The organism is Microbulbifer mixtoriginis (SeqCode), assembly GCF_052466695.1.
On the sequence record NZ_CP174285.1, the window covers coordinates 3431707 to 3893079 of the forward strand.

The window sequence follows — 461373 nt, forward strand, 5'->3', positions numbered from 1 at the left end:
GCCATGGTAAAGGCTACACGCTGAAGCAGGCAGATGGGGCAGGGCAGTTGGTGCTCGTAAAGCTCGATGATAAAAGCCGCCCAGAGAACCACAGAGAGGCCGAGAAGAGCCAGGGCATCGAGCCTTCGGACCATATACACCATAGCGGCACCCCGGCTAGAAGGAGAGGTCCAGCGTTGTGTTCGAGTGATAAATCAACCAGATGATGTAAATCACCATAGTCAACAACCACCACAGGGTGGCCGCGCGCTGGCGGCGCTTCCATATATACCAGGCTGCAATCAGAACGGTGAGAAAAGGCAGTACCAATACCACGGGCCATCTCCACAGACAGCAATACTCTGATATTAGTAGTAAATTCCCGCCAATGCCCTACCGCAAAGTAAGCTCAACGCTGGCAACGAGTGCAAAAGAAGGTACTGCGCTGGCCCAGAACCATATCCCGCACCGGGCTCCCACAACTGGGGCAAGGTGCTCCCGCGCGGCCGTAGACATTGAGTTCCTGGGCGAAATATCCCGGCTTGCCATCACCACCGATAAAGTCCCGCAGGGTAGTGCCACCTTGGGCAATGGCACGACTCAATACCTTTTTGATCGCCTCTGCAAGGCGCAGATAGCGGGCTTTTGAAATAGAGCCCGCTTCACGATCCGGGCGGATACCTGCCAGGAAGAGGGATTCACTGGCATAAATATTCCCCACCCCCACCACGATACGCCCATCCATTATGAACGTTTTCACCGACTGTTTACGCTTGCGGGAAGCGGCGAACAGGTAGTCACCACTAAAACTCTCCGACAGCGGCTCTGGCCCTAAATGACTGAGGAGATCGTGGGCCAGGGGGTCTGCTGCGGTCCACAGAAGAGCGCCAAACCGGCGTGGATCCCTGTAGCGCAGGGTCAGGCCACTATCGAGTCGCCAGTCGATATGGTCATGCTTCTCAGGAGACTCTTCCTGCTCGACCAGGCGCAGACTTCCAGACATCCCCAAATGCCAGATGGCACACCCCTTATCTGTATGCACCAGTAAGTATTTGGCGCGACGCTCCAGCTTCAGAATACGGGCATTTTTAATGTGCTTGGCGAAGTCCAGGTCCACAGGCCAGCGCAGTCGCGCCTGTCGCACCACAACCGATCGCACCCACTGCCCCTCTAGATGGGGGGCGAGGCCACGGCAGGTGGTTTCTACTTCTGGGAGTTCAGGCATTTCTCATCTCACGATGGCTGTAGCCGAGGAGCGGACACAAAAAAGCCCGGCAAGAACCGGGCTCTTCTGCGAGTACGCGGAAGGCAATTACTTGATTTTGCCTTCTTTGTACATAACGTGCTTGCGAACAACGGGATCGTACTTTTTGATCTCCATTTTCTCAGGCATGTTGCGCTTGTTCTTGGTAGTGGTGTAGAAGTGGCCAGTACCGGCGCTGGAATTCAGACGAATCTTCTCACGCATTGCTCAATCTCCAATCAGTTAGCTGAATACAGCTAATTATACTTTTTCGCCGCGGGCGCGCAGCTCAGTCAGGACAGCGTCGATACCTTTCTTATCGATAACGCGCATGCCTTTTGCGGAAACACGCAGTTTCACAAAACGCTTCTCGGACTCAACCCAGAAACGGTGGCTGTGCAGGTTCGGCACGAAGCGACGCTTGGTGCGGTTCTTAGCGTGGGATACATTGTTTCCGGTTACCGGACGCTTACCGGTTACCTGACATACCTTGGACATCTGTTGGCCTCTTCAAAACGCTTGTGCCCGCATGGCGCCAATCCTGAAGAGGAAAAGGGTGTGCGGGAACATAAAAATCGGGATTCTAATCCGGTTCCTGGATGGCGGCGGAACCTGTGCAGAATCTGGCCCGGCCGCAAAGAGCGGCGTTTTATACCAAAAGAGCCCGTAGGGAGCAAGTTTTGTACAGTACTTCTCCGCCAATCGCAGCTTCTCAATTGCAGTGCCTACAGCAGCCCCTGCTCTGCAAAGGATAGGGCCTGGCCCTCGCCCACTATCAGATGATCCAGCACCTTGATATCCACAAGCTCCAGGGCCTGTACCAAACGCTCGGTAATCCAGATGTCCGCCTGGCTAGGCTCGCAAATGCCCGATGGGTGATTATGCGCCAGAATCACTGCCGCCGCACCCCGCTGTAAAGCAGCCTGCACCACCTCACGAGGATAAACACTGGCGGCATTCAGAGTGCCCTCGAACAATTCCTCAAAACTGATAACACGGTGCTGGGTATCCAGGAAAAGGCAGCAAAAGACCTCGCGGCGGCGATGGCGCAACTGCATAGCCAGGTAGTCTCGCACTGCCGCCGGACTGCACAAAGCACTGCCCTTCCGCACCGTTTCTGCCAGGTGTCGTCGCGCTATCTCCAGCGCCGCTTGCAGCTGTACAAACTTGGCATCCCCCAATCCACGAGCGCGACAAAACTGCTGCCTACCGGCCTCCAACAGGGCACGCAAGCCGCCAAACTCACTGAGTAGACCCCGCGCCAAATCCACTGCGGAAACGCCCGGCAGCCCCACCCGCAAAAATATCGCCAACAACTCTGCATCCGACAGCGCCGCGGCACCCTGCGCCAATAGCTTCTCCCTGGGCCTCTCAGCCGCCGGCCAATCCTTGATCTTCATAATCGTTTCTCGCCTTCCCTGACTGTCTTTTTTTGTGAACTCTCTCCCCAACTCACCACAAGCACGATTTTCGCGTCTATTCTGCGCCTTATAAGTCCAGACGCAGAAATGCTAATCTAACCCGCTCGCATATATTCGGAAACTGTATCTATGTCCTCACTGGCCGATAAACGCATACTTTTGGGAATCAGTGGCGGTATTGCCGCTTACAAGAGCGCCGACCTGGTACGCCGCCTAAAAGAACGCGGTGCCCAGGTGAGAGTGGTAATGAGCGCCGGCGCGCGCGAGTTTGTGCAGCCGCTGACTTTCCAAGCCCTATCCGGCAACCCTGTACACACCGATCTGCTGGACCCAGCCGCTGAAGCCGCCATGGGGCATATCGAGCTGGCCAAGTGGGCCGACCTGATCCTGATTGCCCCCGCCAGTGCCCAGATGATGGCAAAACTGGCCTGTGGCATGGCCGACGACCTGCTCACCACCTTGTGTCTCGCTAGCGAGGCACCAGTGGCTCTGGCCCCCGCCATGAATCAGGCCATGTGGCGCCACCCAGCCACCGCTGCCAATGCCAAAACCCTGCATGACCGCGGGGTACAGCTGTGGGGACCGGCGGCTGGCAGCCAGGCCTGCGGTGACGTGGGACCCGGCCGCATGCTGGAGCCCGCTGACTTGGCCCTGCAGGCCGAGTCACAGTTCGGCTCTAGCGACTGTCTGCGCGGCAAGCGCGTGGCGATTACCGCCGGCCCAACCCGCGAGGCCCTGGACCCGGTACGCTACCTGAGCAACCACAGCTCCGGCAAGATGGGGTTCGCCCTGGCCGAGGCCGCCCGGAAGGCCGGCGCCGAGGTCACACTGATCGCCGGGCCGGTAAATTTGGCCACTCCCGCACATGTGAAGCGCGTCGATGTCATCGATGCGCGGGATATGCGCGATGCCGCCGAGCGTGCGGCCGACCTCTGCGATATTTTTATCAGCGCTGCCGCTGTTGCCGATTTTCGCCCCGCCTCGGTGGCGGAACAAAAAATCAAGAAACGCGAGGGCTGCGACGAGAGCGCTATTACCCTGGTTAAAAACCCGGATATCGTCGCCGGCATCGCCGCGCGCAGCGAGCGACGCCCCTTTACCGTGGGCTTTGCCGCTGAGACACAGCAAGTCGAACAGTATGCGCAAAGCAAACTGCAACGGAAAAACCTCGATATGATTATCGCCAACGACGTCAGTGGCAGTGAAACCGGCTTCAATAGTGACCGCAATGCCGTCACGGTGATAGATCGCCACGGCAATACACAACTGCCCGAGGCTCTAAAGGCCGACCTAGCGCGACAGTTAATAGAAATTATTGCCGTCAAAGCGCAGAAATAAAGATCAACAGGCAGGAAAATCAGTGGTTTTCAACAAGAAAAATCAGAGCCAAGGACTATTGCACAAGGGGTTGCTGCTGCCTTCGTTGCTGGCGGCCGTCGCCTGGCTCTGCGGGGCCTATCTAATCGTTGAGCATATAGTCATCCCCCACAATCAAGCGCAAGTACAACAGGCAGCCCGGGCGCAGGGAAAAATCTTCGCGCAAGATATAGAGTCTCTGTTAGCCGAACGCACGCGGCAGCTGCAACAAATTGAACGCAATGGACAACCCCTTGAAGAACAGCTAAAAACAGCACAACTACCGAAACAATCGCGAATTCAGGTCTTTTCAGAGGCACAAATCCGCGTGGGCGCAGGTGAAAAGCCAACCCTGAACTTCGCGCTAGTAGATCTGCTCAAGCGTACCCGACAAGACAGTCAACAGCCCCTAGAGATACTGCGTACCGGCCCCGACAACAGCTGGCAGCTTCACAATGCTGTTAACCTGGCTGGGCAACAACTTCTGGTCAGCCAGCCCTTCGCTGTTTTGCAAACATCCCTGGAAACGCTCGATAAAAACCAGGGACAGATTCAGCTGCTTCAAAAATTTCCCGATTCGATTGCACAGCCCCTTTGGCGCGGCGGGCAGGGCAGTGGCTTCAGCCATTCTGAAGCAATTCCGGATAGTTACTTGCAGGTGCAGTTCAGCCCCTCCCCTGCATTTATCCAGCAACACAGCTTGCCACTTGTGTGGATCTATCTCACAGCCGGCGCCGGCCTGCTGTTCTCCTTGCTGGTACTTCTACGCTTCCTGCCCCGAGACAACCGTGCCCCCTGGGAGCGCAGCCAGAAAGGTGGAAGAAGCGAAAGTGAAAAATTCCCTGCGCCCGAGTCGCAGCAGGATGCTCTGCTGGCGGATGAAGCTTTACCCCAAGGGCTCGCATCGGCACCCAGCATCGCTCCCGAAGCTTTACAACAGAATATGACAAATCGCGCTGAGGCAAGATCTGCGACCAAATCAGGTAAGCCCCAACATCCGCTAACTACCGAGTTTCCCCCTCATGTGTTTCGCGCATACGATATCCGCGGCATCGCCGGTGAGGAAATTGATGAGCCCTTTGCCTACCAGCTGGGAAAGGCCCTCGGTACCCTGGCACAGCACGCCGGAGAGCAGATCCTGCTAGTGGGGCGCGATGGCCGCAACAGTAGTGCACTGCTCAGCAACTGCCTGATGGAGGGGATTCTCGATAGCGGCTGCAACAGTATCGATCTGGGCCTGATCCCATCACCACTGCTTTACTACGCCTGCGCCAAGGGCAAGAACACCAGCAGCGGTGTTATGGTGACCGCGAGCCACAATCCGGCGGAATACAATGGCTTCAAGATTGTGCTCAAGGGCCGCCCCCTCTCTGAAGAAAAGCTACAGGGCCTGCACCAGCTTATGCAGCAGGGGCCCTTCAAAAGCGGGGAAGGCAGTAACCGCGAGCAGGATATTAAAGACAAATATATTGACGAGATCTTTAACAACGTCGCCCTCGCCGGACAACCGCACCTGATAGTGGATGCGGGCAATGGAGCCACTTCCGTTTTGGCACCCCGGTTGTTTGAGCAGCTGGGCTGCGCAGTCACTCCGCTGTTTTGTGAAGTGGATGGGGACTTCCCCAACCATCCACCCGATCCCTCGCGCCCGGAAAACCTGCAAGCATTGATCGACAAAGTGGCGGAAACCGGCGCAGACCTGGGCATAGCTCTGGATGGCGATGGTGATCGTGTCACTCTGATTTCCAGCAGCGGGCGCATCGCCTGGGCCGATCAGCTAGTTATGCTACTGGCGAGAGACATCCTGGCACGCAACCCAGGGGAGACGATCGTCTTCGATGTGAAAAGCAGCCGTAGCCTTGCTCAATTGATAAACCAGTATGGCGGCCGCCCGGTGATGTGGAAGACCGGCCACGCGCCGATGAAAAACAAAATGCTAGAAACCAAGGCAATTCTTGGCGGTGAGTTATCCGGCCATATTTTTATTCGGGATCGCTGGTTTGGTTTCGACGATGGTATCTACGCAGCGGCGCGGCTCCTGGAGATTATGGCCCTGCGGGAACAGAGCCTGGATGAACTCCTCGACTCACTGCCGCAAATGGAGAGCACCCCGGAAATATTGTTGCCCGTAGAGGAGCAGGAGAAATTCTCCCTGATTGAGCAGTTGCGCGAACAAGGCAATTTTGACAATGCCGATATCAATACTACCGACGGTCTGCGCATAGAATTTTCTGATGGCTGGGGGCTGGTGCGCGCCTCCAATACCACCAGCGCGTTGACCCTGCGCTTCGAGGCCGAAAATAAAGAGGCTCTGGAGCGTATTCGCAAAGTAGTCATGGCGCAGATCAAGAAAATTGCTCCCACAGTTGTCGTTCCCAATTGGGAACTGCTCAACTAGCGCACCAATTTTAAACCTGTGCGGCACAGGCAGGTGCCGCAACCGACTAGCGCTCCGTGCTTTAATCAAAAAAATCTCGACCGCGCAGTATCTACAGCAGCGGCTGGACAGCGGGAAAGCTATCCAGCCGCATCCCACCATAAAGGAATTGCCATGTCCCTCGATAAGAAGTCCGCTCTGCGTATTGCTCAGGTTTTGAATGAAGCCTTGCCCTATATCCAGCAATTCACCAATAAAACAGTGGTGGTAAAGTTTGGCGGTAATGCCATGGTGGATCACGAACTGCAAAGCGACTTTGCCCGCGACATTATCCTGATGAAGCTGGTGGGCATGAACCCGGTAGTGGTACACGGCGGCGGCCCGCAAATAGGCCTGCTGTTGAACAAACTCAATATCGAATCTCACTTTGTCGACGGTATGCGCGTAACCGATAGCGAGACCATGGATGTGGTGGAAATGGTATTAGGAGGCACGGTCAACAAGCAAATTGTCAATCTGATCAATCAGAACGGTGGTCGCGCAGTCGGCGTTACCGGCAAGGATGGCTTGTTAATCGAAGCGCGCAAACTGAGTCGCAAAAATGAGAGCGCCGGCCTGCACGCCTCAGAAATTATTGATATCGGCCAGGTAGGCGAGGTGGAAAAGGTCAATACCGATGTCATCAATATGCTGATCCAGGGCGGCTTTATTCCGGTAATCGCCCCCATCGGCGTCGATAAAGAGGGGGTTTCTTACAATATCAATGCCGATCTGGTGGCCGGTAAGGTCGCCGAGTGCTTGCAGGCAGAAAAGCTGATGCTGCTCACCAATGTTGCAGGCCTGCAAGATAAGCAGGGCGAGGTACTCACCGGCCTGACGACGCCCCAGGTGGAAGGGTTGATTGAAGATGGCACCATTCATGGCGGTATGCTGCCGAAAATCAGTTGTGCGCTCGACGCGGTAAAAGACGGGGTCACTTCTGCCCATATTATCGACGGCCGGGTACCTCACGCGGTCCTGCTGGAAATATTTACCGACACCGGCGTCGGCACCTTGATTACCAATAGTGAGACATAAAGCCATCGCACAGTAGCGCTTGGCAATTGAAGACAGACGTCCGAATCGGTAGGATTCCGCCGCCGAAATATTATGGCGACAAGAGCAAAAATCACCGTCCACCCCCCAGTGGACTAAAGGCAATCAATGAGCAGCGAAAAAATCAATCGGCGCCAGCAAATTCTGGAATCTCTGGCACATATGCTGGAAGCCAGTCCTGGCGCACGTATTACAACTGCAGCCCTGGCCAAGGAAGTTGGCTTTTCTGAAGCGGCGCTATACCGCCACTTCCCCAGTAAGTCAAAAATGTTCGAAGGCCTGATCGAGTTTATCGAGGAGACTATTTTCAGTCGCATAGCGCTGATTCTTCAGGAAGAACCCTCTGCTTTGGAGCGATGCCAGAGAATCCTGCACCTTCTGCTGGCTTTTTGTGAGCGCAATCCGGGTATTACCCGACTTCTCACTGGCGATGCGTTGACCGGCGAAACCGAGCGTTTGCACGGGCGTATCCTGCAGCTGTTCGATCGCCTGGAAACCCAAATCCGTCAGATTTTGCGTGAAGCGGAACTGCGTGAACACCTGCGTCCAACCCTGCCCCTGGGCGGTGCCGCCAACCTGTTATTGGCCAGTGCCGAGGGCCGTATCGTGCAATATGTACGCAGCGGCTTTAAGCGCAAGCCCACCGAGTACTGGGCCGAGCAATGGCCGGTTTTGACCTCCGGCTTTTTCCGCGAGACCGTCGCCGCAGCCAGGTAACTGGCTGTGCGGTATGGAAAGTGAAAGATAACTGGAAGGACGCACGTGTAACGAAGCCAGAAAGGCGCTAATGGTCCTGCACTATCAGGATCTGTTAGTAATTTCTGCGTAGCGCGCGGCGGCTTTATCAAATTCCTCACCGATAGAACTGGCCTCGTCAGCGCGCCGTTTAAGGCGCTCGCGCAGTACTGCCACTTCTTTTTGCAGATCGGCAATACGCTGCAGGAGCTCCGGAGCCACCTCGCGCCCACCGCGCTGGGTGCGCGCCGCCTGTGTTTCTTCCTGGGTAATTTGACGAGTGAGACTGGTGATATTCGAGTGCATGATCGCCATATCCTGCTCGACAATTGCCAGCTTGCGTTTGCGCGCACTTTCGATATCGGCGAGGCTGTTATAGCGTTTGAGCAGCTTGCGGTCCGCTTCTTCGCGTGCTTCCTGTCGGCGCTGCGCTTTGAACTCCTCGGGACTCAACTGCGGTGGAACCACTTCTATAACACGGCCAGAAAGGTTGAGAATTTCGTAGCCCTTAGCCACGTACTCCGGCGGCACCATTTCATTGAGTACCATGATGCCCTGCTCATCGGTATAGCGATAGAGTAACTGCTCACCGCTGGCGGCACTCGACAACAGAATGGCAGGAACCAGGAAACATTTTATGGGGGCGATTGCCATCGCTCTTCTCACTAAATTGATGCGGCCCGCTATAACGAGCGGGCCTCTCACTTAACCCGTTACGCCGTAACGCTGCCGGTAATCGACAATTTTTTGCAGGGTTTCACTATCCTGAGACTCCTGCTCGAGGAAACTGACTATATCATCCAGCTGTACAATGCTAATGACTGGGATATTAAACTGCTGTTCGACCTGCTGAATAGCGGAGAATTCACAATCTTCGCTGGCCTTTTCCTGACGATTTAAACCGATGACCACACCGGCCGCTTCGGCACCGTGAGATTCGATGATTTGCATCACCTCACGCACCGCAGTACCGGCCGTAATCACATCATCAATGATCAAAACCTTGCCATTAAGCGGCGCACCCACTAAGGTTCCGCCTTCGCCGTGATCCTTGGCCTCTTTGCGGTTGTAGCAGAAAGGCTTATCGATACCTTTCTGAGCCAGTGCCACGGCAGTCACCGCACCCAGCGGGATACCCTTGTAAGCCGGTCCGAAAATGACATCAAACTCCACTCCCGAAGCGATAATCGCCTCGGCGTAAGCCTGTCCCAGTGCGGCTAATGCCGCACCGGTGTGGAAGCGGCCAGCATTGAAAAAATAGGGGCTTTGACGGCCTGACTTCAGAGTGAAGTCACCAAAACACAACACCTGATGATCCAGGGCCAATTGGATAAAATTGCGCTGATATTGCTGCATGGAAAATTGTTAACTATTAGCTAAGGTGAAGGGAGACCTCCCCGTAGCATTTCTTCCGGGGATAGGCATGCAAATAATGTTTCTAATGATACACAGTCCGCTGGTAAGGGGCTAATAATGCGAATAGTAAGCTTGTCTGTAGACGGCGTTCATCAGGCCGCACAGCGCGGTCTCTACGATTGGTTAGCTGAGCAGGATGCAGACATTATCTGCCTTCAAGACCTGCGCTCTCTGGAGCCGGAGCTAGACCACCCCATATTCCACCCCGATGGCTATTACAGCTACTTCTTCGATTCGGGAACGCCCCATGAAAACGGCGTGGCGATCTATACACGCAACCAGCCCAAAGCCATTATTTTCGGTATGGGTTTCGCCAACGGCGAGGATATGTATGGGCGCTATTTACAGGCAGATTTTGAACGCCTGAGTGTGGGTTCTCTGTTAGCGCCAATAGCCACTGACGAGGCTTCACTGGAGAAAAAGGTCCAGTTTTTCGACGACATGCAAGCGCACCTGCACAAAATCAGCCGCAAGCGCCGCGATTTTATTTTCTGCGGTAACTGGGGCATGGCACACCGCCGTGCCGATGTGCAGAACTGGCAGGACCACCAGGATAACCCTGGTTTCATGCGTCACGAACAGCGCTGGTTGGACCAGCTGTTCAATGAAATTGGCTATGTCGATGCCTTTCGCCGCGTGGTCAAAGACACCGATGAATTTACCTGGTGGCCGAGTGGCACCGTAGGCGAAGGTGATGGCTGGCGTACCGACATGCAGATCGTTTCACACGGGTTGAAAAATCGTATTGAGTACGGTGCGATTAACAAGAATGTGAATTTCTCCAGCCACCTACCACTAATGATGGATTACGACCTGGAAGTATAAACCGTTGAGGACTCGGCCCATTTCGGCTGAGAGTAGGGGAGCCGAGTCCTGTCGCGAACCGACCCGCTTTACAGCGGGAGCGGTCCTAACTCAGCAAAATACAAAGCCTCACTCATCCAAGGCTTTTTGCTGTATCTCGATCAGTTCATCGATTCCCGCTTTACCCAAGCCCAGCATCTGCGCGAACTCTTTCTCGGAAAAAGGCTTACCTTCAGCGGTACCCTGTACTTCGATCATACCTCCGTCTGCCGCCATCACCAGATTCATATCCGTATCAGCCGCGCTGTCCTCTGGATAGTCCAGATCCAAAACCGGCTCGCCGTCATAAATTCCGACAGAGACCGCCGCGACAAGGTTGAGCAACGGATCCTCAGCGAGAATTTTTTCCCGCTGCATATGGCGCAGCGCATCCACCAAGGCTACACAAGCGCCGGTAATAGCCGCCGTGCGTGTGCCGCCATCGGCCTGGATAACATCGCAATCCAGGGTGATCTGATTCTCTCCAAGCTTTTCCAGATCCACCGCTGCGCGCAGGGAGCGGCCAATCAGACGCTGGATCTCTACAGTGCGGCCGCTCTGTTTACCCTTGGCTGCCTCACGCGGCATGCGGGAACCTGTAGAGCGCGGCAGCATGCCATACTCCGCGGTGATCCAACCGCTGCCCTGACCGCGCAGGAAGCGCGGTACTTCACTCGACACTGAGGCATTACACAGAACTTTTGTGTCGCCAAACTCTACCAACACAGAGCCCTCGGCGTGGCGGGTGTAGTTTCGGGTAATTTTTATCTGGCGCATCTGCGCCGCCGCGCGGCCACTGGGACGCTGCATAGCTCACCTCGGTCAATGAATGAAAGCCCTGCATTATATACCCCCACATGGATATCCGAACGCTGTGCTATGATGCCGAGCCGATAAATACGCCTGCAGGGGATGAGCAATGGCCAATAACCGGGAACAGAACAAAGTGCGAAGCATGACAGCCTTCGGTCGCGCCGAAGCCGCTTATGCCACAGGAAACGCCATTTGGGAGCTGCGCTCGGTCAACCATCGCTATCTGGAGCCGCACTTCCGTCTGCCCGAGGTCGCCCGCCCTCTGGAAGCGCAGTTACGAGATATTTTGCGGAAAAGTTTATCCCGTGGAAAAGTGGAACTCACGCTTACAGTAAAACCCAACAGTGTGGAAACGAGTGGGCTTGAAATTAATCAGCCGCTGGCACAAGCATTGATTAACGCCGCCAAACAAGTGACCGGCGGTGAAGGCGCCCAACCACTCAACCCCCTGCAGATTCTCCAATGGCCCGGTGTTATTAGCGAACCGGAAGCCGATACTGAGCAGCAATCCGCCACTATTTTGCAGGCGTTTCGCGAAGCGCTAGAACAACTGCGCGCGAATCGTGAGCGTGAGGGTGCGGAGTTAGCCAAATTTATTGAAGCTCGCTTAAAAGGCATTGAAGAACAAGTCGCCCTAGTGCGGGAACTGCTACCACAGATTCTAGAGGCACAGCGGGAAAAACTGCGCAACCGCCTGGAAGAGCTCTCTATAGAATTGGATAAGGAGCGCTTGGAACAGGAAATTGTACTGCTCGCTCAAAAAGCCGACGTCGATGAAGAACTCGATCGCCTAAATGCCCACACTGTAGAAACCCGCCGGGTACTCGCTGGAGGCGGCGCTATAGGTCGGCGCTTGGATTTTCTTATGCAGGAATTTAACCGCGAGGCCAACACTCTATCCTCCAAGTCCGTGGTAACCGACACCACCCAGGCTGCAGTAGAGCTGAAGGTCTTGATCGAACAAATGCGTGAGCAAGTACAAAATATTGAGTAAGCATATTGTGGGGCTTTTTTAAAACCAAAATAAGAGCCCCGTATTCACGTTCTGCTAAAAAACTATCTGCTGCTTTACCCAGCTAACATTAAAATACATTTTATATGCGAAATAATATTAAATGGGTTGGGGCTATATTCTTAGCTGTAACCATTATTGAAATTATTAATATATTATCCGGCCGCTCATTGAATTACTTCGGCCTAGTTCCTAGATCCATCGACCATCTGCCCCATATTTTTACCGCTCCATTGCTACACGGAAGCATCTGGCATTTTCTATCCAATATAGTAACCCTGTGCGTTTTCAGTTTTTTGCTGTTGCAATATGGAGTGAAAACCTACCTAAAAGTCACTCTGACGATTATTGTCACCACTGGCCTTGCCGTTTGGCTATTTGCTAGAGGCGGGAATCATCTGGGCGCAAGTTCAGTAATTTATGGCTATTTTGGATTCTTATTGCTGGCCGGCTTTATCAGCAAGCAGTTTGTTCGACTAATGATATCCATTTTTGTCGGATTGGTTTATGGCGGGCTTATTTTTGGTGTGCTGCCACAAGGAATGTATATTTCCTGGGAATCGCATCTATTCGGTTTTCTCTTTGGCATAATGGCTGCAAAAATATGGGCCCACACACCCAACCCTATTACGGACCGACAAGCTGTATCTAAAAATTCATAGTTTTTCTCTAGCAAATTCACAGCAGGCACACAGGGAGCCGGATGACCGCTCTCTGTGTGCACTCAAAAAAATAAAAACAAGTTTCCGGCCATAGTTCGTACAGACGGCTGAATGCTGTTTTGAAGTAATTGTGATGTCAGAAAAGTTACCAGTCAGTATTCAGCGCGAACTCTGAAAGAAGCTACCACTGGGGATTAATGCATGCGCTGTGACAAAAATACTTAAAATTACCTCGCACCAGAAAGGCATAAAATCATTTGCTGCCAAACAGTGATTTACTGTTTTTTTCTGCAAAACCGATAACCACCCCTCGCCAACTGAGCTCGTGAACTAAGACACACCTTCTCACTGACCAAGTTCTCATTACCTGACTTTTTTCTAAAAAATTATAAATTTGTCGTCATAAGCCACACAATTTCAGGTTCCTCAGCTGAGGACAATAATCTCAAAGTCGTTATATATCTGTGCCAATGTGAAACTTTGGTACTAATTTTGGTCTTTTTAACCGCCAAATGCCTATTCTGGCGGCTATTCGGGACTTTCTATTGGCAGATATATTTCTGTCAGTGAAAGATCTTTTCAGGAGTGACCGATAGACCAGCTGATTGGCTGGCTGTCGGATAACAATAATTTCGAAGAGCAAATAATAATGACTTCACCACTCAAGAACCTTCGGCAGAAGACGGCTCTAGCGAGCGTTTTTACACTGCTATGCACTGCGCCCTTCACTGCCCAGGCACAACAAGCGGACAACGCTCTGCTGACGGACCGCATCATCGTTAAATACAAGGAAAGTGCCAAGGTTGGCCGGGCTGCCAGCATGGCCAGGGAAACGGTGGAAAAGGCCTCCCGTCGCGCCGGCCACAAAATGCGTCACCTGCGCCGTATGGCCACTGGTGCTCAGGTAATGCGCCTGGAAGGTCGCAAAAACAGAACGGAAATGAACGCGATTATCAACCGTCTGAAACAGGATCCGGATGTGGAGTACGCTGAGCCGGATCTGATGATGCGCGCAATGGCTGTGCCCAATGACTCTAGCTATCTCAACCAGTGGCACTACTTTGAGTCCACCGGCGGTCTGAACCTGCCATCGGCCTGGGATGTCACCCAGGGTGAGGGAGCGGTTGTCGCGGTGCTCGACACCGGTTACCGGCCACACCCTGATCTGGTGGGCAATATTCTGCCGGGCTACGACATGATTTCTGACACTTTCGTGTCTGTAGACGGCGATGGCCGTGATAGCGATGCCACAGACCCAGGCGACTGGTATACGGACAAAGCCTGTGGCGATGATCCTCGCATCCCCTCGGAAAGCGACAGTAGCTGGCACGGCACCCATGTCGCCGGCACCATCGCAGGCGTCACCAATAACAATATGGGTATCGCCGGTGTCGCCTACAAAGCCAAGATCGTACCGATACGCGTGCTCGGCCGCTGTGGTGGCTATACCTCAGATATCGCCGATGGCATCATCTGGGGCGCCGGCGGCTCTGTCAGCGGCCTGCCATCCAACCCCAACCCCGCACAAGTACTCAACCTGAGTCTTGGTGGTGGTGGCAGCTGTGCCACGACAACTCAGAATGCTATCAACACCGCACGCAGCCTCGGCGCCACTATCGTAGTCGCTGCCGGTAATGAATCCGATAACGCCAGCCAATACACTCCCGCCAGCTGCGATGGCGTAATAACTACTGCCTCAACGAACCGCGACGGCGGCCGCTCTTACTTCTCCAACTACGGCAGCGTAGTGGATGTTGCAGCACCGGGGGGAGCGCAGAGTTTTGCTAACGACCCGAACGGCATTCTCTCCACCCACAATAGTGGCAGTACCGTCGCGGGCAGCGATAGCTACGTCTATATGCAAGGCACCAGTATGGCTGCCCCACATGTTGCCGGTGCTGCCGCACTACTGTATTCGGTAAACCCTGACCTGGGCCCGGACGACATCGAATCGATACTCACCACCACCGCACGCAGTTTCCCATCTTCATGCAGCGGCTGTGGTGCCGGTATTGTCGATGCTACAGCAGCAGTGGCCATGGCGAGCGGCGGTAGCGATGGAGACAACGGTGGCGATAACGGAAATGGCGGCGGTGTCAACTGGACCGAATCCAACCTTTCCGGCAACTCCGGCAGTTGGAACGACTTCACCATCGAAGTCGCTGCGGGTACCACAAGCTTGAATATAGAGATGTCTGGCGGCAGTGGCGAGGTCGACCTCTATGTCCGCCATGCCAACTACCCCACTCTGCGTCGGTACGATTGCCGCCCTTACCTCTGGGGCAATGAAGAGAGCTGTACTATTAGCAACCCTGACTCGGGTACCTGGTATGTCAGTGTTTACGGTTACGACTCCTACAGCGGCGTCACCCTTAAGGCTGAAACCACTCCCTAATTGACGACATAGGCCGGCGCCAAAAGCTCCGGCCACGGAAGAAGTATTTTGGTGCGGATTAGCAATAAAGAACCAAAGTACCTCACCCAATTGGTGCAGGGGAAAGGGAAATAACGAGCTGTGCGTTACGTGGCTAAGTAAGAGGCCTTGCCTCTGCCCCCTGCACCAACCCCGAACTTTGCCAGCTGTATCGACAAAATTCCTTAATGCACTTTTTTCGGGCACATATTTTGCCTGTGTTCTAACGGTGCCACGCTTTTTTGCAATTCAACCGAAAGCCAAGCACCCGGATTTCCCCTCTTGTCAGCTAAATACTGACCAGGGTGATAACCATCCATCACGGAGAGATAACAATAATGAAAACATCACTGAAAAATCTATTGCATAAGTCCGCACTGGCCGGCGTATTTTCACTGCTGTGTGCAAGCCCCTTCGCCGCCCAGGTCGAAGATGCCAGCAACGCTCAAATCACCGACCGCATTATCGTCAAATACAAGCAGGGCGCTAAAATAGGGCTGGCGGCCAGACTGGCTCCAGAAACCGTAGATAAAGCCTCCCGCCGCGCCGGCCATAAAATGCGTCACCTGCGCCGTATGGCCACAGGTGCTCAGGTGATGCGCCTGGAGGGACGCAAAAACAAAGCAGAGCTTGAGGCTATTATCAGCCGCCTTAAACAGGACCCCGATGTCGAGTATGCAGAGCCCGACCTGATGATGAAGGCCATGGCCGTACCCAATGACCCCAGCTATTACGATCAGTGGCACTATTTTGAGTCCACCGGTGGCCTTAATCTGCCGGCAGCCTGGGATACCACTCAGGGCGAGGGTGTGGTCGTCGCAGTTATCGATACCGGCTTCCTGCCCCACGCAGATCTGGCCGCTAACCTGCTGCCCGGTTACGACATGATTTCCGATACCGATGTCTCTGTGGATGGCGACGGCCGCGACAGCGACGCCACCGACCCCGGCGACTGGTATACCAATACCTACTGTGGTGACCCCCGATACCCGGAAGCGGACAGCAGCTGGCACGGTACACATGTCGCCGGCACCATAGCGGCAGTGACCAACAATAATATGGGCGTAGCCGGTGTGGCCCCCAAAGCGAAGATCGTACCCGTGCGAGTACTCGGCCGCTGTGGCGGTTACACTTCAGATATTGCCGACGGCATCATCTGGAGCGCCGGCGGTTCTGTCAGCGGTGTCCCAACCAACGCCAACCCCGCCCAGGTACTGAACTTGAGCCTGGGTGGTAGCGGCAGCTGCGCTACCACAACGCAGAATGCCATCAATACCGCACGCAGCCTCGGTGCCACCGTCGTGGTTGCCGCCGGCAACTCCGCTCGCAACGCTCGCCGTTACACGCCAGCAAGCTGCTCGGGGGTTATTACTGTTGCCGCCACAGATCGCTCCGGTGGTCGCGCCTACTACTCTAATTACGGTAATGTGGTCGACGTAGCCGCACCGGGTGGTGAGACCAATGTGGTGAGCAGTGATGGTGTGCTATCCACTCTCAACAGCGGCAACACTGTAGCCGGTACGGATTCCTATGCTTACTATCCCGGTACCAGCATGGCCACCCCCCATGTAGCCGGTGCCGCAGCTCTGATCTATTCGGTGAACCCCAATGTGACACCCGATCAGGTAGAGTCTATTCTCACCAGCACCGCGCGCAGTTTCCCATCCTCTTGCTCGCGCTGTGGCTCTGGCATTGTCGACGCTGCTGCGGCAGTGGCAGCGGCCAGTAACTGATATCCCCACCGCTTGTGGATCTTATAGAAAGGCCGGCAAATGCCGGCCTTTTAGCTTTCCCGTGCCGGCCCACGCAATCTAGCGAACAAACGCGGCAAATTGGGGGTCAACCGGCGTATCTGCAAGATGATTGATGTAATTGCTCATCACTTTCTGCGCAACCCCAACAATAATCTCCAGCAGGTTTTGGCGGTTATAGCCCACTGCGTAAAACCGCTCTGATATCTCATCTGAAATCACACCGCGTTCACGCACAATTGCCAGGGTGGTATCCCGCAGTACTTCAAGTTTTTCAGTAGGTAGGGGCGTCTTATTGCGAAGGGCCTCATTCACTTCGTCCGCTACTTTCATCGCCTTGGCAATAGCGCTGTGTGCCGGTACACAGTAGTGACAGTTATGCTCCACATTGATGCTCTGCCAGACCACAGTCATTTCTTCGGCATTGAATGAGGTGTCCAGGAAGTACTGATGTAAATCCTGGTAAGCCGCCAGGGCTTGGGGCGATTCTGCCATAACCCCGTGCAAGTTGGGGATAGAGCCAAAGGCCTTGATAGATTTCTGGAGTAGGGGTTTGCTGTCTTGCGGTGCACTTTCAAGATCGTAAATCTGGAACTCTTTCATCGCTGAACTCACCTTTGATGTTTGGGTTAAATACTTGAGCGGTCGATCAAGTATTGTGAGACTAACCAATATTGAGCGATCGTTCAACAGCAAAGAGTAATTGGCGGATATCTCTTGAAAGGGTAAAATTTGAGCAATTGCTCAATTGGAGGCAACATGGCGAATACCGCGAAATTTGACCGCCAGGAAGTATTGCAGCGGGCAACCTGGCTTTTCTGGCAAAAAGGGTTTCACGCCACATCGACTCGTGACCTGCAACAGGCCACCAATCTTCGTCCTGGTAGTATTTATGCCGCTTTTGGTAGTAAATCTGGACTTTTCAAAGAGGTTCTTAGCTATTACGCGCAAAATCGTGACCAATTACTCCTTCAATGCATAAATGACGAAGGCAGCAACCTTGGAGGCTTGCGTGCCTATTTCCATTACATATTGCTAGGTGACGATGTTGATGCCCCAAACGAGCTCTGCCTATTAGCTAAAGCCATCTCAGAGCTGGATGAAGGGGAAGAAGCACTATTGGCCGAGGCCCGCGCTTTACTGGCTGCACATGGGGCAAAGTTCCGTCAGTATCTGGAGAGTGCGGTGAATGCTGGAGAGCTTTCCAAACAGACAGACTCGGCGCTGCTCGCTCGCCAATTGCAGGTTCAAATGATTGGACTGCGAACTTATCTCCGCGCCACCTCGGACCGCGCTGCGGTTGAGCAAATGATCGAACAGTTGTTTGACCCAGCCTGCGTGCAGACTACAAGTTGAGAAAAAGGCGATTATAAGCGGCCTCTTATACAAACGCTGACGGATTTCGGAATCCAGCCCCTGCGGTTATTTGACCAGCGCAGCCCCTATGGCACATTCAGGAGAAACGGTATCGAGTAATAACAATAAGAGGTCACCGTGGATCTGATTACCTTCGCCATCCCTTTTTTCCTGATCGCCGTACTCACAGAACTCGCACTGGACCGCTGGAAAGGTTGGGGGCTTTACCGCCTCAACGATGCCCTGGGAAATTTGAGTACGGGTATCCTAAGCCGCATACTTGGGCTTACTTATAAAAGCCTATTTCTAGTCATTTATATCCCGCTATACCAGCTGCTGCAGCCTTACTACCAAGCAGTCGGCTTCGACTGGTCCATGAGTAATGGCTGGCACCTGGCACTAGCTGTACTCGCCTACGATTTTTGTTACTACTGGAAGCACCGCATCTGCCATGAGGTCAACGTGTTCTGGGCGGAACACCTGGTGCATCACCAGAGTGAGGACTACAACCTCACCACTGCCTTGCGCCAGTCTAGCGGTGGGTTGCAGTTGGATTGGGTATTCTATTTACCCCTGCTGCTAATTGGCTTGCCAGCGGAAATGGTGATCGTGGCCGGAGCCATAGATCTGATTTACCAATTCTGGGTACACACGCAAAAAATTCCCAAAATCCGCTGGATGGAATGGCTGCTGATTACCCCCTCTAACCACCGAGTACACCATGCGCAGAACAAGGTGTACGTAGATAAAAACTACGGCGGAATCCTGATCTTATGGGACCGCCTGTTTGGTACCTATCAAGAGGAGCTGGAGGGGGAGCCCTGTATTTACGGTGTGCGCAAACCCCTTAATACCTTCGATCCTCTGGCGGCAAACCTGCAACATCTGAAACGCATGGCGCAAGACGCCTGGTATACAAAAAACTGGTGGGACAAATTTACCCTTTGGTTCCGCCCCACCGGCTATCGTCCCGCAGATGCTGAAGCGGCAATGCCAGTCCCCTCCACCAACCTGAAATCTTTCCAGCGTTACAACCCACAGATTCATCGGGCCCGGCGCAACTACGCGCTGGGCCAGCACCTGTGCTATTCCGCCGCCACCCTGGCACTCCTGTGGTACTACCAGAGCCTGGAGATTCCCTTACTGCTGGGGGCAGTAGCACTGTTGGTTTTTGGCCTGGTAGTCAATGGGCGAATTCTCGATAACCATCCACTGACCAAATATCTGGAACCCTTGCGCCTGGCCCTCTACTGCGGGGTGCTGCCGATGTTAAACACACAATTTGTCCCAATTTTTAGCGCTTATATTGCGATCAGCGCTCTGGTCTGGGGGTGGTTGGCAATCACTTGCAAAGAGGATACAGTCGCTGTCGTTTGCGATTAGCAACAAGGAGTGAACCTCGATTGCAGGATGTTGGTGGTGATCGAGTGATCTCCCGCTGGGCGATCCCGGCCGGGCTCAGAAGGCGGTTTATAGCGCCTCCTGAAACTCCCAACACTTACCCCCCAATTCCGGCCGGGGTTTAGCCTTTTCCTCCTCCTTTCTCCTGGAATTGCGCAACTGCCAGTCACCGCTCAGGTAACGGCTTCGGTTATAATGCGCGCTTTGCCCCCGAACAGGATCAGTTGTGCAAACAGGAACCCTCTATACCGTATCCGCCCCCTCCGGCGCAGGGAAAACCAGTCTCGTCAAAGCACTGGTGGATAGCGACAGTCAGGTCACCGTTTCTATCTCCCATACCACCCGTTCCATGCGTCCGGGCGAGGTCAACGGTGTCGATTACCACTTCGTGTCGCGCGAGGAGTTTCTGGCAATGCTTGAGCAAGATGCCTTCTTCGAGCACGCTCAGGTATACGGTGATAATTACTACGGTACTTCCAAAGGCAGTATCGAGGAAATTCTCGCTGGTGGCCGCGATGTAGTCCTGGAAATTGACTGGCAGGGTGCCGCTCAAGTGCGCCGTCTGCACCCAGAGACCGTCGGTATTTTTATTTTGCCGCCCTCTCAGGAGGCCCTGCGCGAACGCCTCACAGGTCGAGGCCAGGACGACGAAAGTGTGATCGAGCGTCGTATGGATCAGGCCATTGATGAAATGACCCACTACGTGGAAGCCGACTATCTGGTGATTAACGACGATTTCGAGCAGGCCCTAATAGAGCTTGGCTCCATCTTCACCGCCCAGCGCCAACGCCTGGAAAAGCAACAGAAACGCCACGGTGAACTGTTGCAGGCACTGTTGCGCCATTGAGCCGGTTGATCGAATTGCGTACACTCCCCGGTCCGGTAAAATAACCGGTCCCCCGAACAGAATTCGCCCACCCGGGCACAGTGAATGGAACCGAAAGTTTATGGCACGTATCACCGTTGAAGATTGCCTGGAGCACGTCGACAACCGCTTCGAACTCGTTATCGTGGGTAGTAAGCGCGCCCGCCAGATTGCCACCGGCGGACAGGATCCGATGGTTCCAGAAGAGAACGACAAACCCACGGTTATCGCCCTGCGTGAAATCGAAGAGGGCCTGGTTGATGCGAGCATTCTCGACCAGCCAGATCGTGAAGAGGCCCCGGCACCCATGGCGGCCCCGGCCTATCTGTCCGACCAGGAAATCTGATTTCGATCTGTTCTGACCTAGAGTTTATGAGTTTTACGAGAGGCGCGCGCGGCATTGCACACCATCGATAGTCTGGCCCACCGCCTCTCCTCATACCTGCCTCCCGAGCAAATCCAAATAGTCCGTCGCGCCTATTTCTACGCGGAACAAGCCCACGACGGTCAGCAGCGACGTTCCGGTGAACCCTATGTGACCCACCCTTTGGCGGTGGCCACAATTCTCGCTGGCATGCATATGGATCACGAGAGCCTGGCTGCAGCCATGCTCCACGATGTGATTGAAGACACCGGAATCCCCAAAGCCGCACTGGAGGAGCAGTTTGGTGGCGAGGTTGCCGATATTGTCGACGGTGTATCCAAACTGACCCAGTTTGAGACAGACAGCGCCGCGGAAAAACAGGCGGAAAACTTCCAGAAAATGGCTCTGGCCATGGCGCGCGATATCCGCGTGATTTTGGTCAAGCTGGCCGACCGCTTGCACAACATGCGCACCCTCGGCGCACTCAAGCCACAAAAACGCCAGCGCATCGCTCGCGAAACCCTGGAAATCTACGCACCCATTGCCCACCGCCTGGGTATGAACGATGTGCGTATCGAGTTTGAGGACCGATCCTTCTTTGCGATCCACCCACTGCGCGCCAGCCGACTGCGTGCCGCTTTGGTAGCCGCGCGCGGCAATCGCAAGGAACTGCTGGAGCAGATCCAGAATGCCATTGAGCTGCGCCTGCAGCGTGAAGGAATCAGCTCACTGGTGATTGGTCGCGAGAAACACCTATTCAGCATCTACCAAAAGATGCGCGCCAAGAAGAAATCCTTTAAAGAGATCATGGATGTCTACGCTTTCCGCATCATCGTGGACAGCGTGGACACCTGCTACCGGGTGTTGGGCGTAATGCACAGCCTCTATAAACCCGTTATCTCCGAATTCAAGGATTATGTTGCCATCCCCAAATCCAATGGATATCAGTCACTACACACAGTGCTGCTGGGAATGCACGGGGTGCCTATCGAGGTGCAGATTCGCACCAAGGAAATGGACGAAATGGCCAATAGCGGTATCGCCGCCCATTGGCTGTACAAGGCTTCCGGCGATGAGGTGATCAACACTGGTGGTACTAGCCAGGTACGTGCACGCCGCTGGGTGCAGGGCCTGCTGGAGATGCAACAGCGTGCCGGCGACTCCCTGGAGTTTATTGAGAACGTTAAGATCGACCTCTTCCCCGACGAGGTCTATGTATTCACCCCCAAAGGGCAGATTGTCGACCTGCCCGCCGGTGCCACCGCTGTGGATTTCGCCTACTCAGTGCATACTGATATCGGCAACTCCTGTGTGGCCGTGCGGATCAACCAGCGCTTGGCGCCCCTGTCGCAGCCGCTGGCCAGCGGGCAAAAGGTGGAAATTCTCACCCGTAAAAATGCTCAGCCAAATCCAAACTGGCTCAACTTTGTTGTAACCGCCAAAGCCCGCAGCGCCATTCGACACTTCCTCAAACACCAGCGCCACCACGACTCCATTACTCTGGGGCGGCGCCTGCTCGAAAAGGCCCTGGGTAAATTTAATACCCGCCTGGAAGAACTGACACCGGAGCAACTGGAAAAAGGTCTGCAGGAAGCCAAGTGTGCCACTCTGGAGAAATTGCTGGAGGAGATAGGCCTCGGCAACAAAGTCGCCTTCTCGGCGGCCAAGCTGTTGGCTCCCGCGCACAGTGAAGAGGCGGAAGCGAGCAATATCTCCTCACCACTGACCATTGATGCCCAGGAGGGCATGATGATCAGTTTCGCCCGGTGCTGCCGCCCCATTCCGGGGGATACCATCATCGGCCATATCAGCTCCGGCAAAGGCGTTGTGGTACATCGGGATACCTGCCGCAATACCAACGAATTCCGCGAACACCCGGAAAACCTGATGCTGGTGAACTGGTCCCCAGACGTACGCGGAGAGTTCCTTGGGGATGTGCGGGTGGAAGTGGAGTCCGAACGCGGCATTATCGCGCGCCTGGCCACCCGTATTACCGAAGAGGGGGCCAGTATCGAGCAGATTAATGTGGATGAAAAAGACGCCCATAACAGCGTAATTTCCCTCACATTAGAGGTCAGTGGCCGTATTCATCTGGCAAGAGTCATGAAAAGGCTGCGTAACCTGCCGTCGGTGATCCGTATCTCGCGCCCGTAAGATACTTGGATATCGTTCTGGCGAGCTAATTATCGACTCACTGAGAGCGAGCTTTTACTCCGCTTTTTGGCCTATGGCTTCGCTGCCATTCACTACAAAAGCGCGCTATATTTACTGGCTTTCCGCAACAAATAGCAATAAGTAATGGAGTGCCCAATGCCCAACCGCGCAATTATCAAAACAGACAAGGCTCCGGCAGCAGCCGGTACCTACTCCCAGGCGGTAAAGGTCAACGATACGGTATACCTGTCCGGGCAAATAGGACTGGATCCCGAGACTCAGCAGATGGTTTCCGGTGGTTTTGTCGATGAGGCCCACCAGGTTTTCCGCAACCTTGCAGCCGTTTGTGAGGCCTCGGATGGATCGCTCCAGCATATTGTGAAGCTCAATCTCTACATCACCGACAGCAACAACTTTGCCGCAGTGAATGAGGTTATGGCGGAGTTTTTTCAGGAGCCCTACCCAGCGCGTGCCACGGTGGTCGTTAAGGAGCTGCCGCTTGGTGCCCAGTTTGAAGCCGAGGGGGTGATGGTGCCTTAACCCAGCAGAGCACCAGCCTGCAGTGCCGGACTTCCGCCCGGCACTGCATTTCTAGATTTCTCTCTCGTAGATTTGCCGCTGTCAGCCTTCCGCTTCCAATAGCGCACTGTAGCCCACTTTGTAATCGGGATACTTGAGCTGGTAACCACTAGCGAGCAAGCGCTGATTACTGAGTTTTTTCGAGCGGCGTTCGCTGGTCTGCACAATCTCACGCAAATGAGCGCTGGTATAGCCCATAGCCTTCACCAGCCACTGCTGTAGTTCATACATGGGGACCGGCTTACTATCGGCGCCGATATACAGTGGCTCTGGTATCCAACCCTGCTTGTGCCTTTCAACCAGGTGCAACAAAAAGCCAATGCAATCGTCCACATGAATACGATTACTGAACTGGGGGGGCTGGGGCGGAGCACAGCGACCGGCGCGTACCTGAGAGAGCAAGCGGTCACGCCCCGGACCGTAAATTCCGGCAAATCGTACAATACAGACCCCGGGAATCGCCGAGCGTATGATCTCCTCCGCCGCGAGCAGCGCCTCTCCCTGAAAACCACTAGGTGCAGGAGGCGTCTGCTCATCAAGAAAATCATCACCGCTCTGGCCATACACGCGGGTTGAAGATGCCCATATCACTAAGCGCGGCGGTTTTGGCAGGCGTGAAATGGCCTCACCCAAAGCCCGCGCGGTTTCCACGTAAGCGCGCTGATAACCGCCAGGGGTATGTTCATCCGGAGTAAATGTGGCGAGGACGATATCGGCACCATCCATCAGCAGGCGCTCGATATCCCCCACCTTGGTGGCATCCCCCCGACGCCAATTAACCGCATCCGCTCTGCGCTTACTCGCCAGAGCCACCAGAGGGTTGCGTCGCATGCCGTAAACACTGTACTGCTTGCGATCTATATTTAGAGCGAGGCGCGCCCCCAGATCACCACACCCAAGGATCCAAAGCTTCTCTTTTTGTGTCATATAGTTCCCGACAATCTTGCGCCTGGGACAGCGTCGACTGCCATATTCCCTTGATATTGTGCTGTTGCGTCCCGCAGAACTCCTCAGGTGAGAAGTCCCTAGTCTTATTCATTAACTATTAAACGGTGCGCCAAAAAAAATCCGCAAACGATTGCGGTTTTACCATCCATGAATAACGATGCGAGGCACTTTCACGCCTCACCATTCCATCTGCCGCTCTGGTATTGAACTAATTACCGCGCCCTTTGAGTAGGCGGTAGACAGCGAGAAAGATAATCGCACCAATGGTGGCTGTTATTATGTCGCCAAATCCGAAACCGGTCACGGGGCCACCGAATCCAATCAGGGCACCAAGCCAACCACCGATGAAGGCACCGATAATGCCAATCACCATTGTGACTATCCAACCACCTGGGTCTTTACCTGGCATGATCCATTTGGCTAAGGCGCCGGCAATCAGTCCGAGAATAATCCAGGATAAAACTCCCATGGCGTTTCTCCATTCTGTTGGCCCTCATAAGATATAGCAAAATTTTGCGCCTCAATTCCATAAAGGCGTCCACAATTGGTAATTTTTCCCAACTTTGTGCCTGAGGTGACAGCTTAGCGCTAGGGTGTGGTCAGCAGCTATTATTTATGAATAATAGCTATCAAATACTATCGCTTAATTGTCTTTACCATGACTCTCAATGAACTGCGCTACATCGTCACTCTCGCTCAGGAACAGCATTTCGGCCGCGCCGCCGAGCGCTGCTTCGTCAGCCAACCGACCCTGTCTATCGCAGTAAAAAAGCTGGAGAAAGAGCTGGGCGTCGCCCTTTTCGAGCGTTCCAAAACCCGGGTACAGGCCACGCCATTGGGGGAGCGTATCGTCGCCCAGGCCCAACTGGTACTGGAACAGTCTGCCGCCATTAAGGATATCGCCAGCGCCGGCAAGGACCAACTGGCGAGCCCCCTCTCGGTCGGGGCGATTTTTACTATCGGCCCCTATTTGTTTCCGCACTTTATTCCGCAGCTACAGCACCTGGCCCCAGACATGCCTCTCTACGTAGAAGAAGGCTACACTGCCACTCTGCGCCAACGCCTGCGCAAGGGCGAGCTGGATGCGATCATTATCGCGTTGCCATTCACCGAGCCTGATGTGGTCACCCAACCACTTTATGACGAACCTTTCGTGGTATTGATGCCGGCTGGGCACCCCCTTGCCCAGCAGGAATTCATAGATCCCGAGCAGCTCACCAAAGATAATGTGCTGTTGCTTGGGGAGGGCCACTGCTTCCGCGACCAAGTGCTGGAGGCCTGCCCACACTTGCAGGTCACTATGGAGAAGGAGAGCGGTGGTGGAGGCATTCGCACAGCCGCCGATGGCAGTTCGCTGGAAACCCTGAGACACATGGTGGCCTCGGGTCTCGGTATCACCGTATTGCCATTCTCCGCTGCCACTGCTTCGCAATATGCCAGCGGGCTGCTGGAAACACGCCCCTTCAAGGCACCGGGGCCCCGGCGCACCGTCGCATTGGCTTGGCGTGCCAGCTTTCCACGCCACCGAGCTATCGATATATTGCGTGAGGCCATCAGCCAGTGTCATCTGATCGAGCCATAAACAACCTTGCAGATCAGCCGGTTACCAACCTCAAAGGGGTAGGAGACAAGTTTGCCCAGGTCCTGGCCAAACTGCATATCCACTCCCTGCAAGACCTGCTGTTCCACTTGCCGTTGCGCTATCAGGACCGCACCCGGGTGGTGCCGGTGGCTGGGCTCACTGCCGGGATGGATGCGGTTATTGAGGGCGAGGTAACTGCCGCCGATGTAGTTTTCGGCCGCCGACGCAGTCTGGTAGTCAAGCTTCAGGATATGAGCGGCAGTATCACTCTGCGTTTTTTCCACTTTTCTGCTGCGCAGAAAAACCGCTTTGCCCGCGGCGTACGCCTGCGTTGCTTCGGCGAGGCGCGGCGTGGCGCCGCCGGCCTGGAACTCTACCATCCCGAAACTGAATTTGTCGGCAGCGAAAACGCCACTACCGAGGAAACCCTGACACCGGTTTACCCCCTGACCGAGGGCGTCAGCCAGGGGCGTATGCGCGGTCTGATGCAGCAAGCCGTGGAGCTCCTGCGCAGTGGAGCCGTGACCGAACTGCTCCCTGCAGATTTACTTCCAAAGCCATTGCGTTACCCACTGAGTGACGCCCTGGTTTATTTGCACTCTCCACCTGCCGGCACCCAGTTGGAAAAACTCGCCGCCGGCACACACCCCGCACAACAGCGCCTGGCCCTGGAAGAGCTGCTCGCGCACCATTTGAGCCTACTGGAATTGCGGCGCAACAGCGCAAGGGTTGCGGCACCGCCACTGCCCGCCAACAAATCTTTGGAGAGAGATTTCCTCTCGCGCCTGCCATTTTCGCTCACCGGTGCACAGAAGCGGGTCTGTGAGGAAATCGCCGAAGACCTCGCCCAAGACCTCCCCATGATGCGCCTGCTACAGGGGGATGTCGGCGCCGGTAAAACCCTGGTAGCAGCCATGGCTGCCCTCAAAGGCATCGGCGCTGGTGCTCAGGTGGTGGTGATGGCGCCGACAGAGATTCTCGCCGAGCAGCATAGAATCAATTTCTGTAACTGGCTTGAGCCTCTCGGCGTACAGGTAGCGCAACTTACCGGCAGCTTAAAAGCCGCCGAGCGCCGCGAGCAGTTGGGCAAAATTGCCAGTGGCGAGGCGCAGCTTGTGGTTGGCACCCACGCACTCTTCCAGGAGGGTGTGGTGTTCCACAATCTGGTGTTGGTGATTATCGACGAGCAACACCGTTTCGGGGTGCGCCAGCGTTTGGAGCTGCGTGAGAAGGGCGCCGCCAGCGGTGCCACCGGCAGGTTGCAACCGCACCAGTTGATTATGACCGCCACCCCGATCCCCCGTACCCTGGCTATGTCCGCATTTGCCGATCTGGACTGCTCCATCATTGATGAGCTGCCTCCCGGTCGCCAGCCTATCAACACCGTGGCGATCTCTAACGACCGCCGCGACCAGGTGATGGAAAGAGTGCACAGTGCTATCGCCGAGGGGCGCCAGGCCTATTGGGTCTGCACCCTGATTGAGGAATCCGAGAGCCTGCAGGCTCAGGCCGCAGAATCCACCGCCGAGGAATTAGTGGAGGTGCTCGACGGTGCGCGTGTGGCCCTGGTACACGGACGCCTTAAGCCGGAGCAGAAAGAGCAGGTAATGAGCGCCTTCAAAGCTGGTGAGGTAGACCTGCTGGTGGCAACCACGGTGATCGAGGTGGGGGTAGATGTGCCCAACGCCAGTCTGATGATTATCGAAAACCCAGAGCGCCTGGGCCTCGCCCAGCTGCACCAGCTGCGCGGCCGGGTTGGGCGCGGCTCCATCGCCAGTCACTGTGTGCTGCTCTACGGTACACCGCTGTCACAAAATGGACGGGCGCGCCTACAGGCGCTGCGTCAGCATAGCGACGGCTTCGCCATCGCTGAGGAAGACCTGCGTCTGCGCGGACCAGGGGAAATTCTCGGCACCCGCCAGACTGGAGAGATCCAACACCGTATTGCGGATCTGCAGCGGGATGCGGAACTGCTGCCACAAGTGCAAAAAATAGCCATATCCCCACATTTGACGGAAGGGATGCGACAGCAGCTAATTAAGCGCTGGTTACAAAACAAGCCCCGTTTCGCCGAGGCTTGAGGAGAACGCCCTAGTGGGCGCCTACTGTACTGTTGTCGTTGATGCTGACACTCTTGTAATTGGCGTCGTAGTAAGTCTCCTCGTCCAAGGCGCCTTCACTCTTCGCCACCACACTGCTCACTACCGCATCTCCGGTGATATTCACTGCAGTGCGCACCATATCCAGCAGGCGGTCAACGCCGATCACAATGGCAATCCCCTCCAGTGGCAGTCCCACCTGCTGCAGCACCATGCCGAGCATAATCAGGCCCACTCCGGGCACCCCGGCAGTACCAATAGAAGCCAGGGTTGCTGTCAGGATCACTGTCAGGAAGCCGGTCAAGCCGATCTCAATACCGAAGAACTGAGCGATAAAGACCGTAGCCACACCCTGCATAATCGCGGTGCCATCCATATTGATGGTTGCACCCAAGGGGACGGTGAAAGCAGCTACCTTGTTGTCCACACCTAAGCGCTTCTCAACTGTCGCCAGGGTTACCGGTATGGTTGCTGCCGAGGAAGCTGTACTAAAAGCAAAAATCATCGTCGGACGCATCTTTTTCAGCAGCTCAAGGGGCTTTAGGCCACTCAACAGCTTCAGTAGAATCGAATAGACGCCCAGTGCATGAATAATCAAGGCTGCCAGTACCACCAGGAAGTATTTACCCAGTTGCAGTAAGCCTTCTAAGCCCAAACCTGCAAAAGTTTTCGCCAACAGGGCAAAAACTCCGTAGGGAGCAAACACCATCAACACCCCCACCATGCGCAGTACAACGCTATTGAGATCGTTGAAGAAAGCTGCAATGCGCTTCCCTGGCTCGCCGCAGCGGGAGATCGCATAGCCCATTAATAGAGCAAACACGATAATTTGCAGCATATTGCCCTCGGCCATGGCTGCGACCGGGTTGGTGGGAAAAATATTTACCAGCACTTCAGAAAGTGGGGGAGATTCTTTTGGTTGGAAAGAAGACGTTGCCGCAGCAGCAGCCTCGCTCACACCTACCCCAGGCTGGAAGATCAGTGCCATGCACAGGGCCAGGGTAATAGCGATAGCCGTTGTCAGCATATAGAGCAGCACAGTTTTACCCGCCAACGGACCGATCCGGCTTCCTTCAGACAGGGCACAGGCACCACTGATCAGAGAAACCAACACCAACGGCACCACCATCAGCTTCAGAGAGGCGATAAAAATTCGCCCAATAATGTCAAACAGGCCACCTGTCAGGTAGAGGTTGATTGCGTTGGTAACACCCTCACCGAGCAATTGGCTCATGTTCAGGATATTGATCAGGATTCCCAACCCAATACCCGCGATCATCCCCAGCAGAATTTTGGTCGTAAGCCCCATAACAAGCTTCTCTTTATAAATTCATTGTTTTCATTAAAGGGAGCACTATATCCATTGCCGCCCCGGTGAGCAAAAATCCAACGGGGTGGCGCCAGCCGCCAGTGGGCAGGGTACAATGCCCTTTTTACCGACTGCGGAGTTATCGTTGCACCAGTCTCCATTTGTACCTGCGGGCGATTGGCGGGGGCGGCCGTTTGAATCGGCACAGTCCCAACCACCTGAAAACCTGATGCCGTGGCTGGCATACACCGGTTCGCTCACCGCTGCACTGAAGCAACTGAGTGGAGGGGATTTCAGTGTGCGGGTACTCGGTCAGAGCTGGCAGCTACCCCGAGCGGAGGAATGCCGTGCGCTCAATTTAAATCGGCACAGCCGCGCCCTGGTGCGGGAGGTACTACTGATAGGGTGTGGCCAACCCTGGGTTTACGCACGCAGTGTCCTGCCCCTGCGCAGCCTGCAGGGCAAGTCCCGCAACTTACGCAGTCTCGACGACCGCCCTCTGGGGGAGCTGCTGTTCAGCGAACCAGGGATTCGCCGAGGCGAAATAGAATTCAACCAATTGCGGCGCAACCCCGACTTGCAGGCTCAAGGACTCTGCGACGGCGGCGACAGTGCCTGGGGGCGCCGCTCAATTTTTTGGCTGCGGGGCAAGCCCCTCTTGGTCGCAGAGGCTTTTTTATCGCAGTTCTGCCCCGATGGCCCACCTGCAGTCCCCGCAAACCAATAATCAAATACAGGGAGATTAGCCACCGTGATTAGCCAACAAATCGCCGCGCGCTGGCCCGCCGCAATGCCCTATTGGCAATTGGCGCGTATGGATAGACCCATTGGCTCCCTATTACTTTTGTGGCCCACTTGGGCCGCACTATGGCTTGCGGCGGGGGGCTGGCCAGGGCTGCACCTATTTGCAGTGTTCACTTTGGGCGTCATCCTGATGCGTGCGGCCGGCTGCGCGGTAAATGACTTCGCCGACCGAGAGATTGACGGCCATGTTAAGCGCACCGCCACGCGCCCCCTGGCCACCGGCAGCGTTACCCCCAAGGCGGCTCTGGGCCTCTTTGCCGGGCTCAGCTTCGCAGCTTTTCTGCTGGTGCTCACCACCAATCAGCTAACGATTTTATTGTCATTGCCAGCGCTGGCATTGGCCTTCTGCTACCCCTTTGCCAAGCGGCACACTCACCTGCCTCAAATCGTATTGGGTGCGGCCTTCAGTATGGGGATCCCCATGGCCTTCGCCGCAGTGACAGGCGAAGTCCCCCCCCAGGCCTGGCTTCTCTATGTCGCCAACCTCTTGTGGACCCTGTGTTATGACACTTTTTACGCCATGGTAGATCGGGATGACGACCTAAAAATTGGAGTTAAATCCACAGCAATTCTGTTCGGGGAAATGGACAGAGCCATGACTGCCACCCTGCAGCTTTTGGTTCTAATGGCACTGGTGTTGATCGGCCAGCGCTTCGGCCTCGGCGCCATTTACTACTTGGCAGTTACGGCTATAGCGGCGCTCTTCGCCTACCAGCAATGGCTGATCCGCAACCGCGATAGAGAGGCCTGCTTTAAGGCATTTATCCACAACAACTGGGTAGGGTTGGTGTTTTTTGCCGGAATATTCCTGCATTACCTCTTCAATTGATCCAGGTCTGGGAGTTCAGGCATAACCGTCATATATTTGTCATATAAATCCCGTTTAATCCTCGGCCATAACCGGGAACTTCTGACAACAGAGCGGGTATGGCAGCCAAATGCACAGTAAAACGATCCTGATTGTCGACGACGAAGCCCCTGTACGCGATATGCTGCGGGTGGCTTTAGAAATGGCAGACTACCGTTGCCTGGAGGCGGAAAACGCCCAAGAGGCCCACGCCTTAGTCATCGATGAAAAGCCAGACCTTATTCTTCTCGATTGGATGCTACCCGATGTATCCGGAGTAGAGCTGGCCCGCCGACTTAAGCGCGATGAGCTGACCACCGCGGTGCCCATCATCATGCTCACCGCCAAAGGCGAAGAAGACAATAAAATCAAAGGGTTAGAGACGGGCGCCGACGACTATATCACCAAGCCCTTCTCCCCCCGCGAGCTGGTGGCGCGCCTCAAGGCAGTACTGCGTCGCGCCGGCCCGGCCATCCCTGAAGACCCCCTCAGCGCCGGCGATCTGGTGCTGGACCCGCTGAGCCACAGGGTCACCATCAAAGGGCAACCGGTGGATATGGGGCCTACCGAATTTCGCCTGCTGACTTTCTTCCTCTCTCACCAGGAGCGCGCCTACACACGCACCCAGCTGCTGGATCACGTTTGGGGCGGTAATGTCTATGTGGAGGAGCGCACCGTCGACGTGCATATCCGTCGCCTTCGCAAAGCCCTGGCACTTGACGGTCACGACCGTTATATCCAGACAGTGCGTGGCACCGGCTATCGATTTTCTGTGCAAACTGCCGAAAAAGTGTGACAATCTGCAAAGATCGGCACTGACTCCCGCAGTAACCATTGGTCACTCCCACAGAGGACCGGGTTTCTAAGATGTATTAAGTGCGGGGGTGGACATCAGCCCTCCCGACAACTGCCAGGTAACACGGCAAGGCTATGTTGGATCGCAGTATTGGCGAATTTTCGCGCTTCTTAATTATTGCTCTGGGCTGCTTGACCCTCGGCTTCACCACGTCCGAGTGGTCGCTCACCCTGATTTTAGGGCTGGCAGCCTACCTTCTCTCAGTGCTGTGGCAGCAGCACCGCTTCAATCGTTGGCTGGCCAATGGCCGCCGCGGCCCCGCTCCCACTGCTTTTGGTATCTGGGGGGAAATCTATGACGACTTCTACCGTATGCAGCGCCGTCACCGCCGTGAGAAGCAAAAGCTGCATGTCATGTTACGCCGTGTTCAGGACAGCACCAGCGCCCTGCGCGAAGGCATTGTAGCTCTGGAAAATGGCGACCACCTGGCCTGGTGGAACCCCGCCGCCGGCGAGCTGCTCGGCCTGCAGTCCAGTGATCAGGGGCAGTCCCTGGTGAATTTTGTGCGCGACCCTGGCTTTGTCAGCTATATGCACAGCGAGGACAACAGCCCCCGCGAACCGCTGACCCTGCCAGCGCCGGGTAATGAAGCCCTGCACCTGCAACTGGAAGTGACCCGCTACGGCAAGGATGAAGCCCTAGTTATCGTTCGCGATATCACCCGCCTGCACAATCTCGAGCAGATGCGCCGCGATTTTGTCGCCAACGTTTCCCACGAGTTGCGCACTCCTCTCACCGTAATCGCCGGCTACCTGGAAACCCTACAGGGTAGCGATATGGCCCCCCCTGCCTGGCGGCGCCCGCTGGTCCAGATGGAGGAGCAGGCCGCACGTATGACCACCTTGGTCAACGACCTGCTTCTTCTGGCACGCCTGGAAACGTCAGAGCGAAAAACGGGTGACATCTCTGTAGATGTGCACGAGTTGATGGAGCGGGTTGCCCGTGAGGCGCGCAGCTTTAGCGGCGACCGTCACCAGGTCAGCGTAGCGTGCGAAGGGGATTGCAGTATCCGCGGCGATGCCAGCGAGCTACACAGCGCTTTCGCCAACTTGGCGCTCAATGCGGTGAAATACAGCCCGGGGAACGGGGAGATACAACTGCGCTGGTGGCAGGATAACGATGGCGGCCACTTTAGTGTGCGGGACCAGGGTATCGGTATAGACCCGCTTCACATCCCGCGCCTTACCGAACGTTTTTACCGGGTAGACCCCGGCCGCTCCCGCGACAGCGGCGGCACGGGATTGGGCCTGGCTATCGTCAAGCATGTACTGTTGCGCCACGGTGCGGAAATGAGCGTACACAGTGTCCCAGCCCAGGGCAGTACTTTCACCCTGCACTTCCCCTCTACCAAGCTGGAAGAGAGCCCCTCTCGGGAACTAATGGAGACCGAGGGCGCGGATTCCTGATCCACCCCCTCAATGATAAAACTATTCAAATTCCGGCAGCTTTACCGGCTCACCATTTTTGATATAGGTGGCCTCTTCTTCATCGTGCACCGGGGTGCTCTCCCGGCGCAGGATCAGGTGGTGCAACTTTAAATCCCCATCTCGTAACAACAGGTGCTCATTGCCATTGTCATCCACAGGCAGAGGCTTGTTTCCCACCAAGGCATCGCGCAGAGCGCGCAGCCGCGGCACATCTTTATAGCGATTCAGGTCATTGGAGAGACGCGTTTTCATGCGCTCGCTTTCATGCAGGGCTGCAGCGGTTTCACGATATTTGGCGAAAAAAAATACAGCAGCAATGGCAAACGCTACAACAACAGACACTTCAAACCAAACGGGCATAATCACTCCTTGTTATCGTATTTACGCCAAATGACCAGCTGGTTGTTCGCTGGCAGGTAATTTAGTTCTTCCCGACGCATGCCGACATTACTGGCCAATTGATCCAACCACTCCAGATCACGGATACCGCTATCGGGGTTGCGCTCTTTGAGGTAGGTATCGAAATCCGCATTGCTGGGCCCGATAAAACTGCCATCAATCTTGAAGGGTCCATATACAACCAGCAAGCCATTGGGTTCTAACAGAGTGTGCAGTTTGTGAAAGAATCGCTGTACTGACTCCCTCGACATAATATGCAGGGTATTCGCGGTAAACACCGCATCGAAATTCAGCGCTGGCCAGGGCGCATCGACATCCAGAGTCAGAGGTTCGCGCAAGTTCTGTGCGGGCGCACTCGCCAACCAGGCTCGCACACCGGGCAGCATTTCCGCCCGCTCCGAGGTCTGCCAAATTAAGTGGGGCAGGCGCGGTGCAAAAAAGACCGCGTGCTGACCTGTGCCGCTCCCCACCTCCAATACCTTATGGCTACCATCCAGCAGGCGACGCAGATGAGTAAGAATTGGATCGCGATTACGCGCACAAGCCGGTGCATCCGGCAGGCTGGTATCGCTCATTGCTGCTCATCCCGAGTGAAAACCCAGTCGCGCTCATTGGACATGCCCGAGTTATAGGCATAGCCAGCCACATCAAAGCCCTTAAGCTCCTCCGCTTTCTTCACCCGCTGCTCAATCGCCCAGCGGCTCATCATGCCCCGCGCTTTCTTGGCAAAGAAGCTGATCATCTTATACTGACCATTTTTTAGATCTTTAAAGTGGGGGGTAATGACCTCTGCATCGAGCGCCTTGGGCTTTACCGCCTTGAAGTACTCATTAGAGGCAAGGTTGACCAATTCCCCGCTCTTCAGCACATGTAACTGGGCATTGAGCGTCTCAGTAATTTGCTCTCCCCAAAATTCATACAGATTTTTACCGCGACTGTTTTCAAACCTGGTGCCCATTTCCAGACGGTAGGGTTGCATCAGGTCCAGCGGGCGCAACAGGCCATAGAGACCGGAGAGCATTCGCAAATGCTTTTGCGCATAACTGAAATCGCGCTTGCCCATAGTTTCAGCGGCCAGGCCGGTATAAACATCTCCCTTAAAGGCGAGCAGGGCCGGGCGCGCATTTTTATCTGTGAAAGGGCGTTTCCAGTCTTGAAAGCGGTCGTAATTCAACACACCGAGCTTGTCGGAAATCTTCATCAAGCTGGAGATCTGCTGTGGGCTCAGATCACGCAGTTCGCCAATTAATGCCGCTGACTCCTTGAGAAAGTCTGGCTGTGTAGTTTCCAGTGTGGGTATTTCGCTCTCGTAATCCAGCGTCTTGGCTGGAGAAATCACTATTAACATCGGGTGCCTTACTTATGCTGCTTCGCTTTCTATTTGAGCCCAACCGCTAGGACCGGGGCACTGCTCTATTCGGGCTTCAATATATCCTGCCACCAGTTGAGGGGTGTTTGGCCATCCTTCGGATCGTAGACATTGCCGTAGTACCAGGCACTGTTGGCACCATCACAGATACTATTGAGAATTTCCTCAATCTTATCGAAACCACAGCTGACATGGATGCTGTAAACCAGCATACGTGGAACTTCCAGATCCAGCTCTCCTCCAAGTTTCTCCAGCTGCGGGCTCAAGCGGTCGGAGAGTTCGGCGCTATCGCCGCGACAAAAAACACGGATCGCCAAATTGCCGGAGCGCTTAACCAGCTCAAATTGCTGGGTGTCTTTATCCACTTTGATGCAATCGCCACTGGCGATACCTTTAATAAATGCGGGAGAACGCACCAGCTGGCAACTGTCGTCCTCATTGACACGTACCTGTAAGCGCTCTACCACCGGCTCGCCATCGGGGTTGGTGCCCGCAAATAACTCTATTACCTGAAGTGCCGTCATAACCTCTATTCCCCGACTGTGTACAATGGGTGATCGTTGAATAATCGGCATTATACAGGGAGGCAAGCAATGATCTCGCGTAACCAGGCTTTCTTCGCCGCAGTGGCGTTGACGGCAACCTCTATAATCAGTGGCTGCGTCACCAATCCAGTGACCGGAGAGCAACAGTTTTCTCTGGTATCGGCCCAGCAGGAATTGAACTTAGGGCAGCAGCAATACCCAATCAACCAGCAACAACAGGGCGGTCAGTACACCATAGATCCCAATTTGCAGGAATATGTGAACCGGGTCGGGCAAAAGCTGGCAAGATTCTCAGACCAGCCGCAGCTGCCCTACGAATTTGTGGTATTGAATAACTCCGTTCCCAACGCCTGGGCACTTCCCGGTGGCAAAATCGCCATTAACCGGGGCCTGCTGGTCCTGCTTGAGGATGAGGCAGAATTGGCCGCTGTACTCGGCCACGAGATTGTCCATGCCGCCGCCCGCCACTCCGCCACCGCCATGTCACAGCAACAGGTACTCGGGGCCGGACTGGCAGTTCTCGGTGCGGCCACCAAGGAATCCGCCTATGCGGACCTTATCTCCACCGGCAGCCAGCTGGGAGGTTCCGCCTATATCGCTCGCTATGGCCGTGGCAATGAACTGGAATCCGACGAATACGGCATGAAATATATGGCTGCCGCCGGCTATGATCCCCAAGGCGCCGTGCGTCTGCAACGCAAGTTCGTTGAACTCTCGAAGGGGCGCCAAAGTAATGGCCTGGAAGCCCTTTTCGCCAGCCACCCCCCATCACAGTCCCGCGTCAGCGCCAATATTGAGCACAGCAATTCACTGCCCAAGAACGGGGTCACCAACCGCGATGCCTATCAAAAGGCCATAGCGCAACTAAAACGCGATGCCGATGCCTATGAAAATTATGATGATGCGCTAAAAGCAGCCAATAAAAAGCAGTTTGATACGGCACTGAATTTGGTGCGAAAGGCACAGAAGCAACAACCAAAAGAAGCCTCTTTCTTCGCACTAGAAGGAGATCTGCTCGCCCAGAAAAAACAATTTGATAAAGCCCATCAGGCCTACGACCGTGCCGTACAGAAAAACCCTGCACTGTTTTCCCACTGGTTAAAACGCGGCATGATGAGTGCACAACTTAAAAATTACACCGCTGCGGAGAGAGACTTAAACCGCTCTCTACGTTATTTGGAAACAGCTTACGCGCACTTCTATCTGGGCGAGGTGTATGAAAAGCGGGGAAATAAGCAAAGTGCTTTCAAGCACTACGAGACTGCAGCCGGGGCAGGGGGAGAGATTGGCTCTAAGGCGCAGGCTCGGATACAGGCATTGACTGGGAAGGGCTGAATTTATAGTTTAGAAATTTTGATTTAAAAATTTAAAAAGGGCTATAAAATAGCCCTTTTCTTTTTAGAAAATTATAACTGAACTCTCAAGCCCAGCCGGTATTCGTCATACCGATAAGCATCGCAATCATCACACCCATAATCTTCGTAATATCCATTGTACTTATTTGTTGCTGCAGCTAAGTAAGCTACGTCAACGGCAATATTCCGATTAAAAAAGTGGGAGAGCCCTAATTTGTAACGATGATTTTCATCATAGGCTATATTGACGGAAGTCTCTTCATTAAAATAGAACTCTGCATTCAACCCGGAGGCCTTCAATTCGGAAACATTATCCCATGTTCTTCCGTTCCCATGATAATAATTCGCTTCAACACTTAGATACTTATCATTTCCGAAATCTACGAAGTATTTGGAGGACAAACTGTGATCGTCTGTTTCATCGCCGACGTTCATCGTAAAACCAAGATAACCAGCATCACTTAATTGGTGGCTATACTGAGCGGTTAATGAAAACTCTTCTTCTTCATCAAAATACTTAAAATCAGTATTACTGTAGTTTAATTTCACTAAAACATTCGGAGTGAAAAAATAACCAATCGATTGATCATAAATATTGGCATATTTTTGATCTTCTATACCAACACTCAGTACCACACCATTTTCTACAAAATACTCACCTTTTGTAGAAAGTGAATTTTGATGGTGATCATCCCGCCAATAATCATTCTGTATTTCGTATCGGGAGAACTGTGCTGATATATTGCTAACCTTATTGATATACTCAAACTCTTTTAGAGGCCCTAGAGTTTCTTTTCCTCCAAAAAAGTAAGTAGTACCAACGGAAGAGGTTTTATACTTAGTTTCTTCAACACTATAACCGGACGTTGGGCTATATGGCCATCCCATAGGGCTGTAGTAATGATCGTGATAAGAGTACTCTAAATCTGAATAACTCAAAGTAGTTATCGACTTATACTCCTCCGCCGCAACGCCAGTAGCAAGCACCATCAGGGGAACAACTGATACTTTAAAACCCTTCATAAAATCCTTTTCCAACTATAGATTTGATCTGTAAGATTTTAATGGGATTTATTTTTTATTTCTAGAGACAATAACAATGCGACAAGAAATAAGCGTTTAGGTAACACCTAATAATTAACCAAGAAAAGAAAAGGACTATCTAAGATAGCCCTTTTCTTACTTACAGCTGTACGGTCATACCAATTTGGTAGATATCGTAATCGATATCACTATCAGTATTGGAAACATAAGCAGCTTCAACAGCGAAGTTGCGGTTGAAGAAATGGTTCATACCCAGCTTAAACTCTTCTTTTTCATCGAAAGTAAAGCCGACGGAGGTGCGCTGAGTAAAGAAGTACTCTGTGCCCAACTTCCAATAGTCATCGTCCTCATCGTAGCTGATATAATCCAGATCAATCGTTAAGTACTGTTCACCACCCAGGTGAGTAAAGTACTTGGAAGACAGGCTGCGAGTATCAAACTCTTCATCAACTGAAAAGTCGAAACCGATATAATCGGTTCCATTCAGCTGGTGGTTATAACGAGCATTAACAGACAGCTCATTATCACTGTCGTTATCTTCATGTTCCAGGCTAACCAGGAAGTTAGGAGTGAAGAGATAACCTACTGATAAAGTATCAATATTTTCTTCACCCCAATCGGCTAACTGAGCACCTAAAACCAGACCATTGGATGCAAAATACTCTCCACCGATGGTCAGAATATCGGAATCTTCACTGCCTTCGTTTAAATGAGAGAAGCCACCGTAAACATTGCTAACTTTGTTTATATATTCAAATTCTTTCAGTGGGCCAAGAGTTTCTTTTCCGCTGAAGAAGTAGCGACTATCAAGAGTAAAACTATCATCACCTTTTTCTAAATTACTGTAGTTAGCTTTAGTAAAAGAGTTGTACTCCTCGGCAGTTGCAGTAGCCGCAAGAAGCATCAGGGGGAGAGCTGCGAGCTTGAATCTCATTTCAAAATCCTTCGTTAACGTAGGGATCCAAATTGGGCTGCGGATTGTAACAAAAGAATTTTTGTCTGCAACAACAGTTAATTACACAAAGTCAGTTTGAGAAGACTTTGCGACGAAGGGAATGAGAACAGGGGGCAGACAGAATTAAAGCTACTGGCATAGATGTAATTATCCGTAATCAAGTATTTTAAATACTCATTCAGAGACCGATTAAAATTTACAGTTTTTTAATTTTTGAAAAATTTAACTTATTCAGCTTCTATTCAGTTTTGACGAGGCAACCTTAAGAAAGTTCATCATCATCAGCAGAAGAAGCTACTACCTCTCTAAATTCTTTAAACTCTCCTAAAGGTCGTATACCCACAAAAGGAGCCACGCTTTGAATAATTTTATCAATCGCAAACGTATGTTCAGCCTGCATAGCATCGCGTTCTGTTTTGCTGTGCCAAGTGGCTATCGCTATGAGGCTATTTTCATCACCGATCTTTTGTAACAGTTCTGTGCCCATAGCCCCAGGTGCTTGCTGAATTAGTTGAGACGCACGTACCCAGGCATCGGCGTATTCTTCCGCTGTGAAACCTTCCTTGATTTGAACTTCAAAAATATATTTCATCGCCAAGCCTCTAAATATTTCAAGTTCTTAAAATCTGCCTGCAATAAAAAAGGCCGCTATGAGCGACCTTTCTTTGGCTGAGGAAACTCAGGATTTCCTTAAATTCAAATTCCTCTCGTGGCCGTGGCGAATATCCGCCCCCTCCACCAAGTAGACTACCTGCTCACAAATATTCTTGGCGTGGTCACCGATACGCTCCAGTGAGCGCAGTGTCCACAGCACATTAATGACGCGGGAAATACTGCGCGGATCTTCCATCATATAAGTCACCAGCTCACGGACGGCGGTGCGGTAATCCATGTCCACCTGTTCATCCTCGGCGAGGGTGCGCAATGCGGACTCCACATCGAAACGAGTGTAGGCATCCAGGGCGTCGTTGAGCATTTTGCGTACAGCATTTGCCAGATGGCGTATCTCGGTATAGCCGCGCGGTGAGGTGCCTTCATCGGTCAGGGCAATCGCCATTTTCGCGATTTTGCTGGCCTCATCACCGATACGTTCCAGGTCGCGGGCGATACGAGTTACCGACATCACCATACGCAGATCCGAAGCGGCGGGCTGGCGCTTGGCGATGATTAAAGTCGCGTGCTCGTCCAGGGCCATCTCGCACTTGTCGATTTCCTCTTCGACGCGCAGGACTTCCTCGGCGAGCTGGCTATCGGCATTCGACAGAGCATCGACGGCATCGGCTACTTGGCGGGCGACCATGCCGCCCATTTCCAACATCTCGGTCTTGATTCCCTCCAGGTCCTCATTGAACTGGCGGGAGATATGCTGATCGAAGTGCATTTCCATAGTTATCCCTCGGAGCAAGATTGGCTTAGCCGAAGCGGCCGGTAATGTAGGCTTCGGTTAGTTCGTGCTCCGGATTGGTGAACACGGTCTCTGTATCGTTGACTTCAACCAGGTGCCCCAGGTGGAAGTAAGCCGTGCGCTGACTAACGCGGGCCGCCTGTTGCATGGAATGGGTCACGATGGCAATAGTGTAGTTCTCGCGCAGCTCATCGATCAGTTCCTCAATACGCGCAGTGGCAATAGGGTCCAGGGCGGAGCAGGGCTCATCCATCAGGATAACCTCAGGGCTCACGGCAATGGCTCGGGCGATACACAGACGCTGCTGCTGACCGCCAGACAGGCCGGTGCCCGGCTTGTCCAAACGGTCCTTAACTTCATCCCAGAGGCCGGCGCGGCGCAGGCTGTTTTCCACAATTTCATCCAGGTCGGCGCGGCGGCTGGCAATCCCGTGGATTTTGGGGCCGTAGGCCACATTTTCATAGATAGACTTGGGGAAGGGATTGGGCTTCTGGAACACCATCCCCACCCGAGCGCGTAAAGGCACAACATCCACCTTGGGACCATAAATGGGGTCGCCATCCAGGCTCAGTTCGCCTTCCACCCGACAGCCTTCGATGGTGTCATTCATGCGGTTGAGGCAGCGCAGGAAAGTGGACTTACCACAACCGGATGGGCCGATCATCGCCACAACTTCATTGCGGCCGATATCCAGGCCCACATTGTGAATAGCCTGGGTTTCACCGTAGAACACATTCACATTGCGCATGCGTAACTTGGCGGTATCAGTAAAGGGCTGGCCCACTGTTTTCCGCACCTCGGCTTGGCTCACTGCCATTTTTTCACCGGTCAGTTCGGGTTGCGCCGCTTCAGAATGTCCGGCGGCATCCAGGGTCATGGTACTCATAAATAATCCTGTTTTCCGATTATCCGCGCTGTTACCAGCGGCGCTCAAGTTTCTTGCGCAGCATTACTGCACTGGTATTCATAAGAATCAATACACTCAGCAGCACCATAATGGCTGCAGAGGTACGCTCCACAAAGGCGCGCTCTGGGCTGTCGGCCCAGAGGAAAATCTGTACCGGCAATACCGTGGCCGGATCGGTAACTCCGCCGGGTACATCCACAATAAAGGCAACCATACCGATCATCAGTAGGGGAGCAGTCTCACCCAGGGCCTGGGCCATACCAATAATCGCACCGGTGAGCATACCGGGCATGGCCAGCGGCAACACATGATGGAAAACCACCTGCATACGCGAGGCACCCATACCCATCGCCGCTTCGCGAATCGAAGGCGGCACCGCCTTCAACGCCGCACGGCTGGAAATAATAATTGTCGGTAACGTCATCAGGGTAAGTACCAGACCGCCAACCAGAGGCGCAGAGCGCGGCAACTCAAAAAAGTTGATAAAGATCGCCAGCCCCAGCAAGCCGAATACGATGGACGGCACCGCCGCGAGGTTATTGATATTCACCTCAATCAGATCGGTCCAACGATTCTTCGGCGCGTATTCTTCCAGGTAGATAGCGGCAGCCACCCCGATTGGGAAAGACAGCGCCAAAGTCACCAGCAATGTAAATAGCGAGCCCATCAAAGCGGCGCGGATACCTGCCTGTTCCGGCTCGCGCGAATCGCCGTTGGTAAAGAAAGTGGTATTAAAACGCTTCTTTAGTTCGCCACTTTGTAGCAACTGTTCGATCCAGCCGGCTTTCTGTTCGGATGTACGGCCGCGGAAGCCCTCTTTGGAATCCTTCAAACTTTTAACAAAAGTATCCACATCGTCGTCAGCGGCAAACCATACCTTCTCGCTCTTACCCAGTAGCTCTGGGTTTGCAGCCAGGCGATCACGCAGGTTAAAGGGTGCCCCCGAGGAGACCAGGCTATAGAGCTCACGCTTGTCACTGCGGCCAGTCACCGAGGGAAAACGCTCGCGCAACGCCGCGCGGATCACCCCGGTGAAATTGGCCCAGGCAAGGCTCTCGTCATCGACCTTCTCAATACCGAGTACCTGCGCATCGTAGTGCACTTCCAGCTCAATGGCTGTCTGCACAAAGGCGCCGCTACCCTTGCTGATAATATCGCTGAATAGAATAACAACCGCGAGTATGCCGAAAGCGATACTGGCAATGCCCAGCCCACGAAACAATTTTTCCTTGCGATGGCGGCTGGCGAGGCGCTTCTCGATGCGCTCACGAACCTGCGTCTGGGTGAGGTTAGTCATACTGCTCCCGGTATTTTTTCACTACGTGCAAGGCGATAAAGTTCAGCACCAGAGTGGAGATAAATAGCATCAGGCCAAGCGCAAATGCGGCCAGGGTCTTGGGACTGTCAAACTCCTGGTCGCCGACCAGTAGCGTCACGATTTGCACGGTAACAGTGGTGACCGAATCCAGAGGGTTCGCAGTCAGGTTGGCGGCGAGGCCCGCGGCCATCACTACGATCATCGTTTCACCAATTGCGCGAGATACCGCCAAGAGTACACCGCCGACAATTCCCGGCAAGGCGGCGGGAATCACCACCTTGCGCACGGTCTCCGATTGGGTTGAACCCAATCCCAGAGCGCCATCGCGCAGGGACTGCGGAACTGCATTAATCACATCGTCAGATAATGAAGAGACAAATGGGATAATCATAATCCCCATCACCAGGCCAGCGGCCAGGGCGCTCTCACTGGAGGCCTGTAAACCCATTGAGGTGGCCAGGTCGCGAATAAATGGGGCAACAGTCAGTGCCGCAAAAAAGCCGTATACCACGGTGGGTACACCGGCGAGAATTTCCAAAATAGGCTTGGCTACGTTGCGCACGCGCTTGCTGGCGTACTCGGCCAGATAAATAGCGGCCATCAGGCCCACAGGCACCGCCACCAACATGGCGATTGCGGAAACCATCAGGGTGCCGGTAAACAGGGGCACCGCACCAAAGGCTCCGCTGGAACCAACCTGATCGGCGCGCAGGGCCATCTGCGGGCTCCAGTGCAGGCCGAACAAGAATTCAGTCACTGGCACCGACTGGAAAAAGCGCAGCGACTCAAACAGTACCGAGAACAAAATACCCACAGTGGTAAAAATCGCGGCGCAGGCACAGGTAATCAGAATAGCCTTCAGGACTTTTTCCACTTTCTCACGGGCACGTAGCTCCGGAGAAAAACGCAACAGTGCAAATGCCCCCAGGCCCACCGCCAATACCAGGCTTAAAAAGGCCTGTAGAGTATTGGAATTATTACGCAACTGACTGAGGTGCTCGGCAGCCGACTGTAACTGTGGAGATGACTCTCCCACCAAATGGCCAGCGGCAAGGTTTTGAATTTGTGCATAGAGCAGGTTCTGCCCGGCAATGGTATCGGGCTTATCGGCGATGCTGTGCATCACCATAGAGCGAATAATGGCATCGTCAAAAATCAGCCAGGCACCCAGTAGTAAAAGTGCCGGTAAACCACACCAAAGCGCGGTAAATAATCCGTGATAGCTGGGCAGTGAGGCCAGATTACGCAGGCCTCCTCGGCTGCGCGCTGCACTCAGTGCACGACTAAAGCCGGTACCGTAGGCCACTAAAATCAACAGCAGCAAAAGGGCGAACAGTGTGGGGGTTTGCATTGAATTACCGTGCTAAAAATGTCGATGTCGGCATTATCCCGACTTTTCCCTGTGTTTCCACTTGGCTTTCATAAAAACGGCCAAGCCCTCTCGAGCTTGGCCGTCAATTCCCTTTGACTGTACTACTCCAAGATAAATTTACTTCGCAGCAAGATTGCTCAGGGCATTCAGCTTGCGAACGTCAGTAGCAATTTTCTGGCGTTTCTCTTGGGGCAACGGGATCATACCTTTGTCAGTCAGGTAACCTTCATCACCCCAAGCGCGCTCATTGGTGAACTCCGCCAGGAACTGCTTGATACCTGGCACTACGTCGGCATGTGCCTTCTTCACGTAAATAAACAGCGGGCGGGAAACTGGATATCTCTGATCGGCGATAGAATCGAAAGTCGGAGCCTGTCCTTCGATCAAAGAGCCTTGTACTTTATCGGCATTCTGGTCGAGGAAGCTGAAACCAAAGATGCCTAGGGCATTTGGATTGGCAACCAACTTGTTGACGATCAGGTTATCGTTCTCACCGGCTTCAACATAAGCGCCGTCTTCGCGTACGTTGTGACAGATCGCCTTATAAGCGCTCTTGTCTTTTTTCTTCATGGCCTTGATCCAGCCAAATTTCTTACAACCACCTTCCATTGCCAGCTCCGCGAAGGCATCGCGGGTACCGGAAGTGGGGGGCGGCCCCAAAACTTCAATTTTGGTATTGGGCAGCGCAGGATTTACGTCTTTCCAGGTCTTGTAAGGGTTGGCTACCAGCGTTTCGGAACCGTCCGGGTTCGGTACTTCTTTTGCCAGGGCCAGGAAAATATCTTTGCGGGAAAGCTTGAAAGGCGTTGCTTTCTTAGCATTGGCCAGCACGATACCGTCGTAGCCAATCTGTACTTCCACAACATCAACGCCGTTGCCGTTACACATCTCCAGCTCGGACTGCTTAATGCGGCGGGAAGCACCAGTGATGTCTGCAGTGCTTTCACCAACGCCCTGACAGAACAGCTTCATGCCGCCGCCAGTACCTGTGGATTCAACTACCGGAGTCTTGAACTGGGTAGCACGGCTGAAACGCTCCGCCACAGTGGTGGTAAAAGGGTAAACAGTGGAAGAACCCACAACACTGATGTAGTCGCGAGCCGCCAGGGCTACCTGAGAGGTGGCAAGGGTCAATGCCGCCAGGGAAGTAGCCAAAATTTGCTTGTTCATGTGTAACTCCGATGAGTGTTTTTTATTTCACGCGGCGATGCTAGGAACAACGGATGACGATTCTATGAATAAAACATGACAAAAAAGTTACAGCCGGAAATTTACCCCGCTGGTGCCCGGGCAGGCAAAGCGTTAACCTGCATACAAACGAGATAACAATAAGATGTAAAGAGAGAAGCCCCCATGCTATTTCTGATGCGTGGAGCGCGTGCACTGGAGAGTCTATCCAGTCGCACCGGCCACCTGCTCGCCTGGTTTACCTGGGCCATGGTCTTAATACAGTCCTGCGTTGTGGCTCTGCGCCACCTGTTCGACAGTGGCTCCATAGCACTACAGGAGTCCGTAATCTATCTGCACGGTGCCGCCTTTATGTTGGGCCTGGCCTATGCCCTGCAAAGCGACGCCCACGTACGTGTCGATGTCTTCTATCGGCGAATGGGTCCCAGGGGCAAGGCTTGGGTTAATGCTGTAGGTTTTCTGCTATTTCTTTTGCCAGTCTGCACTTTTATGTTGCTGAGCAGCTGGCAGTTTGCTCTGAATAGTTGGTCAGTGCTTGAGGAGAGCGCCAATGCCGGCGGCCTTCCCGGTGTTTTCCTGCTGAAAAGTCTGATTCCCCTCGCGGCAGTAACCCTCGGCCTCGCCGGCACCGCCCAGTTTATTCGTGCTCTGCTACAGCTTATGGAGGTTTCAAGCCCGGTAAGCGAATCTGTAGCGAAACCACGATTACTCAAGCAGGTGGAGGAGGCAGAGGCATGATCGAGCTGATACCTCTATTGATGTTTGCCGCTGTTTGCGGATTGCTGATGTTCGGCTACCCGGTAGCTTTCACGCTCGCCGGTACGGCCCTAATCACCGCCGGGTTGGGTATCGTGTATGGCGCTTTCGATGCCGAGCTACTGCGTGCCTTCCCCGACCGCCTCTACGGCATTATGCAAAACGGCACCTTGGTTGCCGTGCCGCTCTTTGTCTTAATGGGAGTCATTCTCGAGAGAGCAAAAATCGCCGAAGACTTGTTGGTCAATCTGACCAAAGTATTTATGGGTGCGCCGGCGGGTATGGCCATTTCTGTAGTAGTTGTCGGCGCACTTCTGGCCGCTAGTACCGGTATTGTGGGCGCCACCGTGGTGACTATGGGTTTAATGTCCCTGCCCTCCATGTTGAAACAAGGCTACTCCCCAAAGCTAGCCACTGGCACCATCTGCGCCACCGGCACCCTCGGACAAATTATTCCCCCCTCTATTGCTCTGGTGCTTCTTGGGGATACTCTCTCCAACGCCTATCAGCAGGCACAACTATCTGCAGGTATTTTTAATCCCAAGCCGGTCAGCGTTGGCGACCTTTTTATCGGTGCCATTATTCCCGGCCTATTGCTGGTAGCAGCCTACATTGTTTACCTGTTGTTCGTGGCGCGCCGTTCTCCGAGTAAGGCCAAGGCTGCGCAGCAGCAACCTCTGGATGTTTGGCCGCTACTGAGCAGCCTTTTTCCTCCTATCGCTTTGATGCTATTAGTGCTGGGTTCAATTATTACCGGTGCCGCAACGCCTACAGAAGCCGCCGCCGTAGGTGCTCTAGGCGCAGGATTACTGGCTTACAGTCGCGGTGCTCTGCATTGGGCGCAAGCGGGGGAGGTGGGTCGCAGCACTCTACAGGTAAGCGCGATGGTGTTTGCCATTCTTATTGGTGCTTCATTGTTCTCACTGGTCTTCCGTGGATATGGCGGTGAAGAACTTGTCACCAGTATTTTCCACAGTCTGCCTGGGGGTGTTATTGGTGCGACCTTGCTGGTCATGCTGGTGATCTTCTTGCTCGGTTTCATTCTCGACTTTATTGAGATCACCTTTGTGGTGGTGCCCATTGTTGGGCCGGTGTTGTTGGCGATGGGTGTGGACCCAATTTGGCTGGGCATCATGATTGCAATCAACTTGCAGACTTCCTTCCTTACTCCACCCTTTGGATTTGCATTGTTTTATCTTCGCGGCGTTGCGCCAAGTTCAGTGGCCACTTCCGCTATCTATCGCGGCGTTATGCCATTTATCGCTATTCAGCTGTTGATTTTGTGCCTCCTAGCACTCTGGCCTGCTCTGGTGACTTGGTTGCCGGGGGTGGTTCAGAATTAACCCAAAAGACAACGATCGGTAGTGATAAGACCTTGTATCGCTACCGATTGGATCCAGCCCAAAACGATCGTACTAACATTGAAACTTAATAAACCCTTCGCCCTTTAAATTCATCAGCACATCTTGATTCCCTACGGCAAGTCACCAGCACCTGCTAAATTGGCATTAAATTTTTTAATTTGCTCGCCAGGCCTTCAATAAACCTCTGTGGATATCTCTCCTTAAAAATAGATCCATCAAAAGGAATTAAACACTGCTATCGATATCCAAGCACGAATAAAAAATTAAAAAGGATTTAAAAAATGCTAAATATTACCAGCCTTTCCAAGACCTACGATAACGGCGTGCATGCGCTTAAAAACGTCAACTTGGATATTCCCAAGGGTATGTTCGGATTGCTCGGCCCCAATGGTGCCGGCAAGTCTTCTTTAATGCGTACTATCGCCACGCTGCAATTTGCAGACAGCGGCTCCATCACTTTTGATGGTATCGATGTGGCCAGTAACCCTCAGAAAATTCGCAGCACCTTGGGTTATCTACCACAGGATTTCGGGGTTTATCCGAGAATCAGTGCCGAAGATATGCTCGATCATATGGCAGTTCTAAAAGGTATTAGTAATCGCAAAGAGCGTCGCGAAATGGTGGCTGAATTACTGCACCAGACCAATTTATTTAAGGATCGCAAAAAAAACCTAAGCGGTTACTCTGGGGGTATGCGCCAGCGCTTTGGTATTGCCCAAGCCCTGATCGGCGACCCACGCCTGATTATTGTCGACGAGCCTACCGCTGGTCTCGACCCTCAGGAGCGCAATCGCTTTCACAACCTGCTTAGCGAAATTGGCGAAAACGTAGTGGTAATTCTTTCCACCCATATTGTCGAAGATGTTGCCGATCTGTGCCCCAATATGGCGATCCTGGCCGCAGGTCAAATTGTGGCCCAAGGTAAACCCGAAGAACTTATCTCTAAATTGCAAGGGCGTGTATGGCGGCGCACCGTCGATAAATCTGAGCTGGAAGAATGCCACAATAATTTTGATGTGATTTCCACTCGTTTATTAGCCGGGCGCCATATTGTGCATGCGCTGGCAGATACCCAACCGGCAGTAGGCTTTGAGCAGCTGCAACCGGACCTTGAAGATGTCTACTTCTCCACCCTGTTTAGCAATAAAAAAGCTCAAGTGGCTAGCGTCGCTTGAGGTGGGGGAGGATTTCTAAATGTTTTTATCGGTTGCTAAGTTTGAATTTCACTACCAGTTGCGCCAGCCACTGTTTTATGTGACCAGCCTGGTATTTTTTCTACTGACTTTTGGTGCTATGACCGTCGACAATATACAGATCGGCGGCGGTGGAGGTAGCACCCTGATCAACTCTCCCTACGCGATTATGCTAACCCTGTTAGTAATGTGCGTTTTCAGTATTTTTATCACTGCCGCCTTCGCAGCCAATCCGGTGCTGCGTGATCGCGATATGAAAATGGAAGGTATTGTCTTCAGTACCCCTATTAATAAGCGTGATTATTTATTGGGGCGCTTCACAGGATCATTCGCCGTGGCCTTTCTGGCTTTCTCATCTACGGCGCTGGGTATGCTGTTCGGTTCATGGATGCCTTGGTTAGACCCAGAGCGCTTGGGCCCCACTCAAATATCCCACTACCTGCAAACCTTATTCATACTTATCTTTCCCACCATGCTGTTTTGCAGCGCCATGTTTTTTAGCCTGGCAGTCATAACTCGCAGCATGATGGCCACTTACCTGGGGTTGATCGCCTTCCTGATACTCTATTTCACCAGCCAGGGAATCATGGATGAACCCGCCTATCGAAGTGCTGCCGCACTGGCTGACCCCTTTGGTATCGCCGCCTTCCAGGAGACAACTCGCTACTGGACCGCTTTCGATCGCAATACCTCTATGATCGCACTAGAGGGAAACTTTCTAATCAACCGCTTACTATGGCTGGGCGCCAGCTTATTATTTATCGGCTTAGGCTATAAATGCTTTTCATTTGCCGAACGTAAACCTCTCTGGTCGCGCCGCCGCACCACAGAAGCTGCAGATAGTGAGATACCTCGGTACATCAAGCCCCTACCGCGAATTACTCCAAACTTTGGGGCAGCCACGGTTTGGCAACAATTCCGTATACGCTGCGGTTTTGAAGTAAAAGCAGTAGTAAAAAGCCTAGCTTTTTGGGTAATCCTGGCACTGGGTGTTCTGAATGTCTTGGGCGCATCCCTGAGCCTAGAGGCAGTATTTGGCACCTCGGTATACCCGGTGACTCGTTCTATGGTCAGTCTGATAGAAGGTGCTTTTAGCCTCATCATGTTGATTATTCTGATCTACTATGGGGCTGAATTGGTGTGGCGAGAACGCCAGGCCGGTTGCCATGAAATTATGGATGCCGTGCCCACACCCAGCTGGATTTTCGTAGCGAGCAAGTTTATTGCAATGCTGGTGGTTCTGGCCGGTATCCTGATAGCCTGCATGCTTACCACTGTGGCTGTACAGCTGGGCAAGGGATATACAACTCTTGAACCTGGACTGTATTTTTACGGACTCTGGTATCAATTTGCGCTGCCGTTCTACTTGATGGCAGTCCTATCTATCTTTGCCCAGGTGATAACCCGCAATAAATTCCTCGGCATGCTACTGATGGTGGGCTACTTAATTAGCTCCAGTGTCCTTGATGGTCTTGGGTTCGAACACAACCTCTATCAATTTGCAGACTGGAACGCCGCACCTTACTCAGATATGAATGGTTATGGTCACTTTGATCAGGGTCGGGCTTGGTTTGCATTATATTGGATCAGCTTCAGCCTGATACTGGCCATCTTGAGTTACGGGCTCTGGCAGCGCGGTACCCTGGCTCCTCTAACTAGCCGGGTCAAAGCCCTGCGCTTCCAACTGGGGCTTTCCAGTCGATTAACTGCCTCCACAACCCTGCTACTGTTTATCGGCACTGGCGCCTTTATTTTCTACAACACCAATATTCTCAATCACTACGAAACCAGCAAGGATCGTGAGCGACTGGCTGCAGACTATGAAAAGAAATACAAGGCCCTGGAGGATAAACTCACACCACATATCACCGATGTCAAAGTGGATGTGGATATCTTCCCCAATGAACGCCGCTATGAAGTGCGCGGCCGCTACTTCCTGGTTAACAAGCGTGAGGAGTCGATTGATGAGGTAGTTATAGGGCTGGATCGCGGCCTTACAGTTAACCAGTTATCCCTAAATCAGGCCAAGTTACGCGAAAAGGACGAGCAGTTCGGACACTATTTCTTCGAGCTGGATCGCCCACTTGAACCCGGCCAGTCCCTCACGCTGGAGTTTGATCTGAGCAGGATCAATCGCGGCTTTATGAACTCCGGCTCCTCCACCACCTTGGTGCAGAACGGTACCTTCTTTAATAACTACGAAGCGCTGCCCTTTATCGGTTACAACAGCAATTTTGAGTTGACTGATCGTCACCTGCGTAAAAAGCACGATCTACCGCCGCCGCAGCGCATGCCCAAACTGGAGGACAAAGAGCACTACCGAAAATCCTATCTTCGCAGCGACTCCGACTGGATCAACTTTGAAACCACCGTCAGTACTTCCTTGGGACAGATAGCACTGGCCCCCGGCTACCTACAAAAAGACTGGCAGGAGGGAGAGCGCCATTATTTTCATTACAAGATGGACGCGCCCATTCACAACTTTTTTTCCTACCTTTCAGCGGACTACACAGTGGTCAAAGATAAGTGGCAGGACGTTGCCATTGAGGTCTACCACCACAAGCCCCACGACTACAACATAGATCGTATGGTTGAGGGGGTGAAAAAGTCCCTGGAGTATTTCAGTGAGGCATTCAGCCCTTATCAGTATCGCCAACTGCGTATCGTCGAGTTCCCGGGCTATGAATCCTTTGCCCAGGCATTCCCCAACACCGTACCTTTCTCTGAATCTATCGGTTTTGTCGCCGATCTGCGAGACCCGGATGAGATTGATTACGTCTTCTATGTAACCGCCCACGAGGTGGCGCACCAGTGGTGGGCGCATCAATTGATTGGCGCCAATGTACAAGGAGCGACTCTACTGTCTGAAACCCTGGCGCAGTACTCAGCACTAATGGTGATGGAGCGGGAGTACGGCCCTGAAAAAATGCGTCGTTTCCTCAAATATGAGCTGGATGGCTACCTGAGCGCTCGGGGTACCGAGTTACTTGAGGAGTTACCTTTATCTCGCAACGAGAACCAGACCTATATCCATTACGACAAGGGCTCGCTAGCGATGTACGCCCTTAAGGATGCGATGGGTGAAGATGCCGTCAATGCGGCTTTGGCTTCCCTGTTAAAAGAAAAAGGCTTCTCCAGTGATCCCTATCCCACCAGCATGGATTTAGTGGCAAGACTCCGAGCCCACGCCGAACCACCCCAGCAAGAGCTGATCACCGATATGCTGGAGCGAGTAGTCCTCTTTGATCTCAAAGTCGCAAATGCCACCTATGAGCTGTTGGAGAACGGCAATTATCGCGTATTACTGGAGCTGGAAGCGCACAAATATGAAGCCGAAGGGGATGGACAGGAACAAGAAATTCCCATCAATAACTGGATAGATGTTGCCATCTTTGCAGAAGATCCCGACAAGAACACCAGTTCAGACAATGTGCTTTACTTGGCCAAACAGAAGATCAGTGAAGAGACCACCCTGCTGGAGTTTGAGGTGAAGGGCAAACCGAGCATTGCTGGCTTTGATCCCTATATCAAGATGATCGACAAAAACCCGGACGACAATCTGTTGGCAATAGAGACACTTTAGGGCTCTTGTCACTAATTTCCCGGCCACCTAGGGGGGTGGCTGGGAAAACTTCACTCGTTTTCGTTGGAAAAAACTCAGACAAGCACTGGTCAAATACTACTCAATTTGTGCTAGAATGCGCCACCTTCCCTCAGGTGGAAACCAATAACTCTAACAATCTGTGAGTAGTCGATGTCCGCACTTTCAGCCCTTGATGAAAACCCGCAACCAACAGGCACGCTTACCCTGCAAACCCTGGCTATGCCCCGTGATACCAACCCCCAGGGGGATGTATTCGCTGGTTGGTTAATGTCGCAAATGGACCTGGCTGGAGCAATCTTGGCCCAAAGCATTGCGCGCGGCAGGGTAACTACCGTAGCGGTCGGCAGTATGGTGTTCTTACGCCCGGTTCCGGTTGGCTCTACGGTCAGCTGCTATGCCGAGGCTATTGAGGTAGGGCGTTCTTCTATTAGGACAATGGTTGAGGTATGGCTGACACGGGTGGACTCTGGTGAGCAGGTAAAGGTCACCGAGGGTGAGTTTGTTTTTGTCGCTATCGACGATAGAGGGCATACCAGACCGCTGCCCTGAAACGACTTGCAAAACTATTTCGGGAAACTGCCTTAAACCAGTTTCCCTTCTATGATATTAATTTTGCCTTTTATTCCTGTTTCTTGCTTTCCCCATCAAGTTCGCGCGCCTGGTAATAAGCCTCCTCACTTATCTGGTGATAGGGTCGCACATCCCGCTCAAAATCCTTAAAGGCTTTATAGATACGCGCAAATTCTGGGTCCTTATTTGCGGTCTCTTGCATCAGTTGAGTATTAATCTGCTTTAAATGGGCAAGTACATCGTCTGGTAAACGCTTAACTTTGACTCCGTGTGTTTCCACCAACTCACGCAGGGCGCGATTATTACGTGCGGTGTACTCATCCAACATATCCTGGTTTGCTTCGCGGGCAGCCACGCGCACAATGGCCTGTAGGTCTTTGGGCAATTTCTCAAAGGCTTTTTTATTGACGATAAATTCCATCATTGAGCCGGGTTCATGCCAGCCGGGATAGTAGTAGTACTCGGCAACCTGATGGAAACCGAAAGCGAGATCGTTGTAAGGTCCAACCCACTCGGTCGCATCAATAACACCAGTCTGCAGCGCGGTATAGAGTTCACCACCGGGAATAGTCACAGCAGTACCGCCGGCCCGGTTTAATACTTCACCGCCCAGACCGGGAATTCGCATTTTTAAGCCCTGCAAATCCTTAACAGAGTTAATTGGTTTGTTAAACCAGCCGGCCATCTGTACCCCAGTAGAGCCACCCGCTAGGGGGATCAGGTTGAACGGTTCATAAATCTCTTTCCAGAGTTCCAAACCACCACCGTGGTGCAGCCAGCCATTCATTTCCTGGGCGTTTAAACCAAAAGGTACCGCGGTAAAAAACTGGGCCGCTGGAATCTTGCCTTTCCAATAATAGGCCGCACCATGTCCCATCTGTGCAGCGCCCTCAGATACCGCACCAAAAATACCTAGAGCGGGTACCAGCTCACCCGCACCATAAACTTTAATTTTGAGGCGGCCGGAGGACATCAACTCAACGTTTTTTGCAAAGCGCTCTGGGGCCTGGCCAAGGCCGGGGAAATTTTTTGGCCAAGTGGTGACAAGCTTCCACTCGAACAATTCTTTGTTGTCATTATCGGAAAAGTGTTGTGCAGGGCCCTGTGCTACGCGGGAAGTGACCAGTGCAGCAAAGGTAATAACGAGCAGGGCGATAAGGCCCAAAATAATAGGGGGATACCAGTTAACTTTTTTCATCGCTTTTAATTATCTTTTTTCTTGTAAGGCGCTGATCATCGATAAATGATCTTTTTTAAATGGTCGGGATTTTGGGAAAAACCAAAATCAGTGCAGAAAAAATTTCTAATCTGACTTGGTTTTTACCAAAGCAAACAATCTATAAAGGCTGCAGCTTAGCCATAGCCACTACCAGCCATTTACTGCCAACATCATCGAAATTGACCTGTACACGTGTACGGGGGCCATTACCTTCGAACTGCACTACGGTGCCCTCGCCGAACCTGACATGCTCAACCCGGCCACCCAGTGCCAATGGTGGTAAATCATCGAAATCTGGCGCCGGGTCGGAAAACTGGCCCACCTTGCCATAATCCGCCTGGTAGAGGGGACGGGAAATTTCGGTCTTCAAGCGCACTTCGTGCACCAAATTTGGCGGAATCTCACCGATAAAGCGAGATGGACTGTTGTAGGTCTCGCTGCCAAATAGGCGCCGGTTTTCCGCGTAGGTAATATACAGCTTACGCATGGCGCGGGTGATACCCACGTAGCAGAGACGTCTCTCTTCCTCCATGCGGCCGGGCTCCTGTGCAGACATCTTGTGGGGGAATAGGTTTTCCTCCACGCCCGCCATAAACACCAAAGGAAATTCCAGGCCCTTGGCGGAGTGTAGGGTCATCAGCTGGACGGCATCTTCAAACTCATCCGCCTGACCTTCACCGGCATCGAGGGCGGCGCTGTCGAGGAACTGGTTAAGAAGAGGGATTTCCTCCTCATCTTCCTCGCCCTCGGGCAGGTCCACACCGGCAAAAGAGCGACAAGCAGTGACCAATTCCTGCAAGTTCTCCACTCGTGTCTGGCCCTTCTCACCTTTTTCTTTGCCGTGGAATTCCAGCAGGCCGCTAGTCTCGATCACATCCTCAGCAATGGCATCCAGCTCTTTCTCTTCCGCATTTGCAGCCAGCTGGTTGATCAGATCCAGAAAGCTCTGCAGGGCGTTGCCGGCGCGCGCAGCCAGAACCCGCTGTTGCAACATCAGCTTGGCCGCCTGCCACAGGGAGCAGCCCTGCTCGCGGGCATAGGAGCGCACCATCTCCACCGTGCGCGCACCAATACCACGAGTGGGGGTATTCACTACCCGTTCAAAGGCGGTGTCATCATTGCGATTGCTGATCAGGCGCAGGTAGGACAGAGCATTTTTAATTTCCAGGCGATCGTAGAAGCGCTGGCCACCGTAGATACGGTAGGGCACCTGATCGCGCAGTAGCCCCTCTTCAAGCACCCGGGATTGGGCGTTGGAGCGGTAGAGGATGGCAATGCTGTCGCGACGATTGCCATCGCGCACCCAGTCATTGATACGCTCGACGATGAAGCGCGACTCATCCTGCTCGTTGTAGGCGGCGTAGACGGCAATAGGCTCGCCTTCTTCACCCTTGGTCCACAACTCCTTGCCTAGGCGACCGCTGTTATTAGCGATCACCGCATTGGCGGCGTTCAGAATAGTGGAAGTGGAGCGATAATTCTGTTCCAGGCGCACCGTCTGCACTTCACGCAGATCTGTAGAAAAGTGCTGGATATTCTCGATCTTGGCGCCGCGCCAACCGTAAATGGACTGGTCATCGTCACCCACAGCGGTGATATGGCACTGCTCCCCAGCGAGCAGGCGCAACCAGGCGTATTGAATCGTGTTGGTATCCTGGAACTCATCCACCAGGATATGGGGGAAACGCCGGCGGTAGTGGGCCAGAATACTGTCGTTATTCAGCCAAAGTTCGTGGGCGCGCAGCAGCAACTCGCCAAAATCTACCAGCCCACCGCGCTGACAGGCCTCTTCATAGGCGAAGTAGATGCGCACCATGGTCTGCAACCAGGGATCGGCGCCGGCATTGATATATTGCGGGCGCAGGCCTTCATCTTTCTGCGCGCCAATCCACCACTGGGTTTCCCGCGGCGGCCACTTTTTATCGTCCAGCCCCAGATCTGCCTGTACCCGCTTGATCAGGCGCAGCTGGTCGTCGGAATCCAGAATCTGGAAGTTCTGCGGCAACTTGGCTTCTTGCCAGTGGGCTTTGAGCAAGCGATGAGCCAGGCCGTGGAAAGTGCCCACCCACATGCCAAAGGTATTCACCCCCAGCAACTCTTCGATACGGGCGCGCATCTCGCGGGCCGCCTTGTTGGTAAAGGTCACCGCCATAATGGAGTAGGGCGAGGCGCCCTCCACCTGCATCAGCCAGGCGATGCGGTGCACCAGCACCCGGGTCTTGCCCGAGCCGGCACCGGCCAGAACCAATTGATTGCCGGGCGCGGCAGCTACCGCTTCGCGCTGGGCGTCGTTGAGGGGGTCTAAAATCTGAGATACGTCCATGGGCGAAGATTGTACCAGAGCTGCTGCATAAGACCTGTGTAAATAAACAGGATTTTACCCCGGCTGACAATGCAAAGCCCCTCGCCAGCCGGGGGCGCAGCGGCTAAACTGCGCCAACTGGCATAGAGAAGGAAGTCCTGTGAAACCGGCGGAAGTAACGCAACGAATCAGTGAGCAACTGTCATCCATGCGCAAATCTGAGCGCAAGGTGGCGGAGTATATTCTCGCCAATCCCGATGAAATTATTCATATGCGCATCGTCGACCTGGCCACCGAGGCCCAGGTGAGCGAGCCGACCGTGGTGCGCTTTTGTCGCGCCGTGGGCTGTTCCGGCTTCCAGGAGTTCAAGTTGAACCTGGCGCAACAGCTGGCTTCTAGCCCCAGCTTCGGCCAAATCGCGGTGACCGAGACCGACACCATTGCCGAGTACAAACGCAAGGTGTTCGACTCAACAGTAGATACTCTGCTAAAAGTGCGCGATAGAATTGACGACCGCGCCCTTGAGGCCGCTGTCACTGCGATGGCCGCTTCCAAGCGGGTGGAATTCTTTGGCTTTGGCGCCTCTGGTGCTGTTGCCGCCGATGCCCAGCACAAGTTCTTCCGCCTGCAATTGGCCACCGCCGCCCACTCGGACCACCACATCCAGAATATGTCAGCCATGTCTATGCAGCCGGGCGATGTAGTCGTGGCTATCTCCCAGAGTGGCCGCACCAAGGCACTACTGCGCTCGATGAGCATGGCAAAGGAGCAGGGCGCTCTGGTGGTTGGCCTGGCACCCAGCGGTTCGCCGGTGGCACAGCAGGCCAGTATCCCGCTAGAAGTGGATGTGGAAGAAGATATTGAGATCTATACACCACTGTCCTCACGCATCGCCCACCTGGTGGTGATCGATGTGCTCGCCATCGGCGTTGCCCAGCGCAAAGGCCCCCAGTTGCAAGAGCACCTACTAAAGCTGAAGCAGGGCCTGTACACATTGCGGGAAGACAAACACTGAGGGAAATTTGCAAGAATGCGGCACTGGATAATGTGTCGCAGCCCCTCTACCATGCCTGCTGTATCCGGCAATCTACTGCCACTGCCAACAAGTGCCCCTAGCCGTTCCAGAGCAATTCCATGACATCCACCGCATTATCCGCTGAGCAAAAAGCACCGCGCTGGTTGGTGGTATGGCTAGCGGCGCTGGTCTCCCTGACGCCATTTTCCATCGACAGTTACTTGCCGGCTATCCCGGCCATGGCCGGTGCGCTCGATACCGAAGTGGAGCGGGTGCAGTATTCGGTCTCCAGCTTTTTACTGGGTTTTGCCCTAGGCCAGCTCTTCGGCGGCCCCCTCTCCGATCGTTGGGGCAGGCGACTGGTCGGCACTATCGGCCTGTGCATTTATATCGTCAGTTCACTGCTGATCCTGTTTGCCGACCATGTCGATCAACTGATTATCCTGCGCTTTTTCCAGGCCGTGGGGGGCGGTTTTGCTACAGTGATTTGCGCCGCCATAGTGCGCGATCTGCACAGTGGGCGTGAAGCCGCCAAAATTATTTCTATGATCAGTACCATCATGCTGATCGCCCCCCTGATCGCTCCAGTAATCGGCTCTCTACTGCTAGCAGTGGGTGGCTGGCAGAGTATTTTTGTATTCCTGCTACTGTACGCCGCTGCCATGCTGCTATTAGTGCGCTTACTGTTACCAGAAACTGTATCGCGTTTTACCCGCGCGCGGCGCCAGTTGATGCCATTAGCTTCACTGATTTCCACTTATGGACAAGTGCTACGCAACCGCCGCGCCCTCGGTTTTCTCGGCGCCCAGGCCTGTGTCAGTGGTTCGATGTTTATCTATATCACCACCGCACCCTTTGTCTTTATGGACTACTTCAGTGTCAGTCCGAGCCGCTTCCCGCTGTTCTTTGGCGCCTGTATTCTGGGGCTGATCTGTATGGTGCAGGTCAATATCCGCCTGCTCAACCTGTTCCAGCCGCGCAATATTTTATTGGCTGGCGTCACTCTGCAGATGCTCGGCTGTGGTTTGCTATTACTCGGCACTTTGACCGGTATTAAAGAACTGACTCTGTGGATGGTACCGCTGGTATTGGTAATGAGCTGTATCGGTATTACCGGGCCCAATGCCGCCGCCTGTTATCTGGAGTTTTTTCCCAAAATCAGCGGCAGCGCTAACGCCCTGTATGGCGCCACAATTTTTATCACCGGCGGCGTGCTGGGCGGATTGGTAAGCAGCCTGCACACAGGCACCCTGGTTCCTATTGCCGCGTCCATGTTTGGGTGTGCAGTAGTGGCCCTGTTCTCCAGTCTGGTAATCGCCCAGGCACGCAAACCCATCGACTCGGATATACCAATCACCAGGCGCTTTACCCCGCGTTGAAGAGTCAGTTTTGTGTTCATCTATTGAAAAGAGGGTATTTCGGCCCGGCCATATTGGCTAAGTACTCAGGGACCATATTTGCCACTTCTGTTCCGGAGCTCCACCTAGTTGTTGATAAAAAGCTTGTGCATCTACATTAGTAGAAAGAACTTCCCACTTTATTTTGGCACTACCCCGCTCATAGGCCTCTTTTATTAAATATCCCATCAATGCCCTTCCTACCCCTTTACGGCGATATTCTTTGTTGCCAACTACGTAAAGTTCTTTAATCCACAGCCAGGGAGTTAAATCGTAGGTAAAGGGAAGGGCATAAAAAACCAGGTAGCCAATAGCTACACCACTGTCTTCGGCCACTAAACATTGGAAGTCTGCCCGCTTAAATAGTCGATTATTTAATTCTTCCTCAGTAACCTTGAACCTATCTAAGTAGCCTTCGAATTTAGCTAGCCCACGCATCATCTCCAATAATTGACGAATATCACTAGGCTTTGCGTTACGTATAAGCATTTATTTGTTGCCAAATTTGATGGATTGGTAGAGGGTGCAACCTTCACCCTCTTTATTTCCGGTCTTGAGAGATAAAATCTCACTTTGACCTTAGGCGCTGATAGTTTCCTTTTCTCCCACCAGTTTGAATCCTTCATCTATCCATCCGGTTATACCACCAATCATTTTTTTCACTGGAAGCCCCAATTTTGCCAACCGGACAGCAGCCTTCTCTGTTGCATTGCAATGGGGCCCGGCGCAGTAGACGACGAACAAGGTGGAATCTAGATAGCGAGATACAAGCTCTTTATTGATGTACTGATAGGGTAGGGACTCAGCGCCCAAAATGTGCCCCTGACGAAAGGCTTCTTCACCGCGAACATCCAACAGCACAAAGTCCTGGCGCCCATTGGTTAGGGCATGATGAACATCCCAGCAGTCCGTCTCAAAGGCCATCAGTTCTTGGAAATGTTGCAGGGCTTTTTGACTGCTAGCTGGGGCAATACGACTTACAGCAGAACTCATAATTATCTCCTTGGTTAACACTCACTCTTTGTCATGTATGTATTCTGTTCTTTGGCTATTTATTTAACGATTGGCTTAAAAGCCATATAGCGTTAAATTTGAGCCAACCTAGGTATCGAAGTGAGAAATCAGCATGATGGATAAGGGAAAAGCAAAGCGCGTAGCGATTCTGGTTCATCACCAAGTTGCCTTATTTGAACTTGGCTGCGCGACCGAACTGTTCTGTTTACCCCGCCCCTGTACCAATACGCTCTATGAGGGAGAGGTTGTTTCCTTCACTGCCAAGGCACAGCTAGGGCTTGGGGGGGTATCCCTACAGTGCAGACAAGTGAGCAGCCTGATGGATTACGATTTGTTAGTCGTACCCAGCTGGCCGACTACACCACAAACCAAGGACTGCTCCCTACAATCTGTATACGCTGCTGTGGAAGCCTTTGCGGCGGAACGCCGGCAAATTCTGACTTTTTGTTCTGGCGCATTTTTACCTGCCGAAATTGGTTTGCTGGATGGAAGGCAAGCCACCACTCATTGGCGCTATGCGAATACCTTTAAAAAGCGATTCCCCAAAGTAGAGTATGTAGGGGATGTACTTTATGTCTGGCAGGACAAATTGGCCTGTTCTGCAGGAAGCTCAGCAGCAATAGATTTGGGAATAGAGTATTTACGGCGTAGCCATGGTTATGAATTGGCTAATTCTGTAGCCAAGCGCCTGGTGATGGCTCCTCATCGGCAGGGAGGACAGGCCCAGTTTGTAGAGACCCCAGTTCCCAAGCGGCCCGATCATTTCGCGGGCGCACTGGATTGGGCCCTTGCCAACCTGGATAAACCCATCATGGTGGGCGACTTGGCGAAACAAGCGCATCTCTCTCGTCGCAGTTTCGATAGAAAATTTCGCCAATCCATGGGGCTGGCCCCTAAAGAATGGTTAACGCAACAACGGCTTCGTGTAGCGCAGAAAGCTCTGGAGTCAGGCAGTGAGACCATTGATCATGCAGCACAAGTTTCTGGTTTTGAGAGCAGTGCAACTCTTCGCCATCATTTCCGTAAAGCTTTCGGTATCTCTCCGGGTCAGTACCAACGACAATTTGCCTGTCCAGATAAGGCTGAAGATATGTGTAGGAAGTAAATAAACCTGAACGGGATAAGATGCTTTCAGTGAGTACAGCCACAACTTCGACCAACGCTAGCGGAGCTGATGCACTGTTTATTTGGCGGCAATATACTCTTGGGCTCCCAATCTAACTGAGATTTTCCTCTTGCAAGGCCTGCTGAACTGCCGGGCGCGCTGCCATACGCTCCTGAAAAGCCTGTAACCTGGGCCACCGTGTCATATCAAAATCCTGAACCTTGAGCCAGCGGTTTATCAGGTAGAGATACGCATCCACGACAGATAGAGAATTCCCCAGCAGGTAGTCGTTCTGTAGCTGCTCTTCAATATAGTCTATGCGACGTAGAATCCTTTCCCGAGCTTTTTTCTTTTCTTCCTCAGTGCCTTTCCAAAACAGGGGCAAGAAAGATTTATGAACCTCCGCACTGATAAAATTCAACCACTCCAACAAGCGGTAATGGTCCAAAGTGCCCAACGGTGGCGCCAAACCGGCATCGGGCTTTTGCTCGGCGAGAAACTGCATAATAGCGACGCCCTCTGTGAGTAACTCGCCCCCCTCTAGCTGCAGTACTGGTACATAGCCCTTCGGGTTAACTCTATAAAAGTCGTCGCCGTTTTCCAGGGTATGCGTCTTTAGATCCACCTTGCAGAGTTCGAGATCAATACCCGCCTCCAGGGCGACAATATGTGGGGATAGAGAACAGGCTCCTGGCGCATAAAAGAGTTTCACGGTGACCCTCCTGAGTGGACTGTGCGGCATCGGGCAATATAGGCGCCTACTGGCTTCACAAGGCGCTATTTTTTGCGAATCCAGTGATCAAGGCTGAAGCGCCCAGCACCCGCGCAGGCGAGAATCAGGTAGCCTCCAGCAATGGTGATGTTCTTCATAAAGCTGGTCATCTCTGCGGGATCGCCTGGTGAGTAATGCACCATCCAGGCACTAGCCAGGCAGAAGAGAAAAAGAATCACTGCGGAAAAGCGGGTAAAGAATCCGAGCAATATCGCCAGGCCACCGACCAGTTCTACGATAATCACCAAGGGGAGTAACAGGGCGGGGATTCCCATGGAAACCATAAAGGCTTCCGTCATTTTGTAGCCGCCGATCTTATTCCAGCCGGCAAAGATAAACAGCAGGGACATTAATACCCGCCCGACAAGTTTAGAGGTATCACATAACAGGGGATGATGTGCCACGGCCTTCTCTCTTCTTTAACTGTTACATTGGGTTCTACCTGATGCCTCCAGTGTAGTTGGGAAGCCATATCGAAATGGGGGCGATGCCGACAGCAATGTATTCCACGTAGAGAAACTTGCACCGCAATTGAGAGTCTGACGAAGCGGAAATTAACGAATGACAGTTTCGGCAGACGCGGAAAAGTTGTTGTGGATATAAATAGAAAATGCGGTTGTGCCGCACTGAGGAGCCGTTACAATTGCGCGCCCCCAACCAGGGCGCAGCCGGCGGTATCCATACCTGACACCCCTGTGCCCAGAGCCCTGTCAGGGAAACTCGAGCGGGCCCCTGCGCGACTACACTAACGGCACGCTCAGCAACTGATAATTTCGCCCGTAGAAGCATCGCTTTTAAGGGGTTGGCAAGGCCCCACAATTCTTATCCCTGGAGTCCACGCACGGCATGGAAGTCTATTACACCTTTTGTTTTCTTGCCGCGGTGTCGGTCTTTCTCGGTTTCCTAAATCAGTATGTGCTGCGTGCGCAAACCACAATTGCCATCACCACTGGGGCCCTGGCCTTGTCGCTCATTGTCACCGGCCTGGGCAAATTGGGGATAGTGGAGTTGCGCACCTGGGCCGACCAACTGCTGCCGTTGCTTAACCTGGAAGACATTCTACTCAAGGGAATGCTGGGCTTCCTGCTCTTCGCCGGCAGTTTGCATATCGACCTGTTGGAATTGCGCAATCAAAAACTGGAAATTGGCTTGCTGGCGATTGTTGGTACTTTGATTTCCACCTTTGCGGTGGGCGGCCTGCTGTATTGGTTCCTAATGTTGATCAATATGCCGGTAGCCTTCATTTACTGTCTATTATTTGGTGCCTTGATCTCCCCCACCGACCCCATCGCCGTATTGGCCATTATGAAAAACCTCAAGGCACCGGAGCAGGTATCCATTCAGGTGGAAGGGGAGTCCCTGTTCAACGATGGCTTCGGTATTGTGGTATTTGCAGTAATTTACGCGGTGGCTTTCGAAGGGGGGCAACCAACTGTACCGGCAGTGGCAGAGCTATTCGTTCTGGAAGCGATTGGGGGGATTCTGCTCGGCCTGATTATCGGTGGGCTGTTCCACTGGCTGATCTGCTGCACCGACGACCACAGCCTGGAGCTGTTGCTCACCCTGGTCATTCCAACTGCCGGATTCTCATTGGCCAATATCCTCGGTGTCTCCGGTGCCCTGGCGATGGTAGTGAGCGGAATTATTATCGGCAACTTCACCCGCGAGCGCGGCTTTTCCAGGGTGAGCCAGCACGAACTGGATAACTTCTGGAATATCACCGAGGATTTCCTCAACGGACTGCTGTTTCTGTTGGTGGGCCTGTTCCTGATTACTATCGATCTGCGCCCGGCGGACTACCTGCTTATGGTGGCGGGAATTGTCATCGTACTAATGGCACGAGTCCTGGCAGTGGGGGTGCCCTTCCTGTACCTGAAAAGGCGCCGCAGCTACCACCCTTACACCAACCGGATATTGATCTGGGGTGGTCTCAAAGGCGGCCTGGCCCTGGCCCTGGCTATGTCCATCCCCTCTGGCAGCGCTTTTGTTCAGGGGCAGGACCTGCGCTACCTATGGGTGGTTATGACCTATGGCGTAGTGCTCTTTTCTATTGTGGTGCAGGGCTCTACCATAGCGCCATTAATACGCCGCAGTCGCGAATTTGCCGAACCGGAAAGCGCGCCCGCCAGCGATCAGCAACACACTGCTAACTAGCGATAATCGATCAATGGAACACTCTAACTTCCTTGTTGAAGCCGTCATCTTTATGGGGGCCGCGGTTATCGCTGTGCCTATCGCCACACGCCTGGGCCTGGGTTCCGTACTCGGATACCTACTGGCCGGGGTGGCCATTGGACCCAGCGCACTGGGCCTGGTGGGGGATGCCAGCGATGAAATGCATGTGGCCGAATTCGGCGTAGCGTTGATGCTGTTTTTGATCGGCCTGGAGATGCAACCTAAAAAGTTGTGGCAAATGCGCGGCGCCATCCTCGGCACCGGCAGCGCGCAACTACTCCTGACCGCTGCTGCAGTGGCGGCAATAGCGCTGTGGTTATTCGATATGAGCTGGCGCACCGGCGTAGCGATCGGTTTGATCCTGGCCCTGTCCTCCACCGCTATCGTCCTACAGTCCCTCAATGAAAAAGGGCTTCTCAAAACTCAAGGCGGGCGCAGTGCCTTTGCGGTGCTGTTACTCCAGGATATCGCTGTAATCCCCATTCTCGCCCTGCTGCCATTGCTCGCGGGTACTACCGCCGAATCCCACGCCAGCGGCTTGGAGGGATGGGGATATGCCGCTGCGGTTATTGCCACCATCGCCGCCTTCGCTATCACCGGCCGCTATCTGCTGGGACCACTGTTACGCCTGGTAGCTGGCAGCCAAGTACGCGAAATGTTTACCGTTACCGCCCTGCTGATTGTCTTCGCGGCAGCGGCGGTAATGAGCTGGCTCGACCTCTCACCGGCTTTGGGTACTTTCCTCGCCGGAGTACTGTTAGCGGAGAGTGAGTTTCGCCACGAACTGGAGGCAGATATTGAGCCGTTCAAAGGATTGTTACTGGGACTTTTCTTTATCGCCGTAGGCGCCAGCCTGAACTTTGCGCAGATCGCGCAAAACCCACTGCTGTTGTTTGGTCTGGTAGTAGCCCTGGTAGTGGTGAAATTTGGCGTTCTGTTCCTATTGGCAAGGTTTCTGCGCATGTCCAAGGGCGAAGATTGGTTATTCGCACTATCCCTGGCCCAGGCGGGAGAATTTGGCTTCGTTTTGGTGTCCTTTTCCACTCAAATCCAAGTACTCGACGCCGAAGCCAGCAGCTTGTTGGTAGCACTGATCGCCCTGACTATGGCGCTCACACCGATTCTGTTACTGGTATTTGAAAGGTTTATTCAGCCGCGTTTTCTTATCGGCCCGGAAGCCCCACAGGCAGTCGAACACGAACCACCGATGGATTCCAATTCACCGGTCATCATCATCGGTTACGGCCGTTTCGGCCAGATTGCCGGACGCCTGCTCAATGCCTGTGGTTTTAGCACCACCCTACTGGAGCGCAACGCCGAACAGCTGGATTTGGTTCGTCGCTATGGTATTGAGGCCTATTACGGTGATGCCACGCGGGAAGACCTACTGCGCGCCGCCGGCGCCGCCCAGGCACGCCTGGTGATACTCACCTTGAGTGATCAGGCCGCGTCTTTGGAGATCATCGCGCAGCTGCAAAAACACTTTCCGCACTTAAAGATTCTCGCGCGGGCACGCAGCCGTATGCACCAATATGCGCTGATGGAAGCCGGGGTAAAATATATTTTTCGCGAGACCGTCGATCCCGCCTTGGCAATTGGTGAGAAGGCCCTGGAGCTGCTGGGACTCAGCCCCTTGCAAGCGCGCCGCGCTGCACGCAAATTTAAACAGCACGACCAGCGTATGCTGGAGGCACTGTTTCCCTACTGGCGCGATGAGGCACAGCACATCGCGCAAAGCCGTATCTATCGTGAACAACTCTTGCAGGCTCTACAAGAAGACCGCCGCGATAGGGACCTGCATCTGGACCATTACTGGGAAGAGGCGAAAGTGGAGACCGAAAGATCTTAATTGGCCACTGCCTGTGCCGATAAAAGACTTAGGAACATAGCGCCAAGATAGCTTTTACCCAGATTAAGGTATTGGCTGACGGCGCAAACTTTTGAGCGCAATGTGGTTGAGTGCGACTTAGTGGCCAACTGTGGAGCTGTGATCGAGCACAGCGATCACAGCCCGACCTGGTATCAGAGTTTCACTCACATGTCCCTTTCCACACAAATCCTTGGCTAATAAAATATCGCCAGCCCTAAAAATATGCTGCTCACCAGAGCTGGTCGTTATTTTCACCTCACCTTCCAGATAAAAAATAAACTGCTCTCGTGGCGCGCAGTGCCAATCAAAAATCTGATGCTCATCGAACTCGCGAAAATATATTTGCCGCACCTGATAGGGATCAGAATAATCCCCAAGTGGCTGATGGTTCTTCTGGATTATTTTCCGCTCTTTAAAGATAGATACGCCATCAACACTTAGCAGTTCTATATACTTCATACCTTTCCCAACCTATTACGAATATTGATCCGGGAAAACCTCTATTCCTTAGACAAAATACTGGCCTCTATCAGATCAACTTCGAGCACTAATTTTCTGTGCAACTCATCATCAATCTCTCGGCTCACACGGAGTTCCAAAAGACGCTGTCGCTCTGCGGCCAATGCCGCCAGACGAAAACGGCGTTCCACCCGTGCCCTCAACCATACCGTCTCGCCCGCTTCATCATCACCGATGTTGATGCGCCGACGGTATATCTCCAGCAGGTGATCAATAGCCTCGTAGGCAATCTCTTTATTTTTCCAGTGTACATCTATTTCTTTACGCAAACTGATCAGCCGATGTTCAGCCGCCTTGGCGGCAGAAACCCTTGCTCCCTTTTCATCGCCAATCGCCGCAAGACTGGGCGTATCCGGTAAGCGCCTAAGAAGAAATGGTAGGAAAATACTGGCGACCAATAATGAAATCAGAATTACCCCCATAGCTATCGCTATAGATGCTTCACGGCCAGGTAAAGGTTTGCCATCAGGCATTAACAGGGGCATTGAAAATGCACCAGCAAGAGTGATAGCCCCACGCACACCAGCCACGCTCAAAACACTGACCAGAGCAAATTGAGTAGAGAGAGAGGGAAGGTTGCGGCGAAAGCGCGAGAGGTAAAGCGATACCCAAACCCAGATAAAACGCAGCATCAAAAGAACAAAAGAAATTGCCAGGACATACAATATAATCCAACCTAATCCAATATCCTGAGCCCAACTCGAATCTACATCGATAAGGCGCACCAGCTGTTCTCCCAGCAGCACGAAGATAATACCATCGAGCACAGTTTGTACGGTATTCCAAACTGCTCTACGGTCCATCCGTGTAGCGGATTTTTCTGAACCTAGCAGGCTGGTGTAATGAGTGGCAATTCCCGCACTTGCAGCAGCAAGAATTCCCGACACACCTACACTTTGACCGGCTTGATAGGCGGCAAAAGGGACCAGTAAGCTTACCAAAATCTGGATCGCCGTATCCTCACCGCGAAGGTACACCAACCAGCGCAACAGATAGCCACAGATAAATGCCACCCCCGCACCAATGGCAACCCCTCCTATGGCAACCCAAAAAAAACCGGTTACGGCCTGTGGAAAAGAAAAACTGCCAGTCATCGCCGCAGCCAAAGCAATACGAAAGATATCTAGCCCAGAGGCATCATTAAATAATGATTCTCCAGCGAGAATATGCTCAAGCCTTGGGGGAATATTATTGGTGCCCTGCACAACCGATACGGCCACAGGGTCCGTGGGGGCAAGTATTGCTGCTAGTGCAAATGCCATGGCGATCGGCATAATCGGCAACAACCAAGCGATAAAAAACCCCATGCCAAATACGGTAAATATTACCAGCCCTACAGCCAAGGTAATTATCGAACCTAGATCTCTGAAAAGAGCACCCTTGGGAATGCGCCAGCCAGCTAAAAAAAGCAAAGGTGGAATAAAAAGCAGAAAAAATATTTCTGGGTCTAATGGTATTTTTATGCCGAACACGGCGCCGAGAAGAACACCACCTAAAATTTGAATAAGAGGCAAGGGAACAGGAAAAGGCAAAACTCTAGCGACAATCAGGCTGAGCGCCACTACCAGCAATAACAGCAGAGCAACAACGAGATAGTGCATCGCCCACTCATATTCCTTTGAAAGACTGCGGCACTGCAATTTTCAACCCGACTTATCAGGTCAGCCATTCCGCCAGTATAGGAAAGAGGATTACCGAGGCTTCACAAAGTCATTCAAAGTGTTGGCTTTAGCGCCAAAGCAAAATCACAGACGCTTTAAGAAACAAAGATCCCCACAAGAGGGAAAAGAGTTAACCGAAACGGTGTAAACCTAACAATTAAGTTCGTGCAGGCACCTCTGGCATCGATAGAGAGATACTCTATAGAGAATTTATTAAAAATAGGGAAAGATTATTAATAACCTAAGGCCTTTCTCATAAATTAGAGTTCCTTGTGCATAATTTGGGGTAAGTTAGATTTTTTTAAGATTACTTATCCACATTAACAGCCACCGGCTGCCGTAGGATAAATTTTAAAACTCCAACCTGTTAATAACACTCCCTATCTTACCCACCGGAAAAGAACACAGTTCAGGTAACAGAGTACCTGTGGAAAACCAGCGGATAATAATCAATTCAGCCAGAGAAATATTAACAGGCCTCTATTTAAACCCGACTAACTGGCGAGAAAATCACTCAGCAACCGATTAAACCTCTGTGGCGCTTCAAGAAATAGGAAGTGACTGCCTCCATCTTCAGCCTCGATAATCTCCAACCGAGAACCTTTAATTTGTTGATGAATCCATTGCTGGCACTCTACTGGGTGAGGGCTGGCACGGCCGAAGGCGATCAAAGTGGGTTTTTCAATTCTGGGGATAAAATCGCGCCAATCGCGAGTAACATTGTCAATAAATAGGCGCGCCGCCAGAGCGCGCGGGAACTGCAAATTGACCCCAACCAGCTCTTCCCTTTGATCCTGTGTCATTGCCGGAGTCACCATTGACATCAAAATGTCACGGGTTGCCTGCTCGCCCTGGGAGCTACGCAGTTGACCGGTAAACTGGAAGAGCTGTTCGGCAGTGAGGATTGCACCGGCCTGCAAACGCTCTTGTTCAGACCAATAAGGCTGGGCAAGTAAGGCGGGGGGTTCATCAATAAAAATCAGTTTGGAAACTCGCGTATCGCCAAACATCTCCAGGTAATTCCAGATCACCGAAACACCGGCCGAGTGGCCAAGTAGATAGAGAGGGGCCGGGTCCAGGGCTGTGATCAACTCCTGTAAGTCCTTCGCCAAGCGGGCAATACGGTAGCCATACAAGGGTTTTTCTGACTGACCGTGGCCACGCATATCGAGAGCAATGACTCGGTAGCGATCACATAAACCGGCAAGTTGATGCTTGAACAGGGCCGCCCCTTGAGACCAACCGTGCAGTATCAGTAGAGTCGGACCAGTCCCGGCACACAGATAGCTGAGCTTTACCCCATCCGACGTGGTAAAGCTCAAGCGCTGCGCGGATTTGTTCATAAGCCATCCATGGCCTTGGGGAATTACTCTACCGTCACCGACTTAGCCAGGTTCCTAGGCTGATCTACATCGGTGCCTTTCAGCAACGCCACATGATAGCTGAGCAACTGCAGGGGCACGGTATAGAGGATAGGTGCCAAACTTTCTGGGGAGTCCGGCACTTCCACTACGGTAATCCCTTGCTCGCTGGTGAAGCCGGCCTTCGGGCTGGCAAAGACAAACAGCTGTCCACCGCGCGCACGCACTTCCTGCAAGTTGGACTTAAGCTTTTCCAACAGCTCGTCATTGGGAGCCACAACAATTACTGGCATATCCGCATCTACCAGTGCCAGCGGGCCGTGCTTGAGCTCACCTGCCGGATAGGCTTCTGCGTGGATATAAGAGATTTCCTTAAGCTTTAATGCGCCTTCAAGGGCGATAGGAAACTCGACACCACGGCCGAGGAACAACGCATGATTCTTCTCCGCAAAAGCCTCACTGGTATGTTGAACCAGTGCATCGAGGCCGGTGAACTCTTCCATCAGCTTCGGCAGCTGATGTAGAGCACTAACTAGTTCCGCCTCACGCTCACTGGGGAGGCCGTTGGCCTTGGCCAACGCAATACTGAATAACTGCAGGGCCACCAATTGGGTGGTGAAGGCTTTGGTAGAGGCCACACCAATTTCCGGGCCCGCTTCCGTCATCAGCGAAAGTTCAGACTCACGCACCAGAGAACTGTTGGGCACATTGCAAATCGTCATAAAACCCAGGTAGCCAAGTTTTTTGGCCTGACGCAGAGCTGCCAGGGTATCCGCAGTTTCGCCGGACTGAGAAATAGTCACGAACAAAGTACCCGGACGAACAACAGTCTTGCGGTAGCGAATCTCACTGGCCACCTCCACGGAGCAAGGCACTCCCGCCCAGTCCTCCAGCCAATAGCGCGCCACCATTCCCGCGTGGTAGCTGGTACCGCAGGCGACGATCTGTACCTGCTCTACCTTGGGCAGGATTTCCTGGGCGCGGCTACCCAGCGCCTGGGACAATACCGAATGTTCTCCAATGCGTCCGGCCAAAGTCGCCGCCACAACCTCCGGCTGTTCGAAGATTTCCTTCTGCATATAGTGGCGATAGCGCCCCTTGTCGGCAACGTCGTGGCCCCTATCCAGCTTATGCACCGGATGGCTCACTTCTTCACCTTGCTTATTGCGAATGGAAATCCCACTGCGGCGCACTTCCGCCACATCCCCCTCTTCGAGGAAGATAAAACGATCGGTTACCTGGCGCAGTGCCATCGGGTCTGAGGCGATAAAGTTCTCCTCAATGCCAACGCCCAAGACCAAGGGGCTACCGTAGCGTGCACAAGCCAGGACCTCTGGCTCCTCTCTGCTGATCACGGCGAGGGCGTAGGCACCCTCCAGCATCTTGGTCGCCTTGCTAACCGCATCCACCACGCCCAGGCCCTCTGTGCTCAGGGAGTGAATCAGGTGAACCACCACTTCAGTATCGGTATCGGAGGCGAATTCATAGCCCTTGGCCTGTAGCTCCTCGCGCAGAGCCTGGTGATTCTCAATAATCCCGTTGTGCACCAGGGTGATATGTTCAGACATATGGGGATGGGCGTTTTCATCGGAAGGCACTCCATGGGTAGCCCAGCGTGTGTGGGCAATGCCTTGATGGCCCTCAGTGGGATCGACCTGCAGCTTGGCCTCCAGGTCTACAACCTTACCCAAACTCTTGCGCAACTGTAGCTGGCCTTCATTATCGCGAAGGCAGACGCCCGCAGAATCGTAACCGCGGTACTCCAAGCGGCGCAGGCCCTCGAGAAGAATACCCGTTACATTGCGCTGGGCCAGTGCCCCAACAATCCCACACATACCGATCTCCTCTCAAATCCTAAAATTTTTGTTTGTTCTTTCGTTAGTCGCCTGCAACTGACTTTGGCGATGCGCAAATCACCCGCACCCCCAAATCTTGCAATTGCTCGCGCGCACTCTCTTCCAGACCAGAGTCTGTCACCAGTACATCGACTTTTGACCAGGATAGCTCCAGGTTGGGAATACGCCTGCCAACCTTGCTGGACTCCGCCAATACCACTACTTCCCGAGCAACTTGCGCCATCACCCTGGATAGGCCTATTTGCTCGTTAAAAGTACAAGTGCCTCGCTCCAGATCTATGCCATCCGCACCAATAAACGCTCTGTCAAAGTCGTAATCGCGCAAAACCTGTTCCGCCACCTTGCCTTGAAAAGCCTCGAAGTGGGGGTCCCAGGTGCCGCCTGTCATTAACAGGGTTGGCTCGTTTTCCAGTTCCCGCAGGGCATTGGCCACATGCAGCGAGTTGGTCATAACCACCAGACCGCGCTTTGATTCCAGCTCGGGGATCATCGCCGCAGTCGTGCGGCCGTAATCAATCACGATGCGATGGTGGTCGGGAATCAAGGCCGCCGCAGTGCGGCCAATGGCGCGCTTCACTTCCGATGGCCCTTCCTCTACAACCAATTCCCGCGGTACCGGTATGGCACCACCACGGCGACGCAGCAGCAAGCCGTGGTTTTCCATCGCAGTAAGATCCTTTCGAATCGTAACTTCTGAAGTTTCGAAACGCCTTGCTAAATCTTCGACACTGGCCTCCCCAGTTTCATTCAAAAGACTCATAATCCCATGGCGACGTTGTTGGGTATTGCGTTTCGACATAACTTGCTAACTTTCATTTCGAAACTTAAAGATAGCAAAATGAAAGATAAATTCCCACAGGAATTTCAAAAAGGCAGAGGCCCAACAGGGAAACAGCAGAAATGATGCCGCTACTCAGGTGGAAAGCGCGGCTAGCATCGCCTGGAGAAAGCGCGCCAGTTCACCACCGGTCACCGCTCGATGATCAGCACTAATAGAGAGCGGCAACAGTGGCCGCATAGCCGGCCAACGGTCTATGACGACAACTCCTTGGCAAACCCTGCCCGCACCGACAATGGCCACCGTAGGGGGCAACACAACGGGTGTCGCATAGCGCCCGGCAATAGCACCAAAGTTGGACAAGAGAATCGTTGCGCCCTGCAAATCGCTCTGGGCGATTCCGGTCTCCCTGGCCTGATGCTTGAAGTCGGCCACCTGGGCCATCAGTGAGTCATCTGATCGCGTGGCTACATCTTTGACCACAGGGACATATAGGCCTCGCGGGGAATCTACCGCCAATCCGATATTGACGGGCTGTTGAGGAGACAGCTGATCATCTTGGAAATACGCATTGAGGGTAGGCTCCGCAGCACAGGCAGACTGCACAGCGCGAATCAGTCTCAATAATGCCGGCTCGCTGCCCCACCAGCTGGAGATATCCGCATCATCACATAGAGTAATCTGCGCCACCTGGTCCCTAGCGCGGCTCATGGACAGGCCCATGGCACGCCGCGCCGGGGACATAATTTCCCCAGGCTCTTGAGCTTTTACCAAATCCCTCTCAGGCAAAGGCTTCCTTGTATTTTGCTCAGCTTGACCGGTAGCTATTTCCGCTGCACTAAATTTTGCCCCCGCGGCAGAGCGCACCTGTGCAGCTGTGATCACTCCCCCGTCCGTGGAGAGCTGTTCCAAATTCACCCCCAGGCGCCGGGCTAGGGCACGAACCGAGGGTGTTGCCAGCCGTTTAGGCCCCTCAGTAAGGCCCTGCTCGGCGCCGAGGACATCTTCACTCTGTTCGAGCTTCCCAACCACCGTTCCACTGTCGGCCCGCGACCGACTAGGTGCCGATGCCCCGCACACTTTTTCTTTTTCAGGTTCTTCCTGAATGACAGACTCTTTGGGGGAAGAAGCTTCAGCAGGCACTGCTGATTGCGATGTCTCTTGGCTACTGCCTTCAGCGACAAAGCCCACTAAGGGCTCACCCACATTGACGGTTTGATCCGGCTCTGCAAACAGCTTTTCTATTCTGCCTCCCCAAGGAGCTGGAACTTCTACCAGAGCCTTGGCGGTCTCAACGGTTACCAGGCTTTCGTGGGCGGCAATTTCATCTCCTTCGTGCACATGCCATTCTCGTACTACTGCATCCGGTAGCCCTTCACCGAGGTCGGGCAGGGTAAAAATTTTCATGCCACCCCTCCATTTGCGTATTCGAGCACTTCGCGCACCGCCGTCATAATTCGCGGCACACCGGGTAGGTAGACATCTTCAAGCTGGTAATAGGGCATCACCGTATCGAACCCCGTTACTCTTTGTACCGGTGCATGCAATAGGTCGAAGGCGTATTCATTGATCTGTGAAGCCACCTCCGCACCCAGACCACAAAAACGTGCGGCTTCATGTATCAAGACACAGCGGTGGGTTTTCTCCAAAGAATCAATAATGGTGTGAATATCCAGGGGTTTTAGAGTGGCGAGATCGATCACCTCCGCTTCGATGCCCTCAGTGGAGAGCTGCTCGGCAACCTGCAGAGTCTCCTTCAGCGAAGCTCCCCAGGCGATCAAGGTGATATCACTGCCCTCTCGCAAGACAAAGGCACGGTCCAGCGGCAGAGCCTCACCATTGTCGACGACTTCCTGGCGCACCGCACGATAGATCCTCTTGGGTTCGAGAAAGACAACCGGGTCTGGATCGCGGATCGCCGCCAGTAACAATCCATAGGCCCGCGCCGGAGAGGAGGGCACCACTAAGCGCAATCCGGGAATATGGGCGAACAGGGCCTCAGTACTCTCCGAATGATGCTCTGGTGCATGGATTCCGCCTCCATAGGGGGCCCGGTAGACAATCGGGCAGGAGAGACGGCCGCGAGTGCGATTGCGATAGCGCGCGGCGTGGCTGAGGATCTGATCGAGACCGGGATAGATAAACCCCATAAACTGAAATTCCGCCACCGGTCGCAGGCCCTGCACCGCCATACCAATTGCAATCCCGGCAATCATATTTTCCGCCAGCGGAGTATCCAGTACCCGTTCATGGCCAAAACGCGCCTGCAGGCCATCGGTAGCACGAAAAACGCCGCCGTTCAGTCCCACATCCTCACCGAAAACAACCACCTTGGGGTCTCTCTGCATTTCGAAAGCGAGCGCCTGGGTAATCGCTTCTACCAGGGTAATTTGCGCCATCAGCTGTCCCCCTGCAATTGTTGGTATTGCTCGATAAAGGCCTCGGGCAAGGTTCCATAGAGGTGATCGAAAATAGCCGTAGACTTATCTCGAGGAGTTTGCCGATACACCCGCACTGCCTCCTCCAGTATCTCCTTCAACTCCCGCTGTAATTCCTCTTCCTGCGCATCTCCCCAGATACCCAGGCTTTCCAAATAGATTCTCAGCCGCCTGAGCGGCTCCCTACCCCAAGCTTCTTTGACGCCCTCTTGTGGTTGGTAGCGGCTGGCATCATCCGCAGTGGTGTGATCGCACAGACGATAAGTCACCGCCTCAATCAATGAAGGCCCACCACCTTCATGGGCCAGTTGCAGCGCCTCTAACACGGCCTGATACACAGCGATCACGTCGTTGCCATCAACCTGTAAACTGGGGATACCGGCGGCGATTGCCTTCTGCGCGAGGGTCTTACAAGCAGTCTGCCCAGAACGGGGTAGGGAGATGGCCCACTGGTTGTTATTGATCACCACCACCAGCGGCAACTTCCAATCCCCCGCTAGGTTGATCGCCTCATAGAAATCTCCCTTGGAAGTGGCGCCGTCACCGCCACTGGTAACCGCCGCACGTATAGGCTCCCCCAACTGCTCGTGTTTATATTTGAGCGCAAAGGCAACGCCGGCCCCATGCAACATTTGCGTGGCAATAGGTACGCTTAGCGGTAGATCCTCGCATACGTGGCGATAGTTCTGGCCGCGCTCATCTCCTCCCCAAATAGCGTAGATTTCCTCTATACGCACACCGCGCTCCAAAAGAGCACCGGTTTCCCGGTAATTGGGGCAGTAGACGTCTTCTTTTGCCATGGCGGCACCGACACCCACACCGATCGCTTCCTGCCCAAGACTGGACGGGTAGGTACCGAGTTGACCGGTGCGCTGCATCTTCACCGCACGATCATCGACCATACGCGCCAAGGTCATCTGCCGGTATAGGGCAACCAGAGTATCCGGGGTAGCGAAATCGGGTAGCGCCTGCGTAGTTTGTCCTGACTCATCCAGGTACTGTAGAGAGGCGATATCAAAGCTGGCGAGCAGCTGCATTCTAGGCTTGTGCATCGGGCCATTCCTTTTGTTCCCGAAGCGCAAGTTTAATGGAAAGGAGGTATCCCACCGGGTGGGAGGAGTGAAATCCCGCCGGAATTCGATTTTCCAGCGGGTTTCCCCTTTTAGGAAGGGTAAAAACTAATTTCGTTTAATGGGACGTTCCCAACCGGTGATATTGCGTTGCTTGCCCCGCGCCACGGCCAGCTCTTCACTACCCACCTCCCGGGTAATGGTGGAGCCCGCTCCTATGGTGGCACCACTGCCAACTTTCACCGGAGCAACCAGAGCGGTATTGGAACCAATAAAGGCGCCGTCACCAATTTCAGTGAGGGACTTATTCACACCATCGTAATTACAGGTGATGGTGCCGGCACCGATATTCACAGACTCACCCACAACTGAATCCCCCACATAGGAGAGGTGATTAATCTTGCTACCGACTCCCACCTTGGCCTTTTTAGTCTCTACAAAGTTACCCACCTTGGCTCCGTCAGCCAGCTCGGTGCCAGGGCGCAGGCGAGCAAAAGGACCGATGGTACAAGCTTCACCCACATGGGCACCTTCAATGACAGAATTGGCCTCTACACGGGTACCATCCGCGAGACGGCAATCTTTTAGCAGGCAATTGGGGCCAATCTGTACTCCCTTGCCCAGTGAGACCTCACCTTCGAAGATACAGTTGATATCAATGGATACATCGGTATCACATTCGAGGCTGCCACGGATGTCGATCCGGGCTGGATCGAGCAAAGTGACACCGGCATTCATCAGTGCCACTGCGCGGGTATGCTGTAAGGCCCGCTCCATCTGAGCCTGCTGGGCGCGGCTGTTGACTCCGGCGACTTCCAGCGTGTCACTGGCACGCTCGCCCGTCACCGCGATCTCCTCACTCACAGAACGTGCGATGACATCGGTCAGGTAATACTCGCCCTGGGCATTCTCACAAGACAACTCAGGTAACCAACGAGCCAGCAGATCTGCCGGCGCCGCCAGGATACCTGTGTTCACCTCACTGATAGCCAGTGTATCGGCATCCGCATCTTTCTCTTCTACAATCGCCCGCACCCGACCCGACGTATCGCGCACTATGCGCCCATAACCGGCCGGATTGGCCATTTCTACCGAGAGCAGGGCTGGGCCATGATCCGCAGCCGACAGCAGGGACTGTAGAGTTCCCGCCCTGACCAATGGCACATCACCATAAAGTACCAACACGGTGGCACCCTCGCGGAACTGAGGGATAGCCTGTGCCACAGCGTGGCCGGTGCCCAGCTGCTCCGTCTGCTCAACAAACTTCACACCACTATCGGCAAAGCGCTGACGTACCTGGTCTGCGCCATGTCCGACAACCACGGTAATTTCAACCCCCTGCAACTGTCGCGCCGTCTCAATGACATGCCCCAACATGGGAATTCCGCCAATCGGGTGCAGCACTTTGGGCAGGTCCGATCGCATACGGGAACCTTTGCCCGCAGCCAAAATCACTACGTCGATAGTCATAATGGTTTGAAATCTCACTAATTCCTTAAATTTGGCAACATTGTGGCCACTAGCCCTCACTAACTCAACCCAACCCGGCAGCTTGGCGCTTAGCGCATTGCGATTGCCGCCGGACGGCGATCCCGGTAATTTAGCCTCCTGAAGATCAATACGTTGCCCATTACAACAGTACAGTCAGAGCCAACGCAGACAATGCGGTGGAGGGAAATTGTCCATGAATACAATCGAGCAAAAAAAACCACGGCGCCATTTATTGGCTCTGGCAGCGCTTATGCTGTCCCTGCCTCTGGGAGCCGTAGCAGAAGCTGAAGGCGCTGAAGAACAAGAAGGAGATAAGGCGGAAGCCCAATCCTGGGATATCAACAAGCCGCGCTACGAATTTAAACCGATCCAGTTGGACACCCGCGAGACCACCTGGAGCAACCTGGATATCAGCCCAGATGGCAAAACCATCCTGTTCGATATGCTTGGCGATATCTACACAGTGCCGGTAGCAGGCGGCGAGGCAGTAGCCCTGACCAATGAAATCGCCTGGAATATGCAGCCGCGCTTCAGCCCGGATGGCAAAACCATTGTATTTATCAGCGACCGCGATGGCGCCGACAACATTTGGTTGATGGATCGCAATGGCGACAACCTTCGCCAGCTCACCACAGAGAAGGAAAACCTGCTGCACTCGCCCAACTGGAGCCCCGATGGCCAGTACCTGGTAGCACGTAAAGGTTTTATGTCCGGCCGCAGTATTCCCGCCGGTGAAATCTGGATGTACCACTACGGTGGGGGTGAAGGTCGCCAATTGAAAGAGCGTATCGGTGGCGATATCGCCCAGAAGAATATTGCCGATCCGGCCTTCTCTCCAGATGGACGCTACGTCTATTACTCCATCGATACCACACCCGGTACCGTATGGGAGTACAACAAGAACTCGACCAAAGAAATATTTGCCATCAAGCGCTACGACCTACAGGACGGTGAAGAGGAAACCTTTATCTCTGGTCCCGGTGGCGCGGTGGCGCCAGTGCCCTCTCCGGATGGCAGTAAACTGGCCTTTATTCGCCGCCAGGACAATCAGACCTCCCTGTTCCTGAAAGATTTGGATACTGGGCTGGAAACCCCTGTTTACGCCGGCCTTGAGCGAGACCTACAGGAAATTTTCGGTCCTCATGGTAACTACGTTCAATACGACTGGATGCCCGATGGTGAGTCATTGGTCGTTTGGACTGGCGGTAAATTCCTGCGCATTTCAATAAACGGTGACAGCGTCGCGCCAATTGAAGCCCATGTGAAGGTAGAGAAGCAGGTCGCCGACGCGGTACGCTTCCCTGTGGAAGTAGCCCCGGATACCTTCAATGTGAAAATGATTCGCTGGGCGCAAAAATCCCCTAATGGCAAGCAGGTCGCTTTCCAGGCCTTGGGCAAGATTTATATTCAGGATATCGACAGTGGTGAACGCCGTCGCCTGACCCGCCAGAATGACCACTTTGAGTTCTACCCCAGCTGGTCCCGCGATGGTCGCGAGATCACCTATGTCACCTGGGACGACCAAAAACTCGGTCATGTGCGTGTAGTATCCGCCCGCAGCGGTCGCGGCAAGAACATCACAAAACAGCCCGGTCTCTACGTAGAGCCGAGCTTCTCCCCCAGTGGTGACACCGTGGCCTACCGCCGCTTTACCGGCGGTTACCTGCTCAGCCCCGAGTACTCTTTAGAACCGGGTATCTACCTGGCAGACGTCGACGGCGACTGGCAACGCCGGGTCGTGAAGTCCGGCTATGAGCCGCACTTCGGCGCTAGCGAGGACCGTATCTATTTCTCCGAGTACCAACACGCCGGCGGCGGCAAGCGCGTATTGAAGAGCACCAACCTGGAAGGCAAAGATGAGCGTGAGCACCTGCACGGTGCCGAGATTACCTCCTTCCGCCTGTCCCCAGACGGCAAGTGGGTCGCCTTTACCCAAGACTTCAAAGCTTTCGTCGCGCCCTTTATGCACACCGGCAAGTCCGAGGTGATCGGCCCTAATAGTAAAGCGGTCAAAGTCACCCAGGTATCCAAGCGCGCCGGTGAAAACCTGCATTGGTCTGCCGATAGTGACACCCTAGGCTGGGCACACGGGCCCAAGCTGTTCGAGCGGGAACTGAAAGACGCCTTCGAATTTGTCGCCGGCGCTCCGGAGGATCTACCAGAGCCGGTTTCTGAAGGCATCGACCTGAGCTTTAAGCAGTCCTTCGACAATCGCGCTGGCCTCGTTGCCCTCACCGGTGGCAAAGTCGTCACTATGCGCGATGCGGAGAACACCCGCGAAATTATCGAGGATGGCGTGGTTCTATTCCGAGGCAACCGCATTGTCGCGGTGGGCCCAGCTGCAGAAGTTGAAATTCCCGCCGAGGCGAAGCGTATCGATATCACCGGCAAAACTGTATTGCCAGGGCTGATTGACGCTCATGCCCACGGCGCTCAGGGTCGCGAAGAAATTATCCCGCAGCAAAACTGGAACCTGTTCTCCAGTCTGGCATTTGGCGTGACCACGATTCACGACCCCTCCAATGACAGCAGCGAGATATTCTCCGCCGCAGAAATGCAAAAGGCCGGTCTGATTACCGGACCGCGTATTTTCTCTACTGGCACCATCCTCTATGGGGCCAAAGGTCCAGGCTACAAAGCCAAGATCAATTCCCTGGAGGACGCTCAGTTCCACGTCAACCGTCTCAAGGAAATGGGCGCCATCTCGGTGAAGAGCTACAACCAGCCCCGCCGCGACCAGCGCCAGCAAGTGCTGCAGGCAGCCCGTGAAGCCGGCATTATGGTAGTGCCCGAGGGCGGCGGTAAGTACCAGCACAATATGAACATGATTGTGGACGGGCACACCGGTATCGAGCACTCACTGCCGATCGCCAATGTCTACGGCGATGTGGAGCAACTGTGGAGCCAAACCCAAGTGGGTTATACACCGACCTTCGTTGTGGCCTACGGCGGCCTCTGGGGTGAGGAGTACTGGTATGACCGCACCGAAGTATGGAAGAACGAGCGCCTGACCCGCTTTACCCCCGATTTTATCGTTAACCCCCGCTCTATCCGTCGCCCCACTGCGCCGGATGCCCACTACAACCACTTTAATGTGGCCCGTCAGGCCAAGCAGCTGCGCGACGAAGGTGTCACCGTACATATCGGCGCCCACGGCCAGCGCGAAGGACTTGGAGCGCACTGGGAGATGTGGATGATGGAGCAGGGCGGCTTTACCCCCTGGGAAGCCTTCCGCGCCGGTACCATCGATGGTGCCCGCTACTTGGGTATGGACGGTGATATCGGCAGCATTGAGGCTGGTAAGCTGGCTGACCTGATCGTGGTTGACGGCAACCCCTTGGATAACCTACGCCTGTCAGAGAACATTACCTACACGGTAATTAATGGCCGTGTGTTCGAGGCAGAAACCATGAACGAAGTCGGTGCTGGCGAACGCTTGGCATTCTTCCACGAACGCCTGCCTATCAGCGCTATGCCCGCTCCTACGGCAGAGGCGGTACAAGAGAAAATGGAACGCCACCACTGGGTACATTAATTCCCAGAGTCTTAGTTTTGTATCCGGTGGCTTCCGCCGGATACAACTTCTAGGGCGCGGAGAACTATCAAAGCGCCCAATTACCTATCTCTTATAACCCTACTAAAGAAAGTTTTCGGCTAGGAAAAATTATTGGTGATATAACCATATTTCAAAAGACCCACAAATACGGCCCCACCAAAGGTATTACCCAACGTGGCTAAGATTTGAAAGCGCAGTACTTCCATCAAACCTACCGAACCATCACCACCTATCCAGGCACTAAATATTGCTACGGCCCCTGCTACGCAATGCGGCAGACTGCCCAGACCGATTACAAAGGTCACTATTGCAATAACCATTATTCGACTAATGGTGTCAGTACTGGATGAAACTAGCCAACCGAGTAACCCCATTAGCCACCCAGCCAAAATTGCACCAAGACGTAACGCACTATTATTCGCACTAATCAGCTTTTGACCATAGTAATCAAAACCTGCTGAGACAATGTTTTGACTGACTGAGAAATAACCCACCAGTATCAACGCAAATAAAAAAGTGCCAATCATATTGCCGAGATAAATGAATCCCCACATACGACCCAGATCACGCAAACGTTGCCTTCTATCAGCAACTGGTAAATTGCCAATGTCGTATGTTCGGTAAAAAGATCCGTGCGTCCTATAATAACCAAAATAAAGCCAACCGGGTAACTCATCGACAACACAAGGTGTAACGCCGATTTATCCAGCTCTTCATGAAAACTGCTAAACAGCGCCATTATCAAGAAAAAACTAAAACCAATTTCCAATCCCGCAGCAATAGATGACCATAACAGAGAGCGACTCTCACGTTCATATTCATGCAGGCTGGCATCCATCTGTTCACACAAAACCACCCGCTCACTCTTGGGTCTATCGCTATTGATACTCATAGAAAATCAGAATGGGAGATGAAAAAAATTACATCATGGGAAGATGCGACACAGCATTCAGGATAGCTACTTTGGACTTAAACAAGGCCCTAACTAGCCTCGCCATTAAATTAAAAAGATCATAAAAAATATGGGGTAATTATTCACTCTACATAATTACCGGTGAAGTTCAAATACACCCAATACTTGTCTCCAGACTTTAACACTCATCCATTAAAAAGCCTCGCATAGCGAGGCTTTACATAGTAATCTCAAAGAGTGATAACTAAACTTCATTAACCTCTTCTATTAGAGCTTTATCCAATGCGTGCGCTCTCTGGAAAGCTTCACGTTTCGATAAGCGCTCAACATACTCCTGAAACTCTATTCGCTTCTCTATAGTGCCAAACTGCAGCCCCCATTCTAACTGGGCACCTATATAAACATCCGCTGCAGTAAAACGCTCACCGAGAATATAGGGGCCGGACTTAATCACCTTAGAAAGTGTGTCTAATGCCAACTGATAGGAACCGTAACCGAGCATCAGCTGCTTGTCTGCACCTGCCTCTTCCCCAAAGATATATTTATTCACAATGGCAGATTCCATAGGGCCAGCCGCAAAAAACATCCAGCGATAAAAGCTCGCTCTCTCATCGTCATTCATTGGCGCCAATTCTGACTCAGGGAACACTTCCGCCAAGTAAACACATATAGCTGAAGCTTCTGTAATAATTCTCCCACCATGAACCAGAGTAGGTACCTTACCCATTGGATTGATAGCAAGATATTCGGTGGTCTTCATAGGTTCACCGTACTCAAGTACCTCTGTACGATAAGATAAGCCCAATTCTTCTAGCATCCAGCGTACTATGCATCCGCGGGACTGGGGGTTAGTATATAAAATCAAATGATCTGACATGATTCTCTCCCTGAAAACGGAGAGAATAGTTTATTTTAATACTATTATTTTTCGAGAGATTTTTACGCCAGTAGGGAAGTTCTTGCTGTGGGATTAGAATAAACTTGTAAAAAATTAATCTTGTAAAAAGGTTATAAGGCTTATTTTTTCATCACAGCCATTCAGCCAACTCTATCGTGATGTATTCAGGACCCTCAATGTATACCAGCTTTCTGTTCAAATACTCTATAACCTGACCACGAATATGAACCCCATTTTTCTTCAAGTAATCCACAGACAACTCGATATCATCAACCCTCAAGCAAAGATGGTTATAGCCAGGTCTTGCCAGATTTAATATATTGGAATCAGAAAATATCTTTGGCGAACGGAAGTGTAACAACTGAATTTCAAATCTAGGCTCAGCATTCTTCAAAACCATTGTTAAATGGTCTGCCTGAACATTGGGGACCTCCAGGTATTTAGAGATTTTCTCTCCTGAAATAACATCAGTAATCTCCAATTCAAAATCTAATAATTCAAAGAATTTTTGGCTTTTTTCCAAATTGGTGACAGCGATGGTTACGTGATCAGGATTCTTTATCATCGACTAATCCTCCAAACTCCCTATCGATTCCTGGAAATTGCTCTACCAATTCTCTCGTACTGTTGGAGTAAGTTGGGCATACTCTCGGCTCCAAAATATTCTTTTGAATGCTCGGTAAAGCCTTTCCAGTGAAAAGGAAACATCACTTCCACCTTGGAATTTGAAATAGCAAAGTTATAAGCTTGTCGAGCTCGAGAAATAAGTTGTTCCTCTGATAAAATCCCATAATCTCGATTAGTGGTCTTAAACCCTCTCGGAATTAAATAATATTTAGCATCCATATGCTGAGTTTTATGCATCAATTTTTCAACAATTTCGTCCTGGAATTTCACTCCAACATAGTGATCAACTCCGAATAAATTGTAGTTCTCTGGTACGATTAGCTGAAATCTAGCCTGACTCACAGTATTGTGTGTAAATGTAATAGCAAGTTTTGCCTTAGGAAAATCTCTCCGTATCAATTCTCCAATCTCCTCAAGGTAATTTTTCAAATCTTTATCCGGTAATAGAGATCTTTGGAAGGGTTCATCTAGAGGATCAAAAGCGTAAATAATATCTTTAAAAGGCAGCAACTCTTGCCTGGCTTTTTCCCATCTATCCAGATAATCCTCCTGCTTATTTTTTCCAAAATCCTTAAAAAAAATAGGGGCCAAAGCCACCCAGATCTTTAGCCCATGCTTCCTGGCAACTGCCATTAGGTCTTTATCGAAGTACCAAATATCAACGAAAGTAGAGAATCTTGCGACTTCAGGGATATCATCTTCATCCCAACCGGAGTGATAAAACCCAAATTCTTTTAGGTGGCTTGGCACCCTATTTTTCTTAGGAGTAATTCCTGTGACAAAAATATTACCGGGAATATAAAAAGGCTTGGTGTTACTGAGATATTCGGCGGGAGTGGGGGCGTCATAGAATTGAGAGTGGCTATTTACACCTAAGAACAACAAAAAAAATGTCAGAAAAATCGAAACTTTTCGAAATGAGGCCTGATACAACTTACTGAAAACCATAAATCAGCGCCACTTTAAATTTAAAACATAAACTTAGCTTAAGCAGCCAACAACCAGTATAGAGAATATGATAGCAAGATATTATGATTTTGTACGCAAGGCACTTATTTACACAGGTTTACGAAATGAACTCAAATAAAGACAGAATGTATACTTTAATTATCTACTAACATCAACCACCTTTGGAAAGGTACCACGTATACAATAAATCAATATAGAGAAATGTGAAAGCAAGAAGGGTATGATTAAATGTGCACAGAGGTCGTACTTTCACCTAAAAGCATAGACAGTTGACATAAATTTTTCTAAAACAAAAATAACCTTTAAATAAAATCAAAATCTCATAAAAAATTAATAAAACTATTTATTAACCTGAAACAACTAGATTTTTGGCATACAACATTGGAGCGAAATTTTGTGAGAAAATCGATTAAATCACTAATAAAGACATTAGTATGTCTGTATAAATAGATTCTCTCTCTACGAAAATCTGTCAGCAGCATTTCAATTCAACAATATATACCTGGCCTCCTTGAAAACTAAGCTAGGAGGCTCATAAGCGCCAGAAAAAATATTACTGGCGTCAGAACAATTAAAAACTATTGTGTTACAGTTAAATACTGCTTTGTTTGCATATCAAAAACAGCGATACTTCTATTAGGCATAGCCAGATATACTTTATTCTCTTTAGTATCAATCACAGGTGAAATCAGCATATCCTCATTATTCTTCTCCTGAAGATTCAGCAACAAAGTTCTATCTCCAGTTTCCAGATCTACAGCCAGAAGCTCAATATCAATTGGAAATTCATCTCCTTCAGTATGGTTATAATCCTCAATAATTATTTGATTATTTAACTCATCAAACACCATAAAGCCAAGTTCATTCATACTTGGTCCACTGCCAATATCCTTACCTGATACTGTGGTTATTTCCTGACTATTCAGGTCAATTTTGTTGATAGTTCCATGAACATCCGAAATGTAGACGTGCGAAGAATTCGAGTTCAAGGATATATATTGTGGATGCCACATATCCATATACGTAAAATCTGTTATTACACTTCGATTTCCTGTCTCTATATCAACAGCAATCAATGAAGATCCAGATATAGTTAATATTCGATTTTGTGTCGAATCTACAGCTAGAGCTCTCGACCCCATAAGGTTTTCACCAACTCCTATTTCCACTCCTGAAATTATGGTTCGATTCCCGTTATTAGGGTCTATTTTGACGATACTATTGGATACAGATTCCATTGCGTAAATATTTCCATTTCTATCGTCTACAGCCAGATTATTAAAATAGCCTTTAATGATACCTTCGCCATAGTTTGGTCCTGATAGAATGGATCTGTGCCCAGTTTGTAGATCTACAGAAATAACTTGCTGAATCTTATCGAAATCAGAAAATAAATCAGAGTTACCATAACTATCATTCAGAACGATAATACGATTATTATCTTGGTCAAAGATAGGTGCTTCACTTGCAGAAATTAAGGGCCCATCCCCTCTAATTTTTCTGGATAAGCGACTCCTCTCTCCACTTTCCTTATTGATTGAGAAAGTATGCCCAGTCAGGCAGGAATTAATTAGAATAAAAGGCCCTACATCCAAAAAGCCATTTCTAGCTGAGTCGAAATTGAGATTTTCTTCACCGGCATCCAGTTCAGAAGAAATTACCTCTCGATCACCTGTTGTTAAATCAATTTCAAACAATCTACTATGGTGGTCGCCCACGTAGGCTTTGTTATTCTCTAAATCGACAGATAGACCTTTTATACTGTAAAAAGACTCTCCTGCACCTATATTTTTCCCTGAAATTTCACTTGCCGCCCATGTAAATGGATTTAATTCCAGTAATGCCTTCTCTTCGAGTACAAAAAATCTGCCACCTTTAATTTCAAGTCCCTGGTTTAGGTAGCCTACGGAACTTCCATCTACATACTGAAACTCTGATATTTTTTCTCTCTCACCTGTGGCAGGATCAACTTTTATTAAGGAGCTCGGCCAATAATTTTGAACATAAATATCTCCACTACTATCATCAATTGAAATCTGGGGCCTCTTGCCAAAAGATAGTGATTCATCATCAGTTTCTGAAATGCTATTTACTACATTAAAATCCCTATCAACCAACAACAACCTGTCTTTTTCAATAACTAAAAAATTTCCTGTAATCGCATCGTATTTCGCACCGACGACATCAGTAAGACTTGAGGAGATAAATCTCTCTTGCATCTTTTCCAGACTAATTTCCCTAACAGGGTTAAACGTATAGGCTACATTTCTATCGTCATCATATGCCAAAGGGCTGCAAAACCTATAACTGTCAAAATTGTCATAGGCGTTTACAGTTAAAAAAGCAGCTTCCAGGGTTCTATTTCCATTAACATCAGTGACCTCTACATTGATGCCCGTGGTTTCACCTGCAGTCAACGGTATTTCTACTTGCCAAGTTTTAAAGCCATCATCGGAATCTGCTTCTATCCCGTTTACCAGCACATTTTCCACCCCAACATTGTCTGTCGCACTCCCGCGGACGATCAATGTTTCCCGATCACTCCACAATCCGTTGGCAGATGGAAACAGGATACTGGCGCTTGGGTTTTCATTATCTGTTTTCTGTTCACGATTATCATCGCCTCCGCCGGATGAGCCGCCACCACATCCGGCCAGTAGGTAAATTAAAGTTGATATTGTGAAGAGTTTTTTAAAGGTGGGCTTCAATGTAGATACCTCGTACAACTTAGATCTACCCCTATGGGCACATAGAGTAGGGAGTGACTTTCAAAAACAGGGGGAAGGTAAAGTGAGAACCAAGAATACAAAAAAAGCAGCCGAAGCTGCTTTTTTATCGCCTTGAAGTAGGCGCTTTACACGAATGCAAGCGCTGCTTACTTGCCGGCCGCCTTGCGGATTGCCTGTAGAGTGCGCAGACGCGCCTCGGCTTCGGCCAGTTGGGCTGAGATACGCGCATAATCAACTTCAGAGGGCGCTTTGTGCAGGGCGTGTTCCGCTTCTTCGCGGGCCTTCTGCGCAGCTTCCTCATCAATTTCACGCTCGGCTACATCCGCGAGGATGGTAACCATGTTCGGCTGCACTTCGGCGTAGCCACCGCTGACGAACAGTACTTCCTCTTCACCACCGGGCTTGATGATGCGTACCGGACCGGGCTTCAGGGCGGTAAGCAGTTGCGCATGGCCGTAGGAGAGACCCAGCTCACCTTCGATACCACTCACAATCACCATCTGCACCAGTCCGGAGAAGAGAGACTGCTCGGCGCTGACAATGTCACAATGTACTGTCATGGCCATAGTATATGCCTCTCTGGCTTAGCCTTTGGTCTTGTTGGCTTTTTCCACAGCTTCGTCGATGGTTCCCACCATGTAGAAGGCCTGTTCAGGCATGTGGTCATACTCACCGTTCAGGATGCCCTGGAAGCCACGGATGGTTTCTTTCAGGGAAACATATTTACCTGGTGCACCAGTGAAGATTTCCGCAACGTGGAAAGGCTGAGACAGAAAACGCTCGATCTTACGGGCGCGGGCTACGATCTGCTTGTCTTCTTCAGACAGTTCGTCCATCCCCAAGATCGCGATGATGTCCTTCAGCTCTTTGTAGCGCTGCAGTACGGACTGTACGCCACGAGCCACTTCGTAGTGCTCCTGACCGATTACCTGCGGGTCCAGCTGACGAGAGGTGGAGTCCAACGGGTCAACAGCCGGGTAGATACCTTTAGCGGCGATGTCACGGCTCAGTACTACGGTGGAGTCCAAGTGCGCGAAGGTGGTCGCCGGAGACGGGTCAGTCAAGTCATCCGCCGGTACGTATACCGCCTGGATAGAGGTGATAGAGCCAGTCTTGGTGGAGGTAATACGCTCCTGCAAAACGCCCATCTCTTCCGCCAGGGTCGGCTGGTAACCTACCGCAGAAGGCATACGGCCCAGCAGTGCAGATACTTCGGTACCGGCCAGGGTGTAACGGTAGATGTTGTCGACGAACAACAGTACGTCTTTGCCTTCATCACGGAATTTTTCCGCCATGGTCAGGCCGGTCAGGGCTACACGCAGACGGTTGCCGGGCGGCTCATTCATCTGGCCGTAAACCATCGCCACTTTAGAGTTGGCTTTATTTTCCAGGTCAACAACGCCGGATTCAGCCATCTCGTAATAGAAGTCGTTACCTTCACGGGTACGCTCACCAACACCTGCGAACACGGACAGACCGGAGTGCTCGGTAGCGATATTGTTGATCAGTTCCATCATGTTTACGGTTTTACCTACACCGGCACCACCGAACAGACCAACCTTACCACCCTTGGCGAACGGGCAAACCAGGTCGATTACCTTGATGCCGGTTTCCAGCAGTTCGGTAGAGCTGGACTGCTCTTCGTAGGTTGGTGCAGCGCGGTGGATAGAAGAGCGCTCTTTCTCACCGATAGCGCCACACTCGTCAATCGGGTTGCCGAGCACGTCCATGATGCGACCGAGGGTTTCCAGGCCTACCGGTACAGAAACCGGAGCGCCGGTATTGCGCACGGGCAGACCGCGGCTGATACCTTCGGATGAACCCATGGCAATAGCGCGTACCACGCCGTCACCCAACTGCTGCTGCACTTCCATGGTGAGGTTCTTGTCCTCAACCACCAGTGCGTCGTATACATTCGGAACAGAATCGCGTGGGAATTCCACGTCGATGACCGCTCCGATCACTTGCACAATTTGCCCGTTACTCATTTCCGGATCCTCAGCTTTAAATTCTTTCTAGGCTGACCATTACTGCTAGGGGCAGCGGATTAAACCGCCGCCGCACCGCCGACAATTTCGGACAGTTCCTGGGTAATGGCCGCCTGGCGCGCCTTGTTGTAGACAAGCTGCAACTGATCGATCAGCTCACCGGCGTTATCGGTGGCGCTCTTCATCGCGATCATACGCGCTGCCTGCTCACAGGCTTTGTTTTCAACTACTGCCTGGTATACCTGAGACTCGATATAGCGAGCCAGCAATCCATCCAGCAATTCAACCGGATCCGGCTCGTAGAGGTAGTCCCACTCGTGCATGAGTTTTTCATCTTCGTCTTTCGGCAGCGGCAGCAATTGCTCAACCCGCGGCTTCTGTGACATGGTGTTGATAAACTCGTTGGATACCAGGAACAGGCGATCAATATCGCCTTCTGCGTAACGGTCCAGCATTACCTTAACTGAGCCAATCAGCTTGTTCGCCTGGGGCGCATCGCCCAGGTCGCGAACCGCTGCGACAACCTTGCTGCCGATGGCGTTAAAGAAACTGGCCGCCTTGTTACCTACCGCGCAGACTTCGACGTCAACGCCTTTTTCGGACCACGCCTGCATCTCGCGAATAGCCGCCTTGAACATGTTAATGTTCAGGCCACCACAGAGTCCGCGGTCAGTGGATACCAGGATAAAACCGACCCGCTTGGCCTCGCGCTCCTGCAGGTAAATATGCTGGTACTCGGCCGAAGCGTTGGCGACGTGGCCGATCACTGCGCGTATGCGCTGGGCGTAGGGACGCCCCAGTGCCATGCGATCCTGAGCCCTGCGCATCTTACTGGCTGCAACCATTTCCATTGCGGCAGTAATCTTCTGCGTGCTCTTGATGCTGGCAATTTTTGTGCGTACTTCTTTTCCGCCTGCCATAGTGATTTACCTTGTTCGCTGGAAGTTAGATTCCGAAAGAGCGGCAGTGCCGCTCTTTCGCGCTCTCCAGGGAGTTCTTACCAGCTGCTAGTAGCGACGAACTTCTCGATAGCGGCTTTGAAAGCTGCGTCGATTTCGTCGTTGTAGTTACCAGTCGCGTTCACTTTCTCCATCAGCTCTGCGTGTTCGCTGTTCATATAAGCGAGCAGGGCGGCTTCGAAATCGAGAACCTTGGCAACTTCTACTTCTTTCAGGTAACCCTTGTCGGCGGCGTAAACGGAAACAGCCATGTCCGCGATAGACAGCGGAGAGTACTGTTTCTGCTTCATCAGCTCGGTTACACGCTCACCGTGATCCAGCTGGGCCTTGGTAGCTTCGTCCAGATCAGAAGCAAACTGGGAGAATGCCGCCAATTCGCGGTACTGAGCCAGAGCGGTACGGATACCACCGGACAATTTCTTGATCACCTTGGTCTGCGCTGCACCACCTACACGGGATACGGAGATACCCGGGTTGATCGCAGGGCGGATACCGGAGTTGAACAGATCGGTCTCGAGGAAGATCTGGCCGTCGGTAATGGAAATCACGTTGGTCGGTACGAACGCGGATACGTCACCGGCCTGGGTTTCGATGATCGGCAGGGCGGTCAGAGAGCCGGTCTTGCCTTTCACTTCACCATTGGTGAACTTCTCTACGTAGTCGGCATTTACACGCGCAGCGCGCTCCAGCAGACGGGAGTGCAAGTAGAAAACGTCACCGGGGTAGGCTTCACGTCCAGGCGGACGCTTCAGCAGTAGGGAGATCTGACGGTAAGCCCAAGCCTGCTTGGTCAGGTCATCATATACGATCAGGGCATCTTCACCGCGGTCGCGGAAGTACTCACCCATGGTACAGCCGACGTAAGGAGCCAGGAACTGCATCGCTGCCGGATCGGCGGCGCCAGCGGCCACTACGATGGTGTGGTCCATAGCGCCGTGCTCTTCGAGCTTGCGCACTACGTTGGCAATAGAGGACTGCTTCTGGCCCACGGCAACGTAGATACACTTAACGCCGGTGCCTTTCTGGTTGATGATAGCGTCGATCGCCACAGCAGTCTTACCGATCTGGCGGTCACCGATGATCAGCTCACGCTGGCCACGGCCAATCGGGATCATGGTATCAACCGCTTTCAAGCCGGTTTGTACAGGCTGGTCAACGGACTGACGGGCGATAACGCCAGGCGCTACTTTTTCTACCGCGTCGGTCAGCTTGTTGTTCAGTGGACCCTTGCCGTCGATCGGATTACCCAGCGCGTCGACAACGCGGCCGAGCAGTTCCGGACCAACCGGGGTTTCCAGGATACGGCCGGTACAACGACACTTCTGACCTTCGGCCAGAGATTTGTAGTCGCCCAGGATTACAGCACCAACGGAGTCGCGCTCCAGGTTCAGCGCCATACCGTAAACGCCGCCTTCGAACTCGATCATCTCACCGTACATCACGTCGGCCAGGCCGTGGATGCGGATGATGCCGTCGGATACGGAAACAATAGTGCCCTCATTTTGGGCTTCAGTGCTCACATCGAGATTTTCGATGCGGCTCTTGATGATTTCACTGATCTCAGAGGGATTCAGTTGCTGCATGCTCTGTTCCTCAAGTCCCCCGCCGGCTGACGCCGACGGGGAGAGTAATTTAGGAGTTCATCGCCTCGGCGAGCTTGGCCAGACGGCCGCGTACGGAACCGTCGATGACTGTATCACCGGCGCGGATGATCGCGCCGCCCAGCAGGCTCTCGTCCACCGAGCTGTGCAGATGTATTTCGCGTTCAAACTTCGCCCTGAGCTTTTGGCCCAGTGCTTGCGCCTGTGCATCGCTCAGGGCGTGCGCGGAAACAACTTCCACCTCGAGGGTGGCTTCCGCCTGCGCTTTCAGCTCTTCGAACAGCTCGGAAATTTCCGGCAGCAGCTGCAGGCGGTGGTTTTCCGCCAGCAACCGGATGAAATTTTTTCCGTGCTCGCCGAGCTCGTCTGAACAGATCGACAGGAATTTATCTGCGCGCTCTTCACTGGTGAGCTGTGGGTTATCCAGCAGCTCACGCACTTTTTCGTTCTGGCTGACCGCCGCCGCAGTTTCCAGCGCAGCGCTCCAACCACCTAAGTGGGAGGCTTGCTGCGCATAGGCAAATGCAGCTTTAGCGTAGGGCCGGGCCAGTGTGCTGAGTTCCGCCATGGGGTTCCTCGCTTACAGCTCGGCTGCCAGTTTGTCGATCAGGTCGTCGTGCGCCTTAGCGTCGATATTGACCGCGAGAATCTTCTCCGCACCCAGGACAGACAGGTCTGCCACACGGCTGCGCAGTTGCTCTTTAGCGCGATTCACTTCCTGGTCGATCTCAGCTTTAGCCGCAGCTTTCAGGCGATCGCCCTCGGCATGCGCAGCCTGCTTTGCTTCATCGATAATCTGATTAGCGCGCTTGTTGGCGCCATCGATAATCTCGCTCGCCTGATCTTTGGCTTCTTTCAGCTGCTCGGCAGCTTTGCGCTTGGCCAGTTCCAGATCTTTCTGCGCGTGCTCGGCGTCAGCGAGACCATCTGCGATCTTCTGCTCACGCTCTTTCATCACGCCCAAAAGCGGCGGCCAAACAAACTTCCAGCAAAACCAGACGAAAAACAGGAAAGTAATCGACTGGCCGATTAGAGTCAGGTTGATATTCACACCGACACCTCTTGCTCTTTAAATAGGGTTAAGGGCAATTGGAACGGCGTAATTAAACCAGACCAGGAGCTACGGCGAAGATCAGGTACATAGCGATACCAACACCGATCATCGGAACCGCATCAAGCAGACCAGCCATCAGGAACATTTTGCCCTGCAGAGCCGGAGCCTGTTCAGGCTGACGAGCGGAACCTTCCAGCAGCTTGCCACCCAGAGTACCGAAACCGATAGCGGTGCCCAGGGCGCCCAGACCGATCAGCAGTGCACTTGCGATGTAAACCAGACCTAATGCTTCCATTGTGTTCTCCAAATCAAAGTTAAAGAGTTGTTGTAAAGGTCGAAAAAAGGGTTAAAAACTTATTGATCGTGCTCGTGCTCATCGTCGCGATGGTGTGCCATCGCCATGTACACGGTGCTCAATACCATAAATACGAACGCCTGCAGCACGATTACCAGTACGTGGAAGATCGCCCAGCCCATGTGCAGGAGACCCGCACCAATAAAGCCGAGGACGCCAACACCAAAGACAATTGCGATCAGGATAAAGATCATTTCACCGGCGTAGAGGTTTCCGAACAAACGCAGGCCCAGGGAGATCGGCTTGGCGATCAGGGATACTGCTTCCAGCAGGAAGTTGACCGGGATCAGCAGGATGTCAAAGAACAGCTTGCCGGTATGGAAAGGGTGCAGAGTCAGCTCTTTCAGGAAGCCGATGGCACCTTTTTCGCGAATACTGAAGAAAATCATCAGTGCAAACACCGCCAGGGCCATACCCAGAGTGGCGTTCGGGTCGGTAGTCGGAACCACTTTAAAGAAGAGGTGATCGTTACCGGAAATCTTGGCGGCAGCCATTGGCAACCAGTCCACCGGCACCAGGTCCATCAGGTTCATCAGGAATACCCACACAAAAATGGTCAGCGCCATCGGGGCAACCATGGTGTTGCGGTGGGGGAAGGTTTCCTTAACCAGCTTGTCGATAAACTCGGTGACCAGCTCCACAAAACTCTGGAAACCGGTGGGCTTGTCCACACTGGCCTTTTTGGCAGCGAGGGCAAACAGGAAACAGAAAATCAGACCGAGGCCGATAGACCAACCCAGGGTATCCACATGTAGGGCCCAAAAGCCCATATCCGCGGCTTCCTGAGAGGAATGCGCCATAGTCCAGGTGGACTCACTAAGCACAGAACCATCGGCGCGGGTGTACCCGGCCGGCAGCTTGCCGTAAGTCATATTTTGCAGGTGGTGTTGGATATACCCCGTCGCAGTTAGAGCTTCGCCCGCCATAGTTCCTCAACAATCGTAAAAGTAAGAATTCTTTTTTTCTTATCCACCGGCTAGCGGACCATGCGCGCCACCATAATCCACTGCACGATCACACAGAGGACGTAGCTGATAAAAAGCGCTGCCGCATTCAGCGGCTTGACGGTGGCAAAAACTGCCGCAAAACCCGCCATGGTCAATATAAATTTGCCGGTTTCCGCGCGGTAGAAATTGCCTACCACGCGATGGGCCGCGCGCGCACCGCTATCGCGAAAGGCGCGCCTGCCGAAATATGCTCCGGGCAGTGCACATAGGGCACCGCCGATAAATACGGAAAGCGCCGTCACCGGTTTGCCACTCAAGTGCAGTACCGCACTGGCCACCGATATCAGCAGAAGCTGTACCGCGGCAATTCGTAATACCGGGGGTTTTCTCATAGACGGGATAAGCCGACTTCTGTGCGCTGTCCGCCCAAAATTTGGGCGTGCGAATTATGCTGCAACAGCATCGCCGATTCAACCGGCAAATGTCGCCAACTTATTTGATTTTCGGGAGGTTTTGCGCGGAATTACTCGGCGCAGTGAGTAATTGCCAACAGTTATTGCGCGCGCCACTAGGACGCGCATTTCGCCACGGCTTTAATCCTCGGCGTAACCGAGGTGGGCAAGGATTCCGTCCAGCTCTTCCAAGGTGGTAAATTTCAGCACCAAGCGACCATTGCCCTTTTCGTTGTGATCGATAGAAACGGGCACTCCGACCTTTTCCGCCAGACGCTCGGTAAGGCGGCGGATATTGGGGTCGGGCTTGGGCTTTTCCTGCTTCGGCGTGGCCGGCTGTTGCAGGCGACGCACCAGCGCTTCCGTCTGGCGCACGGTGAGGCTGCGCTCGACAACCTGACGTGCGGCGGAACGCTGGGTGGCACCGGAGAGACCGAGCAGCGCCTTGGCGTGGCCCAGCTCCAGGTCACCGCGCTCAAGGAAAGTGCGCACCTCTTCACTGAGGCTCAATAAGCGCAGTAAGTTGGTCACGGCAGTTCGGGATTTACCCACCGCATCGGCCACTTCCTGCTGAGTCAGCTTGAATTCATCCTGCAGTCGCTTAAGGGCCACAGCCTCTTCGACCGGATTCAGATCTTCACGCTGGATATTCTCGATCAATGCCATGGCGATGGCGGCTTCATCGGAAACGCTGCGCACCAGCGCCGGCACTTTCTCCAATCCCGCCAGTTGGGCGGCACGCCAACGCCGCTCACCGGCAATAATCTCGTAGCTTTGCTCGCCGATACCACGTACGACGATCGGCTGCATAATACCCTGGGCGCGAATCGAGTCCGCCAGTTCCTGCAGGGACTCCTGTGGAAAATCCCGGCGCGGCTGGTAGCGACCCCGCTGCAAAAACTCGATCGGCAATTCTTTCAACTCACCGTCGACTATGGCGGTTTCGGCCTCACCGGTAGCCCCGGCGATCGCGGTGCTAGTGTTATTGCTGATCAGGTGGGATAGGCCCCGGCCCAGTCCTTTGCGTTTGGCGGCCATAGTTATTACCCCTTATACCGCTTCCGCCACAGGGCGGTTTTTCTTTTTGGTAGATTGATTGGCGGGATGGCGGCGATTGATTTCACAAGCCAATGCCAGGTAGGCGATAGCGCCTTTCGAATGGCGGTCGTAATCCAGCGCCGGCTTGCCGAAGCTGGGAGCCTCTGCCAAGCGCACATTGCGCGGGATACAGGTTCGATACAGGCGATCGCCGAAAAACTCTTGCAACTGCGCCGACACTTCGCTGGTGAGGCTGTTGCGCGGATCGTACATGGTACGCAAGATGCCTTCGATTTTCAGGTCCGGATTAGCGGTCTGCTGGATCTGGGTGATCGTATCCACCAAGGCTGACAGTCCCTCCAGGGCATAGTATTCGCACTGCATGGGAATCAGCACGCCGTGAGCCGCACAGAGGGCGTTTACCGTCAGCATATTTAGCGACGGTGGACAGTCGATAATCACGTAATCGTAACGGTTGCTCACTACCGCCAGAGCGCGGCTCAGACGAGATTCGCGCCCCTCCAGATTCAGCAACTCCACCTCTGCCGCAGACAGGTCACCGTTGCCAGGGATCAAATCAAAACCGCTTTCTGTGGATACAATGGCTTGCTCTACGGGTAATTCAGCGGCCAACACATCGTAACCGGATACCTCCAGGTCGCTTTTATCCACACCACTGCCCATGGTGGCATTGCCCTGGGGGTCTAGGTCGATCAGCAATACGCGCCGCTTGTTGGCAACCAAAGATGCGGCCAGGTTGACGCAGGTAGTGGTCTTACCAACCCCGCCTTTCTGGTTGGCCACAGCAAATATCTTGCTCAAGATTCTTGTCCTTTGTTGTTTCCGGGTGCGTTTGCCCCGACGCCGGCTCGGCTTCGGGCGGCGGCTGTTGTGCCCCACGACAGGGGAGTAGGATTGGGCGGGCGACAAACCCGCCAAACTATCATCTTATTCTGTGCGACAGAGCTGAATCATATGTCGCTCACCGTCGCAGCCGGGCACCGACAACCGGTGCACCTGCTCGACCTTAATGCCTTTTGGCAGAGCGCTCAACTCATCCTCAGGCAGCTTGCCCTTCATGGCATAAAAACGACCCTTAGGCGCCAGCATATGCTCACTGCCATTGACCATATCCTCGATGGAGGCAAAGGCGCGGGACACCACACCGGCAAAAGGCTGTTCTGGCACAAAGGCTTCTACCCGCTCATTGACTACCGTGATATTGGGCAGGGGCAGGGTGCTGGCCACTTGGAACAGGAAGCGGGTCTTCTTGCCATTGCTGTCGAGCAGGGTGATGGCGCGCTCCGGATGCACAATTGCCAGGGGAATCCCTGGCAGGCCGCCACCGCTACCCACATCGATTAAAGAGCCTTCGCCACAGAGATTTACCACACTGAGGCTGTCGATAATATGGCGCTCCAGCATCTGCTCCGGGTCGCGTATGGCGGACAGGTTGTAGGCACTGTTCCAGCGGGCGAAAAGCGCCAGGTATTCCAGTAGCTGATCCTGCTGCCGGTCACTGAGTACCACCGACATCTGTGCCGCCGCCTCTAACAGGCGCGGACGAAACTGTTCCATTGAGTGAGAAATGGGTCTATCCCCCAGTAGTCCCGCGAAACTCAAACCCCGCAGGGCCTCGCGGGATACCCTGTGGAAAACCGATTTATACCGCTTTTTTGCGCTTCAGCAGCCCGCGCTTTTTCAACTGGATCAGCAGCAGGGATATGGATGCGGGCGTCACGCCCGGTATTCGCGAGGCCCGCGCCAGGGTATCCGGGCGGGTCTCTCCCAGCTTTTGCTTGACCTCATTGGACAGACCAGAAATATCGCTATAGTCGAAGTCCGCCGGGATCGGGGTATCTTCGTAGGCCTGCAAGCGCTCAATTTCCTCGCGCTGGCGATCGATATAGCCGGCGTACTTGGCCGAAATTTCCACCTGTTCGGCAACCTGCTCGTCGGTTACCGCTGCCCCTTTGAGGCCCGCCACATCCTGATAGCCCAGTTCCGGACGGCGCAGCAGGTCCATCAGGCTGTATTCCCGCGCCAATGGCTGCGGCAGTTTGGTTTCTACGGAGGCGGCCTGGGATGTCTTTGGGTGCACCCAGGTCTCTTGCAGTCGCTGGGTTTCCTGAGCGATCGCCTCGCGCTTTTCACTGAACGCTGCCCAGCGGGTATCGTCGACCAGGCCCAATTCGCGACCTTTTTCGGTCAGGCGCAGGTCAGCATTGTCCTCACGGAGCAGCAAACGATATTCCGCGCGGCTGGTAAACATGCGGTAGGGCTCTTTAGTGCCACTGGTGATCAAATCATCTACAAGCACGCCCAGGTAGGCTTCATCCCGACGCGGGGACCAGGCTTCGCGCTCCTGCGCCTGTAGGGCGGCATTGGTGCCAGCCAAGAGTCCCTGGGCGGCCGCTTCTTCGTAGCCGGTAGTGCCATTGATCTGGCCGGCAAAGTAGAGCCCCCGGATAAATTTGGTCTGCAGGGAGGGCAAAAGATCGCGCGGATCGAAAAAATCGTACTCAATCGCATAGCCCGGGCGGGTGATATGCGCCTTTTCAAAGCCCTTGATGGAGTGCACCAGCTCAATCTGCACATCGAAGGGCAGACTGGTGGAAATACCATTGGGGTATAGCTCGTTGGTAGTCAGCCCCTCGGGCTCGATAAACACCTGGTGGCTGTCTTTATCCGCAAAGCGGTGCACCTTGTCCTCAATGGAGGGGCAATAGCGCGGGCCGATCCCCTCAATCACACCGGAATACATGGGCGAGCGATCGAGCCCCCCTTGGATAATTTCATGAGTGCGGGCATTGGTGTGGGTAATCCAGCAGCAGACCTGGCGCGGGTGCTGATCGCGGTTACCCAAATAAGACATTACCGGTGTGGGGCTATCTCCCCACTGCTCCTCCAACTCGCTGAAATCTACTGAGCGGGCATCAATACGGGGAGGGGTGCCGGTTTTGAGGCGATCGACGCGGAAAGGCAGTTCGCGCAAACGATCCGCAAGGGCGATCGAGGGCGGATCTCCAGCGCGGCCGCCGGCGTGGTTATCCAAGCCGATGTGGATACGCCCACCGAGGAAAGTCCCGGCGGTCAGTACCACTGTCTTGGCACGAAAGTGCACCCCCGCGTTGGTGACAACGCCCACAACGCGTTCACCTTCAACAATCAGGTCATCTGCCGCTTGTTGGAAGATCTCCAGGTTTTCCTGTGCTTCCAGGATCGAACGGATCGCGGCGCGATATAGGGCTCTATCGGCCTGGGCACGAGTTGCCCTTACTGCGGGACCTTTGCGGGCATTGAGGACCCGGAACTGAATTCCGCCCAGGTCTGTTGCCGTTGCCATAGCGCCACCGAGGGCATCGACCTCCTTCACGAGATGACTCTTGCCAATACCGCCAATGGCCGGGTTGCAGGACATTTGCCCGAGGGTCTCGATATTGTGGGTCAGTAGCAGAGTGGAAGCTCCCATACGTGCCGCTGCCAGTGAGGCTTCGGTACCTGCATGGCCTCCGCCGATCACGATCACATCATAGGTCTTAGGGAATTCCATAATGGCTGCTACTGGTTACAACTTGGGGCGCACATTTTATAGTCAGTAAGTGTCCTCAGCAATTGGCTTTATTCAAGCCGTTTAGGAAAGCTCTGCCTTTGTCTTTCTCTCTCCTTCCTGAATATCAACTTCTGATCGGATGAATTTCAAAACTCTGTCTTGCTTTCTTAAATACTCTTACTAATGAATATATGTATATCTTAAAGAGTATTTTTTTATATTTATTGTTTTTATTAGACCTGCGGCAACTCGGTATAAGCACAAAAAAACCTTTAAAAACAATAAGTTATAAAGATGAAAACCCTGCCGACAAACCCTTGGTGGACACAGGGGTAACCGGGGTATGAGGCTGTGAAAACTTGGGACAACTTTGCCCTATCTACTCTTATTAGGAAGTTATCATCATACGATTATTCTATTTTGCAGGTGCTTATCCCCTCTTTTGCCCACAGTCAGTTTTTTTTGACTAGTGTCTGTGGTGCTTTACCCAGACTTTCTGGGGGATACCTGTGAGTAGTCGAAGGCAATGTATAAATCTGTGCATATACCCATTGAATGGGTGTGGGTTAATGGTGAGATAACTGCCAATAAGCTTATCCACGGGAAATCCCCGTGGACATGTATAACTTCTTTCCCCTAAGAGCCATTTAAACAGCTATCTCAAGCTTATTTCTCACCTATTTCGTGGAAAATATGCGGGAAAGCTGGGGATTAAATAGAACTTTTTTAACAACCTAGGATAGATCTGGGCTCTTCCTGTGAGCAAGAGGTGTGGAACTTGTGCCAGAAGGAGAATAAGAAGATGGAGAGTAGGGAGGTACTATAGGGAAGAGAAGAGGACGCTATTTACTAGCGCCCCCAATTGGATAAGTGCGTGGAACTCCTCACCTTCTTATTTTCCGATACAAAAGCTGCCGAAAATTTTCCCGAGCAGCTCGTCCGCACTCATTGCACCGGTGATTTCCCCCAACGCCTGCTGGGCCTGACGCAAGTCTTCCGCGAGTAATTCACCGGCACCATGGCTGTGGAGCTGCTGGGAACCTTGCTCAATAAAGGCGCGGGCGCGCTCAAGAGCCTCTAAATGGCGTCTACGCGCACTAAAAGTGCCTTCGGCAGCACCACTGAAGCCGATAGACTGTTTCAAATGCTCCTTCAGTGCTTCGAGGCCCGCACCGGTCTTGGCGCTGATGGCTATAACCGGCACTCCTTCAGTGTGAGCTTGGAGGCCGGCACTGTAATCGCTGAGATCAATTTTGTTCAGTACCAGTGTGAGCTTGTCTAAGTCCTGAAGCTGGTTGGTAAATTCCGGCCAGGCCTCTGCCGGGTCCAGTGAGTGAAGTTGCTCTGCATCCATTACCAGGAGCACGCGATCCGCCTGGTGAATCTCCTCCCAGGCGCGCTCGATGCCTATTTGCTCTACTTTATCTGGCGCATCCCGCAGGCCGGCGGTATCGGCGAACTGCAGGGGCATGCCGTCAATGTGGATATCTTCCCGCAAGATATCGCGGGTGGTGCCGGCGATATCGGTGACGATGGCGGTATTGCGACCCGCGAGGGCATTGAGCAGACTCGACTTGCCGGCATTGGGGCGCCCGGCAATGGCCACCCGCATACCCTCGCGCATAATGGCGCCCTGGCGCGCCTGAGCTTCCACACCAGCCATTTGTGTCAGTAGGGCCTGGATATCCGCAGCCACCTTGCCATCGGCGAGAAAGTCGATCTCCTCTTCGGGAAAATCGATGGCGGCTTCCACATAGATACGCAGGTGGGTAAGGCTTTCCACAAGGTCCTCGATCTTGTCGGAAAATGCGCCCTGTAGTGAACGCATGGCGTTGCGCGCCGCTTGGGCACTACCGGCATCAATCAGATCGGCGATCGCTTCGGCTTGGGTGAGATCCATTTTGTCGTTGAGGAAGGCGCGTTCAGAAAACTCCCCGGGACGTGCCTGGCGGGCTCCCAGTTCGATCGTTGCCTTCAGCAGTTGATCGAGAATGACCGGGCCACCGTGGCCCTGCAGTTCCACCACGTCTTCTCCGGTAAATGAGTTGGGGCCTGGGAAGAATAAGGCGAGTCCCTGGTCGATCAGTTGCTCACGGTGGAAAAAATTTCGGTAATGGGCATAGCGCGCTTTAAGTGGTTTGTCACCGCAGATTTGCTGGGCAATGGACAGGGCTTTGGGGCCAGAGAGGCGGATTACACCGATACCACCGCGCCCTGGTGCGGTGGCGACGGCGGCGATGGTGTCGCGATTAAGGCTTTGTTGTGTCATCGGCTGAGTGTACTCGACATAACGGAAAAGGGCCGCAGTTGCGGCCCTTGTTGTTTGTGATCTGTGGATACTTGATCAGTATTTTCCGGCATCCACCTGCTTGTTGATATACCAGGTTTGACCGATGGTGATCAGGTTGTTGGCGATCCAGTACAGTACTAGGCCAGCCGGGAACCACAGGAAGAACACCGTCATCATCACCGGCATCAACTGCATGATACGGGCCTGGGTCGGGTCGGTGGGGGCCGGGTTTAGCTTCTGCATAAACCACATGGACAGGCCCATCAGTACTGGCAGGATGAAATAAGGGTCCTTTGCCGACAGGTCGTGAATCCAGAAGATCCAGGGCGCGTGGCGCAGCTCTACGGTTTCGGTGAGCATCCAGTAGAGGGCGATAAACACCGGCATCTGCAGCAGGATCGGCAGGCAGCCCCCCATGGGATTGATCTTCTCGCGGCGGTAGAGCTTCATGGTCTCTTCCGCCAACTTCTGACGATTGTCCTTGTACTGCTCCTGCAGTTTTTTCATCTGTGGAGCAAACTTGCGCATGCGCGCCATAGACTTGGTGCCTGCGGCGGACAGCGGCAGCAGCAGTGTCTTGATAAAGACGGTGAGCAAGATAATCGCCCAGCCCCAGTTGCTGACAATATGCTCCTGGATAAAGTGCAGTACGCGGAACAGCGGCTTGGCAATCCACCACAGCCAGCCGTAATCCACGGTCAGGTCAAGATAGGGCGAGATCTCCTCCAGGCGGTAGACATCCTTGGGGCCGGCATAGAAGGAAGCGCTCAGCTCGCCCTGAGTCGCGGCGGGGATTTGTACCGGCTGGGCGGTGAAGCCCATACGGAATAGTCCGTTGGACAATTCGCGCAGCTCAAAAGTGTTGCGTTCATCCTGTGGGGGAATCCAGGCGCTAAGGAAATAGTGCTGCACCATGGCTACCCAGCCGCCTTCCACTGTGGTGCGGGTGGGTTTCTCGGCGATTTCCTCAAAATCCTGCTTGAAGTAATTTTCTTCGTTGGTGTGAAGAGCGGCACCGAGGAAGGGTGACATACCAAAACCGGTATCGGTAACCGGCTCACTGGCATCGCGCTTGATCTGGCCAAACATGGCGGCGGACCAGGGCTTGGAGCTGGTGTTATCTACCAGGTAGGCCACCTGAACGAGGTAGTCACCACGCTTGAAGGTGTAGCGTTTGGTGATATTTGCACCTTCTTGCTGCAGGGTCAGGTCCACAATCAGCTGATCCTGCCCTTCCACCATGGCGTAGTTGGTCTTTTCAACCTTAAATAGGGGGCGGCCAGCGGCGCTATCGGTACCGTTGTTACCGATCAGACCACTCTGGGCGATATAGGTGTGATAGCGAGTCTGGTTTAACAGGATTAAGGGCTGGTCAGGCGTATCCAGCTTTTCCTGGAACTGTCGCAGGGCCACTTTTACGATATCACCGCCACGAGGATCAATGAGCAGATCAAAGACGTCGGTGGTGACATTGATGAGTGTGCGTTGGCCGCTATCGGTGCCTGTCTCTGCTGGCGCTTGGGACTCCAGTTGGGGTACATCGCCATTGCCGTTTTCGCTGGTCTGCGCCGGGATTTGGCTGCCGCTCTGTATATCGTTGTGAACTATGGTTTCGCGGTCGAGTTCAGGAGTGTGCTGCTCTTGAAATGCATTCCACTGGAAGATAAGTGCGAGGAGAACCGCGAGAATTCCACCTAGCAGCGTATAGCGTTGCCAATCCATCTTAATACCTAGAGCGTGTTCTTGTGTTTGGTGGGGGGAACCGGGTCCAGTCCACCAGGGTGCCAGGGGTGGCATTTTATAAGGCGGCGCGCAGTTAAATAACCCCCCTTTAAGGCTCCGTGAGTTTCAATCGCCTCTTCGGAGTATCGCGAGCAGGTTGGGTAAAAGCGGCACTGGTTACCTACCCATGGGCTGGCCAGATAGCGGTAGACGTGTATCAGCTTGATCAGTAGCCACTTCATGACTTCGATTGTGGCTGTTGCGCGCGCTTGGCCAGCTTGCGCCAGAGCTTGTTTAGTGTCTTCGCCAGTGCGGCCTTATCCAGATCTGCAACCCCCGGGCGAGCCAATACTACAGCATCCAGCGGCGGCAACTGGTGTTGCTGCAAGCGGAAGGTTTCTCGGGTAATTCGCTTGATTCGATTGCGGTCGGAGGCGTTGCGCACATGCTTCTTGGCAATTACCAAGCCGAGGCGCGGATGCTCAGAATCACTGGGGCATGCGAGGATCAGGAGGTGGGGATGCGCGGCGCGCACAACGTTTTCATTGAAAACCTTGCGATACTGCGCCGCATTAAGCAGGCGCAGAGTCTTGGCAAATCCAAAGCTGCTGCGCACCTGCTGCATAGGGAGAATCTCTAAAAAGAAGAGATATTATGCAGACAGTACTTTGCGGCCTTTAGCGCGGCGGCGGGCCAGGATTTTACGGCCGTTTTTGGTTGCCATACGAGCGCGGAAACCGTGAGTGCGTTTGCGCTTCAAGTTGCTGGGTTGAAATGTGCGTTTCATAGTCTTGCTACCTGAGACTTTATGTTCAAGATTTCTCGGGACCATCCCCGGCCGCGGCCTGGGCTCCGGTCCGGCACAGAGCCGGGGCAGACGGAGCTACGCGCTGCGAAGGCCGCGGATTGTATAGAAAGGCAACAGTGAAAGCAACGCACAGACGGGAGATATTCGGCTTGTTTACCACTAAATCACTGATGCCAAATAACGGCTACTCGACAAGCCCTTGAGCTACCTGATGTATTTCGTGATGCCCACCGATTGACCCCAAGATATACACAGACGACTGTGGATAAAGTTCCAAAGGCGTAGGCTTCAATTGTCTAATTGTTACGCAAATACCTGATTGCATGGACATTTTTGCGCAATTTTTTCAACAGCGCCACGCTTTCTTGTGGATAACCCATCGATGGAAAGGTATACTGCGCCGATCTTATTTGACGGCTAGGGCACTCCAGTCCTTTCATGCCGTTGTCTCCGTGGTCTTACCATTTTGGGGTTTTGGGGGGTTTCTTGACTGAATCCGTTTGGAAGCAGTGCGCGAGCTGTTTGCAGGATGAGCTGCCATCTCAGCAGTTCAATACCTGGATCAGACCGCTGCGCGTCAATCCCGCGTGTGCAGAGGGCGAATTGCGACTGGTTGCACCAAATCGCTTTGTTCTGGACTGGGTTGGCGGTAAATTCCTTCATCGTATCCGCGAGCTGGTCCACCAGTTCTCTCCTGGACAGCCACTTCAAGTAGGGCTGGAGATCACTGCTCGTCGCCCCGCGCGTTTTCAGCGTAGTCGCGCTGCAATGGAAGCGGCACCTGTACCGGCTCCCGTGCCCCCTACGGCTCCGGTTGCCAGTGCTATGCCGCCACCGATAGCACCTACAACTTCCCCAGCACCTTCTGTTTCATCGGGTTCGGTGGATTTTTCCACAACACCTGGTGTGGTTTCTCCCTCTGTCTCTCAGGGGTTTATGAGCCATGCGGAGACACAGGCTCCTGTTTCCAATCAGCCGCTGAATGGTGGCGGCTTTGGTGGTGGCCCTGGTGTAAATCCTCATTCAATACTGGAAGAGGAGACCAACTCCAGACAGGTCAGTAAGGGGGAGCAGGCGGTATCCGATATTCGTCCTGCGGTAATGAATGACATGGTGCGTTCTATCCCGGAACAGCCCGCGCGGCAGGTTGAGGTTGAGGGCGCCATTAAGCACGGCAGCTCCCTCAATCGAAACTTCACTTTTAAATCTTTTGTTGAAGGCAAATCCAACCAGTTGGGTTTGGCTGCTGCGCAGCAAATCTCCGACAACCCTGGTGGCGCCTATAACCCGCTCTTTATTTATGGTGGTGTGGGCCTGGGTAAAACGCACCTTATGCATGCGGTGGGCAATGCGTTGTTAGAGCGCAATCCCAATGCCAAAGTGGTCTACTTGCACTCTGAACGTTTTGTCGCGGATATGGTGAAGGCTCTACAGCTCAACGCCATCAGCGATTTTAAGCGCTATTACCGCTCTGTGGATGCGCTGCTGATTGACGATATTCAGTTCTTTGCTGGTAAGGAGCGCTCTCAGGAGGAGTTTTTCCACACCTTTAATGCGCTTCTCGAGGGTGGCCAACAGATTATCCTGACCTGCGACCGCTATCCCAAGGAGATCGACGGCCTTGAAGAACGTCTCAAGTCCCGCTTTGGTTGGGGCCTGACCGTGGCTGTGGAACCGCCTGAACTGGAGACACGGGTAGCCATATTAATGAAGAAAGCGGAGCAGTTCGGTGTAGAGTTACCCCACGATTCCGCTTTCTTTATCGCGCAGCGTATCCGCTCCAATGTGCGCGAGCTAGAAGGCGCCCTGCGCCGTGTGATAGCCAACTCCCAATTTACCGGCCGTGCCATTGACGATGTATTGGTGCGCGAGGCCCTCAAGGATCTACTCGCCTTGCAGGATCGTTTGGTGAGTGTGGACAATATTCAACGCGTGGTGGCCGAATACTACAAGATCAAGGTGGCCGACCTGTTGTCCAAGCGCCGCAGCCGCTCTGTCGCGCGTCCGCGTCAGGTGGCTATGTCTCTGGCTAAAGAGTTGACCAACCACAGTTTGCCAGAGATTGGCGATGCCTTTGGCGGGCGTGACCACACTACGGTCTTGCATGCCTGCCGCAAAATTCGCGAATTGCAGGAGTCTGATGCGGATATTCGCGAGGACGTAAAGTTACTGACACGGTCGTTGACCACTTAATCGAATAACTGACAAACAAGGCGAAACTACCGATGAAATTCAATGTGAGCCGGGACGCCCTGCTGAAGCCCCTACAACTGGTAGCCGGTGTCGTTGAGAAACGCCAGACCCTGCCGGTCCTGGCCAATGTATTGATGCAATTACAAGGTCAGGAGTTGTCCCTGACTGGTACTGATCTCGAAGTGGAAATTGTCGGCCGCTTGCCGGTGGATGGCGTGGAAATGGAAGGTGAAGTAACTGTTCCAGCACGCAAGCTGCTGGATATCTGTCGCTCATTACCGGATGGCGCTGAATTAAAATTTGAGCGCGATGGCGAGCGCCTGGTATTGCGCAGTGGCCGCAGCCGTTTTCAGTTATCCACTTTACCCGCAGCGGACTTCCCCAATCAGGAGGAAGCTAGTGCCCAGACTCGATTCGATATTTCTCAGCGCGAGATTCGCCGTCTGATTGAGGCAACCAGCTTTGCCATGGCCCAGCAGGACGTGCGCTATTACTTGAATGGCCTACTGCTGGAGTGCCGCCCACAGCAGCTGCGCGCTGTCGCCACTGACGGTCACCGCCTGGCTTTGTGCGACCGGGATGCTCCGGGCTTGAATGTATCGGCACCCATTCAGGCGATTGTACCGCGCAAGGGCGTGTTGGAATTGGGCCGCCTGTTGGAAGATAGCGACGTGCAGGCGCAGGTAGTACTGGGCAACAATCATATCCGTGTGATGAGTGGCCAGTTCACCTTTACCTCCAAGCTGGTGGATGGCAAGTTCCCGGATTATGAGCGCGTTCTGCCACGTGGTGCCGGCAACGTGGTCTATGCCGACCGTCAGGGCCTGCGTCAGGCTTTCTCCCGAGCAGCGATTCTTTCCAATGAAAAATATCGTGGGGTACGTTTGCAGGTCTCCGAGGGTTTGCTGCAGATTGTGGCCAATAACCCCGAGCAGGAGGAGGCCGAAGAGCAAATGATGGTGGATTACGTGGGGGAGCCCATGGAAATAGGCTTTAACGTTTCCTATTTGCTTGATGTTACTGGTGCTATTCACAGCGACCAGATTCGCATCAGTCTGGCGGATGCCAACAGTAGTGCTTTACTGCAGCAACCTGAGGATGGAGATGCCCTCTACGTGATTATGCCGATGCGTCTGTAAGCCCTGGTCAGTAAGCATTTGGCTCACAAACGAGAAGGGACCGCACTGTATTATCAACAGGCGGTCCCTTTATTTTTTCTGAATATTGCCGCTGAAATTTTCCCAGCCAGCGGGGCGAGGGGTCTATGGCGCTGACCCGCCTTCTGATTTCTAATTTTCGTAATATCTCTCACGCCGATCTGCTTTTAGACACTGGGGTTAACCTGTTCTGTGGCATTAATGGTAGTGGCAAGACTTCCATCCTTGAAGCTGTCCATATGTTGGCTACAGGCCGCTCTTTTCGGTCTCGCCAGCACAAATCGGTTATCCGGCATGATCATTCAGGGCTCACGGTTTTTACCCAGCTGGATACGGGCTTCAATCTTGGGGTCGAGCGCCTAGCTGATGGCGGAGGCCGTGTGCGTATCAACCAGGCGGCGGCTGAGTCCAGTTCACAGCTTGCTAACTGTCTCCCCTTACAACTGATTAACAGCGATAGTTTCTCTGCTCTAGATGGTGGCCCTGGAGTGCGCAGGCGACTTCTGGATTGGACAGTGTTCCACGTGGAACATCTCTTTGCTCAGCAATGGAAAAACTATCAAATCGCACTGAAGCAGCGAAATGCCTTGTTGCGACGTGGTAAAATCGATCCGGACGCGATCGGGATTTGGGAGCATCAGTTGTCCCAAAGTGGCGAACAGGTGGATATCCTGCGTCGCAGCCAATTCGAGCTATTGCGTGCGGCCGTAACAGCGCTACTGGAAGAGTTACCTCCCAGCCTGCTAAATCGGGTGGATATGAATTATCGACGCGGTTGGCGAAAAGAGGTCGAACTGGCCGAGGCGCTAAGAGAGTCTCGGGATAGTGATCTCAGTCAGGGGCATACCCGCACTGGGCCTCACAGAGCAGATCTCCGTTTTACCGTTGCAGGTGAGCCTGCACACAATGTTTTATCCCGTGGCCAGCAGAAGATGCTGGTATGCGCCGTACGCACGGCTATGGCGCAGTTGGTTTGTCGTCACAGAGAGAAACCGGTATTTCTTGTGGACGACCTTCCAGCAGAGCTGGATGATCACAATCAGCAAGTTTTTGCCCAGTGGGTTGGTCGTTGTGCCAGCCAGGTACTGGTAACCGGAATAGATGAGGGCACTACAAGCCGCCCCTGGCGACAATTGGAAGCCCCTTGGAATTGCCCAAAAGTGTTCCACGTGGAACATGGGAATATCAGCGCCGATGCATCGGCTGCATAATAAGTTGAATGGAGCGAATAAATGTCAGAGCAGCAAAGCTATGACTCGAGCAGTATCAAGGTACTCAAAGGCCTGGATGCGGTGCGCAAGCGCCCCGGAATGTATATCGGTGATACCGACGATGGCACCGGCCTGCACCACATGGTGTTCGAGGTGGTCGACAACTCCATCGATGAAGCACTAGCAGGCCATTGCGATGAGATTCGCGTAACCATCCATCCGGATGAATCGATTTCTGTCTCAGATAACGGCCGTGGTATTCCAACAGAAATCCACCCAGAAGAGGGGGTTTCTGCTGCAGAAGTAATTATGACCGTGCTGCACGCCGGTGGTAAGTTCGATGACAATACCTATAAGGTATCCGGTGGTCTGCATGGCGTGGGTGTGTCAGTAGTAAATGCGCTGTCAAAAGAGTTGAAGCTGACTATTCGCCGTGGGGGTAAGATCCACGAGCAAACCTATCATCACGGTGTGCCCCAGGCTCCACTGGAAGTTGTGGGTGACAGCGATACCACCGGCACCACAGTGCACTTCAAACCCTCAGAGGATACCTTCAGCAATATCGAATTCCATTTCGACGTGCTGGCCAAGCGCTTGCGCGAGCTGTCCTTCCTCAATTCCGGTGTGCGTATTGTCCTGAAGGACGAGCGCAGTGGTAAGGAAGAGGTCTATGAATACGAAGGCGGTTTGAGTGCCTTTGTGGAGTTCCTCAACCAGAACAAAACCCCGATTAACAAGGTTCTGCACTTCCAGAGTCAGCGTGAAGACGGTATTGCAGTAGAGGTGGCATTACAGTGGAACGATAGCTTCCAGGAAAGCATCTTCTGCTACACCAACAATATTCCCCAGCGCGATGGTGGCACCCACCTGGCAGGCTTCCGCGCGGCGCTGACTCGCGGTTTGAACACCTATATTGAGCGCGAGGGCCTGGGCAAAAAAGATAAGGTCAACACCACCGGTGACGATGCCCGAGAAGGGCTCACTGCGATTATCTCTGTGAAGGTACCGGACCCGAAATTCTCCTCGCAGACCAAAGACAAGCTGGTTTCCTCTGAGGTGAAGCCCGCTGTTGAGCAGGAGATGGGACACCACTTCAACGACTACCTGTTGGAGAACCCCCAGGAAGCCAAGTCCGTCGTTACTAAAATGATCGATGCGGCGAAAGCCCGTGAGGCGGCGCGTAAGGCGCGTGAGATGACCCGCCGTAAGGGTGCCTTGGATATCGCTGGTCTGCCCGGAAAACTGGCAGACTGCCAGCAGAAAGACCCAGCCTTGTCGGAAATCTACCTGGTGGAGGGTGACTCTGCCGGTGGTTCTGCTAAGCAGGGCCGCGATCGTCGTACCCAGGCGATCCTGCCGCTGAAGGGCAAAATCCTCAATGTGGAAAAAGCGCGCTTCGACAAGATGCTCTCTAGTGCTGAAGTGGGCACCCTGATTACCGCACTGGGTTGTGGTATCGGCAAGAGTGAGTTCAACCCGGATAAGCTGCGTTACCACAGCATTATCATCATGACCGATGCCGATGTGGATGGAGCCCATATCCGTACCCTGTTGCTCACCTTCTTCTTCCGTCAGATGCCGGAGCTGATCGAGCGGGGCCACATCTACATCGCCCAGCCGCCTCTGTATAAGATCTCCAAGGGTAAACAGGAACAGTACCTGAAGGATGAGGGCGCTCTAACCCAGTTCCTCACCAACGCCGCCCTAGAAGGCGCCACATTATTTGTGAACCCGGATGCCCCTGGACTATCTGGCGCCTCCCTGGAAAGCCTGGTGGGCGAGTATCGCAGTGTGCTGGCTACTATTGATCGTCTGTCCCGCCTGTATCCAGAAGAGGTGCTGCGCAGCATGATCTACCTGCCCAGCTTGTCTCAGGAAGACCTGCAGTCCCAGGACAAAGTCGCGGCTTGGAGTGAGAAGCTCCAGGAGAAACTCGGCGATGAAGAGAGTGGTGGAACCCGTCGTCACGAAGTGACGGTTCAGGAGAACACCGAGCGCGGCCTATTCCTGCCCCATATCCATATCGTGGCCCACGGTGTCGGCAGTGACTACCTGATTAACCACGAGTTCTTCGATTCTGCCGAGTATGCGTCTATCTGCGCTCTGGGTGAGAAGATGGTGGGGCTGTTGGAAGAGGGTGCCTTTATCCAACGCGGCGAGAAGCAGCACCCTGTTGGCAGCTTCCCTGAAGTGATGGACTGGCTGATGGGCGAGAGCCGCAGAGGCTACGGTATCCAGCGCTATAAGGGGCTGGGCGAGATGAACCCGGAGCAGCTTTGGGAAACTACCATGGACCCAGAGAGCCGCCGTATGCTGCAGGTAACTGTTGAAGATGCTATCGCAGCAGATCAGATCTTTACCACCTTGATGGGCGATCAGGTAGAGCCACGCCGTGACTTTATCGAGACCAATGCCCTAGCGGTGGAAAACCTGGATGTTTAAGTCTTCCAGACGCTCTTACGCTTAAAAATAGATGGATTGCCTGGGGCGGTTTTATACCGCTCCAGGTAAGTATTGATCGAAATCACCCCGCCAGCTTGCCTTCCAGCTTATCCTCAAGGCGCCTGAATAGACTCACAATAAACTCTCGAAAGACTTTAAAGCGCAGTACATTGCGGTGTTCCGGTGTAGATACCAGCCACAGATCGTGCAGGCTGGAAGGCTCCGCGCCGGGTAAGCGAATTACTCCATTAATCCCATCGGCGAGAAAGCAGGGAAGCCTGGCTAAGCCCAGTCCACTTCTGACGGCTTCTAGCTGTATCAGGCCATGGCTGATCTGATGTTGATAGGGCAAATCTGGATAAGGGGTGTTTTGAGCCCAGTTCACCTTGCCATCCTCACTACTCCAGCCGAGCCAGCGGCCGTGCTCTGGTAGAGATTCTGCAATATAGGCTGGCGAGCCGTAACAGCAACTAGGTAGGTTGGTAAGCTTACGGGCAATAAACCTTTCGGGTACCTCTGCATCTTTGGGCAGGATTCTCAAAGCCACATCCGCCTCGTGTTTCTCGAGGCTGAGCACCTGGCTGGTAACTAGGAGCTGTACGTTTATCTGTGGGTAGGCGTTGGTGAACTCATTGAGGTGCGGAATCACAAGATGGGAGGCCACGACATCAGGCATGGTAACGCGTATTTCACCAGAGAGCCGATGGCTACCACCCTGCAAGTGCTTCTGTGCCGCGTCGAGGTACTGCTCTGCGGATTTGGCATAACCGAGCATGGCTTCTCCATCTTCGGTTAGTTGATAACCTTTGGAGTTACGGTAAAACAGTCTGGCTTGAAGCCTCTCTTCAAGAGCGTCAATACGGCGGGATACAGTGGAGTGGCTTACTCCAAGGTCTTCAGCAACGCTGCGGGCACTATGACTCCTGGCAACCGCAATAAAGAACTGAATATCAGTCCATTCAATGGATCCTTTATGCAACACAGTGTCCTATTTTGTTATATTCCGTTGCAAATAGTGTCCAGCTAATCTGTCTCCCGTCAATATTTATTGCACCGAACATCCTGGGAGAATCCAATGAAAATCGTTCAAGTTAAGAGAGAAGTTGCCATAGACCGCCCGATTGAGGAGGTCTGGAAAGTGCTTGCTGTGGATTTTGATACCGCTTACCAATGGATGACGCTGATACCGCATTCCTTTGCCAAAGAGGGTACACCGGTTGGCAATGCCAGTGTAAAAGGGCGTGTCTGTGTAATGACAAATAAAGGCCCCAATGGTCTTGTCGCCGATGAAACCATCACAAGATTTGATGATAAAAAGCATGAGCTGGATGTGTCTGTAGAAACCAAGAACACACCGCCAGGATTTCCGGTGAAGAAAAGTTTATCGCAGTTTAAATTAGAGGCTTTATCCGAAAATGGGACAAGGGTGAGCTTCACTGCGAACATGGAGCTGGGTGCCATTGGTGGCGTACTGAGCCCGGTAGTGAAAAAAATGACGGGCACACAGTTTGGTAAAATGTTGGAGGACCTAAAAAATCATTTGGAAAAAGGCCGGCATCTTACCGGTGAGGCCGCTGCTTAGTTGGCTGAATATTAAGAATATAGTTTTATAAGCCCTTCTGTTTCTGCTATCAGCAAGCAGAAGGGAATGGGAAAAAAGCAAAGAAAAAAATATTTTTTGCAGAGAAATCTGACAAAAGCCAAAATTATGAATTACTAGATCTGCATAAATAAGAACTATTTGATCGCGGAAGAAAAACTAAGGGAAAAAGAAAGTTTTTAGAAAAAAGGCGGAGAAAAAATTCCCCCGCCGATCTATGAATTTATTTCTCCAGTAATAACCCGCACTCGCGATGTTCTTCACCCTTGGTCGGATCGAAATACACATCATTGTCCGGCAGTTCGTTTTCGTAAACGTACTCTTCTACATCAATCTCTTTCAAATGAAACATTGGCGCTACGCGAATGGTGCCGTGATTCCCCTGGGTAAAAACATCCAGGTTTTTACGGTGTGCATTCTGATCGTGACGAATGCCGTTTAACCACACATCCGGTTTCAATTCCTGCATGGCGCGGTTAAACGGCTCGAGCTTGACCGTACGCGAAAAGAAGTCGTGCTCGGGAGTATCCAGGGCTGGAATACCACCGTATACAGCGTTGTAGTGGGCCGCGGACATCTTTGGAGAGTAGGTACGCAGATTGAGGCCCAGCTGTTTTACCACATTTTCAATATGGCGATAGGTCTCAGGAGTGTTATAACCGTGATCCACCCAGATCACCGGAATATCCGGCTTGGCTCTGCTCACAAGATGCAGAAAGGCCACAGCAAGGGGGCGGAAGTTAGTAAAGACTACCGGGTTCTGGGCCTTTTCCATGGTGAATTGCATGATTTCGCTGGGTTTAGCCTCAGCAAAAGTCTGATTCAATACTGCCAGGTTGGCATTGTGATGAAAGAAGCGGCCTCTCGAAGACTGCAGGGCATTACTGGAAGCGTTGTGTCCCATAAAAATCAGCGCATTGGAAAACTAGAATGGAAGTCATGCTACCCGGATAGCTTGTCGCGTAGAAACAATAAAAAGGAGTGAATCAATAAGCTTCGGTTATAAGTAATGGGTTGAACCTCGGATTTTAGGTTATGAATTCAGGGGCTAAGACCTCCACAGGACATAAAAATCTGATGCTGGCCATATTCGGCATTGTATCCACGCTGTGTTTCTACAAACCCATGTTTTTGCAGGAAATAACGCGTGCGCAGGTTTTCACGAAATACTTGAGCCTGGAGTTGTTTACATCCCCCGGCGACAGCCTGAAGTAAGGTGGCGCCAATACCACAGCCGGTGAACAGTGGGCTAACACAGAGGTGGGCGATGTTATCCCTGTCCACCAGGGTAATAAAAGCCTCTGCAACGGCGCTGTGGCGTCCGGTAAAGACCAAGCATTGGTTGGATCGGCGGCAGTCTCTACGAAATTCACTACGGCGCTGCAGCCAGAACTGACGGGGCAGCGAAGGGTGTGAATTTGTTACAGCGTGTAGCCAGAGCTGTTCCAGCCTATCCAACTCTTTGAGTTCTGCCATTCGTATCATGGGCATTCCCAAAGTGGATACATGGGCCCAATGCTAGTCAGCTCAAAGAGTAGATCCTAGGAAACATCCAGTTATTAGGATAGAAACTAAAAACAAAGAGGTTTTTTCCTCGTAAAGGCGCCAAAAAACAAAAAAATGTTCTGTCATATCCCACCCTTCTAAGTGGTAAAATACAATCATTCTTATTAACAAAAACAATTACAAATTACTTAGATTCATTGGAGGGTTCATGAAGAGATTTTTCCTGTCGCCAATGGCTATTGCCCTGGCGGTTGCTGCCGCAGCTCCCAGCCTCGCTGAGGAACGTTTAGAGAGCGTATCCGTTATTGGTAACTCCGATTCTGTCTCCAAGCTGCCGGGCTCCGCGCACCTGGTTGATGCGGAAGAGCTGGCAAAATTCGAGTTTGTGGATATCAACCGTATGATGCGCTCGGTTCCGGGGGTCTACATCCTTGAAGAGGATGGCTACGGCCTGCGCCCGAATATTGGAATTCGCGGTGCCCAGGGTGGGCGCTCCGCCAAAATTTCCCTGATGGAAGATGGAGTCCTGGTGGCTCCAGCACCCTACTCGGCACCGGAAGCGTATTATTTCCCGAGTGCCGGCCGCATGGATGCCATTGAAGTAGTGAAGGGCCCCGCTGCGTTGCAATACGGCCCATTCACCGTGGGTGGTGCGGTAAATATGTTGAGTACCCCCATTCCCACTTCCAGCCAGGGGATGGTGCAGCTGGAGGCCGGTGAATACGGTGAGACTCGCCTGCACGCTCACTACGGCAGCAGTACAGAAACTACCGGCTGGCTGCTGGAGACCCAGCAACAATATGCCGACGGTTTTCGCGAAATTGATCGCGCTGGCAGCGCGGATATCGCTAAAGAAGACTACCTGCTGAAAGGTCGCCTTAATTCCGATGCGGATGCGACCTATCGCCAGCAGTTGGATATCAAGCTGCAGTACTCAGAAGAGGAGTCAGGCATGAGTTATCTGGGCCTGACGGATGCTGACTTTAAGAGAGATCCGAACCGCCGCTACGGCATCAGTGCCCTGGATGAAATGCAGAATCGCCACAGCACTATCCAGCTGAACCACAGTATCGAGTTGAGTAACAACTTTACCCTGCATACCCAGGCTTACTACAACAAGTTTAAGCGCGACTGGTTTAAGGTCAGTGAGGGGGACTTGATAGATGCTGTTAATACCGGCGGCAGTGTTGATGGAGTCATAGACCCCCAAGCGGTATTGGATGGCACTGAGGATTACACTTTTGGTGTTAAGCACAACAACCGTGAGTACGAGGCCAAGGGCCTGCAGATTAGTGCTGATTGGCACTTTAACACCGCTTCCGTTAGTCATGAGTTGACCTTTGGAGTACGCCAGCATCAGGACGAAGTGGATAGATTCCAGCCTGTGGAAAACTATGAACAGGTGGATGGCAAATTGGTGTATCTGAGCACAGATATTCCCGATACCGTCAAAGAAAGCAGTAATAACCGAGTCGAAGAAGCGGATGCAACTTCGTTCTTTATCTACGACGATATCCAGCTGAACGACAAACTGACTCTCACCGCTGTTCTTCGCTACGAGGATATAGAGACCGAACAGCAGCGTTATAACGACGCCGAGCGTACCGAGAAGGGCAGTTACCGCTCCAATCAGGTGGATGAATGGCTGCCAGGTTTGGGGCTTGTTTACCAGGCTAGCGAACAGTGGAGCCTGCTGGCAGGTGTACACCGTGGTTTTGCCCCTCCCGGTGCAGGTGCAGCCGATGGCCAGGGGCCGGAGTTATCCACAAACTATGAATGGGGTGCTCGCTTCGATAACGGCAGCCTGAATGCCGAATTGATCGCCTTCTATAGTGACTATGAAAATGCTGTGCAAAACTGCTCGGTGGCGGTGAAATGCCCCAATGGTGCTGAGAGTGGAACCTACCAGTTGGGTGAAGCAGAAATCAAAGGGCTGGAAGCTACGTTTGGAAGTGAGTGGGTGCTCACAAATGGTTGGATACTACCGGTGCGGGCAACCTATACCTTTACTGATGCAGAAATCAGTGAAGATAGTGACGGCAATGACCTGCTTGCCGGCGATAATCTCGAATATCTGCCGGAAAATGTTTTTGCCGTATCCGCCGGCCTCGATAGCGGTGCAGCCTGGCGTTTAAACCTGACCGCGGCTTACCAGGACGAGATGTGTGTGAATACCGGTTGTAACCGGGGGAATACCGATAAATTCGATTACACAGAGTCTCTGTGGGTTGTGGATGCCGCTGCGCACTACGATTTCAGCGCAGATCTGACCGGTTACCTGAAAGTGGATAACGTGTTTGATGAGCAGGTGATTATCAGCCGCAGTCCCGATGGTGCTCGCGCCAACCGGCCGCGCACCGCCACACTGGGTATGAAATACGTTTTCTAATCCCACAGAGTGACAGAGGACTCAATTAGAAACCCCGGCGAAAGCCGGGGTTTCTTTTATAGTGAATAAATGAACGCTACCAGCGGCTGCCGCCCAGGTGGGCAAAGTGGGCCTTGAGGTAGTTGGTCTCAGGAATTGCCGGATGTATTGGATGGTCTGCGCCCTGGCCACCGCTGGCGAGTATTGAAGCTCTACGGCCCAATCGGTGCGCCGCACCGCGTACACAGTCGAGCAGTTCATCCGATTGTAAATGCATAGAGCAGGAAGCACTTACTAACAAGCCATCCTCCGACAATAAACGCATAGCCAGTTCGTTTATGTGGCGGTAAGCGGCAAGGCCGGCCTTGTGATCTTTGCGTCTTTTAATAAATGCGGGGGGATCGAGTACTATGACATCGAACTTCTCTCCCTCGGCCACCATGGCTTTCAGAACCTCTAATGCCTTACCTTGAACGGTGTCCAGCTTGTCGGTAAAGCCGTTATGCTGGGCATTCAATTGACACCAATCCAGTGCCTGCTGCGAGGCATCTACACAAACCGCATGACTGGCGCCGTTGGCCAGAGTCTGAATTCCCCAGCCGCCCGCATAGGAGAAAAGGTCTAACACGCGCTTTCCACGCACCCAGCGGTTTAACAGGCGGCGGTTTTCGCGGTGATCGTAGAACCAACCGGTTTTTTGCCCCTGGTGAACTGGCGCCAAAAGCGGAACGCCATTTTCCTCAAAGGGCACTAGCTCCGGCACTTCTCCGTAAGCAATCTGGTTAACGAGGGGCATATCCTCAACCGCACGGCCCTGGTGGTCATTGCGCAACAGAATTCCCTTGGGTTGAGCAAGCTCGATTAACTTATCCACAACCACCTGTTGGTAGCGATCCATGCCCCAGTTGCTGACTTGTACCACCAGGTGATCGTTAAAACGATCAACGACCAGCCCCGGCAGGGCATCGGAATCTCCGTAAACCAGACGGTAGCTGGGGTGGTCGAAGTAGCGCTCCCGCTGGAGTAATGCGGTTTGCAAGCGCTCACAAATATCGTCTTCGGTAAAATTGTCCTTGCGGTTCAGTAGGCGCGCGCAGATCAATTGGCTGGGGTTAACCCAGGCAGTGCCCAGAAGCTTGCCCTGACTATCGAGAACCTGGCACTGGCTTCCCGCTTCCAAGCCTTTCAGCGGGGAACGCTTGGTATCCACCTCATTGCTGTATATCCACAGGTGGCCGCGCTTTAAGCGGCGCTCTGCGCCGCGATTTAATATTAATTCAGCCAATTGGGGTCTCCGTAAGCTGGGGTGATTAACGGGGGCAATTGTGCTCGGCTCGGTGGATAGGTCAAGGATTTCGAATCTTTGTGGATAAACAGGCTTGGTGCGAAATGACCACAGGAAAAAGAATGAGTAAAAATGTAAGTAACTCGCCAAAAGATTATTCTGTGGATAACCCCCAGAAAGTCAGATATCCCGCTAAGCAGATTAGATCACAAGGAATGTGAGCACTCACAAATAGGATGTAGTTTCGATAATGAATCTAGTCACAACCTCTGCAAGAGGAAGGGTATTTAGCAGAAATGGTTGGTAAAGTGTGAATTAATCGGCAGAATTTACCGCCAAGATAAAATTGTGCCTTGTTGGCGTTGTGGAAAACTCTATCAATGAAATTGACTCAGGACCAGTCTATTCAAATTGCCATGTTTATCTATCCGGGCGCTTCCAGCTTGGATGTGACTGGGCCACTGGAGGTTTTTGCTCTGGCCAATCACCTCCTCCGTGAGGAGGGGCGTTACCCTTCTGACTTTTACAAAATCCAGTTATTGGCTGAAGAATCCGGGCTGGTACAGATGGGCACGGGTGTGAAGCTGTATGCGGATTGTGGATATCGTGAGGTGAAAGATATCCACACCCTGTTGATGAGTGGTGGGCCGCCTGGAAGTTATAAAGCCCTCTATTCCCAAACAGATATTCTCGACTGGCTGTGTGAACAAAAACAGGTGGTTAAACGGATGGGCTCAATTTGTAATGGTGCTTTGATTTTGGCTAAGGCTGGGGTGCTGGCTGGTCATAAAGCAACTACCCATTGGGCAAATGTGGATGAGCTACGGCAGTTTGCCGATATTGAAGTAGACCCTGATGCGATTTATGTATGTGATGATCATATTTATACCTCAGCCGGTATTACCGCGGGTATTGATCTCGCTCTGGCGTTAGTGGAGGAAGATCACGGGCGTAGTTTGGCCCTGGCAATCGCCAAACTCATGGTCCTCTATCTCAAGCGAGATGGCGGCCAGCGGCAATACAGCAGCCACTTGATGAATCAGCAACAGAGTGATCGCTTTGCCAGGCTTGTGGAGTGGATTTACCAAAATTTGAATCAGTCTCTCACAGTAGAAAAATTGGCACAGGAATCTGCTATGAGTCCCCGTAATTTTTCTCGCTGCTTTCTCAAGGAGCTGGGAGTGACCCCAGCGCGCTTTGTCGAAAATATCCGTGTGGAAAAAGCCTGCCAATTATTGTCTGAACAAAACCTGTCTCAGGAAAAAATAGCCTGCCTCTGTGGCTTTCAATCCCAGGAGCAATTGAGACGCACGTTTCGAAGACATAAAGGCATACTTCCCAGTGAGTTTCGTCGGCGTTTTCATTAAATAAAACTACAAGGCAAACTCATAATCCATCGAGAAATAATATTTTTTTGGGTTCGGCTGTGTTCAATTGAGAATTAAATGAATTATTGGCCTTTTGATAATTTTTTAATTCTCCTGAATGACTGCTTTTTCAACTAAAAAGGATGAATAGTTACAGTATGGGAAAAACACTTTCTTAGATTGCTCCCCAATTAAAATGTCAGAATTCGTCGTAAGTGTGTCTCTTGTTCCAATAGCTGCAATGTAATAATTCTAGGTTCAAAATTTTTGGGTACGTGTTAACCGTTAGATCTCACAGATATGGCTTAGGGGCTAAATAGATAGATCAGATGAAAAATAAAAAGTTTGTGTTGGGTATCTTTGCCCTGCTGTCTTGTATTGGCTATTTGCTCTGGCCGGTTTATCAATTTTATGCCTGGTCTCTGGATTCGTTACCACTTAGTCCATTTGGTTGGCAAGCGTTAGCCACCGAGGCACCATCGACACAAAAGCTTTACCAAAAAGAGCTGCAACCGGCAGCAGATCAGTCGCTTAAAGCCATTGAAAAGCATCGCCAGAAGATTGGTTCTCCTGCAATTTCTGCTGCAGTCTCGACTTGTGGCAAGCTTGTTTGGGCTGGCGCATCTGGATGGGCAGATTTGGAAGAGCAAATACCTGTTACCACTGAGACACGTTTTCGTATCGGCAGTACCTCTAAGGCTCTGACTGGAACAGCTCTGGCGCGCTTGGCACAGAAGGGAAGTGTTGACCTTGACAGTTCAATATCAAACTACCTAGAAGCATTGCCCAACCCGGAATGGGCAGAGATAACTCCACGCCAGTTGGCCTCTCATATGTCGGGTTTACCACATTATAAGAAGAATTCTGATTGGCTTGGTTTGTATAAGACACTGGCACTGGACACTCATTACGACAGTATGTACCAGGCCCTGGAAATTTTTGACAATAGTGAATTGTTATTCCAACCAGGCACAAATTTTTATTACAGCACCTTGGGGACTGTTCTTCTGGGAGCAGTTCTAGCTGGTTCAGAGCAAAAAAGCTATTTGAATGTGATGGAAGACGAAGTCTTTATTCCTGCCGGAATGAAAAATACTGAGGTCTCTCCATTAAATGGCAATATGGAAAGAAATATTGCCCGTTTCTATAAAAGTAATGGTTTAAGCGGGGATGAACTTCGCCTGCGTGAATGGCGACCGGTGGATTTAAGTCATCGTCTCCCGGGAGGTGGTTTTATTTCCACACCCACTGACCTGGTAAAGCTTGGTGCACACTATCTCGACGACAACTTTTTAGCTGCTGAAACCCGGGAAGTTTTTTTGTCCCCACAAAAGCTTGCTAATGGAGAGGTCAATAAGCAGCACTATGCGTTGGGTTGGCGGTACCGAGAACAAGAAATTCCATCTGTCGGAATAGTGCGTCATGCTAATCATGGTGGTGTCAGCCGCGGCAGTCAAAGCTGGTTGATGATTATGCCGGATCACAACTTGTCAGTGGCAGTAAATATCAATCGTAAAACAAAAGCTTTTTGGGATTTTGGTCGTATCTCAATGGATATTGCTGAAGCTTTTATTCGGCAACAGGGTAAATTACGTTGTAAATAAAAAAACCGGCCAAGACCAATAGCTCAGCCGGTTTCTAAAAATACCCCCTCTGTCAATCATGGGAGGGAATGGCTTTCTATTGGGTATTCACCATAACTTCGGTTTCGGCAAATACGGTCTCACCGTTACCGTGGCTGAGAATTCCCAAGGCTCGGGTACCAGGGGAGAGATCCAGCCACTCCAGATTGATAGTGCCACTACTATTTATTTGTGCCTGCGGCGGAGCTGTGAGCTGGGTATTGCCGTTGTCTCCACTCAGGTTAAAGTTAAATAGGGTAAATGGCGTAGGGCCCTCCGCAGAGGCGTAGTCCACTACGAATACCGCATACTGACCTGCGGCGGGATTGACCAAATCGACAGATTCAGCGGAAGTCGGTGAGCCACTGGTGCCCACCTCTGGGAAATCGGGGCCGGGGCCGTAGACTTGTAAATCCAAGTCGTCGCTGCCACTACCATCGCCCACATCCGCATCAAATAAGGCTACGCGGGCAAGCTTTGTACCCTCCGGAATATCGAAGAAAATCAGCTGGTTTTCTCCATCCTCAACGCTACCAGGGAAAGGTACGCCTTCCGCCAAGCCGTTGATATCCACTTGATAGTTGCCGTTATAACCAAATTGTACGGGCAGGTTTACTGCACCATCACTGCCATCGGCACTGATCTTCTGAGTTGTGGATAGTGGAACCGGGCGTACAGCGATAGGACTGCGTACTTCCTGGCGTAAACCAACGGATTTCCAGCTTAATTCGCCAAATACCCACTCGTTCATGGCCGCTTCTTCGGTAACCGTAAAGGTAACTTCAAACTCGGCGCTATCTCCTTCTCTAAGGCGTAGAGTCCTAGGGTTAACACTGACCTCGACACCTGCGGGTGCCTCTACAGAAGCCCAATACCATCTCTGGCCGCGGCCGACGCTGGTGACACGGCGCTTGATAGTTTGCGTGCCAACCAATTCGCCGATGCCGATTGATGGCAGGTTGAGATCACTGGAATCCAAGGAATAGCCAGCGGAAACCAGTCCCTCGCAGGTGCTGGCCTCGATAATCTGCGGCTGATTTTCTGCGCCACAGAGAAAGGCTAGATAGTCGTTGAAACCGGCATCGTAGACTAGACCGGGGTCGAAAGCCGCGGCGGGCACTATAGCGCCTGCACCAATATCGAAGGGATCAGCGGCTTCGGGTCCGAAGGACTTTTGCAGGTCGGTGCGCGCTGTACTCATCAGTGCGGATTTGGCCATGGCCGGGCTCCAGTCCGGATGAGCCTGTTTTAACAGGGCCATAATACCGGCGACATGGGGGCTGGCCATGGAGGTGCCATTTTTGGCGGCGAATAGGTTGCCTCCACTCAGCACCGGTGAAGTACCGGCGAGAATGCCTACGCCCGGTGCTGCCACATCCGGCTTGATAATATCCGTCGCACCCACGTTGTGGCCGCGGGAAGAGAAGCTGGCGATGCGGTCTTCGCGGGAAATCTTCAGCTCTGGATCCAGGGTGCCCGTGACCCCCGAATTCTCAACCAGCATGGCGCCATCCGCATGGCGAATCATCACACCGGGGATCGTAGTATCCGGTGCCGACATAACGATCGGATCCATACGGTCTACAGCACTGCCGTCGTTATAGACAATAATGGCCACTGCGCCGGCGTCTGCAGCATTGTTGTATTTAGTACTGAAGGAGCATCCCCCACGCTTCACCAGCGCGATTTTGCCTTCAATGGCCTCGGAGTTGGTGAGTGCGGAGCAGGCCTCCAGAGGGGCACCCACAACAACAGGTGCCGATAGTAGACCTGCATCTTCCATAGTGATCGGGCCGTTGCCTTCACGGGCATCGTAGGTGCCCACAACCGCTTCAGGGGCATCCACCTGCAGGGCCGTGCCAAAGCTCTGGTCGTCTTCGGCAGCCGCCACTGCGGTAATCCAGGGGACACCGGAAGGCGTGCCCATTGTTTGTGGGCCTGGGCCATCATTGCCGGCAGAAGTGGCAACAAAAACGCCCGCATCGGCGGCAAACAGGAAGGCGATCTCATCAGCACCGGTAAAAACGGTACTGGAGCCACCCACTGAGAAGTTGATGACATCCACACCGTCGGCCACGGCTTCGTCAATAGCAGCCATGGAGTCTGCCGAGGAGCAGCCGCTATCGTCCGGGTCTGGGGCATCCCAGCACACCTTATAGGCCGCGATACGGGCACGCGGCGCCATGCCGGTCAGGGTTTTCCCATCTGGGGTCACTACACCGTAGTTCCCTGCAGCAGTGGTGGCGGTGTGGGTGCCGTGTCCGTCCGCATCCCGTGCAGAAAGAAACTCGTAATCCGCCAGAGTCTTGTTGGAGAGGAAGGCGTCTGAAAAAGACTTGGCCTTGATCAGTTTGTTATTGCAGGTAAAGGCGGCGTCACCGGGGTTAAAGTCTGTGTTACCAAACTCACAGCCCTCACCGATAAAGGATTCAGGCACCGGACCATAGGAAATATTGACGCCACGATTGCCCTGCCGTGGCGTTGGAACATCCATCAGGCTCGGGTGTTCTGGATGAATACCCGAGTCGATTACACCCACGACCACATCCTCACCGGTGATTCCCCAGAGCCAGGGACTGGGTGTATTTGTCAGGCCGAGGAAGTCTGCAGTGGAATCGGTATGCATTTTCAGCAGGCGATCTTCCCAGACGCCTTTCACATCTTTATGGCTACGCAGTGCTTCGGCATCCTTTTCACTCATAATCGCGGCAAAGCCGTTAAAGGCCGCCTTGTATTCATGCACTTTGCGTGCGCCGGGCACCGCGGAAAGCACCTGTTGACGACGTGTTTTGAGAAAATCGGAGTAGTGGCGATAGCTACTACTGCGGGGGTCAGCCTTGCGACGTACATTGGACTTAGCGCTGGAGAGGCCCGCGACTGTGCCGCTGTAGGTGGAGAGTGGCTCGCCATCGAGCTGTACGATATAGACCTTTTTATTCTTTTGGATTTCGGGGGTGAGTGTGTCTGCTACTGAGGCTGCGAAACTACTGCCAGAGCACAGCAGGCCCGCAATAAGCGAGGAAATTATTTTTCTTTTCATTGAGTTGTCCCATTTTTTATTTTAACAGGCGGGTAGAGGTGGGAGAGAAAGTGCGCTGTTTATCCAATGTCACTGACACCCAACAAGCCATCCTAGCGCGCTTTCACTGGGATAAAGCCACCCGACCTGTGACTCGCTTTTAAAGTAATGTGTCGCAGGACTCAATAAACTGGCGTCATAGTCATTGTTTTGTACTATTTTTGCTAACTGGCGAGAAAGAAAAAAACGTAAGTCACAAATGCGAGGTGGCGCAGTAGTGGAGAGGGTTTCTGATGACGCTTTTCTGCGAGATTGGAAAAGCTCATTAAATTTAGAGGGCTGTAAAAGAGAGATCAGTGGGCTCAGGGGCCCACTAGAAACAGGCTGAAACTGGCTAAGTCGGCAAACACAGCGGTTTCCGCCAGACGCGGATCGGGGCTCTCTACTAGCTGTTGCAGGGTTTCTGCGCCTGCACCGGTTTTTAGTAGTACCGGCTTACACCCCTTGACCAGGGCCAGCTGTAAATCGGCCAGTTTATCACCGAGCAGATAGCAGCCATGCAAGCTGGTGTCGAATTCCGCTTCGATGGCATCCAGCAGGCCCGCCTGGGGTTTGCGGCAACGGCAGTTGTCTTCAGGCCCATGGGGGCAGTAGAAAATCGCGGCAATTTCACCGCCTGCATCCTCTACCTGGGAACGCATCTTGGCGTGTATCGCCTCCAAGTCATCCAAGTCAAACTGGCCCAGGGCCAGGCCGCTCTGGTTGGTGGCAATCACCAGTTGGTGGCCAGCCTGACTGAGCGCAGCCAGTGCTTCAATACTGCCGGGCAGGGGCTGCCATTCGTCTGCGGATTTTACGAACTGGTTGGGGTTTTGATTAATGACCCCATCGCGGCCAAGAAGAATTATTGCCATGTCGATTCGCCTGTTTCGTTGAGGCGGGGCGCAGAGCCCCGCTTCAAGTCGCTATTACTTGGCTGGAACCAACAGGGAGATGTCGGCAACTTCGAGGAACAGTGCACGCAGCTGGGTCAGTAGGGCCAGGCGGTTGTTGCGCAGTTGCTCGTCGTCACTCATTACCATCACATGGTCGAAGAAGTTGTCCACGGTTTCACGCAGGCCCGCCAGGCCGGCGAGCCCTTCGGCGAAAAGCGCATCGCTATACAGCGGTTCAACTTCTGTGCGGGCAACCTGTACAGCGGCGAACAGGGCTTTCTCCGCTTCCTCCTGCAATAGTGCTTCATCGACACTGCTGGGCACTGTGCCATCCAGCTTGGCAAGGATATTGGAAACGCGTTTGTTCGCGGCGGCCAAAGCACCGGATTCTGGCAGCTGGCTGAAGGCGTTAACCGCGTGCACACGGTTGTCGATATCCAGCGGGCGCGACAGCTTACGCGCGGCAACAGACATAAATACCTCGGCGGCAATGCCCTGATCCTCGTAGCGGGCGCGGAAGCGCTCCAGTACGTATTGCAGGGTCTGCTCTACCACCTTGTCGTATTCACCCAGGGCGGTGCGCGGGTAGTTGTCGCGGGCCAATTCCAGCAATTCTCGCAGGTCCAGATCGAGGCGCTTTTCGACGAGGATGCGGATGATGCCCAGGCTGGCGCGGCGCAGGGCGAAGGGGTCGCGGGAGCCGCTGGGGGGTTGACCTATGCCGAAGATGCCGACCAAAGTATCCAGGCGATCTGCCAGGGCAATTACAGTACCGGTGTCGCTGGCGGGCAGCTCGTCACCGGCAAACTTGGGCATATACTGTTCGTACATGGCCTTGGCCACATCCAATGGCTCGCCGTCGTTTTCGGCGTAGTAGTAGCCGGCGATGCCCTGCATATCGGCAAACTCGAACACCATCTCGGTAACCAGGTCCGATTTACACAGGCGGCCGGCGCGCTCGGCCCAGTTGCCGTTGCTTCCGGTTTTCTCAGCGATGGTGCGGGCCAGGGCAGCTACCCGTTCAGTCTTGTCGTAGACGCTACCCAGGTGCTGCTGGAATACGATTTGGCGCAGTTTCTCACGGCGTGATTCCAGGCTGGTCTTCTTGTCGGTCTCAAAGAAGAAGGCAGCATCCGCCAGGCGCGGCCGGATTACGCGCTCATTGCCGTGGATAACCTGGGCGGCATCCTGGCTCTCGATATTGGATACGGTGATAAAGAACGGCAGCAATTGGCCATCTTCATCAACTACGTGGAAATACTTCTGGTGCTCCTTCATGGAGGAGATCAGGGCTTCAGCGGGCACTTCCAGGAAGCGCTCTTCGAAGCGGCCGGTAAGGGCGACAGGCCACTCCACCAGCGCAGTGACTTCGTCGAGCAGGTCGTCGTCGATGACCGCTTCACCATTGACGTTATTGGCTTCGGCAATAACTTGAGCGCGAATGGCTTCGCGGCGCTCGGCGAAATCTGCCATTACGTAGCCGGGTTCGCGCAGAACCTGTGCATAGTCGTGGGCGGAGTGGATCTCCAGTTCCCGATTGCAGTGGAAGCGATGACCACGGCTGGTTTTTCCGGCTTTCAAGCCGAGTACTTCACCATCTACGACCTTGTTGCCAAACAGCATGACGAGCCAGTGCACCGGGCGCACGAACTCCTCGCGGCGCGCACCCCAGCGCATGCGCTTGGGAATAGGAAGCTGAGCCAGTGCTTTCTCGACAATACCAGCCAACAGGGATTCAGTTTCAGCGCCTTTCTGTTCACTGATAAAGGCCAGGCGCTCGCCTTTGTCGGTCTCTTTGCGTCCCAGCTCTTTAACGGTTACGCCGTTGCTGCGGGCGAAACCCTCTGCGGCCTTGCTGGGCTTGCCTTCTTTATCGAAGGCGGCTTTGACGGCCGGGCCCAGCTTTTCAATTTGTTTGTCTTGCTGCTTATCCGCCAAACCGAATACCGCTACGGCCAGGCGGCGGGGTGCTGCGTAGGCTTTCACTTCGCCAAAAGACAACTCGGCGCCGTTGAGGCCTTGGGTAATACCATCGGCGAAAGCGCTCATCAATTTGTGTAACGCTTTGGGTGGCAGCTCTTCGGTGCCCAGCTCTACCAGAAAATCCTGAGCCATTACTGCTTCTCCTCTTGCTCGATGTCTTCCGCCAAAATATCTGCTCGCAGTGCTTCATCTGCCATGGGGAAGCCTAAGGCGCGGCGTGCATCGTAGTAAGCCTGTGCCACGGCGCGGGCCAGGGTGCGTACACGCAGGATATAGCGCTGGCGCTCAGTCACTGAGATGGCGTGGCGCGCATCCAGCAGATTGAAGGCGTGGGAGGCCTTCATAACTTGCTCGTAAGCGGGCAGCGGCAGGCCCAGCTCAATCAGGCGTGTGCTCTCGCGCTCACAGTGATCGAAGGTGGCGAATAGGAATTCCACATCGGCGTGTTCAAAGTTGTAGTGGGACATTTCCACTTCGTTCTGGTGGAAAACGTCGCCATAGGTGACGGGGCTGCCGTCCGGGTTGCGGGTCCACACTAAATCGTAGATAGACTCGACCCCCTGCAGGTACATGGCGATACGCTCGAGACCGTAGGTGATTTCGCCGGTAACCGGGTAGCACTCGAGGCCGCCCACCTGCTGGAAGTAGGTAAACTGGGTGACTTCCATACCGTTCAGCCAAACTTCCCAGCCGAGGCCCCAGGCGCCCAGGGTTGGGGATTCCCAGTTATCTTCCACAAAGCGGATATCGTGGATAGCCGGGTCTACGCCCATGGCGCGTAGGCTATCGAGGTACAATTCCTGGATATTGTCCGGGGATGGCTTCATCACTACCTGGTATTGGTAGTAGTGCTGAAGGCGGTTGGGATTCTCGCCGTAGCGGCCATCGGTGGGGCGGCGGCAGGGCTGTACATAAGCCGCATTCCAGTTTTCCGGGCCTATGGCGCGCAGGAAAGTGGCCGGATGAAAGGTGCCGGCGCCCACTTCCATATCCAGAGGCTGTAGAATGACGCACCCTTGGCGCGCCCAATAATCCTGTAGGGCAAAAATAAGTCCCTGGAAGGTACTGAGATCGTATTGCTTGGACACCGCTATCTCCGGATCAGTATCTGCTGTGGGCAAAGGGCGCAATTATAGCGGCAGCGACTGCTGCGCTTAAAGCGCTATAGCCGCGTCAAGAGGTTTCAATGGCCATACTTGGGCAACACGACCACTTTAAAGTGGTTTTTGTATAGGAAGTAGTGAGTGGATATTAAGGGGCGCCTTGCTGTAGGAGCACTGAGAATCATCGGCAAATTGCCGTTGCACTGGTCGCGGCGATTGGGTTGGTTTGCTGGCAAAATGGCTGTGTGGACTCGTTCCGAAGGCCTGCGCCTGAGCCGCATTAATCTCAAACTCTGCTATCCGGCAATGGACCCCAAACAGCGTGAAAAGCTGGCGAGGGAGAGTGTGATCAACACGGCCATGGCGGGTTTTGAGATGGCGTCACTGTGGAATACGCCCTGGGCAAAAAATGAAAATGCCATTGTTCGTGTGCGCAATCAGCAGTTACTCAACGCCGGTGAGACCGATGGGCGCGGCACCATTGTCTTAATGCCACATACTGGCAACTGGGAAATATTCGGCCTGTATGTGGGTACCTTGTCCCCCTGTGCTGTACTTTACCAGCCTCCTAAAATAGAAGCCCTGGACCCGGTGATTCGCAGCGGGCGCGAAGTAACTGGCGGCAAGATGGTGCCCACCAATGTGCACGGTGTACGCGCGCTGCTTAAATCATTGAAAGCGGGAGATTTAGCCCTGATTCTTCCCGACCAGGAACCGGATATGGGCGGTGACTTTGCCCCGTTTTTTGGGCGCCCGGCCCTGACGATGACCCTGGTGCATAATCTGATACAGCGCACCAAGTGCCATGTGGTTTTTGGGTTTGGCAAGCGTGTAGAAGGCGGTTTTGAGCTGGTTTTTGTCCCCGCAGAAAAAGCGATTTACAGCGAAGAACAAAAAGTATCCCTGGCGGCGATGAACCGCGGTGTGGAGGCCTGCATCGCCCAGGCGCCGGAGCAGTATCAGTGGGAATACAAGCGCTTTCGCAGACAGCCGGAAGGCAAGAGTAAAATTTACCGCAAACAAACATAGGGGCCTGAGCGGCCCCTATGTCTATCGGCATCTAGGTAAAATTTACGTCGCGTGGCGAAATGCCACAATTACCGGCATACGCGCCGCGCGCCAGGCGGGGAAAAAACCACTGACAAAGCCGATTACCAGCGCCAACACGGCGCCCTGCACGAACAGGTCTGGGGACATCTCAAAACTGAACACCACCTGGGTAAAATTGCCGCCCAGGGTTGAGGTATTTAGGCCGTCGAAGAACAAGTAGGCGGCCAATGACCCCAGTAGTCCACCGGCCACCGCCAGTACCATCGCTTCAGCAATCGTGCCGCAGAAAGCGGAAAAATTACTGAAGCCGAGGGCGCGCAGGGTGGCAATTTCCTTGGCACGGTCCGCCACTGAGGTGTACATGGTATTGAGTGCTCCAGCCAGGGCACCGAGGGCCATCACCGCACTGATAATCCAGCCAAAGGTGGCGATGTACTGCAGTTGTTTACCCTGACTGGCGAAGTATTCTCGCTCGGTCTGCGCTTCGAGATTAAGGCGCGGTTCCCGCGCAATGGTTTCCTTGACCGATGCCAGGCCGTCGTCATTGTCCAGTTGCAAGCGAATGGATTGATAACTGCTGCCGCGGTTGTAATGGCTCTGGATTGTTTTGATATCTGCCCACAGCTCACTTTCAAAAATATTGCCCCCTGTGGAAAAAACTCCGACAACTGTCCACAGGTTTTTACCAAAGCGCACTTCCTTGCCAATCTCGAAACCACTGAATTCCCGCAGGACACCCTCGCCGACAATCATTTCATTGGTTCCGGGAACAAACATACGGCCTTCGGTTAAGTGCATGTTGGTGCGCATGGCCATACCGGTTTGGTTGAGTCCGCGCAGGGGGATATTGGCCTCGGTACCACTGGACTTTTTGATACCATCCACAATGACATAGAGTTCCGGTGAAACCTGTGGGCCGTTGGCGTTCCGGGCGACTCCGGCAGATTCGCTAACCAGGTTGACCTGATCCTGCAGGATCACCGAGTTGAGCTCGGTGGAGGAACCCTCGCGCATCAGGATGGCGATTTGGTTGGAGCCGGCGCCGCGCATAGTTTCTTCGAAGCCTTTGGCCATGGCGAGAAATGCCAGCAGTATTGCCACCACCACCGCCGAGGCCAGTACCATCGCCAGTGACATCCACAGGCGCCTGCGCAGGCTGCCCAGATTCATCAGGGTCACTGAAATAATTTGTGCAATTAGAGAGCCCATTGGCTGTCCTCCGGTCGGGCTTGATCAATCGGGCACCTACAGTTGTTAGGAACTCGATCTGATGTATTTAGGGCTGACGATTAAATGCCGAGACAATATTCAATCGCAGCGCGTTAAAAGCCGGTAACAAGCCGGTAATAATTCCCAGCAGCAGCATAAAAAACAGCGCCTGCAGAGCGATATCGCCATCGAGAATCAAGTTGGGCAGGAAACGGGCGAGAAAGGTTTTTATTCCTTCAACTAACAGCCAGGCCGCAGCGAGTCCAGAGAGACCGCCGATAAATGCGACCAACAGGGATTCCGATAGAACCATGCGAAAAATGCGTGCGCTGGAAAAGCCCAGGGTTTTGAGTACAGCAATCTCGCCGGTACGCTCGCGAATCGCCAAGGCCATGGTATTGCCAACCACAATCAGAATGGTGAAAAACGCGGTGAAAACCACCGAGAAAATAATCAAACCGATATTGCCAATTTGCTCGATAAAAGCTTTATTAAAGGATTTTTCCGTACTGGTATCAGTTTCACTTTGCGAATTGGCAAAACTGTCATCAATGGTTTTGGCTACTTTCTCATTGAGAGAGGGATCGTCAGTAGTGAGTGCCATCCATCCTATCCAGTCATTGCCAAATGTCTGAGTTTCCATGAAGTATTTATAATGGAATAACATTTGGCGAGTATCGTACTGCTCGGTATCCCCTTTAAAAATTCCTGAGACTACAAACTCCCAGGTATAGCCACCATCTTTATGGGTGAATATATTTGAGGAGATAGGGATCCGGTCACCAATTTTCCAGCCATATATTTGCGCGAGTTTCTCACCTATCAGCGCGCCCTGGCGATTATTAAACCAAGCCTGTTTTTGCTCATCCGGAATCACTATTTCTTCGTAAACGCGTAAATAGGATTCGGGGTCCACAGCCAGCGAGACAATTTGCCTACTTTGTTCCTGATAATAACCGCCAAACCAGTTCAGGTGGGTGACATCTTTTACTCCTTCGACCGTAGCGACTTTTTGGAAATAAGAGATGGGTAGCGATTGGGTGAAATTGATCCGGTTAAAAACTACCAGGCGATTATCAGCGGACAACTCCACACTGGAATTGAGTGCAGATTTCAAACTGGTCACTGCACCAAAAATTAAAAAAGCGATAAAAATTGCAAAGCAGGTGAGAAATAACCGCAGAGGTTTCCTCGTCATGTTTTTATAAATTAAATAGAGATCGTTCATGCCACTATTTCCCTCTGCACAAATTGTCCCTTGTCGAGATGCAGGGTGCGTTTGGCGTATTTGGCTGCGGCCGGGTCGTGGGTAACCATAACGATAGTCTTGCCGTGATCGCGGTTGAGTAGTTGCAGCATCTCCAGGATTTCATCGGCGGTGGCGCGGTCGAGATCACCGGTGGGCTCGTCACACAGAATGAGTTTAGGATCTGAAACAATTGCGCGGGCGATGGCCACCCGCTGTTGCTGGCCGCCGGACATTTCACTGGACATATGTTTGGCGCGATCGCTCAAGCCCACCAAAGCGAGGGCGGTTTCGACATTTTTGCGGCGCTGTGCTTTGGAGAGCTTGGTCAACAGTAGCGGCAGTTCTACATTGCGTTGGGCATTGAGCATCGGCATCAGGTTGTAGAACTGGAAAATAAAACCAATATTCTGCGCGCGCCAACGGGTTAGGGCGCTCTCATTGAGGGAGTCTATACGGGTGCCATCAAACCAAATTTCCCCACTGGTAGGTTGATCGACACCGCCGAGCATATTTAACAGAGTGGTTTTTCCGGAGCCGGAAGGCCCCATAATGGCGACAAAATCTCCTCGCTCAATACTCATATTGAGATCGTCAAAAATAGAGATTTTCTCTTTACCTTTGATAAAACTCTTGCCGACATTTTTTAACTGAAACAACACATCTTCAGACATCTGTAATTTCCTTTTTTAATGAATAATTAGAGCCGTAGTCTGTGCCGTTAAAGAGCGACTTCCTCCCCGGCCAGGAAGCCGACCTTCACCCCCATATCCGGTAGGATACGGGCGTCTTTTTGATCGATACCGATACGCACACGCACCGTAGCTTTGGCGCGATCGGCGGTTGGAATAATTGCCACCACCGTGGCGGGAATATCCCACTCCGGGTAGGCGTCAAGATTCGCGTTTACCCTTTGACCAGTGGAGACCCGGCCGATAAATGCCTCATTGACATCCACTTCAATTTCCAGGGAGTTCATATCCACAATGGTACAGATACCGGTGCGGGTGAAACCGCCTCCGGCGGAGCTAGGTGCGACAATTTCTCCGGGCTGAGCATTTTTTTGTGTAACGATTCCCGCAAAGGGCGCGCGTATCGTGTGATCCTCCAAGCGCTCCCGCTGTCGCTCGGCTTCCAGTTTAGCCACCTCAATATTTGCCCGAGCGCTGTTTAAATCGGCTCTCAAGCCTTCAACAGTGGCCTCACTCTGGGTGAGTTGTGCTTTGCTGGAGTAGTTTTTTTCACGCAAGCCAGCGAAACGCCGGTACTGACGCTCTGCTTCTTTTAGCTTGGCGAGAATACTGGCTTCCTGGGCTTGTAGTACCTGAATCTGCGCACGGGCAAATGCCAGGCTGACGCGCGCTTTGACGTCGTCGAGGCGGGCTAGTACTTGACCTTCCTGTACCTGCATACCCTCCTCGACATCCACGCTGCTGATCAGTCCCATCACCTCTGCTGACACCGTAGCCATGCGTCGCGCGGTGATATATCCGGAGGCATTCAACACCGTCTCCAGGTGTGCGCTGGAGGGGGCAGATGGCGTAGTGTGTGTGTTGGCGGGGGTTGGGATTGTATTAGGGCTTGCGGGTGGATCTTCGACCAAGAGGGAGGCGCCAAAAAAACCAACTAGCAGGCCGGCGACTGCACCGGTGGAAGCCGCCAGCAGGGTTTTTCGGGACGATGACGGTAAATCATTGGGAGCCGTATCCCGGTCAATTTTCAACTGACCGAGCAGCTCACTGGTGTTTCTGCTCATACAGCCATGTTCTTATTGATTACTTCCTGTAAAGAACAACTGTGGCAGAAACTAAAAAATATTGCTATTCGATCTGACTTGCGGCGTTGGCGCCAAATTAGTGGCGCCAAAAGGCGGGAGTTAAGAGCACCAGTAGGGTGAAAATTTCCAGGCGTCCCATCAGCATGGCGAGGATCAGAAACCACTTGGCGACCTCATTGACTGAACCGTAGTGAGATGCGGCCTCACCCAGAGCCGGGCCGATATTACTCAGGCAGGAGGCCACCGTTGTCACAGAGGTGACGAAATCTTCGCCGGTGGCAATCACAATAATCGAGAGAATAAAAAACGACAGTACATAGACGGCAAAAAAGCCCCACACAGCATCGGTTACCCGATCGGGTACGATCTTGCGGTTGATCTTAATGGGTATCACCGCATTGGAGTGCACCAGTCGATTCAATTCGCGCATACCGGATTTCATAATCAACATGCCGCGCACCGCCTTGATACCACCGGAGGTAGAGCCGGCACAGGCGCCGAGAATACCCAGAAGAAGCAATGCGTAGGGAAGGAATACCGGCCAGGCGGAAAAGTTTTCAGAGGCAAAGCCGGCAGTGGTACTGATAGAAACCACCTGGAAGAAACCGTGTAGCAGACTGTTGCCTGGTGAGAAGATATTCAGAATCCACAGATAACAGCTGATCAACAGGCCGGCCCCCAAAATCAGCATTACGTAGAAACGAAATTCGGAATCGCGCCAGTAGTGCTTGAGGGTTTTATTGCGGAAGGCATAAAAATGCAGGCCAAAGTTAATTGCTGCGGTGAACATGAAAATAATGCAGATCACCATAATGGCCCGGTTGTGAGCGTAGAAGCCCATACTGGCATCGTGGGTGGAAAAGCCGCCGTTAGCCACGGTGGAGAAGGCGTGTCCCACGGCATCGAACACGGTCATGCCCGCCCACCAGTAACCGATGCCGCACAGAATGGTCAGGATTACATAAATCACGATCAGTGCCCGCGCCGTCTCGGCGATACGCGGTGTCAGCTTGGTATCTTTCACTGGGCCGGGTATTTCCGCTTTGTACAGCTGCATACCACCGATGCCAAGCATGGGCAGGATTGCCAGTGCAATAACAATTACGCCGATACCACCAAACCACTGCAGCTGCTGGCGGTAGTAGAGGATGGCTGGAGGCAGGGAGTCCAGGCCGGTAATTACGGTGGCGCCGGTGGTGGTGAGCCCGGAAATCGACTCAAAAATCGAATCGGTAATACTCAGGTCCGGCTGCGGACTAATAATAAACGGCAGGGAGCCGAAGCTGCCGAGGATTAGCCAGAATAGCGAAGTCACCACAAAGCCGTCGCGGGTACGCAGATCCTGGCGCAGATCGTGCACCGGCAGCCACATAAACAAGCCGGTCACCAGAGTGATCACAAAGGCAATAACGAAGGCGTTGTGGGTATGGTCCTCATACCACAGGGACACGGCGATCGGTGGCAGCAGTGTCAGGCTGAACACAGTGAGGAGAATTCCGAAAACTCGCGCAATTACCGCAATTCGCATTGGCGCCTGTCAGCCTGTTATCTGTTGTTACTTTATATATATGGACGGCGGAGTTTGTAATCGCCGGACTATTCAATAAAAAATATGATTTAGAAAAAGCCGAAGCCAACCTGGAACAACTGCTCCACATGACGTGTCTGGCGGCGATCCACCAGGAATACAATCACGTGATCGTCGCTTTGCACAATTACATCGTCGTGCGCCATCAACACTTCGCTGCCATTTTCTGTTTCGCGCACTATGGCACCGATGGAGGCGCCCTCGGGCAGATCGATATCCTCGATTTTCTTTCCCACCACCTTGGAGGTGCGCTCGTCGCCGTGGGCGACAACTTCGATCGCCTCGGCGGCACCGCGACGCAGGGAGTGCACATTAACCATATCGCCGCGGCGCACATGGGTGAGCAGGCTGCCGATAGTATTTTGCTGGGGCGAAATGGCAATATCGATTTCCCCGCCTTGCACCAGGTCCACGTAGGCGCGGTTGTTGATCAGGGTCATCACCTTGCGCGCGCCCAGGCGTTTGGCCAGTAGCGATGACATGATGTTAGCTTCGTCATCGTTGGTGAGTGCGAGGAAAACATCGGTGTCCTCAATATTTTCTTCCAACAACAGCTCTTGGTCCGAGGCGCTGCCGTGCAAGATAATGGTGTGGGACAGCTCCTCGGATAAAAATACGCAGCGTTCATGGCTGCGCTCAATAATTTTAACCGAGTAGCGGTTTTCCAATTTGGTTGCGAGCCGCAGGCCAATATTGCCACCACCGGCAATTACCACGCGCTTATAACCGTGTTCCAGGCGGCGCAACTCGCTCATTACCGCACGGATATCGGCGCGTGCGGCGATAAAAAATACCTCGTCGCCGGCCTCGAGCACCGTGTCCCCCTGGGGAATGATCGGCCGGTTGCGCCGGTAGATGGCCGCCACACGGGTATCCACCTTGGGCATGTGCTCGCGCAGATAGCGCAGCTGATGGCCTACCAGAGGGCCGCCCTGAACTGCCAATACAGTGACCAGCTGCACGCGACCACCGGCGAAATCCAGCACCTGTAGCGCGCCGGGGTGTTCCATCAGGCGTGCGATATATTCGGAGACCAGCTGCTCGGGGCTGATCAAAACGTCGATGGGTATCGCCTGGTTGTCGAATAACTCGGGGTACTGCAGATAAGAAGAGGCGCGCACACGCGCGATCTTGGTGGGCACACGGAACAATGAATGGGCAATCTGGCAGGCTGCCATATTGGTTTCATCGTTATTGGTGACCGCCACCAGAATATCGGCATCCTCAATGCCGGCATTCATCAGCACATCGGGATGGGAGGCGTGGCCGTTAACCACGCCAATATCAATGCGATCACGCAACTCGCGCAGGGTTTTTTCGTCGCTGTCCACCAGCACAATATCATTGCGCTCGGAGGCCAGAGCCTCCGCCAGTGAGCCGCCCACCTGGCCGGCGCCGAGAATGACAATTTTCATATCGGATGAGACTCGCGGCTAGCGCTGCTGTTATTCGGCCTTGCTGAGCAGAGCGTAGTAGAAACCGTCGCCGCCACCGTTATGGGGTAACAGTTGCATTCCAGCAACTTGTTTTTCACCCCAGGACTTACCGTGCAGCAGTTGCGGAGTATTGTCGCTCGCATCGTCGGTCTCCGCAACGAAGGCGGCGACAACTTCACTATTTTCGGCCGGTAACACTGAACAGGTGGCGTATAGCAGACTGCCACCGGGTTTGAGCAGTGCCCAGGTGGCGCGCAGAATTTCCGCCTGCAGCCTGGCCAACTCGGCGATATCCTCGGCACGGCGCAGCAGTTTGATATCCGGGTTGCGGCGAATCACCCCGGTGGCAGAGCAGGGTGCATCGAGCAGAATACGGTCGTACTGCTGTCCATCCCACCAGGCATCCGGCGCAGCCGCATCGGCGCAAATTAACTGTGCGGAGAGGCCGCAGCGTTCGAGGTTTTCCTGCACCCGATCGAGTCGCTCCTCCTCGATATCCAGGGCACTCAATTCTATAGCGGGCTGCTGCTCCAATAGATGGCAGCTTTTGCCTCCCGGCGCGGCACAGGCATCCAGCACCCGCTCGCCTTCACAGGGTGCCAGCAGTTGCGCTGCCAGCTGGGCGGATTCATCTTGCACACTCACCAAGCCCTCGGCAAAACCGGGCAGAATTCCCACAGGTACTGCTTCGAGCAGGGTGATGCCAACCGGAGAGAGGGTACAGGCCTCGGCGGACAGGCCGGTCTCGTCGAGCTGCTGCAGGTAATCCTCGCGGGAAATGCGCGCGCTGTTGACCCTCAAGGTCATGGGGGGATTGGTATTGTTGGCGCGAAAAATCTCCGACGCTTGCACTGGCCAGGCGGCTTTGATCGCCTGTTGCATCCAGGCGGGGTGCATAGAGCTGAACTGGGGGTTGCCGGACAATTTTCGCTGCAAACGCTCGCGTTCGCGTATAGCGTTGCGCAGTACGCCGTTGATCAGGCCAGTGGCGCGATCCAGCTTGAGACTGCGGGCGGCATTGACCGTGGCAGAGATAGCAGCGTGATCGGGGATGCGGGTGTATTCCAGTTGATACAGGCCCAGCAGGATCAGTGCGCTTACTAGGCTATCGCTGGGGGTTTTGCGCAGTAGCTTGGTAGCGATCAGTTGCAGGCGCGGGGCGGTGCGGGCACTGCCGTAGCACAGCTCGCGGAGCAGGGCGCGGTCGCGCTCCTCAACCTTGTCTTCGGCTTTAGGTAACAGGCGTGCCAGTGAACCTTGCGCCTCCAGTAGTGCGGCCACCACTCGGGCTGCTTCGGCGCGTACATCTCTACTCATAGTGATCCCAATTGTGTTCCGGGAGTGAACAGCGCCCGGTAGCCTTTCAAAATTTCCGCTGCGGGCAGCGCTTTTTTACCGGGTAGCTGAAGTACTTGCAGACGCAGGGCTTCGCGACCACAGGCGACCAGAATACCCTCGTCATCGCTGGCTAGAATGATGCCGGGCGTATCGCTGTGGCAGCCGCGTTCCAGGCTGGCGCTGTAGATACGCAGGCGTTGTTCGCCTTTAGTTTCGCTATAGGTAGTCCAACACACCGGGAACGGATTGAAGGCGCGGATCTGGCGCTGCAGTTCTTGCGCCGGGCGCTGCCAGTCGATGCGCGCCTCCTCTTTGCTGATTTTATTAGCGTAATTGGCTGTAGCATCATCTTGAGTCACCGGCTTGGCGGCGCCTGAGGCCAGCTGCGCTAGGGCTTCAATCAGAGCCGGGCCACCGAGTTCGGCGAGCTTGTCGTGCAGGCTGCCTCCCGTATCTTTCTCAGTAATGTCACAGCGGCGCTCTACCAGTACCGGACCCGTATCAAGCCCGGCTTCCATTTGCATGATTGCCACACCGCTGTGGCTGTCTCCCGCCTCGACGGCGCGCTGAATGGGAGCGGCGCCGCGCCAGCGCGGCAGCAGGGAGGCGTGTACGTTGATACAGCCCAGTCGCGGGGTGTCCAGCACTGCTTGCGGCAGGATCAGTCCATAGGCCACCACCACCATGATATCGGCGCCGAGTGCCGCCAGCTCTTCCTGAGCTATCTGGTCGCGCAGGCTCTGAGGTTGATACACGGGGATATCGTGGGAGAGTGCCAGCTGCTTGACTGGGCTGGCCAGTAGTTTCTTACCGCGCCCCGCCGGCCTGTCCGGTTGGGTGTAAACGGCGGTGACACTATGGTCGCTGTCGAGCAGCGCCTGCAGATGCACGGCGGCAAAGTCCGGCGTGCCGGCAAAAATGATATTCACTGGCGGATTCTCAGATCGAGGGGTGGAGATGGCGCCGGGCCAGCCGGCGGCCAGTTCTTATAGATCAGGCGCGTCGGCGCTGGGACTTTTCCAGCTTGGAGCGAATGCGGTTGCGCTTGAGTGGGGAGATGTAATCCACGAACAGTTTGCCATCCAGGTGGTCAACTTCGTGCTGGATACACACCGCCAGCAACCCCTCTGCCTCTATGGCAAAAGGTTCGCCGTTGCGATCCAGCGCCTTGACTCGCACCCTGCGCGGGCGTTCTACCGTCTCGTAGAAACCGGGTACCGACAGGCAACCCTCGTCGTACTGGTGGATCTCCGGGTCCAGTACTTCGATCTCCGGGTTGATAAATCCGTACGGCTCGCTGCTGTCTTCGGAAATATCCACCACTACGATGCGCTCGTGCACATTGACCTGGGTGGCGGCGAGGCCTATGCCAGGTGCGGCGTACATGGTTTCGAACATGTCGTCCAGCAGTTGACGGTGCGCGTCGGTAACTTCTGCGACGGGTTTGGCGATCTCACGCAGGCGCGGATCGGGAAATTCCAGTATCTCGAGTTTAGCCATAACACCTGTGACAAACTTCTAGTATTCGTTGAACGTGCGCTGATAACATTATGATCGCGCTCAATATTTACCGAGTGGACCCCGATTTTCGCTGGCGCCTTGCGCCCGGGGCCGGCCACATTTCCTGTAGAAGGGTGGTTCGGCGCTGAGAATTATAGCGATAAAGAGCATAGGAATGCTTCCATGAAAAAAATAATCCTGGCCGCCGTCTCGATGTTGGCGGTCGCCCTTGGCACCCAAGCGCAGGATCAGGTGCGCCTGAACCCCAGCCATCCGGATGCCTATGTTGTGCAAAAGGGCGATACCCTCTGGGATATCTCCAGTGAATTTCTGGTACAGCCCTGGTATTGGCCGGAGATCTGGCAAGTAAACCCCCAGGTTGAAAACCCCCACTTGATCTACCCCGGCGACAGCCTGCGCCTGGTGTATGTGGATGGCCAGCCGCAACTGCAGCTGCAGCGCGGCCCACGGGCTTATCAATTGTCCCCCGGTGTTAATGGTAACCGCTTAACGCCGCAGATCCGCCGTGAGGCGGTGGAGGATGCGATTCCGGCGATTCCCCTCGATGCCATCAATGCCTTCCTCTCGCGCACCCGTATCGTCGAGCCCAATGCCTTCGAGGGTACGCCCTATATTGTGTCCGGCTCCGATAACCACATTTTGATGGGGGCCGGCGATACCATCTATGCTCGCGGTGATTTTGAAGTGCCCCTGGCCTCCTACGGTCTCTACCGCCCGGGCCCGGTGTATGTGGACCCTGTTAGCAATGAGACTCTGGGACGCCAGGCTCTTGGGATAGGTGAAGTGGATTTGCTACAGCTGGACCCGGATAACCGCCCTGGATTTTCCGTCGCCACCCTGGGCGTGGCCAGCACCGCCCGCGAGATCCGTCTCGAGGATCATTTGATGCCGGTGGAAGAGCGCTCTATCGATGCACTCTTTCACCCCAGTGCCCCGGCCGTGACAGTGAATGGGTTGATTGTTGGTGTCGATGAGGGTGTGACTCAGATTGGTAAATTCGACGTAGTTATCCTCAATCTGGGTGAGCGCGATGGCTTAGTGCCTGGCAATGTGATGGCAGTTTATAAGCGCGGTTCTGTAGTGCGCGATCGTATCGCCGGAGACAGCGTGAAACTGCCGGATGAGCGCGCTGGTGAGATGATGGTTTTCCGCACTTTTGAAAAGATGAGCCTGGCGCTTATTCTCGAAGCTGATCGCCCCTTGGCGGTGATGGACTCGGTGCGCAACCCCTAAAAAAGTATTGAAATCGAGCGGCGCCTCTTGCTGTTTGGAGCGCCGCAAATCTGAATACAACCCTTCCTGTAAAACAGACGAAATGGTGAGCCCGCATGGATGCGTTGACCGCCAGTATGGCCCTGCTGCGTTTAGAGGGCCTGGGGCCCGCCCGCTACTGGCAGCTGCTAGAGCACTTTGGCAGCCCCGATCGGGCCTTACTGCAATTCCCCCCAACTTTGTTGAGCAAACTACCGCCGCGGGCCCAATCCCAGTGGCGTGATTGTTGTCGTCTTGGCCTGCAGAGCGAATTGTTGGAGTGGGTGGCAGCCGAGCGCGCCCGCTGTGCACAAATCGGCGTGCAGCTGCTGTACCACGGTGATGCAGGTTTCCCGAATTTGCTCGCAGAGATCTCGCGACCACCGCCAATACTCTATGTGCGGGGCGAAGCTGCTGCTCTCACCTTGCCCCAAATCGCTATTGTTGGTGCGCGTCGCGCCACGACTTCTGGCCTGGATAACGCTCGCAGTTTTGCCATGGAGCTCGCCGGATCCGGTTTTGCCATCACCTCGGGGCTAGCACTGGGGGTGGATGCGGCCGCGCACCAGGGTGCTTTGCGGGGACAGGGAGCCACGATTGCGGTGTTGGGCAGCGGTGTCGACTCCGTCTATCCGCGTCAGAACCGCGCCTTGGCGGAAGAAATCCTGAGCGCGGGTGGCGCCATTGTCAGTGAACTGCCACTCGGCAGTAGCGCTGAGGCGAAAAACTTCCCGCGTCGCAACCGGATTATCAGTGGGCTCTCTATGGGAGTGCTGCTAGTGGAGGCTGCGATGCGATCGGGGTCGCTAATCACTGCGCGGCTGGCGTTGGAGCAAAATCGAGAGGTTTTCGCTATCCCCGGCTCCATCCACAACCCGATGGCCAGGGGTTGTCACCACCTGATTCGCGAGGGGGCAACTTTAGTGGAGACCAGCGCAGATATCGCTGGGCAATTGGGGGGGCTGTTAGCGGAGCCCGCGGATAGTGAGCCCCTAAGCAATACCCCGCTGGATAATCAGCAGCTGTCAGTGTTATTAGCCCTGCAGGGAGGGCCTCGCAGTATCGAGCAGTTGGCCGTGGATACTGGGGAGCCGGCGGGTGAACTGATGGCGCTGCTATTGCAAATGGAGTTGCTAGAGCTATTGGAGCAGCTGCCCGGTGGTTATCAATTGACGGCTCAGGGAGCTGCCTGTTGTCTCCAGAAAGAAGGCGTGGCCACCTGAATCCTCCCCTGAAGGACCAGCCGCCGAGCGATTCGCGAAGTCAAAGCGCTGCGTTAATACTCTGTGGACTCGAACACAGGAGGCAAGTCATGGCGAATAATTCCAAGCTCACCACGGATGCTGGCGCACCCATCGCGGATAACCAAAATAGCCTTAGCGCCGGACCACGTGGCCCCCTATTGATGCAGGATTATCAACTGCTGGAGAAGCTCGCTCATCAAAACCGTGAGCGGATTCCCGAACGTACGGTACATGCCAAGGGCTGGGGAGCTTACGGTACTCTGCGGATTAGCGGAGATATTGCCAAGTACACCTGCGCCAAGGTATTGCAGCCCGGTGCTGAAACACCAATGATAGCCCGCTTCTCCACTGTAGCCGGAGAGTTGGGGGCGGCGGATGCCGAGCGCGATGTGCGCGGCTTTGCCCTCAAATTTTATACAGAAGACGGCAACTGGGATCTGGTGGGCAATAACACCCCGGTCTTCTTCGTGCGCGATCCCTATAAGTTTCCCGATTTTATCCACACGCAAAAACGTCATCCCCGCACGCATTTACGCTCCCCTACAGCCATGTGGGATTTTTGGTCGCTATCTCCAGAGAGTCTGCACCAAGTTACGATCCTGTTTTCAGATCGCGGCCTGCCAATTTCACCTATGCATATGAATGGTTACGGCTCCCACACCTACTCTCTGTGGAACAGTGGCGGCGAGCGCTTCTGGGTGAAGTTCCACTTCAAGACCCGCCAGGGGCACAAATTTCATACCGATGCCGAAGCGGAGTCAGTAATTGGCCGCACTCGCGAGAGTTATCAGGAAGCCCTGTTTGGTGCGATTGAGAAGGGTGACTATCCCAAGTGGAGTCTACAGCTACAAGTAATGCCCGAGGCCGATGCTGCCAAGACAAATTACAACCCTTTCGATCTCACCAAAGTGTGGCCACATGGGGATTACCCGCTGATTGAGATTGGCGAAATGGAGTTGAATCGCAACCCCGATGATTATTTTGCCGAACTGGAACAGGCAGCCTTCTCTCCCTCAAACGTAGTACCGGGCATTAGTTTCTCCCCGGATAAAATGCTACAGGCGCGAGTGTTTTCCTATGCCGATGCCCATCGCCACCGTTTGGGTACTCACTATGAGAGTCTTCCTGTAAATGCACCTCAATGCCCAGTGCATAACTACTATCGAGACGGCGAGATGAATACCAGCGGGATTCGCACAGGCAATCCCGATGCCTATTACGAACCCAACAGTTTCAACGGCCCGCAGCAAGACCCCAGTGCCAAGGAGCCGCCACTAAAGCTTTCCGGTGCTGCCGATCGCTACGATCATCGCGAGGGCAACGATGATTACGGCCAAGTGCGGGCGCTTTTCAATCTCTTCGATGACGCCGAAAAACAGAGACTCTTTGGCAATATTGCCAGAGCCATGGCCGGAGTTCCGGATGAGATAGTACAGCGACAGTTGACTGAGTTTCACAAGGTGCATCCGGATTATGCTGCTGGTGTTAAAGCTGCATTGTGAGCTGGGCAAAAGTTTCAATACCGATCATTTAAGGAAGGGTTGTCGATAAACCACAGCTTCTGTGGAGACGTTTGGCAACATCTTGTGCGCGGCTGCGCAATCCGCTAGATTTTGGCGCTTGTCCCTACTTTGACAGTTGAGAGAGTTGAAATGAGCAAGCCTTTTGTAGCGATCCTGATGGGGGCCGGCCCCGATCTGCCAGTTATGAAAGCCGCCTTCGGTGTACTGGAGAAGTTAGACATCCAGCAGTGCGAAGCGAAGTAGCAGCGATACTGTCATGAGGTACTCTCCGCTTGCTGTACAGAAGGCTGCCCGTGCTCTTGCGGCGGGCGGTGTTATCGCGCACCCCACCGAGTCCGTGTGGGGCCTCGCCTGTGATCCAAATAATCTGCAGGCCGTAAGGCGCCTGCTGCGCCTGAAGAACCGCCCACTGGAAAAGGGCCTGATCCTGGTTTCCGGTGAGGAGGAAAGTTTTAGTCAGCTGCTCGACCCACTCAGCGCTGAGCAGCGCGAAAAGATGCGGGAAACCTGGCCCGGACCCGTGACCTGGCTGGTGCCCCATCGTGACCGCATACCCTATTGGGTCTGTGGCGCCCATCCCGCAGTGGCCCTGCGTCACACCGACCACTCTTTTACCGCTGCGTTAACAAGGGCTTTTGGCGGTGCTATCGTATCCACTTCTGCCAATCCGGCGGGGTGTCAACCTGCCCGGCACAAGTACCAGGTACTTCGCTATTTTGGTGATGCCCTCGACTTTGTCGGCGGTGGTTCCACCGGGGGCCGAAATTCCCCTAGTGAGATTCGCGACCTGCTCAGCGGAGAGCAGTTGCGGGCGGGCGGATGAATTCTTTAAAACGAGTTAATGTTTCCCAATGAGTGATATTGATACCAAGGAAGTAAAGGGCTACCTGCTGGATCTACAGGATCGAATCTGCAGCGCGCTGGGTAGCGAGGACGGCCTGGAGTTTCACGAAGACGCCTGGGAGAGGCCCGGCGGCGGGGGCGGTAGAACCCGGGTGTTGGAAGAGGGAAATTTAATCGAGAAAGGTGGGGTCAATTTCTCGCACGTCTATGGTGACGGCCTGCCGCCCTCTGCCACGGCCAGCCGCCCAGAGTTGGCTGGCTGCTCTTTCGAAGCGATGGGGGTTTCTTTGGTGATCCACCCGCGCAACCCCTATGTACCCACAAGTCATGCCAACGTGCGCCTGTTCGTGGCCAAAAAGCCTGGCGCCGAGCCTATCTGGTGGTTTGGTGGGGGCTATGACCTCACTCCTTACTACGGTTTCGAAGAGGATGTGGTGCATTGGCACAATACTGCAAAGAGCGCCTGTGCGCCCTTTGGTGAAGAGATCTATCCGCGCTTCAAGCAGTGGTGTGACAAGTATTTTTACCTGAAGCATCGCGATGAGGCGCGCGGAGTAGGCGGCCTTTTCTTCGATGATTTTAACGAGGGTGGTTTTGAAAACGCCTTTGCCCTAACTCGCGCCGTGGGTGATAGTTATTTGGATGCTTACCTGCCCATTATTCAAAAGCGCAAGGATACGTCTTACGGCGAACGCGAGCGGGATTTCCAGCTTTACCGCCGCGGCCGTTATGTGGAATTTAACCTGGTATTCGATCGCGGCACCTTGTTTGGCCTGCAGAGTGGTGGGCGCACCGAATCTATCCTTATGTCATTGCCCTCGCTGGTGAGTTGGAAATACGACTGGCACCCAGAAGCAGGTTCGGCGGAGGAAAAACTCTACACGGATTTTCTGCCGCATAGGGACTGGGTATAACCCCAGATCAGGCACTACGGAGGTTCGCTGTGCAACAAACGCGATTGGAAGCCATCAACTCGCTATTTTTGGATTACAGGCGTCACTTTGAGACCGGGGATGCGGAACAGATAGCGGACTATTACCGTTTTCCTCTGCATTATTACCGTGAAGATGGCAACAAACTGGCGGTAGATCGTGGCGCCTTCGTGCAGCAGGTTGAGAAGCTGCTCAACGCTTATAAGCGCCTGGAGGTATGCCAGATACTCGGCACTGTCACTGAAATCATAGAATTGAATGATTACAGCAGCTTGGCCAGTGTACGCTGGACCCTGTTACATCACAGAGAAGAGGACGATAAGACCCTCGAACTCTACAGTTCACACACACGTTACCTGCTCACTGATACCGAGCAGGGCCTTAAAGTCGACGCTTTAGTACTGGTCGATGAAAGTGCCAAGATCCGCGAGGCGGCCAGGGCGCGCAAGAGGGCCCAGTCGTGAGTGACCACTATGCAGTGGTAGGCAATCCCGTCGACCACTCCCTGTCTCCACAAATTCACACCGCCTTTGCCGCCCAGACCGGTGAGGACCTGGTATACGAAAAGCTACTTGCCCCTCTCGATCGTTTTACTGAGTCGGCACAAACCTTTTTTGCCGAGGGTGGGCGCGGCCTCAATGTGACAGTGCCATTTAAGCTTGAAGCTTGCGAGCTGGCTGATGCGCTTACCGAGCGCGCGGCCGCTGCCGGTGCGGTGAACACCCTGGTATACGGAGAGAGTGGAAATCTGCTGGGCGACAATACCGATGGCGCCGGCTTGGTTTCAGATATTCGCAACAATCTGGGTTGGACAATTCAGGACAAGCGGGTGTTACTTCTGGGGGCCGGTGGCGCTGCCCGCGGAGCCCTGCTGCCGCTGCTGGCTGAGCACCCCTCACAGCTACATATCGCTAATCGCACCGCCGCTAAAGCCTGTCAGCTGGCAGATGAGTTTTCCCACTATGGGGCTATGACTGCAGGCGGATTGAATCAGCTGTGTGGAGGTTTTGATCTGGTTATCAATGCCAGTTCGGCGAGCCTGAGTAACCAGTTGCTGCCCCTGCCTGATCACCTTTTTACAAGCACTGGTCGGGCCTATGACATGGTCTACGGTGCAAAGCCGACGCCTTTTGTACACTGGGCCCGTGAACTGGGGGTTGAAGCAGCCGATGGTCTCGGCATGTTGGTGGGACAGGCCGCGGAAGCTTTCTATTTATGGCGCGGGGTGAAGCCCCGTGTTGAGCCGGTGTTGGCGGAGTTGCGGCGAACATTAACAGCCTGATTAATTCGGCTGAAGTTATAACAACAAAAATTAAGAGGATGCTGGCTGTGCGCGAGTGGTTGCGTAATCTCTCTATGTGCTTTGCGGTGGGTTGTTTCGGCGGCCTTTGTTATGCCCTGGGTCTGTGGGCTATGGGCAGCTACGGGTTTACCCGCTGGTTGGGGGTAGACTTGGCACCGCACCTCAGTAACGCTTATCTATACCAGCGTATCGTTTGGGGCGGGCTCTGCGGTCTGTTGTTCTTGCTCCCCTTGCGCAATGCTTGGCTATTGCGCGGTGCTTTATTATCACTGCTACCTGCCGCATTCCTGCTGTTCTACCTCCTGCCCCAGCGTGGCTATGACTATGGCGCTTTTGTGCTGGGAACTATGACTCCGCTAGTGATCGTTCTCGCCTGTGCTATTGGCGGTATTGCCGCATCCGCGCTGCTGCGACTACAGGGTAAGTAAAGTAACTGAGGCCAGTTAGGCACCGCCGCAAGTGACTGCGGCGGCTGCTCCAATCAGGCCTCAAACTCAATTTCGATAAGGCTACAGCTCTGGGTGTGGCCCATAGCTCTCTTGATGGTGGGATATACAGAGGCGGTGGCGACGCTGACGCCCAGCTCGATTCGCTGTTTTTTATCCAGCTGCTCAGAGATACGCTGGTCCAACAACGGATCAATATTTTTGTAACTGGCCAGCGCGGTGGCAAAGTCAAAAATATCCTTGAGAGGCTCCGGTAAATTACTGCCGCCTTGAATGCAGGCCTTCACCAATTGCGGAGCGACATTGGCTTCCAACGCCATGCGCACATTCAATTGCAGGCAGGCACCGCAGTCCGCCACCTGCATGGCGGCCAGTTTGCTCACCCAAAAAACCTCCAGCGGTAAGAATTCCCGGTGCATCGACAGGGGCTGGAACTGTACAAATTTTTCAAAGCCCTCTGGAGACGAGCGTAAAAACTCTTTTAGATACTCCATGTCGTAGCGATATTTCTTGGAGAAGGCATCCATTTCTTGCAGCTGCTGCTGTTCTGTCATCTCTATGGCTCCTATTGCCGGTGATAGAAAGTCGGACCTCCTCGGTCCTGCAGCCAAGTTTTATCGGTATTGATGTTAGATAAAAATTAATAACCATCGGACTTATCGATAGGTGGGCTGTAATAATTACCGTACAGACGCCGAGCTTCCCGGGCGAACCAAAGGCCGGCTTTGCCTTGAGCTGTTTTTGCCGACCACAACAGGTCGACATCCAGGCTCCAGGCGCTCAGTGCGCTGGTGAGTTTCAGCTCCACCAGTTTTCCACTTTTGAGGAAAGGGCGAGCCAACTCATAGGGCGCGTTGACCCAGCCTATGCCTTTGCAGGCCAGATCCAGGGCCTGTAGCAGGGAGTCGCAGACCCAGACCTGCGACGAGAGCTGCCAGCGTTGTTGGCCCTCCTCCATGGCTGCGATTATTTGCCGGTGGCGCGCGGCCTCACGCAGAGAGCTAGGCTGCTGATGCGCCAGTGGATGGTCCGGTGTGGCCAGGCAGAGAATTTGTTGGCGTCCGAGTGTGTTGAACTCTAGTGCGCCCGGGTAGCTGCCGCCGCTTGTCACAAACGCAAAATCGGCTTCGCCTTTGGCGATACTTTGCACTGCCTGATGATGACTGGAGCTGCGCAGTTGCAGCTGGGTGTGGGCAAAACGCTGGCTGAAGCTTGCCAGTACATCGTTGAGGCGATCGGGCATCACCAACTCCTCAAACAGGATACGCAGCACGGGTTCCTCGCCGCGCTGGTAGGAGTCCGCGGCCTGCTGAAAACGCTGCAGCTGCCCCAGCGCTTGGCGGGCAAGCGGCAATAGGGCCATGGCCGCAGCTGTGGGGTGTGGGAATTTTCCGCTACGGTCGAAAAGGGCGAGTCCCAGGTCCAGCTCAAGGTTCTGAATACAGGCACTTACCGAGGATTGAGCACGCCCCTGTTCGCGGGCAACAGCGGAGAAAGAGTCCAGCTCGCAGGCGCGTACAAAAGTATGCAATTGATCAGTATTCAGATTGAGCATGAGTGTCGAATCGTCCGGCGATGAGTTATTCAATATCCTGGCGGAGATATTGATCCTTCAGATTCACATAATTTTGCGCAGAGTAGCTAAAAAACGCCTTTTCCTTGTCGGATAACGGGCGGGCTTTGCGGCAGGGGGAACCCACATAGAGATAACCGCTCTCCAAGGTTTTGCCTGGTGGTACCAACGCGCCGGCTGCTAAAACGACCTCGTCTTCTATAACCGCACCGTCGAGTACTATGGCGCCGATACCGATCAAAATCCGGTTGCCGATGCTACAGCCATGCAGGCAGGCCTTGTGGCCAATTGTGACGTCTTCGCCGATTGTCAGTGGCCACCCCTCGGGATTAAACGGCCCCGCATGGGTGATATGTAATACTGCACTGTCTTGGACACTGGTACGGGCACCTATCTGAATTCGATGCATATCCCCGCGCACCACCGCCATGGGCCATACGGAGCAATCATCACCCAGAGTGACATCGCCAATCACAGCTGACTGTGGGTCAACAAAAACACGATGGCCAAGTTGCGGGGATTTCTCGCTCGCAGAATCGTTGTGGCTGCGCAGTGGGGACATAAAGAAGCTCCTGTACAATGAATCCTCTATCATAGCTGTATCCTATTTCGAGCACAGGGTCCCGTATGTCCAATCCATTGTTGAATCTCCCTCTTCTGCCACCGTTCACCCAGCTGCAGCCCGAGCAGGTTGAGCCTGCCATTGCAAAACTCATCGGAGACTGCCAAGGGCAGTTACAAAGAGGCTTAGAGAACCCTGGCTGGGAGAGCACCTTACAGCCGCTTGAACAGGTTCAGGATCAACTCAACCGGGCCTTCTCTCCGATCAGTCATCTCAACAGTGTACTGAGTGGTGAATGGAGAGCGCCCTATGAAGCGGCGCTTGCTCAGGTAACTGCCTATTGGACTGAGCAGGGGCAAAACCGCGAATTGTACGAGGTGTATCAACAGCTGGCGGCATCGCCTGAATTTGTGAGCTGGCCGCAGCCGCAAAAGAAATCTGTAGAGTTGGGTTTACGGGATTTCGAATTGAGTGGGGTCGGCCTGGAGGGTGAAGCTCGGGAGCGCTTTGCAGCCAATAGCAAGCGCCTGGCTGAACTTTCCAGCCAGTTCGCCAACAATGTTTTGGATGCTACCAATGCCTGGACCTGGCATACGGAAGATGAGGCAGATTTAATTGGCTTGCCGGAAACCGCTATAGCGGCGGCGAAAAGTGCGGCAAACACAAAAGGCAAAAGTGGTTGGTTGATCACCCTAGAGGGTCCGAGCTATTTGGCGGTAATGACTCATGCGGAGAACCGAGAGTTGCGCCGGTTGGTGCATACCGCATTTGTGAGCCGTGCCTCGGAGGTTGGGCCCAACGCTGGAGAGTTCGACAATTCAGGAGTGATGGAATCTATCTTGGCACTTCGCGCAGAGCAGGCCCAGCTATTGGGAATGGCTAATTACGCCGAGTTGTCTCTGGCCAGTAAAATGGCGCCAGATTGCGAAGGCGTATTGGAGTTTCTCAATGACCTGGCGAAGAGAGCCAAGCCCGCAGCCGAGCGGGAAATGGCTGAATTACGCTTATTTGCCAGCGAAGAGTATAAGTTAGAAGAGCTTCAACCTTGGGATATTGCTTGGGTTGCGGAAAAACTCAAGCAGCAGCGTTATGCCATTAGCCAGGAAGAGCTACGCCCTTACTTCCCTTATGCCAAGGTTCTGGAAGGTTTATTCGCCGTAGTGGAAAAGCTCTTTGGAGTTGCTGTGCAGGAAGACACTACTGTGGAAACCTGGCATAAAGATGTACAGTTTTTCTGGCTTTATCGCAATGGTGAACGTATCGCGGGCTTTTATCTGGATGCCTTCGCGCGAGAGAAAAAGCGTGGGGGTGCCTGGATGGATACTGTTGCCACACGTCGCCAAGGTGAAGAGGGCTTGCAGCTGCCCATCGCTTATTTGGTGTGTAACTTTAGCCCCGCAGCGGGAGATATGCCCTCTCTGCTAACACATTACGAAGTCACTACCTTGTTTCACGAGTTTGGCCATGGCCTGCATCACATGCTAACGCAAATTGCTATAGCGGCGGTTTCGGGTATCAATGGTGTGGCCTGGGATGCGGTAGAAATGCCTAGCCAGTTCCTGGAAAATTGGTGTTGGCAACCTGAGGCGATCGCCATGATCTCTTCTCATTACCAAACTGGAGAGCCGTTGCCTGCAGAATTACTAGAAAAAATGCTTGCGGCAAAGAATTTCCAGTCCGCTATGTTCACTGTGCGACAACTGGAGTTTGCAATTTTTGATTTTCGACTTCACGCCAGTGAAGAAGTGATGGATACGCAGAAAATTCAGCAGCTGATGTCAGAGGTACGCACCGAGGTGGCTGTAGTTCCCGTGGCTAAGGAAAATCGCTTCCAGCATGGTTTTAGCCATATTTTTGCCGGTGGCTACGCTGCAGGATATTACAGCTATAAGTGGGCAGAGGTACTCTCAGCAGACGCATTTTCACTATTTGAAGAAAAGGGTATTTTTGACAGTGCTACTGGCGAGAGTTTTTTGCATTCTATCCTCGAACAGGGTGGCAGCCGGGATGCTTTAGACCTGTTTGTAGAATTCCGAGGTAGAAAACCCGATGTTGATGCACTATTGCGTCACTCAGGTATTGAGCAGCTTGAATTAAATATCAGCCCGGCCTGAAAAGGCCGTTAAGTCATGCATGTTGAGCAGTAACTATGGTCGATCAGGAAAATTCCGGTGGGCATTCCAAAAAATCCAAAAAACGATTTATTGCTGGCGCTGTTTGCCCACGCTGTAGCGAGATGGATCGTATAGTCAATTACCAGGAGGATGGAAAAAATTTTCGTGAGTGTGTTTCCTGTGGATTTAAAGATGAAATACGCCTGCAGTCCGCGCCTTCTGAGCTATTAACCCGGGTTAGTACCGGGCAGAGAAAAGAGGCGAGTGAAGAACCGGTAAAATTTATTCAACCTACCAAAAAAAATAAGTAGTGAAAAAGGCAATTGTAGTTATAGCCGTGCTTGCCATTGCAATTATTGCTGGCTTGTACGGCCTAAATCATTATCGAAAAATTCAGAAACAGCAACTGGAGCAGACCTCACATCTATTGGCCAGTTGCGTCAACCAAGGACTTCTCAGCCTATTTCGTTTACAGGCAAATGATTGGCACAAGAATCCAGGCTTTGTTCTGCAACAGCAGCGATCACTTAATGAGAGTGTCGAAGGGCTACCGGAAAAGATTTTAGAGGGAAAATCCTTTAAGAAATGGGAGTATGCTGTCGATATCTGTAATAAGTTAACAAGAAATAGCAATTTACAACATATTACTATTTTCAGACCGCTTGCCGACCTCGCTTCATTTGAAATGTCAGATGCTGCTACGTTTAAAAGTAGAAAGTCACTGAGAAAACGTAAGAAAACTATTGGTGCACTGAGAGAGTCAGCACAGGCAGCGGATAGATACCTGAAAGATTTACGCAGTGATATAAGTACTCAGATGAAAGTTTATAGATTTTCTGATGAAGAAAAAGAATTTATTCAAAAACAAATAAACACAGAAGTTCTGGACTATTATCAGAAAGGGAATTTTTCACTTAATAATGCCAATGTATATCTTGAAAGATTATCAACCTTTTATAAATTGATGGCCGAAAACCCGAAAGCTTACACTGTGCGTAGTGGCAGTCTTTATTTTTATGATCGCTCTCTAAGAAGCAAAATTGATATTTTGAATCGAGCAATTTTACAAGGAGAAAGTGAGTTCTTTTCCAACTACACTCAGATTTTGGTCAGTAAGCAGATAAGAGCTTTGGGATTTTAAAAAATCGTGAGCGGGTATTAATACATTATTGTTCCCGCTCAATATTTGTCATCCTGAGATTATTATTTTTATTTCCTGAAACCTTGAGTTTCATAGATCAACAAAATCCCTAAAAAAATTTATTAGACATTGATCTTCTAATGGTTTTCAATCTAATCAATTGTTGTACATCATCTCCGATATAAATTCAGTATCATACTACTCTATTCTGTATTCAGCTGAATAATTCAGCTTATTACAAGCCAGAAACCCTCTAAAACTTAATTTATAAAAGTATTAAATTATTTCTTAATCCATGTGTCGGTTACAGTGTAGTATCGAAAGTAAGCAACAAGCCCTAAAGATCGTGCGCCAATCCACAAAAAAAGACTAAACCATATGCCATGGTTTCCCCAATCTCGAGTTAACCACCAGCTTGGGAAAAAAATTAGAATAGTAGCTATAAACATAGTATTGCGCATTTGTCGGCTTTTTCCGGCGCCAATAAAAACACCATCAAGTTGGTAACTCCATACGGCTAATAGCGGCAGAGCGCAAAGCCACCAATAAACGTTATTTACTTGCTGGATCACACTAGAGAGATCTGTAAACAACTTTATTATTATTGGCTGACAAAATATCAACAATAGAGTAATAAAGAGTGCACTTCCTAAAGCCCAAATGCCTGCGGCATTAACTATTTCCTGAAATAGTTTTTTTGATTTTTTTCCTATTGATTCACCTACTAATGCCTCAGTTGCATGGGCAAAGCCATCCAGCGCGTAAGAAGTCATCATTAATAGTTGTAATAATATTGCATTGGCTGCAAGGGTGGAGTCTCCTTGGGCGGCCCCTTGAGCAGTAAAGAATGTAAATGTTAATAACAGCAAGCAGGTTCGAATAAATAAATCTGTATTGATTTGCAGTAACTCAAGCCAAGGCTTCCACTCTATCCATGGCTGAAATTGAGGGGTTTGAAGACACTTTTTTAATGCTTTCCAAATTTTAGGATTAACACGCTTAAGTAAAAACAATCCCATCAATAAGGCGAAAGTATCAGCACAAACTGTGGCTATCGCAGCGCCTTTTGCCCCTAAACCAAGACCGAGAATAAAAAGAAAATCCAAAAGTATATTGAGTATATTTGCTGCTAGCAAAATATATAGTGGAGCCCGGCTATCCTGTCGGCCTATAAAGAAACCCAGTATGGCAAAGTTAACTAGTGCAAGAGGAGCACTTATCAGACGAATCTGTAAATAAGCCACTGCATGCGGGCTGGCTGCACTACTGGCATTCATCCAACCAACAATATTGTCTAGCAAAGGATAGGTAATAATCTGAAGTAGTATCCCTAATGCCATTGCCAATAGTATTGCTCTTAGCAACCATTCAACACCACCATCTTGACTGCGTGCAACGACACCAGTGGTGCCCATGCGAAGAAAACCGAAGGCCCAAAGCAGCATTGTCATAACACTTGCGCCAATGGCTACTCCAGAGAGGTAAACGGCCGAAGAAAGGTGACCGAGAATTGCGGTATCTACTGCCCCAAGTAAAGGAACTGAAATATTACTAAGAATCATAGGCCAGGCAAGATTCCAAACCCGACTCATGCTTCTTGAATCAATTGTTAGGTACTTCATAGGGGCTACTTATGATTAATAACTGTAAGAAAAAAAACGTATCAGTTTGGAGTTTTGTCTGATGTATTTTAAGAGGGATTAGTATCGTTTTGGCACATAAATCATCTGTTACTAAGCTGTCGATTATACCTTATTGTTCAATTTGATGATTGTTGAAGGCAGGATTGGACAGAAGGGAGCAATAAAGGAGAGCAATTTTATACAAGCAATAAAGTGGTACTGAAGTGGAGTGTCTGTGTGAATGCACAACGCAAATAATCTTTTTAATACAAATTAATCGTCCCGGGACAACAGAACTTGAGCTTATTGCAAAATAGGAGTTATATCATCAAATAATGATTAAATTTATTTGAAATTTCCTATGCAGGAAGCTGGTTTGAGCATAATTTATCGCTATAAGGCCTGATTGACTTTTCATTGACAATATGTTCCTGTTGTACCTGCAGTAGTTGCGACAAATAAAGAAACACAGGTTGTTGGTTGTACCTTCCGGGCGACGACATCTGAAGTAAAAATTTTTTTACTAAAATAACAAGTTGCACTGACGGCAGTAATGCGGGGATGTCACCTCGCCCAGTGTATGTAGTCTTGTGTTACTACAGTATGTCCAAAATTATTGAGTGGATTTAACCCTGTAACAGTACATAGACAGGGCTATTTCAGCTATCCGTGAAGGCCGGCGGCCAAAAATAAAATTCGGGTTTTCGAAGGAAACCCGCAACCACGGAGATCTGTAGGCGATGTTGAGAGGCTTTGATCGGCTGTTCGCCTTGCTGGCCGCTTCGCTATCTGTCCAATCCGTAATGGCGGAAGAGCAGGCTGTTGAGCGCTGGGGGGTCAATATGCCCAAAGGGGTGACAGAAGTTGCCCAAACGACCTATGAATTACACATGCTGATTTTCTGGATTTGTGTAGCCATTGGTGCTCTTGTATTTGGTGTCATGTTTTACAGTATGTGGCGTCATCGTAAGAGTAAGGGGTACAAGGCTGCACAGTTTCATGAAAGTACAGCTGTGGAGCTGGTGTGGACAATAATTCCCACTGTCATTTTGATTCTCATGGCTATTCCTGCGACCAAAACCCTCTATGAGATCTATGATACCGATAAAGCGGATCTTGATATCATGATTACGGGGTATCAGTGGAAGTGGAAATACGACTACATTGGTTCGGATGTTACTTTTTTCTCAAATCTCTCAACCCCACGCAGCCAAATTAATAACGAACAGCCAAAAAGCCCAAACTATCTATTGGAAGTTGATGAACCCTTGGTTGTTCCTATTAAGAAAAAAATTCGATTCTTAATTACTGCCAATGATGTGATTCATGCTTGGTGGGTACCTGACCTAGCTGTAAAAAAAGATGCTATTCCAGGTTTCATTAATGAATCCTGGACACGTATTGAAGAGCCTGGAATTTATCGTGGGCAATGTGCAGAACTCTGTGGCAAAGATCATGGATTTATGCCGATCGTGGTAAAAGCTGTTCCCCAAGAAGAGTACAACGCTTGGCTGGATGGGCGAGTAGCCTCTGCAGTAAAAATGCGCGAGCTTACGGGAAAAACTTTTACTTTTGATGAGCTTTTTGCACAAGGGGAAAAAGTCTACAACAGCATGTGTGCAGCCTGTCATCAGCCAAATGGAAAAGGGGTTCCCGGCGTATTTCCAGCGATTGCCGGATCAAAAATTGCGACAGGTCCCCTGAATACCCATCTCGATATAGTCATTGATGGATCACAGGTAAACCCTGCCATGCAAGCATTTGGAGAACAGTTATCTGAGGTGGATATAGCCGCAGTGATAACCTATCAACGCAATGCCTTTGGTAATGAAATGGGCGATACGGTTCAGCCCGTTGATATCCTTAATTTTAAGAATAAGCAGTAAGCGCTGGGGGATTTTAACATGGCACACGGACCTCAATCTGGCTTGAAACGCTGGCTATACACCACAAACCACAAAGATATTGGTACTTTGTATCTTTGGTTCAGCTTTGCAATGTTTTTCCTGGGTGGCTGTATGGCGCTCATTATACGTGCTGAGCTTTTCGAGCCTGGACTACAAATCGTACAGCCAGAATTTTTTAATCAAATGACGACCATGCATGGATTAATCATGGTCTTTGGGGCGGTAATGCCGGCATTTGTCGGGCTAGCAAACTGGATGGTACCGATGATGATCGGCGCTCCGGATATGGCATTACCACGGATGAATAATTGGAGCTTTTGGATTTTACCTTTCGGTTTTGCAATGTTGGCATCGACCTTATTTATGGAAGGGGGAGCACCTAACTTTGGTTGGACATTCTATGCCCCCTTGTCGACAGAATATGCACCACCGAGCGTCACGTTTTTTATATTTTCCATTCATATTCTGGGTGCATCTTCCATTATGGGAGCCATTAATATCATAGCGACCATTCTGAATATGCGTGCTCCAGGCATGACTTTAATGAAAATGCCGCTTTTCGTCTGGACCTGGTTGATCACTGCTTATCTTCTAATCGCAGTGATGCCAGTACTAGCTGGTGTAGTGACGATGATGCTGATGGATATCCACTTTGGTACCAGTTTCTTCAGTGCTGCAGGTGGTGGTGACCCAGTTCTATTCCAGCATGTTTTCTGGTTCTTTGGGCACCCAGAGGTATACATCATGATCTTGCCTGCCTTCGGTATTATTTCGGCGATCATTCCCACTTTTACGCGTAAACCACTATTTGGATATAGTTCCATGGTTTATGCCACAGCTGCAATTGCATTCCTCAGCATGATTGTGTGGGCTCACCATATGTTTACAGTGGGTATGCCTATAGCCGGCGAGCTGTTCTTTATGTATGCCACTATGCTGATTTCAGTACCCACGGGTGTGAAAATTTTTAATTGGGTTTCTACCATGTTTAGAGGCTCCATGACATTTGAAACTCCCATGTTGTTCGCTATAGCTTTTATTATTCTGTTTGCCATTGGCGGATTCTCAGGATTGATGTTGGCCATTGCTCCAGCGGATTTCCAGTATCATGATACCTACTTTGTAGTTGCCCATTTCCATTACGTACTGGTTCCTGGGGCTATTTTTTCCATTACGGCAGGGGTTTATTACTGGTTGCCCAAGTGGACAGGGAATATGTACAACGAAACTATGGGGAAAGTGCATTTCTGGTTAGCTTTCATCGGATTGAATTTAACCTTTTTCCCGATGCATTTTGTCGGTCTGGCGGGTATGCCCAGAAGAATTCCAGACTACGCACTACAATTCGCTGACTTTAATCAGATGGCCAGTATGGGGGCATTTCTTTTCGGTGCGGCTCAGGTGGTATTCCTCTTTAATGTGGTACGTACAGTCATGGGTGGCAAAAAAGCCACTGATAAAGTATGGGATAACCCGGAGGGGTTGGAATGGACGGTGCCATCACCGGCTCCCTATCACACCTTTAGTACCCCTCCGGTTATTCGTTAATTTCTGGTTCTTGTGCCGATGAAATTTAGCGAAAATACGAAAGTTTCTGCGAAATTGCTGGCGCTTGCCGCCAGCATGCTGGTGTTCGCCATATTCGTGATGCCACCACTTTATGATGCTTTCTGCGAGATTACTGGTTTGAATGGTAAAACTGGCGGGCGTTACGAAGCGGTCCCTGCTGCTATCGATACCAGCAGGTCTATCACCGTCCAGTTTATTGCAAGCAATAACGACAATATGCCTTGGAAGTTTTCTCCCAGTGTAATGTCGGTGGAAGTCCATCCAGGTGAGGTTATGGATACCGTTTTTATCGCTTTCAATCCTACTGGAAGGGATATGATCGGTCAGGCCATTCCCAGCTTGGTTCCTTTTAAAGCCGCGGAATACTTTCACAAAACTGAATGTTTTTGCTTCAATCAGCAAATTTTAAAAGCGGGTGAACAGGCAGAGTTACCATTGCGATTTATCGTTGATCCCGAGATTCCTAACAGTGTAAATACCATAACCCTTTCCTACACGCTGTTCGATGTTACGGAAAGAATTTCTAAAAATATCGAAAAAAATAACGAGCCCGAGCGAGAGGGATAAAATTCATGGCTAGTGAAAGCAGTTATTATGTTCCAGAACAATCCAAGCTGCCGATATTTGCCACTATAGGTTTGTTTTTAATTGCCTTTGGTGCTGCAAATTGGATCAACGGTGGTAGCTCCTATATTTTCTTTACCGGTGCGCTGGCTTTGGCAGCAGTCTTATGGTTCTGGTTTGCAGCGGTAATCAGAGAAAATATGGCTGGTCTGAACAGTGAACAGTTAAAGAGATCTTATGTCTGGGGAATGGGATGGTTTATTTTCTCTGAGGTTATGTTTTTTGCTGCATTTTTTGGGGCCCTATACTACATAAGAAATTTCTCTGTTCCTTGGTTAGCTGGGGAAGGCGATAATGGAATATCCAACATGTTGTGGGAGGGGTTTGAGAATACTTGGCCTCTCTATGTGACTCCGGATGCAGCAGCTCATGGCGATACAGCACAATTTATAGGACCTAAAGATGTTATTGATCCATGGCATTTACCTCTTTGGAATACAATAATTCTTTTATCTTCCAGCGTTACCGTACATTTCGCTCATGTGTTTCTTAAAAAAGGTGAGCGTGGAAAATTTAATCTGTGGCTGGGAGGAACTGTTCTTCTAGGTTTCATATTTTTATATCTTCAGGCGCAAGAATACTATGAAGCCTATCAACATCTTGGACTCACTTTAGAGTCAGGCATTTATGGCACAACTTTTTTCATGTTGACGGGCTTCCATGGAGCTCATGTAACTCTGGGAACGATAATGCTGCTCATAATGTTGCTACGTTCTGTAATCGCACATCATTTCAAACCCAATGATCATTTTGGCTTTGAAGCAGCAAGCTGGTACTGGCATTTTGTAGATGTTGTCTGGGTTGGCTTATTTATTTTTGTATATGTGCTAGGTGCATAATTTATAAGTACATAGGATTCGCCTCAGGTTGAATTAACTTGAGGCGATATAAACTAATATTTATCTGTCCAGGGAGCAGTATTAGCCAAAATGCCGCTTTCGAAGCCATACCAGATGGCTAATAAAAGAAGTGCGGCAAGAGAAATCCGTATACCTAAAGCATAAAGAGTACGTTTAGACTGGGGAGCACCCATATCTCGTAGTAGAAAAAATAAAGCACTGGATAGGCTCACCAGTATCGCGAGAAAAAGAACGACTATAACGATTTTGAGCCACATATAATTATTTTCCATTATTTTATGTAGTAGCACATGACAGTAGAGATACCATCAGTTTCTTCAGATAATACCAGTGTATCATTGATTCGTAACTGGTCGATCACCCTGTTTTCATTTGGGTTTATTCCAGTTTTTGTATTGTTGGGATTTTGGCAGCTCGGTAGAGCTGATGATAAGAGAATCATAGATTTAGAAATCAATTCAAGATTGTCATCCCAACCAGAAAATCTACATTTAGTTACGAATTTAAAAAGATTCCTGCCTGTAAAATTAGATGGAAATTATTCTGATGAATATTTCTTATTGGATAATCGAACTCGCACTGGAAAGGTAGGGTATGAGGTTCTTCAAGTCTTTATATCTGGTGAACAGAGATGGCTAATAAATCGAGGCTGGATTCCATTTTCAGCTAGCCGGGATGTAATGCCTGAAGTTAATTACCCTAAAGATAAGATAAAAATCAATGGGTTTTTATACCCGGTTGAAAACTTAAAATCTATAGAGAATAAAGAAAAAATAATAAATCGTAGAATACAGATTGTTAATAAAGAAATTGTTCAGAATATGACGCTCAGTAATAACAACTGGATCGTTAGGTTAAGTGCTGACTCAGAATCAGCATTCATAACGGATTGGCAATTAGTAAATAGCAGCGTGGATCGACATATCGCTTATGCGATTCAATGGTTTGCTATGGCTACAGCTTTATTTTTTCTTTGGCTTTTTACTGCTACCAATTTTATAAAAGTAAATAAAATAAATAATTAGGGGTATGATAATGGAAGGAAGAGAAGGGTCCTCCACTCTGCAAGAAAATGGAGAAATAAAAACAAATTCTTCTTCAAGAAAAATACAGATATTTTCTATTGCAGCATCGGTTTTTCTACCGATTGTTGCAGCTTATATAGTGTTTTATACGGGAGTGGGAATACCTGATGGAACAACTAATCAAGGTGAGTTACTTCAACCACCGATTAATTTTAATGATTTAAAAATATCTTCACTTGAAGAGGAGACACAGTTAATTGGGGGGGAACACCAAAAGTGGAGATATCTCATTATAAGTCCTTCAGACTGTGGTGAGGACTGTGAAAAACTATTATATACCAGTCGCCAAGTGCATATCCGATTGGGTGAGAAAGCCAGCCGAGTTGAGAGGCTTCTTGCAACTCATCATTCCATGACTGAAGAAAAAAAAGAAAAACTACAGTTAGAACATCCCCGGCTAAAGATTTTCAGATTGAATGACAATAGCGTAAATACGCTACATGAACTGACCGACCATAAAAAAATTGATGATGTTAAAGCAATATTAATAGATCAGGAAGGATTCGCAATGATGATCTATGACAACCAACATAGTGGTAATCAACTATTGAAAGATATCAAACGCCTGTTGAAGTACTCCTATGAAAAATAATGGAGAGTGACATGGAGTCGTCAGGAAAAAAGAAAATAAAGCAACCTATAAAAGAGCAATTTGGTTGCCGTTTGAAGTTAACATTGGCTGGATGTGTCTTAGCCATAATTGTTGTTACTTTAGGAGCATTTACTAGGCTTGTTGATGCTGGGTTGGGCTGCCCCGATTGGCCTGGTTGTTACGGCCATCTTACTTGGCCAGATAAAAATCATGAAATTCAAGCTGCTAACTATGCATTTCCAGATACGCCTGTAGATACTAGCAAAACTTGGCCTGAAATGGTGCATAGATACTTTGCAGGCATCTTGCTTTTATTAGTCGTTTCGCTTGTTTACATATCCTGGCGTAAACCTAAACAACGCACTTTTAAACAGATACATTTTTTGATGGCCCTGATTACTTTGCAAGCGGCTTTCGGTATGTGGACTGTCACCTTGAAGTTATGGCCTCAGGTTGTCACTGCGCACTTACTAGGAGGAATGGCAACATTATCTATGCTGTGGTTACTCGTAGAAAGAATGAGATATGACAAATTATCAGGTCAATTCAAAAATTACCGTAAGCTTCATAATCTATTACCCCTTGCCGTTTTGACTGCTATAGCAGTAGTTGTTCAGATAGCCTTGGGAGGCTGGACGAGTTCAAATTATGCTGCACTTGCCTGTCCAGACTTCCCCACGTGTCATGGAGAGTGGCTTCCTAAAGCTGATTTTAAGGAGGGGTTTAATATCCTCCAACAAATTGGGCCAAATTATTTAGGTGGTGCTTTGGAAAGTGATGCACGTACGGCTATTCACTTTATTCATCGTATCGGCGCTTTAATAGTGACCGGACTAGTCCTTAGCCTTTCATTTTTTTCCTGGAAAGCTGGTGAGTATCGTTGGGCCCTTATATTGATTGCTTTGATAGGGATGCAGGTAAGTTTGGGTGTCGCAAATGTAATTATGTTTTTACCACTATCAATTGCTGTTGCTCATAATGCCGGTGCCGCATTTCTATTATTAGGTGTTTTAACTCTCTGTTATCGTATTTACTCAGCTGGCTCTACTGAATTACGAGAAAATAATTCTAAAAAAAATCGAATTATAAAAGATTCAGAATTGGCTGCCGAGTTGTAATGATCTATGTCTTATCAAGGAAGAATTAGAGAAGAAAAATATTATGGCTATACAAACTGCTAAATTGAGCTTCACTAACTGGCGTGATTATTATGAACTGACTAAACCCAGAGTAGTCATGCTGATGATTCTTACATCTCTGATTGGTATGTTGTTAGCTGTTCCAGGAATGGTTCCGTTAGAAATTTTAATATTGGGTAATTTAGGTATTGCCCTTTGTGCTGGTAGCGCTGCAGCGATTAATCATCTGGTTGATCGTTACATTGATACAAAAATGGCGCGTACTAGCAATCGCCCAGTCGCAAGAGGAAGAGTTGAGCCACGCAAGGCCATACTATTTTCTCTGTTGCTGGGTATTCTTGGTATGGCAGTGTTAATGGTATTTGTGAATGTATTAACCGCTTGGTTAACACTGATATCTCTGATTGGTTACGCTGTTATTTACACTATGTTTTTAAAGCATGCCACACCTCAGAATATTGTCATTGGTGGACTCGCTGGTGCAGCACCGCCACTACTCGGCTGGACAGCGGTAACTAATGAAATTCATCCACATGCCCTGTTACTGGTACTGATCATATTTGCCTGGACACCTCCGCACTTTTGGGCACTAGCGGTGCATAGGAAAGAGGATTACGCCAGAGCAAAAGTTCCTATGCTTCCAGTTACTCACGGTGTGCCATACACAAATCTGCATATTTTACTTTATACATTTATTTTATTTGCAGTTAGCTTACTTCCTTTTGCGACTGCAATGTTAGGTTGGTTATATCTTCTTGGGGCGGTGGTTCTAGGTCTTGGGTTTATATATTGGAGTTTGGTAATGCTACGGGGTCAAGACCCCAATGCGGGAATTGAAACCTTTAAATATTCTATTATTTATCTGATGGCTTTATTTTGCATTATGTTGTTGGACCACTATTTAATATCGGTGTAAAAAATGACTAATATTCATAAGATGGCTGAGCCTAAATTCATGCAACGCCAAAAGCGTGGTGTTCGTATAACGATTACCGTTTTACTGATGTTTATTGTGGCAGTTTTGGTTGGCTTTGTTCATAAATTAAGTCAACCAAGGATATTAAGTGATTCTGAGCTTCGCATAAATGGTGCCGTGAAATTACAGCGAGCAAGAATTTTAGATAATTTTCAGTTAATCGCTGATACAGGCAGTGCATTTGAAACAAAAAATATGAAAGGCCAATGGACTTTCATATTCTTTGGATTTACCCATTGTCCCGATGTTTGCCCTACAACTCTGTCGAGTCTCAATAGTTTCTATAAAATCCTTGATGGAGATATTCGTGCAGATACCGATGTTATTTTAGTTTCGGTTGATCCTGCCAGAGATAAACCACTAATTTTACATGATTATGTTCGATATTTTAATAATGATTTTCGCGGTGTTACTGGTAATTTCATAGAGATAAAGCGTTTTGCTAGTCAACTTAATGTTCCTTTTAATAAAGTTATTCTAGAAAATAATGATTATACGATGGATCATGGTTCTCAAGTTGTATTAATAAATCCCCTTGGACATTACCATGCTTTCTTTAGAGCCCCACTGGATCCGGCAAAAATGAAATTAACCTATCGTTCAATTCGTGCCACTTTTAATGGTTAATTTACTTATTGGAGTATTCTCATAAATTACTCTTTGACATGTGTATGCTTAGATGTAAGGAAGTAAAGTGCAGTTGAAAAGCCTTGACAAGGTTCACTCAAAGGATGTTTCTAAAGTCCCTTGGAGTGCACCACTTATCTTATCCATATGTATTATTCCTTTTGGCTGGGCTGGCTTTCTTGCACCTCTTACTTGGATCGCTTTAACCACACTTGAAATATGCCGAGGATGGAGGCGTGCGGCTTTATATTTTGTTTGTATTGCGCTTATGCTGTTGGCCGGCTTTAATATCATTCCTGGTAGTGAGCGAATTCAAATTTTAACTCCCTACTCAGATAGTGCAGGGAATTTGATATATGCAAGTTTCAATAGTGGTAAAGCATTAGTTGCTATTGGCTTGCTCGCTTTTATGCTTCGTCAAAAACAAACCGTACGACCTATCGATTTATTTTTTTTAATAATTACTATTGCTATTCCAATCGCTATTGGGTTGGTTTTGTATGGTCCTTCGGTAAAAATATCTAATACAATATTAATAGCAGCAGTTATCAATCTTTTAGTCGTATGTATTAGTGAGGAAGGCTTTTTTCGCTGGGTGTTACAAAGAGGGTTAGAAGAATCCCTTGCTGAGTGGCGATGGCTTTCTGTTCCAATAGTCACAGTTATTTTTACCATGCTTCATGTTGGGTGGTCTGCAGATACTTTAGCAATTATTCTACTTAGTTTAGCCTCTTTTTGTTATGCAATTCTCTGGTATTTACGTAGAAATTTTTGGCTTTGTGTGATGGCTCACTGGGCGGTCAATGTATTTCATATGTTATTACTCCCTTATCCTCTTCCTACTTAAAACTGAAAAGTGATAATAATCTAACCAAGATATGCGTTGAAGCGTACTGATAATGTTCAAGTTTTTACCGCAGATCTTATTCACGTTTACTATTTGATTGGGAGATTCTTATGAAAAAATGCTTGGCTTTTATTTTGATATTCTTGTCGGCTTGTGATGAGTGGAATGTTGAAAATCACCATGCACTTGCGAAAAAACTTGTACTGGAAAATATGTTAGTGGATGGTCATATAGATGTTCCATATAGGTTGTCGAAAGAAAATGTTGATGTTGGTTCCAGCGTAGAAGGTGGAGACTTTGATTATCATAGGGCCATCAAAGGTGGTTTAAACGCTCCTTTTATGTCGATCTACATACCTGCCGAAAAGGAAATTGATGGAACTGCTAAGGATTATGCAGACCAGCTGATTACTAATGTCGAGACATTGGTAGAAATGCATCCCGAAAAATTTGCGATTCCTAAATCTTTAAAAGAATTAAAAGCTCAAGTTGAGCAGGGTAAAATTTCACTGCCTCTGGGCATGGAAAATGGTGCAGGTGTTGACGGAAGCTTAGATAATTTAAGGCATTTTTATAACCGCGGAGTTCGCTATATTACCCTAACCCACTCTAAGAGTAATCATATCTCGGATTCTTCCTATGATGAGTCAAGGCCGTGGAAAGGATTGAGTGAGTTTGGTAAGGATCTAGTGAGAGGGATGAATGCACTAGGTATTATGATTGATGTGTCCCATATTTCTGATGAGGCCTTTTGGCAGGTAATGGAAATTTCATCAGTTCCTGTAATCGCCTCACATTCCTCAGCGAGACATTTCACCCCAGGTTTTGAGCGCAATATGAGTGATGCAATGATAACTGCGCTTGCAAAGCAGGGAGGGTTGATTATGGTCAATTTTGGCTCAACATTTATTAGTGCTAAATCTAGAGATTCCTATAACTCAATTAGTCGGCTGACTGAAAAATATATTAAAGAAAATAACTTAGATATACATAGTCCGGAAGTTGAAAAATATACGGAAACGTTACATCAGGATATGTTTGTCTATGCCGATTTAAGTGATGTACTTGATCACTTTGATCATATTCGCGATTTAGTTGGTGTTGACCATATCGGAATAGGCTCAGATTTTGATGGTGTTGGTGACAGTTTACCTGTTGGGCTGAAAGACGTTTCAGAATATCCAAACCTTGTCTTTGGTTTACTTGAACGAGGTTATAGTGAAGAAGACATCAAAAAGATCCTCGGGGGTAATCTACTGAGAGTCTGGCAAAGTAATGAAGAGTATGCGACTTCACAAAGGCACTGATTTAGACATTGGCCTCAAGTTGGTGAGCTATGCTTTTAGCAATTTTATAAGTTTTACTGTCGAACCTGAACACAGGTCTTTTGAAGACATTAGTTTGTATGTTTCATCGGCTGAGGAAAGCGCGGCTTTTTCTTGGTTGGTTTGGTCTTTTAATTGCTATGCCATTTTTTCTTTGGGGATTGGCAGGTGTGCTAAATATTGTTCCATCAATGATTCAATATTTTGGGGTCCAAGGGATAGGTATTCCCGCGATGATTACAATATCAGGATTGTTATTAGCTGCGGTAGGGTTTGGGACTATGATTAAATTTGGCGGTTAAATCAATGTTGAAGGCATCTGATTTCTTTATTTTATTAGCTGTTCTGATCTCATTTTTTTTGTCTGGGTACTTATGGTTTAACGGCTATAAGGAACAGGGTATTTTTACTGCCTTATGGGTGCCCAGTATTTTAAGTTTTGGCATCTACTTTAAAGTATCAGCCCTTCTGGCAAGAAGATAAAAGCTATGTCTGATACATTAATTTTGATAATAGGAATTGGCGTATCTATCTGTCTATTAATAGGGGTAGGGCTGACTATCTATGAATTCCATAAGGCGGGTTATGAGCCAGTTGGAGATCGATCGAAGAAGAATAAATCTATTAAATAATTTCGGAAAATCTATAAGATAAAAAGGGAAGCCGATGGCTTCCCTTTTTAACAAGTAATAAATATTTTAGAAGGTGTATGTCATTTTTCCGTAAATAAAACGACCGCGAGGGTCGTGCTGAGATTGTACATAGCCATAAAGATCGCCATCTTGATTACCAATTGCGAAAGGCGGCTCTTCGTCGAAGACATTGTCGGCGCCGAGACTTAAAACCATATTTTCAAAGCCGGTATATCGAGCCTGTATACCTAAAGTGAGGAATGAATCCACTGTGCGATAAGCATTATCACCATAATCAAGGTTTCCATAGATATTTGGGGTATCCTCAAATTCACCGATATAGCTGAGCAAGGCACTTATACCGAAGGTATCAAAGTTCCAATCAGCTGTGGCATTCCAACGGTGCTGTGGGTACTCGTATTTCCCTGCTAAATCATGGGTCATAAGTGCATCACCGTTTAAGTTGAGCTCCACACGCTCAAACTCAGTTAAATAGGAGTAGTCCAAACGTAGGTTTAACTCTCCACCGGCTAGTTCCAACCCACTGTATACAGCGCTAAGGTCGACACCAGATACGTCTTGTTCGCCAATATTGGTGTAGCTACTAAGCAGGGATTGCAGCTGTCCTAAAGATTGGCCTGCAAGTGGTTCATTGCGTCGGCAGACGGTGCTGTCTTGATCGTTACAATGAAGACTATAGATGCCGGTATATGGAATGTCATCGATCTTTCCTTCCTGGGTGATATTCCAGTAGTCGAGGGAAAGACGCAGATTCTCAATAGGCTCGTAAACGGCACCTATATTGAAGGACTCTGATTCCTCTGCCTCTAAGTCCGGGTTTTGAGAGTAGATAATTGTGTAATCGAGCTTAGTGCAATCCTCACTAGGTATACCATTGGCTTCACAGCCATAATAGTCTGTCAAAAATTTTGATTCTTGTGAGTCACCAAGACCTATCTGCGCAAGAGATGGCGCACGAAAACCGGTACCCCAAGAGGCGCGTAAGGATAATTGCTCAGTGGCAGTCCACAATAGCTTGGCCATGGGATTAGTGGTGCTGCCAAAGTCGCTGTAATCATCGTAGCGGGCCGCCAGTGTGAGGTCGAACCTAGCGGGAAGGGGGATGGCTACTTCGACATAAGCCGAGGAAATATCACGGCTGGCGCTGGCTGATACAGACTCAGTACCAAAAATGAGGCCACGTTGGAATTGATCGTCGGGGATATCGGAGGCCTTTTCCTCACGATATTCCAAGCCAGCAGCCATAGCAATGGTGCCATTGGAGGTATCAAATAAATCGCCATTGATTGAGAAATTGTAGCTTGTCAGATCAGACTTACCTTTACGAACCAGATTGGTGGTGATGGCATCAATCACAGAGTCCGGATTTTGTACGCCGCCAAAGGGGTTGTAATTGCCGGCATTAATCTGTTCTTGCAGTAGGTCGGTGCGTACCCAGCCTTGGGATTTACTCCCGGTTTGTTCTGATTCGCTCCGTGAGCGCTGAATGGATGTCTCCCAATCCCAATCGGCGATAGAACCTCGCAAGCCGAAAACACCACGTAGGTTATCGGTTTCTATATCCCATTGGCGTGCCCCAGCATCTACAGTGCGGTAAAAGGCGATATCGACATCTTCGCCAAAGGGGTTGTTGGGGTGGTCGGCCAGTACATAGAGCCCTGCATCAGCATCTAGGGGTGTTGGGGCACCCTGGGCTACAGAAGTATTATGTTGCACAGCGATCTCGCTGAAAAACTCTATCTCCTCATTTAACTGCTTATGACCAAGCATAATTAACCCGGTGCGTTCCGCTTCGGGAGTAAGTAGGGTCCAGGGGCCGTAATCGTAAGCACATACATTGCCATTACGGGTTTCTTTTATGCGATCTTCTGGACAGTTAGGATCTTCTACTGTTTTAGTGGCGCCTGGAAGGATGAAACTTCCCGGAAAACCGCGAGCTGAACGAAGGTCCAGGCCTCCATTACCGGACTGGTTGGCGGTACCTAAACCGCTACGTTCGGTGCTTGCTAGGCGGCTATTTTTATGATGATCAAAAATAACAGTGAAATTGGAGTTTTCCCCATTGATGCCCCAAACAGCCGAGAAAGACTGCTCGTCATAGCCATCCGCACTGCCGTAATCCATAGAAACTTCAGTGCCTTCGAAATCTTTGCGCAGTACCAGGTTGACCACACCGGCTACCGCATCGGAGCCGTAAATTGCGGAGGCACCATCCTTCAAAACTTCCACACGTTCAACAGCGGCCAACGGAACACTGTTGATATCCACGAAGTTGGTGGTTACCCCCTCGGCAAAGGAACTGATAGCAACACGGCGGCCATTAACCAATACCAGCGTGGCATCGGCCCCCATACCGCGCAAACTCACCGCAGCTGCACCGTTAGCGGTGGAATCCTGGTTGTTGCCGCGGGTGGAGAAGGTGCCGTTACCCGCAGCGGGGTTTTTCTCAAACAGCTGCTGCAGATTGGTATAACCGGATTTCTCGATGCTTTCGCGGTCCATTACCTGGATCGGGGTAGCATTTTCAAATTCAGAGTTGCGGCTGATTCGGGAGCCGACAACGGTGACCTCTTCAATAGCACCTTCCTCGGCGGCGAAGAGAGCCTGTGGAGTTGTTGAAGCGGCCGCGGCCAAAATGGCAGAGGCCAACACATTGCGACGGAGAGTGAATTTTTCCATGTTTATTGCTCAACTTTTTTATTGTCATAGTCCATGACTGGCCCAAATTGGCTGGTCGTCGAGCAACACTAGCAATGGCGGAAAACTGAAACAATTAGCTCAGAGCTGGGTAAAGACCCTGTGGATAAATGGGTGAAGTGGGTCGCTTTTTCCGGATGAAATAAACGCCAAAGCTGCTAAAGGCAGTGTATTAGAAGCTGTGGCAGAGCTTAAAGACTGTCAACAGGAGCGCTAGTAATTTTGAAGTGGACGTAGTTGGCTACAGAGAAAAAACACAGCCGCTGCCAGGACAATAGAGGGCCCGGCTGGAGTGTCCCATAAAATAGAGGCGAGCAAGCCGAGCACTACGGCGAGGCAGCCGATCAGGGATGCCAGCAGCGCCATTTGCTCTGGAGTGCGGGAGAGCCTGCGCGCGGCAGCAGCGGGAATAATTAGCAAGGCGGTGATCAGCAACACGCCAACCACTTTCATGGCAATGGCAATTAGCAGGGCCAACATCAGCATTAGCGCCATGCGTATTCTTTCTACCGGTACACCTTCCACCGAGGCCAGCTCCTCGTGCAGAGTGAAGGCTAATAATTTTTCCCATAGCCAATAAAGCAGAGTGAGGATGCCCACGGCAGTAACAGACATCAGCACCAGATCTTGGCTGCCTACGGCGAGTAAGTCGCCGAGTAACAGGGAGAGTAGGTCCACCTTAATTTCGAACAGGCTGACAGTCACGATTCCGAGAGCGAGCATCGAGTGGGAGAGAATCCCCAATAGAGTATCCACGGCTAACTTCTGCCTGCGCTGCAGGTACACCAGTAGAATTGCCAGCAAACAGCAGGTTGCGCCAACGGCGAGGGTGGGCATGATGTGTAGTACAAAGCCGAGGGTGACACCGAGCAAGGCTGAGTGTGCCAGTGTGTCACCGAAGTAAGCCATGCGCCGCCAGACGGCAAAACAGCCCAGTGGGCCGCTAACTAATGCGACTAACAGACCGGCACCCAGGGCGTACCAGAGAAATTGGCTGTGCAGTAATTCGCCGAATTCGACCACTTATTGTTGCTCTCTATTTTTGCCGTTCGACTTTGTACCAGAGTGGTTGCACTCTCCGGCAATATCGCCACTCAGTTTGTGCTGATGGTTATGCTGGTGGGTATAGGGAGCCACGGTATCGCCAAAGAGCGCCAGGTAGGCGGGATCTTTGCTCACCTGTTCCGGGTGTCCGTGACAGCAGATGTGTTGATTGAGACATAGCACCCTGTCGGTGGCGGCCATCACCAGATGTAAATCGTGCGACACCAGCAACACCCCGCAGCCCAGCTCATCGCGAAGGGTGGCTATCAATTGATATAACTCACTCTGCCCGCCAACATCGACGCCCTGGGTGGGCTCATCCAGCACCAGTAATTGCGGTTTGCGGGAGGCGGCGCGTGCGAGTAGTACTCTCTGCATCTCCCCGCCAGAGAGGTTTGCTAGGCTGGCTTGTAACAGTTGCCCGGCACCCACCCTATCCAGTGCGGCCTGCGCTTGAGTGGTCTTTATTCCCGGTTGGCCTATTTGTAGGAAACGCTGCACGGACATGGGCATAGAGTTGTCTATGTGTAAACGCTGGGGCATATAACCGATTCGCAAGCCCGGTTGGCGCCAGACGGTGCCAGATGTGGGTTTGGTCAGCCCCAGTAGTAGTCGCAGCAGGGTGGTCTTGCCGGCGCCATTGGGGCCGATCAGGGTGACAATCTCCCCCCGAGTCAACTCCACGGAGATGTCCCGGAGTAATTGCCGGCCGGCGAGTTGTAGCGCGACGCGATCGGCGGTAATTAGCGGCGGGGAAGGGTTCAGGACAAAATCTCCGGGGCGGGTGTGAAAAACTGTATGTTTGTGGCTTTCAAGCGAGGACTCAAAAAGAGAGCCTGTTGCCAGTTGGGCTGGCGGCGTGAAGCCGGTTGTGATTATATCGCAGTTTTTCTTCGCCAAATGTCTCCGATGTCTCCCTCTTCGCGTGTTTTCTCCTTTTCTGCCCTGATGTTGTTCTGCCTCAGCCTGCTGGCCTGTGGTAAATCTCAGCCCATTGAGCGCACAGAGCTGGTGGTGAGCGTGCGCCCGCTGGCACTGATCGCACGGGAAATTGCCGGTGATAACCTGCCGGTGAAAATATTAATCCAGGGGGTCGATCCCCACCATTACGCCCCCAGTGTTGCGGAGCGGGCACGTCTGGAGCGCGCCTTATTGATGATTTGGCTGGGGCCGCAGATGGAGGGGCTGCTGGCCGGGCAGGTGAATTCGCTACCCGAGGAAAGGCAATTGCAATTATTGGGCGCAACTGAATATGAGTATCAGGGGGCCAATGCAGCCGATCCCCACCTGTGGCTGCGCCCGCGCAATGCGGCATTGGCTGGGGCCCTGATCGCTGAGCGCCTGGCACAATTGCAGCCGCAACAGGCTGAGCTGTATCGCAGTCGCGCCCGTGACTTTTCCCAATCTATGGCCAGCCTTCAGAAAGTGCTGGACCGGGCCCTATGGGCCTACCGCGATGTACCTATAGTGGTGACCCATGATGCTTATGGACATTTCTTTGGCTCCGCTGGGGTGAATACCCGTGCTCTAAGCAATGGAAGCGGTAGCGGTAGCGGTCGTGGTGCACGCGCTATGTTAAACCTCAGTGGGATGGGGCGAGGTTGCCTGTTTGGAGAAGTCCCAGAAAATACTCGGGACCGGCAAGTGGCAGAGCATTTGGGACTGGAATATGTCGCTCTGGACCCCCTCGGCGAACAGCTGGGGCCCGATGCCAGCTATCGCGACTTGATCGAGTCACTGTTGGTACAGGCACGCAGCTGTCTTAGTGAGATACCCGACAGCGGTGTAGATGAAGCAGAGTAGTAGACTGGGCCCCAGGCAATGTGATGTCGACTTGGGAAAAAAAAGATGGCCCGACAGTAGAGACGCGGGCCATACCTTGTAACCATACCTTATTAGAGCCGCTTAACCGGCATTACCGGATTTATTTTTGAATTGCAGAAGTTTTTCTGCGCGCGCTGAATCTCTCTCGGCCTTGCGCTGCATCTTTTCCAGTTGACGCATCTGGCGTTGAAATAACGCTTCACTCTGTTCCTTGGTGGCTTCTTCCAGCATCAGTTCGTGACTTGGTATCTGTGGATAATCTGCTGTAGCGGAGACCGTTTGCTGGGACTTTTCCGTTTGGCAGGCAGATACCGCGGCTACTGGCGTTGCTAGAAATGAGGCGGCAAATAGCAGTGCGGCGTACATCACTCCTCTCATAATAAGAATCCTTCCTGTACATCTGTGGGTAACTTTTTTGCGGAAATAAAAGGCCCCGTGCCGCCTGTGGGCGGCCATTGGCATTTTTTTCCGGGGAGTTGGCGATTAATGAAAGTCGCTACCGGCAAGACTAGACAAGCCTGAGCATTTGGTGAGATTGCTGCGTCGATTGTTAGTAACCCAGCGTCGAGATGAGTTGGCTTTGCCGCAGGGACGGTGGTGGCGGTAAATGTTCTACCTGGCGCTAGCGAGCGGAAAAACTGTGCAAAGGGGGGTATCCTATCGGCCAATCCAGCGCCGCGAGCGCCCGACAGGACAAATAACAGAATCCCGAGATTTATGAGTAAACAAAGCACCCCTGCCGCCCCGCTGATCCTGGTGGATGGCTCCTCTTATCTGTACCGCGCCTTTCACGCTCTTCCGCCGTTGACCACCAGCCAGGGCAAACCCACCGGCGCCGTGCGTGGTGTGATCAGCATGCTGCGCCGCCACTTGAAGGAGCATCCGCAAAGCCCAGTGGTAGTGGTGTTTGATGCGAAGGGAAAAACCTTCCGCGATGAGATGTTTGCCGAATACAAGTCCCATCGCCCTCCCATGCCGGACGACCTGCGCGAGCAAATTCAGCCGATCCACGACATTATCGATGCCATGGGGCTACCGCGCCTGGTGGTAGATGGGGTCGAGGCAGACGATGTGATCGGCACCCTGGCCCTGGAAGCCCAGCGTAAGGGCCAGGAAGTGATTATCTCCACCGGTGATAAGGACATGGCGCAATTGGTGCGCCCCGGCGTCACTCTGGTCAATACCATGTCCAACACGGAGATGGATAGCGAAGGGGTTGTGAAGAAGTTTGGCGTTGGGCCGGAGTTGATTATCGACTTCCTCGCCTTGATGGGGGATAAATCCGACAATATTCCCGGTGTCCCCGGAGTAGGGGAAAAGACGGCGCTGGCGCTGCTGCAAAATCTCGGCAGCCTCGAAAATATCTACGCAGACCTGGACGCCATTGCACCGTTGGGATTCCGCGGCGCCAAGACTCTCGGCAAGAAAATGGCCGAACACCGCGAGGCGGCAGAACTCTCCTACAAACTGGCCACCATCAAGACCGATGTGGAGATGCCTTATCACCCACAGGATCTGCATAATGCGGATCCCAATACCGATGCCTTGATAGAGCTGTTCACCCAAAATGAATTTCGCGGCTGGCTGGAAGAGCTGACCAGTGAAGAGTCTGAAGAGGCCATGGCTGAGGCGGTTGAGCGGGATTATGTCATCGTTACCGAGATGACTGAATTCGACGCCTGGCTTGAACAGCTCAAGGCATCTGAGATCTTTGCTTTCGATACCGAGACCACCAGCCTTAACTATATGCAGGCAAAACTGGTGGGGGTGTCTTTCGCAGTCGAGCCCTATCGAGCCGCTTATGTGCCTCTGGCCCACGACTATATGGGCGCACCTGAGCAGCTGCCCTTCGATGAGATTCTCGCCAAGCTGAAACCTCTGTTGGAAGACGAAAAGCAGAAAAAGGTGGGGCAAAACCTCAAATACGACAGTCATATCCTGGCCAACTACGGCATTGAGCTGCGTGGTATCGCACGGGATACGATGTTGGAGTCCTATGTACTGGACAGCACCGGCAGCCGCCACGATATGGACAGCCTGGCACTAAAATACCTGGGAGAGCACACGGTTCATTTCGAGGATATTGCCGGTAAAGGCGCCAAACAGCTTACCTTCAACCAAATCGAGCTGGATAAAGCCGGTCCCTATGCTGCTGAAGATGCTGATATCACTTTGCGTCTGCACAATGAGTTGGGCGCACGCCTACAGAGGGAGCCGACTCTGCAAAAGGTACTCGATGAAATCGAGATGCCACTGTTACCGGTGCTCGCACTTATGGAGCGCAACGGCGCCTATATAGATGCGAAAATGCTCGCCGAGCAGAGTGCCGAACTCGAGCAGAAGATGCGCGCGTTGGAGCAAAAGGCTTACGAGGTGGCCGGTGAGGAATTCAACCTGGGTTCCACCAAGCAGCTGGGAGTCATTCTGTTTGAGAAACTGCAGATCCCGGTGATCAAGAAAACGCCCAAGGGGGCGCCATCCACTGCGGAAGCGGTACTGCAGGAACTGGCCCACAATCACGAGCTGCCCGCGCTGATTATGCAGTATCGCGGTCTGGCCAAATTGAAGAATACCTATACCGACAAGCTGCCGAAAATGATCGACCCCAGCAGCGGACGGGTGCATACCTCTTACCACCAGGCGGTGGCGGCTACCGGTCGGCTGTCCTCCAGTGACCCCAACTTACAGAACATTCCCATCCGCACTGAGGAAGGGCGTCGTATCCGCCGTGCCTTTACTGCGGACCCGCGCATTAATGGCGGTAGTGAAATTATTGCAGCGGACTATTCACAAATTGAGCTGCGCATCATGGCGCACCTGTCTGGGGACAAGGGTTTAGTGGATGCCTTCGCCCACGGAGCCGACATTCACCGCGCCACTGCTGCAGAGGTCTTTGAAGTGGCGCTGGATGCTGTCAGTGATGAACAGCGCCGCCGTGCCAAAGCCATCAACTTTGGCCTGATCTACGGTATGTCAGCGTTTGGCTTGGCCAAGCAATTGGATATCCCACGCGCCGATGCGCAGACTTATATCGACCGCTATTTCGAACGCTATCCCGGTGTGTTGCGCTATATGGAGGATACCCGCAAGCAGGCGGCGGAAAAGGGCTACGTAGAGACCCTGTTTGGTCGCCGCTTGTATCTGCCGGAGATCAACTCGCGCAACGGCATGCAACGCCAGGCGGCCGAACGTACCGCGATCAACGCGCCAATGCAGGGCACCGCCGCAGATATTATCAAGCGCGCCATGATAGCCGTGGATGCCTGGCTGAAAGAGCAGCAGCTGTCGACAAAACTGATTATGCAGGTACACGATGAACTGGTACTCGAAGTGCCTAAGGATGAGGTTGAGACGGTGGCCAGTGGTGTACAGGAGATTATGCAGGGCGCTGCCCAATTGCATGTTCCTTTGATTGTGGATCTGGGGCGCGGCAAGAGCTGGGATGAAGCGCATTGAGTTTCTCAATTTAAGCGACTGGTTCATCCATTAAGTAAAAGAGCCAGTTCAATGAGATACGCCGGTACAAGATGGCTTAATAGGCGTCTTTTTGATGAAAAAAGTGCCAATAAGTGTGTTTTAGTCGGCGTTTTTGCATTCTTTGCGCGAAATCGTGGAACTGTTCCGGCGACATCCCCTCTAAAAAGGCAAGATCGTTGGAATGCGTCATCATCCCCCAAGGAAGTCAGATGTTTGCCCCGGAACTCCCCCAAGTCCGGGGCATTTTTTTGCCTTCAAAATAAACCCTTCTACAGCTCTCGCTTTTTCATGGATTAAGCGACACAAGTAATTCCCGCAGGCCCGCTGGCGTTCATCTGGTCTAGTCTGAGCACTACAAAGATTTCATTCGTTTGCCATAACGTCTGGGCGGCTAGGATTATTAACTGCCCCTGTCCCCTGGTTACCGAGAGGGCCATCAATGCAGAACAAAACTATAGCGTTGGCAGCGGAGCACAAAACTCTACAGGCTTCTCTCACGCTGCCCCAGGAAGCGCGTGCGCTGGTGATCTTTGCCCATGGCAGTGGCAGTAACCGCAACAGTCCGCGCAATATCGCCGTGGCTCGACGTCTGAACGATGATGGATTTGCCACACTTTTATTTGATCTGCTCAGCAAAGAGGAAACCCGTGCAGATGAGGCTACCAGCGAATACCGCTTTGATATCGACCTGAGTGCCCGGCGCCTGGTGGAAGTGATCGATTGGGCCGCACATGGGGAAACTACCCGGACTCTGCACATCGGACTATTCGGCGCCAGCACTGGGGCTGCGGCAGCGTTGATTGCCGCCGCCGAGCGTCCGTCCCTGGTGGGTGCGGTGGTTTCACGGGGCGGCAGACCGGACCTGGCCGGTTCCGATCTACCCCTGGTTAAGGCACCCACGCTGTTGTTGGTAGGCGGTGATGACAAGCAGGTGCTGGAATTGAATAAAGAGGCCCTAAATCATATGGTCAATGAGCCCCGCTTGCACTTGATACCCCACGCCGGTCATTTATTTGAGGAACCCGGTGCCATGGATGAAGTAGTGCGCATGACCGAGCGCTGGTTTCGTGCGAGTTTACTATGAGTAGACTGAAACTATTTAGCCTGGATGCCGGCGCCGATTTTGCTGGTCGTGTGGCTGCAGCCCTGGGTGAACCATTAGCTCGCCACGAAGAGCGATGCTTTGCCGATGGTGAGCATAAAGTGCGCCCATTGGATGATGTCGAGGGGGCGGATGTCTTCCTGGTGCAATCCCTATACAGGGACCATTGCAGTAGTGTCGATGAAAAACTGCTGCGTTGTTTGTTCTTCATTGGCGCCCTGCGCGATGCCGGGGCGGCACGTATTACCGCAGTAATGCCCTACCTTTGCTACGGACGCAAAGACCGGCGCACCAAATTACACGATCCACTGCCGACTCGCTATCTGGCCAGTTTGTTTGAGGCCGTGGGGACTCAGGTGGTCGTGACTCTCGATGCCCACAACCTGGCTGCGTTCGAGAATGCTTTTCGCTGCCGCACCTTACATTTGCTGTCGGAATCGCTGTTACTGGAGTTTGCGCTGAGTCAGCTGTTGGCGGAGCCGCGACCACTATCGGTTTTATCGCCGGATGAGGGCGGGATAAAGCGCGCGGAGGCCTTGCGCGAGGCGCTGAGCGAGCGTCTGGGGCGCCCAGTAGGTTGCGCTTTCGTCGAGAAGTATCGCAGTGGAGAAAAAATCAGCGGGGGCACCTTGGTGGGGGAAGTGCAGGGGGCGGTTGTGTTGGTTGTGGATGATCTTATCGCCAGTGGTGCAACACTCTGCCGGGCGGTGGAAGCTGCCCATGGAGGCGGGGCGCAGCGTATCCTGGCACTGGCCAGCCACGGCCAATTTAGTGGCGATGCTTTCTCAAACTTGTCACAACTACCCCTGGAGGCGGTGGCAGTGACCAACTCTTTACCCCAGTTAAATTTGCCACAGAGTTTCCATCTACTCGACTGCGCCCCATTGATGGCGGAAGCGATTAGGCGCCTGCATGATTGTGGTCCGGTGAGTGAGCTTACACTTTAATTTTTTCAGCAAATTAGTCTTATCGACAAAGTAACTCTCTGCTTCACATCTGTCTTACTCAATGTTGGCGCATAAATACTCCTTTGAAATCCGTTCCATCCCTGTCACGCGTTATTTTTTCCGCCCCTGAGCCGCATTTACATTTATTTACTTAAGCAATGGGAACAAACGGGGCAAATGTCCTATCGAATAAAACAGATCATTGTTGCTCCCTAACCCCAAAGCGTTCAGCTTTTTAACCCCGGAATTCCCCAAACCCGGGGTTTTTTTTGTCTGCGCGCAGGAGGATTTGTTTTCCGCCTCTCTGGACCTTTCTTATTAGCCGCTGATTTATTGGTGTCTTTGGAACCTATTTCCGGAAATTAGTGATTAAAGGGCATAGTATTCGCGCACCTCTGATCGTGGTGTTTACTGGCTGGGAAACGAATCTGAGCCAGCCTAACCTTTCGATATGTAAGGTGTTTGCATATGTAGAGGAACCCTCAGACGTACCCGTCCCCCTGGGTGCGTCTGGCAAGTGCCCCACCCCAAGGGCACTGACCCCTAGCCGGCAGCCCCCATCTGCCGGCTTTTTTTATGCTTTGTTCTCAATACCTCCCCAAAAGTCTTTTCATTTGTTTCTTTCAGTCAAATGCACTTGCAAATGATAATGTTTCTCATTATCTTTAATTTAAACCTAACAGGGGGGTTACCGTGAATTTACGTTACCTATGTGCTAACCACCGCCAGTGGCTGATTGAGAATAACGATCGTGCGGAACAGGCGTGGTTGGATTGGATGGAGCGCGGCAGGATGCTGTGCGAAGAGGGAAATCATAGTGAGGCGATTCCCTATCTGGGTTGCGCGTTTGATGTGGCGGGAATGCTGCTCACAAGCGAGTGGCCCAGCTATGCCGTATCTGCAACACGTTTTAGTGAATGTGCCGCTCAATTAATGGCGGCTTACCGGAAGCAGGGAGATGAAAAACACCACCACTACCTCCTTGTTGGAGCCAGTTCTGTTCTCGCCCGCCAACTGGGAGATCGCGATAAACAGCGGCTTGCCGCTGACTGCATCAGCGCACTCTATACGACGGATGGGGACGACGAGCCGGCACCCTTACTTGCCGGGGGAAAGCTCGTATCCCATGGCGGGGCGAACCTGCAGTTGCACTAAAGGGGAGACGGCAGCAGAGGTCGAAAAATCCTCGCATCTGCTCACCGTTGCTATTTGCGAGGATACCCTGGTAGATCTGTTAGCACAGCGTGCCCTCTGCGCAGAGGCGCTGCACTGTGCGACCCCCCAAGCGCGACGTCGTCTGCGCGAGTTGCTACTGCGTTCGCTGTTGCCCGGGGGAGAGAACATTTCGCCGGGCGGGAACTGACAGGGTGATCTCGGAGCCCCCGACCTCCTTGAACATCGCTTTGGCTTGCAGACCGGTGGCTTTGGCCTAGATGTTCACTGAGCAGAAACGCGTGCCAAGGCGTAACTGGATCCCGTCTCCCCCAGAGTTTGCTTTAGCTTTCAGTCTCGGTTGGCACTTCAGCATCGGTCTGGGGCGCCAGCCAGGTGTTTAGCTTGCGCTCCAGCTTGTCGAGGCCGGTTTTTTTCAGTGAAGAAAAGGTCTGTAGGGTTACGCCGCGACTCAACCCCTGCTCCTTGAGGGATTTCTCCACGGCGAACAGGGCGTTGTTGGCCGGGCCATTTTTCATTTTATCGGCCTTGGTAAGCAGGATATGCACGGGCAGTCCGGCCTCTACCGCCCAGGTGAGCATATGCAGATCGAACTCCTTGAGAGGCTGGCGTATGTCCATTAATAACACCAGGCCGCGCAGGCAGGTGCGCTGCTCCAGGTACTCGGCCAGATGGCGCTGCCACTCGTCTTTCATAGCACGGGCTACCTTGGCGTAGCCATAGCCCGGCAAGTCTACTAGGCGCTGGTCTTCTGACAGGCTGAAAAAGTTGATCAGCTGGGTGCGCCCGGGGGTTTTAGAGGTGCGCGCCAGCTTGTTGTTGCTGGTCAGGGCATTGATGGCGCTGGACTTGCCCGCATTGGAGCGGCCGGCAAAGGCCACCTCGGCGCCAATGTCTTCAGGACACTGTGCCAGAGTGGGGGCGCTGGTGAGAAATCGTATGGAACGATAGTTCAGTTTCTGTGGTTGGGCTTCAAATTTGTTAATTGGCATCGTTTAAGTCTGCTGATTCAGTACACTCGCTTGGCGCGCAAGTATATAATGCCGCGGTTTTCGCGTCGCAGGACTATCGGGGGCGACACGAAACGCCATATTTCAGCGCGCAACGGGACGACGTATGAACAGCATTATCAAGAACACTGCTCTGGCACTCGGTTTGGTTTTCGGCTTGGGGGCCGTACCTTTTGCAATGGCTTCTGGCGATGCTGCTGCGGGCAAGGCTAAGGCCGCCCAGTGCGCCGCCTGTCACGGTGCTGATGGCAACAGCCTGTCACCGGCTTTCCCCAAAATCGCTGGCCTCGGTGAAAAATACCTGTACAAGCAGCTCCAAGACATCCAGAGCAAAACTCGCGACATACCGCAGATGATCGGTCAGCTGGATAACTTTAACGACCAAGACCTGCAGGATATCGCCGCCTACTTCGCCTCCCAGCCAATGCAGCTGACTGGCTCCACAGCCTTCCCGGTGATGCTTAATAGCGGTGACAGTGTCGATAGCCTAATCCTTGGCCGCAAGCTGTTCCGCGCAGGCAATAAAGAAACTGGCGTACCGGCTTGCATGGGCTGTCACTCTCCCACCGGTCAGGGCAATGCTCCGGCGGGTTATCCGCGTCTGTCCGGTCAGTATCCGGAGTATATTGAAGCGCAGCTGAAAGCCTTCCGTGCGGGTACTCGTGCCAATGATGGTGAGATCCGCACCATGCGCACCGTTGCCAAGCAGCTCTCCGATGCAGAGATCAAGGCGGTTGCCAACTATATCGCTGGTCTGACCGACTAAAAGGGTTAGCCACAGTAACGAGAGGCCGGTCACACACCGGCCTTTTTTGTGCCCGACGCTCGCTCAAGTGGGCGGGAATTGGGTAAAGTGTTGCCACTTTTGCGACCTTTCCTTGCGCCTGGCGCTGGGAACTTAAATAATCTGCGCTGTCTATTGTGTCCTCAGTGGCCCGACAGTATGCCGCCAAATCAGGCGCTCGAACCACGAATGTACAAGCTGGAGAAGACTTATGAGAGCAGTTCTCGCCCCTATAACGATGGTTTTGGCTGTGTTGTTCAGCCTAGTCGCCTGCGCCCAAGAAGGCGGTGAATTCAAGGCGGGCCAACACTACCAAGTGCTGCCACAGGCGGTAGCGCAAAAAAACGCCAATAAAATCGAAGTGACCGAGATGTTCTGGTATGGCTGCGCCCACTGCTTTCATTTCGAACCGACCCTGGAGCGCTGGAAAGAAAAAATGCCCAGTGATGTCTCCTTGGTGAAGCTGCCGGCTATCTGGCAGCCAGTGATGGATGTTCACGCCCGCTTGTTCTACGTGGCTGATGCCATGGGTGTTCTGGAAAAAATGCACACTCCGCTGTTCAACACCATCTACAACCAGCGCCAAATGCTGGCGATTCGTGAAGGTCGCAACTTTAAGCCCGACCTGGCTGCTATTGAAGCCTTATTTAACAAGCATGGCGCCGATGGTGCCAAAGCGGCCAAGCTGATGAACTCCTTCGCCATCAACAGCAAGGTCAAGCAGGGTGTCGCCAATCAGCGCGCCTATAAAATGACTGGCACACCTGAAGTGGTTGTGGCTGGTAAGTACCGTATCAGCTCCTCTCTGCCAGGTTACAAGGGCAAGAGCAATGGTCAGGAATTGATGCTGCAGGTAGCGGATTACTTGATCGCCAAGGAGCGCGCCGATCGAGGCTAATAGCCCAGCTGAAAACAAACCCCGCCCAGTGCGGGGTTTTTTGTATCTAGGCGTTTGCCACAATTAACGACTACCACCCCTTTCGTTATCTGCCAGTAACAGGAAGTCATTTTTGCGAAATTCATGGACTTTACTACTCTTGCTGGCCCTCTCAGTTCAATCTCTTTGGGCGCAGCAGGTCGCGGAAAATGACAAGCTTGCCGCGCGCGCGAGCAACCTGCTTTCCTATATCGCTGTGGATTACGGGGATGCCATCGATAAAGGCCAAATCATCGATACAGGTCTCTATCAACTCCAGCAAGACCATGCTGCCGAGGCGCTGGATCTGGTGCGGAAGTTGCCAGATAAACCGGGCCGTTCAGCCCTGGAAAACAGCATGGCAGGGTTACAGAAGGCTTTGAGCCGACGGGAGAATGCTGAAAAAGTGCGAAGACGCGCCAATGAGATAGCCGACCGATTGGCGGCTCTCTATCAAATGCAGCGTTCACCAGCCCACTCACTGCCTTCAGCCAGCTTGGCTGCTCCCCTTTTCCAACAGCGCTGCGCCAGCTGCCACGGTAGATGGGGCCAGGGTGATGGAGCCCTGCCTGATCTGCGCGATGCTAGGCGGATGGCGAGTTTCAGTCTTTATGACCTCTACAATACTCTCGACCCTAACGTGGATAGCGTGCATAGCGAGCGGGTTGATGGCGACTTAAATAGTCGCCAGCGCTGGGCTCTCGCGGTAACGGTGGCTGCTTTGGCCGTAAAAAATCAGCTGCCACCCTCCGCCGATCTTGCCGAGCGCTATCCAGCGCTGATCAGTCTGCCGGGTATGGCGGTAACCCGACCGGTTGAATTGCCCACTGATGCCAGGAGTGCCTTATTGTGGTGGCGGGGCCACCCGCACCTGATCCGCTCCCTCGAACACCCCCTTACTCGCGCAGAGGGGTTATTGAGCCTGGCGGAAACCGCTTATCGAGGCGGTGACAATGCCGGTGCTTATCACAAATTGATGCTCGCCTATCGAGAGGGCTATAAGCCGTTACAGCAATCCATTGAAATGAGCGACCGGGTTTTGTACAGCAAGTTACAAGCCCAATGGCAAATATTGCGCCGAGAAGTGCTCTCAAACGCGCCCAATACTGATGTGATCGCTTCAATTCAAAATTTAGGCACCTTGTTGGGAAGAGCCAGAGCACGCCTGGAACCAATGCCGGGGGGGCACATCAGCTATTTATGGGCGGCATTGCTCTTCGCATTGGCACTGGCGCTGGGGGTGTCACTTTGGTGGGGATTGCGCTGGAGAAAGCGGTCTAGACTTTAAAGGGTTTGTGCGCCAAATCAGCTGATCAGCCGTGAGGAAGTCGCCGTGGCAAGATCCTTATTCTCCGCTCTTATTCTCTGTTGTGTGGTGCCGCTTCAGGCGGCCGAACCGCTAGATGCCTTTCCCGTAGAAGTTGAGGGTAAGCGGCGCCATGTTATTGAGTTGCCCAAGGTGGTCGATGAGAGCCGCTTTATGGTTGAGTTAGTGCCAGGCAAGAATGCACTGGCTGATTGCAACCTGCGCAGTTATAGCGCGCCCTTACAGCGCCAGGTTCTTCCGGGTTGGGGTTACCCCTATTATGTGCTGGCAGAACCAAAGCCCTCCAAAGGTACAAGTAAAGTTTGCGGGTCCGACTCCGAATCGCGCCGTTTTATCCGCGTGCGCGGTAACGGTCTGATACTGCCTTATTCAAGTAGCCAGCCCCTGGTGGTGTATCTGCCGGAGGGCGTCCAATTGAAATACCGTGTGTGGCGTGCGGATAAAAACCTGTCTGATGCTCACTCAAAATAATGATTGCTCGTAGCCCGATCTAGCTGCCTTCCTAATTCCACTCCCCCATAGTGGCGCCTCAATAAATATTTTTAATGCTTCTAATGCCACTGTGGGATTTAGCGTCTAGCCTTACTAAGCAAGGGATGTGAAAAATAGCGCCTGTGCGATTTTTCACGCCGGTTTTTTTGGCCTGTGGCCGTAACCGGCCAGGAAAATTGGCGGTGACGCCAGCCGCCGTTTACAGCAACCCCTTTCCGCGGTTCTTACCGTGGAGCACTTACGGTAGAGCAGCGCATGAAGTATTTGCGTAATCCCCCTTCGAATTTTGTGTTTGTCTCCATACGACAGAGTTGTGCCATTGCCTTAATGCTGTTCCTATTATTGCCCTCGATGGCAACGGCGGAATCAGCTCAACAAAGGTGGGCGGGCAACTGGTTGGTAGTGAGTGAAGGTGACGACCAACTGGTTTGGCAACTCAATGCCGATGGCTCCGGTTATGCCTATGGCTTTAACTCCGGTGGCAGATTGACCCATGGCTTTGCCATTAACTGGCAACTGGATGGTGATCGTGTGCGGGTCCGCACCGGTGCTTCCGTTAGCTGTAAGGGCGGTGTGGTCTCGGTGGCGTTTCGTGGTTGGAGCCGCTCCACTCTGTTATTTGCCGTAATAGATGGGCGACACTGGCTGCAGGCTGGCGGTGGGTTACTGAGTTTCCAGCGCCGATTGAGTGACTGGAGCACGCCTAAAGCGGGTAGTAACTGCCCCAACATTGCCAGCTGATTTTTGGATCCGAGTAAGAAAAAAACAGGAATTTTCCACTCAAGGAGGAGAGCGCCGAACATTGGAGTAGAGCTGTGATGCAAAAGTCCTTGGTTTTGACTCTGGTATTTTTGCTCACAGCATTTTCAGCTTTTGCCAAGGAGGAGCAGAAAAAAAAAGAAAAACAGAGTGAACAGACACAGCAGCGCAATGCGGGCTGGCACGCTCAATCCCAGCTGAATGCCAGCCAGTGGGTAGGTGCCTGGCTAATCTCCAGAGATGGGGAGGCCCGCCATGTATGGAGTCTAAAACCCGATGGTACTGGCCGCTCCTACGCTTTTCTCCCACATGAAGGAAAAATGCAATTTGCTTTTGGCTACGATATCCACTGGTATTTTGATCCTTTCACCCAAATGGCCAATATAAAAACCGGTCGTAGAATCATTTGCCGCAGAGGAAAAATATATCCCTATTTTCTCACCTTGAAATCCTATGAGAGCGATTATTCAGTGCGAGGTAAATTTGCCTGGCAGACTACCTGGACGGAAGTGAGTATCGGTCGGGATCGCCTGCATAAATCTCTGATTGTTTTTGTTGCACCATTATCTGCCTGGCATGATCCTGGCAAGGGTGCTCCCTGTCCCGAGTTCCCTCGTGTGCGTCTGGAAAAAGCGATTGATAGAATGTTGCAACGCTGGGAAAAGAAAGATTCCCCCGATTTAGAGGTGAATACTGCACCAGCTCCGGGCGAGCCAGAGCTAGAAGGAGAGGAACTGAAAAAAACCAATAAAAAGAGGGTGAAAGCCCGTCAGCGAAATTAAAATAAAAAACCTCTGAGACAGTGGTTTTGTCATCCATTAATGGAGCGTGATGATCCAGCAAGTCTTATGGCCATGTAGTTTTACCTTTGGGAAATGTTCCCTCTGGATAATTACACTAGGTGGTTTCTGACTGTTAACCATTTGCTGAGTATTTTCACAGCAGGTTTTTTTAACGGCAAACCGGATATGACTGCAGAAGTTTCCCTCGCAAATATCCTGAGAAATATGTGCCCAAAGTTACATGAGGAAACCTACGTGTTTTGCCAGGTGTCGGATGCTCGGCTCGAAGAAGTCTTGACTCAAAGCCTGTGTATCTTCCGCGAAGGCGAGGGGATGAGCGCGATCTTACCCAGATGCTTGGCACAGCAGTATGGGATTGCTTCCAGCGGGCCCTTCAGACAAATTACCCTGCAGGTCTTTTCCGGTCTCAGTGCGGTGGGCCTTACCGCTACAGTCGCCAGGGAGCTGGCTGATGCGGGCATAGTGGCGAATATGGTAAATGCCCTGCGTCACGATCATGTCTTTGTCCCTGAAGAGAGCGCGCAGCGAGCCTTACAGCTTTTACGCGGACTCAGTAATCGGGTGTATTACACCTGAGCGCTTGCCAGTGCGTATTAATTACCCTGAACCCCAGCCCCACGGCGAGATTCGCCAACTACTACCAGACCTGTTCTTCGTCCCTGGGACCGTAAAACTGGCACCGGCGGTTACCATTAACCGCAACATGGCCATTGTGCGTTGGCAGGAAGAGCTGATACTGGTGAACCCGATACGCCTGCGCCCAGCGCAAGAAGAGAAGTTGCAGGATCTCGGCCAAATAGCTCATGCAGTGCGTCTTGGCTACCATCACGGCCAGGATGATCTTTATTACCGTGACCATTTTGATCTGACTTTTTGGCGGCAGACCGGTTCGAACTTTTATCCACCCAGTGCCGATAGATTGGTGAGGGATGGTGGAATTTGTCCAATACCCGGCAGTCGCTTCGTGGAACTGCGTTACAGCCGTTACCCAGAGGCATTCTGGTGGCTGCCCTTCAATGACGGCCTGTTGCTGGGCTGTGATGCTCTGCAGTATTGGGGGAAGTGGAGCGGTTGTAGCTGGTTTGGCCGAAATCTGCTGCGACTGTCCGGTATGCGCTCGGGGATGCAGGTACCGCCTGCCTGGCGAACACGGATGACTCCTGAAGGCCGGGACCAACGCTGTTGGCTGCAGGAGGATTTTGAGCGCCTGCTACAGCTGCCCTTCCTACACTTTCTGGCAGCCCATGGAGAGTTTTGTGCGGATCGGGCCCATGAGGAAGTGACCGCAGCAATAAGCCGAGCCTTTCCTGAGCTCTACAAGGCCGCCTGAATTCTATATATTAACCCTTTCAAGTAAGTGATCACTCACATCTTGGTGCTCTGCACTAAGTCTGAACGTGGTAAGATTGCGCTCCTTTTTGGTGCGGTGTTGGTTCTGTCTGGCAGACCGCAAAGATTTATTCGAGAAGTAGTAATCCGATGAAAAGAAAAGTCCTGCTCAGCGGCCTGCTGTCGTTGCTGCTGGTGGCCTGTATGCCAGTTTCCACCAGCACAGCCCCAAGCGCGAATATCGACAACATCAGTCGGGATGTGAATTACCTGGCTTCTGCAGAACTGGCGGGAAGAGACACAGGCAGCGAAGGCTACCTCAAGGCGGCGCAATATGTGGCCGCGCAGTTCCAATCCATGGGGCTCGCTCCGGCTGGTGAGCAGGGGTATTTTCAGGATGTACCTTTCCGTAGTGCCAGCTGGAATGGCACTGAGCCGACTTTTGTTTTAAAGGGGGGTAAAGGTGAGGTCGGCTTTGCCTTCGGGGAGGACTTTATCACCTCGCCTTCTGCGTCCAGTGAGCAGGCACGCTTGGAGGCCGAGCTGGTGTTTGTTGGCTACGGAATTGAAGCGCCGGACTATGGCCTAGATGATTATGCCGGATTGGATGTGAAGGGTAAGATTGCAGTGATACTGAGTGGTCGCCCGAAGAGTCTGCCCAGTGAAGTGGGGGCTCACTATGCATCAAGTCGCAACAAGGGTGAGACCGCTGCTCGTCATGGTGCGGTGGGTTATATCACCATTTATACCCCCGAGCGCGAGAAGCGCCGCCCCTTCGTGCGCTATGCGGAGCATCGTCACGATGAGACTTTCGACTGGGTAAACCGAAAAGGCGAGCCGGGCAGCGCTATCCCCGGTTTGTATCCTGGTGTATTGCTTGATATCGATGCGGCGAGCAAACTCTTCGACGGTGCCCAACAGAGCCTCGCAGCTATCTTCAGCATTATGGAAAAAGGTCAAAATCCCCGTGGATTTTCGCTGCCATACCGTGCTGCCCTGAGTACAAGCTCTAGGCACGAGGAAGTGCGTAGCCCCAATGTTGTGGCCGTATTACCGGGTAGCGACCCGGTGCTTAAAAATGAATATGTGGTCTTCTCTGCACACCTGGACCATATCGGTAAAAAAGAAGATGGCCAGATTTATTACGGCGCTCAAGATAACGCTGCAGGAATCGCAGTAATGCTGGAAACCGCACGGTTGTTTGCGGAGTCTGGCCAAGCACCGCGACGCTCTCTATTGTTTGTTGCGGTGACCGGAGAAGAGAAGGGATTACTCGGCTCGGACTACTTTGCCGAATACCCTACCGTACCTCTGCAGTCCATCGTGGCCAATATCAATCTGGATATGCCCATGCTGCTCTACCCATTCCGCGATATTATTGCCTTTGGTGCCGAGCATTCGTCCCTTGGCCAGATTGCGGAGCATGCGGCAAAACTCAGCGGTTTAAAATTGAGCCCTGATCCCATGCCTGAAGAAGTGATCTTTGTTCGTAGTGATCACTATAATTTCGTTCGCCGCGGTGTGCCCTCTATTTACCTAATTACTGGGCGCGAAGCTCAGGATCCGAATATTGATGGTACCGCTAAACAAGTGGCATTCCTGAAAGAGAGCTATCACAAACCCGGAGATGCGCCTGATGCTGGGGTGAGCTACGCAGCTGCTAGGCAGTTCACCGAAGTTAATTATCTAATTGCCAGGGAAGTGGCGGATGCTAAGGATAAGCCTTCATGGTATGAGGGAGATTTCTTTGGGGACCTGTTTAGCCAGTAGTTAACGTGCACTAGTGGTTATTGGAGATTCCCTCGATATCTGGCAAATTTGCGTGGGGAATCTCCAGGTCATGAAGCTTTCAGCCGAATTTCTCGAGTTGCAGGGCCTTTAAAACTATTGCGGTAAGTTCCTTTTACCTCTTTAGAAGTAAAATGGGGCCTAGGCCTAACTACAAGTGAAAGGTAGATATCTTCTTCAGGCTGCCCACTCCAACATCGGTATTCAGAATAGGGTTCAGGCCAATTTTCTACTTGGCCGACGAGTGAAGAGACTTTAAGCAGCTTACCCAGTGGATCACCACTGCACTTGGCAAGCGCCTCCTTTATGGTCCAAGATTTTATAAACTCTTGCTTTAAGAGGGCTTTCGGTAAGCTTTGTAACCAGGACACCTCATAGGCGCTAAAGTAATTCTGGGCTATTGCCAGCCAATCTCTTTTGGGATGGTCTCTTTCACAGTCAATACCAACTGGAATTTTTCCAATGGAGACTGCAAGGTAGTCTGCCGTATGGCTGATCGAGAGGTTGACAATAGGGGTTCCTGAGAAATTGGCAACTGTAGGGTTCTTAGGGTCAACTTCCAGATCAGAAGGGTGGCATCCGAACCGTTCAGCAATAAGGGTTTTCGCGAGTAGGCGCCCGGCTAAAAATTGCATCCTCCGATTCGGGTTGCGAATGTTTTTTAAACGTAAATGTTCCGTGTCACTCAATAAGAAAGATGAGTTCGCCTGCCAATCCTCAGGCCAATTTTTGAATGAAGAGCAAGTAAAATAAAGCATAAAGTCTTATCTATCGATTCAGACTTAGATTGTAATCACTAACAAAGCTGAATAGCAGAACGGCTCTCACGGTAAATGGTTGAGGAAAAGATGGGGTACATCTTCAGAAATGCCTCAGAAATAGACCATAAATGCCGGATTGGGCAATTAAGAATCATTCTTAAATTTAGAGTTTTTTACCTTAAATTGTCACCTTAAGGGAATTTTATTCTTGGTGAGGGATTTGTCATTTTTAGTGGCCGACGAAGGCTTAAGCTGACCTTATGTCAGTGAAATTAAGGGCGTTAGTATACGAGAAATGTCCTAAGGAATAGTTCTCGTGTACTTAGGTGTAATAAAGAAACTCACCAGTCCCAATTGAAGGTTCTTTTGCTAGCGGGGATTGATCATTTTGTGTACCATTCCCGCCCTGTTGCCGGTCACGAAAAGCTCAAAAAGCCACCTAAAAACAATGGTAGAGCTGGCTGGATACTAAGGCTTGATATTGAGGGTTGGAGCCAAGCTCCATAAGAGTAGTTTGTCTATTGAATTTATAATTTCCGATTGGCGAGCTTGGTATTCGGGGGTTTCGGAACCTGCGGACTGGCATCGATGGCACAGTGGCGAGTTAGAACTGCAGGAAGATACCTTGGCTGATGTCTCCTTTCTTCCGGCGATGCTCAGGCGCCGCCTGAGCCCATTGTCTAAAGCCGTATTTAATAGTGCTTACCCACTTCTGCAGCAGAGAGATATCCCCCTGCTGTGTTGCTCTGTGCACGGAGAGGCGATGAGAACTTACTCTCTTCTACAGGGGGTTGCTGCGGAAGAAGATTTATCCCCTACGGCGTTTGGTTTATCAGTACACAATGCGATCGCCGGCCAATTGTCTATAGCGAATAAAGTACGATCTCCAGCTCTCGCTTTAGCGGGTGGTGACTATCCATTACTGGCAGGTTTAATGGAAGCTAACGGTATTTTGCGGGAAGGTGCAAAAGAAATACTGCTGATATTTTGTGAGGAACCCCTGCCAGAAATGTATCACCCTAGCACCCAAAGTCCCTCAGGTGTTTGTGCTACAGCTTTACTCTTAACCTTACCAGTTGAGGGAAGTAAGGGTAGTGGAGTGACTTTGGTAAATTCTTCGAGTGTCAGACTAAAAACGGCATTTGAAGAGGCAGATTATCAGTTACCTCTGTTAAGCGCACTTATTAAAAATTCAGGAAAAGTACCTGTTGCCAAAGGGTGGGAGTTACTAATCAATGCAAACTAATTTGGAGTCTGGCAAGAGGTATGATCGGTATTGGTTTAGGCTGATAGTCACTGCCGTTGCGTTTAGTCTATTTGGTTTTGGTGGTCTGATCCTTCGATTTATTTTATTTCCTCCTCTCAGAATTTTATACCCTAATGCAAATGTACGTATGCGTAAGGCGAGGTTAATCATACATCATGCCTTCCGTTTGTTTATTGGGTTTATGCACAAAACAGGGATATTTACTTATGATTTCAAGGGTGAGATTAAACTGCAAGAGCCCGGTCAATTAATACTGGCTAATCATCCCACTCTTATTGATGTCGTTTTTCTTATATCTCGAATACCTAATGCAAACTGTATTGTAAAGGCGAGTCTATTTCGAAATCCCTTTATGCGTGGAGCTGTAATGACTGCGGGTTATATTCCCAATGATGACCCGGAAAAAATAATTGAGATTGCCTCAAAATCTTTGAAAAAAGGGGAGTCAGTGGTTTTATTTCCGGAAGGAACCCGCTCTGTGCCAGGGAAACCATTCAAGTTCCAGCGGGGGGCTGCCTATATGGCACTTCGTTCTGGTATTAGTCCGACTCTGGTTACCATTCGCTGCAACCCGCCAATGCTGATGAAAAATATCCCATGGTACAGCATTCCGTTATCACGGCCACATTTTGAATTTGATGTCTCTGAATCTTGGGAGATTCTCAAGATGAAAGAAAAAAGCGAAAGCCCATTGGTAGCCAGGCAAGTTACCCAAGAATTAAAAGCATTTTATACTGAGGAGTGTGCTGCGTGAATGATTTGGTTGAAGAGCTAAAGACACTGATTATTGAGGTTCTAAACCTAGAGGATATTACACCAGAGGAAATCATCGCAGATGAGCCTTTATTTGGTGAAGGTCTAGGTTTGGATTCCATTGATGCGCTTGAGCTAGGTCTGGCATTGCAGAAGAAATATAACATATCTATCGATGCGGAAAATGAAGATACCAAATCACATTTTGCTAGTGTGAACAGCCTGGCAAAATTTGTTAATGGTAGCCGCGCGTAAGAGAGATATGTATGTTGAAAGATAGAGAAGACATTTTCCCAAAATTGACCGAAATCCTTGTTGAGATGTTTGAGGTTGATGAAGAGGATATAACAGAAGAAGCCCACCTTGCTGATGATCTGGATATAGATAGCATTGATGCGGTTGACCTGATAGTTCGTTTAAAAGAGCTTACTGGAAAGAAAATTGCACCTGAAGAATTCAAAAGTGTAAGAACTGTTGGAGATGTAGTTGGTGCAATTGAAAAGGTAATGGCGGAGAAGTGAGTCGATTCGCGCAGCTAATATTGGTCATTATTCTGACACTGTACCCTGTGGCAATTTATTTTGGCATAGAATACTTGTCTTTAAGTAGTATTCTGTTACTGCTGTTGATTGTTGCGGTTTCAAGGGTATTGTTTGGCGGCGCGAATAAGGCGATTGGCACCAAGCTAATGGCCGTGGCCTTGGCTTTTGTTGTTGGCGTCTCCTGGTTAAGGGGCGATTCAAGTGGACTTCTTTGGTATCCAGTACTTTGTAACCTGATTCTATTTTCACTGTTTTTATACAGTTTGAGTCAACCACAAACATTAGTAGAACGGCTTGCTCGCCTTACGACTCCAGATTTACCACCTGAAGGTATTCTATATACACGAAAGGTTACCAAGGCATGGTGCCTATTCTTTTTAATTAATGGAAGCCTCGCACTGGCAACTGTTTTAAACGGCGATATGAAAGTCTGGACTCTTTACAATGGCCTTGTTTCATATGTGCTAATCGGAACTATGGTGGGCGGTGAATGGCTACTGCGTCGTCGTGTCCAAAATTAGGCGTGAGTTAAGGCCGTGGACAAAATACAGTTTGAACAAGTGTTTGGTTACTCGAATGACCAAGCAATAGTTAGCTATTCAAGTCGTGGGGAAATTTCTTTCGCCCAATTTAAACGTGAATTGGCATTTATTGAGCGAAAGCTAAAAAAATCCCTAAACGAAACTGGGTTCAAAAGAGCTGCCATTTTCTGTGAAGATAGTTACGAGTTTAGCCTGCTCTTTTTTGCTGCTATGTCTTGTTGTGACGTCGTTGTTATACCGGCAAATAATAAGCGATTTACCCAGCAAAAACTGGGTGAGCAAACCCTATTACTGGGCAGCTGGGAAGATAGCTCGGCATTTAGTATAAATATTCCGGATCAATGTAGAGAGGAGCTTTCTGTTCCCAGTTGTTTTGATGCTGGTATTCAATTATTCACATCAGGAACCAGTGGTGAACCACAAACCGTTGATAAAACTTTATATCAATTGCTCAATGAGGTTAAGGCCCATAATCTTAAGTGGTCACCCCGGGTAGCTAATACAACTACTTTGGCAACTGTAAGCCATCAGCATATATATGGCTTACTGTTTAAATTACTGTGGCCACTAGCCAGCGGGCGTCGATTTGTTAGTAAGACTTATGTGGATATTGTGGGATTACTCCAAGACGCCCACAAGTGGGGGCCTGCCGTGTGGGTTGCAAGCCCTGCACAGTTAAGCCGCCGTATTTCTTCCTGGCCATGGGCGTTGGGAAAATCCTTGGTAGATATCTTTTCTTCTGGGGGGCCTTTACTGGAAGTAGACGCAAAGGCGATTGATCAGTTGTGTGGAATACAGCCCATAGAGGTCTATGGAAGCACTGAAACCGGGGGGATTGCCTGGCGTAATCAATTACGTCAGAAAAGTTGGAGTCCACTAAAAGGAGTGAACATTGCAAAAACCAGCGATGGATTACTCAAAGTCTCTTCTCCGTGGTTACCCAAGGAGTTTATTTGTCAGGACAAAGTACAAATAAGTACAGACGGTATGTTTGAACTTAAGGGGCGGGCTGATCGCATTGTTAAGATTGAAGAGAAAAGAATTTCTCTTACACAAGTTGAGTCCCTATTAGTTGGTAGCTCATATATTGTAAAAGCCAATGCACTTGTTCTGGAGCGTAAAAGAAAAATAGTTGCCGCTGTTGCCACACTAACGGAATCCGGGAAAGAACTATTACAAAAGAAAGGAAAGGCTTCTCTTGTTCGTAAACTTAGAGAAACCCTGGCCAAGGATCTTGATGGCGTGGCTGTGCCACGTTCTTGGCGTTTTGTTGATGAAATCCCCGTTAACTTACAGGGAAAAATAACGAGAGACCTGCTAATGCAACTTTTTGATGAAATTCCGGCAGCAATGGTGCCACAGATTATTAGCAGCGAAATATTAGATAATACTCGTCAAGTTAATTTTACGGTTAATGACGATTTGCCTTGCTTGGATGGTCATTTTGAAGGCTCCCCGGTAGTGCCGGGGGTGGTACAGCTGGATTGGGCTATGCATTTTGGCCGCCCACTTGTAAAAGCCGGCAGTACGTTTACCCAAATGGAAGTGATTAAATTTAAGCAGTTAATGATGCCCGGTGATGCTGTCACTTTGTCTTTGGAGTTCAGCCTGGAAAAGAACAAATTAAATTATTCTTTTCGGAACACTCAAGATGGCAACATAGAATATAGCAGTGGTAGGTTGTGCTTCAGCCATGTCTAACTTTTGTTTTGTAATACCCGTTTATAATCATGAGGGGGCGATCGCAGAGACGCTGGCATCTCTGGATAACTTTAACCTGCCTTACATTCTGGTAGATGATGGCTGTGATGAACCCTGTAGAATTGAACTACAACGCTTAGAGCAGAGCTACGGTCCCCGGGTTCACTTGGTTGTTCGCCAGGCGAATGGTGGAAAAGGTGCCGCGGTAAAAAGTGGTCTGCGAGCTGCGAAAGCGCTTGGATATAGTCATGGAATTCAAGTCGATGCCGATGGTCAACACAGCCCCGCTGATATACCTCAATTCCTTGAGAAAAGCAGAAAGTGCCCTGACTCACTGATTTGTGGCTATCCGCAATACGATAAATCAGTTCCTAAAGTTCGTTTGTGGGGACGCTATCTAACTCATGTATGGATCTGGATTAATACTCTTTCTCTGGAGATTAAGGATTCCATGTGTGGGCTGCGTTGTTATCCCTTATCTCGGACTGTAGATTTGTTAGATCACGAGTATACTGGTGATCGAATGGATTTTGATCCAGAGATCTTGGTACGGTGGTATTGGAGCAAAGGCGGTCTCTGCCAGGTACCTGTTAATGTGAGCTACCCAATAGATGGCGTTTCCCATTTCCGGGGATTTGAGGATAACTTCCTTATATCGGCAATGCACACCCGTCTATTTTTTGGCATGCTGGCCAGAACTCTGCGTATTTCGACAGTAGGGCGAAAAGCGTGAGTAATTTACACTGGTCAAAATACCGGGAACAAGGCTTTTTTCTGGGTATCAAGTTCTTATTCTGGTTACATCACTGGTTGGGTCCGATTGCCTTTAAAGTTGCGGTATACCCGGTAGTTTTATGCTACTACCTAAAAAATCAGGGTGGCCGCAATTCGATTCAGGAGTACTTGAAATTATTCACTAAACGCTACCCATCTAGCGGTATAGAACCGAATTGGAAAACCGGATTTAAAATTTTCCTTAATTTTGCTAACAGTGCCAGAGAAAAACTTGAAGCCTGGTTTGTGGGTATCCCGGATAGTCAGGTAAATTTCCCAGAAAGAGCAGGTCTTCACCAGTTGGCCGCTAGTGGCCAGGGTGGATTAATTATTGGCTCTCACCTCGGGAACCTGGAGGTTTGTAGGGCACTTGGCAGCCTGACAAAGGTACGGGTAAATGTGTTGGTGCATACAAAGCATGCGGTGAAATTTAATCGCATGATGAAGATGCTCAACCCCCTGAGTCAAGTGCGGCTTATCCAGGTGACAGAAGTAACTCCCGCTTTAGCGATGCGACTCTCCGAGGCTGTTGAAGCCGGGGAGCTGGTTGTTATTGTCGGCGATAGAACACCTATTAACTCTATGGGGCGCACCTGCGAGGCAGAATTCCTAGGGCGAAAAGCGCCTTTCCCCCAGGGGCCCTATATTCTTGCTGCGCTGCTCAAATGCCCGGTGTACACACTTTTCTGTCTACGCAGTACTTCCGGATACGATATCTATATGGAAAAACTCTGCGATCGCGTTGTGATGAAACGCGGTGATAGAGAGGGACATATTCGCTCTCTTGTCGAGGAGTTTGCACGACGGTTGGAGCGCTATTGTCATATAGCACCTTTGCAATGGTATAACTTTTACCCGTTCTGGGATCAACAAAAATGAATTCAGCAGTACTACAACGAACCCAAATAGTCTTTGATGGCACAGATCTATCTATTGATCAGGTAAATACCATTGCAGCTGGCCGTGGAGATATCTCTCTATCTGATGAAGAGAGCTTTGTCGCAAGGATAAATCGCGGTGCCGAGTTCCTGGATAGCCTTTGGCAGAAGGAAGGTGTGATCTACGGAGTAACCACTGGATATGGTGATTCTTGTACCGAAAGTATTCCTGCAGATCTGGTGGAAGAGTTACCTCATCGATTATTTACCTTCCATGGTTGTGGAATGGGGGAAGTCTTTACTCTTGAGCAGAGTAGAGCGATTGTTGCTGCCCGGATTGCCAGCCTTGCAAAGGGCAGTTCAGGGATCCGATATCGGCTGTTGCAGCAATTGGTTTTGTTACTTCAAAAAGACATTATTCCGGTAATTCCCCAAGAGGGTTCTGTGGGAGCCAGTGGCGACTTGACCCCACTGTCTTATGTTGCTGCGGTTTTGTGCGGGGAGCGCCAAGTTTGGTACCGAGGCCACCAGAGAGATACTGCTGAGGTATTCGATGAATTACAGATTGAGCCATTGAAGCTATACCCAAAAGAGGGTTTGGCGATAATGAATGGCACCGCCGCAATGACTGGCTTGGCGTGCTTAGCCTACAAACGGGCAGAGTATCTAGCACAGCTGAGTGCTCGTATTACCTCCATGATGAGCGTTGCGTTGGATGGCAATGCCTATCATTTCGATAGTGCACTTTTTGCAGTGAAGCCTCACCCCGGTCAAAACCAGATTGCAAAGTGGATTCATGACGATCTCAATGTTGGTGCTGCTCCAAGACAAAATAGCCGATTGCAGGATCGCTATTCACTTCGGTGCGCTCCCCATGTAGTGGGTGTGTTACAGGACTCTCTGCCCTGGCTCCAGCAGTTTATTCATAACGAACTAAACAGTGCCAATGATAACCCGATCATCGATGGTGAAAACGAGAGGGTGCTTCATGGTGGGCACTTCTATGGTGGGCATATAGCCTTCGCCATGGATAGCCTGAAGAATGCGGTAGCAAACCTCTCTGATTTACTGGATCGACAAATAGCCCAACTGGTAGACGTTAAGTTCAATAATGGGCTCCCGGCAAACCTATCAGGTGTAACCGGGCCTCGAAGATCGATTAACCATGGCTTTAAGGCTGTCCAAATTGGTGCGAGTGCTTGGACTGCTGAAGCACTAAAGCAGACCATGCCCGCAAGTGTTTTTTCCAGATCAACGGAGTGTCATAACCAGGATAAGGTCAGTATGGGCACCATTGCTGCCAGGGACTGTATCAGGGTATTACAGTTAACGGAGCAAACAACCGCAGCGGCACTGATGGTTGCTTGGCAGGGCATTCAGCTTCGAGCTCGTAGTGGGGGAGTGGATTTGGAAAAGTTATCTACCGCTCTTAATACCACAATCAGGCAGATAGGAGATGAATTTTCTTTTCTGGAGGAAGATAGAGAGCTTGAACAGCCGTTGAGAAAATTCGTCTCGTTAATTCAGCAAAGACATTGGCGCTTATATGAAAACTAATAAATCGATGCGCCCTGAAAAATGGGCGGCGCAAGTTGAATTACAAATTCCTTTCCACGATGTGGATATGATGGAGATAGCTTGGCATGGGCATTATGCAAAGTACTTTGAAATAGCCCGATGTGCATTGTTTGATCAGTTGGAATATAACTACCAGCAGATGAAGGAATCAGGTTTTGCCTGGCCGGTCATAGATTTGCGCGTACGATATGCAAAGCCTTTGCGATTTCAGCAATGGATTATTATTCAAGCTGAGATTTCTGAATATGAAAATCGGTTTAAGATCAATTATAAGATAACAGATAGAGATACCGGTGTACGCTTAACAAAAGGCCACACCGTACAGGTAGCTGTCGAAATAAGTAGTGCCGAAATGCTGTTCGCATCGCCTCCAATTTTGCTGGAAAAATTGGGGGTAAATTAGTGATGACTGTTACGCGTTTGGTTGTATTTGTTATTTGTTTTCTATTTTCCACAGTAGCTTCTGCTTTAACTTCGGAGCAGCAGGTGGTTTTGCGGGAGATAGAGAAAAATATTGTGTCATCTCCACAGATGCTTGGCACTTTTTCCCAGACAAAGAGGCTGCCCCAGTTGCCCAGGCCTCTGGTTTCTTCAGGTGTCCTGGCTATTTCTGAAGAGTTAGGATTAAGCTGGCGAATAGAGAATCCAATAGAATCCCATCGAATATTTAAACTAGATGATGCTGATTCCGGAAATCGGATCAATAGCAATATTGTAGGAAATCATTTAGCTGATCCTCTATTAAAGATTATCAATGGTGATTTTAGTAAGCTGGATCAGACTTTTACAGTGGGACCTCAGATCGCAGAAGAGCAATGGCGAATTAACTTAATTCCCAAACAAGAGGCTTTTAGAAAGGTTATTGAATCGATAGAAGTCGTGGGAGACAAAAAGATTCGGAAAATAGTACTAGCTGAAGCCAACATGGCAATTACTGAAATAGATATTATGAATTTACATTCAGTTGAAGCTAATAACAGTCAACTACTGAGTGAATTCTCAGAAGATAACCAGAAATAATCTCATGTCACGTCGAGTTGTTATTTGGCTTTCCTTTGTTAGTGTAATTCTTGGGATAACTGTATTACGCTATCAATCCAGCTGGCTGCAAACAGATATTTTGTTATTAGCTGATAATAACTCCGACTCGGTAAGTAGTGCTGGCATCCAGAAAAAAGTCAGTCAGCAATTACAGGGAAGTTTAATTTGGGTTTTAGTTTCTGAAGGAAAAGAATCACAACGTCTGGCCAGGCATACCCAAAAGTTGGCGCAGAAACTAAAGGCCGCTAAATCTTTAGAGTCTGTTGAATATCGTTGGGCTGATTCTGAAAGCTATAAAGAGGAGTGGGAGCTGCTCTTTCCTCTGCGCCAACAGCTACTCAGCCCTGAAGATAGGGCGTTATTAGACGCTACGCCAGAGGAACTTATACAGCGTCAATTGAGTAAATTATACGGGCCTGACGGCGCTGGAATCGATTTGGAGAAAGATACTTTCTCAACTTTTCGCAATTACTTTACCGCTGACATTGGAGTTACTCCACAAGTCTTTGATGGAATTCCGGTACATACAGAAGGACATAAAGTTTTTACCCTGCTTTATACGCTGGCCGCACCAGTTGATTTGACTGGAGAGAGCGATATATCACTTCTTTCTTTACAGTCAGAATTAAAGCAATGGGCTCAAAAAAATGGTTATTCGCTGCTGGTAGCTGGAGCCCCCCTGCATACAGAGTATGCTGCTGTTATGGCACAGGATGAAATACGCCTGATTGGCTCCCTTTCGATCCTTGCTATTTGCTGTCTATGTATTGTTGTCTTTCGCTCATTAAAACCTCTACTAGCCTGTACATTCGCAATTCTATGTGGCGTGGCCAGTGGCATATCTGGCGTCATTATCATTTTGGGCCAAATTCATATACTGGCTTTTGTATTTGGTACAACGGTTTCTGGATTGGCAATCGATTACGCATTTCACTTTATTTGTAATAGATTGAGGCTTGGAAAGCCAAAAGATAAGGATATATTACCTGGGCTATTGTTGGGCTTGATATCAAGCTGCTTGGCATTTTTCTCTCTTGCATTAACACCTTTCCCGCTTTTACAACAAATAGGGGTTTTTGTCGGCTGTGGTTTAATAGGGGCTTGGTTGACTGTAATCCTGTTATTTCCAGGCTGGATTAATATTAAGCATAGGCCTTTATCGTTTTCCAGTCAGTTTCCTAAACTCAATATTAAGTACTACCTATTTCCATTGATTGGGCTGTTGATTTTTGGAGCTGCGGCACTTCAGAAAATTCAATTTAATGATGACCTAAAACTGTTTTACCTGCCTCCAGAATTTCTTACACAAGATGAAATAGATCTAAATTCTATAATTAGATCCCGGCCAGATTCCCGTTACTTTCTGGTTTTTGGTGAAGATGAGCAACAAGTATTAACACGGGAGTGGGAACTTAGAAATCAACTGGACTATTTAGTAGAAAAGGAAATTATTAGTGGTTTTCAGGGGGTAACCAACCGGATACCTCCAAAAGAGGTTCAAGAAGCTGACTGGAAGTTATTATCGAAGTTTTACAGTGGGGATGCTGTCAGGTCTTTTTATCAGCAATTGGGTTATTCTGCACAAGATATTAACCAACAGTTAAATTCTAAAATACAGCCATTCAATACCTTTAATTTCTCTGAATGGTTGCCAGTTGCAGGTCGGCAATATAAAGGACTATGGCTGGGTTGTGAAAATAATCACTGTTATTCTGTGGTACGTATTTATGGCTTAACAGAAGATTTGTCATCTTTAGAGTTACTGCCTGGAGTAACCTATGTCGATACTACCAGAAGTATCTCTAATGTGATGTCACAACAGCGTGATCTGTTGTTGCAACTACTGCCATTAATATTCATTGTTGTATTTTTAGTGACGGCAACTAAAACAGGAATAAAGCAAGCCTTAAGTATAGTTGCACTTCCATCCAGCGCAGTACTAGGCACCCTGGCGATAGTGATTTTACAGGGATCAGCAATTAATTTATTTCATGTTGCGGCTTTATTACTTGTCTTTGGAATTGGTATAGATTACGCAATATTTAGCCATACAAGCCGGAAAGCAGAGCAGCATTATACCCTGCTGGCGATAGCAATGGCTGGGTTAACAACTTTTTTAGGGTTTGGTTTGCTAGCATTGTCTGGCACACCGGCGATTGCAAATTTTGGGTTAGTCCTGGCTGTGGGCACAGTATTAACTTTGTTGTTGGCATTTCTATTTTTTTGTACACGGGGTAAGGGATATTAGCCAATGAAAGAAATTAAGTCTGACGTTGTTATTATTGGTGCCGGACCTGCTGGAGCTGTAGCCGGTGCTTTGTTGGCTAAAAATGGCTGGAGTGTATCGATCGTTGAGCGAGAGATGTTCCCTCGCTTCTCTATCGGCGAGAGTTTGCTGGCACAGTGTATGGAATCTCTTGAAAACGCAGATATGTTGGAGGCAGTAAAATCCGCAGGCTTCCAATTTAAAAATGGTGCTGCTTTTGAATGGGATGGTGCCCAGACTTCATTTGACTTTCGTGAAAAATTCACACCTGGGCATGGTACAACTTTCCAGGTACAGCGAGCCAAGTTTGACAAAATACTGGCCGATGAAGCTGAGCGCCAGGGAGTAAAGATTTATTATCGTCATTCTATTGTATCAGCTGATATTGCCGAAAATGGTGCGGAACTGATTGCAGAACACAACGGTGAAGAGCTTGCTTTCCAGGGCCGTTTTGTTCTGGATGCAAGTGGTTTTGGACGAGTTCTACCAAGATTACTGGACCTGAATCGTCCATCAGAGTTTCCTGAACGTGAATCAGTATTCACACATGTAGAGGACAATATTACTGATAGTAATTTTGACAGAGATAAAATACTTATCACAGTCAATCCCAATGAAAGAGATATTTGGTATTGGTTGATACCTTTCGCCGATGGCAGAGCTTCTGTTGGTGTTGTTGGTGAGAAGGAAAAGATCGCGGCTTGGGGACAGGATCCAGAACAGATCCTGAAAGGTGCTATTTCGGCTGCACCAGAGTTGGCAAAAACTTTATACAACGCAAAATTTGATACCGAGATTCAACGTATTCGTGGATATTCGAGCAATGTAACCAAGCTGGCAGGTCCAGGCTTTGCTCTTTTGGGAAATGCTGGTGAATTCCTTGATCCAGTATTTTCTTCAGGCGTTACCATCGCAATGAAGTCTGCAGAGTTAGCCGCTGAATGTTTACACCGTCAACTCTCTGGAGAGAGCGTTGATTGGGACAAAGAGTTTTCTGTGCCTTTAAAGCAGGGTGTTGAAGTTTTTAAAACGTATGTAAAGGCTTGGTATGATGGTCGTTTTCAGGATGTGATTTTTTATCAGACTGAGCAAAAAGAAATTAAAGGAATGATTTGCTCAATATTGGCAGGTTATGCCTGGGATAAGAAAAATCCTTTTGTTGCTGCTGCAGAGCGTAGATTGAATACACTGGTGGAAATATGCTCCGCTGGTTAGTGCTTTATTTTAGTATCTTTACTCTGGTGGGTTGTATTTCCCCAAGGGTAGAAAAAGATAAGTCTGAAGGCTGGTCTTTGGCGCCTCTTTTAGCTGAGCAACCGCGTCAGATGAATCAACATTTGCGTATTGTTTATCAAAACAATGTGTACGAAGTGATTGCGGCCACCTTGCTCTCTTCAGAGAACATGAGGGTTTCGCTTCTCAGCCCTGAAGGTATGAGTTTGTTAGATATTGCATATGATGGTAATGAGATCAGCACTCATCACTACATGCGTAGAGCGGCAAGTCTGCCACCTGAAAAACTGTTAGCAGACATTCAGTTTGTATATTGGCCAGTTACTCAGCTGCAGAAACAATTACCTGTTGGGTGGAAGTTGCAAGAGTCCATAGTTGAGGGGGATTATATCCGTCAGCTCTTCCACAATGGAGAAATAAGTACAGAGGCGCGCTACAGTACTAATGATATTTGGGAAGCACAGGTTGAGCTTGAGCACAAACGACTTGGTTACAGGTTAAGCATCAGGAATTTTTAGGTATGACTAATTTCTATCTTAATCATATGGGCATCATCTGTACCCTGGGAAATTCTGCTGAATCGGTAGCTAAACCCCTTTTTAGCGGTGATAGCTCTTTTATGCGACCGGATGAAAACCGATTATTAAACTATCAGGGAAACCTGGGTATTGTGCAGGAGAAGTTGCCAGAATTACCGAGTTCGCTACAAGCCTATCACTGCCGTAATAATCAGCTGGCTTTGGCTGCACTGGGCCAAATCGAATCAGAGATCGGTAGTCTTGTTGAAAGATATGGTACAAGCCGAGTTGGAGTGGTTATGGGAACTTCAACTTCTGGAATCGATTCTGGTGAATCTTACCTCAGTGGTAAAAAAGACACTGGTTACAATTACCGGCTTCAACAGCAAATGGCAGGACTTAGTACTTTTGTGGCAAAGTATCTGGGTGTGCAAGGCGTACAACTTACAGTTTCTACAGCGTGTTCATCCAGTGCGAATGCCCTTGCCAGTGCCCGGCGCCTTCTCTCTACCAATGTTTGTGATGCTGTGGTTGTTGGTGGTGTGGATTCTCTTTGTGGCATGACGATTCGTGGCTTTCATAGCCTGGGGGCACTTAGCGGGGGCCAGACCAACCCCTTCAGCGTTAATCGGGATGGTATTAATCTTGGGGAAGCTGGCGCAATATTTGTGCTGAGCAAAGAACCTGGACCTGTGATTCTATCCGGTGTTGCTGTCACGTCTGATGCCCACCATATGTCGGCTCCTGATCCAGAGGGGCGCGGTGCAGAGGCCTGTATGCGCAGAGCACTGGAAAATGCGAGCTTGGATGCAAGCGATATTGATTATCTAAATCTCCATGGTACGGGCACACCACAAAATGACTCTATGGAGGCTTTAGCCGTTGAGAGGGTGTTTGGAAGCCAGCTGCCTTGTTCTTCCACTAAACCTTTAACCGGGCACACATTGGGAGCTGCTGGTGCTCTTGAAGCGGCCTTTTGCTGGCTTGCCCTGCAAAATGATCAACTCCCCCCCCATCAGTATGATGGGCGTTATGATCCAGAGATTGTGCGGCTGAATCTTTGCCAGGGCCAAGAAGCTGCTGGAGGATTGCGCTACGTAATGAGTAACTCCTTCGCGTTTGGTGGGAGTAACTGCTCGGTAATTATGGGCAGTCAGAGGTAAAATATATGCAAAAATATACTGCTGAAGAATTGGTTCCACACAGTGGAAATATGTCACTTCTCGATGAAGTAGTTTCAGTAGATGAGGAACAACTGCTGGCAAAATTGCGGGTCCGAGATGACGGAATTTTTTCTCGCAACGGTCGTGTTCCCGCCTATGTGGGAATTGAGTATATGGCCCAGTCAATAGCGGCATTTTCCGGTTACCACGCCAAGGAACGGGGCGAAGAGGTTCGCCTGGGCTTTCTATTGGGTACCCGTAAATTTGTGTCAAATGTTGAAAGTTATCGCTGTGGCGATGAACTGACGATTGAAGTCCAGCGTTTGCTGCAGGCTGAGAATGGCATGGCGACATTTGAGTGTGTAATAAAGGGCCCCTCCATCGAGCAAAGCGCGCGGTTAAATGTATATCAACCGGACAACGTGGAACAGTATTTGAAGGGTAGAAATTAAATGTCTGAGTGGATTTTAGTTACGGGTTCAAGCCGTGGTATAGGTCGGGCAATTGCCCTTCAGTTAGCTGAAGATGGTTATAATATCGTTTTACATTGCCGAAGCCGCCGTGACCAAGCTGAAGAAGTTGCAGAGGAAATTGCCAAGCTAGGAAGTAAAAGCAGAATTCTTCAGTTTGATATTTCTGATCGGAACCAAACTAAAGATGTTTTGCTAGAAGATGTCGATGAACACGGTTGTTACTATGGGGTTGTATGCAATGCAGGTGTAACTGCTGACAATGCTTTTCCCGCAATGCCTGCCGAGGATTGGGATTCAGTCGTTCACACAAATCTAGATGGTTTCTACAACGTCTTGCATCCCCTGACTATGCCCATGGTTAGACGCCGTGCTCCCGGTCGAATAGTTGTGATGACTTCGGTCTCTGGCGTCGCTGGAAATCGAGGACAGGTAAACTATTCCGCGTCTAAAGCTGGTTTGATTGGTGCGAGTAAAGCGCTCGCACTGGAGCTGGCGAAACGAAAAATCACCGTTAATTGTGTTGCTCCGGGTCTTATTGATACCGATATGCTGGATGAAGATTTGCCGGTTGAAGACATTTTAAAAATGGTTCCAGCCCGCAGAATGGGCAAGCCTGAAGAAGTCGCAGCGACTGTAGCCTTTTTGATGCATGAGCGGGCTGCTTACATTACCCGTCAAGTTATTTCCGTCAATGGTGGTCTCTGCTAATGAAGCGTGTTGTTGTTACAGGAATGGCCGGAATATCTCCTATCGGCCAAGATTGGGAGTCGGTTAGTGAGTCTTTGCAGAGCTGTCGTTCCGGAATTGTTTATATGGAAGACTGGGACAAGTATGAGGGACTTGAAACTCGCCTTGGTGCCCCAGTAAAAGATTTTGAAAAGCCATCTCATTACAATCGCAAACGCGTTCGCAGCATGGGGCGCGTCTCATTAATGGCGGTTCGCGCGAGTGAGATTGCTCTACAGGATGCTGGATTACTGGATGACCCCATTCTCAAAAGTGGTGCTGCCGGTGTCGCCTATGGCTCCTCTGCGGGAACTCCCGCTGCTATTGCTGATTTTGGCAATATGCTACTAAATTATCGTACTGATGGGCTGAATGCCACCAGCTATATAAAAATGATGTCTCATACGGCAGCGGTCAATATCGGAGTATTTTTTGGCTTGTGTGGGCGGGTTTACACCACCAGCTCTGCTTGTACCTCTGGCAGCCAGGGAATTGGGTATGCCTATGAAGCGATCCGTAATGGTAGCCAAACTATTATGGTCGCCGGTGGTGCAGAGGAGCTGTGTGCAACTGAGGCGGCAGTTTTCGATACGCTTTATGCTACCTCTACAAAAAATGATACTCCTGAAGCGACCCCACGTCCCTTTGATAGAAACCGGGATGGATTGGTGATCGGTGAAGGTGCTGGCACGCTGATTCTGGAGGAGTATGAGCACGCCGTTGCACGTGGAGCCAGAATTTATGCGGAAGTTGTTGGCTTTGGTACTAATTCTGACGGTAGCCATGTTACCCAACCCCAGTCGGGGACTATGCAGGTGGCTCTGGAGCAAGCTATAGCTCAATCAGGCGTAGATGCTAGTGAGATTGGTTATGTCAGTGCACATGGTACTGCCACGGACCGGGGGGATATCGCCGAAAGCCATGCGACTCGCAATGCGTTTGGTCGTGCTGTGCCTATCAGTTCCCTCAAGAGCTATACCGGCCATACGCTGGGTGCCTGCGGCGCTTTGGAAGCTTGGACAAGTATCCAGATGATGCGCAATGGTTGGTTCCATCCCACAATGAATTTGGCAGAGATTGATTCTGATTGTGCTGACTTGGAATTTATCCAAGGCCCTGGCAAGCACATCGATACAGAATATGTCATGAGTAATAATTTCGCCTTTGGTGGAATTAATACTTCATTAATATTTAAAAGAATTTCTTAATTAATAGATGAGTGACTTTTAAATAAGGGATCGTAGATGAAGTGGATACTGGCTGTAGTTTCAATAATTTTCTTGGCTCAGCCAGTATTAGCTGACGATTTGTTGTTGAGTTTTGGTGGTGGACCACAGCCGGATTCAAAACAAAATAACAAGACCTTTGGCTTAGACTACTCCTTTAAAACGTTTGAAAAGAGCTATCGGCAGTATATTGATATAGGTGTAAGTTACACAGAAATTAGTACTAGTGCGGATGAAAATAAACGCATAAGGGCTTTTTCCATTTACCCGCAGTTAAATCTGTACCCAAGGCAAAGAAGTTGGGGGCAACCCTTTTTCTTTGTTCGAGCATTGGGCCCCAGTTATATATCCAGTAACTATTTAGGCGATCGACGCCAAGAGAACAACTTTTCTTTTCAGGCGCAGGTGGGTTATGGCGCAAGAATTAACTGGAGGAAAAAGGAGGATCTGGTACTAATGGTATCTTGGAAGCACTTTTCAAATGCTAATTTGTTTGATGAAAATGATGGTATAGATATGCCATTTGTCTTAAATGTTGGCATAAGGCTTTAAAAAATACTCGTATTCTCCCAATGATAGATATCATTGGGAGAATGCTTAAGCTTTAAATTGATAACTGCTTAATAATCGCATCATTCAAGTTACGTACCCAGCGATTGTAATTTCTGTGGATAGTATAGTATTTTTCATTGTAATCAAGCAGGTCGCTATCTTTATAAGTAATACTATAATTATCCATATCGTATTTGATATCTGCCTCAGCGTGATGTTTGCGAACATTAATTGAAGCGATTATTTGTCCAGGGGCGACCTCACGACAAGTCCAGTTTCTTGCTATACATCCCGCGATAATTGATTTTTTAATGGTATCCTGAGTTTGTGCAGAACCATCAAGGCGGTCAGGAATACTTCTTTCTTGGATATTCATGACTGGATTACTGGTGCAGCCAGCGAGAGTTAATGCAAAAGCCGCAGAGAACAATATTTTCTTAAAATTTTTCATTTAAATATCCTGTTGGTAGTTTTAGGATCAAATTTCGTGGTTTTTCTTCATCCACTTCGCTACATCATTACCAAGTGTATGAACACAGCGTTGGAGTACTTGGCAAGAGTTTTTAAAATTTGCACCAAATCCACCGCTAGAATTTCTAGTATTAGTAAAACTGTCTACTAATTTTCCATTATTGTAAAGTTCCGCCTCAATAGATACCGACTTTCTATGTCCTAACCAAGCGTTACCAGAACTCAGGGCATTTAGAATACTTAGTTTGAGACTATAGCCCTCTGACTGAGGATTTAGTTCAGACGTTGAAGAGATATAGTATCCATATTTACTAAGAAACTTCAGGGTCGAATTAGAAAACTGAGAGCCGAGATTTGGGCATTCACTAAGTATATTGGCAGCAATTACTTTCTCATCATGATAGTGAGCTGCTGAATTGATCTTAATGACATCTTTTGCCATTGCTAAAGAAGAGATACTTAAAATTGTACCAGCTAGTACGACTTTAAATCCGCTGATATTCATATTGCCTCAAAGGAATATTACAACTGCCAGGAAGTATACAGATGTAGCCAAATTGATAAATTGTCGAATTTTTATGCGCGATAATTTACCAGATAAGAAAGCCTGACAATAGTGGTTAAACGAACTTTAGGACAGATGATTTTTCACTGAAAAATAATATAGCGGAACTCAATATTCATTTTATACCCATCAGTCATCTTTAAATTTCTCGACACTGAGAAATGTATATTGCCGTCAAAAGCTAAAATTTAGCAGTTGATACCGTAGTGCTCGGAAAACTAAATCTCATTGAGGGTTCATTTAATTGATTTCGATGGATTGGCATAACTCCAACCATCGCTCAATCCCCGCACTTCTATATTTTTGTCGATGAAGGGCGAAATAAAATTCTCTGTGGAAATTTCTCTGCGATACCGGCAATTCGATCAATGAACCCCGCTTCAGGGCATCAGCTAAAGAGACTCTAGATAGGCAGCTGATACCGAGCCCAGCTTCCACCGCTCGCTTAATTGCCTCTGTATGCTGAAGCTCCAACAAAATATGGAGTTTTGGTAGTAGTCCGACCATTGCACGCTCAAAAGTCTGACGTGTACCGGAACCGGGCTCCCGGGTAATCCAGGTGGCTTTGAGCAGATCTCTGTCTGTCAGGCGCTTGCGTTTGGCGAGGGGATGAGAGGGGGCGCAAAAGACGACCAATTCATCACTGCGCCAGGGAATCATTTCCAGATCTGGGTGATTAAACTCGCCCTCGATAAGCCCAAGGTCTAACTCAAAGTTGAGCACCCGCTCTGTAATTGCCGAGGTATTGGCGACTTCCAGCTCCACTCGTGTGCCGGGTTGCTCTTCCATGTATCGCGCCATTACATTCGCTGCCAGGTAATTGCCAATAGTTAGGGTTGCCCCTATTTTTAGGCGCCCCAGATCGCGATGACTGGCGAGGCTCTGTTCTAATTCCTGTGCCCGTTCCAGCAGTTCCTCCGCCTTGGGCCATAGTTGCCTACCCAGCTCATTCAGGCGCAGGCGCTTGCCGGTGCGCTCGAATAAGCGCAGCTCAAACTGTTGTTCGAACTCTTTTAGGGCGGTGGAGGCGGCAGACTGGGACATGCTCAGGCTCTCTGCCGCGCGGCTCACATTCTCGTGGTGGGCACAGGCCAGGAATACCTCCAGTTGGCGCAAGGTATAGCGCAAAGGGAATTCTCCACTTAATCGTTAAAATAGATAAGGAATATCGAAATATCCCACTTTGCCAATAGATCTTCCAGAGCTAAAATTCAACTATCAAGAGACTCGTGGAATAACCGGTTTTAAGTTTATGTCCAAATTGAATATAGAGAAGGTGTTGGATGTCCATCACTGGAACGACACGCTGTTTAGCTTTAAGACCACCCGAGATTCGGGTTTTCGCTTTGAGAACGGACATTTCACGATGATCGGTCTGCAGCAGGACAACGGCCGTCCACTGCTGCGTGCCTACTCCATTGCTAGTGCCAACTACGAAGATGAGCTCGAATTCTTCAGCATCAAGGTACCCGATGGACCCCTGACTTCTCGTCTGCAGAAGATTGTGCCGGGTGATGAGATCTATGTGAGCCAGAAGCCCACCGGTACTTTGGTTGCGGATCACCTGCTACCTGGCAAGCGCCTGTGGTTGCTGTCTACGGGTACTGGTTTGGCACCTTTCATGAGCATTATTAAAGACCCCACTGTCTACGAGCGTTTCGACCAAGTGATTCTTACCCACGGGGTGCGCTATGTCTCTGAGCTGGCCTATCAGGAGCAAATCGAGAATGAGCTACCTGAGCATGAGTATTTTGGTGAGATGGTGCGTGAGCAGCTGCTCTACTACCCTACTGTGACCCGTGAGCCTTATCGTAATACCGGCCGCCTGACCGACTTGATGCTGACCGGTAAGCTCTTTACAGATCTGGATGTGCCCAAGCCGAATGTCGAGGAAGACCGCTTTATGTTGTGCGGCAGCCCGGCAATGCTGAAGGATCTCACCAATATCCTAGATGACTGGGGATTCAAGGAGACCCGCGCAGGGGTACCGCACGAGTATGTGATTGAGCGCGCTTTCGTCGAAAAATAAGTTGGCCAGTCCACCCATAAAAAAACCACCCTCAGGGTGGTTTTTTTATGGGTGAAATACAAACGCTCGAAACTATCCTGACCTTGTAAAACCCTTACCTTCTATTTTGATTCGAGGGTGAATTTGCTGGGAGTGGCTAGATGAAGCGGTTTTCGCTGGGAGTACTACTGTTTTCCTTCCTGTGGCTAGGTGCCTGTACACGAGTGCCGGAGGGGGTTGAGCCCGTACAGAATTTCCAGCTGCAGCGCTATTTAGGCCACTGGTATGAGATAGCCCGCTTAGATCACTCTTTCGAGCGGGGCCTGACCCTGGTAACGGCGGACTACAGCCTCAACCCCGATGGTTCTGTCGCAGTGGTGAATACCGGTTATTCACAAGCGCGTGATGATTGGCAATTGGCGAGAGGGAAGGCTGAGTTTGTTGGCGCAAAAGATGTAGGACACTTGAAAGTTTCTTTCCTTGGGCCCTTCTATTCTTCCTATATCGTGATTGCCCTGGCAGGCGATTATCAATATGCGATGGTTTCCGGCTATAACAAATCCTATCTGTGGATATTGTCCCGCACCCCGACTATGCCCAAGGATGTTCTGGAGCGGTTTTTACAGAAAGCTAAGGCGATGGGTTATCCCGTCGACCAGCTGATTTTCCCCAAGCAGGAGGCGCAGCCGGGCAATAAACCCTCCGCGCAGTCTTCAAGATAAGGGTCTGTTCAAAATTCTGCGCTCCCTCCACCAGCTTGTGCAGAACAATAACAGCAAAATCAAAGCCGGCCATTGGCGCTCAATAGGCATTTTGCCTGAGTAACGATTATCAACTGGCCCCAAGCGTGCGGCGGCCATTTGTCGGGTCTCCCTGGTATTTAGGGACCGTTGCCACTTGGGCCAGTCCTGTTTAGCAAAGACATAGAAGTTTAATACCGGCTCCCCATCCATATCAGTCTTAAGCTGATGCCAGCCAGAACTCTGTGGCCAGAAGCTGTAACACTGGCCCTGGGTATTAGTACTTACAGCAATCCCGTCAATGGGTTGGGACTCAGGTTGAGAGCTTAATAATATTGGTCTCTGATTAGAAAAAAGTGGGCTGCATAGGGTCGTGCGTACCTGTATACGCTGTAACTTATTGGAGAGGGTTACTGGCGGCTGACTACCTAAATGCTTGAGTTGGTAATCAATAATCGACTTCCACAGGCTGGCGAATTCAGTAGCAAACCCACTGGTCAGCCAGCGGTGGCTGTCGCTAAATAGAATAAAACCCAAGTGCTGCGTCTGGGATGAACGTCCCCAGAAAAGGGGAACTTCTTCATTACCCAGTAAGAAGTCACTAGAGCTGGGCTGCACGGCTATAAGGCCTAGATTGCGTAGTGGGGGAATCTCCGCATTGTCCGCTTTTTGGTAGCCAAAGCCGGAATGTAAATGGGGTGCTTCTCCCCTTTGCAGAGGCATGGATTGGGCTGCAGCGTATTGGAGAAACTCTTCAGAGCTATCGTCACTGACTAACCATAACAGTGACTTTGTAGTGGCCAGTTCGTTGAGCTGACGCTTTTGCAGAGCAGAAAATTGTGGCCACAAACTGCTATCGAGTATCACTAAATCGAAGGGACTTTCATTCGTGAATAAATCCGCAGACTCGGTAAGTGGAAGGCCGTTGAGAGTTTCTTTTCTACTAGTTTCAGGTGCCAACTGAGTCATCACTTGTGCTGCTACGCCGGATTGACGCAGCCAGCGGGACAGGGCGGCTGTCTCAAAAGAGGGGCGTGCCAGCCAAAGTAACAACTTGGGCTGGAGCGGTTCTCGCACCAGAATGGGTAAAGGATCTGTATGGCTTCCACCGGCTTTGCTTTCCGTCCGTACTCGGTATAGCTGGGGGCCAGTGAGTTTTGGAATGGCAGTGAGCTGTGTCTGAATTGCTTCTCCCACATTCAGCTCAAGACTGTCTTCAATATGGCCGTAGGGATTGAGCAGACTAATTCGTAGGTTTTCAGTCAGTGGCTGGTTGTTGTGAACCTTCAATTTTATAGAATCACCCAAGGTAATTTGCCGCTGCCAGTCGAATTCCCAACTGCTATCAGATTCCTGGATCTTCGATAACTCCAGGCGCACTGGTGCCAGGTCTCGCAGTTTGTCGCGGCCGAGTGGCTCCCCATTGAGGGAGATATTTTCCACACCATTGAGATTTATTGGATGTGAGCTCGTCAGCTGTTTGCTGTCGATAGAGATATTGCGCTCGGCGGGAATGATTGCCGGCGGCTGCCAGAGCATCCAGGCACTCAACCAAATCGCCAGTTGCAGGCCATAGTCGAACGGCTTGGCGCCTCGGCGGCGCAATAGTACGAGTGATGCTAAACAGGCCAACAGGCACAGGCCGGGTATCAAGAAATTAATCACAATGACTTCTCCCCTTGCTGGTGTAGCCAACGGCTGAAATGGCCGTCTGCCTCAGTTTGCAAAGGCAGTGAAGGCGCAGATTCCGGTGCTGGCAGTAGCTGATAGAGCAGTTGATTCAGGGGGTTTGCGCAATCAATGCAATTCGGCTGCTGGTGGCGCTGCTGGTATAAACGCAGCTGTTTGGACAGCTCCAGGCCAAGATCTAATGATTGCTCTGTGGCTAGCTCATTTATCTGCACCAGCAGATCGGTATCGAGTTCGGCGCCAGAGTCTACTTGGGCCATTAGGGCGAGCACCTGTGCTCTTTGTTTTTGTTCAAAGGCACTGTCGACAGTTTCTGGCGCTACGTCTTCCCGTTCACCGCTAAGCCGGCGGCTTTCGTCTATGGGGGGCGCCTCGAACCCGACTCTTTGTAAGTAAATACGCGAAGCCTGCTGTACTTCCTTGATAAAGCGCAGAGCCCGGTGCTGGTGGGGCAGGGAGGCTTGGGGCTCTATAACCGACAGGTCGCGCCAGGAACTCCACATGGCATTCAGCGCATTGCGCAGTAGCTCCTTGGTCTGGGGGTCGAACAGGGTGGCATGCTCTGAGCTGTCATGCCGGTGTCCGGCAGAAGCAGCTATGCGCTCTGCCTGTTGGAAATGGGAGTCTCGCTGTGCAAAGGGAGTGGCATTTTCTTCGCCATGTGCCTGGTGCTCACCTTGTTCTGTTTGATCGTGGCTATGGCCGTGTTCGGACTCCTCTTCATCATCGTGCTTCTCGCTTTTTGCGCCAGAATGCTCCGCTTCCGAATCCTCTTCGCCGAGAAAGCGGCCGTAGCGCATGCGCAGCAAATTCTGTTCATAGGCTAAACCCTCGGAGCGTTTGCGAAACGCCTGCGGATGCAGCTGCTCTCGCTCGGCTAGTAGGGCCTCGGTGTCAATAATCAGCTGGCGTTGGCTGCGGAAGTACTCCGGTAATATCTTAATCGCCATCCCCTCGCTGTCACTCAGCCCGAAAATCTCTTCTTGCGGCCAGCGCAAGATAAAGTGTTGGCTCTTGGCAACGTTGGCACTGGGCTCGCGGTTATCCCTGGCCTCCAGATACCAGTAGAGTTCATCTCCCGCTTCCATGGAAAACTGGTGGATGGGTAGGATGAAATCGTAGCGAGTTGCTTTCTTATCTTCCGAGGGAGTTGTTGATAAAGCAGTGGATTGCAAACTGGTGAGTGCAATACGCTCTTCGCGAAAACGTAAATTTTCCCCGGTGCCGCTGGCGAGGGTGACCAATAAATCCGCAGACCTCACCTGGTAATCATCAGTAATAATTACTTTCACGGAAATCCCTTGGGTGCTCCCTTGAATGGTATCGACGCGCAGGCTGGGTGCCTCAAAGGTAAACTCCGGGGCACTGTCTTTATGCACCCGAATATTATGGATTTCCGGCAAAAGTATTTGGCTCTCCGCGAATTGCACTGAAAGCTGGTAAAAGTCTGCCTTAGCGATAGTGCGTTGTAACTGCCATTTTTTACTGGGTAGATCACTTAGTGGAGAAAAGGCGAAGCGCTCAGCCTCGGCCAGCATTTCCAGCCCTTGCACCGGCTGATTCAATTCAAGTTGCCACTCGACCTTGGACTGCTCCGGCACATCGACTTGTAGGGATTGGCTTTCGGCTGTGAGCCCAGTGTAGGCGGGCGGCTGGATATGGGTTGCCGCGCGGGTTATGGCGAGCTTTTCGGCAACGGGAATAGCTGTATTTTGTTGCGTGGTCTCAGTTTTATCCCCGGTGAAGTGAGAATCGCTCAGTACAAATAACAATAGTCCCAGGCAGGCACCAAAAGCATTTGTCAGGGCACTGCGGAGTTTTTTTGGACCGAAAGGCGACCGGTCGCCACTTTCCAGCAGTTGTTGCAGCTCTGTTTCGATACGCGTGCGCTGTAATTGCTGCAATGGACTTAGGTTGGTTTTCTGTTGGCTAAGCAACTGGCTGCTGTCTTGCAGCTGTGGATATTGTCCATCCAACTGTCGACATAGGCTTTCAGGGCTTGGGCGCCAGCTGCGATCCAATAGAATTGCTACAACAATAATTCCGAGCCAGGCGAGCAATAACCACTGTGGCCAGCCGAATACAAAAATACCCAAGCCAGCCAGAAGGCTGAGGCCAGTGGCAAGCCAGAGATAGGGCCGCAGGGCTGTCAGTTGCCAGCGCCTGCGCACAGCGTTAAGGGTGGACTCACGCTTATCCATGGTCGGCCTCCCCGTTACTATCGGTTGCCATAATGACTGCAGGTCGCGATAGGACAATTAGGCGTTCAAAAGCCAGAAGTAACAGTAGGGCGGCTATTAACCAGGGTTGCAGTTGTTCAATACGACGGTTTTCTACCTCGCTGTCTTCTACAGGAAGGCCTGCCCCAGCTATGTTTGTCACTACTTTTTTATTGGCAGACCAATAGCCACGATTTTGGTGTTGCAGAGCCCAGTCTTGCCCAGACCAGTGCAGCCATAAGCGTTCAGGTAAATCTGCGCGGCGATAAAAGGCCTCGTTATACCAGTCACTTTCGTAGCGCAGCCAACTTCCCCGTCCCATTGAGGCCGCTTGAGCTGACTGGTTGTTATCCACAGCAACGAAGTTGAGATTATCGGTAGGGGGGATACTGTTGTCGGTGATTAACAGGCCACCATCTGAAACAAATTCCAGCACGGCTTGTGGCAGGGGCTCGGGGCCCGTGTAGATCAACCAATCTGCCTGCTCAGCATCGGGTGTCTCTTCTTGTTCCTGAATATGCACCGATAGTCCCGGCATATTGCCTTGCCAGTCTTCCAGCACAGGCGCCCACCAGCTGGGCGCTTTGCCCATTAAAGCGATACTCGGTAATGCCTGGCTCGGAGCTGTGGATGCTTTGTTGAGGCCGTGCCACTGCCAATGGGGACTGACTCTTAGTGCCTGGTGGGATGTTGGAACTCCGTTGTTTATCAACAGGATATGAGCCCTGCGCAAATCCGCCCGGCGTGATAGTGCTGATAGAGTTTTCCACAGGTCCACATTTTGTGGTGGGGGTGAGGTTACTGAGGGTGTTTCTGGGGATAACCACAGCACTTTATAACCTTCCCCGACAAGCTGTGGCAGTGAATTGTGGATAAATGTATTCGCTTCGCCCGCCCCAATTCTGGGGTCTACCAGTATCACGCCCTCTTGGGGATAAATTTCCCGTTTTATCAGCGGCTGTGCCAATAAACTTGCCAGCAGGGCGACGATTAGCAGGCGCAATAGCAGCAGCCACTTGTTATCCACAATAGGGCGGCGCGTGCGACTCTGTGAATATCTTTGTACCCATTGCAGCGCAGCAAAGGAGATCCGCTGTGGATTACTTCGGCGTAGCAAATGAATGGCGATAGGGATAATCAGGGCTGTGAATAGCCATAGCCACTGTGGGGATTGAAATAAGTTATTTATCCACAACATCTCAGCAAAACCTGCCGTGCAGTTGAATAAATTGCTGCAATGACTTTTCCACAGGCTGCTCGATAAGGTCGGTCTGTAGTGAACACTCCTGTGTGGCAAAGCGTGCTTTTAACTCGCTCTGTGCTTGAGCAAAAGCATCCAGGTAAGACTGGCGTTGCCGCTCGGCGTCCACTTCTAAAGCTGCGGGAGTAATGGTGCTTACTTCTGGATTGAGCAGCTTTAGCTCTCCGCCAAAAGGAAAAGTCTGTTCTGCCTCAACTAACAATTGCAGTGGCAGGCAGGGGCGGCCGGCGGCATGCAGGCGTGCGGCAAAATCGCCGATCTCATTGCCCTGTTGAAAAAAATCACTCAGTAACACCACCTGACAGGGGCGTTCAAAGTATTGCCACAGCGGCGCCAGTTGAGTGTGATCTGGCCAGTGGTCGCTGGTGTCGAGTTGTTGTAGCTGAAGGGCGATTTGGCGCTGGTGGCTCTCACCCTGGCCTTCGGGCACATAAACCGTCCGGCTGCTGTTAAACGCCAATAGGGAATAGCTGTCTCCCTGGGCGTTGAGCAGCCAGCACAGGCTGGCAATCCAGCACTTGGCGTAATGCAGTTTATTCAGGCTGGGCTCTACAAAGCTTGCCTGGCCCAGGGAGGCGCTGGTATCGAGCACAAAGCACACGTGCATACGGCTCTCCTGCTCGGTCTCGCGCACATAGTAGCGATCGCTGCGGGCAAACAGTTTCCAGTCGATATGGCGAATGGAATCGCCCGCTTGATAGCCTCGGTATTGGTGAAATTCCAGGCCGGTGCCACGGCGCTGGCTGTGTTGCACACCGAGCATCACGCCCTCGGCGATATGCCGTGACAGCCACACCAGGTCGCGACAACTGGCCAAGGTTTTGGGGGACAGGTATTCCACGCTGATCAGTCCCGGCCCGGTTCCGGCACCGCCGTCAGTAATTCATCAATCAGCTGTGGCATCTGCACGCCATCGGCCTGGGCCTGGAAGCTGAGCAGCACCCGGTGGCGCAGCACTGGCAGTAACAGGCTGCGGATATCCTCGCGGGTGACGGCGAGCCGTCGTTGCAAAAGGGCCCGCGCCTTGGCGGCGAGAATCAGAGCCTGCCCCGCGCGGGGGCCGGCGCCCCACTTGATCCACTGTTGCAGAGTATCGCTGCTGCTGGTTTCCATACGGGTAGCGCGCACTAGTGCCGCCACGTAGCGGTATAAATCGTCGCTGACATGAATTTCCCGCACCAATTGCTGCATTTCGCGCAATTGCTCCGCATCCAGGCTGGGGCTGGGTTTGACCCTGCTGGCACCGGTGGTGGAGCGCAGGATTTCAACTTCGTCCCACTCATCGGGATAGTCGATATGAATATTTAACAGGAAGCGGTCCAGCTGAGCTTCCGGCAGCGGATAGGTGCCGGCCTGCTCGATGGGGTTTTGTGTGGCCAGTACGAAATAAGGATCGGGCAATTTCAGTGTTTTACCGCCCACGGTTACCGAGCCTTCCTGCATGGACTCCAATAGGGCTGCCTGGGTTTTCGGCGGCGTGCGGTTAATTTCATCGGCGAGCAGGATATTGGTGAAAACCGGGCCCTGCTGGAATTTAAAAAAGCGCTTGCCGGTGCTGTGATCCTCTTCGAGGATCTCACTGCCGAGAATATCTCCGGGCATTAAATCCGGGGTGAACTGTACCCGCTTAAAATCCAGCGCACTGGCATCGGCGAGGGTTTTTACCAGCAGGGTCTTACCCAGCCCCGGCACCCCTTCGAGCAGGGCGTGGCCCCCGGCCAACAGGCAGATCAGCATCTGCTCCACCACGGGTTTCTGGCCGACAATCACTCGCGCAATCTCCTGTTGCAGATTGTCGAGGCTGTGCAGTTGTTCTTCGATACTATTTTCCAGGGTGGTCAGCATAATCAGCTCGTCAGTGCGTAAATAACAATGTTCACCGCAAATTTTGTGTTATCGATGGCGAGCCAGCGTTTGTTGCGGTAGTCGTAGTCCCATTCGCAGCCGAAATCTTTGTTGCTGTAGAGCACGGCGATACGGCCGTTTACAACAATGGCTTTCAGGTAGTCATGTACCAGATCATCACCCCAGCCATTTAATTCAAAGCTGGTTACCGGCAATTCATCGAATTGAAAGAAACAGCGGTAGAGGTCGTGATCGTCTGGGAGCTTTTGCAGGCAGTCTTCGCCAAACAGCTCGGCCATTTGCTCTTCGAAGGATTTGGCAAAGAGACCGTCGATATCGTGGTTGCAGTCGTCGACAAATACAAAGCCACCGCGATTGACGTAGTCGCGAAAATTCTTTGCCTCTTCCGTGGTGAATTGCACCAGCTTGTGTCCGGCCAGGTAGCAGAAAGGCGCCAGCAGCATTTTCTTATCGGCCAGCGGCACTATGTGCTCTTTGGGATCAACCCTGAGATTGGTGTATTCCACCAGTGAATTGAGCAGGTTGGAAGGCATGCGCTGATCCACATCCCAGTCACCAGACTCGTACATCAAGCGGGTGAAATAAAAATCGTAGTGCTCCTGCGCACTACCCGGTGCGGTATTTTGTGCGCGTGTGCCCAGCGGCAGCGCTGCGGCGCAGCTACCCAGGATCAGGCGCTGAAGAAAAGCCTTGCGGGTGAGGGACACGGGATAACTCTGTTACTGCGTTGGTTTATTGTTAGCTAGAAAGGAAAGTAGGTACTTCACTCAAGACCGTATGAGGCATGGATGCCGATTACGAGCGTACAGGGACGTATTCACAGCGCGTCTTGAGTGAAGTGCCTGCTTTCCTTTAATCATAACGCTAGGGCCATACCGGTTTTCCGGCCTGACCCCTGCGTGGATCAGTGATTAGCCCAGCTTGCGCTTGGTGTTAATCACATTGATACCGTCGAAGCGTGCAGTGGAACTACCGTGGGATACCGCACTGGTTTGCATCGGCTGTCCCTTACCGTCAAAGAAGGAACCACCCAGGCGGTAATCATCTTTGTCGCAGACCTGCGAACAGGCATTCCAGAATTCCTGGGTGTTGGACTGATAAGCGACGTCCTCCACCATGCCGGTAATCTTGCCGTCTTCAATTTCGTAGAACAGCTGACCACCGAACTGGAAGTTGTAGCGCTGCTGATCGATGGAGAAGGAACCGGCACCCACAATATAAATGCCTTTCTCCACATCCTTGATCATATCGTCGACGCTCAGCTCTTCCTTGCCGGGCAACAGCGAAACATTGGACATGCGCTGGAATTGCACACTGGACCAACTGTCGGCGTAGCAGCAGCCGTGGGATTTCTTTTGCCCCAGCATATGTACCTGGTCGCGGGTGGCCTGGTAGTTCACCAGCACACCGTCTTTTACCAGATCCCAGTTGCGGGTCTTCACGCCTTCATCGTCGTAGCCGACGGCGCCGAGAGAGCCGGGTTGTACCTTATCGGCAAACAGATTGACCTTGTCGCTGCCGTATTGGAATTTGCCGCTGCGCCATTTATCGATAGTGGCGAAAGAGGTGCCGGCAAAGTTGGCCTCGTAACCGAGTACGCGGTCCAGCTCCAGTGGGTGGCCGACGGATTCATGGATGGTGAGCCAGAGGTGGCTTGGGTCCAACACCAGGTCGTACTTGCCCGGTTTTACCGATTTAGCGGTGAGCTTTTCCTTGGCCTGTTGCGCCGCCAGGCGTGCATCTTCGGCCATATCGTAGGAATCGCGATAGAGCACCGTCTGCGCTTGGATCTTGTCTTCGGCGCGGCCATCCAGGTATTCAAAGCCGCGTCCTACCGGCTGGCTGAGGCCTTGGCGGGTGCGGAAGCCGCCGGTTTTCTTGTCCACTGCGGTGACCGAGAAGGGCGCCCACAAACGGTGAACATCCTGGTCGATATAGGAGCCGTCGGTAGAGGCAAAATACTTTTGCTCATTCACCAGGTACAACATGGAGTTGATATAGCTGGCGCCGGCATCCAGGGCAGACTTGTTTACATCCATCAACAGATCCACCTTGTCGGCCAGGGGGATCTGCATAGCGTTTTTCTGGATCGGTGTCTGCCAGCTGACTTCGCCATGACCTTTCACCGGGGCCAGTTGTACTGGCTCTTGCTGGTACTTGGAGTTGGCCTTGGCCGTGGCTACTGCCTGACGGGTGGCGCGGGCGACGCCATCGGCGGTCAGGTCATTGGTGGCAGCAAAGCCCCAGGTGCCGTTAGCAATAACCCGAATGCCCATGCCGATAGATTCGGTGTTCACCACGTCCTGCACTTTCATCTCGCGGGTGATTACGTATTGATTCAGGTAGCGACCAATACGCACATCGGCATAAGTGGCGCCGAGTTTAGTGGCGGTATTCAGGGCTACATCGGCAAATTCTTTTTTTACCGAGAGATCAATACCGCTTTGCGTCAGTTTGCTCTCGGCGACCAGATTGCCGGACAGCGGCAACATGGAAACCCCCAGGCCGGCACCGCTGAGCTGGAGAAATTTTCTTCTATCCATTTCGTTATCCTCAAGTGGTGCTGGCGGTTAAACGGCGTCAGAAAGGCTACTGAAAGTAAAGTCGCGTACTTTCAGTGCGGGAATCATGGCGGACATGCCCCACATACCCACTCGCTGGGGGACGCCCATATCTTCGATATTGTTGAGCATGATTACCGGGCTCTCGTTGAAGCGGAAGTTCTTCACCGGGTATTTGATCTTGCCGTTTTCGATATAGAAGGTGCCGTCGCGGGTGAGGCCGGTGAGCAGCATGGACTGCGGATCGACCATACGGATATACCAGGTGCGGGATACCAAAATACCGCGGCGGGTATTTTTGATCAGTTCTTCGGTGGTTTTATCGCCGCCGATCATAATCAGGTTTTTGGGCTCGGGGACCACTTCGCCTTTGCTTTGCTCGGCCCAGTAGCGGCTGCGCGCCAGGTTTTTCACTACGCCGTCTTTCACCCATTCGGTTCGCCCCAGCTGCATAAAGTCACCGTCGGTCCAGGGTTGAGCCGGCACATCGAGACTGGTGGGATCGGAGTAGAAATTTACGCGCTTGTCGAACATCTTCTCGCCGGTACGGTTGCCGCCGCCCTTTTTGCTCATAAAGCTGCGGCCTTCGTCGGCACTGCGCGCATCAAAGCCGCTCATCATGTAACCCACCAGGCCGGACACCGCATTGGGCTCCAGGATCACGGTGTACTTGCCCGGTTCCAGGGCGCGGGCTTCCTGGGACAGGACCGCCTTGTCGATGGCGACAGAGGAAGTACTGCCGGTATTCATTGCACCGAAATCGGTAACATCACTTTCGGCCCAACCAGAACCCAGGCCATTCTCGGTGCGCATGGTTACGGTGAAGTTGGCGGAAGTGGAGGCGTGGTAGCCGAACAGGCCTTTACTGGTGGCGACTGCGGCAAAAGAGCGCTCGTCTTCCAGGTAACCTGCGGCAACCACCTTCTTTTCCTTGGCTGCAATAATGGAATCTGCGGCTGCCTTGGCGCGTTGGTCTGGGGTGATATCTGCGGTGGACTTGGCAAAGCCGTCTACGCTGACATATTTCTGTGGGCCCAGCATCGGCATGGCTTCCGGATTTTCCGGGGACAGCTTGGCCAGCTCTTCCGCGCGACGCATCACTTTTTCCAGGGAGGCATCGCTGAATTCGTTGATGGTGGCTACACCGGATTTCTTGCCGAAACGGGCCTCTACCGCCAGCTCGATATCGTTGACGATGCCACTGGTGGAAACACTGTTGCGCGCATAGCGAATGTTGCCGGTCTCGCTGCCGGCCAGCTGCGCGCTGGCTTCATCGGCGCGGCTGTATTTCAAAACCTTATCGAGAATACGCTTCGCTTCACTTCTACTCAGAATTGCCATTGCCTTTTCTCCAATTACTTATTCTTGTGCGCCCTTCAGGAAATCTTGCGCTTGGTATTGATTACATTAATTTGGTCAAAACGGGTGGTGGAGCAGCCGTGGGATACCGCACTCACCTGGCTGGGTTGGCCCTTACCATCGAAGAAGGTTCCGCCCAGGCGGTAGTCGCTGCTGTCGCATATCGCCGAGCAGGAATTCCAGAATTCCTGCGTGTTGGACTGGTAGGCGACGTCCTCAACCTGGCCGACGATCTCACCGTTTTTGATCTCATAGAACAGCTGTCCGCCGAACTGGAAGTTGTAGCGCTGCTGATCGATGGAGTAGGAGCCGCGCCCGACGATGTAAATGCCTTTTTCCACATCGCGGATCATGTCTTTGGCTGAGTACTTCTTCTCTCCCGGAGCCAGGGAGACATTGGGCATGCGCTGGAACTGCACGCTGGACCAGCTATCGCCGTAGCTGCAGCCGTGGGATTCCTTTTGGTCGATCATATGCACCTGATCGCGAGTGGCCTGGTAGTTCACCAGGATGCCATCTTTCACCAGATCCCAACGTTTGGTTTTTACCCCTTCGTCGTCATAGGCGACGGCACCGAGGGAGCCCGGTTGTACCTTGTCGGCAAACAGGGTGACTTTGTCGCTGCCGTACTGGAATTTACCGCTGCGCCACTTATCCAGGGTGGCGAAGGAGGTTCCGGCATAGTTGGCTTCGTAGCCCAGCACGCGGTCCAGCTCTAATGGGTGGCCTACAGATTCATGGATGGTCAGGCATAGGTGCGAGGGTTCCAGTACCAAGTCGTACTTGCCCGGATCGATGGATTTGGCCGAAAGTTTGGCCTTGGCCTGCTCGGCCGCGAGCACGGCATCCTCGGCCATATCGTAGGAGGCTTTGTAGAGCGTGGTCTGTCCGCGAATTTTGTCTTTGTCGTGGCCAGCCAGGTATTCATAACCCCTTCCCACTGGATCGCTGAGGCCATTACGCGTTTTGAAGGCCCCACTTTTCTTATCCACAGCGGTCACCTGCATGGGCGCCCACAGGCGGTGGATATCCTGGTCGATATAGGAGCCGTCGCTGGATGCAAAGTATTTCTGCTCATTGACTAAATACAGGGAAGAGCGGATATAGCTGGCTCCGGCTTTGAGTGCCCCATTGTTAACATCCATCAGGAAATCGACTTTCTCACTGATGGGCACCTGCAGGGCATTCTGTTTGATCGGTGTCTGCCAGGAAACCTCGCCTGCGCCTTTAACCGGTGCCAAGCGCACGGGCTCGGTCTGATATTTGGCGTTGGCCTTGGCAACGGCAACCGCCTGGCGTGCGGCGCGGGCAACGCCATCGGCAGTCAGATCGTTGGTGGCGGCGAAACCCCAGGTGCCATTGGCGATTACGCGGATACCGGCGCCGAGGGATTCCGTATTGACGATATTCTCCACGTTAGTTTCGCGGGTCATCACGTACTGGTTGAGATAGCGACCGATGCGCACATCGGTATAACTGGCACCGGCTTTGCGCGCCGTATTCAGGGCGACATCTGCCAGGTGTCGTTTGTGCGAGCTGTGCATGCCCTCATTGAGCAGTTGCTCGGCGCTGACTTGAATGCCCTGCAGTGGTAATAAAATACCACTGGAGCCGACGCCGGCGATCTTGAGGAATTTTCTTCTTTCCATTGGCTACCTTTATCCCCCCAATAGGGTTTGGGGGTGTGCTTATTGTTATTGTGCCCGATACATACAAGAGGCCCGGCCGGGCGCCTTGTCCAGACAACAAACCTATACAGGTAACAGGCCATGATTGCTTTTGTAAAGTGTTGGTTCGGTGAAATGAGGTTTGCTAGGGGCAAATGGTTACGGAAAGAGGAGGGGGATGAATCAAGTTGCTATATGGCTGCGCGCTGGCGCACCTCAGCAAAAGTCGTTTCTATAAGCAAATTGCCGTTACGAAACACTGGTCTCAGAAAATTCTTGTATTGATTTACATCCTCCAGACGAATGGTTCTGAAGTCGCCATTCTCGCATTGAATCAAAGCCAGGCGTCCGCGCTTGGATTTTTTCTCTGGCCCTGTGCGCGGGTCCTTGTAGATGTCCCGCCAGAGACCATTGATACGAATAGCACTGGCTTTCATGGCAAAGCTCATTAAGTCCCTGTCGACTTTTTGCAGCAGTCCGCCTCCCATACCGAAAGCGACATTCTCAGCACTCTGCTTATGCTTCTGCATTGCCTGCAGTATTTTGGGGATAGTGAAGCGAGAGATGCTATCTCCTTGGATAACACGAATATACTCAGGCAAAACACGGTAACCTTTGCTGTTGGTGTGAGCCCCAAATATATGCATCAATCGCTCTATACAATCGACAACAATCTGTACAGGGTTGCCGGAGTCTGGGCGGATAACCAAGGTCCCACCACTGTTTTGAATCGTGTTTTTTAATTGGCCACCCCAGATATTTTCCACTGCATGCCATAAATCATAGCTATCACTGACCACAGCAACGGTTTTATTTTTTCCGGAAAAATGTTGCAGAATGTTCTGATAGGCCAATGCTTCCCCATCCCGGCCCCAGGCGGTAATGGTGCTATGCTCCGCAGCCGGAATAGAAAATCCAGGCATATCGGCATGGTAAAAATTTCTCGCACCTAATATTCCTGAGAGAGTATCTGTTCCGTAAAAATTCACCAGATGAGCCATACCGCCCAACATGGCACTTTCCAAGCTACTGGCCCCACGCGCGCCGAAATCGTGTAATTGAAAGGGGAGACTCTTCTGGCTGTCGGCCGTTTGCTGTAAATAATGCGCAATGATTTTTTTGATTTCCCGACTCTGTGTGGCGACAGTACAGGGATACCAGAGAGCACGTACTAGTGGGGTTTCAAGATAACTGGTCAACCAGAAACAGGATGGGCAGGTATTAACAATTTGTGCCATGACATTGTGTAAAGGAATAATGCCTCCTTCCTCTACAGCACAAATATCTAAAGGCAGCAGCCCTCGATGTTTACTGACGATATGTTCCCAGCCCGCGCGATTAAAGGGCAAACCGTGGGTTTCTAGTAGCTTTTTTGCCTCTTCGATATTGGCAATTGTGATAGGTCTTTGAAGGTACTGTTTAATAAAAGCTTGTAAACCAAAAAATACCGTTTCAGAAAATTCCCCGCCGCGGCACTCGATATAGCTGCTAATAAATTCCGTACCTGGTGGATATTGCAGGTAGTGGCTGGCTTTATAGCTATCGACATTGAGAATCAGGTTTTCTATCGACATTACATCCGTCAGTTGGCGATGGAACTATAGGTGTGTCGCCAAAAGCCTGTTTCTGGGCATGAAAACAAAAATATTTGTGCGGGAATTTATCCCTGTAAGGAGGTGTAATTTAAAACAACTGGCGGTAATCAGAACAAATCCTTACAAAAATCCCCTGAATTATAGATAGCACAATCAACAAAAGATTATTTTTCCATATCGGATGGTTCTGTCGTATCAATAGGTCATGCGAGTTTTAATTGACCCTACACATAGTGGTGTGTACTTTTGTATACATGGCAAGCAAGGGATCATTATGCTCAATAAAACACAATCTATATCGGCACGCCTATCGGCGGAAGATTATGCATATTTGATGTCGATTGATCGCAATGGGGCGGTCACCCAAAGTGAAAAAGTACGCGAAATTATTGCAATGGCTAGAGAGTCTATTGGCGGGGATTGTCTTTCCCGCAGCTATCTCTCCTCTGCAGAGGCCATGCTGCCGTTGAAGGCTCGTTATCTGGAGGAAAACCAGCGGAGCCTGTTGATTGAGGCGGTAATGGACTTGCTCACAGAAGGTGCCGCCATTATCCAAAATGTGGCCGGTAAAGAGCCAATGGCACCGGAATTGGAGAAAGACTTGTTGCCAAGTGTCGAGGCTTTCCTGGAAAAAATGTTGCTGTTGTCACAACAGAGCCGTCCACGCAGCATTCACCGTGATTCCGCCGTGAGAATTCGTGAACGCCTTGAATGTGAAACTGCGAAATAAGTATCTGCGCAAATAAGCTTTATGGTTAAGCAAGCGGCAGAATTACTGTTGAAAAAAAGCGGTAATTTAGCAGCCTGTTGTGGTAAGTACTTAATAAAATTTGTCAGATTTTGAGGGACTTGGTCTGGCTTTGGTGAAAATTGAAATAGTAAAAGGAAAGAAAATTTTGAGAGAAGGATTAATTAAGCGCATTTCACGCTTAATCTCTGTGTCTGCGAATGCAGTTGTGGACTCAGTTGAAGCCGCTGCACCAGAGTCAGTGATGGAACAGGCAATTCTGGATGTGGATGATGCGATTAAAGATGTGCGAGATCAGCTAGGGAAAGCAGAAGCATCTAAATATCTAAATAGTAGAACGTTAAACGAAGAAAAAACACGTCATAAACGTTTAGCTGAACAAATTACCATCGCTGTAAATGAAGGTCGTGATGATTTGGCTGAAGTCGCCATCGCCAAGCAAATGGATATTGAGGTGCAGCTTCCAATTTTAGAGAAAGCGATCAGTGAAAATGAGATAGAAATAAAGGAACTAGGTTCTTATATTCTTGCTCTGCAAGGTAAGAAGCGTGAAATGAGTGGGCAATTACAGGAATTTATTGCAGTCAATAAAAATGCAAGAGGTAGCGTTGTTACTGATGAATATGGTAGGGATAGAAAGTCGAAAGCCCAGGTAGAACAAGCTACAGATGCATTTAATCGAGCAATAGGTAGTACAGCTATATCGACATTTGATTCCGAAATAGATGCCAGTAAGTTAGCAGAGCTTGAGGAGTTTGCACGAAATAATCGTGTGAAAGAACGTTTAGCCAAAATTAAATCGGGGGGCTGATGATATTTTTGTTGCAAGATCAAAACCTGATCTTCACTGGCGCGCTATTTTTAATGTTTATGATAGCGCTTCTTGAAGGCGTGATGACATTGATTGGTGTTGGTATTTCAGACTTACTGGATAACGTACTACCAGATTTTAATGTTGACGTACCAGACACAGGGTTATCAGGGGGGATGACTAAACTACTCGGATGGTTACGCTTTGGGGAAGTGCCTGCACTTATCCTGTTAGTTACTTTTTTGGTTGGTTTTGGAGTAACGGGCTTATTAATCCAAATACTCGTGGAGTCATTCTTTGGGTATCTTTTGCCGGGCGGTTTACTTGCTGTCGGAGTCCTTTTCCTGGCTCTCCCCCAGGTACGTTTTGTTGGCAATATCATGCGACGCTTTGCCGTGGGTGATGAATCTGAGGCAGTTGAGAGAAACTCCTTTATTGGCCGTGTAGCGATTATTACGATCGGCAGAGCAGAAATCGGTTCACCGGCAGAGGCGCGTTTTAGTGATGAATACGGAACCACACACTATGTAATGGTGGAGCCGGATGAGAGTGAAATATTTAATCAGGGGGATAAGGTGTTGCTGGTTGAAGAGCTGGGAGCACATTTTCGAGTAACTCGCCCCAGCAGTATACATCTTATGGAGAATAACTAAATGGAGAATCTAGCAGTGATAGGAAACCTTCCAATTATGGTATTTATTGCCGGGGCTGTGTTAGTGGCCCTGATTGTTATTGGGACTATTTTTGCACGGCTTTATACCCGTGCCTCTAAAGAGCGTTCTTTTGTGCGTACCGGTATGGGTGGGCAAAAAGTTATTATGAATGGTGGTGCACTGGTATTACCGGTGTTACATGAAATTATTCCGGTGAATATGAATACCCTGCGCCTTGCGGTATCCCGCAAAGAGCACCAGGCGCTGATTACCAAGGATCGCATGCGTGTGGATGTACTTGCGGAATTCTATTTGCGCGTGAAGCCCGATGCCGAGGCGATTGCCAATGCGGCACAGACTTTGGGCCTACGCACTCTGGACCCGGAAGCCTTGAAGGAAATGATTGAGGGTAAATTTGTCGATGCGCTTCGCTCTGTGGCCGCCGAAATGGAAATGGCAGAGTTACATGAGCAACGCAGCCAGTTTGTACAAAAAGTGCAACAGGTAGTTTCTGAGGATTTGTTGAAAAACGGACTGGAACTGGAATCTGTTTCTTTGACCGGTCTGGACCAGACTCACAAAGAGTTTTTTAACCAGGATAATGTTTTCGATGCCGAAGGCCTTGCCAGCATGACCCGCTCTATTGAAGCGCGCCGCAAGGAAGTGAACGACGTCGAACAGGAAACTATGGTGCAGATCGAGAAGAAAAACCTCGAAGCAGAGCGCCAGAAACTGGAAATCGATAAGGAAAAACGTTACGCCCATTTGGAGCAACAGCGCGAGCTGGAAAATCGTGAAGCCGCACAAAAAGCTGATATTGCTCGTGAACTGGCCGCACAAGACAGGGCTGCGCGTCAGGCAGAAATTGAAGCCCAGCGTGAAGTTAGCCAATCCCAGATTGCCGCAGAGCAGGCGACTAAACTGTTGGAGATTGAAAAGGAGCGCCGCCTGAGAGAGCAGGAAATTGAGCGCGAGCGTATTCTCGATGAGCAGCGTATCTCCAAAGAGAAATCTGTAGAGATTGCGGAGCAGGAGCGGGCAATTGCCGTTGCGGAAAAATCCAAAGAGCAGTCCCAGGCAGACCAGCAGGCCAACGTTGCACTGGCTGAAGCGGTAAAAGCGGAGGAGCAGGTGCGCACTGCCAAGGACGTAGAAGTGGCAGAGCGTGATAAGCGCATTGAGATTATCGAAGCCCAGAAAGTGGCTGAGCGTCAGGCTACCGGTATTAAAGTAATGGCCGAAGCGGAGAAGTCAGCTGCAGAAGATAAAGCCGAAGCACTTCGCTTGCAGGCTTCTGCAGAGGCAGAGGCAATTCGTATCAAGGTCGAAGCAGATCGCGAGAAATACGCCGTGGATGCTGAAGGTCAGCGCCTGATGAACGAGGCATACAACAGTCTCAGTGAAGCTCAGATTGCATTGAAGAAGGTGCTGAGCCTGCATGAGAATCTGCCCAATATTATCCGTGAAAGTGTTAAACCGATGGAAAGTATTGATGGCATGAAAATTATTTCTGTCGAAGGTTTAAATGGTGTGGATGGTCGTGCCTCCAGTGGAATTCTGGATGGAGAGTCGGAAGCTAAAGGCCAAAGCCTGCCGGAAGCTTTAGTCGGCAGTGCTCTGAAGCACCGTGCGATGGCCCCCTTAGTGGATTCTCTCTTGAAAGAAGCGGGTGTTGGCAACTTAAGTAAACCCATTGAGACAGAGAGTTAATATTTTTCAGATTTGGTAGATAAACGATATTCGAGTTTTATTTACTAGTTACTTATCTGATAAAAACTCTAATCTCGCAACCCAGGTCTTTAAAAAAGATCTGGGTTATTTTTTATGGAAAAGAAATTATGAAACGCTGTACCAGTTGTAAAAAAGGTGTGCTCAAACCAGTTGTCATTGAGCAGTTGTTTCGTGCACATACCTGCTCAAGTTGTGGTGGGAACTGGATTCTGGTTGAAGACTATCTGACTTGGAAAAGAAAAAATCCCGAGTATAAGTTTTCCGATAATATAGCTGTGCTAAATGAAATCGTGGCCGAAGATACCAAGAAAGCTATTTTATGTCCGGTAACAGGCATGATCATGCAGAAGTTAAAAATTACTGCGGGTAGTGAGCACCGTTTAGATTATAGCCCGACAGTTGGTGGTATTTGGCTGGATAAAGGGGAGTGGGAGCTTCTGAGAGCTGAGGGGCTTGCTGCTTCTTTGAACTCATTGGTTACCCATGAGTGGCAGAAAAAGGTTAGGGATACTAGGGCACAAGAGACTTTTTCTGAGGTTTATAGAAGCAGATTTGGCGAAGAGCTATATGACAAAGTAAAAGAAATTCGAGAGTGGTTACATTCCCAAGAAAAGAAAGCAGATATTCTTGCCTATTTGACCGCGGAAGATCCTTATTCTGCGGAGCGATAATTACCAGTTTTGTAGTGATGTTGCCCTGGGAGCATGATTCATTTTTGTTTCCTTTAGCTGAGTAGTTGATGTTTATGTGCTATTTAAGTCGCTAATTGAAATGGCGTATCAATACTCTTTTTTTGATGTCGTCTTTAAAGGCTGAGTCGTCATTTAAATTATCCGTATTTGGATTTTATAAACTGATCTATTGGTAATGGAAAAAAATTGCATAAAATTGATAAAAGATTCTCAATTTTTTTCGTTAGGATTCTGGAAGCGCCTTTGAAGATTAAAATCTGGATGTTAACCTGATTAAGGTCGCTAATTTGGTTTGCTGCGACAACTAATATATAAAAATAACTAGGTTAGGAAAATGACTATCAAAAAAATTCTATTAGCGAGTTCTCTAATTTTTGCCTCTTCTTTAGCCGTGCCGGCTTTTTCTGCCAATCTTGTTTGCCAACTAAATGTTAAATCTGGCGGCCATGTAATGGGTAATGGCACTTCCCACTGTAATGGAATAGATTTCAGTTTTGGAAGCTCCACTTCTGGGAGTTGGAGTATTACCAATATCTCTAAATCTATTGATCGAGTCCATTGGGTAAAAGGCTGTAATTCTGGGCTCTCATGCGGTGTGACAGTCAGAGCTTATTCACCCAACGAGGCGCAGGCCTATATCCATTACAAGGATGGAAGTATCGAATATGTAACAGCCAACATGTGGTACGAAACTGGGCATTAAGTTAGTACTACGGCGCCGATTGTTCTATCGGCGCTTCTATTTACCAGTGGACATCTACTTAATCAGATAATACTCGCGTCGATTTTCTCACTTTAAATACGTGGCGAACCCTCTCATCATCGGCTTTTATTAAAGCCATGGAATACAAGGACTATTACAAGATTCTCGGTCTGGAGCGGAATGCTGATCAGGCGGAGGTCAAGCGTGCCTATCGAAAGTTGGCACGTAAATACCACCCCGATGTCAGTAGTGAGAAGGATGCCGAGGAGCGCTTTAAAGAGGTGAATGAGGCCTACGAAGTGCTTAAGGATCCAGAGAAACGTGCGGCCTATGATCAGTTGGGTAGTGGCTTTCAGTCCGGCCAGGATTTCCGGCCGCCCCCTAATTGGGATCAGGGGTTTGAGTTTCACGGTGGTGGTTATACTGATGCCGATAGTGAGGCCTTCAGCGATTTCTTTGAGAGCTTATTTGGGCGAGGCGGATTTAGTCAGGGCTATGGCGGCAGGCAGCGGCGCCAGTACAGTGCTCAGGGGGAAAACACCTACGCGCGAATCGCCATAGATCTGGAAGACAGTTATCGCGGCAGCAGTCGGCAGATTACCCTTAAACACACGGTGTTGGGGGAGGATGGGCGCCCGCAACTGCAGGAGCGCACACTAAACGTCAAGATTCCAAAAGGGATTACTGAAGGTCAGCAAATTCGTCTGGCCGGGCAGGGTGAAGCAGGCATCGGCGGCGGTAAACCCGGTGACCTTTACCTCGAGATCATTTTCAACTCTCACCATCTCTATCATACCGAGGGCCCAACGGTTTACCTGGACTTACCCATGGCTCCTTGGGAGATGGCCTTGGGGGCCAAAGTACAGGTACCAACACCGAGCGGGCCCCTGAAAGTTACCATCCCTGCCAATAGTGATAACGGCAAGAAGCTTCGCCTCAAGGGGCGGGGTATCCCCGCCAAACAACCTGGTGATATGTACATCGTGCTGCAGACAGTTACCCCCTCTGCCACTAGCGATGCTCAGCGTGAGGCCTATCGTCAATTCAGTAAGGCCTTTGACTTTAATCCGCGCCAATCCATGGGGAGCTGATAATGAGAGTTAGAAAGGCCGAACAGGTCACCGGTGTGCTGCTTGATGAAGAGAGTGAACTGAGTTTGAGCGAATTGTGTCGCGCCTGTGAGCTTCCTGCTGAACGTATATTGGCACTGGTGGAGGAAGGTATTATCGAGCCACGTGCGCGCAAACCCCGCTGGCGCTTTAGTGGTATTTGCGTGCGCAGGGTTCGTCGTGTCTACACGCTGGAGCGGGATCTTGGAGTCAATCTTGCCGGTGCTGCACTAGCGCTGGAATTACTCGAAGAGATAGAGCGGTTACAAGCGCAGCTGGCGCGATTAGAGCAGCGGCGAAAACGTTAGTATTTATTCATGGCTGGCTTGTAACAGTGGACCAATGACTTCAATTTTCTCAATCCAGATAACACCGTTGTAATTCTTAGGCAGGAAATTTAAATCCTCTGGTCGGTAGATAGCGGTAAGGCCGCCCTTTTTGTCTCGATGATCCAGCACTATGACTAAACTGCCGCTTTGGGCTACCCGCTCGATAAATCGGTTCGGCCAGCCCCAGAGTACCCAATGCCAGGTATTGGGTGCCATAACAATACTGTTGCGGCAAGCCTCGGGGATATAGCCGCTCCACCCAATCAGCAAATATCCCAGTGCACAACTTTTTGCGCTGTCCCTACTGAAGGCCAAAGCTTTGGGCCTTAACTCCCGTATTCTTGCGATTGGGAGGGGGCCGCCGTAGACCATTAAGCGGGAATCGGAGAGTAGTTGGTGTTGGCGTAAATAGTTATCCAGTCGGTCTGCTTCATTGGGGTCATTACTTTTTATATTGATCAGGAATTGTCGATCTGGGAAGTGTTGCAGAACTTCTTTCAATGTGGGTAGTAGTCCAATGCCCTGGCCGCGAAAAGGGAAGCTTTTTCCGCCATCAAAGGTGTACCCATAGCCGATATCGAGCTTCTTTAGGTCAGTGATGGCATGCTTCCGAGTGACGCCTCTTCCATTTGTACGGCAATCCAAAGTCCAGTCATGAAATACGGCAAATTCACCGTCGGTTGTGGGATGGATATCGAGTTCGACAATATCCGCGCCATGCGCAAATGCTGCTTCCATGGAGGGAATGGTGTTTTCAAGATAGCGGTGCTCAGGCTGGAATATGCGAATAGCCGTACAATCGTCACGCCCTAGATTATCGCGATTGTAGGTTTGGTAGACACCGCGATGGGAAATAAGAACGGGCTCGCCCTGGGGTGTTGGAGCCAACCAGGAAGCATTTAATAGGTAAATAGCTCCAAAGCCGAATAAAGAACCCAACATGCCAACTTTGGCAAAAAAGCTCCGCCTCATAAAAGCATCTCCGTCATTATTTCCCTTGAGGTGCTGCCAATACTAGCTGGCACTGGTCTGGAATAACGGGCTTTTTGGGGGCAAATTATGGCGAATTCAGGCGGTAAACTTGGGGTGGTGTGAAGCCACCCCAAGTACGGTCAAAGTGCGGCTTTAGTAATGGTGGTGATGAGGTAGCCAGTGTAGATAAGGTAAGCTGTCAAAAGAGCACCGCCTTCCCAGCGGTTGATTCGACCCTGGCCACGGAAGCCATAGGCGAAGACAAACAGGGCTAGGGTCAAGCCGATCACCATGGGCCAGTCTCTGGTGAGTACTTCCGGTGGCACACTGGACATGGGAGCGATAGTGCCGGCAATCCCCACCACGGCCAGCAGATTGAACATATTCGAACCCACCACGTTGCCTATCGCAATATCGTGTTCGCCTTTGCGCGCGGCTACTATGGTGGCTGCCAGTTCTGGTAGAGAAGTACCGAGGGCGACAATAGTAAGGCCGATAATCAGATCGCTAACGCCCAGCGATTCGGCGATGGTCACTGCGCCCCAAACCAACAACCGCGAGCTGACAATCAGAAGTACCAAGCCGGCGACTACCCAGAACAGAGCCCGGCCCAGGGGCATGGCGTGTTCTTCCAGCTCCTCAGCGACCTCACCTTCCAGATTATCGCCTTTGCCGCGCAGGGCGGAGAATACACTCCAACCGATCAAGCCGAAGAAACCCAGTAACAGAATGATTGATTCCCAGCGCTCCAGCTTGTCATTCCATAGGAAGGCGCCACTCAGAAGAGTGATGGCCATTAATAGCGGTAGCTCTTTGCGCACAATTTTCGAATGTACGCTCAAGGGAATTATCAGGGCGCTGAGGCCAAGGATCAGGCCGGTATTGGTGATATTGGAACCATAGGCGTTGCCCAGGGCCAGGCCGGGGCTGCCATCCAGCGCGGCAATGGCTGAAACTACCATCTCAGGGGCAGAAGTACCGAAACCGACAATCACCATGCCGATCAACAGCGTGGGCATACCGGCGTGCTTGGCTGTGGCAGCGGCGCCTTCCACGAAGCGGTCAGCACTCCAGACCAGCACAATAAAGCCGGCGATAATGGCGAGAGCGGCGAGAAGCATAGGCAGTCCTCAAAAGATACAGGCGGATTGGGGCATGGCCCGACAAACGGTCAGCGATTGTACCGGCTCTCGGCGTCACAATCAGTGAATTGCTGAGAAGGTAGGCGCGATATCTGTAAAAAATCGAAAGTGTCCCGCCAGTCAGATGGTTCCGCTGCCAGTGTGGGCTACAGTCAATGCATGGCCCGGTAAATCTACGGGATGGCTGAGAGGCTCTGTGCCCCGGTGCGAAGCCCGCTCAGTTGGTGGAGATGTCGGGTATGTTTACGCGGGTCGCACAGAGCCATGGGCGGCGGATTCCGCGACATCCATGTCACCGGCCACTCGCCGGCTAGTTAGGAGGCCTATATGCAATTCAAAGCTTCAATCGGAATACTGGCGGCTGCGCTGGTGCTGACCCTCTCCGCTTGTGAACAGAGGAAAAAGGAAGAGACCATGGACAAAGGCGGTATGGGCACTGCTGAAACCGGGTGCTGCCAGCATGCAGAAAGTGCCTGCGCCGGGGATGTTACCAAATCCCAGTGCGACCAGATGAGCGGCAAGTTTCATAAAGAGCATATGTGCCGCACCGATACTGGTAAGTGCGCTCGTAAATAGCATCTGCTGCTGAGGGTGCGGTACAAGCCTGTGCTGCGCCTCTCTTTCTCACCTGAATCGCTTATCTAGCGGTGTTTCTTACAATTCACGTGAATGCATAATCTCCTCATATTTAGTGACTGAATGCTGCCTTTGGGTACGTATTCCTGGTCCCCTTGACATTAGTTACATCTGCAACTAACTTCCTTTGCGCTAGAAATTAACCAGCGCGCAGCCCCGATAAATGGCGCCGCGATGATAAGAGACGGAGGACTGCATGGCCGACTTATTTGAGAACCCGATGGGTTTGGATGGCTTCGAATTTGTAGAATTCACTGCGCCGGAGAAAGGCATTCTCGAGACTGTGTTTAGCGCCATGGGCTTTACTAAGGTGGCCAGCCACCGCTCTAAAGCCGTGGAGTTGTGGCGCCAGGGTGATATCAACTTTGTCACCAACTACGAGCCCGACAGCCACGCCTACTACTATGCCCAGGAGCATGGTCCCTCTGCCTGTGGCCTGGCCTTCCGGGTGAAAGATGCCAAGTTTGCCTACGAAGAAGCTCTGCGCAAGGGCGCTCAGCCGGTAGATGTACAGACAGGCCCGATGGAGCTGAAACTGCCGGCTATCAAGGGTATCGGCGGTGCGACCCTGTACCTGATCGACCGCTACGAAGATGGTGAGTCTATCTACGATATCGACTTTATCTGGGAAGAGGGCGTAGAGCGCCGCCCCGAAGGTTGTGGTTTCCACACTCTGGATCACCTTACCCACAACGTGTATCGCGGCCGTATGGATTACTGGGCCAAGTATTACGAAGACCTGTTCAACTTCCGCGAGATTCGTTACTTCGATATCAAAGGCGAATACACCGGCCTGCTGTCCAAGGCGATGACTGCACCGGATGGCAAGATCCGTATTCCGCTAAACGAAGAAGCAGCTGGTGGCGGCGGCCAGATCGAAGAGTTCCTGATGAAGTACAACGGCGAAGGTATCCAGCATATCGCCTTTGCTTGTGATGACTTAATTGCCTGTTGGGATCGCCTGAAAGAGCGCGGCATGGAGTTTATGACCCCGCCGCCGGACACCTACTACGAAATGCTGGAAGAGCGCCTGCCTGGGCACGGTGAACCTACCGAGGAATTCCAGAGCCGCGGCATCCTGCTGGATGGCACCACTGAGGGTGGCCAGCCGCGTCTGTTGCTGCAAATTTTCTCTGCCAATATGCTTGGCCCGGTATTCTTCGAGTTTATCCAGCGCAAGGAAGACGAAGGGTTCGGCGAGGGCAACTTCAAAGCCCTGTTTGAATCCATTGAGCGCGACCAGCTCAAGCGTGGCGTCATTAAAGAAAAGGAATAACAATCGGAGGCTTCAATGGGCATTAAGCGCATTCACCACGTGGCGTATCGCTGCAGGGACGCCAAGGAGACCGTGGAATTTTACCGCGATCTTCTCGGCATGGACTTTCAGCTGGCCATTGCCGAAAACGAGGTACCCTCAACCGGTGAGCCGGACCCTTACATGCACGTCTTTATGGATGCGGGTATGGGGAATGTGCTTGCCTTCTTCGAAATCCCCAACTCCCCGGAGATGGGGCGCGATGAGAACACACCCAAATGGGTGCAGCATATCGCTTTCGAAGTGGAGTCCATGGAAGAAATGCTTGAGACCAAAGCGCGACTGGAAGCGGCCGGGGTCGACGTACTCGGCCCTACCAATCACACGATTTTCCAGTCGATCTACTTCTTCGACCCCAACGGCCATCGTATCGAGCTGGCCGCCAATACCGCCAAGCCCGGTATGCATAGAGAGCTGAAGCGGGTTGCTGAGGATATGTTGGAAGAGTGGTCACGTACTAAAAAAGCCCCAAGGCACGCCGCCTGGATGCATGGGGAAGAAGAATTTGTGGAAAAAACTGAAGGGGAGGCACAGTGAAGTTAGCCAGCCTTAAATCCGGCCGCGATGGCCAATTGGTTGTTGTTAGCGACGATCTTACCCGTATGGTGCCAGCTGGCGATATTGCCCCCACCATGCAGAGTGCATTGGACAACTGGGCAGCCGTCAGTGGCGAGCTGGAGAAGCTGCACGAGCGTTTGCACAACGGCGAGATTGCCGGAGAGCCATTCGAGCAGAGCCTATGTGCATCGCCTCTACCGCGCGCCTATCACTGGGCCGATGGCAGCGCTTACGTGAATCATGTTGAGCTGGTGCGTAAAGCCCGCGGTGCAGAGGTACCGGAGAGCTTTTACAGTGATCCGCTCATGTATCAGGGCGGTTCCGATACCTTCCTGGCTCCGCGCGAGCCGGTGAAGATGCCGCAAAGCAATGGCTTTGGCATCGACTTCGAAGCAGAAATAGCCGTGATTACCGACGATGTGCCTATGGGGGTGTCCGCCGAGGATGCGTTGTCCCACATCAAACTGATAATGCTAGTGAACGATGTTTCCCTGCGTGGTTTGATTCCTGCGGAATTGGCTAAGGGGTTTGGCTTCTACCAATCCAAACCCTCCAGTGCTTTCTCACCGGTATGCGTGACTCCAGAGCAGCTGGGTGAAAACTGGCGTGAAGGCAAACTGCACTTGCCACTGGTTTCCCACCTGAATGGCGAGAAGTTTGGTGAGCCCAATGCCGGAGTGGATATGACGTTCCACTTTGGCCAGCTGGTTGCCCATGCAGCCAGAACCCGCCCACTTTGTGCGGGCACCATTATTGGTTCCGGTACTGTATCCAATAAGTTGGATGGCGGTCCCGGCAAACCGGTAGCAGAGGGTGGAGTCGGCTACAGCTGCATTGCAGAGATCCGTATGATTGAGACCATCCAGAATGGCTCAGCGAGCACGCCGTTTATGGACTTTGGCAACACTATCGCTATCGAGATGTTCGATGGTGAAGGTCAGTCTATTTTTGGGCGTATCGAGCAGACAGTGGAGAAGGTTTAATATCACCTTTTTGCCACAGTTTATGTCGTAAAAAAGGGGCAACCGTTAGGTGGCCCTTTTTTATTTAGACACCTTTTATTTAGATTGCTTTTAGTTAGACCCCAAGCCGACGCATGGAAAGTAATGGCATTTGCCGCCGTATATTGGCCAACTTTTCAGCTTCTAATGTGGCAGTGATGACTGCTTCACCCTCGCCGGCTTCGGCCAGAATTTCACCCCAGGGATCAATAATCGCGGAATGTCCCCAGGTACGTCTTTTCTCCGAGTGGGTCCCCCCCTGATTGGCTGCAATTACAAAGCAGCCGTTCTCAATCGCACGTGCTTGCAACAGGGTCATCCAGTGTGCCCGCCCTGTGGTGTGGGTAAATGCCGCAGGCACCAAAAAAATCTCAGCACCGGCTATGGCTAGCTGGCGGTAGAGTTCGGGAAAGCGCAGATCAAAACAGATACTGAGCCCCAGAGCCCCCCAGGGCGATGTCGCCACACAGGGCTCGTTGCCGGGTTCAATACTGGCGGATTCACGATAGCTGCCGGTAGCGTCCTCAACTTCCACATCAAATAAATGTATTTTGTCGTAGCGAGCCAGCAAAGCGCCTTGATCGTCGAATAGCAGGCACGCTGAGCGGCTGCGCTTCCCCTCAGTAGGGCTACCGTCGGCTCGCTCCAGTAAGGGTATCGAGCCTGCGACCAGCCAGATACCCAGCTCCTCTGCCCAATTTGCAAGTGCGTGTTGAATGGGTTGTCTATCTGCATTGGCTTTACCAGAAATGCAAAAAGGTTCGGCCACGGAAAAACTACCTTTATCCGAGAAATGCGCAAAGTTTTCCGGCAGTAGTATCAGTTGCGCGCCGTGCCCGGCAGCTTCCACAAGCAGTTTGTAGGCCTGTGAGAGATTATTTGTAACGCTCTCGCCACTGACCATTTGCACTGCTGCAACACAAAGGCTTTTCACTAAGGGTCTCCTTTTTCTCCAATTTTATTACGGAGTATTGATAAAGCTAAAACCTGATAATGAGAATGAAATGTAACAGAATGATAATTCTCCCTTTGCTAGCCCCACTTATCTTGAGGCGAACTTTGGAGAGGGTGAACCCCATATTGGTTTAACAAGCTCTTTTTTAGTGTAGGTCCAGTTTCGTAGGGGGATGGCTACTGAAATTTCTCAATAGTTTTCTGCAAAAATTTCCCTCACCATTTTTTCTTTATACTTTTTAAGCAATTAAAAAACTGGGTGGTTTTGTATATGGTCTTAGCAGAAATGGTAATTTCGAGGGAAAGCACTACCAATTAAAATTTCAGCAGATAATTTTTAGAATCTTACTATCTGTTTTTATCGTGGTTGAACAAAAAAAATACCACTATAGCCAATAAAATTTGGCCAGCACCACTTAAAACCTCCCTTCAAAATAAGTATTTATGCGGCCTGGAAAAAGAGTGCCAGAGTCGATTTAAAAAGCTTTTCTATTTCCTGTTGGCGCTGAAACTTTTCTGCTTCAATGCCGGCCCAATCTGATAAGTGGCGTAGAAAAATTCCACGAAATTTTTAAAAGGGATTTTAAAAGCGCTTTTCTTGCCTAGTAGAAGTGAGAGAATAAAAAATGCCTATTTGGGTCGACAAAACCATTCTTACCGTAACTGGTACACGTGTACAGCCCGTGCAACAAGCGGTGCCCAGATACAATGGAGTAATTGTCAAGGACTTTAGCCAATGCTTCGACCCGGTGAAGGGGTTGATCACCATGCATGAAGATACTGCTGGTGGTGTGTGTGAATCCCTCTCGGCTTTTTGGATGAAGTATCACTCTGAAGGCGGTACTTTGTGGAGCTGGTTATACCCCAATAACACGCTCGATGAGCGCCATCTCTATCATGTGATGACTTTACAACAGGCAGGCATGCACGATGATCAGGATCGGATTACCGAAGCCTGGTTGGGGGTGCAAAACCTGTATCCTGTCAGTCAGAATATTTTTGGAGGGGCTTTCCCCAATGGGCGTGGTGGTAATACGATTCGTGGTATTAATAATCCGCGCAGAGCCAATGGGCAGAGCGGTTTGTTCTCTCCCAATGCCTTGGCTAGGGAAATTATTCTCGATCAAACGGGCGGAGCGGGCTGCTATAAAAAAATCAGCCTGGATGGCACTTTCGCCGGTCACACCATGGCTGCCTGGGTAGCGCAAGACATCGCTTTCTTTGATCCGAACTTTGGCGAATTCTGGTTTGAATCCCGCGCTTCTTTCTTTAATTGGTTTACCCAATCCTTCTGGTATCAGTCTATGTATTCCGCCGGTTTGAGTGGTGGCTTTGCTATTCGCTCTTATGCGCGCAGGGGCTGATTAGTCACCAATAGTGTGGGAGTTGCAGCCACTGCGGCTCCCACAGTCCTCTCAATTCACACCCTTTTATGTAATCAATCTTCAACCACCTCGTCCTCAAGTCACGAACTATCTCGGTTTCAGAGTCACGGAAAACAATCTTGCAGTGTGTCACTCATGTTAAGGTTGGCCGGTCATAACGAATATCAATTTCGATGAGCATAAACTTAGCGATTAAATGGAGAGCAGCGTGAAATCCGGCAAGGCCCTGGCAAAACACTTTAAGCGGCTATCTGGCGTTATCTTGGCCACTTGTGTACTAACCCCAGTATCTTGGGCCACAACGGCAACAGAACAGCTCCAGGATGTGATCGAAGATCACTGGCAGTATCGTCTGCGCGAGGATCCAATTACTGCGGGACGTATGGGGGTGTCGGACTATAACCGTCAGTTGCCGGGGGTGACTGCTGAGGATAGGGCGCGTCGGTTGAAGTCCGAGCAAAAATTGCTGCAGCGCTTGCAAACGATAGACGCTAGTGAATTAGCGGATTCGGACAAGGTTAATCGGGAGTTGCTCACCTGGGTACTGGAAAACTCCATCGAGGCCAATCAGTTATTCTTGAAGCGTATACCGCTCAATACCTTCTCTAGTTTCTTCGGTACGGCCCTGGATGCGCACAGTGGCCTGGCGATGGCCAGTGTTGCGGATTATGAGGATTACATCGCTCGTATCCGCGAGTTTGGCCGCTTCTTTGATGAGAATATTGCCAATATGCGCGAGGGTATTCGCACAGGTTTTGTTTTGCCCAAAATAGTGGTGCAAGGCATAGCCCCTACGGTGCGAGCTCAGGTTTATAAAGACCCAACTAAAAGCAGCTTGTATAAGCCATTTGCGGAGATGCCTGCTGCAATTACTACTGAAGAGCAGCAGCGGCTGCGCAATGCCGGCAAAGAAGTTATTGCACAGGTGGCTATTCCGGCTTTTGACCGTGTAGCAAACTTCCTGGAAGGGGATTACCTGAAAGCCGCCAGTGAGACCCTTGGGGCTGAACAGCTGCGTGGTGGTAAGGATTACTATCGCTACAATATCGGCTATTACGTCACCTTGGATATGGATCCAACGGAAATTCACCGCACAGGTTTGGCCGAGGTGAAGCGTATTCGTGCGGAAATGGAAGCGTTAATAAAGGAATCTGGTTTTAAAGGTAGCTTTGCGGAATTTACTCACTTTCTGCGTACGGACCCCCAGTTCTATGCCAAAACGCCGGAAGAGCTGCTAAAGGAGACTGCCTATATCTCCAAGCGAATCGACTATGTGTTGCCGCAGTTCTTTAATCTGCTGCCACGCACCCCCTATGGCGTCGTTCCGGTACCCAGCGAAATCGCGCCCAACTACACCACGGCCTCCTATAATCCTGCCGCTATCGGTGGCACCCGTGGTGGGGCCTATTGGCTGAATACACACGGCCTGGATCAGCGCCCCTTATATGAACTGCCTGCACTGACTTTACACGAGGCGGTACCCGGTCATCACTTGCAAGGTGCTTTGTCTCAGGAACTGGAGAATGTACCGGACTTCCGCCGAGAACTTTACTTAAGCGCTTTTGGTGAGGGATGGGCGCTTTACTCCGAGCGCCTTGGCAAGGAGATGGGCTTATATACAACGCCTTATGAACACTTTGGTCGTCTCAGCTATGAAATGTGGCGTGCGGCACGTTTGGTGATTGATACCGGTATTCACTCTCAGGGCTGGACTCGCCAGCAGGCGCTCGATTTCCTCTCCAGTAATACCTCGCTATCTCCCGCGAATGTACGCGCAGAAGTGGATCGTTATATATCCTGGCCGGGCCAAGCCCTCTCTTACAAAATGGGAGAAATTAAGATCCGCCAGTTACGCGCTCAAGCGGAAAAGGAGTTGGGAGAAAAATTTGATCTGCGTGCTTTCCACGATGCACTGTTAAAAAATGGAGCCCTACCGCTTTCCATGTTGGAAGAGCAGATGCAACGGTTTATTGCGGAGCAGAAAGCCTCTTAAAGTGTCTTGTTTTGCAATCCCACTCTTCATTGTTAGGGCGGGATTGCAAGAATAAGCCGGCGTATAACCGGCAAATTATTGATACAAACGGTAAAGCAGCTTGTTTTCAGATAAAATCTATCCATCCCATAGCGTGTGCGTATTTTATTAGCATCCCGCTACACATCAGTACGACTACCCCTCTCAAATAGGTGGGGTTGATTTTAAAAAGGCAGTGTGACCCTATCCATGCACCTATGACTTGTCCAGCCATCATCAAAATGCCTATGACCCATACCACTTGCCCTGCAACTAAAAATACCAATAAAGAGGCTACGTTGGTGGAGAAGTTAAGAGGCTTTGCCATTGCGGTGGCTGTCAATAAATCTTGTCCTCGGCAAGCAATGCCTGACAAGGTGAAAAATGACCCAGTCCCAGGCCCAAACATGCCGTCGTAGTATCCAATAAATGGAATTACCCCATATTGATATTTCTTGCTAGATAGTTTTGGTTCATCATTATTCTGGGCTATAGCCGGAGAAATCAGAAAGTAAATAGCAATAAATAACAGTACTATAGGGATGACAAAAGATAAGATGTCAGTATTGATAAGTTGTACGGCTATGGTTCCAATAGCGGCTCCAATAAAGGCGGATAGCATCAACCTCCTAACCCCATCCCAGCTTACTTTTTTACCCCTAATCATCATATAAGTGGCTGTTGCTGTACCGATACTGCCTTGTAATTTATTGGTACCTAAGGCAGATAGTGGTGGAACACCGCTTAAGATTAAGGCCGGAACGGTTATCAGGCCGCCGCCACCCGCTAATGTATCGAGTAGGCCGGCAACAATAGCAACGAAAAATAAGATAAGTAATAACTCTGTAGAGAAGCTAGCGAAATCCAAAAAGATACCTCCTTTCGCTTACTGTTAGATTTATTAGCTAATAAAGCCTGAATATTTTTTACAGGAAGAAGCATTTATAAATTTCCCGCCAAACTAATAAGAAATAACTTATTTCTGACGAAGAAATACCCGTCTAATTTGCTTTCTCTTTCCCCTGCCACCACATCAGGAAGTCCTCTCCCACTGAATACTGGGGCAGGGAGTGGCGGCTTCTGCTAATTTCCTGCTCCTGCTCCATTTCGGTTACTTTTAATTTTGTAGCTTCAAACCAGGCTTCAGGATTGTCCACACCTTGGTTAAGGGCCTCACCGTAAAGGGCTGAGCTAAACCAGGTGCGCTGAGAGTCGTCACTGCAACCAAAGGAGCTGCGGTCGGCAGCGGCTGAAGTAAAGATTACTCTGTTGGGGTTATTTAAAGCTTCTATCCACTGTCCGGAAAAGCAAGCCGAAATTATGATCCATTGGTGCTGGGCGTTAATATTGTCTAACCACTGTTGCCCATCTTTTAGAGATAGGTCGTTAAGTGGTATTTCACCTTCGGCAATTTTGAAGTCTCCATTGCGAGCACCATGGCTTACAAGGTGCACCAGAAGCAGATCTTCTTTGGGGTCCATCAGTTGATCTAGAGCTGTTAGACTTTCCTGGATACTGGTTCGAGTGGCCAAGGGAAAACCGTAACCGCCACCGTTACTAAGGCGCAGCAGTCGCTGGTCGATATCAAAAGCTTTATCTAGGCGTTCTGCCACCCACTCCAGCTCCCTTGCAAATACCGGAGAGGTACCATCACCACCTACTAGTAGTGTGTAAATATCACGGATGCCGGGTCTTTGTGGGGGCAGTGCGTTTATAGCATTTCGTAAGCGTTCACTCTCACTGTAGAGGCGGGTTTCCGCTTGGGCGCCGGGTATATTCGCCAGTGCGCGCCAAGCAGCTTCGCTAGGGTAATAAATACCTTCGGAGAAATAGCCAGGTTTCTCGATAATGTTGCCTTCAGCATCCGTACTAATTTGTGTACCTTCCCCCTCAGCTTCCCCATAGCTGAATGTGGCATGGATCACAGTGCCGTCAGGCTGAGTGAGTTCACCCTCGCCAGAGTATGAGCCGTACTCGAAGCCGCCGGTATAACGATAGCCATCGCTATCCGAGTAGTTGCCTTGTATTAAATAGCCGTTTTCAAAAGTGCCCTGATAAAGGCTGCCATCATCGGTACTGAGTTTGCCTTCGCCATGAGGGTCAAAAGCCAAAAACTCGCCATGGTAAATGTCACCGTCATCCCAATTTAACGTACCGTTTTTTAGCTCCCCTTCAAGGAATTCACCTATCCACACAGTTCCATTGCAGGTATAGCGACCTTTGCCGTGGGGCTCCCCATTGAGAAACTCGCCTTCATAAGTACAACCATCATTTCCGGTTAATACGCCTTCGCCCGTCATGCGGCCTTCTCGAAAGAAGCCACGATAAAGGCTGCCATTGGGCCATTCGAGTTGGCCCTGCCCATGAAATAGGCCGTTTAACATATCGCCCTTGTATACCGAGCCATCTGGCAAGGCGGTTCCGCCTGCAAACTGAGTTGGCTCGCAGGCACTGAGTAAAAAAATAAGCGGGAAAAAGTAGATAGATCTCATTCCATGATCCAGCATCAGGGTTTAGGAATGAGACTAACAAAAAATGGTGCCAGGCGGCCTCTATGTTTTATTCAGTTGGTCGAATTTAAGACCGTATTTATCTAAAAGTTGGCGTATCCGGTGAGAGTCGTTATTGGATTTTTTTGCTGTGCGGCTTACTTGGAACAGTTTGCGTCCGGCCGCCGCCATAGAGTTGGACTCCTCACAAACTTGAATCAGTCCCGCCAGCTTGATCTGCTCGTAGTAATCCATCTGTTCGATGCGGTCACGGCCCAACAAAGTTTCAATACGGGCCAAGGGCAGTGATGACTTACTCTGTGGGCTTTGCCACTTAATCTGTAATCTGTGAATTTCCTCCTCCACTACCTGGGTCGTGATACGCCCGCCGTCGGCGAGGGTGCCCATGCGCAGGATACTGGCGTTAAGATCGCGAAAGTTCGCTGACCAGCTGGCCTCTACCGAGCGGCCAAAGTTCAGGTACCTCTCCCGCGCCGCTTTATTGAAGCTCACCAGGTGGCCAGACTTTGTGGAGAAGGCTTCAAGCTCAAAGTCGATATTGGGTTCCAGGTCTTCAATACGCTCACGCAGAGAGGGTAGGCGGTAGGTCCATAAGTCGATACGGGCCAGCAGGTCTGCACGAAACTTACCCTCGCGACTGAGCTGTACTAGATCCCGGTTGGTGCCAGCGATCAGCTGGAAGTGACTGCTCACTTCTTTATCTGAGCCAAAGGGCATAAAGCGCTTGTGCTCTATGGCCCGCAGTAGCATTGCCTGTTCGTCCAGTCCCAACTCGCCAATCTCATCCAGAAATAGCAGACCCTTATCCGCCTCCATTAATAGCCCAGGGCGGTGTGTGGTGGCACCGGTAAAGGCCCCTTTGCGGTGGCCGAATAGGGCGGACATGGCATTCTCACCACGCAGGGTGGCGCAGTTTACTGCTACCAGGCCTCCTTCCAATTTTCCGCGTTGTTTACGTAACTCATAGACACGCTGGGCCAGCTGGGATTTTCCTGCCCCCGTCGGTCCTGTAATGAGAATGGGCGCATCGGAGCGAATAGAGACCTGCTCTAACTGCTCGATCATCTGGTTAAAGGCCTGGTTGTTGGTTTCGATACCGCCTTTCAGGTAGGTGGTGCCCTCCTGGTGTTCTCGCTGGAAACGTGAGGCAATCTGGTCGTACTTGGATAGATCCAAATCGATAATCTGGTACTGATCCGGCAAATTACTGTTTTTCTGTGCAGGAGAAGTTTGCAGCAGGCGCCCAGGGAAATAACCGGCCTCTGTGAGCAGGTAGAGACAGATCTGGGCCACGTGGGTGCCAGTTGTGATATGTACCAGGTATTGCTCCTGATCCGGCTTAAAAGCGTAATCGCGGGCGAAATCCAGCAGGTTGCTGTACACACTCTCGAAATCCCAGGGGTCATTGAAGTTGACCCGGTGATGGACCACGTTGGTTTCAGGGGAAATACGTGCAATGTCCTCAGTGACCTGGTCTGCCAGGTTTTTCGAGTGGTTGTCGAAAAGGAGCTCAAGCCGATCGATCAGCAGGTCATCGTGCTGGCACATAGAGATATTGGGGCGCCACTTGTCCCAACGCTTGTCACTTTTACCGCGCCGATCTTTAGTCGTGCCGAGAATACTGATAGCTACTGTTTTCATACTATCTAAAATAATAAATAGCTATCTTAAAAGATAGATTTTCTATACATCGTACTGGGCTAACCCTCCCTTAGAACGCTACTGATAAAATAATTTTTTCATAAAAAACAATGAGTTACAGAAATTGGGAAAGTTTCTGCAAAAGTTGGCACTCAATTCGCTATATCAATGGCAAAAGAAGCGCGTGAAGTGGTAAACGCGGTTTCATGAGATTCTTAAAGGAGCGAGAGATGAAACCATTGCCGTATGAAGTGATGCAGGCAGGTGGGGTACCGATTAAGTCTTGGACCTTAGGTGTGCCCTTTGAAGAAGAAGCCAGGGCGCAGCTTAAAAATATTTCGCAGTTGCCTTTTATCCACAAGTGGGTGGCGGCAATGCCCGATGTACACCTGGGCAAAGGCGCCACCATTGGCAGTGTGGTACCCACCCTGGGAGCGGTAATCCCCGCAGCCGTGGGTGTGGATATTGGCTGTGGCATGATGGCAGTCCGCACCAGCCTCACTGCAGCACAGCTGCCAGACAACCTGGCGGGCGTCCGCAGTGCTATTGAGCGCGCCGTGCCCCACGGCCGCACTGGTCGGCACCGGGGTAGGGGTCGGGATAAGGGGGCCTGGGAGAATCCGCCGGACGATGCACTTGCCGGCTGGGCACCTTTGGCAGCGCAGTTTGAGGTGCTGAAAGAGAAGCACCCAGTATTGAAAAATACAAATAATATCAATCACTTGGGAACGCTTGGTACCGGTAATCACTTTATTGAGATGTGCCTGGATGAGCAAGGCAGCGTGTGGTTGATGTTGCACAGCGGCTCTCGTGGTGTGGGTAACCGTATTGGTACCTACTTTATCGAAAAGGCCAAGCGGGATATGGAACGCTGGCATATCCACTTGCCCGATAGTGACTTGGCCTATTTCACTGAGGGTAGTGAGCATTTCAATGACTATGTGCAGGCGGTGGAGTGGGCGCAGGAATTTGCTCGCATCAACCGTGAAGTCATGATGGTACGCACTATTGGCGCGGTGAAGCAGGCACTGGGTATGGATTTTGAGGCGCGTATGGAGGCGGTAAACTGCCATCACAATTACGTTTCCCGCGAACAACACTACGGCAAGGAGGTACTGGTAACGCGCAAGGGCGCTGTAAGGGCGCGTGTTGATGAAATGGGCATTATTCCCGGAAGTATGGGGGCCAAGTCTTTTATTGTGCGGGGGTTAGGAAACGAGGAAAGCTTCTGCAGCTGTAGCCATGGTGCCGGGCGGGTGATGTCCCGCACCAAGGCGAAAAAACTGGTATCCCTGGAAGAGCATCACGCGGCTACTGTCGACGTGGAATGCCGTAAAGATGAAGGTGTGATCGACGAAACCCCATCGGCCTACAAACCTATTGAGAAGGTTATGGCAGCACAAAAAGACCTGGTGGAAATCGTTTACACCCTCAAGCAGGTAGTCTGTGTCAAAGGATAGTTAGCACCGGCCAGGGATAAGGCGTTTAATAGTGAGGAATGTCGGAAGTTATGCCCAAAGGGCAGGCTCTCCGCAAGCAAGTTTGAATGTTTGTGTTCCAGTCAGCGGAGCCGGTTCTGTATGCCGGCCTGGCACCCCCGACGCTGGCGGTAGGTGTACCCACTGGGGCAATCTTCAAACGCTAACTTTGTCGCTCAATTGGTAGAGCAACCGTTAAATCGGTTTGTTACAGGTTCGATTCCTGTCAAAGTCATGTCGCCTGGAAAGCGACTTTAAGGGAAGGCGAGAGCCTGGGGTTCGAGTCCCCACAAAGAAGCCTTCTTTGTTGAAATCTATCCGGGGCCTACAGTGCCTTATGGTTTCGGTTATTGGGAATTGCAGCAATAGCTAGCCATAAAGGCACGCCGGCGGCAGTGTCGCCTTGCGTGGGTTTACGCTGTGCGTGTGGATTACAGCATTTGCATTGATTCTATTTTGGCCAAGGATGTTGGCTTCGTTACCCAGGATGGGTGCAAGAAGAACTTTGCAGAACCGCTGTATTTTGCACCCTCTGTGTATAAGCGTTGGGCCACTCTGAGATCGAGTGGGCCCCACCCTAAAGGAATAAAATGATAAGAGATCGGAGAAATGAAGTCTCTCTTTAAAATATGGAAGATTGTCAATGTGGCTGATAACGAGCGAGCACTGCTGTTTCGCCGCAGCCGATTTGAAAGGGTGCTGCCACCAGGGCGTCACCGTATTTGGCTGCTCTCAGGTGATGTACGGGTGGAGACCTATGATATTACTGAGGTGGTTTTTGATGCGATTAAAGCAAAATTCCTACTGAATACTTATAGCGAAGTGTTAGGTGAATATTTGCAGTCCTACGAATTGTCTGATCAGCAAGTCGGACTTTTCTATCGGGATGGTAACCTGGTAGATATCCTTCCCCCTGGTTCATACCGGGCCGTATGGAAAGGAGGGGAAACCGTTCGTGTAGGTATTGTGGATATTTCCAGGGAATACACCATTGATGACAATGTACTGGGGCTTCTCGGTCGCGGTGCCTGCGCAAGCCAAATACGCATCGCTGCTCAGGCGGTAAGCTATAACGAAGTTCCCGATGAGCATGTGGGTCTTTTAGTTGTCAATGGAAAGTTGGAGAAAGCGCTGCAGCCGGGTCGCTATGGGTTTTGGAAATACAATCGCTCTATCGCAGTGAAATTGATAGATATGCGCCTGCAAACTATTGAAGTGAGTGGCCAGGAAATTCTAACCAAAGATAGAGTTAGCCTGCGTATCAACTTAAGTGGCAGTTTCAAGATTACAGATCCACAGCGGGTGGCATTGAAGCTCAGTGATTATAAAAACCATATTTATCGTGAATTACAACTAAGTTTGCGTGAAGCGGTGGGTACCCAGACTCTGGATAGCTTATTAGCAGATAAAGATCGGCTGAATATTGTTATTGCAACGGGGATCCATAAAAAACTAGCGCATTACGGTATCGAAATTGTCAGTGTCGGAGTGAAAGATATTATCTTACCGGGCGACATGAAGATGATTCTTAATCAGGTAGTGGAAGCTCAGAAGGAGTCTGAAGCGAATTTAATAAAGCGTCGTGAAGAGACCCAGGCTATGCGCTCCCTGCATAACACTGCCAAGATGATGGATAACAATCCTACATTACTGCGTCTAAAAGAATTGGAATCCTTAGAAAAAGTCAGTACACGCATCGATAAAATTTCAGTTTATGGCGGCCTAGAAGGCGTTCTTAATGATCTGGTGAAACTGCGTCCAACAGCTTAAGGTAGCAAGCCACCGAGTAAGCTTTGAGTTTTAAGGACTTAGGCAGTGACTAAGATAGACGGTGCTCAGGGGAAGGGCCGCAGACAGATTTTGCGGACCTCCCTTACTTTGTCCTTGTGCCTGGGAATGCCGATTCTTATTAAAACTATTCGTGCAGGCCGTAAAAGCCTGGCCTTTCAAATCGTATTGTCACCGCTATTGTAGACCAGTGGTGTAAGCAAATTATGCTTTAAACGCTGCACCTACAATAAAAAATTCCTCAGTTTGTTATTGCCAAAAAGAATTTTTTACCGACGTTAATGTGTATAGGTGCAGAAAAAGAAGCTGGATGAAGATATAAATATTGGCTGTAGATTTTTCATGAGAAATCGGTTCAAGGGTAACTAAAATAATCCGATGAAGAGGTTAGATAAAAATAGAAATAAAGTAACTCAAGCAGCGCAGTTAATTGAGGAAAACCTTCATAGAAATTTGAAAATTACCGATATTGCTAATCATGTTCATCTGTCGCCTTTTCATTTTCAACGATTGTTTTTTGCCTATATGGGAGAACCTGTGAATCGCTATATTGCGGTGCGCCGTCTGGAGACCGCAGCATTGGAACTCACCAACACTCCAAACATCAACTTACTGCAGCTTGCAATAAATTGCGGTTTTCAAACCCATAGCGCTTTTTCTCGGGCATTCAAAAAACAGTTCGGAATAAGCCCCTCTGCTTTTCGCAATTCTCCCGAAGCCGCGGAAACAGGGGTGCAACAGGGCCGCCCGTATTTGATCAATCAGCCGCCGCGCCAGGTGATTGAGCCAGTCGAGATCGTCACTCTACGACCATTCTATTTCCGGTTTCAGCAGTCGAGAGGAACCTATGAAGGCCAATTTTTCCACAAGAGTGATTTGGATATTGGTGCATATTTTTTAGCGCTACTGAAAGAGACAGTGCCGCCGGATCAATTCTTGATGAGCTGTTTTCCTAACACCCCCCAGATGCTCAATGATGATACCGTTACAGTTTGGTACGGTGGAGCCTACTCAGAACGCCCGAACAACAACAAAAGCTATAATTGGCACATGTTCGACGCTGGAACATGGGCGGTCTTTGAACACTGGGGGGATTACAAATTCCTCTACCAAACTTGGAACCAGATTTATCGCAACTGGCTTGCTCAGACAGCGTATAGGCTGCGTGATGAATTTCCGTTCGAAGCTTATTCGGGAACACCGAACTACATCGACCCAGCAAAACAACTCACTCGTATTTATATTCCACTCAGAAAAGCATGATAGGAACAGCAGGTTTCCACTTTACTTGCTAAATTCGTCCGGAACAAAATTGTTCGGGATTAAGCCATGCAACTTCATCAATACCCAGCCACCCAGATTTGTGCAGCCTTATCGGCAGGCGATATCCAGGCCAAAGAGGTAATACACCACCAGCTAGAACGTATACAGCGCCTCAACCCGATGATCAATGCCGTTGTAACACTTAATGAAAACCAGCCTACAAGTAATATGCGTCCGTTGGCGGGTTTGCCCATCACCCTGAAAGATCAAATTTACTATCGCGGGATGGCCTGCACATTCGGGTCGGAGCGTTACAAGGGATTCCACCCTACCCAAACCGCATCTGCCGTGGAACGACTGCTGAATGCTGGTGCTCAGGTTATGGGTAAAACGAATCTCCCGCCCCTCTCGATGGACTTTCAGTGCAGTAATACTCTATTTGGCACCACTAACAACCCTTGGAATTTAGAATACACACCGGGCGGGAGTAGTGGTGGCGGTGCAGCTGCGATAGCAGCGGGGATGAGCTTTGTCGATATTGGTACAGACTTGAGTGGGTCTTTGCGTATCCCTGCCTCATTTTGTGGTGTGTTTAGTCTTCTGCCGAGCGAGGATGCCATTCCCATTGATGGGACTATGCCAAACCAGGCTGCACCGCTGAAGCATTTTGCTCGAATAGGGCCGATTGCCAGAACTTGCGATGACTTGGACCTGGTATGGACACATATGAATAACCAGCCAGACGTTGGGCAGAAAGAATTTAAAATGCCAAAGGTCAACTGGAGTGTCGATAGCGGCGGTATTGAAGTTTGTAAGAGCATCGTTAAATGTTTTGAAAATGCGAAAAACGTATGGGAAGAATCTGGGGTTCACGTAGTACAGGCTCAACCAAAAGATTTCGATTTTAAACGGGCACGTCGCGCATTTGGTGAAATTATGGGGTTTGAAACAAGCGCTTTAATGTCGGCGCCTGTACGTTTTCTTTCCAGCATTCTTGGGCGTGCAAGTGCGCGCCGTTCACCAGAATTTATCGCGAATGTCATGCTTGGTTATCGTCACAATAAAAGCCGCCTTAGCAATGCAATTGACGAAAAAAAGATATTGTCTGGTGCTATTGATGCCTTTTTGGCTGATAACAGTGTATGGGTGTTGCCCGTTACGGCGACTTCGGTGTTTAAGCATATGGCACCAACCAGCGATCGCAATGGTGTGCGTGATTACGCCCTCCCTATGTACATCAATGAGCAACCGGTAAATTATTTTGATGCGATGGCAGCCTTTACAACGCCGATTTCACTGACGGGTCATCCAGTTGTGACCTTACCAATAGGATTTGATGGAAACGGGCTTCCGATCGGAGCACAGCTGATCGGCCTTAAAGGCCAAGAGAAAGAGCTTATCGAAACTGCGAAACGCTTACATAACATTCTGAAACCACACCAGTGTCCCATGTTTATGAATGGCTAATAGTGGTTTCTTTGTGTCAGTTAATCGGTGTTGCTATCAATTTGTGGTAAGAGGATGAGGGTTAGTGGCGAGAGGTAGTCGGTAAAAATTGAAAAAATATGTGCCAACAGTAGGTAAAAGGGCATTGAGATGCCCTACATCTTTAGGCATTCATTGCCCTAAGTTAATATTCTATTGCAACGGTAACGGCAGAATTCACCAGATTTTTTTGTGAAATCTGTCCTTAGAGGGCCGTCTATATCGCTAGTAGCTGTTTGGCTTGCCGGCCCCATCTTTGAGGTAATCCTGAAGACTTTCCTGCAGGTAATAATCCCAGCCACTTTTACACATATCCCAACATTTCATTTCTGGAGATAGACCAATATGGGTAAATGTAATTAGAGTTCCCGTATTCTCCTCAGAAAATTCGAAACGCAGAGTACTGCCTTTCCACTCCTCGGGGTCATCTACGTTATCGGAAACCATATTGGATTCAGTACATTCAAGCTCAATCAATTTCTCGGGCTTCAATACTTTGGCGCGAAAGACCCAGTAAGACTGACCTTTAAAACCAGTTTTGGCGATGTCGCCCACCTTTAGGAAGGGTGCGCTTACCGGTGTCCACCACTGGGACATTTTTTCGGTTACCGCCTTGTAAGCATCTTCCCGGGAGCTTGGGCTAAAAAATGATGTAGTGTAGTTGGACATCACCGTTCTCCATAGGGTCATCGAAGCTGGGTCTGGAAGGCATTGTCAAGAATGCTATTTACCTTTCATTAGCAATCCAGAGATTTCACCCTTGGGGTCTAGTTTGCTGTGCATATTAATAAAGACCTTTCCATCCATTAGCGCTTTTCGATAAGGCTCTTCCACCATCCATTTACCCATAATAAATCCACTGGTGCCCTCGGAGCATTTCTTTTCCAGTCCGTGTTTATCCTTATCGGTTTTGGTCTTGGGCCAATCGGGAACCATGCCGGGGTTTGTCGGCATTCCACAGATAGTTTGGATAATCGGACCGCTCGCTTTACCGGGCTTGCAGATAGGCGGCTCTTTGCCATCGCCAGCGCATTGCATATGGAAATGCGACATCGCTACCCCACCGGGTGAGAGATCGCTGTAGCCAACCATAAAACTCAGCATATGTGTCTGGTTGTTGTAGGCGCCAATAAAGAAGCCACCCGCATCTTTAGGGGTTTGTGGATTTACCTTTTTACCGAGCATATTTTCGTTAGCGGTGGTCAGGTCGGCCTTAAAAATGGTAAACCGCTTGTCATCTCCGGCATCGGACCAGGCTTTCTCGCCAGATCCATGTTTGGCAGTTGGTGAGTCTTTTTCTTTTTTATTGTGGTTATCTGCAGTGGTGAAAGTGGAATAGGCCAGTAAAAACATCACCATTATTAAATAAGCGATTTTGGGTAATGAACTGAGTTTCATAAACCTCTCCTCCATATTGAGTCGATTTTGTTATTACCTATACGAGAAATTTAATGCCAGACGCTTAATAGCGCTCATATTCACTATGAAGAATGGTGTAGATCATGGATGGCTGGCGATAACTACTTGTAGCATATGTGCTTGGTTCTGGCCGCTTAGGGCCAATTTTGGAGACAGTATTTTTTACTGGGTATCTTGGGGAATAAAGGAATTCGTGGAAACGGGATATCCGGCTTCACATGAAGCGATGGGTATAGGGAGGATACAGCCGGAAAAAATTGGGGTTATCGAAAAAAATTATTAACAGGCATTTTCGCTAAATTTAAAACACTGGATACAACGATTGCTCATCCGTACCCAGTGACTCTGCTATCGAGGATGGGGCGCTATCACCCCGCATCCTTCCAAACTAATTCGCGCTCTCGGGCATAAAGGGGAATAAAGTTAAATTGTACCTCTGTGCCCCCCTGCGTACGCCGCTGAATATTCAATTTTCCATTCAGATTACTGGCACGCTCCTGCATGATTGACATACCGAAGTGGTTGCGTTTTTCCGGTGCGTTGCTGATACCCACACCGTTGTCGCGGATGCGCACATTGAGCGATTGGTTATTAGCCTGAATCATGCTGATTTGCACCATATCGCCCTGAGAGTGGTATACGGCATTCTGGGTAGCTTCGCGTACCAGCTGCAGCAGATGGATTTCCTCGTGGGGAGTGAGCGGCACTTCATTGAGGTGATAGTCGAGCAAAATAGTGATCTGCGGGTGCTGCTCGCGATAGGCGAGGATGGATTGCTCGAGGATATTGCGTAGGCCGCCAGGGCCTATCTGCAGCCTGAAGGTGGTGAGCAGTTCGCGCAGCTGGCGATAGGAGGAGTCCAACCCCTCTTTTAGCTCGGTAATAATCTCCTTCACCTTGGACTTATCCACCTGCTCGCTGCGATTGGCGCGATTGAGCCTAGTGACTTGGATTTTCAGGTAGGACAGCGATTGGGCCAGGGAGTCGTGCAGTTCCCGCGCGATGATCGCGCGCTCATCCAGAAGGGCGACGCGGCGCTCTTGGGCCTCGCGCTCGTTGATGGCAATGGCGGCGGTGACGCTGTCGGCAAAGGTGGCCAGGCGCTGTTGCTGTTCCTCATCGAGGCTGTTGCCTCTGGGCAGAGTGCACATCAGTACGCCGTAATTGCGCTTATCCACTTCCAGGGGGAAGCGGTACACGCGGAACTCTCCCTCATCGGAGGGACCGCAGGTGCTCACGCAAACCCGACAGTCACTGCCGCTGCACTGGCTGTTGCCAAACCCCTGTACCAGATGTTCGTAGGGGGCTTCGCCTTCGGGTGTCATCAGGCACAGATCCAGGTTGTTCAAGTCGGCGACATTGGCGAACTCGCCAAGCCATTGCCCCAGCTCGGATCCGGCCAGGGGCCCCTCGCTAATACGCCGTGCCAGTCGGTATTGGAAATCCAGTGCCTCGTGGCTCTTCTGTAGCTGGGCGGTTTTTTGTTCGACGCGGTGGGCCAGGTCACGATGGGTTGCGTGAATCTCGTCGCTCATATAATTGATGGTGCGTGCCAGAACCCCCAACTCGTCTTCGCTGTCGATCTCCAGGCGATTTTGGTTGAAGTTCCCCTGGGCGATGCTCATTGAGCGGCTGATGAGTTGCTTCAACGGTTGCTCCACGGAGCGATGGAGTATGTACAGGGACAGGTAAACAAGCGCCACTATGGCGAACAGGGAAGCCACCTGTACCAGGCGCAGCAGGCTGATCTTTTCCTCGGCGATGGTTTGATAGTCCAGTACCAGGGTGTCTACATCGTGAATAAATGGTTCCAGGTGGGTGGCCAACTGCAGGGAATCCATGCTGGTGCGGCCGGCGGCAATGGATTCCAACAGTGGTCGAATCTCTTCCTCCCAACTGCCGATCACCTTGCGGTAGTTGTGCGCCGCGCGCAGGTTATCGCTGGCACTGAAGTCGGAAATACTCAATACCCGGCTCAGGCGCGAAGTCACTTCGTTCGATAGTGTGGCGGTGGCTTCCAAATCACCAGAGGGTGCTGTCGCTGCGAGCCGGTAGCTCATAGCACGCAGGGAACCGGCCAGGTTCACTGCGGCGGCATCGTTTTCCGCGGCGTCAGAGATAATGTAAGAGGCCACCATGGAGCTCAGCGCGACTAACACTGTGAGCAGCATCAGGGTGCCGATTCGATAGACGATGGACTGTCGGATTCGATTCAACATATCAGTTCACTTCGATCTCGGGCCGCTGTTGGATAGCCTCTATTGTGCCGCTTACAAGCGCTCAAATTTGTGAGTACCACCAAAGAGTGCCAGTTTTGCACAAAATTTAACCTATTGCCTGTGTTTTAAATACCGCCTAAGTCATTACGGGACTTACGCCCAACCTCAACCATCAACTGGCGCCATTTTCTTACCTACTCATGGGTAGCTCAGCGCTTTTCTACCCCTTTTTGGTCAGGTGATCCTCTTTTACAGCGCTTTTATATTCCCAGCTAAACCGATGCTTTAACCGCATTTCGATGCCCTGGGAGTACCGCATGAGCCATTTCCTGGACCGACTGAAATATTTGAAGAAACAAAAAGAGCCTTTTTCCGGAGGACACGGGGAAAAGACCCATGACGACCGCAGCTGGGAAGACGGCTATCGTCGCCGCTGGCAGTTCGACAAGATCGTGCGCTCCACCCACGGGGTGAACTGCACCGGCTCTTGCAGCTGGAAGATCTACGTCAAAGACGGCCTGGTCACCTGGGAGACCCAGCAGACCGATTACCCGCGCACCCGCCCGGACCTGCCCAACCATGAGCCCCGCGGTTGCCCGCGCGGTGCCAGCTACTCCTGGTATATGTACTCGGCCAACCGCCTCAAGTACCCGAAGATTCGCAAGCGCCTGGTAAAACTCTGGCGCGAAGCCAAGTTGAGACACAGCGATCCAGTGGATGCCTGGGCCAGCATTGTCGAGGACCCGGCCAAGGCCAAGTCCTACAAAGAACGCCGGGGAATGGGTGGCTTTGTGCGGATTAAGTGGGATGAAGCCAATGAGCTGATCGCCGCTGCCAACGTCTACACCACCAAAAAATACGGACCCGACCGGGTAACCGGCTTCTCGCCGATTCCCGCCATGTCCATGGTGTCCTACGCCGCAGGTGCCCGCTATCTGTCATTGATCGGCGGCAACTGCCTGAGTTTCTACGACTGGTACTGCGACCTGCCGCCCGCCTCTCCACAGATTTGGGGCGAGCAGACCGACGTGCCCGAGTCTGCCGACTGGTACAACTCCAACTACCTGATCGTATGGGGCTCCAATGTGCCTCAGACCCGTACCCCGGATGCGCACTTCCTCAGTGAAGTCCGCTACAAGGGTGCCAAGACCTGCGTAATCACCTCCGATTATTCCGAGTGTTCCAAGTTTGGCGACACCTGGCTGGCACCGCGTCAGGGTACCGATGCGGCCCTGGCGATGGCCTTTGGCCACGTGATTTTGAAAGAATTCCACGTCGACAAGCCCAGCGCCTACTTCACCGAATATGTGCGCACCACCACCGATATGCCGATGCTGGTGACCTTGGAAGAGCGCGAGGGCAAGCTGGTACAGGGCCGCTTCCTGCGCGCCTCCGATCTGGCAGATGACCTCGGCCAGGACAACAACCCAGAGTGGAAGACTATCGCCGTCAACCATGATGGCCAGCTGGTGTCACCCCAGGGCTCCGTAGGTTACCGCTGGGGCGAGCAGGGAAAATGGAACATTGAGCAGCGCGATGGCCTGAGTGGCGAAGAAGTAGAGCTAAAGCTCAGCCTGAAAGACTGCGCCGATGAAATCGCCCAGGTGGCCTTCCCTTACTTCGGTGGCCAGACCCACGAGCACGACTACTTCCAGCACACCGACCACAGCGATGTGATCGACTACAAGGTGCCGGTGAAGTACGTGCGGAACAAAGACGACGAGGTGCTCAAAGTTGCCAGCGTCTACGACCTGACCCTGGCCAACTACGGCGTTGAACACGGCCTCGACGATCCCAACTGTGCGCACAGTTACGACGAAGACAAGCCCTACACACCCGCCTGGCAGGAAAAGATTACCGGCTGTCGCCGCGAGAACGTTATCCAGGTAGCGCGTGAGTTTGCCAACACCGCCGACAAGACCCGTGGACGCTCCATGGTGATTGTGGGCGCTGCCCTCAACCACTGGTACCACATGGATATGAACTACCGTGGCCTCATCAATATGTTGATGATGTGCGGTTGTATCGGCCAGAGCGGCGGTGGCTGGGCCCACTATGTGGGGCAGGAAAAGCTGCGCCCCCAAACCGGCTGGACCCCGCTTGCTTTCGGTCTCGACTGGCAGCGTCCGCCGCGCCATATGAACGGCACCTCCTTCTTCTACAACCACGCCAGCCAGTGGCGCTACGAGAAGTTGGAGATGGATGAAGTGGTTTCGCCGCTGGCCGACAAGAGCAAGTGGCAGGCTTCCATTATCGATTACAACAGCCGCGCCGAGCGTATGGGCTGGCTGCCCTCCGCACCGCAGCTGGGTATGAACCCGCTGCAACTGACCAAAGATGCCGCCGCTGCGGGTATGTCCGCCAAGGATTACACCGTACAGCAGCTCAAGCGCGGCGCGCTTAAGTTCGCCAACCAGGACCCGGATAATCCGCAGAACTACCCGCGTAACATGTTCATTTGGCGCTCCAACCTGCTGGGTTCCTCCGGTAAAGGCCACGAGTACATGCTGCGCCACCTGCTCGGCACCAAGCATGGCCTGATGGGTAAGGACCTGGGCGAAGCCGGCGGCAAGAAGCCGGAAGATGTGGCCTGGCACGATACCCCCAGTGAGGGCAAAGTCGATCTGCTGGTGACACTGGACTTCCGTATGTCCACCACCTGTCTCTATTCCGACATCGTGCTGCCAACGGCTACGTGGTATGAGAAGGACGATCTCAATACCTCCGACATGCACCCCTTTATCCACCCGCTCACCAAAGCGGTGGACCCGGCCTGGGAAGCGCGCAGCGACTGGGACATCTTCAAAGGTGTGGCGAAGAAATTCTCCGAACTCACCGACGGCCATCTGGGGGTGGAGAAGGATCTGGTAACCCTGCCAATCCACCACGATACCCCCACCGAAATCGCCCAGCCCTTTGGGGTGAAGGCCTGGTGGAAGGGCGAGTGCGACCTGATCCCCGGCGTTACCGCGCCGAGCATGATCGAGGTGGAACGCGACTACCCCAACACCTACAACCGCTTTACCTCTATCGGCCCATTACTTGAAAAACTCGGCAACGGCGGTAAGGGCATCAGCTGGAATACCGATGACGAGGTGGACTTCCTCAAGAAGCTCAACCGCACCTGGAAGGATGAAAGCGCCCGCGATGGCCGCGCCCGTATCGACAGCGCCGTAGATGCCGCCGAGATGATCCTGTCTCTGGCCCCTGAAACCAACGGCCAGGTGGCGGTGAAGGCCTGGGAAGCGCTGGGCAAGATCACCGGTCGCGATCACACCCATCTGGCCAAGCCCAAGGAAGACGAGAAGATCCGCTTCGCCGATATCGTGGCGCAGCCCCGCAAGATCATCTCCTCCCCCACCTGGTCTGGCCTGGAAGATGAGCATGTGAGCTACAACGCCGGCTACACCAATGTGCACGAGCTGATTCCCTGGCGCACCATCACCGGTCGCCAGCAGTTCTACCAGGATCACGAGTGGATGCGCGACTTCGGCGAGACCATGTGTGTGTACAAGCCGCCCATCAACCTGAAAACCGTACAGCCGGTGCTGAACCAGAAGCCCAACGGTAACAAGGAGATCCTGCTGAACTGGATCACCCCGCACCAGAAGTGGGGTATCCACAGTACCTACTCCGACAACCTGCTGATGCTCACCCTGTCTCGCGGTGGCCCCATCGTGTGGATGAGTGAAAACGACGCCAAGCTGGCGGGAATTGAAGACAACGACTGGATCGAAATCTTCAACGTCAATGGCGCCATTGCCGCCCGTGCGGTGGTGTCCCAGCGAGTGCCAGACGGCATGGCCATGATGTACCACGCCCAGGAGCGCATCGTGAATACACCGGGAGCGGAAACCACCGGCACCCGCGGCGGTATCCATAACTCCGTAACCCGCGCGGTGATGAAACCCACCCATATGATCGGCGGCTACGCCCAGCAGTCCTACGGCTTTAACTACTACGGCACTGTGGGCTGTAACCGGGATGAGTTTGTGGTGGTGAGAAAAATGAACAAGGTCGACTGGCTGGATGGCGAAGACGTCAAAGAGCCGACGCGAGAGGAGGTGTAACAATGAAAGTTAGAGCCCAGATCGGCATGGTGCTGAACCTCGATAAATGTATCGGCTGCCACACCTGCTCGGTGACCTGTAAAAACGTCTGGACCTCTCGCGAGGGGGTCGAGTACGCCTGGTTTAACAACGTCGAGACCAAACCCGGTGTCGGCTACCCCAAAGAGTGGGAAAACCAGGACAAGTGGAACGGCGGCTGGACCCGCAAGAAAAACGGCAAGCTGCAGCCCAAGATCGGCAGCAAGCACCGGGTACTGGCCAACCTGTTTGGCAACCCGGATATGCCGGAAATCGACGACTACTACGAGCCGTTCGACTTCGACTACCAGACCCTGCACAAGGCGCCGGAGCAAAAACACCAGCCGGTGGCCCGTCCGCGCTCGCTGATCAGTGGCGAGCGTATGGAGAAGATCGAATGGGGTCCCAACTGGGAAGAAATTCTCGGTACCGAATTCGACAAGCGTAAGAAGGATAAGAACTTCGAACAGGTCCAGGCAGATATCTACGGTGAGTTCGAAAACACTTTTATGATGTACCTGCCACGCCTGTGCGAGCACTGTCTCAATCCGGCCTGTGTCTCTGCCTGCCCCAGCGGCGCCATCTACAAGCGCGAAGAGGACGGCATCGTCCTGATCGACCAGGACAAATGCCGCGGCTGGCGCATGTGTGTGTCTGCCTGCCCCTACAAGAAGATCTACTACAACTGGAAAACCGGTAAATCCGAGAAGTGTATCTTCTGTTACCCGCGTATTGAGGCGGGCCAGCCAACTATCTGTTCCGAAACCTGCGTGGGCCGTATCCGCTACCTGGGGGTGCTGCTCTATGATGCCGACCGCATCGAAGAAGCCGCTGCGGTAGAAGACGAAAAAGCCCTCTACCAGGCCCAGTGCGATATTTTCCTCGACCCCAGCGATCCCAAAGTCCAGGAAGCTGCCCGCGCCGAAGGTATCCCCGAAGCTTGGCTCGAAGCCGCGCAGAAATCCCCGGTGTACAAGATGGCCATCGATTGGCAGATCGCCCTGCCACTGCACCCGGAGTACCGCACCTTGCCCATGGTTTGGTACGTGCCGCCGCTGTCTCCGATCCAGAACGCAGTGCAGGCCGGGCAAGTGGAAACCGTCACCGTGGGGCGCGGCGCCGAGATCCCCGATCTCTCCACCCTGCGTATCCCGCTGCAATACCTGGCCAACCTGCTCACCGCCGGCGACGAAAAGCCAGTGGCCCGCGCCCTGGAACGCATGATTGTGATGCGCGCCTATATGCGCGGCATCCATGTAGACGGCGTGCAGGAACGCGAGTTGCTGGAAGAGGCGGGAATGACCGTAGCCCAGGTAGAAGAGATGTACCGCTATATGGCCCTGGCCAATTACGAAGACCGCTTCGTGGTGCCCTCAAGCCACAAGGCTTACGCCGAGAACGCCTACGACATGAAGTCCTCCTGTGGTTTCAGCTTCGGCAACGGCTGCAGCACTGGCAACGACAGCACCAATATCTTCGGCGGCAAGCAGAATGCGGTGCGCGAAGTGATACCGGCCAAAGTGGTCGACTGAGGCCGAGGGGAGAGTACCGATGAAAGTATTAAACCTGATCGCCCGCCTGCTGGATTACCCGTCCGATGAGCTGGTGGCGCACCTGGATGAGTTAACCAACTGGGTGGCGGAATCCGAAGACCTGGACAAGCCCCTGCGCGATTTGCTGCTGGCGTTTATCGCTCATTACGAGCGTATGGATGCGCTCGATTGGCAGAGTGAATACGACGGTTTGTTTGAGCGCGGCCGGGCTGTGTCCCTGCACCTGTTCGAGCATATCCACGGCGAATCCCGCGATCGCGGCCAGGCCATGGTGGATCTGATGAACCGCTACCGAGCCGCCGGCCTGGAGCTGAATCAGCGCGAACTGCCGGATTATCTGCCCACCTACTTAGAGTTCTGCGCCACCCAAGGTGAAGCGGCCTACGGTTGGGTGCACGATATCACCCATGTGATTGCCCTGTTGAGCGCGCGCCTGTCAAAGCGCGAGAGCCCCTATCACCTGTTGATGGATGCGCTCTTGCAAATGGCCGGCGTCTTCGTCGATCTGACCGCGCTCAAAGAAGAAGTTGCCAATGAGGAGCGCGACGATACCCCCGAGGCGCTGGACAAGATCTGGGAGGAAGAAGTGGTCAGCTTTACCGGCGCCAACAATTGTGACCAGTCCATAACGCGGCCCAGCGCTGCGCAGCTGCGCGACGGCCAGCCCCTAACCTGGGCCTCCAGTGCCAAAGATGCCGCGCAGAATTCTGCCCAGCCCGTACCACAGGAGTAACAAGATGAACTATCTGAATACGCTGCTCTTTGCCATCTATCCCTTTGTTGCCCTCACGGTGTTTCTGGTGGGGAGCCTGATCCGCTATGACCGCGATCAATATACCTGGCGCACCGGCTCCAGCCAGTTGTTGGAGCACAAGCAATTGCGCATCGGCAGTTACCTGTTCCATATCGGGGTGATTGCCATTCTCGCGGGCCATTTTGTCGGCCTGCTTACGCCCAAAGCGGTGTGGCACTTACTCGGCATTGAAGCCTCCACCAAGCAGATGATGGCAATGGTTATCGGTGGTTTCTTCGGGGTAATCTGCTTTATCGGCCTCACCATTTTGATTAAGCGCCGCCTCACCAATCCGCGAGTGCGCGCCACCACTTCCAAAATGGACCTGACCATCCTGCTGATGCTTTACGCCCAGTTAATCCTCGGCCTGATCAGTATCCTGGTTTCCGCCGGCCATATGGACGGTGCCGAAATGCTCAAGCTGATGACCTGGGCCCAGTCCATTGTCACCCTCGATGGCTCCGCAGCGGCAGCGGCTATCGCCGACGTAAATATCATCTACAAGCTGCATATTTTCCTTGGTATGACCCTGTTCCTGCTGTTCCCCTTCAGCCGCCTGGTGCACGTATGGAGTGTTCCAGTGCAGTACTTCCGCCGCAATTACCAGGTAGTGCGTGCCAAAGCCGCGCGCTAATCCCAGCAATCGTTTAACAGGCCCGCCAAGTGTGGGCCTTGTGTGGAGAAGAGTCATGAGTGCATTACTAGCTTCCGACGCCGCCGGGCATGAATTCGAACTGGCTGAAGCCGTGGCCGTGAACGGCAGTGAAATTCCCGCAGACCTGATTTACCAGGAGATGCAATACCAGACCGCCAACTCCCCGCGCCAAGCAATTTACCGCGCTGCACGGGCATTGGTTATCGGTTGGCTGTTACGGGAAAAGGCCGCAGGGCAGGGGCTTTGCGCTGCCGATGAAGACTTGCACAGCGAGGCCTTCGATCACGCCGTTTCAGATCTTTTGAAAGGTGAGTTGCAAGTGCCCCCGGCCAGTGAAGCCGAGTGCCGCGCCTATTTCGAAGCCCACCCACATAAATTCCGCTCCGATCCCCTCGCCGAAGTGCGCCATATCCTGATCCCGGCCGCACCGGATGACTCCGAAGCCTGCGCCAAAGCGCGCGCCGCCGCCGAGGAAATGCTCAAGCAGATCCGCAACGATGCCAATCCGCTACAGACCTTCGCCCAGTTAGCCCAATCCCACTCCGCCTGTTCCTCCGCCGAAGCCGGTGGCAGCCTCGGCCAAGTAGGGCGCGGTGATACCGTCGCCTCCTTCGAGCGCGCAGTATTCGAGCAGGGCACTGGCTTGGTAGCAGAGCCCGTGGAGACCCCCTACGGTGTGCATCTGATATATGTGGAACACTGCGAACCGGGCCGCCCGCTGGAATACGAATATGTTTCGGAGCGAATCGAGGAATACCTAACTGAAAAACGCCGCCGCCAGATGACTAGCGACTACCTGCAAAAAATGGTTCAGGCCGCGCAAATATCAGGCCTGGATTTATCGGGGGAGGCCCACTGAGGGGCAGAGATTCGCCAACTGTTCGCACGCAATCGCGACTGGGTAAATTGAAGTGGAATTCTTAATCCAGTACAGGTACAAATCCACTTGTTAATCTTTTCTATATAAGAGGCCGTAACCTAAACCACTAGTAGCCCCAAATAGAAGGCCTACTGTAAGTACATGCTTTAGATAAATTAACCAACCCCAAAACGTTGGATAGCCATTAATTGCTTTTATTACATCTACGCTCATTAAAGTGTCTTTAACCCTGCCAATGTAATTGCCATCAGGGTAAGGCCAGTCATTAATTCCAGGATATAGAGAGCCAACAATTAAACCTAGACACATACACTTAAATAGATTTAACCCAAAGTATCTTTCTATGATTAATGCAAGTGGTACATAAATCATCATGTGTGCTAGTGATATAGGGATTGAAAAAATCAAAATAAATGCTGGACCGGCTGAGTTTATTTTAGAAAATCCTAATGTACCGGCCAGTAACAAAAGTACTATCGAAGGAATAAGGCTTGCAGCAATGATTGATGGTATATGTCGCACAGAGATTTGGTTTGAACTTACGTCCAGAAATTATAGGCTTTCATAGGGTGCCTAAGCTATGTAATTGATTGATGTGTCATATCCAGCTAGTACTTTCGCACCAAAGTGTCGCATGATGTCAAAATGCGTTAGTGTGGCTGTCTTCGCAAAGACCACAGCGCAGCGATTATTACCATTCCACAAAAACCTAAATATATTATTTTGCCTTTCAAATTTTCAACATCAACACACTGCCAATTTTCACACTGACGGACTATAAAAACATTTCTCGGATCAATCCAGAAAATTATACCTGCCGTTATTGCGGAAAATATAACCGGGTAGGATCTTACTTTGGGGGCAACTTCGGCCAAGAATGCCGCAAGCCAGAAAGCGAACAGTGAGGCCAAATATAACTTTAATTGGCTCTGTCCAGAGAAAATCAAGCTGGTAATTGTACTGAAAAAAGCACACAGCCCGATAAAGAATCTAAGTCCGCTTAATCTGGAAAGACCACTATCATCCTTGGTAAATTTGTAGCCATATCTTTTCATGGTTTATACTAGTGTATTGATGGGCAACCTAGGTGTAAACCGTTAGCCATTGAATTTAAAGCGCAATCTAGCCTTATATTTACACCAGCTTCCTGACCAGTCAAATTTCCTACATTCTTAATGCTTTTACAGCAGATCAATCAAATAAGTTATCCGGCTCTGACTCTACAATTTCAATATCTTGCAAAATTCCATCAGGATTAAGCTGGTTAGTTAGTACTACCCAGCCGTCTCTCTAATTGGATATTTAGGATCATATCCCTCAATGCGCTGAAGGTATTCTGAGTAAGGAGTGATGTTTTCAGCATGATAAAATAATTGGTGAAAATGAGGTTGCAATTATCAAAATAAATAAAACCATTGATGAAGTGGATTTATCCTCCGACAAAAAAGAATAGCATTAATATGAACTTATCCTGATAAGCTTCCTTGTTGTCTATTATTTTCTTCATTAATTACTGAAATAGTTCTTTCTATAAATCTTTTATAAGCTTTTTGGGGTAGGAATGGGGATTTATTATTTATATTGAATTTTTCCAAAATATCCTTAACTTGTGTATCAATCATTATTTGTTCCACACCCAATCCTTTTTGATGAAGCTCTTGAATTTTATTTATCCATATAAAAGTATTTTTCCTGAATTCAAGCAAAGATGACTTGTTTGCTGTAGCGCCATGCCCCGGTATTATCAAACTTTGATCATCGCCCAGATTTAAAATGGCCTCAATGGCTTCATTAAAACCTTTAATTCCGCCAGCATAAAATGTTGGGTGCCAGCTGGTATCGAATACATCACCGACAAATATAGAATTACTTTCCTTATGGTAATAGATATTGTCGATTGTTGTATGGGACTTGACTTTAATGTGAGTGAGTCCATCTAAATTGAAGCTGCTCTCTATCAGTTTTCCACCTTGCTTTTCAAAGTGCGCGTTTCCACCTGTGTGGTCGGAATGCGCGTGTGTGTTTAAGATGAAGGAGATAGACTTATCGTAAATTGACCGAATTTCTTGATCTAACGCACTTAACTGATTATTTCCTGGCATAGGATCAATGAGTACCAATCCATTTTCCGTTGATATTAAGCCAATATTCGTTCCGTACTCTTTTCCACTCAAGATATGTAGGTGTTCAGAAACTTTTTGCACGCTAATGCTACTAGATAAAGCGATAGAGCTGGTGAGTAGAAATAAATTGGAGGTCAGAATTATAAATCCTTTCAAAACTCATCCTCTTGCACTGTGATAAATGGTTCTTTAGTCTGTAACGGCTTTGTCAGTTGTAATTTGGATGCGGGATGGTATTGGGATACTTTGGTAAGGCTAGCCAAAAACGTTAACTGCACAAAATTGCTAGCCTTAGCTATTCCACGCTAATTTTAATTTCATCTATAGGGTAAGCCGGCTTAATTTGAGCGCAACTTAGTGCCTTGATGAAGTCAATGTACGATATTTAAGTAACCAGTTATGTGAATTAATGATTGCTGGTGAGAGCTAGCTATTTCATTGAATGAAAACCGATATTATTTCCTTCGGTATCTTGCGCTATTGCGATAAAACCGTGCTCTCCAATAGACATTTTAGGCACTACTACCTTCCCACCTGCTGGCTCAACTCTGGCCAGTTCAACAGAACAATCTTCGCTATCAAAATACGCTAGAGTGCTATTACCTCCAGCTTCAACACCCTCCATTTTACAAATTGCTCCACTTGCACCCGGCTCTTGTTTCATTGGAAATGCCCACATCTCGGGTTGAGGGAAGTCTTTTACTTCGTCAGGATTGTCTAATCGAGTTAACTCCTGCTTGAGAACAGCTTCATAAAAGGACTTTGCACGAACCATATCATTTACATAAATTTCAAACCAACAAACTGCATTTGTATTCATTTGAGTATCCTCACTGTTAAGTATCTAAGTATGGTTTGTATTTCTGGAGACATAACGAAGTTTTAGAAAGATCATTCATATTTTACGCGCAATAATGAAAACTACCATATTATGCATTCCATGCTGCCATAGAACTTCAATGGTAAAACCAGCGTCTTGAATTTCTTTCTCTAGTTTTACTTTTGTTAGGATGAAGACATCGGGCATTAAGCCCATAAATTTTCCCAGAGGTGCTAAGAGCTTAATAAACCGTATATAGGAATTACCCATACAAACGGTACTACTCACGAAAACACCACCAGGCTTTAGGATTCTAGCAGCTTCTGCCAAAACATCTCTTCTATCTGGTAATAAGTGAATAACATTTAAACCCAATACTGCATCAAAACTTGCAGACTCAGCATTGAATTCGGTTAATGTACCTCTGGTAAATCTAATATTATCGATGCAGGCTTCCCTGGCCTTAGTTCGGCCAATCTCAAGCATATTTTCAGAGATATCTACCGCTTCAATATGTTGCACATGTGGAGCGTGGCAAATCGCTGTAGTCCCTGTTCCGCAACCAAACTCCAAAATATTCATATCAGGCGTAAAGAATTTCTGAGTATCTGAGAGCTTCTTCTGATAACTTGCCTCGTCAGAAATAGGGCTCCTAGCATACTCCTCTGCTTTTCTATCCCAGAACTTATCAGACCTAGTCATATCAGTTCCTGTATAAATGCCAAGGTGTTATCGGCGCTGTTTTTTACTCCCTGACTCATAAAGCCTCAAGCTGCGGACCGAAGCGTCCGAAAGCCTTAACATTTTAAGTTTCAAAACCCACTAAGAACACCCCACAACTTACCCCAACGTTCAAGCTTTTCAGCGGCACTCAACAGTCTTGGTTGAATTTGAATGGGGTTGCCAAGTTGATTCACATCTTGCAATAAATTGGAATTTACTGCTCCGCGAAGCCGACCATTTATATTGCAACCTACGGCTAGTAGTTCATTACAAGCTTTACAATGGTAGAAATTAGCAAGCTGATCACCATTTTGTTTAGTTAAAATCCCATCGCCAATGAAAATCACTGACATATTCGGATCACTAATAATACGTGACGGGTTGGATTGGCAATAATTACAATCGCAAACGCGCGGATTTAAACCATCGAGCGCTCCAGCTAACTGAACTTCAACCCGCCAACGCTTACATTTACACGATCCCTTAAAGAGCATAATAATTAGCGCCAATTACGATGAAAGATACGCTCGCCCCAATTGCCGGAGGCTGCTGACATCTTTTTGCCAGGATTTTGGCAAAAAAGGTGACAGCAACCGCGGGTCAGATTGCATGCACTTGGTACGCCCAGCATAGGCGTGAACTAATAGGGTGAAACTCCCCTGTAGGAAGATCACCATTTAATGGCACTCCATTAAATGCTAACTACCAGTGAATGGCAACTGCAACAGGGTGAGATCTTTGGGTAAGGGTGCCACTGAAAAACTACAAATTATCGAATAGAAATATCATTTAATGCTTAGCCTAGAGGCGAAGTGGTCAAGGGCACTGAAGCCATGTGATCTAATGGGTAGAGTAAATGATGAAGTTGTGTAGTGAAAGTCACCCCCGTATCAGGGGAGATCTGTGTAACCTGCTGATATGAAGCTGTCAGCATGGCCGCTGACTCATAATTAGTCCCAACCCGCTAGCCACCATCGCGGGGAAAAGAAGTGGTGAAACATAGCAGTGCCTCAGTCAGTAATGACCAAGGTGATTAGGCAGAAGTCAGCCGGCGACATAGTAGTCTAATACCAAGATTAATACCTTGGTCATGGTGAAGGCTTGAACCTAAATCCATTACGGATTGGGAGCCGCCCATTGCGGACCCGTACGATGGGTGGTGTGGAGGCCGGTAGCTAGAAACTACCGGCTACCCGATTTATATCCTTAGCTAAATAGTGGCACATCATCATGGATGTTCGACCAAGGAGGCTTTTCTGATGTATAAACTTGGATTTTTGGTGCTAGCTCATCAGTATAATTTTTAATTATACCTAGTGGTAAAACAAAATCGCCCGGGAAATGCTTCCCGTTAATAAGGTGAGTTGGTGTTCCACATGTGGAGCAGAAATTTTTGTATGATTTTTCGGTAGCTTGGTAATTGATAACCGAGTCTTCGCCTTTAGATAATGAGAATTTTTCTTTCGGAACAACAGCATAGGTACTGTGATCAGAGCCTTGTAACTTTCTACACATAGAGCAATGACACTTCACTACTGTCTTAATAGGAAGATTAAATTCCCATGCTACAGAACCACAATGACAGCCGCCTTTTATTTTATTCAATTTTGCATCTCCGTGAAATATAACCGTTGATTATATTCATTTATTTTATTTTCTTCGGTTTAAGGTAAGGCTACATGTTAAACGACATATAATATATGATACAGATCATATTAAATTGTAGGCACATAAGAACTCATGCCTTATACAAAAGAGCATAAGGAAATTACTCGTAGACGAATTCTTGAAAGCGCGTTCAGGCTTTTTACGGTCAAGGGTTTTGATGGCGTTACAGTGGATGGAGTGATGAAAGATTGCGGGCTCACCAGAGGAGCGTTTTATGCTCACTTTGACAGCAAGGCGGTGTTGTATCGTGAGTCCTTAAAATTTGCAGTCAATGGCACTAAGCTTGCCGAACTTAAACCAGATGGCACTACCGATAAGGAATGGCTATGCCTATTGCTTGATGGATACCTTAGCTTAGAGCATGTGCGGGGTGAATACCCATGTCCACTTGCATTTTTAGCTACGGATATAACCATGCAGGATGAAGAAACAAAAGAAACTTATGCAAGCATCTACGATGGCATGAACAAAGCAATTTTGGAATACGCCAAAAGCTATGTTGATTGCGACGAAGATGATATTTTGTCAGTAACTGCAATGCTCATTGGTGCAGTAGCCATAGCAAGAATCATAGGTAACGAGAGTTCCGTTACAAAATTATTGCAAGCGTGTCGCCAACAGGCGGGGTTGAAATTGGGTGGAATATAACGCTGAGCATATGGGCGGCCGAAACAGAGCGAAGCGGTGTATAGATCGTCCCAGCCCGCGCTATTTTCAGATGAAAGCTGCGTTTGTATGGTTGTTCTAGTTCGATTCAAATGTTGAAAACCCTTTTCGCTAACGGGTAAATTGAGACACACCTTCGCCGGTCACCGAAGATCTTTTCTGCCACAGTTCGTTGCATTGTCGGTTCATAAAGGCCGATAACAAGTATGAACGTAACAGACACTCATTAGGCATAACTCGAATAGTCATGTGGGACTCAAGCCCGAATAGTGAGGCCGAAATACCTATATTTTATGGAACCTCAAGAGATTAATGTCGGTATCGATGCTAGTAGCATACAGCTCGATATTTTTGTGATATCAACTGGCCAATTCTTTACTGTTACCAATGATAAATATGGTATTAAGGACACCGTTCAACAACTGTAGTGCCTAAAACCCAGAAGAGTACTTATCGAGTCCACCGGAAGGCTTGAATTGGAGTTTGTCTGTGCTGCTCACAAGGCGGGACTGCCTATAGTTGTTTGCAATCATTCAAATGTAAGAAACTTTGTAAAGTCAACAGAGCAACTCGCCAAAGCTGACCAGCTGGATGCTGTCGAAATTGCTCACTTTAGGGAGGCAAAGAAGTCGATGTTATCGCCAATAAAACCTGTAAATTTAATATTAGAGACTTACTGCTGGATCTAGCATCGCTGGTTTAATAATGTGATGCTTTATACGCCAAATGGTAAAAAATTAACTTGCCTTTATTGACTTACTAGCAAAAGTAACTGCAAAATAATCATGTTGTAAATTTTGTGTCAATTTCAATATTTGTTTTTTCGTAAGGATGCGTTAAATGAAAAAACTAAACTTACACCTATCGGTAGTTGCAATATTATTCTCGCTTCTCTCTCACCAAGCACTTTCTACAGATGTGTCATCTGGGTATAAAGCCAAAATAGAAATGGATTTTTTATTGGCCCCAATAAAAAATGAAGTTGATTTGGAAAACTATTTAGCTATTACTCCAATAGAGAATAGTCCTCTGAGAGTTCTGCCGGAAATAGAGCGAGATATATTTATTAATAGCTTGGTCTTTACCAAAAAAGGTCTCGCTTCATTTGATTACAGTGCACTTACTTATGGACCGAGTGTTACCGAAGTTTATAGCATTTTAGCGCTATTCGGGTCTCAATCCGTCACTCCATTTTTACCAGGTTTATCAGTAACATCCGGACCGGATAAATCGATAATGAATGCGGCCGATACTATGCCAGTCGCATCCCAGTTGCTTGATTATCAATGTAGGTGGAATAGCCCTATTAACCAATTTTCCTGTCTTTTTACTCCATTTCAAACTTGCTTTCCTGCTTGGTGCACCTGATAGTTAGTTAGGTTGATATCCCCACTCAACTGAGTGGGGATATCAAGAAGGCTAGAAGGGTTAGCTCTATATATTGAGATTGTTATCTAGTTGGATGAGATTTCAAAATCATACTTGGGTTTACGAATCTAAAATTTACATTATGAGGAGGTCTATTGGTTAGATTACTGAAATATTTACATGCTTCAATTTCAATTCGATTTTCACAGTTGTAGTAGATGCAGGATTTCGCAGTAAGAAATAATAATAACCTCATCTCCTTTTTTAAAATAGATGATTAAAAAATGAATAATATTAAAATATTGGTTTTTGTGATGCTAATTTTTAATGCAAGCATTGAGGTTTGGGCAAGTACAAACAAACCAATAAAGAGCCTTTACAACCAAATAAATCAAATCTACAAAGATACACGAATGGATCCAAGTGGGAACAAATTACCTAAGAAGTTTTACTCAGATAACTTTAGTCCCATTATAAATTCTGAAGCCTTAAGTGATTTTAGTGGAATTGAACTGGAATACCTATTTCAAGCTACAAAAACCGCTATTGCTTATGATCCAGATGTCAATTACGCCAAAGATATGGCTAGAGTATTACATTATTTAAAGATAAAAAATCTTGTGAAAGAGCGTCACTTAGTTGCTCTGCAGGAGGCCTATATTGCAACTCGACAATTTGAATTAGCCAGCAACATGGTTGAACAAAAAAGTTCTGGATATTTACAAGTTATACCGGAAGTTCATAGGGTTGGCGAAAAAACATCTAGGCATCCTACAATTTGGAAAGTCGAGAAGAACTCTATTAAACAGAGTGCTTTTAGCATACCAGACAATGGCCCATTCATTTTGGTTGCATCAAACCCCTTATGTAGTTTTTCCATTTCAGCAGCTCAACATATTATTGTTGATGAGGAGCTATTAGAGATCTTCTCTGAATACTCATATTGGCTCACTGAGCCTAGGGGTAAACTGTATATTGAGGGGTTCCTAGATTGGTCGCGAAATTATCCAAGCTTACCCACAGGTTTGATGCATGAGACTCCACCATGGTCTGAGTTACCTGAGTTGCGTAGCAACATAGGAACTCCGGCATTTTATTTCTTTTCTGATGGTAAATTTATCGAATACTTTGTTGGTTGGCCACGAGAGGGAGAACCTGAAGCACTGAATAATGCTCTCAGGAATGTCGGTTTGAATCGTTCTGAAAAACAAATATCTGTAATGAATAGGGGTGGCTAATGGACTTTACCGAGATTGATAACATCACTACTCAATATTTCTATGTAATGAAAAATAAACCCGTAGACGTATCAAGAATGCCATTAGCATTGTAAAACAGCTAAACCTGTAGATGATAATGCTGGCATCTAGGGCTGAAAAATTGATACCTTAATAAGTAAATTAGAGATCTGATCACATTTTTTAGGTTTGTAAGAGCAAAATTACTCTCTTTCAACAGGTTTGAGATAGACTTTAAAAGTTGTCACTCAGATTGCCAATATAGTCACTTAATATCTATCATTAGCGCTATTATTGCGTTGAACCAAATGTCATCGTTTACAAATAGGCATAATATGAAGGCATTCACACTAACTATTTTAGTTATTGCAGTACTATCTTTCTTTTTCTTACAGCCAGCGTTCTCTCTAGATGCTTCACTAAAAAGTCAAGGTGAAAAATTTACGCGCAGTAGTTTAATTAAACAAAAACAAAAATATTGGATGGATAAGAGAGAAAAGGATTACCAGCTTGCTCCAATACAAAATCAATTAGAATTAGAAAAATACTTAGAGATTACTCCAACTGAGAAATCACCTTTGAATGCATTATCGGAAATAGAAAGAGAAATATTTATTAATAGTTTGACTTTTACTAGTAGAGGAATAGCTGGATTTGACTATAGCGTACTTAGCTATGGTCCAACGGCTACAGAAGTCTACAATATACTTGCATTATTTGGTTTTCAATCCAATACCCCATATTTACCAAACTTAACAGTAGCATCAGAATCAGATAGCTCAATAATGGCAGTAGCAAAAATTATGCAGGGCGACTTTGTTTTATTGGATAGCCTTTGCATATGGAATACTGATATTAAACAGTTCTTTTGTGGACAGCACGGGCTTGAAATTTGTTTCCCAATGATTTGTTTGTAAATAATCCGTGTTTTGTAATTCGGTATTTTCCTATATATTGCAGTACATAAATCCTAGACCCCCACTAAAAGCGACACACTTGGTGATAGCCAAGGAGGAAAGTTGGCTGTAGGCTGGTTAACTTCCACGCAAATAAGCCAGCAATCCCATGGAACCTGCACCAGCCAGCTGACCCTCAACGAACGATATCAGATTTAAGTCCTCAACGGGCCAGAACTATACAGCCAGAGCCATTGCGCAACAACTCAGTCGTTTAAACAAAACCATTTCTCGTGAACTAAATCGCTGTAGCCTTTATAGTGCGAAGAGCGCTCACTTACTATATATGGGCAGGTCGACATCGTGTGCGTATGGTCCTGTGTATTTCCATAATGTCGCTATCAAGTCCCACTTCATATTAAAGCCAATGTAGAAACGTCTAGTCGACGTTGGAAAATTTAAGAATGTGGCTCTAATTGCATGTCTGAGAAAGTAATTTATCATCCTGACTACCATGGTGAAAAACAACACCTATTGGGATGAAAATATTGCTTAAAAGCTTGACGAGTAACCATAGTCATTTGTTATGTGGTATGTCTTCATGCCAGCCGGCACGTGAGTACCGGACAGGGGGATGCTTTGGTTAGCACTTGGGTGTTGCCTTAGATGATCATAAAGCTCTGGGCGACTCTTAAGCTGATTAAGCAATTCGAGAGGACGCTGGCGGACTTCGCCAAAACGATACCCGGAGGCGGTTTGCGTTATCGTCTCAAGTGAAACCGAGATCCGCGCCGGCCTATCGGCTCACTCGCCACGCACGAGTAATTGCAGGTCCTCCGGATTCCCTTCGATAAGGCGGCTAAGGGATTCGGCGCGAGAGATCCGACCGTCTCTTAGCGTGTACAGGCTGATTACCTTGATTGTGAGCTGTTGGCCATCTTTCGCCTTCGCGCGCACCAGATGCACATCAGCTATCCGATCGCCCTCGCCAATTACGGAAAGGTAATCGAATCTGACGGCCGAGTACTCCATACGGAACAAATTGATACGCGAATCGAGTTGGGATCGCCCAATCGTTGTGTCGTCGATAACCTGCACGAAGTCTTCGGTAAAGTAGCGGTCGGTGACCTTAGAATCAGCGTTTGGATCACATACCGCTTTGGCCATCTCATCCAGAAACGCTTCGCCCTGTTCACTATTCATTTTCGATTCTTCTCCGTTCGCGTCCGATAGTGGTCGAACGCATGGACAGACATCTACCACTGTCTAACGCTAAGGTTGACCGAGCTGTCATGCAGCTCGCTAAAAATATTACAAAATAGGCGGAGCCTATCCCGCGAGTTTGATTATAGCGGCTTTGGGCCAACGCTCTGTGATGCGCAAGTGGGTCAGCTTAAACCTTTGGTATCCGGGTGGCAGTAAAGAGGACCGCGATTTGGACACTTATGGATGATGTTCGAATCAGACTGGTGTGCTGAGCCCGATGATGTATCCTCAATAGCTCGCCGCTTAAAGGCGAGCTGGCAATCGAAGCATGCAAACTTATTTAAGAACTCAGTCATAGTGTATAGCGTGTGGTGAAGGGGTGGGCCATACAATGAACCTTTGATCTTGACTTCAAGTATCCTCATTCACTAATTTTTGAATATAAATATTCGTCGAAGTATTGGCCATTTTTACATGACGCTTTTCGAAGAGTACCTTCATACAAATAGCCATTTTTCTCTAAGACTCTAATAGATGCACCATTTATGGAAACTACAGAAACAAATAACCGGACGATATCTGTATATTTAAAAAGCACATCCGTAAAGACTCGAACTGCCTCAGTAGCAATTCCATTGTTCCAGAACTTCCTTCCAATCCAGTAACCCAGTTCAGCGCCGCAGCTATATTCAAATTCACCTACCTTAGCCGATATACATCCTACAAGCTCTCCATTGTACTCGATCTTTTTTATTAGGCTTGAATTCTCACTATTTTCAACCCACCAACGAGCATCACTCACTGTATAAGGTTGAGGTATGGCATCTGTTATATATTGCGTTACCTCATTATCATTAAGGTACAACATTAGTGAATCAATGTCAGACTTATCAAACTGTCTTAGCTTAAGCATTTTTTAGAAACTCTACCGTAGAGACTCATGAACGACAGCAAATTAAGAAGGTGATCCTATGTGAAGGACCGTATTATACCCTTGTCAATCGTAAGTATCGGGCGTTTACTAGTAATGTCATTCTCTCATTATAAATGAGATCCGAGACCCTGGGATAAACCTAGGTTTTTTCACACATCTATCCTAGTATTCAACAATTATTTCATGCGTAACAAGGGAATTGAAATCTTCAGAATAACGTTGAAGCCTATGTCTTATGTGCAAACCGTAATCCTTAATCCCTCTGATTCCAACCTTATGGCCAACAATTTTTTTGCTAGTGGGTGTAAAGTCGAAGTGTCTATTTCTTTAAGCCTACGTTTTCCTAAGCGCTTATCTAGTGTGGCTAGGGATTGAATCAGTGGATTCTCGGAGTTTATAGCTTCATCAATTTTGAGGGTATGAACGAATTCCCAGCAGGCTTGATAGGCATCTTGTCGAGATAACTCTCCATACTCCACCTCACCATAGGATAGTTTCTGCTTTTCACTTACATGCTCAGGTACATCGGAATCAGTAACCCAGCGATTATCTTTTCTATAGAAATTACCACTCGCTCTATTCCAAAAGGCCCTTGTACAGAAGTTTGCTATGACCTCTTTATCAAGAGTCAACCAGGCATGTCCACATGAACAGTTTCCATAACTGGTACTGTTGATAGAGATACGGCTATCCAGGGATAGAGAAAATTTTTCTTCAACTAGAGATTTGAGCTTGCTCCATTTCATTGGGTGATACTCCTAATTACCAATAACATCTCACGGACAAATGGATTCGAATGCTGTGGCCAATCAAAAATTAGGGTCCGGATAACTACATCCTTCTAAAAGAGAACACCAGAACTCTACGCTTTTGTTATATGTTACTTTTATAGGGTTGTCCATATCTAAATGTTTGATCCATGGAGCATATAGATACTTATTAAGATTAATACCCAATTGAGAATAAACTAAGGCTTGAGTAAAGAATCCGAACGTATACAAACTTAACATCATCAAAAATAAGATTACTATCTTCTTCATTTGGTTATCATATATATCAGCTGGATTAAAAATCATTAATACTCATAGATGCTATCTAGTCGAGGATCTAAGGACATCAACATCTGGATAGATCGCGGCTGCGCGCGCTCTATCCTTCCTAGCTATGCCTATTGCTTATCGACCTCGTTTTCCCGTTCTTCTTCAATAGCCTAAGGCTTCAAGGTATGCTGAAATGGAGTTCATAATTTTTTCGTTAAAAAATTCAACTCCTTCACTCTATTGAGTTTTTGCCCCGTTATTTTCGTCCTCAATTGACGCGATATCATAGACCAAAAGAAACGACAGATATGCTCGGCTTGAGATTTTTTTTAAAATAATACCGCTTTGAAGGAATTACAGACCAAGTTCGTCATCTCACTTCTTTGCGTAGAACTCTGCATATTCTTTTTCTTCTAGAAATTTATAAGTAATCATAGGTAAGAAACACCCTTAAACCGGTGTTGAGGTTTAAATAAAAATTAACTTCTGGAAAGAAACGTTCGGTGCCGTAACTGACTATGATCTTAATCCTTGCCTAGCCCTTTAATTTTTATATATACCCTACTAAAAAATTAAAAATAACTAGAATTGAATCTATTTTTAGAAATGTGGAGGTTTTCTATTTCCAGTCCACAAAGTGACCAGACAGTTACAAATACCTGCCTTGTAAAAAAGCCCATTAATGTGAACAGGTTCAACTTATTGTTGTAAAGTCACCACTTTATAATTAAGCGAAAGCCAATACATAGGATCCCATGGTATGGTTCGAGCATATATTTCTTAAGAATGACTATAAAGTGGATTTTAAACAAGTTAGATATTTCCTTGAGCTGGCAAACACCAGAAGTTTTACTCGCGCAGCTGAAAAGTGCCATGTGTCGCAACCTGCATTAACACAAGGCATCAAGAAACTGGAAACTGAGCTTGGTGGGAGCTTAGTGTATCGTGAAGGTCGCTTAGTAGAAATGACAGAGCTGGGGCGTAGTTTACGCAGTAGCTTCGAGCAAATTGACCGAACACGCCAACTGGTAAACATGACAGCACGCGCTATCACCTCTGGAGAAGCTAGCGAGTTAAATATTGGCGCCATGTGTACTATAGGCCCTAAAGCACTATCCGGGATGCTAAATCAGTTTCACCGGAACAATCCTGGTATATCTATCGTAATTCACGATGTAACACCGCCCGCCGCCGAAGAGCTCTTATTAACCGGGAACCTTGATGCCATTTTCTGTTTTCCTCAGACTGTAGTACACCCGAGAGTTCAGTACCTTCAATTGTTTGAGGAGCCAATGGTTGTGGCTTGTCCGTCCGACCATGAGCTACTAAAGAATGATTCAATCTCCATTTCTGATCTCACAAACCAGAAATATATTGAGCGCTTACATTGTGAGCTACGACAAAGAGGGCAAATATTCAATAAAGAACAGGAGCTAGCTCTCGATATCATATTTCGTAGCGAGCGTGAAGATTGGATTCAGTGCTTAATTAGGGAAGGTGCTGGGGTTAGTGTGATCCCACTACACTCCCTAATAAAGCCAGATCTTGATTATCGCCCCTTAGCTGACCCACCCTTGTCACGTAGAGTAGGCCTAGTCACCATCAATAATGTTATCGGGCCGCCCGCATTGAACAAGTTTGTAGATGCCGCGGACAGCTTTGACTGGAACTCCTTAGAACAAACGAAAACCAGCATAATAGCTGATGAAATATTTTGATTACCTTAGGTCCGGTAATTTGAGTGGAGTAACCAAAGGTCTGTAAAGATCCATAAACACCATGTCTTCTGATGCATTAGCCATATGGCAGCCTGCACAGTTGGCAATATCCATTACTTTTGTGCTAGCGGCATATGGGGGCGCGTGATGGCCAAAGTTAAAATACCCCCATCCATTTGACTCTTGGAATCGTGTAGAATCTTTAACAGAAACATCCATTCCATAGACCGGTCCAGGGAAATACCCTCGTCCCGAAGATTCATAGCGTGAACCATCCAGTTCGGTTGCCTTACCTCCGGTAAGCTGCAACTCTTTCAACATAATGGTTCCTTCCGGCCATTCACCATGTTTACGATAATACTCAAAAGCCCTGGGTTGAACATAAACATTGTGATACTCAGGGAAACTGGCGTTCCCTCCATTAAGCCCATTTGGAGTTATTGGAGAGCCAATAAATACCCAGCGCCGAAAGTTCTTTGGCTGCACTAACTCCAGTTTATTATCACCAATCCACATAGGTTCAATGTCAATATGTTTATAGCTGGTTGCAAATGTAGACGGGGAACTTTTATAGCTTTCACTCGCAAGGGTTGCTACAGCATAGTAAAATACTATCGCAGTCAAAGTACCTAAAATAATTTTTCCAGGATTTTTCATAATATTCACCCACTATGCAATATAGACTTCCATCTGTTTGTTGAAACAATATAGCTGGTGATAAATATATGAAACTACCTCCGAAATGCCCAATAGGTATACATAATGAAACTATAAGCGAGACTTATAGTTGCTGAGTTGAACCCACTATTTGTCGATCTTTTCTTAGCCTATAAGATATACAAGGCATACAATATACTGCTCTATCGTGTCGGTCTGCCTGCAGATTCTTTACGCTCCAAACTAAACTTCTTACAGAATATCTCAATGGTCTATTCTGGAATTTTCCTCTCTCTTCTTCAATTTTTCAGGCGTTAACCTAATGCCTGCTTAATGCTGTGAAAATCCATTTCGGCGATAATCTCGTCAATATGTTGTTACGCCTGAGCTGGGGTTTGCAAAATTTCCGCAAGGGACTTTGGCGCGGGTGCCAGGTAGGTGCTGGCCAGGGCACACAGTAACAATAGAGAGGCTAGGAGGGGGAGGTGCTAGTGACAGTCTTTTTAGGAGCATGCCAAGTGTGTCTGGTAGCAAAACTTTCAAGGCTTTAGAATATCGAAGTCTTTTCTATCGTGAGAAGAAAGACATATAGAGTTATGGTTTTTATACTCAATTGGTTTTAGTTACCATCTGAGAGTTAGTAAAGAGTAGCTATATAAGCCATCATTTTTATCGATAACTAAAACTCCCTAAATGTAAAAGTGCAGAATATAGGCACAAAAATGATCTTATTGGATTTTATTCAGTTTGTTTTAGTGTCAAAGCTGCGTAAAATCGATAGATATTTATTGGTATTTTGGCCGGAATTGGGTGGCCTTTTGAAGGCCGATGACCAAAGACCAAAGGGATTCGAGAGAATCAAGACATCTAAGAGTTTTCTAAAGAACCATCTTCTCACAGGAGAACGGTAGCGTGACGTAACAGTAAGTAAAAGGCGCTGACCCAAGGTGCAGCAACACCAGGGGTCAGCTAACCAAATTGATAACCCAAGTATCAAAATGGCTATATGGATCATACGCTAGAAACCCGCTCGTCTTCAATAAAGTGGAGTACATTCAGCGGCTTGGAACGATTCCCCAAGCTCTGGAAGCGTTGTGCCTGCCTTTTCTTCTTCTATGCCTACCGTTCCCGCGCACCACCCCGTATTTCCTTACAGCGTTACTTTCTCATCCTTCCATCAGAGAAGGTCTACCCATGGTTTGAATATCATTAGGAAATCAATATGTTGATCTTAAAGCGCCGAACTGGTGAAAACTTAAGGATTGGAGCTAATGTCTCAGTTACAGTGTTGGAGGTTAAGGGTAATCAGGTAAAGATAGGAATACGTGCTCCCAAATCTATACCCGTTCATCGTAAGGAAATATATACACGTGTTCAAAAGTAGCGAGCGCTTGGGGATCACAATCGCGAGGATTTAGTTGTGACTATGAAAATCTCAAAGAAGCGGCAAATTACCTAACCTAAAATGGAGTAATTTACCTGCTTTTCTACCTAAACTTGTTTTGTGATTTAGTTTAACCATTTTGTGTAAAACTATAATTTTAAGATCACGTATGACTGTAATAATCTTCGAGAGTGGTACGTAGCCCTGAGTGGATGAATCATCGGATTTTGACGGTATTGGAGAAGGGTGGGGAGTGTTGGTTTCCGAAAGATATAAGCCTGATTGAAACTTTTTGTGCAGGCTGGGCACGGCGACCTTTCTCAAACAAATAAGTAGGAGTTTTGAAGTTGAGTTAGCATAAACTATAGATCTGTAATTTATTATTTAGTTATATTTGAGGAACTCCGGCAAATATATGGATATTGTCTCGGCACTAAAAATTCATATTGTTACTAGCCCAAACAGAATTACTAAGAAGATCAAGCACGGATAGCCAATCAATTTAAACTAGTAATAATAATGTCACCCATTTCAGCAATGAGGTTATCAAAATTACTATGGAAAACCAATAGATTAATATAACACTAAGAATGTACAGCCATTTACTATAAGTAAGCATTCCATTGTGAACAACTTGCAGCTTAACTGCTATATATGAGTGTTTGGTGAATCGATAATAAAATAATAACCATAATATATTTGTTAGTAAGCCGGCTTTCCATATATTTTAAGGCAAAAATTCTCAATTTTTATAAATCAAGTATCCCATAAACGTGTAGTCAGACGCGCCTCACCAGAAACTATAAGCAGTGCTTATAGTTCTTTCCCAAATGCTTATTGGTCATCCCAAGAATAACTACATATATTCTGCTGAAGTCGATGGTTCACGCTTTGAGTCATGATGACTTGGCTGTTATTCCTGAGGAGTTTTATGACATGGATGTTTCGACAAATGAATCTATACGGATTTTTGAGTACAAGAGTTGGAGCTATTTTAAGCTTGGACATCATGCTCCTCCATATGCAGCTAGCACCTAAGTATCTAATGTTGAGAATTACTGTATGGCTAATGCTTCATAAGAAATGGCCTTATTGGGCTTCTATTGGATATTTTTTGCTATATCTGAGCTGCATAATTTTATGGCGCAAAACCCAAGAGAAATTTTTAAATTGTTAGTATAAGGAGGTGGGATAAAAATTAAATAACTATTATTTATCTACAGTAAGCGATTTAAATATATAAGTATTGCGTACTGATATAAAAATCTATTTTAAATTAAAGATTGAGGACAAGGTCTTGATAAATATGAAGCTTATAAAGCTAGGGTTTTGTTTAGGGGTTACTTGGGGATTTGCTACCTCTCAGGCTCAAGCAGTTCCTCTTACAGGTGCATGCTATGACTATGCGTCTAGAGAAAGCACGTCGCAAGTCTCATACGATGCAAGCACAGTAGGAATTCTACTTGCCAATAATTTGATATCTACTGCGTTAGGTGCAAATGATGCATTTGTAACGGCTAAGACAATATACCCATTTGTATACAGTGCCGTAAAGGGAGGAGTGATAGAGGAATCGACAGATGGGGCTGATGCGGATCTTGTGAGCTGTCTAGAAGAATTCAATACTAGAATTTCTTCATTGGAGTCAGATCTGATAACTGATCAGGTAGATGAAATCTACTCAATAATCGACACTGCTGAAACAGACATAAAGGCTGGCCGAGACTCGGGTCATCTAACTGCAGCAAGCGATCTAGGCACTCTAGCAACTAGTATTGGTCAGAAAATTATTGATAGACTTGGTGAGCCTGACGAGGGTTCAGAATCTAATGCAACCTATGATGCCTTAGTAGAATCAGCAATTCCGGGTTTTATTTCTGCAATTCAAATGGAATTTTTGCATAGAGCTGAATTTGATCGATATTGTTATTTGCTGGATAACCCACCCACCTGGAATGAAGTAGAAGTTGATGAGCTGGTTTCGTATGACGTTTTGGACGATATATATTCTGGAGCAGAATTGATCGAAAATTTGTTGGCAGAAGGTGATGATTCAGACTGTGACCTGGGTTACAGCTCTTTTGATTCTTATAAAAGTATAACATCAGGCTATTATAATGAAGTGCTAACAGCGATAGGTATTGAAGTTTCTGAAAGCAGTAAAGTGCCTGGATTGATCACTACATCGGTTAATTTTACTGATTCGGACTTGGCCGATTATCGTGAAGCGTTAATTAGTAACTGTAGTGGTAGTGATAAAAGATCTTGTTTCACTGATGATTATAGGGGAATAACTGCTTGTCAAACAGGCGCGACAGACGAAGCGCCAGAAAAGTGCGAGAGTGCTAGAGAGTCATATATTTCTGACTATCTTGAAAATGAGTCGCCATTTCATACCTATGACTCTGAAGTGGATAGAAAATATAGGCTACATAACTTAGCTTATGTTGTGGATACCTGGGACTTAAATAATTTAATTATGACTCAATATAGCGGTGCTGGCGGCGAAGCAGATCCTGAAACATATCATTCAGTAAATCTTAAACATGAGCCCAGTAATTTATGCGCTGATAGATCGATGAGTGTAGAAATTTATTGTGACTCGGATGCGACCCAGTTTGTTTTCACCCCAAATTCGGATGGTTATCTTATTACCCTTTCTGGAACTATGCGTAATTTCAAAGATGGAGGAGATGGGAAAGGATTTTATTATACCACTGGAAGTGGTGATATTGCTACTTGGTATGTGGAATCAACAGATGATGGATTATATCAAATAGAAAATAAATACACTGGCAATTGTTTGGCGATTGACGAGAATAATAATATTACAGTCGATGACTGTGATGCTGACTCTGCAATGTGGGATATTAATGGAACAATAATTCCAACAACAGATGCAACAGGTTTATTTGTACGTTTACGTAGTTTGGAAGAGGGAGAGGAAGAGTATTGCTTAGGAGGCGAGTGTGACGAGTATGATCTACAAATAATGGCACACAATGGAGGTTATAAAATAAAAAGTGTATCTACAGGTACTAATTTAAGCCTTGATGGAAACTTAACCTGGTACTTGAAGGATAGGGATAATGATGGAAAATTTGAGCTGAGCAATAAAACTTCAGGGTTGTGTATTACCGTTAACGAAGGTTTAGTGTTCGGAACCTGTGAGGATGGAACAGGATCGGAAGTGTGGATGCTTGATATACCGGCATTACCTACTACTGAGATATTGGCTATGAGCAACTCAGATGCGAATGATTACTGTCTTGGTGAATATACTACATTATCTGGTAGGTCAGGTTACGGGTTTGGTGGCTGTTCTTATGTAATTGTTCAAGAACATAACGGAGGTTACTTAATCGTTAATGCTGAGGATGGTACTTACATGGAAGATTTAGATCTGGGTACAGGCTATGATAGTCTTTCACCAACAACAACTGTTTCAGACTCCAGTATTTGGGATTTTATTGGCCCATATACGGGTGATGTTTATCAGATTAAAAATAGGGAAACAGGCGAGTGCCTGGGAAGCACCGAGGTATTATCAAATACTTTTAGAGTTTCCAAATTAGATTGCTCCTCTGATTCATCTAAACTCTGGTCACGCTAAGTTAGAAGCTGCACCAGCTTTTTAGCTGGTGCATTTTAATATTTTGAGTACTATCATTAATTTCAGGGTAATGGAGTAGAACAGCTCACACTTCAAAATTGCCAGTGCATTACATGTCATAAATGTTGACCATCGTACAGGGTGGCTCTATTTTTAAGCACTAGAAGAAAACAATGCCGCCACCGCCAACAAAGTAGCCACCCAAATCCCACAAAGAATCTTCCAGAAAAGGGAAGCATCCCCTTTCTCAGTGGGATCTTCCCTTAGGTAATCCGGGTTGGGGTTAGCGAGGTCGCGCATAAATTCCGTCAGCGTGGAGTAGCGCTGTTCCAGGTCGATACTGCATCCCCGTTCCAGAGCACGGTCAAACCAGATGGGGACTACTGGATTAAACTGACTGGCGGTGCGGTAGCGCAGGCGTTCGAAGTCGGCGTGGGAGCGGCAGTTTTCTATTGCCTCGCCGTAGGGCAGTTCGCCGGTAAACATTTCGTAGGCAATAGTGGCGAGGGCATAGATATCGCCGCGAATACCGCTGTTGTGCCCAAGGATATAGTGGGGGTCGGAGTAGCTGGCGGTGCCCAGCGCTTCCGGGTGCTCCAGGGGGCGGAAAATCTCGGCACTGCCGGCTACGTAGACTGAGCCGAAGTCGATAATTTTTACCCGCCCATCGCCGTCGATCATGATATTGCCCGGGCGCAAATCCTGGTGAATGGTTTCCTGATCGTGGAAGGCCTGTAGCCCGGTGGCAATCTCCTTAAGGATGCGAAACGCTTCCGCCGGTTTGGGAAAGCGGTTATTGGTGATCCACTGCTCCAGGGTGCTGCCCTGCACATACTCCATCAGGTAATAGAGCGCGGTGCGCGGCCGGGTCTGGCGGTGTAGGCGCACTACCTGGGGGCTGCGAATACGCAGGCCTATCCACTCCTCCTGAATAAAGCGGTCGATATAGTGGATATCGTCCTCGTAATTTACCGAGGGGGTTTTCATTACCAGGATTTCCCCGGTGGCACTGTCGCGCACCAGGTACAGCTGGCTGCGCTGGGAGGAGAACAGCTCCCGTTCCACCTGGTAACCATCCAATACCATGCCTGGTTCCAACTCCGGCGGGAAGGGTAGGCGGGTAAGCTGGCGGCTGTAGTCGTCCAGGGTGGTTTGTGGCAATGCTTTTACCTTTACCACTAATGCGGAGAGATTATCGTCACTGCCGTTTTCCTCGGCGAGGCGCACCAGGGTTTCCGCTGTTTCCTGTTCGCTTATTTCGGTATCTGCCAGCAGCTCGCGCAGCAGATCCTGCTTGATAAAGTCGTGCACGCCGTCGCTGGTAATCAGCAGTACATCGTCCTTAGCCAGGCTTAGCTGGCCGTAATCCACTTGCAGGCCGGTATCCATGCCCAGCGCGCGGGATAGCATCTGTTGGCGGTGGGCCAGGGTGATGTTGTGGTCCCGGGTGAGGCATTTAAGGTTGTCACCGCGCAGGTGATAGATACGGCTGTCGCCGATATGGAAATAGTGGGCGGTGCGGGATTTAAAAATCAGGGCAGAGAAGGTGCAGAGGAAGCCCTTTTCCTGTTGGGGAAAGTCATGGCTTTTGCGGTATAGCTTGCTGTTAATGGAGGCGAGGATTTTCTGTCCGGCGTGGGCTACAGACCAGGTATCCGGCACCTTGTAATAGTCCCGCACAAACTGCTCGGTGGCGGTGTGGCTGGCGAGGGCGCCGGCTTCGGCAGAACTGACTCCGTCTGCCAGTGCGGCGACTGCGCCCAGGTATTCCTGCAAGTGCGGGTTGTCTGGCCAGTGATAGATTGCGGCATCTTCATTCTGCGGTTTGATGCCTGCACTGGTGCAGAGGCCGTGGCTCAATTGCGGTGTCTGGGCTTCGGGGTTTGCCTCAGTTTCTGTTTGCACCCCGGAATTGGTTTCGCTCACAGCTTTCTCCACTCTCTTTTCGTCCCCTCAGGCTGATGGCGAAAAACAAAGAAGGGCCATTGGCCCTCCTTTGCGTTTGTTGCTGGATAACTGCTTTACGATCACCCTTTCCGGATCACTCCACGCTGATCAGCTGCACTGTGCCATCCGGTAGCACTTCGGCGATATTGCCTTTGGGCTCCTCCAGGAACAGGCAGGCGAAGAAGATCACCGCTGCTGCGCCGCAGATAATCAGGAAGAACTGGCTGTAGCTGACATAAGACAGGGCGGTAAGGAAAGTAACCGCACCCACGTTGCCGTAGGCTCCGGCCATACCGGCGATCTGCCCGGTCATGCGACGCTTCACCAGGGGTACGACGGCGAATACGGCACCCTCACCGGCCTGCACGAAGAAAGAGCAGCACATGGTGGCCACTACCGCAGCGGGAATCCACCAGCCGCCGTTGATCTGGCTCAGTACAAAGTAACCCACTGCCAGGCCGCCGATCAGGAACATCAGGCTGCGGCGGCGTCCCAGTTTGTCAGAGAAGTATCCACCGGTTGGGCGAGCCACCAGGTTCATAAAGGCGAAGCCAGAGGCGAGCAGGCCGGCCTTCACCGGGCTCAATCCTTCAAAGGTTTCCAGGAAGAACAGGGGCAGCATAGAAACCACGGCCAGCTCTGAGCCGAAGGTGACGAAGTAGGCCAGGTCGAGGATGGCTACCTGCTTGAAGTTGTATTTCTCCAGCTCGGGCACACCTTCGCGCAGGTGGTCTTTGTTTACATTCCAGATCATGCGGGTCTGGAAGGCGAACAGTGCTACCAGCAGTCCCCACATTGCGTAAGTGGCATTCTGGCTCAGCAGGGCTACGCCACTGGGAGACAGTTTGTAAGCCAGCGCTGCCAGTGCCAGGTACATGGGCACATTCATCAGCAGGTAGAAGTAGAAATCCCGCTTGCTGGTCACTTCCAGGCCGCCGCTCTTTTTCGGTTTGAAGTAAGTGGAACCTTTAGGAGTGTTGCGGGCAACGCGGTAGTAGATGATGCCGTACAGGCCGGCGATGATGCCGGTGAGGCCCAGGGCATAGCGCCAGCCGTCTTCACCGCCGAACAGCAGGGCGATGGTGGGCAGGGTCATGGCACCGGCAGCAGAACCGAAATTCCCCCAGCCGCCGTAAACACCTTCTGCCAGTCCCACTTGTTTGGCCGGGAACCATTCACCCACCATGCGGATACCAATTACAAAGCCGGCACCCACAAATCCCAGCAGGAAGCGGAACAGGGCCAGGGATTCATAACTGTCTGCGGTGGCAAAGCCCAAACAGATTAAAGATGAGGTCATCAGCAGCCCGCTGTACACCAGGCGCGGCCCCAATTTATCCACCAGCATACCGATAATGATTCGGGCGGGGATGGTGAGTGCCACATTGAGGATTAACAGGGCTTTTACCTGCTGGCTGGTGAGGTCGAACGCTTCCTTGATAAAGACCATCAGCGGAGCGTGGGAGAACCACACCACGAAAGTCAGGAAAAACGCAAACCAGGTAACGTGCAGCGTCTTTATTTTGGGATCGCCCCAATTAAATAAATTGAGGCCGCTGGATTGACTCATGACTATTTTCTCCGGCTTCACAGCAATTTAGAGGTGGATAGGGTCATGGCCGATAGTATTTGAGCAGCGCTACAGGGAAAGTACACAAAGGGGGTAGTTGGGTACTGAATAAAGGCTTTGCTGCTTGGTGTTAGCCCATTTGGGGTAGTGCCTTTTAAGGGGAGCTGCTGCCTATTGAATAAGATTTACCCCTTGTTGAGTAGTCATAAAAAATCGTCTTGTGAGCGGAGAGTTTTTGGGAGTAATTGTGATTACCGGGGTTTTTATGCATCTTGCTGGCAGGTGGCCTTTACCAATACTGCTCTTTTCAATCCGTTCGTAGCGGCGCAACAGGTGCGTATTGATCGGGCAGCCGATGTGGTGACCAAATCATTTTCCCGAAAACTGAAAAAATAGGAGAAGCCCGCGGTGCAATATACCCAGCAACTCGCCGGGCGTGTGCTGATATTTGCTTCGGCCATGTTTGCTGCGAACTTTTCCGTGTGGACACTCTATGCAGTGCTTGGAGTAGAAGTCCGCGAGCAGCTAGACCTCTCAGCCACAGAATACGGCATCTTACTGGCCGCGCCGATCCTGAGCGGTGCGCTACTGCGTTTTCCCGCCGGATTGTTGGTGGAATATTTCTCGGCAAAAAAACTTATCCTCCTGCAAATGCTATTGCTGCTGCCGGTGCTTTTATTCTTGCCCTATATCGAGAGTTACGGTGAGCACCTACTGGCCGGTTTGTGGCTGGGCATTTCCGGGGTCTCCTTCGTATTGGGTATTCGCTATATCACCCCGTGGTTCGAAAGGAGGCAGCAGGGCACCGCAATGGGCATTTTTGGTGCAGGCAATGCCGGGGCGGCTATCACCCTGGCCCTGGCGCCAGCGATCCAGAATTGGCTGGGGCGTGAATGGATTGGGCCGATTTATGCGGTTGGTATTTTGCTTATGGTGGTGTTATTCGAATTTTGTGCGCCTGAAGAAACCCGTTATATGCGCAGTCGCAACAAGGCAAAAATTCAGCACCATCTAAGACCACTGATGCAGATCAAGGTGTGGCGTTATGGGCTCTATTATTATTTTGTCTTCGGCAGCTTTCTCGCACTTTTACTGTGGCTGCCGAATTACTACCTGGCGGTGTACGAAGTCAGTACCCAGGTGGCGATGGCGCTGACCCTGCTGTTTGTGGCCTTGTCCAGTTCGCTGCGTGCGCTGGGTGGCTGGTTTGCAGATCGCTATGGTGCGCGCACGGTGAATTGGAGTGTGTTCTGGACCTGCTTGGTATGCCTGTTTTTTCTCAGTTACCCCCCAACCAGTATGACGATTCACGGGGTGGAACGGGATGTGCATCTAAATATCGAGGTGGGCATTGAGTTGTTTACCCTGCTGTTGCTGGTAATTGGTATTGCCCAGGGGTTTGGTCGCGCTTCGGTTTACAAGGCGCTACACGATAATTTTCCGGCACATATGGGCAGTGTCGGTGGCACTGTAGCCACAATCGGTGCGCTGGGTGGTTTTACTCTGCCTGTGCTGTTTGGTATCGCACAGGATTTAGTGGGTATTCACAGTGCGGCATTTATGTTGCTCTACGGCGTGCTGGCAGTTTGTATGTTGGTAATGTACCTGGCAATCCAGAGGGAGCAATATCAACAGCGTTTGGCCTTCGCCAGGCAAAATAATTTTTTGCATGAGGATGCGAGTAACTCTGCGGCTTTGCCAGATAGGTAGCGCCCACTACCAAAATGGAATTATGTGTGTGTAAAGGGTAGGAAGTATTTATTTTTTCTGCCGAGAAAAACTGTGGTTTCAACCACGTCTGAAAAATTGTAATTTGTCACTGTCACTCCGTTGTTGCAAAGGAAAAGCGTAATGACCATTTCCAGATTTCCCAAAATTTTCGGTGCTTTACTGTTGGGGGCCTGCAGCACAGTCGCATTGCAGGCCGCTGCGCAGGATGGTGAAAATGCCACTCTTGTCGACGCGCTTAAATCCGGTGAAGTCGGGTTGAATCTGCGTTATCGCGTAGAGATCGTCGACCAGGAAGATTATGACCAGGATGGTATTAATGGGGATGCACTCGCGTCCACTCTGAGAACCCGCCTCAACTGGCGCAGCGGCAGCTACCGCGGCTTCAGTGGTTTTCTTGAGATGGACGATGTTACTGCAGTCGGTAACGACAATTACAACTCCACCGTCAATGGTAAAACTAATTACCCGGTAGTGGCCGATCCAGATGGCACAGAGGTTAACCAGGCCTATATCCGTTATAACGGTGAGAATTCCATAATTACTGCTGGTCGCCAGCGTATTAACCTCGATGGCCAGCGCTTTGTTGGTGGTGTTGGCTGGAGGCAGAACGAGCAGACTTACGACGGCATTCGCTATCAATATGGCAGCACAGACAGCCTGCAGCTGGACTACAGCTACGTGTACAACGTAAACCGGGTTTTTGGTGAAGATAGCGCCGGCGCCGAATTTGAAGGCAATATCCAGCTACTCCATGCCAGCTACCCGGTGGCCGAAAACCATAAAGTCAGCGGTTTTGTTTACAGCCTGGATTTAGAAAATTTCGTGAATAATTCCAGCCGCACCTATGGGGTGGATTACAAAGGAAGTTTTGGCCCTGTAAAAGCTAATCTAAGCTACGCGCGCCAGGACGATACCGGGGACAACCCCTTCGACTACAATGCCGACTACTATCTGGCGGAAGTTGGCGCAGACCTGGGCCCGGTAACCGCAAAACTCGGTTATGAAGTACTGGGTTCTGATAATGGCGTTGGTTTCAAAACGCCGCTGGCTACCCTGCATAAATTCCAAGGTTTCACCGACCAGTTCTTGGTGACTCCAGGTGAAGGCATTGAAGATATGTATATCAGCGGTGCTATGAAACTTGTGGGTGGCAAGTTGAATATGGCCTATCACAATTTTGATGCGAATGAAGGTTCCGCAAATTATGGCCATGAGTGGAATATCAGCTACGGCCGCAAGCTGACAGATGAAATTTCTGCACTGGTGAAATACGCCTCTTACCAGGCTGACGATCACAACGTGGATACCGACAAGTTCTGGTTAATGGTTACCGCCAATTTCTAATTAAATAAAGCCGCTCCATAGCGAGGCCCCGGCTCTAGCCGGGGTTTTACTTATAAAAACCGACTAATTTCTTTAGAGGAATTTTCTGTTTTTAGTAATTCTGCCTACTGAATTTCTATTTTGTGATGTTATTTCCCTTAATGGTTGGCATCACTGTGAGTACCTAAGGAGTACCACCTTTGCCCCAAGCATAAATTAACCAGCTTGATACACTGACATCAGTTTAAACACCGAGTCCCGCTACCTAAACAGCGCCGTTTTTTATTGACGTTGCAAGGTGCCGGGACCGTGGCCGTACCGGCCACCAGGGTCTAGCGGGAAACTGCGCGGCCTCCCGAAATTGGAAAGGCGTTTAATGTTACAAGACAATTTTGGCCGTAGGTTTTACTACCTGCGCCTGTCCGTGACGGACATCTGCAACTACCGCTGCAACTATTGCCTGCCCGAGGGCATCGGTTGCGGACGTTCCCTGGAAGGGGAAAATCCTCTCTCAGTCGCTGAGGTGGGCACATTGGTGCGCGCTTTCGCTTCACTGGGTACGGAAAAGGTACGCCTTACCGGCGGAGAGCCCTCCCTGCGCAAAGACCTGGTGCCGCTGCTCGAAGCCGTGCGCGCTAGCGATAAGATTCGCCGCTTAGCCATCACCACCAACGGTTACCGCCTGCCCAGTCAGATTGACGACTGGCACCGCGCCGGCTTGGATCAGGTGAATGTCAGTATCGACAGCCTTGACCCGGCTCAATTCCACCATATCACCGGCCACAATCGCCTGGATAAAGCCTTAGCCGGCCTGGATCGTGCCCTGGCCCTGGGTATTGATACCAAGGTCAACGCAGTGTTGATGCGCCAGTACAACCTGGCCGAGCTGGATAACTTCCTCGCCTGGGTTCGTGAGACTCCGGTGACCCTGCGCTTTATTGAATTGATGCGCACCGGCGATAACCGCGAGTTCTTCGCCAGCAACCATGTCTCCGGTGGCGATATAGAAACCTTGTTGCTGCGGGAAGGCTGGGAGCAGGTGATCCGCACCCGCGATGCCGGCCCGGCGCGGGAGTATTTCCACCCGGATTACGCCGGTCGTATCGGCCTGATTACCCCTTACGGCGAAGACTTCTGTGCAAGCTGCAATCGCCTGCGGGTATCGGCCCAGGGCAAGCTGCACCTGTGCCTGTTTGCCGACCAGGGCTTTGATATGCGCGAAATCATTGCCGATGGCGATAGTGAGGCACTGGCGGCCCATATCCGCGAGTTGATTGTGGATAAGACCGCAGGCCACCAGCTGCATGAAGGTTTCACCGGCGCCACCCGCAATCTGGCGATGCTGGGGGGCTAGGATTATGGCCAGGGCTCTTGTTAGTAAATCGACAATCGGCGTGGTGCTGGCCGGTGGCCGCTCCAGCAGGATGGGCCGAGACAAGGCCCTGCTGGCCCACCCCCAACGGGGCAATTTTTTGCAGCATGCTGAGGCATTGCTGAGAGAGCTTCCTCTGGAAAAAGTCGTCACCAGCGGCGCCCGCCCCGGAGCGATTGAAGACCTGGTGCCAGAGCGGGGCCCTCTGGGCGGCCTATATTCGGTAGCCCTGGCAACCGGTGCCGATGCGGCCCTGGTGATCCCGGTAGATATGCCCCTGCTCGGGCGGGAGCACCTCGCAGAGTTATTGGCAGAGGGGCAGGCAAGTGGCCGGCCCTGTTATTTTGAAAACTTCTTTTTTCCCCTGTGGCTGCCTTTAAATGGCGACTGCCTGGATTATTTGCGCCGTGCCGTCGAAGGCAGTGCGCGCAATTCTGTCGGCGCGCTGCTGCGTCACCTGGGGGCCAAATCCATACCCATAAAAAGTGCCGGCGATTGGCATCGCAATATCAATACGCCGGCAGATTATCTCGGCTTGAGTACGCCGGATAAAACTCCAGAAAACAGTTTTTTGAGAGACCACTGAATATGTCCGCACACGCTAGCAAAGAATTTGTACCGCTCAATATCTCGGTACTTACCGTATCCGATACCCGCAACGAGCAGACCGATACCTCTGGCCAGTACCTGGTGGAAGCCCTCAAAACTGCCGGCCATCAGCTCGCGGATAAGCGCATTACCCCGGATGATGTTTACCAGATGCGCGCGGTGGTCTCCGCCTGGATTGCCGATCCGAAAGTGCAGGTGGTATTGGTGACCGGCGGTACTGGTTTTACCGATCGCGACTCCACGCCAGAGGCCCTGAGCCCGCTGTTCGATAAAACCGTCGACGGCTTCGGCGAGCTGTTCCGCCATATTTCCCTTGGGGATATCGGCAGCTCCACCGTGCAATCCCGCGCGCTCGCCGGCCTGGCTAATCGCACACTGATATGTTGTATGCCTGGTTCCACCGGAGCCTGCCGCACGGCTTGGGAAGGCATATTGCTGGAGCAACTGGATGCCCGCCACAAGCCCTGTAACTTTATCCCTCATGTGCGCTTTGCCAGCGCGCCCTGCGAGAGCCGGGGGTAATTTGTGAGCCAATTAACCCATTTAAACCAGCGCGGCGAAGCCAGCATGGTGGATGTTACCGAGAAGGACATCACTGACCGCAGTGCCCTGGCCGAGAGTAGTATCAGTATGAGTGCAGAGGCTTTTGCACTGCTGAGTCAAGGGGCACACAAAAAAGGCGATGTGCTTTCTGTAGCTCGTATCGCCGGCATCCAGGCCGCGAAGAAAACCTCGGATTTAATTCCCCTGTGCCATCCGCTGGCGTTGACCAAAGTAGCGGTGGATTTCGAGTTACAGCCGGAAAAGCACAGTGTGCATATCACCGCTTTCTGCCGCCTGGCCGGGCGCACCGGAGTAGAGATGGAAGCGTTAACCGCAGCTTCGGTAGCGGCGCTGACCATTTACGATATGTGCAAAGCCGTGGACCCGGCGATGGAAATCGGTCCGACCCGCCTGCTGCAAAAAACCGGCGGTAAGCGCGGCCACTGGCGCGGCGATGCTGCGGACAAGGCGTAAAAATTTCAGAGGTGTAAAGCGATGGTAAAAGTTCTGTTTTTCGCGCGTCTGCGCCAGCAATTGGGCATGGGCGAGACTACCCTGGAGGACTTTTCCGGCAGTCTCAGCGAGTTGCGTAAAACCCTATGTGAGCAGCACCCGGATTGGAGCCCGCACCTGCAAAGAGACGATATCCGTATGGCCCTGAACCAGGAGCTGGCAGAAACCGGAGCCCAGGTGAAGGCTGGGGATGAAGTTGCATTTTTCCCGCCGGTTACCGGCGGTTAGTGGTGCCAATATGAAAGTCGTTGATCGTATTGAAGTCTGTGAAGCGCCCCTCGACGTAGCGGCTGAATATACCGCGCTACAAGGCAACAGTGCCGATGGTGCCTGCGCCCTGTTTGTGGGTTCGGTGCGGGACTTCAATGCCGGTAGTGATGTCTGCGGCCTGGCCCTGGAATACTATCCGGGCATGACTGAAAAAAGCCTGCAACGGATTATCAATGATGCCCGCGATCGCTGGTCCTTGGGTCGTGTGACTATCGTCCACCGGGTTGGCCCCATGCAGATCAACGATGAAATTGTTTTTGTCGGCGTTACCAGCCCCCACCGTCAAGCCGCCTTTGCCGCCTGCCAATACATCATGGATCGCCTCAAAACTGAGGCGCCTTTCTGGAAGCGCGAAGCGGTTGCGGATGAGTCCGGTAAGCCTTCAGAGCGCTGGGTCGAAGCCCGGGCCAGTGATGCTGCGGAGATGGAAAAGTGGTCCGCCGGCTGAGCCTGCTGCTATCCGCTTTACTGGTGGCCATCGCGCTACCGGTTAATGCGGATAACTGCACCTTGCGGGTGGCGGTAGCGGCCAGCTTCCGCCCGGCACTGGAAGAGGTACTGCCAGCATTTGAGCGTCGCCATGCCTGTGTGGTGCAAATCAGCAGTGGCAGCTCAGGGGTGCTCTACCAGCAAATAGCGCACCGCGCGCCCTTCGATTTATTCCTGTCTGCCGATCGCGAGCGACCTGAACTGTTGGAAAAGCAGGGTGGGGCACTGGCCAACAGTCGTAAGACTTACGCCCTGGGTTTACTGGCTCTCTGGCACCCAAAATCGGAATCGAATATCGAGCAGTTACTGCAAACCTGGCCTGATAAAATTGTACTAGCCGATCCCAAAGTAGCACCCTTCGGCAGTGCCGCCCGGCAGGCGCTGCAGAGCCTGGACTTGTGGAAGAAAAAACAAACTCAATTAGCCCAGGCCCACAATGCAGGCCAAGCCTATTTAATGCTGGATTCCGGCAATGCGCAGCTGGGCTTTGTCGCCGCCAGCCAGATGCAAGCAGCCGGCCGCGATAACTACTGGTTGCTGCCGCAGCGTTTGTACAAACCCATTGAACAGCAGCTGCTGATTCCCGCCCAGAGTCGTCGGCCTAAAGAGGCGCAGTCCCTCGCTGAGTATTTGCGTTCAGGGGAAGTGCAGGCGCAACTGCACCACCTGGGTTACGGTGTTTTGCCGACTCAATATCGAAGTAGAGATGGAGGGAGTGGCTTATGAATATCGCCGCTGCCGACTGGCAGGCCCTGTGGCTAACTTTGAAATTGGCCGGCTTAACTACCTTACTGCTGTTTATTATCGGCGTGCCCTTGGCCTGGAAGTTGAGCCAATGGCAGAGTCGCTGGCGCCACGGTATCGAGGTATTAATAACCCTGCCGCTGGTACTGCCACCCACGGTGTTGGGCTTTTATTTACTGCTTTTATTTTCTCCCAACTATGCCCCCGGGCAGTGGCTGTCACACATTTTTGATGGCCCTTTGGTGTTTTCCTTTACCGGCCTGGTGTTTGCGTCAGTGATTTATTCCCTGCCGTTTATGGTGCAGCCGCTGTTGGCCGCGTTTAATGCCAATGGCCAGCGCCTGACCCAGGCTGCCGCAGCACTAGGTATACCGCCCTGGGCGGCATTATTAAAAGTTCTTTTGCCGGCGAGTCGCGCCGCTATTGTGAGTGCCTGCGCTTTAACGTTTGCCCATACCCTGGGTGAGTTCGGGGTAGTGCTGATGATTGGTGGCGCTATTCCCGGTGAGACCCAGGTGGTTTCTATCGCTCTTTATCAACATGTGGAGGCGATGGAATACGGCGCGGCGCACCGGTTGGCTTTAATGTTGATGGGGATTACTACGGTACTGCTACTCGCTGCCCGTTGGCTGGGACATAGTTTGGCTCCGCGCGGATCAAACAGCGAGCGTGTTAAACCGGTAATGGGGGTGCTGGGTTAATGGAAATCACCTTACCCCTATTCGGTACTGCGTCTACCACTTCTGATTCCACCGGACTGAGTGTTACAGGGCTGGTGACTCCGCTTAACGCTGCGACTCCCTGGCAATTAGAGCTGCCAGCCTCTGGAGTTTTTGGCCTTACCGGTCCCTCCGGCAGTGGCAAGAGCACCCTACTGGCTGCTTTGGCTGGCCAGCGAAACTGCCGTGGCAATATCACTTTTGCCAATACGGTTTGGCAGCGCGGACGCCGCGCCCTGGCTACCCACAAAAGAACGCTTTCTTTGGGCTTTCAGGATAGCCGCCTGTTTGCTGGCCAGTCGGTGGCAGATAACCTGGCACTGGCCCGCCGTTACAGCCGCAGGCCACTGCCCGAGGAAGAGTGTGGTCGGCTGCTAAAGGCTTTTGGTATTGAAGCGCTGCTACATCAGCCGGTGGAGTTACTCTCTGGTGGAGAGGCCCAGCGAGTGGCTGTATTGCGCCAGCTTTATAACAACGCGCCGCTGCAATTATTTGATGAGCCGCTTTCAGCGGTTGACCGCGCCCAGGTACTGCGGCGCCTATTGCCGACCCTACGGGATTTCTGGGCCCGATATCCGGCGCTGGTAATCTGGACCAGTCACGATTTTGATGAAATCCAGCTGCTAGCCCAGCGCTGTTTGTGGATGGATTCTGCCAATTTGTCCGCGCCACTTCCTTTACCTGAAGTTGCCCAGCGCCTGGATAGCCACGGCGTAGGGGATAGTTGTCGCAGCCGGATTGAAGCGCGAGTGGAATCCCTAAACGATGGCCTGCTCACTTTGGATTTAGGGGGGATTTCCATCTTTGCAGATAGGGTGGCAGGCCATTATCGAAAAGGCGATACCGCAGCTTTTCTGCTGGAAGCTGGAGATATCAGCCTCAGTGTAGAGAAGCCAGGCCTGTCCAGTATCCTCAATTGCCTGCCGGTAACTTTAGTTGCTAAGCAGAACCTTACCGATGGCCGCATGCGTTTACAGTTAGCCGCTGCTGATCAGGTGTTCTACGCAGATATTTCCCGTCTCTCCTGCGAGCGCCTAGAACTGCGTGAAGGCACTACCTACTTTGCCCAGTTTAAGGCCGGTAGTCTTGCCGGTTTGTAAGCCTCTTATTTCTCTTTGAATAATCTTGTACTGAAAACTTCTGTGGAATATGGAGGTTCGAAATGGCTGTGGAAAAAGGTATCGCTTCTCCACCAGTGCATCATAAAAAAGGGGAGGTAAAAACCTCCCCGAAGCAACGGTATCCCGTGAGTGAAACTGAATTAAGGGTTATAGAACTCCCCGTTTTTACGCAGGTAGAACCAGTAGTTAACCACCAGGCAAACCGCGTAGAAGATGGCAATGCCTGCCAGGGCGTATTCCGGGGTAGTGGCTTTGATCTGCTCGCCGAAGACCTTGGGAATATAGAAGGCACCGTAGGCGGCAACTGCTGAGGTCCATCCCAATACCGGACCTGCCTGCTCTTTCGGGAACACCATGGCGATGGTGCGGAAGGTAGAACCATTGCCGATACCGGTAGCGGCGAACAGCACCAGGAACAGCAGGAAGAAGGGCAGGAAGAACTCTTCCGGCGTGGCTGAGCCGTAGGCGGCCTTCATGTAATAGGCCACACCCAGGGCACTAGCCACCATGATTGCGGCACAGATTTGGGTAACCAGGGCTCCGCCGATACGGTCGGAGATCCAACCACCTACCGGGCGAATCAGGGCGCCGATAAATGGCCCCATCCAGGCGTACATCAGGGCGCTGGGGCCGTTGTTGTTGATGGTATCGTGAGTCATAACCCCGTCCACCATCACATGGCTGTACCCGAAGATCACTTTGATCGCCAGGGGGAAGGCCGCCGCGAAACCGATAAAGCTGCCAAAGGTCATGGTGTAAATCACACTCATTACCCAAGTGTGCTTGTTGTTGAAGATGCGGTACTGGCGTTGCAGGCTGGTTCTGATCTCACCGGGCAGCAGTTTCAAACCGAACACGGTGGCAGTGATTACCAGCACCAGCACGATTTCCTTGGGCACGCCCCAGCCAGAACCGTTGGCCGCTTCGGGAAGCAGCAGCCACAGACCTGTGATTGCGGTGAAGAGGCCGATTCCCAACATCATGGTCATCTTCATCATGGCACCGAGCGAGCTGCCCACATCCGGGGTGACTTCGTCGGTGCGCAGATTGTTCATGCCGAACCAGCCCACAAAGGCCAGCGGAATCAGGAACAGCAACCATACAAAACCGGCATTTTGAATCCACGCTTCAGAACCGGCCGGTATCTTGCCTATCAGTGAGCCAGAGCTGCTCACCAGAATCATGGGGTCGCCGCCAGCAGCGCCGAAGGCACCGAAGGTCATAAATAGCGGTACCAGGATCTGCATAGTGGTAACACCGAAGTTACCCAGGCCTGCATTCAGGCCAAGCGCTAATCCTTGTTTTTCCTTGGGGAAAAAGAAGCTGATATTGGACATGGAAGAGGCGAAGTTACCACCGCCGATACCAGACAGCAGCGCCAGTAATTGGAATACCCACAGTGGAGTCTCCTTGCTCTGCAGGGCGATACCGGTGCCGAGTGCGGGGATCATCAACAGGGCTGTGGTAAATACAATGGTGTTGCGCCCACCGAACAATCGAATAAAGAAACTACTGGGTATTCGAAGGGTAGCGCCGGTGAGGCCGGCGATGGCCATTAGGGTAAACAGATCGGCTTTGGCAATGGGAAAGCCAAGGTTGAGCATTTGAACGGTAATAATGCCCCAGTAGAGCCACACGGCGAAGCCGCACAGCAAACTGGGAATGGATATCCACAAATTCCGGTTTGCGATTTTCTTGCCCTTGGACTGCCAGAATTTGCTGTCCTCCGGGGCCCACTCGTAGATGTCAGACACGGCGGCCACTCCTCCTCGAAATGATTCGTACAGCCACTATGGGCCGGGGTTTGAGCCTACTCAATTACCAACAGGAAGTAACCCTTTTGCCCTGGAGTAATAGCTACCTCTTAGGGGGTAAGTGCCGAGGTGGGACGCTATGGTAAAGTCACTGTACAGATTTAAACCAATTTTCAAATTGAAGCGGGGCTCTCTATGATTTCTTCTGCTACGGTAATGATGGTCGATGACCACCCGCTATTTCGCAAAGGCCTTAAACAATTATTTGCAATGGAGCCCGGCCTGGAGCTGGTGGCCGAGGCCAGTAGTGGAGAGGAAGCGCTGGTGCTGGCCAAGCAACACGAGCCGGACCTTATTCTGCTGGACCTGAATATGCGCGGTATGGATGGGCTGGATACACTGCGCGCAATGCGTGCTGCAGATGTTTCCTCGCGTATCGTGATACTCACCGTTTCTGATAATAATGCCGACGTGGTGTCTTGTATCCGCGCCGGTGCCGATGGCTATCTGCTCAAGGATATGGAGCCCGAGGATATTCTTGAACAAGTCATTCTGGCTACTCATGGTAAACTTGCAATCAGCCAGCGCCTCACGGAAATTCTCGCCTCGGCACTGCGCAAACCGGATAACTCCGGAGCGGATATTCTCTCCTCTCTCACAAGTCGTGAATACCAAATACTGCAGTTAATCGCCGATGGCCTGAGTAACAAATTAATTGCTCGCGAATTAGATATTAGTGATGCAACAGTGAAGGTGCACGTTAAACACTTATTGAAGAAATTGGGGATGCGCTCCCGTGTGGAAGCCGCTGTGTGGATGGTCAATCAAAGGCGCCCTGATTTCCAGGATCGAAACCACTAATCACTCTGCCCCAACCGCAAAGGACTGAAGTAAGAGAATTTCTCTATGCCCACTATCGACTGCTGTAGCCAACCGGGTCTGATGCCCATAGAAAGTGCCCGCGAAAAACTTCTCGAAGCACTGAGTCCAATCAGTGGCACTGAGACTTTGCCTCTGGCACAAGCCGCCGGTCGAGTATTGGTTGAGGATGTTATCTCCACAGTAAACCTGCCCCCCTGCGACAACTCTGCGATGGACGGTTACGCCCTGCGCTTTGAAGACTTGGCCAGTGGCTTACCGTTAGAGCTGATCGGCAAATCTTTTGCCGGTGCACCTTTTGACGGTGTGGTGAACCCGGGCACTTGCGTGCGCATTATGACGGGAGCCGCAGTACCCGCCGGTGCGGATACGGTGGTGATGCAGGAAAATGTCGATGCCCAGGAAGAGTCGATACGTATAAACGGTGAAGTTCGCCCTGGAGATCATATTCGCCGCTGCGGTGAAGATGTGGCCGAAGGAGCTGGCCTGCTTAAGGCCGGAGAGTGTATCAGCGTTCCCCATATCGCCCTACTCGCCGCTGCCGGTGTTGGCACAGTGGCAGTAGTGCGCAAACCAGTCATTGCCCTTTTCTCTACTGGCGATGAACTGCGTCAGCCCGGCGAAGCCCTGGGTAAAGGCGATATCTACGATAGCAACCGCATCGCTCTATTGGCTGCTCTCGATCAGTTGGATCTGGAAATTTTGGACTTGGGTATTTTGCCAGATAACAAACAGGCCATTACCAATGCCTTGCAACGCGCTTCCCAAGAGGCCGATGCCATTATTACTTCCGGTGGTGTCTCCGTTGGCGAAGCGGATTACACCCGCGAAGTGTTGGAAGAACTGGGAGAGATCGGCTTCTGGAAAGTGGCGATGAAGCCAGGCAAACCTTTTGCCTTTGGTTTCCTACAGGGAACCCCTTTCTTCGGCCTACCCGGCAATCCGGTTTCCGCTTTGGTTACTTTCTACCAGCTGGCCGTGCCGGCCCTGAGTGTGATGAAAGGCGATCAGTGGACTGGCCCGCAGGCCTTACAGGCAAAACTGTTAAAACCCCTAAAGAAAAAGCCTGGCCGTACCGATTTCCAACGTGGTGTTTATGGCACTGATGAGAATGGGACTTTGGTGGTGGAGCCGGTTGGCACCCAAGGGAGCCATATTCTTTCCGGCCTGGCTGTTGCTAACTGCTTTATCGTTTTAGCGCGAGATAGCGGCAGCGTAGAGGCTGGGGAACAGGTGGTGATTGAGCCATTGGGGGTGCCGTTGGGGTAGGGCTGCTAATAGACTTTTGTGGCTGGCCTGAGCCGATATATGTCTATCTAAGAAAATTTGTCTGAAGCTGATGTAATCAGAGAGGATTAGCTTCGCCCTTTGGGCTCGCTGCTCTACGGCAGCTTTGCTGCCTCCGAGTCGAATCTGAGTTCGAACGAAGCCTGGGAGTTAGCCATATACAAAGAAGCCCGCATAAGAGGCTGGTGTGCGTGAGGATTAGCTTCGCCCTTTGGGCTCGCTGCTCTGCGGCAGCTATGCTGCCTCCGAGTCGAACCTGAGTTCGAGCGAAGCCTGGGAGCTTGCCATATATAAGGAAGCCCGCTTATGCGGGTGGTGTGCGGGAGGATTAGCTTCGCCCGTTGGGCTCGCTGCTCTACGGCAGCTTTGCTGCCTCCGAGTCGAACCTGAGTTCGAACAAAACCTGGGAGTGAGCCATATACAAAGAAGCCCGCATAAGCGGGCTTCTTTGTATATGGCCCGCCCGAGAGGATTCGAACCTCTGACCTTCGCCTCCGGAGGGCGACGCTCTATCCAGCTGAGCTACGGGCGGTTTTGGCTATCTGCGCCAATGGGAGGCGGATTATACAGAAGGGTGGGGGCGGGTGAAAGGACTTATGGCGCTTCTACGCAGGCTTTGGCAGGGGGCGGCACAGTGCTTATAATGCGCGGCGTGGAAGTTTGCGGCAGTAAATCGATAGTCTACGGGCCAACTCACTTCGGCCCTTTGGGGGAATAGCATGAAGAGCATTTTGGGTATTGTGGCGGCACTGGCCGTCAGTGCGGCTGCGGCAGTAGCCCAGTCTGTTGACCAGGAAATTGAACAGCGTATCGCTCCGGCGGGTGAGACCTGTATGAAGGGCGAGGAGTGTGCGGCGGCAGTAGCGGCTGCTCCGGAAGCTGCCAGTGGCGGCGCCCGTAGTGGCGAAGATATCTACAACAAGAGCTGTACTACCTGTCACGCGGCGGGTATAGCGGGCGCGCCTAAGTTTGGTGATGCCGCTGCCTGGGCACCGCGTATTGCCAAGGGCATGGACACTCTTTACACCAATGCCATCAATGGCATCAATGCCATGCCGCCCAAGGGCCTGTGTATGGATTGTAGCGATGACGAAGTGAAGGCTGCGGTTGATTATATGGTGGATAACAGTAAGTAAGCTGTGTACTCGCTATAGATAAGGCCGCATATTAAGCGGCCTTTTTTGTTTCTCTCCTAAGCAAAACTCACCTTCCTCTAATCGGCTTTTTCTTTCGGTCATTTCCAGCTAATACCTGGATCGTCAAATAAGCTTATCGAATGTCGTATAAAGCCAAATGACATAACTTGTCTTAAATGACTATAAGAGAATTCAGTGTTAGATAAGCTGCAACAGTAACTGTAATAAACCGTAATTAGGCATTTAATCCCTACTAACGTAATAACTCTGTATTATCCGCGCCTGCCTGTAAGTTAGATGTATACAACAACTCAAGGAAATTGAGCATGAAGTTGGGGAAGCTTCTTTCATTTATCATTATTTCATCTTTTTTGGCTGCTTGTGGGGGAGGCGGCGGCAGTGGTAGCGGTGATGCCGGTGGGGGTAGTGATGGCGAGGAAGCCAAACAAAATACTCCTAAAGAGACTAGTACCAATGTAAAACCGGTTGCGAATGCAGGTAAGGATATAACTGCAATCGCTGGTGAAACTATCCTATTGGATGGTACCGATTCTTCAGATAGTGATGGTGAAATTGTCTCTTATACTTGGGAGCAGATTTCTGGGGCAAAAAATATAGATGTCGTTAGTAGAGGCGATGGAAAAGCTGAATTTATTGTAGACAAATTTTATATCGGTGAAGAGGAGTATGTATTTCAACTTAAAGTGGTAGATGATAAAAATGGAACTGATATTGATTCTGTTACAGTTAATTTTTTAGCTGTTGAAGTTGCACCCGAGGCAAATGCGGGAGAAGACAGCGTTGTTTTTTTCGATAGAAAAATTTATTTAACTGCAAGTGCCTCAAAAGACTTAAATGAGGATATTGTATCCTATTCTTGGAGTCAACTAGATGGTCCTGAAGTAAGTATTGAAGATCAAGATCAAGAAGTCGCTTACTTTATCGCCCCGGATTATGAATCTGAAATTAAATTAGAGCTGAGTATAACAGATGCTAATGGAAATAAATCTATAGATTCAGTTAGTTATAGTGTTGAGAACCCATTTCATTTAGATTTTCCTCCTGTAGAGAGGTCTATTTTTAGTGGCGATAATCTTAGTTTAAAAGGCAGAATTCACCCAGCTTTAATTGATAACTCTACATTAAGGGTAGCTATTGGTGATGATGAAGTATTAGCTTTCAGAGCAGGTTTGGATTCTTGGAAAGCAACTGTTCCATTCTTGTGGCGTGAATATGGGAATCAACTATTGAGATTTGAGTTGTCCACAACTACAAATGATACAGCAGAATCATTTGTGATAGAGAAGCGCATTGATCATCGGCCAATATTGCATGATTTTAGGTTGGCACACTACTATGGGGATAAAGTTTTTGCACTTTCCAATAGTGTTAACAAGGGGATAAGCTTATTTGAGGTAGATCTTTTCTCGAAAGAAATCGTAGTGGTTTTAAATGATGAAGATTTTGTGGGCCAAGTTGATACAATCTCATACGATAAAAAAACAAATGGTTTGTTATTTATAGATGTTTCTGAAAATTCTATAAAGAGAATAGACCTTTCTTCAAAAAAGATTAGTGTTATTAGTGGTGGGGCTGTTGGTGAAGGAATTTCTTTTGAGGGTTTATATAGATCAAGCATCCAAGTTTCCCCCACTTCTGAGTTTATTCATGTATTTGATTATTCATTGCAGGCGTTAATAGAAGTTGATGTGCTATCTGGCTTTAGAAGAGTGATCTCCCAATCAGGATCTGTTGGTGGTGGTGTTGATTTCGAGAATTCTAGATTGTCAGTTACAGATTTTGAATCTGGTTTTGCTTATATTTATGATGATCGTGGGCCAGATAAAATACTACAAGTTGAGTTGGAGACTGGCAATAGGTCAGTAATTTCTAGCAATATGGTTGGTTCTGGCCCTTTGGTTGATTTGGCTAGCTCAATTTGGCTGGATGGTACCAATGGAAAATTAGTAATTGCTGGTAAGATTTTAGGAGAGGAAGGGGATTTCATTGTCGAGGTGGATGTAGAAACAGGAAATAGAACTGCTCTTTCAATGTCGTCGAATGACCAAGAGCTTGTTAATCCTGTTGATCTTTTTAAGATAGGCGGTGGCCGTAATTATATTGTTTCTGATAGTAGTGGATACGATTCTTTGGATGCAATATTCTCTGTGGATTCTATAACCGGCGAACGCAACCAGCTATTTCGAGATGAACTTGGACTCGGTGAAATACCAAGAGGTTTAACGGGAGTAACTCTTGATCAGGGAAGTAATGTAGCATATATGGCCGATTCTGTTCTTGGTAAGATTTATGTTGCAGACTTAGAGAGTGGTGATCGATATACTATTTTTGATAATGAGCCTTCGAGTGAGTCACATTCAAATAGTTTAACTAAATTAGCTTATGATGAAGTTGAAGATCAATTATTAATATGGTCTTTTAGTGATGAAAAAATCAAAAAATTAGATATAAGCAGCTTATCCATAGAGGATTTTCTGACCAGCGAAAACGCGTCAGTTATATCTGATATATCCTCTATGCAGGTTGATAGTGCTAATAGGACTCTATATTTCTCACGGTATAATGATGGTAATATTTACAAAATTGATCTTGAGTCAAAAGAAGCTTCAGTGGTGTCTGGGCAGGGTGTAGGGCAAGGTATTGCGATGAGCACTATTGTTGCGATCTCATTTGATTCGATTAGAAATAAAATAATTGTTTCTGATGATCCCTTGGGTATTGAAGCAGCGTTGCTTGAAGTTGATATTGAGTCTGGTGATAGGTCTGTTATTTTTGATGAAGAAGATATATATACATCGTACAGAGGCTGGTTTAAATATCTCTCTAAGGTTTCTGAAAATGGAATAATTTTCGCTGCGAACAATAGTGGGGTTTACCGTCTAAATATAAAAGAAAGGGACTGGAAGATGGTCTCAAGTAACTCAATGGGTGATGGATCAGGTTATTTTTCTATTGATGGAATTGAATTAGATGAAAAGAAGGATATTCTCTATTTGGTTAATGGGCGTAATAAAACATTGATGGCAGTAGATCCCGATAGTGGTGATCGAGTAGCAATATCTAGATAATTTAAGGTAGAGGTGCCTTAAAGAGGCACCTCAATCAAACATACTCAACAAAGACCCCAGAGTTTCCTCCCCCTTCGCCTGATTCTGCTCCGGTGTCGCCTTGCCAAATCCCTCTAGCAACACATCCTCTTCCGGCAGCTCGTCAATAAAACGGCTGGGTGTGGTGTCCTGAGTTTCGCCAAACTGTTTGCGCTTGCCCGCCAAAGTCATGGTGAGGGTGCGCTGGGCGCGGGTAATGCCTACGTAAGTGAGGCGGCGCTCCTCTTCGATGTTGTCGTCTTCAATACTGTTGCGGTGGGGAAGTAAGTTCTCTTCCATACCGATCATAAATACGTGGGGGAATTCAAGGCCCTTGGCGGCGTGTAGGGTCATCAGGCTGACCTTGTCGGTAGCTTCCTCTTCTTCCTGGCGCTCCAGCATATCCCGCAGGATCAGTTTGGAGATGGCCTGTTCCAGGCGAATATCCTGCTCCAGCTCATCGTCGGTACCCTCCATAATCTTGTTGAGGCTCTCCAGAAGCCAGAACACATTTTCCATGCGCTTCTCGGCCACCTTCTCGCTGCTGGCGTTTTGCGAGAGCCAGCCGGCGTAGTCGATATCTTCCAGCATTTCACGCAAGGCGCCATTGGCGGTGGTATCGCGACAGTTGCGCTGTACCCCTTCGAGCCATAGGGCGAAGCGATTCAGGCGCTCGTAGCCCTGCTCGTTGATATGCTCCTTAAAGCCGAATTCCGAGCAGGCTTTGAACATAGAGATCTCGCGGCCCTTGGCGTAGTTGCCCAGGGCCTCCAGGCTGCTGGTACCTATTTGGCGGCGCGGGGTATTGATAATGCGCAGGAATGCGTTGTCATCATCCGGATTTACCAACAGGCGCAGGTAGGCCATCACGTCCTTGATTTCGGCGCGGGCGAAGAAGGAAGTACCGCCGGACATCTGGTAGGGAACCTGGTGTTCCTGCAATTTCATTTCGATCAGGCGCGCCTGGTGGTTGCCGCGATAGAGCACGGCAAAATCCATAAACTTGCAGCCGCGACGGCTCTTTTGCAGGAAGATCTCGTTGGCGACCCGCTCCGCTTCCTCGTTTTCATTGGCCACCTTGAGCACGCGGATCTCCTCACCCAGACCGCGATCGGACCACAATGCTTTGTCGAACTCGTGGGGGTTGTGGGCGATCAGGTGGTTGGCCACTTTGAGGATGCGGCTGGTGGAGCGATAGTTCTGCTCCAGTTTGATTAGGCGAAGGTTGGGGAAGTCGGTCTTCAGCGCACTCATATTCTCCGGGCGCGCGCCGCGCCAGGCGTAGATAGACTGATCATCGTCTCCCACCACTGTGAGGCCGCCGCGCCCGCCCACCAGCAGCTTCACCAGCAGGTACTGGGAGTTGTTGGTGTCCTGATATTCGTCCACCAGCAGGTAGCGAATCTTTTTGCGCCAGCGTTGCAGCAACTCTGGATCTTTGTCGAACAACTGTACCGGCAGCAGGATCAGGTCGTCGAAGTCGACGGCATTGTAGGCCTTGAGGGCTTCACAGTAGCGATCGTAGGCGATAGCGATGGCCTGCTCACCGGGGCTCTGTGCTTGCTCCAGGGCACGGCGCGGGGTGAGCATATCGTTCTTCCAGTTGGAGATCTGGTTTTGTACCCGATCCAACAGGTCTGTATCCAGGTCGCCATCCCTGAGCATCAGCTCCTTGATCAGGGCGCGGGCGTCTTCCGCATCGAAGATGGAGAAACCGGGCTTAAAGCCGGCGGCGCGGTATTCCTTACGCAGGATATTCAGCCCAAGGTTGTGAAAGGTGGATACGGTGAGACCGTGACTCGCTTTTGAGCGCTTGCCATCCGGGCCCGCCAGCAGTTTGCTGACCCGCTCTTTCATCTCCCGTGCCGCCTTGTTGGTGAAGGTGAGAGCGGCGATATTGCGCGCGGCGTAGCCACACTGCTCGATCAGGTAGGCGATCTTGCGGGTGATTACGCTGGTCTTGCCGGAGCCGGCACCGGCCAGTACCAGGCAGGGGCCATCGACATACTTCACGGCTTCGGATTGGCGGGGGTTGAGCTGGGTCATAGATAGAGTTGTATCTTCGCGTGACGAGAAAATGGTGGATTCTAACAGCCTTAGCCCGGATCCACCCGGCATGAGTGCGAATGCCTGGACAGGTTTCTCCTTTGCCCTAGGAGTTGGCTATAGCAGGGTCCTGCGCACTAAATCTATTGCTCAATAGAATAATTCATCACAGCCTTTTATTAAGAAGACTAAGTTAACTAATGGGTATGCTTTAATAGAGAAAATACAGATATCTTTCAGTAAGTGGCAGGATTGAGGTAAATCGATTTTATTCTGTTTAGAGTGCCCTATAAAAAACTAATTATTGAATATTATTGATCTATCTTACTCTTTGTAGCTTTGAGACGCAGAGTCTATTCTACTTCGAATACCAACTTAAAAGTTTGGTTCGGATTCGCCTATTTGATTATTTGAACGATATAAAGTTAGGTCTTTTATACTTCCTTGGTCAGCACTATGTGATTAAATTAATAATTTATTTAAATGACTGAGCGGACTCGAGGCCACTTTATTTGTTGTATAGGTATTTCGCAATACAGCTACGGTATCTTTTTGATTTTTACTGAGTTTTAGCAGCCCTAATCACTCCATAAGGAGAGGGCTTTGCTACCCCGAGTTGAGGGGCTTGTAGTGCTATGTTGTTATATCGGCTAACTATTTTTGTTTTATATTCTGGTGCCTCATGAAAAATCTCCATGGAATTGGATTGGTATTTATTGCCTCGTCTGCATTGTTTGGGTTTAACTCTTGCTCGGATTCGGATTTTTCGAGCGGATATAGGCCTTCGCCCTTGCCTGAATTGTTGTGTAGGAAATATCCAAAAAGAATATATAAAAAATTAATTTCAAATCATAATGGTGAGGTTGAAAATCCTATTGTAGAGCAGTTTAGCGCTAGCTGGAATTCCAGTCTAAATACTCATACCGTCGAAGCAATAGATGATAGCTTTATTTATGTTGATACATATGATTCCCCCAGAAGTTTTATATTGAATCATAAAGATTTCTTCCCTGTTAATTACTTAAAGTCACACCATCTTGACTTGATTGGTGGCGTCGGGGCAGATGTTGTTAATACATTTGATGATGAAGTTATAAGCTTAACAAATATTTATGTAATTGATCATTATTCTGCGGAACATGTGTATCATTGGGAAGAACATGATGAGCAGGGTAGACCTATAAAGGGGGTTTATTCTTATATTGATGATGGCCATGTTTTATGTGAAAAACTATCAATTGAATTTGTCTACAAGGAAGATGATAGAGCTTTTGAAGAGATCTATAAGGTTGTGGAGGATACGATAATCTATAGTGACTATTCAGGTTTTTCGGGATGTGGTGATAGGGTTTTTAAAGAGTATTACGATGATTTTGGCAGTGTGTATTTAATCGAGCGTACATATAGTGATTCTGGAAATTACTTCATGTATGAATATGAATATAAATATGAAAAGGTGGCTTCTGTTTGTGAAGTTAAACAAGAATAGGTCTTTCGGCTTTACAGATAAGAAATTGATAATTTTTTATTTGAAATATAAGAAGTTCGTTGCCTTAAACATTTAGGCTTGGAAATACTTTAAAATTCAGACTCAATGGGTAAAGGAAATTCAGGCTACTAAGTAGTATATTTTTCTTCCAAGCTATTTTTAAGCAATATGGGTGTCGACCTTTTCAGTTTGTACTAACAGGGGGCTCCACTAGTTTGGCTTATAATCCCCTTTGATAGCAAAAACCTTTAGCTACAGTGTACTTTGCCAATGGGATTAGCTATAACTGCACCTTTTCCCTGCCTGTGTAACCCCATGCAACAACCCATCGCCGGCTACCATCTGGATGAAGAGGATCACTGGGTGGCGGAGCTCGCCTGTGGCCACTTTCAACATGTACGCCACAATCCCCCTTGGACCAACCGACCCTGGGTGATTACTGAACAAGGGCGCGAGTCCATGCTGGGATTCCAGCTCAATTGCAAGAAATGCGATGAGGGCGCACCGCCCGATACGCTCGAAGAGGTTGTAGAGCCATGACAAAACTCTGGGTTGATGCCGACGCTTGTCCGGTCGCTATCAAGGAAATCCTGTTTCGCGCCGCTGAGCGCACAGCCACAGAACTGACGTTGGTGGCCAACCAAGCGGTACGGGTGCCGCCGTCACGCTATATCCGCTCCGTGCAAGTGACAGCCGGTTTTGATGTGGCGGATAACGAGATAGTGCAGCGCTGCGAGGCAGGGGACCTGATTATTACTAGCGATATCCCACTGGCCGCAGAGGTGATCGACAAGGGTGCTGAAGCCCTTAATCCCCGTGGGGAGCGCTATACCAAAGCCAATATCCGCGCGCGTCTAAATATGCGGGACTTTATGGATACCCTGCGCTCCAGCGGCGTGCATACCGGCGGACCACCGGCCCTTAGCCAGGCGGACCGCAAAGCTTTTGCCGATCAGTTAGATCGATGGCTGGCAAAGAGTCGCAAGTAACTTTAAGGAGAATTGCCGTGGAGAATTTGAGGCTGAAGCCAATGGAAGAGTGGCAATTCCCAACATTGATGTCTTGGCTACCTGATAGGGAGCAGTGCCAACAGTGGGGTGGTCCTGATTTCAGGTTTCCGTTCGAGCGGAGGTCCTTCTTGGAGGATTGCCGTTGGCCGGAGTTACCCAGCTACGCACTTCAGGACAGCAGCGGTGATGTGCTGGCTTTTGGGCAGTATTACCAACACCTGGGCCGCTGCCATCTGAGCCGCTTAATTGTCTCTCCTAATCATCGCGGAGCCGGATTAGGGTGTGCTCTGGTAACACAGCTTGCACAAACAGGAACTAGAGCCCTGGATGCAATCGAGTGCTCTTTATTTGTCCTGCGTACTAATCTAGCGGCACGGACTCTCTACCAGAAATTGGGTTTTGAGGAAGCGGCTTATCCAGGGCAGCAAAAATGGCTGGATCAGTGCGATTTTATGGTCGCACCGTCTGTAGATTTTCAGTAGAAACAAAATATTGAATAGCGCGAATATTTCATGCCTGAATTAATACAACCCACGACCGAACGCTTACAGCTGCGCCAGTGGCGAGCGGAAGATAAGCCTGTATTCGCGGAAATGAATGCCGACCCAAGGGTGATGGAGTTTTTCCCCTCATTGCTGACGCGACAGCAGAGTGATGCCGGTGTGGATCGCAGTATTGCACATATTGAGAAGTACGGCTGGGGCTTTTGGGCCTTGGAGTTGAGAGAGACCAAAGAGTTTCTCGGATTCGTTGGTATGAAAAATGTGACTGAAGATTTGCCCTTCACACCGGCGGTAGAGATTGGCTGGCGTTTAGCCTTCCCTTATTGGGGAAAAGGCTACGCCAGTGAAGCCGCACAAGCCTCTTTGGATGTAGCTTTCAATACCCTGAATCTCAGAGAGGTCGTTTCTTTTACACCGTTACAGAACATTCGCTCCCAGCGGGTGATGGAGCGGCTGGGTATGCGGCGGGATTCTCTTGTCTTTGAACATCCGCAGGTTCCAACCGAAAGCCCTTTGTTAAAACATTGTTTATATCGTATCAATGCTGATGAATGGTCTAGAGGGCATCCAATCAAATAATTTATCTACTCTGGGTGCTCTTTTGCTGAAAAAGAGGCCGCTGATTAGTTTCGTATTCATTTGCGGCCTCAAGATCCTCCCTGCGCAGCTTACTATGTGACTCACACTCTGTATTGCGACATCTTGAAAGGCTTATACATTCCTGCGAAGCCGCGCCTTATCGAGAACTATTCTGAAAGCCAGGGGTATCATGAATATTTAGTGATTCCCTGGTAAATTTTCCCACAATCAGATGTTTCTTAGGGTGTGTATGTTCTGCTGGAAAGAAATACATACACCTATAGAACGGTTTGCATTTCTTTTAGTCCATTTGATGCTGTATGAAGGCAGAAAAAGTTCGCCAAATTTAAGTTAATCATTTTTTAGTTGACTGGACTTTCATTACTTCAAAATGGTCCTAAGGGTATAGGTGTTACCAGGAATTTTCTCAGCGCGTAGCTACCCAGACAATGGCCAGATTGATTCAGACTGATTCAAAGCGATTAGTCCTTCGCCAATGGCGAGAAGAGGATCGTGGTGATTTTGCTCATTTAAATGCAGATACTCGGGTTATGCGGTTCTTTCCCAGCACTCTGAACAGAACTAAAAGTAATAAGCTACTAAATACCCTTAAGGAACATATCGATGAATACGGGTGGGGGTACTGGGCGGTGGAATTGAAAGAGAATGGACAATTTATTGGTTTCGCTGGTATTAAACATGCTTCGGCGGAGTTGCCTTTCTCTCCAAGTGTGGTACTTGGTTGTCGCTTCATCAGGGATTTCTGGGGGCGGGGGTATGCCAGTGAAGCGGCCAAGGCTGTCTTTGCAGTAGCATTCGAACAATTAAATCTTACTGAGGTAGTGGGGTGTACCGCATTACAAAATCTTCCTTCACAAAGAATGATGCATGGCCTGGGTATGAGTCGTGACGCCTCAATCTTTGATCATCCACTGGTACCGGAAAACAGCCCCCTGCGGCCTCACTGTTTGTATCGGCTCTCGTTTGATACCTGGTGGGAGCAGATAGGCGGAAATCCTATTAAGCGGTTTAAATTAAAATTATAAATAGTCTTTAAGCTATTCAGTGGAACCTATTTAATGGACTTGCGTCATAAACAGCACTCTCAATAAACATAAGAAATAAAAGCAAATGGAGGTGTTTTATGATGAATCTGTTTCGTTTAAAGGCAATAAAAGCTGTCCTTATAAATATTCTGCTGTTATTCAGTTTGCCAATGGCTCATGCGGAGTTCATAAAAAATACGAGTAAACGTCCGGATACCTCAACTCTTTACTGGTCTCTAGAATTTCCTGCCCACAGCGAGTCTCACGGCTTGTTACTGATCGCTCAGGGCTCAGGTTGTCTTCCTGCCATTAAGAATAAGACAGTACAACAAGTTAAGAAGATTGCCCCAAAATTTGCCGTGCTATTGGTAGAGAAATACGGGGTTACCCATGCGGATGGCCCCAATGACCAATTTAAAGATTGCTCACAGGCTTATGTGACAAACCATACCGTTGAGCAGCGCACCCGGGATGTTGTGCAAATAGTCGAAGAGTTAAAGGGAGCTGACTGGTGGAATGGCAAGCTGGTTTTTTTTGGTGGCTCAGAGGGCGGTGATGTTGTTGCCCGTTTGGCCCCCAAATTAAATCCAGATGCGGCTGTAGTTTTCTCTAGTGGCCTCGGGCAATCTTTTGCAGAGGTACTTAAGTCCTTGGTTCCTCCTCATGTAGCGACAGAAGTCGATGCCAAACTCGCTTACGCCCGGACGAACCCTGAAAGTGTAGAAGTCTGGGGGGGGAATTCTATGCGCTGGTGGGCCGATGTTGTAGATCGGGTACCAGTCAATGACTTATTAGATAGTCATGTCCCTGTCTTATTGATTCAGGGTACAGAAGATAAGTCCTCTCCCGTCAGCTCCGGCCGTGCAGCGCGTGATGCTTATACAAATGCGGGGCGATGTGAATTAACTTATTGGGAGTATCCCGGTTACGATCACTATATGACAGATACCGATGGTGTGAATCACCGAAGAGAGGTTTTTGAACGAGTTGCTGGATGGATAGAAAATACCTTACTTAATGGAGCACCCAGATGTATATCCGGTGTAAAGAAAATTGAGAGCAATTGATGAATATAAGAACCAAGCTAGCCGCGATAGTAATGACAGTTTACTCCAGCACTACAATGGCTGAAAATTTCTCCGTATTGCCGCAACTGGAAAACTACAAAGTGCCAGAATCCTGGCGCCAGCCAGTAGCGCCTCTTAAAATAGCAGATAGTACGTGGCAAATAGGTACAGAGGGAATTACCTCACTGTTATTAAAAGGCAAAGAGGGGTCGATTCTAATTGACGGTGGCATGGAGCAGACGGCTGAGCATTTATTGGAGAATATGCGCAGGATGGGAGTCGCCCCCTCGGATCTCAAGCTAATCTTGCACAGTCAGGCCCATGCAGACCACGTAGGTTCCTTAGCTGAGTTAAAACGCGTGACTGGTGCACAGGTAGTAACCAATGCCGAGTCGGCAGTGCTGATGGCTCGCGGTGGTGCCAATGATATTCACTTTGCCGACGAACTTTTATATCCGCCAATAAAAGCAGATCGTATTCTGCATGATGGTGAGCAAGTGGTTCTGGGAAATTTACGTTTACGTGTACATTTTATCCCAGGCCACACACCAGGCAGTATGGCCTGGACCTGGGAAGATGCAGTTGATGGTAAAGCTACAGACATCGCTTATGTGGATAGCCTTACAGCGCCGGGTTATCAACTGATTGATAATAGCCGCTACCCCAATATCGTAGAGGACTTCCGCACAAGCTTCGCCCGTGTGCGCGATTTACCTTGTGATTTACTCATTACGCCTCACCCGGCTGCAAGTGGGTGGGTATTCCAGGATACTATTACCAGAAAAGTAAGAGTGGGCTGTAAAGGATATTCCGATGCAGCTTCGGAAAAATTTGAACAACAACTACGTAAATAGTTAGAAGTAATGATTTTTTTGTTGTAAATAATATGAGTTATTTAAAATAAATTAATTCGAGTTGTTCTCATATGAATAGAGTTAGCAGTTAATAATGTTTAAAGCAAAATCATTTGAAGGTGTTTCAGTAAATTTTATTGGTCGTTTTTTATATGGGGTGTTTTTAATTATTTTTTCTCAGAAAGCTTTTTGTGAAACTACATATGCCGTGGTGGGAGGTAAGTGGTTTGATGGGACGGATTTTAAGGAAGCTACTTGGTTTGTTGACGAGAATGGCTCTTTGACTAAGACCAAACCACAAAAAGTTGATTATACCTTTGATGCCAGTGGAAAGTATGTAGTGCCGCCTTATGCTGAAGGACATAATCACAATCTACAAAACCCTTGGGGTATCAAGAATTTTGGGCCTCTGCAGATCAAATCTGGAGTTTTTTATAGCGTGCAGATGTGCAGCTTTGGTGAGAAAATTAAGGCGCAGTTCAGTAGTTTAGATACCATGGATGTTTTGTATGCGTCAGATTGCATGACTGCTTCGGATGGTCACCCGATTGCTTTTTATTTTAAGGATCGATCAAACCCCACTGAGAAAGAGATTCAGGATGGTAGAAGTAGCTTGCTAATCGTTGACAGTTTGTCAGATCTTGACCGAGTTTGGCCTGGAATTATAAAGAAATCGCCAAGATTTCTCAAAATTGTTCTCGTTGGCAGTGAGAATTTCGAAGAGCGCCACGGAGATAAGAAGTATCTTGGCGTTAATGGCCTAAATCCGAAATTGGTGCCGGTTATTGTCGAGCGTGCTCACCAATCTGGAATTCCAGTGGTAGCCCATGTAGATACAGCCCACGATGCTATGGTAGCGATAAAAGCCGGTGTCGATGTCTTGGGTCATTTGCCCGGATATAGAATTGCCAGAAACGAAGGCTTCGATATTCAGGACTATGTTTTGAGCGATACTGCTATAGCTTTAGCTGCTGAGCAGGGTACAAAGTTGATTGCAACAGCTAGTGTGCCCACTGGACACAAATACTCAGAAGGTGAATTGAGTGAGATACAGAAGATTCAGAGAGATAATCTTACCCGTTTACGTAATGCTGGCGTATCTTTATTAATGGGGAGTGATAATTTTTCCGGTACGGTACTTCGTGAAATGCGCTACTTGGACTCTCTAGATATTGCACCGAGAGAAGTATTACTTAAATCCTTGACCATGGATACTCCGAAGTGGATGTTTCCGGAGCGAAATTTAGGCACCTTTGCCGAAGGTGCTGAGGGTAGCTTCTTAGTGTTGGAGGGCAATCCTCTAGAGGATTTAGGTTTTCTCGATAAGATTTACATTGGCGTGAAGCAGGGGAAAATGTTAGTCAATGATTCCAATTAATGATAGGTAATAAATTTTATTCGGGTACAATATTTTTGGGGTTCTAGATTTGTTAAAAAATACCCAGCTTGATTGCCAGGCTGGGGTATGTTTTCTCCATTTTAATATACCCTTTTTTTTAATTTGCTTCTAACAAGCGATGTACCTTTGGTACAAGATAGAAATACATTAGTGGGACCAGAATGGCGGTCATTATTAAAGCCTTTAAACCAATTGCAATTTGCAATTCCAGTGCCTGTATCCCCGGAAGTAATAGAGTAACAATGGGGTAAACCAATGCCCATATGCACAGGGCGTGTACTATCGGTCCCTTCATTTGTTCAGTTCCTCCATAAATTTGGAAATTGTCTTAAAGTACCCAGGCAAAATTTTCTGTAAAAATTGTTTTCCACTCTTGGTGAGTGCTACACATTTTGCCCTACCATCGCTGGAATCTGCTTCCATAGCGATAAGCTCATCTTCTACCATGCTTTTCAAGGTTCGTGTCATTACCGGCCGAGAAACATCAATTCGTTCTGCAATTTCTGAAGCTAGTAAACTGTCTCTTTGTGGCTCCCGGTCGATAACAATCATTACTAGGAAACGCAGCTGGGAGGTTCCGTGCTCAGTAAAATAGCTCTCCAGCTCTCGTAAAAGCAGGCTTGCATCCCGCATCATGGTAAGTGCGCCCTGAACGGCAGTGGGATCTTTTACTGAAAAACGTTTGGCATATCCTTCAACCATTTGTTGCGAGGGAAGATCTTTGAGGAAAAACATTAGGCCAGTCTCTTGAGCTTATTGATCTCCACTGGCTCTTTTAACCACTCTTTATAGGCTTCGAATATCGGGGCGATATAGGGCATGGTGTAATGCTTTTCTAAGTCTTCCTGGCTACGCCACTCCTCGTATAAAAACAGGCATTCCCCATCCTCGTGCACTGCGAACTGCAGGCAGCCCTCCTCTTCGAGGGTATTTGGCACTATGGATAAGATGGCCTGTTTGGCTTGCGCAAAGAATTCTGTCTTGGGGAAAATTCTGGCAATAATGAATAGGTGATTATTCATAAGGTTAACTCAGCAGTGTGCAATATAGTTATCATGATAACTATAGTTTTTGGCCTGTCAAATATCAGTGCAATATACAGCTGATGGCGCTGTAGCAATGAGAATTCACTCTGGCGGTATATTCGAGATTTAGAGGGCGTAAAGAGCTTTTAATGTGTATGAACGCTTGCCTGGCGTCTGTCTAGATTCCGGTAAGCCAACGCTTCGGCAATTTGTGCCGTACCAATTCTTTCCTGTTTGGCTAGGTCCGCCAGCGTGCGGGCGACTTTAAGCACTCGATGATAGCTGCGTGCAGAAAGCCCAAGTTTTTCTACTGACTGTCGCAATAGCAGTTTTTCGGTATCACCTAGGGCGCAGTGATTTTCCAGCGATGCCCCTTTTAATAAGCTATTGATTGTCCCCTGCCGCTGTAACTGCTGTTGACGGGCGTTACAGACTCGCTCACGCACGCTTTCAGATGACTCTCCGGGAGGAGAATCCTGTAACTGTATTGCACTCATTGCGCCAACTTCCACCTGCATATCAATACGGTCCAACAGTGGTCCGGACAGTTTGTTGCGGTAGCGGTCTATCTGGTCCGGTGTACAGCGGCAACGAGTTTCCCCCAAATAACCACAGGGGCAGGGATTCATCGCGGCCACCAATTGGAAGTGGGCGGGGAAGGTAACTTGCGCTCTGGCGCGAGAAATACGCACCTCGCCATTCTCCAGCGGTTCTCGCAATATCTCTAGGGCATGGCGGGGAAACTCTGGCATTTCATCCAGAAATAAGACCCCGCGGTGGGCCAGGGAAATCTCCCCTGGGCGTGGTGTGCTGCCGCCCCCCACCAGTGCGGTTGGGGAGGCGCTGTGGTGGGGGGCGCGGAAGGGCCTGTGACTCTGGTGGGGTAATCCAGCGCTGGAGTACACAGCCGCCACTTCTATAGATTCACGGCTGGTTAAAGGCGGCAATATACCGGGCAAACGGCTGGCCAACATGGTCTTGCCTGTACCCGGTGGGCCATAGAATAAAAGGTTGTGGCCTCCTGCTGCAGCGACTTCCAGCGCCCGTCTTGCCTTGAGCTGGCCGCGAACATCAGCGAGGTCTGCAGTGTGAGTAATTACTCGCTCTAACTGCTGCTCGGCGCGGGGTAATTTTTCCCGGCCATGCAGTTCTGCACACACTTCAAGAAGCGAGTTGGCGTTAGCGATTTCGCTGCCAGCCAGGGCGGCTTCGCTGCCGTTTTCTTTCGGTACTATTAATAGGCGTTGAGCTGCAGCACTGGCGATGGCTGCAGGAAGTGCGCCGCTGACCTGGCGTATTCCGCCGGTAAGGGCGAGCTCTCCGATAAATTCATAGCTTTCCAAGGGCTCACTAGGCACTTGGCCGGAGGCGGCGAGTATGCCTATAGCGATGGCGAGATCGTATCGCCCGCCGTCTTTGGGTAGGTCCGCGGGGGCCAAATTAACGGTGATACGCCGCTGGGGGAATTCAAAGTGGCTGTTAATTAGGGCACTGCGTACCCGGTCGCGGCTCTCGCGCACAGCAGCTTCGGGCAGGCCGACGATATGAAAGGCGGGGAGCCCGTTGGCCAGGTGGGTCTCAACGGTGACCAATGGGGCGTTAACACCCAGCTGGGCACGGGTGTAGCTAACTGACAGGCTCACATTTTCATCCTTGATGCGGCGGCTTGTGGAAGAACTAATCCTCGGGTTTGTGTTCTCTCTGTGCGAGAGCCTGCTCCAGTATTTCCACCTTGTCTTCCAGGCGAGCCAATTTTTCTCTGGTGCGCCTCAGTATCTCCACTTGAGTATCGAACTCGCGCTGGGAGACCAGCGGCAATTTATCCAGTGAAACCTCCAGCGCACTGCGCAGGTCATTGGTAACTACTGTGCCCTGCTGTTGCAGTTCTTTTAAGAGTTGTTGCAGTTTGTCCGCAGCCACGGGCAACTCCTTGCTGTCAAAATCTTATTTAATGGCACCAGATTGTAACCCACACCCTATAGCCACAAAAGCTGACTCTTTGTGCACTATTCTGATCACTGCCTCTGCAAGATTCCCCACTTCTGTGCACGCGATGACAAACAGTTCCATCTTGGTGCGTGAGACTTTGCGGGCTCATTGTTCGTATTTATTCCGGTTGTCTGCTTTCCCGTTAACTTATTGATTTTATTGAATATTGCTGTCCTGGCATCAAGTCTGCAATGAAAAGGCAGGTGTGCCATTTACGATCACTGGGAGTCTGGGAAAGTAGCGGTTCACAAGACGCAAGAGACCCTCTGTCATACCCGACAGTGCAGGACCGATTGCAGGCGGCGCCATTACAGCTCTTGAAATACAGCCTATAGAAATTTAGGAGAAATAAAGTGGAAGTTAAAAAGCATAAAATTGCCACTATTTTCGCTGGCGCTTTACTGGCGTTGGGCACTGCCAATCTAACAAATGCTGAAGAAAATACCTCTTCCAGCAGCTCTCAGGAAGAGGGCATCAGTTTCAGCGCCAACCTGGGTATGGTTTCAGATTATCGCTTCCGAGGCATTTCCCAAAAGGATAGAAATCCCGCAATTCAGGGTGGTCTGGATCTGGATTTTGGCAATGGCTTTTACGTGGGTACCTGGGCTTCGCAGGTGGATTTTGCTTATGGGTTTGATGAAACCGATTACGAGCAGGATTTTTACGGTGGTTTCTCCTCGGATATCAATGACTTCATTAGTTACGACGTCGGCTATATCTATTACGCCTATCACGGTAGTGACCAGGATGAAGATTACTGGGAAATTTACGGCAACCTCAGTATTTCAGATCTGACCCTCGGAGTTGCTTACTCTCCCGACTATTGGGCGCAGAGCGACGAATTTTATTACACCTTTGCGGAGTACAGTTTCTCACTGCCAGCAGATCTGAGCCTGGATTTGCATGTTGGTTACAACATTTTTATGGAGCGTAGTGAGTTCCTTTATGAGGACGATGATTATATCGATTATTCCGTAACGCTCAGCAGAGACTTCGGTGGTTTGAACCTGAGTGCGGCTTACGTAGGTACCGATGTCAGTAAAGAGGAATGTTGGGATACCGATTGGTGTGAGCCAACCCTGGTAGTTGGTGCTACTTATACTTGGTAATCAATTCGCCCGCGATATTTCGCGGGCATTTTTTTGGGGGGGGGAATCCATGAAATTAATCACCGCAATTATCAAGCCTTTTAAGTTGGATGCCGTGCGCGATGCCCTCAGAGAAGTGGGTGTTAATGGTGTGACTGTAACTGAGGTGAAAGGTTTTGGTCGGCAAAAGGGCCATACCGAATTGTATCGGGGCGCTGAGTATGTCGTGGACTTTTTGCCGAAAACCATGCTGCAGATTGCCGTAGAGGATTCTGAGTTAGACAAAGTTTTGGAGGCACTGGGCTCCAGTGCTCACAGCGGAAAAATCGGTGATGGAAAAATATTTGTTGCCAACCTGGAGCAGGTAGTGCGCATACGCACCGGCGAAACCGGCAGAGACGCGATCTAACTCGATAGCAACAAACATAATTTTAAAAATATACAGACTTGAACGGAGAGAAACATGGAAAACCAGATATTTCAGTTGCAGTATGCAATTGATACTTTTTATTTCCTAATGTGCGGTGCCCTGGTGATGTGGATGGCTGCGGGTTTTGCCATGCTGGAAGCCGGCCTGGTGCGCTCAAAGAACACTACAGAAATCCTCACCAAAAATGTTGCGCTGTTTGCAATAGCCTGCATTATGTATCTGCTCACTGGATACGCCATTATGTATGATGGCAACTGGATGCTATCTGGCATTGAGGCATTTAGCCTCGACACTGTACTGGCCGATTCTTCCAGTAATGGATTTGAAGGCGATTCCGTTTATTCGAGTGCTTCTGACTTTTTCTTCCAGGTCGTATTTGTCGCCACCGCTATGTCCATCGTTTCCGGTGCCGTGGCTGAGCGTATGAAGCTGTGGAGCTTCCTTGCTTTCGCGGTGGTATTGACTGGCTTTATTTACCCACTGGAAGGTTCCTGGACCTGGGGTAGCCAGGATGTCTTTGGTCTATTTAGCCTGGGTGACCTCGGTTTCTCCGATTTTGCCGGTTCCGGTATCGTACATATGGCCGGCGCCGCCGCCGCTTTGGCTGGCGTGCTGTTGCTGGGCGCACGTAAAGGTAAATACGGACCCAATGGCCAGGTTTATGCGATTCCCGGTGCCAACTTGCCGCTGGCCACACTCGGTACCTTTATCCTTTGGATGGGCTGGTTCGGCTTCAATGGTGGTTCCGTATTAAAACTGGGCGATGCCGCTAGTGCGCATTCTGTAGCCATGGTATTTGTTAATACCAATGCCGCTGCAGCCGGTGGTGCTATCGCCGCACTGATTACCGCCCGTTTGCTGTTCGGCAAGGCCGATCTCACGATGCTGCTCAATGGCGCGCTGGCGGGCTTGGTGGCAATTACTGCCGAGCCCTCTACTCCTACTGCTCTGCAGGCCACTGTGTTCGGTATGTTTGCCGGTGTTCTGGTGGTCTTCTCCATCATTACTCTGGATAAACTCAAAATTGATGATCCGGTAGGTGCTATTTCCGTGCACGGTGTAGTTGGTCTGCTCGGCCTGTTGCTGGTCCCCATAACCAACGAGGAATCCACCTTTGTGGGTCAGTTGGTTGGCGCCTTGACGATCTTCCTGTGGGTCTTCGTAAGCTCCCTGGCGGTTTGGTACCTGCTCAAGCTGGCAACCGGTATCCGTGTCAGTGAGGATGAAGAGATGGAGGGTGTTGACTTGGCCGAGTGTGGAATGGAAGCTTACCCAGAATTTATGAGCAAATAGTCGCTCGGTAGTGGCGTCGCCTTAATATTGGGGTGACCGTCGCATTGAGGTTCCCGCAAAGAAGATAAACCAGGGGAAAACACAAGATGAAATTAATAACGGCCGTAGTGAAGCCCTTCAAGCTGGACGATGTGCGCACTGCCCTTTCTGAGGTCGGTGTCCAGGGAATGACGGTAACAGAGGTGAAAGGCTTTGGCCGCCAGAAGGGCCACACCGAACTCTACCGTGGTGCGGAGTATGTGGTGGACTTTCTGCCCAAGGTTAAACTGGAGCTGGCTGTCGATGACAGCATGGTGGAAGCGGCGGTAGAAGCTATCACCAAAGCGGCGCAAACCGGAAAAATCGGTGATGGAAAAATCTTTATCACCGCGCTGGAGGAAGTGATCCGAATCCGTACTGGGGAAACCGGTAGCGAAGCGGTGTAATGTTTGCCGATTAATCAGGGTACTTCTATTAATAATGCCCAGTATGTTTAAGGCCCCGTAAGGGGCTTTTGCTTTTCTTTATCCCCTAAAAATGATCCCTGTCGTCCACTACTAGAAGGTTTCTCCCTACCGGTCACTTAAATCTCCATAACAAACTGCAATATCTCCTCGATTTTTTCCCAACAAAAAACTCTACGGGCTCCGGTGCCTGCAGCTGGCAGCGTAGATTGTAAGTGCCTATATATTAATCGCCGCTTTTGATGCGGTGGGCGATTGCTACTCCGGTGGCTTTCAATTTCATTGGCGCCGCGGGAAGGGGCGGCACAGAGGTACTCCCTCTGTAACAGGAGTAAGGGTTACAGGGTTTTGCTATGAAAGATAGTTATGAAGATCAGGGTAAGAACGCTCGCAGCAAGGATACAGAGGAATTTGCCGAAGAGCGCTCCATTACCTCCCGTGAACGCGCCAGAAGCCAGCTGAGTTCTGATGTTGAGGAATTTCTAGCCGGTGGCGGGGCGATTAATGAAGTCGATCCAGACGTCACCGCCGACCCGCCACGGAAACCGCAGCCAAAATACGGTAGTCGACCTATTTAGTGCTTTCAACGTTGCCGCCCCTGAGATCAGGTCGGCGGCAAAATCTTTTTTGCAGGAAACCCCGAAGCCTGTTGGCCTCAGGGATTCAGTAGCCTGGGCAGCAGGCGCTCCAAAACTTCGCCAATGTAAGAGAGAAACAGAGTGCCTAGGCTGGAACGGTAGTATTGGGGATCGGATGATCCAACTGCCAGCATGCCGAGCTGATTGCCGAGCGGGACCACTGCGGCGGAGGCAATTTCCTGCCATTGGTCTCCGAATAAATACTCTCTTTCCCCAGGACGCAAAATTCCACATATTGGGCGGCCATTCCGCAATATGGCGCCAATGGCCGTCTCTGCGCTGGAGAGTGTGCTGGTGCGCACTTCACCGAGCTTGTCGGCTGACACGCCTAGCGGCCCAAATAGGGTTAGGCTGGTAAATTCCACATTGAAGTCATGGGAAAAGCTGTTGTACAGAGCCGTGGTGGCCTCACCAATGGTCTGTGCTTCCAGTAGGGCGAGGATCAGACGGCGGCTATTAAAAAACAACTGATCGTTATCGCGTGCATTGTGCAGTAACTGGTCGAGGCGTTGCCGCATCTCAATATTGCGCTCGCGTAGCAGATTGGTCTGATGTGTCATCAGCGACACGGTCTTGCCATTTTCCCGCGGCAGTTTGATGGTTTCGAGCAGGTCCATGCGCTCGACAAAAAACTCAGGGTTTTGCATTAGGTAGCGAGCTACCTGGCGCGCGAGCAACTTGTCATCGCGCTGGGTTTCCCTTTGGTTGCCGGCGACAATCTCATCAGAAGTTTGATTGGCGTCTGTGTGTTCCATCGTGTTCTGTTCACATTGGCGCGGGCGCGTGGTGAATCCTGTGCTCTATCGGAATTAGAGCTGAGGCTCGCCCGCTAAATTATTTAAACAATGATTTGCCCGTGGAAAACTGTAGTCGCGGGCCCGGTCATAGTAACCGGCTGATTCGGCCCACTCCAGTGGATTGTCAGGGACCCGCCGGGAAGGCGGATTTCCACCTGCTCATCCACCAGGTCGCGCAGGTGGGCATACACCATGGCTGCGCAGGCACCGGTGCCACAGGCGTGAGTTTCACCTACGCCGCGCTCAAATACACGCAACTGTGCCTGGCTGCGGGATTCGACTTGCAGAAAACCCACATTCACCTTCTGGGGGAAGCGGGGATGTGCCTCGATTAAAGGGCCGAGGGTCACTACCGGGGCGCTGTGAATGTCGTCGACCAACAGTATGGCGTGGGGGTTACCCATGGAGACCGCGCCTATGGTAAAGGTCTCGTCACTGGCTTCCAGCAGGTAGCTATCCGCACGGCGATCGGCATTGAATGGAATCTTCTCCGGCTCTAAAACGGGGGCGCCCATATCGACACTGACCTGGTCGTTATCGAGTACACGCAGGTGCAGCATACCCGCAGCAGTTTCGACCTTGAGCCGTTTTTTTCCCGTTAGGCGGCGTTCGCGTACAAAGCGGGCGAAACAGCGTGCACCATTGCCGCAGTTCTCCACCTCGCCGCCATCGGCATTAAAGATGCGATAGCGAAAATCTGCCTCTGGCCCCCGTGGCGGCTCTGCCAGTAGTACTTGATCACAGCCGATGCCTAGGCGCCGATCGGCGATTCGGCGAATTTTATCTGGTGATAGCTTGAGTCTCTGGCTGATGCCGTCGAGCATTACAAAATCATTGCCGAGCCCATGCATCTTGCTGAATTTAACGCGCATTCCATTTCTCTGTAAAACTGATTGAGCGGGCCATCCTAGGGGTGCTCGCCACCGGTGACGCTGGCATTGCTGGCGTCCCGGAATTCTGTTGGTTGGTAATTAAGAGGCAAGGGTGACACAAACCGTTAGACCTTTTCAGGCACCGGGGTCTCACCCCGAACCAGGTCGTCGAAAGTTTCCCGTGTGCGCACTAAATAGCTATTCTCGCCATCCACCAGCACTTCCGCTGCACGCGGGCGGCTATTGTAGTTGGAGCTCATGGTAAAGCCGTAGGCGCCGGCGGACAGCATGGCCAGTAATTGCCCCTCGCGCAGAGCCAGGGCACGGTTCTTGCCGAGGAAGTCACCGGTTTCACAAACGGGGCCAACGATATCCCAGAGTGTGTCCTCACCGTCGCCCGGAGTGACCGGCACTATATCCTGCCAGGCCTGGTAAAGGGCAGGGCGCAGGTTGTCGTTCATGGCCGCATCGACAATGGCGAAGTTGTGTCCTTCGGTGTGCTTCAGGTATTCAACCCGAGTCAATAGAACACCGCCGTTAGCGGCAATCGAACGGCCAGGTTCCAGTATCAGGCCCAGCTGGCGTTCGCCGATACGCTCCAGAACTGCTTTCAGATAGTCTGCAACTACTGGGGGCTCTTCACCCCGGTAGCGGACCCCGAGGCCGCCGCCGAGATCCAGGTGTTCCAGCTGGATACCTTCGGTGGAGAGGGTGTCCACCAGCATCAACAGCCGGTCGAGGGCATCTAGGAAAGGGGCCACTTCGGTGAGCTGGGAGCCGATATGGCAATCCACCCCGGTCACTCTCAGGTGAGGTGAGCGCGCTGCGTATAAATACACATCCAAAGCGCTGTTGATGGCGACGCCGAATTTATTTTCTTTGAGGCCGGTGGAAATATAGGGATGGGTTTGTGCGTCTACATCTGGGTTGACCCGCAGTGAGATTGGGGCAACAGCTTCGCACTCCGCCGCTACTTGCTCGAGGCGGCGCATTTCGGCCTCCGATTCGATATTGAAGCAGTGCACACCCACTTCCAGGCCACGGCGTATCTCGTCTGCGGTTTTACCCACACCGGAAAATACTATTCGCGAGGGATCTCCTCCCGCCAGCAATACCCTTTCGAGTTCGCCCCCGGAGACGATATCAAACCCAGCGCCAAGCTGGGCCAAAAGCGACAGGATACCCAGATTGCTGTTGGCCTTCACCGCATAGCAGATCAGGCCGGGGTAGCTGCCCAGTGCTTCGGCATAGGCTTGATATTGGCGCTCGAAGTGGGCGCGGCTATAGACGTAGGTGGGGGTTCCGAAACGCTCGGCGACCTCTTCCAGTGATACCTGTTCTGCCCACAGGCTGCCTTGGCGATAACTGAACTCACTCATTTCTGCGGTGCTTGCTCCTCTGGGTAGCCCTCTTCCGGGTAGTCTTCTGGCGCAGAGTAATCCCCGGGTTCTGAATAGTCGTTTGGTTCGGAGTACCCTTCCGGTACAACAGTTTCTCCGGCTGGAACAAGTACCGGCTCATCCGGCTCCACCGCAGTGCTACTAGTGGGCACCGTAGTGGGCGGGCCTGTGGTGATAGCTGGCGCGGGTTCGGCCGGCGCCTGAGGCAGGTACAGCGGTCCTTTCTGACCGCAGCCACTGAGGAGTGCGGATGCACTCAGCAGGGCGCAAAGGGGGTAGAGCATTTTCTTTGGCATGGGTGACATCCTGCACTCGGGCTTTAGAGCGGTGTTCGGCAAAAGCCTGATAGTATAGCGAGCCAATAGATTGAACACAGTAGACGGTAACAGAAGTAATAAAAGATGAGCCAAACGGAATATGAAGCGGCCATTGAGCATACCCTGATGGCGATTGAGGATGCTCTGGACGATTGTGACTGGGATATCGATTACGAGCGCAGTGGTGCCGTGCTCACCCTGACCCTGGAGGATAATGGCAGTCAGGTTATTCTCTCCCGGCAATCTGCCAATCAGGAACTTTGGGTAGCTGCCAAGTCGGGCGGTTACCACCTCACGTTTACCGCGCCCGGCTGGAAATGCAGTACCACCGAGGAAAATCTACCGACCCTGCTCAATCGCGTGCTGAGCGAGCAGCAGGGTGAATCGGTCGAACTGGGATTACCGCAGTAATCCCGGTTTACTGATCGGCCGTACCCCAGGCGCCCGGATGCAAAAAACGGGCTCCTAGTCCTGCTGGGGTCTGCCTTAATGACGCCCTTCAATTTGCACTCGTGCTTGTGCACAGGCAGCGCGAACCTGATCGGGAGCGGTGCCGCCGATATGGTTACGAGCGGCTACCGAGCCTTCCAGGGTGAGCACTTCAAAGACATCCGCACCGATATCAGCAGAGAATTGCTGCAGCTGCTCTAAGCTCAGCTCCGCTAGGTCTTTCTGCTGTTCAATGGCAAAGGAAACCGACTGGCCGACGATCTCGTGGGCATCGCGGAAGGCAATGCCTTTGCGCACCAGATAATCCGCCAGGTCGGTGGCAGTGGAGAAACCCTTGGCGGCTGCCGCCAGCATGTTTTCTTTTTTTGCCTTGAGTGCGGGCACCATATCCGCAAAGGCGCGCAGGCAGTCCAGTGCGGTATCGGCAGCGTCGAACAAAGGCTCTTTATCTTCCTGGTTGTCTTTGTTGTAAGCCAGGGGCTGGCTTTTCATCAGGGTCAGCAGTGCAATCAGGTGGCCGTTCACACGGCCAGTCTTACCGCGTACCAATTCGGGCACATCCGGGTTTTTCTTTTGCGGCATAATTGATGAGCCGGTACAGAAGCGATCCGGTAGGTCGATAAAGTCGAACTGGCTAGAAGCCCAGAGCACCAGTTCCTCGCTGGCGCGGGAAAGATGGGTGAGCAGTAGGGCGGTGAAGGCGCAGAATTCAATGGCGAAATCCCGGTCGCTCACCGAGTCCAGGGAGTTCTCGGTCGGAGCATCGAAGCCCAGCAGTTCGGCAGTGCGCGCGCGGTCGATTGGGTAGCTGGTGCCGGCCAGTGCTGCGGCACCCAGGGGCGAGCGATTGACTCTTTTGCGGCAATCCATCAGGCGCTCGAAATCCCTGCTGAGCATGGCATTCCAGGCCAGCAGGTGGTGGCCGAAGGTCACCGGCTGCGCACTCTGCAGGTGGGTAAAGCCGGGCATAATGGTATCGGCTTCGCGTTCGGCCAGGTCTACCAACCCGGTTTGCAGTCGGGTTAATTCGGCGCCGATCCGGTCGATGCGGCCGCGCAGCCACAGGCGGATATCGGTGGCGACCTGGTCGTTGCGGGAGCGGCCAGTGTGCAGTTTTTTACCGGTGGCACCGATGCGTTCGGTCAGGCGCGCCTCGATATTCATATGCACATCTTCCAACTGCACCGACCAGGGAAAGTCACCCGCCTCAATTTCTACTGCGATCTCTTTCAGGCCATTGGCAATCTGGTGATATTCATCACCGCTCAATACCCCAACCTCGGATAGCATCTGTGCATGAGCGAGGGAACCCTGAATATCTTCCAGCGCCATGCGCTGATCGAAGGTGACAGAGGCAGTGAATCGCTCTACGAAAGCGTCGGTGGCTTCGCTGAAACGGCCGCCCCAGAGTTTGGCGGCGGGATTAGTGGCGGAGTCGGGTTTGTCGTTGCTCATGGTTTTCCTGGCTGCAGTGAGGTGAAAGGCCGGGGAGCTTGGTGGTATCGTGCGCTTTGAATATAGGGACAATCAAGAATAACAACTGCATGTCATTTCCCAGGCCGTCGGGCATTATATCGCAGAAAATTCGAAAAACTGACACTGATAGCAAGGATTCTGCGCTTTGCGGGCAGGTGCCTTTTCTTCCGGATTTATGCAGTGTCACCGCCCTGGCCGCATTGGTGTTGATGGGGGAATTGCTGGCCCTGGTTCTGGTGCTCGCCTTGGACGGGCTGCGCGACTTCAGTTGGCAGCGTCTTGGCTTGGTGTCCCTGGTGATTCAGTGGGTGATATTGCCCTGTGCCGCCGTGCTTTGCCGGCTGCGCCCCTATCTAGCCAAGTTACCCCACAAACATGCCGGCGCTATCAGCTTTATCGCGGTGTTGGGCGTGCTTGGATTAGTAATGGGGATTCAGCGCTATGTGCGTGCTCTATTGCTGCAGGCGGATTTCGACTGGTGGGGACTGGCTAGTGATTGTCTCCTTGGGGCTATCTGCGCTGGGGTGGTATTGCGCTACGCCTATTTGCAACAGCAGTTATACAACCAGCAGCAGGCGGAACTGGGCGCGCGTATTGAGGCGCTGCAATCACGCATACGACCGCATTTTTTGTTTAACAGCATGAATAGCCTGGCCAGCCTGATCGCGGTAGACCCAGATCGCGCTGAGCGTTTGGTGGAAGATTTGTGCGTGTTGTTTCGGGCCAGCCTCGCCGACCCAAAGCTGGTGCCGCTGTCGCAGGAAATACAATTGTCCCAACGTTATCTGGAGATTGAGGCTCTGCGCCTGGGCGAGCGTTTGCAGCAGCAATGGCAGCAGCAGGGTACTTTGGAGGATATACAAGTACCCAGCATGTTGTTGCAACCATTGCTTGAGAATGCCGTTTTACACGGTGTGGCACAGCTGCGTGAGGGCGGCACAATTACTGTGGCCGTGAAAACCGAAGGCGGTGTTCTGTACATTGATATTGAAAACCCACTTCCGGCAGAAGCTGTGCATTTCACCAGGGAAAGCAACGGGATGGCAGTGGAGAATATTCGTCAGCGCCTTGCCGCCTATTACGGTGATCGCTTCAAGTTTACCGCCGGTCGGGTGGAGGACCACTACCGGGTGCAGCTACAACTACCCTTGTTCCCCCGGGAGGTGGTTCAGCGTGAAACAAAACCGACCATAAATTCCAGTAGAGATACTGAGGTGATGGAGTGACCCAGTTGCGAGTCCTGATTGTCGATGATGAACCTCTGGCCCGCGCGCGGCTGCAGCGGCAGTTGTCTACAATCGAAAATTGTATTCCTGTTGGTGAAGCGGCGGATATTGAATCTGCGTTGATGCAGGTGCAGATATTGGACCCAGATCTGGTCTTGCTCGACATAGAAATGCCCGGCGGCAGCGGCTTGGAATTGGCCCAGCAGCTTTCCACACGCGAGTGCCCACCCGCGATAATTTTTTGCACTGCCCACGATGAGTTCGCCCTGCCGGCCTTCGCCACCGCCGCGGTGGGTTATCTACTCAAGCCTGTCAGCGTGGAGCAGTTGCGCCAAGCGCTGGCAAAGGTACATTGCCTCAATAAACCCCAACAAAAACTTGTTAGTGGTGACGAGAAGGATCGCGGTCGCAGCCGTATCAAAGCGGTGAGCCGTATGGGGGTCGAGCTATTGGAAGTGGACAGCATTCGTTGTTTGGTTGCTGACAGCAAATATGTGGTGGCCCATCACCCTGCCGGTGAGACGATCCTTGATGAGTCATTAAAAGAGTTGGAAAGCGAATTTGCCGAGCGCTTTGTTCGAGTGCACCGCAGTGCACTGGTGGCAGTAGCATTTATTACAGGCTTACGCAGAGACGGAGCGAATTATCGGGTGGAGCTGGAAGGGGTAACACAAGCCCCATTGGTAAGCCGGCGTATGCTGTCTTCGGTAAAAAACCTGATCACGGAGATTTGCTAGTAGTTAAACCATTCCGCGCAGGAACACGATTAGCACAGCTGCTACCATCAGAAGGGCAAAGCAAACTCTGATTATTCGTGCCTGTTTAGGTTTATGAAAAACCGGTCGCAAACTTCCTCCCAAACATAGCCAGATAAAATCGACCACAGCCGCGACTATCAAACAGACCATTCCAGTAGCAATGTAACTTAAGTTGCTTTCTTCAATTGGCAGTAAAAATTGGGAAAAGATGGCAAAGAAGGCGGCATAAGCTTTTGGGTTGAGTAGATTAAAAATAAACCCATCCAACAGTGATGGCGCTTGAGTTTCCGCTGATGGGTTTTTCTCCATTACCGGGGCTGTGGCAATTTTTATGGCGATATAGCCAATATACAAAGCCCCGCAAAGTTGTACGGCAAAGCGCGCCTCGGGCCAGGTTGCCAGCAGGGCCGCTATCCCGGCGGTTGCGCCCATAATTGCAACGCTTAGCCCCAGTAGGATACCGATGAGAAAATGGCTACTTTTCCTGATCCCAAAAGTTGCCCCAGAAGCGGCCAGCGCGAGTGGTGCGGGACCGGGGGAGCCAAGTAGCAGAGCTGTTGCTGCAACAAGGGAAAAAAGTGCTTCCAACATATATTCTTATCTTATTTTCCACCTGCGACATCAATAAATGAGCCGGTTGTAAAGGTTGATTCGTCACTGAGAAGCCAGGCCACAGCCTTAGCCACTTCTTCTGCTTGCCCGCCGCGTTTGAGTGGAATTGCAGACTTTACTCGCTCAATTCTGTCTGGTTCGCCGCCATCAGCATGCATTTCCGTGTAAATAAAACCTGGTCTTACACCGTTCACTCGAATTCCCTCACCGGCGACTTCTTGGCTGAGTCCGATGGTTAGAGTATCTACAGCACCTTTGCTAGCCGCGTAATCGATATATTCGTTAGGTGACCCTGAACGGCTGGCGGCGGATGAGATATTGACAATAGTTCCTCCGCTGCCCCCGCTTTTTGTTGACATCCTTTTAATCGCCTCGCGACAGCAGAGCAATGTACCGGTGATATTGGTCCGAAGAATCTCGTTGATACGCTGAGAATCCATTAATTCAACACGCATCTGCGGTTTAATGATTGCGGCATTGTTTACCAGGCTGTTAATCGGGCCGAGATTTTGGTCAACCTTTTCGAATAGACGGACAACCTCATCTTCTGAAGTGATATCGGCACGTGCCGCTATTGCAGTAACACCTAAAGATTGAAGTTCATTTACTAGGTCTTCCGCTTGCTTCCTTCGTTCCCGATAGCTGATGGCAATCTGATATCCACGTTGAGCCAGTAGTTTTGCTGTGGCGGCACCGATTCCCCGGCTGCCTCCGGTTATCAAGGCAACTTTATTTTTCATTTCTATGGCCGCGATGAAGTGAGTAATTCGGTGAGGGGAGGAGAAGGGTAAGGAAATATTGTTCCCCAAGTCAAACAGTAGGTTGGGGCCCTGAGTATCTTGGAATAACGCTGCTCGTAAATTATTGAGCGCAGCTTGCTGTGGACTTATCGGGAAATTAAAAGCGGTTTTTTCAGATGAGAACCGTTTACAGGTGTTAGGGCGTTGATTTTTCTGTAAACGGTTCTTGGATAGCTAAGCAGCAACCTTAGTAAAGTTGCGGCCCACCATCGCCGTACTCAGAGTCATTTTGTAGACTCAACTCGCCGGCGGCGCTGTTTAAATACTCCGCATCGGATTCAGACTTAAGCTTGATCATCAGGCGCAAGTCGTTGGCGGAGTCGGCGTGGGCGAGGGCGTCCTCGTAAGTAATTTCGCCGCGATCGTAGAGTTCATACAGCGCCTGGTCGAAGGTCTGCATGCCCTGTTCGCCGGAGCGTTTCATCAACTCCTTCATCTTGTGCACCTGGCCTTTGCGCACCAGGTCTGACATCAACGGCGTGTTGATCATAATTTCCAGACAGGCGCGGCGGCCATCGCCATCCGGTGTTGGTACCAGCTGCTGGGCAACCATGGCCTTAAGGTTCAGGGATAGATCCATAAACAGCTGTTGGTGACGGTCTGCCGGGAAGAAGTGAATGATCCGGTCGAGGGCTTGGTTGGCATTGTTGGCGTGCAGTGTACACAGGCACAGGTGACCAGTTTCGGCGAAAGCAATGGCGTGCTCCATCGTTTCGCGGGAGCGCACCTCACCAATCAGGATGACATCTGGCGCTTGACGCAGAGTGTTCTTCAAGGCGATTTCGAAGGAGTCGGTATCCAGACCCACTTCGCGCTGGGTCACAATACAGCCGCGGTGCTGGTGGATAAATTCGATCGGGTCCTCAATGGTGATGATATGACCCTTGGTGTTCTCATTGCGGTGGCCGATCATCGAGGCCAGGGAGGTGGACTTACCGGTACCGGTGGCACCTACAAAAATAATCAGCCCGCGCTTGGTCATGGCCAGATCTTTGAGTACATCCGGCAGGCCGAGGCCGTCAATGGTGGGGATTTTTGTTTCGATGCGTCGCAGCACCATACCCACCAAGTTGCGCTGGAAGAAAGCCGACACCCGGAAACGGCCCACGTTGCGTACCGCAATGGCGAAGTTTAATTCCTTCTTCTCGGCGAACTCACGGCGCTGTTTCTCATTCATGGTGCCCACTACTAGCTCGCGAGCTTTTTCTGGGGTGAGGGCACTGCTACTGCAAGGCACTACGCGGCCATGCAGTTTGATGGAAGGCGGTACGCCGGCGGTGATAAACAGATCCGATGCACCTTTCTCTACTACCAGCTGTAGGAGTCTTTCTATATCCATGATTGTTACCGCGTATTATTTTTTGACTGAAGAGGGGCCGTTAATGCTTAGAAGTTTTCTGGCATCTTGGCTTTTTCCCGCGCGACTTCGCGGCTGACGATACGTCGCGCCACCAGGTCTTCCAGGCACTGGTCCATGGTCTGCATACCAACGCTGGCACCAGTCTGGATGGCGGAGTACATCTGCGCGATTTTGTCTTCGCGGATCAAGTTGCGGATTGCGGGAGTGCCGCGCATGATCTCGTGGGCAGCGACACGGCCACCGCCGTTTTTCTTCAGCAGTGTCTGCGAGATTACCGCTTGCAGGGATTCCGATAGCATGGAGCGCACCATGGCTTTTTCCTGTGCCGGGAACACATCCACCACCCGGTCGATAGTCTTGGCGGCGGAGGTGGTATGCAGGGTGCCGAATACCAAGTGGCCGGTTTCCGCTGCGGTCAATGCCAGGCGAATAGTTTCCAGGTCACGCATCTCACCCACCAGAATGATATCCGGGTCTTCACGCAGGGCCGAGCGCAATGCTTCCGCGAAGCCGTGGGTATCTCTATGCACTTCGCGCTGGTTCACCAGGCATTTTTTGGATTCGTGCACGAATTCGATGGGGTCCTCAATGGTGAGGATATGCTCGTATTTGTTGTCGTTGATATAGTCCATCATCGCGGCGAGGGTGGTGGACTTACCGGAGCCGGTGGGCCCTGTAACCAAGACCAGGCCGCGCGGAGTATCGGAGATCTGTTTGAAAACTTGGCCCATACCCAGATCCTCCATGGTTAAAACCTTGGAGGGAATGGTCCGGAATACGGCACCGGCACCGCGGTTGTGGTTAAAGGCGTTCACACGAAAGCGGGCTACACCAGGTACCTCGAAAGAGAAGTCGGTCTCGAGAAATTCTTCGTAGTCCTTACGTTGCTTGTCGTTCATGATCTCGTAGATCAGGCCGTGCACCTGCTTGTGTTCCATGGCCGGCAGGTTGATACGGCGCACGTCGCCATCCACACGGATCATCGGCGGTAGGCCTGCGGAGAGGTGCAGATCCGAAGCGTTTTGTTTGGCGCTGAAGGCGAGGAGTTCAGTGATATCCATACTGCTACCTTATGGTTCTTGTTTGGGCTCAGGTAAAATCGCCACTCATTTCGGTAAGGGCCTCAGTATATGCGCAAAGCGACAATCGTCGAAAACCTGAATGCAGTAGGTGAGCGGATTGTGACCTGCTGCAACAACTGCGATCGCGATCCTGCAGAAATCACTCTGCTGGCGGTTTCCAAGACCCGCCCAGCGGAGGATTTGCGTATCGCCTATGCGGCCGGTCAGCGACACTTTGGCGAAAACTATTTGCAGGAAGCCCTGGAAAAACAGGATGCCCTACAAGACCTGGATATCCATTGGCATTTTATCGGGCCATTGCAGTCGAATAAGTCTCGAGCGGTAGCCGAGTACTTTGATTGGATGCATACGGTGGATCGTCTAAAGATCGCCCAGCGTCTGTCATCCCAGCGACCAACTAATTTGGCTCCCCTCAATATCTGTCTGCAGGTCAATATCGATAATGAGCAGAGCAAGTCTGGCATAGCTCCACAGGATTTGGAGGCTCTGGCGCGGGAAATAGTGCAATTGCCGGGGCTGCGCCTGCGTGGTTTGATGGCGATTCCCGCGGCGCGACAGACAGTACAGGCGCAACGCCAACCTTTTTTAGAAATGGCGCGCCTGCTGCATTCTCTGCAAGAGTTATTTCCCAGCGAGGAGCTGGATACACTTTCCATGGGTATGTCTGCCGATATGGAGGCGGCGATTGCCTGCGGTGCGACCATTGTGCGCATCGGCACAGATATTTTTGGCGCGCGCAATTACTCTGAATGAAAGATCCTATTTTTATCCGAACGCTTGCCCGAAGTTCTAGGGCTGAGTTCGTGGGGAAAGTGTAAGAGACCAATGAAACGCTCAGGGACTCTCGAAGTGATATTGCTGGGGTTGACGCTATGCGCAGTGATTTCCCTGTCTATGGCGCACACCCTGCTGGTGACCTGGATGGCCTTGGAATGGCTGGCTTTTCTTTGCCTGCTTTCCTTTGCGCTACCTAAGGTCACACTGATCACCAATTTCTTAGACCGCACCGTCTCCCAGGCCCTGTGGCCTGAGAGCCGGCACTGGTTGTGGATACTTGCCATAGCGCTCAACCTGATCGCTGTTGTGGAAACATTGAGTTTAAGGCCTTAAAAAATAAACGGCCCGCTGGGCCGTTTATTAAGCATTACGATTTATAAGAGCCTTTGGCACTACTCAACTAAAGTCAGTTTTTCCTTCTGTGTTTCGTCGAGCAAGTGTTCGGCAAAAAACAATGCGGTAGCTTGGGTGAAGACATCATTGTTTTCCTTTTTACGGTAGCCGTGCCCCTCATTTAACGCATTCATGTACCAAACCTGGTTACCGCTTGCTCGCAGTGCCGTCACGATCTGTTCCGCTTCTGTGACGGGGACGCGAGGGTCGTTTTGTCCCTGCACCACAAACATGGGGACCTGGATTTTCTCCACATGGTTGTTAGGGCTGATACCTTCCAGGAATTCGCGCATTTGCGGATCGCGTTCGTCACCGTATTCCACACGGCGCAGGTCCCGGCGATAACTCTTGGTATTGGTGAGAAAGGTGACAAAATTGGAGATACCGACAATGTCCACAGCCGCTTTTAGGCGATCCGAATAGTGGACGCTGCTGGCCAGTACCATGTAGCCGCCGTAGCTACCCCCGAAGACGGCAACCCGCTTGGCATCCAGGTCCGGCTGGGTGGCGATCCAGTCCAATAGCGCGCCAATGTCTTTCACCGAATCTTCACGCTTGTAGCCGTTGTCCATGGCTAGGTAACTTTTTCCGTAGCCGGCGGAGCCGCGCACATTAGGGGCGATCACTGCAGCCCCCAATTTCTTCAACCACAGTTGGTACTTGCTGGAAAACAGTGGGCGGTACTGAGCTTCGGGGCCGCCGTGAATGGAAATAATGACCGGCACAGGCGCCTTTATATCGCGCGGCTTGTAGACGAAGGCGGGAATCTTGCGTGGCTCGCCATTTACCTTATCGAAAGTGGGGTAGTGCACCAGCTTGGGCTCGATAAATTGCTCGGTATCCAGGCCGCCCACCTCACTAAATGTCCAGCGGTTCAGATCGCCACTGGATAGGGGGCGCCGGCCCAGATCCAAAACAAAGGTATCGGTGGGGGTTTTGGGGGTGTTCAGTGATAACGCTAACTTGTCTCCTCTGGGGTTGAACTCGATATCGCCGATCACACCAATAGGTAGTGTGTCGACTTTGCGGTAGCGATCGTTGCGCGGGTCGTACAGGTACAGTGCCGACATGCCGTTCTCGTTGGACACAAAAGCACCGCGGCGGCCGTCCTCACTAAGGACAAAGCTGCTGATATCCCAGGGAATACCGGCGCTAATAATTTCCTCATCGCCGCTGGCTAGATCTTTGCGGATCAGTTGGGTGAACTCGCCATTTTTATCGCTAACCAGGTATATGGAGCGGTCGTCGTAGCTAAAGCCGGCGGGAAAGTTGCGAGAGTCTTTTTCATCATCACCGGAGAGCAATGTTATTTCGCCGCTGTCCAGGTCCAACAGGTGAACTTTAGAGCGGGTGGAAGAAATATATTGCAGAACCAGTAGCTGGCTGCCGGATTGAGAGAAGTCACTGGGTCCCCACCAGCTACCATCCTCCGATTTTAGTATCAGGCGATCTTCATTTTTCTTGTCGCCAATCATAGTCAGCCAGATATCGTTGGCCCTACCATCGCGGCGGGTGCTTTGGTAAGCCAGGGCCGAGCCCTGCTTATTCCAAAGAATGGCACCATTGCGAGATTCGCCATCGCTGAGCATCTTGCTCTTACCGTTGGCACTGTCAAATAGGAAAATCTGCGCATATTCGTTGCCGCCGGCGTCCATGGTGTAGGCCAGCTGTCGGTGCTGGGGGCGGGTAAGTACTTCCCCAATGGGTTCGTCAAAAAAAGTCAGCTGGCGGCGGGCTCCTCCAGCGCGCTCTACCTTGTGCAGCTGGTTTACTTCGCCAAAGCGGGTACTGATATACATACCGCTGCCTTGCATATCCCAGCCGCGAAAACTGGCTGAGCGCACATTCTGGTAGCGATCGAGCTCTTCAACCAGGCTCGCTGGAATTGGGGGAATGTCGTGTAACTGCAGCTGGCCATTGTTCTCGGTGCGGGTCTCCACTCCATGGGCAACAGCAGCCGCGCTGAGCATTGCGGCGGTCACCAAATAGCGCCATTTCAACATCGTGTTCTCCTTGGCTAGCGCGCTGGGGCGCGCTTCTCTTGTTATTGGAATTGAGCGACCACATATTATCGGAATCCCTGCGGGGTATAACAGCCAGTAAAACTCACAGAGAATGAGGCGAATGCTCGCCGAGGTAACCCAAGTGACTGCAACAAATCCCAAAATTGTTTTTATCGGCGGTGCCGGAAATATGGCCGGTGCGGTAATCGGTGGCCTGCTGGCGGCGGGATACCCGGCCGATAGAATTGTGGCTACCGGGCGTGATCCCCTCAAACTTGAGGCGTTTGCCAAGCGCCACAATACCGTGGTGCACAGTGACAATATCGTCGCAATCGATGGCGCAGATGTTATCGTTTTGTCGGTAAAACCCCAGGTGATGCGCGATCTGTGCATGGATTTGCGCCCCCACCTGAAAGGACGCAAGCCGCTGATTATTACTTTGGCCGCAGGTATTCCCTTGGCTGCCTACCAGCGTTGGCTGGGCGAGCATCTGCCGATTGTACGCGCTATGCCCAATACGCCGGCTCTAGTGCAGAGTGGGGTGACCGGGTTGTTTGCAGATGAGGCGGTAACTGCGGAGCACCGCTCCATTACTGCGCGCATAGTCAACGCAGTAGGTATCTCCCTATGGGTGGATAAAGAAGAGGGTATCGACCAAGTGATCGCTGTGGCAGGGTCGGCGCCGGCGTACTTCTTTCAGTTTATGGAGGCGATGATCGACGCCTCCGCAGCCAGTGGCTTTGCCCGCGCCGATGCCGAGCGCCTCGTGTTGCAAACTGCCCTGGGCGCCGCCAAACTGGCCATGACCAGTGATGTAGATGTAGCCCAGTTGAAGCGCAATGTGATGTCGCCGGGTGGTACCACCGAGCGCGCTGTGCAGCGCTTTGAGCAGGGCGGCCTGCCGCAGTTGGTGGCCGATGCCATGCGCGATTGTGCCGAGCGCGCTGCAGAGATGGCTCGCGAACTGGACCAATAAACTTATCAACACAATAAATGGTGCAGGCTGCGCCGCGAGTTGATCACTCTTTAGGGATTTTCAATGACAAGTACCTTCAGCAACATCGGTGTTTTCCTGGTGGCTACCCTGGGTATCCTCTACCTATTTGCGGTATTGATGCGTTTTTTGCTGCAATTGGCCCGGGCAGACTTCTATAACCCGATTTCTCAGGGCATCGTTAAAGTTACCAATCCGCTACTACTGCCACTACGCAAGGTGGTGCCGGGTCTCTTCGGCGTGGATATGGCCTCGGTAGTGCTGGCCTTGCTGGTGGGTCTAGTGATGATACTGGTTTGCGGTGCGTTTGCCGGATTTGGTCTTTTCAATCCCCTGAGTGCACTGCTGTGGTCTCTGATCGGCTGTGTCGCTACCGTGATTGCGGTCGTGTTTGTGGGAATGCTGATCTCTATTGTGTTCAGCTGGATCGCTCCGCAGAGCAGCCACCCAGCACTGATGCTACTGCGCCAGTTGCTAGAGCCCTTCTGCGCACCGGTACGCCGCTTGATTCCTCCTTTGGGGGTGATCGATATCAGCCCTATCTTCGTGTTTATTCTGCTTACTGTGGCGGATAAGTTGCTATTAGGCTTTGCCAGTATGGCCAATATGCCGCGCTTTGTTTACAGTCTTTTCTGGCATATCCCCGGTTTTTAAATTGACTACTGTGCGCTTTTCTTCCACCGCGCGCACTGGATCGCATTTGGCGCGGTGTTAGACTTTTATACTAACGGCTACCGGACCAACTCAGCTTTGAGTGCTTTGGGTCGGTAGCCCGCAGAGTATAAATTACAAGAATACTGTGAAATGGAAGACGCACTCCTACGCCAACATATCTCTGAATACGATCGCTGGAAAAAGAATCTGGATCGACAATTCGCCCAGTTCAGTCAGTGGTTACAGCAGCATTTCCCCAACTCTGCCGGCGCCTGCCAAGTTGTACAGCAGGCCCGTGCGCTTCTCAGCGATGATCAGTTCACCTTGGTGTTTGTGGGAGAATTTTCCCGTGGCAAAACCGAGCTGATCAATGCCCTCTTGGCACAGACCTACGGTCAGCGGCTGCTACCCTCCAAACCCGGCCGCACCACCATGTGCCCAACGGAGATCTTTAGCGATGGCGGAGAGCGCGCCAGCCTGCGCCTGTTGCCCATTGAGACCCTGGCGACCAATACCAGCCTCGAGAGCTTCCGGCGAATTCCACAGAAGTGGGTCACGCACGAGTTCGACGCGAATAATCCCGATGCGACCCGCGAAGCTCTGCTCAAAGTGGCCGCCACCAAATCGGTGTTGCCGGAGGAGGCTGCGCGTTATGGCTTCGATCGCCGCCACCTGGACGACAAAGGCAATTTGGTGGAAATTCCCGCTTGGCGTTATGCGCTGATCTGCCTGCCACATCCACTGTTAGATCAAGGCCTGCGGATTATTGACACACCGGGACTCAACGCTCTGGGCAATGAGCCGGAACTGACTCTGAGCACACTGCCTGGCGCCCAGGCCGTCGCATTTCTGCTGGCCGCCGATGCCGGTGTCAGTGGCACTGATATGAATATGTGGGAGACCCATCTGGCCCCTCTGCGTGAACATCGCGGCACTCCAGTTATGGCGTTGCTGAATAAAGTGGATGTTCTTTGGGATGATCCAGATGAAGATGCGCAGCAACTGCTGCGGCGCATGCGTTCTCAGGTCGCAAAATTACTGTCCCTGCCACAGGAGAGTGTCACCGGAGTCTCGGCAAAAATGGCCCTGTTGGCGCGTCAACAGCAGGATGCCGAACTTTTGCGCAACAGCTGTTTTACCGATTTTGAAAAGCTGTTGGTTCAACGTTTGCTGGAGCACCGCCAAAAAGTGGCGGAACACCGCTCTCTGCACCAGGCTCTGACGTTGATGGCGGATACCCGCGATCTGCTAAAGCGCAGGCTCAACAGCGGCCGTGCCGCGCTGATGCATTTGCAGCGCAATAGTGCCAGCACTGAGGAGCAACTGACCGAGTTGGGCCAGTTGCAGCAGACAGTGCGTGAGCAACATAAGCTCTGCCATCAGGAGTTACTCACCCTGAAGTCCAGCCAGCGCATGCTAATGCGGCAGAGTACGGCCCTACTCGCGCCTATTACCATACAGCAGCTGCAACGGTTGGTAGATGAAACCAGTAAGGCGCTGCATAAGCGTTGGACACCCATGGGACTTGCCAAGGCCATCGATACCTTTATGGAGGGAGTCGATTGCCAGTTAGCCACCTTAGAGCGGGAAGTGGATCAGGCGAATCGGCTGTTGGATGCGATTTTTGAGCGTTCCAGCCTGAAGAAGGTGGACAGTGCCGAACAGTACTTCACCATTCGCCAATTCCGTATCACCCTGCGCGGCCTACACCGCCAGGCGGCCCAGCTGCGACGCTCCCCACAGCTTTTACTGGCGCGGCGCAACCGTTTGAGCGAGCGTTTTGTTACGACCCTGGCCAGTGAGGTAGGGCGCCTTTATAGCGAAATGGGTGCCGCGGCAGAAAACTGGCTTGAGCAGGCGCTGGAACCACTCAAGCAACATACGCAATACCAAAAACATCTTCTGAATCGGCACTTGATCAAATTGACCGAGCTGAAGCAGAAAACCCGAAGTCGGCACACCGATTTGCGTACCCTAGAGGATGAGGTACTGCGCAATGATCGGGCCCTGTCCGCACTGGAGGACTTGCTGCGCTACAGTACTTCGGCACCACAGCCTTTGGCGCCAGCGCCGCGCGTGCACAATGTCACCCCACTGAAACCAGCTCTGACGACTTAACACTCTCGCCGGCGGTTGCTAATTGTCATAAGTTGCAGCACTCCCGTACACTTGCTGCAGTGACAATAACCAACCGCCAAATAACCCGACAGATATAATTACTTTGTCCACGGAAAACTCCAGCCCCTCCCGCGAGGCACCCAGTACAGCAGATCACGGCTCTGTAGGTCTTGTAACAGCAAAGAGCCATAAGTTTTGTGAACCTCTGCAGTTGGCCTGCGGGCGTGTTTTACAGGACTACACCTTAGTCTATGAAACCTATGGCGTAATGAATGCCGATAAAAGTAACGCGGTGTTGATTTGCCATGCGTTATCCGGTCACCACCATGCTGCGGGCAGACACAGCCCCGAGGACAAGCGCCCAGGGTGGTGGGACCACTATATCGGTCCCGGCAAGCCCATCGATACCAATAGGTTTTTTGTGGTGGCGGTCAATAACTTGGGCGGCTGCCATGGTTCTACCGGACCCGTCTCTATCAATCCCGCCACGGGTAAACCCTGGGGCCCGGATTTTCCCTCCTTGCGAGTGCGCGATTGGGTACACAGCCAGGCGCGCTTGGCAGATATTCTTGGCATAGAGCAGTGGGCCGCAGTGATTGGTGGCAGCCTGGGGGGAATGCAGGCCATGCGTTGGTCTCTGGAGTACCCGGAACGCTTGCGCCATTGCGTGGTGATTGCTTCTGCGTTGAAACTCTCGGCACAGAATATTGCTTTCAATGAGACCGCACGTCAGGCGATAACCTCGGATCCGGATTTCTGTGCAGGGCGCTATCTGGAGGTGGGGAAACTGCCTCGTGGAGGTTTGGCTGTCGCGCGCATGATTGGCCACATTACCTATCTTTCCGATGATGGTTTGGCGCATAAATTTGGTCGTGAACTGCGTTCCGGTAGCTTCCAGCAGGGCGTTGACGAAGAGGTGGAGTTCCAGATTCAGAGTTATTTGCGTTACCAGGGTGATAGCTTTTCCAGCAGTTTCGATCCAAATACCTACATCCTTATGACACGAGCGCTGGATATTTTTGATCTCGCACGGGAGTACAACGACGACCCAGTAGCGGCTTTTGCCCATGCGCGTTGCCGCTTCCTGTTGATCTCCTTCACTTCGGACTGGCGCTTCGCCCCCAGCCGCTCGCGGGAAATCGCCGATGCGTTGATGCACGCGAATCGGGCGGTGAGTTATGCAGAAATTGAGTCCGCCATGGGACACGATGCCTTCCTGTTGCCAAATAAGCGCTACGAGGGCGTCTTTCGTGCCTACATGCAGCGTGTAGCGCTGGAGCACAAAGCAGGGCAGCCCGCATGCGTATAGATCTCAATGTAATCCAGGAATGGATAGCGCCCGCAAGCCGAGTACTCGATCTGGGCTGTGGTGATGGTGAACTGCTGGAACAGTTGCAGAAGAACAAAGACGTTGTTGGTTACGGACTGGAAATAGATGCGCAGCAGATACACCGTTGTGTGCAGCGTGGGGTCAATGTCGTCGAGCAAAACCTCGATGCGGGGCTTACCAATTTCGCCGATGCCAGTTTCGATACCGTGGTAATGACCCAGGCCCTGCAAACCTTGAGGCACCCGCATCTGGTGGTGGGTGAAATGTTACGAGTTGGGCGCGACTGTATTATCACCTTCCCCAACTTTGGCCAGTGGAAGGCCCGCTGGCACCTGGCTTTTTCTGGGCGTATGCCGGTTTCCGATTTATTACCATTTGAATGGTATGACACACCCAATATTCATTTTTGTACTTTTCGAGACTTCGAGGTGCTGTGCGGGCAGAACGATTGGACTATTTTGCACCGCCAGGTAGTATCTGAGTCGAAATTAGGGGTGGTCTTTAAAGACTTTTTGCCAAATTTATTCGGTGAGACCGCGATATACCACCTGACTCGCTAAACTAATATCTGCGCCAAGTTTTTGTTCCGGGTCTCTGGGGCAAACTGCTGATATGGGTGATTATCGCTCTGGCCAAACCGCCGGGTCTGCCCGGTTATTCAGTTGAAAGGGCGCTCATAACAATTGGAGGTGACCCGTGAACCGCATCTTTAATGTCGCTGCCGCTCTTACGCTGCTCTTCCTGACCGCTAGTGCCATGGCACAACAGGCCCGTGTTATTAAGAATTACGAGGACTTCGGAGATTACCGGGTGATTTTCTCGGTGTTCAACAGTGACTTTATCCAGCCGGACATCGCCCAACAGTACCAACTGGTGAGGGCTAAAGACCGCGCCTACGTGAATGTCTCTGTGGTGAAAAAAGATGGTGGTACCAAGGGCCTTAGTGCGGAGATGTCTGGCAATGCGACAAACCTGATTCAGCAGTCGCGACCGCTGAAGTTTAAAGAAATTCGGGAAGGCGACGCGGTTTACTATTTGGCACCCTTGCGCTTTGAAAAAGAGGAAACTCTCACCTTCAATGTGGATGTGACCCTGCCCAATGGCAAGAAACAGACGATTTCCTTCCGTCGCAAGCTCTAGCGGCAATGGTGAATGACCTGGGTGAGCGATTCTCTCTGTTTATACGGCTGCAATAAGCTGTGTGATCACAGAAAGACATCTCAGTTAAACTGAATCCTTTGCGGGCCCAGAGCCCGTTTTTTATTTGATACAGCATGTTAAAAAGAATTGTTTTGGCCAGCGGTAACGCCGGCAAATTGCGAGAATTTTCCCAACTCTTCAACAGCTGGGACATTGAGGTTCTGCCACAGTCTGAATTCGGTGTGAGTGATGCAGAGGAGACCGGGCTCAGCTTTATTGAAAATGCCCTGATCAAAGCACGTCACGCCAGCCGCATTAGCGGCCTCCCGGCGCTAGCCGATGACTCTGGGTTGGCAGTGGATGTGCTCGGTGGTGCGCCGGGAATCTATTCGGCGCGATATTCCGGCGAAGGTGCTACAGATGCACGCAATAACAGCAAGCTGCTTGAGGCCTTGCAAGGGATCGAAGAGGTGCGTCGTGGTGCCAGTTTTCATTGTGCACTAGCCTTTGTACGCAGTTTTGATGACCCGGTCCCCCTAGTATGTAGTGCCCAGTGGCGCGGCCGTATACTCAATGAGCCTGCCGGTGAGCGGGGCTTTGGCTACGACCCCCTGTTCTTTGTGGATGCGGAAGGGATGACCTCTGCGCAGATGCCGAGAGAGCTGAAAAACCGCATTAGCCACCGCGCCCAGGCAGTGGTGGCATTTGAAACGATGTGGCAGGAAACTATGCTGGGTGCCGATCTTGCAGGATAGAAACCATAGTTTGCAGTTACCGCCGCTTAGCCTTTACGTACATATCCCGTGGTGTGTGCGCAAATGTCCCTACTGTGATTTCAACTCCCACCAGGCGAGCAGAGATCATACGGATACGGAGTATGCTCTCCCACAGGCGGACTATGTGGCGCAACTGCGCCGTGATTTGATCAGCCAGCTGCCTTGGGTGCAGGGACGCAAGCTGCGCTCGATTTTCTTTGGTGGTGGTACCCCGAGCCTGTTTTCTCCCGAAGCAATCGGCCAGATCCTGATAATGGCTGAGGAGCTGGTTGGCTTCAGTGAGAATATTGAAATAACTTTGGAAGCCAATCCGGGTACTTTCGAGCAAGCTAAATTCACCGGCTATCGGGCCGCAGGGGTTAATAGACTCTCGATTGGCGTGCAGAGTTTTAGCAGTAGCCAGTTGCACAATCTGGGCCGTATCCACAGCGGTGAAGAGGCCAGTGAGGCCCTAGGGATGGCGCGGAAGGCCGGCTTCGATAATATCAATCTCGATCTGATGCATGGCCTGCCTGGACAGACAGAGGCTGAGGCTCTGGAAGACCTGCAGCGCGCTGTCTCCCTGGCGCCTGAACATATCTCCTGGTACCAATTAACCATTGAACCCAATACAGCGTTCTACAGCGCTCCCCCCTCGACACCGGGGTCACAGCTGATCGCCAGTATGCAGAGCCACGGGCGCGAGTTCCTTGCCTCGGAGGGATACTTTCGCTACGAGGTGTCCGCCTACAGTGGCAGGGGACTGGAGTCGCGCCACAACCTCAACTATTGGGGCTTTGGCGATTACCTGGGCATTGGTGCCGGAGCCCATGGCAAGGTCAGCTTGCCCGCAGAGGGGAAGATATTGCGCAGTCGCCGTACGCGAACTCCAAGAGACTACCTGTCGATTGCACCCCAGGGAGGGGAGTTGTTGCAGCGCGCACTGGCTGAGCCCCATATTGATTCAATAGAGTTCAGCGATTTGCCCCTTGAGTTCTTGATGAACGCCCTGCGCCTGGTCGAGGGTGTACCGGTAGATACTTTTGAGCGCTATACCGGCCTATCATTGGAGGCCCTGCAGCGACATTGGCCGGGGCTGATGGCTATGGATCTGGTACAGCCGCTGGAGCGCCGTATTGCTGCCAGTGCCTTTGGCTTTGACTATCTTGATGAGATTCTTCAGCGGTTTTTGGAGCAGGCCTGATATCTGAGCAGGGCTTGAAAACGGAATTAATGCCCCAAACTCTGGGCTGATCGGCGCAGTACAGCTGTATTACCACAGCCGGCATCGTGAGATGATGCGCCTGCGGTGTCCCCGCATCGAGTAACTAAAGAACAGGAAAGCATTATGAGCGAGCACGCAATCATCAACGTAACCGACGCTGAGTTTGAAGCCGAGGTTCTCAAGGCTGAAGGTCCGGTGCTGGTGGACTTCTGGGCGCAATGGTGCGGTCCGTGCAAAATGATCGCTCCGGTCCTGGAAGACCTCTCTGGTCACTATGGCGAAAAATTGAAAATCGTCAAAGTTGACGTGGATGCCAACAAAGAAACCCCGGCAAAGTACAACGTACGCGGTATTCCTACCCTGCTGCTGTTTAAAGGTGGCAATGTGGAAGGCACTAAGGTTGGCGCCCTGTCTCGCGCCCAGTTGACCGAGTTTATCGATAGCCAGCTTTAATCCCGGTTAATTCATCCTGCAAAGAAGGCAAATTTCTTTGCAGGATGGGAAACACCCGTTATACTGGCTGTAATTCTGTAATAGTTCAGTCAGCTGTGAATCCAGTGACGACCAGCTGAAGAAAACGCCCCCCCATAGGTCCCTGACTATTCCCGGCGTATTTATTCCTCGAATTGAGCTTAATTGAGACGGCTTTCCCTATAACGCTTAGTGTTGGAAAGCTAAAGCCAATGAGTATTACGCTTTTGAAAGGCATGGAGTCCTGGAGTACCGGGCAAATAAACGAGCAAATCTCTGATTTTCAAACCCCTCCTCAAATTATTTCCGGCGTGTCCGCGCCAATGACAACAGAAACCTTAATAAGCAATTGGTATGAATCTCTCCGAATTAAAAACCAAACCCATTGAAGAGTTGATTGAAATAGCCAAAGGCATGGGCCTGGAAAACCTGGCCCGGTCGCGTAAACAGGATATTATTTTTAATATTCTCAAACGCCACGCCAAAAGCGGTGAAGATATTTACGGTGATGGCGTACTGGAAATCCTTCAGGATGGTTTTGGATTTTTGCGTTCCGCTGATTCCTCCTATCTCGCGGGTCCGGATGATATCTATGTTTCCCCCAGTCAAATTCGTCGATTTAATTTGCGCACGGGTGACTCAATTTCCGGAAAAATTCGCCCACCAAAAGAGGGTGAGAGATATTTCGCTCTATTAAAGGTTAACGAAATTAATTTCGATAAACCGGAAAATGCCCGCAATAAGATTCTTTTTGAAAACCTCACCCCGCTTTTCCCCAACGATCGCTTAACCCTGGAATGTGGAAATGGCTCTTCCGAAGACCTGATTGGCCGCATTATTGATCTGGTTGCGCCGATTGGTAAGGGCCAGAGGGGTTTGATCGTGGCGCCGCCAAAAGCCGGTAAAACGATTATGTTGCAGAATATGGCTCAGGCTATCACGCGCAACAATCCGGAGTGCCACCTTATTGTCCTGCTGATTGATGAGCGTCCGGAAGAAGTTACCGAAATGCAGCGCTCGGTGCGCGGAGAAGTGGTTGCCTCTACATTTGATGAGCCTCCGGCACGTCACGTACAGGTTGCCGAGATGGTTATCGAAAAAGCCAAGCGCCTGGTAGAGCACAAGAAAGACGTGGTCATCCTGTTGGACTCTATTACCCGTCTGGCGCGTGCCTATAACACCACGGTACCCAGTTCCGGTAAGGTATTGACTGGTGGTGTGGATGCCCACGCCCTCGAGAGACCTAAGCGTTTCTTTGGCGCCGCACGGAATATTGAAGAAGGCGGAAGTCTGTCTATTATTGCTACTGCACTGATTGATACTGGCTCGAAGATGGACGAGGTGATTTTCGAGGAGTTTAAAGGCACGGGTAATATGGAGTTGCAGTTGGATCGTAAGATCGCGGAAAAACGTGTTTATCCGGCAATTAATGTTCGACGCTCGGGAACACGTCGAGAAGAGCTGCTGATGCCTGAGGGCGAGCTGCAGCGGGTATGGATCCTGCGCAAGTTACTACATGATATGGAAGATGTAGCCTCAACTGAATTCCTGGTGGACAAGCTGAAAGACTTCAAGACAAATGACGAATTCTTCCTGTCCATGAAACGGAAATAATTTTTTTATATAAAAGGCGCCCATATCGGCGCCTTTTATATTCTGGTTTGCACAAAGTGATTATTTGCGCGAATTAATGTTGAAAAGGCGAGCTATAAGGCATATAAAGTTCCACATCGTGGCGCTGGGTATGAAATTTATAGTTTGGCGCCCGACCGAATTGGCCCAGGGATAACCCCGCAAAGGGCCAATCTCAAATGGATAATCTGGTGGAGCTGGTTATTCATTTGTGACTGCACGACAGCCCACACATCTAGTGAGAACCTTTTGTGAATATCTATATTGGAAATCTGGCCTACGCGGTAACCTCTGACGACCTGCACGAAGCTTTCGGCGCATTCGGAGAAATCTCTCGGGCTACTGTTATTACTGACCGTGAGACTGGCCGCTCTAAGGGCTTCGGTTTCGTAGAAATGCCTAACGACGACGAAGCGCGCAAAGCGATCGAAGAGATGAACGACCAGCCTCTGTCTGGCCGTAACATCCGCGTGAACGAAGCTAAGCCTCGCGAAGATCGTCCGCGTCGCCCTCGCTTCTAAGCTACGGCTAGCTTAAGTTTTTTGCGACCCGCAGCATTTTGTTTGCGGGTCGTTTCTTCCTTTTCTCAATTGGCACCCTATCCTGGGGGCTGTTCCCCATTTTGTAATTTCTGTTTTACACTGCGCGCTGGATTTTTCTTCTTGACCGGCAGCCCATGAAATACAAAGACCTGCGTGATTTTATCCAATTGTTGGAAAAGCGTGGCCAGCTCAAACGGATTAAATTCCCTGTAGACCCCAATCTGGAAATGACAGAAATCTCTGATCGCGTTCTGCGCTCGGGAGGTCCTGCATTACTTTTTGAAAATCCTATCGGTTTTGATACTCCGGTGCTCGCCAATCTGTTTGGCACCACTGAGCGAGTAGCGCTTGGGATGGGGCGTGAGAGCATTGATGACCTACGTGAGGTGGGTGAATTACTCGCCTTTCTCAAGGAACCTCAACCGCCTGAGAATTTGCGCGATGCCTGGGAAAAATTGCCGGTTTTCAAGCAAGTGCTCAATATGGGGCCGAAGGTGGTCAAGGGAGCAGCCTGTCAGCAGGTGGTAGTAGATAAAGCTCACTTAGACCTCACCAAATTGCCAATTCAGACCTGCTGGCCGGGAGATGCGGCTCCATTGGTAACCTGGCCATTGGTGATCACTCGTGGGCCAGAGAAGAAGCGCCAAAACCTGGGTATTTATCGCATGCAGTTAATCGGTAAAAACCGACTGATTATGCGTTGGCTCAGCCACCGGGGAGGAGCGCTGGATTACCGTGATTGGTGCCGGAAGCACCCTGGGGAGCCCTATCCTGTAGCTGTAGCACTTGGTGCAGATCCGGCCACAATACTGGGAGCAGTGACCCCGGTACCGGATAGTCTGTCGGAATACGCCTTTGCCGGGCTATTGCGTGGAGATAAAACCGAAGTAACTGGTGCATTGCTCAGTGATCTGCAGGTTCCCGCCAGTGCCGAATATGTGTTGGAAGGTTTTATCTACCCCGATGACATGGCCGATGAAGGCCCCTATGGGGATCATACAGGCTATTACAATGAGGTGGATCGTTTCCCGGTGTTTACCGTGGAGAAAATTACCCACCGGAAAAAACCCATCTATCACAGTACTTACACTGGCCGTCCGCCGGATGAACCCGCGATCCTTGGCGAGGCACTCAATGAAGTATTTGTGCCTATTTTACAGAAACAATTTCCTGAAATTGTCGATTTTTACTTGCCACCTGAAGGCTGCTCCTATCGGCTAGCTGTAGTAACTATGAAAAAGCAGTATCCCGGCCATGCCAAAAGGGTGATGATGGGAGTCTGGTCTTTCCTGCGCCAGTTTATGTATACCAAGTTTGTTATCGTTACTGATGATGATGTAAATGCAAGAGATTGGAAAGATGTAATTTGGGCTATGACAACCCGCATGGACCCCGCGCGTGATACGGTGATGGTGGAAAACACCCCGATTGATTATCTGGATTTTGCCTCGCCAATTTCTGGCTTGGGTTCGAAGATTGGTTTTGATGCTACTAATAAATGGCAGGGAGAAACCAACAGAGAGTGGGGTAATCCTATCGAGAAAGATCCACAGGTGGTCCAGAGGGTCGATGAAATCTGGTCCAAGCTAGGTTTTGAATAATTGCTGCTCTCTTTATTTTAGTTATTCTTCCATAGAGCGTCCCAAGAGGCGCTCTAGTTGCTAATTTCTTAGCATTTAACCATTTTTCCAAATTCCCGCATCTATAGATAAAGCTGATAACGTCAAATCTCGGTATCAGCGTTATGGCCGTCTTTGATTAATTGTGGGGAATATTTAAATGAGAGTACTTTATGCTGTCAGCTTAATGATTGTTGGCGTTTTCGGATTTTGGGCTATATTGCCAAGCCAGCAGGAGAGAAGCGCCGAGATTACCAATATTGAAGAATTTCTGCCCACAATTATGAAAGAGGCGGCTATTCCTGGTATGGCCGTTTCAAGAGTAAAAGACGGTAAGCTTGTTTTTCAGCAAGTCTACGGAATGGCGGATGTGGAATCTGGTGAGGCAGTTACCCAGAATACTCCTTTTAATATCGCATCAATTAGCAAACCTATTATGGGCGTAACGTTATTGCAATTGGTCGATAATGGAAATTTGGAGCTCGATCGGGATATCAATACCTATTTACCATTTAAGGTGGATAATCCACATATAAGGGGTGAAAAAATTACTTTAAGAAATCTGGCAAGTCACACTGCAGGTATTGCAGATTACTATGACTATGCCACTTACTCTGAAAACCGCGACCCAGAAATTAGCCTTGAGCAACACCTCCGTTCTCTCCTTACTAAGGATGGTAGTCTGTACAATAATGGAGACCATTATCTGAAATCTATGCCGGGGAAAAGACGGCAATACAGCAATTTATCTGCAGGTTTGGCGGGCCTTCTAGTGGAGTCTGCAATAGGCCAAACCCTCGCTGACTATAGCAAGGATACCCTTTTTCACCGTCTGGAAATGGAAAGTGCAAGCTGGAAACTTAATGGGATGGATCTGAATTCTATAGCTGTACCTTATAAAGTAGAGCAATGTGTACCATTTGTCGGCCTGTGCACTGATGATGAATCAAGCAAAATAAATTATTTTGTGGGAAGGTTTATTAAGCCACCTTTCGAATATAAAAAATTTCATCCATATCCTCACAATGGTAATCCACAGTATCCGGATGGTGGTGTTCGCGTAAGTATTGCAGACCTTAGTGATTTCCTACTGGCAGTCCTTCATAACCGGGATAAATCAGGGGCGAAACTCTTGTCTGATACCATGTATGAAGAAATGTTTCGTTTGCAGTTGCCCAAATCGGTTTCTGATTCGCAACGCTTTTTTTGGAGAGATCGCGATGGGCTTGTGGGGCATATGGGGTCAGATCTGGGGGTTTTTACTGCTATGTATTTTGACCCAGACCGTAAGGATGGCTTTATTATACTAATGAACCGTGGTATGGATAGTAAGTCAGCCGAGGCGATGAGGCATATTGCCAAGCGCTTAGTGCAAATATAATAATCATAAATAAGATAAAATAATCAAGATTTTATCTGAAATTTCTCAAAATCCATTAATAGGTTTTTCGGTGATTGAGGAAGTTCCAATGGGTATCATTGGGTTGAGCTCTCTCACTATAGGAAAAGGAGTACCAATTATGATTAGAGCCAAAGAGGATATAATTAAATTTCTTTCAGTCGTCCTGTGTTGTTTTCCACTTATGGTGAATGCAGAAGAGGCTAACCTGAAGAGTAAGGAAGCTTTCGAACGAATAAAATCACTTAGCGGAGACTGGAAAAAGGAAGGCGATACTGGGGGGGATTTTTATATTAAATTTTCCCAGGCTGCCGGAGCCTCTGTTTTGGTAGAGAATTGGCTGTATAAGGGTAAATCTCATTCGCTCACTATCTATCATATGGATAATGGCAATTTATTGGCAACCCACTATTGCCCTCAAGGAAATCAGCCCCGTTTGCAGCTTAGTTCAAGTGGTGAAAGAGGACAGCTGGTATTTTCTTTCAAAGATGCTACCAATCTTTTGGATTTAGAAGCCAATCACCAACATAGTTTGGGCTTTGAGTGGTTGGAGAGTGAAGGGATCATCCGTACAGAGAGCTATATGGAAAATGGAGCTCTAAAGCCTTCGAGTATGCGTCTAGTACGTAAGTAAACTGTCAAATCAATCAATTCTGTATATCACTCTTTCTTGCAATAAAGCTGGTAGTGATTCTTCTGCCAGCTTTTTTTGTGCGTCTAATTCAACCAAATGTGACTTAGGTAGTATGATGTAATCTCTTCTATACTTCGATGCTATATTGCATGTTAATTATGCAGTCGACCAATATATTTAACATTTGATGACATTCTTGTCTGGCTTTTAGTGGTCGATAAACAAATTACATCATGATGGTCCTGGGGATTAGGGCAAATAATTACAATGTGAGGGAGGGGTGATAAATGGAATTGATTCTTTTTGTAATCATTATGGTGGCAGTCTTAGTCCTGCCATTAAAAATGGCTGCTGCCATGATGGGGGCGAGAAATACAGGAGTTTTCCACTGTCTTTTTGCTTTATTGTTGGCATTAATTGTACAGAGAATAGTGGGCGGCATGTTGCCCGGTGTGAGTGACAGCGCCGGGGTTCTCTTGACTATTCCACTGGCGGCTATTGCCTATATGTTGGTATTGGGTACTGGATTTTTGAAAGCAATAATTATTGCGATTCTGCAGGGAATAATTACTTTCCTAGCGATGCTTCTTTTTGCTGGTATGTTCGCAAATATCTAATAGCTTCGGGCAATTTTTTTCTTATTCAGCTTGGTCAGGTAGCTTTCAAATAGCTTTTTTACGGATGTCTTCTGTTCCTGATCCAAGTTATCTCTCCCTCTAAGTGGTGCTGTTTTATAAATTTTTCTTTTTTTCTGGTGTAAATGTAAACAGAAGCTTCGCTGCTTTACGGTATAGATTTAGTGAAAATCCCCAAGCTAGAGAATTTTATTGCTGTCTGGAAAGCTTTTATTTTTCCATTGAGGCTATTTCAGTCATGTGGGGCTGATTTAGGTTGAAAGGAATTTTTCAATCGGAATCCTGCTGAGACTCCTCATTAAGGAACTGGCTCAGGGGTTCGAAATAATCATTGAAGGCCTCGAACTGCGGTATGTGCCCGACCCCATCAAGTTCGGTTAACTTCGCATCTGGAATAATGGCAGCCGCTTTTTTACCCAATAGGTCATAACGCCCCAGAGTCTTTTTAATGGGTTCGGCAGCGCGGGCGCGGCCAATCGCGGTGCGATCCCGGGTACCGATAATCAGTAAGGTAGGCACAGTGAGATCTGCGAATTCATAGATAACCGGCTGTGTGAAAACCATTTCTGAAGTGAGGGCATCAATCTTGGCTATATGCTTAGAATCAGGGCCCAGTGACCAGCCGGCCTGAATATCGAGCAGGGAATCGTAGGACTTTCTCCATTTCCCATCAAAATAGGCCCTGGACATATAGCTCTTAATCCCTCCGGGTGTTTGTGCCTGCTCCCTAAGGATGGCTTGTTCCAGGGGTTCGTATGGTACGACGCGCTTCCAGTCCTCCAAGCCGATTGGGTTTACCAAGGCGAGCTTTCTCACCATCTCCGGGTACATTAAAGAAAAGCGTGTAGCCAGCATGCCTCCCATGGAGTGACCAACTACAGAAACCTGATCCACTTTGAGTTTGTCGAGCAGAAATTTGGTATCTGTAGCCATACCGTGCAGGTTGTATTGCATCAATGGCTTACTGGACTTTCCGAAGCCAACTTGGTCTGGAGTAATAACACGGTAGCCCTGTTCTGTGAGCGCGGCGATACTATCTTTCCAGTAGGCGCCGGAAAAATTTTTACCGTGCAGAAGCAGTACTGTTCCCTTAGAGCGTACAAGCTTGTTCGCAATAATATCCATATAGGCCATGGCCACAGGCTGGCCTAATTTGGATAGCTCTAGAGTCTTAACCGGATAGGGGTACTCGTAGTCACTCAGCAGCTTATCTTGTGGCTGGATTGGGTTGTCAGCAGCCAGCGTCACCCGTGATAAGAGAATGGAAAATAAAATAGCGAAGGATGAGAGATATTGCTGTGACGGTGTCATGGAGCAAGCCTCAAAAAGGATGCGGAGGCTTACTATGGGGTAAATAGTATAATAGGAAAAGGGCCCAGATTATCTGGACCCTTGGAGAAACGGTTAGGCGTGTACCCCGAGCAGGGGTTTGTCCTGACTGGGCATGGATACAGGAGGTAAGTTTGGAACAGCTTGCATCAGCCCTTCCTCAAACAAGCGCGAGGCTTTGTCCTTCTCGCCGAGTGCTTTAAATAGCCGTGCCAGTTCTGCAGAGGTTGCGGGGTCCTGACGTAACAACAGGCTCTTCTCAAAATACTGTTGTGCCTTTCCCCACAGTTCGTTGCGTAAGCTCAGGCGCCCGAGACAGGTGAGTAGGTCGGCACTCTCACCATATTCCTTGAGCCAGCCCTCTGCAGCAGAGAGCTGAGCCGCTGCGTCGGCACCGGTAAGGCGGCCGTATAGATCGGCCAGCTTGGGAGCCCACTCTCGGTTTAGTAGCCAACGCAGGTGTTTTTCCGCGGCGCTGTCATCACCGCTTTGGTGCAGCAGACGGGCAAAGAGACTGCGAAGCTCTACGTTGCGTTGCCAGCGGCCATTCAAGCCGTGCCAGATGTCATGTAGTTTCTCTCTGTCGTTTCGGTTTGCGGCTTCGATGAGTTGATGTTCGTAGACTTCCCGCTCTAGTTTTTGTCGGTCTTCTTCGGACATATTGGCGTGTTTTTCTAATTCAGGGAGAAGTTCTCTCAGGTTGCTCCAGTCCCCCAAAGCGTAATAGGCCTGCTTGAGCATCTGTAGCAGAGCCGGGTGCTTAGGTTCTAATTGCTTGGCTCGCTTGAGGCTGGCGATACACTGTTCGTAGTGTTTATCCTGTAGCTGCATACGGGCCTGGCTCAAAGCCACTGCCAAGCCAGTGTCATCGCCACAGGCTTCGGCTTTTGCCAGCAACTCATTGGCTTCTTCGCGAAATCCAAGCTCATGAGCGCTGCGCGCGGCAGCCAGGTAATTAATCAGTGGCGCCTCGGAGCGCGGCGCACTTTTTAAAAGTTGTCGTCGGGCACGTGACCAGTTGCCCTCCATAAACTCCACCAGGCCACTAGTGAGACGTCTGCGGGCGACCCGCTGGCGGCCAAAGCGCAGGCGATCGACGCTGCCGCGCACAGCGCGAAAGAGACTGCGGCTTATCCAGGTGAGAAGAAACAGGGCGAGCAAAAGGGCAACTAGCGCGACTATGGCGAACCAGAGATTCATCTCATAGCCTTTGTTGAGTTCGCCACCGAAGCCGATTACCAAATACCCGGGGTAATTCTGATTTATCTGCGGCAGTAAGGCGCCGAGAAGTAATAGGGCGACAGCAGCAAAAAGGACCTTTCTCACTGGCTGACCTCCTCGGTGGTGCCGGTGCCATACCCTGACGTTTTGTGCAGCCGCTCAATGTAATTGTAGAGAGCCACCTGTGAGGCATTCAGGTCTGGCATTTGCGCCTGAATGGGCTGTTTGCTGAGTTCTGCCAGTTGTTGCGCGAGTGTGTTGCGCTGGGAATTGGCTGTGCCATAAGTCAGAAGCAGCTTGCGGGCGCTATCAAGAGCGTCCTTGTAAACGGTGCTATCGCCGCGCAATAGAGCCAGTTGTGCCTGCTCCATATTTAAACGCAGGGTTTGGCGAAAGCGTGCCTCGCTTTGAGGGGAGAGCATTACCGGGTTGATATCGCCATCGATGGGGCGAACAGAGTCGCGTAGGAAGTTGGTAAAATTTTGCCAGCTGCGCTCCCATGCGGATTGGTTATCCTGCGTGGGCTCTGCTTTTGCCACCTCCCTTGGAGTTTGGGTCATATCGAATTGCGGCTGTATAGAGGCGCGGATCAACTGCTCTTCCAGGGCGCGCAGGCGTAAATAGAGGCCTTCTCGATCGATATTTTCCACGAGTTTCAAAGCGGTGATATCCCGTGCCAACTGTTGGCGCACTCCGTAGAGATCCGGGAGATTAACCTGGCGCAAAATGGTGTCGACCTTTTCAACAAGGCCCAGAGCGGCGCGGCTATTGTCTTCAAGCATCAGCCGCTGATTGGCCATTCGCAATAGGTAGTCGGCCTCGGCCAGTTGCCAGTCCTCCCGGCTCACATTACCCAGCTCACTGAGCCGGTTGCCCTGGGCGGTGAGGCTGCGCTGAAGAGCCGCTAGCTGTTGCTGTAGCTGCAAAATAGTACGCGTTTGCGATTGTATTTGATTGCGCAACTCAGTATCTGTCTGTTGAAGTTGATCAAGCTGCTGGTTCTGTGGGGAGACGCTCGGCGCTTCTGCCTGCTGGGCTTCTATGGAAGGAGGTTCGGCAGTAGATTGTGCAGCGGGTGCAGTAGAAGTTATCCCTTCGCGGGCTTGGCTGGAAGTATCAGGCCCGGTAGAAATATTTGGCGATGTGACTTCACCTTGTGATTCGGCTTTCTGTGTGGACACAGTTTGTTTGGCAGGGAAAAAGTCCAGCTGTGCGATGCGGTTGCGCAGTTGGGGCCAGCTGTACCAGGCAAAAGCGATCAAAGCGATAAGCAGCAGAATAAAGACCAGCCACCACCAATGCCCACCGCCCTTTTTAGGCATCACATTTTTAGCGGCCTTATCAGTTTTGCCTTCTGCTGCTTTGGCAAAATTGCTCTTGCTCCCCCCCTTGTCCAGTGCATCGGAAGTGAGTTCGTTAGCCGGGGTGGAAGGATTGTCCTTGGGTTTTTCGTTGGTCATGGGCTTGGGGCGCAGCTGGTAATTGTCGTCGAATTATAGCGAGTGGCACCGACCATAATAGCGCCGGTGGCGTCGTTTTGAGATTTTTAACCCAATAGGGCAGCAAATTCGAGAGCAATTCAGTTTAGCGCCCTGAGCAGTGCCTCTAGCATAGCGCTGTCTCCGGCATTCTGAGCACTGCTGGTATAGATAAAACCCAGAGCACGGGCTTGCTCCGCGACGCGTGCGCTGGGACAGATAAGGGCAGCCTGGAGGAGGTGTGCGCAATTTGCACGCTCAATGCAGCTGTGTAGATTCGCGAGAGTCTCGCCACTGTGGACCGTGATGGCATCCGGGGTGAAAGAATACCCCGCCAAATCCGCTGGGGCACCTGCAGGTAGGGACCTACGGTAGAGTTCACAGTAATCCACACGCCCACCCCGTGCGCGCAAGGTGTCGCCAATAAGAGTGCGTCCGCCAGTGCCGCGGAAGATCAGTACCCGAAGTCCTGAAACCTCTTGTAGGGTGGGGAGGGCGAGCAGGTCCTCGGAAGTCATGTGTTCGCCGCTGTGCTCGCAGGGTATACCACGCATCAGTAATGCTTTAGCCGTGGCCGCGCCAATAGCGAGGTATTGTGGCCCCTGGGGTAACTGTGGCCAGTAATCCTCCAGCCAGTCGACGGCGTAGCGCACCGCATTCTGGGAGACGAAAATGGCAAAATCCACCTGGTCGAAATTGAGAATCCGTTTTTTAATGGCCTGCTGAGCCGCCTCATCAATGAGGGGCTCAATAGCCAACATAGGGATAGTGTCAACTTCCGCGCCCGTAGCGCGCAATAGCGTACCCCAGGTGTCGGCTTGATGGGCGGGGCGCGTGGTCAGTACGCGCTTGCCTTGCAGGCGCTTGGCCATATGGATCTATCCTGGGCTTAAATCGCGTCGAGAATTTTGTCGGCACCCTGCTCCAGCAACTGTTCAGCGAGTTGAACGCCCAGAGCTTCGCCATCAATGGCTGCACCACGGATTTCGGCGCGGATCATGCTGGTGCCATCGGGACTGCCGACCAGGCCGCGTAGCCACAGAGCGTCGCCTTCCAGCTCGGCATAACAGCCGATGGGAACCTGACAGCCGCCGTTCAGGCGCTTAACCAGTGCGCGTTCTGCACTGAGTCGCGCGGCGGTTTCATGGCAGTGCAGTGGTTGCAGTAGGGCTTCCAGCTCGCTGTCTTTGCGGGCTTCGATACCGACAGCGCCCTGGCCGCCGGCGGGTAGCAATACAGTGGCGAGGAGAAAGCTGCGGATGCGTTCGCGCATCTCCAGGCGCAGCAGCCCGGCGGCAGCGAGAATAATGGCGTCGTACTCTCCCGCATCCAGTTTGGCTAGGCGAGTGTTTACGTTGCCGCGTAGGAACTTGACCTCCAGATCGGGGCGCTGCGCCAGAAGTTGGCACTGGCGGCGCAGGCTCGAAGTGCCCACAATCGCGCCTTGTGGCAGTTCCTCCAAATTGGCAAAGCGGTTGCTGACGAAGGCATCACGCGGGTCCTCGCGCTCGCAAATAACTGGCAGGTAGAGGCCTTCGGGAAATTCCATCGGCACATCCTTCATAGAGTGTACGGCGATATCCGCGCGTCCCTCCAGCATGGCCACTTCTAGCTCTTTTACAAAGAGCCCTTTGCCGCCCACCTTGGTTAGGGGGATATCCAGCACCTGATCGCCACGACTGGTCATTGGCAGCAACTCTACCTCCAGCTGAGGGTGCTCCTGCTGCAGGCGATCCTTAACATAATTGGCTTGCCATAGGGCCAGGGCGCTCTCGCGCGTAGCGATGCGGATACGGGAAATGGGCATTGGGCTCGGTCACTCATTTATGTGGGCGGGTAATTCTATCAGAGCGCCGGCAGCTATGGCTCAGCTTGCACAGATTCTGGGAGCGGGTATCAGGCGCGTGCGCGCAGCCAGTCCTCGAGAATGATACGCGCGGCAATGGAATCCACTGGGTTATCGGCGTAGCTGCCGCGGTGGCCGCGTTCAGCTGCCTCTTCTTTAGCTGCGCGGGTACTGAGGCGCTCATCAATCATTTCCACCGGTAGCCCGGTGCGCCCGTGCAGGCGCTGGCCAAATTTACGTGCACGAGCACCAAATTCACTCTCACTGCCATCCATATTCAGTGGTAAACCCACAAGCAAATAATGTGGCTTCCACTCGTCGATCAGTCGCTGGACCTTGTCCCAGTCGGGTTTGCCATCCTTTGCCGGCAGTGGTGGCAGCTCTTTGGCGCTTCCGGTCAGGCTCTGGCCAAAGGCGAGGCCGATGGAGCGGGTGCCAAAATCGAAGGCGAGGGCGGTAATGGGTTTACTCATCAGGGGGAACATCCGGTATTAGAGGGATCAATCTTCGGCCGGATAATAACCGGGAAGGGCTAGGCGTGTCCGGCCTGTGAGCCGAGCCCTGAGAGGTCGATACCGTGTCGAGCGGCAGCACTTTGCCAGCGTTTTTGCACTGGGGTGGCAAACAGGATTTCGGGTTCTGCCGGTAGAGTCAGCCAGGCGTTTTCCGCCAGTTCCTGCTCCAATTGTCCTGGCCCCCAGCCGGCGTAGCCCAGAGCTAGCAGCACATCGTCGGGGCCATGTCCTGAGGCCAGTGACTCGAGAATATCCCTGGAAGCGGTAAGACTGATTTCCAAATTGATTTCGCTCGTCGAGTCGAAATGTACGCCGGCACCGTGCAGGACAAAGCCCTGCTCGGGAGAAATAGGCCCGCCCAGCAGAACAGTTTCATCGCCACGTTGGCTGGAGTCCTTCAGCGACAACTGCTCGAAAACCTCTCGCCAGTGCACTTTGCTGGGGGCGTTGATCACTATGCCCATAGCCCCCTCTTGGCTGTGCTCAACAATTAGAGCGATGCTGTGCTTGAAGCGCGGGTCCTCCATGCCGGGCATGGCCAGTAGGAATTGGCCGCGCAAGCTGCCATGGGTTAGGTCGCTGTCAATGTTCGAATTGGGCATAGTTGGATTCTAGGTCGCTTGCGTGCAAGGCAAGTTTAGCCGCGCTCGGGCAGCTCACCTGCGGTAGTGGAGAAGCCAGTTAAATCGAAGCGCCAGGTGCGGATAATTTCGAGGCGGTCAGCCTCCTTGCGAATCTCTGCTGGGAAAGGCGCAAAGGGGGCTGCCAGGCGTACAATCTGTTGGGCGGCATCGTCGAGGATTCGCTCTCCCGAAGAGTCCAGAATCATTACTTCCTCCACCGCGCCTGTAGGCAGCAAGCGCACCATCATGCGCAGGCTGCCAGTGATTTTCTGCTGCAGGGCTTCCGCGGGGAAGTTGTCGCTACCTATTGCTTCCACCTTCTGGCGCCATTCGTGCAGATAAGCGGCATCTGCAGAGGCTTTTGTTGCCACTGAGGTCAGGCGTCGCACTCGCGGGCGCTGGGCAATAGTTTGGCGAATTTTATCCAGGCGCGCTTGCAGGCTGGCAATTTTTGGATTCGTCCTGGCTAGATCATTTGGGGCATCGCCGCGTTTCTCTTCGGAAAACTTGTCTTCGGCGGGTAGCTCCGGGGCCTGCAGAGGGCTATCGCCGATCGTGGTGATCAACTGGCGGCGCTGGTCAGCAGGCCGTGCGGCTTGCTGCTGTGGTAGAGGATTAACATCGTGAATTTGCGTATCAGCAAATTCGGCGCGACGATTGCTGGACAGCTCCTTTGGGGTATCTGCCGTGCCGCTGGCCTGCTGGTTGTGTTGGGCCAGGTAGTCGGCATCTTCCGGTGCTTGTGGCGAGTTATATTGTGACAGAGTAACTTCCAGGGTTGGTGCGGCTTGCCGCCCTTCAGGTTCGGCAAAAGCCACACCAAAAATCAAAAGCGCGTGAATGGCGCCAGCGAGAAACAGCGAGAACGTAAAACGCTCGCGCTGGTCTGCATAATTTGGCGTCGTGTTGGCGGTGGAATTCATTATCTATTATCGGTTACTGCTTATATCTTGCCGAGCGTTACGCTCGGCATTCCCATCCGGCCCGTTCACTGGTGGGAGTCATTCAAGTTAAAGGCGCAGTTTAGCGCTTTTGTGCCAGACGGTGTGTGATGGCGCTCATTAGTCGCGCACCGATATAAGTATCGTAGGCCGCATCAATCTCACGCACACAGGTTGGACTGGTGACATTAATTTCCGTGAGGTAATCACCGATAACATCCAGACCGACGAATAACAGCCCTTTTTCCTTCAGGGTGGGGGCGACTTGTTCTACGATCCATCGATCTCGATCAGTCAGTGGCCGCGCTTCACCACGGCCACCGGCGGCTAAGTTGCCGCGAGTTTCACCCGCCTCGGGAATTCTGGCTAGGCAGTAGGGTACGGCTACACCATCGACAACCAGAATGCGCTTATCGCCATCTTTAATTTCGGGAATATAACGCTGCGCCATGATTTGCTGGCGGCCGTGCTGGGTGAGCATCTCCAGAATGGCGCCTAAATTAGCGCCGTCCGGTTTGCAGTGAAAAATACCTGCGCCACCCATGCCATCGAGGGGTTTGAAAATGACATCCCGATGGGTTTTATGAAACTCCCTCAGGCGCTGCATATCCTTGCTGACCAATACAGGCGGGCAGCACTGGGGAAAAGTCGTTGCAAAAATTTTTTCATTACAGTCCCGCAGGGACTGCGGTTTGTTAACGACTAATGCACCTTCGCGCTCAGCCGCTTCAAGGATGTAAGTGGAGTAAATGTACTCATTATCGAAGGGGGGGTCGATACGCATTAAAATGGTATCGAGTTCTCCAAGGGGCATCTCCCTGGCTTCTTCCAGGCTGAACCAACGCTCGGCATCGTCAAATACCCTCAGTGGTCTGCCCTTACCAATGGCACGGCCATTGTCCAGATACAGGTCGCTTTGCTCAAAATAAAACAGCTGGAAACCGCTGTCTTGTGCGGCCTGTAACAGTGCGAGTGTCGTATCTTTCTTAAAATTGATCTGGGCGATGGGATCCATCACCACACCGAGGGAGTAATTCATCTTAGCTTCCGTAGTTGAAGGGATTTTTGATCCCGCGCCGCGGTGGTTGTGGCTGATTGAAATGTTGCCACTGCCAACTTGTAGGGTGGATAAGGTAAGAGCAGCTTCGTCTAGGTGCAACTTAATTAGATAAGTTGTCTGGATTGGCAATAAAAAGTGGTGATTATTTGCACCATAAGGTCTGCGGTGCTTCAGCGCGGCTAGATTCACCTGGGGTTCTGTGATAAAAGTTCCACCCAGTGTGCGATCTTGGCAAAGATAGACACCCAGGCCCCGCAAGCGGCTCAAAAAAGGGTGCAGATAAAAATTTTCGCGTGCCCGAAAATAAGTAAACAGGGGATTCAAAAAAGACTATGGAGCTTAACTGGGAAAGTCTGACTGTAATGGTGATTGACGACAGTAAGACAATTCGCCGCACTGCCGAGACTCTGCTACAAAAAGCAGGTTGCACGGTCGTCACTGCTACAGATGGTTTTGATGCGTTGGCGAAAATCGCGGACTCCCGTCCCGATGTTATTTTTGTCGATATCATGATGCCGCGCCTGGATGGCTATCAGACTTGTGCGCTGATTAAAAACAACAGTGAATTCCGCTCCACTCCAGTAGTGATGTTGTCGAGTAAAGATGGTTTGTTCGACAAAGCGAAAGGCCGCGTTGTTGGTTGTGATCAATATCTGACAAAGCCATTTAGTAAAAGCGAGCTGTTGGGAGCAATTTCCGCTCACGCAAAGCCGCACCACGCAGCCTAAGTAATCACTAACAAAAAGGGTCTGATTTTTTGGACCGACCCCTTCGCTCTTTGGGGGGGATGAATTAACAGACATACCGTTCACCACATCTGCCTGTGGTGGAAGGTTCTGTAGTCTGGCAGTGCATTGGCAGTAAGTGCAGACTTGGCACATGCCATCAAAATAAATACAACAAATCGCCAAGCACTGTCATTTATTGAGCAGTTGCCAATTCGAAGAAGTCATGGGGGAAATGATGGCAAGAGTATTAATAGTTGATGACTCTCCTACCGAAACACACAAGCTGACCACAATACTTGAAAAGCATGGCCATTCGGTAATCACCGCGCCCAATGGTGAAAATGGTGTGGATGTTGCACGCAGTCAGCGACCAGATCTGATTTTGATGGATATTGTGATGCCTGGGTTAAATGGATTCCAGGCCACACGCCAGCTGAGTAAGGATGGCAACACCGCGGGGATACCGATCATTATGGTGACTACCAAAGATCAGGATACCGACCGGGTTTGGGGTATGCGCCAGGGCGCAAAAGCTTATCTCACCAAGCCCGTTGATGAGGGCAAATTGTTGAGTGCAATTGGGGAGGTGTTGGCCTGACGGCCAGCTGCTCAGCGTGCAGTCACAAACCCCCTATCTAGCACTTGTTGATATCGCTCGGCGAGCTAAAGCGCAGGCCACCGGCCTGCCCGGCCGCCGAGAAATCAAACCCTATTGGACCGGAATCGGTTTCTCTTTACTCGGCCACAACTTCGTCGCCTCAATGGATGATGTTGTGGAATTGCTCGAAGTGCCGCAGCACACCTTTATTCCCGGCGTTCAGCCCTGGGTAAAAGGTGTTTCTAATGTTCGCGGCCGCCTGTTACCCCTGATTGATCTCGCAGCCTTTTACGGCGGCCACCTCTCGGGCCAGCGCCAACAGCGCAGGGTTCTGGTGTTGGAGCGGGAAAAAACCTACGTGGGGTTGATTGTCGACAGGTTGCACGGAATGCAGCATTTGGCATTTGAATATGCCCGTGAAGCACCAACAGATTTAATTGAGCCATTTGCGCCGATGGTGCATGGCCAGTTTATTTTACAAAAGGACCGGTGGCTGGTGTTCGACATGCGGGCTCTGCTCAAAGACCCTCATTTCATGGATGCTGCCACTCGTTAAGGTCCGATTGAATTTTCGGCATCTCGCAGCTTTTGAGATGTTGGGGGGACCCTAAAGCGGTGCAGGGATATTCGCACTGGCTGAGGGCCATTGTCATTAAAGCGTTAAATATTCAGTGGTATTAAACCGGCCTAATGCTTGGGCCCGCTAGGAGTAAACTATGAAAACAGGCTCCCAGAGCTCCTTTTCCGCGTTTCGCAGTAACCCTGCTGCGCTGGGTTTGGGTCTGCTGGTACTCGCCGTACTGGCGGGGCTGATTGTCAGTATCTATTTGGTGCAGACCCGCAGTGATCGCGATAAAGAGTACCTACAGCAAGTTGCTGAACTTCGCGCACTTTCCTATCAGCTGGTCTCCTATGCACCGGCGGCCACTTCCGGAGACGACGAAGCGTTTGCCGAGCTGGAAAAAGTTTCCGGGCAGATGGCTAACGCCTGGAATCAGCTGCAGGGAATGGATAAAGGCAGCCGCAGGGCGCTGGACGCTGAGCTAGCGACTTACGGTACCGTTTGGCGTAAGTTGCGCGAGCAGGTGGAGACGATTACCGGTAACAAAGAAACGATTATCTTCCTGAACGATGTTGCCACCACTTTGAGTGACTCCCTGCCGGAATTGCAGGCTGAGCACAACAATATTGTGGAAATTCTGCTAGCTAATAATGCCCCCGCTAATCAGGTTGAACAGGCTCAGTTACAGGTATGGCGGGCTGAGCGAATCGGTCGAAACATCGACAAGATGCTGCAGGGTGATGACGATGCCGAAGGCGCAGCCGACCAGTTTAATACCGATGCTAGCTTGTTCGGTAAAGTGGTAGATGGCATGAAGAGCGGTGATGTAGTGATGGGAATTTCTCGCATTACCGATGAGGAAGCGCGCCGCTCGCTCGATGAAATTACCGAACTGTTTGAATTTGTAAGCTCGTCTGTTCGCGAGATCTTCGAAGCAACCCCGGCACTGTTTGCATCACGTCAGGCAACCAACGGCATTATTGCATCCTCGCCACAGCTGCTTGAGGCTCTCAGTACTCTGAACGACCGTATTGTGAATCTGGCCGATGAACGTCAGCCAAACAATATGACTATTACCATTTTGGCTGCAGCATTCGTGCTGTTAATTTTTGCCATGATGGGAATGGCCTTCTCCGGTACCCGCCGCAGTCTGATGGAAGAAGCCGAGACCAATGAGCGCAACCAGCAGGCGATTATGCAGCTGCTGGATGAGCTTGCTGACCTCGCCGATGGTGACTTGACCACCTCTGCAACGGTAACCGAGGCCTTTACCGGTGCGATTGCAGACTCTATCAACTTCACCATCGACCAGTTGCGTGTGCTGGTATCTCGAATTAACGGTACCGCACAGGAAGTATCCGGGCTTTCTCAGGAAACCCAGCAGACAGCCCTGCACCTTGCCGAGGCTTCCGAGCATCAGGCTCAGGAGATTGCCGGGGCCTCTGCCGCGGTGAACGAAATGGCGGTTACCATTGACCAGGTATCTGCTAACGCCTCCGAATCTGCCCAGGTTGCCGAGCGCTCGGTACAGATCGCCAGCAATGGTTCCAAAGTGGTACAGAACACCATTAAGGGCATGGATAATATCCGGGAGCAGATTCAGGACACCTCCAAGCGGATCAAGCGCCTGGGTGAATCTTCCCAGGAGATCGGCGATATCGTAAGTCTGATTAATGACATTGCCGACCAGACCAACATCCTCGCACTGAATGCTGCCATTCAGGCGAGCATGGCGGGTGACGCCGGTCGAGGCTTTGCCGTGGTTGCGGACGAGGTTCAGCGACTGGCGGAACGCTCTGCCGCTGCAACCAAGCAGATTGAAGGCCTGGTAAAAGCGATTCAGTCTGACACCAACGAGGCGGTAATCTCCATGGAGCAGACCACCACAGAGGTGGTACGTGGTGCACGTTTGGCACAGGACGCCGGTGTTGCGCTGGAAGAGATCGAGAATGTATCCAGCAACCTGGCCTCTTTGATTCAAAATATCTCCAACGCTGCCCGCCAGCAGGCTTCCTCTGCTGGCCACATCTCCAACACCATGAACGTGATTCAGGAGATTACTTCGCAGACCTCTGCCGGTACACAGGCTACTGCCCAGTCCATTGGTAATCTGGCGCAGACCGCCAGTGCCCTGCGTGAATCTGTTGCCGGCTTCAAACTGCCGCAAGAGGAGAGCGTGGAAACCAATAGTGAAATGTACGACGTAGAGTTGCCGGAGATGGATGCGGAAACTTTCACGCTCGACAGTGAGGAAAGCAACTCCTTGGAGTCCCGTGAAGATCGGGCTCTGGCCTAACCCACAAAATAAAGCCCGGCGCCTTCGTTGGCTGCCGGGCGGAGAGGGCGCACGGAGCAATTTCCGCAAGATTGCGAACCCTGGATCGCTTCGGGTAGAGCGCCTGCATAGAGAATGAATTATTGGGGACTTGGCGTGAGTCACGACAATCCGAACTTCATGGCCCTGGACTGGCTGATAGGCGAAATTAACGAGACTCTGGCACAGGCACGCCAGTTCCTCGAGACTTTCGCAACGGATCCGCAAGCCGGTGAGACCCTGCTGCAGAACAGTTTGTCCCTGGTGCACCAGGTACACGGTAGCCTGCATATGGCGCAACTCAATGGTGCGGCGATGCTGGCTGAGGAAATGGAGCAATTGCTTCAGTCACTGGCCGGTGGCACCGTTGAAAATACCGATGAGACGCGCGAATTCATGATGCGCGCCCTGCTGGAATTACCTCTCTATTTAGAGAAGGTTTCTTTTCAGCGCCGTGATAATGCGGTGCTGTTGCTGCCCCTCCTCAATGATTTGCGCGCGGTGCGCCGCGAGCGCCTGATTACCGAGGGCGCACTCTTTTCCCCGGACCTCACTTCATCGAATCGCATCACCGGAAAGCGCCAACCTTTGACTGCAGACAATGTGCGCCTGCAGGAGCTGGTGGGCAAGTTGCGCAAGATGTATCACGTTGCCGCAGCGGGGCTAATCCGCGATGTAAACAGTGGTGAGAGCCTCTCTTACCTGGTGAAAATTGTCGAGAAGTTGCAGCTTCTCTACAGCGGTAGTCGGCGGCAGTCTCTGTGGGAAGTATTACTGGGTATCCTGGAAGCCCTGGCAGAGCACCGTATCAATGTGCAACCAGCATTGCGCCATCTGCTGCGCCGAGTCGATGTAGAGTTCCGCCTGCTGCAGGGTCGCGGTGCCAGAGTACTGGATGCCGAGCTGGATGCAGACTTCCTGAGCAACCTACTCTTCTACGTTTATCTGGCCGGTCCAAATGGTAGCCGTTGCCAGGAACTGTACCAACGCTTTGCCCTGGATAGGGCAGTGCCGGGCACGCCCCGCCCAGATACAGAAGATGTCTTGGCCATGGGGCCTGAAGCATTGGGTACTGCAATAACTGCACTGCGTGAAGAGTTGCAGCTGGTGCGTGAGGCGCTAGAACCCAGTGGCGCAGCCTCCGAACTTCCTCCCCTCAGTGAGACTGCTGCTATCGCCAAGCGGATTGCAGACACCCTCGGCGTTTTGGGTCTCGAAGCGCCGAGAGGTCGTGCCCGCGGCATTTATGAGTACCTACGCGATGCTTCGCGCGGCACTGATGTCGAAGAGTACCTGATGCGCGCCGCAGGTGAGCTGGTGCAGCTTGACTCAGCCCTATCGGCTGCTGTCGACCGCAATAAGCGCGGTGATAACGAACAGCCGATTATGGGGGATGCTACAGATTCGGTGCTGCGTGAAGCGCGCCTGGGCCTGGAGGCGGTTAAAGAGGCGGTCATGGAGTATGTGGCCAGCCACTGGGATATCAGCTATCTAAGCCGCGTACCCCAGCGCCTGCAAGAGGTATGTGGTGGCCTTGAAATGGTGGGCTACCAGCGTGCGAGCAAAATTATTGCCGCTTGTAATCGCTTTATCAGCGATGCACTGATCGACCGGGCAGAGCAGCCGGAATGGCGAATGCTCGATACCCTGGCCGACGCGATCACCAGTGTCGAATACTATCTGGAACGCCGAGTTGAAGGCCTGGATGATACCGAGATGTTGCTGGCTCTGGCGGAAGACAGTGTCGCGAACCTCGGCATTTCCTTTACTGATGCTGAGGTATCTGCGGAGGAGGCTGAGTCCGTCCACGAAAGCGCGGTGAGTGAAGAGGACAACGCTGGACTTGAGTTATTTTCACCGGAGTTTTTCGATAGCGCAGACACCGACAAAGATTATCGTGAAGAGCAACTTCTCAATGTTGTCTCTGCACCGGCTGAGCCTGAGACCGAATCCGTACCTAATGTTGAACAGCCAGTGGAGAAAACACTGGATCTGCAGCAAGTGGAAGCCCCTGCTACGGAAGAAGCTAACGAGTATGAAGACAACTGGTTCTCAACAGTTGAAAGTACTGTCGAGCCTGAGACTCTTTCCGAGGCCCCGGCGGTAGCTGCAGAAGAAGAAATTTCTGTAGCTGTGGCAGCAGGCAGCGAAGATGAGTCGTCACCTAACGAAGTGGAGCCGCTTGCAGAAACTGGGTCAACCTCAGAGCCTGTTGAGAGCGAATCGCAAGAGTTAGTCGATGATAGCGAGAGCTTGATCGATGATGAGATCATCGAAATTTTCCTCGAAGAAGCCAGCGAAGTACTCGCGCATATCGGCAATTATTTCCCGGAATGGGCCGCTAATTTTGCCAATTCAGACGCCCTGGTGGAGTTCCGCCGTGGCTTCCATACCCTGAAAGGCTCCGGCCGTATGGTCGAGGCGCTGGATATCGGTGAGTTGGCCTGGTCTGTGGAAAATATGCTTAATCGGGTAATCGATGACAGCATAAAGCCTGAGCGCGCCCATGTGCTGTTAATTGAGCGGGTATATCAGAAGCTGCCATCGATGATCGAGGCATTCCGTCTCCGCAATAGCGATCCGGACAAATCCCTTACCCTGCAGTTACAAGCCTGGGCGGAGCAGCTCAGCCAGGGGCATATCCCCTCGGAACTGCTGGTCGAAGATGCCAATGCCGCAGCTACTGTAACCGTTGAGGAAGAAGAATGCAGCGACGAGAGGGCACAGCTGTGGGAGATCTTTGCTCAAGAGGCCGAAACCCATCTGGGCGTCGTTGATGACTACCTTGCGGACATGCGTGCTGCGGCCCCGGTTTACGGTGTACCCAGCGACCCCCTGCACCGAGCCCTGCATACCCTGAAGGGTTCTGCCCATATGGCAGAGGTCAAGGTGGTGGCCGAAATGATGGCGCCTCTGGAGCGCTTCGCCAAAGAGCTGCGTATTTACCAGGTGCCCATCGATGCGGATATCTTCGAGTTGATTGGCGATGGCGCAAATTACGTACGTCAGGTTTTGGCACAGATCCGCGCTGCAGAGGCCATTGAGGTTGAGCGAGCCGAGCAATTCCTTGCCCGTGTTGCCGAGTTGCAGGAACGTTCCGTAGGTCACCTGATCCGCGAGCGTGAAGCGAATGAGCCCAGAGCAGTAGATCCTCAACTTCTTGAAGTGTTGATGGCAGACGGTATGCGTGTCCTGCTGGATGCGGATCAGATGCTCAATCAGTGGCGTGCAAACCCTGCCGATAAATCTCAGGTGAGTGAAGTTGCCGAAGAGCTCAATACCCTACAGGAGGCCGCCAGCCGCGCTCAGCTACCGACCCTGGCAGAGCTGGCACAGTTACTGCTGGAGGTTTATCGCAAAGTATTGGCCGATCAGCTAGAGGAAGAACCCGCCTTGTGGGCTTCCCTTGAACAGGGGCACAACGAGTTACTCGATCTAGTGGATGCTGTCGCCGCTGCCCAGGACTTACCTGAGGTTAGTGAGGCGGTAGAGGAAGCTCTGCGCTATCTGGCCGAAGGCGAAGTGAGCGAAGATGTATCAGAGGATGACTACGACCTGAGCGAACTGGGTATTGAGGCACAAACTCTCGACCCTGAAGCTGGAGTGGCTGCAGAGGTTTCTGATCTAGAAACTGAAAATATTGAAGAGCACTCAGTTTCCGTCGACGAGGTGCAAGCCTCCGTACTGGAGACGATTTTTGCCCCCACCGCTGAGTCCGTTTCTGCGACTTTGCCTGAGGTAGAGTTAGAGTCCGCGCAATCAACGGAAGTTGAAACTGTCGATGCTCCAATGGTGGAGATGGTAGATGAGAGCGCTGTGGAATCCGTGGACGTCTCACCCGAGCCAGTCTTGGATGACCTCTATGACGCACTGTTCGAGGTGGCCGAGACTACAGACATCTGCGCTGACAAGACAGCTGAATCTGAACAGAATGCAGTAGAACCTGCTATTGAGGCTGTGGAGCCTGTTCGCCAAGCGCCTACTGTGGAAGTGGTATCAGAGTCACAAGCTGGGCTGAGTATTGCCGAACAACAGCGCCTGTTGGCGGATATTGATCCCGATGTGGTCGATGTCTTTATGGAGGAGGCTGGCGATCTTACCGACGAGCTGGAAGAGCTGATTCAGGCTTGGGAAGACACACCAGAGAGTGGTGAGCAGGCTGAGGCGCTCAAACGGGTTCTGCATACCTTCAAGGGCGGTGCCCGCATGGCCGGCCTTATGGGGCTTGGTGAAGTTGCTCACCGCTTTGAAACAGCGATTGAGGGCATGCGCGATATTGTGAAACCCTCCGCACAATTCTTTAGCGAGGCGCATTTCACACATGACCGTATTGCCGAGGGAGTAGAAACCGTTCGCGCCTGGATGGCAGGTGAGCAGTTGGAGGCCTTTGTTCAACTGATCACTACCGATTGGGCTGACATTCAAAACCCGCTTGGCAATGTGTCTGATCCTGTCACTCAAGCAATCACGGAGGAAGTACCTCCAAGTGTTGATGCTGAGCTTGTGACTGTTGCTGATGAGTCCATCATTGTCGATAAACAGGAGCCACTGTCCACAGAAAGCGAGGAACGTCCTGAACCTGAGCAGGGACTAGAGCCCTCTGGGTCATTGCCGCAGCCAGTACAATCTTCTGATGCCGGCAATGTTCTGCCATTTATCCGCAAGCCCGAGGGTGTGGAAAATGAGGTGGCGGCTCCCACCAGGAACCAACCACAGGAAATGGTTCGGGTTGCCGCTGAGCTTTTGGAAGAGCTGGTGAACCTCGCTGGTGAAACCGCAATCTCCCGAGGCCGTCTCGAAGAGCAGATGAGCGAGTTTGGTCTGGCCCTCGATGAGATGGATTCAACCCTGTTGCGTCTCAATGAGCAGCTGCGTCGTCTGGATCGTGAGACCGAGGCACAAATCTTGTTCCGCCAGGAGCAGCTGGCTGAGCAGGATGGTGATTTTGACCCGCTAGAGATGGACCGCTACTCATCTATTCAGCAGCTGTCCCGTTCCCTGCTTGAGTCCACTTCTGACTTGATGGAGCTGCGCTCCACCCTGGATAACAAAGCCCGCGATACCGAGACACTGTTGCTGCAGCAATCCCGTGTTAATACCGAGTTGCAAGAGGGGTTGATGCGCAGTCGCATGGTACCTTTCTCACGCTTGGTGCCCAGGCTGCGTCGTATTGTGCGCCAGGTGAGTTCGGAGCTCGGAAAACAGGTGGAGCTGGTGTTCTCCAACGTCGAGGGGGAACTGGACAGGTCCATGCTGGAACGTATGGTGGCACCTCTGGAGCATATGCTGCGCAACGCGGTAGACCACGGCATTGAAATGCCTGATGCACGCCGCGCGGCAGGCAAGGCCGAACGCGGTCGCATCGATGTGGCTCTGGCTCGAGAAGGCAGTGAGGTGGTGCTGACCATTCGCGACGATGGAGCAGGGGTGAACCTGATCCGCGTGCGGGAAAAGGCTGTGGAAAATGGCCTGATGCGCCCGGATGCGGAGCTCTCCAATAGCGAGATATTGCAGTTTATTCTCCAGGCAGGTTTTACCACTGCGGAAAAAGTTACCCAAATTTCCGGCCGTGGGGTCGGTATGGACGTGGTTTCCGCCGAACTCAAACAGATCGGTGGCAGCGTGCATATCAATTCCGAGGCGGGTGCCGGCACGGAATTTGTAGTGCGCCTGCCGTTTACAGTATCGGTCAACCGCGCACTGATGGTGAAGATTGGCGAAGACCTGTTTGCCCTGCCGCTCAACACTATTGAAGGTATCGTACGCCTGAGCCCCTTTGAGCTGGAGCATTACTACCGCTCTAGCGATGCCCGCTTTGAATATGCAGGCGAGCTGTATGAGGTGAACTACTTTGGCACCCTGCTGAAGTCTGGTGCCCAACCGAAGCTCAGTGTTGATGATATGCAATTACCAGTATTGTTAGTGCGCTCCGAGGGTCACGCTATGGCCCTGCAAGTGGATGCTATCCGCGGCAGCCGCGAGATTGTTGTGAAGAGTCTTGGTCCACAGTTTTCTGGGGTACAAGGAGTTTCTGGGGCAACGGTAACTGGTGATGGCAGTGTGGTGGTGATTCTCGATGCCCATGCCCTGCTGCGGCGTCAGGCAACCCAGTTAGCACGCCCGGATATCCCACAGCTGCAGTTACAGGTAGAAGAGCAGCCCGAGCGAGAAGAACGCCAGCAGACTGTAATGGTGGTGGACGATTCCGTAACGGTACGCAAGGTAACCACACGCTTCCTGGAGCGCGAGGGGTATCTGGTCAGTACCGCCAAAGATGGTCAGGATGCGGTGATTCAGCTGCAAGATAAGGTTCCAGATCTGATACTTCTGGATATCGAGATGCCCCGTATGGATGGCTTCGAAGTGGCGCGGCATATTCGCTCCAGTAGTCGCTTGCGAGATATCCCCATCGTGATGATTACTTCCCGTACCGGTAGTAAGCACCGTGATCACGCTATGTCTCTCGGAGTCAATCACTACCTGGGTAAGCCCTACCAGGAAGACGTATTGCTGGAGGCTATTCGAGAATATGCCGGCACTTCGGCCGTTGGCAGTTGAGCGAATACCAAGAAATGAAATATTGCATGCAAGAGGTAGGCAATGAGTGAAGTTGAAGCGCTGCCGCTAGATGTTCCCCAGGAGGTGAGCAGCCTGCTGTTGCCGCTACAACAGGGCCAGATGTTGGTTCCTGTAGAAAGCCTTTCCGAGGTGATCGCTATGCAGGTACCTATGGCAGTATACGATGTGCCTGAGTGGTATCTGGGGGACCTCATTTGGCGTGAGCAACGCCTGCCGCTGTTGTCTTTTGATGTGATGCGTGGCGAAGCACTGGGCGGAACCTCAGATAATGCTCGTATCGCGGTGCTGAGTAGCGGAAACCCAGATGGAGACCTGCCCTATTTTGCTCTTATATTGCAGGGGACACCGCGTTTAGTAAGGGTGACCCAGGAAGAACTAGTGCTACGGGAGCAAACCCTGAGCCTAGGGGAGCTAATGCACGTGGCACTTTTAGGTGAAGAGGCCGTCATTCCCGATCTGCAGAGCGTAGAGCGTTCCTGCCTTAGGTATAGAGAGTCAGAATAGTGGTGTAATAGCGCGGATGTCTCTTGTATGACAGGTGATAAGAGAGAAAACAATAATCAATAAAAGAAAAGGGGCCATGGGCCCCTTTTCTTTTATTAGTATGCCCACTCATTAAGTGGGCTTATGGCAGGGATGCCGTATCTTAGAAAAGCTCTTCGGGTGGTGGCTCACTCGATCGGTCCCGGCCTGGCATCTCATCGTCGGAGTATCTGGTGCGATAGGGGTTGTAGGCCTCGCGCCCGGGTACCCTATTGGTGCGGAAGATCTCAAACATGCCGCCATAGGAGGTACGTAGGCCGTTCTTGGGGTTGATACGCACGGTCGTTATGCTGTCTGGCTGGGGCAGGTGACGCTCGGGCAAGCCCTCCAGGGCAGTACTCATAAAATCTATCCAGATAGGCAGTGCCGCAGAGCCACCGTACTCATTTTTACCGAGTTCGCCGTAAGAGTCGAAACCCACCCAAGCACTGGTGGCTAGGTAGGGGCTATAGCCTGAGAACCATGCGTCGCGCGGGCCGTTGGTTGTTCCCGTCTTGCCAGCAATATCACCGCGCTTCATAGCGAGGGCGCGTCGGCCGGTGCCTTTTTTGATCACATCCTTGAGAATGGAATCCATGATGTAAGCCGTCTCGGGGGTCATGGCGCGCGGTGCCAGGGGGCGTGCCTGGGGCTTGGATGAATCCAGTGGGCCAACCGGGAGTACTTTCAGCTCGGGAGGCTCTTTGCCTTGGTCCGGGCCCTCTTCACCGGGTTGAATTGCCGCTAGGTCGAGTGGCTCCTGATTATTGAATCCTTGGGACTCACTGCCAGGCTCAGGACAGTCATTGCACACAGTGAGTGGTAGGGCCTGGTAGAGGGTTTCGCCGTTTACATCTAAAACCCGGTCAACAAGATAGGGCTCCACTCGATAGCCACCATTGGCGAAAGCTGCATAGCCACGCACCATTTCCAGGGGCGTCAGGGCCGAGCTACCCAGTGCGATGGTTAGGTTGCGCGCCAATTTACTGCGGTCAAAGCCGAAGCCCTCGACAAAACCGAGGGCGTAATCGAGCCCCAGTGCCTGCAGCAGGCGAATGGAGACCATGTTACGTGACTTATACAGAGCCATACGCAGGCGGGTGGGGCCAAGGAAAGTGCCGCCATCATTCTCCGGGCGCCACACATCTTGCAGGTTGGTTTCCTCGAAGATTATTGGGGCGTCGTTAATCACGCTGGCGGCGGTATAGCCGCGCTCGATAGCCGAAGCATAGATAAATGGCTTGAAACTGGAGCCCGGTTGTCGCGCCGCCTGGGTGACGCGATTGAAGTGGCTCTGGCGGAAGTCATAGCCACCTACTAAGGCGCGTATGGCGCCGTCTTGGGGATCGATAGAGACTAGGGCTCCCTGGGCCGATGGCACCTGGGTTAGCTCCCATTCCTCAGTAATTTGTGGCTCCAGGGGGCTGGAAGAGACTTCTTCGGCCTCTGCAAATGGATCGGGGTTGGGTGTGTCTTCAAAGGCGCTAGCAAGTTGGGCTGCCCTACCTGTGCTGGTAGGTTCTTCCTGGGAGCCGATAACCTCAGTGTGCTTAATCTCAATGCGGCGCAGGCGCACCACATCACCAGGTGCAAACATCTTCTCGGCAGACTGTAAGCGTGGTCCTCGTGAGCTTTCAGTAATATAGGGGCGAATGGAGTCGAGCCCATTCTCCCAGGGAACCTCGACCACACGGCGGTCGCGCAGCTGTACTTGCAACAGCTTTGGCTCCACCGCAGTGACCACTCCGGGCTCAAGCCCACCCAGCACAGGGATTTCATTGAGCAGATCAATCAGTTGGTCACTGTCATGCAGCAGTTCCGGTGGCAGTCGCTGTTCCGGGCCACGATAACCGTGGCGTGAATCATAGGTTTCGAGGCCGTGTTGCAGTGCCCTGCGCGCCTGGTCCTGCAGGCGGCTGTTGACGGTGGTGATGACCTGATAGCCATCTGTGTAGGCACTGTCGCCAAAAAGCTCAACAGCTTCTTTGCGCGCCATTTCGGCGATATAGGGGGCATCCAGATCCAGATCGCGGCTGTGGTAGCTGGCGGTCACCGGTGCGGTAATGGAGTGCTTGTACTCATCCTGATCGATATATCCCAGGTCGAGCATGCGCTTCAAGATCCAGTTGCGGCGCACTAGGGCCCGAGTGGGGTTGGCGATGGGGTTGAAGGTGGAGGGGGCCTTGGGCAGTCCCGCCATCATTGCCCATTGCGCCATGCTCAGGTCCTTGATGTCACGACCGTAGTAAACATGTGCGGCAGCCTGAAAGCCATAGGCGCGGTTACCCAGGAATATTTTGTTGATATAGAGTTCCAGAATCTCATCTTTGCTGAGTTCGCGCTCAATTTGCAGTGATAAGAGAATCTCATTGAACTTGCGGATAAAACGCTGCTCACGGCTCAGGAAGAAATTACGCGCCACCTGCATGGTTAAGGTACTACCACCAGACTGGATTGAGCCGGTCTGCACCAGCTGCGAGGCTGCCCGCATCAAACCCTTAATTGAAACCCCACTGTGTGAGTAGAAGCTCGCATCCTCTGCTGCCAGTATTGCCTTGATAAATGGTTCTGGCGTTTGTTGGATGGTGATAGGGTTGCGGCGTTTCTCACCAAACTCGCCTATCAGTTTCATGTCTTGTGAATAGACGCGCAGTGGGGTCTGTAGGCGAATATCCCGCAGGCTTTCGACTGAGGGCAGCCCGGGTTTCAGGTAGAGGTAAATGCTGGCGAAAACCATGGCTGCGCCGGCTGCGCCGGCGAGACAGAGCCAGAGCAGCGCTAGTAGACGATTTCGGGCTTTTACTGTCATGAAACTGCTTCTGTGTACTTCATTTGAGTGATTCGGTGAATAATTATACGAATATTGTGCGCTATTACCTATGCAAATGCCGGTTGAAGCGGTAATTTAAAGTGCTATAACATCAAACTTTCATAACCCACGGAAAAGATAAGAAAAATGGGGATTTTCCCTTTTCTGGATAAAGGCCCGAAGGCCATGTTGGGACTCGATATTAGCTCGACCGCAGTAAAGTTGCTGGAGCTAAGTCGCAATGGTGACAAATATCGGGTCGAAAGCTACGCCGTGGAACCCCTGCCGCCGAATGCGGTAGTGGATAAGAACATCAATGATGTTGGCGCCACGGCGGAAGCTATCCGCAAGGTAGTGCGCCGTTCCAAAACTCGACTGCGCCGTGCGGCTGTCGCCGTATCCGGCTCCGCAGTGATCACTAAGACCCTGGAAATGCCCGCTGATCTCTCCGATGAGGATCTGGAAGCGCGTATTGCCTTGGAAGCGGATCAGTACATTCCCTATCCCCTCGAAGAAGTTAGTCTCGATTTTGAGGTACAGGGGCCATCCGAAAGAGGGGATGACCAGGTGGAAGTGTTACTGGCAGCATGCCGCAGCGAAAATATCGAACAGCGGGTTTCCGCCCTCGGTGAGGCTGAGTTGGAGGCGGGTGTCGTGGATGTGGAAGCTTACGCTATTGAGCGCACTTACACTCTACTGGAAGATCAGTTTCCTCCCCAAGAGCAGTTGGTTGTTGCGGTAGTGGATATCGGTGCGACTATGAGTGCACTGTCTGTACTGGTTGATGGCAAGACAGTTTATACACGGGAGCAGCTATTCGGTGGTCGGCAGCTCACCGATGAGATTCAGCGGCGCTACGGCCTCTCCGCCGATGAGGCCTCTCTGGCGAAGCACCAGGGTGGCAGCGGATTGCCCGATGACTATTATGCCGAGGTTCTGGAGCCGTTTCGGGATGCGGTGATTCAGCAAGTCACCCGCGCGCTGCAGTTCTTTTACTCTTCGACTTCCTACAGCGATGTGGATTACATATTGCTCAGTGGTGGGGTTGCCGCGATGGAAGGTTTGTCTGATTTGGTCGGTGAAAAACTGGGCAAACCCACAGTGATTGCCAATCCTTTTTACAAAATGGCTACCTCTTCTCGGGTAAACCAACAGATATTAGCCAAAGAGGCTCCAGGGCTGATGATCGCGGCAGGGCTCGCCATGCGGGAGAAGGAGTACTGAGATGGCCAAGATTAATCTACTCCCCTGGCGCCAGGAATATCGCGCACAAAAGCAGAAAGAGTTTCAGCAAGTATTAGTGCTGGTGATTATTGCTGCTGCGGCGTCGGTTTTTCTTTGGATGAAAACGGTTGATCGGCAAGTCGCTTCCCAGAATGAGCGCAATCAGATACTGCAGGTCAAGATTAATGCCCTAAATAAACAGGTAAGTGAGATCAAGGACCTGAAAAAGCGCCGCCAGGAACTGATTGATCGAATGCGGGTGATTCAGGAGCTCCAGGGGAACCGTCCTCTAGCTGTTCGTTATTTTGATGAGCTGGTACAGGCAACTCCGGAAGGGCTTTGGTTGACGGCTTTAGAGCGTAAGGGAAGTGGCCTGAGTGTGTCTGGAATTGCTGAGTCGAATAACCGGGTTTCCTCCTTTATGCGTAATCTGGATCAGTCAGACTGGTATGAATCCCCAAACCTTACCGATGTCACAGCGAGCCCTGCTTTTGGCGAGCAGGCCAGTGCGTTTCAGCTCACGGTGAACTTAAGTGGGCGTAAGACGAATGATGAAGATCAGAGCGTGGCCAACTAAAGGAAAATAGAAATGACATTGGCGAATACGCTTACGCAGCTGCAAGAGCTGGATATTAATGATATTGATTTTAGTCGTGTGGGGGTTTGGCCCCTGGCAGGACGCATAACTTTATTAGCGATAATTGTGGCTTTTTTGGTCGGGGCTGGCTATTACCTCTGGGTTGGTGATCAGTACGACAAGCTTGAGTTTGCTACTAATAAGGAGCAAGAATTATTCTCTAAGTTTGAGAAGAAACAGTTCGAAGCTGCAAATTTAGATGCTTATCGAGCCCAGCTTGTTGAAATGGAGGAAACTTTTGGTGCTCTATTAAAACAGTTGCCAAAAGATACAGAAGTTCCAGGTTTGCTTGAGGATATTGATGAATATGGGCGGGGCAGTGGTTTAACCATTGAAAAAGTAGAGCTGGAAAAAGAGCTGGTGGGTGAATTTTATGTTGAATTACCTATCAGGATTCAGGTTCAAGGTGGGTATCATGAGTTTGGGTCGTTTATTAGTGGTATTGCTGGTATGCCAAGAATTGTGACATTGCATGATTTCACCATCTCTAATCATCGAGATGGCGCAGGTTTGCTTAACATGATCATTAATGCAAAGACCTACCGATATAAAGATCAAGGAGAAGAGGGGTGAAAAGATACCTTATCCCAACTTTCCTTTTGCTCACTTCTGGTTGTAGTTTAAATACAGATCATAGTGACCTGAATGCAAGAATGGCTGAGATTGAAAGGCGGCCAAAGGGACAGATTGAACCCATTCCTACCTTCACGCCATATAGCCCTTATGTATATAGCGCGACGGCAATGCGAAGTCCATTTACAAGGCCTGTTTTGGACTCAGAACAGCGATTAGTCGGACGTAGGCTTGATATAGCTCCAGATATGAATCGGCAGCGTGAATTATTGGAGCGCTTTAACTTTGATGCTTTATCAATGGTGGGAACCCTATCTGGAGACGGTCAGCTTTGGGCCCTTATTGATGATGGAGAGGGGGGCATCCACAGGATAACTGTGGGTAATTATCTGGGGAAAAATCACGGACGAGTTGTGAGTTCGACAACCTCACAACTCGATGTACTGGAAATTGTTCCGGATGGAACTGGTGGCTGGATCGAAAGGCCGCGAGCACTGATGTTGGAAGAGAAGGGCAACGGATAATGATTAACAAGCAGTTCGCTAAGTGTTTGGCGCCGTTTCAGCTTTTGCTGCTCGCCGTATTAATGGTTCCAGTGGCGTTGCAGGCGCAAGTCAATCAGCTAAATGATATACAGTTCTCTGAGCTGCCGGGTGGCCGGGTTCAGCTGCGTTTAAGTTTTGCAGAAGAGCCACCTGAGCCTACTGGATACACGATTGAGCAACCGGCCCGGATTGTAATGGACTTTGCCGGTGTTGAAAGTGTGCTGCCACAAAAGAAATATTCACTGGGAATAGGTGGTGCTCGTAGTGCAGTGGTAGTTTCCAGCGAAGGGCGAACGCGTTTGATCGTTAACTTGGATCAATTGCCGGTATACAGCAGTGAGCGCCAGGGTAATCAGCTCGTGATGGAGATTGGTGAAAATGTCGCAGCTATGGCTTCATCGACTACCGCTACTACCCACGATGGAGGTTTGAATCTTGGTGGAAATAAGCGATTTAATACATCTGGGACAATTGCGGTAACGGGGGTTGATTTCCGTCGCGGTGAAGAAGGAGAGGGCAAAGTAATTGTTAACCTTTCTGATCCAGCGGTAAATATTGATGTAGAACGCACCAATGGAAAAATATATCTGACTTTTCTAGGCGCTGAGCTTCCCGAATCTCTTCGACAGCGTCTCGATGTGACTGATTTTGCAACTCCTGTAAATGCGATCACGGTAGACAGCGATGGCCGAAATACTGTAATTGCTGTTGATCCAACAGATGCAGATTATGATTATCTCGCCTACCAGGCAGATGATCAGTATGTTCTAAGTGTCAAGCCTTTGTCGGCAGCCGAAATTCGGGAAAAGGAGAAAGAGTTTCAGTTCATTGGGAAAAAGCTCTCATTAAATTTCCAAGATATTGAAGTTCGTTCCGTACTTCAGATTATTGCCGACTTTACGGACCTCAACTTGGTGGCGAGTGACACCGTACAGGGGCGAATCACATTGCGCCTTGATGGGGTACCTTGGGATCAGGCTTTGGCCCTGATATTAAAAGCTAAAGGCTTAGATAAGCGCCAGGAGGGCAGTGTCATTATGGTGGCTCCCGCAGCCGAGATTGCCGAAAGGGAACGTCAAGAACTTGAAACTAGAAAGCAGCTGCAGGAGTTGGCGCCTCTTCGTACTGAATATATACATGTTCGATATGCTGATGCGGGTGAAATTTTTACCTTATTTTCAGGAAAGGATGGTGGATCTTCAGGGCAGGGTGGGTTTGCCGGAGGTAATAGCCGCGATGCGAATAAGGGGAGTATTTTATCGCCACGCGGCAGTGCGATAGTAGATGAGCGCACGAACACCATTATTTTGACGGATACGGAAGAAAAAATAGCGCAGTTTCGTGAGTTGATTGAGGTGATAGATATACCTATTCGCCAGGTTATGATTGAAGCTCGAATAGTGACCGCGAATAGTGATTTTGCAAGTGAATTAGGTGTGCAGTGGAATTATACAGGTACTCATGATATTAACGATGAGACTGTGGCAATTGGAGGAGGGGGGCAAAATAGTTCTACAGTTATTGGGAACGGATCAACATCTAGCGTTTCTTCTCCAGTCAGCTTTCATGAGCCTCTGATGGTCGATTTAGGTGTAGCTACTCCGGCTGGAAGCCTTGCTTATGCAATTTTGAAAGACAATTTCTATTTAGGTTTGGAGCTGTCTGCACTTGAGGACGTAGGGATGGCTGAAATTGTCTCTCAACCTAAAGTAGTGACCGGTGATAAACAGGAAGCGAAAATTCAGTCAGGTGTGGAAATCCCCTATCTTGAGGCTACGTCCTCTGGGGCTGCGTCCGTGACGTTTCGTGAGGCAGTATTGGAGCTGAGTGTGCTTCCTCAAATTACGCCTGATAATAATATTATTATGACGCTAAATATTGAGCAGAATACAGTTGGGGAGTTGTTCAGTATTTCAAATTTTGCCGCAGTTCCTTCTATTAACGTCAATATTCTAGAAACAAAAGTTTTAGTTCGAAATGGTGAAACTATCGTACTAGGCGGAATTTTCGAAAGTACTGCTATCGAAAGTGAAACTAAAGTTCCTTTGTTGGGTGATATTCCTTACCTAGGTAATCTATTCAAAAGAACAATACGTGAAGATGACAAGCGTGAGCTTTTAATGTTTATTACTCCACGTATTATGGAAAATGAGACGTTTTTTGATAAGTGATTAACCGCTCCATCTTTTTAGTCGGCCCCATGGGGGCCGGCAAATCCACGATTGGCAGGTTGTTAGCGGCACAATTGCAGCTGCCTTTTGCTGATACCGATAAAGTCCTGGAAGAGCGCACAGGGGCAGATATCCCCTGGATATTTGATGTAGAAGGCGAAGCCGGCTTTCGTCGACGCGAGAGTGAAGTGCTCGAAGAACTTTGTCTGGGTCCCCACCAAGTTATCGGCACCGGTGGTGGCATCGTTCTACTGGAGGAAAACCGGCGGTTGCTGCAAAAGTTTGGTCATGTGATTTATTTACAGGCCGGGGTAGAGCAGTTGCTGGAACGCACTTCCAAGAACAGTAACCGCCCTCTTTTACGAGTGCCCAATCCACGCGCGCGTATTGAAGAAATTTTACAAGAACGCGCCCCTCTTTATCGCGAAGTTGCGGATGTTATCTGCGACACTGATGACCTGACCCCCAAGCAAGCATCAGCCCTGGTAGCTGAGCGCCTTATGGAAAGCCTCTCCCAATAACCCCTTTTTCACTCTGTGCTAAAGTGCGTCTCATTAACTCAATGCGCTACATATTGGCGCTAGTGGGAAGGAGAGCATTGTGCACTGTTTTAATGTGGAACTGGGGGAGCGCAGTTACCCCATTGTCATTGGGTCCAAGTTATTAGCCGACTCACAATATTTACTGCCCTATTTACGTGGGCGCCAGATCTGTGTGGTTACAAATGAGACAGTGGCTCCCCTGTATTTGTCCCGCTTACTGGATGGGCTCTCTGATTTCGATAAGGTTGATGTTGTCGAACTACCCGACGGGGAAGCCTTCAAGACTCTGGATACCGTCAATCGAATTTTTGACGCTCTATTGGAACAGCGTCACAACCGCACGACTACGCTAATTGCCCTAGGGGGTGGTGTTGTGGGAGATATGTGTGGATTTGCCGCTGCCTGTTATCAGCGCGGCGTCGATTTTATTCAGGTGCCCACTACACTCCTTGCCCAGGTGGACTCCTCTGTGGGAGGTAAGACTGGCGTCAATCACCCGCTAGGTAAAAACATGATTGGGGCTTTTTACCAGCCCCGGCTAGTACTTGCCGATATGGATACATTGACGACCCTGCCAGATCGTGAATTCTCAGCAGGCATAGCTGAAGTAATCAAGTATGGCCTGATCTGTGATGCACCATTTTTCCACTGGATAGAGACCAATATCGATGCACTCTTATCGCGAGATCCCAAGGCTTTGGCTTATGCCGTGGATCGTTGCTGTCGTGATAAGGCAGAGGTTGTGGCTAGTGATGAGCGTGAGGCAGGCCGCCGTGCCATATTAAACTTTGGTCATACCTTTGGACATGCAATTGAGACTGTGCAGGGCTACGGGCGTTGGTTGCATGGTGAGGCGGTGGCCGCAGGAATGGTGATGGCCCTGGAGCTCTCGCATTTACTGGGAGACGTGGACGGTGAATTGGTACAGCGTGTTCGTCAGTTGCTGCAAAAAGCCCAGTTGCCGCAGCAGTCTCCCGCGGATATGAGTGTCGATGATTTTCTGCAAGCTATGCAGTTAGATAAGAAAGTGCTGGATGGCAAGTTGCGTTTAGTATTGCTGAGATCTTTGGGGGACGCAAAAGTTGTCGATGATACGCCTCAGGAAAAAGTTATAGATGCGCTAAGGAACTGTGGTGCCAGGTGACAGGGGATTCGCGAACTGCGCTTATTAGAGAGTACGATCACATAAAACCAAGTTGACAGGAAATAAATCTGTCTTATTTTTGTTTGGCAGTTAAAAAAACTGTGAATTATTGAAAATGTAGTGGTGAGCAAGTAATATTGCGCGCCCCCCGGAAATAATGGCGGGGCAAAATAACCGCCAATAAGAACAATAAAGAAAGCCCCATTAGAGGGCTTTTTTTATCTCGGGATCTTTTACTTAGGGACCGCAGGAGAGCGTAGCGCGAGCGTTAAGCCATTTTTGCCCATATCAGGCCGCTATCGGCAGTGCCTGTGGTCCCCCAATCGATAGTGACGAGGAATTCTATGGGTAGCAGTCTGTATCAGTTGGATGAGTTTAAGGACAACTGTGGTTTTGGTCTGATCGCTCATTTACAGGGTGTGGCGAGCCATAAGTTAGTACAGACGGCCATTGAGTCCCTCACCTGTATGACTCACCGCGGCGGTATTGCCGCCGATGGTAAAACTGGCGATGGCTGTGGCTTACTGCTGCAGAAGCCCGATAAATTCCTGCGTGAGAAAGCGCTAAAGTTGTTCGGTCTGGAGCTCACTGAGACCTATGCCGTAGGTTCGGTGATGTTGCCTCTGGATGACGGTGAGGCGCAGAGCGCTCGCCAAATCTTTGAGTCTGAGCTGCAGGCGCAAGGAATGCGGATTGTTGGTTGGCGCACAGTGCCCACTAACCCCGAGTGTCTTGGCCCCATCGCCAGGGACTGCCAACCTCGCTTCGAACAACTGCTGATTAATGATGCCCAAGAGCCACTGGGTGAAGCCCGTTTTAATGCTCGGCTGTATGTGGCCCGGCGTAAGGCCGAGTTGCAGCTGAGTGGTGATGTTTATATCGCCAGCCTATCTACTAGTGTGCTCTCCTACAAAGGACTGATGATCCCGGCGGATCTGCCAAAATTCTTCCCTGAGTTGGCGGATCCGCGCCTGGAAACCGCTATCTGTGTTTTCCACCAGCGCTTCTCTACCAATACCATGCCGCGCTGGCCTCTGGCCCAGCCTTTCCGCCTGCTGGCGCACAATGGTGAAATTAATACCATTACCGGCAACCGCAATTGGTCGGTGGCGCGCACCAACAAATTTGTTACCGAGCTGATTCCCGAGCTGAATGCGCTGGTACCGCTGGTGAACCGCGAGGGCTCCGACTCCTCCAGTTTGGATAATATGCTGGAGATGCTGTTGGCGGGTGGTATGGAGCTACACCGTGCGGTGCGTATGCTGGTGCCGCCGGCCTGGCAAAATGTTGAGGGCATGGATGCAGACCTGCGCGCTTTCTATGAATATATCTCCATGCATATGGAGCCCTGGGATGGCCCCGCCGGCTTGGTGATGACCGATGGCCGTCACGCGGTATGTACTCTCGACCGCAACGGCCTGCGCCCGTCCCGCTGGGTGATTACCAAAGACGATATTATTACCGTGGCTTCGGAAGTCGGTGTTTATAACTATGCACCGGAAGATGTAGTAGCTAAAGGGCGTCTCGGGCCCGGGCAGATGCTTTCTGTGGATACCCAGGAAGGCAAGCTGTACCACACTGCCGATATCGACAATATGCTCAAGCGCGCCCAGCCTTATAAACGCTGGCTGAAAGAGAAGGCGCGCCGTATTCGCTCCACCTTAGTGACTGCGCCGGTTGACAATAATTTTTCCCACCAACAGTTTAAGGTCTACCAGAAACTGTTCAGTTCCTCTCTGGAGGAGCGCGATAAGGTAGTGCGTCCGATGGCGGAAGCCGGCCAGGAAGCGGTGGGTTCCATGGGCGACGATACGCCGATGGCGGTGCTGTCCCGCTACAACCGCTCGCTCTACGATTACTTCCGCCAGCAGTTTGCCCAAGTGACCAATCCGCCTATAGACCCGTTGCGGGAAACGGTGGTGATGTCCCTGGAAACCTGTTTGGGCCGTGAGAAATCCGTGTTTGAGGAGACGCCAGAGCACGCCGACCGCGTGATTCTGTCCTCGCCGGTGCTCTCCCATATGAAATACACCGCGTTACTGTCGCTGGATCGCCCAGGCTTCGACGCGGAGATTTTCGACCTGAACTACGATCCGGCAAATCTGGATCTTCATAGTGCAATTGAACGTCTGTGTGCCAAGGTAGAGGCTTCTGTTCGTGCAGGCACCGTGATTGTGGTGCTGTCCGACCGCGATATTCGCCAGGGCCATCTGCCCATAGATGCGCTGCTCGCCACCGGGGCCGTGCACCATCATTTGGTGCATGCGGGCCTGCGCTGTGATTCCAATGTGGTGGTGGATACCGCCAGTGCACGGGATGCGCACCAGCTCGCCTGCCTGGTAGGTGTGGGAGCGACGGCAGTACATCCCTATTTCTCCTACAGCATTATCAATCACCTGATCGATAGAGGTGAGCTGCTGTTGGATGCGGCAGAAGCGCAGAAGAATTACCGCAACGGTATTATCAAGGGCCTGTTGAAGATCCTGTCAAAAATGGGTATCTCCACGGTGGCCTCTTACCGAGGTGCGCTGTTGTTTGAGTTGGTCGGTCTTTCCAAAGAGGTGGTGGACCTGTGTTTCCCCGGTGCACCCACTCGTATCGAAGGCGCCGGCTTTGCCGAGTTGCAGGCAGATATGGCCGCGCGAGCGGATATCGCCTGGAAAGCGCGTAAGCCGGTGTCCCCCGGCGGCCTGCACAAATATGTGCATGGCACCGAATACCATACCTTTAACCCGGATGTGGTGACGGCCCTGCGCCGAGCGGCCAGTACTGGGGATTACTCCGCCTGGCGTGATTACTCGGAACTAGTCAACCAGCGCCCAGTGGCAACCTTGCGGGATATGCTGGCCTTCAAGGAAAACCTCGAGCCTGTGCCATTGGAGGAAGTGGAGCCGGTCGAGCAGATTGTGCGTCGCTTTGACTCCGCAGCTATGTCCCTGGGAGCTCTGTCTCCCGAGGCGCACGAATCCCTGGCTCAGGCCATGAACCGCCTGGGTGGACGCTCCAACAGCGGAGAGGGCGGTGAAGATCCGGCCCGTTTTGGCACCGACAAAGTCTCCAAAATCAAACAGATCGCCTCCGGCCGTTTCGGCGTGACGCCGCACTATCTGGTCAATGCCGAAGTGCTGCAGATCAAGGTGGCTCAGGGCGCCAAGCCCGGTGAGGGTGGTCAGTTGCCCGGCGGCAAGGTGAATGACCTGATTGCTCGGCTGCGCTACTCGGTGCCCGGTGTCACCCTGATTTCACCGCCACCGCACCACGATATCTACTCCATCGAGGATCTGGCCCAGCTGATCTACGACCTCAAACAGGTCAACCCGGATGCACTGGTGTCCGTGAAGCTGGTGTCCCGTCCAGGAGTTGGCACTATCGCCGCCGGTGTGGCCAAGGCCTATGCGGATTTGATTACGATTTCCGGTTACGACGGTGGTACTGCGGCGAGCCCTATTACCTCTATTCGCTATGCTGGCTCACCTTGGGAGTTGGGCCTGGCGGAAACACATCAGACCCTGCGAGCCAATGACTTGCGCGGCAAAGTTCGTGTGCAGACCGATGGGGGCCTTAAAACTGGCTTGGATGTAGTCAAGGCGGCGATTCTCGGTGCGGAGAGCTTCGGCTTTGGTACTGCGCCAATGGTGGCGATTGGCTGTAAATACCTGCGTATCTGTCACCTGAATAACTGTGCCACGGGTATCGCGACCCAGCGCAAGAACTTGCGCGATGCGCACTATATCGGCACCGCAGAAATGGCGATGAACTTCTTCCGCTTTGTTGCCGAGGAAACCCGCGAATGGATGGCGAGCATTGGTGTGCGCACCATGGAAGAGCTGGTCGGCCGTGTAGACCTACTTCGTATCCTCGAGGGAGAAACCGACAAGCAGAAGAAACTGGATCTGTCGCCGCTGTTGCATACCGATGCACTACTCGATAGCAAACCGCAAACCTGCCAGCAGGCCACAAATGAGCCCTGGGATAAGGGCGAGTTGGCCGAGCGCATGGTGGAAGAAATTCTACCCGCCATTGAGAACCTGACTGGTGGTGAATTCAGCTTCGAGGTGACCAACTGCGATCGCTCTCTGGGGGCGCGTCTTTCTGGCGAGATCGCCAAGCGCCACGGCAACCAGGGCATGGTGGAGGCGCCAATAAAACTCAACCTCAATGGAGTTGCCGGGCAGTCTTTCGGTGTGTGGAACGCCGGAGGGCTGGAGATGTATCTCGAAGGGGATGCCAACGATTATGTCGGTAAGGGCATGGCCGGCGGTAAGCTGGTTATTCGACCGCCTGAGGGTAGTGAGTTTGCTTCCCAAGACACCAGCATCGTCGGTAATACCTGCCTGTACGGTGCTACTGGAGGTAAGTTATTTGCCGCTGGCCGTGCCGGTGAGCGCTTTGCTGTGCGCAATTCCGGCGCCTTCGCCGTAGTGGAAGGGGCCGGCGATCATTGCTGTGAATACATGACCGGTGGAATGGTCGCGGTGCTAGGGCGCACCGGCTACAACTTTGGTGCCGGTATGACCGGCGGTTTTGCCTATGTGCTGGATCTGGAGCGCGATTTCTTCGACCGCTGCAATCATGAGTTGATCGAGCTGCGCCGTATCAGTAGTGAAATTCTCGAGCCGCACCAGAGTCACCTGCGCGAGGTGATCGAAACCTATGTCGCGGAGACCGGCAGCGCCTGGGGTGAAGAGCTGCTGGATAACTTCGACGATTACCTGAGCCGATTCTGGCTGGTGAAACCCAAGGCAGCCAGCCTTGCGGATCTTCTTTCTGATGTGCGCAAGCGCGGCGAATAAGGCTGGGGTGGAGAGACAGTATGAAAGACAGACTGAACAACGATTTCCAGTTTATCGACGTGGCCCGTATAGATCCGCCGAAGAAAGATATCATCGCGCGCACCAGTGAATTTGTGGAGATTTACCAGCCATCCAGTGAAAACCAGGTAGCGAGCCAGGCACACCGCTGCCTGGATTGCGGCAACCCCTACTGTGAGTGGAAGTGCCCGGTGCACAACTATATTCCCAACTGGTTGAAATTGATCAGCGAGGGGAATGTGATCGAGGCGGCGGAACTCTGCCACGAGACCAACACCCTGCCGGAAGTTTGCGGGCGCGTTTGTCCCCAGGACCGCCTGTGCGAAGGCGCCTGCACCCTCAACGACGGTTTCGGCGCTGTGACCATCGGCAATGCTGAAAAGTACATCACTGATACCGCCTTTGCCCTGGGTTGGCGTCCGGATCTCAGCCATGTGGAAAAGACAGGTAAAAAAGTCGCGATTGTGGGCGCGGGCCCAGCCGGACTGGGCTGCGCCGATATCCTGATACGCAACGGCGTACAGCCGGTGGTCTTCGACAAGCATCCGGAGATCGGCGGCCTGATCACTTTCGGTATTCCGGAATTCAAGTTGGAAAAATCGGTGATGGAAAAGCGCCGCGAGGTGTTTGTTGAGATGGGGGTGGAGTTCTGCCTCAACACCGAGGTGGGCAAGGACATCAGTTTCAAGCAGTTGCTCAATGACTATGATGCCGTATTCCTGGGGATGGGCACTTACAACTACATGAAGGGCGGCTTCCCTGGTGAGGACCTGCCCGGCGTGCACGACGCTTTGCCGTTCTTAGTGGCCAACGTCAATCGCAATATGGGTTGGGAGAAGGACCCTGCGGAATTTGTCTCGGTGGAGGGCAAGCGCGTAGTGGTGCTTGGTGGCGGTGATACCGCCATGGACTGTAACCGCAGCTCTATTCGACTGGGGGCCAAGAGCGTGACCTGTGCCTATCGTCGCGATGAGGAAAATATGCCAGGCTCCCGCCGCGAAGTGGTCAATGCCAGAGAAGAAGGGGTGCAGTTCCTGTTTAACCGCCAGCCAGTAGAAATTGTCGGCGACGGCAGGGTCTCTGGAGTGAAAGTAGTCACTACCGAGTTGGGTGAGCCCGATGAAAACGGGCGTCGCCGTCCGCAGGTAGTGCCCGGTTCCGAGGAAGTCATCCCGGCAGATATCGTGCTGGTCGCCTTCGGTTTCCGCCCAAGCCCGGCGGAATGGTTTGCCGAGCACAGCATTGAAGTAGCGGACTGGGGTGGTGTCGTTGCCCCGGAAGAACAGAAATACAAGTTTCAGACCTCCAACGAGAAGGTCTTTGCCGGTGGCGATATGGTACGCGGTTCCGACCTGGTGGTAACAGCTATTTGGGAAGGGCGCCAGGCCGGTGAGGGTATTCTCGATTATCTGGATATCTGATTTTCCCGGTTGCGGATGGGAGGCTTTAAGCCTCCCATTTTTATATCTTTGTAGAGCGGCACCAGCCCTCAACCTGCCTGGATGATATTGTTGCCAAGCTGTATCTAGTGGCCCCGCCCCCTGTACAATGGCCGTTTTTTTAGCCCGCTCGGTGTACCTATGTCTGATACCAAACCGTCCGAATTGAAAAACGACCGCTTTCTCCGCGCCTTGTTGCGCCAGCCCGTGGATCGAACACCAGTGTGGATGATGCGCCAGGCGGGTCGCTACCTACCCGAGTACCGCGCCAGCCGCGCCGAGGCTGGTAGTTTTATGGATCTATGCCGTAATACCGAATTGGCGTGCGAGGTCACTCTGCAGCCGTTGGAACGCTACCCACTCGATGCGGCGATTTTATTCTCCGATATCCTCACCATCCCAGATGCTATGGGCCTTGGGCTCTATTTTGCCGAGGGCGAGGGGCCCAAATTCCATAAGCCGCTGCGCACTGCCGCTGATATCGAGGCATTGGAAGTGGTGAACAGCGAACGGGATCTGGACTATGTGATGAATGCTGTGTCCACCATTCGCCGCGAGCTAAATGGTCGCGTGCCGCTGATCGGCTTCTCTGGCAGCCCCTGGACCCTGGCCACCTATATGATTGAGGGTGGCTCCAGCAAGGACTTTGCTCGCAGCAAAGAAATGCTCTACAACCGCCCCGAGCTGATGCACCAGCTACTGACCGTACTCGCCGATTCGGTGACCGACTACCTGAATGCACAGATTCGCGCCGGTGCCCAGGCGGTACAAATTTTTGATACCTGGGGCGGCGCCTTGAGTCACAGCGCCTACCGCGAGTTCTCCCTGCAATATATGCAGCGTATTCTCAGCGGTCTGATTAAAGAAGCCGATGGTCGCCGGGTGCCCGCTATTCTGTTCACCAAAGGGGGTGGTCAGTGGTTGGAGGCGATGGCGGATACCGGTGCTGATGCTCTCGGGCTCGATTGGACCACTGATATCGGCAGTGCCCGTGCCCGTGTTGGGGATCGCGTTGCCCTGCAGGGTAATCTGGATCCTTCCGTACTCTACGCCAATCCGGAACGCATCCGCCAAGAAGTGGAAGCTGTGCTGCAGTCCTACGGCCAGGGTAGTGGCCATGTTTTCAACCTTGGCCACGGTATTACTCCGAAAGTAGATCCGGCCCATGCCGGCGCCATGATCGAGGCAGTGGTAGAGCTTTCCGCAAAATATCACGCCTAACTGTGGCAACTAGTGTCTGAGTCTGTGAATACAGTCTCACTTTGTATGGGTGCTCGCCAATATCTGTCCGTGATATAAATGTGCGCTTGCCCGAGGGGGCCCGGATTTAGAAACGGGGCCCTTGCTGAGGGCGGTCTCCAAGCATTTACTACAGTGGTCGGTACCTCCCCAAGTGGCACTCGAACAGGCAAAAATTTCCGTCGGTGATCTCCAGCGCGGCATGTTTGTGTCCAGGCTAGACAAACCCTGGACACAGACTCCATTTGCCCTGCAGGGCTTTTATATCCGCGATTTGGAGGAGATTCGCCAACTACAGAAGTACTGCCGTTTTGTTTATGTCGATGTGCACAAGACCGTAGGCAGTGCCGGTGTTACCTTGCGCCGTTTGATCGGCGCTAGTGGTGCAAGTGCTAAAGGGCATGGCCGAGCCGCCGTGCGCGTCACCATTCCCTGCCGCCCCGTTGCGGTCTCTCACAAGACTTACCCCCCCCCTCAGCCCGCCCAGCGCGAGGCAGGTAATGCGCGCAAGTTGCACGGCCAGATATTGCGCGGTATGGGTGAAGTTATGGGGTTGGTAGCGAGCAATCGACCACTGCCGGTGCCACAGATGAACCGGGTGGTAGAGGATCTGGTTGAGAGTGTGCTGCGCAGCCCGGATGCTTTCGCCTGGTTGGCGCGAGTGCGAGACAGGGATGAACATACTTACAGTCACTCGGTACGCGCCAGTATTTGGGCGGTGCTGTTTGGCCGACATATCGGCTTGGCGCGACATGAGTTGGTGCAGCTGGGGGTGGCCACCCTGTTAAAGGATGTGGGCAAGTTATCGATTCCCGCAGAAGTGCTGCAGATGCCTAAGCGCGACCCGCGCAGCGAGCTGGAGTATCGTAAATTTGTGCAGCACAGCGTGCAGATGCTATCGGCAGACGCCCAGGTCGACCCCCAGGTGATTGATATTGTGCGCGGTCATCGCGAACGCCACGACGGCGGTGGTTATCCCGGTGGCTTGCGCGGTGACAAGATTCCCGTATTGGCGCGCATGTGCGGCATCGTTACTTTTTATGATGAAGCGACGAACCCCCGCGGCGCCAGCCAGCCCATAGCGCCTTCAAAGGCCGTGGCCGAACTCTATGACCTGCGTGGCATCGCCTACCAAGAACAGCTGGTCGTCGAATTTATTCAGGCGATAGGACTCTACCCCACCGGTACCCAGGTAGAGCTCTCCAGTGGCGAAGTGGGTGTAGTGGTGGAGCAGACCTATGACCGGCGTTTGCGCCCCAAGGTGATGATTGTGCTGGATGCGCACAAGCGCCAGCTGAGTAAACCGCGCCTGTTTGACCTGGCGGCTGCCGAGGATCGCGCAGAAAAGCTGATTGAGCGTGGCAAGATGCGCCCGGAGGAAAAGATCAGCATAGTGCGGGATATAGAGCCAGGGGCTTATCCGGAGGTGAATACCTCGGCGGTGCGGGACGATTACCTTTTCAATAGTGGTGGGCAGCTGTCCCGCTTTTTCTCGCGCCTGGCGAGATAGTTTATTTTCGGGGGAAGCCTTGAGAGCGGCGTAACTTACCGCTCTCCCGAAGAATTAGCCGGCGTCAGCTATCATGCTGCCGAAATACTCACCCATACGCACAGGGGTTTCCGCCTCAAGGCTGTCCAGCCAGCGCACTTGATCCGCTCCAAACAACATGATGACTGTGGAGCCCAATTTAAAGCGCCCCATCTCCTCGCCTTTTCGCAGGTGAATCGGTGCATTCTCCAGATAGTTGGTGGTGCGCACATCGCGAGTATGGGGCGCCACCTGGCCGGCCCAAACAGTCTCGATTCCGGCAACGATCATGGCACCAACCAAAATCATGGCCATGGGTCCGGCTTCAGTATTGAATACACACACCAGGCGCTCGTTGCGGGCGAACAGGCGCGGTACGTTTTCGGCGGTTACGGTGTTGACCGAGAACAACTGGCCCGGCACATAAGTCATGCTGCGCAGGGTGCCGTCGATAGGCATATGTACCCGGTGGTAATCCTTGGGTGACAGGTACACGGTGGCGAAGTGGCCATCGTCAAACTGGGCCGCCAATTCCGGATCACCACCCACCAATTCCAGCAAGCTGTAGTCGTGCCCCTTGGCCTGGAACACGCGGCCATTGTGGATAGCACCGAGCTGACTGATGGCGCCATCTGCGGGACAGGCCAGGCTACCCTCGCTACTGACAATCGGGCGTGCGCCCTCTTTGAGTTCGCGGGTAAAAAAGTCGTTGAAGGTGCGATAAGCGGTGCAATCGGTCTCTTTGGCCTCCTGCATATCGACACCGTACTTTTCGACAAACCAGCGGGTGAAAGGGTCTTTGATCGACTTGATCTCGGTGTTCGCCAGCCAGCCCGCAGCGCGGGAAAGAGCGTGTTGCGGAGTTAGGTATTGCAGGGTGGTAAAGAGTTTTGGATTCATACGGGTACAACGTTTTCCGGTAATACTTACTGTTCGACGGGCGTATTTGGCAGGTTGCCCCACTCACTCCAGGAGCCTGGGTAGGCGCGAATATCAAAACCCAGGGACTTACCCACCAACCAGGTAAAACCAGAGCGGTGATGACTTTGGCAGTGGGTGACGATTTTATGTTTTTCATTGATGCCGAGCTTGGCGAGTAGCTCGCGCGCATCGGTGCGGATACGTAGGTCGCGCTGAGGGTCCATCAGCTGGGTCCACTCGCAGTTGATTGCGCCGGGAATATGACCGCCCTTGGTAGCCAAGACCCTTTCTCCACTGTACTCCTGGGGGGAACGGGCATCCCAAACGAGGAAGTCGGGGTTGCCAAGATGCTCCTGGATTTCCCGGGCACTCATGGCAGCATCGGTATCGATCGAGACTTCGATATCGCTTGGGGTAACCTGTGGTTCTTCAGTGGTCAGTGGTAACCCGGCACCGCGCCAAGCGTGCATACCACCGTTTAAGTAGCTGTAATTGCGGTGGCCAATACTCTCCAGGGTCCACAGGAGGCGTCCGGCCCAGCCGCCGCCTTCATCATCACAGGCCACTACATGGGTTTCCGGGCGCAGGCCAATAGCGCGAAAAACTCGGGTCAGCTGCTCGGAGCTGGGGAGTTTACCCGGCGCAGGGGCAGTACCCGCCATCAGTGCCTGAAATGGTAGGTGCAGGGCGCCGGGGATGTGTCCGTTCAAGTAATTTTGCAGGGAGCTGAGGTCGACAACCAATAGCTCTTCATGCTCCAGCTCGGCGGCGAGCTCTTCCGCCTCAATAATCAGGTTCAAAATTTATTCTCCGATTCCAGGCTGTTGCGCAGGTGTAAAAAACTGTTCATACGGCGCTCACTGATGTCGCCGTTGGCCAGTGCCTCGTGAATGGCACAGCCGGGTTCGCCCTGATGGTTGCAGTCGCGAAAGCGGCAGTGGCCGATAAAGGGGCGGAATTCCACAAACCCCTCCAGTAGCGCGGCCTCCTCCATATGCCAGAGGCCAAACTCGCGGATGCCGGGAGAGTCTATCAGATCGCCTCCGCTGGGCAGGTGAAACAGTTCCGCTGCGGTGGTGGTGTGGGTGCCCTTCAGGGTTGCCTCGGACAGGGCGCCGGTACGGGCGCCGGCACTCGGTAGCAGGGCGTTGACCAGTGAAGATTTACCCACGCCGGACTGCCCGACAAAGACGCTGCTGCCCTTGGCCAGGGTCTCGAGTAGTTGTGGCAGGCCCTCGCCGGTTTTAGTGGAAAGGTGCAGTACTGGGTAGCCGAGGTCGGGGTAGGGGGCCAGTAGGGTATCCAGTGCCTGGCGGTTGCCATCGTCGATCAGGTCGATCTTGTTCAGCAGCAGGATTGGCGCTATACCGGTGGTCTCTGCGGCGACCAGGTAGCGGTCGATGGCATTAGCGAAGGGCTCCGGGTAGGGGGCTATAACAATCACAATGCGGTCGATATTGGCTGCTACGGTTTTCAGGTCGCCGTAGCGATCAGGGCGCTGCAGCTCTGAGTTGCGCGGCAACCGCGCACCCACAACTCCATAGCCGCCATCGCTATCACTAGTGGCGGGACGCCAGGCGACGCGGTCGCCGGTCACCAGGGTGTCGATATTGGCACGCATGTGGCAGCGCTGGCGCAGGGAGGCATCGCTCTCACTTTCTACCAAAATTTGGGTGCCATAATTGGCGATGACCAGACCGGTCTGTTCCTGGCCCAGCTGACCGTCGTCCAGGGCCTGCTCTGCGGACTCTTCGCGCTTGCGCGCACGGGCTTCGCGTTCCTGCTGAATCTTGGCGACGCGCCACTGTTGGCGGCGGTTTAATTTGCGTTTACTCATGCACTGGCACCTGGAGATTAGCGGCGGATTATAGCCATTGACGGGTAGTTGCGGTAACTTGCGCGGAAAGTTTGAGGAGACCCGCTGTGGATCAGAACAACCTGATCTGGATAGATCTGGAGATGACCGGCCTCGATCCGGAAAAAGAGCGCATTATCGAAATCGCCACCATTGTGACCGATTCGCGGCTGAATGTGCTCGCCGAAGGCCCGGCGATGGTGATTCACCAGAGCAAAGCCCTGCTGGATGCCATGGATGACTGGAATACCGAGCAACACGGCGGTTCTGGTTTGGTGGCAAAAGTAAAGGAATCGAATATATCCGAGCGGGAAGCGGAGCGAGAGACCCTGGAGTTCCTACGCCACTGGGTGCCGGAGGGTGCCTCGCCCATGTGCGGTAACTCTATCGGCCAGGACCGTCGCTTCTTGGTCAAATATATGCCGCAGCTGGAATCTTATTTCCATTACCGCAATCTGGATGTGAGCTCGGTGAAAGAGTTGGCCAGGCGCTGGCGTCCGGATGTGTTGGATGGGGTGAAAAAACACAGCAGCCACTTGGCTCTAGACGACATTCGCGATTCCATCGAAGAGTTGCGCCACTACCGCGAGACCTTCTTTCGCCTCAGTTAAGCTTCCGACTTAGCGGAGCACTCGGCCGATTAGAGCCTCTTTTCTGCTGCCCCGACTCTTTTCTGTGCCTCGATAAGGGGCTCAGGTTACGCGTTTGATCTTGCGTTTGCGTTTGCGTCCACTGCGCAGCCGCGCCAGGGCCCAATCGATATGCTCCAGCACCAGAGGCGTGGCCGTTTGCCGCGATTGTTCCAGGCTTTCGAATACCTCCTTGCTGGCCGCGCCGTTGCCGAGCGCCACCGCCAGGTTGCGCTGCCAGCGCTCGTAGCCGATACGGCGGATTGGCGAGCCCTCGGTCTTGCGCAAAAACTCCTCCTTGCTCCAGTTGAACAGCGCTAGCAGCTCGCCATTGTCGAGGCCGTGGCGCGGGTGGAAGTCCTGCTCTGCGGTGGGTTTGGCGAACTTGTTCCAGGGGCAGATTGTCTGGCAATCGTCGCAGCCGAAAACCCGATTGCCGATGGGCTCGCGGAATTCCTCCGGAATCGGCCCCTTGTTTTCGATGGTTAGGTAAGAGATACAGCGCCCGGCATCTAAGGTGCGCGGGCCGATAAAGGCATCGGTTGGGCAGACTTTAAGGCAGGCCACGCAATCGCCGCACTCGTCGGCAAAATCTCCGGCATCGACAGGCAAGGGCAGATTGGTATAGATCTCGCCGAGGAAGAAAAAAGAGCCAGCTTTGGAATTGATCAGCAGACAGTTCTTGCCGACCCAGCCGAGGCCGGCCTTGCGCGCCAGAGCGCGTTCCATTACCGGTGCGCTGTCGGTAAAGGCGCGACCCTTGGAATCGATACCCTGTTCGGCACAGAAGGCATCGATCTTCTTGGCCAGGCTGGCCAGGCGCTTGCGAATCAGCTTGTGGTAGTCGCGACCATTGGCGTAACGTGAGACATAGGCCTTACTGGAATCCTTGAGCACTTTGATCGGCTGGGTATCCGGTGGCAGGTAGTCCAGGCGCACACTGATGGCGCGCACGGTTCCCTCTTCCAGTAGTGCCGGGCGCCAGCGCTTTTCCCCGTGGGCGCCCATCCACTCCATATCCGCGTGGTAGCCCTTATCGATCCAAGCGCGCAGGCGCTCACCGTCCTCCTCCAGCTGGCAGTCGGTGATACCAACCTGCTGGAAGCCCAGCTCCCGTCCCCAGAGTTTGATCAGGTCGGCTAATTCGGCGAGCAGTGATTCGGTCATAGATAAAGCGGCTCGATATCCCATGCAAGCACAATGACTGGCCGGGGCGGTATACTTTGCTGTCAGTGCAAGTGGCAGCGATACAATCGCCCATTTTGCCACAGATGACATCTTCACCACATTGCGGGAGCCGCATGGATACGCCACAACCTTTGTACAGTGCCGAATCGGTACGGGAACTCGACCGACAAACAATCGCCGCGCTGGAAATTCCTTCGATACAGCTGATGAAGCGCGCGGCCCGCGCTGCTTTCACCCATTTGCGCGCCCGCTGGGCGGATATCGGCCGCATCCAGGTATTTTGTGGCGGTGGCAACAACGGCGGTGATGGCTATGTGATTGCGGCTCTGGCTGCGCAGAAGAAGATACCGGTGACGGTGTTTGCCTGTAGCGACCCCGAACTCTTGAAGGGCGATGCCCGCGAGGCCCATGCCTACGCCGTTCGCGAAGGCGTTCAGGTGCTGACATCCATGACCGAGCTGGACAGTGCCGATGGTAACACCCTGATCGTGGATGCACTGCTGGGGACAGGGTTTAGCGGTGAATTGCGTCAGGATGTTGCTCATGCCATTGAGCGAATTTGCAAGAGTCCCGGTCCGGTTTTTTCCGTGGATATTCCCTCGGGTTTGAGTGCCGATAGTGGCAGCGCCGATCTGGCCGTTCAAGCCAATATGACCGTGACCTTTATCGGTCGCAAGCTGGGCCTCTACTGTGGACGTGGCCCGGCGCTTTGTGGCGAGGTGATCTTTGCCGATCTGGGTGCCCCCGCACCGGTTTATCAAGCAGTAGAGCCCCTGGCGCAACGGTTTGAGCGCTCCAGCCTGAAACGCCTGCCCGAGCGTGCTGCGGACAGCTACAAAAATATGTTTGGCCATATTTTGATAGTCGGTGGCGACAGCGGTTTCGGTGGCGCAGCGCTGATGGCGGCGCAGTCCTCTGCACGCAGTGGTGCTGGTCTGATCTCCCTGGCAACCCGCCCGGAACACTTAACTGCCGCTTTGACCCGTTGCCCCGAGGTCATGGCTCATCCGGTTATTTCTGGCCAGGAACTGGAACCACTTTTAGAGGGGCCCGATGTCATCGCAGTGGGCCCGGGACTTGGCCGCTCTCCCTGGAGCGAACAGCTGTTGGCCCGCGCCGGCCGCGCTCAGGTGCCGCTGGTGGTGGATGCGGATGCACTGAATATCCTCGCCGCTGGGCGGGTACTCGCTGGTGTAAAACGCGATGATTGGGTGCTGACGCCCCATGTCGGCGAGGCGGCGCGCCTGCTCGGCTGCGATACCGCCGAGGTACTGGCGGACCCCCGCGCGGCGGCGGTGGCAGTTCAGCAGAAATTCAGTGGTGTGGTGATACTAAAAGGCGCCGGCACCCTGATTGCCCACGAAGGCGGTGTCGATCTGATCAACAGCGGCAATCCGGGTATGGCCTCGGGAGGCATGGGTGACCTGCTCACCGGAATAGTGGCGGCCTTGATCGGTCAGCACCTGCCTTTGGTAGATGCAGCGCGCCTGGCAGTTTGGCTGCATGGCGAAGCGGGTAACCGCGCCACGGAGGATGGTCAGCGCGGTTTGTTGGCTACAGATTTATTGCCCTGGATTCGACGGTTGGTGGACTGATAGTGAGTGAACTGAAATTGCATTTAGCGGACGAAGAGGCAACGGTGGCCGGCGGCGAAGCGCTGGGCCGCGCCTGCTTGGCCAGTGGCCTACAGCAGGGGCTCACCCTGTACCTGAATGGCCAGCTGGGCGCTGGCAAGACCACCTTTTGTCGCGGAGTGTTGAGTGCCTTCGGGCACCAGGGCGCGGTGAAAAGTCCTACCTATACCCTGGTGGAGCCCTACGAACTCGGCCCCCAGCGAGTATATCACTTCGACCTCTATCGCCTGGGAGATGCCGAGGAGTTGGAGTTTATGGGGGTGCGGGACTATTTCGCCACGCATAGCCTGAGCCTGGTGGAATGGCCGGAACGAGGCGCTGGCGTTTTACCTGAACCGGACTTGGAGTTGACTCTGCAAGTACCGGATAGCGGCCGCCAGCTGCTGTTGAATACCCATTCCAAACAGGGAGAAGCGGTACTCGATACTCTGGCAAAGATGCTAAATAAATAGCAATTGGCCTGGATTCAGGGATGTGTAAAAACAATAAGTGAAAGGGTTGGGAAGTAATGAGTAGGATGTGGCGCTCGCTGGTGGCCCTGGTAACTGGGCTGGTAATTGCACTGCCGCTGATGGCGGCTGAAGTGGAGGGCGTGCGCCTGTGGCGGGCGCCGGACCACACGCGCCTGGTCTTCGACTTGAGCGGCCCGGCGGAGCACAAGTTGTTCACCTTGAGCGGGCCGCACCGTGTTGTGGTGGATATTGCCGATACCCAATTGAAGGCGCAGTTAGATACTCTGGACCTGAAGGGTACTCCCATCGCCCAAGTACGCCACGCCCGCCACAACAAGAAAGACCTGCGCGTTGTCCTCGATCTGAAGCAGCAGATCAATCCGCGCAGTTTTTCCCTGCGCAGTCATGAATTACTACCGGATCGCCTGGTGCTTGATCTTTACGACAAAGTGGAAAATCAAGAGAAGACCCTGCAGCAGGTAAGCACTGAACGCGACATCGTTATTGCCGTGAATGCTGGTCACGGCGGTGAGGACCCGGGTGCACTGGGTCCCAGAGGTCTGCGCGAGAAGGATGTGGTGCTGGCTATTGCGCGAAAACTACACAAAGAACTCGATCGTGAGCGGGGTTTCAGCGCAAAATTGGTCAGAACCGGCGATTACTTTATTCCCCTGCGTCAGAGGGTGAAGAAGGGGCGCAAAATGCGCGCGGATCTGTACATTTCGATTCACGCCGATGCCTTTACCCGCAAGGAGGCCCGCGGTGCCGGTGTCTATGCCGTTTCCTCGCGTGGCGCTACCAGTGAGACTGCACGTTTCCTGGCCCAGCGGGAAAATGAATCCGATCTGATAGGCGGTGCCGGTGACTTGAGCCTGGATGACAAGGATGACACCCTGGCCGGGGTATTACTGGATTTGTCGATGACCGCCACCATGAATGCCAGCCTGGATATTGGCGCCAGTGTACTGAATTCACTGGCCAGCTTTACACACTTGCACAAAAAGAAAGTGGAGCAGGCGAATTTTTCGGAGTTGCGCAACCCGGATGTACCTTCAATTTTGGTGGAAACAGGCTTTATCACTAACCCCTACGAGTCACGGCGATTGAGTGATCCCAAGTTTCAGCAGCGTATGGCAGAAAAGCTCAGTGAGGGTATAGTGGCTTACTTCCGCGCTAACCCTCCGGCGGGTACCTGGTTGGCAACCAATAAGCCTGCCAAGTCGCGTCGCCATGTGATTAGCCGCGGTGAGACACTGTCCGGAATTGCCGCGCGTTACCGGATTTCCGTGGCCTCCCTGAAGAAAGCCAACGGTATTAAAAACTCAGTGATCCGCGTGGGGCAGACTCTGAGTATCCCCTCGGGTTAGCCGCAAAGTTACCGCCTTATCGGCCCTTCAAATTAGCGTTAACAAGACAGAGTTATGCACGAACGTATCCAGCAATTATCTCCGCGTCTCGCCAACCAGATCGCTGCCGGTGAGGTGGTCGAACGCCCCGCCTCTGTAATCAAGGAGCTGCTGGAAAACAGTTTGGATGCTGGCGCCACGCGGCTGGAAGTGGATATCGATAATGGCGGTATCAAGCGCATGAAAGTGCGGGATAACGGCAAGGGTATCGAGAAAGAGGATTTGCCCATGGCGTTGGCGCGTCATGCCACATCGAAAATCCATGTGCTGGAAGATCTGGAAGCGGTGGCCACCCTGGGTTTCCGTGGTGAGGCCCTGGCCAGTATTTCCTCTGTCGCGCGATTGAATCTGATCAGTAGCCGCAATGAGAGCGGCAAGGGCTGGCAAGTGAGTGCCGAGGGCCGTGATATGCAGGCGCAGCTGGCGCCTGCGGCCCACCCCCGCGGTACCACTGTGGATGTGCGTGATCTATTTTTCAATACGCCGGCAAGGCGTAAATTTCTGCGCACCGAGAAGACTGAATTTAACCGTATCGACGACACCATCAAGCGCCTTGCGCTGTCCCGCTTCGATGTGTCTATCACTCTGCGCCACAACGGCAAGGGCGTGCACAACCTGCGCGCCGGCAGCGGCCGTGTGGAGATGGAGCGCCGCGTGGCGCAGGTATGCGGTCCGGCGTTTATGCAGAACGCCCTGCATATCGATGTGGAGCGCAGTGGTTTGCGCCTATGGGGTTGGGTGGCCGAGCCGGCTTTCTCCCGCTCCCAGGCCGATCTGCAATTCTTTTACGTCAATGGGCGTGCTATCCGCGATAAGGTGGTGAGTCATGCGGTGCGCCGTGCCTTTGCCGATGTGCTCTATCACGGCCGCCATCCGGCGTTTGTGCTCTATCTGGAGCTGGACCCGGCATCGGTAGATGTAAATGTACACCCAACCAAGCACGAGGTGCGTTTCCGCGATGGTCGCTTGGTACACGACTTTTTGTTTGGCAGTTTGCATCGGGCTCTGGCGGATGTGCGCCCAGGGCAGAAAGATGAGCAAGCTGAAGAGGCTGATGGGCAAGAAAATGGTGCTGCTGAAAGAGTCAGTGGTATTCAGGCAGGAGAGTTTTCCGGCCAACAAAAAATGCCGCTCTCCAATCGCCCCTCACCGGCGAGCTTACAGCAGCAAATGAATGCCTACGGTGCCTTGCATCAACCCTATCGGGAGCCGGCGGTTGTTGCTGAGCCTGCGGTACCTTCTCCAGATGCGCCTCCGGCTGGCGCTCCTGTTGCACCAATGGCTGCGCAGGCACCCACGATTAACGAGAGTGTTAATGGAGAAGATGTTCCGCCGTTGGGTTTTGCCATCGCTCAGCTGCATGGCATATATATCCTCGCGCAGAACGAGCAGGGCATGATCGTGGTGGACATGCATGCCGCCCACGAGCGTATTGTCTATGAACAGATGAAAGTGGCCCATGCTGCGGGCGGTATTCAGGCACAGCCATTGCTGGTACCAGTGAGCCTGGCGGTCAGCCAGCGCGAGGCGGATTGCTTCGAGGAGCGCAGCGAAGTGTTTACGGCTCTCGGTTTCGTGCTACAGCGAGCAGGCCCGGAAACTTTATTGGTACGGCAGGTGCCGACCATGTTGCACGGTGCTCAGGTGGAGCAACTGGTGCGCGATGTATTGTCAGATTTACTTGGGCAGGGTGACAGCGAGCGTATAGGCGAGCAAATCAACGAAGTGCTCGCCACCATGGCCTGTCACGGTTCTGTACGTGCCAACCGCCGCTTGACGATTCCGGAAATGAACGCGCTGCTGCGGGATATGGAACGCACTGAGCGCAGCGGCCAGTGCAATCACGGCCGTCCGACCTGGACCCAGGTTAAACTGGCGGATATGGATAAGTGGTTTATGCGCGGTCAATAATCGCGTTTTGGAAGTAGGTGGTGATTTGAGCGAGCGCACTCTGGACGATAAACCCCGCGCAATTTTTTTGATGGGTCCCACGGCATCTGGCAAGACGGATTTGGCCATGGCTTTGGCCGATCGCCTGCCGGTGGAATTAATTAGTGTGGATTCGGCTCTCGTTTATCGGGGTCTCGACGTGGGCTCGGCCAAGCCCAGCGCGGAGGAGCTGGCCCGCTATCCCCATCGCTTGATCGATATCTGTGATCCCAGCGAGTCTTTTTCTGCCGGCCGATTTCGCAAAGATGCTCTCGAAGCTATGGACGAAATCAGCGCAGCCGGTAAGATCCCTTTACTGGTTGGCGGAACTATGTTGTATTTCCGTGCTCTCCTGGAAGGAATGGCAAAGTTGCCAGAGGCCGACCTGAAGCTGCGCGCCGAGATTGAAGCGCGTGCCGAACGCGAGGGCTGGCCCGCGCTACACGCGGAGCTGGCACAGGTCGATCCACAGTTGGCGGCAGAATTGCACCCCAATCACTCGGTGCGGATCGAGCGGGGACTGGAGGTTCATCGGATTACCGGTATCCCTCTTTCCCAGTTGCGTCGAGAACAATCTGGTGGTGGGGTACAGGAACGCTACCACTTGACTCAGTTGGCGATTATCCCCCGGGACAGGTCGCTGCTACATCGGCGTATCGAACTGCGCTTTAAGCGGATGCTCGAAGCTGGGTTTGTGCAGGAAGTGCGCGGTTTATTTGATCGTGGCGATCTGCATGAGGATCTACCGGCGATTCGTGCGGTGGGCTATCGTCAAGTGTGGCAGTATCTGGAAGGGCACTGCGATTATGATGAGATGGTTGCTGCGGGAATTGCCGCCACCCGCCAGTTGGCCAAGCGACAGCTGACGTGGTTGCGGCGCTGGCCCGAGTTGGAAATTTTGTACACTCAGGACAGCGAGGGTAGGGTGCGTGAGAATGATGAAATATTGGCCGAAGCCTTGAAATTTCTCGCTTGAGCATCCATAACGTGGTTGGGCTATAAAACGACAAGCTCAGTCAGTCAGTTTTCACAGGGTCGGCCTTTTCCGGCTCGCAACTACACTACTTATTACGCGTATTCGACCTCAGTCGTTTTTTGATCCGCGCACTTCGCGGATACGATTGCGGCCTGCATACCGCATTCAGCTTTTTGACAAGGAGAAAAAAGATGTCAAAAGGGCACAGCTTACAAGACCCTTACCTCAACGTATTGCGCAAAGAGCGTATCCCGGTTTCTATCTATCTGGTTAACGGCATCAAGCTCCAAGGGCAAATTGAATCTTTCGACCAGTTTGTGGTGTTGCTGAAAAATACCGTCAGCCAAATGGTTTACAAGCACGCTATTTCCACTGTTGTACCGTCCCGCGCAGTGCGCGTCCCCCTGTTGAACCCAGCCGCACAGCATGGTGGCGAGGGCAATGGTGAAGGCGGTGAGCGTGAATCTTTCAGCTGATTGAGTTGCGCTTAACGAGACTCGCGCCCCGTTACCGGGGCGCAAGCAGCCGAGTGAATCCGGAGTTGGACTTGCGGCTGCCATTTCAATCTAGGGAGCCAGATAGGCGCCCATTTCCTCATATAGAGATTTCCCATTGTTTTTCGATCGACCGGAATCTGGTGAACTGGCAGTACTGGTACACCTTGAGCTCTCCGCTATAGACAGCCCCGATGACCCTCGCGAATTTGAGGAGCTGGCCCTCTCTGCCGGAGCCGATCCGGTCAGTTTTATTTTTGGACAACGTGCCACTCCAGATCCTAAAACCTTTGTTGGTCGAGGTAAGCTGGAAGAGATTCGCCAGGAAGTGAAAGAGCAGGGTGCTGAGCTAGTGATCTTTGATCACACCCTCTCACCCAGCCAAGAGCGCAATATTGAGCGTGAACTCAAGTGCCGGGTGCTGGATCGCACCGGCCTGATTCTGGATATCTTCGCCCAGCGTGCGCGCACCCATGAAGGTAAGTTACAGGTGGAGCTGGCGCAATTGCGCCATATGACCACCCGCCTGGTGCGAGGATGGACCCATCTGGAACGGCAGAAAGGCGGTATCGGTTTACGCGGACCGGGCGAGACCCAGCTGGAAACGGATCGGCGTTTATTGCGTGCGCGTATCGATTCCATTGAGAAGCGCCTGGAAAAAGTTCGCCGCCAGCGAGAGCAGGGCCGGCGTGCGCGCTCCCGTGCCGAAGTGGCTACGGTTTCCCTGGTGGGTTACACGAACGCCGGCAAGTCGACTCTGTTTAACAGGCTCACTGATGCCGACGTGTATGTGCGCGATCAACTGTTTGCAACCTTAGACCCTACTATGCGAAGGGTTGAATTACCCAATGTCGGCGCCATGATCCTTGCTGATACGGTAGGTTTTGTTTCGCACCTGCCACACAAACTGGTGGAGGCGTTCCGCGCGACCCTGGAAGAGGCTGCGCAGGCAACGCTGCTTCTACATGTGGTGGATGCCGCCGCAGAAGATCGTCTGCACCTGATGGAAGAGGTTCAGACCGTACTGGAAGAAATTGGTGCTGCGGATATCCCGCAGCTGCTGGTGTACAACAAAATCGACCTGCTCGCCGACAGTGAGCCCCGCATTGACCGCGATGAAGAGGGGGTACCGCGTGCGGTTTGGCTCTCAGCGGTGACCGGTGCTGGTTGTGGCCTGCTGGTGGAGGCGATTGCAGAGCGCCTGGGAGAGCAGATGGTACAGGGGCTGCTGGTGGTAAAACCACAGCAATCCCGCCTGCGCGCACAGCTCTACCAGATCAATGCGGTGCAGAGCGAACACTATCGGGATAATGGTGATTGCGAATTGCAGTTGTTGCTTCCGCGTAGTGATTTCCAGCGTTTACTGGCCCCATTTACAGATGGTGGTGAAGAGCCGGAGTGGCTGCCAAAAGAGGCACTTCCCGATGATAATGAGGCGCAAGAACACTAGCGCCAGCACATTTTCGTGTGGTCGATGCGGCCCCAATTGCGACAAACTTGCCTTCAGCAGAGGTCTGGCGGCAATATTTTGCCGGCGGGGAATGCTAGAATCCGCCGGAGTCAAAGCTTAAATGATCAGAGTTGGAGTAATTTAGATGGCCTGGAATGAACCGGGTGGTAACAACGGCAAAGACCCTTGGGGTGGCGGCGGTGGTAACCGCAATAACGATGGCCCACCGGATCTCGACGAGCTGTTCCGCAAAGTCCAGCAGAAACTCGGCGGATTGTTTGGCGGTAGCCCAAGCACCGGAACGGGTAAGTTCCCATGGATGCTGGTGATTGTTATCGCGGTATTAATTTATGCGGGACTCGGTATTTATCAGGTCAACGCCAACGAACAGGCGGTGGTTTTACGCCTTGGTAAATACCACTCGACCGAATCGGCCGGCCTGCACTGGAATCCACCGTTGATAGACAGTGTAACCAAGGTCAATATGACTGAGGTGCGTACCGAGCGCACCACCGGACAGATGCTGACCGAAGATGCCAATATCGTTGAAGTGGTATTGACCGTGCAATGGCAGGTAAGTGATGCGGAGTCTTTTGTACTGCGTGTACGCGAACCTGTGAAGAGTCTACAGGAGGCCACTGACAGTGCCCTGCGCCACGTAGTGGGCTCTCTCACTCTGAACGGTGTGATTTCGCAAAACCGGACCCAGGTATCCACCGACACCCAACAGCGCCTGCAGGAGTACCTGGATTTGTACCAAACGGGTATCCGCATTGATGTGGTGAACTTGACTGACGCCAAGGCGCCCCGCGAAGTGCAGGATGCCTTTGACGATGTAACCAAGGCTCGCGAGGATGAGGTGCGTCTGCAAAATGAAGCCCAGGCCTACGCCAACCAAGTGATTCCGGTTGCCCGCGGTCAGGCACAGCGAATTATCGAAGAGGCCGAGGGCTACAAGGCACGCGTTGTAGAGAGTGCCCGCGGTGAGGCGGTGCGCTTCGAGAAACTGCTGTCCGAATACGAGCGCGCGCCGGAAGTGACCCGCGAACGCCTATACCTGGATGCGGTGCAGGATGTGATGTCTAACACCTCCAAGGTGATGGTTGATGTCGAGGGTGGCAACAACATGATGTACCTACCGCTGGATAAGCTGACGCAGGAGAGCACATCCCAGGCTGTCCAACGCAAAGACACCTCCCCGATCGTAATCGAAGAGGTCTACCAGCGTATCGTCGAACGCCTGCGCCAGGATGCCGCCAGCAGCCGCCGCAGCCAGACTGTTCGCTAGGAGGTGATGGAATGAACAACAAATCTTTGGGAATTATTGTTGCACTGCTGCTTGTCGTCCTGTTGGTTTCCTCCAGCGCCTTCGTGGTGAAGGAAACGGAAAAGGCCGTGTTGCTGCGCTTTGGTGAGCTGGTGCGCACCTATACCGAGCCGGGTCTCTACTTCAAGATTCCGTTTGCGGAGAAGCTGCGCAAGTTTGATGCTCGTATCCAAACTGTGGATTCAAGCCCGGTGCGTATGCTCAATAGCGAAAACAAGTTCATGATGGTGGACTCGTACGCTAAATACCGTATCTCCGATGTGAGTAAGTTCTACATCGCTACCCGTGGCGATGAGCGCAATGCGGTGCGTCTACTGTCTGAGCGGATCAACGATCAGCTGCGTAACCAGTTCGGTGTGCGTGACCTGCATGAGGTAGTCAGTGGTGAGCGCGATGAGCTGATGGCGGAGATTACCAAAAACCTGAATAGGGTTGCTCAGGGCGACTTGGGTGTGGAGGTGATCGATGTACGCGTCAAGCGCATCGACCTGCCACCAGAAGTCTCCGAGTCCGTGTTCCAGCGTATGCGTGCAGGCCGTGAGCTGGAGGCAAGGGATCACCGCGCCAAAGGGCAGGAGGCCAGTGAGCGGATCAAAGCCAATGCCGATCGTCAAAAGGTGGTGATTGAGTCCGAGGCCTACCGCCAGGCCGAAGAACTGCGTGGTGCTGGGGATGCGGAGGCGGCATCGATTTATGCCGCAGCCTATACCAAGAACCCCGAGTTCTACCGCTTCACGCGCAGCCTGCAGGCTTATAGGGAATCTTTCCGCAGCAAATCCGATATGTTGCTGGTGGATCCGGATAGTGAGTTTTTCCGCTATCTGAAGGACCCTAAAGGGCAATAAACCAACTTGCGGGGCAAATGGCAGCGGATTATCCCTAACCCCCAGCTGTTTGCCCGAGGTCGTGGCTGTCCTTGCGACAGCCCTACCTTCCTGCCGGCAGTTGGTGCTAAAATCACGCAAACCGGGCCTCGCCCGGTTTTTTTGTGGAAGCCGACGCGCCTCATTAACTCTGAAAAGTCCGTTTCACCATGACTCAAGCCGATCGTTGGATGCTGCCGGATGGCATCGCGGAGATTTTGCCCGCGGGAGCTGTTCAAGTTGAAACCCTGCGCCGCCGACTGTTGGACCTCTACCATTGCTGGGGGTACGAGTTGGTGATACCGCCAATGTTGGAATTCACCGAGTCCCTGTTGGTTGGTATGGGGCGTGATCTCGACCTGAGCACCTTCAAGGTCACAGACCAGATTTCCGGCCGCACACTCGGTATTCGCGCCGATATTACCCCGCAGACAGCGCGTATCGATGCGCATAGTTTTCCTCGTGCGGGGGCTAACCGCCTTTGCTACGCGGGCCAGGTCCTGCACACCCGGCCACGTACCGCGATGGGCTCGCGTGCGCCGATCCAGATAGGTGCGGAATTGTTTGGCGTGGACAGCCTCAGCGGAGATATCGAAGTGATCTCCCTGATGCTGGAGAGCCTGCAGGTTGCCGGGGTAGAAGATATTTATTTGGACCTCGGCCACGTAGCGATTTACCGAAGTCTCGCCGAGGCAGCCGGGCTCGGTGACAGTGAGCGTGAAGAACTTTCCGCGCTGCTGCAGAACAAGGCCAGTGCCGATGTTTACAGCTGGGTGTCTGAGAATATTAGTGATTCACAGGTATCGGGCTGGCTGCAAGCTCTCCCCAGTCTTGCCGGCGGGCTCGACTGCCTGGAACGAGCCGCCACTCAGTTGGCGGGAGCGCCGCAGGCTCTGTTGGATGCTTTGTCTGATCTGCAGCAGGTCGCCGAGGCTCTGGGGCAGCGCTACCCGGCGGTGACCCTGTTCTTCGATTTGAGTGAAGTGCGTGGATACGACTATGAAACCGGCTTGGTATTCGCCGCTTACACACCGGGCCACGGGCAAGCACTCGCCAATGGTGGCCGCTACAACGGTATCGGTGCAGTATTTGGCCGGGACCGCCCGGCAACGGGCTTTAGTAGTGATTTAGTGGCTCTCAACACGCTGGGTACCAGCGCGATACCCGCTGAGGGCGCCATACTCGCGCCGGAGGTAAGTGGTCCCCAGGGCGCCGGGCTGTGGCGCGCAATTGATGAGCTGCGCGAGCGGGGAGAGGTGGTCATTGCCACTCTTTCCGATAGTGCAGAGAGCGATCTTCATTCGCGCTGTGATCGCGAGCTGGTATTCGAGGGCGACTCCTGGGTGGTTAAGCCCCGGGATTGAACAAAGGCGGGCGCAGCGGATGTGCCAATAATGTGCCTATATTGGTGCGGTGAACCCCGCAAGATTCATTGATGTAGGGGCCTCTCGGGCTCCTGCAGAACGAAACCTGAGTTAGAGATTGATACAGATGGGCAAGAATGTAGTAGTGCTGGGTACCCAGTGGGGCGATGAAGGCAAGGGTAAAATTGTCGATTTGCTGACAGAACAGGTCTCCCTGGTGGTGCGCTTTCAGGGCGGACACAACGCCGGCCATACCCTGGTGATCGACGGTGAGAAAACCGTACTGCACCTGATCCCCTCCGGTATCCTGCGCCCCAGCGTGACTTGCCTGATCGGCAATGGTGTGGTGCTGTCACCGGAAGCATTACTCAAGGAAATGTCTGAGTTGGAAGAGCGCGGTGTTCCAGTGCGCAAGCGCCTGCGTCTGTCCCCAGCCTGTCCCTTGATTCTGCCGGTGCATGTGGCACTGGATCAGGCCCGTGAAAAGGCGCGCGGTGCCAAAGCAATCGGTACCACCGGTCGCGGTATCGGTCCCGCCTATGAAGACAAAGTTGCCCGCCGCGGTCTGCGCCTCGGTGACCTGTGTAACTGGGAGAACTTCTGCAATCAGCTCAAGGAGCTGATCGATTACCACAACTTTGCTCTGACCGAATACTACAAAGTCGATCCGGTGAGCTACGAGGACACTCTCGAGCAGGCCAAGATCTGGCGTGAGCAACTGGTGCCGATGATCATCGATGTGGCCGACCAGCTGCATAAGGCCCGCGAACAGGGTGAGCACATCCTATTCGAGGGGGCCCAGGGTTCCCTGCTGGATATTGACCACGGTACCTATCCGTTTGTGACCTCCTCCAATACCACTGCTGGCGGCACCGCCACTGGTTCTGGTTTTGGTCCCCTCTACCTGGATTACGTACTGGGTATCACCAAGGCCTACACCACCCGCGTTGGTAGTGGCCCTTTCCCCACCGAACTCGACTGTGAAGTAGGGCGTCACCTGGGTGAGAAGGGACATGAATTCGGTGCCACCACCGGGCGCCAGCGTCGCACCGGCTGGTTCGATGCCGTTGCCGTACGTCATGCTATTCGCATTAACAGTATCTCCGGCTTGTGCCTGACCAAGCTGGATGTACTCGATGGTCTCGAGGAAGTGAAGATCTGTGTCGGTTACCGCAACAGTGCCGGAGAAGAAGTACCGGTACCTTTCGACGCCGCCGGTTGGGAAGGGGTAGAGCCTGTATACGAAAGCATGCCTGGCTGGACAGAGAATACCTTCGGTGTGCGTCGTGAGGCAGACCTGCCGGCCAATGCCAAGGCCTATATCGCCCGTATCGAAGAGCTGGTGGGTGCGCCGGTAGATATTGTTTCTACAGGTCCCGACCGCAACGAGACGATTGTTCGCGCCTCTTCCGCTCTTTGTGAAATGGGAATCCATAACGCGAGCGTATAAGCCTCTAAAGCCTGCTTGTGAATCTACGGTCAAACCCTGGCCTTGCTATTTTTAGTGAGGCCTTTGATCATTAGACCTGATTCAAGTTATCGGTCGAGTGGTTTTGAAGCCACTCGCTACCAGAATTCAATCGGGCCAATTTATGACCTCTTCCGTTTCCGTTGCCAGCCGCTATAGCTTTGCTGAAGAGATTGCCAATAGCGTAACCCACGGTATCGGAGCCGTTCTGGCTATTGCTGGTTTGGGTGTTCTCACTGGTTTCGCGGCACTGCGTGGGGATGCCTGGCATATCGTCAGCTCCAGTGTCTATGCCTCTACCCTGATTCTTTGTTTCCTCGCCTCGACTCTTTATCACGCCGTCAGCCATATAGGCGCCAAGGCGATATTGCGAACTCTGGATCACTCCTCAATTTTTCTGCTGATTGCCGGCACCTATACGCCCTTTACCCTAGTGACCCTACGCGGGCCCTGGGGTTGGTGGTTGTTTGGCATTATCTGGGGCTTGGCACTGCTGGGCCTGATTATCCAGTTCACTCCCTTGAAAAAGATCCGTGCACTGTCGATCACCCTCAGCGCCCTGATGGGCTGGGTGGTTATCGCTGCAATCAAGCCCCTGGCGAATAGTCTTGAGACCGGTGGTCTATGGCTGTTGGTGCTGGGGGGCCTCTGTTATACCGGCGGTATTGCCTTTTATTTGTGGCGCAGCCTGCGTTTTCACCACGCTATCTGGCACCTATTTGTGCTGGCTGGCGGTATTTTGCATTTCTTCGCCGTACTCTTTTACGTCATTCCCTGATTTTGTGGCCCTGGTCACAGGGCCTCGCCATCACCAGAACTTCCTTTCGACTCCACTGTCCCCATTAATGACGGATCAAGCGGATGACACCATTGGAGAAATCCGCCTTCCGGAAGAGAGAGGCTCGTTCTAACCTTGTGCGAGCGAAATGTCGTGTCAAAGGTACTCCCATGCCCAAATTGCAACGGTTCCCCGCACTGCTCTATGTTCTTACCCTCTGTTTGACGTTATTCACTCTACAGGCTCAGGCAGCCGATAAGCCGGACCCAGCTTTTGAAAAGTGGGTAAAGGAGTTCCGCCAAACGGCCATTAAGAGTGGGATTTCCCCTCAGGTTTACGACCAGGCCTTTAAAGGCATTACCTCTCCTGACCAGTGGGTGCTGGATAGAGCCAGTTACCAGCCGGAATTCAAGGCGCCGGTGTGGCAGTACTTCGACAACCGTGTGCAAAAGCGCGCTATCGAGCGGGGCAAGCGGGAAAAAGAGAAGATGCAGCCCTGGCTCGATAAAATCGAGAAGCGCTTCGGTGTGGACCCCAATATCCTACTGGCAATCTGGTCGGTGGAATCGAGCTTCGGAGGCATTCTTGGCAATGAGACGGTAATGCGCAGTGTAATCCGCTCTCTCGCAACCCTGGCCTATGCAGATCCCCAGCGCAAGAAGTTTGGTCGACAGCAGTTGTTGGCAGCACTGAAAATCCTGCAGGCCGGTGATGTTGAAGGTCAACACCTGCTTGGATCTTGGGCAGGAGCTATGGGGCACACGCAGTTTATCCCCACCAGCTACCAAGCTTATGCCGTAGACATCGACGGCGACGGCAAGCGTGATATTTGGAATTCGGTGCCGGATGCACTGGCTACCGCTGCTAATTTACTTTCCAGTAATGGCTGGCAGAAAGGTAAGCCCTGGGGCTATGAGGTCACCATTCCCGCCAAGAAAATGCCGGGCGGCAAATTGACAGTTGCGGAGTGGGAAAAGCTCGGAGTCAAGCGCGCCAATGGTGAGCCCTTTCCAAGTAAGAAAGCGGTGGCGGAGCTGAAGCTGCCTGATGGGCGCAATGGTCCGGCTTTTCTAGTATTTAAGAATTTCTTTGTACTCAAGCGTTATAACAACTCCGATCGTTATGCTATAGCCATTGGTTTACTTTCGGATCGTATTGGCGGCGGCGCACCGCTGGTGAAAGACTGGAACCGCCCATTTACTCCCCTCGACGGCAGTCAAGTTGAACAGTTGCAAAAACTGCTGAAGCAGAAGGGTTTCTACAGTGGTGAGATTGATGGTAAAGCTGGTCCGGGAACCCGAAAAGCGATAAAGGCTTTCGAGAAGAGCGCCGGTGTGGAGGAGAAGGGCTTTCCCAGTAAAGAGGTATTGGAGTTGCTTCAGAAACAGTAGGGCGCCTCTAGAAGTTCTCATCCGGTAGTAGGCTGTCCTGCAATAACTCGAGGTTTTCAACTACCTCCTGGGGTTCGTGGAAATAGGCGATGTGATACATCGCCTCTCCCTCCTGCACCAGTGGGATGTTCTGCTTGCCGATTATGATTCCCTCGCCATTACTGCGTACCTGGTCTAGTTCATTGCCAAAGGGGTCGGCAACAGTGGCGAGCAGGTCACCTTCGTACACTTGATCACCAAGCGCTTTAAGGTGGGTGGCTATGCCGCTGTCGCCGGCTCTTAGCCAGCCGCTGCTACGAGCGATAAAGGGTTCTATTAAGCTGCGTCTGCGCCTTACCGGGAGCATACCCAGATGTCTGAGAACGTTAGTCACTCCTTTCAGGCCAGCGCGAATGCACAATTCATCAAAGCGCAGGGCTTCTCCTGCCTCATAGAGGAGGATTCTCACTCCCCGATCTGCGGCCGCCTGGCGTAGGGAGCCATCGCGAATCGATGCATTCAGCAATACCGGTACACCGAAAGCCTTGGCCATGGCACGGGTCACATCGTCGTCGAGATTGGCGCGTACCTGGGGAAGGTTACTGCGGTGGGCGGCCCCGGTATGCAGATCAATGCCGTAATCGCATTTGGCCACTATCTCACGTAGAAACACATGGGCCATTCGCGCAGCCAGGGAGCCTTTGGCTGAACCGGGAAAGCTGCGATTGAGGTCGCGGCGATCGGGTAGGTAGCGGGTGTGCTGGAGCACACCGTAGACATTGACCATAGGTACGGCAATCAGGTTACCGCGAAGGGATTTTAGACTGCGGCTCTGAATCAAACGGCTGATGATTTCGATGCCGTTTAGTTCATCGCCGTGCACGGCCGCACAGACAAAAATCGTGGGGCCCTCCCGTTTACCGCGCTGTACATAAACGGGTATGGCCATTTCTGTATTGGTGTAGAGGCTGACTACAGGCAGGTCTATATGGCGGGATTCCCCCTTGGCCACTGCGATACCGCCAATTTCAAAGTTCGGGGATTCTTGCATGGTTACGTTCGCAATTGAGAGCTCTAAGTTTAGGGAATAGAGCAGGCCAGGGTGGGCCCCGATGAGGGGCGCCAGTAGGATTTTAGAGCCTGATTAGCGGCATATTGGACGTAGTGTGAGAGAAAATCCTTGAGCCGTTCAGCCACATTTGCAGGGCGGGATTCCAATATCCGGAAGTGGTGTACCACAGGCCAGTCTCAATATCGGCGATCAAGCCGATACCGCGCCAGGGGCCAGGAGTTTGTCCAAAAGCTCGGCCATTTCTGTCCTCGGCATCTTTTCCCTGAGACCATTGCACCGTGCCCTGTGCGTCGAAAATAGCCAGCGGTTTTCCCTGTGAGTCAGTGTGATAGTACTCACAGCGGCCGGAGCTCCAGTGGCAGAGTACGGATCCGTTTAAGGGGTGTGTTATCCAATGGCCAATGCCGCGGGATTTACCATCGATCTGGTGTGCTTCAGCCCAGATGCCCAGGCCACTCCAACTGCTAGTGACCCGGCGCTGGCGTGACGATTTCCGATGGGTGCAGGTTTTACTCAGACGGCGCCCGAACGGGTCATAGCGGAAATGAGTTTTAAAATCGCCGCATTCTGCGGTGCTCATCAGCCCCCAACCGTCGTACTGGTATTGATAATCTCTGCGCCCGGGAATTTGCCGCTCGGCGACCACGTTGCCGCGCTTATCCCTGTCAATTTGTGCCTGGGGAAACCCGGTCTGGCGTATTGGAGTAGTGAGCTGTAGCGGGGGGCACTTATCGAATTGCCAAGCGAGGGCGAGTCCACTTTCCAGACTAAAAGGGGTTCCAAACCGATGCTTGACTGTACAGCGCACTTCTCCCTGAATATGAATAGTATTTTGCTCTTTGAACTCACTGCGCAGCACCGGCTCGCCATTGGCATCCACACCGTAAAGCGCGCCACAGGGTGTGAGCGTGTAGGCCAAGTCGAGGTTGTCGGAGCTGGCGCTTCTCAACCAGCCGCGTGAATCGTACTGATACCTCAGGCTGAAATCGCGCACGTCACTGCTGTCGTGGTTCTCGGCGATAACCCGGTTGCGTCGGTCGTATTTAAAACGGACAGATGAATGTAAATTGTTAGCTTGAATCAGGCGTTTTTCAGTATCGTAATGGAACTCATTAATTTGGCCATTATTATTGCGTATGCTGGCGAGGGTGCCTCTGTCGTAATAGTGGAAGTACCAACGGCAGTCGTTATCACAGTATTCACTTAGGCTGCCATCAACGCTGTAGTTCCAAGTGAGTTGGCGCTCGTCCGGGGTGCGGTGGCTGATCAGTTGGCCGAGTCCATCATATTGCCAGCAGTAATCTCCGGTGGGGGTTTGCAGCTGGGTCAACTGGCCCTGGGTATTGTGGTGTAAAGCCCATTGGTTGCCATCGGCGAAATGTATCTGGCAAATACGGCCGCAGCTATCGTAGTCCCACTGCAAGCTTTGGCTGTTACTGGCATGGATGGCGTGGGGTTGGCCACGCTCGCAGTAATCGATTCCATATTGGTAGCTGCCTATGTGGGACTCGCGTAATTCGCCGGTGGGGCCATAGCGCCACTCACGCCAAGTTTCCCCATTGACGACCAGCGTGGTCATGCGCTGCCAGTGATCGTATTCGAAACCCCACTGCTTTTCCCCTCGGCGCACCGTTTGTAACTGCCCCTGGCCATCCCAGGTAAACTCAATGCAGCCGCCCTCGGGATCTGTAATTTGCGAGAGCAAACCGCGATCGCTAAAGAGTAATTTCCACTCTTGCTGTTCTGGGTCGATAATTGCCTGTGGCCGTCCCTTGTCGCTGTAAGTGAACAGCCATGATTGTTGTTCACTTAACTGTACTGCCTGTGGGTAGCCGTCTTCACTGTATAAATAACGCTTGCTGTTGCTCCCTTCGGTGATGCGCCGCAAGCGGCCAAATTCATCGTAGCGGAAGAAGGTACGCTGTCCATCTGCGTTAATCTGCTGGCAGAGATTCCCGTAGCAGTCGTAGAGCCAGCTTTTTTGCCGCTGCCCTTGACGCTCTTTGGTGAGCTGGCCGAACTGGTTGAAGTGCAGCTGTTGTGGCGTTCGCTCAGTATTTTCTACCTGGCAATTCCCACGGTTGTGTTGCCAGGTTAATAATGTTTCCGACTCCTCTTGTATCAGCCTGTGGCAGTGCCCTTGCAGGTCGTACTCAAATTGACGCTTGCCACTCACACCGCTGTGCGCTTGCACAAGCAATAAATCGTGATAGTGATAGCTCTCCAGATCGTGGTTACTGTGGACTTCGGTTAGTAGACCGCCCTGGAATTCATAGCTGCACAGATTGCGCTGATCATCGGGAGCGTGGTTATTCAGCAGTTTGGTAAGGCGCCCGCCGCGGCTTTCGAAGTCGAGTACCCGCCCCCAGGAGCTGACAATTTTTCTGGGTAACCCTTCGCTGTAATCAATGGTTAGGGAATTGCCGAACTGATCTCGAATCTCGGTAAGCGGGAGTGCACTGTTGACTCCATCTGCGCGAAAAATTTTATCGGGCTCATTAAAGGTGGAGAGTCGATAGCTGTGCAGACTCTGCCGGAATAGCAGCAGTCGTTCGAAGCGGTTATAACAGCCGTGCCCAATCGCGGGTAACTGGAACTGAATCTTGCGGCCTTCGGCATTAAACAGTTCTACTTGGTTATCCTGCACCAGTAACTGTTCGCTCAGCGAATGACGCCAGCCAGCTCCAATTCCACTGTCTTCATCGATACTAGAGCGGTAGTATCGTTTCCAAGAAAATGGCAGTGGCCCCGGTATTGTGAGGTCCACACATTCGAAATTCAGTTCGCCGGTTGCAATGATTACCTGTTCGTGTACCCGACGGCACCGGCTAAGAGCGGGGACATGAGTCCCCAGTGGGTTGGTACCGGGAGTATTAATAAATTGAACTGGGCCCTCATTGACTCCGGGTAACAGCTCGACTTCAGGTGCAGCTGAAATTGTATAGGTGTTGACCTCGACAGTAGGTGGTTCTGGCCACAGAGGTCGGTGGTGGCCGTCAGTAATTTGGGCCTCGGGAAGTTCTTCAATAGCCTCCACCCAGCGATAGGCTGCCGCAGGATTTCCCTGGGGGAAGGTGGCTGTGGAGGGGCTTAAGACTTTGAGCAGGTTGGGGACCAGCTGGGTGAGACGTTCCGGTGTCATTCTTCAGCTTCCGGCAAACAGTTTTATCGTTGCGCTTTTCTGATAGTTACATCTGGTGATTTTGGTCTTTGGGTTGCGCTCTGCTCTTGTGCGAGTATCTGCGCTGCGGGTTGGGAGGAGTATTCAAGAATACCCGCACTGATATTGTCGCGCCCTCCCATTCTGTTGGCATCATCAATAAAGCGATAAACACATTCCAGAGCGGGGCGGTGAGTGGCAAGCACTCGCTCAATCGCATGATCGTCCAGATATTCAGTTAAGCCATCGGTGCAGAGTAATAGCAAAGCGTTCTCTGTTAATTTCCAGCTATTAATTTCTGCTTCTACAGAATTGGAAACGCCCAAAGCGCGGGTTATGTGATTTCGCACACTGGATTGCTGTGCCTGCTCCTCGCTTATTTGACCACTGTCTATCATTTCCTGAACAACACTGTGATCGCGTGTAAGGCGCTGTAAGCCGAAGTTATTCCATAGATAAGCGCGAGAATCACCAATATGCGCGACGATCAGAAAATCGTGCCACATAACAGCGACAACAATTGTTGTTCCCATTTTTGCAAAATGCGGGTTGGTATTTTTTGTGTTTAGGAGGGCGTTGTTGGCACTGTTGATAGCGTCGATCAAAGTCGCGCGTAAAATCAATTGTTGTTGCTCGGGTGTGCAGGAGAGAAAGGTATGTTTTAAAAGATCTTCTAAATGGAATTGAACGGTTTCTGCCGCTATTTTGCTAGCTGTGGCACCGCCTGTGTATCCCCCCATACCATCCGCTATCACGATATAGGCGAAAGGTTGGTCGGCGCTGGCATACCAGCGAATACTATCCTCGTTTTCCTCGCGAACTTGACCAATGTCAGTGCGTCCGTTGACCGCCAGACTTATCTGATCCATGTCTGGTGCAACTCCCCTTTATTTAAATAGCAACAAAATGCAGCGTAACATGATTACAACCACTAACCAGAGTTCATGTTAACTTGGCAGTAGACTAAGTTTGAAATTTTTTTCCCTGATTTGCGATAATAAAACCTTTATTCATCACTAGAAAGGCATTGCGCCTTATAAAAAAGGATTTGCTGGCAAAATGCCTCGTTTGCCCAGGCTCAATCTAATAGATATCCCTCAGCATATTGTGCAAGTTGGTCACAATAATTTGCCGTGCTTCTTTGATGAGGAGGATTATCAATATTATTTGATTAGTTTGCGCAATGCTGCTGATCAGTACCATGTGGATGTGCATGCATACGTCCTACTGCCCAATATGATTCAGATTATTGCCACCCCGAGGGTTCCAGATGGCATACCTTCAATGATGCAATCTCTAGGGCGTCGTTACGTACAGTTTGTCAATCACCGTTACAAGCGTTCCGGCACCATTTGGCGAGGGCGTTATAAATCCAGCTTGATTGACTCCGATGCCTACTTGCTGACCTGCTACCGCTATGTGGAACTGCGCCCTCTTTATTTGGGACTTGCTGACTCACTGGGAAATTATCAGTGGTCAAGTTTCAATCATCATGTAAACACTAAGCATGATAATTTGATTAAAGATCATCGTTTATATACCGACTTGGGTGAAAATGCCGGGCAACGTGCACAGGCTTATCGCCAGCTTTTTCGCTATAGCTTTGATAGCCGGCTACTGGATTACATCGCTGAAACCATTAAGTTGGGGCATGTTCTGGGTGGAGATGCTTTTAAAGATAAGATTGAACAAATCGCCAATCAGAGGGTTCGTCCGCTGAAAAGGGGACGACCAAGAAAGTCGAATAAAATCGAAAAACAAGTAGTGGAAACCAAATAGATAAAAACGCATGATGAGTACAAGAGGTTTCGTTGTGCTGCGTATTTTTTTTACCTGTGGATAATTAACTGTGAGCAAAGCCACTATAGCTGCCGGATTTCAAATCCACGGCGATAAAAATAAAAAGGAAGAAACCATGGACCATGGCAGTGATATTCTAAAAGTCGCAATCTTGGGCGATTTTAGTGGTCGCTCCAGCCGTCGTCAGTGCGAGCCTGAGACTATTGCTCAGCGCAGGGTATATGTGCTGAACCGGGATACTTTTGAAGGAGTATTCAGTGATCTTAGGGTGAGCCTGCAGTTGCCGGTGATGGATGAGCCGCTGCAATTACCTTGTTTCGATGATTTACACCCGGATTACCTCTACAGCCGTCTACCGCTTTTCAAACATTTTATAGCGCTCGGTCAACGCCTGCGTGATCCTGGCCAATTCCAGCAAGCCGCAGAGGAGATTCGTCAGTGGAAACCGGAGCTGACTGAAACGGGCCAAGAGGCTGCGGATTATTCATCTGAGCAGTCAATCCTCGATGAGATTCTCGCGGCGGGTCGCGAGCGCCTGGCTAGGGAAAATGGCAGTGCTTTCCAGGTGGATCAACTGATTAGGGACATTGTTGCCCCCTATGTACAAAAAAGCGTGGATCCCATGCAAGGGGAGTATTTAAACGCCTTGGCCGAGGCGACCTCTGACACTATGCGCAAGGTGATGCATCATAGTGATTTCCGCCAGTTGGAGGCGAGCTGGCTCAGTCTGCATTTCTTAATGAGGCGACTAGACGAACACCCAAATTTGCAGCTGCACCTGATTGATGTCAGCAAGGAAGAGCTGCTTGCCGATTTTGCCAGTGCTGAGAGCGATCTGGAAAAGTCTCAGGTTTTTAAATTACTGGTTGAGCGTGAAACAGTCGCCGGTGATCGTCCCTACAACCTCGTGTTGGGTGACTTCTTTATTACGGACGAGGAGAGGGATCTGCATCTGTTGATCGATCTCTCCACTATTGCGGAAGCGGCTGGAAGTACTCTGCTTCTCGGAGGGGACACCAAACTGGCCGGCTGTCCCAGCTTGGCAGGATCAGTTGATCCAGATGATTGGTATTATCCCTTGAGTGAGCGCTTTGCCGAAAGCTGGCAGGCGGTACGGGATTACTCCGCCAGTGAGTATGTTGCACTGGCCTCCCCACGCTTTATGTTACGGCTGCCATTTGGCCGTGAGACCTCCACCACTGAGCATTTTGATTTTGAAGAACTAACCCCCGATCAGGGCCATCAATACTACCAGTGGGGTAATAGTGCCTATCTGCTCGCCTTGGCTATCTGCCAGGGTTTTTCCACAACCGGCAGATTCCAGGCTCCCACCTCTGCAACCTATGAAAGCCTGCCTTTGCATCTGCGTAAACTGCCCCAGGGACAGTGGATCACCCCCTGTGCTGAAGCGTTGCTTACCGATCGTGCAGCAGCAGAGTTTAGTCAGGCGGGGCTGAGTACTATGCGCTCGGTACAGGGCCGCGATCAGATTGTCCTCCCCAGTTTAAGATCTCTCGCCGGTGGAGAATTAAAAGGGCCCTGGAGTTAAAAAGTATTTCCCGGTCACGGCATTCTCTGTAGGCCGGGTTTGAATTTCTTGTGTGGAAGGCCATTGTGCCCGAATCATTTTCGCTCTCCTTGGTAGTTTGTGTCCCAGCGGATGAGCGAAGTACAACAACTGTGTGAGTCAGGAAGACATGGATCTAATTCTCTCAGTATTGGCCGACCCCGCAGGGGCCAATATGCTCAAGCACACCAAGCTGTTCACTAAAGATGGGGGTAGTCTGGGGCGCTCTGCTGATAATTACTGGGTGCTACCCGATCCCGAACGTGTTGTCTCATCTCAGCACGCGCAAATTTCTTTCAGTGATGGGCAATTTTTCCTGACAGATACCAGCACTAACGGTACCTATCATAACGATGGCGATAACCCGCTGGGTAAAGGCAATAAACTCCCTCTGAACGAGGGGGATATCATCAATGTGGGTGAATATCGCCTCAAGGTGACGTTGCGACAGCCTCAGGCCGAAAGTGACCTGCCAAAGGGATTGGGCAGTGCCGATTTTCTCGATACTTCCGATCGCACCACCTTCAATGCCAGTGCTATGGCCAAGATGCAGAGCCAAGCGGAGGCAAAGCAGCTGGATAACTGGTTGGAACCCGGTGGCAGCAACGATATTTCCCAGTCTGGCGAATGGGGTTACGTCCCACAGAGTAGTCAGAGTGCTCCCGCGCAGGATGATTTACTGGCTGCAGATCCGGGTCCACTGGACCCCATGTCGGCTTTTGAGCAGCCACAGTCTTTCGGGGCGTCAGATGTGCAGGTACTCGGTTCACTTGGTAGCGAACCCCAAGGGCAGGCGGCGCCAGGGCAATGGTCCGATGATGAGTGGTGGAAAGATGGCAGTGCCCAGGACCATGTGCCGGCAGATCAACACTCTGTGCAAATTGCTCCACAAACTCCGGCCCAGTCATTTGAGGCTCCTCCCTCCACACAGCCTCAAGCACCTCAGCCGCAATCTTTCCAGGCACCAGCTCCGCAACCCCAGGTAGCTCCTCAGCCTCCGCTTGCGCCCCCATCACAGCCAGTTGCCCAACAGCAGCCCCAGTTCGCCCCAGCGCCAGTGTCACCTCCCCCAGTACAAATGCAGCCACAAGCCCCGCAGGCTCCACAGGATAATCCTTTTGCGGATTCTTTTGCGGCAATACAGGGACAACAGGTAGCGGGCGCACCGGGCTTTGATACTGCACAGGCGCCTCCTGCAAGCCCTATGGGTTTTGCCTCTCAGGGGCAGAGCTTTTCCCAATTGCAACAACCGGCTCCTGTTCAGCAGAGCCCGGCGCCTGAAGTACCGGTAGCGCCGGTGCAACCAGCCCCGGTTCCTCCGGTATCCAGTGTGCTGGCGGCAACGCTGGGCCTGAATATGAATCCCGGGCAACAACAAATAGCCGATCAACAGGCCGCGGAGATCGTCCGCGAAACGGTTTCCCGCCTGATCGACCTCCTACGTGCGCGCAGCAGTATCAAGAATGAGCTGCGTGTACAGCGCACTATGATCCAGACAGAGGCGAATAACCCACTGAAATTCAGTGCCACGGAGAGAGATGCGCTGGAGGCGATGTTCGCCGGTAATGGTGCTTTTTTACAGCCCAAGGAGGCGGTGCAGGATAGTTTCGATGATCTCTCCGATCACCAGGTCGCGGTGCTGGCGGGGATGCGCGCTGGTTACAGTGCGATGTTGCAGTATTTCAGCCCGGACAATATTGAACGTCGCCTGGGGAATACCTCTGGTGTATTCGGCAATAAGAATGCAAAGAAATGGGAGGGCTTCAGCGCGATGTATCGGGAATTAGTGGGCGATCCGGATGCTTGTTACCGCAAGCTTTTCGGTGATGAGTTTGCTGTGACTTATGAAAACCAGTTGTCTGAGCTGAAGAACGCCAGACAGCTGAAAAATTAATAGATCGGAAGAGGGAATTGGTCGTGTCCATAACAAAGTTACTGAAATTCACCCTACTCGGAATACTGGTAGTCAGTCTGGCAGCGTGCCAAACAACTAGGCGCACCCTGAATCTGGATACCAGTGTCGAGCTCTCGGTCAACATCCGCAATGACGTCAATCCGGATGATGATGGTCGTGCATCGCCGGTGGTAGTGCGCGTGTTTATGCTGACAGACGACCGCCAGTTTGCCCGAGAGGATTTCCTTAATCTTTATGAAAATGCGGAATCCCGTCTCGGCAAGGATCTCCTTGATACCGTTATCCTGAAGGAGTTCGCACCTGGTGAGCAGCGTGTGGAAGAGCTGCCTTTGACTCCAGAAGTGAAGTACATCGGTTTATTGGCAGAATTTGTGCAGTATCAAAAAGCCGATGCACTCATGGTGCTGCCGATAACCGACCACAAAAAGAATAGTTATCAGATTGCCTTGGCCGACACGCGTATCGGCACACCCGATAATATCGCCAAGCGACGCCGAGGCATTGTTTCACCGCTATCTCGCAACGATACCAGTGGGAAGAAGGGCGACACGGTGACAATTTCCAGTGAAGACTATGACTTGATGAAGAAGCGTCTTCAGGAAGCGGAAAAATCTAAATAGAGCGTCGCTCAGCACAGGTTTAATTAAGCCCACTTCAAGTGGAATTGGGTTTTACAAGGAAGGCATATGTCGGTTAACAACAAGGTGATCTGGAGTGAGGGCATGTTTTTACGCCCTCAACATTTCCAGCAGCAGGACCGCTATCTCGAACAGTTAGTTGAGGCTCGCACAGCTTCGCTGGGGCCCTATACCTGGGGTGTGCTGGAGCTGGCGATCGATAGTGAACCGCTCTCTATGGGAAAGATATCGCTATCCCGTGTACGTGCGATATTTCCCGATGGTACGCCAATTCTTGCACCGGAAAATGAAATCCTACCGGATGTCCTGGATGTGCCGGTTAACACCCGTGATGAGATCGTCTATCTATGTGTACCGATGAAGCGTCCCGGCAGCCAGGAATCCATCCGAGACCAGGAAGATTTTCCCCAGGCGCGCTACCAGACAGCAAACTTCGATGCGCGCAATAGTGCCGCAGCCTCCGGGGAGTCTGCCCGTATCCAGGTGGGCAAACTGCGAGTGTGTCTCAAGCTTGAGAGCGATGATCTCAGCGGATACGCGTCTATTGGTATCGCTAGAATACGCGAACGCCAGCCGGAGAAACCGGTCGAGTTGGATTCAGACTATATTCCGCCGCTATTGAATGCAGAGACTTCAGCGGTAATCAAAGCCTATATCGAAGAGGTTAAAGGCCTGTTGGATCACCGCGGCTCCGCGCTGGGACACCGCTTGAGTGATAGTGGCCGCAGTGGCTCAGCAGAGATTGCCGATTATCTGTTGCTGCAGGTTATTAATCGTTTTGAACCTCTATTAAAACAGATCACTGCTCAGCCACGCCTACACCCGCACAGTTTGTTTGTGGAGTTGCTGCAATTGGCTGGTGAGCTGTCGACATTTACTTCATCGACCAAGCGCCCGCCGGAAATCCCCAGTTACTCGCACGAAAACCTACAACTCAGCTTTGCTGGGTTGTTTTCAGCCCTGCGCCAGTCGCTCTCAACAGTTCTGGAGCAGACTGCTATTGCCATGGAATTGGTGCAGAGAAAGTTTGGTATTTATGTGGCCCCGGTTTCCGATCCCTCGCTACTGAAAACGGCCAGTTTCGTGATGGCCGCTAAAGCTGATATGCCCGGCGACCTGTTGCGCAGTCGTTTCCCCACGCAGGCCAAAGTGGCGCCAGTGGAAGCTATCCGTGAGTTGATTTCCGCTCAGCTGCCGGGATTGTCATTGCGCCCCTTGCCAGTGGCGCCGAGACAAATTCCCTATCACGCGGGTTTTACCTATTTCGAAATGGAGCGCAGCGGTGAGCTGTGGCAGGCCATGCAGAGATCTGGAGGCTTTGCGGTGCATCTCGGCGCGGAATTCCCGGGGCTGACCATGGAGCTCTGGGCCATAAGGAATAATTGATATGAGCAACGACAGCTTCAGCACTCCACCGTCGCCCAATGCAGGTGACAGGACCGTAATGATTCCCACTCCAGGTGCCGCAGCTCCGGTGCAGCCCGGTTCATCTGCACAGCCGCAGTTCTTTGCCAATCCCGGCAGTTCAGCGGATATGCAGATTCGCAATAGTTTGAATCCCCTGGTCTCCGCAGCCTCCAAGCTGCTGGGGGTGATTATCAAGCTGCGCACTACCATGAATCACTCCAATGTGCCGGATCTGCACAAGCGGCTGACCAAGGAAATTCAGGCATTTGAGCGGGAATCCAAACAGCTGGGCCTGGCCCCTGAGGCAGTGCTTACCGCGCGCTATCTGCTGTGTACCGTTGTGGATGAAGTGGTGCTGACTACGCCCTGGGGTACGGCGAGTGGTTGGAGTCAGCACTCGTTGCTCAGCCTGTTCCACAAGGAGACGTTTGGTGGTGAGAAATGTTTTTCCATTCTGCAGCGTATGCTGGAAACCCCTGCTTCCCACCTGGAGTTGTTAGAGCTCTTTTATCTTTGCCTCAGTCTCGGTTTTCAAGGCAAGTATCGCTTGGTGCAGCGGGGCCACGAGCAGATTGAGCAGATTCGCGATGAGCTTTATCGGACCATAGAGCAGCACAAATCGGCAATGGACCGTGATCTCTCTCCCCACTGGCAGGGTTGTGTCGAGCGCAAGTCGGGCCTGATTCACTACATGCCTTTGTGGGTGATTATGAGCGTCGCACTGGGGTTGTTGGTTGCCACCTACAGCGGCTATCGCTGGTGGCTTTACGAAACGACCACCCCTGTGGCTGACCGAGTAGTGGAATTAACAGGCAGTGACAGCGAGCCCCCGCAAGGGGAAGGGTGACACTCGGACCGAATTGATCCGGTGCCGACTGGGCCCGGGAGATGGAGCTATTCATGAAACGCTTGCGCGACTTTTTTACCAATAAATGGGTGCTTGGCATTATCGGCCTCGCAGCCCTGTCTGTGCTGATTTGGTTTGGGGCGGACTACATCAAGTTTGGCAGTGATAACGCCACACTGTCCCATACAGTTCGCATTACCATCATTGTTTTTATTTTCGCAATTTGGTTGGTGTGGAACCTGAGCCAGTGGCTGGTTGAACGGCGCCAAAACCAGGCTCTGATTAAGGGCATTGAAGAGTCTCAGGAAGATACCCAGGATCCGGATGAAGAGCATTCCCTCGAGGAGCTTGAGGCTTTATCGGGGCGTTTCCGCGAGGCCATGGATGTATTGCGCAACGCCCGCTTTAAGTCAGAGAAGGGCAAGGTGTCCCTGTACCAGCTGCCCTGGTACGTCATTATTGGTCCACCCGGCTGCGGCAAAACTACTGCGCTGGTAAATTCAGGATTGGAATTTCCCCTGGCGCAAAGCCACGGTAAAGAAGCCCTGGGGGGAGTTGGCGGCACGAGAAATTGCGATTGGTGGTTTACCAACGATGCAGTTTTGATCGATACCGCCGGCCGTTATACCACTCAGGACAGCCACCGGGTTTACGACAACAGTGCCTGGCGAGCATTCCTCGGATTATTGAAACGCTATCGTCGTCGCAGGCCGATTAATGGTGCCCTGGTTGCCATCAGTTTGCAGGACCTGATGGTACAGACCGATGAACAGCGCCAACATCAGGCCAAGACGATTCGTTCGCGAGTGAATGAGCTCCAGCAGGAGCTGGGAATACGTTTCCCTATTTACCTCACCTTTACCAAGTGTGACTTGGTAGCGGGCTTTAGTGAATTCTTTGATAACCTTTCACAAGCCGAGCGCGAGCAGGTCTGGGGTATGAGCTTTCCCCGTGAAGCCAATGCCACTGTCGGCGCGCCGTTGGATAACTTCAGGGCCGAGTTTAACCAGCTGATTGAGCGCTTAAATCAGAGAGTGTTGTGGCGTGTGCACCAGGAGCGCAATGTTGAGAAGCGCGCACTGCTGCAGGGATTTCCCGCCCGCATGGAAAGTTTGTCGGATATTTTAGCGGACTTTATCAAGCAGACCTTCGAGCCAAACCGCTATGAAACTGTGCCTATGGTTCGCGGTATATATTTTACCAGTGGTACCCAGGAGGGCAGCCCGGTAGACCGTATGATGGCTTCGGTAACAGCGGATTTTGGCCTGGAGCGCAGTGTTGGGCCCAAATTCCAGGGGGTTGGAAAAAGTTTCTTCCTGAATCGCCTGCTCAAGGATGTGGTATTCCCCGAAGCTGAATTGGTGGGAGTCAATCGCAAGGTAGAGAGCGCTAACCTGTGGTTGCGCAGAGGGGTATATGTCACTTTAGCTGCGGCATTTGTGGGTTCGATCTTTCTCTGGAGTGGCAGTCTCGCATCCAACAAATTGTCTATGGGGGAAGTCAATGACCACCTGGCGGCCTATGAGCAAGCCGAGGAAAAGCTAAAGGGTAAGAGGCCTACACCGGCGAATGTTTTGCAGATGCTTGAACCCTTGCGGCAGGCGACTTCGGTGTATGACCGCGAGGAGCACCCCAGGATCTCCAATCTGGGCTTGTATGACACCCGTATAGATCAGACGCTGGATAACCTCTATCGGCAAAAGCTTGAAGAGATCTTTTTACCGGCGCTATTGCGAGATATTGAAAGTAACCTCAGCCGCTTGGGGAGTGATGACCCTGCACTGGTCAGTACCCTCAAAACCTATCTGATGTTCTTCAACCCGGACAAATTGGACATCACGACCGTTGAGGGCTACTACAGCGCCCGCTGGGAACGCCAATTACCCGGCGAAGCTCAGGAACAAGATAATTTACGCTACCACCTCGATCAATTGTTGGCGCGTCCAATACCTGAAAGTGTTCAACAAAATGAGCGTGTAGTGGCTCGCGCCCGCCAACAGCTGCGGCGCATCCCTGTGCCGCAAAGGCTGTTTGCGCAATTGCAAAATAGCGATCTTGGGCAGACCTCTGTCGACTTGTATCAGGAAATCGGCGGTGATACCCAACAGGTGTTTGGTGTGAGAGCTGGCGATTCACGCTTTAGTATCCCCTCCCTATATACCAAGGCGGGTTATAAGGACGTGGACTTTGGTGCAGATTCCCAGTTGATGACCACTATGGCGGATGAGCGCTGGATCTACGGTGGGGAACTCAGTGGTGAGGACTTTACCGAAGCCGATCGGACGAAACTCGGCGAGGATGTAAAGCGTATTTATCTGGGGGAGTATCTTCAGCACTGGCAATCCTTCCTTGGCGGTTTCAGCATTCGCAGATTCAACAGCACTTCCCAGGCACTTGAGGTTCTCTCAACCCTGTCAGACCCCATTTATTCCCCATTACTGGCAATCACGGAAATTACTTCGGATAACACACGCCTGACATTGCGACCGGAGCTGTCGGTGGATGCCAAGGGGGTGCCATTACCGGTATCCAGTACAACTCGCCGACTCGGTGGTGCGGCACTGGATAGCGCAGCAGGGGCGTTGAAGGACCGCTACAAGCCTAATATTGTTGATGTGCGCTTTGAGGAAATACAGCGCATTACACAAAGCGAGAAGGGCAGACCCGCACGGGTTCAGGAGTATCTCCAGACTATCAATAAGATTCAGGAATATCTGACTGAAATTGACAGTGCTCCAGACTCCAATGAAGCGGCGTTCGCCAGTGCCAAAGCCCGTTTTGCTGGGGGCGGCGATGCGATTAAGCAGCTAAGAGTCAAAGCGGCCAATGCGCCGGCGCCTTTTGATAAATGGCTGACCGAAATTGCTGACAGCACTTGGGCTCTGGTTATGTCGAAAGCCAAGGGGCATCTAAACCGGGTATGGCGTGAGCAAGTTTATCAAAGCTACGCCAGCAGCCTGGCAAATCGCTATCCGCTGCGCAGTGACCGGGACCAGGAAGTACCAGTTATTGAATTTAATCAATACTTCAAGCCTGGGGGCATTGAGCAAAAGTTTGTTACTGAATACTTAAAGCCTTTCGTCGATACTAGAAATTGGAAAGTGAAGTATGTGGAAGGGCAGGGTATGAGCCTTTCAACTGAAACGCTGTCCCAGCTGCGTAGAGCGGAGAAGATTCGTAAGACCTTCTTTAAATCGGGAGAAAGCGCAGCTTATTCTTTCCGTATAGAGCCAACCAAGCTGGATTCCAGTGTGCGCCTGTTTGAACTTGAGCTGGGAGATCAGCGTGTTCCCTATTCGCATGGCCCCAAGACCAGTAAAAAACTCACCTGGCGCGGTGGTGAGAGTAATCGGGTGCGGATTATCTTTGAAGATCTCAATGAAACCGTACACCGTAAACATTTCGAAGGAGATTGGGCTTGGTATCGACTTCTTGCAAGCTCAGATCTTGAGACAGGGCGAAGCAATGCGGAGCGTTTGGTGACCTTCTCTGAAGAAGGGCGGAAAGCACAATTCAAACTAGTGGCTTCGAATGTAAATAATCCTTTCGATCGCAGTTTACTGCGTGGTTATCGGTGCCCGGAGACTCTGTAGTAGGGAGTGAGTGACTTGCAAAGCAGCATAGGTATTTTTGGCAAGCTTCCTGGGCATGGGGATTTTATCCAGCGTCAGCTTCCAGCGAGTTTCGTCAGGGTGTGGGATGAATGGCTGCAGCGTGCAGTGCATGGCTCCCGAGAAATAATGGGTGAAAACTGGCTGGACTACTATTTGACCAGTCCGGTCTGGCGCTTTGCCCACAGTAAAGGAATCATTGATGAGACCCCCTGGGTAGGGGTTCTAGTGCCTAGTGTGGATAGTGTGGGGCGTTATTTTCCTTTGACTATCGCCGCACCGTTACCCTCTTCTATGGACATAATTAACTTTATGTCAGATGCAGATAGGTGGTATCGGGAACTTACAGAATTGGCTGTCAACGCACTGCAAAATATGCTCCATGCAGATCAGTTGTTCGAGGCCTTTAGTGAGGTGCCTGTAGAACTGGGGCAGCTGGCTACAGCTGCAGCACAGAGTGAGTTCTTTGTCGCGAGTAATGATGCCTCGGGTAACGAAAAGCGCTACGCGGGGTTACTCGGACAGGTATGTCGTAAGCAGTTCGCCAGTTACAGTCTGTGGTCTTGCGAAGGGTCACAGCATCTAGCCCCAACCAGCGTGCTTTGCCCCTCTTTACCCAGCCCTGAATTTTACTGCTCTATGTTGGGTGCCAGTCAGCAAAGACAGTGAATAAATAGGTAAAGGATATCTAGTGTGAAGCAAATAATAGTGGCTTTAAATAGTAATAAGCATCGGCGGCATAGTGTGTTAACCGGTGATATTTCACACAGTGAAACTCGACATATCTGTCAAGTGTACCTACCCGAGTTCACGGCCCTGGCTGGAGAATGTCCGATCATATTTTTAAAGTCTCAAGAAGAGAATGCCCTGGAAAGTTGTGCTTTATTAGGAATAAAACCGGGGCAGAATCTTTTTATTCAGCAGGATAAATGGTTGGGTGGTTATATCCCGGCAACATTGAGAGCTTATCCATTTTACTTGCATTACAAAGATCAACTGGAAACAAATCCAATAATTTGTGTGGATTCATCCTCTCTCTCACTTGGTAGCTTAGATGGAAATAGAAGTAGGCTATTCGATGATGAGGGGCAAGCGACAAATGCATTATTGCAGGCCAGAAACTTACTGAGTGGAATTCATCAGCAGAAATCAAATAATAAAGAGTTTATTCGTTGCCTCACTGAGATGGAACTCTTTCAGGAGCAGGTAGTGGTAGTCGATTTACCTGGTAATACCAAACATCGATTAACCGGTGTATTTTGTGTTACTTCAGAGCGTATGAATGCATTGGATGATAATGACTTCTTACGCTTAAAAGAGCGTGGCTATTTAGCTCCAATATACGCTCATATGCTGTCTTTGCATCAGTCAACAAATTTAAGCCGGCTATTCAAAAAGTATCAAGCGAGGCTACTTCACTAGAGGGTTAAGGCTAAACAATAAAAACCCTATTGTTTTTAAACCATTTGAGCTTGGTGAAGCAATGGCAACTTACTCCAGGTGCATTAAAGCTCATGGCATAAGTGAAATTAATTGAGTAGCCTATTTAGGGAAAAGCTACCAGTGTACAGGGCTCTTTGGTTGTCCAAATATCCGCCAACCTATCTATAACTGCAGGAAGCAAGGGTTAAGGTATGTCATATATCGTGGTATTTACTGGGGAGATTAGAGCACTTTTTGAGCGGCGAAAGGCAATATCAGCCCTGGGTAGCGAGTTTGGATTTAGTTTTACACAAATTAAAGCGCTTATGGCTAGCAGCCGCTCACAGCTTAGAAAGACTGCAGATCGTGCAGAAGCCTGTCGTTTTGTTCAGAAATTATGGGTGGCCGGTTGGCACTCCAAATTATTTTTGGACTCTGACTTGTTGCACTCTACTAAAGAATCCGTTGAGCGTGGTGCTTCTCATTTACCTGTGGTTATGGGAAAACTCCACTGTGAAGGCTCGCAGCTGCAACTGTGCGCACCGCGTAATTGGGTAGTTTGTAATAATTTGAATCCAAACGCTGAAATTCAGGCTGGTGATACCGAATTAAACCGGTACCTGATTGTATTGGAGCAAAAGAGAACTGAACTTCCCGAAGAGCTAAGCCTCACGGACTATGCCGAGGCTCAGATGCAGCAGTGTTTGAGCAAAGTATCTAATGGCAACCTTCTAAGTGGCCCACAAGTGCTAGAGCGCGATTGGCAAATGGGTTTGTTGTACGAGATGAGTGCTAATGTCGGCAAAGATTCGGTTCAATATATGGTTGTTTTTTTTCGCGGCAAAGAGAGTTTCTATACCCTTTTTCTATGGACCTCTTTGCAAAGCTTTGCACAAGCAAAAACAGAATTTATTCAGATAGTGGCAAGTTTTCAATGCTCTCCGGAAAGTGAGACTACCGCAGAAAGTAAGGCCTCAGCTGTAATTGCTGTGTAATCGGCTTGTCAGCGGCTGTAAAATCTAAAAAAATAACAAAAATTATTTGTTTAATATTGTGCGCTGTGCACTTTTTTTAAGGTATTGCGATTACATTGTGTCATTTGCCTTGATTAGATCTTTACAACGTGTACTCTTCTCGGAAATCTTCTTGAAGGAATTGATTGGGTAGAAGGGACTTTTTTCATGGCATTCCCAAATACAATAAATATCGAAGAACTCACGGCTCCTATTTCTTCAGAGAGCCCTGTCGGTGAGGATATTCGGGAGGATCGATCACCGACCTCTGATTACTACTCCATCAAAGATGCGCGAAATAGTGCTAGGGCCGCAGAGCGCTCGGCCATGTTTGATGACACAGATTCTGATCTGCTGGCCCCTTGGCGTGATGTGGCAAAGGCCGCAGAAAAGATTCTGACAAAGAAAAGTAAAGATCTGGAAGTGGCCAGCTGGTATACAGAGGCCCTAATTCGTCTCCATGGCTTTAGTGGCCTCAGAGATGGCTTTCTATTAATTGAGCAGCTGGTTACCAATTTTTGGGATGGCCTATACCCAGTTCCTGATGAGGATGGTATTGAAACTACGGTTGCACCACTGACGGGCCTTAATGGTGATGGCGGTGACGGTACGCTAATGATGCCGATCCGTAGTGCACCAGTAACCCCGGAGGGGGATTACGGAGATTTCTCTTTTTTCCAGCATCAGCAAGCCCGGGATGCAGATCGTATCGCAGATGAAGATGCTAAAGCGGCCCGCATTGAGACTCTGGGATATAGCCTGGAAGATGTAGATCAATGTGTGAACAGCGCGACTAATGAATGGGCTAAGAATCTGATAGAAACTATAGAAGCTACTATTAGCAGCTATAAAAATATCAATGATGCTTTGCGCTCTAGTTGCGGTCATGATGCACCGCCATCAACTAATATTTCCTCTCTACTGGATGAAGTATTGCGTACAGCGAGATTCATTTATAAGAGTCAGCTTGATGCGCTAGCACAGAATGAGGCACCGGAAGTAACTGAAGACACACAGAGTAACTCCCCCATTGAGGAAGCTGTTCCCAATGTGGCATCAACAATAGTTGCGAATGCTATTGCAGCACCCACCGGACCGGTTAGCTCCCGAGAGGATGCTCTTAAATTACTAGAACAGGCCGCGAAATATTTCCGTACCTACGAGCCACATACTCCTTTGGCTCCAGGGTTGGAGCGATTAATAGGCTGGGGTCGTATGACAGTCTCTGAATTGATGACTGAGTTACTACCAGATGAGCAGTCCCGAGCCCTATATTCCCAGTTGACAGGTGTTCGTCTCGATGGAACGGATACCCAACGTTATGTAGCTCCGCCGGTAACGAGTAATACCCCATCACCAATTCCAGCTGCATCTGAGCCAGCATCAACAGCCACTGAAGCTGCATCTGCAGCTGAGGATAGCTGGGGTGGGCAAGCACAAGAAGAAGCCAGCTCGGGTTGGTAATTAATTAAGAACAGCAGTCCCTAAATCTAGGAAGGAGACCTGAGATGTCTGAGAGTATCCACAATAAACTTAAGCGTGTGCGCAAACCACGTGTACATATAACTTATGATGTTGAAACCAATGGTGCGGAAGTTAAAAAGGAACTTCCCTTTGTTGCTGGTGTAATGGGCGACTACTCAGGGGATAACACCGAAAATCGCAAAGCATTGAAAGATCGTAAGTTTGTTCAAATTGATCGCGATAATTTTAACGATGTAATGACCAAGGTTAATCCAAAACTGAATCTTCAGGTGGAAAATACCTTATCTGGTGATGGCAGCAAAATTGGTATTGATCTAGATTTCAATCATATGGATGACTTTTCTCCAGAGAAAATCGTCGATCAGGTTGAGCCGCTGAAACAACTCTTGGAAGCACGCAGTAAATTACGTGACCTTCTCAGTAAGGCAGACCGCTCTGAAGAACTAGAAAAAGTTTTAGAAGACATCCTGAAAAGTACGGAAAATGTCGGTGCTATTTCCGAGCAGTTGGGGTTGAACAAGGATAAAGGAGAGGACTCAGAATGAGCACAGAAGTAGAAAATATTGCGGAAGGTGAAGCTGAGGAACAATCGGTCAACCTACTGGAGCAGGCTATTGCCGCGACCAAACAAACAGAACCGCAGGAAGCCCAGGATCTGATCGCAAACCTGACAGAGCAGGTTTTAAAAGGAACCGTAACCTGGGACCGTAACCTTACCCAGACAATCAAAAAAGCAGTCAGTGCAATTGACCAGGCTATGTCTAAGCAAATGGCCGCTATTCTGCACGATGAAAAATTCCAGAAGCTTGAAGGTTCCTGGCGCGGACTGAATCACCTGGTGATGAATTCTGAAACAGGTGCAACCATGAAGATTCGCATGCTCAATTTGAGCAAACGCGAATTGTTCCGAGACCTGGATAAAGCAGTTGAATTTGATCAGAGCCAGACCTTCAAAAAGATTTATGAAGAAGAATTTGGTATTGCAGGTGGTGAGCCATACGGATGCATGATAGGTGATTTCGAATTCACCAGTCACCCTGAAGATATCGAGCTTCTGAGTAAAATGTCCAATGTTGCGGCAGCGGGTTTCTGTCCGTTTATTGCTGCAGCCGGTTCCGGTATGTTTGGATTTGATAACTTTACCGAACTGTCGAAACCCCGTGACCTCGGTGGAATCTTTGAGTCAGCTGAATATATTAAGTGGCGTAGTTTCCGAGATAGTGAAGATTCTCGTTTCGTTACTCTGGTTATGCCACGGACTCTGGCCAGAACTCCCTATGGCGCAAATACCAAGCCAATCGAAGCTTTTGACTTTGAAGAGTTTGAAGTTGATGAATCTGGAGTTTCACGCCCTGCGGACCACGACCAGTACTGCTGGATGAATGCCTCTTATGTAATGGGCACCACCATGACCAAGGCCTTTGCTGAGAATTCCTGGTGTACAGCCATTCGTGGTGCCGAGGGTGGTGGTAAAGTGGAAGGTCTGCCCTCACATATATTCAAGAGTGATGACGGCGATATGGACCAGAAATGTCCAACAGAGATCGGTATTACTGATCGCCGTGAAGCGGAATTGAGCGCTCAAGGATTCTTGCCGTTATGTCACTACAAGAATACCGATTACTCTGTATTTTTTGGTGCTCAAAGTGCGCAAAAACCAAAAGCCTATGACGACCCGGATGCTACCGCGAATGCGGCGATTTCTGCACGTCTTCCCTATCTGATGGCTACTTCTAGAATTGCCCATTACCTGAAAGTAATGGCGCGGGACAAAGTAGGCTCCTTTATGGAGGCTAGTGATTGTGAACGTTGGTTGAATAAGTGGATTACTCAATACACCAACTCAAATCCGGACGCAAGCCCAGAGATGAAGGCAAAGTATCCGCTTTCAGAAGCTCGAGTTGAAGTGAAGGAAATTCCAGGTCAACCTGGGTGCTACAGTGCTGTTGCCTACTTGAAGCCCTGGTTACAAATGGAGGAGTTGACCACCTCCATGCGTATGGTTGCCAATATCCCATCTGCCGGATAAAAACCTGTGCCCGCCTCGGAATAAGGGGCGGGCAATTTTTTGAAAAGTCTTCATCAAAGCTTTAAATTACTTGAAGCTGTCAGAAATGCTAATGGGAGTTTTCCGGTGCCCTGCGCAACAAAAAAAGAATTTACGGAAGATTATTTAGATATTTTGCCGGAAAATTTAGCGAGTGGAGATCAGGGTCAATTACAGCGTTTTTTACGCGAACCAGACGAACTATTCTCTTTTGAATACTGGTTAACAGAAATATGTCCTTGTCCAAAAAAGGAGAATTTTTCTGTTCGCCAATATTTGAGCCGTATTATTGTTGAGCTTGATGAGCTTATATGCGATCAAGTTAATCGAATTCTTCATAACCCTCGTTTTCAGCGTCTAGAGGCAAGTTGGCGTGGGCTATCGATGCTGGTATTTGATACACCACATTCAGACAATATTAAGATAAAACTGCTAGATGCCAGCTGGAAAGACTTGAGCAAAGATATGGAGAGGGCCCCAGATTTCGATCAGTCTGGACTTTTTCATTTAGTTTATAACGAAGAGTTTGGTACTCCAGGTGGAGAGCCCTTTGGTTTGTTAATGGGAGATTATTATATCTCGCATCGGCCGATGGCAGATCACCCTTACGATGATATTTTTACCCTGCAGGGCATAGCCCATACAGCCGCCGCCGCTTTCGCGCCATTTATCTGTGCTGCGACACCTCAACTTTTTGGCGTCGATCATTTTGATGATTTGGCCAAGCCAATTCGCTTCTCTGAGGTTTTTCGTCAAAAAGAATATATACGCTGGAATAGCTTGAGAGATTTAGAAGATAGTCGCTTTATAGCCATTACTTTACCTCAAGTGCTTATGCGCGAGCCCTATAGCCTAGAATTTTCAGAATATCGTGGGTTGAGATTTGAGGAACAGGTTAGCGGATCTCACAACCGGCGATATCTTTGGGGGAATTCCTGCTTTGCTATGGGGGCAGTACTGTTACGCGAATTCAGTGAAGTTGGTTGGTTTTCCCATATTCGCGGTGTTGCACGGGATCATCTTGGCGGTGGATTGGTGACTCAGCTGCCCACCCTGGCCTATAAGCCGGACAGTCGCCCCGGTATGGTTAAGATGACCACTTCGATTCTGGTTACAGATTTTGTAGAAAGGGACCTATCAGAACTGGGTTTTGCATGCTTGAGCCACTGTTATGACACGCCATATAGTGCTTTTAATAGTGTGCCCTCTCTTCAGAAAGCTAAACAATATACATCGAAAGCGGCTACGGCGAATGCGCGTATTAGTTCTATGCTGCAACAAATTCTTTGCGCCTCACGTTTTGCTCACTATATCAAAGTGATGATTAGGGATAAGGTGGGTGCCTATATGAATGCTGCTGATTGTGAGCGCCAGCTTCAGCATTGGTTGGACCAGTATACTACTGGGCGAGATGATTTATCCTGGGAAATGTTGGCACGTTACCCCCTGCGTGAAGCTCGAGTTCGTGTGGCGGATGAGCCTGGCAAAGTAGGTAGTTATCAAAGCGTAATTCATCTTAAAAGCCACTATACGGTTGATCATTTGGTCTCCGAGCTCAAGCTCACTACGGCTCTGGCAACGATAGGTGTTGGGGCTTCATAGAATTATGGCAAGAGAAAAAAGACTGTTAGCCCCAGTGCTAGATCGACTACTTGAATCATCTAGTAAAGTAAATGTTCACCAATCCCATCAGATTTTACGCCAGCTACGTGAAGGGGTTAGACGCGACCTGGAATATTTATTTAATACACGTTATCGCTGTATTTCACCACCACCTGAACTGCGGCACTTGGAAGAGTCAAATATCAATTATGGTCTGCCAGATCTGTCTACTGTCAATTTATCCTCATTAGACAGTCGAAAACAATTCTGCCGGGATATTGAGAAGACAATTTTACATTTTGAACCAAGAATTCGCTCTGTAAAAGTTACCACTCAAGATAAGGTAGATGTGGAAGATCCCAGTATACGTTTTCGTGTAGAAGCAGTATTGCATGTTAATCCTGCATCTGAGGTTATCGTATTTGACTCTGCCTTAAACCCGGTAACACAAATGGTAGACGTGTCTGAGATTATGTAATGAGTGAAAAATTAATAGATCTCTATGAGCGTGAGCTCGCATTTATTCAGCAAACATCCGCTGAGTTTGCCCGTATGCACCCTGCAGCTGCATCACGTCTGCAGTTAGATGCAGATACCGTAGATGATCCGCTTGTGGGGCGTTTGTTGTCTGGTTTTGCATATATGAATGCCAGGGTTCAACAAAAACTTAGTGATGATTTTCCTGAACTTACAGATGCAATGCTGGAAACATTGTATCCACATTATTTACGACCCATTCCATCATGTGCGATCGTTCAATTTGAACCGGATTCAGACCTTGATGCAATAACGCAGGTTGATGCAAAAACGTTGTTGGAAAGTGACAGCTTTCAGGGACAAACTTGCAGGTTTACAACTTGTTATCCGGTGGAAATTAATCCGTTTCAACCGGTCAGCGCAAGCTTAATGCCACGCCCGTTTATTGCTCCTGGTTGTAATGAGATTCAGGGAGCAAACGCCGTTCTTAAGCTCTCCCTTAAAGCTTTGAGTCCTGATCTGAGCTTTGCGGAGATGAATCCAGAAAAAATAAGATTCTTCTTGCGTGGTCAAGCGACACATGTGTATAGCCTCTATGATCTACTTTTAACAAAATGTGTAAAGCTGGTTGTGGCAAATGGAGAGAGTGATCCAAAACCGACTTTTCTATCCCCAGAGGATATTTGCCAGGTCGGGATGAATGTAGAAGAAGGTTTATTACCCTATCCAGATACAGCATTCATCGGTTACAGGTTGCTTACCGAGTATTTTGCTTTCCCAGAAAAATTTCTCTTCTTGGATGTTGAAAATCTACAGGGGGCTTTGAATGATAGTTATGCAGACACATTGAACTTGTATTTTTATCTTTCAGAGACGCATGAGGAACTGGAAAAACAATTGGTTCCAAGTATGTTTGCACTCGGCTGTACGCCTGTTATTAATTTATTCAAGCAGAGTGCAGATCCTATACCGCTCACCCATACCCAGTATGAATATCATGTTATAGCAGATGCTCGTCGTAGCGATGGACTGGAAATATATTCTATTGATGAGGTGGCAGCCACAGACGGTGATGGCGAAACCACTAAATATAGACCTTTCTACGGGATTAAGCATAGCCAACACCACGCGGAACAGTCAGCATTTTGGTTCAGTCGGCGTCGTGAAGTTATAGAAGGGGAGCATCGCAATGAGCAGGCTTCCGAAGTTGATTTGAGTCTCGTTGATTTAGATTTCAATCCGCACAGGATTAATGATCAAACACTCGATATTAAATTAACTTGCTGTAATCGGAATCTGCCTAAGAAGTTACCCAGCGGCAACTCTCAACCTTATCTTGAAGTAGTTGATGGTGATGTCCCAGCGAAACGAATTAGCTGTGTTGTGGCACCAACTGCGACATTGAGGCCTCCGAGAAGAGAGCGAGGCTACTGGAAGCTGATATCACACCTGAACTTGAATCATCTCTCCTTATCTGGAAGTCAGGGATGTGATGCCCTCAAAGAAATTTTCAGACTGTATGATTTTAGGGATTCAGCCAGTACTCGTAATTTGATTGAATCTTTATTAAAGCTGAATACAAAACCCATTACTGCTCCTATCCAGATTGATCAAAGCGTCGTTCTTTGTCGGGGAACTGAGGTAGAAATTGAACTCGACTCGATGATGCTCACTGGCACTAGCCCTTTATTATTTGCCAGCATCATTGAACGTTTTCTTGGTTTATATTGTTCTATTAATTCATTTACTAAATTGATTGCTACGATGAGTGGCAGAGATGGAGAACTTAAAAGATGGCCACCTCGCGCCGGCGAAAAAGCTTTACTGTAATAGAGCGGCTGCGTCGAGAGCCCTATCATTTCGAATTCTATCAGGCGGTGCGTATCCTGGAGCGTGCTGTGTCTTTGGCGGATGGCGGATTTTGCGATGAACCTATTGCCAGTGCGGCTCCACCAGCGAAGGAAATGGTTCGCTTCAGCGCCCAGACCAGTTTATCTTTTATTGGGTCAGACGTTTTACGTCTGGAAAAAAAGACCAGTAATAATATAGAAATACAAGATAAAGAAGTTAGTCAATGGCATATGGAGGTTGGCTTTACTGGTCTTATAGGGAGTCAGGGTGTAATGCCCTACTACCTGACGGAAATAGTTCAAAAAGAGCTCAGAGAAAATAATACCGCTCTGCGGGATTTTCTCGATATGTTTAATCACCGTCATACTTCGCTACTTTATAAAGCATGGCATAAATACCAATTGCCTGTGAACTATGAACGCCAGCGTTTACGCAATGAAAGGGTTCCAGATATTTTTACACAGGCGATTGCCTCTTTGGCGGGCCTGGGTACTAGCGAGATGCGCTATCGATTGCCAATTCCCGATGAAGCTCTTTTGGGTATGGCAGGCCATTTGGGGCAGGGACGTTGCTCTGCAGCTGCGCTGACCAGCATGATTAAGCATTTCTTTGGTTTGGATGTCGCTATAGAGCAATTTCAGGGGCAGTGGGATGAATTACCGAAAGACATTCTCTGTCGCCTGCCTTGTGATGAAGCTCCCAATGGAGTAAATAACTGTCTAGGGGTAAACACAATTCTGGGTACGCACTGTTTCCAAGCTCAAAATAAATTTCGAATAGTCATTGAACCAATGGCTTATGAACAATTTATGACTATTGCCCCGGGAACTCAGAAACTGGAATCGCTTAAAGCCTTTATCAAACTAAGTGCAGGGATTGAGTTGGACTTCGAGCTATCAGTATCTTTACCTGCGCAACAAGTTTCGCCTGTTCAGTTAAACAAAAAATCTGATCATGAACCTCTTTTAGGGTGGAATACACATATGGCCAGTGAACAGGAATCAGCAGAACTCATACAGATTACCTTAAGTGCTGAAAATATGTCGCCTGATGAAGCCTTGCCAGCAGCATAATTGTTCATTAACAATAATTTTTAAAAGGATCTTTTTACTGTGATAAATATCGATTTGAAGCGGCTTGTTGATACCATGACACCGCATATGCGTGATTCTCTTGAAGGCGCAGCCGGCCTTTGTTTATCTCAAAATCAATACAATGTTGAACTTGAGCACTGGCTGCTTAAATTATTAGATCAATCAGATACAGACCTTTATCACTTACTGGAAAAACATGACTGTAATCCGGCAAATTTTGCTAAACAGCTTGCCTCCTCTATAGCTGGATTCCGCTCGGGAAGTAGCCGACCTCCTGCACTATCTCCGACAATTGTCGAAGCGGCAAAGAATGCCTGGATGCTGGCGTCTATCGACTATGGGCACCGTGCAATCAGTTCTGGACACTTCCTCGCAGCTCTGCTGTTGGAAGAGACTTCACGTCGACAAATTCAAGAATCTTGTCCAGAGCTTAAAAATATAGCGCCTGAGTCTATTCGTGAAACTGCCCGGGCGATGTTTGGGCAAAGTGGTGAGTCGAGTCATATTGGTGCAGTCAGCGCAACTGATGATGGCGCTGCTGCCGTAGTGGCCGCCGCTAGTAAAGCGCCAGCTCTCGATAAGTATACCGTCAACCTGACTGAAAGAGCGAAGAAGGGGGAGATTGACCCAGTTCTAGGCAGAGATGAAGAGATTCGGCAGTGTATTGATATCCTCACTCGTCGTCGACAAAACAACCCGATTCTCACTGGTGAGGCAGGTGTTGGTAAAACAGCCGTAGTTGAAGGTTTTGCTTTACGAATTGCCAGTGGAGATGTACCTGAGCCTCTACGTGGTGTAGCAGTTCGGACGCTGGACCTGGGCTTACTTCAGGCCGGTGCTAGCGTAAAGGGCGAGTTTGAGAATCGTCTTAAATCTGTGATTCAAGAGGTCAAATCCTCCCCAACGCCTATTATTTTGTTTATTGATGAAGCTCACACCATGATTGGTGCAGGAGGTAAGGAAGGGCAGGGGGATGCGGCCAACTTACTTAAACCCGCTTTAGCGCGAGGTGAGCTGAGAACATTGGCAGCCACGACCTGGGCTGAATATAAGAAATACTTTGAGCGGGACCCTGCTCTGACTCGGCGTTTTCAGGTTGTAAAAGTTGAAGAGCCCAGTGAAGCAAATGCCATTGATATGATGCGTGGAATTGCCACTACTCTTGAAGCACACCATAAAGTACGCATACTTGACGAGGCAGTTATTGCTTCGGTTAAGTTATCCCACCGCTATATTCCTGGGCGTCAACTACCTGATAAATCTGTAAGCTTGCTGGACACCGCCTGTGCCCGCGTGGCCCTGAGCCAATCAGCTACTCCTGGCGCTATTGAAGATGCTCAAATTAATATTGAGCGGACTAACACAACGCTTGCTAAGTTGGAACGTGAAAATGCAGCGATGGGTGAGCACGAAGAACAGCTGACAGAACTGAAAGAATTCAAGCTGACTGAAGAGCAGAGATTATCCTCATTAAAACAACAGCTTGTTCAAGAAAATGAGCTGATTGAACAGATACAAAAAATTCGAGATCAAATTGACTCCGAATTTATGAAAGGAAAGAGTGAAAATCTGGAGCCCGATTCAGCGCTTTTAGCTGACTATCAGCAACAATTGAAAAGCCTGTCTGCAGAACTTGAAGTAATACAAGGTGATACACCTTTGATGCAGCCATCTGTTGATGAGCAGGCTATCGCTGCGGTGGTTGCCAACTGGACAGGTATTCCCGTTGGGAAAATGGTCAGTGATGAAATCGTAGCTGTTAAAACTCTGGCTGGGCGACTGAACAAGCGCGTGATTGGTCAACCCCATGCCATCGAGGCCGTTGCTCAGGCAATTCGTACTTCACGGGCAGGATTGACTGATCCACGCAAGCCAGTTGGTGTATTTATGTTTTGCGGCACTAGTGGCGTGGGTAAAACTGAGACTGCATTGGCTTTGGCTGATGAGTTGTTTGGTGGTGAACAAAACATCACTACGATAAACATGGCTGAATTTAAAGAGGAACACAAAGTATCTATGCTGCTAGGGTCTCCTCCCGGATATGTAGGGTATGGGGAAGGAGGAGTTCTAACCGAAGCTGCTAGGCGTAAACCTTACTCCGTAATCCTACTGGATGAGATGGAGAAGGCCCATCCCGGCGTACAGGATATTTTCTACAACCTGTTCGATAAAGGTACCATCAAAGATGGTGAAGGGCGTGATATCGACTTTAAAAATACCGTTATCATTATGACCTCTAACGCTGGTGAGGATGCTATTAGGGCTATATTCAGCCAGGTAGAGGAAAAGCCAGAACCAGATGTACTGCTAGATAATATACGTCCCCAATTACTACAGAAGTTCAAACCAGCGTTTCTTGGCCGTGCTAATGTTGTTGCCTACTATCCTCTGGATGACGAGAATCTGGTTGAAATTTGTAAAATCAATATGCGTAAGATTGAGAAGCGTGTTCGTGAACACTATGGCGCTTCTTTCTCATATGATGAGGATGTACTTATCAATATTGTGGCGCGTTGCCATGAAGCAGATACTGGAGCCCGCAACATTGAGGTAATTCTAAATAAAACTTTACTACCAGAATTAGCCAGTGAGTGCTTAGATAAAATGGCGAAAGGTGAAGAGGTTAAGGCAATTAAAGTGTCTGCGACTGAAGAGGGTGATTTCACCTATAAAGTAGAATAATCTGGAAATTAGCCCAGTAGTGCTAAACTCCTGGGCTATTCATGATGTATCCAATACCTTAATTAAAAAACGCTAAGTAAATTAATTTAATTTATATTGGTTTTTATCTATTATGGCGTTGTGTTTGGATATAATTCCTAAAAAATATACAAGTGAAGCTTCATAAGCTATATGGGTTATTCAAATGATTTTCTTGCTGGGGAATTTAGTGCATTTTTCTATGTTTAAAGGGGTGCCTAAGGCTTTTTACTTTGTGCGATAGCTTAATTCACCTGTCCAATGCTGCCATATTTTCTTCGTCTAGCTATACCATGTTCAACACGAATAGTATTTTCTGAAATTGTCAGTGGGTCATTAGGGAGAACATTGTTGTCATCGCTTAGGCCCCCTACATTAGCTAGCTCTTCAAGTAGAATTCTTTCAGTTGTTACCCAAATCCAGCCTTGGGTTCTCGTAGTAATAACATTATTTGGGTTGTTGACGGTTCTATTGAGATCTGGAATTCTAATACTTGCCCCGCCAGTATTTACGCGAGCCCTAAAGAATCGTGATGGTTGAGTTACTTGAACATTATGTAGCATGTTTTGACGCTCATCTACTAAGCAAGTAATTTCAGTTGCGCCACTTAAATAAACTCCACGATTTATTCGATCAGCGTGGCCGAGCTCATGTGCCAACGTGATAAAAATAGGGCAAGCACCGCCATCAGTCACAGTGCCATTTTGATTGAGGTTTGTGGTAGTCTGAACTGTGTTATTCCAGTGGACACATGCACTGGCTCCTGCGCTCATTACTTTTCCCATGAAACCTTGATCGTGTTTAACCAGTGGGACGTAATACTTAAAGTTACTCCATACCCTATCTTTTAACCACTTATCTGGAACTGCCGCTAATCCCGCACTTTCAGTTATTCTTGTATCATGTGGGCTGGCAATAATCCGAGAAACAAGGGTTGCACTTTGAGGTAGCTGTAAGAGTGCATTGGTCATACCAACACCCCGTGTAATTCGAGTAACCGTACGAGCACCGAAGTGATATTTTTCTGCAGAATATGCTAGGGCATTGGCTTGCCCAAGAAGAACAGTTAAAGCGTTTCTAACTTGATTAATAAATGCAACATTGGTTGAATCAATACAAAGTCCCATAAAATCCTCCTTTTATGGTTGTTGATTGTCATAAAGCTATGGCTCTTATTTACTTCAATAGGAAAGTTTGTTGGGAGCCAGTAGATTTTCATTTTTGGGCATGAATGTATGTATTTGTAGTTGACTAAGCAGTTCTTCTCGAAGTAAAAGATAATAAAATGCGAAAAACTAATCGAGATATTTTTGGAGCAAGTTAGACATAAAAGGCCTTATACTTAATTGAGTTGTATTATATTTTTGGCTTTTATGGTCTTTTCTAATTTTTTTAATTTATACTGCTAATTGGTGCGTCATGACAAACAGAGTTTGTCTTATAAGGGTTATTAAGTAAATTTATTGTCCCTTAAATTCTTTTTTTGCTCTTATTTAAGTTAAGCAAAGGCCACTGTGAGTGGTTAACCACCAATTAATACTGTTGGACACCCAATAACAATCTTCCCTCCATGTCCAGTTGTATCCCCCATACGGGCAGCTGGTTTTTTTTGTAGCATTACGGTAGTGCTACCCATAGCAACAGTATCTGGTGGTCCCACACAAGTACAAGTGCTGCCAACAGTGGCGGATGGCATGCCGCCGATGATTACTGTTGGAGCACCTGGGCTGAGAATAGGGCCACCTACATGAGGTACCGTACCAGTAACCATGGGGCATACATGCATATCGGTGATACGTGAAGCTGGCTTGCCCATAACTTAATCCTTCACTCTTCCATTGCCGCCGCGGGCCAGATCCAGACCCTGTTTCATATAGCGGTCAAAGCGTTTGGCGGGGTCTACTGGGTCAGATAAGACTGCTGCTAATGTAATACTGCCAGCCACTGCGTGCGCATAGAGGTGTTCTGGCGGTTCAACCACAGGCTCGCCTTCGGCTGCGAGGCTGCCGTGACACCAGCTGGCAGCGGTTGCTGCCCAGCTTGCGGGCGTCTTGTGTTTGGTTTTATCACCCAGTGTTTTACAATTTAATCGCGACTCCTCATTGGGTTTTTTAGCCCAGGTTTCTGCTGCGATCAATGCACTAACGTTGTCTTCGTCAGTCTCAGGACTTTGTATATCGCGTGCCGCAAGGCAGGCCCACCATACCGCTTCTCGTTTTGGTAGTCCGTGGGCTAGTAGTTTTATTGCATCCGGATAGAGGCCAGCTTCTATCAGTTGGTTAATGCTAACTTCAGGTGCGGTATCTGGCACCAGATGCTCTTCCGCCTCCTCGCTAACCTCAAAGTTCTTAAGGAGCTCAGCTGCAGTTAACGCTTGTACTTTGATCAGGTCGGTCATCTGCTGTTTAATCCCATCAATTGATCATGGTAACGCCACCTTTTAAGGTAAGCATACCACCGCCTTTAACTTCAGCCGTCGCGTCTCCTTTACAGGAGAGCATTGTTCCTTTGATGGTAATACCTGCCGGCGTTAGCTTGATACTGCTGCCACCAACCTTTAACTCAATTGAAGCCTTGGAGGATATCTTGATAGCACCCATGGCATCGGTTGTTTGGGTGCCTTTACTCACCTTAAGGGTATGGTTGCCTGAGCCGATAGTGATAACCTGGTTGCCCTTATTGACATTGAGTTTTTGGTCACCTTTGGCAATGGTGACAATTTCGCTACCATCCGTGACGGTAACACTACGATCCTGTTTGATTTCTAGTGTTTGCTGGTTTTCAATTTTGCCGGTTTGATCGTTATGGATCACAAAGTTATGATCCTTGCCAGCTTCCATATAAATTTCTTCATTGCCACCCTTGTCATCAAACCTAAGCTCATTGAAAGTGCTACCTTCATATTCGGTTTTCCAGCCACTTTGGGTCGCTGTGTAGTTGGGCCCAGGGTTGTCACCGTTATAAACCGCCCCGGTAATCAATGGCCGATCTGGATCGCCATTGATATAGGTAACAACGACTTCTTGGTTAACTCTTGGAACAAAATTCGCGCCCCAGTTCTTACCGGCAAAGGACTGCATTACCCTCACCCAACAGCTGTTCTGTTGAGAATTCCAGGGGAATTTAACTTTGAGCTGTGTATAGGGGTCCTGTGAGCTGTCTGAAGCTGTGGCCTTGACCTCTAAAACTCGTGCTACCTGTGGTGAATGGATTTTTTTCGCACATACATTGGGCTGCGGGCGTGGCATTACCGTAGAAGGTATACAGCTAAAGGTGTTGTGGAAGTGGGTATCAATACCATTTCCATCTGCTGCAGAAGTATGCACTGAGGTAATAAGATATTTGCCCTTTTCAGAAGATAATGAGTGATCGAAATTGAAACGACCGCCTGCAGTAAAGGAGGGGCAATCACTGCGACCGTGGCTTACATCAAAAAGTGCTTCTTGCGCTTCCATTGCCCGCTCGGCAAGTGCTTTGTGATAGCTGTCTGTAAATTTGTGCTTGTGCTCACCATCAACCTGGAAATGGTTTAAGCCATAGAGGCCGCGCATATAATTTGCAACATCATTAAGCTGGCTGGTCGTTTTTACCTGCTGCTTGTTGTCTTTAGTTGCTGTGTACTCGCTATAATCTTTAAGCTCAAACCCACCACCGTGATAGTTGAAGTTTCTTCTCCAGCTACTTACGGTATTTTTGGTTGGATGGCTGCCTCCACCGTCATACTCAATGTCAGCGCTTTCACAATCATAAAAGTCTTGAGAATCATCGCAAAGAACGAGTTCGTGCTGCCCTGTGGAATGCTTGAAATAGTAGGATATGCCTTCTTCAGCCATCAGGCGATTGATAAAATCAAAGTCGCTCTCGTCAAACTGAACACAATATTCACGGGTAATATACTCAGCATTTAACTTTAACGTGAGTTTTATTACTCGGCTATATTCTCCCAGAACCTCTTCTAGAATCTGCTTGGCAGATTTGTTTTCAAAGACTCGGTTGCTGCCGGCCAAACTGGTAAACCACAGACCCGGTTGCAAAATGGCGCTATAACTGCGTACACCCTCAGCATTAACATCATGTAGAGAGAACTGGGTAACATAACCATTGATATGGCGAGGTGTTTCAGAGTGGTGAATGGAAACTGTTACCGGTTTGCCAACAATATCCTTTTGTTCAATAGCATGGTCATCAGAAAGCAATTGCACTTCATAGCGGAAAAGCTTAGATATATGCTCTTCGCCTTGCAGGGTCGTAGCAATTAGCGCATCAGTGCCAACCGGGCTATCGACCGTAATCATTCTTTTATCTTGATTGAGTGTAGCCATGGGCAGCCCCAACTATCCCTACGGTGCCTGAAAGAAATGAGAAACTAGCAGATTTGCAGATCTTTAGCTGAAAACTCAATGAGCATTCAGCTAAAGACCTGTAGACAGCCCGCAGAGATTCTGCAGGCCATCTTATCCCAAAAGGGTATAGACCTATTACAGCGGAGTAGCGGTAGTGAGGTCGTATCCAACACGCATGTTTTTGGGGTTCTTGTTGGATTTGTCTGCGTGATTGAGGTCAGCCTCAATCTTGGCAAAGCTCAGGGAGATGGATTCCTGAGGTGCGCCGCCAGCAGAAGCGCCGATGCTGTAAGAGGAGATCAGTACGTTTTCCAGCTTATACACAGCGTACTTTTCTACAGAGTTAGCGCCAGTTTGTACAACGTGGATCTCAACAGGTACGCCTTCGTCACCAGTTACGGAAGCCTTAAACAGGCCACCAGATGCAGCGTCAATACGCTTGGTGAAGGTAACTTCGCTCAGGCTCGGACGAGAAGCTTCACGGTTGGAGGTAGCGCCGGCTTCCATAGTGATACCGCGACCAACACCAAAGTTGAAGCTGTCAACTTCGATCCAGTCTTCGTAGCCCTTGGCAGTAACGTTACCTTTAGTGGCGAGGCTGTTGAAGTTCATGTAAATAGCCATGGGAAATCCCTCTTTGTTGGCTTGAGATATTGGTGGTTAGTTCCTTGCTACCGAATTAGTGCGGTAACTCAGATGGTGTCGCAATGACAACTGAGGTGATTTAAACAGAGTGAAATACAAAAAAAAACCGAAATTTCAGCTTATAAAATCGACTCTGGCACTAATTATCCCGGGGAGTATATTGATTGCTGGAGGTATGCCGTCTGCGCTTATTCGACTCTGACACTAATTAATTTTCTATTGAACAGAAAAGCTTGATGTCAAAAAAATGAGTATTTGAGGAAAAAATATTAAGAATTGTTAACGGAATCACGTTAATAAAATATTTTAAGTTAGGGATTTTCTTTTCTCAGGTGAGCTTGTAAGAAGGTGTAATTATTTGTCTTCAGTATCAGTTTCTCTTCTGAGTCTGTAATTGTCGAGTAGTTTTTTCAAAATGGTATATAGTCAAATATATTTGCTTACCTGTTCATTGTTGCCTAAAAGGCTGTTCGATATACTTTGCCCCTTATTTAGCTTGACAACCTGCCCGTAGCAATATTTTGTTACGGTCTTTGGATGTGTCGAAAAGCTTTCCCATGGAGGCGGAATTGAACGATAAGACACGTGTTGTTCGGCCGAACGGCAATCTGCCCGGACCGGATCAATCTAAAAAGGGACTGACAGATGATGGCGACGTAACCGTCGTTGTTAATCAGGACTCCACTGGGAAAAATGATCACCCTCCGGTGCGGGGTGCGCAGGCAATACTGCCCTCTGCTGCATCTGGGTTTAATCCAGATGCAACAGTTTTTAGCCCTGCACCTCGAAAGAATACCGGCCAAAAGAAAGAGCCGGGCCAACTTTCTGGTGGAATTTCTGCAAACCCTATTGATACTTCTGACTCTTTTGAGCCGTTGCCATCTGGCGCTGTAACCAAAACAGTGATCAAGGGGCGATTTGAGCTAGATAAGCTCCTTGGGGTTGGCGGTATGGGAGCTGTTTATAAGGCACTTGATCGCCGTAAGCTGGAAGCGAATGACAGCGAGCCTTATGTAGCAATCAAGCTGTTAAATGATGATTTCCAGAAACATCCTGATGCCTTTATTTCCTTACAACGGGAAGCGCGTAAGTCACAAACGCTGGCTCACCCCAACATCGTAACGGTTTACGATTTTGACCGCGATGGTGATCGGGTCTTTATGACCATGGAGTTTCTCGAGGGTGCACCGCTTGACAAACTCCTGCGAGAGCATGCGGATGTTGGGCTGGAACCCGAAAAGGCGCGCGCTGTTTTTTCTGATATTTCCCAGGCCCTCATTTACGCCCATTCCCATAAGATCGTCCATTCCGACTTTAAGCCTGGCAATATCTTTGTTACCAGTAAGAAAGGTGCGAAGGTTTTTGACTTCGGTATTGCTCGAGCCGTATCTGAAGGGGGGATCGCCAATAAAACTGGCGAGACTACGGTTTTTGATGCTGGCAGTCTGGGAGCTTTGACGCCCGCCTATGCCAGTTACGAGATGCTGAAAGGGGGTGAGCCCGCTCCATCTGATGATGTCTATGCCCTCGGCTGTGTGGCCTACGAGCTATTTTGTGGCCGACATCCTTATGACAAGGTTCCCGCTGATAAGGCCTTAGAAAAGAAGCTACGCCCGAAACGTATTAGGGGGTTAAATCGACGGGAGTGGCGTGCCCTTGAAGCCGCTCTACAGCTAAAACGAGAAGATCGTACTGATACCGTAGAAAAATTTGTTCAGGCGTTTTTTGTCAGCAATACCTGGAAGTGGGTATTGGGTGGGGCTTTCACTATGGTGCTTGTAGGTGCTGGGGTCGGCTATAGCCACTTGGAACAGCAGAATACGGCTGAGCAAGAAAGAGTAAAGATTGAGCTTGAAAAGAAGCTCCAGGAAGAGCTACTACAGCGGCGAATCAGTGATAAAAAAGAAGCAATTAATCGTTTGGTGTCACTGAGTATCCTTACTCCAGCCTGGGAAAAGGACCTTCGCTTGGAGCTTCATGAGTATTCTGAGCTTAACCCCAGCGATGAAGAATTTCTCGATAATAAACGCCGTGAAATTTCGGAGCTGTTTCTCGCCGCGGCTACCGGTCAGTTAAACCTGGGTAATCTGGATCAAGCGGATTCCATGCTGGAAAGCGCTGCCAGCTGGTATGGCGTATCCAGCCAAGCTGTTGCGATCAAATCCCAGCTGGCTACGGATAGAGAGAACCTGCGAACTCGCTTGGAGGCTGAGCGCCTAGAGGCAGAGCGTGAGGCTGAGCGCATTCGTCTTGCGGAAGAACGCGCTGAGCGCCGACGCTTAGCCTCTATTAAAAACAGGCAAATCGACACTGTTCTGGCCAATATGGAATCCACACTAACCTGTGGCTTTGATATGAATGTCGCCGCTGTGGGAGCGCAGTTATCTCAGCTGGCAGGGCTAGATAGTGTTAAAGCCAGACAGATTCGTCCGGTTGTTGGTGAAGAGCTTAATAACTGTGCCACCAAATTGGGTGCTGAAGACCCACTAAGGACAGAGGCTCTAGTCGATGAGTTCAGGGCGCTACTTCCCGGTTATCAGCCCCTCAAAGAATTCAAGCTGGATTTTTGTGGTCACCTAATCCCAGGTAGCGGTGGCAGGGGAGATCGCTACAGTTGTCGAGATCGCCTTGCAGATGGTACCAAGGGGCCAGCAATGGTAGTGGTTCGAGGTGTGAGTGGTCGGCCCTTGGCAGTTGGAAAGTATGAAGTAAGTAACCGAGACCTTGAACACTATTGTAGTGCAACCAAACAATGTGCAGCCATTGATATCGCCGCGGGCGATCTGCCAGCCAACAATTTAACTCTTCAAGATGCAGAAGCGTATATCAGCTGGTTATCCGATGAGACGGGTTACCGTTATCGCCTCCCATCAGAACAGGAGTGGTTTGCGGCTGCCAGTGCTAATGGCGAGGAAGAAGTTGCCGATCGCAACTGCCATTTAAAGTATGGCGGTATTGAGAAAGGGGTCGAGTTGGTACCAGCCCAGGACGGATCGACAAACAGATTTGGCCTAGTGAATGCTGTGGGCAATGTTCAAGAGTGGGCGAAAGGTACTGATGGAGAGTTACTTGCGCTTGGCGGTAATCGACAAGACCCCATGAGCCGCTGTCTAGCTACATCCAAAAGGTTGCATGCAGGACTCGCAGATGAATTAACAGGCTTTCGCATCGTTAGAGATGTGAATTAATAAAAATTCGCCGTTTCTAGCCATGTGAAGGCTGGATTCGGCCATATAAATATGAGTAATTTGGGGGAGTTATGCTTGGGCTTGGAAAAAGTAAGCTGGCGCTATTTGTGGGCGCAGGCTTCCTGCTATCAAATTTGCCTGTTTATGCTCAAGACGAGGGTTCCAGTTTTCGCAGTCGTGTAAAGCAGGCCTTTGACCAGGATACGCCAACAGTTAATGAGGCGGACGTAACCAAGGACTTCCTGCAGCGCACCTATGAAGCGGAAGATCCAAATTTGAATACTGAGATTCCAGATATCTCACAACGTAATCAAGGCCCAAGAATTACTGTAAAAGAGTTTAAATTTCACAGGTTAGAAGAATACCCAGAGTTTGGTATTGAACGCGAAATTGTCGAAGAGATGGCAGAAAAGCTTCGCGTCAAATTTATGAAAGAGGATAAAATCCTCGCTAGTGGTTATACGGTTGATAACCTAGAGGAGTTAGCAATTTTATTGAGTAATATGCAAGCCCAATTTAATCCAGGTGGTTTGGGGCCAGCTGAACTCAAAAAACTCGTCAGTGTCATTGAGAAGCAGAATAAAGAGCGTGGTTTGAGTTACGCTGATCTGGAAGAAATTGCTGCGGAACTGACTAATTTTTATCGTCGCCAAGGACTTTTTCTCGCTCAGGTACAAATTCCTGCCCAAGATGTTGAGGATGGCGTTGTAACTCTGACGGTTCAAGAGGGATTGTTGGGGCAGGTCGCTGCTGAGGATAATAAAGAATATGCTCTGGAACAGCTGGCTAAGCCCTTTGAGAAACAAAAGGGTAAGCTAGTTAATCACGATAATATAGAAGAGGGTCTTTACCTTCTAAATGATCTGCCAGGCTTAAATGTTACCGGCTATTTTAGTGCAGGTGAAAATCCTGGTGAAACTAAGCTCAACTTGAAAGTACGCGATGCGTCTAGCTGGAAAACTTCATTTAGGGTGGATAACCACGGATCAGCTTATACTGGTGACCAGAGATTTTATACAACCGTAGACTGGTTAAACCCTTTGGGTATTGGAGATGCACTTACGATTGGCTATTTGAAATCGACTAATGTTTCTGATTTTGATTCGGACTTCGGTTCTGATCTTGGCCAGTTAAGATACAGCCTTCCACTATTTGGACCACGCACTAGGCTTGAGTTAACAGCAGATTACAATGACTTTGTATTGCGTGATGTTGAGGATCCAGATAACCCTGTAAATGTGCTCGATATTCATGGTGACAATACCAGTTACGCGCTTACAGTGGATCATAAATTTCGTCGTTCAAGGGGCTTCAACTTGACGGGCTCTTTTGGACTCACTGATAAAAAGTCCAATCTACGTGCAATTACCAAATTTGATGAGCCTGGTGATCATGTATACGGTGGTGAACTAGGTTTTTATATGGACCACCTCTCCAGTGGTGCTATTTCCATGCTTAATATATTGAGTACCAATATTCAATATGGTGAGCATCAAAGGGAACTTGAAGGTAAGTTGCAAGCAGCGCGCGGTGACCATTTTACCAAAGTGTCTTTAAATAGTAGCTCACTACTATTTTTGCCGATGCCGTTCACTAATGATCAGTCTCGCCTAATAATTAAAAGCCGTATACAGCAAAGCGATAATCCCCTGCCTGCATTTGAGCAGATGTCCTTGGGGGGGGCTAATGGAGTTAGAGCCTTTGATGTACGAGACTTTTCTGCTGATAGGGCCGGACTTTTATCTGCCGAATGGTATCCCAGTTTCCCCGAAGTGGTGAACCCTATCTTATTTGGTCAGCGCCTAAACGATATGATGCAAATTGCGTTATTTGCCGATGTGGGTTACGGCATTGTGAATAACTATAAATCAGGGAAAGAGGATGACTGGGCCAGGCTTGCCGGAGGTGGCCTACTGTTCAAGTTTACCTGGAACGAATTCTTCTCCAGCAAAGTATCAGTCGGTTGGCCTGTTGAAAAAGCCTCTTCCATCGAAGGTACTGGTGAAGATATAGATCAGCCTATGGTCTATGCCGATTTTTCCATTTTTTATAACTAATAATTCAGAATATCATCGATAGCTGAAGCTGACCTGACCGCTCTATGCAAGGTACCGGTATGAAAGCCAAAATAAATACTCTTGAACTGAAAAAACTGACTTCTGCAATCAAGGTATCTCGCTTAGCGTATGCTGGCATGTTTGCAGGCTTACTAAGCCCTCTGGCACATGCGGGCCCGGAAGGCGGTGTGGTAACCGGCGGTAGTGGCACAATCGATGTGAATGGTACGATCACCACAATCGATCAAAATACTGATCTGCTCTCGATAGATTGGGATTCTTTTAATCTAAGTGCTGAAGAGCTTGTAAAGTTTCTTCAGCCAAATACCTCCTCAGTCGTACTCAACCGAATTTTGGATCAAAGTGCTAGTAAGATTCATGGCTCCATTGAAGCAAATGGCCACGTTATTCTAGTAAACCCGCGCGGGGTACTCTTTACCGAAAGTGCCACTATTAATGTTGGTGCCATTACCGCCTCTGGGCTCGATATGAGCCCAGAGGATTTTATGAATGGCGACTTTACCTTTAAGGGAGAGGACGGCTCCGCGGGCTTTGTTGTCAATAAAGGTGTTATCAATGCAGCCAGTGCTGTATTGGTAGGTAAACAAGTCACCAACGCCTCGTCAGGTCTGATTAGCGCAGAGCTGGTCAGTTTGGCCGCTGCAGATGAAGCGATCCTTACCTTCGATGCCGACGGCATGATCGGTGTACAAGTTACTAAAGAGGTGATGGAAAACGACCTCGGTGTTGATAGCGCCGTTTTAAATGAAGGTAATATCGATGGTGCCCAGGTACTCCTGGAAGCGAGCGTATCTGGTGACTTATTTACTGCTGCAGTAAATAACGAAGGCACGATTAAAGCACAGGGAATCGACACCAGCGGAGGTAAAATCCGTTTATTTGGTTCGGGTTCCAGTGTCATCAATAGTGGCGAGTTACAAGCCGCTGGTTCCACGGGCGGTCAGGTGGTGCTCGAGGGTGATACTGCAGAACACAGTGGTGCGATTGATGTTCGTGGTAGCGCTGGCCGGGGCGGTCAGGCCATGGTTCTCGGCGATGAAGTGCTGGTCAGCGGCACCATAGATGCCCGTGGCACGACGGCAGGTGGTGAAGCATTAATCGGTGGAGATTATCAAGGAAAAAATTCCCGGATTCGTAATGCCAAAAAAACAACAGTCACTGAAGATGCTCATATTGACGCGAGTGGTTTAGGCGAAAGCGATGGTGGTGAGGTTATTGTTTGGGCCGACCATACTACGAATTTTGCCGGAACTATTTTAGCCGAGTCAGGTAAGCAAGGTGGTGATGGTGGTTTTGTCGAAACTTCAGGTAAGGTTTATCTTAACCTTGGTGAAGATGGCATGTATGTTTCTACATTAAGCCATGGCAAAGGAATTACAGGAGAATGGCTATTAGATCCAGGTTGGTTCGATATCCTAGATGATAGTTCAGAGGATGTTCCTGAGTGCATAAGTAACTGCATGAGTGTGGGTACATTACAGGACGCTTTAACTAATAATAGTGTAACTGTAAAAACAACTTCCGATAATACTGCAAATGCTGCTTGGAATAGTGGTAATGAAAGTTATTCTGGTGATTTTACTTACGGAATACGTATTCGAAATAACTTGAGTTGGAGCAGTAATACTACATTAACTCTAGATTCCCATGCTGGAGTAATGATACACCAAGATGCAACTGTAGATGCTGGTGGAGCTGGTAGCCTCTCTATCCTTGCCAAAACAGATGTGATTAATAACGGAACTATTCAAGGCCTAGTAAACTTTTCTGTGGTAACAGATGGTAGTTTCATTAATGCCGCATCGGCCGTATTGAATGATAGTTATTTTGGTTCCATAACTGCTGAAAATATTCAGATTATAGCTCAAGGGGATATCGAAAATAATCTGGATGGAGATAAGGTAGCAGAAATAGTTGCTAATAAGATTAATTTATCTGCTGGTGGTTCTTTTAATAATTACGGTAAGATAAATTTTTCAGGTGTCTCAGATGGTCAGGGTGCTTTTGAAGGAGATAGTTTCGAATTAAAAATTGGTCAAAAAGGTGAGGGCTCAACTAATTATCTTGGTAAGATTTATTTTGATGGTGCATCGCAAGCTACTTTCAACGTTTTAGGTGGCAGTGGTTCTGATATATTTGTTCTTAGTGATTGGCAAGATGAAGTATTCATCACTGGGAATAATGCATTTGATCTGGTATCAACCTCAACAAACCCTGATGAGACCAATGTAAATCATCTAAAATTGTCCTTTTCTAGCATCGAAACTCTTAATACCGGTGCGGGTACAGACAGTATTATTGACAGTACTGGGCAAACCGGCAGTCAGTGGATTTTGGGGGCCGGGAATAAAGAAATCACAGGCTACAATATTGCCTTCAGTGATGTAGAAACTATCCAGGCAAATGTTGGTGAGCTGGTTGGCAGAAATGACCAAGATGAAATCTTTACACTTTCTGCTTACACAGATAATGGACAGCAAAAGACCCAGATTGATACTAAAGGCATGGCCTTTACCGGTATTGATATTTTAAGCGCTGGGGACTCAAGCTCTTTTACAGACACGATTAACAGTAGTGTTAACAATAGAAACTGGGCGCTCACAGCGAGTGATAACCAGGTAGAGCATGCCGATGTCATCATCAACGATGCTGATATATTCAGTGGCGGCAATGGAATACTGCAGGGTGCGTCCAATAGCAATGATAGCTACCAAATTGTAAAAAATGCTGATAGCACAACGGCGATCCAAGTTGATGGAATGCACTTCAATGGGCTTACCCGAGTGGAAGCCGGAGCACATGCTGGTGTTAACACAACAGATATTTTGATCGGTACCGACGAGGCCGATACGTTTGGTTTCCTTAGTGGCGAATTACATACTTACGGTATTAGCTTCACCGGTATTGAAGAAGTTAATGCTGGAGGCACAAGTAATGATGGCATTTCTGATCAACTGAATACAGAAACTGATGTAAATCTCACCGGAAATCAAGAAGAGCTGCGCAATGCCAATATCCTGTTCAAAGATATTGAACAGGTCGCCTTTATTAACAACTCGAACGGCAAGATTGTCGGATCGGCTATAGATGACAGCTTTATCATTGCCAGTACCGGTGACAAGCTCACGGCTAATAATATCGACTTTACTGGCTTCAATAAAACGATTGATACCGGCGAGGGCACTGACACCGTTAGTACGCTTGTAGCCAACAGTACATGGAGTCTCTCGAATACAGATAAAGAAGCCACAAGCAGCGGAATTACCTTTACCAATATAGAAAAAGTCACCGCTTCAGATAATCAGGGCACACTGGAAAGTAAGAACGATGATAATGAATTTGCCCTGACTAGTGATGGACGTATTGATGCTGATGCTATTCGCTTTACTGGATTTACCACAATTGAGGGTAACGGTACTGCGTCACTAGATGCCAGTGCTATTAGTGGCAATCTTCTTTTGCTAGATGACAACAAGGTAAAAGCAGATTTTACCGATGGCAATATTATCGATATTACGATATCCGGTATTAATGAAGCGGTAGCGAGTAATCTGCTGGGTGCGGATATCGCTTATACAGTAAAAGATACCAACAAAGTTTTCGCTAAAGCGATCACCTTCTCCGGTGTTGATCGTATTGTTGATACTGGCTCTAGTGGAGCTGTTACCTCTGAGACCAGTGACCAGTGGGAACTCGTTTCTGCGGATAATGAAGTTAAGCACTCAGGCATTACTTTTGCAGGAATGCGTAGTCTGACGGGTGGTAATAACACCCTCGTTGGTGCCGCTGATAACGGAGATAGCTATCAGCTTTCCCTGACAGGCGATATCACCGTTGACTCCATGATCTTTAAAGGTATTCGCAATGTGAATGCGAATACGGATGATACTAATTATACGGACACGGTAGATGCAACCGGTGCAGTTACTCTTCAAGGTAATAATGCCTTTGGTGTAACCATCGATCCTAATGGTAGCAGCTATGACATCAACTTTAGTGGCATTGATGCGGTTACTAATACAGGAATTTTAACCGGCACCACGGGTGCAGACACCTTCACCGTAGAGGGTGATAATAAGCTGCGCAGCAAAGGCATCCAGTTCTCGGATGTGAGCTCTGTATTAGCCGGCAACGATACTAATATTGCCGACACCGTGAATGCAAAGGCTGGAGAAACGGTTGCGCTAACCGGAATCGCAAAAGAACTGATTACCAGCAATATCTTATTTAAACAGATTGAGGTAGCGGGTACTGGTGGTGAAAACCTTGTCGGCTCAGACTTAGCCGATACGATCGAGATTACTGGGGACAAGGCCTTCAAGGCCAATGAGATAGCCTTTACCGGTATTGCAAGCCTCAATACCGGTGCGGGTACAGACAGTATTATTGACGGTACTGGGCAAACCGGCAGCCAGTGGATTTTGGGATCCGGAAATAAAGAGATCACAGGCTACAATATTGCCTTCAGTGATGTAGAAACTATCCAGGCAAATGTTGGCGAGTTGGTTGGCAGAAATGACCAAGATGAAATATTTACGCTTTCTGCTTACACAGATAATGGACAGCAAAAGACCCAGATTGATACTAAAGGCATGGCCTTTACCGGTATTGATATTTTAAGCGCTGGGGACTCAAGCTCTTTTACAGACACGATTAACAGTAGTGTTAACAATAGAAACTGGGCGCTCACAGCGAGTGATAACCAGGTAGAGCATGCCGATGTCATCATCAACGATGCTGATATATTCAGTGGCGGCAATGGAATACTGCAGGGTGCGTCCAATAGCAATGATAGCTACCAAATTGTAAAAAATGCTGATAGCACAACGGCGATCCAAGTTGATGGAATGCACTTCAATGGGCTTACCCGAGTGGAAGCCGGAGCACATGCTGGTGTTAACACAACAGATATTTTGATCGGTACCGACGAGGCCGATACGTTTGGTTTCCTTAGTGGCGAATTACATACTTACGGTATTAGCTTCACCGGTATTGAAGAAGTTAATGCTGGAGGCACAAGTAATGATGGCATTTCTGATCAACTGAATACAGAAACTGATGTAAATCTCACCGGAAATCAAGAAGAGCTGCGCAATGCCAATATCCTGTTCAAAGATATTGAACAGGTCGCCTTTATTAACAACTCGAACGGCAAGATTGTCGGATCGGCTATAGATGACAGCTTTATCATTGCCAGTACCGGTGACAAGCTCACGGCTAATAATATCGACTTTACTGGCTTCAATAAAACGATTGATACCGGCGAGGGCACTGACACCGTTAGTACGCTTGTAGCCAACAGTACATGGAGTCTCTCGAATACAGATAAAGAAGCCACAAGCAGCGGAATTACCTTTACCAATATAGAAAAAGTCACCGCTTCAGATAATCAGGGCACACTGGAAAGTAAGAACGATGATAATGAATTTGCCCTGACTAGTGATGGACGTATTGATGCTGATGCTATTCGCTTTACTGGATTTACCACAATTGAGGGTAACGGTACTGCGTCACTAGATGCCAGTGCTATTAGTGGCAATCTTCTTTTGCTAGATGACAACAAGGTAAAAGCAGATTTTACCGATGGCAATATTATCGATATTACGATATCCGGTATTAATGAAGCGGTAGCGAGTAATCTGCTGGGTGCGGATATCGCTTATACAGTAAAAGATACCAACAAAGTTTTCGCTAAAGCGATCACCTTCTCCGGTGTTGATCGTATTGTTGATACTGGCTCTAGTGGAGCTGTTACCTCTGAGACCAGTGACCAGTGGGAACTCGTTTCTGCGGATAATGAAGTTAAGCACTCAGGCATTACTTTTGCAGGAATGCGTAGTCTGACGGGTGGTAATAACACCCTCGTTGGTGCCGCTGATAACGGAGATAGCTATCAGCTTTCCCTGACAGGCGATATCACCGTTGACTCCATGATCTTTAAAGGTATTCGCAATGTGAATGCGAATACGGATGATACTAATTATACGGACACGGTAGATGCAACCGGTGCAGTTACTCTTCAAGGTAATAATGCCTTTGGTGTAACCATCGATCCTAATGGTAGCAGCTATGACATCAACTTTAGTGGCATTGATGCGGTTACTAATACAGGAATTTTAACCGGCACCACGGGTGCAGACACCTTCACCGTAGAGGGTGATAATAAGCTGCGCAGCAAAGGCATCCAGTTCTCGGATGTGAGCTCTGTATTAGCCGGCAACGATACTAATATTGCCGACACCGTGAATGCAAAGGCTGGAGAAACGGTTGCGCTAACCGGAATCGCAAAAGAACTGATTACCAGCAATATCTTATTTAAACAGATTGAGGTAGCGGGTACTGGTGGTGAAAACCTTGTCGGCTCAGACTTAGCCGATACGATCGAGATTACTGGGGACAAGGCCTTCAAGGCCAATGAGATAGCCTTTACCGGTATTGCAAGCCTCAATACCGGTGCGGGTACAGACAGTATTATTGACGGTACTGGGCAAACCGGCAGCCAGTGGATTTTGGGATCCGGAAATAAAGAGATCACAGGCTACAATATTGCCTTCAGTGATGTAGAAACTATCCAGGCAAATGTTGGCGAGTTGGTTGGCAGAAATGACCAAGATGAAATATTTACGCTTTCTGCTTACACAGATAATGGACAGCAAAAGACCCAGATTGATACTAAAGGCATGGCCTTTACCGGTATTGATATTTTAAGCGCTGGGGACTCAAGCTCTTTTACAGACACGATTAACAGTAGTGTTAACAATAGAAACTGGGCGCTCACAGCGAGTGATAATCAGGTAGAGCATGCCGATGTCATCATCAACGATGCTGATATATTCAGTGGCGGCAATGGAATACTGCAGGGTGCGTCCAATAGCAATGATAGCTACCAAATTGTAAAAAATGCTGATAGCACAACGGCGATCCAAGTTGATGGGATGCACTTTAATGGGCTTACCAGAGTGGAAGCCGGAGCACATGCTGGTGTTAACACAACAGATATTTTGATCGGTACCGACGAGGCCGATACGTTTGGTTTCCTTAGTGGCGAATTACATACTTACGGTATTAGCTTCACCGGTATTGAAGAAGTTAATGCTGGAGGCACAAGTAATGATGGCATTTCTGATCAACTGAATACAGAAACTGATGTAAATCTCACCGGAAATCAAGAAGAGCTGCGCAATGCCAATATCCTGTTCAAAGATATTGAACAGGTCGCCTTTATTAACAACTCGAACGGCAAGATTGTCGGATCGGCTATAGATGACAGCTTTATCATTGCCAGTACCGGTGACAAGCTCACGGCTAATAATATCGACTTTACTGGCTTCAATAAAACGATTGATACCGGCGAGGGCACTGACACCGTTAGTACGCTTGTAGCCAACAGTACATGGAGTCTCTCGAATACAGATAAAGAAGCCACAAGCAGCGGAATTACCTTTACCAATATAGAAAAAGTCACCGCTTCAGATAATCAGGGCACACTGGAAAGTAAGAACGATGATAATGAATTTGCCCTGACTAGTGATGGACGTATTGATGCTGATGCTATTCGCTTTACTGGATTTACCACAATTGAGGGTAACGGTACTGCGTCACTAGATGCCAGTGCTATTAGTGGCAATCTTCTTTTGCTAGATGACAACAAGGTAAAAGCAGATTTTACCGATGGCAATATTATCGATATTACGATATCCGGTATTAATGAAGCGGTAGCGAGTAATCTGCTGGGTGCGGATATCGCTTATACAGTAAAAGATACCAACAAAGTTTTCGCTAAAGCGATCACCTTCTCCGGTGTTGATCGTATTGTTGATACTGGCTCTAGTGGAGCTGTTACCTCTGAGACCAGTGACCAGTGGGAACTCGTTTCTGCGGATAATGAAGTTAAGCACTCAGGCATTACTTTTGCAGGAATGCGTAGTCTGACGGGTGGTAATAACACCCTCGTTGGTGCCGCTGATAACGGAGATAGCTATCAGCTTTCCCTGACAGGCGATATCACCGTTGACTCCATGATCTTTAAAGGTATTCGCAATGTGAATGCGAATACGGATGATACTAATTATACGGACACGGTAGATGCAACCGGTGCAGTTACTCTTCAAGGTAATAATGCCTTTGGTGTAACCATCGATCCTAATGGTAGCAGCTATGACATCAACTTTAGTGGCATTGATGCGGTTACTAATACAGGAATTTTAACCGGCACCACGGGTGCAGACACCTTCACCGTAGAGGGTGATAATAAGCTGCGCAGCAAAGGCATCCAGTTCTCGGATGTGAGCTCTGTATTAGCCGGCAACGATACTAATATTGCCGACACCGTGAATGCAAAGGCTGGAGAAACGGTTGCGCTAACCGGAATCGCAAAAGAACTGATTACCAGCAATATCTTATTTAAACAGATTGAGGTAGCGGGTACTGGTGGTGAAAACCTTGTCGGCTCAGACTTAGCCGATACGATCGAGATTACTGGGGACAAGGCCTTCAAGGCCAATGAGATAGCCTTTACCGGTATTGCAAGCCTCAATACCGGTGCGGGTACAGACAGTATTATTGACGGTACTGGGCAAACCGGCAGCCAGTGGATTTTGGGATCCGGAAATAAAGAGATCACAGGCTACAATATTGCCTTCAGTGATGTAGAAACTATCCAGGCAAATGTTGGCGAGTTGGTTGGCAGAAATGACCAAGATGAAATATTTACGCTTTCTGCTTACACAGATAATGGACAGCAAAAGACCCAGATTGATACTAAAGGCATGGCCTTTACCGGTATTGATATTTTAAGCGCTGGGGACTCAAGCTCTTTTACAGACACGATTAACAGTAGTGTTAACAATAGAAACTGGGCGCTCACAGCGAGTGATAATCAGGTAGAGCATGCCGATGTCATCATCAACGATGCTGATATATTCAGTGGCGGCAATGGAATACTGCAGGGTGCGTCCAATAGCAATGATAGCTACCAAATTGTAAAAAATGCTGATAGCACAACGGCGATCCAAGTTGATGGGATGCACTTTAATGGGCTTACCCGAGTGGAAGCCGGAGCACATGCTGGTGTTAACACAACAGATATTTTGATCGGTACCGACGAGGCCGATACGTTTGGTTTCCTTAGTGGCGAATTACATACTTACGGTATCAGCTTCACCGGTATTGAAGAAGTTAATGCTGGAGGCACAAGTAATGATGGAATTTCTGATCAACTGAATACAGAAACTGATGTAAATCTCACCGGAAATCAAGAAGAGCTGCGCAATGCCAATATCCTGTTCAAAGATATTGAACAGGTCGCCTTTATTAACAACTCGAACGGCAAGATTGTCGGATCGGCTATAGATGACAGCTTTATCATAGCCAGTACCGGTGACAAGCTCACGGCTAATAATATCGACTTTACTGGCTTCAATAAAACGATTGATACCGGCGAGGGCACTGACACCGTTAGTACGCTTGTAGCCAACAGTACATGGAGTCTCTCGAATACAGATAAAGAAGCCACAAGCAGCGGAATTACCTTTACCAATATAGAAAAAGTCACCGCTTCAGATAATCAGGGCACACTGGAAAGTAAGAACGATGATAATGAATTTGCCCTGACTAGTGATGGACGTATTGATGCTGATGCTATTCGCTTTACTGGATTTACCACAATTGAGGGTAACGGTACTGCGTCACTAGATGCCAGTGCTATTAGTGGCAATCTTCTTTTGCTAGATGACAACAAGGTAAAAGCAGATTTTACCGATGGCAATATTATCGATATTACGATATCCGGTATTAATGAAGCGGTAGCGAGTAATCTGCTGGGTGCGGATATCGCTTATACAGTAAAAGATACCAACAAAGTTTTCGCTAAAGCGATCACCTTCTCCGGTGTTGATCGTATTGTTGATACTGGCTCTAGTGGAGCTGTTACCTCTGAGACCAGCGACCAGTGGGAACTCGTTTCTGCGGATAATGAAGTTAAGCACTCAGGCATTACTTTTGCAGGAATGCGTAGTCTGACGGGTGGTAATAACACCCTCGTTGGTGCCGCTGATAACGGAGATAGCTATCAGCTTTCCCTGACAGGCGATATCACCGTTGACTCCATGATCTTTAAAGGTATTCGCAATGTGAATGCGAATACGGATGATACTAATTATACGGACACGGTAGATGCAACCGGTGCAGTTACTCTTCAAGGTAATAATGCCTTTGGTGTAACCATCGATCCTAATGGTAGCAGCTATGACATCAACTTTAGTGGCATTGATGCGGTTACTAATACAGGAATTTTAACCGGCACCACGGGTGCAGACACCTTCACCGTAGAGGGTGATAATAAGCTGCGCAGCAAAGGCATCCAGTTCTCGGATGTGAGCTCTGTATTAGCCGGCAACGATACTAATATTGCCGACACCGTGAATGCAAAGGCTGGAGAAACGGTTGCGCTAACCGGAATCGCAAAAGAACTGATTACCAGCAATATCTTATTTAAACAGATTGAGGTAGCGGGTACTGGTGGTGAAAACCTTGTCGGCTCAGACTTAGCCGATACGATCGAGATTACTGGGGACAAGGCCTTCAAGGCCAATGAGATAGCCTTTACCGGTATTGCAAGCCTCAATACCGGTGCGGGTACAGACAGTATTATTGACGGTACTGGGCAAACCGGCAGCCAGTGGATTTTGGGATCCGGAAATAAAGAGATCACAGGCTACAATATTGCCTTCAGTGATGTAGAAACTATCCAGGCAAATGTTGGCGAGTTGGTTGGCAGAAATGACCAAGATGAAATATTTACGCTTTCTGCTTACACAGATAATGGACAGCAAAAGACCCAGATTGATACTAAAGGCATGGCCTTTACCGGTATTGATATTTTAAGCGCTGGGGACTCAAGCTCTTTTACAGACACGATTAACAGTAGTGTTAACAATAGAAACTGGGCGCTCACAGCGAGTGATAATCAGGTAGAGCATGCCGATGTCATCATCAACGATGCTGATATATTCAGTGGCGGCAATGGAATACTGCAGGGTGCGTCCAATAGCAATGATAGCTACCAAATTGTAAAAAATGCTGATAGCACAACGGCGATCCAAGTTGATGGAATGCACTTCAATGGGCTTACCCGAGTGGAAGCCGGAGCACATGCTGGTGTTAACACAACAGATATTTTGATCGGTACCGACGAGGCCGATACGTTTGGTTTCCTTAGTGGCGAATTACATACTTACGGTATTAGCTTCACCGGTATTGAAGAAGTTAATGCTGGAGGCACAAGTAATGATGGCATTTCTGATCAACTGAATACAGAAACTGATGTAAATCTCACCGGAAATCAAGAAGAGCTGCGCAATGCCAATATCCTGTTCAAAGATATTGAACAGGTCGCCTTTATTAACAACTCGAACGGCAAGATTGTCGGATCGGCTATAGATGACAGCTTTATCATAGCCAGTACCGGTGACAAGCTCACGGCTAATAATATCGACTTTACTGGCTTCAATAAAACGATTGATACCGGCGAGGGCACTGACACCGTTAGTACGCTTGTAGCCAACAGTACATGGAGTCTCTCGAATACAGATAAAGAAGCCACAAGCAGCGGAATTACCTTTACCAATATAGAAAAAGTCACCGCTTCAGATAATCAGGGCACACTGGAAAGTAAGAACGATGATAATGAATTTGCCCTGACTAGTGATGGACGTATTGATGCTGATACTATTCGCTTTACTGGGTTTACCACAATTGAGGGTAACGGTACTGCATCACTAGATGCCAGTGCTATTATTGGCAATCTTCTTTTGCTAGATGACAACAAGGTAAAAGCAGATTTTACCGATGGCAATATTATCGATATTACGATATCCGGTATTAATGAAGCGGTAGCGAGTAATCTGCTGGGTGCGGATATCGCTTATACAGTAAAAGATACCAACAAAGTTTTCGCTAAAGCGATCACCTTCTCCGGTGTTGATCGTATTGTTGATACTGGCTCTAGTGGAGCTGTTACCTCTGAGACCAGTGACCAGTGGGAACTCGTTTCTGCGGATAATGAAGTTAAGCACTCAGGCATTACTTTTGCAGGAATGCGTAGTCTGACGGGTGGTAATAACACCCTCGTTGGTGCCGCTGATAACGGAGATAGCTATCAGCTTTCCCTGACAGGCGATATCACCGTTGACTCCATGATCTTTAAAGGTATTCGCAATGTGAATGCGAATACGGATGATACTAATTATACGGACACGGTAGATGCAACCGGTGCAGTTACTCTTCAAGGTAATAATGCCTTTGGTGTAACCATCGATCCTAATGGTAGCAGCTATGACATTAACTTTAGTGGCATTGATGCGGTTACTAATACAGGAATTTTAACCGGCACCACGGGTGCAGACACCTTCACCGTAGAGGGTGATAATAAGCTGCGCAGCAAAGGCATCCAGTTCTCGGATGTGAGCTCTGTATTAGCCGGCAACGATACTAATATTGCCGACACCGTGAATGCAAAGGCTGGAGAAACGGTTGCGCTAACCGGAATCGCAAAAGAACTGATTACCAGCAATATCTTATTTAAACAGATTGAGGTAGCGGGTACTGGTGGTGAAAACCTTGTCGGCTCAGACTTAGCCGATACGATCGAGATTACTGGGGACAAGGCCTTCAAGGCCAATGAGATAGCCTTTACCGGTATTGCAAGCCTCAATACCGGTGCGGGTACAGACAGTATTATTGACGGTACTGGGCAAACCGGCAGCCAGTGGATTTTGGGATCCGGAAATAAAGAGATCACAGGCTACAATATTGCCTTCAGTGATGTAGAAACTATCCAGGCAAATGTTGGCGAGTTGGTTGGCAGAAATGACCAAGATGAAATATTTACGCTTTCTGCTTACACAGATAATGGACAGCAAAAGACCCAGATTGATACTAAAGGCATGGCCTTTACCGGTATTGATATTTTAAGCGCTGGGGACTCAAGCTCTTTTACAGACACGATTAACAGTAGTGTTAACAATAGAAACTGGGCGCTCACAGCGAGTGATAACCAGGTAGAGCATGCCGATGTCATCATCAACGATGCTGATATATTCAGTGGCGGCAATGGAATACTGCAGGGTGCGTCCAATAGCAATGATAGCTACCAAATTGTAAAAAATGCTGATAGCACAACGGCGATCCAAGTTGATGGAATGCACTTCAATGGGCTTACCCGAGTGGAAGCCGGAGCACATGCTGGTGTTAATACATCGGATATTTTACTAGGCACCAATGATAAAGAAATATTTACTTTTAATGACAGTGCTGAGCTACAGGTTAATGGCTTAACGTTTACTGGTCTTGAGTCTGTCAATGCTTTGGGCGGCGATGATTATGTAGATGCCGAAAATTACTCTAATGGTCTGGAGCTAACAGGTATTGCTGGAGAGTTACGTCTTTACTCTCAGGGGTTACTTTTCCAGGATATTGAAGACGCTTACACCACAACTCTCTATGGCACCGATAATGTTGATGCTTTCAGCATAATT

The 461373-nt window shown here is 50.9% G+C and carries 395 protein-coding genes, 1 tRNA gene, 1 pseudogene and 1 riboswitch (2 of these 398 cut by a window edge); of the genes and pseudogenes, 231 read left to right on the plus strand and 166 right to left on the minus strand.

Features of this window, described 5'->3' with window-relative positions:
* From ACJJI0_RS14890 to radC, 6 genes are all read right to left on the minus strand, one after another.
* A protein-coding gene (locus tag ACJJI0_RS14890) for a disulfide bond formation protein B (protein ID WP_444883194.1) crosses the window boundary here: on the minus strand, positions 1-143 show its 5' end (the start). 397 nt of this gene lie to the left of the window's left edge; 143 of the gene's 540 nt are visible here — the first part of the coding sequence; its start codon is at positions 141-143; the stop codon falls past the left edge of the window.
* Positions 144-156: 13 nt separating this feature from the next.
* Positions 157-315, minus strand: coding sequence for a DUF5993 family protein (locus ACJJI0_RS14895; RefSeq protein ID WP_252083875.1), 159 nt, complete (start codon positions 313-315; stop codon positions 157-159).
* 73 nt (positions 316-388) lie between these two features.
* Complete coding sequence (mutM, locus tag ACJJI0_RS14900; RefSeq protein ID WP_444883195.1) at positions 389-1204, minus strand: bifunctional DNA-formamidopyrimidine glycosylase/DNA-(apurinic or apyrimidinic site) lyase; 816 nt, start codon at positions 1202-1204, stop codon at positions 389-391.
* 87 nt (positions 1205-1291) lie between these two features.
* The gene (rpmG, locus tag ACJJI0_RS14905; protein WP_020413983.1) at positions 1292-1447 is read right to left on the minus strand and encodes a 50S ribosomal protein L33; all 156 of its coding nucleotides are present in this window, start codon (positions 1445-1447) and stop codon (positions 1292-1294) included.
* 36 nt (positions 1448-1483) lie between these two features.
* Complete coding sequence (gene rpmB / locus ACJJI0_RS14910) at positions 1484-1720, minus strand: 50S ribosomal protein L28 (protein ID WP_020413982.1); 237 nt, start codon at positions 1718-1720, stop codon at positions 1484-1486.
* Positions 1721-1947: 227 nt separating this feature from the next.
* On the minus strand, positions 1948-2622 hold the full coding sequence (gene radC / locus ACJJI0_RS14915; protein WP_444883196.1) for a RadC family protein: 675 nt from the start codon (positions 2620-2622) through the stop codon (positions 1948-1950).
* 150 nt (positions 2623-2772) lie between these two features.
* Between radC and coaBC the strand changes: the two genes are divergently transcribed.
* From coaBC to slmA, 4 genes are all read left to right on the plus strand, one after another.
* Entirely contained in the window at positions 2773-3981 is a 1209-nt protein-coding gene (gene coaBC, locus ACJJI0_RS14920) for a bifunctional phosphopantothenoylcysteine decarboxylase/phosphopantothenate--cysteine ligase CoaBC (protein WP_444883197.1), read from the plus strand.
* Between the two features lie 22 nt (positions 3982-4003).
* Positions 4004-6397, plus strand: a complete 2394-nt coding sequence (locus ACJJI0_RS14925) for a phosphomannomutase/phosphoglucomutase (RefSeq protein ID WP_444883198.1) — start codon at positions 4004-4006, stop codon at positions 6395-6397.
* A 153-nt stretch (positions 6398-6550) separates the two neighbouring features.
* Positions 6551-7453 carry an acetylglutamate kinase gene (gene argB / locus ACJJI0_RS14930; protein ID WP_444883199.1) on the plus strand — a complete coding sequence of 301 codons (903 nt, stop codon included), beginning with the start codon at positions 6551-6553 and terminating at the stop codon, positions 7451-7453.
* A gap of 126 nt (positions 7454-7579) precedes the next feature.
* Positions 7580-8188, plus strand: coding sequence for a nucleoid occlusion factor SlmA (gene slmA / locus ACJJI0_RS14935; RefSeq protein WP_252083881.1), 609 nt, complete (start codon positions 7580-7582; stop codon positions 8186-8188).
* A gap of 84 nt (positions 8189-8272) precedes the next feature.
* Here slmA and ACJJI0_RS14940 read toward each other — a convergent pair whose 3' ends face one another.
* Together ACJJI0_RS14940 and pyrE are read right to left on the minus strand one after the other, a co-directional pair.
* Complete coding sequence (locus tag ACJJI0_RS14940; RefSeq protein WP_444883200.1) at positions 8273-8860, minus strand: hypothetical protein; 588 nt, start codon at positions 8858-8860, stop codon at positions 8273-8275.
* A 51-nt stretch (positions 8861-8911) separates the two neighbouring features.
* Positions 8912-9562 (minus strand): orotate phosphoribosyltransferase, encoded by a 651-nt coding sequence (gene pyrE / locus ACJJI0_RS14945; RefSeq protein WP_252083883.1) that lies wholly within the window; start codon positions 9560-9562, stop codon positions 8912-8914.
* A 117-nt stretch (positions 9563-9679) separates the two neighbouring features.
* On the opposite strand from pyrE, the gene ACJJI0_RS14950 reads away from it, so the two are divergent.
* Positions 9680-10447, plus strand: a complete 768-nt coding sequence (locus tag ACJJI0_RS14950; RefSeq protein WP_252083884.1) for an exodeoxyribonuclease III — start codon at positions 9680-9682, stop codon at positions 10445-10447.
* A 108-nt stretch (positions 10448-10555) separates the two neighbouring features.
* Here ACJJI0_RS14950 and rph read toward each other — a convergent pair whose 3' ends face one another.
* On the minus strand, positions 10556-11275 hold the full coding sequence (rph, locus tag ACJJI0_RS14955) for a ribonuclease PH (protein WP_252083885.1): 720 nt from the start codon (positions 11273-11275) through the stop codon (positions 10556-10558).
* A gap of 109 nt (positions 11276-11384) precedes the next feature.
* On the opposite strand from rph, the gene ACJJI0_RS14960 reads away from it, so the two are divergent.
* The 4 genes from ACJJI0_RS14960 to ACJJI0_RS14975 all read left to right on the plus strand — a co-directional run bounded on the left by ACJJI0_RS14960 (position 11385) and on the right by ACJJI0_RS14975 (position 17098).
* A complete protein-coding gene (locus ACJJI0_RS14960; protein WP_444883201.1) occupies positions 11385-12272 on the plus strand; it encodes a YicC/YloC family endoribonuclease in 888 nt (295 codons plus the stop codon).
* 104 nt (positions 12273-12376) lie between these two features.
* Positions 12377-12952, plus strand: a complete 576-nt coding sequence (locus ACJJI0_RS14965; protein ID WP_444883202.1) for a rhomboid family intramembrane serine protease — start codon at positions 12377-12379, stop codon at positions 12950-12952.
* Between the two features lie 649 nt (positions 12953-13601).
* Complete coding sequence (locus ACJJI0_RS14970; RefSeq protein WP_444883203.1) at positions 13602-15347, plus strand: S8 family peptidase; 1746 nt, start codon at positions 13602-13604, stop codon at positions 15345-15347.
* Between the two features lie 356 nt (positions 15348-15703).
* Positions 15704-17098, plus strand: coding sequence for a S8 family peptidase (locus ACJJI0_RS14975; RefSeq protein WP_444883204.1), 1395 nt, complete (start codon positions 15704-15706; stop codon positions 17096-17098).
* Between the two features lie 78 nt (positions 17099-17176).
* Here ACJJI0_RS14975 and ACJJI0_RS14980 read toward each other — a convergent pair whose 3' ends face one another.
* Positions 17177-17719, minus strand: a complete 543-nt coding sequence (locus ACJJI0_RS14980; protein WP_444883205.1) for a carboxymuconolactone decarboxylase family protein — start codon at positions 17717-17719, stop codon at positions 17177-17179.
* Between the two features lie 156 nt (positions 17720-17875).
* Between ACJJI0_RS14980 and ACJJI0_RS14985 the strand changes: the two genes are divergently transcribed.
* The 6 genes from ACJJI0_RS14985 (at position 17876) to ACJJI0_RS15010 (ending at position 23796) form a co-directional block, all read left to right on the plus strand.
* On the plus strand, positions 17876-18472 hold the full coding sequence (locus ACJJI0_RS14985; RefSeq protein ID WP_444883206.1) for a TetR/AcrR family transcriptional regulator: 597 nt from the start codon (positions 17876-17878) through the stop codon (positions 18470-18472).
* Between the two features lie 138 nt (positions 18473-18610).
* Positions 18611-19855 (plus strand): sterol desaturase family protein, encoded by a 1245-nt coding sequence (locus tag ACJJI0_RS14990; RefSeq protein WP_444883207.1) that lies wholly within the window; start codon positions 18611-18613, stop codon positions 19853-19855.
* A 244-nt stretch (positions 19856-20099) separates the two neighbouring features.
* Positions 20100-20720, plus strand: coding sequence for a guanylate kinase (gmk, locus tag ACJJI0_RS14995; RefSeq protein ID WP_444883208.1), 621 nt, complete (start codon positions 20100-20102; stop codon positions 20718-20720).
* Positions 20721-20820: 100 nt separating this feature from the next.
* The gene (rpoZ, locus tag ACJJI0_RS15000; RefSeq protein ID WP_252086044.1) at positions 20821-21084 is read left to right on the plus strand and encodes a DNA-directed RNA polymerase subunit omega; all 264 of its coding nucleotides are present in this window, start codon (positions 20821-20823) and stop codon (positions 21082-21084) included.
* 54 nt (positions 21085-21138) lie between these two features.
* Positions 21139-23256, plus strand: a complete 2118-nt coding sequence (gene spoT, locus ACJJI0_RS15005; RefSeq protein ID WP_252083894.1) for a bifunctional GTP diphosphokinase/guanosine-3',5'-bis pyrophosphate 3'-pyrophosphohydrolase — start codon at positions 21139-21141, stop codon at positions 23254-23256.
* Positions 23257-23412: 156 nt separating this feature from the next.
* Positions 23413-23796, plus strand: a complete 384-nt coding sequence (locus tag ACJJI0_RS15010; RefSeq protein WP_444883209.1) for a Rid family detoxifying hydrolase — start codon at positions 23413-23415, stop codon at positions 23794-23796.
* 81 nt (positions 23797-23877) lie between these two features.
* On the opposite strand, the gene ACJJI0_RS15015 is transcribed toward ACJJI0_RS15010, so the two are convergent.
* Entirely contained in the window at positions 23878-24762 is an 885-nt protein-coding gene (locus ACJJI0_RS15015) for an NAD-dependent epimerase/dehydratase family protein (protein WP_444883210.1), read from the minus strand.
* A 229-nt stretch (positions 24763-24991) separates the two neighbouring features.
* Complete coding sequence (locus ACJJI0_RS15020) at positions 24992-25252, minus strand: GlsB/YeaQ/YmgE family stress response membrane protein (protein WP_252083897.1); 261 nt, start codon at positions 25250-25252, stop codon at positions 24992-24994.
* 189 nt (positions 25253-25441) lie between these two features.
* Between ACJJI0_RS15020 and ACJJI0_RS15025 the strand changes: the two genes are divergently transcribed.
* Positions 25442-26365 carry a hydrogen peroxide-inducible genes activator gene (locus ACJJI0_RS15025; RefSeq protein WP_252083898.1) on the plus strand — a complete coding sequence of 308 codons (924 nt, stop codon included), beginning with the start codon at positions 25442-25444 and terminating at the stop codon, positions 26363-26365.
* Positions 26344-28446 carry an ATP-dependent DNA helicase RecG gene (recG, locus tag ACJJI0_RS15030; RefSeq protein ID WP_444883211.1) on the plus strand — a complete coding sequence of 701 codons (2103 nt, stop codon included), beginning with the start codon at positions 26344-26346 and terminating at the stop codon, positions 28444-28446. The genes ACJJI0_RS15025 and recG overlap by 22 nt, the downstream gene beginning before the upstream one ends.
* Before the next feature lie 10 nt (positions 28447-28456).
* Here the strand turns inward: recG and ACJJI0_RS15035 are convergent, their stop codons facing one another.
* On the minus strand, positions 28457-29773 hold the full coding sequence (locus ACJJI0_RS15035) for a dicarboxylate/amino acid:cation symporter (protein ID WP_444883212.1): 1317 nt from the start codon (positions 29771-29773) through the stop codon (positions 28457-28459).
* 115 nt (positions 29774-29888) lie between these two features.
* Between ACJJI0_RS15035 and ACJJI0_RS15040 the strand changes: the two genes are divergently transcribed.
* From ACJJI0_RS15040 to phoR, 4 genes are all read left to right on the plus strand, one after another.
* Positions 29889-30500, plus strand: coding sequence for a chorismate--pyruvate lyase family protein (locus ACJJI0_RS15040; protein WP_444883213.1), 612 nt, complete (start codon positions 29889-29891; stop codon positions 30498-30500).
* Positions 30501-30563: 63 nt separating this feature from the next.
* A complete protein-coding gene (gene ubiA, locus ACJJI0_RS15045; protein ID WP_444885938.1) occupies positions 30564-31406 on the plus strand; it encodes a 4-hydroxybenzoate octaprenyltransferase in 843 nt (280 codons plus the stop codon).
* Between the two features lie 109 nt (positions 31407-31515).
* Positions 31516-32220, plus strand: coding sequence for a phosphate regulon transcriptional regulator PhoB (gene phoB / locus ACJJI0_RS15050; protein ID WP_444883214.1), 705 nt, complete (start codon positions 31516-31518; stop codon positions 32218-32220).
* Positions 32221-32354: 134 nt separating this feature from the next.
* The gene (gene phoR, locus ACJJI0_RS15055) at positions 32355-33686 is read left to right on the plus strand and encodes a phosphate regulon sensor histidine kinase PhoR (protein WP_444883215.1); all 1332 of its coding nucleotides are present in this window, start codon (positions 32355-32357) and stop codon (positions 33684-33686) included.
* Positions 33687-33707: 21 nt separating this feature from the next.
* Here phoR and ACJJI0_RS15060 read toward each other — a convergent pair whose 3' ends face one another.
* The 4 genes from ACJJI0_RS15060 to ACJJI0_RS15075 form a co-directional block, all read right to left on the minus strand.
* Positions 33708-34067, minus strand: coding sequence for a hypothetical protein (locus ACJJI0_RS15060; RefSeq protein ID WP_252083904.1), 360 nt, complete (start codon positions 34065-34067; stop codon positions 33708-33710).
* Between the two features lie 2 nt (positions 34068-34069).
* Entirely contained in the window at positions 34070-34681 is a 612-nt protein-coding gene (locus ACJJI0_RS15065) for a DUF938 domain-containing protein (RefSeq protein ID WP_444883216.1), read from the minus strand.
* On the minus strand, positions 34678-35454 hold the full coding sequence (gene yaaA, locus ACJJI0_RS15070; protein ID WP_444883217.1) for a peroxide stress protein YaaA: 777 nt from the start codon (positions 35452-35454) through the stop codon (positions 34678-34680). Before yaaA ends, ACJJI0_RS15065 begins: the two co-directional genes overlap by 4 nt.
* Before the next feature lie 65 nt (positions 35455-35519).
* A complete protein-coding gene (locus tag ACJJI0_RS15075) occupies positions 35520-35999 on the minus strand; it encodes a DUF4265 domain-containing protein (RefSeq protein ID WP_252083907.1) in 480 nt (159 codons plus the stop codon).
* Positions 36000-36068: 69 nt separating this feature from the next.
* Here ACJJI0_RS15075 and ACJJI0_RS15080 point away from each other — a divergent pair, with 69 nt between their 5' ends.
* On the plus strand, positions 36069-37355 hold the full coding sequence (locus ACJJI0_RS15080) for a M48 family metalloprotease (protein WP_444883218.1): 1287 nt from the start codon (positions 36069-36071) through the stop codon (positions 37353-37355).
* Positions 37356-37426: 71 nt separating this feature from the next.
* Here the strand turns inward: ACJJI0_RS15080 and ACJJI0_RS15085 are convergent, their stop codons facing one another.
* The 8 genes from ACJJI0_RS15085 to ACJJI0_RS15120 all read right to left on the minus strand — a co-directional run bounded on the left by ACJJI0_RS15085 (position 37427) and on the right by ACJJI0_RS15120 (position 45546).
* Positions 37427-38398 carry a putative porin gene (locus ACJJI0_RS15085; protein WP_444883219.1) on the minus strand — a complete coding sequence of 324 codons (972 nt, stop codon included), beginning with the start codon at positions 38396-38398 and terminating at the stop codon, positions 37427-37429.
* 160 nt (positions 38399-38558) lie between these two features.
* Positions 38559-39353: a putative porin gene (locus tag ACJJI0_RS15090; RefSeq protein ID WP_444883220.1), complete on the minus strand. Its 795-nt coding sequence runs from the start codon at positions 39351-39353 to the stop codon at positions 38559-38561.
* 283 nt (positions 39354-39636) lie between these two features.
* On the minus strand, positions 39637-39966 hold the full coding sequence (locus ACJJI0_RS15095; RefSeq protein ID WP_444883221.1) for an antibiotic biosynthesis monooxygenase family protein: 330 nt from the start codon (positions 39964-39966) through the stop codon (positions 39637-39639).
* Positions 39967-40053: 87 nt separating this feature from the next.
* A complete protein-coding gene (phoU, locus tag ACJJI0_RS15100; RefSeq protein WP_252083912.1) occupies positions 40054-40761 on the minus strand; it encodes a phosphate signaling complex protein PhoU in 708 nt (235 codons plus the stop codon).
* 25 nt (positions 40762-40786) lie between these two features.
* Positions 40787-41665, minus strand: coding sequence for a phosphate ABC transporter ATP-binding protein PstB (gene pstB, locus ACJJI0_RS15105; protein ID WP_252083913.1), 879 nt, complete (start codon positions 41663-41665; stop codon positions 40787-40789).
* Between the two features lie 31 nt (positions 41666-41696).
* Positions 41697-42983 (minus strand): phosphate ABC transporter permease PstA, encoded by a 1287-nt coding sequence (gene pstA / locus ACJJI0_RS15110; RefSeq protein ID WP_444883222.1) that lies wholly within the window; start codon positions 42981-42983, stop codon positions 41697-41699.
* On the minus strand, positions 42976-44355 hold the full coding sequence (gene pstC / locus ACJJI0_RS15115; RefSeq protein ID WP_252083915.1) for a phosphate ABC transporter permease subunit PstC: 1380 nt from the start codon (positions 44353-44355) through the stop codon (positions 42976-42978). The genes pstA and pstC overlap by 8 nt, the downstream gene beginning before the upstream one ends.
* A gap of 138 nt (positions 44356-44493) precedes the next feature.
* The gene (locus tag ACJJI0_RS15120) at positions 44494-45546 is read right to left on the minus strand and encodes a PstS family phosphate ABC transporter substrate-binding protein (protein ID WP_252083916.1); all 1053 of its coding nucleotides are present in this window, start codon (positions 45544-45546) and stop codon (positions 44494-44496) included.
* 183 nt (positions 45547-45729) lie between these two features.
* Here ACJJI0_RS15120 and ACJJI0_RS15125 point away from each other — a divergent pair, with 183 nt between their 5' ends.
* The 5 genes from ACJJI0_RS15125 (at position 45730) to ACJJI0_RS15145 (ending at position 53030) form a co-directional block, all read left to right on the plus strand.
* Positions 45730-46302: a TRAP transporter small permease subunit gene (locus ACJJI0_RS15125; protein ID WP_444883223.1), complete on the plus strand. Its 573-nt coding sequence runs from the start codon at positions 45730-45732 to the stop codon at positions 46300-46302.
* On the plus strand, positions 46299-47663 hold the full coding sequence (locus ACJJI0_RS15130) for a TRAP transporter large permease (RefSeq protein ID WP_444883224.1): 1365 nt from the start codon (positions 46299-46301) through the stop codon (positions 47661-47663). Before ACJJI0_RS15125 ends, ACJJI0_RS15130 begins: the two co-directional genes overlap by 4 nt.
* A 302-nt stretch (positions 47664-47965) precedes the next feature.
* Entirely contained in the window at positions 47966-48859 is an 894-nt protein-coding gene (locus ACJJI0_RS15135; protein WP_444883225.1) for an ABC transporter ATP-binding protein, read from the plus strand.
* A 19-nt stretch (positions 48860-48878) separates the two neighbouring features.
* Positions 48879-52460 carry an ABC transporter permease/M1 family aminopeptidase gene (locus tag ACJJI0_RS15140; RefSeq protein WP_444883226.1) on the plus strand — a complete coding sequence of 1194 codons (3582 nt, stop codon included), beginning with the start codon at positions 48879-48881 and terminating at the stop codon, positions 52458-52460.
* A 171-nt stretch (positions 52461-52631) separates the two neighbouring features.
* Positions 52632-53030, plus strand: coding sequence for an acyl-CoA thioesterase (locus tag ACJJI0_RS15145; RefSeq protein ID WP_152455932.1), 399 nt, complete (start codon positions 52632-52634; stop codon positions 53028-53030).
* Positions 53031-53100: 70 nt separating this feature from the next.
* Here ACJJI0_RS15145 and ACJJI0_RS15150 read toward each other — a convergent pair whose 3' ends face one another.
* Both ACJJI0_RS15150 and uvrD read right to left on the minus strand, forming a co-directional pair.
* Positions 53101-54249 (minus strand): TRAP transporter substrate-binding protein, encoded by a 1149-nt coding sequence (locus ACJJI0_RS15150; RefSeq protein WP_444883227.1) that lies wholly within the window; start codon positions 54247-54249, stop codon positions 53101-53103.
* Between the two features lie 139 nt (positions 54250-54388).
* Positions 54389-56593: a DNA helicase II gene (gene uvrD, locus ACJJI0_RS15155; RefSeq protein WP_444883228.1), complete on the minus strand. Its 2205-nt coding sequence runs from the start codon at positions 56591-56593 to the stop codon at positions 54389-54391.
* Positions 56594-56732: 139 nt separating this feature from the next.
* On the opposite strand from uvrD, the gene hexR reads away from it, so the two are divergent.
* Together hexR and ACJJI0_RS15165 are read left to right on the plus strand one after the other, a co-directional pair.
* Positions 56733-57587, plus strand: a complete 855-nt coding sequence (hexR, locus tag ACJJI0_RS15160) for a transcriptional regulator HexR (RefSeq protein ID WP_108735063.1) — start codon at positions 56733-56735, stop codon at positions 57585-57587.
* 119 nt (positions 57588-57706) lie between these two features.
* On the plus strand, positions 57707-58966 hold the full coding sequence (locus tag ACJJI0_RS15165) for a multidrug effflux MFS transporter (protein ID WP_444883229.1): 1260 nt from the start codon (positions 57707-57709) through the stop codon (positions 58964-58966).
* A 57-nt stretch (positions 58967-59023) separates the two neighbouring features.
* Here the strand turns inward: ACJJI0_RS15165 and ACJJI0_RS15170 are convergent, their stop codons facing one another.
* Together ACJJI0_RS15170 and ACJJI0_RS15175 are read right to left on the minus strand one after the other, a co-directional pair.
* Positions 59024-59473 (minus strand): GNAT family N-acetyltransferase, encoded by a 450-nt coding sequence (locus ACJJI0_RS15170; protein ID WP_444883230.1) that lies wholly within the window; start codon positions 59471-59473, stop codon positions 59024-59026.
* A 90-nt stretch (positions 59474-59563) separates the two neighbouring features.
* A complete protein-coding gene (locus tag ACJJI0_RS15175) occupies positions 59564-59977 on the minus strand; it encodes a rhodanese-like domain-containing protein (RefSeq protein WP_444883231.1) in 414 nt (137 codons plus the stop codon).
* A 133-nt stretch (positions 59978-60110) separates the two neighbouring features.
* Here ACJJI0_RS15175 and ACJJI0_RS15180 point away from each other — a divergent pair, with 133 nt between their 5' ends.
* Positions 60111-61103 (plus strand): helix-turn-helix domain-containing protein, encoded by a 993-nt coding sequence (locus ACJJI0_RS15180; protein ID WP_444883232.1) that lies wholly within the window; start codon positions 60111-60113, stop codon positions 61101-61103.
* Between the two features lie 112 nt (positions 61104-61215).
* Here ACJJI0_RS15180 and gstA read toward each other — a convergent pair whose 3' ends face one another.
* Both gstA and ACJJI0_RS15190 read right to left on the minus strand, forming a co-directional pair.
* Positions 61216-61815: a glutathione transferase GstA gene (gene gstA / locus ACJJI0_RS15185; protein ID WP_444883233.1), complete on the minus strand. Its 600-nt coding sequence runs from the start codon at positions 61813-61815 to the stop codon at positions 61216-61218.
* A 65-nt stretch (positions 61816-61880) separates the two neighbouring features.
* Positions 61881-62279 (minus strand): DoxX family protein, encoded by a 399-nt coding sequence (locus ACJJI0_RS15190; protein ID WP_252083931.1) that lies wholly within the window; start codon positions 62277-62279, stop codon positions 61881-61883.
* 442 nt (positions 62280-62721) lie between these two features.
* On the opposite strand from ACJJI0_RS15190, the gene ACJJI0_RS15195 reads away from it, so the two are divergent.
* Positions 62722-64029, plus strand: a complete 1308-nt coding sequence (locus tag ACJJI0_RS15195; protein ID WP_252083932.1) for a cation:proton antiporter — start codon at positions 62722-62724, stop codon at positions 64027-64029.
* A gap of 13 nt (positions 64030-64042) precedes the next feature.
* The gene (locus ACJJI0_RS15200) at positions 64043-65899 is read left to right on the plus strand and encodes a monovalent cation:proton antiporter-2 (CPA2) family protein (protein WP_252083933.1); all 1857 of its coding nucleotides are present in this window, start codon (positions 64043-64045) and stop codon (positions 65897-65899) included.
* 117 nt (positions 65900-66016) lie between these two features.
* On the opposite strand, the gene ACJJI0_RS15205 is transcribed toward ACJJI0_RS15200, so the two are convergent.
* The 9 genes from ACJJI0_RS15205 to glmU all read right to left on the minus strand — a co-directional run bounded on the left by ACJJI0_RS15205 (position 66017) and on the right by glmU (position 77073).
* Positions 66017-66379 (minus strand): cupin domain-containing protein, encoded by a 363-nt coding sequence (locus ACJJI0_RS15205; protein WP_444883234.1) that lies wholly within the window; start codon positions 66377-66379, stop codon positions 66017-66019.
* A gap of 41 nt (positions 66380-66420) precedes the next feature.
* Entirely contained in the window at positions 66421-68040 is a 1620-nt protein-coding gene (locus tag ACJJI0_RS15210; protein ID WP_444883235.1) for a Na+/H+ antiporter, read from the minus strand.
* A 554-nt stretch (positions 68041-68594) separates the two neighbouring features.
* A complete protein-coding gene (locus tag ACJJI0_RS15215) occupies positions 68595-69443 on the minus strand; it encodes an alpha/beta fold hydrolase (protein WP_444883236.1) in 849 nt (282 codons plus the stop codon).
* Between the two features lie 23 nt (positions 69444-69466).
* Complete coding sequence (gene glmS, locus ACJJI0_RS15220; RefSeq protein ID WP_444883237.1) at positions 69467-71296, minus strand: glutamine--fructose-6-phosphate transaminase (isomerizing); 1830 nt, start codon at positions 71294-71296, stop codon at positions 69467-69469.
* A gap of 43 nt (positions 71297-71339) precedes the next feature.
* Positions 71340-72116 (minus strand): DeoR/GlpR family DNA-binding transcription regulator, encoded by a 777-nt coding sequence (locus tag ACJJI0_RS15225; protein ID WP_444883238.1) that lies wholly within the window; start codon positions 72114-72116, stop codon positions 71340-71342.
* Positions 72117-72230: 114 nt separating this feature from the next.
* On the minus strand, positions 72231-73502 hold the full coding sequence (locus tag ACJJI0_RS15230; protein ID WP_444883239.1) for a dihydrolipoamide acetyltransferase family protein: 1272 nt from the start codon (positions 73500-73502) through the stop codon (positions 72231-72233).
* The gene (locus ACJJI0_RS15235; RefSeq protein WP_444883240.1) at positions 73499-74494 is read right to left on the minus strand and encodes an alpha-ketoacid dehydrogenase subunit beta; all 996 of its coding nucleotides are present in this window, start codon (positions 74492-74494) and stop codon (positions 73499-73501) included. Before ACJJI0_RS15235 ends, ACJJI0_RS15230 begins: the two co-directional genes overlap by 4 nt.
* On the minus strand, positions 74494-75585 hold the full coding sequence (gene pdhA / locus ACJJI0_RS15240; RefSeq protein ID WP_444883241.1) for a pyruvate dehydrogenase (acetyl-transferring) E1 component subunit alpha: 1092 nt from the start codon (positions 75583-75585) through the stop codon (positions 74494-74496). The genes ACJJI0_RS15235 and pdhA overlap by 1 nt, the downstream gene beginning before the upstream one ends.
* Before the next feature lie 126 nt (positions 75586-75711).
* Positions 75712-77073, minus strand: a complete 1362-nt coding sequence (gene glmU, locus ACJJI0_RS15245; protein WP_444885939.1) for a bifunctional UDP-N-acetylglucosamine diphosphorylase/glucosamine-1-phosphate N-acetyltransferase GlmU — start codon at positions 77071-77073, stop codon at positions 75712-75714.
* Between the two features lie 214 nt (positions 77074-77287).
* On the opposite strand from glmU, the gene ACJJI0_RS15250 reads away from it, so the two are divergent.
* Positions 77288-80629: an amidohydrolase family protein gene (locus ACJJI0_RS15250; RefSeq protein WP_444883242.1), complete on the plus strand. Its 3342-nt coding sequence runs from the start codon at positions 77288-77290 to the stop codon at positions 80627-80629.
* A gap of 119 nt (positions 80630-80748) precedes the next feature.
* Here ACJJI0_RS15250 and ACJJI0_RS15255 read toward each other — a convergent pair.
* The 23 genes and pseudogenes from ACJJI0_RS15255 to rpmH all read right to left on the minus strand — a co-directional run bounded on the left by ACJJI0_RS15255 (position 80749) and on the right by rpmH (position 103532).
* A pseudogene (locus ACJJI0_RS15255) lies at positions 80749-81542 on the minus strand (formate/nitrite transporter family protein).
* A 265-nt stretch (positions 81543-81807) separates the two neighbouring features.
* On the minus strand, positions 81808-82440 hold the full coding sequence (locus tag ACJJI0_RS15260; RefSeq protein WP_444883243.1) for a glutathione S-transferase family protein: 633 nt from the start codon (positions 82438-82440) through the stop codon (positions 81808-81810).
* 151 nt (positions 82441-82591) lie between these two features.
* Positions 82592-83026 carry a VOC family protein gene (locus ACJJI0_RS15265; RefSeq protein WP_444883244.1) on the minus strand — a complete coding sequence of 145 codons (435 nt, stop codon included), beginning with the start codon at positions 83024-83026 and terminating at the stop codon, positions 82592-82594.
* A 20-nt stretch (positions 83027-83046) separates the two neighbouring features.
* Positions 83047-84036, minus strand: coding sequence for a hypothetical protein (locus ACJJI0_RS15270; RefSeq protein WP_444883245.1), 990 nt, complete (start codon positions 84034-84036; stop codon positions 83047-83049).
* A gap of 599 nt (positions 84037-84635) precedes the next feature.
* Positions 84636-86765 (minus strand): NHL repeat-containing protein, encoded by a 2130-nt coding sequence (locus tag ACJJI0_RS15275; protein ID WP_444883246.1) that lies wholly within the window; start codon positions 86763-86765, stop codon positions 84636-84638.
* A 167-nt stretch (positions 86766-86932) separates the two neighbouring features.
* Positions 86933-87352 (minus strand): F0F1 ATP synthase subunit epsilon, encoded by a 420-nt coding sequence (locus tag ACJJI0_RS15280; protein ID WP_020413901.1) that lies wholly within the window; start codon positions 87350-87352, stop codon positions 86933-86935.
* An 18-nt stretch (positions 87353-87370) separates the two neighbouring features.
* Positions 87371-88774, minus strand: coding sequence for a F0F1 ATP synthase subunit beta (gene atpD, locus ACJJI0_RS15285; RefSeq protein ID WP_444883247.1), 1404 nt, complete (start codon positions 88772-88774; stop codon positions 87371-87373).
* A gap of 59 nt (positions 88775-88833) precedes the next feature.
* Positions 88834-89694, minus strand: a complete 861-nt coding sequence (atpG, locus tag ACJJI0_RS15290; RefSeq protein ID WP_252083949.1) for a F0F1 ATP synthase subunit gamma — start codon at positions 89692-89694, stop codon at positions 88834-88836.
* A 77-nt stretch (positions 89695-89771) separates the two neighbouring features.
* Positions 89772-91316, minus strand: a complete 1545-nt coding sequence (gene atpA, locus ACJJI0_RS15295) for a F0F1 ATP synthase subunit alpha (RefSeq protein WP_152455988.1) — start codon at positions 91314-91316, stop codon at positions 89772-89774.
* A 49-nt stretch (positions 91317-91365) separates the two neighbouring features.
* Positions 91366-91902, minus strand: a complete 537-nt coding sequence (locus ACJJI0_RS15300; protein WP_252083950.1) for a F0F1 ATP synthase subunit delta — start codon at positions 91900-91902, stop codon at positions 91366-91368.
* A gap of 12 nt (positions 91903-91914) precedes the next feature.
* Positions 91915-92385, minus strand: a complete 471-nt coding sequence (locus ACJJI0_RS15305) for a F0F1 ATP synthase subunit B (RefSeq protein ID WP_252083951.1) — start codon at positions 92383-92385, stop codon at positions 91915-91917.
* A gap of 52 nt (positions 92386-92437) precedes the next feature.
* Positions 92438-92683 carry a F0F1 ATP synthase subunit C gene (atpE, locus tag ACJJI0_RS15310; protein WP_020413895.1) on the minus strand — a complete coding sequence of 82 codons (246 nt, stop codon included), beginning with the start codon at positions 92681-92683 and terminating at the stop codon, positions 92438-92440.
* 59 nt (positions 92684-92742) lie between these two features.
* The gene (gene atpB, locus ACJJI0_RS15315) at positions 92743-93669 is read right to left on the minus strand and encodes a F0F1 ATP synthase subunit A (RefSeq protein WP_444883248.1); all 927 of its coding nucleotides are present in this window, start codon (positions 93667-93669) and stop codon (positions 92743-92745) included.
* A 50-nt stretch (positions 93670-93719) separates the two neighbouring features.
* On the minus strand, positions 93720-94082 hold the full coding sequence (locus ACJJI0_RS15320; RefSeq protein WP_252083953.1) for an ATP synthase subunit I: 363 nt from the start codon (positions 94080-94082) through the stop codon (positions 93720-93722).
* Positions 94083-94283: 201 nt separating this feature from the next.
* The gene (locus tag ACJJI0_RS15325; protein WP_444883249.1) at positions 94284-95180 is read right to left on the minus strand and encodes a ParB/RepB/Spo0J family partition protein; all 897 of its coding nucleotides are present in this window, start codon (positions 95178-95180) and stop codon (positions 94284-94286) included.
* Positions 95181-95192: 12 nt separating this feature from the next.
* Positions 95193-96002, minus strand: a complete 810-nt coding sequence (locus tag ACJJI0_RS15330; RefSeq protein WP_444883250.1) for a ParA family protein — start codon at positions 96000-96002, stop codon at positions 95193-95195.
* A gap of 126 nt (positions 96003-96128) precedes the next feature.
* Positions 96129-96758: a 16S rRNA (guanine(527)-N(7))-methyltransferase RsmG gene (gene rsmG / locus ACJJI0_RS15335; protein WP_108735096.1), complete on the minus strand. Its 630-nt coding sequence runs from the start codon at positions 96756-96758 to the stop codon at positions 96129-96131.
* 85 nt (positions 96759-96843) lie between these two features.
* Positions 96844-98733 carry a tRNA uridine-5-carboxymethylaminomethyl(34) synthesis enzyme MnmG gene (gene mnmG, locus ACJJI0_RS15340; RefSeq protein ID WP_444883251.1) on the minus strand — a complete coding sequence of 630 codons (1890 nt, stop codon included), beginning with the start codon at positions 98731-98733 and terminating at the stop codon, positions 96844-96846.
* Between the two features lie 892 nt (positions 98734-99625).
* A complete protein-coding gene (gene mnmE / locus ACJJI0_RS15345; protein WP_444883252.1) occupies positions 99626-101002 on the minus strand; it encodes a tRNA uridine-5-carboxymethylaminomethyl(34) synthesis GTPase MnmE in 1377 nt (458 codons plus the stop codon).
* 75 nt (positions 101003-101077) lie between these two features.
* Positions 101078-102745, minus strand: a complete 1668-nt coding sequence (yidC, locus tag ACJJI0_RS15350) for a membrane protein insertase YidC (protein WP_444883253.1) — start codon at positions 102743-102745, stop codon at positions 101078-101080.
* An 8-nt stretch (positions 102746-102753) separates the two neighbouring features.
* Complete coding sequence (gene yidD / locus ACJJI0_RS15355) at positions 102754-102987, minus strand: membrane protein insertion efficiency factor YidD (protein WP_083922742.1); 234 nt, start codon at positions 102985-102987, stop codon at positions 102754-102756.
* Entirely contained in the window at positions 102984-103370 is a 387-nt protein-coding gene (rnpA, locus tag ACJJI0_RS15360) for a ribonuclease P protein component (RefSeq protein ID WP_020413886.1), read from the minus strand. The genes yidD and rnpA overlap by 4 nt, the downstream gene beginning before the upstream one ends.
* 27 nt (positions 103371-103397) lie before the next feature.
* Positions 103398-103532, minus strand: coding sequence for a 50S ribosomal protein L34 (gene rpmH, locus ACJJI0_RS15365; RefSeq protein WP_020413885.1), 135 nt, complete (start codon positions 103530-103532; stop codon positions 103398-103400).
* A 507-nt stretch (positions 103533-104039) separates the two neighbouring features.
* Between rpmH and dnaA the strand changes: the two genes are divergently transcribed.
* From dnaA to gyrB, 4 genes are all read left to right on the plus strand, one after another.
* A complete protein-coding gene (dnaA, locus tag ACJJI0_RS15370) occupies positions 104040-105746 on the plus strand; it encodes a chromosomal replication initiator protein DnaA (RefSeq protein WP_444883254.1) in 1707 nt (568 codons plus the stop codon).
* A 32-nt stretch (positions 105747-105778) separates the two neighbouring features.
* The gene (dnaN, locus tag ACJJI0_RS15375) at positions 105779-106885 is read left to right on the plus strand and encodes a DNA polymerase III subunit beta (RefSeq protein WP_252083962.1); all 1107 of its coding nucleotides are present in this window, start codon (positions 105779-105781) and stop codon (positions 106883-106885) included.
* Between the two features lie 125 nt (positions 106886-107010).
* A complete protein-coding gene (gene recF, locus ACJJI0_RS15380) occupies positions 107011-108114 on the plus strand; it encodes a DNA replication/repair protein RecF (RefSeq protein WP_444883255.1) in 1104 nt (367 codons plus the stop codon).
* Between the two features lie 21 nt (positions 108115-108135).
* Complete coding sequence (gene gyrB / locus ACJJI0_RS15385) at positions 108136-110556, plus strand: DNA topoisomerase (ATP-hydrolyzing) subunit B (RefSeq protein WP_444883256.1); 2421 nt, start codon at positions 108136-108138, stop codon at positions 110554-110556.
* 82 nt (positions 110557-110638) lie between these two features.
* Here the strand turns inward: gyrB and ACJJI0_RS15390 are convergent, their stop codons facing one another.
* The gene (locus ACJJI0_RS15390; RefSeq protein ID WP_444883257.1) at positions 110639-111535 is read right to left on the minus strand and encodes a LysR family transcriptional regulator; all 897 of its coding nucleotides are present in this window, start codon (positions 111533-111535) and stop codon (positions 110639-110641) included.
* Positions 111536-111631: 96 nt separating this feature from the next.
* On the opposite strand from ACJJI0_RS15390, the gene ACJJI0_RS15395 reads away from it, so the two are divergent.
* Positions 111632-112138: an SRPBCC family protein gene (locus ACJJI0_RS15395; protein ID WP_444883258.1), complete on the plus strand. Its 507-nt coding sequence runs from the start codon at positions 111632-111634 to the stop codon at positions 112136-112138.
* 241 nt (positions 112139-112379) lie between these two features.
* On the opposite strand, the gene ACJJI0_RS15400 is transcribed toward ACJJI0_RS15395, so the two are convergent.
* Both ACJJI0_RS15400 and ACJJI0_RS15405 read right to left on the minus strand, forming a co-directional pair.
* Complete coding sequence (locus tag ACJJI0_RS15400) at positions 112380-113060, minus strand: phosphoadenosine phosphosulfate reductase domain-containing protein (protein WP_444883259.1); 681 nt, start codon at positions 113058-113060, stop codon at positions 112380-112382.
* A gap of 137 nt (positions 113061-113197) precedes the next feature.
* Positions 113198-113641 carry a GNAT family N-acetyltransferase gene (locus tag ACJJI0_RS15405; protein WP_444883260.1) on the minus strand — a complete coding sequence of 148 codons (444 nt, stop codon included), beginning with the start codon at positions 113639-113641 and terminating at the stop codon, positions 113198-113200.
* Positions 113642-113870: 229 nt separating this feature from the next.
* Between ACJJI0_RS15405 and ACJJI0_RS15410 the strand changes: the two genes are divergently transcribed.
* Positions 113871-116051 carry a TonB-dependent receptor family protein gene (locus ACJJI0_RS15410; RefSeq protein ID WP_444883261.1) on the plus strand — a complete coding sequence of 727 codons (2181 nt, stop codon included), beginning with the start codon at positions 113871-113873 and terminating at the stop codon, positions 116049-116051.
* A gap of 76 nt (positions 116052-116127) precedes the next feature.
* On the opposite strand, the gene ACJJI0_RS15415 is transcribed toward ACJJI0_RS15410, so the two are convergent.
* Positions 116128-117315: a class I SAM-dependent rRNA methyltransferase gene (locus ACJJI0_RS15415; protein ID WP_444883262.1), complete on the minus strand. Its 1188-nt coding sequence runs from the start codon at positions 117313-117315 to the stop codon at positions 116128-116130.
* A gap of 380 nt (positions 117316-117695) precedes the next feature.
* On the opposite strand from ACJJI0_RS15415, the gene ACJJI0_RS15420 reads away from it, so the two are divergent.
* Entirely contained in the window at positions 117696-118682 is a 987-nt protein-coding gene (locus ACJJI0_RS15420) for a GlxA family transcriptional regulator (RefSeq protein WP_444883263.1), read from the plus strand.
* 329 nt (positions 118683-119011) lie between these two features.
* Positions 119012-120286 (plus strand): serine hydrolase domain-containing protein, encoded by a 1275-nt coding sequence (locus tag ACJJI0_RS15425; protein ID WP_444883264.1) that lies wholly within the window; start codon positions 119012-119014, stop codon positions 120284-120286.
* A gap of 76 nt (positions 120287-120362) precedes the next feature.
* Here the strand turns inward: ACJJI0_RS15425 and ACJJI0_RS15430 are convergent, their stop codons facing one another.
* The 4 genes from ACJJI0_RS15430 to glyQ all read right to left on the minus strand — a co-directional run bounded on the left by ACJJI0_RS15430 (position 120363) and on the right by glyQ (position 127329).
* Complete coding sequence (locus ACJJI0_RS15430) at positions 120363-123344, minus strand: S8 family serine peptidase (RefSeq protein ID WP_444883265.1); 2982 nt, start codon at positions 123342-123344, stop codon at positions 120363-120365.
* A 341-nt stretch (positions 123345-123685) separates the two neighbouring features.
* The gene (gene gmhB, locus ACJJI0_RS15435; protein ID WP_252083974.1) at positions 123686-124237 is read right to left on the minus strand and encodes a D-glycero-beta-D-manno-heptose 1,7-bisphosphate 7-phosphatase; all 552 of its coding nucleotides are present in this window, start codon (positions 124235-124237) and stop codon (positions 123686-123688) included.
* A 54-nt stretch (positions 124238-124291) separates the two neighbouring features.
* Positions 124292-126373, minus strand: coding sequence for a glycine--tRNA ligase subunit beta (gene glyS, locus ACJJI0_RS15440; RefSeq protein ID WP_444883266.1), 2082 nt, complete (start codon positions 126371-126373; stop codon positions 124292-124294).
* Positions 126373-127329: a glycine--tRNA ligase subunit alpha gene (gene glyQ / locus ACJJI0_RS15445; protein ID WP_444883267.1), complete on the minus strand. Its 957-nt coding sequence runs from the start codon at positions 127327-127329 to the stop codon at positions 126373-126375. The genes glyS and glyQ overlap by 1 nt, the downstream gene beginning before the upstream one ends.
* Before the next feature lie 156 nt (positions 127330-127485).
* On the opposite strand from glyQ, the gene ACJJI0_RS15450 reads away from it, so the two are divergent.
* Positions 127486-128373 (plus strand): lysophospholipid acyltransferase family protein, encoded by an 888-nt coding sequence (locus ACJJI0_RS15450; protein WP_444883268.1) that lies wholly within the window; start codon positions 127486-127488, stop codon positions 128371-128373.
* Between the two features lie 42 nt (positions 128374-128415).
* Here ACJJI0_RS15450 and ACJJI0_RS15455 read toward each other — a convergent pair whose 3' ends face one another.
* The 9 genes from ACJJI0_RS15455 to def form a co-directional block, all read right to left on the minus strand.
* Positions 128416-129603 carry an ABC transporter permease gene (locus ACJJI0_RS15455; RefSeq protein ID WP_444883269.1) on the minus strand — a complete coding sequence of 396 codons (1188 nt, stop codon included), beginning with the start codon at positions 129601-129603 and terminating at the stop codon, positions 128416-128418.
* 67 nt (positions 129604-129670) lie between these two features.
* Positions 129671-130831, minus strand: coding sequence for an ABC transporter permease (locus ACJJI0_RS15460; protein ID WP_444883270.1), 1161 nt, complete (start codon positions 130829-130831; stop codon positions 129671-129673).
* Positions 130828-131523 (minus strand): ABC transporter ATP-binding protein, encoded by a 696-nt coding sequence (locus ACJJI0_RS15465; protein ID WP_444883271.1) that lies wholly within the window; start codon positions 131521-131523, stop codon positions 130828-130830. The genes ACJJI0_RS15460 and ACJJI0_RS15465 overlap by 4 nt, the downstream gene beginning before the upstream one ends.
* Before the next feature lie 47 nt (positions 131524-131570).
* Positions 131571-132605 carry an efflux RND transporter periplasmic adaptor subunit gene (locus ACJJI0_RS15470; protein ID WP_444883272.1) on the minus strand — a complete coding sequence of 345 codons (1035 nt, stop codon included), beginning with the start codon at positions 132603-132605 and terminating at the stop codon, positions 131571-131573.
* A gap of 97 nt (positions 132606-132702) precedes the next feature.
* Positions 132703-134154 (minus strand): TrkH family potassium uptake protein, encoded by a 1452-nt coding sequence (locus tag ACJJI0_RS15475; protein ID WP_252083982.1) that lies wholly within the window; start codon positions 134152-134154, stop codon positions 132703-132705.
* An 89-nt stretch (positions 134155-134243) separates the two neighbouring features.
* A complete protein-coding gene (trkA, locus tag ACJJI0_RS15480) occupies positions 134244-135629 on the minus strand; it encodes a Trk system potassium transporter TrkA (RefSeq protein ID WP_252083983.1) in 1386 nt (461 codons plus the stop codon).
* Between the two features lie 30 nt (positions 135630-135659).
* Positions 135660-136967 carry a 16S rRNA (cytosine(967)-C(5))-methyltransferase RsmB gene (gene rsmB, locus ACJJI0_RS15485; protein WP_444883273.1) on the minus strand — a complete coding sequence of 436 codons (1308 nt, stop codon included), beginning with the start codon at positions 136965-136967 and terminating at the stop codon, positions 135660-135662.
* On the minus strand, positions 136964-137917 hold the full coding sequence (fmt, locus tag ACJJI0_RS15490) for a methionyl-tRNA formyltransferase (protein ID WP_444883274.1): 954 nt from the start codon (positions 137915-137917) through the stop codon (positions 136964-136966). The genes rsmB and fmt overlap by 4 nt, the downstream gene beginning before the upstream one ends.
* A gap of 64 nt (positions 137918-137981) precedes the next feature.
* The gene (def, locus tag ACJJI0_RS15495; RefSeq protein WP_444883275.1) at positions 137982-138488 is read right to left on the minus strand and encodes a peptide deformylase; all 507 of its coding nucleotides are present in this window, start codon (positions 138486-138488) and stop codon (positions 137982-137984) included.
* Positions 138489-138671: 183 nt separating this feature from the next.
* On the opposite strand from def, the gene ACJJI0_RS15500 reads away from it, so the two are divergent.
* The 8 genes from ACJJI0_RS15500 to ACJJI0_RS15535 all read left to right on the plus strand — a co-directional run bounded on the left by ACJJI0_RS15500 (position 138672) and on the right by ACJJI0_RS15535 (position 146033).
* On the plus strand, positions 138672-139742 hold the full coding sequence (locus tag ACJJI0_RS15500) for a LysM peptidoglycan-binding domain-containing protein (protein ID WP_444883276.1): 1071 nt from the start codon (positions 138672-138674) through the stop codon (positions 139740-139742).
* Between the two features lie 95 nt (positions 139743-139837).
* Positions 139838-140983 (plus strand): DNA-processing protein DprA, encoded by a 1146-nt coding sequence (dprA, locus tag ACJJI0_RS15505; protein WP_444883277.1) that lies wholly within the window; start codon positions 139838-139840, stop codon positions 140981-140983.
* A gap of 89 nt (positions 140984-141072) precedes the next feature.
* Positions 141073-142506 (plus strand): catalase, encoded by a 1434-nt coding sequence (locus ACJJI0_RS15510; RefSeq protein WP_444883278.1) that lies wholly within the window; start codon positions 141073-141075, stop codon positions 142504-142506.
* 277 nt (positions 142507-142783) lie between these two features.
* Complete coding sequence (gene tsaC / locus ACJJI0_RS15515; RefSeq protein WP_444883279.1) at positions 142784-143350, plus strand: L-threonylcarbamoyladenylate synthase type 1 TsaC; 567 nt, start codon at positions 142784-142786, stop codon at positions 143348-143350.
* Between the two features lie 28 nt (positions 143351-143378).
* Complete coding sequence (hemF, locus tag ACJJI0_RS15520; protein WP_444883280.1) at positions 143379-144284, plus strand: oxygen-dependent coproporphyrinogen oxidase; 906 nt, start codon at positions 143379-143381, stop codon at positions 144282-144284.
* Between the two features lie 29 nt (positions 144285-144313).
* Positions 144314-144766 (plus strand): DUF6841 family protein, encoded by a 453-nt coding sequence (locus ACJJI0_RS15525; RefSeq protein ID WP_252083992.1) that lies wholly within the window; start codon positions 144314-144316, stop codon positions 144764-144766.
* Positions 144763-145584 (plus strand): shikimate dehydrogenase, encoded by an 822-nt coding sequence (aroE, locus tag ACJJI0_RS15530; protein WP_444883281.1) that lies wholly within the window; start codon positions 144763-144765, stop codon positions 145582-145584. The genes ACJJI0_RS15525 and aroE overlap by 4 nt, the downstream gene beginning before the upstream one ends.
* A 38-nt stretch (positions 145585-145622) precedes the next feature.
* Positions 145623-146033, plus strand: a complete 411-nt coding sequence (locus ACJJI0_RS15535) for a hypothetical protein (RefSeq protein WP_444883282.1) — start codon at positions 145623-145625, stop codon at positions 146031-146033.
* A gap of 53 nt (positions 146034-146086) precedes the next feature.
* Here the strand turns inward: ACJJI0_RS15535 and ACJJI0_RS15540 are convergent, their stop codons facing one another.
* From ACJJI0_RS15540 to ACJJI0_RS15550, 3 genes are all read right to left on the minus strand, one after another.
* A complete protein-coding gene (locus tag ACJJI0_RS15540) occupies positions 146087-146605 on the minus strand; it encodes a hypothetical protein (RefSeq protein WP_252083995.1) in 519 nt (172 codons plus the stop codon).
* A gap of 86 nt (positions 146606-146691) precedes the next feature.
* Positions 146692-147606 (minus strand): LysR family transcriptional regulator, encoded by a 915-nt coding sequence (locus ACJJI0_RS15545; protein ID WP_444883283.1) that lies wholly within the window; start codon positions 147604-147606, stop codon positions 146692-146694.
* A gap of 25 nt (positions 147607-147631) precedes the next feature.
* Positions 147632-148186 (minus strand): gamma carbonic anhydrase family protein, encoded by a 555-nt coding sequence (locus tag ACJJI0_RS15550; protein WP_444883284.1) that lies wholly within the window; start codon positions 148184-148186, stop codon positions 147632-147634.
* A gap of 65 nt (positions 148187-148251) precedes the next feature.
* Between ACJJI0_RS15550 and ACJJI0_RS15555 the strand changes: the two genes are divergently transcribed.
* From ACJJI0_RS15555 to ACJJI0_RS15565, 3 genes are read left to right on the plus strand one after another with little or no spacing between them, the layout of a single operon-like run.
* Positions 148252-150300, plus strand: a complete 2049-nt coding sequence (locus ACJJI0_RS15555; protein WP_444883285.1) for a M3 family metallopeptidase — start codon at positions 148252-148254, stop codon at positions 150298-150300.
* A gap of 35 nt (positions 150301-150335) precedes the next feature.
* On the plus strand, positions 150336-150611 hold the full coding sequence (locus ACJJI0_RS15560) for a YheV family putative zinc ribbon protein (RefSeq protein WP_444883286.1): 276 nt from the start codon (positions 150336-150338) through the stop codon (positions 150609-150611).
* Positions 150611-151441 (plus strand): hypothetical protein, encoded by an 831-nt coding sequence (locus tag ACJJI0_RS15565; protein WP_444883287.1) that lies wholly within the window; start codon positions 150611-150613, stop codon positions 151439-151441. The genes ACJJI0_RS15560 and ACJJI0_RS15565 overlap by 1 nt, the downstream gene beginning before the upstream one ends.
* Positions 151442-151722: 281 nt before the next feature.
* On the opposite strand, the gene ACJJI0_RS15570 is transcribed toward ACJJI0_RS15565, so the two are convergent.
* Positions 151723-153063, minus strand: a complete 1341-nt coding sequence (locus tag ACJJI0_RS15570) for an MATE family efflux transporter (protein WP_444883288.1) — start codon at positions 153061-153063, stop codon at positions 151723-151725.
* Between the two features lie 740 nt (positions 153064-153803).
* On the opposite strand from ACJJI0_RS15570, the gene coxB reads away from it, so the two are divergent.
* Genes coxB through ACJJI0_RS15590 form a run of 4 tightly spaced genes read left to right on the plus strand, consistent with a single transcriptional unit; the run spans position 153804 to position 158002 of the window.
* Positions 153804-154949, plus strand: coding sequence for a cytochrome c oxidase subunit II (gene coxB / locus ACJJI0_RS15575; RefSeq protein WP_444883289.1), 1146 nt, complete (start codon positions 153804-153806; stop codon positions 154947-154949).
* An 18-nt stretch (positions 154950-154967) separates the two neighbouring features.
* A complete protein-coding gene (ctaD, locus tag ACJJI0_RS15580; protein WP_444883290.1) occupies positions 154968-156518 on the plus strand; it encodes a cytochrome c oxidase subunit I in 1551 nt (516 codons plus the stop codon).
* 18 nt (positions 156519-156536) lie between these two features.
* Positions 156537-157106, plus strand: coding sequence for a cytochrome c oxidase assembly protein (locus tag ACJJI0_RS15585; protein ID WP_444883291.1), 570 nt, complete (start codon positions 156537-156539; stop codon positions 157104-157106).
* A gap of 5 nt (positions 157107-157111) precedes the next feature.
* Positions 157112-158002, plus strand: coding sequence for a cytochrome c oxidase subunit 3 (locus ACJJI0_RS15590; RefSeq protein WP_252084005.1), 891 nt, complete (start codon positions 157112-157114; stop codon positions 158000-158002).
* A 53-nt stretch (positions 158003-158055) separates the two neighbouring features.
* Here ACJJI0_RS15590 and ACJJI0_RS15595 read toward each other — a convergent pair whose 3' ends face one another.
* On the minus strand, positions 158056-158295 hold the full coding sequence (locus ACJJI0_RS15595) for a DUF2909 domain-containing protein (RefSeq protein WP_444883292.1): 240 nt from the start codon (positions 158293-158295) through the stop codon (positions 158056-158058).
* 18 nt (positions 158296-158313) lie between these two features.
* Here ACJJI0_RS15595 and ACJJI0_RS15600 point away from each other — a divergent pair, with 18 nt between their 5' ends.
* From ACJJI0_RS15600 to ACJJI0_RS15635, 8 genes are all read left to right on the plus strand, one after another.
* Entirely contained in the window at positions 158314-159048 is a 735-nt protein-coding gene (locus ACJJI0_RS15600; RefSeq protein ID WP_444883293.1) for an SURF1 family protein, read from the plus strand.
* 10 nt (positions 159049-159058) lie between these two features.
* A complete protein-coding gene (locus ACJJI0_RS15605; RefSeq protein WP_444883294.1) occupies positions 159059-159700 on the plus strand; it encodes a redox-active disulfide-containing membrane protein in 642 nt (213 codons plus the stop codon).
* A gap of 11 nt (positions 159701-159711) precedes the next feature.
* Positions 159712-160818: a COX15/CtaA family protein gene (locus tag ACJJI0_RS15610; RefSeq protein ID WP_444883295.1), complete on the plus strand. Its 1107-nt coding sequence runs from the start codon at positions 159712-159714 to the stop codon at positions 160816-160818.
* 43 nt (positions 160819-160861) lie between these two features.
* Entirely contained in the window at positions 160862-161755 is an 894-nt protein-coding gene (gene cyoE, locus ACJJI0_RS15615) for a heme o synthase (RefSeq protein ID WP_444883296.1), read from the plus strand.
* Positions 161756-161758: 3 nt separating this feature from the next.
* On the plus strand, positions 161759-162442 hold the full coding sequence (locus tag ACJJI0_RS15620) for an SCO family protein (RefSeq protein ID WP_444883297.1): 684 nt from the start codon (positions 161759-161761) through the stop codon (positions 162440-162442).
* A gap of 67 nt (positions 162443-162509) precedes the next feature.
* Positions 162510-163289, plus strand: a complete 780-nt coding sequence (locus ACJJI0_RS15625) for a CPBP family intramembrane glutamic endopeptidase (RefSeq protein WP_444883298.1) — start codon at positions 162510-162512, stop codon at positions 163287-163289.
* Between the two features lie 110 nt (positions 163290-163399).
* Positions 163400-164596: a dipeptidase gene (locus ACJJI0_RS15630; RefSeq protein WP_444883299.1), complete on the plus strand. Its 1197-nt coding sequence runs from the start codon at positions 163400-163402 to the stop codon at positions 164594-164596.
* Between the two features lie 98 nt (positions 164597-164694).
* Entirely contained in the window at positions 164695-164916 is a 222-nt protein-coding gene (locus ACJJI0_RS15635) for a hypothetical protein (RefSeq protein WP_444883300.1), read from the plus strand.
* A gap of 396 nt (positions 164917-165312) precedes the next feature.
* Here ACJJI0_RS15635 and ACJJI0_RS15640 read toward each other — a convergent pair whose 3' ends face one another.
* From ACJJI0_RS15640 to znuC, 3 genes are all read right to left on the minus strand, one after another.
* On the minus strand, positions 165313-167946 hold the full coding sequence (locus ACJJI0_RS15640) for a TonB-dependent receptor (protein WP_444883301.1): 2634 nt from the start codon (positions 167944-167946) through the stop codon (positions 165313-165315).
* Positions 167947-168177: 231 nt separating this feature from the next.
* Entirely contained in the window at positions 168178-168987 is an 810-nt protein-coding gene (gene znuB, locus ACJJI0_RS15645) for a zinc ABC transporter permease subunit ZnuB (protein ID WP_252084015.1), read from the minus strand.
* The gene (gene znuC, locus ACJJI0_RS15650; protein ID WP_444885940.1) at positions 168988-169773 is read right to left on the minus strand and encodes a zinc ABC transporter ATP-binding protein ZnuC; all 786 of its coding nucleotides are present in this window, start codon (positions 169771-169773) and stop codon (positions 168988-168990) included.
* 144 nt (positions 169774-169917) lie between these two features.
* Between znuC and ACJJI0_RS15655 the strand changes: the two genes are divergently transcribed.
* A complete protein-coding gene (locus tag ACJJI0_RS15655; protein ID WP_444883302.1) occupies positions 169918-170811 on the plus strand; it encodes a metal ABC transporter substrate-binding protein in 894 nt (297 codons plus the stop codon).
* Between the two features lie 102 nt (positions 170812-170913).
* Here ACJJI0_RS15655 and ACJJI0_RS15660 read toward each other — a convergent pair whose 3' ends face one another.
* A complete protein-coding gene (locus tag ACJJI0_RS15660; protein WP_444883303.1) occupies positions 170914-171210 on the minus strand; it encodes a hypothetical protein in 297 nt (98 codons plus the stop codon).
* Between the two features lie 339 nt (positions 171211-171549).
* On the opposite strand from ACJJI0_RS15660, the gene polA reads away from it, so the two are divergent.
* From polA to ACJJI0_RS15680, 4 genes are all read left to right on the plus strand, one after another.
* Complete coding sequence (gene polA / locus ACJJI0_RS15665; protein ID WP_444883304.1) at positions 171550-174288, plus strand: DNA polymerase I; 2739 nt, start codon at positions 171550-171552, stop codon at positions 174286-174288.
* A 460-nt stretch (positions 174289-174748) separates the two neighbouring features.
* A complete protein-coding gene (locus tag ACJJI0_RS15670) occupies positions 174749-175393 on the plus strand; it encodes a dienelactone hydrolase family protein (protein ID WP_444883305.1) in 645 nt (214 codons plus the stop codon).
* Positions 175390-176358 carry a ribose-phosphate diphosphokinase gene (locus tag ACJJI0_RS15675; RefSeq protein WP_252084020.1) on the plus strand — a complete coding sequence of 323 codons (969 nt, stop codon included), beginning with the start codon at positions 175390-175392 and terminating at the stop codon, positions 176356-176358. The genes ACJJI0_RS15670 and ACJJI0_RS15675 overlap by 4 nt, the downstream gene beginning before the upstream one ends.
* Before the next feature lie 693 nt (positions 176359-177051).
* A complete protein-coding gene (locus ACJJI0_RS15680; RefSeq protein WP_444883306.1) occupies positions 177052-177513 on the plus strand; it encodes a hypothetical protein in 462 nt (153 codons plus the stop codon).
* Between the two features lie 341 nt (positions 177514-177854).
* Here the strand turns inward: ACJJI0_RS15680 and yihA are convergent, their stop codons facing one another.
* Positions 177855-178523: a ribosome biogenesis GTP-binding protein YihA/YsxC gene (gene yihA / locus ACJJI0_RS15685; RefSeq protein WP_252084022.1), complete on the minus strand. Its 669-nt coding sequence runs from the start codon at positions 178521-178523 to the stop codon at positions 177855-177857.
* A gap of 124 nt (positions 178524-178647) precedes the next feature.
* Between yihA and ACJJI0_RS15690 the strand changes: the two genes are divergently transcribed.
* The 9 genes from ACJJI0_RS15690 to ACJJI0_RS15730 all read left to right on the plus strand — a co-directional run bounded on the left by ACJJI0_RS15690 (position 178648) and on the right by ACJJI0_RS15730 (position 186721).
* Positions 178648-179307 (plus strand): c-type cytochrome, encoded by a 660-nt coding sequence (locus ACJJI0_RS15690; RefSeq protein ID WP_444883307.1) that lies wholly within the window; start codon positions 178648-178650, stop codon positions 179305-179307.
* Between the two features lie 229 nt (positions 179308-179536).
* Positions 179537-180223, plus strand: coding sequence for a thiol:disulfide interchange protein DsbA/DsbL (locus ACJJI0_RS15695; RefSeq protein WP_252084024.1), 687 nt, complete (start codon positions 179537-179539; stop codon positions 180221-180223).
* Positions 180224-180335: 112 nt separating this feature from the next.
* Entirely contained in the window at positions 180336-181529 is a 1194-nt protein-coding gene (locus tag ACJJI0_RS15700; RefSeq protein ID WP_444883308.1) for a c-type cytochrome, read from the plus strand.
* A 45-nt stretch (positions 181530-181574) separates the two neighbouring features.
* The gene (locus ACJJI0_RS15705; protein WP_444883309.1) at positions 181575-182039 is read left to right on the plus strand and encodes an ecotin family protein; all 465 of its coding nucleotides are present in this window, start codon (positions 181575-181577) and stop codon (positions 182037-182039) included.
* A 276-nt stretch (positions 182040-182315) separates the two neighbouring features.
* A complete protein-coding gene (locus tag ACJJI0_RS15710; RefSeq protein ID WP_252084027.1) occupies positions 182316-182801 on the plus strand; it encodes a hypothetical protein in 486 nt (161 codons plus the stop codon).
* Between the two features lie 74 nt (positions 182802-182875).
* Positions 182876-183601: a hypothetical protein gene (locus ACJJI0_RS15715; RefSeq protein WP_444883310.1), complete on the plus strand. Its 726-nt coding sequence runs from the start codon at positions 182876-182878 to the stop codon at positions 183599-183601.
* A 186-nt stretch (positions 183602-183787) separates the two neighbouring features.
* Complete coding sequence (locus ACJJI0_RS15720; protein ID WP_444883311.1) at positions 183788-184198, plus strand: ACT domain-containing protein; 411 nt, start codon at positions 183788-183790, stop codon at positions 184196-184198.
* Positions 184199-184208: 10 nt separating this feature from the next.
* Positions 184209-184952, plus strand: coding sequence for a hypothetical protein (locus ACJJI0_RS15725; RefSeq protein ID WP_444883312.1), 744 nt, complete (start codon positions 184209-184211; stop codon positions 184950-184952).
* Positions 184953-185101: 149 nt separating this feature from the next.
* Positions 185102-186721, plus strand: coding sequence for a M28 family metallopeptidase (locus ACJJI0_RS15730; RefSeq protein WP_252084031.1), 1620 nt, complete (start codon positions 185102-185104; stop codon positions 186719-186721).
* A gap of 68 nt (positions 186722-186789) precedes the next feature.
* Here the strand turns inward: ACJJI0_RS15730 and ACJJI0_RS15735 are convergent, their stop codons facing one another.
* Positions 186790-187497: a 4'-phosphopantetheinyl transferase family protein gene (locus ACJJI0_RS15735; protein ID WP_444883313.1), complete on the minus strand. Its 708-nt coding sequence runs from the start codon at positions 187495-187497 to the stop codon at positions 186790-186792.
* A gap of 517 nt (positions 187498-188014) precedes the next feature.
* Between ACJJI0_RS15735 and ACJJI0_RS15740 the strand changes: the two genes are divergently transcribed.
* From ACJJI0_RS15740 to ACJJI0_RS15830, 19 genes are read left to right on the plus strand one after another with little or no spacing between them, the layout of a single operon-like run.
* Positions 188015-188746, plus strand: a complete 732-nt coding sequence (locus ACJJI0_RS15740; protein WP_444883314.1) for a beta-ketoacyl synthase chain length factor — start codon at positions 188015-188017, stop codon at positions 188744-188746.
* Entirely contained in the window at positions 188736-189521 is a 786-nt protein-coding gene (locus ACJJI0_RS15745; protein WP_444883315.1) for a lysophospholipid acyltransferase family protein, read from the plus strand. Before ACJJI0_RS15740 ends, ACJJI0_RS15745 begins: the two co-directional genes overlap by 11 nt.
* Positions 189518-189775, plus strand: coding sequence for an ApeE family acyl carrier protein (locus tag ACJJI0_RS15750; protein WP_444883316.1), 258 nt, complete (start codon positions 189518-189520; stop codon positions 189773-189775). The genes ACJJI0_RS15745 and ACJJI0_RS15750 overlap by 4 nt, the downstream gene beginning before the upstream one ends.
* Positions 189776-189786: 11 nt before the next feature.
* A complete protein-coding gene (locus ACJJI0_RS15755) occupies positions 189787-190041 on the plus strand; it encodes an acyl carrier protein (RefSeq protein ID WP_252084036.1) in 255 nt (84 codons plus the stop codon).
* The gene (locus tag ACJJI0_RS15760) at positions 190038-190583 is read left to right on the plus strand and encodes a COG4648 family protein (RefSeq protein WP_444883317.1); all 546 of its coding nucleotides are present in this window, start codon (positions 190038-190040) and stop codon (positions 190581-190583) included. Before ACJJI0_RS15755 ends, ACJJI0_RS15760 begins: the two co-directional genes overlap by 4 nt.
* 15 nt (positions 190584-190598) lie before the next feature.
* Complete coding sequence (locus tag ACJJI0_RS15765; RefSeq protein WP_444883318.1) at positions 190599-192305, plus strand: ApeI family dehydratase; 1707 nt, start codon at positions 190599-190601, stop codon at positions 192303-192305.
* Entirely contained in the window at positions 192298-193038 is a 741-nt protein-coding gene (locus tag ACJJI0_RS15770) for a glycosyltransferase family 2 protein (RefSeq protein WP_444883319.1), read from the plus strand. Before ACJJI0_RS15765 ends, ACJJI0_RS15770 begins: the two co-directional genes overlap by 8 nt.
* A complete protein-coding gene (locus tag ACJJI0_RS15775) occupies positions 193035-193958 on the plus strand; it encodes a lysophospholipid acyltransferase family protein (RefSeq protein WP_444883320.1) in 924 nt (307 codons plus the stop codon). The genes ACJJI0_RS15770 and ACJJI0_RS15775 overlap by 4 nt, the downstream gene beginning before the upstream one ends.
* Positions 193955-195514 carry an HAL/PAL/TAL family ammonia-lyase gene (locus ACJJI0_RS15780; protein WP_444883321.1) on the plus strand — a complete coding sequence of 520 codons (1560 nt, stop codon included), beginning with the start codon at positions 193955-193957 and terminating at the stop codon, positions 195512-195514. Before ACJJI0_RS15775 ends, ACJJI0_RS15780 begins: the two co-directional genes overlap by 4 nt.
* Positions 195504-195938, plus strand: a complete 435-nt coding sequence (locus tag ACJJI0_RS15785; protein ID WP_444883322.1) for an acyl-CoA thioesterase — start codon at positions 195504-195506, stop codon at positions 195936-195938. Before ACJJI0_RS15780 ends, ACJJI0_RS15785 begins: the two co-directional genes overlap by 11 nt.
* Before the next feature lie 2 nt (positions 195939-195940).
* Positions 195941-196555 (plus strand): LolA family protein, encoded by a 615-nt coding sequence (locus ACJJI0_RS15790; RefSeq protein WP_444883323.1) that lies wholly within the window; start codon positions 195941-195943, stop codon positions 196553-196555.
* A gap of 4 nt (positions 196556-196559) precedes the next feature.
* A complete protein-coding gene (locus ACJJI0_RS15795; protein WP_444883324.1) occupies positions 196560-198824 on the plus strand; it encodes an MMPL family transporter in 2265 nt (754 codons plus the stop codon).
* A gap of 3 nt (positions 198825-198827) precedes the next feature.
* Entirely contained in the window at positions 198828-200057 is a 1230-nt protein-coding gene (locus tag ACJJI0_RS15800) for an NAD(P)/FAD-dependent oxidoreductase (RefSeq protein ID WP_444883325.1), read from the plus strand.
* The gene (locus ACJJI0_RS15805; protein ID WP_444883326.1) at positions 200042-200593 is read left to right on the plus strand and encodes an ApeN family LolB-like membrane protein; all 552 of its coding nucleotides are present in this window, start codon (positions 200042-200044) and stop codon (positions 200591-200593) included. The genes ACJJI0_RS15800 and ACJJI0_RS15805 overlap by 16 nt, the downstream gene beginning before the upstream one ends.
* A gap of 2 nt (positions 200594-200595) precedes the next feature.
* The gene (locus ACJJI0_RS15810; RefSeq protein ID WP_444883327.1) at positions 200596-201756 is read left to right on the plus strand and encodes a beta-ketoacyl-ACP synthase; all 1161 of its coding nucleotides are present in this window, start codon (positions 200596-200598) and stop codon (positions 201754-201756) included.
* Between the two features lie 5 nt (positions 201757-201761).
* Positions 201762-202208 carry a hotdog family protein gene (locus ACJJI0_RS15815; RefSeq protein ID WP_444883328.1) on the plus strand — a complete coding sequence of 149 codons (447 nt, stop codon included), beginning with the start codon at positions 201762-201764 and terminating at the stop codon, positions 202206-202208.
* Positions 202209-202937 (plus strand): 3-oxoacyl-ACP reductase FabG, encoded by a 729-nt coding sequence (gene fabG, locus ACJJI0_RS15820; protein ID WP_444883329.1) that lies wholly within the window; start codon positions 202209-202211, stop codon positions 202935-202937. It begins immediately after the preceding gene.
* The gene (locus ACJJI0_RS15825) at positions 202937-204163 is read left to right on the plus strand and encodes a beta-ketoacyl-ACP synthase (protein ID WP_444883330.1); all 1227 of its coding nucleotides are present in this window, start codon (positions 202937-202939) and stop codon (positions 204161-204163) included. The genes fabG and ACJJI0_RS15825 overlap by 1 nt, the downstream gene beginning before the upstream one ends.
* A 36-nt stretch (positions 204164-204199) precedes the next feature.
* Positions 204200-204733 carry an acyloxyacyl hydrolase gene (locus tag ACJJI0_RS15830; RefSeq protein WP_444883331.1) on the plus strand — a complete coding sequence of 178 codons (534 nt, stop codon included), beginning with the start codon at positions 204200-204202 and terminating at the stop codon, positions 204731-204733.
* 52 nt (positions 204734-204785) lie between these two features.
* On the opposite strand, the gene ACJJI0_RS15835 is transcribed toward ACJJI0_RS15830, so the two are convergent.
* From ACJJI0_RS15835 to ACJJI0_RS15845, 3 genes are all read right to left on the minus strand, one after another.
* Entirely contained in the window at positions 204786-205184 is a 399-nt protein-coding gene (locus tag ACJJI0_RS15835; protein ID WP_444883332.1) for an ApeA family protein, read from the minus strand.
* A gap of 27 nt (positions 205185-205211) precedes the next feature.
* Positions 205212-205709, minus strand: coding sequence for a hypothetical protein (locus ACJJI0_RS15840; protein ID WP_444883333.1), 498 nt, complete (start codon positions 205707-205709; stop codon positions 205212-205214).
* 300 nt (positions 205710-206009) lie between these two features.
* Entirely contained in the window at positions 206010-206897 is an 888-nt protein-coding gene (locus ACJJI0_RS15845; RefSeq protein ID WP_252084054.1) for a LysR family transcriptional regulator, read from the minus strand.
* 124 nt (positions 206898-207021) lie between these two features.
* Here ACJJI0_RS15845 and ACJJI0_RS15850 point away from each other — a divergent pair, with 124 nt between their 5' ends.
* A complete protein-coding gene (locus tag ACJJI0_RS15850; RefSeq protein WP_252084055.1) occupies positions 207022-207798 on the plus strand; it encodes a ferredoxin--NADP reductase in 777 nt (258 codons plus the stop codon).
* 140 nt (positions 207799-207938) lie between these two features.
* Positions 207939-208499, plus strand: coding sequence for a lipocalin family protein (locus tag ACJJI0_RS15855; protein ID WP_444883334.1), 561 nt, complete (start codon positions 207939-207941; stop codon positions 208497-208499).
* Here ACJJI0_RS15855 and ACJJI0_RS15860 read toward each other — a convergent pair.
* The 10 genes from ACJJI0_RS15860 to ACJJI0_RS15905 all read right to left on the minus strand — a co-directional run bounded on the left by ACJJI0_RS15860 (position 208491) and on the right by ACJJI0_RS15905 (position 222713).
* Positions 208491-210182, minus strand: a complete 1692-nt coding sequence (locus tag ACJJI0_RS15860; protein ID WP_444883335.1) for a hypothetical protein — start codon at positions 210180-210182, stop codon at positions 208491-208493. The genes ACJJI0_RS15855 and ACJJI0_RS15860 overlap by 9 nt on opposite strands.
* Positions 210179-212407: a hypothetical protein gene (locus ACJJI0_RS15865; protein ID WP_444883336.1), complete on the minus strand. Its 2229-nt coding sequence runs from the start codon at positions 212405-212407 to the stop codon at positions 210179-210181. The genes ACJJI0_RS15860 and ACJJI0_RS15865 overlap by 4 nt, the downstream gene beginning before the upstream one ends.
* On the minus strand, positions 212400-213623 hold the full coding sequence (locus tag ACJJI0_RS15870; protein WP_444883337.1) for an N-terminal double-transmembrane domain-containing protein: 1224 nt from the start codon (positions 213621-213623) through the stop codon (positions 212400-212402). Before ACJJI0_RS15870 ends, ACJJI0_RS15865 begins: the two co-directional genes overlap by 8 nt.
* A gap of 1 nt (position 213624) precedes the next feature.
* Positions 213625-214527 carry a DUF58 domain-containing protein gene (locus tag ACJJI0_RS15875; protein ID WP_444883338.1) on the minus strand — a complete coding sequence of 301 codons (903 nt, stop codon included), beginning with the start codon at positions 214525-214527 and terminating at the stop codon, positions 213625-213627.
* A 5-nt stretch (positions 214528-214532) separates the two neighbouring features.
* Complete coding sequence (locus ACJJI0_RS15880; protein WP_444883339.1) at positions 214533-215531, minus strand: AAA family ATPase; 999 nt, start codon at positions 215529-215531, stop codon at positions 214533-214535.
* A 2-nt stretch (positions 215532-215533) separates the two neighbouring features.
* On the minus strand, positions 215534-216259 hold the full coding sequence (locus ACJJI0_RS15885) for a DUF4159 domain-containing protein (protein WP_444883340.1): 726 nt from the start codon (positions 216257-216259) through the stop codon (positions 215534-215536).
* A gap of 204 nt (positions 216260-216463) precedes the next feature.
* Positions 216464-218095 carry a TldD/PmbA family protein gene (locus tag ACJJI0_RS15890; protein ID WP_252084063.1) on the minus strand — a complete coding sequence of 544 codons (1632 nt, stop codon included), beginning with the start codon at positions 218093-218095 and terminating at the stop codon, positions 216464-216466.
* A 27-nt stretch (positions 218096-218122) separates the two neighbouring features.
* Positions 218123-219454 (minus strand): TldD/PmbA family protein, encoded by a 1332-nt coding sequence (locus ACJJI0_RS15895; RefSeq protein ID WP_444883341.1) that lies wholly within the window; start codon positions 219452-219454, stop codon positions 218123-218125.
* Positions 219455-219489: 35 nt separating this feature from the next.
* Positions 219490-221121 (minus strand): TldD/PmbA family protein, encoded by a 1632-nt coding sequence (locus tag ACJJI0_RS15900; RefSeq protein ID WP_444883342.1) that lies wholly within the window; start codon positions 221119-221121, stop codon positions 219490-219492.
* A 209-nt stretch (positions 221122-221330) separates the two neighbouring features.
* A complete protein-coding gene (locus ACJJI0_RS15905) occupies positions 221331-222713 on the minus strand; it encodes a nicotinate phosphoribosyltransferase (RefSeq protein WP_444883343.1) in 1383 nt (460 codons plus the stop codon).
* 295 nt (positions 222714-223008) lie between these two features.
* On the opposite strand from ACJJI0_RS15905, the gene ACJJI0_RS15910 reads away from it, so the two are divergent.
* The 8 genes from ACJJI0_RS15910 to ACJJI0_RS15945 all read left to right on the plus strand — a co-directional run bounded on the left by ACJJI0_RS15910 (position 223009) and on the right by ACJJI0_RS15945 (position 229489).
* Positions 223009-223464, plus strand: coding sequence for a hypothetical protein (locus ACJJI0_RS15910; protein WP_444883344.1), 456 nt, complete (start codon positions 223009-223011; stop codon positions 223462-223464).
* 100 nt (positions 223465-223564) lie between these two features.
* Positions 223565-224293 carry a PspA/IM30 family protein gene (locus tag ACJJI0_RS15915; RefSeq protein ID WP_444883345.1) on the plus strand — a complete coding sequence of 243 codons (729 nt, stop codon included), beginning with the start codon at positions 223565-223567 and terminating at the stop codon, positions 224291-224293.
* Positions 224293-224946 carry a YqiJ family protein gene (locus tag ACJJI0_RS15920; RefSeq protein ID WP_444883346.1) on the plus strand — a complete coding sequence of 218 codons (654 nt, stop codon included), beginning with the start codon at positions 224293-224295 and terminating at the stop codon, positions 224944-224946. The genes ACJJI0_RS15915 and ACJJI0_RS15920 overlap by 1 nt, the downstream gene beginning before the upstream one ends.
* The gene (locus tag ACJJI0_RS15925) at positions 224947-226656 is read left to right on the plus strand and encodes a flotillin family protein (protein ID WP_444883347.1); all 1710 of its coding nucleotides are present in this window, start codon (positions 224947-224949) and stop codon (positions 226654-226656) included.
* 128 nt (positions 226657-226784) lie between these two features.
* Positions 226785-227348, plus strand: coding sequence for a TFIIB-type zinc ribbon-containing protein (locus ACJJI0_RS15930; protein WP_444883348.1), 564 nt, complete (start codon positions 226785-226787; stop codon positions 227346-227348).
* Between the two features lie 355 nt (positions 227349-227703).
* Positions 227704-228072: a hypothetical protein gene (locus tag ACJJI0_RS15935; protein ID WP_444883349.1), complete on the plus strand. Its 369-nt coding sequence runs from the start codon at positions 227704-227706 to the stop codon at positions 228070-228072.
* Between the two features lie 137 nt (positions 228073-228209).
* The gene (locus ACJJI0_RS15940; RefSeq protein WP_444883350.1) at positions 228210-229163 is read left to right on the plus strand and encodes a DnaJ C-terminal domain-containing protein; all 954 of its coding nucleotides are present in this window, start codon (positions 228210-228212) and stop codon (positions 229161-229163) included.
* Between the two features lie 2 nt (positions 229164-229165).
* Positions 229166-229489: a chaperone modulator CbpM gene (locus ACJJI0_RS15945; protein ID WP_252084074.1), complete on the plus strand. Its 324-nt coding sequence runs from the start codon at positions 229166-229168 to the stop codon at positions 229487-229489.
* A 3-nt stretch (positions 229490-229492) separates the two neighbouring features.
* On the opposite strand, the gene ACJJI0_RS15950 is transcribed toward ACJJI0_RS15945, so the two are convergent.
* Positions 229493-230482 carry a glycerophosphodiester phosphodiesterase family protein gene (locus tag ACJJI0_RS15950; protein ID WP_444883351.1) on the minus strand — a complete coding sequence of 330 codons (990 nt, stop codon included), beginning with the start codon at positions 230480-230482 and terminating at the stop codon, positions 229493-229495.
* Between the two features lie 140 nt (positions 230483-230622).
* On the minus strand, positions 230623-231603 hold the full coding sequence (locus ACJJI0_RS15955) for a calcium/sodium antiporter (protein WP_252084076.1): 981 nt from the start codon (positions 231601-231603) through the stop codon (positions 230623-230625).
* 348 nt (positions 231604-231951) lie between these two features.
* Between ACJJI0_RS15955 and ACJJI0_RS15960 the strand changes: the two genes are divergently transcribed.
* The 4 genes from ACJJI0_RS15960 to ACJJI0_RS15975 all read left to right on the plus strand — a co-directional run bounded on the left by ACJJI0_RS15960 (position 231952) and on the right by ACJJI0_RS15975 (position 235116).
* The gene (locus tag ACJJI0_RS15960; protein ID WP_444883352.1) at positions 231952-232200 is read left to right on the plus strand and encodes a hypothetical protein; all 249 of its coding nucleotides are present in this window, start codon (positions 231952-231954) and stop codon (positions 232198-232200) included.
* Between the two features lie 256 nt (positions 232201-232456).
* Positions 232457-233536, plus strand: coding sequence for a 4-hydroxyphenylpyruvate dioxygenase (hppD, locus tag ACJJI0_RS15965; RefSeq protein WP_444883353.1), 1080 nt, complete (start codon positions 232457-232459; stop codon positions 233534-233536).
* Between the two features lie 15 nt (positions 233537-233551).
* Positions 233552-234112 carry a VOC family protein gene (locus tag ACJJI0_RS15970; RefSeq protein WP_444883354.1) on the plus strand — a complete coding sequence of 187 codons (561 nt, stop codon included), beginning with the start codon at positions 233552-233554 and terminating at the stop codon, positions 234110-234112.
* Positions 234109-235116 carry a fumarylacetoacetate hydrolase family protein gene (locus ACJJI0_RS15975; protein ID WP_444883355.1) on the plus strand — a complete coding sequence of 336 codons (1008 nt, stop codon included), beginning with the start codon at positions 234109-234111 and terminating at the stop codon, positions 235114-235116. The genes ACJJI0_RS15970 and ACJJI0_RS15975 overlap by 4 nt, the downstream gene beginning before the upstream one ends.
* Before the next feature lie 94 nt (positions 235117-235210).
* On the opposite strand, the gene ACJJI0_RS15980 is transcribed toward ACJJI0_RS15975, so the two are convergent.
* Complete coding sequence (locus ACJJI0_RS15980; RefSeq protein WP_444883356.1) at positions 235211-236068, minus strand: carbon-nitrogen hydrolase family protein; 858 nt, start codon at positions 236066-236068, stop codon at positions 235211-235213.
* Between the two features lie 646 nt (positions 236069-236714).
* On the opposite strand from ACJJI0_RS15980, the gene ACJJI0_RS15985 reads away from it, so the two are divergent.
* On the plus strand, positions 236715-237452 hold the full coding sequence (locus tag ACJJI0_RS15985) for a YopT-type cysteine protease domain-containing protein (protein WP_252084082.1): 738 nt from the start codon (positions 236715-236717) through the stop codon (positions 237450-237452).
* A 229-nt stretch (positions 237453-237681) separates the two neighbouring features.
* Entirely contained in the window at positions 237682-239466 is a 1785-nt protein-coding gene (locus ACJJI0_RS15990; protein WP_444883357.1) for a DUF885 domain-containing protein, read from the plus strand.
* A gap of 106 nt (positions 239467-239572) precedes the next feature.
* Here the strand turns inward: ACJJI0_RS15990 and ACJJI0_RS15995 are convergent, their stop codons facing one another.
* The 3 genes from ACJJI0_RS15995 to rtcR all read right to left on the minus strand — a co-directional run bounded on the left by ACJJI0_RS15995 (position 239573) and on the right by rtcR (position 243635).
* Entirely contained in the window at positions 239573-240352 is a 780-nt protein-coding gene (locus tag ACJJI0_RS15995; protein WP_444883358.1) for a TSUP family transporter, read from the minus strand.
* A 133-nt stretch (positions 240353-240485) separates the two neighbouring features.
* The gene (locus ACJJI0_RS16000) at positions 240486-241976 is read right to left on the minus strand and encodes a C13 family peptidase (RefSeq protein WP_444883359.1); all 1491 of its coding nucleotides are present in this window, start codon (positions 241974-241976) and stop codon (positions 240486-240488) included.
* Between the two features lie 60 nt (positions 241977-242036).
* Positions 242037-243635, minus strand: coding sequence for an RNA repair transcriptional activator RtcR (gene rtcR / locus ACJJI0_RS16005; protein ID WP_444883360.1), 1599 nt, complete (start codon positions 243633-243635; stop codon positions 242037-242039).
* A 230-nt stretch (positions 243636-243865) separates the two neighbouring features.
* Here rtcR and ACJJI0_RS16010 point away from each other — a divergent pair, with 230 nt between their 5' ends.
* The 4 genes from ACJJI0_RS16010 to ACJJI0_RS16025 all read left to right on the plus strand — a co-directional run bounded on the left by ACJJI0_RS16010 (position 243866) and on the right by ACJJI0_RS16025 (position 249631).
* Positions 243866-245095: an RtcB family protein gene (locus ACJJI0_RS16010; protein WP_444883361.1), complete on the plus strand. Its 1230-nt coding sequence runs from the start codon at positions 243866-243868 to the stop codon at positions 245093-245095.
* 627 nt (positions 245096-245722) lie between these two features.
* Entirely contained in the window at positions 245723-246883 is a 1161-nt protein-coding gene (locus tag ACJJI0_RS16015) for a slipin family protein (RefSeq protein WP_444883362.1), read from the plus strand.
* A 396-nt stretch (positions 246884-247279) separates the two neighbouring features.
* Entirely contained in the window at positions 247280-248164 is an 885-nt protein-coding gene (locus ACJJI0_RS16020) for a helix-turn-helix domain-containing protein (protein ID WP_444883363.1), read from the plus strand.
* A 66-nt stretch (positions 248165-248230) separates the two neighbouring features.
* Positions 248231-249631, plus strand: coding sequence for an amidase (locus ACJJI0_RS16025; protein WP_444883364.1), 1401 nt, complete (start codon positions 248231-248233; stop codon positions 249629-249631).
* A 243-nt stretch (positions 249632-249874) separates the two neighbouring features.
* Here ACJJI0_RS16025 and ACJJI0_RS16030 read toward each other — a convergent pair whose 3' ends face one another.
* The 3 genes from ACJJI0_RS16030 to ACJJI0_RS16040 all read right to left on the minus strand — a co-directional run bounded on the left by ACJJI0_RS16030 (position 249875) and on the right by ACJJI0_RS16040 (position 253287).
* Positions 249875-250318, minus strand: a complete 444-nt coding sequence (locus ACJJI0_RS16030) for an SRPBCC family protein (protein ID WP_444883365.1) — start codon at positions 250316-250318, stop codon at positions 249875-249877.
* Positions 250319-250372: 54 nt separating this feature from the next.
* Positions 250373-251047 (minus strand): CHRD domain-containing protein, encoded by a 675-nt coding sequence (locus ACJJI0_RS16035; RefSeq protein WP_444883366.1) that lies wholly within the window; start codon positions 251045-251047, stop codon positions 250373-250375.
* 389 nt (positions 251048-251436) lie between these two features.
* Entirely contained in the window at positions 251437-253287 is a 1851-nt protein-coding gene (locus tag ACJJI0_RS16040; RefSeq protein ID WP_444883367.1) for a histidine kinase, read from the minus strand.
* 317 nt (positions 253288-253604) lie between these two features.
* Here ACJJI0_RS16040 and ACJJI0_RS16045 point away from each other — a divergent pair, with 317 nt between their 5' ends.
* Genes ACJJI0_RS16045 through ACJJI0_RS16065 form a run of 5 tightly spaced genes read left to right on the plus strand, consistent with a single transcriptional unit; the run spans position 253605 to position 261235 of the window.
* Entirely contained in the window at positions 253605-257357 is a 3753-nt protein-coding gene (locus ACJJI0_RS16045) for a nitrate reductase subunit alpha (RefSeq protein ID WP_444883368.1), read from the plus strand.
* A 2-nt stretch (positions 257358-257359) separates the two neighbouring features.
* Positions 257360-258907, plus strand: a complete 1548-nt coding sequence (narH, locus tag ACJJI0_RS16050) for a nitrate reductase subunit beta (protein ID WP_252084095.1) — start codon at positions 257360-257362, stop codon at positions 258905-258907.
* A gap of 19 nt (positions 258908-258926) precedes the next feature.
* Positions 258927-259661 carry a nitrate reductase molybdenum cofactor assembly chaperone gene (gene narJ / locus ACJJI0_RS16055; RefSeq protein WP_444883369.1) on the plus strand — a complete coding sequence of 245 codons (735 nt, stop codon included), beginning with the start codon at positions 258927-258929 and terminating at the stop codon, positions 259659-259661.
* A 4-nt stretch (positions 259662-259665) separates the two neighbouring features.
* Positions 259666-260355: a respiratory nitrate reductase subunit gamma gene (narI, locus tag ACJJI0_RS16060; protein WP_252084097.1), complete on the plus strand. Its 690-nt coding sequence runs from the start codon at positions 259666-259668 to the stop codon at positions 260353-260355.
* A gap of 55 nt (positions 260356-260410) precedes the next feature.
* The gene (locus ACJJI0_RS16065) at positions 260411-261235 is read left to right on the plus strand and encodes a peptidylprolyl isomerase (RefSeq protein WP_444883370.1); all 825 of its coding nucleotides are present in this window, start codon (positions 260411-260413) and stop codon (positions 261233-261235) included.
* A gap of 90 nt (positions 261236-261325) precedes the next feature.
* Here ACJJI0_RS16065 and ACJJI0_RS16070 read toward each other — a convergent pair whose 3' ends face one another.
* The 7 genes from ACJJI0_RS16070 to ACJJI0_RS16100 all read right to left on the minus strand — a co-directional run bounded on the left by ACJJI0_RS16070 (position 261326) and on the right by ACJJI0_RS16100 (position 266527).
* Positions 261326-261724 carry a hypothetical protein gene (locus ACJJI0_RS16070; protein ID WP_444883371.1) on the minus strand — a complete coding sequence of 133 codons (399 nt, stop codon included), beginning with the start codon at positions 261722-261724 and terminating at the stop codon, positions 261326-261328.
* A 182-nt stretch (positions 261725-261906) separates the two neighbouring features.
* Positions 261907-262311 carry a hypothetical protein gene (locus ACJJI0_RS16075; RefSeq protein ID WP_444883372.1) on the minus strand — a complete coding sequence of 135 codons (405 nt, stop codon included), beginning with the start codon at positions 262309-262311 and terminating at the stop codon, positions 261907-261909.
* A 411-nt stretch (positions 262312-262722) separates the two neighbouring features.
* Positions 262723-263535, minus strand: a complete 813-nt coding sequence (locus ACJJI0_RS16080) for an MBL fold metallo-hydrolase (protein WP_444883373.1) — start codon at positions 263533-263535, stop codon at positions 262723-262725.
* Positions 263536-263809: 274 nt separating this feature from the next.
* Positions 263810-264199, minus strand: coding sequence for a VOC family protein (locus tag ACJJI0_RS16085; RefSeq protein ID WP_252084102.1), 390 nt, complete (start codon positions 264197-264199; stop codon positions 263810-263812).
* A gap of 75 nt (positions 264200-264274) precedes the next feature.
* A complete protein-coding gene (locus ACJJI0_RS16090) occupies positions 264275-264901 on the minus strand; it encodes a class I SAM-dependent methyltransferase (protein ID WP_444883374.1) in 627 nt (208 codons plus the stop codon).
* Between the two features lie 110 nt (positions 264902-265011).
* The gene (locus tag ACJJI0_RS16095; RefSeq protein WP_444883375.1) at positions 265012-265275 is read right to left on the minus strand and encodes a hypothetical protein; all 264 of its coding nucleotides are present in this window, start codon (positions 265273-265275) and stop codon (positions 265012-265014) included.
* An 853-nt stretch (positions 265276-266128) separates the two neighbouring features.
* The gene (locus ACJJI0_RS16100; RefSeq protein WP_444883376.1) at positions 266129-266527 is read right to left on the minus strand and encodes a GFA family protein; all 399 of its coding nucleotides are present in this window, start codon (positions 266525-266527) and stop codon (positions 266129-266131) included.
* Between the two features lie 135 nt (positions 266528-266662).
* Here ACJJI0_RS16100 and ACJJI0_RS16105 point away from each other — a divergent pair, with 135 nt between their 5' ends.
* The 4 genes from ACJJI0_RS16105 to ACJJI0_RS16120 all read left to right on the plus strand — a co-directional run bounded on the left by ACJJI0_RS16105 (position 266663) and on the right by ACJJI0_RS16120 (position 270779).
* Complete coding sequence (locus ACJJI0_RS16105) at positions 266663-267238, plus strand: TetR/AcrR family transcriptional regulator (protein ID WP_444883377.1); 576 nt, start codon at positions 266663-266665, stop codon at positions 267236-267238.
* A gap of 858 nt (positions 267239-268096) precedes the next feature.
* Positions 268097-268624: a hypothetical protein gene (locus ACJJI0_RS16110; RefSeq protein ID WP_444883378.1), complete on the plus strand. Its 528-nt coding sequence runs from the start codon at positions 268097-268099 to the stop codon at positions 268622-268624.
* 284 nt (positions 268625-268908) lie between these two features.
* Positions 268909-269862, plus strand: a complete 954-nt coding sequence (locus ACJJI0_RS16115) for a hypothetical protein (RefSeq protein ID WP_444883379.1) — start codon at positions 268909-268911, stop codon at positions 269860-269862.
* Between the two features lie 335 nt (positions 269863-270197).
* Positions 270198-270779 carry a hypothetical protein gene (locus tag ACJJI0_RS16120; protein WP_444883380.1) on the plus strand — a complete coding sequence of 194 codons (582 nt, stop codon included), beginning with the start codon at positions 270198-270200 and terminating at the stop codon, positions 270777-270779.
* Positions 270780-271562: 783 nt separating this feature from the next.
* On the opposite strand, the gene ACJJI0_RS16125 is transcribed toward ACJJI0_RS16120, so the two are convergent.
* The 3 genes from ACJJI0_RS16125 to ACJJI0_RS16135 form a co-directional block, all read right to left on the minus strand.
* A complete protein-coding gene (locus ACJJI0_RS16125) occupies positions 271563-271961 on the minus strand; it encodes a nuclear transport factor 2 family protein (protein WP_444883381.1) in 399 nt (132 codons plus the stop codon).
* Positions 271962-272385: 424 nt separating this feature from the next.
* Positions 272386-272877, minus strand: a complete 492-nt coding sequence (locus ACJJI0_RS16130; RefSeq protein ID WP_444883382.1) for a GNAT family N-acetyltransferase — start codon at positions 272875-272877, stop codon at positions 272386-272388.
* A 254-nt stretch (positions 272878-273131) separates the two neighbouring features.
* On the minus strand, positions 273132-273644 hold the full coding sequence (locus ACJJI0_RS16135; RefSeq protein ID WP_444883383.1) for an SF0329 family protein: 513 nt from the start codon (positions 273642-273644) through the stop codon (positions 273132-273134).
* Between the two features lie 1091 nt (positions 273645-274735).
* Here ACJJI0_RS16135 and ACJJI0_RS16140 point away from each other — a divergent pair.
* The gene (locus tag ACJJI0_RS16140; protein ID WP_444883384.1) at positions 274736-275656 is read left to right on the plus strand and encodes a LysR family transcriptional regulator; all 921 of its coding nucleotides are present in this window, start codon (positions 274736-274738) and stop codon (positions 275654-275656) included.
* Here the strand turns inward: ACJJI0_RS16140 and ACJJI0_RS16145 are convergent, their stop codons facing one another.
* Entirely contained in the window at positions 275657-276313 is a 657-nt protein-coding gene (locus ACJJI0_RS16145; RefSeq protein WP_444883385.1) for a cytochrome P460 family protein, read from the minus strand.
* A gap of 1222 nt (positions 276314-277535) precedes the next feature.
* On the opposite strand from ACJJI0_RS16145, the gene csrA reads away from it, so the two are divergent.
* Together csrA and ACJJI0_RS16155 are read left to right on the plus strand one after the other, a co-directional pair.
* On the plus strand, positions 277536-277697 hold the full coding sequence (gene csrA, locus ACJJI0_RS16150) for a carbon storage regulator CsrA (protein WP_444883386.1): 162 nt from the start codon (positions 277536-277538) through the stop codon (positions 277695-277697).
* Between the two features lie 1246 nt (positions 277698-278943).
* Complete coding sequence (locus ACJJI0_RS16155) at positions 278944-281310, plus strand: hypothetical protein (protein WP_444883387.1); 2367 nt, start codon at positions 278944-278946, stop codon at positions 281308-281310.
* A gap of 153 nt (positions 281311-281463) precedes the next feature.
* Here ACJJI0_RS16155 and ACJJI0_RS16160 read toward each other — a convergent pair whose 3' ends face one another.
* Both ACJJI0_RS16160 and ACJJI0_RS16165 read right to left on the minus strand, forming a co-directional pair.
* A complete protein-coding gene (locus tag ACJJI0_RS16160; protein ID WP_444883388.1) occupies positions 281464-283236 on the minus strand; it encodes a bifunctional protein-serine/threonine kinase/phosphatase in 1773 nt (590 codons plus the stop codon).
* Between the two features lie 115 nt (positions 283237-283351).
* Entirely contained in the window at positions 283352-284827 is a 1476-nt protein-coding gene (locus ACJJI0_RS16165) for a NarK family nitrate/nitrite MFS transporter (protein WP_020413728.1), read from the minus strand.
* 408 nt (positions 284828-285235) lie between these two features.
* Here ACJJI0_RS16165 and ACJJI0_RS16170 point away from each other — a divergent pair, with 408 nt between their 5' ends.
* The 11 genes from ACJJI0_RS16170 (at position 285236) to ACJJI0_RS16220 (ending at position 294240) form a co-directional block, all read left to right on the plus strand.
* A complete protein-coding gene (locus ACJJI0_RS16170; protein ID WP_444883389.1) occupies positions 285236-286537 on the plus strand; it encodes an MFS transporter in 1302 nt (433 codons plus the stop codon).
* Between the two features lie 141 nt (positions 286538-286678).
* Positions 286679-287902 carry an alginate export family protein gene (locus ACJJI0_RS16175; RefSeq protein ID WP_444883390.1) on the plus strand — a complete coding sequence of 408 codons (1224 nt, stop codon included), beginning with the start codon at positions 286679-286681 and terminating at the stop codon, positions 287900-287902.
* Positions 287903-288118: 216 nt separating this feature from the next.
* Positions 288119-288269: riboswitch (molybdenum cofactor riboswitch) on the plus strand.
* The gene (moaA, locus tag ACJJI0_RS16180; RefSeq protein ID WP_444883391.1) at positions 288258-289235 is read left to right on the plus strand and encodes a GTP 3',8-cyclase MoaA; all 978 of its coding nucleotides are present in this window, start codon (positions 288258-288260) and stop codon (positions 289233-289235) included. Its footprint overlaps the riboswitch before it by 12 nt.
* A 4-nt stretch (positions 289236-289239) precedes the next feature.
* The gene (mobA, locus tag ACJJI0_RS16185) at positions 289240-289839 is read left to right on the plus strand and encodes a molybdenum cofactor guanylyltransferase (RefSeq protein WP_444883392.1); all 600 of its coding nucleotides are present in this window, start codon (positions 289240-289242) and stop codon (positions 289837-289839) included.
* Positions 289840-289841: 2 nt separating this feature from the next.
* Entirely contained in the window at positions 289842-290384 is a 543-nt protein-coding gene (moaB, locus tag ACJJI0_RS16190) for a molybdenum cofactor biosynthesis protein B (RefSeq protein WP_444883393.1), read from the plus strand.
* A gap of 3 nt (positions 290385-290387) precedes the next feature.
* Positions 290388-290879: a cyclic pyranopterin monophosphate synthase MoaC gene (gene moaC / locus ACJJI0_RS16195; protein ID WP_282930383.1), complete on the plus strand. Its 492-nt coding sequence runs from the start codon at positions 290388-290390 to the stop codon at positions 290877-290879.
* 21 nt (positions 290880-290900) lie between these two features.
* Complete coding sequence (gene moaD, locus ACJJI0_RS16200; protein WP_282951930.1) at positions 290901-291146, plus strand: molybdopterin converting factor subunit 1; 246 nt, start codon at positions 290901-290903, stop codon at positions 291144-291146.
* Positions 291147-291156: 10 nt separating this feature from the next.
* Positions 291157-291636, plus strand: coding sequence for a molybdopterin synthase catalytic subunit MoaE (moaE, locus tag ACJJI0_RS16205; protein WP_444885941.1), 480 nt, complete (start codon positions 291157-291159; stop codon positions 291634-291636).
* A complete protein-coding gene (gene modA / locus ACJJI0_RS16210) occupies positions 291621-292403 on the plus strand; it encodes a molybdate ABC transporter substrate-binding protein (RefSeq protein ID WP_444883394.1) in 783 nt (260 codons plus the stop codon). The genes moaE and modA overlap by 16 nt, the downstream gene beginning before the upstream one ends.
* A complete protein-coding gene (gene modB / locus ACJJI0_RS16215; protein ID WP_444883395.1) occupies positions 292400-293122 on the plus strand; it encodes a molybdate ABC transporter permease subunit in 723 nt (240 codons plus the stop codon). Before modA ends, modB begins: the two co-directional genes overlap by 4 nt.
* Positions 293122-294240: an ATP-binding cassette domain-containing protein gene (locus ACJJI0_RS16220; protein ID WP_444883396.1), complete on the plus strand. Its 1119-nt coding sequence runs from the start codon at positions 293122-293124 to the stop codon at positions 294238-294240. Before modB ends, ACJJI0_RS16220 begins: the two co-directional genes overlap by 1 nt.
* A gap of 161 nt (positions 294241-294401) precedes the next feature.
* Here ACJJI0_RS16220 and ACJJI0_RS16225 read toward each other — a convergent pair whose 3' ends face one another.
* A complete protein-coding gene (locus tag ACJJI0_RS16225) occupies positions 294402-296015 on the minus strand; it encodes an MFS transporter (RefSeq protein ID WP_444883397.1) in 1614 nt (537 codons plus the stop codon).
* Between the two features lie 195 nt (positions 296016-296210).
* Between ACJJI0_RS16225 and narL the strand changes: the two genes are divergently transcribed.
* Positions 296211-296876, plus strand: coding sequence for a two-component system response regulator NarL (gene narL / locus ACJJI0_RS16230; protein WP_252084129.1), 666 nt, complete (start codon positions 296211-296213; stop codon positions 296874-296876).
* Positions 296877-296921: 45 nt separating this feature from the next.
* Positions 296922-298163, plus strand: a complete 1242-nt coding sequence (moeA, locus tag ACJJI0_RS16235; protein WP_444883398.1) for a molybdopterin molybdotransferase MoeA — start codon at positions 296922-296924, stop codon at positions 298161-298163.
* A gap of 473 nt (positions 298164-298636) precedes the next feature.
* On the opposite strand, the gene ACJJI0_RS16240 is transcribed toward moeA, so the two are convergent.
* Positions 298637-298713: transfer RNA gene (locus ACJJI0_RS16240), tRNA-Arg, on the minus strand.
* Positions 298714-298900: 187 nt separating this feature from the next.
* Between ACJJI0_RS16240 and ACJJI0_RS16245 the strand changes: the two genes are divergently transcribed.
* A complete protein-coding gene (locus tag ACJJI0_RS16245; protein ID WP_252084131.1) occupies positions 298901-299317 on the plus strand; it encodes a c-type cytochrome in 417 nt (138 codons plus the stop codon).
* Between the two features lie 326 nt (positions 299318-299643).
* Complete coding sequence (locus ACJJI0_RS16250; protein WP_444883399.1) at positions 299644-302406, plus strand: PKD domain-containing protein; 2763 nt, start codon at positions 299644-299646, stop codon at positions 302404-302406.
* A gap of 30 nt (positions 302407-302436) precedes the next feature.
* On the opposite strand, the gene rep is transcribed toward ACJJI0_RS16250, so the two are convergent.
* The gene (gene rep, locus ACJJI0_RS16255; RefSeq protein ID WP_444883400.1) at positions 302437-304470 is read right to left on the minus strand and encodes a DNA helicase Rep; all 2034 of its coding nucleotides are present in this window, start codon (positions 304468-304470) and stop codon (positions 302437-302439) included.
* 790 nt (positions 304471-305260) lie between these two features.
* Between rep and ACJJI0_RS16260 the strand changes: the two genes are divergently transcribed.
* The 9 genes from ACJJI0_RS16260 to ACJJI0_RS16300 all read left to right on the plus strand — a co-directional run bounded on the left by ACJJI0_RS16260 (position 305261) and on the right by ACJJI0_RS16300 (position 312396).
* Entirely contained in the window at positions 305261-305959 is a 699-nt protein-coding gene (locus ACJJI0_RS16260; RefSeq protein WP_444883401.1) for a hypothetical protein, read from the plus strand.
* A 270-nt stretch (positions 305960-306229) separates the two neighbouring features.
* On the plus strand, positions 306230-306499 hold the full coding sequence (locus tag ACJJI0_RS16265; protein WP_444883402.1) for a DUF3565 domain-containing protein: 270 nt from the start codon (positions 306230-306232) through the stop codon (positions 306497-306499).
* Positions 306496-306948, plus strand: a complete 453-nt coding sequence (locus ACJJI0_RS16270; protein WP_152450565.1) for a YaiI/YqxD family protein — start codon at positions 306496-306498, stop codon at positions 306946-306948. Before ACJJI0_RS16265 ends, ACJJI0_RS16270 begins: the two co-directional genes overlap by 4 nt.
* 17 nt (positions 306949-306965) lie before the next feature.
* Positions 306966-307451: a GNAT family N-acetyltransferase gene (locus ACJJI0_RS16275; protein WP_444883403.1), complete on the plus strand. Its 486-nt coding sequence runs from the start codon at positions 306966-306968 to the stop codon at positions 307449-307451.
* A 30-nt stretch (positions 307452-307481) separates the two neighbouring features.
* The gene (locus ACJJI0_RS16280) at positions 307482-308051 is read left to right on the plus strand and encodes a GNAT family N-acetyltransferase (protein ID WP_444883404.1); all 570 of its coding nucleotides are present in this window, start codon (positions 307482-307484) and stop codon (positions 308049-308051) included.
* A 449-nt stretch (positions 308052-308500) separates the two neighbouring features.
* Positions 308501-309097 (plus strand): GNAT family N-acetyltransferase, encoded by a 597-nt coding sequence (locus tag ACJJI0_RS16285; RefSeq protein WP_444883405.1) that lies wholly within the window; start codon positions 308501-308503, stop codon positions 309095-309097.
* Between the two features lie 98 nt (positions 309098-309195).
* Positions 309196-310164, plus strand: a complete 969-nt coding sequence (locus ACJJI0_RS16290; protein ID WP_444883406.1) for an alpha/beta hydrolase family protein — start codon at positions 309196-309198, stop codon at positions 310162-310164.
* A 5-nt stretch (positions 310165-310169) separates the two neighbouring features.
* Positions 310170-311018, plus strand: a complete 849-nt coding sequence (gene bla, locus ACJJI0_RS16295) for a subclass B3 metallo-beta-lactamase (protein WP_444885942.1) — start codon at positions 310170-310172, stop codon at positions 311016-311018.
* 94 nt (positions 311019-311112) lie between these two features.
* Positions 311113-312396: an amidohydrolase family protein gene (locus ACJJI0_RS16300; protein ID WP_444883407.1), complete on the plus strand. Its 1284-nt coding sequence runs from the start codon at positions 311113-311115 to the stop codon at positions 312394-312396.
* A gap of 118 nt (positions 312397-312514) precedes the next feature.
* On the opposite strand, the gene ACJJI0_RS21950 is transcribed toward ACJJI0_RS16300, so the two are convergent.
* From ACJJI0_RS21950 to ACJJI0_RS16320, 5 genes are all read right to left on the minus strand, one after another.
* A complete protein-coding gene (locus ACJJI0_RS21950; protein WP_507021902.1) occupies positions 312515-312712 on the minus strand; it encodes a putative antibiotic biosynthesis monooxygenase in 198 nt (65 codons plus the stop codon).
* Positions 312709-313152, minus strand: coding sequence for a MarR family winged helix-turn-helix transcriptional regulator (locus ACJJI0_RS16305; RefSeq protein ID WP_444883408.1), 444 nt, complete (start codon positions 313150-313152; stop codon positions 312709-312711). The genes ACJJI0_RS21950 and ACJJI0_RS16305 overlap by 4 nt, the downstream gene beginning before the upstream one ends.
* Entirely contained in the window at positions 313152-313439 is a 288-nt protein-coding gene (locus tag ACJJI0_RS16310; protein ID WP_444883409.1) for a putative quinol monooxygenase, read from the minus strand. Before ACJJI0_RS16310 ends, ACJJI0_RS16305 begins: the two co-directional genes overlap by 1 nt.
* 149 nt (positions 313440-313588) lie before the next feature.
* Positions 313589-315085, minus strand: a complete 1497-nt coding sequence (locus tag ACJJI0_RS16315) for a YifB family Mg chelatase-like AAA ATPase (protein WP_444883410.1) — start codon at positions 315083-315085, stop codon at positions 313589-313591.
* 34 nt (positions 315086-315119) lie between these two features.
* Positions 315120-315362, minus strand: coding sequence for an accessory factor UbiK family protein (locus ACJJI0_RS16320; RefSeq protein ID WP_252084143.1), 243 nt, complete (start codon positions 315360-315362; stop codon positions 315120-315122).
* A 422-nt stretch (positions 315363-315784) separates the two neighbouring features.
* On the opposite strand from ACJJI0_RS16320, the gene ACJJI0_RS16325 reads away from it, so the two are divergent.
* From ACJJI0_RS16325 to ACJJI0_RS16345, 5 genes are all read left to right on the plus strand, one after another.
* Positions 315785-316540: a TorF family putative porin gene (locus tag ACJJI0_RS16325; protein ID WP_444883411.1), complete on the plus strand. Its 756-nt coding sequence runs from the start codon at positions 315785-315787 to the stop codon at positions 316538-316540.
* 49 nt (positions 316541-316589) lie between these two features.
* Positions 316590-316928, plus strand: a complete 339-nt coding sequence (locus tag ACJJI0_RS16330) for a P-II family nitrogen regulator (protein WP_252084145.1) — start codon at positions 316590-316592, stop codon at positions 316926-316928.
* 54 nt (positions 316929-316982) lie between these two features.
* Positions 316983-318242, plus strand: a complete 1260-nt coding sequence (gene amtB, locus ACJJI0_RS16335; RefSeq protein WP_444883412.1) for an ammonium transporter AmtB — start codon at positions 316983-316985, stop codon at positions 318240-318242.
* An 86-nt stretch (positions 318243-318328) separates the two neighbouring features.
* Entirely contained in the window at positions 318329-318667 is a 339-nt protein-coding gene (locus tag ACJJI0_RS16340; protein ID WP_444883413.1) for a P-II family nitrogen regulator, read from the plus strand.
* Positions 318668-319038: 371 nt separating this feature from the next.
* Positions 319039-319263 carry a hypothetical protein gene (locus ACJJI0_RS16345; protein WP_252084147.1) on the plus strand — a complete coding sequence of 75 codons (225 nt, stop codon included), beginning with the start codon at positions 319039-319041 and terminating at the stop codon, positions 319261-319263.
* A 77-nt stretch (positions 319264-319340) separates the two neighbouring features.
* On the opposite strand, the gene ACJJI0_RS16350 is transcribed toward ACJJI0_RS16345, so the two are convergent.
* The 4 genes from ACJJI0_RS16350 to lptM all read right to left on the minus strand — a co-directional run bounded on the left by ACJJI0_RS16350 (position 319341) and on the right by lptM (position 322688).
* Complete coding sequence (locus ACJJI0_RS16350; RefSeq protein WP_444883414.1) at positions 319341-320078, minus strand: DUF484 family protein; 738 nt, start codon at positions 320076-320078, stop codon at positions 319341-319343.
* Between the two features lie 83 nt (positions 320079-320161).
* Complete coding sequence (gene dapF, locus ACJJI0_RS16355) at positions 320162-320992, minus strand: diaminopimelate epimerase (protein WP_444883415.1); 831 nt, start codon at positions 320990-320992, stop codon at positions 320162-320164.
* Positions 320993-321117: 125 nt separating this feature from the next.
* Positions 321118-322371 carry a diaminopimelate decarboxylase gene (gene lysA, locus ACJJI0_RS16360; protein WP_444883416.1) on the minus strand — a complete coding sequence of 418 codons (1254 nt, stop codon included), beginning with the start codon at positions 322369-322371 and terminating at the stop codon, positions 321118-321120.
* Entirely contained in the window at positions 322368-322688 is a 321-nt protein-coding gene (gene lptM, locus ACJJI0_RS16365) for an LPS translocon maturation chaperone LptM (protein ID WP_444883417.1), read from the minus strand. The genes lysA and lptM overlap by 4 nt, the downstream gene beginning before the upstream one ends.
* Before the next feature lie 105 nt (positions 322689-322793).
* Between lptM and cyaY the strand changes: the two genes are divergently transcribed.
* On the plus strand, positions 322794-323120 hold the full coding sequence (gene cyaY, locus ACJJI0_RS16370; RefSeq protein ID WP_444883418.1) for an iron donor protein CyaY: 327 nt from the start codon (positions 322794-322796) through the stop codon (positions 323118-323120).
* 75 nt (positions 323121-323195) lie between these two features.
* Here cyaY and argH read toward each other — a convergent pair whose 3' ends face one another.
* Positions 323196-324614 (minus strand): argininosuccinate lyase, encoded by a 1419-nt coding sequence (gene argH, locus ACJJI0_RS16375; protein ID WP_444883419.1) that lies wholly within the window; start codon positions 324612-324614, stop codon positions 323196-323198.
* Between the two features lie 89 nt (positions 324615-324703).
* Between argH and ACJJI0_RS16380 the strand changes: the two genes are divergently transcribed.
* Together ACJJI0_RS16380 and ACJJI0_RS16385 are read left to right on the plus strand one after the other, a co-directional pair.
* Complete coding sequence (locus ACJJI0_RS16380; RefSeq protein WP_444883420.1) at positions 324704-325861, plus strand: sensor histidine kinase; 1158 nt, start codon at positions 324704-324706, stop codon at positions 325859-325861.
* A complete protein-coding gene (locus ACJJI0_RS16385) occupies positions 325858-326598 on the plus strand; it encodes a LytR/AlgR family response regulator transcription factor (protein ID WP_444883421.1) in 741 nt (246 codons plus the stop codon). Before ACJJI0_RS16380 ends, ACJJI0_RS16385 begins: the two co-directional genes overlap by 4 nt.
* A gap of 3 nt (positions 326599-326601) precedes the next feature.
* Here ACJJI0_RS16385 and ACJJI0_RS16390 read toward each other — a convergent pair whose 3' ends face one another.
* The 4 genes from ACJJI0_RS16390 to ACJJI0_RS16405 form a co-directional block, all read right to left on the minus strand.
* The gene (locus ACJJI0_RS16390) at positions 326602-327210 is read right to left on the minus strand and encodes a LysE family translocator (RefSeq protein WP_444883422.1); all 609 of its coding nucleotides are present in this window, start codon (positions 327208-327210) and stop codon (positions 326602-326604) included.
* An 11-nt stretch (positions 327211-327221) separates the two neighbouring features.
* Positions 327222-327971, minus strand: coding sequence for an SDR family oxidoreductase (locus ACJJI0_RS16395; protein WP_444883423.1), 750 nt, complete (start codon positions 327969-327971; stop codon positions 327222-327224).
* 247 nt (positions 327972-328218) lie between these two features.
* Positions 328219-329370 carry a PilT/PilU family type 4a pilus ATPase gene (locus ACJJI0_RS16400; protein WP_152450611.1) on the minus strand — a complete coding sequence of 384 codons (1152 nt, stop codon included), beginning with the start codon at positions 329368-329370 and terminating at the stop codon, positions 328219-328221.
* A 47-nt stretch (positions 329371-329417) separates the two neighbouring features.
* Positions 329418-330452, minus strand: coding sequence for a type IV pilus twitching motility protein PilT (locus tag ACJJI0_RS16405; protein WP_252084158.1), 1035 nt, complete (start codon positions 330450-330452; stop codon positions 329418-329420).
* Positions 330453-330521: 69 nt separating this feature from the next.
* On the opposite strand from ACJJI0_RS16405, the gene ACJJI0_RS16410 reads away from it, so the two are divergent.
* Both ACJJI0_RS16410 and ACJJI0_RS16415 read left to right on the plus strand, forming a co-directional pair.
* The gene (locus ACJJI0_RS16410; RefSeq protein ID WP_444883424.1) at positions 330522-331226 is read left to right on the plus strand and encodes a YggS family pyridoxal phosphate-dependent enzyme; all 705 of its coding nucleotides are present in this window, start codon (positions 330522-330524) and stop codon (positions 331224-331226) included.
* 72 nt (positions 331227-331298) lie between these two features.
* The gene (locus ACJJI0_RS16415) at positions 331299-331583 is read left to right on the plus strand and encodes a hypothetical protein (RefSeq protein ID WP_252084160.1); all 285 of its coding nucleotides are present in this window, start codon (positions 331299-331301) and stop codon (positions 331581-331583) included.
* Positions 331584-331642: 59 nt separating this feature from the next.
* Here ACJJI0_RS16415 and ACJJI0_RS16420 read toward each other — a convergent pair whose 3' ends face one another.
* The gene (locus ACJJI0_RS16420; protein ID WP_444883425.1) at positions 331643-333646 is read right to left on the minus strand and encodes a S9 family peptidase; all 2004 of its coding nucleotides are present in this window, start codon (positions 333644-333646) and stop codon (positions 331643-331645) included.
* A 142-nt stretch (positions 333647-333788) separates the two neighbouring features.
* Here ACJJI0_RS16420 and proC point away from each other — a divergent pair, with 142 nt between their 5' ends.
* The 15 genes from proC to ACJJI0_RS16495 all read left to right on the plus strand — a co-directional run bounded on the left by proC (position 333789) and on the right by ACJJI0_RS16495 (position 348776).
* On the plus strand, positions 333789-334622 hold the full coding sequence (gene proC / locus ACJJI0_RS16425) for a pyrroline-5-carboxylate reductase (protein ID WP_444883426.1): 834 nt from the start codon (positions 333789-333791) through the stop codon (positions 334620-334622).
* 63 nt (positions 334623-334685) lie between these two features.
* Complete coding sequence (locus tag ACJJI0_RS16430) at positions 334686-335294, plus strand: YggT family protein (protein ID WP_252084163.1); 609 nt, start codon at positions 334686-334688, stop codon at positions 335292-335294.
* A 150-nt stretch (positions 335295-335444) separates the two neighbouring features.
* Positions 335445-337412 carry a dynamin family protein gene (locus ACJJI0_RS16435; RefSeq protein WP_444883427.1) on the plus strand — a complete coding sequence of 656 codons (1968 nt, stop codon included), beginning with the start codon at positions 335445-335447 and terminating at the stop codon, positions 337410-337412.
* Between the two features lie 103 nt (positions 337413-337515).
* Positions 337516-338721 carry a homoserine O-succinyltransferase MetX gene (gene metX, locus ACJJI0_RS16440; protein ID WP_444883428.1) on the plus strand — a complete coding sequence of 402 codons (1206 nt, stop codon included), beginning with the start codon at positions 337516-337518 and terminating at the stop codon, positions 338719-338721.
* Positions 338712-339302 carry a methionine biosynthesis protein MetW gene (metW, locus tag ACJJI0_RS16445; protein ID WP_252084166.1) on the plus strand — a complete coding sequence of 197 codons (591 nt, stop codon included), beginning with the start codon at positions 338712-338714 and terminating at the stop codon, positions 339300-339302. Before metX ends, metW begins: the two co-directional genes overlap by 10 nt.
* A gap of 136 nt (positions 339303-339438) precedes the next feature.
* Positions 339439-339882 (plus strand): DUF4426 domain-containing protein, encoded by a 444-nt coding sequence (locus ACJJI0_RS16450; protein WP_444883429.1) that lies wholly within the window; start codon positions 339439-339441, stop codon positions 339880-339882.
* 134 nt (positions 339883-340016) lie between these two features.
* Entirely contained in the window at positions 340017-340637 is a 621-nt protein-coding gene (gene rdgB / locus ACJJI0_RS16455) for an RdgB/HAM1 family non-canonical purine NTP pyrophosphatase (protein ID WP_444883430.1), read from the plus strand.
* On the plus strand, positions 340618-341841 hold the full coding sequence (gene hemW / locus ACJJI0_RS16460; RefSeq protein ID WP_444883431.1) for a radical SAM family heme chaperone HemW: 1224 nt from the start codon (positions 340618-340620) through the stop codon (positions 341839-341841). The genes rdgB and hemW overlap by 20 nt, the downstream gene beginning before the upstream one ends.
* 144 nt (positions 341842-341985) lie before the next feature.
* Positions 341986-342315 carry a thioredoxin TrxA gene (gene trxA, locus ACJJI0_RS16465; protein ID WP_252084169.1) on the plus strand — a complete coding sequence of 110 codons (330 nt, stop codon included), beginning with the start codon at positions 341986-341988 and terminating at the stop codon, positions 342313-342315.
* 372 nt (positions 342316-342687) lie between these two features.
* Positions 342688-343947: a transcription termination factor Rho gene (rho, locus tag ACJJI0_RS16470; protein ID WP_108731406.1), complete on the plus strand. Its 1260-nt coding sequence runs from the start codon at positions 342688-342690 to the stop codon at positions 343945-343947.
* Between the two features lie 269 nt (positions 343948-344216).
* On the plus strand, positions 344217-344486 hold the full coding sequence (rbp, locus tag ACJJI0_RS16475; RefSeq protein ID WP_020413665.1) for an RNA-binding regulator: 270 nt from the start codon (positions 344217-344219) through the stop codon (positions 344484-344486).
* 155 nt (positions 344487-344641) lie between these two features.
* Complete coding sequence (ubiD, locus tag ACJJI0_RS16480; RefSeq protein ID WP_444883432.1) at positions 344642-346108, plus strand: 4-hydroxy-3-polyprenylbenzoate decarboxylase; 1467 nt, start codon at positions 344642-344644, stop codon at positions 346106-346108.
* Positions 346109-346286: 178 nt separating this feature from the next.
* Positions 346287-347507, plus strand: coding sequence for a serine hydrolase domain-containing protein (locus ACJJI0_RS16485; protein WP_444883433.1), 1221 nt, complete (start codon positions 346287-346289; stop codon positions 347505-347507).
* A gap of 139 nt (positions 347508-347646) precedes the next feature.
* On the plus strand, positions 347647-348159 hold the full coding sequence (locus ACJJI0_RS16490) for a hypothetical protein (RefSeq protein WP_444883434.1): 513 nt from the start codon (positions 347647-347649) through the stop codon (positions 348157-348159).
* Between the two features lie 287 nt (positions 348160-348446).
* Positions 348447-348776, plus strand: a complete 330-nt coding sequence (locus ACJJI0_RS16495) for a hypothetical protein (protein WP_252084173.1) — start codon at positions 348447-348449, stop codon at positions 348774-348776.
* A gap of 288 nt (positions 348777-349064) precedes the next feature.
* Here ACJJI0_RS16495 and ACJJI0_RS16500 read toward each other — a convergent pair whose 3' ends face one another.
* The 9 genes from ACJJI0_RS16500 to gshB all read right to left on the minus strand — a co-directional run bounded on the left by ACJJI0_RS16500 (position 349065) and on the right by gshB (position 357786).
* Positions 349065-350105, minus strand: a complete 1041-nt coding sequence (locus ACJJI0_RS16500; RefSeq protein WP_444883435.1) for an alpha/beta fold hydrolase — start codon at positions 350103-350105, stop codon at positions 349065-349067.
* A 93-nt stretch (positions 350106-350198) separates the two neighbouring features.
* Positions 350199-351449: a heme biosynthesis HemY N-terminal domain-containing protein gene (locus ACJJI0_RS16505; RefSeq protein WP_444883436.1), complete on the minus strand. Its 1251-nt coding sequence runs from the start codon at positions 351447-351449 to the stop codon at positions 350199-350201.
* On the minus strand, positions 351446-352804 hold the full coding sequence (locus ACJJI0_RS16510; RefSeq protein ID WP_444883437.1) for a uroporphyrinogen-III C-methyltransferase: 1359 nt from the start codon (positions 352802-352804) through the stop codon (positions 351446-351448). The genes ACJJI0_RS16505 and ACJJI0_RS16510 overlap by 4 nt, the downstream gene beginning before the upstream one ends.
* Positions 352805-352923: 119 nt before the next feature.
* Complete coding sequence (locus ACJJI0_RS16515) at positions 352924-353694, minus strand: uroporphyrinogen-III synthase (RefSeq protein ID WP_444883438.1); 771 nt, start codon at positions 353692-353694, stop codon at positions 352924-352926.
* Between the two features lie 17 nt (positions 353695-353711).
* Complete coding sequence (gene hemC, locus ACJJI0_RS16520; RefSeq protein ID WP_444883439.1) at positions 353712-354629, minus strand: hydroxymethylbilane synthase; 918 nt, start codon at positions 354627-354629, stop codon at positions 353712-353714.
* A gap of 89 nt (positions 354630-354718) precedes the next feature.
* A complete protein-coding gene (ruvX, locus tag ACJJI0_RS16525) occupies positions 354719-355141 on the minus strand; it encodes a Holliday junction resolvase RuvX (protein WP_444883440.1) in 423 nt (140 codons plus the stop codon).
* Positions 355142-355200: 59 nt separating this feature from the next.
* Positions 355201-355785, minus strand: a complete 585-nt coding sequence (locus ACJJI0_RS16530; protein WP_444883441.1) for a YqgE/AlgH family protein — start codon at positions 355783-355785, stop codon at positions 355201-355203.
* A gap of 35 nt (positions 355786-355820) precedes the next feature.
* The gene (locus ACJJI0_RS16535) at positions 355821-356729 is read right to left on the minus strand and encodes an energy transducer TonB (RefSeq protein ID WP_444883442.1); all 909 of its coding nucleotides are present in this window, start codon (positions 356727-356729) and stop codon (positions 355821-355823) included.
* 100 nt (positions 356730-356829) lie between these two features.
* The gene (gene gshB / locus ACJJI0_RS16540; protein ID WP_252085942.1) at positions 356830-357786 is read right to left on the minus strand and encodes a glutathione synthase; all 957 of its coding nucleotides are present in this window, start codon (positions 357784-357786) and stop codon (positions 356830-356832) included.
* A gap of 353 nt (positions 357787-358139) precedes the next feature.
* On the opposite strand from gshB, the gene pilG reads away from it, so the two are divergent.
* From pilG to ACJJI0_RS16570, 6 genes are all read left to right on the plus strand, one after another.
* On the plus strand, positions 358140-358535 hold the full coding sequence (gene pilG, locus ACJJI0_RS16545; RefSeq protein WP_020413651.1) for a twitching motility response regulator PilG: 396 nt from the start codon (positions 358140-358142) through the stop codon (positions 358533-358535).
* A 235-nt stretch (positions 358536-358770) separates the two neighbouring features.
* A complete protein-coding gene (gene pilH / locus ACJJI0_RS16550) occupies positions 358771-359133 on the plus strand; it encodes a twitching motility response regulator PilH (RefSeq protein ID WP_252084182.1) in 363 nt (120 codons plus the stop codon).
* A gap of 16 nt (positions 359134-359149) precedes the next feature.
* On the plus strand, positions 359150-359689 hold the full coding sequence (locus tag ACJJI0_RS16555; RefSeq protein ID WP_444883443.1) for a chemotaxis protein CheW: 540 nt from the start codon (positions 359150-359152) through the stop codon (positions 359687-359689).
* A 160-nt stretch (positions 359690-359849) separates the two neighbouring features.
* The gene (locus ACJJI0_RS16560; protein WP_252084184.1) at positions 359850-361991 is read left to right on the plus strand and encodes a methyl-accepting chemotaxis protein; all 2142 of its coding nucleotides are present in this window, start codon (positions 359850-359852) and stop codon (positions 361989-361991) included.
* A gap of 135 nt (positions 361992-362126) precedes the next feature.
* Positions 362127-368567 carry a hybrid sensor histidine kinase/response regulator gene (locus ACJJI0_RS16565; RefSeq protein WP_444883444.1) on the plus strand — a complete coding sequence of 2147 codons (6441 nt, stop codon included), beginning with the start codon at positions 362127-362129 and terminating at the stop codon, positions 368565-368567.
* A 42-nt stretch (positions 368568-368609) separates the two neighbouring features.
* Positions 368610-369092, plus strand: coding sequence for a chemotaxis protein CheW (locus ACJJI0_RS16570; protein ID WP_444883445.1), 483 nt, complete (start codon positions 368610-368612; stop codon positions 369090-369092).
* 142 nt (positions 369093-369234) lie between these two features.
* Here the strand turns inward: ACJJI0_RS16570 and ACJJI0_RS16575 are convergent, their stop codons facing one another.
* Positions 369235-371919, minus strand: coding sequence for a penicillin-binding protein 1A (locus tag ACJJI0_RS16575; RefSeq protein WP_444883446.1), 2685 nt, complete (start codon positions 371917-371919; stop codon positions 369235-369237).
* Between the two features lie 147 nt (positions 371920-372066).
* On the opposite strand from ACJJI0_RS16575, the gene ACJJI0_RS16580 reads away from it, so the two are divergent.
* From ACJJI0_RS16580 to ACJJI0_RS16630, 11 genes are all read left to right on the plus strand, one after another.
* The gene (locus tag ACJJI0_RS16580; RefSeq protein WP_444883447.1) at positions 372067-373143 is read left to right on the plus strand and encodes a pilus assembly protein PilM; all 1077 of its coding nucleotides are present in this window, start codon (positions 372067-372069) and stop codon (positions 373141-373143) included.
* Between the two features lies 1 nt (position 373144).
* The gene (locus tag ACJJI0_RS16585; protein ID WP_444883448.1) at positions 373145-373720 is read left to right on the plus strand and encodes a PilN domain-containing protein; all 576 of its coding nucleotides are present in this window, start codon (positions 373145-373147) and stop codon (positions 373718-373720) included.
* A 12-nt stretch (positions 373721-373732) separates the two neighbouring features.
* Positions 373733-374353: a type IV pilus inner membrane component PilO gene (locus ACJJI0_RS16590; RefSeq protein WP_444883449.1), complete on the plus strand. Its 621-nt coding sequence runs from the start codon at positions 373733-373735 to the stop codon at positions 374351-374353.
* Positions 374350-374877: a pilus assembly protein PilP gene (locus tag ACJJI0_RS16595; RefSeq protein WP_444883450.1), complete on the plus strand. Its 528-nt coding sequence runs from the start codon at positions 374350-374352 to the stop codon at positions 374875-374877. The genes ACJJI0_RS16590 and ACJJI0_RS16595 overlap by 4 nt, the downstream gene beginning before the upstream one ends.
* Positions 374877-377069 (plus strand): type IV pilus secretin PilQ, encoded by a 2193-nt coding sequence (locus ACJJI0_RS16600; RefSeq protein WP_444883451.1) that lies wholly within the window; start codon positions 374877-374879, stop codon positions 377067-377069. Before ACJJI0_RS16595 ends, ACJJI0_RS16600 begins: the two co-directional genes overlap by 1 nt.
* A complete protein-coding gene (gene aroK, locus ACJJI0_RS16605) occupies positions 377069-377590 on the plus strand; it encodes a shikimate kinase AroK (protein ID WP_252085944.1) in 522 nt (173 codons plus the stop codon). The genes ACJJI0_RS16600 and aroK overlap by 1 nt, the downstream gene beginning before the upstream one ends.
* Before the next feature lie 79 nt (positions 377591-377669).
* Positions 377670-378755 carry a 3-dehydroquinate synthase gene (gene aroB, locus ACJJI0_RS16610; protein ID WP_252084192.1) on the plus strand — a complete coding sequence of 362 codons (1086 nt, stop codon included), beginning with the start codon at positions 377670-377672 and terminating at the stop codon, positions 378753-378755.
* A gap of 344 nt (positions 378756-379099) precedes the next feature.
* Complete coding sequence (gltB, locus tag ACJJI0_RS16615; protein WP_444883452.1) at positions 379100-383548, plus strand: glutamate synthase large subunit; 4449 nt, start codon at positions 379100-379102, stop codon at positions 383546-383548.
* Between the two features lie 20 nt (positions 383549-383568).
* Positions 383569-384987: a glutamate synthase small subunit GltD family protein gene (locus ACJJI0_RS16620; RefSeq protein WP_444883453.1), complete on the plus strand. Its 1419-nt coding sequence runs from the start codon at positions 383569-383571 to the stop codon at positions 384985-384987.
* Between the two features lie 159 nt (positions 384988-385146).
* On the plus strand, positions 385147-386226 hold the full coding sequence (gene hemE / locus ACJJI0_RS16625; RefSeq protein ID WP_444883454.1) for a uroporphyrinogen decarboxylase: 1080 nt from the start codon (positions 385147-385149) through the stop codon (positions 386224-386226).
* A 172-nt stretch (positions 386227-386398) separates the two neighbouring features.
* Positions 386399-387754: a cyclic di-GMP phosphodiesterase gene (locus ACJJI0_RS16630; protein WP_444883455.1), complete on the plus strand. Its 1356-nt coding sequence runs from the start codon at positions 386399-386401 to the stop codon at positions 387752-387754.
* A gap of 54 nt (positions 387755-387808) precedes the next feature.
* Here the strand turns inward: ACJJI0_RS16630 and asd are convergent, their stop codons facing one another.
* The 3 genes from asd to rsgA are packed head-to-tail and all read right to left on the minus strand — an operon-like array spanning position 387809 to position 390530.
* A complete protein-coding gene (gene asd, locus ACJJI0_RS16635) occupies positions 387809-388672 on the minus strand; it encodes an archaetidylserine decarboxylase (RefSeq protein WP_444883456.1) in 864 nt (287 codons plus the stop codon).
* A gap of 26 nt (positions 388673-388698) precedes the next feature.
* Positions 388699-389493, minus strand: a complete 795-nt coding sequence (locus ACJJI0_RS16640) for a sulfurtransferase (protein ID WP_444883457.1) — start codon at positions 389491-389493, stop codon at positions 388699-388701.
* Positions 389490-390530, minus strand: a complete 1041-nt coding sequence (gene rsgA, locus ACJJI0_RS16645) for a small ribosomal subunit biogenesis GTPase RsgA (RefSeq protein WP_444883458.1) — start codon at positions 390528-390530, stop codon at positions 389490-389492. Before rsgA ends, ACJJI0_RS16640 begins: the two co-directional genes overlap by 4 nt.
* Positions 390531-390616: 86 nt before the next feature.
* On the opposite strand from rsgA, the gene orn reads away from it, so the two are divergent.
* Positions 390617-391159 (plus strand): oligoribonuclease, encoded by a 543-nt coding sequence (gene orn / locus ACJJI0_RS16650; protein ID WP_444883459.1) that lies wholly within the window; start codon positions 390617-390619, stop codon positions 391157-391159.
* 81 nt (positions 391160-391240) lie between these two features.
* Here orn and queG read toward each other — a convergent pair whose 3' ends face one another.
* The gene (queG, locus tag ACJJI0_RS16655; protein WP_444883460.1) at positions 391241-392344 is read right to left on the minus strand and encodes a tRNA epoxyqueuosine(34) reductase QueG; all 1104 of its coding nucleotides are present in this window, start codon (positions 392342-392344) and stop codon (positions 391241-391243) included.
* A 134-nt stretch (positions 392345-392478) separates the two neighbouring features.
* Here queG and ACJJI0_RS16660 point away from each other — a divergent pair, with 134 nt between their 5' ends.
* The 13 genes from ACJJI0_RS16660 (at position 392479) to ACJJI0_RS16720 (ending at position 407897) form a co-directional block, all read left to right on the plus strand.
* Complete coding sequence (locus tag ACJJI0_RS16660; protein WP_444883461.1) at positions 392479-393960, plus strand: NAD(P)H-hydrate dehydratase; 1482 nt, start codon at positions 392479-392481, stop codon at positions 393958-393960.
* Between the two features lie 2 nt (positions 393961-393962).
* Positions 393963-394451 (plus strand): tRNA (adenosine(37)-N6)-threonylcarbamoyltransferase complex ATPase subunit type 1 TsaE, encoded by a 489-nt coding sequence (tsaE, locus tag ACJJI0_RS16665; protein WP_252084203.1) that lies wholly within the window; start codon positions 393963-393965, stop codon positions 394449-394451.
* Positions 394452-394507: 56 nt separating this feature from the next.
* The gene (locus ACJJI0_RS16670) at positions 394508-395818 is read left to right on the plus strand and encodes an N-acetylmuramoyl-L-alanine amidase (protein WP_444883462.1); all 1311 of its coding nucleotides are present in this window, start codon (positions 394508-394510) and stop codon (positions 395816-395818) included.
* Between the two features lie 54 nt (positions 395819-395872).
* Entirely contained in the window at positions 395873-397768 is a 1896-nt protein-coding gene (mutL, locus tag ACJJI0_RS16675) for a DNA mismatch repair endonuclease MutL (RefSeq protein ID WP_444883463.1), read from the plus strand.
* Between the two features lie 70 nt (positions 397769-397838).
* Positions 397839-398762, plus strand: coding sequence for a tRNA (adenosine(37)-N6)-dimethylallyltransferase MiaA (gene miaA / locus ACJJI0_RS16680; protein WP_444885943.1), 924 nt, complete (start codon positions 397839-397841; stop codon positions 398760-398762).
* 191 nt (positions 398763-398953) lie between these two features.
* Complete coding sequence (gene hfq, locus ACJJI0_RS16685; protein ID WP_020413623.1) at positions 398954-399238, plus strand: RNA chaperone Hfq; 285 nt, start codon at positions 398954-398956, stop codon at positions 399236-399238.
* A 136-nt stretch (positions 399239-399374) separates the two neighbouring features.
* On the plus strand, positions 399375-400706 hold the full coding sequence (hflX, locus tag ACJJI0_RS16690; RefSeq protein WP_444883464.1) for a ribosome rescue GTPase HflX: 1332 nt from the start codon (positions 399375-399377) through the stop codon (positions 400704-400706).
* Between the two features lie 145 nt (positions 400707-400851).
* On the plus strand, positions 400852-401994 hold the full coding sequence (gene hflK / locus ACJJI0_RS16695; RefSeq protein ID WP_252084207.1) for an FtsH protease activity modulator HflK: 1143 nt from the start codon (positions 400852-400854) through the stop codon (positions 401992-401994).
* An 11-nt stretch (positions 401995-402005) separates the two neighbouring features.
* The gene (hflC, locus tag ACJJI0_RS16700) at positions 402006-402878 is read left to right on the plus strand and encodes a protease modulator HflC (protein ID WP_444883465.1); all 873 of its coding nucleotides are present in this window, start codon (positions 402006-402008) and stop codon (positions 402876-402878) included.
* Positions 402879-403066: 188 nt separating this feature from the next.
* Positions 403067-404260, plus strand: coding sequence for an ATP phosphoribosyltransferase regulatory subunit (locus ACJJI0_RS16705; RefSeq protein ID WP_444883466.1), 1194 nt, complete (start codon positions 403067-403069; stop codon positions 404258-404260).
* A 127-nt stretch (positions 404261-404387) separates the two neighbouring features.
* Complete coding sequence (locus tag ACJJI0_RS16710; RefSeq protein ID WP_252084210.1) at positions 404388-405710, plus strand: adenylosuccinate synthase; 1323 nt, start codon at positions 404388-404390, stop codon at positions 405708-405710.
* A 142-nt stretch (positions 405711-405852) separates the two neighbouring features.
* On the plus strand, positions 405853-406506 hold the full coding sequence (gene trhA / locus ACJJI0_RS16715) for a PAQR family membrane homeostasis protein TrhA (protein ID WP_252084211.1): 654 nt from the start codon (positions 405853-405855) through the stop codon (positions 406504-406506).
* A gap of 170 nt (positions 406507-406676) precedes the next feature.
* On the plus strand, positions 406677-407897 hold the full coding sequence (locus ACJJI0_RS16720; protein ID WP_444883467.1) for a lytic murein transglycosylase: 1221 nt from the start codon (positions 406677-406679) through the stop codon (positions 407895-407897).
* A gap of 7 nt (positions 407898-407904) precedes the next feature.
* On the opposite strand, the gene ACJJI0_RS16725 is transcribed toward ACJJI0_RS16720, so the two are convergent.
* The 3 genes from ACJJI0_RS16725 to ACJJI0_RS16735 all read right to left on the minus strand — a co-directional run bounded on the left by ACJJI0_RS16725 (position 407905) and on the right by ACJJI0_RS16735 (position 412977).
* A complete protein-coding gene (locus tag ACJJI0_RS16725; protein ID WP_444883468.1) occupies positions 407905-408927 on the minus strand; it encodes a succinylglutamate desuccinylase/aspartoacylase family protein in 1023 nt (340 codons plus the stop codon).
* 82 nt (positions 408928-409009) lie between these two features.
* The gene (locus tag ACJJI0_RS16730) at positions 409010-412090 is read right to left on the minus strand and encodes a DUF6531 domain-containing protein (RefSeq protein WP_444883469.1); all 3081 of its coding nucleotides are present in this window, start codon (positions 412088-412090) and stop codon (positions 409010-409012) included.
* 23 nt (positions 412091-412113) lie between these two features.
* Positions 412114-412977 (minus strand): Stp1/IreP family PP2C-type Ser/Thr phosphatase, encoded by an 864-nt coding sequence (locus tag ACJJI0_RS16735; RefSeq protein WP_252084215.1) that lies wholly within the window; start codon positions 412975-412977, stop codon positions 412114-412116.
* A gap of 190 nt (positions 412978-413167) precedes the next feature.
* Between ACJJI0_RS16735 and ACJJI0_RS16740 the strand changes: the two genes are divergently transcribed.
* The 18 genes from ACJJI0_RS16740 to tssH all read left to right on the plus strand — a co-directional run bounded on the left by ACJJI0_RS16740 (position 413168) and on the right by tssH (position 437566).
* Positions 413168-413887, plus strand: a complete 720-nt coding sequence (locus ACJJI0_RS16740; RefSeq protein ID WP_252084216.1) for a transposase — start codon at positions 413168-413170, stop codon at positions 413885-413887.
* Between the two features lie 70 nt (positions 413888-413957).
* Positions 413958-415457 (plus strand): type VI secretion system contractile sheath domain-containing protein, encoded by a 1500-nt coding sequence (locus ACJJI0_RS16745; RefSeq protein WP_444883470.1) that lies wholly within the window; start codon positions 413958-413960, stop codon positions 415455-415457.
* A 133-nt stretch (positions 415458-415590) separates the two neighbouring features.
* Positions 415591-417369 carry a type VI secretion system-associated FHA domain protein TagH gene (tagH, locus tag ACJJI0_RS16750; RefSeq protein ID WP_444883471.1) on the plus strand — a complete coding sequence of 593 codons (1779 nt, stop codon included), beginning with the start codon at positions 415591-415593 and terminating at the stop codon, positions 417367-417369.
* A 23-nt stretch (positions 417370-417392) separates the two neighbouring features.
* Entirely contained in the window at positions 417393-418010 is a 618-nt protein-coding gene (tssJ, locus tag ACJJI0_RS16755) for a type VI secretion system lipoprotein TssJ (RefSeq protein WP_444883472.1), read from the plus strand.
* Positions 418011-418076: 66 nt separating this feature from the next.
* A complete protein-coding gene (gene tssK / locus ACJJI0_RS16760) occupies positions 418077-419414 on the plus strand; it encodes a type VI secretion system baseplate subunit TssK (RefSeq protein ID WP_444883473.1) in 1338 nt (445 codons plus the stop codon).
* Position 419415: 1 nt separating this feature from the next.
* The gene (gene icmH / locus ACJJI0_RS16765) at positions 419416-420282 is read left to right on the plus strand and encodes a type IVB secretion system protein IcmH/DotU (RefSeq protein WP_252084221.1); all 867 of its coding nucleotides are present in this window, start codon (positions 419416-419418) and stop codon (positions 420280-420282) included.
* 53 nt (positions 420283-420335) lie between these two features.
* Entirely contained in the window at positions 420336-423875 is a 3540-nt protein-coding gene (gene tssM, locus ACJJI0_RS16770; RefSeq protein ID WP_444883474.1) for a type VI secretion system membrane subunit TssM, read from the plus strand.
* 6 nt (positions 423876-423881) lie between these two features.
* Complete coding sequence (tagF, locus tag ACJJI0_RS16775) at positions 423882-424562, plus strand: type VI secretion system-associated protein TagF (protein WP_444883475.1); 681 nt, start codon at positions 423882-423884, stop codon at positions 424560-424562.
* A gap of 24 nt (positions 424563-424586) precedes the next feature.
* Entirely contained in the window at positions 424587-425315 is a 729-nt protein-coding gene (locus tag ACJJI0_RS16780) for a SapC family protein (RefSeq protein ID WP_444883476.1), read from the plus strand.
* A gap of 212 nt (positions 425316-425527) precedes the next feature.
* Positions 425528-426310, plus strand: coding sequence for a hypothetical protein (locus ACJJI0_RS16785; RefSeq protein WP_444883477.1), 783 nt, complete (start codon positions 425528-425530; stop codon positions 426308-426310).
* A gap of 186 nt (positions 426311-426496) precedes the next feature.
* A complete protein-coding gene (gene tssA / locus ACJJI0_RS16790; protein WP_444883478.1) occupies positions 426497-427792 on the plus strand; it encodes a type VI secretion system protein TssA in 1296 nt (431 codons plus the stop codon).
* Positions 427793-427836: 44 nt separating this feature from the next.
* Positions 427837-428358 carry a type VI secretion system contractile sheath small subunit gene (gene tssB / locus ACJJI0_RS16795; RefSeq protein WP_252084227.1) on the plus strand — a complete coding sequence of 174 codons (522 nt, stop codon included), beginning with the start codon at positions 427837-427839 and terminating at the stop codon, positions 428356-428358.
* The gene (gene tssC / locus ACJJI0_RS16800; protein WP_444883479.1) at positions 428355-429842 is read left to right on the plus strand and encodes a type VI secretion system contractile sheath large subunit; all 1488 of its coding nucleotides are present in this window, start codon (positions 428355-428357) and stop codon (positions 429840-429842) included. The genes tssB and tssC (ACJJI0_RS16800) overlap by 4 nt, the downstream gene beginning before the upstream one ends.
* 105 nt (positions 429843-429947) lie before the next feature.
* Entirely contained in the window at positions 429948-431462 is a 1515-nt protein-coding gene (gene tssC / locus ACJJI0_RS16805) for a type VI secretion system contractile sheath large subunit (RefSeq protein ID WP_444883480.1), read from the plus strand.
* A gap of 4 nt (positions 431463-431466) precedes the next feature.
* Entirely contained in the window at positions 431467-431940 is a 474-nt protein-coding gene (gene tssE, locus ACJJI0_RS16810) for a type VI secretion system baseplate subunit TssE (protein WP_444883481.1), read from the plus strand.
* Positions 431940-433769, plus strand: a complete 1830-nt coding sequence (gene tssF, locus ACJJI0_RS16815; protein WP_444883482.1) for a type VI secretion system baseplate subunit TssF — start codon at positions 431940-431942, stop codon at positions 433767-433769. Before tssE ends, tssF begins: the two co-directional genes overlap by 1 nt.
* On the plus strand, positions 433733-434863 hold the full coding sequence (gene tssG, locus ACJJI0_RS16820) for a type VI secretion system baseplate subunit TssG (protein WP_444883483.1): 1131 nt from the start codon (positions 433733-433735) through the stop codon (positions 434861-434863). The genes tssF and tssG overlap by 37 nt, the downstream gene beginning before the upstream one ends.
* A gap of 39 nt (positions 434864-434902) precedes the next feature.
* Complete coding sequence (tssH, locus tag ACJJI0_RS16825; RefSeq protein WP_444883484.1) at positions 434903-437566, plus strand: type VI secretion system ATPase TssH; 2664 nt, start codon at positions 434903-434905, stop codon at positions 437564-437566.
* Positions 437567-437829: 263 nt separating this feature from the next.
* Here the strand turns inward: tssH and ACJJI0_RS16830 are convergent, their stop codons facing one another.
* The 5 genes from ACJJI0_RS16830 to ACJJI0_RS16850 all read right to left on the minus strand — a co-directional run bounded on the left by ACJJI0_RS16830 (position 437830) and on the right by ACJJI0_RS16850 (position 442551).
* Positions 437830-438711 carry a hypothetical protein gene (locus ACJJI0_RS16830; RefSeq protein ID WP_444883485.1) on the minus strand — a complete coding sequence of 294 codons (882 nt, stop codon included), beginning with the start codon at positions 438709-438711 and terminating at the stop codon, positions 437830-437832.
* Between the two features lie 395 nt (positions 438712-439106).
* Positions 439107-439400, minus strand: coding sequence for a PAAR domain-containing contractile injection system baseplate protein (locus ACJJI0_RS16835; protein WP_152450772.1), 294 nt, complete (start codon positions 439398-439400; stop codon positions 439107-439109).
* 3 nt (positions 439401-439403) lie between these two features.
* Complete coding sequence (locus tag ACJJI0_RS16840; protein WP_444883486.1) at positions 439404-439982, minus strand: DUF6931 family protein; 579 nt, start codon at positions 439980-439982, stop codon at positions 439404-439406.
* A gap of 16 nt (positions 439983-439998) precedes the next feature.
* Entirely contained in the window at positions 439999-441906 is a 1908-nt protein-coding gene (locus tag ACJJI0_RS16845; protein WP_444883487.1) for a type VI secretion system Vgr family protein, read from the minus strand.
* A gap of 156 nt (positions 441907-442062) precedes the next feature.
* Positions 442063-442551 (minus strand): Hcp family type VI secretion system effector, encoded by a 489-nt coding sequence (locus tag ACJJI0_RS16850; RefSeq protein WP_252084237.1) that lies wholly within the window; start codon positions 442549-442551, stop codon positions 442063-442065.
* Positions 442552-443141: 590 nt separating this feature from the next.
* On the opposite strand from ACJJI0_RS16850, the gene ACJJI0_RS16855 reads away from it, so the two are divergent.
* From ACJJI0_RS16855 to ACJJI0_RS16865, 3 genes are all read left to right on the plus strand, one after another.
* Complete coding sequence (locus ACJJI0_RS16855) at positions 443142-445760, plus strand: bifunctional serine/threonine-protein kinase/formylglycine-generating enzyme family protein (RefSeq protein WP_444883488.1); 2619 nt, start codon at positions 443142-443144, stop codon at positions 445758-445760.
* Positions 445761-446035: 275 nt separating this feature from the next.
* Entirely contained in the window at positions 446036-447817 is a 1782-nt protein-coding gene (locus ACJJI0_RS16860; protein WP_444883489.1) for a ShlB/FhaC/HecB family hemolysin secretion/activation protein, read from the plus strand.
* 59 nt (positions 447818-447876) lie between these two features.
* Positions 447877-461373, plus strand: the 5' portion of a protein-coding gene (locus ACJJI0_RS16865; RefSeq protein WP_444883490.1) for a filamentous hemagglutinin N-terminal domain-containing protein. It continues 8313 nt past the right edge of the window; 13497 of the gene's 21810 nt are visible here — the first part of the coding sequence; the start codon lies at positions 447877-447879; its stop codon lies beyond the right edge, outside the window.

Coding starts and splice junctions, on each gene's coding strand:
- ACJJI0_RS16000 (WP_444883359.1), bottom strand. CDS start 241,976: ATGAGATCTATCTACTTTTTCCCGCTTATTTTTTTACTCAGTGCCTGC.
- ACJJI0_RS15475 (WP_252083982.1), bottom strand. CDS start 134,154: ATGCGAATTGCGGTAATTGCGCGAGTTTTCGGAATTCTCCTCACTGTG.
- argB (WP_444883199.1), top strand. CDS start 6,551: ATGTCCCTCGATAAGAAGTCCGCTCTGCGTATTGCTCAGGTTTTGAAT.
- ACJJI0_RS16435 (WP_444883427.1), top strand. CDS start 335,445: ATGGAAGACGCACTCCTACGCCAACATATCTCTGAATACGATCGCTGG.
- atpD (WP_444883247.1), bottom strand. CDS start 88,774: ATGAGTAACGGGCAAATTGTGCAAGTGATCGGAGCGGTCATCGACGTG.
- ACJJI0_RS15785 (WP_444883322.1), top strand. CDS start 195,504: ATGAAAACTAATAAATCGATGCGCCCTGAAAAATGGGCGGCGCAAGTT.
- ACJJI0_RS15570 (WP_444883288.1), bottom strand. CDS start 153,063: ATGAAGTACCTAACAATTGATTCAAGAAGCATGAGTCGGGTTTGGAAT.
- ACJJI0_RS15010 (WP_444883209.1), top strand. CDS start 23,413: ATGCCCAACCGCGCAATTATCAAAACAGACAAGGCTCCGGCAGCAGCC.
- ACJJI0_RS16405 (WP_252084158.1), bottom strand. CDS start 330,452: ATGGATATCACTGAACTCCTCGCCTTCAGCGCCAAACAAAACGCTTCG.
- ACJJI0_RS15170 (WP_444883230.1), bottom strand. CDS start 59,473: ATGCTTATACGTAACGCAAAGCCTAGTGATATTCGTCAATTATTGGAG.
- ACJJI0_RS15605 (WP_444883294.1), top strand. CDS start 159,059: ATGGAAGGAAGAGAAGGGTCCTCCACTCTGCAAGAAAATGGAGAAATA.
- pstC (WP_252083915.1), bottom strand. CDS start 44,355: ATGCAAACCCCCACACTGTTCGCCCTTTTGCTGCTGTTGATTTTAGTG.
- trkA (WP_252083983.1), bottom strand. CDS start 135,629: ATGAAAATTGTCATTCTCGGCGCCGGCCAGGTGGGCGGCTCACTGGCG.
- fabG (WP_444883329.1), top strand. CDS start 202,209: ATGTCTGAGTGGATTTTAGTTACGGGTTCAAGCCGTGGTATAGGTCGG.
- ACJJI0_RS15500 (WP_444883276.1), top strand. CDS start 138,672: ATGAAAAAAATAATCCTGGCCGCCGTCTCGATGTTGGCGGTCGCCCTT.
- hflK (WP_252084207.1), top strand. CDS start 400,852: ATGGCCTGGAATGAACCGGGTGGTAACAACGGCAAAGACCCTTGGGGT.
- ACJJI0_RS15270 (WP_444883245.1), bottom strand. CDS start 84,036: ATGGTTTTCAGTAAGTTGTATCAGGCCTCATTTCGAAAAGTTTCGATT.
- ACJJI0_RS15430 (WP_444883265.1), bottom strand. CDS start 123,344: ATGAAAAGAAAAATAATTTCCTCGCTTATTGCGGGCCTGCTGTGCTCT.
- ACJJI0_RS21950 (WP_507021902.1), bottom strand. CDS start 312,712: ATGAAGGGACCGATAGTACACGCCCTGTGCATATGGGCATTGGTTTAC.
- ACJJI0_RS16660 (WP_444883461.1), top strand. CDS start 392,479: ATGGATACGCCACAACCTTTGTACAGTGCCGAATCGGTACGGGAACTC.
- narJ (WP_444883369.1), top strand. CDS start 258,927: ATGAAAGTATTAAACCTGATCGCCCGCCTGCTGGATTACCCGTCCGAT.
- ACJJI0_RS15960 (WP_444883352.1), top strand. CDS start 231,952: ATGCAATTCAAAGCTTCAATCGGAATACTGGCGGCTGCGCTGGTGCTG.
- yidD (WP_083922742.1), bottom strand. CDS start 102,987: ATGAAGTGGCTACTGATCAAGCTGATACACGTCTACCGCTATCTGGCC.
- ACJJI0_RS15470 (WP_444883272.1), bottom strand. CDS start 132,605: ATGAGCAGAAACACCAGTGAGCTGCTCGGTCAGTTGAAAATTGACCGG.
- tssF (WP_444883482.1), top strand. CDS start 431,940: ATGAGTGAAAAATTAATAGATCTCTATGAGCGTGAGCTCGCATTTATT.
- ACJJI0_RS16620 (WP_444883453.1), top strand. CDS start 383,569: ATGAAAGACAGACTGAACAACGATTTCCAGTTTATCGACGTGGCCCGT.
- pstB (WP_252083913.1), bottom strand. CDS start 41,665: ATGAGTACCATGACCCTGGATGCCGCCGGACATTCTGAAGCGGCGCAA.
- ACJJI0_RS15790 (WP_444883323.1), top strand. CDS start 195,941: ATGACTGTTACGCGTTTGGTTGTATTTGTTATTTGTTTTCTATTTTCC.
- ACJJI0_RS14985 (WP_444883206.1), top strand. CDS start 17,876: ATGGCGAATACCGCGAAATTTGACCGCCAGGAAGTATTGCAGCGGGCA.
- phoB (WP_444883214.1), top strand. CDS start 31,516: ATGCACAGTAAAACGATCCTGATTGTCGACGACGAAGCCCCTGTACGC.
- ACJJI0_RS16415 (WP_252084160.1), top strand. CDS start 331,299: ATGAAACGCTCAGGGACTCTCGAAGTGATATTGCTGGGGTTGACGCTA.
- hemC (WP_444883439.1), bottom strand. CDS start 354,629: ATGCCCATTTCCCGTATCCGCATCGCTACGCGCGAGAGCGCCCTGGCC.
- ACJJI0_RS16280 (WP_444883404.1), top strand. CDS start 307,482: ATGCCTGAATTAATACAACCCACGACCGAACGCTTACAGCTGCGCCAG.
- ACJJI0_RS16135 (WP_444883383.1), bottom strand. CDS start 273,644: ATGAAATGGAGCAAGCTCAAATCTCTAGTTGAAGAAAAATTTTCTCTA.
- ACJJI0_RS15970 (WP_444883354.1), top strand. CDS start 233,552: ATGGGCATTAAGCGCATTCACCACGTGGCGTATCGCTGCAGGGACGCC.
- ACJJI0_RS16390 (WP_444883422.1), bottom strand. CDS start 327,210: ATGTTGGAAGCACTTTTTTCCCTTGTTGCAGCAACAGCTCTGCTACTT.
- ACJJI0_RS15620 (WP_444883297.1), top strand. CDS start 161,759: ATGACTAATATTCATAAGATGGCTGAGCCTAAATTCATGCAACGCCAA.
- ACJJI0_RS15735 (WP_444883313.1), bottom strand. CDS start 187,497: ATGCTTTATTTTACTTGCTCTTCATTCAAAAATTGGCCTGAGGATTGG.
- hemE (WP_444883454.1), top strand. CDS start 385,147: ATGTCTGATACCAAACCGTCCGAATTGAAAAACGACCGCTTTCTCCGC.
- ACJJI0_RS15550 (WP_444883284.1), bottom strand. CDS start 148,186: ATGTCCCCACTGCGCAGCCACAACGATTCTGCGAGCGAGAAATCCCCG.
- ACJJI0_RS16530 (WP_444883441.1), bottom strand. CDS start 355,785: ATGCCCAATTCGAACATTGACAGCGACCTAACCCATGGCAGCTTGCGC.
- tssC (WP_444883479.1), top strand. CDS start 428,355: ATGAGCACAGAAGTAGAAAATATTGCGGAAGGTGAAGCTGAGGAACAA.
- ACJJI0_RS15135 (WP_444883225.1), top strand. CDS start 47,966: ATGCTAAATATTACCAGCCTTTCCAAGACCTACGATAACGGCGTGCAT.
- ACJJI0_RS15460 (WP_444883270.1), bottom strand. CDS start 130,831: ATGAACGATCTCTATTTAATTTATAAAAACATGACGAGGAAACCTCTG.
- amtB (WP_444883412.1), top strand. CDS start 316,983: ATGGAAAACCAGATATTTCAGTTGCAGTATGCAATTGATACTTTTTAT.
- hfq (WP_020413623.1), top strand. CDS start 398,954: ATGTCAAAAGGGCACAGCTTACAAGACCCTTACCTCAACGTATTGCGC.
- uvrD (WP_444883228.1), bottom strand. CDS start 56,593: ATGGACGTATCTCAGATTTTAGACCCCCTCAACGACGCCCAGCGCGAA.
- atpB (WP_444883248.1), bottom strand. CDS start 93,669: ATGGCGGGCGAAGCTCTAACTGCGACGGGGTATATCCAACACCACCTG.
- ACJJI0_RS16500 (WP_444883435.1), bottom strand. CDS start 350,105: ATGACACCGTCACAGCAATATCTCTCATCCTTCGCTATTTTATTTTCC.
- ACJJI0_RS16220 (WP_444883396.1), top strand. CDS start 293,122: ATGGAAATCACCTTACCCCTATTCGGTACTGCGTCTACCACTTCTGAT.
- ACJJI0_RS15925 (WP_444883347.1), top strand. CDS start 224,947: ATGGAGAATCTAGCAGTGATAGGAAACCTTCCAATTATGGTATTTATT.
- ACJJI0_RS15870 (WP_444883337.1), bottom strand. CDS start 213,623: ATGTTGTGGATAAATAACTTATTTCAATCCCCACAGTGGCTATGGCTA.
- ACJJI0_RS15855 (WP_444883334.1), top strand. CDS start 207,939: ATGAAGCGGTTTTCGCTGGGAGTACTACTGTTTTCCTTCCTGTGGCTA.
- ACJJI0_RS15630 (WP_444883299.1), top strand. CDS start 163,400: ATGAAAAAATGCTTGGCTTTTATTTTGATATTCTTGTCGGCTTGTGAT.
- ACJJI0_RS16250 (WP_444883399.1), top strand. CDS start 299,644: ATGAAGTTGGGGAAGCTTCTTTCATTTATCATTATTTCATCTTTTTTG.
- pilG (WP_020413651.1), top strand. CDS start 358,140: ATGGAGCTTAACTGGGAAAGTCTGACTGTAATGGTGATTGACGACAGT.
- ACJJI0_RS14950 (WP_252083884.1), top strand. CDS start 9,680: ATGCGAATAGTAAGCTTGTCTGTAGACGGCGTTCATCAGGCCGCACAG.
- ACJJI0_RS14965 (WP_444883202.1), top strand. CDS start 12,377: ATGCGAAATAATATTAAATGGGTTGGGGCTATATTCTTAGCTGTAACC.
- ACJJI0_RS15935 (WP_444883349.1), top strand. CDS start 227,704: ATGACTATCAAAAAAATTCTATTAGCGAGTTCTCTAATTTTTGCCTCT.
- dapF (WP_444883415.1), bottom strand. CDS start 320,992: ATGCGCGTTAAATTCAGCAAGATGCATGGGCTCGGCAATGATTTTGTA.
- ACJJI0_RS15640 (WP_444883301.1), bottom strand. CDS start 167,946: ATGGAAAAATTCACTCTCCGTCGCAATGTGTTGGCCTCTGCCATTTTG.
- ACJJI0_RS15660 (WP_444883303.1), bottom strand. CDS start 171,210: ATGAGAGGAGTGATGTACGCCGCACTGCTATTTGCCGCCTCATTTCTA.
- rpmH (WP_020413885.1), bottom strand. CDS start 103,532: ATGAAACGCACATTTCAACCCAGCAACTTGAAGCGCAAACGCACTCAC.
- ACJJI0_RS16495 (WP_252084173.1), top strand. CDS start 348,447: ATGGAATTGATTCTTTTTGTAATCATTATGGTGGCAGTCTTAGTCCTG.
- hflC (WP_444883465.1), top strand. CDS start 402,006: ATGAACAACAAATCTTTGGGAATTATTGTTGCACTGCTGCTTGTCGTC.
- ACJJI0_RS15865 (WP_444883336.1), bottom strand. CDS start 212,407: ATGGATAAGCGTGAGTCCACCCTTAACGCTGTGCGCAGGCGCTGGCAA.
- ACJJI0_RS15835 (WP_444883332.1), bottom strand. CDS start 205,184: ATGAAAAATTTTAAGAAAATATTGTTCTCTGCGGCTTTTGCATTAACT.
- ACJJI0_RS15395 (WP_444883258.1), top strand. CDS start 111,632: ATGAAAATCGTTCAAGTTAAGAGAGAAGTTGCCATAGACCGCCCGATT.
- ACJJI0_RS15940 (WP_444883350.1), top strand. CDS start 228,210: ATGGAATACAAGGACTATTACAAGATTCTCGGTCTGGAGCGGAATGCT.
- ACJJI0_RS15955 (WP_252084076.1), bottom strand. CDS start 231,603: ATGCTTCTCGCCGCTCTCGCCATTATCGCCGGCTTTATTGTGCTGGTC.
- ACJJI0_RS15225 (WP_444883238.1), bottom strand. CDS start 72,116: ATGTCGAAACGCAATACCCAACAACGTCGCCATGGGATTATGAGTCTT.
- ACJJI0_RS16350 (WP_444883414.1), bottom strand. CDS start 320,078: ATGGAACACACAGACGCCAATCAAACTTCTGATGAGATTGTCGCCGGC.
- ACJJI0_RS15800 (WP_444883325.1), top strand. CDS start 198,828: ATGAAAGAAATTAAGTCTGACGTTGTTATTATTGGTGCCGGACCTGCT.
- ACJJI0_RS15230 (WP_444883239.1), bottom strand. CDS start 73,502: ATGAAAATTTTTACCCTGCCCGACCTCGGTGAAGGGCTACCGGATGCA.
- narH (WP_252084095.1), top strand. CDS start 257,360: ATGAAAGTTAGAGCCCAGATCGGCATGGTGCTGAACCTCGATAAATGT.
- icmH (WP_252084221.1), top strand. CDS start 419,416: ATGAGCAACGACAGCTTCAGCACTCCACCGTCGCCCAATGCAGGTGAC.
- ACJJI0_RS16560 (WP_252084184.1), top strand. CDS start 359,850: ATGAAAACAGGCTCCCAGAGCTCCTTTTCCGCGTTTCGCAGTAACCCT.
- ACJJI0_RS16515 (WP_444883438.1), bottom strand. CDS start 353,694: ATGGCCAAGCGCCTGCAAGGCAAGCGCGTACTGACCACGCGCCCCGCC.
- slmA (WP_252083881.1), top strand. CDS start 7,580: ATGAGCAGCGAAAAAATCAATCGGCGCCAGCAAATTCTGGAATCTCTG.
- ACJJI0_RS16840 (WP_444883486.1), bottom strand. CDS start 439,982: ATGACCGACCTGATCAAAGTACAAGCGTTAACTGCAGCTGAGCTCCTT.
- phoU (WP_252083912.1), bottom strand. CDS start 40,761: ATGGAAATGCACTTCGATCAGCATATCTCCCGCCAGTTCAATGAGGAC.
- ACJJI0_RS15830 (WP_444883331.1), top strand. CDS start 204,200: ATGAAGTGGATACTGGCTGTAGTTTCAATAATTTTCTTGGCTCAGCCA.
- atpA (WP_152455988.1), bottom strand. CDS start 91,316: ATGCAGCAACTGAATCCCTCTGAGATCAGTGAAATCATCAAGAGCCGC.
- ACJJI0_RS16590 (WP_444883449.1), top strand. CDS start 373,733: ATGACATTGGCGAATACGCTTACGCAGCTGCAAGAGCTGGATATTAAT.
- rsgA (WP_444883458.1), bottom strand. CDS start 390,530: ATGAGTAAACGCAAATTAAACCGCCGCCAACAGTGGCGCGTCGCCAAG.
- ubiA (WP_444885938.1), top strand. CDS start 30,564: ATGCCCTATTGGCAATTGGCGCGTATGGATAGACCCATTGGCTCCCTA.
- yidC (WP_444883253.1), bottom strand. CDS start 102,745: ATGGATTGGCAACGCTATACGCTGCTAGGTGGAATTCTCGCGGTTCTC.
- ACJJI0_RS16115 (WP_444883379.1), top strand. CDS start 268,909: ATGAATAATATTAAAATATTGGTTTTTGTGATGCTAATTTTTAATGCA.
- ACJJI0_RS15535 (WP_444883282.1), top strand. CDS start 145,623: ATGCTGGCTGTGCGCGAGTGGTTGCGTAATCTCTCTATGTGCTTTGCG.
- ACJJI0_RS16600 (WP_444883451.1), top strand. CDS start 374,877: ATGATTAACAAGCAGTTCGCTAAGTGTTTGGCGCCGTTTCAGCTTTTG.
- coxB (WP_444883289.1), top strand. CDS start 153,804: ATGTTGAGAGGCTTTGATCGGCTGTTCGCCTTGCTGGCCGCTTCGCTA.
- pstA (WP_444883222.1), bottom strand. CDS start 42,983: ATGACTAACCTCACCCAGACGCAGGTTCGTGAGCGCATCGAGAAGCGC.
- ACJJI0_RS16850 (WP_252084237.1), bottom strand. CDS start 442,551: ATGGCTATTTACATGAACTTCAACAGCCTCGCCACTAAAGGTAACGTT.
- pyrE (WP_252083883.1), bottom strand. CDS start 9,562: ATGCAGCAATATCAGCGCAATTTTATCCAATTGGCCCTGGATCATCAG.
- ACJJI0_RS16400 (WP_152450611.1), bottom strand. CDS start 329,370: ATGGATATAGAAAGACTCCTACAGCTGGTAGTAGAGAAAGGTGCATCG.
- ACJJI0_RS15910 (WP_444883344.1), top strand. CDS start 223,009: ATGCTCAATAAAACACAATCTATATCGGCACGCCTATCGGCGGAAGAT.
- ACJJI0_RS15400 (WP_444883259.1), bottom strand. CDS start 113,060: ATGGGACACAACGCTTCCAGTAATGCCCTGCAGTCTTCGAGAGGCCGC.
- dnaN (WP_252083962.1), top strand. CDS start 105,779: ATGAAATTCAATGTGAGCCGGGACGCCCTGCTGAAGCCCCTACAACTG.
- ACJJI0_RS15780 (WP_444883321.1), top strand. CDS start 193,955: ATGAATTCAGCAGTACTACAACGAACCCAAATAGTCTTTGATGGCACA.
- dprA (WP_444883277.1), top strand. CDS start 139,838: ATGGATGCGTTGACCGCCAGTATGGCCCTGCTGCGTTTAGAGGGCCTG.
- ACJJI0_RS16165 (WP_020413728.1), bottom strand. CDS start 284,827: ATGAGTCAATCCAGCGGCCTCAATTTATTTAATTGGGGCGATCCCAAA.
- cyoE (WP_444883296.1), top strand. CDS start 160,862: ATGGCTATACAAACTGCTAAATTGAGCTTCACTAACTGGCGTGATTAT.
- ACJJI0_RS16265 (WP_444883402.1), top strand. CDS start 306,230: ATGGGATTAGCTATAACTGCACCTTTTCCCTGCCTGTGTAACCCCATG.
- ACJJI0_RS15250 (WP_444883242.1), top strand. CDS start 77,288: ATGAATACAATCGAGCAAAAAAAACCACGGCGCCATTTATTGGCTCTG.
- ACJJI0_RS16270 (WP_152450565.1), top strand. CDS start 306,496: ATGACAAAACTCTGGGTTGATGCCGACGCTTGTCCGGTCGCTATCAAG.
- ACJJI0_RS16670 (WP_444883462.1), top strand. CDS start 394,508: ATGAGTAGGATGTGGCGCTCGCTGGTGGCCCTGGTAACTGGGCTGGTA.
- ACJJI0_RS16430 (WP_252084163.1), top strand. CDS start 334,686: ATGACAAGTACCTTCAGCAACATCGGTGTTTTCCTGGTGGCTACCCTG.
- ACJJI0_RS15770 (WP_444883319.1), top strand. CDS start 192,298: ATGTCTAACTTTTGTTTTGTAATACCCGTTTATAATCATGAGGGGGCG.
- ACJJI0_RS16310 (WP_444883409.1), bottom strand. CDS start 313,439: ATGAATAATCACCTATTCATTATTGCCAGAATTTTCCCCAAGACAGAA.
- rdgB (WP_444883430.1), top strand. CDS start 340,017: ATGTTAAAAAGAATTGTTTTGGCCAGCGGTAACGCCGGCAAATTGCGA.
- ACJJI0_RS16040 (WP_444883367.1), bottom strand. CDS start 253,287: ATGTTGAATCGAATCCGACAGTCCATCGTCTATCGAATCGGCACCCTG.
- ACJJI0_RS14980 (WP_444883205.1), bottom strand. CDS start 17,719: ATGAAAGAGTTCCAGATTTACGATCTTGAAAGTGCACCGCAAGACAGC.
- phoR (WP_444883215.1), top strand. CDS start 32,355: ATGTTGGATCGCAGTATTGGCGAATTTTCGCGCTTCTTAATTATTGCT.
- rpmB (WP_020413982.1), bottom strand. CDS start 1,720: ATGTCCAAGGTATGTCAGGTAACCGGTAAGCGTCCGGTAACCGGAAAC.
- ACJJI0_RS16420 (WP_444883425.1), bottom strand. CDS start 333,646: ATGTTGAAATGGCGCTATTTGGTGACCGCCGCAATGCTCAGCGCGGCT.
- ACJJI0_RS15035 (WP_444883212.1), bottom strand. CDS start 29,773: ATGGGGCTTACGACCAAAATTCTGCTGGGGATGATCGCGGGTATTGGG.
- ACJJI0_RS15015 (WP_444883210.1), bottom strand. CDS start 24,762: ATGACACAAAAAGAGAAGCTTTGGATCCTTGGGTGTGGTGATCTGGGG.
- ACJJI0_RS15280 (WP_020413901.1), bottom strand. CDS start 87,352: ATGGCCATGACAGTACATTGTGACATTGTCAGCGCCGAGCAGTCTCTC.
- ACJJI0_RS15145 (WP_152455932.1), top strand. CDS start 52,632: ATGTCCGCACTTTCAGCCCTTGATGAAAACCCGCAACCAACAGGCACG.
- ACJJI0_RS16145 (WP_444883385.1), bottom strand. CDS start 276,313: ATGAAAAATCCTGGAAAAATTATTTTAGGTACTTTGACTGCGATAGTA.
- ACJJI0_RS15420 (WP_444883263.1), top strand. CDS start 117,696: ATGAAATTGACTCAGGACCAGTCTATTCAAATTGCCATGTTTATCTAT.
- ACJJI0_RS16380 (WP_444883420.1), top strand. CDS start 324,704: ATGTCATTTCCCAGGCCGTCGGGCATTATATCGCAGAAAATTCGAAAA.
- ACJJI0_RS15410 (WP_444883261.1), top strand. CDS start 113,871: ATGAAGAGATTTTTCCTGTCGCCAATGGCTATTGCCCTGGCGGTTGCT.
- ACJJI0_RS15265 (WP_444883244.1), bottom strand. CDS start 83,026: ATGATAAAGAATCCTGATCACGTAACCATCGCTGTCACCAATTTGGAA.
- ACJJI0_RS15595 (WP_444883292.1), bottom strand. CDS start 158,295: ATGGAAAATAATTATATGTGGCTCAAAATCGTTATAGTCGTTCTTTTT.
- ACJJI0_RS16575 (WP_444883446.1), bottom strand. CDS start 371,919: ATGACAGTAAAAGCCCGAAATCGTCTACTAGCGCTGCTCTGGCTCTGT.
- ACJJI0_RS16075 (WP_444883372.1), bottom strand. CDS start 262,311: ATGAAAAGATATGGCTACAAATTTACCAAGGATGATAGTGGTCTTTCC.
- ACJJI0_RS15210 (WP_444883235.1), bottom strand. CDS start 68,040: ATGCACTATCTCGTTGTTGCTCTGCTGTTATTGCTGGTAGTGGCGCTC.
- def (WP_444883275.1), bottom strand. CDS start 138,488: ATGGCTAAACTCGAGATACTGGAATTTCCCGATCCGCGCCTGCGTGAG.
- ACJJI0_RS15025 (WP_252083898.1), top strand. CDS start 25,442: ATGACTCTCAATGAACTGCGCTACATCGTCACTCTCGCTCAGGAACAG.
- ACJJI0_RS15540 (WP_252083995.1), bottom strand. CDS start 146,605: ATGACAGAACAGCAGCAGCTGCAAGAAATGGATGCCTTCTCCAAGAAA.
- rsmG (WP_108735096.1), bottom strand. CDS start 96,758: ATGGAACAGTTTCGTCCGCGCCTGTTAGAGGCGGCGGCACAGATGTCG.
- ACJJI0_RS16510 (WP_444883437.1), bottom strand. CDS start 352,804: ATGACCAACGAAAAACCCAAGGACAATCCTTCCACCCCGGCTAACGAA.
- lptM (WP_444883417.1), bottom strand. CDS start 322,688: ATGCCAAAGAAAATGCTCTACCCCCTTTGCGCCCTGCTGAGTGCATCC.
- ACJJI0_RS15325 (WP_444883249.1), bottom strand. CDS start 95,180: ATGGCCGCCAAACGCAAAGGACTGGGCCGGGGCCTATCCCACCTGATC.
- gshB (WP_252085942.1), bottom strand. CDS start 357,786: ATGAATTACTCCCTCGGTGTGGTGATGGATCCCATCGCCCAGATCAAT.
- ACJJI0_RS16025 (WP_444883364.1), top strand. CDS start 248,231: ATGCAACTTCATCAATACCCAGCCACCCAGATTTGTGCAGCCTTATCG.
- tssK (WP_444883473.1), top strand. CDS start 418,077: ATGTCGGTTAACAACAAGGTGATCTGGAGTGAGGGCATGTTTTTACGC.
- tssM (WP_444883474.1), top strand. CDS start 420,336: ATGAAACGCTTGCGCGACTTTTTTACCAATAAATGGGTGCTTGGCATT.
- hppD (WP_444883353.1), top strand. CDS start 232,457: ATGGCCGACTTATTTGAGAACCCGATGGGTTTGGATGGCTTCGAATTT.
- ACJJI0_RS15260 (WP_444883243.1), bottom strand. CDS start 82,440: ATGTCAGATCATTTGATTTTATATACTAACCCCCAGTCCCGCGGATGC.
- ACJJI0_RS15215 (WP_444883236.1), bottom strand. CDS start 69,443: ATGAACAAATCCGCGCAGCGCTTGAGCTTTACCACGTCGGATGGGGTA.
- tssA (WP_444883478.1), top strand. CDS start 426,497: ATGGCATTCCCAAATACAATAAATATCGAAGAACTCACGGCTCCTATT.
- modB (WP_444883395.1), top strand. CDS start 292,400: ATGAATATCGCCGCTGCCGACTGGCAGGCCCTGTGGCTAACTTTGAAA.
- ACJJI0_RS15890 (WP_252084063.1), bottom strand. CDS start 218,095: ATGGATAGAAGAAAATTTCTCCAGCTCAGCGGTGCCGGCCTGGGGGTT.
- gyrB (WP_444883256.1), top strand. CDS start 108,136: ATGTCAGAGCAGCAAAGCTATGACTCGAGCAGTATCAAGGTACTCAAA.
- ACJJI0_RS16125 (WP_444883381.1), bottom strand. CDS start 271,961: ATGAATAGTGAACAGGGCGAAGCGTTTCTGGATGAGATGGCCAAAGCG.
- ACJJI0_RS15200 (WP_252083933.1), top strand. CDS start 64,043: ATGGAACACTCTAACTTCCTTGTTGAAGCCGTCATCTTTATGGGGGCC.
- ACJJI0_RS16105 (WP_444883377.1), top strand. CDS start 266,663: ATGCCTTATACAAAAGAGCATAAGGAAATTACTCGTAGACGAATTCTT.
- ACJJI0_RS15300 (WP_252083950.1), bottom strand. CDS start 91,902: ATGGCGGAACTCAGCACACTGGCCCGGCCCTACGCTAAAGCTGCATTT.
- glmS (WP_444883237.1), bottom strand. CDS start 71,296: ATGTGTGGGATTGTTGGGGCACTGGCCCAGCGCAATGTAACGGGTATT.
- ACJJI0_RS16245 (WP_252084131.1), top strand. CDS start 298,901: ATGAAGAGCATTTTGGGTATTGTGGCGGCACTGGCCGTCAGTGCGGCT.
- ACJJI0_RS15880 (WP_444883339.1), bottom strand. CDS start 215,531: ATGCTGACCACCCTGGAAAATAGTATCGAAGAACAACTGCACAGCCTC.
- ACJJI0_RS15805 (WP_444883326.1), top strand. CDS start 200,042: ATGCTCCGCTGGTTAGTGCTTTATTTTAGTATCTTTACTCTGGTGGGT.
- ACJJI0_RS16330 (WP_252084145.1), top strand. CDS start 316,590: ATGAAATTAATCACCGCAATTATCAAGCCTTTTAAGTTGGATGCCGTG.
- ACJJI0_RS14970 (WP_444883203.1), top strand. CDS start 13,602: ATGACTTCACCACTCAAGAACCTTCGGCAGAAGACGGCTCTAGCGAGC.
- ACJJI0_RS15945 (WP_252084074.1), top strand. CDS start 229,166: ATGAGAGTTAGAAAGGCCGAACAGGTCACCGGTGTGCTGCTTGATGAA.
- ACJJI0_RS16845 (WP_444883487.1), bottom strand. CDS start 441,906: ATGGCTACACTCAATCAAGATAAAAGAATGATTACGGTCGATAGCCCG.
- mutL (WP_444883463.1), top strand. CDS start 395,873: ATGCACGAACGTATCCAGCAATTATCTCCGCGTCTCGCCAACCAGATC.
- ACJJI0_RS15040 (WP_444883213.1), top strand. CDS start 29,889: ATGCCCTTTTTACCGACTGCGGAGTTATCGTTGCACCAGTCTCCATTT.
- ruvX (WP_444883440.1), bottom strand. CDS start 355,141: ATGAGTAAACCCATTACCGCCCTCGCCTTCGATTTTGGCACCCGCTCC.
- ACJJI0_RS14940 (WP_444883200.1), bottom strand. CDS start 8,860: ATGGCAATCGCCCCCATAAAATGTTTCCTGGTTCCTGCCATTCTGTTG.
- ACJJI0_RS15425 (WP_444883264.1), top strand. CDS start 119,012: ATGAAAAATAAAAAGTTTGTGTTGGGTATCTTTGCCCTGCTGTCTTGT.
- ACJJI0_RS16535 (WP_444883442.1), bottom strand. CDS start 356,729: ATGAATTCCACCGCCAACACGACGCCAAATTATGCAGACCAGCGCGAG.
- ctaD (WP_444883290.1), top strand. CDS start 154,968: ATGGCACACGGACCTCAATCTGGCTTGAAACGCTGGCTATACACCACA.
- yihA (WP_252084022.1), bottom strand. CDS start 178,523: ATGCCAATTAACAAATTTGAAGCCCAACCACAGAAACTGAACTATCGT.
- yaaA (WP_444883217.1), bottom strand. CDS start 35,454: ATGTTAATAGTGATTTCTCCAGCCAAGACGCTGGATTACGAGAGCGAA.
- ACJJI0_RS15710 (WP_252084027.1), top strand. CDS start 182,316: ATGAAGTATTTGCGTAATCCCCCTTCGAATTTTGTGTTTGTCTCCATA.
- ubiD (WP_444883432.1), top strand. CDS start 344,642: ATGAAATACAAAGACCTGCGTGATTTTATCCAATTGTTGGAAAAGCGT.
- ACJJI0_RS15545 (WP_444883283.1), bottom strand. CDS start 147,606: ATGCTCAATCTGAATACTGATCAATTGCATACTTTTGTACGCGCCTGC.
- ACJJI0_RS16290 (WP_444883406.1), top strand. CDS start 309,196: ATGATGAATCTGTTTCGTTTAAAGGCAATAAAAGCTGTCCTTATAAAT.
- ACJJI0_RS16090 (WP_444883374.1), bottom strand. CDS start 264,901: ATGACTAGGTCTGATAAGTTCTGGGATAGAAAAGCAGAGGAGTATGCT.
- ACJJI0_RS16120 (WP_444883380.1), top strand. CDS start 270,198: ATGAAGGCATTCACACTAACTATTTTAGTTATTGCAGTACTATCTTTC.
- ACJJI0_RS16735 (WP_252084215.1), bottom strand. CDS start 412,977: ATGGATCAGATAAGTCTGGCGGTCAACGGACGCACTGACATTGGTCAA.
- ACJJI0_RS16045 (WP_444883368.1), top strand. CDS start 253,605: ATGAGCCATTTCCTGGACCGACTGAAATATTTGAAGAAACAAAAAGAG.
- ACJJI0_RS16835 (WP_152450772.1), bottom strand. CDS start 439,400: ATGGGCAAGCCAGCTTCACGTATCACCGATATGCATGTATGCCCCATG.
- mobA (WP_444883392.1), top strand. CDS start 289,240: ATGGCCAGGGCTCTTGTTAGTAAATCGACAATCGGCGTGGTGCTGGCC.
- mnmG (WP_444883251.1), bottom strand. CDS start 98,733: ATGGAATTCCCTAAGACCTATGATGTGATCGTGATCGGCGGAGGCCAT.
- ACJJI0_RS16015 (WP_444883362.1), top strand. CDS start 245,723: ATGAAGTCTCTCTTTAAAATATGGAAGATTGTCAATGTGGCTGATAAC.
- ACJJI0_RS15585 (WP_444883291.1), top strand. CDS start 156,537: ATGAAATTTAGCGAAAATACGAAAGTTTCTGCGAAATTGCTGGCGCTT.
- glmU (WP_444885939.1), bottom strand. CDS start 77,073: ATGACTATCGACGTAGTGATTTTGGCTGCGGGCAAAGGTTCCCGTATG.
- ACJJI0_RS15795 (WP_444883324.1), top strand. CDS start 196,560: ATGTCACGTCGAGTTGTTATTTGGCTTTCCTTTGTTAGTGTAATTCTT.
- recF (WP_444883255.1), top strand. CDS start 107,011: ATGGCGCTGACCCGCCTTCTGATTTCTAATTTTCGTAATATCTCTCAC.
- rsmB (WP_444883273.1), bottom strand. CDS start 136,967: ATGAGTAGAGATGTACGCGCCGAAGCAGCCCGAGTGGTGGCCGCACTA.
- ACJJI0_RS16285 (WP_444883405.1), top strand. CDS start 308,501: ATGGCCAGATTGATTCAGACTGATTCAAAGCGATTAGTCCTTCGCCAA.
- gmhB (WP_252083974.1), bottom strand. CDS start 124,237: ATGGCAATAATTCTTCTTGGCCGCGATGGGGTCATTAATCAAAACCCC.
- tssG (WP_444883483.1), top strand. CDS start 433,733: ATGGCCACCTCGCGCCGGCGAAAAAGCTTTACTGTAATAGAGCGGCTG.
- ACJJI0_RS15180 (WP_444883232.1), top strand. CDS start 60,111: ATGATGGATAAGGGAAAAGCAAAGCGCGTAGCGATTCTGGTTCATCAC.
- narL (WP_252084129.1), top strand. CDS start 296,211: ATGATTTCTTCTGCTACGGTAATGATGGTCGATGACCACCCGCTATTT.
- tsaC (WP_444883279.1), top strand. CDS start 142,784: ATGAGGTACTCTCCGCTTGCTGTACAGAAGGCTGCCCGTGCTCTTGCG.
- mnmE (WP_444883252.1), bottom strand. CDS start 101,002: ATGACACAACAAAGCCTTAATCGCGACACCATCGCCGCCGTCGCCACC.
- trhA (WP_252084211.1), top strand. CDS start 405,853: ATGACCTCTTCCGTTTCCGTTGCCAGCCGCTATAGCTTTGCTGAAGAG.
- ACJJI0_RS15670 (WP_444883305.1), top strand. CDS start 174,749: ATGCAGAACAAAACTATAGCGTTGGCAGCGGAGCACAAAACTCTACAG.
- ACJJI0_RS15730 (WP_252084031.1), top strand. CDS start 185,102: ATGAAAAGAAAAGTCCTGCTCAGCGGCCTGCTGTCGTTGCTGCTGGTG.
- ACJJI0_RS15590 (WP_252084005.1), top strand. CDS start 157,112: ATGGCTAGTGAAAGCAGTTATTATGTTCCAGAACAATCCAAGCTGCCG.
- ACJJI0_RS15205 (WP_444883234.1), bottom strand. CDS start 66,379: ATGAAGTATATAGAACTGCTAAGTGTTGATGGCGTATCTATCTTTAAA.
- radC (WP_444883196.1), bottom strand. CDS start 2,622: ATGAAGATCAAGGATTGGCCGGCGGCTGAGAGGCCCAGGGAGAAGCTA.
- ACJJI0_RS16570 (WP_444883445.1), top strand. CDS start 368,610: ATGAGTGAAGTTGAAGCGCTGCCGCTAGATGTTCCCCAGGAGGTGAGC.
- ACJJI0_RS15175 (WP_444883231.1), bottom strand. CDS start 59,977: ATGAGTTCTGCTGTAAGTCGTATTGCCCCAGCTAGCAGTCAAAAAGCC.
- trxA (WP_252084169.1), top strand. CDS start 341,986: ATGAGCGAGCACGCAATCATCAACGTAACCGACGCTGAGTTTGAAGCC.
- queG (WP_444883460.1), bottom strand. CDS start 392,344: ATGACCGAATCACTGCTCGCCGAATTAGCCGACCTGATCAAACTCTGG.
- ACJJI0_RS15125 (WP_444883223.1), top strand. CDS start 45,730: ATGCTATTTCTGATGCGTGGAGCGCGTGCACTGGAGAGTCTATCCAGT.
- moeA (WP_444883398.1), top strand. CDS start 296,922: ATGCCCACTATCGACTGCTGTAGCCAACCGGGTCTGATGCCCATAGAA.
- ACJJI0_RS16030 (WP_444883365.1), bottom strand. CDS start 250,318: ATGTCCAACTACACTACATCATTTTTTAGCCCAAGCTCCCGGGAAGAT.
- ACJJI0_RS14975 (WP_444883204.1), top strand. CDS start 15,704: ATGAAAACATCACTGAAAAATCTATTGCATAAGTCCGCACTGGCCGGC.
- ACJJI0_RS16485 (WP_444883433.1), top strand. CDS start 346,287: ATGAGAGTACTTTATGCTGTCAGCTTAATGATTGTTGGCGTTTTCGGA.
- ACJJI0_RS15120 (WP_252083916.1), bottom strand. CDS start 45,546: ATGAACAAGCAAATTTTGGCTACTTCCCTGGCGGCATTGACCCTTGCC.
- atpG (WP_252083949.1), bottom strand. CDS start 89,694: ATGGCAGGCGGAAAAGAAGTACGCACAAAAATTGCCAGCATCAAGAGC.
- pilH (WP_252084182.1), top strand. CDS start 358,771: ATGGCAAGAGTATTAATAGTTGATGACTCTCCTACCGAAACACACAAG.
- ACJJI0_RS16785 (WP_444883477.1), top strand. CDS start 425,528: ATGTCATATATCGTGGTATTTACTGGGGAGATTAGAGCACTTTTTGAG.
- ACJJI0_RS15140 (WP_444883226.1), top strand. CDS start 48,879: ATGTTTTTATCGGTTGCTAAGTTTGAATTTCACTACCAGTTGCGCCAG.
- ACJJI0_RS14960 (WP_444883201.1), top strand. CDS start 11,385: ATGGCCAATAACCGGGAACAGAACAAAGTGCGAAGCATGACAGCCTTC.
- rep (WP_444883400.1), bottom strand. CDS start 304,470: ATGACCCAGCTCAACCCCCGCCAATCCGAAGCCGTGAAGTATGTCGAT.
- ACJJI0_RS16020 (WP_444883363.1), top strand. CDS start 247,280: ATGAAGAGGTTAGATAAAAATAGAAATAAAGTAACTCAAGCAGCGCAG.
- ACJJI0_RS15235 (WP_444883240.1), bottom strand. CDS start 74,494: ATGGCGCAAATTACCCTGGTAGAAGCGATTACCCAGGCGCTCGCTTTC.
- rtcR (WP_444883360.1), bottom strand. CDS start 243,635: ATGAAAACAGTAGCTATCAGTATTCTCGGCACGACTAAAGATCGGCGC.
- ACJJI0_RS16175 (WP_444883390.1), top strand. CDS start 286,679: ATGACCATTTCCAGATTTCCCAAAATTTTCGGTGCTTTACTGTTGGGG.
- ACJJI0_RS15675 (WP_252084020.1), top strand. CDS start 175,390: ATGAGTAGACTGAAACTATTTAGCCTGGATGCCGGCGCCGATTTTGCT.
- ACJJI0_RS15090 (WP_444883220.1), bottom strand. CDS start 39,353: ATGAGATTCAAGCTCGCAGCTCTCCCCCTGATGCTTCTTGCGGCTACT.
- ACJJI0_RS16395 (WP_444883423.1), bottom strand. CDS start 327,971: ATGAAAAATAAAGTTGCCTTGATAACCGGAGGCAGCCGGGGAATCGGT.
- ACJJI0_RS16580 (WP_444883447.1), top strand. CDS start 372,067: ATGGGGATTTTCCCTTTTCTGGATAAAGGCCCGAAGGCCATGTTGGGA.
- rpoZ (WP_252086044.1), top strand. CDS start 20,821: ATGGCACGTATCACCGTTGAAGATTGCCTGGAGCACGTCGACAACCGC.
- ACJJI0_RS16340 (WP_444883413.1), top strand. CDS start 318,329: ATGAAATTAATAACGGCCGTAGTGAAGCCCTTCAAGCTGGACGATGTG.
- csrA (WP_444883386.1), top strand. CDS start 277,536: ATGTTGATCTTAAAGCGCCGAACTGGTGAAAACTTAAGGATTGGAGCT.
- argH (WP_444883419.1), bottom strand. CDS start 324,614: ATGAGCAACGACAAACCCGACTCCGCCACTAATCCCGCCGCCAAACTC.
- mutM (WP_444883195.1), bottom strand. CDS start 1,204: ATGCCTGAACTCCCAGAAGTAGAAACCACCTGCCGTGGCCTCGCCCCC.
- ACJJI0_RS15610 (WP_444883295.1), top strand. CDS start 159,712: ATGGAGTCGTCAGGAAAAAAGAAAATAAAGCAACCTATAAAAGAGCAA.
- atpE (WP_020413895.1), bottom strand. CDS start 92,683: ATGGAAGCATTAGGTCTGGTTTACATCGCAAGTGCACTGCTGATCGGT.
- ACJJI0_RS16095 (WP_444883375.1), bottom strand. CDS start 265,275: ATGTCAGTGATTTTCATTGGCGATGGGATTTTAACTAAACAAAATGGT.
- polA (WP_444883304.1), top strand. CDS start 171,550: ATGAGTAAACAAAGCACCCCTGCCGCCCCGCTGATCCTGGTGGATGGC.
- ACJJI0_RS15075 (WP_252083907.1), bottom strand. CDS start 35,999: ATGACGGCACTTCAGGTAATAGAGTTATTTGCGGGCACCAACCCCGAT.
- hemF (WP_444883280.1), top strand. CDS start 143,379: ATGAGTGATATTGATACCAAGGAAGTAAAGGGCTACCTGCTGGATCTA.
- ACJJI0_RS15930 (WP_444883348.1), top strand. CDS start 226,785: ATGAAACGCTGTACCAGTTGTAAAAAAGGTGTGCTCAAACCAGTTGTC.
- ACJJI0_RS15850 (WP_252084055.1), top strand. CDS start 207,022: ATGTCCAAATTGAATATAGAGAAGGTGTTGGATGTCCATCACTGGAAC.
- pdhA (WP_444883241.1), bottom strand. CDS start 75,585: ATGCACAAGCCTAGAATGCAGCTGCTCGCCAGCTTTGATATCGCCTCT.
- ACJJI0_RS15085 (WP_444883219.1), bottom strand. CDS start 38,398: ATGAAGGGTTTTAAAGTATCAGTTGTTCCCCTGATGGTGCTTGCTACT.
- ACJJI0_RS15695 (WP_252084024.1), top strand. CDS start 179,537: ATGAGAGCAGTTCTCGCCCCTATAACGATGGTTTTGGCTGTGTTGTTC.
- ACJJI0_RS15920 (WP_444883346.1), top strand. CDS start 224,293: ATGATATTTTTGTTGCAAGATCAAAACCTGATCTTCACTGGCGCGCTA.
- ACJJI0_RS16830 (WP_444883485.1), bottom strand. CDS start 438,711: ATGGGACTTTGTATTGATTCAACCAATGTTGCATTTATTAATCAAGTT.
- ACJJI0_RS15690 (WP_444883307.1), top strand. CDS start 178,648: ATGAACAGCATTATCAAGAACACTGCTCTGGCACTCGGTTTGGTTTTC.
- ACJJI0_RS15840 (WP_444883333.1), bottom strand. CDS start 205,709: ATGAATATCAGCGGATTTAAAGTCGTACTAGCTGGTACAATTTTAAGT.
- ACJJI0_RS16720 (WP_444883467.1), top strand. CDS start 406,677: ATGCCCAAATTGCAACGGTTCCCCGCACTGCTCTATGTTCTTACCCTC.
- ACJJI0_RS15825 (WP_444883330.1), top strand. CDS start 202,937: ATGAAGCGTGTTGTTGTTACAGGAATGGCCGGAATATCTCCTATCGGC.
- ACJJI0_RS15560 (WP_444883286.1), top strand. CDS start 150,336: ATGGTCGATCAGGAAAATTCCGGTGGGCATTCCAAAAAATCCAAAAAA.
- ACJJI0_RS15065 (WP_444883216.1), bottom strand. CDS start 34,681: ATGAGCGATACCAGCCTGCCGGATGCACCGGCTTGTGCGCGTAATCGC.
- ACJJI0_RS16345 (WP_252084147.1), top strand. CDS start 319,039: ATGAAAGATAGTTATGAAGATCAGGGTAAGAACGCTCGCAGCAAGGAT.
- ACJJI0_RS15195 (WP_252083932.1), top strand. CDS start 62,722: ATGGAAGTCTATTACACCTTTTGTTTTCTTGCCGCGGTGTCGGTCTTT.
- metW (WP_252084166.1), top strand. CDS start 338,712: ATGCGTATAGATCTCAATGTAATCCAGGAATGGATAGCGCCCGCAAGC.
- ACJJI0_RS15320 (WP_252083953.1), bottom strand. CDS start 94,082: ATGAGAAAACCCCCGGTATTACGAATTGCCGCGGTACAGCTTCTGCTG.
- ACJJI0_RS15020 (WP_252083897.1), bottom strand. CDS start 25,252: ATGGGAGTTTTATCCTGGATTATTCTCGGACTGATTGCCGGCGCCTTA.
- ACJJI0_RS15600 (WP_444883293.1), top strand. CDS start 158,314: ATGACAGTAGAGATACCATCAGTTTCTTCAGATAATACCAGTGTATCA.
- ACJJI0_RS15815 (WP_444883328.1), top strand. CDS start 201,762: ATGCAAAAATATACTGCTGAAGAATTGGTTCCACACAGTGGAAATATG.
- ACJJI0_RS16305 (WP_444883408.1), bottom strand. CDS start 313,152: ATGTTTTTCCTCAAAGATCTTCCCTCGCAACAAATGGTTGAAGGATAT.
- rnpA (WP_020413886.1), bottom strand. CDS start 103,370: ATGCAGCAGGTGCGCAGCAGCTTTGGATTTGCCAAGACTCTGCGCCTG.
- ACJJI0_RS16410 (WP_444883424.1), top strand. CDS start 330,522: ATGCGCAAAGCGACAATCGTCGAAAACCTGAATGCAGTAGGTGAGCGG.
- moaA (WP_444883391.1), top strand. CDS start 288,258: ATGTTACAAGACAATTTTGGCCGTAGGTTTTACTACCTGCGCCTGTCC.
- rpmG (WP_020413983.1), bottom strand. CDS start 1,447: ATGCGTGAGAAGATTCGTCTGAATTCCAGCGCCGGTACTGGCCACTTC.
- ACJJI0_RS15455 (WP_444883269.1), bottom strand. CDS start 129,603: ATGGGCTCTCTAATTGCACAAATTATTTCAGTGACCCTGATGAATCTG.
- ACJJI0_RS16705 (WP_444883466.1), top strand. CDS start 403,067: ATGACTCAAGCCGATCGTTGGATGCTGCCGGATGGCATCGCGGAGATT.
- ACJJI0_RS15465 (WP_444883271.1), bottom strand. CDS start 131,523: ATGTCTGAAGATGTGTTGTTTCAGTTAAAAAATGTCGGCAAGAGTTTT.
- coaBC (WP_444883197.1), top strand. CDS start 2,773: ATGTCCTCACTGGCCGATAAACGCATACTTTTGGGAATCAGTGGCGGT.
- ACJJI0_RS15095 (WP_444883221.1), bottom strand. CDS start 39,966: ATGAAATATATTTTTGAAGTTCAAATCAAGGAAGGTTTCACAGCGGAA.
- ACJJI0_RS16490 (WP_444883434.1), top strand. CDS start 347,647: ATGATTAGAGCCAAAGAGGATATAATTAAATTTCTTTCAGTCGTCCTG.
- ACJJI0_RS16300 (WP_444883407.1), top strand. CDS start 311,113: ATGTTTAAAGCAAAATCATTTGAAGGTGTTTCAGTAAATTTTATTGGT.
- ACJJI0_RS15985 (WP_252084082.1), top strand. CDS start 236,715: ATGCCTATTTGGGTCGACAAAACCATTCTTACCGTAACTGGTACACGT.
- ACJJI0_RS15655 (WP_444883302.1), top strand. CDS start 169,918: ATGTCTCCCTCTTCGCGTGTTTTCTCCTTTTCTGCCCTGATGTTGTTC.
- ACJJI0_RS15510 (WP_444883278.1), top strand. CDS start 141,073: ATGGCGAATAATTCCAAGCTCACCACGGATGCTGGCGCACCCATCGCG.
- ACJJI0_RS16035 (WP_444883366.1), bottom strand. CDS start 251,047: ATGAAACTCAGTTCATTACCCAAAATCGCTTATTTAATAATGGTGATG.
- rho (WP_108731406.1), top strand. CDS start 342,688: ATGAATCTCTCCGAATTAAAAACCAAACCCATTGAAGAGTTGATTGAA.
- ACJJI0_RS16740 (WP_252084216.1), top strand. CDS start 413,168: ATGCCTCGTTTGCCCAGGCTCAATCTAATAGATATCCCTCAGCATATT.
- ACJJI0_RS16585 (WP_444883448.1), top strand. CDS start 373,145: ATGGCCAAGATTAATCTACTCCCCTGGCGCCAGGAATATCGCGCACAA.
- ACJJI0_RS16110 (WP_444883378.1), top strand. CDS start 268,097: ATGAAAAAACTAAACTTACACCTATCGGTAGTTGCAATATTATTCTCG.
- ACJJI0_RS15895 (WP_444883341.1), bottom strand. CDS start 219,454: ATGGCAATTCTGAGTAGAAGTGAAGCGAAGCGTATTCTCGATAAGGTT.
- ACJJI0_RS16130 (WP_444883382.1), bottom strand. CDS start 272,877: ATGCTTAAGCTAAGACAGTTTGATAAGTCTGACATTGATTCACTAATG.
- moaE (WP_444885941.1), top strand. CDS start 291,157: ATGAAAGTCGTTGATCGTATTGAAGTCTGTGAAGCGCCCCTCGACGTA.
- ACJJI0_RS15165 (WP_444883229.1), top strand. CDS start 57,707: ATGACATCCACCGCATTATCCGCTGAGCAAAAAGCACCGCGCTGGTTG.
- miaA (WP_444885943.1), top strand. CDS start 397,839: ATGGGTCCCACGGCATCTGGCAAGACGGATTTGGCCATGGCTTTGGCC.
- glyS (WP_444883266.1), bottom strand. CDS start 126,373: ATGGCTCAGGATTTTCTGGTAGAGCTGGGCACCGAAGAGCTGCCACCC.
- ACJJI0_RS16065 (WP_444883370.1), top strand. CDS start 260,411: ATGAGTGCATTACTAGCTTCCGACGCCGCCGGGCATGAATTCGAACTG.
- cyaY (WP_444883418.1), top strand. CDS start 322,794: ATGAGCCAAACGGAATATGAAGCGGCCATTGAGCATACCCTGATGGCG.
- moaD (WP_282951930.1), top strand. CDS start 290,901: ATGGTAAAAGTTCTGTTTTTCGCGCGTCTGCGCCAGCAATTGGGCATG.
- ACJJI0_RS15900 (WP_444883342.1), bottom strand. CDS start 221,121: ATGGAAAGAAGAAAATTCCTCAAGATCGCCGGCGTCGGCTCCAGTGGT.
- ACJJI0_RS15080 (WP_444883218.1), top strand. CDS start 36,069: ATGATCTCGCGTAACCAGGCTTTCTTCGCCGCAGTGGCGTTGACGGCA.
- asd (WP_444883456.1), bottom strand. CDS start 388,672: ATGAATCCAAAACTCTTTACCACCCTGCAATACCTAACTCCGCAACAC.
- narI (WP_252084097.1), top strand. CDS start 259,666: ATGAACTATCTGAATACGCTGCTCTTTGCCATCTATCCCTTTGTTGCC.
- ACJJI0_RS15950 (WP_444883351.1), bottom strand. CDS start 230,482: ATGAGGCGGAGCTTTTTTGCCAAAGTTGGCATGTTGGGTTCTTTATTC.
- ACJJI0_RS16730 (WP_444883469.1), bottom strand. CDS start 412,090: ATGACACCGGAACGTCTCACCCAGCTGGTCCCCAACCTGCTCAAAGTC.
- ACJJI0_RS16010 (WP_444883361.1), top strand. CDS start 243,866: ATGAAACCATTGCCGTATGAAGTGATGCAGGCAGGTGGGGTACCGATT.
- ACJJI0_RS15810 (WP_444883327.1), top strand. CDS start 200,596: ATGACTAATTTCTATCTTAATCATATGGGCATCATCTGTACCCTGGGA.
- lysA (WP_444883416.1), bottom strand. CDS start 322,371: ATGAGTGAGTTCAGTTATCGCCAAGGCAGCCTGTGGGCAGAACAGGTA.
- ACJJI0_RS15905 (WP_444883343.1), bottom strand. CDS start 222,713: ATGTCGATAGAAAACCTGATTCTCAATGTCGATAGCTATAAAGCCAGC.
- rph (WP_252083885.1), bottom strand. CDS start 11,275: ATGCAGCGTCCCAGTGGCCGCGCGGCGGCGCAGATGCGCCAGATAAAA.
- ACJJI0_RS15635 (WP_444883300.1), top strand. CDS start 164,695: ATGTTTCATCGGCTGAGGAAAGCGCGGCTTTTTCTTGGTTGGTTTGGT.
- ACJJI0_RS16710 (WP_252084210.1), top strand. CDS start 404,388: ATGGGCAAGAATGTAGTAGTGCTGGGTACCCAGTGGGGCGATGAAGGC.
- ACJJI0_RS15555 (WP_444883285.1), top strand. CDS start 148,252: ATGTCCAATCCATTGTTGAATCTCCCTCTTCTGCCACCGTTCACCCAG.
- ACJJI0_RS15720 (WP_444883311.1), top strand. CDS start 183,788: ATGACTGCAGAAGTTTCCCTCGCAAATATCCTGAGAAATATGTGCCCA.
- ACJJI0_RS16725 (WP_444883468.1), bottom strand. CDS start 408,927: ATGCAAGAATCCCCGAACTTTGAAATTGGCGGTATCGCAGTGGCCAAG.
- ACJJI0_RS15130 (WP_444883224.1), top strand. CDS start 46,299: ATGATCGAGCTGATACCTCTATTGATGTTTGCCGCTGTTTGCGGATTG.
- ACJJI0_RS15755 (WP_252084036.1), top strand. CDS start 189,787: ATGTTGAAAGATAGAGAAGACATTTTCCCAAAATTGACCGAAATCCTT.
- gltB (WP_444883452.1), top strand. CDS start 379,100: ATGGGTAGCAGTCTGTATCAGTTGGATGAGTTTAAGGACAACTGTGGT.
- ACJJI0_RS15060 (WP_252083904.1), bottom strand. CDS start 34,067: ATGCCCGTTTGGTTTGAAGTGTCTGTTGTTGTAGCGTTTGCCATTGCT.
- tssE (WP_444883481.1), top strand. CDS start 431,467: ATGGCAAGAGAAAAAAGACTGTTAGCCCCAGTGCTAGATCGACTACTT.
- ACJJI0_RS15405 (WP_444883260.1), bottom strand. CDS start 113,641: ATGATACGAATGGCAGAACTCAAAGAGTTGGATAGGCTGGAACAGCTC.
- moaB (WP_444883393.1), top strand. CDS start 289,842: ATGTCCGCACACGCTAGCAAAGAATTTGTACCGCTCAATATCTCGGTA.
- ACJJI0_RS15745 (WP_444883315.1), top strand. CDS start 188,736: ATGCAAACTAATTTGGAGTCTGGCAAGAGGTATGATCGGTATTGGTTT.
- tssB (WP_252084227.1), top strand. CDS start 427,837: ATGTCTGAGAGTATCCACAATAAACTTAAGCGTGTGCGCAAACCACGT.
- ACJJI0_RS16085 (WP_252084102.1), bottom strand. CDS start 264,199: ATGAATACAAATGCAGTTTGTTGGTTTGAAATTTATGTAAATGATATG.
- ACJJI0_RS15150 (WP_444883227.1), bottom strand. CDS start 54,249: ATGAAAAAAGTTAACTGGTATCCCCCTATTATTTTGGGCCTTATCGCC.